Source organism: Bacillus sp. TH17, assembly GCF_016651125.1.
GTDB classification, from domain to species: Bacteria; Bacillota; Bacilli; order Bacillales; family Bacillaceae_G; genus Bacillus_A; species Bacillus_A mycoides.
In genome coordinates, this window is sequence record NZ_JAEKEN010000001.1 from 2,537,541 (window position 1) to 2,998,913 (window position 461,373).

The window sequence follows — 461,373 nt, forward strand, 5'->3', positions numbered from 1 at the left end:
TAGCTGAAGTCGTTACAACCGCCGCTTCTGGTGCATCTCATATCAAATTTGGAAACGTTGATAAATATACAGTTTCCAGACTTACATTACCAGGAGCAATTGGCGCATTTATTGGGGCATGTTTTTTAAGCAATTTACCTGGTGATGTAATTAAACCGTACATTTCCATATTTTTATTTACTTTAGGGGTTTATATTTTATTACGATTCATCATTCAAAAACAAATTGTTTCTTCAAATAAGCGTATGTCTGCTAAACAACTTGTACCACTTGGCTTATTCGCTGGATTCGTCGATTCAACTGGCGGCGGTGGTTGGGGGCCGATTACGACACCTGTTCTTCTTGCAAGAGGAAATGAAGCTAGAAAAGTTATTGGATCTGTAGATACGAGTGAATTTCCTGTTTCACTCGCTGCAACGATTGGCTTTTTCATTTCACTTGGCTGGGAACAAGTAAGCTGGGTTTGGGTATTTGCCCTCATGCTTGGTGGTATTGTTGCCGCACCAATCGCCGCATGGTTAGTACGCATCGTTCCTTCTCATTTACTTGGCGTACTCGTTGGCGGACTTATTATCTTTACGAATATACGTACACTGCTTACTACATTTAAAGTAGATCCAACTATTATTTCACTTTCTTACGTTGCAGTTGGTCTTGTCGTTATTATATCTATTTTTATTGCTGTTCGTAATCATTCCAATCGTTCTAACGTATCGACAGCCGGCTATCCGAAAGATCAAAAACAAATGCTACCATAATTAATAATAATACCGCCCGATTTACTTCGAGCGGTATTTTTTATTTTTCTATTTTCCAATTGACCATCGTTTCAGTACTATTTACTCTTTTCATATGTAATTTCTCTAATACACGAATGGAGCTATAGTTATCAAGGAGTGTCTCCGCTATAATCATTTCCACTTCCCCTGTTTGAAAAGCCCATTTCATTAATTCACTAACTGCTTCTGTTGCATACCCTTTATTCCAATATTTCTCAATAAATCCGTAACCAATTTCTACCGTATGTTGCTCATTCGGTTTCCCTTTAAATCCTATATCACCTAGAACAACATCATCCTCTTTCCGAATAACATACCACGGTCCCCACGGTAATGAAGCCACATCTCGTTTCACATTTTCTATATGCCCTACAATATGTGGGCCACTATTGTATCCTTGATTATTCGCAATTTGAATCCATTCTTCTGTACACGGTACTATATATAATCTTTCCGTTTCTAATTTCATAATGATATCCCCTTTTCAATTAAACAATACCTCAATTTTATCAGAAATAAAAAGAATATTCATTCTATTTATTAGATTTATACTTATTTCTTTGAAACGAATTTAAGGAATAATCCCCTTTTAATAGTTATGTCGAATTATATTTTCTGAATTTTCTTTTAATTTTAAAGGGTTTTTCAATATTTTTTGCGAAACATTTGTATAACAATTTTTTCTTTGCTTATTGTTACATAAAAGTAGGTTCGGGTGGAGTTTTGCAAGCGTTTCCTATTCAATAACCGATATTTTTTGACTTTTCCTAACAAAATCCCTTGCAATATATTCAGAAAATCATTACAATTGTCATATATTAAAAATCATAGCAATTTATAAATCCTCATCAATCCGATGAGGTAGAGGTTGCGACTTTTAAAAGTAAAATGGACGAGACACAGCGAATGTCACTGACTCCGTTTGAAAGGAAAAGTTGCCGAAGTTTATATTTCTTCTCTGGAAATATGAGCTGGGGCTGTCTCCGAAAGGAACAGAACTGTCACGTTTACAAAATTACCGTGTAAACGTGGTGTGCTATCTTAACGGAAGGGTATGATGGGGTGGTTATTTATGAAACGTTCCGCCTAATTCCTTTGGCGGTTTTTTGTATTTTTCTCCCCCGCTCCTTCCTAACCTACAAGAAAAGGAGTGTTGAACATGAATAGCGCAACAAATCAATCTACCTCTAAAACGCAAACTACACAAGGACAAGGTGAATTAAAACGCGGATTAAAATCTCGTCACCTTACGATGATTTCTCTCGGTGGTACAATCGGTACCGGATTATTTCTTGCCAGTGGTGGTGTTATCCATTCAGCTGGTCCTGGCGGTGCATTAGTCGCATATGCCGCAATTGGAATTATGGTTTATTTTTTAATGACAAGCTTAGCAGAACTCGCAGCTTACATGCCTGTTACTGGATCTTTTAGCACTTATGCAACAAAATTTGTTGATCCATCACTTGGTTTTGCACTTGGATGGAACTATTGGTATAACTGGGCGATTACGATTGCAGCTGAACTAGCAGCCGTAACATTAATTATGAAATTTTGGTTCCCAGATACCCCTGCTCTTATTTGGAGTGGACTTTGTTTAGCTATTATTTTTCTCTTAAACTATTTATCTGTTAAAGGTTTTGGTGAATCTGAATATTGGTTCGCACTTATTAAAGTAGTTACTATTATTATCTTTTTAATTGTCGGTTTTATGATGATTTTTGGAATTATGGGCGGCGAAGCTGTCGGTTTTAAAAACTTCACTGTTGCAGATGCACCATTTAATGGCGGCATCATGGCAATTATCGGTGTATTTATGGCAGCTGGTTTCTCATTCCAAGGAACTGAATTATTAGGAGTAGCTGCTGGTGAAACTGCTGATCCAGAACGCAATATTCCGAAAGCAATTCGTTCTATCTTTTGGCGCATTATATTATTCTATATTTTAGCAATTCTCGTTATCGGTTTATTAATTCCTTATACGACTGATAGCCTTGCAGCAAGTGATGTTACAGTAAGTCCATTTACACTAGTATTTGAAAAAGTGGGCGTTGCCTTCGCTGCTTCTGTTATGAACGCTGTTATTTTAACTGCAGTACTTTCTGCTGGTAACTCTGGAATGTATGCATCAACTCGTATGCTTTGGGATTTAGCTCGCCAAGGAAAAGCACCTAAGTTCTTAGGAAAATTAGATAGCCGTGGTGTACCTGTTAACGCATTAATCGCAACATCAGTAGTTGGTAGCGTCGCTTTCATCGCCTCTTTATTCGGTGACGGTGTTGTATACATTTGGTTATTAAATGCTTCTGGGATGTCAGGATTTATTGCTTGGGTCGGGATTGCTATTAGTCATTACCGTTTCCGTAAAGCTTATATTGCACAAGGGAAAGATTTAAAAGATTTACCATATCAAGCAAAATGGTTCCCGTTCGGTCCAATCTTTGCATTTACACTTTGTGTTATCGTTATTTTAGGTCAAAACTACGGAGCATTTACAGGAGCATCTATCGACTGGAACGGTGTACTCGTTTCTTACATCGGTTTACCACTCTTCTTAGTACTATGGTTAGGTTATAAATTTACTAAGAAAACGAAAGTCATTCCACTTGATAAATGTGAACTGAAATAGAGTATAGCAAAACGAGCAAACAAAATTGTTTGCTCGTTTTTTTAATGCAATGCTTCTCCCTTCCCTATTTCTCCTGTTTTTGCAATAATAGAGGAAATATAAATAAAGGTTGGGATTACATGAACATTCGTATTACTGATGAAGCAAAAGTTGCTATACATAGACTAGAACGTGAAGACAAAAAGATTATTCGCATTAGAGGGACAATGACAAACTCTTGCAGCATTTTTGTTGATGTTGATTTAATTTGGGATACATATAATGCGGATGATGTTGTATATGAAGATGAACAGCTTATTATACAAATGGACTCATTCACGAAAGACTACACTGGTGATACGTTAAAAGTTGATTATAAAACAACTGGTTTTAGTATTACGACTCCAAGTGAGACGTTGGTGTATGGGTTGTCGATTAAAAAATAACAATTGTTTTTAACTGACCACTGAGGTGAAAAAATGGGTAAATATGTTCCGTTAAAATTTTTATTTAACGAAGAATTAGCAGAAAAAATGGCTGATTCTATTTCTAAACACGTTCCTAATTTCTCTAAAAAAATTTTGTAGATTCCGTAACATATAAAGTTGAAAATTTAGAGTTAAAGCAACGTATAGAAGTAATAGCAGATGAATTACACAATGCATTACAAAAAGATTTTAATGAAGCAATACATATATTACTGAAAACATTGGGACCAGAAAATACAACAGAAGTCGGCACATTTACAAAGGGTTATATGTATATGCCTATCGCAAAATACGTTGAAAAATATGGGCTTAACGATTTTGACTCCTCATTCAACGCAATGTATGAAATAACAAAAAGAAATACTGCTGAATATGCCATTCGTCCTTATCTTGAAAAATACCATGAAGAAACCTTAGACATATTGCAGCAATGGTTACGTGATGAAAACAGCCACATCAGGAGATTAGTTTCAGAAGGTACTAGACCTAGACTTCCTTGGGCAAAAAAAATAGGAGCTTTGAAAGGTGACTTCAGAAATAATTTAAAGCTTCTTGAGCCATTAATGAATGACCCTTCTAAGTATGTTCAAAAATCTGTAGCCAATCACATTAATGATATTACGAAAGAAGATAACGAACTCGTTTTTCAATGGTTGCAACAATTACTCGATAAAAACCATCAAGTTAATCCTTGGATTATGAAACATGGATTAAGAACGGTGATAAAAAATGGCACTTTACCAAAAGATTTTTGTTTTTAAGTATTTGTAAAGAAAGCAACAATCTATATGAAAACAGCTAATAATAAAAACGTTTATACTTCATTTGGAAGTATAAACGTTTTTTCTTTTTTAAACATTAACCCTGCCTTAAAATCTTATGAAACATTTCCGGTTTATGTTGATCAAAAGCATCTATTAATTCTTTTCCAAATATCGTTATACTCTTCTCCCAAGGATGGCCTAAATACCCCCACTTAAAGTCCTTCTGAATAAAGAAATAATAATCTCCATTTGGAAAAATCGGGATTGTCCACTCATCAAATTCATTTCTATCAAACTTTAAATGTGGATTTACCCAGTAACATTCATGTTGCCAATCAAGTGCCATTATATATTCATCCGATACTGTATTCTCTTTAAAAACTAGTAATGCTTTTTCTTCCAGGTCGTCATATACATTTAAATCTACCGATTCTCCAAAGCAATGAGAAATATCATATGTCACAAAAGGACTTGGCACCTTAAATGATGGGAATATAGAAATACTTGGTGAAAACTCAAAATCACTATATACCCTATCCCATATTTGATCGCTCTCTTTGTCTGTAAACTTCATCCAATTTTTCATTAAACAACTGCCTTCCCTTATAATTCCAAAGGATTTTCACTCGATACTCCCGAATATATAAATAACCATTCTCGCAAGGAGCTAATTTATATGAATCTATTCGAACACGAAACATAAAACCGTTCCACTTTAATAAGAGGTCCTCCCTTTTTCTTTTCTTACTATATCATTTATTAACGAAATAGGAGGACAACAATATGAAACGTGATCCATTATTTTCAGCACTATTAGAAAGTGCAAAGACTAACTTTAGCGGCTGGGATTTCTCTTGCATTTCAGAAACTGGCCGTATGAATAGCGAGCCCCTATCATGGTCATACGGTAGCACTGCTTTCCAGCTTATGCAACGTGCAAAATCAATGCTAGATATGGGGACTGGTGGCGGAGAGTTTTTATCTATGTTACAACCGTTCCCGTCAACTATTTATGCGACTGAGGGCTATGCTCCGAATGTCCCGATTGCACGAAAGAAATTAGAACCTTTAGGAGTTATAGTCGTAGAAGTGACTGATGATACTGCTTTACCATTTCAAGATGGTCAGTTTGATTTAATTGTGAATCAACATGAATCCTATTCTGCTTCTGAAGTGAAAAGAAGTCTTTCCATCAATGGAACATTTCTTACACAACAAGTCGGTGGTCTTGATTGTGCGGAACTGAATGAGCAGTTTGGCACACCGCTGAATAGCGAATTTTCAAGTTGGTCACTCGAAACGGCATGTAGTGAATTAGAACAAAATGGATTTACTATTTTAGAAGCGAAAGAAGAATTCCCTCTTCAGCGTTTTTATGATGTCGGTGCTGTTGTCTATTACTTGCAAGCAATTCCGTGGCAAATTCCTGATTTTACAGTAGAAAGCTATAACGAGGAATTATATCGCATACATGAGATTATCTTGCAAAAAGGATATTTCGATGTGAAGCAACACCGCTTTATTATTAAAGCAAATTATAAAGAGTAAAATTTGAATTAGCATTCCTTGTAAAAAGCCAAATTCCCATAAAGAATTTGGCTTTCTCTTCGTATTTTAACGTTTCTTCTCTTATTGAGAAACGAGATATTTTTCATATCGTTTTTTCGTATTATCTTCTATCAAAAGTGTAGTTTTGTAATCAATAATATTCCGATTATCATATATGAATATATGCTCTAAATTGTTGTCCTCACTTAATAATGTCGGTAAATATCTTTGCAAATTGCTAACTACACCTCTATTATCACCATCTAATATCCAATCAATTGACTTCCATTCTAATATACCTTCATGAGTGCTTACTGGCTTATCAATATGTACTCCATCTGGTAAATCAGCTAGGAATACATACATTCCCTCACTACCCAAAGGTTCGTCTTTAACTTTAAAAATAACATTCCCTTTATACGTTACACTTGGAAGCTCTATTCCTGTTTCCTCAAAGGTTTCTCTAATGACTCCTTCATATGGCGTTTCATACTCTTCTATTTTCCCTCCGACACCATTCCACATTCCCATTGTCGGCTTCTTGTTTCTATTTAGTAAAAGTATTCTATCTCCTTTTCTAATGAAGCAAATTGTGTACTTATACATACGATCATTTCCTTTCATTTACATCTTCTTTTGCAAGCAATTCATTTTCCACATGTGTTATTTGGCTTATTTTCACGTGAAAACACTCGCCTTATAATCCCTTACCACATAATATATAGTACAACTTTCATACGTAAACTCTTTACGTATGAAAGAATCCTTTTTAGAAAGGAGAATTCAAAATCGATAACATTAGTAGCGAATTTCTAAAACAATATTACGACAGCAACGTTTGGTTACATGGTACACACTGGTTCGGGGTTCCAATCTGCAAACTTCCTTCTGATCTCTTTTTATATCAAGAAATATTATACGAATTAAAGCCTGATTTAATTATTGAATGCGGAACTTTTCACGGTGGTAGTGCACTGTTTTTAGCTTCTATGTTAGATTTAATTGGAAAAGGTCACGTACTTACTATCGATATAACTCCGCAACCAAATCGGCCATCCCATAATCGAATTACGTATTTAACAGCTTCATCTGTTTCTGTACAGGCCGTCCAATCAATATTAAGTATGCGCAAACCTGATGATGTGATTTTAGTTATTTTAGATTCTGATCATAGTAAAGAACATGTATCGAAAGAACTCTTACTTTATAAATCTATTGTAACCACTGGCAGTTACATTATTGTAGAAGATACAAGTATTAACGGAAATCCTCTCCTTCCTGATTGGGGACCTGGCCCAATGGAAGCTGTGGAAGAGTTTTTAACTAAAAATAGCAATTTCATAATCGATGAATCTAAACATAAGTTTTTCATATCATTTAATCCAAAAGGTTTTTTAAAGAAGATAAAGTGAAACTTTAATAAGTGGGGGTTTTGTCCATCCCCCACTTATTATTAGCCTTCACCAATCGGGCTTTTACGGGCAGTTGATCTCCCACCTAACTTCTTTGCCCCAGCTGAATTTTAAAGTGGGAGTCTTACTGCCCGCAAATAGCGGGCTAAAGTGAAACTTTAATAAGTGGGGTTTTGTGAATCCCCACTTATTTTATGATTTTCATTTTCGAAAAAGGATAGTACACAAATTCCACTTTTCCTATTATATTATCTTCTTCAATATATCCTAAACCATTTCGACTATCCTTACTTTGTTCACGATTGTCTCCCATTACAAATAACTTATTTGGTGGAATCTTTGTCTTTTGAAAATTATAAAACACTTGTGTATTGTTATATAAATCTTTTTTTATATAAGGTTCATCTTGCTTTTTGTCATTTACGTATACAGTTCCATTCGTTATGTTAATTATGTCACCAGGAAGCCCTATTACACGTTTCACATAATATTTCGACTCATCCTCTTCCTTAATAATGACGATTTCTCCATGCTGTAAGCTAGAAAAATGTACCGCAGCTTTATTTACAAATACGTAGTCTTCTTCATGTAAAGTTGGCTGCATTGATTTTCCTTCCACTTTACATAAAGTGAAAGACTGGTACGTTACTACTAGGACAAATATAAATAGTATGTACTTTCCCCAACCTCTCTTATTCTCCTCTTTCATATCCATTCCCACCTTATCAAAACACTTTTTAACTCAAAAATATATCACTGCACCTGTTCATTTGCGCAGTGATATACTACAATTTGAATTTTTTACTGTGCCTTACTCGGCTATTGTGTTACTGGGACTGGACTTACACCCGATCTCTGCGTTTTTAAATCAAAATATGCATCCAAAACCTCTTTACCAATTGCAGAATTAATACCTGATTTATCATTATTTACCCATGGCACAACAACAGAAAAAGCAACTTCCGGATCAGCATCATATGGCGCATACCCGGCGAGAGTTAAATTATAACATTTTTTTCGATAGTTGTTTTCATCTCTTCCAATATCACTTTCTCCACCGTACACTGTTTCTGCTGTCCCTGTTTTCCCAGCCGGTTTATACGGTAATCCTTTAAAAGTTCCAGCACCGGTCCCATCTACCTCTTGGAAAACTCTTCTAAACCCTTCTTTCACATGATTTATATATGAAAGATCCATATCCACTCGATTTAACACGACTGGTTCCATCGATTGCATAACTTTCCCGACTTCCTCTGGTCTATTCGGTTGCTCTCTAATTTCTTGTACAATTTGTGGTTTCATTCGGTAACCACCATTTGCAATCGTTGACATATATTGCGCAAGCTGAAGCGGCGTATATGTATCATATTGCCCAATCGCATAATCAAGTAAAAAACCAGGTATATTATCGGTTCTACCCATTTGACCAATCGATTCATTTGGAAGGTCAATACCAGTTGGTACACCTAAACCAAATTGTCTAAAGTAATAGCGCATTTTATTGAATGTTTCTTGCCTAATATCTAACGGATTGTTTGGTACATAATCAATCCCCGCAATCTTTAACGCCGTATTAAACATGTAGACATTGGATGAAACTTGCAATGCTCTTAAATCATCAATATCTCCAAAGTCTTTCCACGATTTCTTCGGCTTCGAACTTCCTTTAAAGTACATTGGTGCATCAAAGAAATGCGTATATGGCTTAATCGCTTCTGTTTGATATCCCGCTAATACCGTAGCTCCTTTCACCGTTGATCCTAACTCGTAAGAACTTATCATCGTTCCTAAAGCGTAGTCTTCTATTTGCATCCCGCCATCTTTATTTACAATTTTCTTTCCTGCTAATGATAGAATTTGACCATTTTTCGGATTCATCATAACGACGAATGCACGATCCATCATCGGTTCAGAAGAATGAAATGCCCTTAAATTCCTTTCAAGACTTTCCTCCACCTTTTTCTGTAAATCCATATCAACTGTTAACATTAAATTATTTCCACTTTTTCCTTTTGTCACTTTTTCAGTCCGAATAATATTTCCAGCTTTATCCGTAATATTTTTAGACTGTTCTTTCGTTCCATGTAACACATCTTCGTATTGTTTTTCGATGTAACTCTTACCAATACGATCATTTCGGTTATAATCTCGCACTAAATAATAGTCTAATTGCTCCCTTGGTAATCCCTCATTCTCAGTAGAAACACTACCAAGTACAGAACGTAGTATTTTGTCATTTGGATATTCGCGCTCCCAATCCACAGTCGTATCTACGCCTGGCAAGCTCGATAATCCTTCACTCACTACTGCATATTCATTTTGACTTACATCTTTTTTGACGATTTGTGGCGTCATTTTATATCCCGCATTCATTTTGCTTTTAATTGCTAGTACTTCTATATCCTCTTTCGAAAGCTCGTTTAATTCTTCTTGTGTAATTCTTTCTCGTCTCAACTCTTCTACTTTCTTATCTAAGTCTTTCCCTTCTATTTCCTGTTTCCTAAATTTACTCTCATCTTCTTTCGTTACTTTTGTTGCTGCACGTTTTTCATTTAACTGCATCCAAAAATCTTTTTTATCTGTCTCTGTTAACTTGTCCATATCTTCTTGCGGCATTTCAATTAGCTTTGCTAAATTTCTTGCCACTATTAAAACCTCTTTTGAGTCCACTCCTTTCATCTTCGTATATGTAACAGTTCGTAACGGTTTATTATTTACAATAACTTTCCCTTCCCGGTCAAACATCTTCCCTCTCGGAACTGGAGTACTCACCGTTATATCTTCCTTTTTATTCACTTCATTTCGATACGTTTCTCCGTCGATGATTTGTACTTTACCTAATTGAATAATAATAGCTGAAAATAAAAGAAAAACGATAAAAAATAGTACATTTAACCGAAATGGAATATGAGTCTTTTTCTTTTTCGATTGTTTCTGTTTCTCCTTTTTCTGTCTCATTTTGCTCCCTCGCTTCATTCTATTAACATTTCTACGCATGAACCATTATGTATTAAATTTATTTATATGCTATATATAGAATTTTATATTAATTACAAAAGAAATAAAAGATTTAATTTTCAGTTTTTGATTTTATCATCCTATTTATTACCATTCCCCTTATACGCAATAACATGAATATAATTCATACAAAAAAAACTGAGGTGGACATCATTCACCTCAGTTTCTTTACGAAAACAAAAACTTATTTAATCGAAGATAACCCTTTGGCAAATTCACCAATCTTATTTTGAAAAACAAAATCAAAATTGTATTCTTGCCCTGTTAACTCTTCATTTACTAAAATTGTTGTTGCGCCTATTTCTCTCTTTGCGATTTCTGGGAATGAAGCGACAGGTTGCACTTTTAATGACGTTCCCATTACGAGAAGTACATCTGTTTCATATAAACGTTTTATTGCATTTTGATATTGAGGCAGTGTATCTCCGTATAAAACAACATCTGGGTTTAGAATGAAATTACACTTCCCGCAACGCGGTACTTCATGATCAATCATATATTGTAAATCATATCCCGTTTTACACTTCGGACAATGTGCAGTTTGAAGTGTTCCATGTAAATCAATTACATGTTTACTACCACCTACTTGATGCAAACCATCAATATTTTGCGTTAAAATCGTTATGTCTTTCCCTTGTTCCTCTAGCTCCGCTAAAAAGCGATGCCCTTGATTTGGTTTATATTGATGAAACGTATTAATTTGAAAGATTTCTTTATAATGCTTCCAAAACTCTTTCGGATTTCTATTATAATAGCCTCTCGACAAATACATCTCTACATTCGCATCAGCATATAATCCATTTGCTGAACGAAAATCTGGGATACCACTTTCCGTACTTGCACCAGCACCTGTTAACACTGTAATTTTCTTCGCTTTTTCTAAAATTGAACGTACTTCTTCAAATTGCACAAAAATCACCTCTAAGTATATTCCTAAACTTATTATACCAGTTGTTTACAATAGGTGTTGTACAATTCATTTTACTTACTTCATTGCATGAATTAACCCCCAACTTTTTTGGGTGTAATTAAAGTTTCAAAGATAACTACTGTTCAATTAAAATAAAGTTATCATTTAGAAAGTAGCCAGAAGGCTGCTTTTCTTCATCGGTAGGCTTAGATAGTTATGGACTACTGGGAGACTCTTAAGTTATACTTGTATAATATAAAAATTAACAAGGGGTAATATTAACATTATGAAAGAAAAAAACGAACTTGTTCAAAGTATTCCTCAAACAGGATTTTTTGGGCATCCAAAAGGATTATTCTCTTTATTCTTCACTGAGTTTTGGGAAAGGTTTTCTCATTACGGAATGAGAGCTATTTTACTGTATTATATGTACTATTCAGTCGCAAAAGGTGGATTAGGAATTGAACAATCTACCGCAACCTCGATAATGGCAATTTACGGTTCCTTACTGTTCATGTCTAGTATTATCGGTGGATGGATATCGGATCGTTTATTTGGTCCAAGTAAAACCGTATTCTTTGGTGGCGTTTTAATTATGATTGGCCATCTTATTTTAGCTTTACCGGGTAGTAAAAGTGCGTTATTTATCTCTATGGTCTTCTTAGTTCTAGGAACAGGGTTGTTAAAGCCTAACATATCGAACATCGTAGGAAGTTTATACAGTGAAACAGATGCGCGTCGTGACTCAGGGTTCAGTATATTCTACATGGGTATTAACTTAGGTGCCTTACTTGCACCTTTAGTTGTCGGAACATTAGGTCAGCAATATAATTTCCACCTTGGTTTTGGAGTTGCGGCAATTGGTATGGCAATTGGGTTAGGGGTATTTGTTGGAACAAAACAGAAAAACCTTGGTCTAGTCGGTACGCAAGTACCTAATCCATTATCAGATTCGGAAAGAAAAAAGACTATTAAGTATTTCAGTGTTGGTCTAGTTGTATTAACATTGCTAGGTGTGGTTACAATTCCAACTGGGTTGTTAACTATAAATCGTTTTACATTCCTGATTAGTATCTTAGGGATTGTTATTCCAACCTATTATTTCATTTATATGTATCGTAGTCCTAAAACAACAAAAGTAGAGCAATCTCGTCTTCTTGCGTATATACCACTCTTTATTGCAGCTACAATATTTTGGTCTATACAAGAACAAGGTGCTATTATCTTAGCGACATACGCGGATCAACGAACTCAATTACAGTTCAATGGAATTACATTGCATTCCGCTTGGTTCCAATCATTAAGTCCAATCTTTATCGTAACGCTTGCCCCGATTTTTGCATGGGTTTGGATAAAGTTAGGCAAGAAGCAGCCTTCAACGGCAAAAAAATTCGCTATTGGATTGCTATTTGCAGGTTTATCATTCTTAGTTATGATTATTCCGGCTTTAATCAACGGTACTCACTCTTTAGTGAATCCTATGTGGTTAGTCCTTAGCTTCTTTTTAATTGTAATTGGAGAAGTTTGTTTATCTCCTTCAGGGTTATCAATAACGACGAAGCTGGCTCCAGCTGCTTTCTCTTCGCAAACCATGAGCTTATGGTTCTTATCAACTGCGTCTGCGCAAGCAATAAATGCCCAAGTTGTTAAACTGTATAATCCTGCAACAGAAGCAATTTACTTTGGTATTATTGGTGCTATCTCCATTTTAGTTAGCATCCTGCTGTTTACATTATCATCAAAAATCCAAAATTTCATGAAGGGACTTCAATAACGGTCTCTTATTGAAATGAACAAATACAAGTTTCTATGTGAAGAGTAGCCAAATGGGTTACTCTTTTTTGTAAAAGTTAGATAAATATCGCATTCTTACCGTACTTATATTTAAATTTATCAGTTTTGAAAAATCATAGTACAATTAACAATTCTGATGATTATCTCTTACCCAGTTATACTTTACTAATGGAAAAAAATTCACTCTGTTTGTTTTACATAAAAATGGTGTGATATTTTTATCACACCATTTTAAAATCATTACTTTGTATGTCTTTGAGTTTATCAGAACTTAACTTTTTATCCATTCATATAGACGAAAATTCTACATCATTAAGAAACTATTTAAAAAGTTCCCTTTTATTTGGAACAATTCCATATTTGTTAGAATACTCCCATTGCAACCTTTCCCTTTATATTCTATACTGCATCTTCAATTACAAAATACAAACACACAAAGAGGGCTGCATCAGCCCTCTTTAATCTACTATTATTTAATGCGTCGTACCCCCAATTTCCACAATATCCACCTCAACTTCCATCGCTACCTCAATTGCCAATTCTATACCTTTACTAATAGTAGAAAGTGACATACTCGGTTGACTTGGATAGTTGCTCGCTTGTTCTGGTAAGAACGGAATATGAACAAATCCGCCTTTTATTTTCTTATCATTCTTCTCTAGTTCGTGCATGAGTCCATAGAATAAATGATTACAAACGAATGTACCTGCAGTTTGTGAAACAGATGACGGTATACCTTCTTCGCGAAGTTTTTTCACGATTGCTTTCATCGGAAGTGTAGACCAATACGCAATAGGGCCTTCTTCTACAACCGGCATATCCACCGGCTGATTCCCTTCATTATCAGCAATTCTTGCATCATCAATATTAATTGCTACACGCTCTATCGTAATATCTGGCCTGCCCCCAGCTTGTCCAATACATATAATCATTTCAGGCGACAACTCTTCTATATACTCTTTTAATACTCTTATTGATTTATGAAATACGGTTGGAACTTGTTTACTAATAATCTTGTACTCTCCGATTGTTTTTTCATGCAAACTTTTTGCGACTTCCCAAGCTGGGTTGATACTTTCTCCCCGAACGGATCAAATCCTGTTACTAATACTGTTTTCATAGTTTCACTCTCCTAATTAGAAACGATATACAAGGCCGTACATAATAAACATATTTATAATAAAAATGGAAAGAGCAATTGGTACTTGTGCTTTAATGACTGCATTTTTATCTTTCAATTCTAAAAGCATCGCAGGTACGATATTAAAGTTTGCTGCCATTGGAGTAAGCAACGTTCCGCAATATCCAGCAAACATACCGAGTGCTGCCATAATTGCTGGGTTTCCTCCGTGCATTTGCACAATTAAAGGTAAGCCGATTCCACCAGTGATTACTGCAAACGCTGCGAATGCATTCCCCATTACGACTGTAAATAGCATCATTCCTAAACAATAGGCCATAACAGCAACGAATGGATACTCTGTCGGTAACACTTGTCCGACTAGATCCGAAACGACTTGTCCTACGCCAGACTTCGCAAAAATACCGCCAAGTGCTGCTAACATTTGTGGTAAAATAACTGCCCAACCGACAGCCTGTAGTAACCTACTTCCTTCTTGAACAGGCGTTGTTATTTTCGCTTTTGTAATACGCATCGCCGCAATGAATGCAAGTAATGCCCCTAACGCTAATGCAACTAATGTTACTTTATCAGGATCAACAAGTGCAACATTTCCCCATTTGATTTTTCCTAACGTTAACGTTCCGATAATTGTAAAAATAGGTATTAATATTGCAGGCATAAAAATTTTATTTTTTAATTTCTCAGCATGTTTCACACGTTCTTGTACTGGTACTTCTTTCTCCTCGGATTTTGTTACTTTATTTAATGAAGCCAAAACAACCATAACAAGCACAATACAGCCAACATAAAACGAAGGGATTACATTTCCGAATAAAAATGTAACTGCAAACAATGCCCAAAATAAACTAGAACCGAATCGGTTTGGATGCTCACGATCAAATGCAATACGAACAGCGATAAATGCAACGATTATACCTAATACATAATAAATTGTATCCATTGTTATGATGTTCATCTTATATAGCCTCCTTCTCTTGTTTTTCTTCTGCTTTCATTGTTTTCTCTATATACTTATCAAACCTTCTAAACCTGATCCAGCTCACAATAAGGGCAGATATCGCAGTTGGAATTCCCCAAAGCGCCATATCCCATACACCGACATGCATACCTACTGAATCGAAGAATCCTTTCATTAATAAAATGGCTCCAGTTGCGATGAAAATATCTTCTCCGAAAAACCAAGCTGTATTTTCCGCAGCTGCTGCATTTGCTTTAATCTTTTCTCTCAATTTTTCAGGGAGTTTACCGTATTTACCTTGCGCAGCCCCTTCTGCCATCGGCGCAACAAGCGGTCTTACCGTTTGCGCATGACCACCAATATTTAGTCCAAGTGCTGCTGATGATTCTCTTATCGTAAAATATGACATTAATACTCTTCCAGTTGTTGCTCCTTTTGATTTCGTTATAAGTGCTTCTGCTCTTTCTTTTAAACCATAACGCTCTAAAATTCCGATTACCGGTAAAGTTAATATGATTGGCATAGACATATATCTGTTTTCTATGAAAAATTTACCGAACATGCTAATTACATCATAAAAACTTAAGCCTGAAACCATACCAGTAACAATACCCGCAACCATAACTACTAACAGTGTATTTAGCCTAAATAAAAACCCAACCGCAACAAGTAAAATCCCAATTAATTTCACCAATTTTAACACTTCCTCTCATTTTTAATCCCGCTAATTAAAGTTTCACTTTATTTGGTGCGCATATAGAAATACCATTAAGTTCGAATGTTCTGTATATTTTTTCCGCAAATTGGACTGCTTTCTCTCCGTCCCCGTGTAAACATATCGTTTGCGCTTGAACTGCTACTTTCCCCCCATTAACCGATTCTACATACCCTTCTTTCACCATTTGAAGTACTTGTTTTATTGCTTCATCTTCATTTTTTATAAGAGCATTTTCTTCTGTACGGCTCGTTAAAGTTCCATCCTGCTTATACGTACGATCGGCAAAAGCTTCTTGTACGAGAGTTATATTATATTTTTCTGTTGCCCTTATAAATGCCTCACTATTTGCTAATCCGTAAAGTAATAATCCAGGGTTAATATGATAAATTGCCTTTGCAATTGCATCCGCAATTTCCGAATCAGTTGCCGCCATATTATATAAGGCACCGTGCGGTTTTACATGTTGCATTTTCCCTCCAGCAGCTTTAACAAATCCTTCTAATGCGCCAATTTGATATAAAACATAATCGTATACTTCACTTGCTGAAACATGCATGTTCCTTCTTCCAAATCCAATTAAATCAGGAAATCCAGGGTGTGCCCCTATTGCTACATTTTGCTGCAGGGCTTTTTCAACCGTTTGCCTCATAACGGACGGATCACCAGCATGAAAACCACAAGCAACGTTTATAGAGGAAACGAACGGAAGAATTTCATCATCATTCCCCATTTTATAAGCTCCAAAACTTTCTCCTAAATCACAGTTTAAATCGATCGTAGTCACGATGTTTTCCTCCTAATCTCAGCTTCGTAAAGCGATGAATTTCTTTAATAGACTCATACTTGTTTCCTGTTCTATATACAATTGTGCAGCTTCTTCCATAGTTATTTTTTCAAAAGTTACATAGTCTCCTGGTTTCAGCTGCGCTAGAAGAGGTAAATCTACTGAAATTACATTTCCAATTCTCGGATAACCACCTGTCGTTTGTCTATCCGCCATTAATATAATAGGCTGTCCACCATTTGGTACTTGAATTGTTCCGAATGTAACTGGGCTCGATAAAATTTCTATCTCTTCAACTCTATTTAAAACATCTCCGTCAAGCCTATATCCCATGCGATCAGCATAATTGGACACTTTATACTCTTTCGAAAAAAACGACTTTATACTTTCTTCTGTAAATTGATCATATTCAAAGTCTGTTATGACGCGAAGAATAGGATGCTTCTTATATTTTGGTAAAGCATTGTTACAAATTGCCCACTTCGTTTTTATACGCTTTTCTTCTTGTAAATTTTGAATGAAACGGCTTGCAACTTCTGCCCCTGTACCAATTTGAAAATAATCTCCTTTTTTCAGCATTCTCCCTTCAATACCGCCAAGAGCAGCACGTATGTAAGTACTTTTACTTCCCATCGTATGATCAATATTTATACCGCCCGCAAAAGTCACATATGCTCTGCAACCGCTTTTCGCTTTTCCGAGGCAAAGCATGCTTCCTTCTTCAGCTAATATAGGGCGCCATAATGGAATGCGTTCTCCATTTAATAACGGTTCCATATCCGCACCGCCAATCGCAAGCAAAGTCGTTTTCTTTATTAACAATTTAGGTCCCATTATTGTAATTTCGAGTCCAGCCTCATTCTCCTCATTACCTACTAACATATTAATCATCCTGAGCGCACTTTTATCCATAGCACCGCCAACAGGTACACCGTATTGTTGATAATGAAATCGCCCTAAATCTTGGACTGTTGTAAACATTCCTGCATGCAAAATCTCTACATCCATTCTTTAGCCCCCTCAAGCGATACGTACTCTTCCTTTGTTATTGGTATAAATCGTAAATACATACCACTTTGAATATATGTTGGTGTTTCTTCTTTTGGATTAAATAGAGAAATAGGTGTTCGGCCGATAATATTCCAGCCTCCTGGTGTTTCTAGCGGATAAATACCTGTTTGATTTCCGCCAATACCTACTGAACCAGGAGCGATTTGTAACCGTGGTGTTTCTTTTCTAGGTGTTTCTAGTTCTTTTGATAATCCCCCTAAATAAGGGAAGCCAGGCGTAAAGCCTAACATATACACGAAATATGTTGTTTCACTATGTATTCGAATAACATCCTCTACTTGTAATCTTTGATAATGTGCAACCTCTTCTAAATCAGGTCCATATTCTCCCCCGTAACACACTGGTATAGAAATATGTTTCACATCTCGGTTCACTTCTTCTTTATAAGAATCACACAGCTCCCGTATATACTGGCAAACGTAATCATATGGTCTTATATTTCTATCATTTTCCTTCCATACTTCGTACAAATTGTAATAAACCGCTAATGAAGTAAACGACGGAACGCATTCAACCATTCCTGCAAACGGATGTTGCTGCAGTGCTTGAAATAGTCGTTGTACTTTTTCGTATATATCCATTCCAATTTCTTCACCAAATGTAACAATAATTGCTTGATCCCCTAACGCAGAAAATTTCATCCCACTCCCTCTTTCTATGCCAAAAAGCCGAGTTCTTTCGAAATGCGGTATGCTGTTTCTTTCACTTTCGCAGTAAAATATGAAATGTTACTTTCGCTATACTCAATTGCTAATCCCGAAATACTAATGCCGGCTACAACCGTTCCATCACTTGCAAAAATTGGAGCTGCTATAGCCGCTGTATGATTTTCTAATTCAGAATAACTAATTGTATATCCAGCTTGTTTTGCCATATGTAACACTTCTAGTAAATGCTCCTTATTCACGATCGTTCCATCTGCAAACTGCTTTAAATCCGTTTCCTCTACGTACTTCCTTTTCTCTTCCTCAGAAAAATACGATAGTAAAATTCTCGGACATGCACCCGCATACAGTGGTGCCCTTCTTCCAACCGCCGTATAAACACGTACTGGCTGAACTCCTTCCATCTTCTCAACGTAAATTGCGTCATTACCATCTTGAATAATTAAATTTACTGCTTGCCCTAAACTATCCCTAAGCTCTTTCATATAAGGAATCGCAATATTTCTTACGGATAACCTTTGTGAAACAAGTTGACCAAATCGTAAAAAAACGACTCCGAGACGATACTTTCCCTTTTCTGTTTTTTGTAAAAAGTCCATTTCTTCTAACGAACCAATTAAACGATAAACAGATGTTTTCGGCATATTCGTAAGCTGAACCATCTCTGTTAAACTTAGCTCCTCATGCTCATAAAACAACTCTAAAATATCCATTGTCTTAACTGCCGTTTTATTTATACTCATCCTATCTCCTTTTCGTTCCGAATTTCGGAACTTCAATTCCGTTTTTCGAAACAAACATATAATTTAAAATTATAAAATATTCTTTCAATTCTATCAATATATTTTTCGCGTATATTATCCGATATATTTTGTCAGTCATTTAAAAAAACGTAAATAATTAAATATATTTGTAAATTTTTATATCTAATTATTATTTATTTAATCTATATCGTTTATTTAATTTAGTAATGTACAACAAAATGTGAGGAGTGTTTCTTTTGAAAAGACTGCTAGTGATTCCTGCAATTATGCTATCTTTTTGTATAGGGGATAATGTAACATTTGCGACAAATGAAGATACTAATTTAAGCTCTCAAATTGAACAACGTCTCATAACTAACAACAACGTTGCCTTTTTTGGATCAAGCACCTATAGTTTCAATTATTTTGGAGGAGATAACTTAAACGTTCTTGTGCAAAATATAGGTGATTCTCCTTTTCGTTACACTCTATATAACGCTAAAAATTCTTGGATGATTGACGGAACTTTAAAACCTGGGGAACAAGCGATAAGCGAATTCAATATTCACTGGACTGATTGGCTTCCTGACGGTGAATATGCAATTGTTTTTAGAAATAACGATGGTTCACTTTCCAAAGTTCACATTGCTACAAAACCGTTAGATTAAAAATTTCAATAATAAAGTATGTAAGTGTAGATTTGAAATAAAGTGTTATCAATTTACATTAATAACACTGATATAGAAAAAAATATAAAGAGCATGTTTTGAACAATCTTTGTTCAAAACATGCTCTTCTAATAGCTATTCAAATTATTCTTTTTTTAAAAATGATTGATTATTTGTTTCCCTCGTTCAACTAACAAGTCTATTAATTGAACGTTAATTGTTTTTCAAGATTGTTCTTTTAGCTTTTTTAATAATTCTACTAGTTGATTTTATGTCAGTATCCTTTGCCCATTCTTCACACAGGTTGATTACCCAATCCGGTTTGGTTTTACTTGCATCATTTAACCAGTTTCCAACTGAATCTTGGACATATTTTGAAGGATCTGATTTAAGTAAATTAAGAATAGGAAGTGCTTTATCAGGTTCTTGTTTTAATGTTTCAATATGTTTACTCCATACCCCCCGAGGACGAATAGATTCTACAGAGAACCTGCGAATATTCTCATCTTCACTTTTTGCCCATTCTACTAACAACTCCACACTTTTTTCTATATTTTGTGAAAGGTCTTCTCTAATAGACATCCAAGCAATTTCTCGAACACCAAAATGATGATCCGCTGCAAAAGGTCGAATGTACGTTAATTTATCTTTTAATGTGTTATTTGTTTTTTTATTCATAAACGCTGCCCAACATCGTACACTATCTGAAATATGATTAGATAATTTTAACAGTAAGTCTTCCTTTTTCCTTTCATTCCAGTTTCAACGTTCTGTTTTTCCAATTCAGCTACTATAAACTCCAAACTATCCTTGAGTCCTATTGAAGGTAAGACATTTTTAAGTAGTTCAATATGATTTATAGCTAGCCATTCTGTTAGATTAACACTTTCTAATTTCCCTTGCTGTAGTAATTGTAAGACCTCTTTAGGAATTTCGTTTACTTTCTTGGCACCTTTCCTGCTTAAGATAGCTTCTGCTTCTGCTTCTTTCACTATCATTTAATTCCCTCCTCACAATACTATTTTCAAATAAACAGAGGCCATTTTGAAAAATAATAATCAAAATGGCCTCTGTCCTTCTTAAATGAACATTCAGTTTCACAAAAAAATTTGATTCAAACGCACTTGGATTTCTTTAATCAAAAAGAATAAAACGGTGCAACTTTTTTATAAACAGTACGACTTTATTTCAAACCGACAGGAAGAATATTTCTCCCATACTTTCGCTTTACTTTATAATGCTCTCACTTGTTTCAACGGCCAGAAAACAGCTTGTCCTTTTCCGACAATTTCATCTTCTGAAATAAATCCAAACATACGACCGTCTTTAGAAACTTCACGATTATCTCCTAAAACAAACACTTGGCCTTCTGGCACTTTCGTTTTCCCTGTGATTTGTTCTAACGTAAAATCAGGAGTTAATACACGACCAGACGCCTTTTCTTTAAATTCTTTTAAATACGGTTCTTCCATCGCTTTTCCGTTTACATATAAAACATCATCTTTATACTCAACTGTATCACCCGGTAAACCAATTACTCGTTTTACTAAATCGTACCCTTCTTTTCCGTGGAAGACGATAACGTCAAAACGGTCTAATCCACTTATACTATAACCAATCTTATTCACGAGAACTCGTTCGTTATTTTCTAAAGTGGGCATCATCGATTCCCCTTGTACTAATGAAGGTGTAAATAAAACACCGCGAATAATAGCGATTAATACAAGGGTAAATCCTATCGTTTTAGCCCATGAGAATAATTCTTTCTTCGTATTTTCCTTCATCGTTTCTCCTCTTTCTTAAGTGTTTATTTTATTATTTGAACTAATTCTTGTACTAAATTAGGATCAATTTCAGAAAAACATGACTTACCTTCTCTAACCGCTGTACCTACATGCGCCTGCGTAATTCCAGTTTCATCTAGCAATTGTTTTACATTCTTTTTCTTTACTCCGCTTCCGACAACAAGCTGTATATTCCCTTCACTTTCCTTTTGCATTGCTGCAAGAACCGGAATATTATCTACTACATTTCCTTGTCCGCCTGAAGTTAAAACGTGAGTAACTTTATTGAATTTCTTCAAAACTTTCATCGCTTCTACTGGATTTTCTGTATCATCTATCGCACGGTGATACGTTACATTTATTCCATCTACAACAGATAATAAATCTACTAATTTCTCTTCATCAACTTCATTTTGTTCATTTAACACACCTAATACAACACCAGCAGCTCCAAGATTTTGAGCAACTACAATATCTTCTTTCATCATTTCAATTTCTTCTTCCGTATATGTAAAAGACTTCGCATGCGGACGAATCATAACATGAACTGGTATTTGCACTGCTTCTACTGCTTTTTTTATAAAAGCATAGCTCGGTGTTAAACCACCTTCTGTATATGATGAAATGAGTTCAATTCGATTTCCACCAGCCTTTTCAATTCGCTTCACATCTTCTAAACAAGTTGCAATAACCTCTAGCATGAGATAACCTCTTTTCGTACTTTTTTCTTATTATACAGTAGGTGAAATAAGAAACATAGCATTCCACTATAAAACTATAAAAAGAAGAATGAAAAGAAAGATTTATTGAATTGATAATAAATATCATATATGTTATGTTTCCCTTGAAATTATAAATTCTTATATCCTTATAAAAGGAAAGAAATATATGATTCTTACAAAAAAACGGTTCGTTATCTCTAGTTCATTTATTGTAATTGCATCACTTTGCGCGATTACTTTATTAACAAAACAAAATACAAAACTAGATTCCTCAACTTCAAGTATAGAAACAGAAACGATTACCCTTTCATCAAGCAATAAAGAAGAAACTCAAACCTTTCGTTCATCTTCATTTAATAACTCAACTGTATTCAGAGGCGATACTGGTACAGGCTTTGACTTTAGTGGCCAAGGTGACTTACATATTACAATTAAAAATACTAGTACAAACAGTTTTACCTATTCAATTAAATTCAAAGAAGATCGTTTAGTCAAACACACGTTACAGCCAAATGAAAGTGAATCCTTTCCTTTACGTTCACTCATCGCCAATCCTTTACCAGGTGAGTATTCATTATTTGCACATAATCAAGACGGTTCTGAAAGTAGTATGAATCTTGAAGTGCAGCCACAATAGAACAAAATAAAAAGGCTATCCTCTTATCAAAAGAATAGCCTTTTTATTTTGTAAAACGAGAATTCCCTCTTCTTTGAACAATGACATAATACATGGAATTATATCAACGATTCAACATAGAATACCGATTCACCGACAACGAAAAGCCTGTTCCTGAACGGAACAGACCTTATATTTCTTCATTACGACCGAAACGCCGCATCCGCCAGCATAGACAGTGTTGCATCATCCATCGGCGGATTGTGTAGTCCTGCTCTTACGTTTAAATAATAACGATGAAGCGGATTTTTTTCTGATAAACTTTTCGCCCCGACAATACGCATTGCTTTATCTACAATAGATATTGCCGCGTTCGTTACAACATATTTTGCAGCTGCTAGTTCGGCTTGCAATGATAATTTATCTTCTGCCTCATCGTATTTTTTCGCAATTTGATATAAAAAGACACGAGCTTGCATAAGCTCAAGTTCTAATTCTCCAACTAACCTTCTAACATTCGGTAATAAACTTATAGAATGATTTAAACTGTTTGGCTTGTATGATACCGCAAACTGAACTGCATAATTTCTTGCTGATTGTGCAATTCCTAAATAACATGCTGGTATATGTAGCAACCAGCCAATACCCTTAGCTTTAACTTTTGAACCCTTTATATCAGTGAAAAAGCGATCTGGTATCTCTACATTTTGTAAAACGAGATCATGGCTCGCAGTTCCTCGCATTGCGATGCTATCCCACGTTTCTTCAATTGTCACGCCTTGCGTATTCTTTGGAATGACAAACTCTCCGATATCTTCCTGGCCTTCAATACTTGCTGAAATGATAAAATAATCAAGTACTGGTGCCATTGTCGTAAACGTTTTTCTTCCATTTATAACCCACTTCTCACCTTTTTTGACAGCTAACGTCTCTGGTTTCCCGCCGCGAGTAGGACTACCTGTATTCGGCTCTGTCGCTGCTCGATTAAAAAGCGCACCATTACGTACTTCTTCACAAAACCAAGTGAACATTTCCTCATTCCAAGAACGATTTTCAGCTAATTCCTTTACAATGCCAAGGTGCCATCCAATCGATAATGCGGTAGCACCGCAGCCTTCTGCTATTTTCTCTTGAAATAAAACGAAGTCATATAAAGAAATCGCATTGCCTCCCCATTCTTTTGGCAACGTTAATTTCGTATATCCGATATCTTTCAAATTATTAATATTTTCATACGGAAATGATCCTAATTCACTTAGTTGATGCTCCCTTTCCATGAACTTCGGAATCAATTTATTTATTTGTTCAATAACTAAAGATTGTTCTTCTGTTTCAACAAATGAGAGTGCCATACATAATCTCCTTTATGTCCGATTCATAAACCGTTCATTTTGTCATTATGATTATATGAAGTTACTTCTCTATTGTTTCACTATTCCGATAAAAATACAATGCTTTTGAACAATAAGAAAAGTTCCTATAAAAAAGATAGGTTCTTTTCTTATATTAATCCCCTTTCAATGCCTTTAATGGCAAAGAGGTTACATATCCAATATACGAGCATAATTCTTTAAAAAAGAAAGGGATTTCTGTATCTAACGTTTTATACGCTGACGTTGGAGTTGGTGATGCATACGCTTCAATTTTAATATGTTTTGCAATTTTCATTGCACGTTTCATATGAAGTGGATCACTCACAATCGTATATGTGCGTATTCCGTTCTCTATTCCAACTTGCTTTGCATTCTTTAAATTGTCCTCTGTGAAAAGGGATTTTGTTTCAATTAGAATATCCTCTTCTTTCACACCATGTTTCAGTGCATACACTCTAGCAGTACGCGCTTCCTCAAGCTCTGCCTCAAACTTTGTACCACCTGTAAAAATAATCTTTTTAATATTACCGTTCTTATATAAGGAAATTGCATGATTAATTCTTTCTTTAAATACAGGAGATGGTTTTCCGTTCCATGAAGCTGCTCCCAGCACGATACCAGCATCTGTCTTCACACCATCATCTGTTTTAAAGCGATAACTCCAAATATCGTAAGCTGCATAACTTACATATAAAATAATAGAACAAATCATAAGCAAGAATACTTGCAAGATTCTTCTTTTCTTACTTTTCTTATTTTCTTTCATTTATAACTGCCTCCGTACATCATCCATACTTCTATATAAAAACGTATATATCAAATCATTTTGTTTGAATTTGTTTAAAAGAAGGAATTTTTCTTATCATATATATGCATTAAAGGGTTTTCATTTAAAATTGAGGATTATCAATTCATTTTTCGTTTGCGGTTTTCATTACATTTATGTAATTTATAAGTTTATTACCATACAACTACATTGTAACGAATTTTTTATCATAATGGAATGATGAAACAAAAGAAGTAACTATTTTGTAAGAAAAAAGGTATATTTTTCAACTAGACGATCAATACACCTTTCTTAATATGAATTATCGTTTTTCTTTATACGATTCTAATTTTTCTAATAACCGTTCCTTTACAGCTGGCCATTCACTTGCAATAACACTATATACAACTGCATCTCTAACATGCCCACTCGGTAATTTTCTTTCGTTTCTAAGTACACCCTCTTTTACTGCGCCGAGTCTTTCAATTGCTCTTTGTGCTTTTTCATTTCGTGCATCCGTCTTAATTTGTACCCTCCGCATATGCAACTTTTCAAAAGCATATTGTAATAACATGTACTTACATTCCGTATTCATACTCGTACGTTGCACACTTGGGTCATACCACGTTTTCCCTAATTCCACCGTCTTATCTTCAACTGAAATGTTATATAAGCGTGTACTCCCTACTATTTCATTTGTCTTTTGATCAACAACAACAAATGGCAAATCCTTCCCTGCCCCATAAGCTTTTATCGCCTTTTGAACATATTGCTGCATATCTTGAACAGTATCCATTTTAGAGATTAAATACGCCCAAATATCTCGATTTCCTTCCACGATTGAAAACATTTTTTCGACATCATTGCTATCCATTAACCGTAACTTTGCTCTTTCGTGAATAATTTCCATTTGTAAGCCCCCTTTGTTGTAACTATATCATACTCTTTTACCGTTATATCGTTATATAAGAACGTGAAATTATTTTTATATCAAGGAATAAAATATATCTTTAAAATAAAAAGTGCGATGCCTTTTATTCAAGCATCGCACTCATAAATTGAATTGAAATTTACTTCTTTTCCATTACTGCAAAATAATTATTTTCGCTATCTGCAAAATTAAATATTCTACCTGAAGGCATATTTACAATTTCTCCGACTGTAACGTTTTTGTTTACTAAATCACTATATAAACGATCGAATTCTTTTGAGAAGAACATTAAAGAAGGTGTGCCAAGATTTAACTCCGGCTGCATTTTAGCAATTAGCTCCTTATTATGGAGAATAATACTTGTTTCAGCTTCTTTAGTTGGAGCAATTTCAATCCATCGCATTCCTTGACCGTTATCTTCCTCTGAAATGACACTAAACCCTACTTTCTCTGTCCAAAACTCCTTCACTTCATCTTGGTTATTCACATACAACATGATTTGACCAACATTATTAATCATTTATTTTAACGCTCCTTTATAAACAATTTTTATTAAACTCCATACACTTATACCTAATTATCACCGAAAATAAAGTTGCGGTGCAAAAATCTATTTCAGCGACTCCAATCGCTCATTCAAACGATCCCAAGTTTCGGTGATACCTTGTAGCATGCCCATGTCCATAACGGTCTTAAGGGCTTCTTCGGAAACATATTCAGCACGGTTTATTAGCTTTGTCTTTCCACCTAAATCGATGAATTCCAATGTCATCTCGGTTGACGGCATAGAATCATTTACATTGCCTTCAGCATCTGAAAAGTAATCAGTGTAGACGATTTTCTCTGGCTCAATAATCTCTTTATAGACTGCTTTCCCCCATGATTCCATACCAAAAAATTGCTCCAAGTTCTGATTGACACACTTCATACAGTAGTGCCAAACGCCTCCTGGACGGAAGTCGACAGTGCATGCCGGAATTTCCCAACCTCTTGGCCCCCACCAATGTTTCAAATGCTCTGGTTCTTTAAACATACTGAATACTAAATCGCGCGGCGCATCAAAAACGCGCTCCAGTACTAATACCCGATCGTTCTCTACTCTTGATACCATTGTATTGTTTGACATGTTAATTCCTCCTTAAATATGAACTGATTTTATGACTTTTCCTTGTTTTGCAATTCCTTCAAATACTCATCTAAATTATCGAATCTCTCTTCCATCACACGCTTAAATGACTGCACCCAACAATCAAGTGCTTGGAAAGGCTCAGGTCGGAGCTTGTAAATCCGGCGATTAGCTTCAGCCTGCACTTCCACAATCCCTGTATCGCTTAACACTTTTAAATGTTTCGAAGTTTGTGGTTGCCTTAATCCCAAATGTTCGGCGATTTCCCCAACGGTTAAGGGACCGTCACGCAAGAGTTCAACGATATTCATACGATTCGGTTCAGATAAAGCGCTCAACGTCGTCATATTCACGCCCGGAATTTTCCCCGACATATCACTCACCTCGTTAAGTGATGGTCTCCGGTTATAACACATCAATATCATCACTAATATTATTTTCCTGTTGAATCGATTATAACCAAAGAGGAATATTCCCGTCAAGGAATATTCTAAAACTAAAGTCACACTAAATGTGACTTTCACTTTGAAATAAAGTGAAATTTTAATTCATGTTTTTTATTTCTCTCCACTGATTATTATTTCGCACTAACTACGATTTTACGATAAATAAAAAGAAGTCATTTGAATCAAAATGACTTCTTTTCTTTTTGAATAAATATTAACTTTTATTAAACAGATCATATTTTTCCATGCTCTATTACTTTATCCCTTTTAACCTCACTTAACCTAATTCAATTTCCCTCAACATCTCTTCCTTAGGACCAAACATACGAATTCCTTGTCGAATATACTCTTCCCATATAGGATGTGAAAGCTCATCAATAATAGTTAATATCGTACCGATTAAATAAGAGAAATAAGAAGAAAATACAACATTTGGTTCTAATAACATTAGTTCTCCTTTTTCTGACCATCGATTATTACTGAAGAAATACTCTCCTTTGATTCCTCCCAAAAAACGAGTATTTTACTCATTATTTGTGGAAATTGATCGTGATGAGCAATTACATATTGTACTAATCTTAAAGAACTACTTTATTGAATACAAAATTTCATTTGTTCATATACCATCCTTGAAATTCTCTCTAATGGTGAACCATCGAATTCATGAACTAATAAGAATAGTTTTCTAAAATCTTCAAAAGGTGCTAATACTGCTGCTTCAAACAATTTCTCTTTACTTTCATAGTAATATGCTACACTACCAAAGCTTACTTCTGCCGCCTCTGCTATTTTAGACATAGTAGTCGGAAAATAGGGCAATCTGCTCTGTTAGGTTGATAGGCATATGGAGGTGCCTATTCAAGGGAATATCTGGATAAATCCCAATAAATACTATATACTAATAAACGGGAGGGGATAAAAATGCTAGATCAAATCACTTGGGGAACGCCAGCCAGCTTATTATGCTTAGGATTCTTTTTTGCAGGGTTAGGAATCTTCTTAAGAAGTATTATGTCATATACGAAAAATAAATAAAAATTCAGAAAAATAAAAAATTTCGTTTAGAGGATACTTTAAAATCTTAGATTGATGGGCTTGCAGATTGCCCCCAAAACAAAAAATTGTACATTTTCACCTAGAGGTGTAAATTTTCTCGTTTTGGGGTATTTGCTTTTCTTAGCTTGATAGCGATGTGGGAACACCCTGCTTTTAATAAAAAATAACAAACAAAAGAACCCAACCTTTACGGAAGGGTTTTTTTTATAGCTTTATCTCTTTAAAACTCAGAAATAACTGTTCTCGCATTTATATACCACATGTATATTACTAATATTTTTATCATAAATATTAATTTTCAAATCTACTTTTTTATACTTTTCCAGCTTTCCCCTTTTGATAATACCTTTTCTTTTTAAAGCAACAAATAAGCAATCGGCGTAATAATAAGCAACGTTAAAATCGTTCTTTGCACATATAGAATAATAAGCTCAGATACTTTTAACGGAATATCTGTTGATAATATACAAGGAATTGAAGCGGAGAAAAACAAAATAGATGATACCGAAACAACCGCAATAACAAACTTTGTAACAAGCGGTGCACTTACAACTAAAAGAGAAGGTAAAAACATTTCTGCAATACCAACTGATGCTGCTTTTGCAGCTAGTTCTGCTTCTGGAAGCTGCAGTAACCATGTAAATGGATAGAAAATATAACTAATCCAATCAAATATTGGCGTAAACTTTGCTAAGACGATTCCAATTAGCCCTACTGACATAATTGATGGTAAAATTCCCATTGTCATTATAAATCCGTCTTTTAAATTCACTGCGATATTTTTCATAATACTTGGCGCAGATTTCGATACTTCTAATGCATCTTCCCAAGCTCGCTCTAACACTTTCTCTTTATAAACGGGCTCTGGGAACCCTTCTTTCGTAATATATGTATCTGGTTTTCTACTAAGAGGCGGGATTCTTACGGTGATAGCGGTCACGATGAATGTTACAACAAGAGTAGTCCAAAAATAAACATTCCATAAATGCATAATGTCTAATGTTTTTGCGATGATGATCATAAATGTTGCAGATACTGTAGAAAAACCTGTAGCGATAATTGCTGCTTCTTTCGTCGTATACTTTCCTTCTTTGTACACTCGATTCGTAATAAGAAGTGCAAGCGAATAACTCCCCACAAAGGAAGCGACCGCATCAATTGCTGACCGTCCTGGTGTTTTCCATAAAGGTCTCATAATTGGACGGCAAAACGTACCGATAAATTCAAGTAATCCGTACCCGACTAATAACGCTAAAAATGCCGAACCAATTGGTACGAGTAAACTTACTGATATAACTAACTTCTCATACAAAAACGGTCCAACATCTGGCGCAAAGAACCAATCTGGCCCTATTTTCAAACAATATAATACACCAAAAACGACGCCAACTACTTTTAATAAAGAAAAACAAATGTCTACGATAGATGCATTCCACTTCTTCGTATAAAATGGATAAATCGCACCAATTACCATAACAAGCAGTGCATAATAAGGTACTACCGAAGGAACCGTAGCTCTTATCCACGATACGATATGATCAATCATAATAGACGAAGCACCGTTTATCGTAACTGGTACGAAAAACATAAACACACCTACTAAACTTGCGAGTATAAACCGAAGTATAATCCCCCTCTCTCGCCCTGTCTTAATTACATTACTTTTTAATTCAATTTCATTCAAAATTCGACACCTCCAGTTATCTAAATATTCTGTATAATAACGCCAGATCCCTTCTTTTATTTCCGAATATTCAATCATGCAAAAAAGCCTATTTTGAAATATACAATCAAAATAAGCTTTTTCTATTACCTCTTATAATCATCCACAATTACTTGAATTACACGATAAGATTCTTCTGCTACTTTCTCATTACTATCCCTATTCGCATCATATGTAATTAACGCCTTCCAAAGCGCCCATCCTCTCGCTCTATTCCACGTTTCTTTATCCATGCGTAATACTTCTTTAAATACGTTTCTACTATTCTTATCAAAAAATGTCCAGGCCATAGCTGCATCACAAGCCGGATCCCCTACTCCTAAAATACCAAAATCAATTACGGCACAAAGTTTTCCATCCTTAACGAGTAAGTTTCCTGGTGCAACATCTCCATGAATCCAAACTGGTTTATGGTCCCATGTTGACCTAAGTGCTAAATTCCAAAGATGCTGTAATAATGTCTCATCAAAAACATCCTTATTATTTTCAATGGCCACTCTCGCTTCTTCATCGTATACAGATATAAGCCCGCCTCGGTAAAAATTATGTTCTCCAGCTATTGGCCCGTTACTCGCATCAATTAATTGTAACTCTATTAAAAACGAGCCTAAGTCTGCTGCGAATTCATCTAAGTCACGAACATTTTCTTTCGTGACTGTCTCTCCCTCGATCCACTTATTAATAGACCAAGGCCACGGATACTCTTCAGTCGGATTCCCTTTCCCAATTGGTGCAGAAATTTGTAAAGAAAGTCCCTTACTTAATATAGGTAGCCACTTATTTTCTTTCTCTACTTGCGGTACATATGCTGCATCACTTGGCAATCTTACACTCATCTCATCCCCTAGGTGAAACGTTCTATTATCATGACCGCTAAGCTTTACAGGTTTCACTTCTAAATGCGCCCATTCGGGAAACTGTTGTTGTATTAACTTTTCAACTAAACTTACGTTAATTTGATTCATTCACTCTCCTCTTTTCTTTTGAAACTTACTAAGTCCATCCGTACTGCCAACATAGTCAAAACCACTTCTCTTATAAAAATCATTCAATATACGATTATGCCGGACGCAATCTAACTTCAAATACTCTTTGTCATGTTGCACATTCTCTTCTACCCACCGTATAATCCATTCTCCTATTCCATCCCCCTTATACTTCCGTTTCACCGCAAATCTATGAATATATAATGAATTAGAAACTTCCTCTTTTCCAAAAATATGTTCATCCCATTCATTTTGTTTAGGAGAAGCTGTAACCGTACCAACTATTTCATCTTCTTTCATAACAACATATGTATATTTCTCTCTTATACATTCTAGTATTTCAGCCGTAGCTTCCTCTCCTAAAAGATACTGCCACTGATCCACTTCTTTATATTGTAGCCATTGTGCTACTTCTTTTAATAAAATGATAATACTATCACTTTGATCTTCAGTAGCAATTCGAATTGTATATTCTTTACTTATATTTCTCTCCATATTGCCGTTCCCCTTTCAAATTGCTACCATACTGACATACGAGTCCTTCCATCATTTTCATCTGTAATATATTCTACATAAAATCCTTGACTCAGTGCGTTTTCATATATCATTTCAATCTCTTCTTGGTTTTTTGCATAAATTTGTATGTAATCGCCATCCGCTACTAATACGACTACTTCACACTTACTCTTCTTAAATTCTTCATATGTTTCAATTTCTCCTAGTACTTTCCCTTTTGGATATGCTTTTAAGTCTACAAATAAAAGATAATATATGTTATCTTTTATTAGCTTTTTTAATTCTGATCCTTCCATGATCTCGTTATCTTCTGAAAATAATTCTGGACCTAATTCATTCCCTATTATTATATAAGCTTCCTCCCTTCCCATGACTTGCCAATCAAATGCAGTAATATCAATTGGCTTTAACACTTTCCAAAGTAAATTATCATATCCATCTAGAATATCTACTGTAATCCCTCTTTTCATATGTCTGCTCCTAGCTTATTTATTTTTGTTTCATACATTATATATCAAATTTAATTACTATATTTTGTCGATACCTATGCACATCATAAAAAACCGCTCCACTACTAGTGAAACGGTTTCCTTCTGCTTACATTTACATATCTTATTCAATTGTTGCACTGCGTTTTAAAATAATTTCTAATATGTTCAGCACATCAGCCATTCATTTTTAACACTCACTTCGACTTCACAAAATAATATAAAAACCACACCGCATGATTTTGTTCATCTGCAGCTATTCTGCGCAATAACTCTTTCATAGATGCATCTGCTGCTTCATCTGAAATTTCCAAGTAAAAATCTACGGTCTTTTGCTCATCTTGTATAGCGAACTCTAATCCCTGTAAGTACGTATTAGGGAAATTTTCCGTAATCTGTGGTTTCGGCTGTCTGCCAGTTAAATTCGTATAGATTTGTACAAAATGATGAAAATGTCTTATTTCATCATTACGGATTTCAAGAATTTGTTTTTGTTCTACTTGATTTGGAGCCATGTTAGCTAATTTTGCATAACAGCTTATAGCGCTATACTCTCCGTTTATAGCTTTTTCAATATCACTAATTAGCTTATCATTCTGTCTATACCAATCATCATAATTCGAATTATACATCGTATCCCCTCCGTTATTTCACATAACATTTTATGCATTTCGAAATAGTAGGAGCATGTATACATAAAAGAACAGCATGGACTCATTCTTATAGCCCTTTTACTCCAATCCTTTTAAAACATTGAAAAAGCCTAACCATCACTACTTTCATTTCCTGTCGATTAAATATTCTATAATGATTTCACCACAAAAAAAACGCTTCACTACTAGTGAAACGTTTTTATCTTTTAAATGTTTAATTCAGTTTTATTTCCTCTTCTTATTTTATTGACATCACATCAAAAAAATTATTGATTCTTATTTATACACAATTTTAAAATACGAATAAACAGTTAACACATAATACCCAAAGTAAATTATACAATATGCACCACTACTAATTAAAATAGGAATAATGATGTTATATATAGGCATGTTGTTTATTATTGGTATCGCAAATAAGCTATGAACAAGTCCGACTATTAGAGGTGAAATAAAACTAAAGCTAACTTGCTTCGAAATTGACTTTCTTACCTCTTTTTTCGTAACACCTATTTTACGAAGAGTTTCATAATATCTCTGATTAGCATACGCTTCAGATAATTGTTTATAATATATAATTGAACCTGTTGCCAATACAAATATAACCCCTAAAAAACTTCCAATAAATAACGCAACTCCATACAGTTGCATAAAATCTCCATTTGTTTCAGATTGCCCTACATAATACCCTGCTGCGACTGTACTAATTGCAGTTAAAGCTGTGGCGCTTAATATAGCAATTGTTGCAAGTAACTTAGCGTTTCCTTTTACTCGGTATAATAATTGCGAAATGTTTATTATATTTACACCGCTATAAAATATTTCTCTTTTACTTCTAATTTTCTTTAAAACAATAACTGTATAAGAAGTGAATAGAAAATATGTCCCAAAAACAACTACAAACAAAATAAAAACTGGAATCATTATAGGATTTATAATAGGGTTCATAGGATCAATGGGATTCCGCACAATATTTACTACTTCACGGAAGAAGCCTGCTAGTATATATCCTAATCCCATTAAAATAAGGCCTATATACGCCCTAAGTACAGAACCTTTTGGCATCCGTTCTCCTTGATGATTAGCTTGAAACATTTCAATCAATGGAAATTTATAAATAATGCGAGAGTTTTTCCATGCTGTATATAATAAAATAGATAAAAAGACGATGAACGTGTCTATTATTGCTTTTATAGATAACTCGAAATGAATAGGCACATTTAATTTCATTAAACTCATTAGCAGTTCTAAAAATAACTTAAAACTTATACTGCCAATCAGTATGCCAACTACTAAAGCAACGCCTCCCATTATCATAGTCTCACAAAATAACATCGTACCAATTTGTTTTTTAGTTATTCCTAGTAAAGAATATAATCCTACCTCTTTTTTACGTTTCCTTATAAAAAAGTTAGTAGAGTAAATAATAAATATGGCTATAAAAATAATGAGAATCACTTTTGAAGATTGAAGAACACTATTAATCATCACATTATTAACCATTTCTTTTTTATTTGAGTACTATATCGAAGTGATGCAAATATAAAATAGATAAGCATACTTGAAGCTAACGATACAAAATAGAGTATATACTCTTTAAAATTACGCCGTATATTACGTTGAACTATATCAAATAAATTCATTTATCTTAACCTCCAGGAAATGATTGATGCAAAATATTACAAAGAGTAATGCTAGATAAGGTCACCAGCCATCCCTCCAGAAATAGAAGATATTACATCAATGACTTGCTGAAAAAAAGAGTGAATACTCGCAGGAGTATTTACTCTTTTTTGAAAACACCTTAATAAAAAATTACCCTTTTCACTTATTCATACCGCAGACACTCGATTGGATCCAATTTAGCAGCTTTATTAGCTGGCAGTATACCAAAGACAATACCAATTGACATCGATATTCCAACTGAGAGTAATCCAAGACTTACAGAAATAACTAGTGGCCATTCACCTATTGATGAAGCGATCCAAGCAAAAAACATACCTAATCCAAAACCAACCGCCCCGCCTAATGACGTTAAAATACATGCTTCGATGAGAAATTGTGTTAATATTTTTCCTCTCGTTGCACCGAGCGCTTTTCGAATACCTATTTCACGTGTACGCTCTGTAACGGATACTAACATAATATTCATCACACCAATACCACCTACAATTAAGGAAATACCAGCAATACTAGCAAATACTATTTTCATCGTTCGTGTTGACTCTTCTATTTTTTGACCATATGCTTTCGTATCCTCCACTGTAAAAGAATGCTCAAATTCTGGGGATTTCAATTCATTCAATACAGATATAGCTTGTTTTTCTACAGCCTCTCGCTCACTTGGAGAAGATAACTTAATTTTCACTGTATCGTATTCCTCAATCCCTGCAATTAAAGGTGCATTGTCGATAGACGTATATCCTTCATACAATTTAAATTGACGTTGAAAACCGTCTTCATATTTGTACACCCCGACAACCTTATATGGTTTTCCTTTTATATCTATATACAAATCATCTTTCCAAGTATCAAATAGTGTTTTAAATAAATCTTCAGCTACAATTACAACAGGAATTGGCTTTTTCAGTTCATCCGGTGTTAACTCTCGCCCATGCACCATTTTCATTTTAGAATCCTGCATAAAATTTCCTGTTCCACCATTTAAACTAAAGGAAACATTTTTTGATCCTGTATATACTTTTACGTCCATATGCACATTGGGATACACATCTTTTACACCTCGTATCACTTGCAATTGCTTTACCATATGTGGTGTAATTTTTGCTTTTTCTGCCGGAGAATCGGGGTTGAAGTATTCTATTTTAAGTTCATCCATATGCTGATTCTCTGCAAGTTCCTTTTGCATCTTTGCAGTCTGTCCATCTCCCATTGAAATAATTGTAATAATTGCACTGATTCCAATAATAATGCCTAGCATTGTTAATATAGATCGCATTTTATGCGCAAAAATAGAAGATATGGCCATGCGTATATTTTCATTCGTATTCAAATTTATTCTCTCCAATCTTGTACGATATTGCCGTCACGAATTACAATTTGACGTACTGCTGCTTCTCCGATTTCACGATCGTGAGTAATCATAATAATCGTTGAACCTTGTTTATTTAATTCGTAAAAGAGCTCCATAATTTGTTCACTCGTTTTCGTATCAAGTGCACCAGTTGGTTCATCGGCTAAAATAAATTTCGGATTATTTACAATTGCACGCGCTACAGCAACACGCTGTTTTTGACCACCTGATAACTCACTTGGAAGATGAGTAGCACGTTCAGCTAACCCAACTTTCGTTAAAGCAGCTAACGAACGCTCACGTCTTTCTTTTTTATCAACTCCTGCATAAATAAGAGGTAATTCTACATTTTGAAGTGCTGTAAGCCTTGGTAGTAACATGAAATTTTGAAATACAAAGCCGATTTCTTTATTACGAACGTGTGCAAGTTCTGTTTCAGACATGGTTGAAATATTTTGACCAGCTAGCTCATACGTACCTGCCGTTGGTTTATCTAAACAACCGATAATGTTCATTAAGGTTGACTTACCAGAACCCGATGGTCCCATAATGGAAGTGAATTCCCCCTGATTCAGTATTATATCGATTCCATGTAATACTTGGACGGACTCTGTACCGTTTTGAAAAGATTTCGTGATGCCTTTTAAATGAATCATTTTGTGTTAACCTCCATACCATCTTTTACATTTTTCATAGGTTCAGAGATAATTTGTACACCTTTTTTCACTCCAGTAACTTTTGCTTCATGATCCGTTTCAAATTCAACCGTAACTACTTGTTCTTTCACTTTTCCATCTTTTACAACGAAGACAACATCTTTGTCACCTTTTTTCACCATACTGCTTTTCGGAACGATTGTACCTGTCGCTTCACCTGTTTTATTGGTCACGTTTACGTGGAAACCGTTTTGTAATCCTTCACTATCGTTCAATGTAACAGTGAATGGATAGCTGGAAACTGTTTTGTTTTCATCCATATTTTTTAATGGTGTGGATCCGATTTCTGTAACTTTTCCTGTCCACGTCTTACTAGATACAGTTTTTGATGAAACTATTACTTCTTGCCCAATCTTCACACTCGCAAGCTCATATTCAGAGATTTGACCTTTTACTTTAAATGGACCAGCGTGACGAAGTGTAATTCCGCTCATACCAGCATCATTATTTTTGACGATGTCATCAATTACACCATCAGCCGGGCTCGTTACAGAAAGTGTGTTCACTTTCTCTTTTGCTGATTTAATCATTTCATCAGCTTTTTCTACTTCAAACTTTTTCATTTCAAGTTGCGATTCTAATTGTTGCACTTCGATTTCTGATGCTTTTAACGCTTCCTCAGGAAGACCAGCGTTTTTATCTTTTTTTAGTTTCTGCTTCGCTGCATCCATTTGTTTCTGATGCAATGTTACTTCTTTTTGTGCGATTTTCTTTTGCATTTCCGCTTTTGTTACACCTTGTTTAGTAATAGAGTCATTATATTTAAAAAGAAGCTGTCCTTTTTTTACTTCATCACCTTTTTTAACAGCTAATTCATTCGTACCTTTTGTTGGATCGAATGAAATTGCTTCTATACCATTTGGGATAACTTCGCCACCTAATTTTTGCTCATTCTCTATTTGTTTTTCTGTCACTTCATATATTTTATAAGTTTTAACTGGTTCAGATTCTCCTGCAAATATCATATACGACCCGACTCCTAAACCAATTGTTATCACACCAACGATGACTAGTTTTTTTGCTTTCTTCATATCATAATATCCTCACTTTTTCACGTGTTTTACTTTTAGAAACTGTACGTCCTTTTCTTTAATAATTTTTGAACGTTTTTGAAAATGATATATAAAGCTCCCGTACATACTATGTACAATATAAAAAGCCCCACTTTTTCATTACCAGTTCCTCCTTGACCTAACATATGTATAGGATAGAAAAAACTAATTAAATAAAAAGTGGGGCAAACATTAAATTTTTATTAAATTCTTGAACTCTCTTCTTTTGGCAATCTTACTTCAAATATTGTTCTAATTACATTACTTTCTGCTGAAATCGTCCCATTATGCTGTTCAACTATATTTTTAGCAATAAATAACCCAAGGCCCGTACCACCCTGCTGCCCTGTTCTTGCTTTATCACCTGTATAAAGCATGTCAAAAAGATAGGGCAAATCTTCTTCTGGAATGCTATCTCCATAATTAATAATTTGTACGATAACCTCTCCATTATCAATATATCCATTCATATCAACAAATTGTCCATTATCTCCGTATCTAACTGCATTTGTTACAAGATTTTCAAATACTCGAGCTAACAAATTCCCGTCACCGTAAATATATAAATGAGGATTAACATTCAATCTAGCTTGTAAATGATGTTTCTCCAATAATGGATACAATTCCTCATCTAACTGTATAAGCAACTCACTTATATTAATTGTTTTTTTATCTAACTTTAGCACGCCATAATTCATTCGCGTAATTTCAAATAACTCATCAATTAAACTTTCAAGTCGCTGCGATTTCGCAAATGCAATCATAGAAAAATGTTTAATCTGCTCCTTCGACAAATTCTCATCTTTAAGAATTAAATCTAAATAACCTAAAACTGATGTTAATGGCGTTCTTAAGTCATGGGCTAAGTTAACAACGAGCTGATTTTTACTACTTTCTGCAAAGTCACCTCTCTCAACCGCCTCTTTTAATTTTTCACTCGCTATATTCATTTCACGCGCAATCTCGCCAAATTCATCATTTGAAGTAATATGAACTTTCTTTGTAAAATCACCGTTAGCAAGATGGTGAATACCGTTAGAAATTTCATTAAAATATTTTAAGTATGGTTTTGTTAAAAAGAAAAAGAATACAACAGATAATGGGATAAAACACATTAAAAAGAATTTAATATCTACGATTGGTCTAAATTGGGCTAAGTAATCTTCGTAACGTACCATCGTTCTATAATAAAGCTGTAATACTTTATAGATTATATATGTTCCGCCAGCTGCTAACACCATGCTTAGCGCAAACAAAGCAATCATTTTAAAACGAAAACTTCTCATCATGTTAGCCATTGAAAGTATAACCTACCCCCCATACCGTTTTTATTAACTTATTCTTTCTTGTATCCTCCCCAATTTTTTTCGTAAAGTACGAATATGTACCGCAACTGTACTTCCCCCATCATAATAATCATCCGCCCACACTTGCTGAAGGATATTTTCCACACTGTACACTTTTTTCGGATGGCTCACTAATAAATATAAAATATCAAACTCTTTTGGGGTTAATTCAATTTGTTCTCCGTATACATTTAGCTTTCGTTGCTCAAGATTAATAACCACTCCGCCTACTTCTAAAACGGATTTATTCTCCTCTACTTTCGGTTGATTTAACGTAAGAAATCGACGTAGTTGTGCATTTACACGTGCAACTAATTCAATTGGGGCAAAAGGCTTTGTCATATAATCATCCGCACCTAGTACAAGACCTGTCACCTTATCAAAATCAGATGTTTTCGCGCTTAGAAAAATGATTGGCATATTATACTTCACAAGAATTTGTCGCGTTACTTCATAACCATCCATTTTTGGCATCATAATATCTAAAATAACTAAATCAATTGGTTGCGATTGAATAATAAGAACAGCTTCTTCTCCATCAGTAGCTTTCACAACATGATAACCTTCTTTTTCTAAATGTATCCCAATTAATTCAGCAATTTCCACCTCATCATCCGCTATTAAAATTGAAATCTGCTTCATTTTTCTCTTCCCCTCATTCCTTTTTCATACGTCCAATTTTAAACTAGTCTATTTTGTTTATATCATCTTAAAAGAACATTATTATGAAATCCTTACTTTTTAGAGATAATTTCGAGTACTATATTTCTTCTGCATTTTTTTGCATGTTTATGTTTTGTTAACTTTGCAACACCCTCTACGATTTCACATTTTATAGTAGAAAATGTAGAAAAACTAACAAAAATAAAGTATATTAGGGACAATAATTCTATAATACAACAAAGTTTTCAGTAGGATTTCTTCATCCCAAGCCTAGCTAATGGACAGTTAGTTTAAAAAACAGCTAACTCCCTTTCATTATATCAATATATTTTGTACCCTTACTTGTATTTCAACATAAAAACCGTTCCACTACTAGTGAAACGGTTTTTCCTTTACTTATTTTTATGCATTCACTTCAGTTTTTTGTTCCTTTACTACACTACGTTTGAAAGCAGTCGCTAAAATAATAACCATACTTACTACGCCAATCCAAACGAGCACAGTAAGGGGTGTACTCCAGCTTAACCCTTTTCCAAAGAAGAATATTTCTCTAAGCCCTTCAATCATAAATCGCATTGGCAACCATGCGTACACCCAATCTTGATAAAATGGTGACATCATTTCAGGCGCTAATGCTAATAGCGGTGCCCCAAAGAAAAGTAATAGAGCGAATATACCTATACCCTTTAGTCCAACTAATGAAAGCACCGCAGAAATCATTAAGAAGAAACAAAAAGAAGTAATGGATAAGAACAAAGCCGTATCCGTGAAATTCGGGATATTTAATCCTACCATTCCATCCGCAATCCATGTAAGACCAAATCCAATTACAAGTGTAGCAATTGCTCCTGTTACTATTTGTTTTAGTTTCAATACGAAGTTCTCTTTTCTTGTACTCACTTGTGTTTTACTTATCGCAATAAAGATAATTGCTGCGCTCGCTAAACTTGCAATCCATAACGGCTGGAATAAAGACATTGGCGAGTTACCGTTCGCACTATTTTTGCCGATTTCATTCACATTTGTCACTTTCTTCGTAATAGGTGTTACTACATTTGAAACTTGGTCTGCTGTTAATGTAGCTCCTTTTGCTTTCAATCCTTCTAATAGTTGTGTACGAACAGTATTGTTCATATTATCAACTACCCCATTTAACATTTGTCCTGCCATAGTTGATGCTGCTGTATTCATTCCTTGATTGATGAATATTTCTACCTCTGGCGAAGATGGCCGTGGTGTTCGTAATGATGCTTGTTTTGTGCTAAAGTCTTTCGGAATAACTAATGCTGCATAATATTCTTGATTATTTAAGCCTTTTTGAACTGCTTCTTTATTCTGCACTTCTACCCACTTTACCGCAGGTTCTTCCTCTGATTTTGATGTCTTTTTCATATTATCAACAATCGTTTGCCCCATATTCATCTTCGGTTGATTCGGAATTTCTACTCCTTGATCCTCATTTACAATTGCGATTGGTAAGTTTTTCGGCTTAGGTTGAACGGTTGGAAATAATGTTAATGAAAAAATAAAAACAACAAGTAGTGCAATAACTGGAGATAACAATAAAAGTTTGTTTTTAAACATTTTCTTTTCTCCTCCTTTAATTTGATTTATAATAACCAACAACGTGTTGTTTATTTATATTTGAATTATATGTTCGAGTTGAACCTTATACAATAATCAAAAATCGTGAATGTGTCGGTTATAAGACACATCCTTGAAATGTGTTGGCTAAAATTAAGGAGGGACATACTTTGCGCGATAGTAATTTAGATTTACGTGTTATTCGTACGAAAACTGCCATACGAAATGCATTAGTGGAATTAATTGAGGAAAAAGGTTTTGACGCCATTACAGTGAAAGATATTACTACGAAAGCAAACATAAATCGTGGTACATTTTATACACATTACCAAGATAAATTTGATTTAATGACAAAATGCCAAGAAGAAATTATGTATGAATTTTCTAGCATTGCTAAACAGAGATTACCGGAAGTTATTGCTGATCTTGGATCAAGCCCTTCCCCAACAATGCCATTTATACTTATCGCTTCTATTCTTGAATTTCTAAATGAAAATAGTGATTTTATGAAAGCTGTACTAAGCCCAAAAGGAGATTTATCTTTCCAAACGAAACTGAAAGACTTTATGTGGAAAACACTATTTGAAGATACGAATGGTCCTCTCATTAATAAGGAGAATTTACTTGTCCCAAGCCAATACTTAGCTTCTTATATGGCATCTGCTCATATAGGTGTCATTCAACAATGGTTAAATAATGGACAAAAAGAAACACCTGAGGAGATTGCTCGTATTTTATCAACAATCGCAGTTCATGGACCTTTTTATGCGGCTGGTTTAAAGAAATAAGTCCGCTATATAATAAAAGATCATCCACTATAATAGCGGATGATCTTTTATTTCATTACAACACTTCAATATAGCCTTCTGTTCCATGTACCCGAATTCGTTGTCCGTCTTTTATTAATTTCGTAGCATTCTCTACCCCGACGACTGCTGGTAATCCATATTCACGTGCAATAACTGCTCCGTGCGTCATAAGTCCGCCAACTTCGGTAACTAACCCTTTTATAGACACAAATAACGGTGTCCAGCCCGGGTCAGTAAAAGCAGTAACTACTATATCTCCCTCTTCTAAATTCGCATCTTCCATATTTAAAATAACGCGTGCTCTCCCCTCAATCACTCCTGAAGAAACAGGCAAACCTACAATCGCGTCAGCCGGAAGATTTTCTCGTTTATATTTACCTGTAATGATTTCTCCATCAGACGTCATTACACGTGGAGGCGTTAGTTTTTCATATAATTTGTAATCATTTTTTTGTTTATGAATAAGCTCGTAATCTAGTTTATTCGTAAGGACAACTTCGTGAAGTTCTTCAAAAGTTAGATAGTATATATCATCGACTACATGAATGACACCGCTCTGCACAAGTTGTTCAGTTTCTTTCAATAATGCCTTCTTATATATGAAATAACGATTAATCATACCGTATTTTGGATATTCACGATAACCGATAAAATTCCGGATGTTACGAATCATTCGCTTCGTCTCTTCTACTTTTTGTTTACCATCCGGCAAATGCTGCAATCGATCTACTAACTCCTCTTCTTTTTTCAAAGCTTCTTGCAACCCTTCTTCAAACTTCCGTTTACTAGCGCCATCTTCAAAGTCTCTTATATTATTTAAAATCATTGGGATAATGGTTGTTGGCTTTTCACTCCAGCGCGTTTTCGTAATGTCGATTTCTCCGCTGCATCTCATTCCGTATTTATTTAGAAAAGTTTGAATGGCATCTCGAGCTTTTTCTCCGCCTTTAAATTGAACTAATTCATCTAAAAAGTTATCATTTTCTACATGCTGTAAATACGCAATAACTTCTGGATATGGCCGAATCACATCAGCAACATCGAGTAATGCTAGCCCCATTTCAGACGTAATATTGTTTTGTACTGATTGAGAAAGTGTGTCTGCTGCATTCTTTTCGCCTAACCATTGCTCCATCTTTTCATTGATCCATGTTGAAGCGTCCATACCTGCCATAATGACAGCCATACTTTGCGGATGAAATAATATTTTCTTTAATTGCTGCATATCTTCCAAAATAAAATCAAGTACATCCACCCCTGATTTCGTTTGCATGTTTCGTTTTAACTCTTCGATTGATGCTTGATTCATCTTTATTAAATCCGTAACGATCGCTGGATTATTTTCGATTTTTGGTTGTGAACTTGCAGGTGGTCCACTTTTACCAACACTCTTTTCTTTTTCATCATCTGGTAACAATATAATAAAATCATCTCGCTCGACTACAGTCGTTAATGCATCTTTAATAAGCGGTTCCGAATTCCCTATCATATTTAATAAAAGTTCTCTACTAGTAGGCGAAGCCAATCTTTGTGCAACATCAACAAACAACCTTCCTCCAGCTTGAAACCTCTGTCCAAAAGATGTTAACTGAAATAAAGACATTCCTAATGGCTTCAAGGGATCGGTCATCATTTGCTGGTGACCAACCGATACATACACATGATTTTCCCCATCATTTACTTCTGGTATTGGATATAAAGTCGTGATTGGGCGACTTTGGACAATATAAAATGTATCATCCACTAAACACCATTCAATATCTTGCGGACAACCAAAATAAGCTTCAATCTGTCTTCCGATCTGTGCTAGTTGTAAAATTTGTTGTTCAGACAATGTTTGAATTTTTTGCTGAGCCGGATCAATCTGCCCTGTCTCCGTTCCGCCCTCTTTTAAAGCATAAATAGCTAATTTTTTAGTTGCTATCATCTTTCCAGTAATTTCGCCTTCTTTTACTTTATAATTATCGGCAGAGACCAGTCCTGATACTAACGCCTCACCAAGTCCAAAACTGGCATCAATTGATACTACCTTTCGGTTAGAAGTAACCGGATCAGCAGTAAATAAAATTCCCGAAGCCTCAGGGAAAACCATTTTTTGAACGACAACACATATAGAAACTTGATTATGTTCAAAATCATTTTGCATGCGGTACATAACTGCTCGCTCTGTAAATAAAGAAGCCCAGCACTTTCTTACATGCTGCAAAATCGCTTCTTCTCCGATAATATTTAAATACGTATCTTGTTGACCAGCAAACGAGGCATATGGCAAATCTTCAGCCGTAGCACTAGAACGCACTGCATAAGCATGTTCATTTCCAAAACGTGAGAGATAATGAGCTACCGCTTCCACTACTTCAGAAGGAATTTCTACTGCCATAATGACTTCTCTAATCTTCTTACTAATTCCACCAATTTGGGCTCGCTCTTCCATTTTCAACTTTGTTAGCTGCTGCAACAAAGTTTGAAGCTCGTCATTTTGCTCGATGGCCTTTTCATACCCTACCGTTGTAACACAAAAACCTTCTGGCACTTGTATACCTTGAATGTTTGATAATGCCCCTAAATTCAATCCTTTTCCGCCAACGAGTGAAAGCTGCGTTTTTTCTATTTCCTGAAAATCGAGAACGAAAGAACTCATTTAACATCTCTCCTTACTGTGCATGTGTTCTTGATTGTAGCAGTAGTAAATAAGAATAAACAGTCTATTTCGAACGTGATTTACATGATATAATTAAGTTAGGAAGAGATGATTTTTTATTTCTCCCCCTCTAATTCACTTCAATTACATCAACAAACTTAAAAATTTGTTTATTATGAAATGCATCAGTACATATAATCGTCTCATTTATTGGATTAATATTAACTACTGTTATGTAATTTTTATATAGATAGCCATCTTTATAATATGTAAGTAAAACCTCTTCTTCACCTAAAAATGAACATAGCAGCTTATTTTCAATCATTTCCTTTGCATCTTGCGTTAAAATTGGACGCGGGACTTTTGTTTGCTCCTGTATCATTTCTTTAATACAGACGAACTGTTCTGGCATACTAGCAAACGGTTGCCATTTTACCATTCCTCTTCCTTTTGGCATATTAGCATTCTTCACGATTTGTGCCCTCCTAATAATGTGTTTCTATATCTTGCTGTTGCGACGCTTGTGTAAGAAATGCCACGTAAAATACTGTTCTTACCAAATCGTGTTCGAATTTCGTCCATAACCTTCGTTAATCTCATTTCTTTTCCTCTTTGTATAATGTTATCGAAAAACGAAATTTGCTCTTCTCCTTCATGTATTAAATTTGTTAAGGAAAGACTTATCGAGCGAATCGGCTCTCCTGTATGCCGTTCGTATAAAAAATATGTACAAACGTTGTAAATATCCATCGTTAAATTTGTTGCTCTGTTTAACGTATGTGCCTTTCTTATTCCCCCGCCATATTCCTTGCTATACCCGACTGAAAAATGTATCGTTTGCGCGTATTTCTTTTCCCTTCTCAACCTATAACAAACTTCTTCTACATGCTCTAATAAAATAACGACGAATTCTTCTATCGAATAATCACGATATAATATTTGGCTTTTCGCTAAAGATGTTGTCGCTGGAACATATTTCTCTGCTATTCTGCTAAAATCAATCCCCTTACTATGCAAGTGGTAGGATAAGCACCCAACGTCTTGACATATTGCTATGTTAGATTTTCGTGTGCTTTCCTCCAAACCGTACGTACATCTCTCGATGTATACGGCTTTCCACTTATCCATCCAGCTTTCCGCTGTGTAGGTCTTGGTGACACCTTGTACATAATGCTAAGGTTTTCCTTTTCCTTGCTATCATTTTCTTTTCCCACAGCTTTTTGCCTTCCAAGTCTTTCAATTTTTTAACATGATGCATTTCTAAAGGTGCATCACTTTTTCCACACCATTCACATTTGTTTGCGCACAATCTCTTGATTAAGCTATTACGCCACCATAGTTGTGAATTTGGTAGATTGTCTTGAACTATATTCATAATCTTGTCTTTTCTTCGAAATCCATCGTGGTAAAAGTAACTGATTCTTTTCTCGGATTTTGTTTGATATTGAATAGCTAAATCTCCCTTAACTTTATATTTTGTCATTACTTTAGCTACAGATGTTTTATGTTTTGCAGCTAGAGTTTTGACGAAACTATATTTCATAAAGTAGTGGAAGCTTTGGAGTGTACAAACGTTTTCTGCAAGACTGTAATAGTTATATAGTCCTCTTATCTCCGCATTGTACGTGTTTAATATTTCTAGTTCGTCATTATTTAGGAGATAAGTGCGATGCCATATTCTCCATTTCCCATCTGCCATGATGCGTAGAGCTCCATATTGTTTGAGCTTTTCAATCCATTTTTCCGAAGGAAGATACAGTTTACATCTCATAATTTGGTGTCTGGTTAGAAATCCATTTTTATCACGTTTAGTAACTGGCATTCTATTTACTGTGATGTTATATCCTAAGAATCTTGCTTTTTTTGAGCTATGTGTGATTAGTGTTTTTTCTTGTGACAATTCAAGTTTTAGCTTGTCTCTTAAGAAGTTTGTTAGATCTTCTTTAACTTTTACCGCATCCGCTTTGTTACCAATTATCCCCACAAGAAAGTCATCCGCGTATCTGACATATTGAATTCTTTTGTATGAGTCATCCATGGGGTCTCCAAAAGGAGTTTTAAGCAACTCTTCTTTCAAGGATTTATATTTTATAATTCCTTGCTTCTTTTCTTGTTCCGTGAGCTGTCCCCAGTTTTCCTTTAGTTGTTTTCTGTGTTTGTATGTTAGGTATTCCTGACGTTTGTAGGCTTTTGTAGTTTTCCTTTTTGTTCCTTTAGAAAACTCTTTTTGGTACTCTTCCATAAAAGTATCTAATTCTGTTAGATACACGTTAGATAAAAGTGGGCTGATGATTCCCCCTTGTGGGGTGCCACTATAGCTACCTCGATACTTCCATTCTTCTAGGTATCCTGCTCGTAGAAATTTCCATATTAGGCGAATAAATTTCTCATCAGTTATCCGCCTTCTTAGTAATGCTATAAGTGTGTGGTGGTCGATATTGTCGAAAAAACCACTAATATCCCCTTCAACGAACCATTTCATCCCAGTGAAAGTTTTACGTACTTTGTGTAAAGCCGTATGACAGCTCCGTTTGGGACGAAAACCATGAGAGCTTTCCTTGAAACTCATTTCATATATCGCTTCGAGTATCATTCGAATAACTTCTTGTAGAAGTTTATCCTTGAATGTTGGTATACCTAATGGACGCTTTGAGCCATTCTTTTTAGGTATGAAGACCCGCTTGGAGGGGTGTGGTTGATAACTCTCATCTTTTAGCGATTCTATTAGGATATTTATTTTCTCCAAACTGAAACCATCGATGTTTTTTCCATCAGTCCCTTTTGTCATATTTCCTTGATTAGAGCTGATATTTGTGTAGGCTTTTAGATAAAAGGCTGGATTGTATAGATTTCTGTAAAGACGATTATATTTATAGTTTTTATTGTTAGACTTTGTTACTAGACTGCCTAATACATCATCTGGATTTCTCATGAGCCTCACGCTCCTTCCATCGTGTATATAGCTGGATAAGCTGTTCCCCTTTGCCTTGTAATAGGCTTTCCCTATCTCTGACTACTACGAGAACTCCGTTACCATGTCAGGTATTCAAGTTCCAGAAAACCATAGCCCTATGGGCTTCCTGATTTAGGTAATCCCCGTTTAGATGTATGTTGACATAGCTATTTGTAATGTCGGATGCGACTTTCACCTTTTATCCTTTACTAGGATTGCCTAATCTATCGTATTGCTGGAATTAGCAGAACTGCAATACTAATTCCCTGAGATTATACAGCGTTTATAAGTACTTTCCGCTGTAGCCGGCGATGGGACTACTCAGGTTATCGTTCAAGTAATGCAACCTTCATCCTTGTTTACAATTCTCATCTCGCCATTCAGTCGTGACTTAGTACTTAGTCAACTTATGACTTTCCTAACATGCTACACTCCCCGTTTAGTTTCCTTCCCGGATAAGTTAGGTGATGACAGGCGTTGCAATATATCCTGCTGTCTTGCTATCGACAGATTCAAACATACCCCTTACGGGCGCACTAATTCTTCTCCTATTACACCAAAAGATTGCTTTAAATATTTCAATGGATACTCTGCTAGTTCTCCAATTGTATGTATACCTTTTCGATTCAGCTTCATTTCCGTTTTATACGATATACCCCAAAATTTACTGAGTGGTCTAATACTCCATAACTTCTCGGGTATATCGTCATATGTCCAATACGCTATTCCATCTTTATTCTTTTTCGCTTCCACATCCATCGCTACTTTACTCAATAATAAATTCGGTCCGATACCAATCGTACTTTCGATCCGTGTACGTTCATATATTTCTCGCTTGAACTTTAAAGCAAACTCGCACGGATTACTCGCAAACAAATGAATACTTGCAGTCATATCCATAAAAAACTCATCAATACTATATTGGTGAAAATCTTCCGGCGCAACATACTGTAAAGCTAAGCCCGTTATGTAAGTTGAACACTTCATATACGTATGCATAATGGGATTCACAATAATAACATCTGGCCGCTTCGGTATTTCATACAACCGTGCCATTTTCTTAATTCCTAACGCTTTTAATGGCAGTGTTGCCGCTAATACGATTGATCCACTACGGTTTACATCTCCTACGACAGCCAATTTTGTATATCGTGGATCAAGTCCTTTTTTAATACATGATACGCTTGCATAAAAGCTACGAAGATCTACACATAAAATAATACGATTCGGTAAAAGAGAATAATCATACAAGGTTGTCACTCCTAATAAAAAGAACGTTTGTTCTTATTATATACGAACTAACGTTCTTTTTAAAGGTATTTTCATGAAAATTTTGGTTAAAATAACCTTACTTTAAAAAATCTAAAAAACACTTAAGGAATTCCCCTCAATATTCAAATGCTAATATTTTTTCACCATTAGGCATTACACTGTATTAGCCATAAAAAATCTCACTAAATGTATCCTTGGTAACATGAGTATATAAAAAATAAACTTCTTATCTATGCACTATCAATCATGGAGAGAAGCTATGTCTACAGAATAGTTAGAAGTTCAAGTAACTCATGAGGATAAAAAACTACTACAAACAAAACCAATTAAATCTTTATTATCAAAACATAATTTATATAAGTTCCTTCGCTTCTTATATGTATGAAGATAATAAAATCGTTTCCTTTTGTATCCAAAAGTAAAACAACTGCCTATCAAATTTTTAGATAGGCAGTTGTTCAAGTTAGTAAAATAAAGTATCGTACTGTGTTATCAGCAAAATATGGTAATTCACTCCAGTTTTATTGTCTCTCATTCATATATTCTTCTAAAGTGAGGTTTTCCTTGTATATTTTTTCAGCGACACCCCCTACATAGCGAATGTGCCAAGGTTCATACGCATAACCTGTTACATTCGCCTTTTCCTTTGGATAACGAATAATAAATCCTGCACGATGCGCATTTTCTTTCAGCCATTTCCCTTCCTTAGTTTTAGCAAACGATAGCTCTAGTTCATTATTTGCACTTGTTGAAGAAACATCCATCGTTAAGCCTGTTTGATGTTCGCTATGTCCTGGTTTTGCTGAAAACCGATCTGTATGCTCTTGCCCCTTTCTTTTCGCATTATTTTCATACAGTCTTTTTTGATAGTTATATGAACGAAAGCCTGAAACAGCATTCAACTGGATACCTTCTTGATTTGCTAAACTAAATAACGTTTCTCACGCTTCAGCTGCTTCTTTACGTAGATGACTCTTTTCTAAAATTCCTTTAAATGCGAATGGTACATTTGGTACTACTAAATCTTCAGGTTTATAATTAGCGGGTAGGTCATATTCTTTATTTACTACTATATCTATATGATCAGAAGAACTTCCTTCATCTTTCAAATCCTCATTCTCCCTATTATCTTTCTTTACAGCGTGCTTATTAGATTCATAGCTTTTATTATCAGATGCTTTACCAATAGATTGATCGATATAAGTAATGGAAATACATATCATCACAATCATACAAACACTTATACCTATTAACTTATTTCTCACTATTCATTTCCTTCCTATCCATACTAAACTTTTATATTTATAGCCGACTATCATGCCAGAAATTTAACGAAAAATGTGATGACTCACTATACGTCTCAAATTCATAACCTTTTTCCTTTAACCCCTTAATAATAAACGGTACTGCTTTAACAGATTGCTGGTGAATATCATGTAATAGTATTACTTCTCTATTTTGAGTTGCCTTGGAAACGACATTATTGACTATTTGAGGCACAGATTGCCCTAGTGGTAACTTGGTGAGTTTCCAATCAAATGAATCAATCGTCCAGTCCCATACTTTTAACTGATTTTCAACAATTTGAGTCCTTATATTTTCTGTAAATCCTGTAGAACCATAAGGCGGTCTTGTCAATGTTGGTTTATGCTCAATAATATTTTCTATAACTTTTTGAGTCTCTTTCATTTCAATTACATATTTATTTTCTTTATATAACACCTTATAGTTGTGAGTCATACTGTGCATTCCTACATAATGACCTTCCATTGCCTCTCTTTTTACCTCTTTTACATATTGATTAATATTTGGACCGATTAAAAAGAAAGTAGCTTTCACGTCATTTTCTTTTAAAGTATTTAATAACTCAGAAGTATATTTACTAGGACCATCATCAAATGTTAAATATGCTACCTTTCTTACTTTACCGTTGTATATATCCGGTACGCTTTTTTCATTCTCTACCTTCATTTGATTACTTACTAGTTGAACAGAGTTCACCTGATCTCGTATAGCTTTAGCTGGAGAAGTAATACATTGAAATAGAAAAAAACCTCCAGTAACACAAATAAGTATAGTCATCATACTTACAATTTTTTTATACCTAATCATCTAAAAATCCCTTTCTGTACATCTTTATATTCCTTTTCAATCATACTTAAGGCATATCAAGTTCATATCAAGTTAAAATGAATTTTACTTTTTAAAAATAATGAATCTACAGTGCAATCTTTCTATTGTTAATAGATTCTTAATAAAAATCATTAAACAAAAAAGGTGCGAAGCCTTAAATTAGACTTTGCACCTTTGCTGTTTACTACAACTGTTTTATATTACTACTTTCCATCCCAATTTTCTAAACGGAAGTAGAACAATACACCATCCTCAGTATTGGTAACGCCGTACTTTGCATCATGTAAATCAAATATGTTTTTTACAATAGAAAGCCCCAGACCCGTTCCACCACATACTCGTTTTCTTGATTTATCCACCCTATAGAATTGATCCCATATTTTATCTATATTTTCTTCTGCTATATGTGAACCTTTATTTTCAAACCCTATATATACGCCATTTTGTTCCTCTTTTACATCTATCACAATGATTTGTTTCGCATCTGTATAATGGATCGCATTTGTAAACAAGTTTGTTATAACCTGTTCCAATAAATTCGTTTTCCCCTTCACACACACTCGATCTATATTTAATTTGATTTTTAGTGATTTTTCGTCAATTTGAACTTGTAAATCTTTTTCTATCTTTTGAATTAAATCACCTATGTTAACTTGCTCCATCTGTATTTGATACGTTCCTGATTCATATTTAGCTAAATTTAGCATTTCATCAATTAGTACATTCATTTTCTCTATTTCTTTTTCTAATGCTTCCCAATAATATTGATTCATTTCAGGTGCAATACCATCTTGCAGCATAGATGCAGATACTTGCATCACACTGAGTGGTGTTTTTAATTCATGTGAAACGCCTGCAATGAAATCTTTTCTTGTCTGTTCTAATTTCTTCTCTTTCTCTAAGTCCTTTTTTAATTGATTGATATACCCTTCCATTCTTTCTGAGAGCTGATTAATATTAGAGGAAAGCTCTCCAATTTCATTTTTCGATTTAATAGAAAGCTTGTCTTGAAACTGAAATTCCATGATTTTCTTTGTAGATTCATTTATCTTTAATAATGGTTTCGTAATAATTCTTGAGTAATACAAACTTACAATCAGTGATAGTACCAACACAAATGCAACAATATATACATAATAATCACTCATTACATCTGTTGCTTTTGTAATTGGTTGCAGCGAAGACAATGCATAAATAAATTCCTTTACTTGCCCATCTTCCATGATTGGTTTTATCGTTTCTAAATACTTGATTCCATTTATGCTAATTTCATTCTGAACCCATTCGTCTCCTTGTAATTTCACTTTATCCATAATCCATTCCGATTGAAATTGCAAAATACGATTTGCAAATACTTCGTTACTATACAACATATTGTTAATTTCTGGATTGGAGTAAACAGGGAAACTAATTTCCTTTACAATTCCTTCTAAAAAATAATACTTTTCGCTTTCCTCTCTTGAAAAAATCTTCAAAGCATTTTTAGCACCATGCATCATGTGTTTATTGATTTGATAATATGAAGGCGAAACAAATCCTCCATCATAGCCTTTTATTTTCAATGTTGTAGGAACGACGATATCCTTATTCGGCCCTTTACTTGCTGTATCCATAATAGCTATCTTATTTGTCTTGTTGATCAAACTTGTAATTAAAGTACTGAAATTAGAATCCATATCTCTCTTTGCATTCATTAAATTATTAAATACAACTTTAGTAGTTCGACTTGGATCATTTTTATCAACCACTTTTATATAGTAATCTCCTGATGGTAGTGTCTTAATATTTGCTTCTCCATCGAGCCGTGCAATCATAATACCTTGCTGATTCGCATAAGAAAGTTCTTTGCTCTGAAGTTTATTTTCATCCTGTTTATGATTTCCATAAAATGTATAATACTGTTGTAATTGCTTTTGAACATTTTCTTTTTCTTTATCTATATACAAATATTTCATCACATACATTTGTCCGAAAAAGATAGTTGCGATAATCATGCAACATAGTAAAAATGTAAGTGTAAATAACTGAAACACGATTTTCTTTCTCATCATTTCTCTACCTCGAACTTATATCCTGTACGAACAACAGTAGTGATGTGCTTTGCTTTCTCACCAAGTTTCAAACGTACATTACGCATGTGTGCAGTTAATGTTTTATCATCTCCATCATAATCATATCCCCAAATATTCGTAATTAATTGCTCTCTTGTTAGCACTTGTTCCTTATGCTGCATTAAAGATTGTAAAATTTCATACTCCGTATGTGTAAAATCTACCTTTTGGTCATCTATTGAAACAGAACGTGCCGATTTATCTAAGCGAATACCACATAAATCAATGCAGTCCTGAAATTGTACATTTTGATTTGTATCTTTGAACAAACGCTTTGCTCTCGCTAATAAAATTGTAGGTTTAAATGGTTTCGTTACATAATCATCTGCCCCTAGTTCAAATCCAAGCAATGTATCATCCTCATCACTTCGAGCCGTTAATAAAATAATAGGAACGTTAGAGTTCTTACGAATACGTCTACAAACTGACCATCCATCCATTACTGGGAGCATAATATCTAGTATGATTAAACTGATATCCTTATCATGCGCAGCAAACAATTCCAATCCAATTTGGCCATCTTCTGCTGTTACCACTTCATATCCATCATGCGAAAAATAATGTGCTACAGTCTCTCGTATAATTTTTTCATCTTCTATAATTAAAACTTTTTTCATTTCTATCCTCATCCAATCTACATTCGCTTTAAATCGAAATGGTCATCGCTTGTCTTCCCATCTGAATCCAAGATTGTTCAAAGTCATTCCGATTAATCGCTCTATGTTTGTCTTTCTTTAGTGGATCGTTAATATATACATATTGTTCATCATAATCTGTCACAACCACACTATGTTGTTGATATGTCACTTTCATTTCCCCTACATCCGTTTTCCAAGTATAAAATTGGTTATCTGGTAAGTGTTTAAACAGAGCATTTGTTATTACCCATACAGGTTGTCCCTGATCTATCATGTTATATATATTTTCAGGTTCTTTATGACTTAAATCCAATACTTTCTCATCTGAAACATACAACTTTGCCAATTCTAAAATCGGCTCTACATAAACACCTAATCCGGGTTTATCAAAAGTAGACATATCTCCAATAAACCCTTTATGCATATTTCCTTTTAAATCATTTGTTTGAAATGGTACATACTTTATTTTAGAAGCCAATTCCATTTTATCTACTTGCACTCCTGAAAATTGTAATACCATAGCGAGACTTGTTACCTCACAACCGCGCATCAATTCTGGTTTTTGCAAGATCAGCGGAACATCTAATGGCTTTATTATCTCTTTTTCTATTGATATATTTTCTTTTTCAATTACTTCTAGTTTTTGTTGGACTTCTTGCATAATGACAGGTTGTTTTCTTTCACTTATAGGACTTTCACTATTTGACATACCTATACATATACCTAGTCCTGCGATAGTTAATAAACAAAATGTTTCTTTCCTAATATATTTCATAAATACCTCTCCTTACTTCTTTCTAAGGAGAGTGTAGCTTGTTCATATTTAGATAATCTCATGTTCATAGAAAGATAAAGAGAAATCTATATCAAGATTATATAAAGATGCTTACGGTTCTGCTCATCATTCAAAGGTTTAGTACGTTTCATAAAAATACATACTACCCTAAACAATCGTATGGGTAATAAATTGTGCTTTCAAGAAGTAATATTTAACTATTTTAAATACATTGACCCGTAACATCCTAAATACTATATGGATGAAAGTCTTCTAGTGCCGTATATTGCAAAGCTAAACCCGTTCATTATGTAAAAGAGAATAATCATACAAGATGATCACGATAGCCATGTGAACATTCGTTCTTTTTACCGTACTTTAAAAATCTATTTAAGAAAAACTTAAGGAATTCCCTGCTATATTCATAAGAAGTTTTTTCTATACTGAAAAATGTAAATACATAAAAGGAGAAACGCTCATGAAGAAATTTGTAATTTGCATACTAGGAATAGGCCTCCCTATATACTTACTACCTTTCATATTACGCGGAGATTTAGACAGATTTAATCCAATTGCTGAAGAAAAAATGTATACGCTATTGCGGAGGAATATGGCGTTCCAGATTACCATCATAAAGGAAGAGCTATGTACTCGCTAAAAGGTGTTGATGAATTAAGGAATGAGAAGGAATATAAAGTAGGAACGAACACTCCTAATGATTTTATAAGAAAAACTTACTTAAAAATTCATGTGAAAGGTAAGTATGTCTATTCCTACGACATTATTTCTGAAAAGGACATTCCGGAGAAAATAAGGGGTCAATTGGAGATAGCAAATAAATAAAAGAGCCAATTCGTACGAGTTGGCTCTTTATTATCTCTCCCACCTACCGTTAGGCTATCTTCCTACACATGCTTGAGATGGGAGAATCCTTTCGGTAAATTTATTACATTCGCTATCAGTGTTTTAATAACCATTCTTCAATTACTTTCACTGTTTCATCTCGTTGTGCTTTTGACGTAATTAAGCTCGCATTATCACCTTTTTGCTCACCATACATGCCAAAATGAGCATGGTTTCCGCCTTTTATCATGTGCATAGTTGTATTCTTTGACATTAACTTTTTATTGTTCTCTATTTTTTCTACAGTTGCTAAAGCATCTACTTCCCCATAAATTGATAACATCGGAAGCGATTTAGTAGAGAAATCCTCTGCAGGATACGAACCTAAGAAAATGATCCCATCTACCTTGTCTTCATGTTGAAAAGCATACTTAGAAATCATAGCTCCCCCCATTGAATGCCCCGCAACATACCATTTTTGAACTTCAGGATACTTTTCAATTACACTGTCTACCACATTGATTCCAAGTATCGCTAAATTTAATGGTAACTTAGGCATCACTACAAAATGCCCATCTTTTGCAAGAGCTTCCCCTAAGTAACTATAAGCCTCAGCTTCTACTTTAGCTCCTTGATAAAAAATAATCCCTACTTTAGCATCTTTCTGTCCAAAAACTATATTATCTTCATCTTTTTTATCATCTACTAACGACAAAGCCTCTTTCGTTGGTTTATAAGTAAACTGAGACCAAACAAAAAAAGTAATACTTCCCATAAGTAAAATACCTAGTAAAGAGTACAGAACAATTTTCATCCACTTCTTCACATATATGCCCTCCCTAAGATGTGTATATTCTATACTTTAAATGAAAAAGGATTCCTCCACAAATGGGGAACCCTTTTTATTATATATATCTGGTCTCGAGGTAACTATTTCTTGATTATTTTTTAATTTTTTCTTTTGCTTTTTCTGGAATATCACTTTCTTTTACTTCCTCTAATGAAAAAACATGACTTCCTTTTACCCGAACTTTTATATAAGTGTCTTGATATTCAGTTTGGCCAGCAATCCCTACTTTAATTTCCGATTCATTTCCTGATTCATCCACTCCATTTAACATGTACATAAATCTCCTAGGGTAATCAGGGTCAGGTTCAGCTGGGCCCTTAGTAAGAGCATAGACATCTTTTTCTTTCACAAGTGGATTATATCTATCTATAATCTCGTTTTCTGTAAAAGTTAATCCCCAAAACGCTATGATTAGCACTACAATTACTCCAGCAATTTTAAATAATAATTCTTTCATGTGTAAATTTCACCTTTCGTTAATTAATATATTTATGACAACATTTATATCTTTGAATTTTGAAAGGATAAATATGTTGTATAAGACATTTCTAAATATAATGGGTATATCTTAATAAAAAGTGAATAAACAACTTAAGTTTTTCTTAATATCCCATTGTAAATTTTCAAATGAGTCATTATCATAACGGACATAGATACTGTAATGGTGAATGAAAGCTATCGAAAAAATAAGCGAGATTCTCAAAGTAGATATCAGTAGCGAAAGAAAAAGCCGATTTCCTTATCGTATAGGAAATCGGCTTTTGGCTTAGTTATTGATTTAGTAATAAAAATGTACGATATGAAAATATTTTTATTTAATCCCTTGTTTTTTCAAATCTATATTACTTAAACATTTCATCGAACGTTTTTTCAATTTTATCAGCATCCTTTGATATTGCTAAAAGGATATAATTATCTTTTGTTTTTAAGACACGTTTTTCTATTAAGAAATATTCTTCTGGAAGATAGTCTTTAAAACTTTTTGATTTTTTTTCAATCCTATTTGAAATTTTCTCTTTAATGCTTTCTACATTTTTCATACCTTTTACTTTCATTACAGCAATTTCATCAGCTTTAATATTTGTAGGAGCGGTATATAGCACAAAACTTTCGACTTCATCAGCATTTATATTATATAGCTTTTGAAGTTTTTTACTATCTCCTTCTTTCATTTCTTCTAAGTTAGTAACATGTTTAATTTTCTCCCCTATTTCTGTAGCTGAAAGGTTATGAACGTTTTCCTTTTTTCCAAAACAACCACTTAAAGCTCCTAAGGTAATCGTACAAACAATAATAGTAATAATGAATTTTATATTAAAAGGTTTCAACAAATTTATCTCCTTTTCATTTAGTTGCTTCAAATATTTAATTTGAGCCAGGATTGTAACGATTTATATTTAATGAATACGGCCATTGACATAAATAAATTAAAGACGAGGATACTGCTCGTTATAGATAGGATATACATTAAATATAATTAATTCATTTATTCAGATAAATCATTTATTGATGCATCTTCAAAGAAAGTATTTCCATTATAAAGCACTAACATATCATTGATTTTATTTTTCTGTACCAACATATTTAGACTATCTGTATAGTACCTAAGGTCGACTATATGGATTTCACTAAAATGCGGTAGTAAAAAAGGCAATAAAGAATTTGCATAAGAATCTTTGACAACTAATAATTTTTTCCCATTCGTATTATCAGTTTTTATTTTTATTAATGGATGATTCCCATTGAAAAATACAGTATATTTATCTTTTTTCTTAATGTTTTCCATTTCATAAAGAGAAGTTGACGTTTTACTTTCATCAATATACTCTACTTTATATTTGTTAGCTTGCTTTGGTTCATATAATTCAATACTATCAGGGTCTATATTTCTAAAGCCCGCTTTTGAATATAGGGATCCATAAAAGCTATTTGTAATCTCTTTAATGTTGAATGAATCACTTTTATTAGGAGTAAATTTCATGTTTTTACCTAGCTCTTGATAAGCATAATATGCGCCTTTAGTAGTCCAATGATGATCGGTTTTATAATATATATATTCATCCTTTTTAGAACTCAATACAGGATATACATCAATAAAGTTTATATCCTTATCTAAAGATTTTTTTACTTTATTAATATACGTAAGCTCATCACTATGAGAAACATAGTTTGGGAGTTTATTTTCTAAAATACTAGTTGCTGTAGGTACTAACATGACTTGCATTTTCACATTAGGATTTGCAAGATGAAAATCATTTATTGCTTCTATTTTGCTATTTACATCTTGTTCTTCAGGCTTACTAAACTTTTGAAATAAAAAGCCATCTTTACCGATATACACACCATTATTCTCTTTCTTTCCTAGTGTGTAGTCCATATCAGATTTCACGTTTATCCAAAAGTCCCTGAATGCAAACTGATCAGAAATATATTTTTCGTAGCTAGAAGTGAACTTTTTCTCTATAAGATTTTGGAAAGAGAACGCCGGAAACTGTTCTAGCTTTCTATTCTCTTCATCTGAAAATGTTTTATTGGGAGTTAGTAAATTTACACTGAACATTCCCCCTATAAAGAGTGTCAATAACCCTGCCATTGTGTGTTTGTATATTTTTTCATACTGATTCAAGTAACTCACCCCTTTCAAACAAATACGATATCATTAAAACCTAAAGTATAAGAATGGATTATATGTGTCATTCACTAAATACGCCGTTGAAAGAACTGCTAGTATGACATACAAAACTGGAATGCCAATAGCACCTAGTAACTTCAGCTTTTCTCTAACATATACAATTGCCCTTTTTGGGAATGGTGTTGAACAACATGCAAGGACAATAAATAGTATAAAATTAGTTGTTAAATAATATAGAGTTTTATTATCCAAGAAAACGGATTGATTAAAGCCAAACATTGTTCCTATGAAATTCATTGCTACTGATAAGTTTTCAAATTCAAAAAATACCCATCCTATTAAAACAATGATAAGTGTATACACATGTCCGATAAAGCTCATTCTATTTTTAAGCCATTTTAAAAGAAATAGCTTTTCTAGTGTTACAAATAATCCAAAATACAATCCCCAAACAATAAAATTCCAGTTCGCTCCATGCCATAATCCTGTTAAGAACCAAACTATAAGTAAATTTCTAAGTTGCTTGATTAATCCAGTCCGATTTCCGCCGAGAGGAATATATACATACTCTCTAAACCATGATCCTAACGATATGTGCCATCTACGCCAAAACTCAGTTACACTTTTTGATATATAGGGATAATTAAAGTTTTCTGGAAAATCAAACCCAAACATTTTACCTAACCCTTGAGCCATAGCTGAATATCCTCTAAAGTCAAAATAAATTTGGAAAGCAAAAGCAATAATCCCAATCCATGCTGTAAGGATCGTAAGTTCTGATATAGAAGTTGTTTTTACACTTGTCCAAAGAAGTCCTATATTATTAGCTAAAAGTACTTTTAATGCAAGGCCTCTAATAAACAATTCCATTCCTTCACCAAAACGATCAAATGTTACTTTTCTTTCTTGTAATTGTTTATCGATATCACTGTATTTCACAATAGGTCCTGCAACAAGTTGAGGGAACATCGTAACATAAGTACCAAAAGAAATAATATTTTTTTGCGCTTGTACTTTCCCTAAATAAACATCAATCACATAAGACATCGTTTGGAAAGTATAAAAAGAGATCCCTACTGGAAGAGGAAGGGTCTCAACCGTAATATTTAAGTTAAAAATCGTATTGATATTATCCACCACGAAACCATAATATTTGAAGAAACCAAGTATTCCTAAATTTATTATTATGGAATTAATAAATATCGCTTTTGTAATACCCTTTCTATCTCTATATTTATCTATAAGCACGCCATTAACATAGTCAAATATAGTAGAGAATATCATAATAACTATATAAACAGGCTCACCCCATGCATAAAAAATGAGACTGACGATAAATAATATACAATTTCGAAGAACTTTAGGTGATACGTAATAAATAATAAGAGCTAATGGTAAGAACATGAAAAGAAAAATCAAACTACTGAACACCATTGTTCTTTCACCTCCTACAATTGTTTTTTCTTAAAAATTTACAGTCCTTACATAAGAACTGTAAATTTCAAATATAGATACTACTTAACAGAACCTTTCAATTGTTCAAGTAGCATCTTGTAATAATCAGCTTTAAAATGCACACCATCTGAATCATGAACATCTTTGTTTTTTTCAAAGATCGGGGATAAATCAATGTACTCTACTTTCTCAGTTTTTGCTAATTCTTTAAGTTTCACGTTATATTCATCAATATGTTTATATTGCGGATATTCCTGTAATACGCTATCTGTAACTGGTGTAACAGATAAAAGGTGTATGCTTACATTTGGAAGTTTCTCTTTTATTTTTTGTATTAATTTGGAATAGTTATCTATTGAAAACTTAACTGGATTTTCGATAGGCTTTCCTTCGAGGTCCATAGGCATCAGTAAATCATTCGTTCCAAAGCTCATAAAAATATGTTCAGGTTTCTTTTCTACTACTTTGTTAACATCTTCCTCTATAGCCATTGCTGTAACTTTCCCCTTGTCAGCAATAATATTTTTATCTTCGATTAATTCTTGATCAATCATTCCTTCAGTAATGGAATCTCCAAAGAATAAACTATTTTTAAAAATAGGTTTATACGCACTATCTTTCGATGTTTTTTCATGCGTAGCATTTTGAGTAACCTTATTTGATGGTTTTTCAGTCTCGTTATTTACACAGGCTGCGGAGGTCAATGCAACGGCCCCCGTAAGTAGACAAACACATACTTTCTTTAACATTTCTATCTTCCTCTCAAGTCATTATTTCGTAAGCGATGGTGTATATAGCAATGTTATTTTTGTTTTCAATGCGAACCTTTCGTTTACAAAATATAGATTAAGCGTTATAGGTAAAGATGAGATGCAGATTATATAGATATAATTTAAAGAATCAACAGTTTGAAAATTAGTTATTAAATAACTTAACAGAAGAATAATTTGATGCTTATATTTCTGAGATTGAATATGAAATTTGATTGAAGAAAATGTGTTTAATAACCCCTGAAATGGTTTGTTAACGGTCGATTTCAAGATAGGGAATATGTGTTGGTTTAAACAAAAAAGGAAGCGAATTATTGTAGCTAGCAATAGTTCACTTCCTTTTTGTATTAGCTATAAACATTAAACACATTAACAGTAATAACTTAATAATAAAAACGTTTTTGTTTATTTTAATTGATTTTTTAAATATTCTAACCAAATCGGGTAAAATTCAGATTTAAAATGGATGCCATCCTTAACATAGAGATCTGGATTATCTTTAAATATCGGAGACAAGTCGATAAAATTCACTTGTTCTTTCTTTGCTAACACTTTAAATCCTTCGTTAAAATCATTAATGTTTTTATAACGCTCTTCTTTTTGTGTACGTTCTGGTGTAACTGGTGTAATTGATAGGATATTTATTTTGGTATCAGGTAATTTTTCTTTTATTTTTTGAATCAGTTGAGAATATTGGGTTATTGTAGATTCTTTTGTTTCACTAAGATTACATAACCCAAGTAAAATAAATATATTTTTCGGTTTTTGATTAACTACTTGCTCTATATTTTTTTGAGCATCTCCAATTGATTTCCCTATACCACTTACAATGTTTTCTTCGTCTAATATATCAATATCATGAAGTCCATCTGTAATGGAATCCCCTAAAAATACACTTGATTTAAAAATAGATTTAAATGTCGAAGTATCTATATTAGACGAAGAGATGTGTTCTTTTTCAAAAGTGGTAGAAGAAGAGTCTATTTTAGAGACTGGACTAGTAATATCTCTCTGACTATCTAGATTTCCGCAAGCTGATAAAGCGATGATACCTATCAATGGGATTGTAATTATTTTTTTAATCATATACAATTTCCTTCCTTACAGTGCTTTTATTAGTAAAATTAGATAACATTTTTACTGATAAAAACCAATTTTTAAAGACAACCATGTATATACTATAAACGTTGATCTTTCTGGAAATTTAGTCGAAAATGATCCGCATCATTGTAAACACCAAATTCATATCCATTTTCTTTATAAAATTTAATAATTTCAGGAAGAGCTTGTAATGTTTGCGCCTTTTCATGCATTAAAACAACTTCTACTTCTTCTGTTGTCTGTTTCTTTACATTTTCGATAATCTGAGTTGGATTATCTTTTAATTTCCAATCATTTGAGTCTACTGTCCAATCCCAAACTTTTATTGCTGCTTCTACAATTTGATTACGAATTTCCTCACCCTTTAATCCTGGTGCAGATCCATATGGCGGACGGACTAGTTTAGGAGTTGTGCCCGTAATATTATGGATAAGATCTAACGTTTCTTTCATCTCTGGTACAAATTGTCCCTTTTTGTATAGCTTATCACTATTATGTGTCATACTATGTGCACCAATATAATGTCCTTCTTTTACTGCTCGTTTTACATTTTCCTGAAAACCTGTATTTTGTAAATTACTACCTTGCATAAAAAATGTCGAAGCAACATTTTGCTCTTTTAGTACATCTAAAAATTTCCCAGTCAATTCACTAGGACCGTCATCAAATGTTAAATAGACAACTTTTCCTACCGGTTTTCCATCAGGTCTTTTTTGTTTTGCTGGTGATGTTTCCTTTTTCTTTTCTTGTTGTTGCGTATTAACTTGTTTACTACTTTCATTAGCTACTCCCTTCGCTGGGATAGAGTGCCATTTTCCAATTAAAAAGAAAGTGAAAAAGGTCGTTGCTAAAACAACTCCTAGAGATATTATTACCTTAGTTAATCGACTTGTTTTTTTCTTACTTTGTGATTCTTTCATTATTTTTCGATCCTTTCCCTATTAATTTTCATATTCATTATTTATAAGGCTGAATCATTAGTTTCAACCGGTGTTTACAATAAATAGATTAATAGAGATGGATAAAGATAAAATGCAGATAATGTCGAAATCAGTTAAAGAATAGCTTATTGCATCCACTCTTTAGAAAAATATTTGTTTTTAATTTAAAAACTGGATATACACCCAAAATAAAAAATACTACTCTTCCTAATTAAGATTTAGAAAGAATAGTATTTTTTTATTTGCCTATTTTATTACATCGTAAAATAATTAATAATGCCATCCACAATTCCTTTTTGCGATTTTGCTTGGAATTCTTCTGAATTCATTCTTTTTTCATCACTCGCATTAGATGTAAACCCTAATTCTATTAGGATAGCCGGAGAAGGATTTTCTCGTAAGACAAGAAAATCACTGCCATGAACGCCCCTATCTCGGCTGTCTATATTTTGATCAAAAATAGCTTCTTGTACGATCTTAGCTAATTTTTTATCTTTCCTTTTATTAGATCCATAATGAGTTGTTATTCCTTTTACATTTGTATCCTCAAAAGCATCATGATGAATGCTAATATAAAGATCCGCCGCATGTTCTTTCACTACTTTGACACGCGCTTGCAATTCTTCCTTTTGTTTTGTTTCTGAAAGTAAACTCGCATCTTTTTCACGCGTCAATATAACTTTTGCATCCGTTCTTTCTTCTAATTCTTTCTTTATATTTTGTGCTACTTTTAAATTAAGCTCTTTTTCAATCGTTCCAAATTTCTTTCCTTTCGTCCCTCTATCTCCTCCACCATGCCCTGGATCAATTACAATTGTTTTTCCTCTTAATCGTAAATCCTCTTGTGATATATTTTTATGACCCTTAGCATGTATGAAACTAACGCCAGTGCCCATTATTAATATAATAAACAAAAGCAATATCGCTCTTTTTTTCATTTTAACAATCTCCTTATCAACTTTTCATTCCGTTTCTAATGAAAATAGTAATGAATGTTGATAAAGATAAAATGCAGATAATGTCGATTTTGTTTAAAAATGATAAAAACGTGTAGAACGAAAATTCTACACGTTTTTATTTAAATAGAAGAAAAATAATACTCCATCTTCTGTATTCAAAACACCATATTCTGCGCCATGCAGTTCTAATATATTTTTTGAAATAGCAAGGCCCAATCCTGTTCCGCCTTTTGAGCGTTGACGAGACGTATCGCCTCGATAAAAACGATCCCATATTTTTTCTACATGTTCTGGCGCGATATGAGCCCCTTTATTTTCTACACATACTTTTACACGTTTATTTTCTTCTATTGTAGAAATAATAATATCCTCATGTTCTGGTGTGTAACGAATCGCATTCGTAATAAAGTTAGTAACCACCTGTTCTATTCGATGTGGATTTGCAACTACCTCAATTTTAGAAAGTTGTTTATGGACATGTAATTGCTTAGCTGTTATATCCGAGGTTAATTGCTCACATATATAATCAATCATCTCATCAATATGGAAAACATCCATTTCCATTTTATACGTACCAGACTCAAATTTTGCTAACTCCAGCATATCAATAATGAGCATATCCATTTTATCTACTTCTTTTGACATTGCTTTAAAGTAATAATCCTTTTTATTACTAGCAACACCATCCTCCAAAATTGAAATACAGCTCTTCATAATACTTAAAGGCGTTTTTAACTCATGTGAAACACCCGCAATAAATTCTTTACGTGTATTTTCTAATTGCTTTTCTTTCTCTATATCTTGCTGCAATTGATTAATATACGAATGCAAAGCTTTAGAAAGTGTATTAATATTTTGTGATAAAGCACCTATTTCATCCTTTGTAGTAATAGGTATTGTCTCTGAGAAATCTAAACCAGCGATTTTTTTGTAGTATCATTTATTTGTAATAGTGGTTTGGCAATTTTATTTGAATAATAGAACGATATCAAAACGATTAAAATCAAAACAAAGATAATTAAATATACATAATAATCCTTTATCATTTGCACAGCTTCATCAACTGGCTGTAATGATGTCATAGCAAATATATAATTCACCTTACCATCTGCATCTATTGTTGGTTTGATTAATATTTTATATTTAATATCATTTTCTTCATAGTCCACTATTTCTGTAGAAGTAATATTATTTGGTTTTTGATTTAATATTAAATCAACCTGAAATTGTTTTATTCTATCTATTAACACACGATTTCCATAAATAGAGTTAGTTCCTACAGTACCCTCCGGTAACTGCACGTTCTTAATACTTCCTGCTAAATATAACTGTGAATTTCCTTTTGAAGATGCGATTTTTGGGCCATATAGCTTCTCTGACAATTGCTTGTTCTCTAGCCCAACATTCTTCTCTTTTATTGTTAACATCGCAGGGACTACTGCATCACCTTCCTGCACTCCATCGATAATAATATGATTCCCCTGTTCTAAACTATCTTTTATCCTTTGTATATCTTCTAAATTAACAAAACTATACAACGGTATCTGAATTAAACGTTCAGAAAAGGTGTTATTTCCGTTAGGATCTAACTGAATTTCTAAAGAAAAATCACTTGCATATTTTATATTCCCTACACTATTTAACGTTGTAATCCATGTCGCATTATCTTGATAGAAATTTTGTTCCAACTCTTGAATCCTTTTCACGTCATCTCCAGCTTTTATATATGCCTTTTCAAAGGATTGAATATTCGTTTTAATATCATTAACTTTTCGATTCGAATAATATTGCTTAAAAAATATGGTTTGTCCAATAAAAATAGTCACTAAAATAAGTGTGCATAATGCCGTAGTTAATATAAATAACTTTAATACAATTCCTTTTTTCATACCTGTCCCTCAAATTTATAACCAGTTCTAACAACGGTTACAATACAAGTCGCTTTTCCCCCTAATTTATGACGCAAATTACGGATATGACTATTAACAGTACGATCATCCCCAGCGAATTCATAACCCCAAATTTTAGTGATTAGTTGTTCTCTCGAAATTACAATCCCTTGATTTTGCATGAAATACGTTAATATTTCAAATTCTGTATGTGTCATACTTATGTCTTCCCCATCTACAGTTACTGTACGAGAAGGGAAATGTACATGGATACCACTACTAGTTAATGTGTCTGCAGTAGATACATTAATAGTGGAAGAATATCGGCTTTCAATTAATCGTTTTGCCCTTGCCAATAAAATAGGAGGACTATATGGTTTTGTAACATAGTCATCCGCTCCCATTTCAAATCCCAGTAAAGTATCATCTTCATCCACCCGAGCCGTTAGCATAATAATAGGTACATTAGATTTCTTCCGAATTCGCCGGCAGACCGCCCAACCATCTAATTCCGGTAACATAATGTCTAAAATAATTAAATGTACCTCATGTTCTTCAAATATAGATAATGCTTCTTTCCCATCAATCGCCTCTAAGACGTTATATCCTTCGTTTAGTAGGTAATCCTTCATTATTTCACGTAAAATATCTTCATCTTCTACAATTAAAATTGTTCTTTGCATATTTCATCTTCCCCACGATTAATTTTATTTTTATGAAGAAATAGTTCATTATATATTTTAACCAATTAGTAATCTTTCACTATTTCTGTCACTACTAAATGCAACATAGTTATATCAAGATAATAGCATGCTGATATAAAGATAAAATGCAGAGATAACTGTAATTCTTCAGCAAATAATGAAACTCATCTTGAATCGAAAGATCCATACAAAAACGCCATCCTTTCTGTATATTTCTACAAACAGGATAGCGTTTTTTCATATTAAAGGTAGAATTATAAGGTAATATCAATTATACGTAATACTTGATATTTAATTGATATTAGAACTTATTACTTTATATTTATCTTCTTTTGCAACATCTATAATTGCATCAATTTTTTGTTGTTCATTATTCAGCTCATGCCCTTCGATCCAAACTTTATATCCTATTTCTCCCACTACTCCAACTTTAGTTATAACAACATCTAACTGTTTTTCTTTTTGAAAATATTCAATAGCAGTTGCCTTTGCTTTTTCTTGAGTTTTTGGAAATTCTTTGTCACTTAATGGATCTTTCGTTGTTAATGTAATGTAAGAGACAAAACCAATAATAATTAAAGTTATGGTAGAAAGTCCAACTAAAAATATTTTTTTCATTCTTCTTCATCCTTGTCTATCTTTTTTTAAAGATTAACATAATATTTATCGTTTTTCAATAAATAAATATCGCATTTTACTATTTTTTTATTGAATCACTCTACAACTTAGACAAACATTAAAATCATTCCTCTAATCATCCTGATCTTTATCTCAACTAATCTATTACATAATGTAGATTTATAAAAGGTTTTGATCATTATTAAAGAAATAAAAAAATAAAAACCCCAATCTCTCTATATTAAAATTGAGAAACTGGGGTTTTTATTTAAAACAGATAACTAATTAATAATCCTGCTGATAATAAGAAGCCAAAAATCGTATTTGTCATCGCTGTTGATTTCATTGCGATGCGCATATACCCGGGATCCTTTGCTCCTTTTTGGAAACTTTGAATAGCAGAAATTGGCTTTCTTAAACCTAGGAACATAACTAATGCCCAAGGGCTTATATAACCCATCAATACAATCACCGCGATCCATAAATAAGCAACGAAAAAGGCTACAGCTAGTGTTACTATTGCTTTTTCTCTCCCAAGGAGGATTACTAATGTCTTTCTTCCACCTTTAATATCTTCTTCGATATCTCGGATGTTATTCGACATGTTGATTGCACCGACTAAAATTCCAATTGGAATGGAAATCAATACACTTTCAGTCGTTATCGTATTCGTTTGAATAAAGAAAGCAATAAGTACAAAACATGTCCCCATTAACAATCCAGAAACTAATTCTCCAAACGGAGTGTACGCAATTGGTAATGGACCACCTGTATATAAATAGCCAACCGCCATCCCGATTAAACCGATAACGACTAACCACCAGCTGCTATTCATACAAATATAAACTCCAATAATTGCTGCTACTACATACAATAAAAGCGCAACTGTTAACACATTTTTCGGTTTCAATCCGTGACGGACAATTCCACCACCAATTCCAACAGAATCAGCGGTATCTAATCCACGTTTGAAATCATAATACTCATTAAATAAATTCGTTGCTATTTGCAACGCTAAACATGCACTCATCATCGCAATAAATAAAAGCCAATGAATGTCTGTAACATACAGTGATGCCACTGTCCCTAAAATTACAGGTGAAAATGTCGCCGTTAACGTATGCGGGCGCGTCATCTTCCATATTAATTTAGCGGAACTAATTTCTTTTTCTGTCCCCATAACTCTGTTCAATCTCCCTACATTTTAAGTATAAATGACTAGCAGTATCTTTCTATCTATTTCCTGCTTCACATCTATTATATCAAAAAAAGAATTAGCGATAGAACTTTAATGCTCTTGCTTGCACCATAACTTTGCATCAAAATATCGTTTTTTCTAATATGGGGTGGTACCCCATCGCTATCAAGCTAAGCTTATGCAAAGTCAATTTTAGGCGAGATTGTTTCTTTTTTCTAAAGAGCAAGTGTAAGTGTTTGAAAGATTTGCATACGAAATAAACCCTAACGGGTTTCACTTTTTTGAATTAAGCGGCTTGGTTATCAGACATGGTACAATTGTAAACGACACCTAATATATCAAAGATCGTTTTTTTATCATATCGATGAGATTTCCGCCCATTTTGCTGTAGGAGATTGAACAGGCGAAGTAACACCTTTGATAGCTCTTGGGTGTTTTTTTGTATAGTTTGGAATAGAAGAAGAAAATAGTCTTTAATCATATATATGGCTTTATACTCACTAAGCTCTTGTTTTTTCTTCATGAGGAGTAATTGGCGCATTTGAAACATGATAGAAGAACAGAGTAGAATGGCAATCAATTGACCATATAAATGGCACTCCAATCGTTCTGGTTTTATCTTTTTACAATGATGGATTTGAAAGAATGACTTCCACGTTTTAAATAAAATTTCGATTTGCCAACGCAAAGAATACCAGTCATGTACCTGTCCCATCGGGACAATATCTGTAGGGGTGTTTGTCATATATACATTGATACCACTGAGCCGTTTACTACGAGGAGAATACTTCATTCCTTTCTTTTTTTCTCTTACAGCTTGATCTTGTAATCGTTTTTGTTGCTGTTGTTTTGTTAATCGGTGAACAATTACACGAGCTGGCACTTTATCAATCATTCCTACATAAGCATCAGCTATTTCACATGTTTGTCCTGGTTGAAGGGAGCTCATTAACGTCTCCATATCTATCTGTATATACTCTGTACCTTTCTTAATTCTTCCGTCTTGAAAATAATCAGGGTTAGGATTTTTTTGATAAATACGTGTATTCGACTTGATACGAGAGATATAGTAGGCCTCTTTATCTTGTATATATTGAAGGTCTTTTAAATGAAAATAACCTAAATCTCGGATACATAAATCATTCGCTGTCACAGTTGGGGCACACAGAGAGCCGTAAGTGCGATCATGTTGTTTACCTGGACCTGTATGAATATGTAAGAACTGTCCACTTAACAAATCATACTCAAGTTGAATTTTTATCCCAGCCGTATGGCTGCATCCTCCTGCACCTGGATAAACCGATGAAAATACATCCGGGAGTTGAAATGCAGTTGAATCTAAAATACGAATACGCTTGAAAACAGAAGTGTATGGAGAAGAAATCGGCATAGATGCGGCCAATTTTTTGCTTAGTAGTTCGGCTAGTAGGTGTTGTAAAAGTTGGACGGCCGCCTTATTAAACCGTTGATTCAGTCCCTCAGGACTGATGAGTACTTCTGTTGATGCTTCTAAACAGCTAGATAACTGAGTTAAAGAAGTCATAGCTATATTTTGGCTCAACCATACACATAAAGCTACTAAATCTTTTGCTTGGTACTTACTGGTTCGTTGTACAAAGCCAACATCTCTAGCAAGATTCCGTAAGGTATTTGGAGATAAAAAACTTTGAATCTCTTGAGCAAATAGTTGTAATTCGTCATACACAGAAACAGACATAAAAAACGCCATCCTTTCCTATGATTCTACAGAAAGAATAGCGCATTTTTTCATTCTAGGGGGCATTTCTTTTTATTAGCTTGATAGCGATGTGGCGGTACCCCATACCCATCAACTTAAGAAAAAGAAATGCCCTCAAAACGAAAAAATGAGCGGCTTCTCAAAATAGCTATCTGTAGAGAAAGAAAATTTTAATTTAGGGGGATATGAAAATATTAGCTTGATGTGTATGAAGTAGTGCCCCTATAAACAAAATCCTCCAGAAACATCTAAAATTTGCCCTGTTACCCAGCGACTATCAGAAGAAGCAAGGAATGCGACTGCACCTGCGATATCTTCAACTTGCCCTATTCGTCCAAACACAGATGAATTCGTAGCAAAATTTCGTATTTCCGGATTATCTAGCAATTTCGCATTAATATCTGTCTTCGTATATCCAGGCATAATTGTATTCACTGTTATCCCTCTTTCTCCAAGATGTTTAGCTAGAGGAAGTGTCATCGTATTTAATGCCCCTTTACTTAAACCGTATGCAATTGATCCTGTAAAACCGATTCGTACTTCGGCCGATGAAATGTTAATAATGCGCCCTTCTGCTCGTAGTAATGGTAATGTTTGCTGAATTAAGAAGAACGGTGCTTTAATATTTACGGCCATAATTTCATCAAAAACTTCTTCTGTCGTATTTTCAATTGTTCCTTGTGTACCTATCCCTGCATTGTTTACTAAAATATCAATCTCTGATGTACCAACTCTTATTTGTAATTCATTCTTCAATTGTTCTACTATCTTTTTGACACCATCAATTGAATTGAAATCCGCTTCAATTAAGAATGCCTTTCCTCCATTAGATTCAATCTCACTAATTGTTTCATCTGCAGCTGCTTTATTTCGACCATAGTGAATTGCAACTAATGCACCGTCGTTTGCCAATCTCATCGCAATCGCACGACCAATACCGCGACTCGCCCCTGTTACTAACGCTACTTTCCCATCAAGATTCTTCATTTTTTCCACCCTTCCTAAATTTTCGTTTATTAAATCCTATACTTATATTTTTAAGCAAATACTAATAATTTTAAATATAGATTTATAGGTAATTTAGTTCCTTTACTTATGATATTATAGTTATAATTTACGATTTACTTTAGAAAATAAAAAAGGGGGCTATCCAATGCAAAACACAGTAAAACTAGATGAAATTGACCATAAAATTATGAACTTGTTGTATGAAAATGCGAGAATTTCCGTTTCAGAAATAGGACGAATTATATCCATGACGCAACCTGCTGTAAAAGAACGAATTAACAAGCTTGAAGATCAAGGGGTTATAGCTGCTTACCGAACGAAATTTGAGCCTTCCAAAATTAATAAAAACATCCAAGCATTCATTATGTTCAAAACGAGTCAATGCTCTGATTTTATCCAATATTGTAATGCCGCTCCTGAAGTAACAGATTTATATCGAATTAGCGGGGAGTTTAATTATATGATGAAGGTCATGAGCGATTCGATGGATTCTCTCGCTACATTTTTAGACTCCTTAATGCAATTTGGATTATCGTCTCCTTTAATTGTTTTAAAGAGTGAGTTTGAGGAGAAATTGTCGTTCTGATAAGAGGGTACTAAGATAAAGATACCGAGTGTATGTGGAAAAATTCTTATATAATGAAAAAAGAACCAGCCTATGGCTGGTTCTTTTTTCATTCAATTTCCTACTAGAAAATCCAGAGATACGTCTCCTTCTCACCTATCCCTGATTTCTCTGCGCCTCTCTAAACTCCTCCTTCACCTTCTCTAACAAACCTTCTTCTGTAATTAATCGATACGCCGTATTTGCTAGTGCTTTTGCGGATGTAATTAGCGCTTTATCTCCTAATTCTGAACGTGCCGCTTCTCTAAATTCATTCGTATGTGCAATTAAGTCATCTGGACCGATTTTAATGTACGGATGAATTGTCGGTACAACTTGGCTTACATTTCCTGCATCTGTTGAGCCAATTCCTACTCTTTCTTTACGGTTTACATCTTCACCTAGTAGTTCTAACTCTTCCGCTACGACGTCATTAAATGTTTTTGTCACGAGCAATTCATCAATTTCATTTTGGAATTGATGAATTTTTACTTTTGTTCCTGTTGCTAATGCTGCTCCTTGTGCAATATTTCTGACTTTCTCTGTTACTTCCGCACATCTTTTTCTCGTTGCTGCGCGGATGAAGAACCTTGCTGCGGCGTAGTCAGGAATAATATTAGGTGCTTTTCCGCCCTCAGTAATAACACCATGAATTCTCACATCTGACGGAAGTTGTTGGCGAAGTGCATTAATACCGTTATAAAGCTGGATAATCGCATCTAATGCGTTAATTCCTTCTTCTGGTGAGGCCGCTGCATGAGCTGTTTTTCCGTAAAAATGAAAATCAAGTGGATTGACCGCTAGTGATGGACTCGTTGGAGCTGTTTTTCCGCTCGGATGAATCATAAGCGCCGCATCAATGTTTTTAAATAAGCCAGCTTTCACATAACTCGATTTTGCGCTACCATTTGGCCCGCCCTCTTCTGCTGGTGTTCCGAACACGACAACTTCTCCGCCGATTTCCTCAAGCGTTTCTGATAACGCGATCGCTGCTGCAACGCTAATTGTGCCAATTAAATTGTGACCACATGCATGACCGAGTCCTGGTAAAGCGTCATACTCGGCTAAAAATGCGATAACTGGTCCTTGTTTCCCGGAACTTTTTCGTGCGATGAACCCTGTTTCATGACCAGCTATATTGTGCTGCAACTGAAATCCTGCGCTTCCTAACAACAAACTTAACGTTCTTGATGCGTAAAATTCTTGGTTACCAATCTCCGGATTCGCATGAATATTATGACTTGTTTCTATGTACTTTTCCTTATTTCTTTCTATACTCTCTTCAATTGTTTTTCTTTGTGACGTTACTCCTGTCGCTCCCATTTTTCTTCCTCCTTTTATTTTCACGTAAAAAAGCCTCTTTCTAAAAGATAGAAAGAGGCTTCTGTATATACAGTCAAAATGAGCTTCTTTCTTATCTTTCAAGTTACCTTGCTGGAATTGGCACAGTATTCATAAAGAATCCGCTGCCGAGGTGTCATAGGGCCAGTCCCTCAACCTCTCGTGATAAGAATTTTCATAAAATTATATTAAATTATTTTCATTCTAAGTTCATTCCAGGCAAAAGTCAAGGAATTCCTATCTGAATTTACCGAATATCTAAAAACCCTTTTAATACGCCAATTGTTTCAGGTGCTTGTAATCTTGCACATATGTACGGAAATTCCATACTACCTTCAAACATCATTTGAGATGTAAGAGGTGCTCCTGCCCAAAAGATTTCATCATCGATTACGATAAACGGGAATGCTTTATTTTGTCTTTGTAACTTTACATTTTTTAACGGAACTGGTCCATCACTATACACTGTTATTTGCGCATTTGTACGCATTAACGCTTGCCAGACTCGCTTATCCACTTGCTTTGTACTTGGAAGTGAAATGATAATTTTTCGTTTTGCGGCTAAAATATCTTTCAATAACCCTTTCGGCTCTTCAAGATTCATTTCCATAAACCAGCGTAAACGTTGCGAAATTTTTCGCTCCCACAATTGTCTTGATGTCGTGCGATCATATACATCTCCGTGACGTTCTATATGAGCTGTTAATTGTGATAACGCTTGTTTTCTCGAAAGGTTTTTACGCATATAATGGCAATCTGATAATTGAATGAACTTCCCTCTCGCCCTTGTCACTGCAACGTTGACGAGGCGATGATTTTTATGGTCAAAGAATAACACGCCAGGTCGTTCTTGCGGATAACTATCTACCGTATCAAAAATCATCATATCTCTTTCAGACCCTTGAAACTTATGAACTGTCGCCGCTAAAACTGGTATGTTTTGATATTTCGTTTTCTGCAACATTTCTCTAATGCACGTTGATAAAAAGCGGGACTGTGCCCTGTAAGGCGTAACTACACCGATAGATTGAACACCGTCTAACAATCCAATTAACATCATTTGCATCGCTACTAAACCAGACATAATATTAAAACGAGAACCGGAAGCAGCGTCTTTTAAAGAAAAGGCTCCCATTAAGCTCGTATCAAATAAAACACTCGCCTCATTTGCGAACGGTTGCAGTTTCGCTAGTTCTTTACGCTCTGAAACAGATGGATGATCGTATACTCTGTTTTTATAAATAAACGAATTCGTAAACTTCGATATATCCGTATGCATACGTCTTTGCTCCTGCAGCATAAAAAGGTTCGGATGTGCTTCTGATTTATTTACAGAATCAACAATCCCTGCATGATAAAACATATCTTCACCGAGCCATTTTCGAACGAATTCATGGTTCGCCATCGCAATCGGAGGTAACTGTAAAAAGTCACCACAAACGACAATACGTTTCCCAAGTGAAGCAGCTAATGCGATTTGCGGAACATAAGCCATACTTACTTCATCTACGACAACTAAATCAAATGTACGCTCATAAATAAGTGAATCAATTGCACATTTCGATAAAGTCGCACCGATTACTTTCGCATTTTCAATGTATTCTTTTTCTACTTCTTTAATTTTCGCTTTTTGCTTTCGAAGATCACTTTCAATCTCTTGTATACGCTTCTTATCAGCAGAAGTCGCTTTATATGATAAAATCTTTTCACGAAGATCTTGTCGTGTCTCTTCTAAATAGAGTCTTTCTTCTCCCCAAGATCCATTCGTCGTTTCAACTAACTTCGATGCAAGTAACGTTTCATGATTTCGTATATGTTCATGTTGACTATAACCGTAACGAACAATTTCTCCAGGCGTCCATTTCTTCTTCTTCTCAATTTGCTTCGTTACTTCACTCATTAATACGTCTACTGCCGCATTACTATGAGCTAACACAAGTACCGATTTTCCTTTTTGATAATGAGCAGAAATAATACGCGATAAATTGTAAGACTTCCCTGTTCCCGGTGGTCCCCACACGTACGTTGTTGGATTGTAAAAAGAACGATACGCCAATTCATTTTTCGTATTTTTCATCTTTTCAATATGTTTCGGACTGCTCGTCCCATCAACAAGACGCTTTATACGATTACGTTTCAGCTTATCTTTATGAGCTTCTTTCAATCTCTCTTGTAGTTGTTCTAACAATTGCCACGGTTCACTGTATAAAATGGCTTCTCGTATTTCGCCTTGTATATAATCATTTAACTTCAATTCGATTTCTAATCCATGTACAGATAATACTTCCCCTGTCGCTTCCTCACCATCGAACTCAATTCGAATTGGTGAACCTTCAGGTAAGCTTACTTCCGAAATAAGCTGAAATACGTATACTGTACTTTCATAATCTGTATATAAAAAACGACCGTTAATGATAGAGATTTTACTACCACCTATCGTTTTCCAATGTTTAATTTCATATGCTAATGCATAATGCCACTCTTTCATTGTTTCCGATAATGAAGGAGTTTGAGTAGTTGTATTCATCGTATAATCTCCTTCCTTCTCCCCAAACATACTTTCTCACTATACCATATAACACGCTAAAATTTGTAAGGTTTTTATCTTGCTTATTTTCTTAATTTTCAATAATATATTGTATATAATTTTCAGAAAGAAGGAATCCACATGCCAGTTAGACGAATCGAACACGTTGGACTTATGGTTACAAACATAGAAACATCTATTTCATTTTATGAAGAAGTAGTCGGCTTACAGCTCATTAAACGTATGGGGCACCCGAATCCAGACTTAAAACTCGCTTTTTTAGGTGTGGAAGAATCGAAGGAAACGATACTCGAACTCATTGAAGGTTATAACTCTTCTCTTCCGGCAGAAGGAAAAGTACATCACATTTGCTTTAAAGTGGATTCATTAGAGGATGAAATCGAAAGACTACAGAAACAAAAAGTAACCTTTTTACTAGGAGAAGAAATTGAAACATTACCAGATGGAACACGTTACATATTCTTCGCTGGTCCTGATGGAGAGTGGATTGAGTTTTTCGAGACGGAGAGATAAAGTGAAACTTTAATCAGTGGGGTTTTGTTCATCCCCCACTGATTATTAGTTGAACCAATCGGGCTTTTACGGGCAGTTGATCCCCACCTAACTTCTGTGCTTCCTCTGGATTTTGAGGTGGGGGTCTTACTGCCCGTTAATGCGGGATAAAGTAAGACTTTAAGATAGAAAAGGAGCTGGAATTCCGGCCCTTGTTTTTACAAGTGCATATCCAGTAACAATAAAACATACCTCCAACCTGAGAATTCACCAAGATTAAAAACACAATCCTTTTGTTAGGAGTAGAGAATGATTAATACAATCTATATTATTATTTTTTGGATACTTATACTATTTCCAATCCTGTATGTAATTAAGATACAGCGCTGGAATATAAAAGTGGCTGCCGTATTTGTTGGAAGAATCCTATTAAGTATGATCTTTTTCATAAATGGAATGGTGTTAGGACTGCAACGAAATTGGGCAGAGCCTCCCTATGAAACAGAATGGGATTTCTTTATAAAGTCTTTATTAAACGGGAAAACTGATGCACTTATACACTTGGTACTTCTAATTATTATCATTACTTTGGATCTAGTCATCACATTTTATTATATTAATAAAAATCTTTCAAATAGCTCTAACTTGCACAATGCTTCCCGTTAATATAATACGCTGATTCTGTGAAAACCGTAAATACAACCTCTACTTCTGGAAGTCCAAAATCCATTACATATGTAGTAATGGCCTTGGCAAATCGATCACGAATTTCCTGTCCACGCTCGAACCATTTCACTTCAATAAGAGGAAACGCTTCTATTTCTTCTCCATTGAATACAAACGTAGAACTTGGTAGTTCCAAGGTGAAATTATCCGTACCACACTCACAGATATCTGCGAGCTCTTCTACTAATGGCTTGCTTATGCTTTTTAATTGTTCAATAGTAATTCCACGAAACACAACATGCGGCATGTGAATCCCTCCGTTAGATAGCTTTATATTTGCTCACATCATAACACAATTTATTTTGCTGCACTAACATCTATTGGTACATTTCAATGACATTCTTAAGAATGATCATATGTTATTGAAGCAATACATGTATTGTAACCTGAAAAATAATAAAGGGGTATTGTCACATCGATATCAAACTATCAAAAAGAGATGACCCTAAATTAAAAAACACGCTATTCTTTCTGTAGCATCAATTCAAAAAAGAAGGGATTCCCCCCTTCTTTTTTAAATTCCGTGTCCCTCATTATTTACTATAACCACGATTCAGTTTAGTTAACTTTTCATTGATGTGAAAAATTCTTATTCTAATATCTTTAACACCAGATGCTTGCAGTCTGTTTTTGTGCATTTCGGCATATTTTTCAGCATCTTGTTTTTCTTCAAATACATAGATGCCTCCAGCTTCTTTCGTTTCTTGATTCTCCGTCCATATTTTCGAATGGAATCCTTCTTCTTCATTAATACTTTTTGCTAAATCCCAAAATGCTTTTTCCATTTCTTCACCAAAAGGACCTTCAAACGGAAAATCAACTTGTAATAAATATGCCATTTTCACTCACTCCTATGTTCAATATTTTCACAACCTCTTTTATAAAATAATTACAAAATGATAGCAACTTGAACGCATACAGTTTAACGGCTTTCGGTTATGTTCTTTAAAAAAACAGCCATTCCTTAGTGAAACGGCTGTTTTCGTAATTCAATAAAAGCTCCCAGATTGCGGTAAATATTTTTAAAGATTATTTTGTTTTTTTGACTTGATTATAATAAAAGATGGACTTCGCGATTCGTTTATTAAATCTGGCATTTTCTCTATCCCTGCCAAAGTTGATTGCGGTTCGATTATTTTATCCAGCGAAAGCCCGTGTTCAATTAAAGTATTTATTAATGTAGCAACAGTTCTATGATAAATAACCACACTATCGTCAACAAACCAGTTGTGTACTCTGATTCCTTCTTCTTGATAATTATCTAATGCCCAGTGTGATTTATTACCATCCTCAGTTTTTATCCAATGGTTGCTTCCTTTGCGAGCTGTTGCTATTGGGTGTTCGGTTGAAAAGATAAATTCACCACCGCTTTTTAATAATTCATTAATCTTTTGAATCATTGCCGAGTAATCTTCAATGTAATGTATAGAGAGGGAACTTATAATCAGGTCGAACTTTTGATTGGCTAGTCCCATATCCTCCATAGGAAGACACATAAATTCTATGTTATCATCCTGATTTAACTTTTTAGCACGTTCAATCATATTTTTGGATATGTCTACACCTATTACGTTTTTTGCACCATTTTCTATACAATACTTTGAAAAATGACCATCACCGCAACCCAAGTCTAGTACCGATTTTCCTTTCAAACACAGAATTAATGATTTGATTGCTGGCTGTTCTATGAAGTCATTAGCATTTATTCCACTTTCACGCAACGCTGTGTAGTTTTTGAAGAAATTCGGATTATCGTAAACATTTTGTCTCACTTACATCACTCCTCTGATAAGGTTTTCATAGATTAAGCTGACTTCTGTTTCCAAATTACCATACTAACCATAAAAATTTTGTCATCCTTTTATTCATGTTGTGTATATAAAGCATAAAGATTGTTGGATTTTGAATCAACATATACGTCCCTTTTATTTAAAAATAAAAAACCCCATATTCAATAAAAAATACAGGGTTTTTATAAATCAGTTTATTTTGTTTAAAGTTATACTTAGTCGAAAGAAGTTCGTGAATTAAATATTACTTATCTAACTAAGAAGAATTTAGATTCCAGCCCAAACATCTTTTCCATATCGCCCTTCGTCTTGCACACGTTCCAACCAATTCCTTGCTTCTTGTTCACTGACTTCATGAATTTCTTGATAGGCTTGACAAAGGGTGTCTTCTACGTCAGGAGCCATTTTACTTCCATCACCACATATATAAAGATGCGCCCCATTATCTAATAACGAAATTAAATTGATTCTATCTTGTTTTATTAAATGCTGTACATATGTTTTAGGATATCCTTCTAGGCGAGAAAAAGCTGTGTGTAAAGAGATTAATCCATCTCTTTCATCATTTTCTAGTTCTGTACGATAGAGATAATCCTTTTCAGGATGACGACAACCAAAATATAGATGTGCTTGTCCTAAGTTAATACCTTTTTGCTTTTGAACACGACGCGCTTGCAAGAATCCACGGAATGGTGCAACTCCAGTACCTGGTCCAACCATGATAATTGGTGTTTCTGGATTTTCAGGTAATTGAAAGTTTGATTGTGGCGTTCGAATGAAACATATAATCTCATCTTTATTATGACGCTGAGCTAAATAATTAGAAGCGACTCCTTCATATGTCCCTTCCCCACTCCATGCAGGTGCATTAACAACACCAACTGTAATGCTCAGACGATCCTGTGCAACGAGTGGAGAGCTTGAAATAGAATAGTAACGCGGTTTGAGCGCAGGAAGAAGTTCTAAAAAGCGTTCAAATCGGATTTCACAAGCCTCATACTTTTCAAGAAGATCCAACATTGACATACGTTTCTTTAATATTTGTTCATGATAAACTCCCTCTTCCAATAATGATTCCAATTCCTTTTTATGAGGAGGGCATGCTGTAAATGTCACCATTTCTCGTATTTGTGCTCGAGTGGCTGCTTCTTGAACTTCTACACTATAACTAAGAAGGTCAAATAAACTAACAGGACTGTCTAAAGGTATGTGATTTACACTTCGTCCACTTGCACTCAATATGACTTGATCCTTCCCATTTAATCCAAAGCGTTTTAAAATTCGGTTGACATTTTTCTCACTATTAATTGGCAGCACCCCAAGGTGGTCACCTTCTTGATACGTAGCGCCTTCTGGCAAGGATATCTCAATATGTCGCGTGCTTCTTTCACTGCTAGATGATTGAAGTTCACGATTTTCTAGTATAGATGCATAAACTGCTTCATATGTTCGCGCAAGAGGAGATCCTCCAAGACGACTAACAAATTGTAAACTTAATGTACTGCGTTCTTTCTCAATGTTTTTGTTAAGTTCCAATCCAAATGCCTTCATCGCATCAGACCACATACTTTGTTTCCATTGCTCGAGCTGTTCCTCGAAATCACCACTTGCATCCGCTTCTCCACGTGTAGAAAATCTTGTTGCTCCTTTTTGAGCCATTTGCTCATCAATGTATCTTGGAATTCGCTGATAAGTACTAGCCCAATTATGATCTCCACAACCAAAAACTGCGTATTGAACACCTTTTAGCTCATCCGATTTTAATTCCTCCAACCATTGCACAAACTGCCCTGCATTACTTGGTGGTTTTCCATTATAAGAAGAAGTTACAATAAGAACCGCCCCTTCTTTTGGCAGACTTCCAATTCGATCGTTAAGTGCTACCACTTCCGTTTGAACACCTTCTAAACTAGCTGTATCTGCTAGTTCTCTTGCAATACCTTCTGCTACCCCTGTATCCGATCCATACAGAACAAGAAGCGAAAGATTATCGGCTCCAATAATAGAAGGAGTCTTCTGAACTTGCTGTTCGATTTCATCGTTTTTCAGTTTCTCCTCTATAGGCGCAAGAACAGTAGTATGGCTAATAGTTTGATTTCGGGGTAGAATCCTAATTTTAAAATCACCAGGCTTTAGCGTTAATGTTTGTTTTACGTCCAGCTGATAGTCTTGATAATCGATGAATTCAAAATGTTGAAGAAGCATCCCCATTACGAGTGTGGCTTCATGAAGTGCAAACTGCATACCGATACATGCTCGTTGACCATTTCCAAATGGCTTATAAGCATGATGGGGAATCTTATCCAGCTCTTCAAATCGTTCAGGTTGGAATTCTTCCACATTGTCTCCCCACGCGTCTTTATCCCTATGTAGCTGTGGAATAAGAACAGAAATACGATTTTCTCCTTTCTTAATTGGATATTTCCCACCAATCACTGTATCTTCTTTTGCATAGAGACTGAATGCTGGAGCAGTAGGCCATAGACGTAGCGATTCATTTAAAATCATCCGGATATACTTTAATTTCATAACTTGTTGGTATGTTGGAGTGGGATCTGTTAAAACCCGATCTACTTCTTCATAGGCTTTTTTCAATTTATCTGGATTCTTTAATAAAAAATAGATTGCAAAAGATAATAATCCACTTGTTGTTTCATGCCCAGCTATTAAAAAAGTGATAATTTGGAAACGAATATTTTCATCATCTAATTTTTCACCAGTTTCCGGATCCTGCACATTTAACATACGGGAAAGTAAATCATTTTCTTCCTGATTTCCACTACTTTTACGTTCAGCAATAATATTATCTACTAAAGAAAACATAGATTGAATATCATGCTGAAATTGACGTTTCGTTCTCCACATGAGTTTGTCTTCTATATCCAGCCGCTGTAATTGGTGCATCGCCTCATCTAGAGCACGGCTCATGCTAGTAATAAAAGGATGAGGGGTCTCACGATAATAGCTATTAAATCGATAATTAAAACCACATAGACCAATTGTATCCAATGTAAGGCGAGTCATATCCTCTGGAACATCTACGTTTTCATTCGGATTAAGCCGTGCCCATTTTTGAACGAGTTGTACAGCAATATCAACCATCATAGCATGATAATCTTTCATTGCTCGTTGGCTGAATGTAGGCATCAAAATATTATGAGCTTTTTTCCAGTTAGGCTCGTGAGTCTCGCTTGTAAATAATCCGTCTCCAGCAAAGGCGCGAACTTTCGCTAAAGCACCCTCTATACTTTTATCAAATCTTGTTTCGTCACAGACTTCTGCTACCAGTTCATGTCCAGAAACGACAATAATGGTATCACTTAAAGTTTGAATTCGAAAAATGGGACCATACTCTTCCGCTATCTTGATAAAGGATAGGGTCGGTTTATCTTTATCGATTAATGGGAGATTCCCCAGCAATCCATATGTTTTCGGTTGAGGAATGGCAGATACTTTTTTATCCATTAAAAACACCCTTTCAAAAAAGCATGAAATAAAATATCCCATTCAATAAAAAGAAGATAGCAATGAATCGCCTGGGATAAAGATATGTAATTGATTACCTTATTTTATCTTTTCCCTAACTATTCACGATTATGATATTGCTTATAAGGTTGGTAATCTAAGTTGTTTGTTGATATTAGATTTATAACTTGCAGAGAAAATACTAAATTAAAATGAAGCGTATTATTATAATGTTTATCAGAAATTGAGAGCTAAAGATTGTAGTATTGGGAAAACCAGTAGTTCCTAATGTCAATTCAAACAAATACGATAAGCAAGTATACTGTGTTACTAATGAAAAAGGATCTGATATGAATATCAGATCCTTTTTACTATATATAATTATTTCACTGGTTCTTTTCCAAATTTAAATACCAGCGCCTTAGCAGCAGAAATTTGCATTTCTTCATAGTCTAACTAAACAGCAAAAACTTATAGGAATCATGATCTTAAGTTTTATTTTACTCTACCGATTTAACCTCTCGACAGCTTCCGCACTTGTATCTACACGTTTAACGAAAAAAACTAATAGTAGTGCAACAACATTCATGCCAAGCGCTACATAGAATGAATATTGAATTCCGGATAATAAAGCCTTCTGAGTTAACATTGCCTTCGTAGCCTCTGTGAAGGTTGTAGGATCTACATCAACCATTAGACTTTCAGCTTTTGTTTTTGTTACAGAATTCATAATCGTAACAAGAATAGCAGTACCAATCGAACCGGACACTTGTTGAGCTGTATTATTAACAGCTGTACCGTGCGGATTTAAGCGAGTTGGTAATTGATTAAGTCCGTTTGTCATAAGTGGCATCATCACCATCGCCATCCCAAACATCCGCAGTGTGTAAATAAGAATAATATGTGTGTGACTAGAGTTGAGTTGCAGGTTTGCTAGCATATAAGTTGAAACGGCTGTAATGGAAAGTCCTACTATACCAAGAATGCGAGGGCCATATTTATCAAATAGTTTACCTGTAATTGGTGACATAATCCCCATTATTACCGCACCTGGAAGCATCATCAGCCCAGAGCTCAGCGGTGAAATACCGCGGACATTTTGTACATAAGCTGGGGTTAAAATCATACCCGAAAACATGGCCACTGCGTTAACAATTGCAATTACAGACGCAAGTGCAAACATTGGGTACTTGTAAACACGTAAATCCAATAACGGTTCATTCATTTTTAATTGGCGGACAATGAAAGTAATTAGGGCAATAGTGCCTATGATTAAGGTTGTTAAAACAACTTTATTCGTCCAACCGTCGGAGCTTGCAGAACTGAATCCATATAACAAACCGCCAAAACCGACAGAAGATAATAGTAATGAGAGATAATCAAGTTTTGCATTTTTATTTTGTCTCATGACATTCTCAGATTTCCAAATCCCTAACAGTAAACTAATGATTGCTAACGGTAAAATCATTTCAAAAAGCAAACGCCAGTCATAATACTCTACAATATAACCCGATAGTGTCGGTCCAATTGCTGGAGCTGTAATCATAACTAATCCAAAAATCCCCATTGCTGTTCCCCTTTTTTCTCTTGGAAAGCTTACTAGCATAATATTCATTAACAAAGGCCCCATGACTGAAGAACCTGCTGCTTGAACCATCCGGCCAGTAAGTAATAAACTAAAGTTCGGTGCTAAAGCCGCTAAGGCCGTACCAAAAATAAAAATCACCATAGATGTAATAAATAAGCTCCTATTGGAGAAGCGGGTTATTAAAAATGCTGATGCCGGAATTAATATACCACTTACAAGCATATACCCTGTAGAAAGCCACTGGATCGTCGAATAATCTTTAATGTCTAAATCCTTCATTATTGATGGCAAAGCTACATTTAAAAGCGAGTTATTTAGAAATGAAACAAATGCCCCAATAAAAAGGATTACAAGCATTAAATATGGTGGTTTTCTTTTATGTAATGTTTCACTCATATATTCATTTGCCCCTTCATTATAAATTCCATTGATTCATTTAAATCTTTTGCATATCTGTACAAGAATACATTGTCCTTGCAGTATTTTGCCAAACTCTTCGAATGGATATTCTCTTTTTAGCAATTCTACTTGCTCAACATAACATTTTAAATTTTTTTTGTTGATTAAACCTTTATAAACACGTTTGTTAACCGAAATTAAATTAGGCTGAAATAAACAAAAGGAGCAACTGAAAATACCCTTCTAAAAGCCCCCCATCTAACTTTTTTGCTTTCGCTGAATTTTGAGGGGACGGTGTCTTACTGTCCACAAATAGCGGAATAAATCAACAAGACCACACACCCATTCCTTTAAATACGGGCTTGTAAATCTAGTTATGTAACCATCCATAAAAAGGAATATTACATAGGCTAAGTTTAACATTACATTTTTAAAGTGAGGGGAATAAGCTTATGCACCAATATTGGTATTTGAATTCAAATGGAAACGGGGAGCAATATAATAACCAAATTTCAATGTCATCATTACATTCACAACCTCAAATAACTAAAGCTCAGGTAATGGATGGTCTGAAGGTTCCTGAGAATTTGAGTTGTCGAGTCTATCCATTTGGTTGGGATTCACCAGCCAATTATACGGTTTTCACTCCCGAGCCCCCTCCCTTCCCTTTAGGTCAGCCAATCCATTATGCAGGGATGATGCCCCAAGGACATCCTGCTAATTGGGCTCCATTACCAGGCCATGCAGGTTTTAATTTTCAAAAACCTCCCATCCCCTGGCCCCAACCATTCAATCATACAGGGATGTTCGCACAAGGTCATATTGCCGCTTTACTATCACCGCCAGCCAAAGCTTTTCATTTTAATACCAATAATAACTGGGGTGTTTTTGGAAATTCTCCAGGATGGGGGAATAACGGGCAGCCAGGAATGCTTGGAAACTTACTGACAGCAGGAAAAGGAACCATGAATGGAATCGGAATGCTTAGTAGTCTAATCGGTATGGGAAAATTCTTCTTTTAGTTAATTAGAACGGGAGGATAGGTCCATAGCTCAAACATGCCCCCTCAATGTATTTATTGTATGGTTCCAGTACTCCCTCCAAGTTCGTTTGCTAGTCAAGCGAACTTAATTAATAAAATACAAGGGAAAACCTTCATCTTATGTATGAAAGGATCTTTCAATTAAAGATCCTTTTATATTGCTCATTTAACTAAATAAATTGGTTAATTGCATAACGCTCTTCTAACTTTCCTTGCGAAACTTAGCGGATCATCAACGTCTTCGATATTAACGTAAATTAAATTCGGCTCATCACATAACCACTCATTGTGTATAGACGAAACGATTATTCCTTGTTTAATAATTGTAGCAACAAATTCAGTAACTTCTTTTTGTAAGAGCGCTATCCGACCTAGACATAATGCCTGTCCAGTTTTATTATCTCTTGATTCGAACGAGAAGGAAGTTGTTACTCTAAAACGTTTTCCTAAGATAGTTGCTTGTATTTCATCCCGATTTATTGTTGCCACGCATTTTCCACCGGCGAATCCTTCTTGGCCACCGATAATTCTTGCAAACTGTTGACAAATTAATTTATCATTAATCGCCATGCCTTTAATCATCCCCCTTTTACTGTTAGGTTATGAATGAATACATCGGTCTGAAACGGTAATGAATCTATTCTATTACAAAAAAATGATAGCACTCTAACGAAATCTATTAGCTTGATTACTTGAATTAACTCGGCTATTATATGTTAAAACATTTTTAAAGAGCATAAAAAAGACACCCTAAGGTGCCAGCCTCCAACTTGAGAATCGTATCTATGTATGGAGAAATTTAGAAAAGACAAATACTAAAGATAAGGTTCTAACTATAATTTATAGAGCTCTTATGCCATTAATTAATTACATTGTTCATCATAAGAAGAATCCCGTTATATTACTTTCTGACCAGTCTCGTTAAAGCCATCCCAATAAATCCAGCGCCCATTCCTATTAGCCATCCAGCATGAGTATCGCCTAATATAGATCCCACTCCTCCGCCAAGAAACATGCAGCCAACAAATACTAATCCTCCAATTCCCCAATTCGTCCGTTCCATAATTCAATCACACCCTTTCAATAAAACATATGCTTTTAGCTATCTAAACTTTCTTGCATAGGATGGTTAATTTTTTTGCTTAGGTTTAGCACTTTCAGGGAATTCAAAAGATGCGGAGATTGGCCGATTTGAATGAATTGCAGAAGAAGAATTTAATTTTTATGTATTATAATAACTTACGGGCTGTGGAACAAATTTTTCTTCCACTAACCAACTAATAGAAGCCTGGAGATTTTCCACAATCGGAAGCTCATCCCATCACTATCAAGCTAAGAAAAGCAATTACCCCCACAACGAAAATTATATGCATCATTGACTACTGTTAACGAGAATTATGTAAATAAGCTGCCCATATGGGCAGCTTATTGTATTTTTTCAAATACGCGATATTTTTTTAATCTTCACTATTGATTTCTATTGTACCTGTTCTAGCACTAACCTTTAAAATATTTAACAGATTATCAGGTGTCTTGATTTCCACTTCATATTCAAATTTAGATTGTGCTAAGTTGTCATCTTCTAATTCGAATTCTTTTTTCACATTAATAATTTCTCCATTTGTATGAGCTAAAGAAATTTCACGAACTTGTTTCTCTGTATAGTTTTCATTCTTTTTCGCATAATTGTAACCCATACCATAATATCCACCAACAATAGCAATACCACTTACTAAAATAGCAATTACGCTTATAATTATTTTCTTTTTATGTTTTAACATTTTCATCCACTCCTTAATAATTAATCATCTATTCCAAATCTTGCTTCAAGTACATTTTCTGCTTGCTCTAATTGATCTTCCAGTATATCGTGTTCTCTTTCTTGCGCTTTATATTGTTCAATCGTTATCGTTCCGGCGTGATAATCTGCTTCTAGCTGATTATCAGATAGATCTATCTTGTCATCCAATTGATCAATTTCTTTTTTTGCTGCTAAGTACGTATTTAAGTTTTCTTCTTTAGCTCCAACTGGTTTCGTGTTATTTGCCTTTTCTACAATAGATGTGACTTCGTTTTTAAAATCTTGTATTTGCTTCGTATCATTCGTAGCAGGCCCTGTTTTGTGTGGTTCTTGTTGTAGTTGAGCACTTTCTTTTTGCAATGTATCATTTTCCACTTTCAGTTGTTGTACTTCTGTATTGTTATCAGCTTGAGTAGAACAAGCTGTTAATAATAAACAAGACATTGCTCCAATCATCATCCACTTTCCCATTATGTTCTCCTCCCTTTACATGTGCACCTTATCCATGTCCTTATATTACTGAACAAACATTAAAGGAAGATTAATGTGCAAAAAAATAAAATGATATAATTAAATAGTTTCTAATCTTTCTTTAATGTTTCGGAATTATAGTGATACATATAAATAAGAAGAAAAGGAGAATGTTAATGCGAGTTCTTATTGTCGAAGATGAAAAAGACTTACAAAATATATTGGTAAAACGATTAAATGCAGAATATTATAGTGTCGATGGATGTGGGAATGGAGAAGATGCTTTGGATTATATAAGCATGGCTACCTACGATTTGATTGTGCTTGACATTATGATTCCCGGAATAGATGGTTTACAAGTATTACAAAGATTACGTGCGGACAATAATACAACTCCTGTCTTGCTTCTTACAGCTAAAGATACAATTGATGATCGCGTAACAGGACTCGACTTAGGTGCGGACGATTATTTAGTAAAGCCCTTTGCTTTTGATGAGCTGTTAGCAAGAATTCGAGTGTTGATGCGAAGAAAAACAGGAAATACATCTAATGTGTTTGAAATCGCTGACCTAGTGGTGGATTGCAATATGCATAAAGTAACAAGAGGAGATCAAGTTATCAATCTTTCCAGTAAAGAATTTGCTATTTTAGAATATATGATTCGTAATAAAGAAGTTGTGTTGACACGAGATAAAATTGAGCAACATGTGTGGAATTACGACTATGAAGGTGGCTCGAATATTATTGATGTTTACGTCCGCTATCTTCGCAAAAAAATTGATAGCCAGTTTGAAACGAAGTTAATTCATACAGTACGAGGAACTGGTTACGTATTGCGAGTAGAATCATGAAAAGACTATCAATAAAAATGAGAGTGACCCTATGGTATACGGGGCTAGTTGTAATTATTATGGCACTCGTGTTAGCTTTTATTTTAACTTCTTCAGATAAAGTTTTGCTTTTTAATATGAAAAATCAATTGAAGAGCACAGTAAAAGAAAGTGTTGAAGATATCGAATATAAGCATGGGCAGTTAAAGATTGACGATGAATTTGAAGCCTTAGAAGATGGAGTAAATATCATCATTTATAGTAAACAAGGTGAGCTGCTGGCAGGACATAATCCAACAACCTTTAATAAAAAGGTATCGCTTAAATCCGATGAAATACAAACCATTAAAGACGGTAATAAGGAATGGATAGTATATGATTTTCTCCATAATGTAGGCGGCGATGAGCAAGTCTGGGTTCGTGGCATAATGACCATGAATCAATTATCATCGACCATGAATACGCTTATTGTGGTAACACTCATCTCATTTCCATTACTTATTCTCATTGCAGCAGCGGGAGGATATTTTATTACGCAAAGAGCGTTTCGACCTGTGCAACAAATGAGTGATTCAGCCAGTGAAATTGGTGATGGTAAAGACCTTTCGAAGAGAATTAATTTACAAGGTTCATCGAAAGACGAAATGTATCATTTAGCACAAACCTTTGACAAAATGTTTGAGCGATTGGAGACATCATTCGAAAGTGAAAAACAATTTACATCTGACGCATCTCATGAATTAAGAACACCAACATCTGTTATTATTTCGCAATGCGAATACGCTTTATCGCAGAGGAATAATCCGAAAGAAATGGAAGAATCGTTAGAAGTAATTTTAAGGCAATCGCGTAAAATGTCCGCGTTAATCTCGCAACTCTTATTATTAGCACGAGTTGACCAAGAAAAGCATAATACTTTTCAATTTGAATGTATCAATATGAGTGAATTAACGGAAATCGTTGTAGAAGAGCTTTCATTAATGGTTCAAGAAGCTTCGATTAATATAACAACAAATATAGAGGAAGACCTGTTTATTAAAGCAGATCAAACATTGATGATGCGTTTATTAATGAATTTACTAACGAATGCGATTGCTTATAGCAAAGCGAACGGCACTGTGAATATGCAACTGTTCCGGGATGAAACCAACATAATAGGTAAAGTCTCCGATAATGGCATAGGCATCAGCGAGCAACATATTGCGAAAATATGGGACCGCTTCTATCGAGTTGACGCAGCACGAACATCTTCAAACAATGGAAACACAGGTTTAGGATTGTCGATGGTAAAATGGATTATAGAACTACACGGAGGAGAAATTACCGTTGAAAGTGAATTAGGAGAAGGCAGTACTTTTACATTTAAACTACCTATTGAAAACCGAGCATAATGTATGCTCGGTTTTAGCTTTAGAATACAGATTGATTAAAAAGCTCTCTTCAGTCCTTGTTTAATAATTGTAGCAACAAATTCAGTGACTTCCTTTAATCAACATAGATCATGCACTATGGAATAAAGTGAAACTTTAATCAGCTCCCAACAAACTTCTGTACCCACCTAAATTTTGAGCTGGGAGTTTTACTTTCCACAAATAGTAAGAAGCTAAATATATAGTAAAACCCCAGAAATCCAAAGGTCTCTGGGGCTCCATTATATATTTAGCTCTTTTTGCTTTTTATTTTGTTTATGTCTATGCAGCAATTTTCGACTTATGAGAGAAATCAGTAATAAGATCAGTATTAGTACGAAAAGTTGCATAAATGATAAATCAAAATATTTAGCACCTGTAACTATTAAAAGTGTAGAAATCGTACCTTTTACAATGAAAAAAATAATAATCCATAATCCGCCTTTTTTCCAGTTCATTTTTATTTTACCCTTTCCTACGCTTAAATTCTTAAATGGGACACCTTAATAGAAATCTATTATATTAATAAAAAAGTAAACTTTTTCACAAAAATCATGTCCAATTACATGCGACGATTTCATAATAAATGAAAATGATATTCAGTGTCAATTTTATTGACTATTTGAATATCTATTTATCATCTCAATCTCTTTCTACTTCGTTTCTTATAGGCAATGAACTCTTGTTTTCAAACAAAAAACACCTCCATTGAATTTGCACACTAAATATGCGAATTCAAGAGGTGTTTTTTCATGTACCATCAGATAAGATTTCCTGCTTTATTTATTTCTTGATACGTAGCTATTTTCTAGTACACAATAACTGGATCATTAGTGTTCAAACTATCATATACAGTTTTTGCAACATTAGGAAGAAGGTTTACACACCCGCCTGATCCCCCTGTTAAATAAGCATTATTTGCCCAGTCTTTTCGCCAGCCTGCATCATGGAATCCTTGGCCGCTATTTGTGAATGGAACCCAGTAATCTACCTTAACTGCATAATCAGCTTTACCTACTGCGCTGCCTTTCAGCGTGTATGGTGTTCGTTTATATAGAACGTACCACACACCTGGTGATGTATCTTCACTCGTGCTATGTTTACCAGTTACTACATTTGTTGTGACGACTAATTTCCCATCTTTATAAATCCAAATTTGTTGATCTGCAATTGAAACTTCCGCATACGTGTCTCCGATGCCATTATTCGATGTTGTTTCATAACCGATACCTTCCTTCTCCCAACCATTTCCATGGATATTAGAAGCAGATAGCGATTTTTCACCCTTTTCAAAAGCTTGTTGAACTTGTTTTGTTTCTTTTTCAACATCTAGTGCCCAGCCGTAGCCTTGTCCTTTTACTGATATGACCGAACCGGAATGGGTTTTAAAGCTGAAATTTTTATTTAATGTTGATTTAGCATTATTAATTTCAGCAATCTTATTCTTAATGTCGCTCGCATCGATTGTAACTTTCATATCCTTTGACATAGAGGCATTCTGAATTAAATCTTTCGCTTTTAAAGGATACACTTCATTCTGCACTTTATACTCAACAGACTGCCCAAGAAGATTCTGTAGTGCTTTCTCCTCTTTTTTGACAATCGGGTCGTCTTCTTTAATAGGCTGTATGTATGTAGACTTCAGATGAATTTCGCTTTTATATTTCTGCTTGTCGTAATCTTTCAGTAGACTAGTAACGTCATACTGTTTTCCATCAACGCTCTTCGAAATAACAACTTTTCCTTGTTCAAGCTTCGCCATAGCATCTTGAGGCGCTTTTAATTTTTCATTCATAGAGATGAGCTTTTCTTCTACAAGTTTTTTCATCGTTTCACTACGATACTGATCCGCCTTTTCCGGTAGCACTGAATATTTTTTTTCCTTTGAGGAAGGGAAAAATGTCCACTGGCTTTTTAATAGTTTCTTAACTTGAGGCAAATCTTTTTCCGTAAGTTCCGTTTTTGTATCTTTTTCATCTAAAATTTGTTGTTGATCAACATAGACTTTGTTTTCTAGTCCAGATGTTTTTAATTTCTGTATTGCCTGATCAGCGTTCAGACCACCGACTTTTGTGTCATTAATCGTAACATTTGAATTGAAGTGAGTTGCCTGATAATAACTCATTCCTCCAATGAGAAGTACAATTACACCAACACCCGCTGCAATAAGCTTCCAATTTGTAAAACGTTTGCTTGATCTTACTCGTTTTCTCTCAACTTCTTCAACTGATTCATTTATTGGATTATTGTTCATCAATCTTTCCCCCGTATACATTAACGTCAATCGATTTTAAACTAAAACCATTGACTAGTGTACCTTATTTTTCCTAAAATTTCATTATTTTTAAAAAGATTTTATCGCATTTAATTGATTAAATTTAGACTTTTTAATAGAAAGACACACTGAATAATTCCTTACAAGTAGTGAATCATTACAATAAATCTGAAAAAGTTAAGTACCATATACTTTTATTCAACTAACTTTTCTCCCGTAACAATCTCAAACAAAGTGGCTGCATTTTTCCCTTCTAATTGAGCATAGCGATTATCCCCCGCCATAACTTCTACTTTATCTTTATTAGGACTTATCCAAATTTGATACAACACAGCTTTCGCCTCTATTTTCGGATTTTTAAATTGAAAAACAAAGTGATAATCAGCTGAACGAGACATTTCCACTTTTTTATTTTCAAAATGAATATCATTTAATATTTTCTTTACTTGCAACACTTGATTATTGTCTGTAACTACTTTCAAATCCTCATAATTATCATCACCAACACGTTTTTGCACTTCGATTCTTTGATCTTCATTTCCTAGTATATTTGAACAGCCGGTTACTATGAATATACACATAAAAACAATAACTAAAGTTAAATTTCTAATTCGCATATTAGTCCTCCTCTTTTTAATAAAAGGCATCCTAAATTGTAAAATAAAGGTAAACACCTTGCAATTAGACATATAAATACTAATAAGGAAGGAGTGCTATTCCATGCAACTGAAAACATACACTTGGAAAAGTTATACGTTTCTCATTGTAAGTATATTCGTTACTATTAATCTATTTCTCTTCTCACCTATTTTAGACAGAGTTGGAGTAGGATACGTAGTTGCTTTCGCGTACTTCATATTAACTTCCGCTGTTATAGCAATTATATTAGCAGTTATCTCATTTTGTAGTCGCAGCGAAAAGAAAATTTTATCTATTATCGGTTTAACCTTTACGTTATTTAACACAGCAATTATTTTATTTTTCCTTTGGTTCGGTTACCATTTCACTTAAAATACAAATATAATCCGTAACCTAAAAGAAGTATTAGTATTATAGAAATGCTGAGTATCGTGTATATGACCCATCTTAATGTTGTACTCATATAATCACCCCTCCCACGTTCCAATAATTCCATTATATAACAAATGATTCATTGAAAGTTTAAAACGTGCTTTAAAATAAATTAAGCGAAGTAAGGGACGCCATTTGACTCCCCTTACTTCGCCTTTAAAGAACAATGAGTGAATAGCTTACTCAACCAGCTTATTAAGTAACCTTTCACTATTTTTACACAATGGTAATTATAGTGTTTTTTGACATTTGATCATTATAAATTTAAATGGAGGTTTACTTGCCATATTTTTATGTGGCTCCACAATTTCCGTAGTTTCCATCAGTCCATATTTTCCAAAGTCTTGTTTTACCGAGTCAACATCATAAAAATACATTTTTACCCCTTCCATTATCTCGAAGTAGTCTTTACCAAGTTGTTTCCCCTTCCCAAACATTGGGGCATCTTTAGAAATAGTAGTAAAAATCATATATCCGTTTGGTTTTAACTGACTATAACAATCTTCAATAAACTTCTCTCTCTCATCCTTATTCAACAAATGAATAAGTGCATAAGAAAATATGCCATCATACAGTTTGTTATCAAAAGGCATATCCGTAACTGAACCATGGAATAAATTAGCATTAATTTCATTTTCCCTCGCCAATTCGATCGCTGTTTTTGAAATTTCAATACCTGTTACTTGTATTTCGTTATCAATAAAAACCTTTGCATTTCTTCCATATCCAATACCAGGAATCAATATATCCTTCACTTTCTTTTCAAGGAAAAAATCCTTCGTCAAAATTGCGGAATCTGCAGCTTCAAATCCCCACATCATTTGATTTTCTATAAAACTTGCTTCCCAAAATTCTGTCATACATCAATCTCCTTTATATATCGTTGTTTACCGTTGAATGTTGAAAAATCATCGCATATTCACGAAATTGTATCAAATTTCAACATTAATTCAAAACAAAAAGCATTGGATACCCAATGCTTTTTACACTTACGCAAATAGAGACGTATTCGCATATAAAGCTGGTGAACCACCTGAATGTACGAATAAAATGTTGTCTTCTTTATTAAATTTGCCTTTTCTAATTAAATCAATTAATCCTGCTACTGCTTTACCTGTATAAACTGGATCAAGTAAAATACCTTCTGTTTTCGCAAGTAATTGAACTGCTTCTACCATTTCTGGCGTCGGTAACGCGTAACCTGGTCCTACATATTCATCAAAGCATGTAACTGCTTCGCGTGAAATAGAGTTTGGAATACCTACGTGAGCTGAAGTTTCATCTACAAGTTTTGCTACTTTCTCTTCTTGCTCCGCTTTTCCTCTACTTACGTTAATTCCGATTACAGGAATTTTACTTTGTGTTCCGGAAAAACCAGTAATTAAACCAGCATGCATACCAGCGCTACCACTTACACAAACAACTGAACTGAAATCAATTCCTTGCTCAAATGACTGAGCCATAATTTCTTGCGCACAAGCAATATATCCCATTGCGCCAGTAGGGTTCGATCCACCAACTGGAATGACATATGGTGTATTTCCTTTTTCACTTACTTCTTTCGCTACTTTATGCATCTCTTCCATAAGATCTGTTCCGTTTGGCACAACAATTACGTTTTCAGCACCTAATAAATGATATAAGAAATAGTTTCCGTTAAAGTCTGGCTTTTCTTCTGGCTCAAGCCCTTCTTCTAGCACAAGAATACATTTCATTTTTTCTTTTACCGCAGCTGCAAGTGTTAGACGGCAATGGTTTGACTGAATACCACCAGCTGTAATTAACGTATCTGCACCCTTTTCCTGTGCATCCGCAACTAGAAACTCTAACTTTCTCGTCTTATTACCGCCAGCTGTTAAACCAAGTAAATCATCTCGTTTAAAATAAATAGTTGGCCCACCAAGTGCTTCAGAAAAATTGTTTAATTTTTCAATTGGTGTATATGATTCTGTATATTTTTTTCTCGGAAATTTAGCTAAATTCATCAATAACGCTCCTTTTATACTCTTTCACAGTAAATGTAACCATACTATTATTACATGGAAAAATGATGAAGTCACCTTTCTGGATTAAAAATGTATCGAAATTCAGTAAATGAAATTATATAGGCGATATTTTACTTTTACTGGCGATTCAACATAGAATATCGACTTACCGACAAAAAACGGCTTACAAAATCCATTTCTCATCACTCAAAAAAGAGCCCACACATTTAAATGCGGGCTCTCTCCAATCACTTATTTGCCGAAAAACGAAGAAGCTGTGTTAATCCTGGCTCTAAATTCATTTCTCCTTTGTGACGTACGTATACGATTTTGTCGCCATCAAATTTTGGCGGTTTTCCTGGATTATACGTATTCCACTCGTTCGTTCCTTCTACAGAGTACTCCATATATTCTGTTGCACCAACGATTACATTATTTCTATCATCAGCCGTCACATCTGGTGCCATTTGTTCGATTTTTGCATCACTAATTGATAATTTCTTTATATCCTTATCACGTTTATAATCGTAAGCCGTTACGACTACATCGTTACCATATGCTTTTATTTGTAATCCTTGTTTGAAAGAATATCCATCCGGCGCAGTCTTCTCGCCACCATTTGGTCCATCCGACATCCAACCAGTTTCAATTCCGCCCGTATTTACAACCGTAAATCCTTTTTCATCTCCGCCTGTAATTTTCTTTTTACCAGCCCAATCTGGTAAGTTTAAATCCCAATGTGTATGACTCGTAAAGAAAACTACTTGCGGATAGTCTTTTAATATATCGTACAATTTATCAACGTTTAAATAATCTTGTAAATATGGATTTTGTCTTGATCCAGATACTGTATCAGGTAAAACGTGATGAGAGAAAATGAAAATTGGCTTATTTTTATCTTTTTGACTATACTCTTCTAAATTTTGTTTTAACCATCCTAATTGCTCATCACTCATATATACTTCATCCCACATTTTTGAATCGTGGTATTTCATATATTTTTCAGTTCCTAAAAATAAAAGCGGATAACCATCTAATTCTTTTTTATGATATACCTTATCTTGTCCGCTAAATTTTAAATATCGATTAAACAATGTCTCTTCCGTTACACCATTTGGCCATGTATTTTGAGAGAGTTTCCCATCAGCTGTCCATTTACCAGCGTAAAATTCATGATTCCCAACAGTTGACCATACATTTTCCGGATGCTTATTCTTGTTTAACACACGCTTCACATCATCATATTGTGACTGCTGTCCAGTTGGCGTTATATCCCCATTCATAATAAGCGCTCTAGAAAGTGGTGTCACTTTGTTCATATCTTTTAATACGTGATCAAAATCCCCTAAATCCCCTTGAATATCACTAATAACATTAAACATCGTCGCTGTTTTTCGTGCTTGTGCTTGTTCTTTTCCCTCAGCATTCATCGAAAACGTTGGTAATAACACTGCCATAACGGCTAACGAAGCAACTGCCTTTTTCATACAATTTCTCCCCCTAATAATAGAATGTATAAACTGACATGTTTTGCGTTCTCTTAGTTGCTTGTCCAATTCATATTATAAAGAGGGATTGTAAAGATTAATGGAGTAAAAATTTAAGTATTTTTTAAGAGATTTTGTCTTTTTTTCGCATTCCACAATTACCGATTCGCGCCAATCTAACTTTCTAGCTTTTAACATTAAATAAATGTAAATTTATATAATACATCTTTTAGTTTAATACGTTGTCTTTTAATCTCAGTTACATTACTACAACAAAATACTCTACCTTTTTAAGTTCTCTTCATTTAATCCGAACAACTCTGGTAAAGTAAAACGTCCATCTTTTCTGTATATTTTTCACAAAAAAACAACGTTTTTCCCCTTTTATAGATACAATCTCATTTATTTTTCTTGGTGCTCCGCATCCCATTCACTTAAATAAGATGCGTATTCTAATTCATCTGGATTATCATGTAACATAGAAATAAACTCTAATTTATTCCCATCACAATCCAGAAAGTATACACTTGCAGCTGGCATCCACCTTTGGACAATTGGCTCTTGATTTCCTTTCCCTTGGCTTCCCACCACTTCTATTCCACGATTCTCTAACCACAATTTAGAAGACTTTAGAAATTCTAAATCTACACCAAAAGCAAAGTGTTTTATCTCAAAATCTTCAATATTATGTACTTCCCATACTCCAAGCATTTGCTTTTTACTTTCTCCTACCCAAAAGAAGGCCACCTTTCTTTTGGATAGTTTTCTTGCTAATGCTAACCCCAACTTATTTTGATAGAAATCTATCGCCTTTTCTAAATCTCTTACATGTAAATGTGTTTCATATATGCTCTGTATCATTCTGCTTATTCCTTTCTTTATTAGTTAAGTAGTTACTGTAATTCTAAATCTGAAGTATGTATAATCATTGTAATTTATCTCCATATCCAATATACCTATTTACTATTCTATCGAAATTGAAATATGATAAATCCAACTGAGGTAGTAAATTCAAATAAAAATTCTACTACTTTTGCAGGAGAAATCTCCAATACATTCAGATGAAATCATACTAAAATAATAAAAAAGCGCTATTCTTTTAGTAAGAATAGCGCTTTTGACTCTTGGAGTTAGTTAATATTTTTCAGTAAATAGGTATGTGCAATTACCCCATCACTATCAAGCTAAGTTCATACACCGTCAATTATAGTAAAGGTTGTTTCTTTTTTAAAGGCTATGTGTAAGGAATTTAACCCTCCCCCAGGAATCAAAAAATTTTTGAGGGGATGCCTGCGTAATATAACATATTTACAATTACGTTGCATTTAGGTTTAAAATGCGTATCTTTTTCATCTATATTTCAACTACCATATTTAAGTTTATAAGAGTTATGCTTTTTAAATAAAAGTAATTACTTGTTTTATAAACTCGTAACCAAAATAACCACTAAATCCGAATAGTACTATTGCGGTAAATATAGATACCCATTTAATAAAGGTTGGATTTAGAAACCGTCTAGTAAAATGAACAAAGCTTAATAAGACCATATCATGCATAAAGATACCTAATAAAATACCTACAGCTATTAATATAAATGTTGATGTACTTGCACTACCTAATGAAGAAACTAGAACCGGCCCAAAGACCCCTATCCAAAAGACAATATTAGCCGGTGATATAGCAATCATAAAACCAGATAAATAAGCTGTTAATAAAGATTTATTAGGATCTTCTCCCTCTATGTTAACTTCTGACTTTGCTTCTTTAATACTTTCTATTCCAATAAACATTAAAAACCCAAAACCTAGTAACCACATAACTGCTTCTACCCACGGATTGGTTAATACACTAGAGAACCCTAGATAAATCAGAACTATTAAAGATAAATCTACAGTCATTCCTCCTATACCTACAAACCAACCATGTACGAAACCATTTCTCATTCCTTGTTTAGTCATTTGGACAGTCATAGCACCTGCAGGTATTGATAAAGATAAACCTAACAATATATATGTAAAGAGTGTTACAATCATAAAAATTCTCCTATTTTAATCAATTATTATTCTTTTTATTAAATTATGCATGAAAAGGGCACTTACCTTTGATCGATTCATTACCATCTGTTATTACAGATTATTTCCATTCTCTTTTATCTGGAGCAGTCACCCAATTAGATGACCACTCTTTTGGACCATGTTCGTTAAGATATTTTAAAATACTCCAAGTACCCCTTTGTTGAAGAGCAATGCCTAAAACCCCATAAGATCCTTTACATGTTTAGCGTTCTTTTTAGATGTTAGTTTTTCAAGTAATAAAAATGCAACATCAAAAGCTGTACCTGGATTTGAAGATGTAATAATGTTTCCATCTTGAACGATTAAATCATTTTGTACTATTGCACCGAAATTCTTTAACTGCTCTTTTCGTTTACTCGTCGGATGACTGTATGTGGTGGCTTTTTTATCTGTAAGAATTCCGCTTTTTCCAAGCGCTAATGATGCGACACATATACTGGCAATAGGCTTCTGCTTGGCATAAAAATGTTGAATAACATGTAAGAATTCTCTACTATATGCATCCCGATAAAAACCAGCTTCTTCAAAACCTCCTGGAATAGCTAATGCCTCAAACTCATCTAATTGAATATCATCAACCGTTTTTTCGGGTATGACAGTAAAATTCCAAGTACAGGTTAATTTATTCCGAAGGCCAACTGTTACGACCTCAGTTGATCCATCTCCCTCCCATTTATTCCAACCTAGTACATCTGTAAATACACTAGCTTCTACTGCTTCAAATCCATCAGCTAATAATAATAAAACCTTTTTCATATTGTAAATCGCCTCCTGTTATCCTTATTTTATACAAATATATAAGGCTGATAAATAAGTTTGATAAGGATATTTGATTGTTTGGCTTTATTATATAAGGAATTTAGGTTATTCTATTTTATAAAAAAAGATTGGATAATTTATGGATCAAATTGATAAAAAAATCGTGGGATTATTACAGTCAAATGCAAAAATTTCAATGAAGGATCTAGCAGAAGCCGTTCACTTATCTGCTCCGTCAGTAACTGAGCGAGTACGGAAGTTAGAGGAGCAAAAAATTATTGAAGGTTACCATGCACATGTTTCTCTAAAAAAAATAAACCGTCCAATTTCTGCACTTATATTGTTTAAATCAAAGGATTGTAAATCATTAGCTAACTTTTGCTATAATCATCCAGATGTACTTGAGTGTTACAGAGTAGCAGGGGAAATTAGCTATATTGTCAAATTAGCAACGTATTCTGTAGAAAGTTTAGAACAATTTATTGATGATACAATGCAAAATGGTACACCATCAACGAATATCGTGTTATCTTCTTATGAAAAAAATAATTGCTCCTTTTATTAGTGAAGAATAAAAATACTGGCACAATCAATTAACTATTACTTACTCAATAATCCTTAATCCTTTAAAAATAGCCCTGATTTTTTTGACTGTATAAAAATCAGGGTCTCTAATCATTTTTATCGTTTTTGGGTAACCCATTTTTATTAGCTGGATAACGATGTGCAATTACCCCTATGTAAACATTTAAATTATTCTTCACAATCCCTCTACTTCCAATAGCAACATGCTTATTACTTCCCATCACTACACCTCATTTCCTTTTTTACAAAAAAAAGACACAGAGATCCCTCCCCATGCCTACTAATTCTCTACTTCTTCACCGCATGTACATAATGCACCGTCTCAAAAGCTTCTAAATAATCGTTTCGTCCTTCAAAATATAATGTATTAATATCCTCTGGTGATATGTGCTCATAAATGAGTAAGCCCGACTTCTCTAACAGTGCTTCCATTTCGGTATAAGAAAAGCATGATTTCATCGGTTCTCCGCCTATCTCAGCCATCTTTATCATATTTTCAACTCGATTGGATAATCCTTTTTCCGTAAATAAATTTTCATCAGGATAATCGAAAACGATAGAACTTCCTGCTGGAACTATCTCGAATAAATATTCTATTAAACTGGAAAGTTCCTCTTTCGTTAAATAATACGTAACACCTAAAAGGCTAAAGAAAGTCTTTTTATTTTCAAATCCTTCATTTACTAATGTTTGCTTCGAGAAACCTTTAGTAAAATCCATTGAAATAAAATGAAGATTGCTTGGGATTTCAAGCTCTGCTTCTTTCACTCTTTGTATTTTAAACTCTTGCGTAGAAGGATGATCCACTTCAAATATTTCTATTTTATTTTCTAATTCTCGGTGTCTAAAACTTAACGTGTCTAAGCCCGCACCGAGTATAACGTATTGTTTTGCTCCTAATGTAATCTCATGTAGTAATACTCTTTCACAATATGCCGCACGCGCTAAAGGTGTTGGTGATAATTGAACTTGCGTAATCCACTTTAATATTTCTTTCGGATTATCTTGAAACTGCTGTGCAATGTCTTTATTGAAAAAATGTATTCCTTGAACCATGTTCGTTTCAATATCATTACGTTCTTTTTGTGAAATGAAATCCTTAGCTATATAATCATCAAAGATTTTCGGACTATCAAATTCACTATGATATGCCCTTCCGAAAGCTGATACTAACGACGTTATACTTGCTTCACCTTTTTTCACGCACATACACTCCTTCATTTTCACAACAAAAATAGGGTCCCCCTGGCCAGGAGAACCCTATTATACACTTTATTTTTATAATGGTAAATTATAGCATAAATAAGTTTTTTCGTCAAGTTTTCAGCCTGCTAACACTCCGACACTTTGTATATTATCCGGCAGGAACATCGAAATTATATGCACAATTTTCCGAATTATTTATTCATTCTTTTTTGAGCAGTATTAGTATCTTGAGATACTGGTATATGTTCGGTAGCTCTAGATAAACCTGTTTTTGGCATATTAACATAGATTGCTTCAGAAGCACCTTTTTCTATTTGATAGGTTTCGTGAAAAACACCGACACTCCCATTATCTTTAATCTTATTATTGTAGGATTTCCAAGCATATGAATGATTTTTTCCGTGAGCATAGTTTACTAATTCGTCGAATCCCTTCCAGTATTGAATTAGGATTACTTTTCTCCAACTAAATAAGAATTCTGTATGTAAGAAACCCCATTGTGGATTTTGATACAATTCTTTAATCATAGGTCCCATAGCATTAAAAACTGGTATCCACTTCCAAAATTTTAATAGGTTATTAATACGCATACCAATAATAAAAACAACAAATTCTTGATCCTTGCTATTGGCTATATGCCTGCCGTTAAAAATTTTAGCCCCCACTTTAATCCCCCTTTTTTACTGAACATAAATAATGTGCAGCTCCCAAATAAACCATAACACTTTTCCATGAATTTTCCAATTGATTCAACATAGATTATGAAAGGCTGTACTTAACAATAAAGGATATATGTTTCCTACCTTTTTATTATTAACAGCTATTTTTAATATTTGTTCTAAACCTCCTTTTCACCAGGAACATTTTCATAATATATTTCAATAACGATAGCATTGCCGCTCCCTTTCTAAACAGAATATTTTTTAGTTCATTTGAGTTAGGACAACATCACACTTTTCACATTAGGGAATTATTGGATAAATAAGTTTTTTGGTGAAATTTTCAGCCCATTACTACTCAGCCACTTTGTATTTTCTTCGGCAGGAAAATTGTCGATTCACACCGAACATTCCAGATTATAACAATACATATGGAGGCCAATATGAAACGATTAGTCATTATTACAGTAGGAAAAACCCACAGTGGAAAAACAACATTTGCTAAAGAACTAGAAAAAAAGTTACCCCACTCTTTCGTTATGGATCAAGATAACCAAGCAGAATTTATTAACACGCATTATGAAAAATTACAGCCAACTGAAGGCCCTAATACATTTAAGCACGCTCTTTCGAAATTCATTGTTGATTATGCAAAAGAACATACAAATTTACACCTTATCATTTGCAACTCAAATAGAAGCCGAAACGGCCGAATCTATTTGCTGAATGAGCTGTTTAAGGAAGAGGAATATGTACGCATACTCGTTCGTTTTGACATTCCAGATGATATTCTTTATGAAAGAGTAGCTCGTAGTAAGCGAAGTATAAATATATTTAGAGGTAACTATTCCAGTTTCAAAGAAGTACTCGTTCGACAACAGGCTGAATCTCAACATGAAGATGTAGTAGATCCTGTAGAAAATGAGGCTGATTATTTGTTTGTTATTCGCGATAGTAAAGATGTAAAATCTGCTATAGAAGAAATTGTTCATCTTGCTGAAGATTTGTCCCCTATCCCAAAATAAGAGACTATAAGAATCACATAATCATAGATTATTATGCAAATACTTCCTCTAGGCGCCGAACATGGTATATAATAATAAAATAATCTACTTCTATATGCTCAATTTTACACAAAACAGCTCATGCATATGAAAGAAAAGAGGTACAAAAATATGAAAACAAAACAAACAATCGCTGCGTCTACACTAGCTTTAGCAATGATTGCTGGCGCAAACTCTACTCATGCGGAAGTAACTGATGCTACTCCCCAGCAAAGTACGGGAGATCGCTTAGCTGAAATTAAGCAACATAGACAAGAGTTAGATGCGAAATTACAGCAGCACAAAGAAAATGTGGATCAAACATTAAATGAACTTAACCAAGTTAAGGAAAATGTTGATACAAAGGTGAATGAACTACATGAACGTAAACAAGTTGCAGATGAAAAAATTGGCGAGATGAAACAACATAAACAAGAGTTAGATGCAAAACTTCAGCAAGACAAACAAATCGCCGAAGATAAAATCGCTGAAATTAAAGAGCATAAAAAGCAAGTAGATGAAAAAGTTGCTGAAATTAAAGAGCATAAGCAAACTGTTGATGAAAAGGTTAATGAGATTAAAGAACATAAACAAACTGTTGATGAAAAAGTGAATGAAATTAAGCAGCATAAAGAAAATATCGATGCAAAGGTTAATGAGATTAAAGAACATAAACAAACTGTTGATGAAAAAGTGAATGAAATTAAGCAGCATAAAGAAAATATCGATGCAAAGGTTAATGAGCTTAAGGAAGTAAAAAAACAGGTAGATGACAAATTAGCTGAGTTAAAGAAAGCGAAACAAACTGCTGAGGACAAACTTGCTGAAATTAAAGAAAATAAACCGAATACAGGTAACACATTAGAAGAACTTAAGAAAATTAAAGGCAATTTAGATAGTCTTTCATCTAACTTAGAACTAGCTAAACAAGATGTGAAAAACAAATTAGCTGAGTTACAAGAAGCTAGACAAGATTTACTAAATAAAATAAACGAAATGAAACAAGCGAAACAAACTGTTTCAGACGATTTAACAAAGAAAAAACAAGACTTAGATATTAAAATAAACGATTTTAAACATACTGAGAAAAAATTGATGACAAATTAGCTGAGTTACATACAACAAAGCAAAATGTAGATAACAAAATTAATGAAGTATCACAACCAAAACAAACGACAGTGAATAATAACACTACTACTACACCTTCTACTGTTCCAGCGAAAAACGATGCTAGAGAACTTCCTAACGCTGGTAGTGAGCAATCAAGTAACGTGCCTTTAGGAATGTTATCTGTCTTAGGTGGACTTTTATTAGTAACACGAAATAAAATTAAAACGTTCTTCTCAAAATAAAGCTATTATAACTATTTTAAAATAATCATACAAAGGCCAACTGCACATATATGTACGGTTGGCCTTTTTTCTTTATATTAACTGCCCATCTCTAAGCGTCAATATACGATCACATACATCAAGCATTCTTTCATCATGCGTAATCATAATTGCTGCTTTTTGACTTTCTTTCACTTCACGTTTCATCATTTCCACGACTTCACGTGCGCGTTTTGAGTCTAAGCTTGCCGTTGGTTCATCCGCTAATATTAAATCTGGGTTGTTCATGAAAGCACGAGTGATTGCTACCCTTTGTTTTTCCCCGCCCGATAGTTGATTTGGATAATGAGTTTTTCTTTCAGATAATCCAAATGCTGCTAGCAAGTGATCCGCACGCTTTTCCGATTCTTGTTTGTTTTCTTTTTTTAGCTTTGCAATGTAAAGCAATTGTTCTTTTACATTTAAATATGGAACAAGATTTGCGAACTGGAAAATGAAGCCGATTTTTTTCAAACGAATGTCTGTCATTTCCTTTTCTGATAACTTCGTAATATTTTGCTCACGAATGTAAATATCCCCTTTTGACGGTGATAGTAAAGCACCTGCGATTGATAATAACGTACTTTTCCCTGATCCAGAAGGACCGACGATTCCGATAAATTCTCCAGCTTTCACATCAAGCGACATCGGATGAAGGGCTGTTACTTCTGTATTCCCTTCTCCGTACACTTTACTTACTTTGTCTAATTTTAATAATGAAGTCATTACATCCCGCCTCCAATTGCTTCTAATGCATCAACTTTTAATACTTGATATAACGAAATAAGTGTTCCTAAAATACTAATGACGATAAAGATTGCTGCATATTGTGCAATCATCGGTGTTGTTAATAAGAACGGCATACCCGCTGGTAAAATTTGTTCTAATCCTTGTACAAGAACAATACTGATTACCATCGCAACGACTGATAAGAATAACGCCTGCACGACTAAGCTATTTGCTAAATAAGAATTTTTCGTACCGATTGCTTTTAATACACCTAATTGCTGTGTTTTTTGCAATGTAATGACGTAGAAGAATACACCGATTAGTAACGCAGCGATAACAAGTAAGAACGCAATGATCATCGTTAATGTTCCTTGCTCTTCTTTAAATCCTGGAATACTTTGCAGTACTTCTTTTTTGTCGATAACATGTGCATTTTTAATTTCTTTATCTGTATTCAGCGCAATTGCACTATAATCTTTTTGGTTTGGTTGTGAAATAGAGCCCCATACGTCTTCATTTACATACACGACTGGTGTATGGCTAAACATTTGGTCTTTCGTAAATCCAACGATTGTAAATTCTTTCTTTGAAACAGGGTCGATAATTGTATCTCCAATATCGATTCCTTTTTCTTTAATTGATTCATCAGCAACCATTTCGTTGTTTGCTGTACCTAATTTCTCACCTTTTACAATTTTCGGTTCTAAAAATGAATCACGTTCACTTGAGAAAATAGCGACATCAACTTTTTTCGAACTATCTTTCTTTTCATAAGTTGAAACTTTCACACGAAACGGAACTGCCTCTTTCTCGCCTGCTTGATTTACTACGTTATCTACATCTTCTTTCTTAATTTGTGAACGAAGTAATTTATTTTCCGCATCATCCGCTAGTACAAACTTATTTGCCTCCATATTTTGAATCGATGAAGCATTATCATAGGATAATCCATTTGCTAATCCTGAAATTACAAGGACTAAAAATGATAATAACACCATAATAAGTCCGATTAATCCATATCTTAATTTTGATTGTTTTAATTCACGCAGAGCTAAAAACATTTCGCTCGCTCCTTCCTCTTTCTTTCTATGCACTAATCATAAAAAAGAAATATGAACGGAATATGAACAGAAGATTACAGAGCAAAAAAATAAATTTTCTGAAAGTATTGAAAATAAATAGAATCCTTGATACAATTCAGTCAAATAATATTGACCGAGTAATTTAATTCAAGGAGTTGATCATGTTGAAGCCCGTATTAACACTAACTACTTATAGCCAACTAAAAGCATTAAGCGATCCACTACGTGCCGAAATGATGATACGTCTATGCGAACGTCCTTATACTGGACAATTACTATCTGAGAAATTCGGCATTTCAAGGGCGAAAATTCATTATCATTTAAAAGAATTAGAAAAGAATGGGCTTATAGAGATCGTTTATACAGAAGAAAAGAATGGGATTGTTCAAAAGTTTTATCAATCTGTCGCTAAAGGCTTCACCCCTGCCGCAGATCTATTACCTCATTTAGAAATATTAAGCGAATCCGGTCGCCAAATCTTTTTACAAATGATAGAAAGAACGAAAAGCCAAATTCTCTCTGCACCAGAAGAAGCTTTTACATTACAAAATGCAAGTGAAGATCCAGCTAAGTGGAATTACGTTTCATCCTGCTGGGAATTTGATGCAACGCCAGAACAATTTCAAGTGTGGGTAAAAAAGTTTTATGAATTAATGGCTGAATTAAACGAAATCACAAAAGGTGCAGATAAAGATCCGAATAGTAAACCTTATTATATTTCTACTACTGCACTTCAAATCGCTGAGAGAACAATGCAGCAGTTTGTAAAAAAGAAGAAAAATCGTAATGCGATTTTTTTTAAATAAACGGTCAAATTTATTTTACCGAATAATTTTTTTATAAAAGAGTAGATAAAGTGGACATATTAAAAAACCGGAATTTCCTCTTATTATTTTTAGGGAGAATTTTTACAAACATAGGAGATAGCTTGTATTATGTAGCAGCGATGTGGCTCGTATATGAGCTGAGTGGTAATCCTTTTTATTCTGGATTAGCTGGTTTCCTTACATTATTACCTTCTGCACTTCAATTTCTTACTGGGCCATTCGTTGATAGATGGTCAATCAAAAACACCCTCGTCATCACACAAGTTCTGCAATGCGTCCTAATATTAATTATTCCTATTACACACTACTTCGACCTATTGACTGTTCAACTACTACTCATCATTATGCCCATCGTAGCCTTTATCGAACACTTCGCCTATCCCGCACAATCAAAAGCTTTACCACTTCTACTGCATAAAACACAATTATTAAAAGGAAATTCACTCTTTTCATTTGCGTATCAAGGCATTGACTTAATTTGTACGACTCTTTCTGGAATATTAGTAGCACTACTTGGCGCAATCACTTTATATGTAATCGACTCTTTTACATTCGCGATTACTGCCCTTTTGTTCTTTTCACTAAAAATGCCAAAGCAAGCAGAAACCAATACATCGCTATCAACTAAACAATATTTCTCTGATTTAAAAGAAGGCTTTTCAATCGTCTTTCGTTCATTAATGGGCATCTTCTTAATCGGTTCAGTTGTCGCTAATTTTTCAATCGGTATGACGATGGCGATACTTCCTTCTTTCGCCGATTCTTTAGGAGGGGTTAAATTATACGGTTTCTTTTTAGCCGCTATATCCGCCGGTAGTTTAATTGGAGCACTATTCAGTTCATGGGTTGGTAAACATAATATTAGCCATGTCTCCATTATTAGCTTTGCGACTAGCGCTTTCTTTTGGTTTCTCTCTACGTTTGTACCGTTTCAATGGTTATCAATTTTTTTATTCGGCTTAGCTTGGATACCAATTGGTGCGACCAACATATTATTTGCGACAATTAGTCAAACTTTAATTCCAAATCAATATCTTGGACGCATCAATTCAGTCACACGAAGCATGGGTACAATCGCTATGCCGTTCGGCTCTTTAATTGGCGGATACACCGCAAATGTATTTAGTAGCCAACTCATTTTCGCGCTCGCTAGCATCGGAATTTTATTCATTTCTCTCGTATGGCTACTTCATCCGAAATTACGTTCATTGCCGAAAGCTGATGAAATTACAGCGGATACTTTTGAGCTTCGCTTTAAGGAAGAGCGCGGGAAAGGTGCGGCTTTATAGCAAATAGAAAATATCATGTAATCCGTAATTTGTAGAGATAATAAAGTTATTTAATTTTAGGCTGTTTTCGTAAAAATTGTTGCTATTGGTTAACTTTTAACGGTTAAATTGTCTGATATAATTAAGAGAGTATGAATTAACAGTATAGATAACCATCACAAAAAAGCTCAGATTTGAATCCTGAGCTTTCTAAATATTACATTCTGTTTCACAATTACTCTCGATTGTTGAGAACTTATTTTTTAAATTGAATTCTGTTAGCCTTAGCTCGCCCAGGATAGGATGCAAATACATCTCCATCAATCCATACTTTTACTTCATCACCTTTTGACCATTCCTCTGTATTGTCATATGCTAAATAAATTAAAGGAATACCCTTTTCCTCTCCCTGTATCTCTGAAATTGATTTATTTTTTATATCTTCATACTTGTCCAGAGAAAGATTCTCTGAAAGTAATATCTCATTTTCTGTTACTTCTAAAATAATTCCTTCCATATCAGCCTTGCCACACCCTGCGAGTGAAATACTTAACAATATAACTGTAAATGCCATGAAAAATTTTCTTTTCATTAGCTACACACCTTACCTTTATAAGATTAGACGAATTTAACATTATATAAGTTTCAAACTTGTTCAACAGTCCACCAAATCCATTGTATTTTTCACTACCGAAAAATGGTGTATTATTTAATGTTTTCTCCTCCATAACTAACCCCCGTTCTAAATTTAGGACGGGGTTATGCCTGTTTTTTTTGGATGCAAGATACTTCACAACACTAAAAATATAACAATAAAGTCGTTTGAAAACCTAAGTTTTATTCAAAAATAGCACCCTTTAATGGAAGAACTAAAACGTTCATTCAACGATTTGATGGCCATGATCCCTGCATTTTTCTTAATTGCATAATTTGGCCTGTATGATAAGCATCATGAAGCATGATGTCTAGTAATTTACCCTCAAGTGAACTTTGCTCAAGCTCTTTTTCGGAAATTGCACTCAATACCTGTCTTAAATTACGTTGGGCATTTTCACAACGTTCAACGACTTTCTTCCATTCCTTATCATCATTAGATTGATTGGTAAGATAAAAGGTTTCATCACCGTCGAGATTATGTATCCATTCACGGCCTTCCAAGTTTGCTGCAAGTCTCTCTTTGTAATAAATGAGATGATTAACGTTCTCCCAAATGGTTTTAGTTGCCTCTCCATATGGTTTCCAGATAGCCTGTTCGGCTGTAAGTCCTTCTATAGCATGTTTAAACGGTGCATACCAACTCTCTTTATCGAATGTGGAATCTAGTCCGTTTAAAAACAAGTCAATTCGTTTCAAAGTAATCGCCTCCCTAAATAGTTAAAGTTTCAATAAAATCCTTATAACTCTGTAGAGATTCTACATTTTTAAATAAACTTCCTGCTAATCTTATTCCACAAACTGACCCAATTGTGAAATAGAATGACTCGCATTTTTTCAAACAACTTTTTATCACTTTACACGTAAGTGATAATATATTGACCAATTGACAAAAATAAGAAGAGGCTGTTCCAAAAACAGCCTCTTCCTTTCCATCTATTTCGGAAGCTCAACCCGAACAGTCGTCCCTTCCCCTTTCGTGCTATATACCGAAACGTTTCCATTATGAAGTTCAACAATTTTCTGCACGATCGATAACCCTAAACCACTACCTTCTATGTTTCTTGCCCTTGCCGTATCTACTTTGTAAAAACGATCAAATATACGATCCATTTCTTCTTTTTCCATACCGATTCCGTTATCTGATATAGAAATGACAATACCGGATTCTAATTCTTCTACAACAAATTCAATCGTCCCGCCATCGTTTGAAAACTTAATGCTATTCGTAAAAATATTACTCCATACTTGATGTAGTAGGTTTTCATCACCTTCTATAAATATGTCCGGTACATCAAATTCAACAGCTATATCTTTTTCACGCCATTTCCATTCGAGCATAAAAATGACGTCTTTAATTTGCTTCTGCAGATTGAATTCTTTTATCTGTAAAACCTTCTCTTCTTTATCTAAAGAAGCAAGCGTAAGTAACTGTTTACATAAACTAGACATCCGCTTACTTTCACCCTCAATAATTTTCAAGTAACGTTTTCTTTCCTCTTCACTCATATTCTCCGATTGTAATGTTTTCGAAAAACCTTGTATCGAAGAAAGTGGAGATTGGAATTCATGAGAAACGTTAGAAACGAACTCTTGTCTCATTTGGTCTAATTCTTTAATGCTCTTTGTCATCTTTTGAAAATTAGTCGCTAGTGTACCAATTTCATCTTTTCGATTTTCATCTAATTCGATATCATATTCACCACTTGCAATCTTTTGAGTCGCTTTCGTAAATGTTCGAATAGGACGAACAATATACCCTGCTGCGATCGCTATAAAAATGATACTTAATACAACGATGAAACCAAGTAATACCGCTAGAAAAATTCTCATTTCACCAAATTGTTGCTGAATATCAGGGCGAATGAATAAAGCGTACTGTTTATCATCGTGTTTTAGCGGTACACCGACACTATTAATTAATTCATTATCAAAAAATCCTGTAATAAAGAGGCGCGTTGGATATGTGGAAACGCCATTAAACGTTTCACCTTGCAATACTTTATGAACGGTATCATCACTAATTGTTATCTTACGAAACGCATTCCCAATACGCTTTCCATGATTTTCGTCATCTACAATATAAATTTCATACCCTAACTTCGCAATAGACTGTAAGTATGCCTCTTTATTCTCTTCACTTTGCTTTTCATATAATGATTTTACTTCTTTAGCATACATTAAAATCTTTTCACTATTGTACGGTTTTAACTTCACTTGATAATATACGTTCGTTAATAAAAAACCGATAATACTACTAAGAAGCATAATACCGACTGTCATAAAAACAAATCTAGAATATAGTGATTTCATTTTATTTCAACCCCAACTTATAACCGAGTCCGCGTACTGTCGTAATTTGAAAATCATCTGTTCGTTTTGAAAAACGATCTCGTAGCCTCTTCACATGAACGTCAACTGTTCGTTCATCTCCTTCAAAATCCATTCCCCATACTAATTCAATTAATTCTTCTCTCGAGAATGTTCTTCCAGGATAACTAGCAAGTTGTGATAATAATTCAAATTCCTTTAATGGAAGCAAAATCGTCTGACCGTTACACTTCACTTCAAACCCTTTTCGGTCAATTGTTGTACCGTGCAGCGTAATAATATCAGCATTAAGCATTTGATAACGACGCAATAATGCTTTCATACGGAAAATGACTTCAGCTGGCTCAAACGGTTTTACAATATAATCGTCCGTACCAGAAATGAATCCTTTTTCTTTATCTACTAGCTGATCTTTTGCAGTTAATAAAATAACAGGTATATCATGATACTTCCGGATTTCTTCACATAACGTATAACCATCAACAAACGGCATCATAATGTCTACTATCGCAAGATGAATATTTTCTTTCTCTAATACGCCTTGCGCTACCTTTCCATCTTCCGCTTCAAAAACTTTAAACCCCTCTTTTTGTAAATGGTAATGTAACAACTCTCTAATATGTTTATCATCATCAGCTAATAAAATATGTATCATCTTCATTAAACCCTCTCTTGTTCATCCTTCTACATTCTTACATTAAGAAACAATTGTACTTTTTGCAAGAAAAAGAAAAACAATTACAGCATTAATTTTTTCATGGCAATGAGCTAAATTTTAAAATCCATTACGTGAAATTATTGAGGTTATCAAAGATACTACGCATTAGAACCGCAATACAGTACAACAGATCGTATGATAATGTAGCTTTGGAATAAAGGTTCATAAATAATACCTACAAGCCAATATTTTACGATAAATAAAAAGAATCCATTTTGAAATAGATTTTAAATAGACTAAACTAAGAAGAGGATATTACGTTCAATATATGAGTATATATCCTCTTTTCTTATAAACATTAGATTACTTATACAGATAATAAAAATAAAACTCTATATGTATACTGAATTCGGAAAAGTTTGTATAATTTAGGTAGCTAACGTATCTCATAACGGAAAGCGTTGTGAGGTCTTTAGACTGAGCGTTAATTTTTTTAGGGGTGAAGTGCTATGAGAGTACAAGAGGTTCTCATAGAGAATAAAAACAAAGGATACATATTACTGGATCAAAAAGGATTCCCTGTAATAAATCATTTAGGAGGTGACAATTATTAATGAAACAACAAGAACGTATTATCTTTCGTGAGGTTCAGCGACCACAACAAATTTGGGTATGGATACTCATATTTGGGATCGCAGCACTGATGTGGTATGGATTCATTCAACAAATTATCCTTGATACCCCGTTTGGAGATAAACCAGCTCCCAATGGTGTGTTAATTGCTTTGTGGTTGTTTTTTGGGATTGCCTTTCCTGTATTAATGCTTGGGGTATTGAAACTGATTATAGAAGTCCGTGAAAAAGGTCTTTATGTTCGTTTTGTTCCTTTTCATTTTCAATATAAACAGTACCTTTTCAAAAATATATGTCACTATGAAAGCATTACTTACAGTCCACTAAAAAGATTCGGAGGATGGGGAATTCGTTTTAACCTTAAGGGTGAAACGGCCTATAACATGAATGGAAAGAAAGGTATAGAGTTAAAGTTGAAATATAACACAGTGGTAATCGGCACTCAAAAACCGGACGAATTAAAAAAAGCATTGGACTCGGCACAAAAAGCATAATGAAAATTAATCGTCAACAAACGGGTATCATTGTGGAATAAGAAAGGACATTACATATTAGTCATATAAAATATATAATGTCCTTGAATTTATTTGTTTTTTTAAAATTTAGGTCTTGATAATTAAGTGATCAAAATAGATTCTCATATTTTCGCATTAAGATTATTTCAATAAAAAACATTGCTCATTTTCTGCCTTTTTAAAAACTAATTCTAACTCTTATTAAGCTTTAGAAATATCAACAAATCCTTCTCCGAACACATCACGAACATCGTGTATAGCGATGAACGCAGCCGGATCTGTAGTTTGAACAATCCGTTTTAGCTTCACTACTTCTTGCTTATTAATAACAATATAAAGAATTTCCTTCGGAGTTTTCGTGTAATAGCCATGACCTGAGTACACAGTAACCCCTCTGCCCATTAAGGTAGTTACCTTCCCGGCAATTTCATTCGGGTTATCAGAAATAATCGTAATGGCTTTCTTCGGATTTAAACCTTCAATTACAAACTCCATCACTTTCGTTGCTACATATAGCATAATAATTGTTATCATCAGTTTTTCTGCACCAATGATGAAATAAGATGAAAACGCAACAATTAAATCGAAGAACAGTAAACCATAGCTAATGCTCCATCCTAAATATTTATGCGTCATTCTTGCTAAGATGGTAGTACCTGCTGTTGTTCCGCCAACGCGAATAATAAGACCAATCCCGCACCCAATAAATATTCCTCCGAAAATGGCATTTACAAGCATTTCATCCGAAGCAATCGTCCAACCTTCTGTCAAATGAAGGAATAGCGAGTTCGTAACTACAGCGATAATCGTATAAATTGTTGTAATCTTATTCAAAAATTTATAACCAGCTATTAACAAAATCGCATTTAAAATTAAGTTAACTAAGCCTGGTGACCATTCAAATAAATAATACGTAATAATCGTGATACCAGTTACTCCACCCTCACCAAACTCGTTCGGGATAACAAACAAATTGACACCTAACGCAAAAAGAAATGCACCAATAATAATAAAAATAATGTCTGTCGTTCTTTTTTTCATACAGTACCTCACTTCTTATGTAAATATTTATTCTGTCATAAACTCTCACCATTATATCGTGGAATATTCAAATCGAACAGTGGTTTATTTTTATTTTAATATAGGATGATAAAACAACTTTATCCTATATCCACATGTCATAAAAAAGTACAACAACTGTATTTATTATGTGCTGCAAATAAAGTTTTGATTTCACATGCAATTGACGCTTAAAAATGAATATGATTACTCAATCGCACAAACTTCGAATACAAAGCAAATAGGCGAAGCTATAGAATAGGCTTCGCCTCAAGCGTGTGATCATAAAGATTTATATGAAATTTTATATTCATGCATGGAAATAAATTTACTTATCTTTCTCCATATATTCTTTAATCTTTCGTTCTTCCCACTCTTTTCCGAATATCCCAAATGGAAAAGTTGTCAATCCGTGTATAACGATACCAATCCCCCAACCTGCAAGTGGATATAAAAACCATAATTTACTTGAATCAGAGCTTATATTTATAATAAAAAGCATTAAGTTCACTAGTATATAGACCGTTAAATGAATATAAAACGCTTGTAAATTCTCTACCCTTTTTTTAGCTCGTAAATAAACCTCATCTCGCTCCACCCTTAAACACCTCTTTCCATATTGTTTTTTTCACCTTCGCTCCAGTATTAACATCATATTCTAATCGAAAATCCGTTATTCTCAAAAAAACATAAAACAAAAAAGTACCCATCGAATTATCATACATATGATGATTCGATGGGTACTGCATGATACATTTAGTTTTTACATTTATTGTTTGGAGTAAATTGCAAATAACGACTTATACTCGCCTTATTAAGACCAGATCCATACATCCTCATTATTTTCAACGTTGCTCTTTACTTCATGAACTTTTTCGATATGATCCGTTGTGTTGTAGTTAATAGAAATTCCGCCCCAGCCTACATACTTCATATCAATTTTTACTTTCTCACCCGTATTAAATACTTGTCCTTTAGTTAAGTACACTTCAATAATAGCTTTCTTCCCATTTACTGATGGATACTGCACTACAACATATTTAGTAGAACCGTTCCCCTCATCTTCCATCGTTCCTATTTTTGATACTTCCCCAATTACATAATCAGGAGAACCGTCTTCTTTCATGTGCATACCTAATTTATTTGACGTATTTTCAACTGTATTTGCAATCATATATTCCGTAAAATTACGCATCATAGATCCAGTAGCTTTTACTTCATCCCCTACTTTCACATTTGAAAATGAATCAATATACACACTAACAGGTTCCTCATATTGCTTAGATTTTACAACAATTACACCGTTATCCACTTCTACTACTCGCCCTTCTAACGTCGAGAAATTTGATTCAATAGAAGCGGCACTCGCTTTTGATAGTTCTAATCCTGGTAAATTCGTTCCTGATAATGCTGCGATCCCTAAAGCACCTGCTAAAATTAATTTTTTCATACCCATATGTAACCTCTCCATTCATGATGATTATATTTTTTGATTGGATACGACCAACCTGTAACTATTATAGTTACAGATTATAGAAAATAGCAACCACCTTTCGCATGCAATGTTGCATACTGTAATTTTTAAATATAAAGTTTGATAAAAAGATTTATTGTATCTTATTCATATATTCAACAATAGTGTTAGCTTCATAAATAACAGCAGGTGTATTTGTTAATGGTGGCGAAATTAAATGTCATGTACTATGTTCTTCAACTCTACGGTTTGTATAGTCGTAGTTAATTACATTATGTAGGAGCGGAATTAATATGTTAATGAAACCAAAAAGATTACAGCCAGGAGATATTGTGGCGACAGTAAGTTCTTCATGGGGAGGTGCTGGTGATTCTAAGCTAAGATGGCGATATGAGCAAGGAGTAAAAAGATTAGAAGACGTCTTCGGTCTTAAGGTTGTCCCAATGCCAAATAGTTTAAAAGGTAGCGAATACCTTTACAACAACCCTGAGGCTCGTGCGGAAGATTTAATGACAGCATTTAAAGATACTCGTATTAAAGGAATTATTACGAATATCGGTGGAGAAGATAGCATCCGTTTACTCCCTTATATAGATTTTAATGTTATACGCGAAAATCCGAAAATTTTTATGGGATACTCTGACGATACCGTTTCACATTTGTTTTGCCATAAAGCAGAAATTTCCTCTTTTTACGGTCCAGCCATTTTAACTGATTTTGCCGAAAATGTAGAGATGGATCCATATACAATTGAAATGGTAAATCGAACTCTCTTTTCAAATGAGAATATTGGCGAGATTCAACCAGCTCATGAATGGACGAGTGAGCGTTTAGAATGGATAGAGATAAATAAAGATAAAAGGCGTACGATGCAACAAAACAACGGATATGAGCTACTTCAAGGCTCTATCACTGTACAAGGGCGTTTAATTGGTGTTTGTATAGAAGTACTGGAATTTGCAAAAGGAACGGAACTTTGGCCTGAGAAAAAACATTGGGAGAATACCATCATTTTCTTTGAAACTTCTGAAGACCATCCAGAACCAAGCTATATAAAGTATTGGTTACGAAATTACGCAGCGCAAGGCATTCTGCAAAAAGCAAAAGGCATCATTTTTGGTAAACCAAAAGACGAAATGTATTATGAAGAATATAAACACGAAATACTGAAAGTTATGAAAGAACATAACTTAGAAGATTTGCCGATTCTTTATAATTTAAATTTTGGCCATACCGAGCCGAAGTTTATTTTACCTTACGGCGCGTTGGCAGAAATTGATTGTGAAAATGGGGCTTTCTCTATTTTAGAGAGTGGCGTGGAATAAAGGAAAACTTTAAATAAGTATAGTCATTTTCCTGATCCTACAGAAAAAATAGCGTGTTTTTTCATTTTAGAGAGTATTTTATTTTGGTTAGCTTGATAGCGACATGAAAGGACCCCAATAAATAAAATCACTCCTATGAGATATGACTGTGAATTGATACTTTTTAAAAGTATATAATTGGAGGGAGATTACGTTTATGGAAGTAACATTTACAGTAAGTAAATGGGATGAAAAACTAATCGATGATACTAGAAAAGATTTTCCTATTAATATTGCCCATGTTGAATATGATATTGATGGTGAATTAAAAGGAAAAGCTTTTGTTGAATACTTATTATATTATTTAGACTCAAATATAAATGATGGTCACTTGGCTACTGCTAAAATTTCTGGATTTTTACACTTTGAAGGAATTTATAAGGGGCAACAAGGGACATTTACAGCTCTAGAGCAAGGAATATTTGATAAAGGAAATCTAGATTCCCCAGGAACAATTATTAAAGCTACCGGTAACTTAGAAAATCTGAGAGGGTCCTATAATTATCAGTTTACAGGTCAAACTAGTAAACTGATGTTAGAGTTTGAATTTCAGCAAAATACCCTATAATATAGTGGAAAGGACATTTCTTGTAATACTAGGAATGTCCTTTTTGTTGACAAGCTTATTCAACTATTCTTCTATTAGTTAAGAAAAGAACAGAGTATATTACATAACGCCTTATTATCAGTATTCAGCAATGTGTAAAATTTTAATTATGGGGGGAATTAAAAATCTAAGCCCGAGAGACATGGCCCCCACCTATTCATTACTTTTCCTACTTACTAAAGAATAATCCCCGAAAAACTCCCCTTCATAACTTCTTTTTCAAGTTGATTTCCACATATAAACATCGCAATAATTTTTGTGCGATGTTTTTCATCGGGTTCAAATTGTTCAATAGTTACGTCACAACGAATTGTATCACCGCTAAAAACAGGACGTAAAAATTCAAAATCCATCTTGCGAGCTAGTACGTTATAGTCACCGCCAATTTTTGTAGGCAGCGTTGATGTTAACAGCCCTTGTACAACAAATCTCCCCTGCTCATCTGGTGTAACATGATGAACACCTTCATCTTTAGATACTTCTGTAAATAAAACAACATCTTCTTTTGTAAACGTTCGTTCAAAGGTGATTTTTTCGCCTACTTGCAATTTCATCGATACCCCTCCTCAAAAACACTTTTAACATAAGAAAAACCGAAACTATAATCATTTCGGTTTTTCAATCTAAAGAAGTCTATATTTATTTTAACGAATGAACAAACAACCCACTGCGCAGTTTCGGTTCAAACCACGTTGATTTTGGCGGCATAACTTCCCCTGCGTCTGCGATTGATAATAAAGCTTCCATTGATGTCGGATATAATGAAAACGCTGCTTTATATTCACCGCTATTTACAAGGCGTTCTAATTCTTCTAATCCGCGGATTCCTCCGACAAAATCAATGCGTGAATCAGATCGCGGATCATGTATTTCAAGTACTTGGCTTAATAAATGATCTTGCAGAATAGATACATCTAAACCTTTAACGAGATCATTCGCATCAAACGTTTCCTCTTTCACAGTGAGCTTATACCACTTCTCGTTTACATACATGCCAAATGATTTTGGTTCATTTGGTTTATACGGAGAACCATTTGCTTCTTCTACATAAAAGTACTGCGTAATTTGCTTTAAAAACTGCTCGACTGATAAACCATTTAAATCTTTCACAACCCGGTTATAGTCCCAAATTGATAATTCATCATGAGGGAATAAAACAGATAGGAAGAAATTGAATTCCTCTTCTCCTGTGTAATTCGGATATTGCTCTCTTCGCATTAGCCCTACTTTTGCAGCTGATGCTGAGCGATGATGTCCATCTGCAATATAAAGATTGGGAATGTCTTCAAATGCATTTACTAAAGTCGTAATTACTTCTTCATCTGCAATCTTCCACGCAACATGCCTAACGCCATCTTCTGCTGTAAATGTAAAGATTGGCGCATGTTCTTCTTTCCAGCTTGCAATGAAACGTTTCACTTCTTCTTTTGTACGATACGTTAAAAAGATTGGCCCTGTATTTGCGTCACACACATCTACGTGGCGAATACGATCAAGTTCTTTTTCATGACGCGTTCTTTCATGTTTTTTAATTGTATCATCTTCATACTCGTCAATCGATGTACAAACGACAAGGCCTGACTGCGTTCTTCCTTGCATCGTCAGTTCATAAATGTAAAGCGCTGGCTCCTCATCTTGAACGAACACTTCTTCTTGTATAAATTGCTTTAAATTTTCACCCGCTTTTTCATATACGCGATCATCGTACGGTGAAAGTACCGGGTCTAAATCAATTTCTGCTTTATCAACGTGTAAGAAAGAATATGGATTCCCTTTTACAACTTCTCTTGCCTCTTCACTATTTAATACGTCATACGGTAAAGCTGCTACTTGTGCCGCTTTACCTTCTACTGGACGAATAGCACGAAACGGTCGGATTTTTGCCAAGTTTCTCTCTCCTTTACACAATCATTCGAACAGCTACAACACCTGTGATTTTGCTTATATTTTCCACAATATTCTCTTTCATTATATCATCAATTCCGTTATCAATATCAATCATTGTGTACGCCCAAGAATGTTTACTACGATTAATCATATCCGCAATATTAATATGATGTTCTGCTAAGCATCCTGTAATTTGTCCTACCATGTTCGGAACGTTTTGATGCATAATTGTAATTCGTTTTTTTCCAATGTACGGAAGTTCTACGTTTGGATAGTTTACTGAATTACGAATATTACCTGTCTCTAAATATTCACGTAATTGACGTGCAGCCATTACTGCACAATTTTCTTCAGATTCAGACGTAGATGCACCGAGGTGAGGCGTTGCTGTTACATTTTTCATCTTTATCACATTTTCATTCGGGAAATCCGTTACGTAATGTGTAATAATATCTTCTTCTAACGCTTTTTGAAGAGCTATTTCATCTACAAGTTCTCCTCTAGAGAAATTGAATAGACGCATTCCTTTTTTCATCGTCTCTATAGCGTGTTCACCAATAATCCCCTTCGTTTGGTTCGTAAGAGGAATATGCAGTGTAATATAATCACACGTTGCAAAGATTTCATCTAGGCTAAACGCTCTTTGTACTTGCGTAGAAAGACGCCATGCTGTTTCAACTGATATATACGGGTCGTAGCCAACAACGTCCATCCCTAAAGATAACGCATCGTTCGCAACTAAAGCACCGATTGCGCCAAGACCGATAACACCTAAACGTTTCCCTGCAATTTCTGATCCAACGAATTGCTTTTTCCCTGCTTCAACAAGCTGTGGTACTTCTTCTCCATCCAACTCTTTCGTCCAGCTCACTCCATTTATAATATTACGGGAAGACATAATAAGGCTTGCGATAATAAGTTCCTTCACTGCATTCGCATTAGCCCCTGGCGTATTAAATACTACAATCCCTTTTTCCGTACAACGCTCAACAGGAATATTATTTACACCGGCACCAGCTCTTGCAATCGCCTTTAAATCTTCTGAAAACTCTTCTTGATGTAAAGAATAGCTGCGAAGTAAAATACCATCTGGATGACCTACTTTGTCTCCAATTTCATAGCGATTCCCATCAAAAATTTGCAAACCCTTTTCGGCAATTTGATTTAACGTCTGAACACGAAACATATCTCCATCTCCCTATCTATTTTCAAGCTCAAATTCCTTCATATAGTCTACTAATTCTTGTACACCTTGGATTGGCATCGCATTGTAAACACTAGCGCGCATACCGCCGACTGAACGATGTCCCTTTAGCGTAACGAAACCGCGCTCTTTCGATTTTTGTAAAAACTGATTGTTAAGCTCTTCTGACGGTGTTGTAAACGGAATATTCATAAGTGACCGATACGTGGGATCAACTGGTGAAGTAAACAATTTAGATTCATCTAAAAAATTGTAAAGAAGTGAAGATTTCATTCTATTTTGTTCTTCAATCGCAGATACCCCGCCTTGTTCTTTCAACCACTCTAGTACAAGTTTTGCTACATAAATACTAAAGGATGGCGGTGTATTATATAGGGAGTTATTTTTACTGTAAGTTTCATAGTTTAACATCGTAGGACAAGCACTATTTGCACTGCCAATTAAATCTCTTTTTATAATTACAATCGTTAAACCCGCTGGCCCTAAATTCTTTTGCGCACCCGCATATATGAGACCAAACTTCGTAACATCATATTGTTCTGATAAAATATTTGAGGACATATCCGCAACGAGCGGCACTCTTTCTAAATGTGGAATATCCACATATTTTGTCCCCTCAATTGTATTGTTCGTTGTAATATGTACATAATCTAGTTCTTCATCATTTGGTAAATCATCCATTTTAGGAATTGTAGTAAACTTCTCTTTTTCAGAAGAAGCAATCACTTTTACTTCTCCTACTTTTCCGGCTTCTTGCAGCGCCTTTTTAGACCATGAACCTGTCAGTACGTACCCAGCTTTTTTATACGTACTCATTAAATTTAACGGTATCATAGAAAATTGTAATGACGCACCGCCCTGTAAAAATAAAACTTCATACTCATCAGGAATGTTCATTAATTCACGAAGTAAGCTACTTGCTTCATCAATAATACTTTGGAAATAAGAAGATCTATGGCTCATTTCCATAACAGACATGCCTGTCCCGTTATAATTTACAAGCTCCTTTTGCACTTTCTCTAAAACTGGCAAAGGGAGTATAGATGGTCCTGCTGAAAAATTATACACTCTCTCCATCACCCAGATAACCTCCCTATTTCTCATTTTTATTATTTTTTAAACTTTCTGAATTATAACCTATATACAATACACGGTCAATTTGTTTTCCGTTATTACGGTGCAAGACGCAATGGAATCGCTTGCATGTGCACCCTGCTTTTTATAAACATACAAAAAAGTGTTAAGTACATAATCGTACTTAACACTCTAGTAATTAAGTATAATAGCTACTTACTCGTAAAGAACCGATCGAAAATTTGATAAATAGCTGAAAGACCAAAGAGCCAATAAATAGTATCCACAAGCGCCGGCATAGAACCAAACCATTTCTCAACTACATTATAATCTAACGCCACAAACAACCAATTCAAACCGCCAAGAATCACCAAAATTACTGTAAGGTATGACAAAAATTTCATTATGATTGCCCCCTAGGTGATAAGATGGTGAAAGGCCTTTCACTAAAATATATGTAATAGATTCTAAAACTTACCTATTTTATAAAATTTATTTTCGATACCAGCCATTAATAACTGTCTCTGCTTCTTTACTATGTATTTGATATGAATGATTACTATCATTAGATCCGATAAACCAAATTGAAAAACCTTTAAAATATGGCTTCGCTTCTAATACATCTCGGTAAGCACGCCACCCGTTAAGTTGTACATCTTTCGAAAACACATTCGTAACATCTGGGTTCCACGGGCTTTGTAGTCCAAGTTCACGTGCTGGCACATTAAATCCACCAAAATAAACTGGCTTTCCAGTTGTTTTATGTAATGTCTCAAGTTGCTGAACGACATTTTGGCCACGATTGTATACTGTCGTCGCAAATAAGCTTTGTTTTACTTCTTCGTATGATGGATTTCTTTTTCCTGAAACTTCAAACCAACTATCAATACTTACAATGTCCACCTTTTTTAAATACGGGCGATTTATTTTCTCTTTAAATTTCGCCTCAAAAGAAGGATCAAAGCTTGCAGTTAACCACCAGTTCATTTGATACAAAACATTTCCTTTATACTGCTGGCGAACAAAATTAATCGTATCATTCCAATATCCTTCTGCATATTCCATATTCACGAAATTAGAAGCGATTTTCAGCCCATAAATATTGTACTTACTTGTAATGGAATTAAAAATATCTTGTAAAACAACCGTTTTCCAATTCCAGAAGAAATCGTTAATATTACTAGGGTTCCACTCTGTTTCTCCAATATTTCCTTGCTGAATAAACGGAAACGGCTCCAATATAACTTGTATATTACGCCTTAATAATTCTTGAATTAAAATAATAGCTTGTTTCTTTTGCGCCTGATTAATTACCATATTAGCCGAATTCACATCTGAAATATCTACTTGAATAGGTACATTCACCGTATTTAAATTCAAGCGCTCTACATCTGCTAACACTTTCGCTACATTGCCTACTTCCCATACCGTTACGTTTCCTGATTTTATTTTTCCAGATTGAACAGTATTTACATCCGCCTGTATATTTCCCTGGAAACAAAAAGAAAACAACATGATACACACTCCTAAAAAACTTATTAAACTCTTATTTTTTTTCACAACTTCCCCCATAATTTTTGACTTTCTTGATTATTTTATACAACATTTCACATATATTCCAGAAAAAAAATAAATACATTTCCATTAATAAAAGTCTTATCCATATAATTCCCCTAAAAATAGTAAGGTAAATAAAAAAGGAGCGTATTTCCGCTCCTTTTTTATCTTTTCACAATTGAAGTTATTGAATTTTCTCTGATAATCTAATCACATCTATTTTTTTCGTATAAATAAATTTTTATCTATATTCGCTTTTGTTTGTATTACTTTTATATTTACTTCATTATTTACCTTTATAGTTAATAATTTCTTTGTTCTTTTTTCAAAAATCACACCATCATACAAATAAATTCATAACTGTGTACAAAGTAATAATTACTTCATGAATATTATACCTATAATTAATTCTTTTAGTTAAAAAATAAAGAAGGGAGAGATACGTATATTATCCAAGTGTTCATTAAATCGGAATTTAACGAAAACTTGAAAGAATGGACGTTAACCTCCCTTCTTATCACAGATATTGATTTTCTTGGATCCATGTTGTTTCCGTATCTCCAGTAATCTTGTTCAAAGCTCGTTCAGCTACAGTAACTGTTGATGCTGTAATATAAAGGTAATCCAAAAAAGTAATCGTAATTAAACTTGAGAAAGCGGATGATGGTTAGAAAATTAGTAAATCATAAAAAAACGTCCTAGAATTCTAGGACGTTTTTTTAGTTCCCTCAATCTTCTTCTTCGAAATCACGTAGACTAGCAAGCAATTCTGTAAATGTTGAGCAAACAGGATATATTGCTTCCTCTATGTTTTCTTCCTCATGCTCCCAAAATACTACTGTCGGTGATTCAGGATTGCTACGGTAGTCAAAACACAGATGATTTCCAAATGAATCCTTACCAAAGGGATATACTTTATTTGCTAATCTATCTTTTATATCATCATAAACTTGAATGATTGAATTTCTATTTTCTAAATCAAAAGTTAAAAGCTTACTAAATACATTCTCATCCTGTCCTGGTACATCAAATATTTTTGGTCTTGGATAACCACTATCATATTTTTTTACACATTCTACAAAATCCATAGGGAATTTAATATTGAAATATTGTTCTACTTTCTGAATGTTTTCATCTGTAATTTCTTTTTTATTTACTCCAATCCAAGTAACGTTGCTCATATATACTCCTCCTTACTTATCGCTGTCTTTTCCCCAAATTTTATATCCACCAGTGTGACCTGTTTTCCTATGTGTTTCATAATCAACAAGTTGCATTCGTCCTGCTTCTTGATGATGATGCCATGTATAATTTTCTGGTACCTCGCCTAGCTTAAATAACTCTATTTCTTCTTCAGTGAATTTTGCAGCTAACTTAGGATCTTTCCTTATTTGTTCATATAATGCTTTACTACATATTCTATCATGTGTTGGTCTAGATTTTTTAAACTCAGCTTCTTTTAATTTAATTTCAGAAACAGGTTTAAAAATAGGGAAACCATCTAAATCATACGGAATTCCTGTAACTGGATGTTTATTTCCCGCTAACTCACCCAATCTTACTCTTATTGTTTTCGGACCATTTGGACCCTCATAAGTATATGGAGCTGCTTTCTGCAAGTACTTTTGAATACTTCCGACTCCCGCATATGAAAGGTGATTACCAGCTTTAAATTCATAGTTATTTAATATGTGTAGTGCATTTCTGTATGCCGGAGAATTAGTCACAAGTGATTTCCCTTTAGTAAAACCTGTAATAGCAGCAACCTTACCTGCTTGCCCTACTTTATCTAGACCTTTGCTACCAACAAAGCCTGTGAGTAGCGTAGTGACTGCGTAAGCTGCATAATGTTCTCTGCTTTCCAGATCTCCATTCCAAAAATTATTCATAAATGTATCTGATACAGTGTTCCATGCAGCAGGAATAGTCTCTCTATAGTTTACAATCGCATCTCGCATATTTAACCAAGTTTCTTTATCTCCTAAAGCTACGAATCCTTTCCATGCATCTACAACACCATCTACAAAACCAGTAGAAATACCAGTCCACGCAGCATTTAAATCCTTTTTATTGAAAAATGACTCTTCTCATTTTGGAGGGAGTTTTCCACACATGGCTCCTTCTTGAATATCAGAGTCAACTAAATTTCCGTCATACGATTCATCCGCTTCTCGGAATTTAACAGCTGCACGTTCTAATTCTACTGCGATTTTATCTAATTCTTGCAAAATGTTAAACATCATTGGTTTTGCTTCATTAAACATCTGATAGAAACGATCACTGCTTGCTCCGCTCCACTGAGAAGCTATATATTCAATTTGAGAGTATAAATCTTTATGTATATATTCTAATGATGATCTCGTATTGCTTACGGTTTTAGCAGCTTGTTCTAATTGTTCCGGTGTTACCTTTATTTGTGTGCTCATTCCATCCCTTTTTTGCATATATATTATGAAAATTATAACATATCATTATTTCATTAAGGGTTAGCATTTGAAAATATCCGTTCCTAAAAGTGAAAGTATATTCCATCATAAAAACAGCTCCAATTCCTCATTAGAAAAATGAACTGCCCCCTTAAATAACCCTCGTTGTTATAAAAGACATCACGTTTTTATACTGATAGTATTATAAAATAAGCGGTTTATTAATTTTTCAATGAAATTCATTTTATAGACCCCTCTCTTTGTCAATAATTTATCTATTCAATGAAATTATATATTCAGATAGATAATTAATAATAAAAAAAATTCCGAAAAATATATTTCGGTCATTATATAATTTTTGATATTCGATTGATAGTCATAAGAAAAACATAATAGGGTAACGCCACATGCTCATCAAGCGAAGTTAAAATTATATCCTCAAAATAAAAAAACGCTATACTTATTGTAAAAACTTTCAACTGGAGTACTGATGAAATCAGAAGGATTGAATCCATGCTTTAATTCAGTATCCGTTGTATTTCTTCCAGAAGTCCTTACTCCTCTTTTTACACAAAAACAGACTGTGGAGAAGATTTTTTCCACAGTCTGAAAAGAATCCATATATGTTTTTTTATTTATCACCTTAACTTACTGTAACCTATATTGTCCTGTTAATTGTTCTTCTGTCATTCGAACTAAGCGTTTTGTAATTTCTCCACCGACAGAACCATTTGCACGTGCTGATGTATCCGGTCCTAATGTGACTCCTAATTCACGAGCAATCACGTACTTCATCTGCTCAATAGTTCTCAGCAGAAATAAGAATCTCATTTGTATTACTTTCATGTCTTTGAGCATCCATAATTGCGCCTCGTCATATTTCACTAATTGAATTTAAAACACATCCGTATGCTATTTAGTAAGATTTACTATTCGAGACGTAATTATTGCAGTAATTAAGATAATAATAGCAGTTATCAAGCCAGATTCTCCAATCCAAATCTCAGTTTGATATCCTGTACTTGCACGTGCGAAAGGTCCTTGAATAATGGCATTCCAAGTAGTATGGATGATAACCGAAGGCCAAACGCTACCTGTGATAAGTCGTAAATAAGCTGTAATATAACTGAATGGTACAATACAAAAATAGATGCCAAGTACTGAAAGAAGGACAGATGTTCCCTCTACATATAGACCAGCAATAACAATTGGAACATGCCACGTTGCCCAAATCAATCCACTAATAAGGATGGGCCGTGAAAACTCTGCATCGACTAGCCTTGTGAGCATATAACCTCGCCAACCCATTTCTTCTCCCAAAACTGGGATTAAGTTAAGCAAACTCCCTAAAATGCCGCTCAATACTACTAGATAAATGAAACTGAATGGTGCCGTTAGATACTGAAGCCCAAGTATATTGTAGATTGGTTCTAACATACCACCTTCGGGATGCTGAAACCCCGCAATCCCGCTCAACCAGGCGATAGAATAAGTAATTCCACAAATAATCATAGGTATTAGCAGAGCAAAACCAATCCCCTTCCATATCTTTAAGTTACCGAGACTAAAAGATACATCTTTAAACCCTTCTTTCAGTATTATGCGAGTCAAAATAGAAGAAAATGCTGGGATAAACATATATACCACAATAAGCGGCATACTTTTAGTAATTATTACTACTACATTTAGGATAATAGAAGTAATGATTAAGATACTCAGAAAGAGTTGCAGTCCTATTTTAGCACGTTGGATTTTATCTTTATTGTGGAACGATTTTGCGTGTAATATCATTGTAATCCGCCCTTCCCCTTTAATTCACTTGTTTATCGAATTTACTTCTTGTCATTTCCACAGACACAACTTAGAATAAAAAAATTTTGGCATACAGATTAATTCATCTTTAAAATCCCTCCCAAATTTATAATCTAGTCTTACTTGCGACTCATCAATGTAATTATTATTTATAAGTTGTCATAGCCGATAGTACAAAAGTGTAATGATTAGTCTATGACCTGTGTCAATTAACCTTATGACAATATGTAACTAGAAAATATGATATGGGATAGATAACAATTGAATTAAGGCAATTGTTTCGTGCAAGTACATGAATCAATCTCTCTTTTAAAACAATTCAATTGAGGTGGAAAAAAATGAATAAGAAAAGAATAATTGCAATGGTTAGTACAGCTTTATTAGTCACAGGATGTGGAGAAGTAGGAAACGCTCAAACAGTAGCAGTCGAAAATTCAGGTCAATCAATCCAAAAAAATATAGTTAAATCAATACAATCACAGGCTTACCCATTAAAAACGATAGAACCGTCAAAATCATTTGAGGATTTAAAACCACTTAAGAAAATGATTGGGAGTGCACAATATGTAGGATTAGGAGAGAATACTCATGGAAGCTCTGAAATTTTCACTATGAAGTTTCGACTTGTGAAATATTTGGTTACTGAGATGGGTTTTACGAATTTCGCAATGGAAGAAGATTGGGGAAACGGCTTAAAGCTAAATGAATATATCCAAACAGGAAAAGGAAACCCTAGGGAATTTTTAAAATTGTTATATCCTACTGATGAAATTATAGCCATGATTGAGTGGATGAAAGATTATAATGCTGATCCATCCAATAAAAAAAAGATCCAATTTATTGGGCTCGACTTAAAGGAGTTGGACCAAGGTAGCTTTAATAAAGTAATTGATTATGTAAGGCTGCATCGACCAGATTTGCTGGCAGAAGTAGAAGAAAATTATAAAGAATTGCCGTCTTTTACTGGAAGTATACAGGAATATATGAAACTTGCTCCTGAAATGAAAGAGAAGTTCAAAGCAAACGCTGAGAGAGTAGCCCGATTACTGAAAGATGAGAATGAGCAAGCCAACACAGAAATAGTTTCACCCGAGTACATCTGGACGAAAGCAACGGCAAGTGCAATAGAGAAATTTACCACAATGCTGCTTTCTAATGACTACCCAAATGTAATAAAGCTACACGAGCAATACATGGCCGATCATGCAATGTGGGCACAAGAGGCATTGGGTGGTAAAACTATGGTATGGGGACACAATATTCATATAGCTAAAGAAATTATCGATGAGGAATTATACCCTTATGCTGCGGGGCAGTTTTTGAAGGAACGTTTAGACAATAATTATGTCACAATTGGTAGTACAACTACGGAGGGGAATTTTACCTTATACAGCGAATATGATCCTTCCACCGGAGGTAAGATTACAACGGGTACGATTCCACAAGATGTAAATAGTTTCAATTATACCCTCGGAAAAGTACCATATAAAATGTTTTTATTGGATAACCGTCACCTTAAAGGACAAGCAGAGAAATGGGTTAAAGCAAAAAGGCCATTACTAAGTATAGGGGGACAACTCCTCCCGGGCAGTTCTTTATACTTTGATACTTCATTGCTTGAGCAATTTGATATTATTTTTCACATTCGAAAAACAAGTCCATCTCATATTAAATAAAAGTACAAAACAATCCCGTTCTTGCCTCTGCAAGAACGGGATTGTTTTATGGAGATTAATATAAGCATCTTTTTTAACCAGAAGTAGGTTACTCTCCCCTTTTTAGCATCATTTAGAGATGTCATATGACACTTTTACACTAGTGAGAATGACAAAAAAAGCAATATAATTCGTTTATTACATAGATAGGAGCGATGAGCTTTATGAAATCAAGATTCATCCAGAATGGTTATTTTTTATTACTAACTTTCATTACAGGTTTGTTTTATTTTTGTTTTTATCTAATAGCTCTGCTATTCAGTTTCACCCTTTCATTTACGGTAGTTGGGATTCCATTAGTTATACGCGTACTACAAACTACCACACCCTTTATCCAATTCGAGCGCATACAAACGAAAATTTATACTGATATTTCGACAGAATCTTACGATAGAAGTGTAACGACGGATACATCGGACTGGGCGCAAGTAAAATTAGGACTTACGGATCGCCACACCTGGTCTGCTGTCTTTTGGTTAATGCAGAAATTTGTGATTGGCATTTTCAGTCTCATTAGTGCAATCATTTTTTATGTAATGCCACTTATGTTCCTGTTAGCACCACTATTGTATCGATACATCGATATGAATATTATTTTCATACAGATAGATACTTTTCCCAAGTCACTCCTTGTAATGTCTATCGGTATAGTGTTTACCGCCATAAGTATTAAAATAGTAGATGGTTTAACGAAAAAATTTGGAGGTTATACACGCAGTATGATTCAGCAACTAAATCGATAGAAGTTTGTAGTCTACGAATAGTAGGCAGTTTAAACTTAAAAATATAACAATGTAAGAAGGATTATTCTATAATATAGGAAATGAGAAAGAAGGCTACTTAGGGGGTAAATAAATTGTTTGATATGGTTAAATATTGGTTTTGGTATGATTGGATTATGTTAGGAATCCGTCTACTTGTTAGTGTGTCTACCCTCCTAGCAACATTAAATTTCCAGGATGGTTTAACATTACCACTTTGGATTATTATTATTTGGGAAATTATTGCCTTCTCTATTCCATGGGTAGCCTTACTATTCAATTATAAATATTACTTATTCACAGAAATATTGCTATATGGTGGACTATGTATATTCTTAACCTCTTTATTTCCAGAAGCTTACAATATCTTTCTTATATCGGTATTTCTTATCGCAGCAAATAGTAAGCATTTGTCCTATTATTGGACAGCTCCAACAACAGTTTTTATAACAACTGGAATTTTCTATGCGGTTGCACCAAGTAATAGCTATTGGGTTATGGTCACCTATTATGGATTCGCTTATGTAATGGGATTCGCCTTTCATTTATTAATCGTCAATCATAAGCAAAATGAAGCAATTCGTAAACAAAACGCAGTACTTGAGCAATATATGTCTCAGATTGAACGCATAACACTGGCAGAGGAACGAAACAGACTATCGGGTGAGCTTCATGATACAGTTGGTCACGCTTATACTTCTATTATTATGGGGATGGAAACGTTGCGCACCGAACTTGCTACTGAAATGGGTATACAGAGGCTAGATTCTCTGCTTGAAATGGGACGTAAAAGCATCGAGGACGTGAGAGGTTACCTACATCAAATGGAGTCTCCGTGTCAATCGCCCTCCTTAATTCAATCTCTACAAAATCTTGGAGCCGAATTTCAGGAGCACGCTCAGGTTACTGTAAGTTTTCGGGCATACGGAGAGGAATATCAATTGTCCCGGCAAGCGAAGATAGCGTTCGTTCGTTGCTTACAAGAATCTCTTACAAATGCAGTACGTCATGGTCAGGGGACTGAAATTATAGTTTCATTGCAGTTTGAACAACAATATACGAGGTTAGAAGTTCAAGATAACGGAAAAGGAAATGTAGAATGGCAGGAAGGCTTCGGTATGAATGCGATGAAAGAACGGGCAATGAATTTGCAAGGTCAATTGTCTGTATATACAAAGCCAGAGGAAGGAATGCTTGTTACATGTACCATACCGCGACAAACTGAAATAAAAGATGGACTTATTCGTTTGTTAATTGTAGACGACCAGCCATTTGTTCGGGAAAGTTTGAGGACACTACTCGATAGATATGAAGATTTAAATGTAGTCGGTTTGGCTGAGGATGGCAATCAAGCCATCGATTTGTGTGGGCGCCTTCAACCCCACGTTATACTTATGGATTTAGATATGCAGCACATGGATGGAGTCGAAGCAACCAAAAAGATTAAGCAACAATGGCCACATATCCGCGTGTTGATTTTTACAACTTTTCAGGATACCGAACAGGCGTTGGAATCACTTCGCAACGGTGCGGATGGTTTTTTACTCAAATCTATTGAAACATTGGAGCTAGCTAATACGATCCGACTTATTCACAAAGGTGGGACACTGATTGATCAGGGAATGTCTCACAAAATATTTGAGAAGTTTGATGAGCAAATCGAGACACCACAATCAAAAGCAACTGCTTATGAGCTAACAGCTAGAGAGATAGAAATATTGCAGCTAGTAGCAAAAGGACTTCGATACACTACCATAGCATCAAGGTTATATTTATCGAATGGTACGGTCAGAAACTATGCTTCCACAGCTTATACAAAGTTAGGAGTCCGTAACAAAGAAGAAGCTGTTCAAAAGGCTCTAGAAATTGGAATTATTGAATAACAAAATGTTATGCGGTGTATAAAAATGAGCAACAAAGAAAAAGAACGCTTTGTGTGGTTTCTTTTGTAACAGAGTAAATAAGGCCCGTTATCGTATAAGTAAATGTTAAAACACTTACTGTTTTGTCATAATAAAATCATTGAATCTTATTCTCTAAAATACAAAAGCCTACTATCAATTTAACTGATAGTAGGCTTTTAAAATTATTTAAGAACTGGGTTATGTTCTAATTTAACAGTTTTCATCAGTGGAAATATTATCACTTCGGCTGTAAAGTTAACACTTTCCCTTCTATCCCATCTGTATTAAGTGTAGTCGTATGATACTCACCGTTCACCCAATCATCTATTTGATCATGATACCAATCGCTTCTAAAATGTCCTGATTGTCCCGGCCCCACTATATGATAACCGTTTGACATATCTTTCGTATCAATGACAAATCGCCAAGATGCCCCGTGATTGACAATACCGTTATCTCCGTAACTCGCTGCTTGAACGGTAACTTGACTTCCGCCTATTGGAACTGGTTTCTCACGATTAAATGCGAGTAATGCTAATATACTAGATGATCTCGAAATTGGATGTGTAAAAGCAAGTTGATGGTAATCGCCCCACTTCCACTCCGCAACATTCGGTCCATATTCCTTCTGTAATTTCTTCATTACATTTTCGTACGATGTATGCACAACTTTTGTGAAGCCTCCGTACTTCGTAAACCAAGCGCTATTTTCTCCTGCTACTTCTTTTCGAATCAATTCATCAACTACTTGTGACTTCCCTTCAAATAACTCCATCACATCTTTCGGTATTTCTTTTGAAAATAGCGTATTCGAAATCTCTTTCATTAACAAATGGAATATTAATGGTGCAGCTTCATCTTTACTATCGTAAAAATTCCACTTTGTTAATTGTTTTACGCCTTCTTTCTCTACTTCATTTAAAGATGCTTTATTTAACTCTTTTAACAATATAGGAGTAAACTCTTTCCCATATAAATTTTTTGATCCATCTGTAAATCTTCTAAATCTTTCACCGTATACTTTTCCTTCTCTTGTAAAAACTCTTGAATACGCATTTGCCTATATGGCTGCGCCCACGTATTACTAATATGGTACGGATAATTATCATCAACGATTTTATTATTTGCAGTTGAAATAAACCCTTGTTTTGGATTTATTACTTTTGGAAGTTGATCAAACGGAATATACCCTTCCCATTCATATTCATCTGTCCATCCTGGCACAGGCAAACTACCATCACCTTTTTTACGCACTGGTATATTTCCATTCGCTTTATAAGCAATTGTGCCATCGTTTGATGCAAACACAAAGTTTTGAGTCGGTGTATGAAAATCTTGAAGAGCCTTTTCAAACTCATTCCAATCTTTCGCCTTATTCATATTTAATACAGCCTTTAATTCAGCGGAAGGCTCCAAAGCAGTCCATTTCAAAGCGAATACTGTTTTTGTTTTCTCTTTTCCTTTATCCGCAAACTCTGAAATAACTGGACCATGCCTCGTAACCGTAACGTTATACGGAATTGTTTTCCAGCCTTTTACTTTAATAGATTCATCAACAACCGTAGCCTTTTCCCATTTATCGTTATACAAAAATTCATTTTCATTATTAGGATTTCGCTTCTCAATATATAAATCTTGCACATCAGGACCTGTATTCGTAACGCCCCATGCTATTTTGTCATTGTGTCCTAATATAACGCCTGGTACTCCTGCGAAAATAACGCCACTCACATGTAAATCTTTCATTTCAAGTTGCGATTGATACCAAATAGAAGGTGTCGCAAGAGATAAATGAGGATCATCCGCTAAAATCGGCTTACCAGATACACTCTTTTCACCACTCACAACCCAGTTATTACTACCGTTAAACTCTGGTGGAATAACTGTCTTTGAAAAACTTTGTGCTACATCCACATTTGTATTTTTCAATTCAGCTAGCAATCTAGGCGCATCTTTCGGATATGTAGGAAATAGCTCATTTGCTTGCTCTTTCGGTAAATTTTTCAGCGCCCAATATCGAAATGCCTGTCCGTGCCAATGTCCTCCTAAATCAAACGCCATATACTTTCCAATCGTTAAAGAATCCACGATTGACCATTCAGCAGGTTCATAGCCTAATAAAGTAAACTCAACCGGCAATTTCTTTTCCTCTTTTGCCTCACGTATAAAAGTATTCACCCCATCAGCAAATGACTGCAGGGCATATTTCGCTTCTCCATCATATTGACTAACAGACGCTTCGGCTGCTCGCCGTAAACCGAGCGTTCGAAACAATTTATCTCGATCAACAGCTGCTTCCCCTACAACTTCACTTAACATACCAGAAGCTTGTCTTCTACTTAAATCCATTTGAAACAAACGATCTTGCGCTTGTACATACCCTTGCGAGAAATATAAATCATGCGCATTTTCCGCTTTAATATGTGGTACACCTTTACTATCTCGTTTCACCGCAACAGCATGTTGTAAATCCTCAAGTTTTATCGTTCCATCTATCTTTGGCACAGAACTAAGCGTATATATGTTCAAAAAAATCATAGCGCAAATAAACAAAAAAAGAACGATACTACTAGACCAAATAAAAATTCTTTTTCCCCTATTTCGTTTCTTTTTTATGACGGCTTCCATACAATCCCTCCTCTCTCAATCTATTCGCTTCTATTGTGAAAGAACCTTTTAGAAAAGAAGAAATCATTACTTGCTCATGCTATGGATCATACAAACTGAATACTTCTCTCTTACGCACTATTTCCTTTCCTTTATTGAAGCTTACTCGTCCTTTCTTACACCAATTCCTCAAAATCCCCTTCACATAAGCGAGCGTTCGCTTATTATGTTCAAACGCAATTTTAAGTACCTCTAGTACTTTATCTCCTGAAACTCTTTGCATCCATTCCTTTAATTCCTTCGCGATATATGGAGATAGACTACTAATGTTTTGTTCGTAAAATTTATAAACTTCACTATGCGGAGTGGCATCCTCTACTCTTTCTACCTCTTCCTTCTCTTGAATAATTACTTGTTGTGAATTACTACTAACCTCTTCCTCTGGCATACCAAAATACTGAAGTAATAATGGAATCTTGCATTCTTCTTCAAGACATTTACGCAAAAACTTATGTAGGAACTCTTTACTTTTCACCATTTTCAGCTCACGTAATACACATTTCTCTATGTTCGTATTAAAAATAGGATTATAGTGTAACCAATTTATAATGAATAACTCTTTCGTTTCCGCATCATATAAAATCTTCCCGTATTCCACAAACCGGTTCAATAACTTCTCAACAGTTTCCATACTGTAGCCTGTTTCCAGTTCTGCCACACGCTTCGGTAATACGTAAATTCCACATTGCTTCGTTTTCGTACCAGTTAACAAATATATGTAAAAATAACGCTCCTCTGGCGTTAAATCTAATATGAATTCATCTTGCCAAAAGTTCACCTGCACATTACGGTACACCGCCATATATTTACCTCCTCCTTTTATTCATAAAAAGGCAGAATTCAATCCTTCAATATACATATAGGAATGAGGGCTTTGTTTTTTGCATTTGAATTCCAAATTTTTTTAACTACTACAACGCCGGTTTTATTTTTTCGCGCTTTTTTGTTCTTGTAGTTGTTTTTGTTTTGTTTTTTCTTTTCTTAGTGATTTATTACTTGGTAGGTGCTTATGAAGGGCTTGGAAGGGGCTTATATAGTGTTTTCATTCCTCTCTTATCCGATTCCTAATTACAAATGTCTCCAACAATCTTCATATATTGCAGACAACCATTATGATTCACCTGCTCATATTTACACGAAAATAAAAAGCACTTGTTGCCTTCGTAGACAATTCAGTGCTTAAAGTTAAAAGCTTATAAATAAAAGTGTCTATAATCGACATAGTTGATTGAAATACAATTCTGTTACATTTATTTTAGTAACGATAATATGATACATACCGAATTATCTACAACTGAACGTTCTGGGCGAGATTTCATTAACACCGTTAATCCAATTAATGAAGTAACTAGCGTTTGTGCCAATGCTTTAGCATTCACATCACTTTGCAGTTCTCCAGACTGAATTTCTTTAGTAATTAATTCTTGAAATATAACTGAAAGATACATTTGATGTTCTCTAGTCAGCACTTCAAATTTTTCATTATGAGGGGCAATCTCAACCATTGTGTTAATACAAAAACAGCCTTTATTTGATTCTTTTTTATATTCCTCTTCCACCATATTTTCAAAAAATATACGAATGGCCTCTTTTACAGATTGTTCTTTTTGAAGTTTTGTTCGAATGCTAGCTGCGTGTAAATTCGTGTATCTCCGTAATGCAGCTTCAAATAGCCCTTCTTTATCACCAAATGCTGCATATAAACTCGGTCTTTGTATTTCCATTTTAGCAGTTAGATCACTTAATGAAGTAGCAGCGTATCCTTTCTCCCAAAAAAGTTGCATAGCAGCATCCAAAGCTTTTTCTTTATCAAATTCACGTAGTCGAGCCATTTAACCCCTCCTCTTTTTTCACCTGTTTTCTAAATTATAAATCACGTTTTTATGTACTAATCAGTATATTATATATCGTATTAAATTATAAATGATATGTCAAAAGAAACTGAATTTATTTTACAATTCACTTGACATAGCAACTTATCCCTGATTATATTTGACTTACAAAATAACATACCCTTCGGTACATTATTTTAAAAACAAAAGGAGATGATATTATGGATGCTAAAGAAAAAATGACAACTGCTCTTACACAGAATAATGATCAGTTCCAATCACCTATCAATACAATCATGCCCCGCTATATAACTCTATTATTTTCAATAGCTTGCGGGATGGCTGTGGCGAATATATACTTCGCTCATCCTCTACTTGATTCTTTATCAAATGCGTTTAAGATCAACCATTCAACTATTGGTGTCGTTATTACGATTACTCAAGTTTGTTATGCACTCGGATTACTTTTATTAGTTCCACTTGGTGATTTGTTAAACCAAAAAAGACTTATCATTGTTCAAATGCTTTTATCCGTTTTCGCTTTAATTGTGGTCGGAGCCGCTCCTTCCAGTACCGTACTTTTTATAGGTATGGCCTTAGTCGGAATTCTTGCGACTGTTACGCAGACACTCGTCGCATACGCATCCATTTTAGCTAACCCAAAAGACCGTGGGCGAATAGTAGGTTTCGTCACGAGTGGTGTCGTAATAGGAATTCTACTTGCACGTACATTTGCCGGAACATTAACAGATCTAGCGGGATGGCGTTCCGTTTATCTCACCTCTGCTGTACTTATGCTCTTCGTAATTGGTTTGTTATATCGTAATTTACCTAGTCTTGAACATAAAAAAACAGCTATGACCTATCGTAAATTATTACGTTCTGTTCTCTTATTATTTGTAGAAGAAAGGATCTTACGTATTCGCGGAATATTAGCATTGCTTATTTTTACTTCATTCAGTATTTTATGGACTTCATTAGTTTTACCTCTAAGTGTTGCACCATATAATCTATCACATACAGCTATCGGAGCATTTGGTCTTGCTGGAGTTGCTGGTGCATTAGCTGCCACTAAAGCCGGACAACTTGCTGATCGCGGATTCGGAGAGAGAACTACTGGCATAGCCTTATCCTTATTATTACTTTCATGGCTCCTAATTAAATTAATGAACCATTCTCTATTCCTACTAGTTATCGGTGTTATCCTTTTAGATTTAGCTGTGCAAGCTGTACATGTCACCAATCAAAGTATGCTTTTCACAGTGCGTCCAGAAGCGAGAAGTCGCCTCACTGCCAGTTACATGATTTTTTATTCTATCGGCAGTGCAACAGGTGCAATTCTTTCCACAAACATTTATGCAAGCTACGGATGGAACGGAGTTTGTATATTAGGTGCATCCGTTAGTGCTTGTGCTCTTTTATTTTGGGCAATGACCTTACGGCGATCGTCATAAATAAAGGCTGTTTTCTCAAAGATTGTTACTGTTAAAACTAAAAGGCAGATTTAATCTACAAAACGTGTAGAATACTTTGCTATAATCAACCCAGGATATATAATTATGGTTAATCGAAAGGAGGGATAATAATGAAACAAGTAGCTCTCCATCAATTGCACAAAGAGCATAATAAACGAATAGCAGAATTTCATAAAAAACACGAAATTGAAATTCAACGTGGTGAAAATGGGAACGGTTTGTTAGCTAAATGGGAAAGATTTTTTTATAACAAGGTAATTTTCCCTCTAAAGAATGTGAAATAATACCTACCTATTAAATGAATTGTCATCCTTGTACAGTTCATTTTTGTATCGCATTTTAAGTCAAATACGCATTACTCTTTTTTCTTATTCAACTAAACTACTCCATTAGTTAAATAACAATAAACCATTGAATCTACCTAAAAAGCATCTGATTAATGATGCTTTTTATCTTTTCTTAATGCTTCAACTGTGAAACATTTAGATTTTTGGCAAGCTGAAATAAGTATTTGCTCTATCCAAATAATACGTACAAACGCCTTGAAATCGTTCCATCCATCTTTTCAAGCGGCGATGAAAGTTATTAACGTGTTGTATGTGGAATATCCCTTTTTTTACTCGTTGATAGAGAGCAACAATCTATACGAAAACAGCCTAAATAAAAGGAGAATAATTTATTAGTGCATTTTTTAATATACTTTTTTTACAAAACTATAAAATTGCGAAAAATACGATTCAGGATTCTCCAGAACGAACAAAATCCGCTATGAATAATCTTCTAAACACTGTGAGGATTTCATATGCGCCACTACATGAAAAGGCAGTCGAGACTGCAAAAGAAGTTGGTATAGTTGAAGTAAGACGTAACAAGAAAAAAGCAGTTTTCTAAATGCTTACGAAAATATGCATTTAGAACTTGATAGAGAAAGACTCGGTTTCAAACGTAAATATGTAAGATGTAAAAAACAAAAAGGGGTATCAATCTTTCTTGATTGATACCCCTTTTTACTTTGGTTACTGAACTAGCTCCGTAGAAAACATTCATTTAATTCTGGACAACTTATATGTTAAAAATTTCTTCATTCAATTTATAAACCCTATCTCTTTTCTCATCATTTTTGATAAAAGTAAGCTTTCCTTCTGTAACAAACCCTTCTAATATTAAGCATACTTGTCCAAAGGCTTTAGGCTTATTCGTTGTAAATCTCTCATCTGATATTTTACCAGATCGTATTAATTGTTCGCATAGCTCAAGTGCACTTATTTCTTCAGAATTAAATAATCCCAAAATATCTTTTTGCAAGGGCGATAAAGGTGCTGGGATCTCAGCTACCTCCACTTTTTCTTTTTCTTCTTCAAATAAATCTTCAAATGAAATTTGATTCATTACATCTTTTCCTTTCTAACAACTGATTTGTATAACATGAACTGAATCCTATAGGTACGAGAACTTTAAATATTAGTTATTGTTATGTAGTACTTACCTTATTACATGAATTTCAAACTCATGTCCGTAATTCCATATAGTATGTTTCGATTATACCAAATATACGTTCCGTCTTCTATTGTAGAATTTTTTATAACAGGTATGAAGGTAATAGTGAACATTTATCTCCCCGTTAGTTGTATACACTATGTAAAAAAACAGAAAAAGTTTACATAATAAAATTATAGTTCTCTGTTGAATTTCTACGCTAAAACGTAAAAAAGCACTTGTTGCTTTTAGTTGACAATCAAGTGGCTTTAAGTTCATCTGTTTTTAAGTAACATTAAATTTGTCAGTTTTATAATAACAGTAGGACACCTTTTGTATATCATGACAACTACTACGTTAAAACTTACGAGTTTGTACGTTTTCGTTAGTTTTATGTCCATTCCATGTGTTTTTATATTCATGCCCCAGTAAAATGTCATCTCGCCTAAGCTCGTACTTCGTTTTCTATTCTATCATTGCACGTAGTACTCTATGATGGTACAGCCATCATGGGTCTCTACTTTTAAACCACTTATTGTTTTTCTTTCCACCACAAATATACTTTATTTTTTATCTGGTGAATATACAATTATTCTCCCTTCTGGATATTCACCTTCCCATCCACAAGGCCATCCCCCAAGCTTATAAACCTCAAAGATTCTTTCATAAAAATTATCAACTTTTCCATTTACTAAACGATTTAGTGCACACATATGTAAATCTCCAATTATTTCTTCAAAAATATCAATATATTGTAATACAAAATCACCTGGATAGTTCTCGGATGATTGAATAATCTCCCTTATAGTACGCTCCATAGAGTTTAAATCATGCTCATATAATTGTCCTATTATTTCCCCACCTTCTGAGGATTTAATATCTTCCCAAACGTTTTCAACCTCATCCAAACCTTGAGACCATGCCAATTCTTGTGCTCTTTCATACTCATTAACCATAACAACATCACGATTTAGAAGGTTTTCATTATGAAAAAGTTGTAAATTTGTAATAAAATTAATAACCTCTTCGACTAATTGAGTGTTTTTTCCGTACTTCATTTATTTATCCACCTTTCCCAAAGTTCTTCAGTAGCACCGCCACCTCTTTTCCAAATCTTTATTTCTTCATTTAATTTTGTTTTGTAAAACTTCTCAATACCAATTTCTAATACCTTTGATTTGTATAATGGCAAGCCACTTTCTGTACCTTTTTTTAATTTTTGTTGCAATTCAAACACTTGTTGTTCCAACTCCTTAATACTTTGATTGATATTTAATTTATCTAACTGATCTTTAACCACATTATTATATACACTATGAAATCCTCTATGCCTAGACAAAGCACTTGGATCTTTTGCTGGTATCGGTAAAAATATCCCGTTATCAGCATGATCCATATCCATTCCAATTTTCTTTAATACCGGATGATTTCTTAAGTTTTTAGGTATTATATTTTGCGCCTGATATCCTTTCCGTGATGCAGAACGTGGAAGCCCCATGGATTCCAATATATTTTGCCCTAATTTTGTAGAACTACCTCCTGTAACCTTTCCAGGGGTACCTGGAATAAGTCTAGTAGCTTCTTCACCCGTACCCTTAACCCCACCACTCTCCAAATTCGAGATCCTACTCTGAATACTCGCCTTAGAGGCATCATAGGCTTCTTGGAATTTCCCGCTATAGTTCGTTCTAGTTCTAACGACACTTCCATCTGGCAGTATTTCTACACCTTTAACGAATGGGGATACGGAGTCCACACCTTTTGCTAATGTATTTTCAATTATATAATACTAGTAATTTCTGTTAGCCTTAATTTATAGCATGCCTATCTATTAAAAAAGCACTTGTTGCCTTTCGTAGACAATCAAGTGCTTTAAATTCATATGTTTTATATGTAACATTAATCCATCACTATTCTTTTTTCAATAGTCCAACCAAAGCTAGTTGATTTGGATATTTTACATATTTACTTGCTAATAATGCAATTCTATTTTTCAGAAAGTTCATTAACAAATTCTGTGAAACTAGAAGCTATTTTTCTAATAAATTTTGATTCTAATTCTCCTTCATCATCTATATGGTATGTATGGCAGTGGTAAACACTACCTATATCGCTACCATGGATTGATATGCATATAATGTTATCAGCCGGGTCTTTCCCTATCGGAATAAATTTAGAGGGTAATTTATTCCCCTTGATATAATAATTTAAAGAATTTTGCAGATTATTTTCTGTTTCCTCTGATAGTGGAAAGAACATCATAATTGATGACGTAACCACATCATCTTTCGTACTAAATCTCCTTCTATTAGATTTACCACCATTATCCTTTAATAAAAAACTCTTATAATCATCTGGTAATTTTAATCCATTATTTTTTTCAAAACTCTCTATATCTTCTATTTTAATTTGTTTAAAAGTATATTCAAAACTAAGATTCATAATTCATCAACCTCCAACTCATTCATTTTCATTAAAATACAACGAATTTATTTAATTTGTAAAAGTACTACAAATATATTCAATTTCAGTTCGCACATGTAACATATGCTTTTAAGTTTTTCGCTTCGTTTAAAGAATCCTTCATACCATTTTCAATATTTTGCGCGTAAGAAATGGCACTTGCAGTGTTACTTCCTATAATTTCAACCTCTTTACCACTCATGTTGATTCCCCCATTCTTTGTATGCTTAATGGATAAGATTTTCAATTTCCTTTTTCTTTTCTTCAAAAGCCTTGGTCGCTGCATTGTATGCGGACGCTTTCTCCGCTTCTGCTTTCGCTTTATATTCCAAATACTTTGCATAAGCTGTACCTATCGCAGATCCAACATCCCTTAATGCACTTTTAAAATAGGATAATACTGTATTTAAGTCTTCATCCTTTTCATGACGTTTTTGTTCAAATTCAACTGCCGGAATTTTATTAGCTTCTAAGCCATTACTTTTACTCTCATAATCTCTCTTCGCTGATTCAGCATCTTGAATGAATCGTTTTAACTCTCTTTCTTGATCTTTTAAATAATCATGTAATTTATCATACTGATCTCGTTTCCTCGCGCTTTCTGTAAAACCCGATGCATTTAAAAAAGCATTATATAATTCATCTAACATCTTTCTCCCCCTTTATTACAATAACCATGTAGTTAAATTCGTATATTTAAACATGAATATTCATTACATTAAGAATTAATAAATAATTATTTTTGCATATTGCTCTATCAAAGGGATTTTAACATTTCCATATTTTATAAAGTGAAACTTTAATCAGTAGGGGTTTTGTTCATCTCCTGCTGAATTTTGAGGTGGGAGTTTTACTGCCCTCAAATAGCGGGATAAAAAGCTGTCGCACTTTTCTTCAATAAAATGAAACTGGGATCAATATGACTATATATTTATGTGCAGAAATAATAAAAAAACACTGCCAAGCGCAGTGTTCCGGCTACCTCCACATATCTAGTAAGCTAAGAAAAGCGACCATCCAAAACAAAAAAGATGGCGAGGTTAATTTTGTAACATCTCGAAAGCAGGCAGTCTCTAAAGCTTAGTTAAGCAGATACAGTAATCAACTATTCTATGTTACGAATGAAAAAGGATCTGATATGAATATCAGATCCTTTTTCACTGCTTCTTTTATACATTTAAGTTCTTCATACATACATCGCTTCACACGAAGTTGCTATTTACTAGTACACGATAACCGGTTCATACGTGCTTAAATTATTATACACAGTATTCGCAATACTAGAAGGAAGGTTCACACATCCTCTAGATCCGCCTTTTCCCGTAGCAGTACATAATTTTTTCCTTTGAGGAAAGGAAATATGTCCACTGGCTTTTTAATAGAAGCAAATTGTATTTTTACTTGCTAGGATTAATTTTTTCGCAATACTCTTCTAAAGTTAATCCTTTTTCTTTTAGATAAACAGCAACTTCTTTTCCTACATAACGATAATGCCATGGCTCATACTTAATGCCAGTAATATTCTCTTTATCTTTTGGATAGCGGAGAATAAACCCATACTCTGCAGCATTCTTATCTAACCATTTGAATGCATCAGTCGTTTCAAATTTTGCATTTAAATCTTCTACAGTATTCTGCCATTCAACTGAAATAATGTCTAATGCTAATCCAGTGTGATGTTCACTTGCACCAGGATACTGAAGATATTCCAATGCCTTAGCACTAGCCTCTTTATCCGACAAACCTTGAGATTTATAGCTTTTAACTGAAGCATCATAATAAGTTTGTTGTAATTTTATAGCTCGATAACCTGATCTTAAATAAAGATTGATTCCCTCTTTTTTTGCAGCTGTTACCATATCCTGATAGGAAGTTGCAATTCTGCTATCGATTTTCATATTTGGCTTAGCATTTTGAGTGATACTTGTTAATTCAATCCCTAGTTCCTTTGATAACATATGTTCTCTATTTACAAGAATAATTCTCCAATCATTAAGATCAGAGATAGGTAAAACATCTTTTTTATTCGCATTTATCTCATTTTTATTTTTATCGTTATTATTAGTAGTTTCCTGAGATGTTTGTTTTCCACTACAAGCAGCAAGGCTCCATCCCAATGTCAATACCAATGCTAAAATTATAAATTTTTTAATTGTATCTCATTCCCTTTTTGTTTATTAGTCTTTATACCAATTTCCCAACACATCTCTAGGAATATCCTTGAAATCCTTCAAAGAAACGGGACCTACAAATTTTTTAATCCCATGATTTTTAGAATTTTCATCCGAATAATCTTTTAAAAATTGAATTTTAAATTGTTTCTTACCATCAGCATAGTCGGTTACTGTCGGTACGAGTGCCGCTTGTCGTATACCAAAAGTTTTATCTTCATACTTAACAAATTGTATATAAGATAATCCTCCAACCAATGTTTCTAATTTTTCTTGAGCAGAAATAAGATTTCCAAGAGAATAATAGATTAGCGTTTGATGTCCATCTTTATTTTGTTTCCATTCAATTGGTTGAATTACATGTGGATGATTTCCAATTACTACATCTACACCTAAATCTGTTAAATATTGAGCAACTTCTTTTTGTTGTTTTGAAGGTGTAGAGGTATATTCAACTCCCCAATGCACCATAACAATCACCATATCAGAACTACTCTTTGCCTTTTCCACATCATTTTGTATCGCTTTTTTATCAATTAAATTTAATGCCCAAGACTTATCAGCTGGAATTTTAATTCCATTCGTACCATATGTATAATTAAGTAATGCAAAATGAATCCCATTTTTTGTAATCGTTTTTATTTCATTGCGCTCGTTTTGACTCTCATTAATGCCTACCGGGATAACATCCGGATATTTCTTCCAGTATTCTCTTGTATTCGCAACACCTTTAATACCCATATCCATAGCGTGATTTGTCGCTTGAGTCACTATATTGAATCCAGTATCCACTAAAGATTGACCTACTTCTTCAGGTGTATTGAAAGTAGGATATCCCTGTACTTTTAAATTATTTCCTGCAATCGGGGTCTCCTGGTTCACTATAGCAAGATCACTTGATTTAACAGCTTTTTTGATATTTTCATAAATATAGTTATAATCATATGAACCGTCTTTTTGTTTGCCATCTTTAATTACTGCGTCATGGTATAAATTATCACCCGTTGCTATTAAATTCACAACCGATTTTACTTTTTTATCTTCCGTAAAATTAGGAGATTGTTGAATAGGACTTTTATCTACCCAATTTGGTGCTTTTAAGGATTTATCTATATTTGATTGAGACGGTGGTAATGAAGCTTTAGATGTCTTAACATCCGTATTACCACAAGCGGTTAAAAGCACTAAAAAAATAAGACATAATAAAAAAATTCTTTTACTTCTCTGTAAATTATGTAACATGTAATCCTCTTTTCTGTTTTATTACTTATAACCAGTTCTAACAAATAACTTTTTAAAACAACGTATTTTGGTTTTACACTTAATTATGGAAGGACACTCTGTTACATCTGCTTCAGAATATACGGATATTCCTTTCCACTTTCTAACAATCTATCGATTCCATCAGAATTGATAGATTGCTAGAAAAACATTATCCACCAGGATGTCGACTAGGTTCCAATCAACATCCTCCAGATATTGAACTTGATATACCTGTTCCAATTGTAGTAGCTGGTTAATCTAAACAAGAGAGGAGAATAGTTCATATAGCCTCCTCTCTTGCTTTACGTTTGTGAGTGGCTCCAAAAAGAGGGAATCGCTGCCGTCCCCTCTTTAGATAGTGCGAAGATAGATTGCTAGAAAAACATTATCCACCAGGATGTCGACTAGGTTCCAATCAACATCCTCCAGATATTGAACTTGATATACCTGTTCCAATTGTAGTAGCTGGTTAATCTAAACAAGAGAGGAGAATAGTTCATATAGCCTCCTCTCTTGCTTTACGTTTGTGAGTGGCTCCAAAAAGAGGGAATCGCTGCCGTCCCCTCTTTAGATAGTGCGAAATCTGTGTAACTAATTTCTTTAAGTTGAGCGACAATCATTATACTGATAACAACAAGTAAGACCCAAGAACTTATTTTATCAATATACGAAAAAAGTAGCAATATTTTCTGCGATCCATATAAAGAAGCCAATTAGGAGAAATGAAAAAGGAAGTGGCATTTTATATGTGTTGTTTCGCACTGTGAATTGTACATAAGTTTTAGCAAAAACAATAAATAAAGGCTCTGTTGCAAAGTTTTCTACATGAAGCTACAGTCTAGAAAACAGGATTTAGAAGAATTGGGCATGTCTTTTCGTTCTTCCCAGAAAATATATTTTCCTTCACTGATCAAGTGTAAAAAAACAAGCCATCCAATTCATAGAGGATGAATTGGATGGCTTGTTCTGTATCAAAAAGAAAATCTGTTATTTGATTACTTCAATTTCCCCTCAAAAACAATTTTTCTACCGCATGGTTCAACTTCTGTTTTGCCGTTTTTCTTCACTTCATGAAAGATTGGTTCTTCCATGCGACGAGACGGTGCATAGCCTTCTTGTTCCATACGTGCTAAGCAGTCTGTAATTGTTTCGTTTTCGAGTACTTCAAATTTCTTTTTATTAGGTTGTTTTGTCATGCCCTAACCTACTTTCTATTTTTCTTGATGCGAATTGATTCTTCATGTAGACCATATATACCATTGCGAGAATTCCCATTATAATCATAACCGCAATAAAAAAGCTTGTATACTGTATTTTTTCTATAAATACGCCTCCTAATACAGGTCCCATAATACTTCCTATACTAAAGGCGATTCCGGATAATATATTACCCCCTGGTAGTAAGTGTCTCGGTAATAAATCTGTCATAAATCCAAGCCCTAATGAGAAGCACGAGCCAATGACCATACCTGCTATAAGCATACATGCAAAGACGATCCAGTAATATTGATCAAATACTGCTGCAAGTAGGAAAATGCCCGTACTTACGCTGAACGTCCACGTTAAAATACGATCTCTTCCGTATTTATCACTTAATATACCGAGTGGAATTTGTGTAATAATGCCCCCAACTGCGAATGCTGGTAATAAGAAGGAAACTTCCGATACAGACCATCCTTTGCGAAGTGCGTATACTGGTAAGTTACTATTTAACATCGCTTCAAGTACGCCGTATGCGAGCGGACCAATTAGCGCAATCCAAGCTAATCCAACGACTTGTTTATAACGAGAAAAGGATGATTTACTTTCAGTTTTTGCCTCAGCTTGTGCTGGAAATGCATTTTTCGTTGGTAGTAGTAAAAGCCATCCTATTAAGCAAAGTATAGTAGATACGATAAATGGTGTTGCAAGACCGTACTGAACAGTGCTTGCTAAATACGGGCCAACTGCGAAACCAATTCCGAAGAATACACCGTATATCGATACTTGTCTACCTATTTTACTCGGGTCTGATGTTGTCGTAATCCATGTTTGTGTTCCGACATGAAGCATATGATCTCCGACTCCAACTAGAAATCTAAGAACGAACCATACCCAAAATGAAAAAGTTTGTGTAAAAAAGAATAATGAAATAATAACGAGAAACCCACCAATAACGATAATTGGCTTCATTCCAAACTTTTGCATCGGTTTTTCAAGAAACGGTGAAATAACTAATATCCCAATATATAATGCCGTCGCATGAATACCGTTAATACTTGAACTAACCCCTTCTTGTTCAAAAATCATTGCAATGGCAGGTAAAAGCATCCCTTGTGACAAACCTGAGATTGCTACAATTCCAACCATAATCCAAAAAGTAAAACGCATCGACATCCCTTTCCCTCTCCTTCTCACGCTTTCCACTTTTCATTATAAACTGTTTCTTCAAATGCGTGTACGAATATTCATAATAAAAAAGAAGCTAAAAGAATGAACCTTTTAGCTTCTTATCCTTCCCATACTTGCGCTTTCACATTGTAATGAAAATGCTTAAAATATGGATTTTCATAAAATGAAGGCCCAAATAAAATCGGATGTGTATGGACCATTGATTGCTGCACTTGCAAAGGAACTACAGCTGGTGAAACTTGCATATACATCGGATTTATAATCATTTTTATATATTGATGATCATTATATGGAGAATGATATATTAAAAATGGATTATGCATTGACTCTCTCCCCTTATACATACAAATGCTATAGTATATGCAAGTTTTATATTTCGGGAATTATTTATTGTCTAACCAATCCTCAACATGTTTTATAAATACATCTAAACAATCTATAAACGGTGAGTGTCCGCAATCTTCTAATATCTTCAACTCTGCATTTGGCAAATGTTTTGCTAATTCCTCACCGACTACTTGCGGTACGACGTAATCTCTGTCACCTTGTATGACGAGTGTTGGAGCTTTAATATGATGAATTTGCTTATTTCCCTCTACAACCCCGTTATGTTCATCCGAAATATTAAATGTAATGAGCGCATAATTCACATCTACGAAATTACGTTGCGTTAACATATCATCTAAATACTTTTCATAACGATCCGGTTCAGGTTGATTATGTGTATATATTAATAGATTCCATACTGTACGGTAATATAATTTATTCATATTTTTTATCGCATCTAGCACTGGAGCAATTTGTACTGGATCTTGCGCGATTTCTTCTTTCGTCTTTACTAAACTTGATACGATCGGTTGCCCGTTAATATCTTTTTTAAAAATTGGATATCCCTTCATTCCCACTGATTCTACTAAAATCAACTTTTCGACAAATGTTGGATGATTCGCTGTAAATTGCATCGCAACACCACCGCCCATTGACCAGCCCATTAATGAAAATTTTTCTAGTTTTAATTGATCGATAAATAGTTTTACATCTCTTGCAAAGTCTTGTAATGAATCTATCGATTGATTATATGTTGATTGGCCAAATCCTCTTAAATCAAGAGCGTAAATATGGTATTGATCTTGCAACTTTTCAATAACTAAATCCCAGTGTTGTGACGATGTCATGTTCCCGTGAATGAGTACAAGAATTTCTGTATTTTGCCTTCCAACTTCCTGATACGCAATCGTTTCTCCGTTCGATAGTGAAACAAACTCCATTGTTGCAGGCTTAATCATCACATGTTCCCCCATTCTATTTAATAGAAAAAAATTCTTTACTTAATTAAAGAATACCATTTAGAATGTACGTTCTCAATACAAAATCTATACGAAATTTCCACATAAAACAACATGTCTATTACTAGACAAGTAAAATAAAAAGGTATATAGTTAGCTAGGTAACTAATTTGAAAGGATCAAAATACATGGACGAAAAACAACATTTTTTCCACATTGTCAGTCAAACTTCTCGTAAGTTTACGAAGAAATTTAATGAACGTGTATCTCCAACAGGATTATTTAGTGCGCAATGGGCTGTTATTTTCCGCATTAATCAAACTGGATCTTGTACCCAAACAGAATTATGTCAATATTTAAATGTTGAATCACCAACGATGACTCGTACGTTAACACGTATGGAAACGATGGGCTGGATTATTCGTACTGAAGGAAAAGATCGCCGTGAAAAGTTGATTTCATTATCTGATACTGCACTAAAAATGATTCCAGTATGGCAAGAAGAAGTTGATTCCTTTGAAGAAAAGACGCTAGAAGGTATTAAAGAAGAAGACTTACATGAAGCTTTTCAATTGTTACAACAAATTATCAAAAATTTAGATCATTAATATGGAGGGATGACGATGCAAAGTGAAAAACTTTGGACGAAGGATTTCCTCGGAACTTGTTTTAGTAGTCTGTTTCTCTTTTTAACATTTTACATGCTTATGACTACTCTGCCTGTCTATGTTATAGACAGCCTAAAAGGAAAACCTGAGGAAATTGGTTTAGTTGCAACTGTTTTTCTTATTTCATCTGTTTTATGTAGACCATTCACAGGAAAATGGCTCGATGATTTAGGAAGAAAGAAAATATTATTTATTTCACTTTCACTATTTTTAGCCGCTACTGTTATGTATTTCGGTACGCAAAGTTTATTTTTATTACTTGCCCTTCGCTTCTTACATGGTATTGGATTCGGAATGGCAACAACAGCAACTGGAACAATTGTAACTGATGTAGCACCAGCTCATAGACGCGGCGAAGCACTTGCTTATTACGGCGTATTTATGAGTCTACCGATGGTAATTGGTCCTTTTTTAGGTTTAACAATTATTTCTCATTTTTCATTTACTGTACTATTTATCGTTTGTTCAGTATTTTCATTACTCGCATTTTTATTAGGATTACTAGTCAACATTCCGCATGAAGCACCAGTAAACAAACAAAAACGAGAAAAAATGAAATGGAAAGACTTAATTGAACCATCTTCTATTCCAATCGCTCTAACAGGATTTGTTTTAGCCTTTTCTTATAGTGGCATTTTATCCTTTATTCCTATTTATGCGAAAGAACTCGGTTTAAGCGAAATTGCAAGTTACTTCTTTATTTTATACGCACTTGTTGTGGTCATTTCTCGTCCATTTACAGGGAAAATATTTGATCGTTTCGGTGAAAATGTACTTATCTATCCCGCTATTATTATTTTCACAATTGGGATGTTCATTTTAAGCCAAGCGCAAACTTCATTTTGGTTCCTTGGCGCAGGTATGTTAATCGGTTTAGGATACGGAACATTAATTCCAAGTTTCCAAACGATTGCAATTTCTGCCGCTCCAAACCATCGACGTGGTTCTGCAACAGCTACTTACTACTCGTTCTTTGATAGTGGCATTGGCTTCGGTTCTTTCATTTTAGGTATAGTCGCTGCCAAATCAAGTTATCATAATATGTATTTTATCGCAGCTATTATCGTTGCGTTCACTTTACTTCTATATTATGGATTACACGGACGAAAACAAAAATTCAAGAAACAAAGTACAGACGGACAAATATCTGCTTAACGTTCATAAGGAAAGTAAACTTACCCGTTTACTTTCCTTATTTTGTATTTATTTTAAGACGAGCGTATACTTATAATAGAAACTAAAGGAGGTACCTATATGAATGTAAAGAAATCTCCCCTGCTATTACTGTTACTAGTATTACTATTCGTAGTTACAGGGCTTGGGTTTACTTTTTTTAAAAATAATAAAGCGACCCCCACTAAAGCAAATGTCACAAAAGAAAACTGGTTGGACGATCCTTACTTACGCTGGTCGTATACACATATGAAAGAATTCACTTTAATAAATGAAGTAAAAAACATCCCTGACCAAGTTGCTCCCTTCCCTACCGCGTTACAAAACTTAGACGATTTTGCTGTGGAGCGTAGATTTGGAAATACGACTCCTCTAAAAAAAATTTTAGACGAAAACAAAACAGATGCTTTTGTCGTTGTACATAATGGTCAACTTGTTTATGAACGATATTTCAATGGATATAACGAGAGTGAACCTCATGGAATGGCATCATTAGCAAAGGTGTTTACTGGTGCAATCATACAATCTCTCGCTGAAGAAAATCTTATTGATGTAGAGAAAACAGCTGACACTTACATAAAAGAATTAAAAAATACACCGTTTGGAAAAGCAACACTTCAGCAATTACTGGACATGCAAGTTTCCGCTGAATACCCTACTCACGGATATATGCAGCTAGGACTAGAAAATCAAGATGCACAACTATATTTAGCTAGTAATATTTTACCCCGAGGTAAAAATTACGAGGGGCCTATGAAAATTTATGATATGTTACTAGAAGCAGAAGAAACTGCACCACCTGTTTCAGCTTTTTCTTACAATAACGGATCAACTGAAACACTCGCTTGGATTATCCGAACGATTACAGGGAAATCGTTAGCTGAAAATGTAAGCGAACGAATTTGGTCTCACATTGGTATGGAAGAAGACGCTTATTACGTTACAGATGAAACAAAAGTAGAACAAGCAAGCGCTGGCTTAAATGCAACTGCTAGAGATATGGCGAGGTTCGGACAATTACTATTAAATAATGGTCAATATAGCGGAAAACAAATCGTCCCTTCTTCTATTACAGAAAGTGTGAAAAATGTACAAGAAGGTGAGCTCGCAATTGGTCATGGTGCTTCCATTTCTTATCATAATCAATGGTGGATTCCGCACAATGAACAAGGTGCTTTCGAAGTGTTAGGCAGTTACGGACAAACTCTTTACATTGATCCGAAAGCAAGTATGGTAATCGTCCACTTCTCTTCTAACGCTGCGCCTAGTAATGAAGTCCATTCGGTTTATTCCGATATGTATATTGATATTGCACATCATTTGGAGAAGCTTCCTCAGTAGTGGAGGCTTTTTTTATTTACCCAAATCCTATTCCAGTTAGTACTTGGTTAGTAGGAGTTGCCGAAAGAATTACTATTTAAGCCACGCCTAAACCCCATTTATATTGATAATATTTTAGTAATTTGAAAACACTAGTGCTTAGGAAAGGAGGGATTGTGAATGTCTGTGAAAAAGCTATTAACTGGATTAATCATTTCACTTGCGATGATTGTAGTTATGACTACTTTAGGTTCGCTCCATGTATTTGCCGAATCCGACGTTGTGAGACAGCCTATTGAGGTTGAATTGAATGATGATTACTTTAATCCGAGTATCATCACTGTTCCGGCTGAGAAAACGACGACGTTACTATTGAAAAACAAAGGAAATAGAGAACATACCTTCACGGTGAAAAAACTCGGAATTGACGCCGAAGTCCCGTCAGGAAAAGAAATAACAATTACCGTAAAACCTGAAACTCCCGGTACATATGAACTAATATGTCGGTTCCACTACTTGAAAGGAATGGATGGAAAAGTAATAGTCAAATAACAAGCGGTACCGGCCCTTACTTTTTTATAAAGTGAAACTTAAATTCGCGGGGGTGTCCCTCCCCCGCAGATTATGAGCTCTCAATAATCAGTTTTTTACTGGTAGCATAAAATCGTTACGCTGTCGTAGCGTACGAAATTTGTGTTTTGTTGGTGCTACCCCATCGCTATCAAGCTAATAAAAAGAAATGCCCCCTAGAATGAAAAAATGCGCTATTCTTTCTGTAGAATCATAGGAAAGGATGGCGTTTTTTATGTCTGTTTCTGTGTATGACGAATTACAACTATTTGCTCAAGAGATTCAAAGTTTTTTATCTCCAAATACCTTACGGAATCTTGCTAGAGATGTTGGCTTTGTACAACGAACCAGTAAGTACCAAGCAAAAGATTTAGTAGCTTTATGTGTATGGTTGAGCCAAAATATAGCTATGACTTCTTTAACTCAGTTATCTAGCTGTTTAGAAGCATCAACAGAAGTACTCATCAGTCCTGAGGGACTGAATCAACGGTTTAATAAGGCGGCCGTCCAACTTTTACAACACCTACTAGCCGAACTACTAAGCAAAAAATTGGCCGCATCTATGCCGATTTCTTCTCCATACACTTCTGTTTTCAAGCGTATTCGTATTTTAGATTCAACTGCATTTCAACTCCCGGATGTATTTTCATCGGTTTATCCAGGTGCAGGAGGATGCAGCCATACGGCTGGGATAAAAATTCAACTTGAGTATGATTTGTTAAGTGGACAGTTCTTACATATTCATACAGGTCCAGGTAAACAACATGATCGCACTTACGGCTCTCTGTGTGCCCCAACTGTGACAGCGAATGATTTATGTATCCGAGATTTAGGTTATTTTCATTTAAAAGACCTTCAATATATACAAGATAAAGAGGCCTACTATATCTCTCGTATCAAGTCGAATACACGTATTTATCAAAAAAATCCTAACCCTGATTATTTTCAAGACGGAAGAATTAAGAAAGGTACAGAGTATATACAGATAGATATGGAGACGTTAATGAGCTCCCTTCAACCAGGACAAACATGTGAAATAGCTGATGCTTATGTAGGAATGATTGATAAAGTGCCAGCTCGTGTAATTGTTCACCGATTAACAAAACAACAGCAACAAAAACGATTACAAGATCAAGCTGTAAGAGAAAAAAAGAAAGGAATGAAGTATTCTCCTCGTAGTAAACGGCTCAGTGGTATCAATGTATATATGACAAACACCCCTACAGATATTGTCCCGATGGGACAGGTACATGACTGGTATTCTTTGCGTTGGCAAATCGAAATTTTATTTAAAACGTGGAAGTCATTCTTTCAAATCCATCATTGTAAAAAGATAAAACCAGAACGATTGGAGTGCCATTTATATGGTCAATTGATTGCCATTCTACTCTGTTCTTCTATCATGTTTCAAATGCGCCAATTGCTCCTCATGAAGAAAAAACAAGAGCTTAGTGAGTATAAAGCCATATATATGATTAAAGACTATTTTCTTCTTCTATTCCAAACTATACAAAAAAACACCCAAGAGCTATCAAAGGTGTTACTTCGCCTGTTCAATCTCCTACAGCAAAATGGGCGGAAATCTCATCGATATGATAAAAAAACGATCTTTGATATATTAGGTGTCGTTTACAATTGTACCATGTCTGATAACCAAGCCGCTTAATTCAAAAAAGTGAAACCCGTTAGGGTTTATTTCGTATGCAAATCTTTCAAACACTTACACTTGCTCTTTAGAAAAAAGAAACAATCTCGCCTAAAATTGACTTTGCATAAGCTTAGCTTGATAGCGATGTGGTGCTACCCCATCGCTATCAAGTTAAGAAACACATTCTTCCCCAAAATGATAAAAATGAACTTCGGTGCTATAAAAAACACAAAATTTCCATTTAAAGAGTACTTTAAAGTCTTAGCTTGATGGCAATGGAGTATTAAAATAGATTAATTTGATGGGCATGTACACAGACCCCAATTATAGTAGGGGCCCCGCCAACCAATTGACATAAAACCCACGCTAAGCAAATTGGCTTTAGTTTGTATTAATTTAAAGAGATTCTATGATTTTATAGTAAGTGGACTACCAGCACTTTTAAAAAAATCATACTAAACACATTTTGATAAAAGAGCCGATTTTTCCAATTTTCTTGTAAATTGTGTTGCATAAATAAATGCTCATTTCTCTTGGTGTTTCGATTTTTCTTCAACAGGAATTTGCATATTCATAATTATCTGTCCTTCTGGGTAAAACAGATTCAATCCGTGTAAATCTGATTCAATTACATCACATGATCTAAACTGTAAACCATTTCTCTTTATATAGTCTTTAATGTTTGTATATATTTGACGTCGTGCTTCATCCATATGCCCTTCTGTACATACGTAATCAACACAAAGATAATTACCTGCAGGTATACTAAGAATATCAACATGCTCGATCTCTGTATCATTCAAAACAGGATAATAAACTGAAAGTCCCAAATCATCATTGAAGAAATTCTTAATTGGACACATTGTTATAAATTGTTCTTGAAAAAGTTCACCTTGCTTAAAAATAGAACGGAATTTATCAAAAAAGGATTTTACACTATTAAAATTTTCTCCTTTGATGTGATAATATTTTCTTTCTTCAAAATAGACACTCTGAATTTTATTGAAATTTCTGCTTCTATTTTGAAGGAGATCTAGGAGCCTAGTAATTTTCTTTTGCACTTCCATAAATCGATGAATTTCAGTTTCAATTTCATTTTTTTTGTTCTGTAAGATATTCATATTGTTTATTATATTTCTCTTATTTATTACTAAATCAATTTCTTCAATTGAAAAACCCATATCTTTACAAAAGAAGATTTGGCTAATTCTTTGTAGGTCTTCATTTCCATACAATCTATAGTTATTTTTACCTACCTTTGGCTGAACTAATCCTTTTTCTTCATAGAATCGAAGTGTTTCTTTCGTAGTATTAAAAATCTTAATTACATCACTTTTAGTTAACTTATAGCTATCCATCTAATTATATTGCCTCCTATAAGGAATAATATTCATACTATAAACTATGTGGTTACTTCATAGTCAATAAATAAAAAAATTTAAAATCAAAACTGGCTGTTTTTAGTGATGAAGGAGTACATGTCTGGTTCTGTTGCAAAGTTTCTTAACAGCTAAAAAGTTGGTATGATAGCTGTTCTTGCAGAGTTTGAGCGTGATATTATTCGTAGAAAGCCTCTTCGTAAAGATAATGCGTAAATACAAACAAAACCAGCAAAACACCTTTTCTGTGTCGTACTGGTTTTGTTGAAGTCCATCTTGAATTGTAGCTAGTTCAACGTGATTGCAAATTCCGAGTTCGGCGCGCCAGCAAATACAACCGATCCGTTTTTCGGCAATTTTACTTTGTTATTGCCGCTCACAACGGTAAAATTGACGCATACTCCCTTCTCATCATACACCGCGAATGAACTCTTCGATGACAACGTCACGCTCATCGTTTTCCCTGCTGTCGCTTGTGGGATCGTAAACCATTTCGCATGCCCATTTGCTTGTAGCGTAACTTTGGATGATTGGCCTGCATCAAGCGGTTTTACGTTGGATCCACTTACATATAACAATCCGGCCATCTCCATATATTCACTGCCGCCTTCTGTATAGAAATGAGTTTCCGTCGTATCACGGCCATTCATCACGGGGATCTGGAGCTGATGCGCCGCGGTGTTCGGACCTGTAATTTTTCTGCCGTCCCAATAGCCCTCCAGGTCTTCCTTGCGAGTAATTTGTGTGGTAATAAGTTTCGGTTGAACGAGATATTCAATAGAACTAAATTTCTCGTTCACGAGATAGAACTTGACGCCTTCCCGCTTCGCCCATGCGGCAGCGGTTTTCTTCGATAGCACGTTGTCTTCTAGTTTCTCGGCTAAATAGTGAGTCATCACATTTTGCCCTAAGCCTGGCGTCGATTTATATGTGCTCTCCTTCAAATAAGTGCTTCCATTCTTCTCAGTGACGAAGTTGAGCTTGGAAGTACCCTTCTCATTAATAAAGCTTCCATTCGCAGTATATACATATTTTTCTTCTCGATTAGATGGTAAGAACAGTTCTCCATTCTTCGTAATTTCTATTTTGAAATGACTTTCGCTATTGCCGTAAAAGCCCGCTTTCTTCGTCACGTCTTGAGGCATCTTGGCCTTGACCGGCTTGCCAAAGGATTTGTTTGGCTTGATGTCCTTAATTGTGCCCTTCTCTTTAAGCGCGGCGAGCAGTAATTCAGTTGCCAGTAGTTGATTTGTAGAGCTTTGGCCGCCGGATGACAACACAGCCACTGCCATCTTCTGTTCCGGAAGCACGACCAGTATAGCATGTTGCAGTGTTGTATCGCCGCCCTTAGCCATGCTTTTTATCCCATATTCACTGAATGGGTATAGTTTCACACTATCCCAGCCAAGACCATAGTTGAAAATATTACCTCCATCCCCCGGCCACATTCCTTTTTTATATTCCTCTTGCTCCATCGCCTTGACTGCCTTATCAGAGAGGATCCCTTTTCCCTGTCCCATAAATAATTGTGAGAATCGTACCATATCTTCTGCCGTGGAAGAGATCCCTCCCGAACCAATCACATTCACCGATTCAATGGGAAGCTTCCCTTGGTACGCCGGAAAATAGAGTCCAGCCCGCTTATCGTCTTCCCATTTATCCTGCGGCGTTTTCGTATGATTCAGCTGTAAGGGTTCTGTAAACCGTTGATGTATAAATTCGGTAAAGCTCATACCGCTGACTCTTTCCACCAAAATCTCGGCCAGCGTAAAGCCGTCGTTGCAGTATACCGAGAACGCGCCAGGATCCGCCTTCAAGCTTTGGTTGGACAATTGCCGCATCAAGACATCATGGGCATAGGTATCATTATCGTTAAATAAAAATGCATTACTTAACGTGGAACCTTGCAAGCCGGAGGAGTGGTTTAACAGCATACGTGGCGTAATGCGTTTGTACCGCTCGTCTTTCATCTTGAAATCAGGAACAAAGTGGACGACAGGAGCATCCAAATCGACTTTTCCTTCGTCGACCAATTTCATTACAGCCGCTGTTGCATACATTTTACTGACTGAACCAATCCCATATAGAGTATCTTTGTTCAGCCGCTGTTTTCCTTCCATATCGTTCTTGCCTGTCTGACCCGACAAAATAAGTTTACCATTATCAATTAGCGCATACTGCACGCTAGTCGTCCCATAGGACTTCGTGAGTAGCGCAGCCTTCTCTGCCGCAATCTTCTCCAGTTCTTGGTTAGCAACTTCTTGGTTAGCTACAACCGGAGTCTTACTGCTTGAAGATGCTATCGCCCCTGTTGGTAGGATCATCGTTAGCGCTAATGTAGCGGCTAACACCCCAGATAGTTTATTTTTCATGAGAGAATTGCCTCCTTAGATAAGTAATCGAATTCATCACTTATTTGTTTAACTATAAAAAATATGACAAAATTTATCCATTTTTCTTTTTTGCCTACTTGCTAAATTCAGCAAGTAAAATATTTTTAAAAGGATTAGGACTGTCAGCTCTACCCAAACTATTCCAATTGACGACCAACGTATGCTTGCCTCCAAGTTTACCTCCAACAAGAGTAGTAAACCCTAGAATGCCACCTGTGTGTCCCCATATCGAGACATCGCTTGGAAGCTTAGTTTCATAGATTCCAAGACCATATCCATCGATTCCTTCTTTTCCTGTAGGAACTGTAGTAAGCATTTGTTTTAGTTGCTGTTCTTTCAGTAATTTACCCCCGAGCAAGTAAGAGAAGAATTTATTTAAGTCGTCAGCAGTAGAAATCATATCTCCAGCTGAGCTACCTGCACTTGGGTTATAATAAGTAACGTCTTTTAGCTCACTTACTCCGTCTGGTTGGACATATCCACGGGCATGCTTGGTGCCTGGAATAACGCTTGAATTGCCAGGTAGGAATGTATTCGACAATTCAAGCGGTTCAATAATCCGACTTTCAATCTCTTCCGCATAGCTGTTTCCGGTTACTTTTTCAATAAGAATACCTAGTAATACATATCCTGTGTTTGAATAAGACCAGCCCTTTCCTGGGGCAAAGTCTGGGGGCAGAGAAATCCCCATCTTCACTAACTCTTCAGCCGTATACGATTTTTTTGTATCCGTAAAGTCAGCGTCTTTTGACCTTGAGTATTCAGCGATACCACTTGTATGGTTCAATATCTGCCGGATAGTAATCTGGTTACCATCATATCCGTTTCCTTGAATGACACCAGGCAACCATTTTTCGATGTAGTCATCTAGATTCAAGCGGTTCTCTCCGACTAATTGAAGTAAAACCGTTGCGATGAACGTCTTCGTCACACTGCCAATGCGAAAGCGAAAATCTGTTTTCATTGGTTGCTTGCTGCTCAGATCCGCTACCCCAGCGGCATAACCCCAAGTTTTTCCACCCTCAGAAGTTTTAGCAAGTATCCCCGGGTATCCAAGTTGCAATGCATCCCGCATTGCTTGCTTGACGGAAGTACGATCTCGTTGAGTATTTGTTTGTAACGAACTAGATACATTTTGAGTGGGCTCTGCTTTTACAATTGAGGTTGGCGTTGTGTATAACAGGGAACTTCCAGCTATTAAAAGGGCAAGACTTGCAAATGTAATTTGACTACGTGTTTTCATAAGGCATTCCTCTCCTCTATTCATATTGTATAGGTGGTTGCTTGATATTTCATACTCACCACACAGCTATCATCTCTACCGATGACAAAAAGTCAACATTGAATTCGTAATCATCTTCATAATGATTATTTTTACAAGCTCCATTCTGTCCTAATAAACGGTAAATCCCTCTTTTTGCATGTATGTTAACCTCAGAAATTATTTCTTTTCCATGAAACGCTCTTATTAACTGGTTTGTTTTTCATATATAAGTTATATCTGTTCCTCCTTTCATGCTTCTTTATATTTTCATCATACACAATGAAAATCTCTTTTTCCTTACCTATTCCTTACAAATCCCTTACGTTCAAAATAGCTTCTGTGTCTCAAATCTGCCAATTAATTCTCATCAAGAAGAAACGAGAATTAAGCGAATATAAAGCGATTTATATCATAAAAGATTATTTTCTACTTATTTATGAATCTCTACAAAAAGACACCAAAGAATTAACAAAGATATTGTTTCGTCTGTTTGATCTCTTACAGAAAAACAGACGAAAATCCCATAGGTATGAGAAGAAAACCGTCTTTGATATCTTAGGCGTCGTATATAACCTTTCTATGCCTCACAAGCATGTAGCGTAATCCAAAAAATTAAAACCCAATAGGGTTTATCTGGTATAAAAATATTTAAAGAACTTACACTGGATCTTTAGAAAAAAGAAAAAAGCCCATCAAGCTAAGGTTTTGAAGTACCCCCTAAATGAAAATTTTCTTTCTCTACAGTTAGTTTTTTTGAGAAGTCAGCTCATTTTTTTGTTTTTGGGGTGTTTACTTTTCTTAAGTTGATGGATGTGGTCTCACCATACCATTTCGGGAAAATTGTACGTTTAGACACAATCCGGACATATTTTAAGCGTTTTCTGTACGTTAAGAGACATCTGTCCAGAAAATCTTATGTTTATGAACAGAGGATAAAACTCAATAATAGAATATTAATATTCAATTTTTATATAAAAAAATAAGCTCCGAAGAGCTTATTTTAATAATAATAATAATATCAACGCAATTATCAATGATATTATTGAAAATACAATCATAAATAATGAAGCTCAGTCATGAGCTATCGCCCTGTTACCGTCATTGCTGCTGTGTAAATTGTATCTACAGAACCGTCAGCACTTACAATTTCAACTTTATAACGGTATGTTCCATTGTCGTAAATGTTTTCTCCATATCCTGTGAAAGTTGAAATTTCATCATTTGCTCCAGCTGGAACCCATTGATTTTGCCAATGGAAGAAAGTATCATATTCTCCCCAGTTGTCTCCATATTTCTTTTCGATGCTGACATTATAATGAATGTCCTCAGCTCGGTTATTTGTAATTCTTGCAATTACGTTTCCACCAAAAGTGTATTCCGTAGCGTGAACTTGAACTGTAACACCATTCACCGTTTCGCTAGGACCACAGATGTAATAACAATCTTCACTTGCTTGTGCTTCAGGTGTGTTAATGTTCATAACCGTCAAACCGCCTAAAGCTAAAGCTACTGTTAATGCAATTGTAGCTAATTTTTTCATGATAATTCCTCCTATTAACCGTTATAAGTGAATGTTTTTGTTTTTACGTATTCATTGCCAGCATAAAAAGATTTCTATGTCTCATTTTTATCACCCTTCAGCTTATATAATTCGACAAATGGTGATAATTTCCTGCAAATAAAATAAAAAAGCACTCCCGCAGGAATACTTATTCAAATTCAATTTCTGTTTTATTGTCTGATGTGAAGTATCTTATGGTTGTTTTGCCGTATTCTTGCAAGCCACTCTGCGCAACGGCGTCTTTTAACTTTGTTCTCGTTCTGTAGCCGAAATTTTCCCGTAGGCCTTCGTCTGCATTTGACAATGCTGTTTTGTCAACGAAAACATATAAGACATACAAGTTATTTTCTTTTTTTAATTCAACCGCTGTAACAGTACCGCCGAAATATTCTTTAATTTCTTTGGTTCTACGTTCAAAACTTTTCATCATTCGTGTTTGCTCATCTTTTGGTTGTTCTGTTTTCGCAGTTGTTTGTTGTGCTTTTGGCTTCTCTTTTTGAACCACTTCTTTTTCGCCGCAAGCCGCTAACATTGCAACCGATAAACCAACTGCTAATACTGATTTCTTCATCATTTTAATCCTCCCAATATAAACACCTAAATATTAGTATACTATGAAATTTATTGCTGAATATGAAAAAGATGCCCATTAAGGGGTACCGCCACATCGCTATCAAGCTAATATTTTTAACTACCCCCATAACGAAAATTTTATACATCGTTGACTATTGATAATGATACGTTATGTAGACCTCACAGATAGATATGGGCATACAGTTCTTCTTTTATGGTACACTTCAATAAAAGGGGGGTAAGAGGTTTGAAAAAGTGGATTAAAATCACATCAACCTTAGTTATTGCTATAGCAGTTGGTATTTTTACTGGCTACAAAGTCGGTACGTATGCAGGTTCAGACGTTAAGGAAAAGCAGACTGAGAGAATTAAAGGGGAAGAGGTAATACTTGACCTCAACTCTGATCGTCATATAATCAATGCAATGCACAAAATGACTCATCAAAAAGTATTATCCCACGAAAAGCAAGGATTTATCAAAATGACTCCAGAAAACATCGAAAAAGTACGTCAAGCGATTGATGAAAGTAATAGTGGAACCTTACAACATAAAGAACAGTACCTTAAGATTTTGGTTCGTTGGTATGAAGGCGATTTCTCTCAATCGGTTGAGAAGCATAATTTATTATGGGAATGGGACAATAGCAGCACTGGTAAAGCATACGAATTAGCGACACCGGAACAAGAAGAAGCATACATTTTAGAACAAGCGAAATCTGAAAAACAATAAAGGGGTATCGTCACCTCGCTATCAAACTAATCAAAAGAAATGCCCCCTAAAATGAAAAAATACGCTATTCTTTCTGTAGAATCATAGAAAAGGATGGCGTTTCTGTATATTGTTACAAAAAGAATAGCGTTTTTTCGCTTTATAAATACAATTTCTTTTTCAGTAAAAAATGTGGGTGGTACCCCTCTAATACCCCAGAAGGAAAAGAAGAGTTTGAATTCTTTAACGTACAGGGGGTTCCATATATCATTGTAAAAGATCATGAGAATAACACTCAAAAATCAATTCTTGGATTCAGCACTCAATCATTAGAAGAGGCTATTTTATAATAATCATCCCCCAAAAAAAGAAACGAACAAAAATGTTCGTTTCTTTTTTTTGTGTTTAATGCTCAAGAAAACTTATAACCGCATAAGTATATAGAACGACTAGAGCAAAGGCACATATTCCCATAATTATAATCGCTAGTGCGCTTTTCTCTTGTCTAAACCCTATAATTCCAAGAATAAATGCACTCCACATTGTTACCTTAAGCATTGTAGAAAGGTTGGAAATTGAATATCCACTCAACCAGGTAGAGAAACTTACAATTACGGAAAAAGAGAACAAAGTTAGAACAATAGATAATATATTAATGTGCTTCCCATACTTCAGTTGCATTTCGCTACCCCCTTTTCTTTTCATTAGTGAATAATAGGTAGATGACTATATTTTTATTTTATTCTAAATTTTCTTGAAAATCCACAACGAAAAGAAGAGGTTGTCCCAAAAGTCGCTGAATAGTTACTTTTGGGCAACCTCTTTTCTTTATTTTTTACTTTCCTCTAGTTTAGAGATACTTGCTTCTTTTTCAGGTAACGTATCAACAAAATCCTTTTGAGATTTTAATAGGTCAGATTATTGTATCCAAGCCTTAAGATCATCTAAAGATTTACGGGCTTCTTTTTCACTTCTTCTACAAATTCCCATGTCTCTCCGTTATCTTTTGATTGATAAAGTGCACTACTATCGCCATTGTAGTCTCCATCTGCCCCTTGTCCCACTAACATATTAAAAACCCCATCTTTCTCATATGGCATACTAGGAGAATCAAAAGGACTTATTGTGGACTGTGTATGATCTAATTTGACTTCATGCGGCGGATATTCTACCTTTTTGAAAGATACCCCCCCATCATCTGTGCGATATAACTCTCCCTCATTACCAGAAGGTCTAACTGCTCCTAAAAACCCAAGTTTATCATTTATAAAAGTGATTCCTGATACACTACCAATCCCCCTATTAAATGGGTCTGGATTGATAACCTCCCATGTTTCCCCTTCATCACTAGTCTTGCTTAATGAATAAAAGGCGCTCCCTAATGCTTTATCTGTCATATTTAGTTTATAACCAACTTCTTTTGATAGGAAAAACTGTTCTTTTTCATTCTTTAAATCTTGTTGTTTCTTCTCTTTAAGCCTATCTTCATTTGGAGGCGTCTTTGATTTACTCCAACTTGCGTCACATATTAAGTTATATCTAGCAGGTACTAGCTCTTTCTCTTTTCCAGGGACAAATATAGATACAGTATATCCAATGATTTCAGAAGCTGCTTCTTTAAGACTCTGCCCCTTACCATCCTCAGTAATATTAATAATCCCCTCTGTATTGGATCCCCAATTTCTTTTTCCATAATAAATCAACCCATACTTACTTTCATTCCACTTTCTAACCGTTTGCTTAACTGGAATCGCCTTAACCGTTTTAATTAAAGGTTCTACTAATTTATCATCATCATAATCAGGCTTTGCATACCCGTCTCGTATTATAGTAATATCTTCTGATTTCTTCTTATTATAAGAGATTAAATAAGTTTCTTCTTTCCCATCAACATTTTTCCCATAAACAAATGTATCAAACGCTGTGATTGTTCCATCTGAATGAAATGTAAGATCAAAATCAGTTGCCATATACAATTTCTTTGGCAAAGGATGTTTTTTATTTATATCTTCAAAAATACCTTCTACTCCAGATTCATATATATTATTATGTTTAAGTTTAACTGACCTTTCATGTTTTAACCTTTCTATAAACCATGCCAATTTGCCATTGTAATTTATTGCACTTTGATAAATCTGCATCCCATAAAATGATGTAATTGCAACAATAATGATAATAGAAATGGATCTCCATGCTATTGAATTAGTTAATTTTTTAGATTCATATTCTCTATTTTTTATCACCCGCATTGTAGTAAATGTAATCATGGATATAAAAAGTACTATACATAATAACAAAATATAAATATTATAATTCATCCTTCCGTACTTACAGTATAAGGCTAACTCATAACAAAAAATGCCGTATACAATTATTAGTATTGGATTTGTTACTAATGACAGAAGTAACTTTTTTGCATTTTCCCTAAATATAGAAATCACTCCTAATTACATGAATTACTGATATTAAGTATACTTTATTGTAAAGTAACAAAAAAGCTATTTAATCTTGCCGCCAAAAATACAATAGACATCTGTCTATGTAAATGGCAGTTGTCTATTAAAGCCGTTTAAAAATCTAGTTGTTTCATAGACAATGGATTTTTGAGTGAATACTAAAGTTGCTTCATTCGGGAGCCAAATAATGAAAATGAACCCTCATAATAAACATAACAAATAGAGTATTTGCATTTAAACTCTATAAAACTCAAATGTATTTTTTTCTAGACATATTGCTTCATCGGAATTTTTGATAATAATATCAAAACATTGACTGTATGGATGCATAAACACTTCGTACTGAATCCGACGTTCTGCATGAGACCGCCTTAAATAATTGATATCGGCTCTCCTTTCAGCAATATCGCGGCTAGACCTTCTCATTAATTCTGTTTCACCATCTGCATAGAAGTAAATTTTTAAATCAAATAAATTGGGATTAATAAATGCGACACTCATTCCTTCTACAATCATTAGTTGAATAACCTAAGGCTGCTTCGGTAGCCATTTTTTTGTACCAACTGGCAGTTTAGTTTTCAATATGTGAAAAGGGATTTCTAAGTGATTAATTGAATATATATTTATTGTTTACTAATTTTTGAGAGGCTCCATTATGGGAGATAAACTTTACTGTATTGCTATCAAGTTCTTAATGAAGAAAGACTAAGAGCTTCGCACGGTTCTGTAATAACTTATAGTAATGCTGTGACAGGATCTCCTATTAGTGAGATAGGGTATTTTTTAATTTATTTATCATAATAACGTACCACGAAATTGCAACTCTCGTCCTCAAGAATTATTTCTTTTGGGTGAAAGTTTTTTTATTATATAAGTTTCATTCTGTCATAATTTAAAGTTTTCGAGAGGAGAAATGATATGAATTCTATTTTATTAGATGTTCCGTTACAAATAGAAACAGACAGACTAATTCTTCGAGCACCACTTCAAGCTGGTGACGGGAATGTCGTACACCAAGCTATTAAGGAGTCAATTAATGAGTTAAAACAATGGTTGCTTTTATTCCAGTCAATTCCTACTGTTGAAGAAACTGAAATTATCCTGAGAAATGCCCATATAGATTTTTTAAAAAGAGAAAGCTTTCGCTATCTTATCTATCTTAAGGGTACTAATGATTTTATTGGAACTGCTAGCCTTCACGGAATTAATTGGAAAATTTCTAAATGTGAAATTGGATACTGGATTAATACGCAATTTAGTGGCAATGGATATATGACAGAGGTAGTAAGTGAATTAACAAACCTTGGATTTCAGTTACTCAAATTTAGAAGGATTGAAATACGCTGTGAATCTACTAACACTAAAAGTCGTACGATCCCTGAAAAACTAGGTTTTGAGCTTGAAGGGATATTACGTAATGAAGATCTTTCAGCTGACGGTAAAAAACTAACTGATACCTGCATCTATGCAAAGGTAAATTAGATTGAAATTTTAATACTCAATTGCGTCTGTGTACATAGTTTATTCCCCTTCTAATCCATTATTGTGATTTGTTTAGAACTATAGTACATCAATATGTTTAAAATGAAATGTACTGAAATGGGTATATTCTATTGTTACAATCATTTTATAAATAAATTACTTCATGAAGTTATAAAATTAGGACCGTACATATTAGACATATCTAAAATGTACGGTCCTTTTGTTTACTAGTGGTTCACTTATCTAACCTAAAGATAAGTATGTGATCCTTTTACAATTTGAATTTCTTTTTAAGCTTCTTATATTTTCTATATGAACGTCGAACAATGTTTAACATGAAATACGGTATTTTAACAGGGAAAGGCAATTTATAAATAAATGGCAAGTAAAATGTAAAATATGCCTTTTCTAAGTCTCTCCACTTACTATCTTCTTTTGTTTTTAAGAAATCAGATACATCGACTACATATCCCCTTCCATTTTCCATCATCACATTTTTTCCGTGAACATCACAAGGAGTTAATCCTTGCTCCCTTGCATACTCTATAGCTTCATTGATATCAAGGATTACCTGCTTAGGAATTTTAATCCCCTTATGGATAGCATCGTATAAGGTAATTTCTTTTAAACGTTTCAATACTATGAAATTTTCTCCTTTATATATAAGATTCGAATAAGAAGGATGATTTCCGATTCTTCGGTATACTTCTGACTCTTTTTCAATTCCTTCTCCTTCTCGCGCGTAAACTTTCACTACCCAATCTTTGTATTCTTTGTGCATAAATACTGCGGCATAATTACCTGTCCCTAAACACTTCCAAAGTCTAGGAATATCTTTAACTACTATAGGCTCGAATTCATCCTCACTTCTTATGCTTACCTCTTTTAATAATTCGTCCTTTATCAATCTCACAAAACTATTTATACTCATCATTCCCACTCCGGTTTTGCTACAAGGGGTACTACCCCATACCCATCAAGTTAAAAAGTACATTCTTCCCTAATACGAAAAAAATGAGCAGACTTCACTAAGTAACTAACTGTAGCGAAATAAATTTTTCATTTAAGGGGGTACTTCAAAATCTTAAAATGGATATTCTACGCAAATATATATTATTGATACAGTAAGTTATGTTAACTTCACATAATTATATTATACAAAAACTCAGCAAATACCGTTACAAAAAGTGTACAAGCCATATCTACTCTCTCTAAATAGTTTATTGCGAATCTATTTTAAGGAGAATTTTTACATCACAATTTCATAAATCTAAGGTTTCAAACTATTCATTACGAAAAAAAGGACCGTATCACTACGGTCCTTTTCTCGCTCTTATGCAAACACTATGACTGTGTAACTTTATTAGAAACAAGTAGTTTTTCAATACATATAGGTAACATATCTAATAACGTTTCAAATGCGTAATTTACGTCCAGACGCTCCGTCCATTGATGTGCATCTTTTCCTACTGGTCCCATATTTAATACTGGAACGTCAAACTCTTCTAATTCCTCTAGTGGAATCGAATAACCTTTATCCCATAATGGCATATTGTCTACAAGAGAACTCATTGAATCCAATGGGTTTTGTAAGCCCACATAGCTTAAATCTGAAATTCCTCCAAAATAATTTTGGTTTTCAAATGTAATGCTATGATTATAGTGGGCATACTTTTCCATTTCTACAACTACCTCTTTAATTAAAGGATTGTTGCGTGAACTCACAGCTGGATAGTATGGTGGCGCAAAGAAAAGTACAATCATTGGAGCCTTTTCTTTACATAAGATAGATAATTTGTCTACTAAATCAATAGTTACTGCACGATCATCTTTATCTTCTCTATTTTTTATAATATCGGATTGAATTTCATCTATTTTTTCTCTTCCATGTTGTTCAATTGCATAAGCGATAAGCTCTTCATACGTTAATACATTTACTTTAAGATTCGGCGGTATGAACGGATTATACTTAGAAAAATGATACGCTCGCTCCTCATACGATTCGTCGATTTTCTCTGCTACTTTCGTTACTTTTTGGCGTAACAATGAAACTACATCTGTCATCGTTTTTTCTAGTAAAAACAAATTAAATAATGTGACAGCACGATGAGGAATTTGTACAGAATAATCCTCCTTTAAATCTCTTTGAAGCAAGTTAGTTGGTGGTGGACTCGCTTCCCCTTCTACAATATCACAAAGGTCCGTATTCAACTCTAATTCCGCTGTTAATAATGCAGCCATATAGCTCCCATTTAATCCTGCAAAAGGTTCGCCTACATGTGTCTCTTTTCCATAGCAAAGGAAACCAGGTAACACCTTACCAATAGAACCAGTATAAATGTACTTATTTTGGTCACCAGGATGTCTTGAAAACATAGGCTCTGAATTTAGGACCGTTTTATACTCTAAGTCATGTTCTTTTGCTAAGTCTAATAATCTTGGAACAGCAGCTCTCATCCCTACAGAGTTCACTTCTTCATCTGGAACAGCCAATAAAAGAACATTCCCATCAAATCTTCCTTCACAAGCTTGCTCAACCATCGCCATTTGTAAAGTTAGACCACATTTCATATCCATTGTTCCTCTACCAAAGAGCCAATCTCCTTGTTCTATATCTTCACGTACATGATCTGGTAGCTCATCTTTATGAGAATAAAACATAGATGTTAATTTTTTAGGGTTAAATGCATCTTCTTTCCACACTCCATAATCCTGTACATCTACAACATCAAAGTGACTAACAAGAATTACAGTATTTTTCGTACTATCACTTTTCTTTACTAGGGCTGTAACAAAATATCGTCCATCCCCCGTCGGATTTTTTTGTAAATGATGCGGATTTTGTTTGAAATACTGTAAGTCAGATAATTGTTCTACAACAAAGTCTGGCAATATAACTTCAGCTTCTGAACCTGTAATACTAGGAATTTCAACAAGATTGCTTAATAATTGAACCAATTGTTCTTTAGATTGCCACTTTGACATATAAATCCCCCTATTTTTCCGCATTATGAAATTCATTTCCAATATATGAATAAAAAATGACGACAGCTATCAAAATTATAATTTTGCCGTTTGGCAAGCTTATGGTTCTTTTCATTTGCGGCAAACATATGCTTCCAAGATTTGAAGAATATGTTTAATATCGCTTTTAAATAAAGTCACGGTGTTTATTTAAAAGACGCAATGTTTTGTCCCTTTAGATCTGTTTATCTAAAGAGAGGTTTTTATAGTGAAAAGAAAATCTGAACTGAAAGACGGATTAAGAAACTGCTGAGTAGCAATAAAGTTACTCCACTAAAGGGACAGATTGTTGAGGAACGTTTCCAGGCAATTAGATTATTCAAGTTTGAATAGATCATTGAGATTGTGAAGGTTTTTTACTTAAACTAACGGGGCAGTAATACTCAATTAAAAATAATGGTAAAGTTAGTGAAAAGAAGAAGGATTAAAAATCGTATAGATTCATTGTAATACATTTTAAGTTTTTGTGTGGCGAGGTATTTGAGAAGTAAGAATGATTTCATCAAAAAAACATTGAAGCTCCAACGGGGTTTTATATGACTATTTTTCCAGACCCAATTTAACATCATAACAATTATAAAAAAACAATCTATACTTTTGGTTAGATTTTTTATATAGTTTGATTGACAGCATCAGGGCTAGTCATAGCAATCTACTCGATACATTGTACGAGCTTGAATCAAAAATTGAACCAAGAAGTCGTTATGGATTTATACATGGGGAACTCGGCCCTGATCATGTATTAATTAATGACAAACTAGAACCTTATTTGATTGATATCGAAGGAACCGAGTTCTTTGATATTGAGCATGAGCACAGTTTTTTGCAGTTTCGATTTGGGTTTATTATCGATATTTAAAGAATGATACTCCCGACCCCAACAGGATGTTATTCTATCGATTCCATCATCATATATCCTTAACTTCAGGCGGGTTGAGATTGCTTCACAGAGGATTTCCGGATCAACAATTTGCAAAAGATCTAACCAATCACCATTCCCGTTGTGCACTGCGTTTTATTGAAGGTTGAACTTATGTCATTAAAAATTTAAAGATAGATAGGAGTTAAATACAATGATAAAAGGTTTCAGAGGAATATTTTGGAGAACTAAAAATCTTGATGTTATAAAAAAATGGTACAGTGAAGTGTTGAAAATTGAAATAGAAAATTGGAACGGGACTGTGATTAAACCCGAATTAGGAACTGAGACTATCTTTTCTTTCTTCACTGAAAATGACAATTATTTTCCAACAGAACAACAAGTGATGTTGAATTTCCAAGTACATAATCTAAACGAGACTATTCAGCATCTTGAACATATTGGTGTACCTCTTGAAAAGAAAGAAGAGATTAGTGAATTTGGAAAGTTTATTTGGATTAAAGATCCTGAAGGTCGATTGATTGAGCTGTGGGAGAAATAGCAGGTTACAATCATTTACTATTAAGCTAACGAGTGCTTTAGTTCAATAAAAAAAGTTGATTCCTTTGAAGTGCACCTTCGTTTATTAGACACAGTCTAACAATCGGAGGTGCACTTTTTTATGGATTAAAACTTCTTAGTGTTGTAAATTCGCATTTTCCTGTGTGTTAGCTATTGATAACCCTCTTTCCTCCATCATTTGCACCAGGTTACAGAAGCTCAAATTGTACCGTAGATACCATCTTACTGTTAATAAGATTAGTTCAGGCTGATAATGCTTCCATTATATTCGCGCTTTCTCTGACTCAACTAAGAGTACTTCAGGTATTTTACTTCAGTTTCCGTTCTATGCTGGAATTATGGGGATGATGATTGGAGTAAATAGTGAAGGTCTTTCGCTTGGAGGAGCTATTTCTACTTTCTTTATTAGTATTTCAAATGAAACCACATTCCCGCTCTTTACATTTTTAAGTGCTGGCATTGTAAATATTTTCGTTCCATCTGGAGGCGGTCAATGGGCAGTGCAAGCACCAATTATGATTCCAGCTGGCGCTGAACTTGGTGTACCTGCCGCGAAAACAGCGATGGCAATTGCATGGGGCGATGCTTGGACAAATTTAATTCAACCTTTCTGGGCATTACCAGCATTAGCGATAGCTGGTTTAAGCGCGCGTGATATTATGGGATTTTGTGTTGTTAACTTACTATATGCAGGATTTATCATTAGTCTATGTTTCTTATTTATTTAAACGAAAAGCTAGTTTTATACTAGCTTTTTTATATAATAAATCATTCGTTATCTATACAGCTTATTACCTTTCTCCACTCTACCTCTGCATGATTTAATGCTTCATATGTAAACAAATCTTCACATACTTTTTCAATCATATGAGGATTGTTCTTAAGGAAATTCCACTGCAATACTTTAGGAAGAACATACGTTTCATATTCTTTACTTCCCTTTATTACCTCATCAACTTCTCTTTCACAAATCCCTCTTATTAAATAATCATTTCTTAATTGTATTTGAATTTGTTGAAACGTTTCGCTGTATTTCTTCAATTGGACTAAACAATTAATATACGTACGCAAAAGTTCGTCATCACAATTGCAACACTTTATAATACGATCGATTTCATTCATAATGTACGAGCCGCTTCTTCTATTTGTAACAGCCATTTTTCACGCTTCGTTACTTTACTCGTTTTCACAGATTGAAAAGCAGAACGTTTTATATCGCGAATACCACAAAAACGTAAAACCCCTCTTTTCATCATAATCCAATCCGCTGATCGATATAATAGGGCCACGTACCATAACGGTGAGTCTAACGTATTAATAACCCATGCTTTCTTTCCTTTAAATAAGCCTTTCGGTAATGACCCCTCATATTTATAAGCAAATCCAGCTACAAAAATACGATCGATAAATCCTTTTAAAATAGCAGGCATGCCCCACCACCATATCGGATATATGAAAAGAAGAATATCCGCTTTCTGCACTAATTCTCTATATCGCTTCGTCTCTTCTTCATTTAGTAAATCACGTCTTTTCTTCTCTTCATTAAATACAAGCACTGGATCAAATTGTTCTTTATATAAATCAAGTAGCGTAACAGAATGATTTGTTTCCTCAAGTCCTTTTTGCACATGCTCTAAAATTGCCCCATTAAAGCTTGAAGGATTAGGGTGAGCATATATAATTAGTACGTTCACTACAAAACAACTCCCTCTTTAGTTAAAGTTTCCCCTTCTTTAACATCGTCTCTACAATTTGCACATTTTTCGAACTTTGTAACAAACGATTTAATACTGTTAGTAACTCTTCTTTTTCTAAACCTTTCAATTGCTCTTTAACTGTACTCTCACCAGCACCTTGAATTTCATACACAACTGCCGCCATATGTTTACAATAATTTTCATAAGGACACTCGCAGCTACTTTCTGCAAAATCTTCAAGATCAATAATCACTTCATAATTCCCTGCATTTCCAGTAACGAAAGCAAATACTTTCTTGTCGTGTATTTCAACATCTTCTACATGTCCCTCTTCATAATATTCATATCCTCTATCTATAATGTACTTTGGAATCCATTTCATTATATCTTTTAATAAGTATGCATACATCACAACACCTCTTCCTCTAATTCCCTTTTGACTTCCAAAATCCTGCATGTTATTCTAATAACTGTCAAGTAGCGAGTCTACGTGACAAAACGACTGACACCTATTCGGCGGAGGTGTCTCTTTTCATTTGCAGCCGATATGAAGTGCCTCTTTCAGGCACATTCAATCTTTGACACTACACACTCAACACCATTCCCTTGTATCAGGCTGCTTTAGCAGTCTTTTACTCTACATACTTCAAAAAAAGAGAGCTCAGCTCCCTTTTCCCGCCTTATAAAATACCCCTTTTTCAGCATAGCGATATTCATCATCAGCTAAAGTAATTTTTCCATCCAGTTTGAGTTCATCTAATAGTCTTGATAAATAAAATTGATGTAACATTTTTTTAGTGAATTTTCCTTCATGATGCGAAACGATATGTTCTTGAATATCTAACAATGATATTGGCTTATCTTGCTCTATCATATATTCATAAACTGTACTACGCAGTTTTACGTATTTTTCGAGTGTCACAGTACTTCGCAACCCCTTTCTTCTTATTATATGTTTTCGTAATCGGTTTTTTTGCAACAAAAAAACCTCTCCGATAAGAAGAAGTTACGTATATCTTCGTCTTATCTCCCAGAACAAATATGTTCTGCTGGAATTAGCACCTGCATCGCGGTTGCTGGGTTTCATCGGGCCAGTCCCTCCACCTCTCTGGATAAGAAAATATTCACTTTAAATTTAACTATACGTAATTTTATTATAATTGTCAAATAAATATAAAAAATTATATTTTCTTCTTTATTGTTCATACTACAAAAAGATGTACAAAAGGAGGCTACTACTTTGAAAAAGAATGCTCGTGGATACGTACAAGATTCTTTTCATTCCTTACAAGAAGCGAAACATTGTTTAGAAGATGCATTACAGACTGTTGAAGAAGATTTTAATCGCGCACGTATTGAACAATCCCTTTACGCTGTAGAGCAAGCTCTTCAACGTTGCGATTACACCGTTCACATTTTAGAACAAGAATGAAAACTTCCCATCAAAAGATGGGAAGTTTGTTTCAAATGGCATACTTCATCATTATTACCGTTATTATTAAAAAATATACAGAATTAACAATTTCTAAAATCCCTACTTTTAATATAGAAATCTTTTTGCCATACAACATAATGGCCCGAATTACACTTGGTACAAATATGAGTGAACACCATGGATTTATAGCAAATACAATTACCGTTAATACAATATGGTATCCCCAAGATATAAAACGATACTTCGGATTATTTTTTTCACGAATCATCGTTTTCACATAAAACGTACTTCCTAAAAAATATAGAAATGAAATAAGCGCAATGAATAATGCTGTTCTATCAATAAATTTCATGGAGAAATAATAACTTATTAAGCCGCCTATACAAAACACTATAATCGCGCAAATGTCATTTAGTAATGCTCGTTCATTTTTTTGATGAGCGTAATACATATTTACAATAAACAATGGAATCATTAATACTGCGAATAAAAGAATTCGCCATTCATATAATAAAGAAATCATCCCAAATACAAATGCAATGATAAAATAAACAATTGTAGCGTGTAGAAATTCTTTTTTCGTCTTTGCCTTATGTACATGAGAAATGGATACGTGGCTAGATAGATAAAGAACCAGGCTAAAAACAATGGGATATGATAAAAAGTAGGTTTACCAAGTAATACACTTAATAGAAATGGTATGACAAGCATCGCCCATGCTCCATGTTGCTTCGGAATAACTAACTTCATTAACTATACACCTCCCTCTTGAAAATAGTTCTCACCTACTATTATACAAATAATTTCATATAATAACGGATATATATTAGATCTATTTTTTGACAATAAAAAATGCTCCTTACAATATGTAAGAAGCATGAAAGAGGCAAACGAATATGTAAGTCGCGACCCTACCTTATATGAGTATGCTTTTCTATGTCACGTTATGCTCATCTAATATACCGTATTTCTTTTTAAATCTTGTGAGGATCGTAATCCATGACGTACTAAATAGCAGAAGGAAAATAACATTCGATATCGCGTGACTCAGATCAAAGTAAAAACTTGCGACATAGTAAGCAATAACTGTTTCCCACGTTGCTTCCTGTATAAAACCAAGAAGACCCCAAAAATTCATAATCCAGCCAAATAGAAATCCAACGGCAAATCCGTACAACAGTCTTCCCCACAGTTTTTTCATTAAAAATGTATTACGTAATAGTCCAGCTATAAACCCGATCATGCCCCAAGAGAACATTTGCCACGGCGTCCACGGACCTTGTCCTAAAAAAATATTAGATACAATAGCCGCCGTTGCCCCAATCATAAAGCCAGTTTCACTCCCAAAAACAATTGCAGAAACGATAATGACAAAAGAAGTCGGTTGTACACTTGGTAAAATAGAAAATGGTACCCGGCTAACCGCCGCAATCGCCGCTAACACAGCAACGATAACAATTTCACGTGAAACAAACGCCTTCCTTTCAAAACGAACATAGAAAGGTAACATAATGACAGCTAATAAAAACAAACTACTTACCATGTAATACCCGTCCATAATAAAAGTCGTAAAGAGTAGTGTACATATTACAACAGCAATAATAAATATTATGAATGCAACATATCGTTTGGACACGCTTCGTACACATCCTCCCACGTTAATGCAAATGGCAACTCTCTACGGATGAATCGATTAATAGATGTTGTATAAAAGAAGTTACCACTAAAGAACTCTTTCGGTGCATCATTCATAATGACTTTCCCGTCAAATAACATCATGCACTGATCAACGTATTTCGCTGCAAACTCAATATCATGCGTTGCCATTACAATTGTTGTACCTTCTTTTTGCAACTGTTTAAATAGCTCTCCTACTCTTTCCTTTTTCCATGGATCTAGTCCCTTTGTCGGCTCATCAAGTAATAATAAAGTTGGCTTTGATAATAACGTTGTACATAATGCGAGTAATTGTTGCTCTCCGCCGCTACAATCATGTGGATGGCGCTCTTTAAGTGAATCTAACCAGAACTTTTTCAACATTTCTTCTGCTATTGTTTTTCCCTCTTCACCATATAATTCACGCGCACGCTCATAAACCTCTTCCCATACTGTATCAAAAGTAAAATGATAGTACGGATGTTGCGATACGTACCCTATACTTTTAAATCGTTCTTTCGAATCAATTTTATGTACCACTTTCCCATTCCACTTTACCTTACCTCTTCTAGCTTTTTGCAATCCTGCTAAAATCGTTAACAGTGTAGACTTCCCGGTTCCGTTTTTCCCAACTAGAGCTGTCCATTTTCCCTTTTCGATGTTCACTGTTAAATCTCGTAAAATAAGTGGACTACTTTTTTCATATTGAAAAGATATATGTTCTGCACTTAAAATTACTTCTTGCTTTTCACATTGTTCTACTTGCCCATTCCTATATGATATCGCTGAAAAATCATTCATTTTCATTTGTGCTTCTCGCACTGTAAATGGAATCTCTTTCACATTCCACTCTAAAAACAATCTTGGAATTTGCGGAATGAATGGACGAAACTTTTCTACTTCCCACATGTTCGCTATCACATTTTTAGAAGTACCATCATAAATGATTCTGCCATTATCCATACAAACAACGCGTGTTGCGAGCGGTATAACTTCATCTAAACGATGTTCACTTAAAACTATCGTAATTCCGAGTTCTTCATTAATACGTTTTAACAATCCTAAAAACTCTTTTGCAGCAATCGGATCTAGTTGTGCTGTCGGTTCATCCAGTAATAATAGTTTCGGCTGCATGACTAACACCGCAGCTAAATTTACAAGTTGTTTTTGACCACCAGATAAAGTATGGACAGATTGATGTAACAAATCTTGAAATCCTAAAAAGCTAATGAGCTCCGCTATTCTTTTTTGAATAATATGTGATGGTAATCCGATATTTTCTAAAGAGAATGCTAATTCTTGAATAACTGTATCCATTACGAGCTGATTTTCTGGATTTTGAAATACCATACCAATTTCTTGGGCAGATAATAACTCTGGTACTTCTTCTAATAAAGCACCATCATAATATGTATGTCCAGAACGCGTGCCAATTGGAAGTAACTCCTTTTTAAAATGCTTTAATAAAGTTGTCTTCCCAGAACCTGAACCGCCAGCAAGTACTATAAATTCTCCTTTTTGAACAGAAAGAGAAATATGCTGTAACGCTTCTTCATTTTCATCAGTATATATAAATGATAATTTTTTTATTTCTGCATGCGCCACCATATCCATTCCCTTCCTTCCATTACAATCGGTAAACTAATAAACATCATAAATAGGAAAAACATCATTCCATCATATTGCTGGAACAGTATTGATTCCACTTTCGGATAGATAATCAATTTCCCACCGCCATAATAACTAAATATAAATGAAGTTATTAATAGAAAAACTAAATAACTTAGCGTATACAAATCACGTCTTTCCATTCTATATCGAATATATGTCGTACGCTTCGTTACACCAAACCCACGAGCTTGCATAGAATCTGCCGTTTGAAGTGCATCTTCTAACGAACAAACTAATAACACTTGCAGTAATTTCATTCCATTTTTTATACGCTCAATGAGTGAACCTGAATCTAATTGCACACCTTTCGTTTTTTGGACGAGTGTAATTTTCTTTAACCGCCTAATAAACAAAGGAACAAACCTCACTGTAATCATCGTTAACAATGCTACTTTCGGTGAAATTCTCGAAAATAAATATAAAAATTTATGACTCGAAATAATATCGTTATAAGAAGCAAACGTAAACATAATCGCAACTAATAATAACCCCATAACAAGCCCAAACATAACTGCCTCAAGCTTAATCCGGCTATCTCCTAACCAAAATAACGTAGTCGCCCCTCTATGCGTTAATAAAGAATTAAATAAAATTACCATTAGAAAGAATACGATAGTACTTGGCAGCATGTTTCTTATTTTCTCGCCATTTCCTTGTACTATATTTAAGATTACTATTAGTATAATCGCTCCAATTAAAAAAAGAGGATGAAGACACATCATACATAGTATCATCACCCCAATATAATAGAAAAAATTAACAAAAGGATGTAAAGAAGAAAAGCTTATTTTCATAGTCCTTTACCGAAGATCCTTTCCTATTTTAATACAAACACCCACTCAATTGTATCGCCTGGTTTTACTTTAACTACACCAGCACTATAGTTTGGAAAAGCACCGTTCACACGATATTTCCAGCCACTAGTAGTAGTAATATCTTTCTCGTATAAATCATTAATACCTTTTACATAAATATCACCTTTAGAGCCCATTGCATCAACCTCTAGTCCTGTGCCCGTTAGCACACTGTAAACTGTGTCGCCTTCTTGTACATCAACCTTTTTCGCACCTAATAAGTATCCTTCATGACCTTTTACGGAGATAGTAACTTGTTTCGATTGCGGTTTCGGTACTAGTACTGGATCTGGTTTTGGTGGTTCAGGAGTTGGTACTACCGGAGTCGGTATCGTTTTCTCCTCTTTATTCGGATCTTCCTTTTGCTCCTGTTTCGGTGTTTCTTTCGGCTGATTAACAACCTTCGCCTCTTCTTTTACTTCTGGCGCTTTCGGCCGCTGGGGTTTCTCTTCTTGTACTTTTTGTTGCTCTGGTTGTTTATTTGCAGCAGGCTGTTCCTTTGGTTTCTCTTCTTTCTTTACTTCAGGTTGTTCCTGCGCTTTTTCTTCTTTCGGTTTCTCTTCTACTTTTTGTTCTTGTTTATCTTTCTGCTCTTCTTGTGGTTTTTGTTCCGGTTCAGCTTGCTTCTCTTCCGGTTTCGGTACATCTTTTTGTTCTTCCTGTTTCGCTACTTCTTTTTGCTCTTCTTGCTTCGGTTCTGCCTTCTTCTCAGGTTTTACAGCCGTTTCTTCACATCCGGCTAATAATCCCAATGAAAGAACTAAAGAAATGAACCATTTCATCTTACTCATGCTGTCCCTCACCTTTCATATTAAAGTGAAACTTTAATGAGTGGAGATTTTGTTCATCCCCACTCATTATTAGCCCTCACTTTTATAATAAAATTAGGAGCAAATGATTGCTCCTAATTTTTGTTAAGCTGCTTTACGTCTCCATAATACATATGCAGAAGCGATACATAATACACCCATACCTACTTGTGTAGCTGCACTATGAGAAGATGCTCCTGTTTGTGGTAATTGATTCTTATTCTTGTTTGTTTCTTTATTAACTCGTTCGTTATCTACAACAACTTTTAGATTTTCATCTTTTGGCTGTTCTTGTAACTCTTCTTGTTGTTTCGGCTGTTCTACAACTTCTTTTTCTTCTACAGTTGTCTCTGGCTCTACAATTGGTTTCGTATCAATTTCATTCTCTACTACATTTGACCAATCATAAATCGATTTTCCAAGATCTTTAAACTGAAGTAAAGCTAAAAATGCTTGCTCTGTAGCCATTCCGCTACCTTTTTGATCACTTGGTAACCATTTAAACTCACCATTTGGAAGCTGGTATGACATTAAATTTTGTACTGCTTTATTAAGACGATCGTGATCTACATCTTTAACTAGCGATAGTCCAATAATTGCTTGTGCAGTACTATTAGAATTCTCTTGTCCATCAGCGGTAAAACCACCATTACCTAGCTGCTGCTTGTATAAATAATCAACAGCTTTTTGAATAGCTGGCTTTACATCTGCTTGATCTTGATAAGGAGCTAATGCTGCTAATACCATACTTGTTACATCAACGTTACTAGCACTTTCTTTACTACTTGAACTATCATATGTCCAGCCACCGTCTGTATGCTGCGCTTGTAAAAGTGCTTGTACTAAAGCAGCTCGATTCCATTTTGCTTCGGCCGGAATCTCATATTTCTTTGTATCTAATGCAAGTAATGTAAATGCGTATCCTGTAACAGAATTCACTTTATCTGATTCAAATAAATTTTGTACTAAATTTTGTCCCTCTACCTTTGTAGGATCAACATTCATTGCATTCATCATAATAATCGTTCTAGCTAAATCTGTTGCTGAAAAACGATTTAAACGCTTCTTAACCTTTTCAGCTACTGGCTTAACATAGTTTATTTTCGTTTCAAGCGGAACATTTACACCTGAACGAGCAAGTCCAATCGCAACCCAATCACTACCAATTCCATCTTGTAACATCTTTTCTGATGTTTTAGAAATCGCTTCGTTTAATTGTGCTGCTGGAATTTCAACTTTCTCTTCCTTTGGTTGTTCTGTTACTTTATCTTCTGGTTTACCATCTGGTTTTTCTGTTTTCGGTTCTTCTGGCTTACCATCTGGTTTTTCTGTTTTCGGTTCTTCTGGCTTACCATCTGGCTTTTCTGTTTTCGGTTCTTCTAGCTTACCATCTGGCTTTTCTGTTTTCGGTTCTTCTAGCTTACCATCTGGCTTTTCTGTTTTCGGTTCTTCTAGCTTACCATCTGGCTTTTCTGTTTTCGGTTCCTCTGGTTTTGGCTCTTCTACAGTTTTACAAGTGCCAAATTTATCTAACGTTTGTTGCAACGTTTGTTGACTCATATTGCTCCAGTCTGCAACGTAACGAAATGCAACAACATCCCCAGACTCTAATTTATAACTATCCGCCCCAACTTCTGCAGATTTATCGTTTACATCATACAACCAACCGCTTGTTGCTCCGGCCATTAATCCATCGATACCCTTTATATACGTTCCAAATGACATACTTTCAGATGTTACTTTGTCACCCATAACTTTTTGTAGCAAACTAAAAGCTGTTTCTCCATCTTCAATGGAAACTTCTTTCGGACATAACATAATTCCTTTTTGTGATTCACCAATAATTGCAAGTTTCGCTGTCTTTCCTTCAGCAAACGTAATATGTACTGTATTCGCAAAAGAAACAAATACAAGTGCCACTGCCATTAATGATGTAAGCAGCCATTTCTTTAACATTGCCATCCCAAAATTCCCTCCCTTTACTAACATTCACACAAAAAAAGACCCTTTAAGGGTATGCGGTTGACACTCTCTTTTTGTAAGTGTCGAACAAAAATGTACAACACCTCCTACCCGCATTATTCGCGGCTATATTTGTATAGGAAAAATAATTTCGTTTATGAACGCACCATTGTGATAACATTCACTTTTCTAGGCAAAATTTAATCCCTTTTCAAGTTATCCCGCTATTCGCCGAGCAGTAAGACCCCCACCTCAAATTCAGCGAAAGCAAGGAAGTTAAGTGGGGATCAACTGCCCGTAAATGCCCGATTGGTGAAGGCTAATAATCAGTGTGGATGAACAAAATCCCCACTGATTAAAGTTTCACTTTATCGTAAATCGATAAACCTATACATTCTGTAATTTTTAAATTCTGTATTATTTTACTATTGACAAAGAATTTTGTCCATGCTTTATCGGATTTATTTTCTAAGAATAATAGCTTAATAGCCTTCCATTATTAGAAGTCATCCCTCACTATGTAAGCTTTTATCACTAACTATAATTCCATCTTCATCTACATAAACATATTCATTCGGTTTCCATTCGACTTCACCAAATTGCAATGAAATATTTCGCTCTCCTTTTCCTTCTTTTATACTTCTATTCGGCATCGTCCCTAACGCTAAAATACCAATATCTATATTCTTTAGTTCACTAGAATCACGAACATATCCATTCACAATAATCCCCGCTAGCTTTCTTTCCTCCGCAATAGCTGCCAAATTATCACCAAGTAACGCACAATTCGTAGACGCTCCGCCATCAACAACTAATACCGTTCCTTCTGGTAATGTTTGCAATCCTTCCTTCACTAGTACATTATCATCCTTCACTTTTACCGTTGCGATTTTCCCATAGAATTGTTTTTTCTTCCCGAAAGACCGAAAAGACTGGCGACATATTTGTAATTCCTTTTCAAATTCATCACATATATCCGTAGTTTTCCACATCTCTTTCCCTCTTTTCTTTTCCTTTTATATTACATATTCTTGGATTTTTTTCGTTTCCCTGTCTAATGTTGCAAGAATTTGTATGTGCAGAAAAAGGATAGAAAAACTATTGCCTTAAGAAGCCACCTTTATTATAATCTATTTCACAGATAAATTTCAGAATATTAAAAATTAACCAGGTGAAAAAGGAGGGGTTTTATGCAATTACAGACCGAGGTAAAAAAACAGCCGAGTAAACGAAAGTTTAAAATGCCTGACGCGTACGTACTACTATTTTTTATCGCCTTACTTTGTGCCATTGCTACATATTTCGTTCCTGCTGGAGAATTTAAAAGAGTTACAAACGGTACTGTTACAACGACAATACCAGGAAGTTATCATTCTGTTCCACAATCGCCGGTAGGGTTTGTTTCTTTTTTTACCGCTATTGAAAAAGGAATGACACTTGCTGCTCCGATCATCTTTTTAATTTTATTTACAGGTGGAGCCATTGCAATTCTTGAAAAAACAGGTGCTCTTGACGGTTTAATCTATCATGTAATTAACAAATTTCGGAATCAGCAATTACTTTTCATTTGCATTGTCGCCGCACTCTTTTCTATTCTCGGAACGACTGGTATTATCGTGAACTCAGTTATCGGCTTTATCCCCATTGGCATCATCGTTGCACGCACATTAAAATGGGACGCTATCGTCGGCGTAGCAATTATTTATTTAGGCACTTATGCTGGTTTTAATGCTACTATTTTATCTCCCTCACCTTTAGGCATTTCACAAAAAATCGCAGAACTCCCGATGTTTTCAGGAATTGGTTTACGTACGGCAATTTATATCTCTTTTTTAATTGCTACCGTTTTGTATATTAATTGGTATGTAAAACGCTTAAAAAAATCGAATAAAGGAAGCATACTCGGAGATAACTGGTTTCCAAGTAATGCTCTTTCAAGTGAGAAAGAAACAGAGAAAACAGAAGTTCCTTGGACAATACGTCATAAATTAATTTTACTCGTTTCAGCTTTATCATTAATTGCATTTTTAATAGGCGCTTTTCGTCTACATTGGACGGACGCAGAAATGACCGCTACTTTTATATTCATAGCAATTACAGCGGGAATAATAGGTGGTATGAAAGCAAACGATATCGCTTCTACTTTTCTAGCAGGCTGCCAAAATCTCATATACGGTGCTTTGATCGTCGGAATGGCTCGTTGCATTTCAGTCATTTTAGAACAAGGCAAATTACTTGATACAATCGTTAATCAACTCGCACAGTCTCTTGAAGGACATAGCCCTGTATTTGGCGTTCTCGGCATGTATGTAAGTAGTGCCGCATTACATTTCCTCATTTCATCCGGGACAGGAGAATCTGTTATTTTCATTCCGATATTAGCTCCATTAGCCGATTTCATGCATATTACACGCCAAGTTACAGTACAGGCTGTTATGCTTGGAGAAGGTGTAGTGAACTGCCTCAATCCAACTTCCGGTGTTTTAATGGGCGTTCTCGCAGCGAGCGGCATTTCTTATGGAAAATGGATTCGCTTCATGGCTCCACTTGCATTCATTTGGTTTATCATTGGACTTATTTTTCTTATTGTTGGCGTGAATATTGAGTGGGGACCGTATTAAAAGACTCATATTATACTTAACTTAATAAAATATCTATTCTATTCTCCAATCCTATAAAAATCACTTATTCTAGTATAGATATAAACAGGGATTGATCATAGTGATCAATCCCTTCTCTCAAAGCAAAATACCTTTAAATATTTTAATTCCAAATTTTATTTACCCATTCAGGATGATCAATAAAAGGATTGCGATTATGTTGATATTTCGTAAAAATCACTTCATTACGCTTTCGCTCTAAATCATCGACAGGGTCTTGTTCATTCCATTTTAGTAAAACGGATAGTTTACCCATGTATGGATCTTTATTGTTATTCACCTTTTCATTTAATTCTAAGTCTATTTCGCCGTTGTCTCCTTCATAACGAACAGCCATGTAAAATAGCATTCTAGCGATATCTCCTTTTACACTATCACGAGGTTCCCAAGAATCACTATCATACTTACATTCTGTCGCTTCTGAATGATTCACACCACCATTATCAAAATCCAGATTTCCACGTGAGCTATTTACAGATACATCCGTCGCTCTTAAATGATGCAAATCTGTTCCAGCTCCTGCAGTCGTTCCAAAATCACCGTGTGATTTTGCCCAAACATGCTCTCGGTTCCAATTATCAACTCCTGAACCATTCGTAAGTTTCCCTTGCGAACGCCCAGTATATAAGAGTAGCACATTGTTTTTATTATTTGGATCTTCATCAGTATCTCTTAGTGCTTCCCAAACCGCACTGTATGATAACTTTGTATGATCATCAATAATATTATGAAGTTCCTTCTTTAATTCTAAACCCATTTTTCCTATTGCATTATTATAATATGTATCGTCATAGCTTTTTACAATAATCTCTTGTGGTGATGCAGAAGCTACTTCACCGTGTATGATATCTGTGAATGATAGAGATGCAGTACCTAAAATAAAAAATGAAGATAGTGTAACCATAGCAAGCCTTGTATTTCTAAACTTCATATACCCATTTCCCCTTTAAAATATAATTTGAAGCTATTAACTAAAAAATGCTTTCTAGCCCCCAAAAACTTTTAGAAAGCCATACCCATCCTTTTCTTTTTATTTAATACAAAACTCTATTGAGTCTGTATTATTTCCACACTTTTTGTTTATCTACTTTTCACAAGAAATATCCTTCTCTAGTAAAGATTATTAAAATATTCTTTACAATTAAAAAGTAGTTTAATGTTAACTTATAAATTTCAATTTTTTTATGCAATTATGCATATTTGATAAATCGTTCGACTTTTCTTTTTTCTATAACTGTCTTTATTTTTTGTGTAAAACCCTTCTTCCTCTGTAGAATAAGTACAAAAATAGATTGGATACCATGTAAGGCACCAATCTATTTTAATTAAAGAAACTTTGGTAATTCTGAGTTCACAACACATTGTGCAGTAATGATAACATTTTTATATTGAGACAGAACTACTACTATTTATTTGGTATCGAATCTATATACTTTTTAACTACTTCATATACATATTCTTGATTTGCCGCTGCTGTGTTTGGGTTGTATTTTCCGCCGTTTGTTTTATTGTTAGATAATACGCGAATCCCTAAGAATGGTACGTCATAAGCTTTTGCGATTTGCGCTGCTGCTGCACCTTCCATTTCTTCTACAGATGTACCGTATTTTGTATGGAACCATTTAATTCTATCAACTTCATTATTCCAAACGTCTGCTGAACCTATAGTACCTTCGACCACTTTACCTTTTGTATATTTATCTTTCACTGCATTAGCTGCTGCAAGTAAATCCTTATCTCCCTCATAGTATCGGATTTTCTCAGCATTTGGATCTTCTCCTGCACTCCCTTCAGAAGCCATCAGGTCCATAGATATCCATTTTGCCGGCTCAATCCCTTGGTTCTCATCCATATTTGTTGTTTTTAATGACCCTATATTCGCCACTTGTTTTCCTAAAACAATATCAAATACGTTTAAATTAGGATCATGTCCACCTGATGTTCCTTGGTTAATAATCGCTATAGGCTTATATTTTTCAATAGCCACTGCTGTAGCGGCTGCTGTATTTTCCATTCCTTTACCTGTTTTCGCAACGATTACAGGATAATTGTCTACAGTTCCTTTATAAAATACGAAACTTCCAGATTTTTCTTCTTTCACATTTTTTAACCTTTTTGCAAATTTTTCAGCTTCTATTGGCATTGGGCCTTGAATTAAGATAGGGTTTTGAGTGCTTTTTGCCTCTGCTGCTTGTTTTGGACTAGCATTACATCCTGCAAGTATTGAGAATGATAATGCGATAGTAGTTGCTAGGGCACCATATTTTTTTAACAGATTTTTCTTCATAAATAATCTCTCCTCTTTCTCTTGTTGTTTTCTATACTCGATGTTTTGGTCCAAAGAAAAAAGCTCTAGAAATTGTAGAAAAATCTCTACTTTCTAGAACTACGGTAGTCAAAGTTAATTAAGCAAAAGATGAGGCCAATGCTAAATTATAGAACGGTAGCGGCTCAATACAGAAAGCGACCGAATACTTTAACCCGTAGTCCAGTTCTTTCATTGGGAACTAGGTAGAAACGCTCGGACCATATTACCGAGTATATACGAGTGATGTTATTTAAAATTATTATATTGGTAATATAACAAACTTTTAGTGTATACGCAATCTAAAAGTGAACATTTTTAATAAAAATAATAAAAATGTTCGTTTTTACAACTTAAATAGTTAGTATTTATCATTCCTAAATGGATAACGACGCTAAAAAACTCATAACCCATATACTAAACTAGATTAACCTACAACAACCGATCTTTTACAGACAATTACTCTACCTTTTCAGCGTTTGAGGCATTTACTACTACATAATTCGGTATTGTCGCAACGAGTTGTATTAAATGTTGATACATACTAATTTGCATCATTTCATTCGCCTTTTCAGCATTTCCAAGCATTTGATACGCCTGGGCAATTAGATCTTCCTCCGGAAAGTTAGGACGTATCGTTTCGCCAAGTAATTGAAGCACCTCATTTGGTCTATTGAGTATAAGATAGCAAGTTGCTTTAAACGATACCGCCTCTTTCACAAGAGAAACATCTTCACTTCCTCCCTGCACTCGGCTAAAGAGATACATTGCCTCTTCTAAAATTTCAATTCTTCTATCCATATCCTCTGTTAACATGTGGTGATTAATAAAAAGTAGCCCCATTTGAATTAATAATGGAAAACAAGAATAATATTTTTTTGTCACTTCCCTGCACTCCATCATTACTTCATCAAACGGTTCTTCACTAAAAGCTTCCGCTAGTCTATGATATAAATTTTTAATATCTTCCTGTTCCATTTGCAGTGTATAACAGATTAATTCATCTATACTTATGTTAAAGTACGATGCTAACAGTGGCAAAAATGTAATATCCGGATAACTCTGCCCAGTCTCCCATTTGGAAACAGATGCTTTCGTAATACCGATATACGCCGCTAACTCTTCCTATGTAATTCCTTTTTCTTTTCTCTTATCCGCAATGATTTTATGAATATGAATTTCTCTCACTGTATCACCTCATACTTTTATTATATGTACTTTATTTCACACAAAATATAGATTTAAAGTCGACTTTCGTTAATAAAATCAACTGTTAGGAAACATCTCTCTAAAATAAAAGGCAGGAACATATTTGATATGTTCCTGCCTTTTTATTGTGGGGTACCGATACATAGCCATCTAGCTAAGATTTTGAAGTGCTTCAAAATCAAAAATTTCATCTCACCACAGTTTTCTATGAGAATCCAGTGAACAGCTTATTTACATAATTTTCGAAAGCGGAAGTTAAAAATTCTTAGTTTCTTGCTCAATTAAAGCCACCCGTTAGTTAAACAACAGAAGGTTTCTTAGTCAAGAACCGCTCCAATCGCATTACGGTATTAAATTACATATCATAAGGTTCGAGCTTCAAAATAAATTCTTCAACATCCTTGCCTCTTGCGTTGGAAAAACCTTTATCTTCAGAGATGATTTTAAACCTGCATTTTTCCAATACCCTAATGGAGGCGAGGTTATCTTTAGCGGCACGAGCATAGAGCGGGCGTACCTTAATATACTCCAGAAACTCTGACAACGCTTTAGTTGCAATACCATGACCCCAATATTCCTTCCCAATCCAGTAGCTTACTTCGGGTTCGCCGAACTGTTCAAAGTTCGAGACGTGTCCAGTGACAATGCCATTGAATAATATAGTCTTAATTGTAATAGTCTCGTCAGCAATATTTTTTTTCCAATGGTCAAAAAATGCGTCCTTATCAGTGGGGTCTTTAGCTGTAAAAGCAGCCATATAGTTCGCCGTTGAATCTAGTTGTTGTTCGAAAAAGATAGGTAGATCTTTCTCTGTGATATCTCGTAGCTTCACTTCGCTTTTGCTAATGGATTCCATATAATTCACAAGCTCCTTAACATATTTTTTAATATTAATTCTTCCAAATTTAGAGAAATTCCTTCTTCAACTAATCTGCTCTTTAGTTGAAGAAGGAACAATGCATATTGTATACACGATCAGTTAACATAACGTCTCATTATCGGTAGCAAGGAAAAAGAAGAACCCTGCTCTCTGATATGATCCCCTTATAGTAGACAGGAAAAAGAAAGCACATTAACCTGTTTACTATGGAGGGGATTTTTTCATGGGAAAAATTAGAGTCACTTACGATGTAGAATTTAAGAAACAAGCTATAGATTTATACTTAAAAGAAGGCATGAGCTATAAAACCATTGCGAAAGAATTAGGTATTCATCACTCGGTTGTAAGTCGTTGGGTGAAACACTTTGAAGCTGAAGGAATCAAAGGACTAGAAGAAAAACGCGGTAAAGCGAAAGGACCAGGTTTAGGTAGACCAAGGGTTAGACCCGAAGATCCTGAAGCTAAGATCAGACGATTAGAAGCGGAAAATGAAATGTTAAAAAAGCTCTTAGGGATGTAAAAGGAGGAATGAAAGTCGTATCCAAAATAAAAAAATTCGAAGTCATCCATGAAATGACAAAAACAGGTTATACAGTGACCATTCTATGCGATATTGCTGGTGTAACCAGAAGTGGATACTACAAATGGCTAAAACGGCATACGACGCCTTCTAAAAAACAATCAGAGGATATCGAAATTAAGAAAAAGATATTGGAGTGTCATAAAAAATTAAGAGGAATTTATGGATATAGAAGAATACAAGTGTGGCTGAAAGCCACATATAACCTTCATTTGAACCATAAGCACATCCAAAGATTGATGAGTGAACTAGGTATCAAAGCCGTAATTAGGAAAAAACGACCTTATTACGGAAAAAAGAAGCTTATGTGATTTCAGAGAACCATCTAAATAGGGAGTTTCAGGCTTCAAAACCGAATGAGAAATGGGTAACCGATATTACCTATTTGATTTTCAATGGACAGCGCTTGTACTTATCCGCTATTAAGGATTTATACAATAATGAAATTGTTGCCTATGAAACCAGTCGTAGAAACGACTTAAAGCTTGTGTTAGATACGCTTAAAAAGGCAAAGAAAAAACGAAATGTGAAGGGAATCCTCTTACATAGTGATCAAGGATCCCAGTATACATCTCGTCAATATAATCAATTACTTAAAAAATATCAGATGAAGGCAAGTATGTCTCGAAGAGGCAACTGTTGGGATAATGCTTGTATGGAAAACTTCTTCAGTCACTTTAAGGCAGAGTGTTTTCATTTATACTCCTTCCGTAAAGCGAATGAGGTCAAACTTGCCGTGCGTAAATATATGCACTTTTATAATCATCAAAGATTTCAAAAGAAATTAAATAACCTGAGTCCATATAAATATAGAACTCAGGTTGCTTAGTTGCGCTTTTTAAATACTGTCTACTTGACAGGGGTCACTGCACTCACAAGGGAACCTTCTTTTTTAGTTCTATGAATCTATACATTTTTTTATACATTCCTATCCTGGCACGGTTTTAGGGTTCTTGTTTGTTACTGGATTAGCCAAAAAACTGTATAAAATCTTGCATACTCTTAGCGTGGGGGTTTTCCAAAATACTGGCATCCCCCAATATGTGCTTTCTTATGGGCATTTCTTGAACCCTCATTAAAACACTTTCCCGTCCTTTGTCTATCTTTAAAAGTAACTCTGCTTGTTTATTTAAAGTCCTTGCAACGAGGCATTGTACTCCTCCTAAAGCCAAACAAATGATTAAAATTACACATCCATATTATACTGATTAAACTAAAAATTCATTCTCTTTTCATTTCATTCATTATGTAAATAAAAAAGGATAATCCGCCCTCATAATGGACTAATTATCCTATAAATCTTTATCTAAATTTAATAAAATTAGAACTTCTTTTCCTATGTATACTTATTTCTTTATTTCACCAAACTGCGCTCTCGTCACTTTCGCCAAGTCATCAACTTTAAGCTCAATTTGTACTCCAATTTTCCCGCCACTTACAATGATCGTTTCAAGCGATTGAGCACTCGCATCAATACATGTAGAAAATAACTTCTTCATTCCTACTGGTGAACAACCACCGCGAATATACCCTGAAACTTTCGTAATATCTTTAACAGGAATCATTTCTATCTTCTTTTCACCGACCGCCTTTGCGGCTGCTTTTAAATTTAGTTCCTCATCTACTGGGATAATGAACACATGATAATCCTTACTATTCCCTTGAGCGACAAGCGTTTTATATACCTCTCTCACTTCTCTACCAATTTTCCCAGCAACTGATACGCCATCAATTTTCCCATCGTCCGGATCATATGACATCATCGAATATTCAATTTTTTCTTTATCTAATATTCGCATCGCATTTGTTTTATCTTTTTTCATAGTGTTCTCCTTAAAAAGTTATTTCATATTATTAAGTTTTCTTTTATTATACACTCTTTTCAATTTCTCCTACATAACTTCACGTATTCTTCAAAACTGAAAATATTGATATTTCCAAATTCATCTGATATAATTTGGAAAAACTTATGTTAAGGAGAGATTTTTAATGCGAACTTTTAATACTTCTTTCCAACTTCATCATCATACGTAACGCCGTGTATCCGAAGAAAAATTTTTCTTCGTGGGTACAGGGCTTTTCCTGTTGACCCACGAAGCGTTCATAAAGCTATGTGGGTATTTTTATACCTGCATAGCTTTTTTTAATTTAAAAGAGGAGTGATTATGGTGGAAATGAAAAATGTAAAAGGGACAAAAGACTATTTACCAGAGGAACAAGTACTACGAAATAAAATTAAAAGAGCTTGTGAAGATACGTTTGAACGTTATGGCTGTAAACCGTTAGAGACACCAACGTTAAATATGTATGAGCTTATGTCTTACAAGTACGGTGGTGGCGATGAAATTTTAAAAGAAATATATACACTTAAGGATCAAGGAAAACGCGATCTTGCCTTACGTTATGATTTAACAATTCCATTCGCAAAAGTCGTGGCGATGAATCCGAACATCCGCCTACCCTTTAAACGCTATGAAATTGGGAAAGTATTTCGAGATGGGCCAATTAAACAAGGAAGATTCCGTGAGTTCATTCAATGTGACGTTGATATAGTCGGTGTAGAATCAGTCATGGCGGAAGCTGAACTCATGAGCATGGCGTTTGAGCTGTTCCGAACGTTAAACTTAGTAGTAACGATCCAATATAATAACCGAAAATTGTTAAACGGTATTCTCCAGTCTATTAACATCCCTACTGAACTAACGAGTGACGTAATTTTATCATTGGATAAAATCGAAAAGATTGGGATTGATGGTGTACGAAAAGATGTATTGGAGCGCGGGATTACTGTAGAAATGGCCGATACAATATGTAATACTGTTTTATCTTGCCTAAAGCTCACTATTGCCGACTTTAAAGACACTTTCAATAATACACTTGTTGACGATGGAGTAGAGAAACTACAACAACTACAGCAATACTTACTCGCCCTCGGAATAAATGAAAATACGATATTCAATCCGTTTTTAGCAAGAGGACTCACAATGTATACAGGCACTGTGTATGAAATCTTTCTAAAAGATGGCACGATTACATCTAGCATCGGTAGCGGTGGTCGATACGATAATATTATCGGAGCATTCCGTGGTGATAATATGAACTATCCAACAGTCGGTATTTCATTCGGATTAGATGTCATTTATACAGCTCTATCACAGAAAGAAACCATATCATCTACAGCAGATCTTTTTATCATTACACTCGGGACAGAATTACAATGTTTACAAATCGCCCAGCAATTACGTTCTACTACTTCCTTAAAAGTCGAACTTGAACTAGCTGGACGTAAATTGAAACGTGCCCTTAATTATGCAAATAAAGAAAACATCCCGTATGTGCTAATAATTGGTGAAGAGGAACTATCTACAGAAACAGTTGTATTGCGTAATATGAAGGAAGGTACTGAAGTGAAGATTCCCCTCTCTTCCTTGGAAAATAACACATTTAATAACTATATATAATAAGCGCCACCCTCATTTGGGTGGTTTTTCTAGTGCATAAATAAAGAGTCATTCAGTTTACATAATATAATTATTGATTTCTATAAATGTAATTTTCAACCATATACAAAAAAAGAGGGCAGATATGCATCTCCCTCTTTTGTCTAACTCTTTTTATTATTATTCTTGTTCTTGCTCGTCCATAATCTTCTCGAACGCCGCAGATACTTTTTCAAATTCCTCGTCATTCTCTATGTATGAGAATTCATTATCTTCTTCTACTTTTAAAAAGAAGATATCAATGTCTTCCTCAGTTTCTGTTTGAATGTCTTCTACAAAGGCAACCGCAATGTATTCTGCACCTTCGACATCCATCGCTCCAAGCACTTCAACTTCCTGTTCTTCATTATTCTCATCGGTAAGACTAAAAATTTCGCCTACTTCAATTGCTTCCATATTCATTCTCCTCCTATCATACTCTAAAAAATAAAACGTTCAAATTGCACACTTACTAACATATCTTTCCATAAAAAAGTTGAATTCATACAGAAAGAACAACAAATTCTTGCTGATTCAGCAAAAGTATTCAACTATAAGGATATCATTTATGAATAGGAATGAACATATTTTAAATGAGATAACTGGATTAATTAATTTAAAATCCTTCTTTAGATTTCCGAAAGACCTCCATGTTCCATAATGGTTCTTTCATATAGGCAGCTGGAATGCCACCTTTCAATCTGTAAGTAAATACTAAAATAGCACCTCCTATCCTGATTCCTTTCCGTACGTTTTTAGGATGAGAGATAAATCCTTCTATATAAACTAAAGAGACTTATGCAGCAATTCCAATACATCTTTCATCGCAAAAGGACCGTCTTTTTTTACATGCTCAGCGAATTCCGAAACGAGACGTAACGTTTTCACACTTTCGATTGGATGCTCTCCTGACGCACTTTCAGCAGAAAGCATAACAGCATTCGTCCCGTCCAGTACAGCTTGAAATACATCTGTCACCTCAGCTCTTGTAGGAATAGAATGATCTACCATAGATTGAAGCATTTGTGTCGCTGTAATGACATATGTATTCGTTCGATTGCACTCACGAATCATCATTTTTTGCAAAAGCGGAATAAATTGATACGGCAATTCCACACCTAAATCTCCCCTTGCGATCATAATGCCATCCGCTTCTTTGCATATGTCTTGAAAATTCTCGATTGCTTCCATCGTTTCTATTTTTGCAATTAAATTAGGAGATGTTTCTTTATGTTCATGTATAAAACTTCGTATTTCCTTTATATGACTAGGTTTTCGAACGAAAGAACACGCAATAAAATCAACTTCCTCTTCTAGAAGAAATTGAATATCTTTTTTATCTTTCTCCGTAATAGCTGGCAAACTAACAATTGTACCTGGTAAGTTCACCCCTTTATGAGAGGAAATATTGCCACCTGTTTTTATTCTTGTTTCTATTTTTTCCGAACTTATCTTTTCAACGATTAACTCAACTTCTCCATCATTAATAAGAATTCTACTTCCAACTTTCACGTCATTGGCGATCCCTACATAATCAACACTTGCTTCTTCTTTATTCCCTTGAACTGGATTGGTATGTAAAGTAAATAACTCCCCTGCTTCAAGTGTAATTTGTTCCTCTTTCATTTCACCCAATCTTATTTTAGGACCTTGTACATCCCCTAGAATTTTAATAGAATCGTCTAACGATTTTACTAAACGAATGATGTCTTTATGACTTTCATGCGTACCATGTGATAAATTTAACCGAACAATTTTCATACCATTGTTTATTAACTGCGCTAACGTTTCTTCATTATTACTGGCTGGCCCAATTGTACAAACTCGATCAATTGTCATGTCCCCACCATCCTTTTTTAAATGTTTCCCATAAAATAAAGAGAAGATTCTTTTTATAGGAAAGCCCATGTAACTAAGGGTGCAAAGAAGTTTTATATGAAGAGAATATTTTGCTGAAGAAGTAGCTTAAATTTAACTTTTCGACTCCATAGTTATTGTTAGTTTCGTTGCAATGGGGTACTACTAATAATAAATCTTGTTTACATACGAACGTTAGATTGGGATATCGAAAACGACCTATGGAGGAACCACAATGACTACTCTTCGAAAAAAAATAATGGGACTAACATTAGCGGGAACGGTAGCACTATTTACATTAGCAACAGGAATCATAATGAACGATAACGAGGTAAAAGCTGAGGTAAAAAAAGCAGGAAAGCAACCTAAAAATGTGATTTTCATGGTTATAGATGGGACAAGTTCTTCTGCTACAACATTAGCCCGCTGGTATAAAGGTTCACCTCTTGCACTAGATCAAATTGTATCCGGAGGTGTTCGTACGTATTCCGCAGAATCAGCTATTACGGACTCTGCACCAGCAGCCACAGCTTTAGCGACAGGAAATAAATCAAATTCAGGCTACGTGGGCGTATTACCTTCTGTTGTGAATTCACCTGGCTTAGAACCAGTGAAAGAAGAATGCAAGTTTCGTCCAGTTGCCAACGTCTTAGAAGGCGCAAAACGTTCCGGCCGCGCGACAGGAATCATTGCTACATCAGAAATTCAACATGCTACTCCGGCTAGTTTCTCTGCCCACCACGTTAACCGTAAAGATTTCGAAGTACTTGGTGAACAGCAAGTGTATCAAAATATAGAAGTTGTATTAGGTGGTGGAAAAGCAGCACTTCAGCCTACGACAAGCAACGGAATTCGTAAAGACAACGAAGATTTAGTAAAAGTGATTCAAGACAAAGGGTATGACTTTGTCGAAACAAAAGATGCGTTATTAAACTCCAAATCAAATAAAATCTGGGGTTCTTTCTCTAATACTGCCCTTGCGTTCGATATGGATCGTAGAATAACCAATCCTAAGCAGCCAACTCTTTCCCAGATGACGAGAAAAGCAATTCAAACATTATCAAAAGATAAAGATGGTTTCTTCTTATTTGTAGAAGGTAGTAAGGCAGATTGGGCAGCACATGCAAATGACCCAATCGGGATGATTAGCGATGTATTGGCATTTGATGATGCAGTTACAGAAGCATTAGAATTTGCGAAGAAAGACGGTAACACTATGGTCATTGCATTAGCGGATCATGGTAATAGCGGTATTTCCATTGGCAACAGCAATACCACAAAAGGATATGATACTACACCAGTATCAGCTTACATTGCCTCACTGAAAAAGGCAAAAATGACACTTGAAGGTGCTACAAATAAACTAAAAAATGATTTATCTAATATAAAAGAGGTCGCTGCTCTTTACGGTTTAGACAACTTAACTGATGACGAAAGAGAAAAGTTAAACGCTGCACATAAGAAAGCTGATGTAGGTCCAATCCTTACTAAATTATTGGCCAACCGGGCGAACATCGGTTTTACAACTGGTGGTCATACGGGTGAAGATGTATTTTTATACTCTTACGGTCCTCAAAAGCCATACGGTTTAGTCCAAAATACAGACATTGCGAAAATAATGGCCAAAGCAATGGGCTTTCAATTAGGAGAATTATCTAAGAAATTATTCTTAGATGCTGAAACATCCTTTAAACAAATTGGTGCAACTGTAACGATTGACAAAAAAGATGTACGAAACCCGGTGCTTGTAGTAACACGCAATAATACGGAGGCCAAATTGTTTGTTAATAAAAACATTATCTATATCGGTGGAAAAGACCATGAATTAGGAAGTGTTGTTGTAGAAAGCAACGGGAAATTCTATGTACCTGAAAAAGCACTTCAACTATTCACAAAGCATTCTCGCTAAATTTAAAAACAGACATAAAAAAACGCTATCCTTTCCATAGAAAGGGTAGCGTTTTTTTCGTTATATGGATACAAATTTATCTTATTAAATCCATTCAGCAATAGTATCCATAGTTTGTCTTGTTTTATTAAATTGTGGTTCTCCTTTACGGTATCCGAATGCGACCATAACTGATACCTCAAGATTATCATCTTTTAAAATTCCTTCTTGACGAAGTAAAGAATCTACTTTTTCTTTATCGAATCCTTCCATTGGACAAGAATCAATACCGATTTGAGCTGCACTAGTCATCATATTAGCTAAAGCAATATAAGATTGCTTTGATGACCAATCAAATACAGCACGTTCGGAGTCTAACAATTTAAAATCCGATTCTTGGAATTTTTTGAAGAATTCATATCTCATCTGTTGAGCTTCTTCAGGCAATCCAATAATATCTTTCATCATGTGCTGAATATACTCTGCATCATAGTGCATATCTTTGATGGTTCTTGAAAGAACAATGACAAAATGACTTGCTGTTGAAAGCTGCCCACCTGCTCCCCATGAATATGGTAATAGTTTTTCTCTTAATTCTTTATTTTGTACCACAATAAATTTCCAAGGCTCATATCCAAAAGAAGAAGGAGATAATCTTCCTGTTTCTAAAATAAATTTAAAATCATCTTCTGAAATTTTCTTCATAGGATCAAATTCTTTACATGCATGTCTAAAGTTAAAAGCCTCAATAATTTTTTGTTTTGTATTTTGTTTTGTGTTAGTCATAAAAGATCCCCTTTTCATTAAATTATTATTTAACCAAATTATATTTTTAAAGTAACAATGATACAAGTACGCACATTTATGTGCTATAGTATCAAAAAAGATACTATTGTTAAGGGAGAGTCTTTTTATGATTAGTTCAAAAGAAGATGATGTAAATTATCCATTTTTAAATAAATATTCTTGTCCAGTAGAAGCTATGGTCGAGGTTATTGGCGGAAAATGGAAAGGTGTTATTCTTTATCATTTATTAGATGGTAAGAAACGATTTAATGAATTAAAAAGATTAAAACCTAATATCACCCAAAGAATGTTAACACTTCAACTTAGAGAACTTGAAGCAGATGGCATCGTACATCGGGAGGTATATCGTGAAGTGCCCCCTAAAGTAGAATATTCGTTAACTGAACTTGGCGAGTCATTACGTCCAATTATCCTTTTAATGATGGAATGGGCGACTAATAATATGGAGCAGGTTTTGGAAAGTAGAAATAACACTAAATAGTATTTAAAACCTGTAATTAGCCATTACAAACAACTCAAAAAAGATTGCCTCTTAGTATACAGGCGATTTTTTTTTGAGTAAAAGGATTATTTGGGTCAGATTCTGGAAAAGTGTTAATATTCTTCATAAAGGAGGTCTACTGATGAAAAATTTATGGAAGAAAGTTTCTTTAATTGCTTTCATAGTAATTGTCCTTTTAATAATTTTATATTTTTGTGGTATGTCACTTTTCTGGAACCAACCCTAAATTACATTTAAAAATAAGCCCTCCTTGAATAAAATTCAATATTCCGTCAATACTATACATGACATTAGATTTTCTCCTTGTTCCCCCTTGGAGAGTCAGGCAGCTAGCTTTTGTTAGCTGCTTTTTTATTTTCGAATCATTGCCGTCATTACTACTGGTAGTCCATTTGTTCCGTATTTCATAATTTGAGCAATTGATTGTAACTGCTGAATGCCTTCTTCTTCATTATGTTCTCCCTGAACAATTGCTGACGAACAATATAATGGTTGAACAGCCACTGTATGGAGACTCTTCCGCTAAATAAAATTGTGCGACCATTGGAAGTTATTCTCGTTTACATATTTCTAGGATTTTCTGCGATACTGGTGCAATTTCTTCATCATAAACTTCCTCTTTATCGTACATCTCAATTCATTCTCCTTTTCTACAAAATGAAATTTTTGTAGAAAATAATGAACTTTAAAAACTACTAAATTGCAAATATAAATACAAGGGAGCGTTTTATATGACTTCCTATCAAAAAATATCTTTAATAGTTATCACTCTTTTTTATCATTGTGATGTTCCTTTCAAATGAAGTCTTTATTTCTTAACACCCAACGAGAATGTACAACAAACTAAAAAGGCCTACTCACACGAGTAGGCTTTTGAAACTATGAAAGCTTCGTTAATAATTGATTTAAATCTTTTTTCATTTTTGTCGTTAATGACTTCATTTTATTAATATCAATCTTTTCTTTCTCCGCTCCTACAATTAACGGATACATACTTTGGCCAATTGTTTTATATTCAGTCGGATGCGATGCTTCTAACTCTTTTTCAATTACATCCCACTTCTCATTAATTTGTTTTCCAAGTTTATTAACTGTTTCTAATTTAGGATTTGCAGCTAATTGCTTGTCTAAGCTTTCAATTAATGTAACGACTTCTTTTACATTTGTTTTCACAGCTACGCTTTTCTTCGGATCTTTCGTTGTTTTTCCGTTGTTGTTTGTACTTGTACTTTGATCTGTTGTCTTTCCGTTATTGTTTGTACTTGTGCTTTGATCTGTTGTTTTCCCGCTAGTAGTTTGATCATTCGTTTTTCCTGTCGTTTCTTTTTCTTTTGTTGTTTTTCCGTTACTTTCTGTTCCTGATGATTCCTTTGTATTTTTTGCATCCTTATCTGTTTTTTCATTCGAAGAAGTATTTGTGTCTTTTTCAGTATCTTTCGTTGTTTTTGACGCTTCATCTGCACTTGTCGTTTTTGATTGCTCTTCATTTTGCGCTGTTGCTGGATCCTTCTTCGCTTCATCTTTATCTGTGAAGGTACTACAAGCTGCCATTGAAAGCATTGTACCAATTGCTACTGATGCGATAGCGACCTTTTTCATTTTCATATAAATCCCCCTATGTTTATATAATTTATCCTCCTCTTTACGATTCTATTTCCCCTTAAAAAATCCCTTTTCATACGAATCACCATCTTTCCGACAGTAATCTTCATAATAATACGTACAAAAAAAGATAAATTCATTTTAATATTCGAGTTTTTTCTACTACATTTTCCTCCTCTGTAGCAAAAGAAAAAGAGTATGTTGTCACATGAAGATTTACAATCTACAAATGACAACATACTCCCCTATCAATTTTTTATCTTTCTTGACATTTTATTTATACAAAAAACAAAATAATTACTAATTTTTTTATTTCTCAACAATTGTTAACATAATATTTTTATGAATAACCACCGTTCGAATGAATGACTTGCCCAGTAACCCACTTCGCTTCTTCACTTACTAAAAAAGCAATTAAGCGTGCCGCATCCACCGGTTCTCCGACTCTTCCTTGCGGGAATTTCCATACTAAATGATTCTGTAATTCCTCTGTAATCCATCCTGTATTCGTTGGTCCTGGATCAACAGCATTGACTGTAATCCCCTTCTCCATAGCAATTGGTGCAACTGACTTTGTAAATGCTTCTATTGCTCCTTTCGTTGCTACGTATGCTAGTTCATCTGGCATCGGGCCTAATGACTGCCCAGAAGTAAGATTTATAATACTTCCACTCGTTTTAAGTGAAAAATGTTTAATAAATAATGAACTTAATAGCATAGGAGCACGAACATTAACCGTATAATGTTTATCTAGCTGTTCTACATCTAACTCTTCAATTTTCGTAGGAGTAGAATACGCCGCATTATTAATAAGAATAGATGGATCCCCTAAACGTTCTGATACCATATACAATACACGATTAGGCGAATAAGACTGCGATAAGTTGATTTCTGCCATTTCACATCGAACGCCGTAACTTTCAATTTCCTTTTTCAACAAAAAGGGCTCTTGATCATTCATTCCCCATGGCATCGCTTTATCATACCGAGGCCAGTACGTGAAAAAAATGTCTATCCCATTTTGAGCAAGCACCTTGCATACAGCTGCACCAATTCCATTCAGACGAGTTGCCCCTGTTACAATTGCTATTTTCTTCACCTTTTCTCCTCCATCTATGGATAAATCCCCTGCACGAATACAGAGGATCTACCTTTTTAATTAATATTTGACAATATACGCTCAGCGCCTAATTTTAAAATTTTAATAAAGATATAATTTACAATCGTAAACATTACAAATAAAACGATAAACATAATCCAAAGTCCTACTTGAAGGAAGAAGTATAATACACTTACACCCGCTACAATAACTAAAGCTATTAAAATATTAGCTAAAAAATTCCACAAAGTTGTATATCGACTTTTAAATAATTTCTGTTCTGTATCCCAATGAATATCTGCAGTTTGTGCATCCCAGCGTGTACCGATTAAATTAATTAACAATAAACCGTTCGCACTTAGTAAGAACCAAAGTATCATGAAGACTGGCGAAATACCTGCTACAACTCCCATTGTAATACCGAATACTCCTAAAATGACTACATTAATTAACCAGGCCGTTATCGCTTTCGCAAAAAAGATATCCGAAGCCTTTACTGGTAAGTAGCGATTAACAAACCAAGAGCTTCCATCTCGTGAGAATGACGTTGTTGCAATAACATTACTCCCCATTAAAAATAAGGATGCACAAAGGCCAACACCAATTGCGAAACCTGCTGATTCTGGATTATCAATATATTCCGTAATCCATTTTAAATTTCCATCTTGGACAAACAAAACAAAGAACAGCATAATTGGCATAACGAAAGTTTGCACAATACAGTTTAAGAAAAATTGTGGTGTACGGAATAACGTTTTAAATTCTTTTTTCACATATGCTTTTAAATGAGAACTTTGTACTGTTGATTTCTGTAAACCTTCTGCTGAAATTACCTCTTTCTTTGCTGTACTCGTTGAAAGTCCAATAACCCCTTTTAAATATGTACGCTCTGCAATGTAATAAAACAAACCGAAAAATGCGATAGAAATAAGAATGTATATTAGTACGTATAATATTCCCTTCCACGATGCATTTTCTACTAATCCCATTGCACCAAAATATGTAGTTGGAAAATAATTTGTCATTTGTATGAAAAGAGAGGATTGATTATTTGTAAGATAATTCGCAACTGAATCTCCAGCTCCAGATACTGCACTTTTATTTCTCCATTGCATAAATACATTGATTCCGACGATAAATAGTATACTTACGATTCCAATAAATATACTTCCTCGATCTTTATTTTTCGCTATATTCGTATACCTCATAATAATTGTCATAATTAACGAAGCTAAAACTAGCGGAATGATCGGGAAGAATAAGTAAATGACAATCATATAAATGTAATATGTAATGAAAGCACCACTCTTTAAACCGTAAGTAATAAAGATAGGCAATAAAATAAACGAGCTCATTACGTATTGTGTAATTAACACTGTAAAGAACTTTGCCGAAATAATTTGCGCTGGTTTTAACGGTAACGGTAGCAACATTTCAACATCATTACTATAGTAAAACACTGTTAAAATGTTCATAATACTCATCAAAAATACCCATATACTAGCAACTGCTAATCCCATCGCAATAACAATCCCTGGATCCTGTCCGAGGTGTATCATTCCTTCATATATTCCATGGGTCATCGAACCGAATATTAAAAAACCTACAAATAAAATGGCTGCAAATGAAAATAAATACGCCCATCTTTTCTTTTTATCTGTTATGAAATCTGCATAATTTAATTTCAATAATACTTTCGTTAACGTCCAAATTTTACTCATTGCCCGTCATCTCCAAGAACATTTTTTCAAGTGATTCATTGGATTCAAAATGATCTCTCATTTCATTTAAATTCCCTTTAAACTGAAGATTTCCCTTATTAATAATCGCGACGCGGTCACATATTTTTTCAGCTACTTCTAATACGTGTGTCGAGAAAAATACAATCTTCCCTTTATCTGCATGTTCTCTCATCATTTCTTTTAAAATATAGGCAGATTTCGGATCAAGACCTGTTAACGGTTCATCTAAAATCCACACATCTGGTTCATGTACGAGCACACCGATAATAACAATCTTTTGTCTCATACCGTGTGAATAACTTTGAATTTGATCAGATAAAGCATTGTACAGATCAAACTTCTTCGCTAATGACTCTATTCGTTCTTGTCTTACTTCCTTCGGTACTTCATACATATCAGCCATAAAGTTTAAATATTCAATCCCTTTTAATCGTAAAAACATATCCGGGCTATCTGGAACATATCCAAATGTTTTCTTCGCTTCCATCGGATTTTTCATAATATCTTTACCGTTGATTGTAATGGTTCCTTTGTCCACCCCATGAATACCAGTAATCATCTTAATTGTCGTTGATTTACCCGCACCATTCGGTCCTAAAAACCCAAATATTTCTCCGCTCGGTACAGATAAACTTAAATCTTTTACTGCATAGGTAGATCCATTATAACTTTTTGACACATTCAAAATTTCGATCATTACATCCAATCCTTTCCTTAATTACCAATTAACTATATTAATATTATAGCATACTTATATTTATAGATTTTTACATTTTTCAGTTTTTTTAACCTTTAAAATAAATATAAACTCCTAATCCAACAATTAAAACAACAGCTAGTATTATATAAATCATCGTAAGTCGTTTAATATTTCCTTTTGTCGCTTTACTATAATTCGCATCACCATTTCGCCCAATTAACACCGTTCCAATTACAGTAATAACTACAAGTAATATAACGATCATTATCCCAGTTAACATTTCGTCCTCCCCCTCCTTACATCCATTTTACGATATTTCCCTTTTTATTTTACAGAATATTTAACCTTTTTTACTATTATTATGAAATAAATCGCAAAACTATTATTACTATGAATTTCCATATGTGATATATTTATAACATATAGTGATTTATCCCGCATTAACTGGCAGTAAGTCTCCCACCTCAAATTTCGGCTGGAGCAAAGAAGTTAGGTGGGAGCCCTGCTGCCCGTAAACGTCCGATTGGTGAAGGCTAATAATCAGTGGGGGATGAACACCCCCACTGATTATTAGCCTTCACTTTATTTCTAACATCGAAAGGAGAATCTATCATGAAAACGACTTGGATAAAATATTTAGGATTTCTCGGTTTCTTTGGGTTTCTCGGATTTTTTTATGAAAAAGGATTGTTTACTATGTTTTGTTTTTTCTCCTTTTTCACGACGTATAGAAAAGTTCATCACGATGAGCTTTTTGAACGAATCGTCAATAAATCTTGCCGCAACGCCTTTATCGTTACGTTATTAACTACCGCTATCATTATCTTTATTGAAATGTTATTTCCGAATCCTACACTACAAGAGATTGATATTGCTCTTATTTTCAGCACACTCATTCTTACATTCGGATTCTCTACCTTCTTTTACGATAAACCAGTTGATGAAATGGAAGATGCACCATGGCGTTCGTAACGAAGATAAAAGAATACCGTGCCAAAGTACATATGACGCAGGAAGATTTAGCGAAAAAGGTTGGTGTACGTCGTGAAACGATTAGCCATCTTGAAAAAGGAAAGTATAACCCTTCCTTACAGCTTGCTCACGATATAGCAAGGGCACTACATAGTACGATTGATGAGGTTTTTATTTTTGAGGATTAATAAAGAGCACCAAGTTTAATATATAATACTGAATCGTGAGCGGAAAACATATCAACAAAACCACAGCCTAGATGCATAGTGCTCTCCTTTCAAATTTGATAGGTTCTTCTCTTATCTAGTTTACTTTTTACACATTAAAAAAGAGCGAATCTTGAACTGCACCCCAATTGTTAGACACAGTCTAACAATTGGAGGTGCAGTTTTTCTATGGCTAAATTTACAGCTGATGAAAAAATACAAATCGTTCTACGTTATTTGAACGGAAATGAAAGTTATCGAGAAATGGGTAGAGCGATCGGTATAAGTGGCACAATCATTTTGAATTGGGTAAACCAATATAAGCAGAATGGTGTGGAAGCTTTTCTAAAACGATGTACAAATTACACACAACAATTTAAACTAGACGTACTAAACTTTATGATTGAAAACGGTATGTCCTTATTTGAGACGGCAGCTATCTTTAACATTCCTGCCCCTTCAACGATTTCTGTTTGGAAAAAACAACTCGAAACACAAGGAATTGATGCCCTTCAATCTAAAAAAAAGGGGCGTCCATCCATGAAAAAAGAGTCAAATAAACAAGTAAAACAAGCTTTAGCTGAAGGGTCAGTCGAAGCACTTGAAGCACGTATTAAACAGCTTGAAATGGAAAATGAGTACTTAAAAAAGTTGAATGCCTTAGTTCAAAACAAGGAAAAGTCACTAAACAAGACAAAGCGCAAGTAGTCTATGAATTAAGGCATAAATATTCGGTGAAGGCACTCGTCGAGTTAGCTACTATTCCACGAAGCACGTATTATGATTTAGTAAAGAAAATGAATCGCCCAGATGTAGATGCCGATTTGAAAGCTGAGATTAAAGTGATTTATGAGGAGAATGAAGGTCGTTATGGCTACCGTCGCATTCGTGATGAGTTAGCGAATCGTGGTCAGAAAGTGAATCATAAAAAGGTGCAACGTATTATGAAAGAGCTTGGATTAAAGTGTGTTGTGCGTATGAAGAAATATAAATCCTACAAAGGGAAAGTCGGTAAAATTGCACCCAATATTTTAGAGCGTAATTTTTATGCAGATGCACCGAATCAAAAATGGGTAACAGACATCACAGAGTTTAAATTATTTGGAGAAAAACTGTATGTATCACCTGTATTAGACTTGTATAATGGTGAGATTATTACCTATACAATTGGTTCTAGACCGGCGTATTCACTTGTTTCAGAGATGTTAGAGAAAGCATTAGAACGTTTACCTGAAAACCACCAGCTACTGATGCATTCGGATCAAGGATGGCATTATCAAATGAGACAGTACGTCCGTACACTTGAATCAAGAGCTATCGTACAGAGTATGTCTCGAAAAGGAAACTGTTACGACAACGCAGTAATAGAGAATTTCTTTGGGATTATGAAGTCGGAGTTCCTCTATATAAAAGAATTTGAATGCATAGAGCATTTTAAAATAGAATTAGAAAAATATATAGATTATTATAATAAGAAACGGATTAAGGCAAAATTAAAAATGAGCCCGGTACAATACCGGACTCATTTGGATCAAGTAGCCTAATGAAATAACCGTGTCTAACTTTTAGGGGTCACTTCAATCTACATTCGCTCTTTTCCACATATTTATGGCGTAAAGCTTATCATCCAACCTAGTATAAATCCAAATACAGCAAACAGTAACATAAAAACAAATAAACTACATGCCCACAATGCATATTTTCGACTTTTGCTTTTTGTGAGCATGCCTACGACTGAACACATCAATCCAGCTCCAACTATTTCTCGAAAACCTTCGCCTATAAATATTTCTTGAATAAGCAATGTAATGTTCAAATACAATAACGCTAGAAAGGCAATAATTAATGAAATAATACCCATCCACGTTTCCTGTTTATAAATATGACTCTTTCTTTTTTTAAGAATGCCAATTCCATAATCTCGCTTCACCTACTTTCAAGTTTCTAACTTTTTCATGGCTCATCAATTTTTCAACTTCTCCTTTAGGTCCAGTTACAACTGCCCCGTATGTTTTTATCCCATTTTTTTCAAGGAAAGAAATACGCTGTGACAACTCTAATACTTTCGCTCTAGATAGCTTCACTGCTAAATTTTCATGCTTCTGTAATGACTTTAAAACATCAATAAATTGTTCCTCATGAGGTGAGTCACTTAAAAAAGCACCACTTGGACTTGAAATCATATCTGCTGGAAAGCCAATCGGGGCAACATACATACCCTCATCATTCTTTTGCTTCTCCTCTAATCCTGTATTAACGGCATACCAAACGATATCAATAGTAGGAAACGTATCCGTTACCTCTTGTACACTTAATAATTCTCTAAAAGATACAAATGCTTCTACAACAGATTCTTGTGGAAGACCTTTTAATACCTGAGCTTCCTCGCTACTATTATAAGACACATTATAATTATTAGGATGAGATAATACCTCGTTATCTATATATGGGACTTCCGGAATTTTTTCATCTGTTGTATATTCACGGCTTACTTTCGTTGCTCTACTTAATAAATAATCTGTTTTCTCTTCTCCTATTCGAATATCTTTCTTTCCTACCCTTTTATACAAATCAAAATGCAATTGTAAACTAAGCGGTAACAATGTTTGCTCCATGTCCCTTTCTTTCATAAATACATTAGGTTCTGTTACACTTAATGTTTGATTTACTACATTCCGTATCTCCATCGCGTTTGTAGGTGCCAATGTATAATATAAAAGTGTAGATATATATAAAATAGGTTGAATAAGTAATAAAAAAGTAAATACAATCAACACATTCGTAATTCGAGCTCTTTTTTTACCTATTTTCAACACTTGCTGCTGTTTTCCATCAGGAAGTGAATCTGGTCTTTGATGAAGAGCTTCTTGTAACAATTCTTTATAATCATCTTGTTCAGAATGAGGTTTATCATTTGTCATTTTGACTCTTTTCCTCCTTTAACAATTCTTTTAATCTCTTTCTCCCACGAAATATGTGACTTTTATAAGTATTTACCTTTAAATCTAATACAGTAGCACCCTCTTCGTACGTTAATTGATGTACGTCACATAATAAAATAGCTTGTGCCTCTACCACTGGTAAAGTATGAATAATCTGAATTAATTTTTCATAACTATTTTTTGCGACTACATACTCTTCTGTAGATTCCCCTGCTTGTATTGTCTCTAATTCCTCCGTTCCTACAAAAGATACTTTTTTCTCTTTCCTTACAAAATCAATAAACGTATGATATGCCACTTTAAAAAGCCATGATTTTACCTTTTGGTTTTCATAGTCTTCTAGGTAAAGATACGCCCGATAAAAAGTCTCCTGCATCAAGTCCTCCGCTACGTGATGGCTACGAGAAAGGGAAAATAAATACCGGTACACATCGTTTATATAAACCTTATATATTTCTTCAATTTCCATCCCCCTCCTCCTTTCATATATAACACGAATAAGCGTGTTATAAAGTTGCATTATTTTTTCCTTTTTATATTTTTTATTTATTAAAAAAGAAATAACATTTATACATTTTAATAACTATTTACAATTATAAACAAAATATGAGATGTTATAACTGTAAATTCCTAAAAAAAGAAAAGCGACAAAATGCAATCTTCACACCAGAACCACATAAAAAATACCGGTATCCTTCCCATGAAGAATACCAGTACTTTTCATTTATCACCCATACAAAACCGCATGAAATACACCTAACAGTAAGTATTGATCCTCTATATAATCCTCATTATATACATCCATCTCGATATAATACATATCTTCCTCAAGACGAATATTCCAATCTGCGATTACATAGCCGTTTCGTAATAATTTTCCAAGCCCAATTGAAGTTTTGTGAACAACATATTCTTCTGTCTTATATGTAAAAGTAAATAAGAAATTTGCATCTAATAACTTTCCGTCACATACAAGTATTTCATGCTCTGCATCATTATTATCGATGTACGTTACTAAAATCCTTCTTTGACGCTGCCTACTTACATCCTTTGCAATGACGCGAATATTGTTCTTACTATCCTTTATTTCATAAATGATATTACTACCGACTTTCGGAATGAAGTCTAGCACTTTCATCAACGTATTTTTATAATAGCCCCGTACTGCGCCTACTCCTTCGCTTCCATTGTAAACCTCTATCGAAGTCGTATCCGCTGTACTATCACACAGTCGTTTATAAGAAAGCTGCATCATTCGCTCTCCTCTTAAGTACTGATCAAACGTCACAGGATATCCTATCGCGCGCAGTTCCTTATTTAGCTCATATAAATAGCGTTGAACGCTCTCTACTAATGTTGTAGTTGATATACGCTCTTGAAGTTCAAATTGCTGCCAACTGGAAAAAACTCTCCACTGATCTTCCTCTTCATATACGAATCCGAGAATTACTTCCTCACGGTCACTCGTTTCATAATTCAATTGTTCTTTCTGTCCATGTTGCACTTGTTCCATCCACTGTCCTAAATAAATGCCAAGCTCTGCAACCTTCATGCATGACTTCTGAAAAAATACGCTGTCACTCACGCGAATTGTTAAATCCCCTTCAATAAAGCCATTTGCATAAGCGGCATACCGTGGCTCATCCTTCTGCGGGATAGCCTTGTCTAACTCAAATAAAAACGTTAACATCCTTCACTCACCTCTAGTTGTTACACAGCTCATACATGACATCGCATCACTCTGAGAAACTATGTATATATGAATATTTAATTATCGCATTATAACACGTGAATGACCTTAGTATAGTAGTGCTATTTTTGCTTCGCGAACTCCCTCATAATAGAATAACTATCCTTTTATTATTTTTTTCTTGACTTAGAGTTCACTCTAATTATTATAATCAACTCATAGTTCATTCACAATAAAATCAATTGGATAAAATTCAGGAGGGATCGGAAAAGCTAAAATCAAAAGTGGCTGACATTAACGCAGACCTGAATGTTGTCATTCGAACCTTTGATTTATCTGTTAATACAATTGTACATTAAGGTACTAATTAAATAAAAACCTAAGATTTCCTGTACGTTAAGAAGTCAGTGATTCTTGCCTTATTTTACTTTCTCTTAATAGTCGTAAAGCTTCTATAATTTATTTAGTACATATAAAAAAGACGGAATCATAAAATCAGCAAATTAGAAAATAAAACAGGATGGGAGTCAGTTATTATGGAGCAATCAAATAAAGCGTTTAGCCAGGCATTAGTAAAATCGTTAAGAGGAGAACGAGGACATCTTCCCATCAAGAATGCTTTGTCGGATATAGACGTGGCGCTTGCGGGAAAACGCAGAGAGGAACTGCCTTATTCTATTTATCAATTAGTAAAACACATGACCTATTGGCAAGATTTTCTCTTATTATCCGCTCAGGGGAAGAAGCCTACATTGCCTGCCCATGTAAAAGAGAGCTGGCCTGAAGAAGAATGCCCTGGCAGTGAGGAAGAGTGGCAACAGATTATTCAGTATTTTCTTCAAGGGATTGAACAGGCATGCACGATCGCCCAAACTGTTCAATTGGACAAAACATTGGAGGAATGGCCTGGTGAAACCCCTGGCGGTGTTCTACGGAATATTGCATCTCATAACTCCTACCATTTAGGAGAAATTGTGCTGATTCGCAGATTATTTAGTGCTTGGCCACCGCCAACAGGCGGATATCCGGTCTAAACAAGGAAAGGGTTCCACTCCATGCCCATTAACTTAAGATTTTGAATTACACCCAAAACGAAATTTTTACCACTTTACAGTTATTTATGAGAATTAAATTCATTTTTTTCATTACTGGGGAACAAACATTTTTTAAACTTGATGGAGATAGGGTATAAAAATACAAATTTCATCTCCGAAAAAAATAAAAAAACGATTGCTTGGATCCTAAGAGGCAATCGTTTTTTTTAGCTGTTTGTAATGACCAATTACAAACAGCTAAATATATTATTTAGTGTTATTTCTGTTTTCTTTCAGTAAAATTTTTTTGACTTGGTACCATCTTTTTTTGTTCCATACCTTAGTATATGAAATTATATGAACGATTTTTCAAATATATCTACCGTAACTTAATATATATCAATTAATCGAAAAATCTTAACTCTATTAAAATGAAGCTACCTTTTCTTCCGCCACTTCCACAATTTCTAAAATTTGTAGCAGGCTCTCCACTTCATAGGTCGGCTTAACGCCTGCCGTATTTTCTTTCAGACTCGGATTATACCAACACGTATCAATACCGTAATCTTCTCCGCCTTTCATATCAGAAGTTAGCGAATCTCCAACCATTAGTACACTTGATTTATCCGTAATCCCAAACTTCTCAAAAGCATAATCAAAAATCTCACGCGCTGGTTTTTGATGGCCGACTTCTTCAGAAATAATAATATGATCAAAGAAGTTACATAAAGGGGAATTTCCAATTCTAGATTGTTGCACTTTTGTATATCCATTCGTAATGATACCCAACTTGCAATCTTGAAGGTTCTCACATAATTGCACTGCACCATCTATAATATGTACTTCTTTTCCTAAGTTTTCAAGGTATACGTCACTAAAATGCTGCGCGTCTACTTCTAGAGTATGAAGAGCAAATAATTGTTTAAATCGATTTACCGCTAATTCACTTAGCGTAATCATTTTATTCTCTAAATCTCTCCATAATCCATTACTAATCTCTTTATAACTTGCAAGATAATCATTATACCCTGTAGGCATGCCAAACTGTACAAACGCGTTATGTAATGCGTTTCTTTCTGTTTCAGGGAAATCTAATAATGTATCGTCTACGTCGAATAGTATTACTTTGTATTTCATGATGTTCGCCTCAATTCCTATATTCTCATAGATTAATTATAGCAACAATAATAAAAGGAGGCTAATCTAATCAGCCTCCCTCCTCATTATTTATCCCGCATTAACGGGCAGTCCGATTGGTGAAGGCTAATAATCAGTGGGGATGCCCCCCCCACTGATTAAAGTTTCACTTTATCTTCTAGCAATAACACTTTCATTTCCTCTAACGATTCTTTCGTAAAGCCAAGAGCTTTTTCAGCGTATACTTCAACTGATCCATATTGCTTTTTAACTTCATCAATCGCAGCTTGTAAATACTCAGCACGTGCTTCAAACATTGCACCTAATATTGCTCTACTTTCGTCGTTCTGTAATTTCGCACCTAAAAAGGCCATCATTTTTTCATTTAACTTTTCACGGAAACCGTTACTTAGTAAGTAGTCTTCCATTACTGTTTTTTCCGGTACACCTAGTAAAAGTAATAATAATGCAGAACCAAATCCTGTACGGTCTTTTCCAGCTGTACAGTGGTTTACTAACGGTAAGTTTTCCGGGTTTTGCGCCAGTTTTAAGAAGCTCACGAATGCTTCATTACCACTTACGAAATCTTGATTCATTTTCACAAGATACTCGCCTGGTTTCCCTAACATAGAAAGGTCACCAACTTGGAAAAATTCATTTATATTCAAGTCTTTCGCCAAGTCTTGCATAACTGGTAAGCACACTTGACGAGCACCTGTAACACTTGGGTTCGGCTTATGCTTCACTTCAAAATCTGTACGGTAATCACAAATCAACTTTAAACCTGACTTCTGTAAATACTCGATATCCCATTCTGTTAATCCTGCTAATTCTTCAGAACGATACAATTTACCCCATTTTACTTTACGGCCTTCAGTCGTTTCATATCCTCCCATATCACGGAAGTTAAACGCACCTTGTAATGGTAATCTACGCTCAGCTACTGTGACTGCTTGTCCATTACTTCCTACTAACCTAAAATATGGACGCTCATTTTCACTCGGGTTTTCAATTGTACATGCATCCCCACTTACTGTTACAAGTAATTCTCCATTTTCTTCAATATGCTCTGGTGAAGTACTCCAGTAAATGCGAACTTCTTCTATATTATTTTCCCACTTTATATATAACGTATTGTCTTCATTTCTTTCTACAGTTGCTTGTAACCAATTTCTTTGCTGCTCCATTCTTTCACCAACGCTTTCTTCGTATAGTCTAATCCTTCTCTATTGTATTATAGGAAAGCTTACTTTGTCGTTCGATTTTTCTTTTTATCTTACAAACATGCAAAAAGTTCTTTTACTTGTTCATAAGTTGTACATGGATTCCCCCTAAATGAGTTCGAGAGAGTAAACCATCCATCCTTCTAAAACCTTCTCACATATCGCTCAGTAGAGCTCAGCTGCTGACATCCGTTCTTTTCAAAGACATCCTTCATCCACTCGTTTTGTACATTTGTCTCGCCAATATAATAAGATGCGCCTATTTCTTTTAAGACAAACATTGCCCCTGTAAAGAATGCTGCTTCATACCCTTTATTTCGCATATTTGGAGCGACTGCGAAATACATAAGTTTTCCTTCTTCTAACGTACCTCTTTCAATATGCGGGATTACAATTCCTATTGGCTCTTCATCGATACTTGCTGTTAAACAATGTTCTTTCCATTGCCCACCTATTTCTTGTAGCATCGTATTTACAAATTGATCATAATCGATTTGTTCTCCCGTCACTTCATTCCACAGTGAATAAAAAGCGGCTTCGCCTATCTCTTCAATAAGCTTAAAATCAATTTCACTTTCTATATCTTCTACTTCATATATATCCTTAAATACAATCATGTTTTCAGTAATATATTCAAATGAATACGTTTCGAAACATTTCTTATACACATCATAATTTGGGCTTTTTGAAGAAATCTCAAATTGCAATTCTTCTATTCCATCTTTTTCAGCTTCAGCAACGCAATATTGCATTATCTCTTCTAATTGCTCTTCTGTAAAAACCTCTGCATCATTTTCTTTTATCATTATAGAAGAAGCATTTTTTCTTATTTTAAAATGTTTTTCTAACTGTTCTATAGTCATCATATACTTCCCTCATCTATGTCATACTCGAATTTCTACTTGTTCTCCTTGCATGAGCAGGATTGTCCTTGAATATATAGAATACTAGAAAACATTGCATCTTTAAAGTGCGGAGGAGGTTCTCCATTGGATATTACAGCATTGCAACAACAGTTAGAGCTTATACAACAAAATGACTATACGCAACTGCAACATATAGATATTAATGAGTTAACGCTCAATATGCTTCAGTATATCGGAACAACTGATAGTTACGTTCGTTACCAACTTATATATAAATGTTTTGCACATTTCATTCATCATGAATTCCTTATGGATGATCAGTTGAAATTACTTCTACAAACTTGTTTAAGTGATGAGTATTTATATTGTGACATTCACTCCCCACTTACAGATGGGGTTTTCACACGTTCTTATACTGTTTCATTACTTGCATTAATACTCCAATTTGCTAACTCGCACTACTTTTTTACAGAGGAGGATATCGAAGAAATAAAAAACAAACTCATTACATACACAAACTTAGAAATGGATTTTCGAGGCTATATTGAAAATAAAGGATGGGCTCATTGTCTTGCCCACGTATCTGATGCCTTTTCTGAAATTGTTCACAATTCCTATACGACCTTTGAATGGTACGAGGAATTAATTCATTGTTTATTAAATAAAATTTTCATCCCATCGGATCTTTTTCATAATAATGAAGATGAACGAATTGTTACACCGTTACTATCTATGCTATATCATGACTTTCCGCAAGATGAGTTAATTTCAATTATTTATAAAAAAATAAAAAGGCTTCCTCAAATTAGAAAACGCCTTTCCCTTAATGAGTATTGTATTTTATGCGCAAACATTAAAATCTTTTTACGCACATTATTTTTTAGAACAAAAGATGATCATAACTTAGCATTTACAGCACGTAAAACAGAAAAAATGTTAAAAGAACTGCCTAATTATTATTAAATATAAGGAGAAGACATGAGAAATCTAGTAGGAAATCATCCACTCATTTTAATCGGATCACACGCCATTATATTAAATGAGAAAAATGAAATATTACTGCAGCTCCGTACAGATTTTAATCGCTGGGGCATTATTGGTGGCGCCTTAGAATATAACGAAACGTTAGAAGACGCTTTACAACGAGAAGTATATGAAGAAACTGGACTTATCATTAAAAATCCAGAACTATTCCGTACATACTCAGGACCTGATTTCTTTCAAATCTATCCAAACGGTGATCAAGTACATGGTGTACTCGTTGTTTATATTTGCCGCGAATTCAATGGTGAACTTGTATGCGACCAAACGGAATCGAAAGAACTACGCTTCTTTCCGCTAGATGAGTTACCTAGTAATCTTCCTCCTGTTATTGAGAGAATTATTAAGGGGTTTCAGCACTCCAATTAAAAAACATTACATATTAAAACAACCTCATTTCCCGTTATTATAACGAGAAATGAGGTTGTTTTATTTCACTGTAAATCCTAATTATCCCCTTAATAGTTAGATTGTTATCTCAATCTGGTTTCCTTCAGGATCACTTACTACACTTTCATAGTAACCATCCCCTGTAGTACGTGGGCCGTTTAACACAGGGGATCCTGCTTCTCTTAATGTATTAGTTAATTCATTCACTTTTTCTTTACTACCTACAGAAAAAGCAATATGCGCATATCCTATTGTTTGTGTTTGTGTATTATCGTCTATCCCTACTTGCCTCATAAGTTCTAAACGTGCTCCACCTTCAAAAGTTATAAAATAAGATTCAAACTGCTTTTTCGGATTGTGATATAAGCTATTTTCTTCACCACCGAAGTACTGTTTATAGAAATCACGCATTCCTTCTAAATCATTCACCCAAATTGCTACATGTTCAATTTTCATAATCGACACCTTTTCTTTTATGTTATTCAACCGACAATTGGATGCTTCATTGCCAGCACATTTAATTTTCTTTATTTGTTCTAGTAATCATAAGATCAAGCCCAAGGCTTTTTAACCCAAATAAATAATCTTCTTTCCAATTACTCACTGTTATTTTCGGAATATGTTCTTCTGGAATGTACTGCGGACAACTTTTTACAATTTGCTCTATTACGAATTGATTCACTTCATCATCACAGAAGATAAACGCATGCGGGTTAATAATAGCTACACATGTAGCTATTAAACGAGTAATAGCATCTATATTATATTTTTCTGGATTATTTGCATCGTTAACTTCGTCTTCACTTCTTAAAGCTTGTAAGAAATTTTTATTATCGTACTGCGGAACGAAAGATATCTCTCCTGAGAAAAAGGTGCTTCCTCGCACTACATCTCCATTTATCATAATCCCTGCCCCTGGGCCATTTTGACCTGAATACAAATACACAAGAGATGAATTGTCGTTATTTCCAGTGCCTTTATAATAACCAAGCACTGCGGCATTCATATCATTTTCTATTACTACAGGTATTGAAAACAGATCCTCCAAGTGACTTTTTAAATTAAAGTTTTGGAACTTTTCATAACCAGGAATATAGAAAATACGACCATTATCAACCGAACCAGGCACACCAATTGATATAGAGCTGATTTTCGGAAATGTAGCTATAAGACTTTCTATATGTTCTGTTAATAAATGTACGCCCGTATCCATCAATACACTTGAAGTACTTCCTTGTTCTTTTACTTCCCCTAAACAGTTGAAAATTGTATAGTTTGTCTCATTTTTTTCTAAAAATATCGCTAAACCTAACATATATTCCGGATTATACGCATATCGTTTCGCTCTTCTTCCGCCACTTGAATCATCTAAACCGACTAAAGTGACTTCACCGTCTTGTTTCATATTTTCTATAAATTTACTTATCGTTGGAAAACTAATTTCTAATGTATTACTAAGTTCAACTTTCGTTGCACTTCCTTGCTCTAGAAGAGCTGTACGAATGCCGCGAAGGATCGTCTCTTTAATCGATTTTTGAGTAACAAATTGTTCACTCAAATCGCTCACCACCTTAATCAACATACTTATTAAAGCCTTTTAATAAGTTGCGTTGACAATATATCATACATCATTTTCTAAAGCAATAAAGATGATATATTTAGGATGCATGCAATTGTTATTTAGCTCGCTGTATTCTCTCTCGTAACAGATGATACAATTCCAGACAAAAGAACAAATAATAAAACAGCTAGCAAGGCATTACGTATTCCAAATGCTTCTCCAAGTATCCCTAAAAATGGTGGTCCGACTAAAAAGGCTGTATAACCAATGATAGAAACTGCAGCAACATTAGAAGTCGCATTTTCACGGTCATCCCCAGCAGCTGACAGACCAATTGGGAAACCTAGCGCTGCACCAATCCCCCACAGTACTACACCAAATGCTAGAAAATACGAATTACTCCCAAATATTACGATTGAAATTCCTAGAATCGCCATCATAATAGTGGCACGTACGACAGCGACACGACCGAATCGATCAAGGAAATAGCTGCTACACATACGAGTTAACGTCATTGCTAATACAAAAATTGTGTACATAATAGAACCTGCCACTATACTTTGCTCATGTCCATCTACCATCACGATAGGTAGCCAATCATTTGCACTACCTTCTGCAAATGCCATTCCAAGTACAAAAAGACCAATTAAAAACACCTTTTTTTCCATACGTAAGGTCGTATGCTTCTCTCTCCTTTTGTTCCGCGATTTCTCCTTCTTTCCTGTTCCATGCGGAAGAAAACGATACACCATACATACAAGTAATACAAACACGACCGAAATCGCAAGAAACTGATACTGAATCGGGATGTGAAGCGACGCTGCGACAGAACCACTGAGCGCGCCTACTAAAGTTCCTACACTAAAAAAGCCATGGAATTTCGGAAGAAGAGTTGTTCCTAATTTCTGCTCAATGGAAGAACCTTCTACATTTAATGCGACTTCCGCCAATCCGTATCCTACTCCAAATACTAGTAAGCTACTAAAAGCACCAATGCTAGAAACAAAATAAATATTTAAACCTAAACAAATCAATCCAACAATCATAAAAAACATACTGCCTATAATAACGTCTCTAGCTCCCTTACAGTCAATAAAGCGGCTTGCACTCAGTAAACCAATTATTGAACCGACAGATAGTCCGAACAAAATCCAGCCCATTTCTGCATTTGACACTGCTAAAATATCTCGAGTAGCTGCTGTTCTTGAAATCCATGTAGCAAACGCGACACCTGGCAAAGCAAATAAGAGAAAAAGAGCATTTCGAGAAGCAAGTAATGTCTTTGTATAATTGTCCGCACTATATTTCTCAATATGAAACACCTTTCACATTGTCTATACGATAATTTACGAACTGTTGAAAACGCCCTTTATTCTTCTATCGTTTTAATAACTTTAGCTGGATTACCACCAACTACTACATTATTAGGTACATCTTTTGTCACAACTGCCCCTGAAGCAATTACAGCGTTGTCTCCAATTGAAATACCAGGGTTAATAATAGCTCCCCCGCCAACCCAAACATTGTTACCTACCTTTACTGGCTTTCCATATTCTTTGCCAGAGTTCCGCTCTACCGGATGCAACGGATGCGTAGCAGTATAAATGTGAACACCTGGTGCAAACATACAATTATCACCGATTCGCACTTCACAAACGTCCAAAATCACACAATTAAAATTTGCGAAAAAGCTCTTTCCAACATGGATATTGTAGCCGTAATCACAACGAAAATCAGGATTAATTTGGGCTTTCCCATCAGCTGAAGAACCTAAAAGCTGATTTAATATCGTAAAACGTTGTTCATCTCCTGTCTCCATCGCCTCGTTATAAAGGCGTGTTAAACATTTTGCCTTCACCCTATCAGCCACTAATTCTTCGTCATCCGCAATATACATTTCTCCCGCTAACATCTTTTCTTTCTCTGTTCTCATACAATCATCTCCTTTGTTATAGAATGAATTACACTTATTAAACAACTTTAATAAGTGACTTTAATTATACTTATTAAACCAGTTTAATAAGTATCCCTATATTAGCATATTTTTTAATATGTGCAACTAATAAGTTTTGAAAGGAAATGTGAACTCCTTACTTCACCTAATGATATTACTTGGTGGCATTTAACTAATATAATGATTGATCCATTGTTTTTCATTAAAACCATTGAGACTCATCATCATATGAAACCCTCTCCTTTAGGGGCTATACTATACATTTATTAATGAGCACACCAATATTCAAATCAATTGTTAATAAAAAGAGATTGACCCAAAAGTAGCTGAATAGCAACTTGGGTTAACCTCTTTTATTTATTATCCTTATTTAACTCTTCTACAATGTCCCTTTTCCCTATTCTATTAGCAAAAGGTATAAAAATAATAAGGACTATTCCGAACATCCCCGCTATTACCGTTACGATAAGTTTGAAATCAAAAAATAAAGGTGTACGATCTATTATACTTACCATATAGGTTAATAATGCTCCTATAACAGCACCTAGTACGATTCCAATAAGTACATATAAATTAACTTGCGTCAAAATAATTTGTACAATCCCTTTTTTCTTAACTGTTATTGCTCGTAAAATAGCATACTCTTTTCTTTTAGATTGAATATTATTTATAAGTGTATTACATACCCCTAATGTTACACTAAACAAAATTACTACAATAACAACGATGAAAATGGACCACCTTTGCTGAAACATTAAATTAGATTGTTTTAACGATTGAGTATAACTACTTATTTTTAATTGTGGATATTGACCTTTCACTTTCTTTAATTGCTCCAACGTCTCTCTCTCGTTATTTGAACTAATAAATGCCCGCTCAAAAACTGTATAATCTTGTTTATATGTTACATTACTCCAATCCATAAGTACTGAAGGAGAATTCGGTAGCTCGTTAACAATTAATCCGATTTCTACCTTACTAGTCGGTCTAACTTTTTGTTCCTGTTCTGAAAATAGACCCAATTGAACGATATCACCTACATGAAGTTTATACCGCTCCGCTAACTCTTTTGTAACAATTATACTATTCTCCAAATTTGCAGGTACTTCTGACAGTAATCCTTGCTTTTCCATTTCCTTTAAATCACCTAAATTATAGTCAAAAGTAATATAATTTTCACCTTGTTTTAATTCTGCCAGTGAGTTCGTACTAATTGTACTAGCTCCTTTTACACTACTTATTTCTTTAAATATGTTTTGTATATGAGGTAAGGTAATGGTTGAATCATTAGTCAAACGATTTTCCACAACAATATGTGTTGGAAATTCTCGTTTTAAATATCTTTCATTATTTTTTTGCATCGTTTTAAATATAGTGGAGCCGAAGACAACTATCACCATCATTGTACTTATCATTAAGATAACAAATGTATTTTTTCTCACTTGTGGAATTACATTTTTAATAGCAACAAATGTATTCCTTCCAAATATTTTTTTCATCATAGTTAGACATAATTTTAATATCCAAGAAAGATAAATAGGAAATAAAACATACACTCCTAAAACAAGAAATATAGATCCTATTAATATCACTATCGCCTGCGTATCTCCAGTATTTGCTACAAATCCACCTAAAGCAGTTAAAACTATGCTACTAATTAAAAGGAATTTCCCCATAATACTGCGTGTTTTATTATTAGAAAAATCGGATTCTTCATTTTCGCGCATAAGCTTTACTGGCAATATTTTCGAACTTCTATATGACGGATATAACATAAACAGTTCAATAAAAAAGATACTACAAATCACAGTTACAATTGCTAGTTTATAGTCGAAACTCATCGAATTAATTTGAAAAGCAAATAAATGCTCTAGCCAACTTTGTAAAAAACGGTTACTTATTACAGCTAGTAACAAACCAAATATTCCACCAAAGAAATTAATTACACTACATTGAATGAATATAACTGTAAACATTTGTTTCGTTGTTGCTCCCATTGATCGCATAATCGCAAATTGACTTTTATATTTATATAAAAACACTTCAAAATTAGACATTAATAATAATGAAGTAATAATAAGTATTAATACAGATAAAATAACTATAAAAATATGTAATGACGCTAAGTTACTTTTTAAAAACTCGTCTTCCTCCGCAATATCGATTCTTAATTCTTTGTCTATTTTATGAATTTGATTAGACAAAGCTAGTACATCCGCATTCGCTTTTGCTTTTATCAACACATAAGTAGCTTCATTGTGTTTACCCGTTTTTTCATATACGTGCTGTTTCACCGTACCTTTCGATAAAACGAGTATATCTGGAGCTGAACCTCCAGCTTCTATATCAGATAACACTTCTTTTACTACATAGGATTTATTTTCTATTTCAATCTTTTCCCCAACGTTTACTTGTAGAGTTTCTGCTAATCCATGATTTAATGTTACTTCTTCATTTGATAGATTTTTAGAGAAGTGATATCGACTTTTCGATAACGAATCATTTTGAACACCTACTGTATAAATAGCGGTATTCAATTTATTCACTTGCAAATGATTTACTAATACTTTTGATATGTATTCAATATTTTTTTGTTCTTTAATATTTTGTAGTAAAGATTTATCCATCAACTTATTTTGATCAGGGTTATATCCAACTGATAAATCCATATCTCCATATACATTTTTCACTTCATTTATAACAGACTGTTTCGCATGACTCGAAAATACAACCATCGTAATAATTAGAGAAACAGCCAACATAACGCTAACTATAGAGGAAATAGCAGTGAATTTATTCGTCTTAAAAAAGCGTAAACTTAATCCTCGTACTGATTTTATCATTTTGATTTCTCCAGTAATTTTTTAAATTTATCTAAAATGATATTCATATCATTTACTCCATGAGTACACGTATAATCATCAACATTTTCTCCATCATGAAAGAAGAGAACCCGATCTGCATACGTAGCAATGTGAGGATCATGAGTAACAAGAATCATACTTTGATTGAATCTTTGTTTCATATCGACTAGTACTCGTAAAATATCATTAGACGTATTGAAATCTAAATTTCCAGTAGGTTCATCTGCAAGAACAATTGGAGGAGATGTTATTAACGCCCTACCAATTGCAACACGTTGTTGTTGTCCCCCAGAAAGCTGAACTGGTCGATGATTTCTCCAATTTACTAAACCAAGAACATCTAATATTTTATTTGCTTTTTCTCGTATCTCCTCTTCTGAATCAGCTGATAATATGAGGGGTAATGCAATATTTTCTTCTACAGATAAATCCTTTAATAAATGGAATGACTGAAAAATAAATCCTATGTTATCCCGCCTGTATTCCGTCGCATATGGTTCAACAAACATATTGTTAGGCACTTCACCATTTACATATACAACTCCCTCATCAGGCTTGTCTAAAGCACCAAGTATGTTAAGTAATGTACTCTTCCCAGATCCACTCGTCCCCATTATGGCAAGGAGTTCTCCTTTATTTAACTCCAAAGATACATTTTGTAACGCCCTAACATTTGTATCTACACTCTCATATGTTTTACTTAAATCTTGAACTGCTAACACAACTTCACTCATCATTATTCACCTCAACATTATTAAGTTTTATTCCCTCCACCAAATTAACCTGAATTAAAATTTTTTCTTTCAAATTACTAGGTGGTACAATTTCTGTTCCTATTTGAACTAGCAACATTTTTAATTCGAGAATTGTAACCATTTCTATCCCTCCCTCACTCTATATTGGTAACAAATTTAAATTTCGTTCGATTTTTTTATAAAAAAACAAGGGAACGCTCAGCGTTCCCTCTCAAATCCAATCCGTTTTTTAATTTCCGCTAAATTTACCTTCGCAATTCCTCTTGCCCGCTCGGCCCCTTTTTCTAACGCTTCGTATAATAAATTTGGCTCATTCATATACATACCGTATTTCTCACGAGGTCCGGTTAATTCGCGGTCTACAACGCGAAACAACTCTTTTTTCACATCGCCCCATCCAATGCCAGTTTCATACTTTTCACGCATTGAATGCATTTCATCTTCTGCCGCAAACTCTTTATAAATCATAAATAACGTTTCCAATTCTTTCGGTTCATTTGGAAGTGAAGAATCGGTTTTGATTTTAAATATTAACTTTCGTAGCTTTTCTTGCTCTGCAAATAACGGGATCACATTTCCGTAACTTTTACTCATTTTTCTTCCATCAAGACCAGGTAATATTGCACCTTCTTCTTGTATGACATACTCCGGAAGTGTAAATGTCGTGCCGAATGTATGATTAAAATACGTCGCAATATCACGCGCAATTTCAATATGCTGAATTTGGTCTTTTCCAACTGGTACATGAGTAGCTTGAAATAGTAATATGTCAGCTGCCATTAAAATCGGATACGTATATAATCCCATATTCACACCTGCATCAATTTCTAATCCCGCTTCTTTATTTTGCTCTACCTTCGCCTTATACGCATGGGCACGGTTCATAAGCCCTTTCGGAGTTAGACAAGCTAATATCCAAGCTAATTCTAGAATTTCCGGCACTTCCGTTTGTCGATAAAAAATAACATCTTCGCTAAGTCCAAGTGATAACCAAGTAGCAGCTACCTCTTTCGTATAACTACTGAACTTCTCTGGATCATGCACTGCATTTAACGCATGATAATCAGCTATAAAGTACAATGCTTTTCCTTCTTTGCTTTTTGACATTTGTAATGCAGGTTTAATCGCACCAATATAATTTCCTAAATGCGGATAACCTGTCGGCTTAATTCCTGTTAACATAATTTTCTCGCTCATCCTAACTCCTCCTTTCTCAAAATAAAAAGAGCCCCTCATCCTAAAAAAAGGACGAGAGACTCCCGCGGTACCACCTTAATTAGCTATATTATAGCTCACTTCAACTTCTTAACGTGAAGTAACCGTCTTCGCCTACTCATTTCAGCTAGAAGCTCCAGAGCCCATTCCATATTCATCACTTACTGATTCCCACCAAATATCAGCTCTCTGAAAAGTTTTGAATATGTACTCTTCTCTTTCATTGCTTTTAGGGTTTTTTTTACAGTTTATCACATTTAACTTTCAAATAAACCTAAATTTCCCGTTTTATATAGCAGGAATTTCCACCTTAATTGTCTAATAGTATATAGGTTTGCAGAAATACTCGAAACAACTTTGGAGGTTTTTTCATGGTAAAATATATATCCATTTTAGGTTCAACAGGATCCATTGGCACATCTGCATTAGATGTCGTTTCCGCTCATCCTGAACATTTTAAAATCGTCGGTTTAACCGCGAATTATAATATCGATCTTCTCGAAAAACAAATCGAATCGTTTCAGCCTCGTATTGTAAGCGTAGCGACAAAAGAATTAGCGGATACATTACGTTCTCGTATTTCAACAAATACAAAAATTACATATGGAACTGATGGTTTACTTGAAGTATCTACCCATCCTGATACAAATCTTGTATTAAGTTCAGTTGTCGGTGTTTCAGGTTTACTCCCAACAATTGAAGCATTAAAGGCGAAGAAAGATATCGCTATCGCTAACAAAGAAACTTTAGTTGCAGCTGGACATATCGTCACCGAACTAGCGAAACAAAACGGATGCCGCCTAATTCCAGTTGATAGTGAACATTCAGCCATTTTCCAATGTTTAAATGGGGAAAATAATAAGGAAATCGAAAAATTAATTGTTACAGCTTCTGGCGGCGCTTTTCGTGATAAAACACGTGAAGAAATGAAAATATTACAAGCGAAGGATGCTTTAAAACACCCAAACTGGTTAATGGGCGCAAAACTAACGATAGATTCTGCCACGTTAATGAATAAAGGGTTTGAAGTGATGGAAGCTAAGTGGCTATTCGATATTCCTTATGAAAAAATTGATGTTATGATTCATAAAGAAAGTATCATTCACTCTTTAGTGGAATTTATTGATGGATCAGTCATGGCACAGCTCGGTGCTCCTGATATGAGAATGCCGATTCAATATGCGTTTCACTACCCTACTCGACTACCTTCATCCTATGAAAAATTAAATTTATTAGAAATTGGTAGTTTGCATTTTGAAAAACCAAATTTAGAGAAGTTCCCCTGTCTACAATATGCATTTGAATGTGGAAAAATTGGCGGTACAACTCCGGCCGTATTAAATGCAGCGAACGAAATTGCAAATGCACTATTTCTTAAAAATGAAATTGCATTTTTCGATATCGAAAAAACAATTTACAATACAGTTGAAGCTCATCATAACGTAAAAGATCCTTCACTCGATGATATATTAGAAGCTGATCAATGGGCACGCCAATACGCAAATCAATTATTAATAAAAAAGAGCTAAAACAGATAAAACTGTTTTAGCTCTTTTTTCACGTATTCAACTTCACAAATCTATAACCGTGCGTAACTAAAACTTTTAATATCGCATACCCTGGAATTGCTAAAATAATCCCCATAATTCCAAATAAATTTCCCGCAGTTAAAATGATAAATATAATAGTAATAGGGTGAATATCTAACTTTTTCCCCATGACTTGCGGAGAAATAAATTTACCTTCTGCTAATTGTACAATCATCATAACGATAATTACTTTTAACACCATTGATGGCGAGTCAATAAATGCGATAATTAAAGCTGGTGTAATTGCAATGATTGGTCCTACGTACGGAACGATATTTACAATCATCGCTAAAATAGCAAGTAGTACCGCATATTTAATACCAATAATAAGATAACCGATTAATAGCATAATACCGATAAATAAACTAACAATAATTTGCCCTCTAATATACGAACTAATCGCATAATGCATATCATCTAGTATTCTCTTCGCAGCTGGTTGTCTTTGCTCAGATATAAACTTTAAAAAATGATTCGGTAATTGCTCACCATCTTTTAAAAGATAGAACAAAATAAATGGAACCATTACAAATGTTAAAACAACTTCAGTAATTGTACTTAAAAATCCAGTTACATTTCCTGTTACTGATGATAATGATTTTGTAAAGTTCATTGTAGAATCTTTTACGATATTAGCAAAATCAATATTTAAACTTTCCTGCATTCTACCAATTACATTACTTTCTCCAAATTTACGTGCTGCCCTTTCGATTTCATGCCCGAAATATGGCAAGTTATCTATTAAAGCATTTACTTGATCTTTAATAATTGGAATAACCGTGACCGCAAGAAAAACAAATAATCCAAGAACAATTATATATATCGAGGCAATTGACACAATTCTCGACACACCTTTTCTTTCTAAAAGAGAAACGAATGGATGCAATATATAAAATAGTACTCCCGCTAATAATACTGGGAAAAAGATTGTTTTTAAAAATACGACGAACGGTGTAAAGACGAATGATATTTTTGTAAGTAATAATATATTTACAAACAGCAACGCGAATCCAAGTAGTACAGCTAAATAATTTTGTTCTTTAAAAAACTTTTTCAACTTATCTCTTTTTCTTATATTTACTTTCTCCAAGTGTACCACCTCTCTAATTAGGAAAAGCCCTAAAAGGGCTTTATAAAACAATCAGTAATAGCCTTTATTTTCTTGCAGCTTTTACTACAAATGATACAATAAGAATTAACACAATTGCACCTAATAATGCTGGTACGACATGAATCCCACCAAACGATGGCCCAAAAGATCCAAATAATCTACTACCTAACCAAGCTCCTAGTAAACCAGCAATTATATTTCCAAACATACCAGCTGGAAAATTTTTACCCGTTATAGAACTAGCAATTATACCTATAATAGCACCAACTATTAATGTAATAATCCATCCCATTTTTAGTCCCTCATTTCTATTATAGTTTGTATTATCAAATACAAGAGTAGCTAAACTCTTATATAAGATTACGTATTTATCTACGCTAACCATATCCTACTATAGAAATATACCTACGAACATTTTATGTATGGAGATACATATATTATATGCAAAAAAGAAAAAATTGTCAAACTTACCCACAAATCAATTATATTAATATATCATATTTAAAGGAGGTGTTATTATCTATGATTCATAAATTACTTCCCACTTCTTATGAAGTAGCATCATCCATTTTAAATGTTCAAATTCCAGCTTATAAAATTGAAGCTGACTTTTTAAACAGTACTGCAATACCTCGTTTATATGATACTGTAAACGATATTCAAAATTGTGATGAAACATTCTATGGATATTTCTCTGAAAATAAACTCGTCGGCTTTATTTCTTTTATACAAGAAGAAGAACTAATCGATATCCACAGATTAGTTGTATCGCCCGATTTTTTTCAAAAAGGAATCGCAACGAAACTGCTACTTTATATATTTAACATGTTCTCGTCTTCAATGACATACATTGTACAAACAGGTAAAGCCAATACTCCAGCTCTCGCATTATATAAAAAACACAGCTTCATTGAAGTAACAGATACAACACTACCTGATGGCATGATTCTTACGCAACTTAAAAGACAGAAAACACAAAATAGTTTGACTTAATTATTTATTTATGTTATTTTTTACTTTATACAACCTTTTGCTGAGTCCAAATTTTGGAGCGGGGGAACCATTTTTGTAGCTATGCTACTTGGGGCGAATCTTTTTCAAGTAGGGAAACTCTCACTTCCCGAGTCCGACAGCTAACCTCGTAAGCGTAATGGGAGAGGAAGGTGCTTTTTGCCTATGTTACACACTTTGCCTCCTTAGTTATAAATATGGAATCGATATCAATCAGAAAACTATATTTATAGAAAAGGAGACTGGTACAATGTTACGTTTATCAGATCACGCAATAAAAATGATGGAGCAAAGACTTCGACTCGAACAACACCGCACATATCAAGCAAATAAAGTTGTAGATAACTTACATCACAAATACTTCTTTCAGCATATTTTTCAACCGAAAAGATAAAGAAAATGTTTATTTAATATTAAAAAACACAAGGTGTGTCTGTAAAGACATTCCTTGTGTTTTTTATATTCCTTATACTTTTTATAATATCCTCACCACATTTAAACTTGCCGTAATTGTTCCTGCAATAGTGGTCACATGCCCTACACCTAACGGGCCATTTTGTAATACTAATGTTGAATTTGCACTCGCTACATTCACAAGAAGTGTATTTGAAATAGCTGGTTCGATTACTACAGTTGATGTCGTTACATTTTGTATAAAACTCCCTGTTATTTGTGTTCCATTTAATAGTAACCTAACAGATACAGTCTCATTCCCACCATTCGCGTCCCCTTGGAAATAGTAGCTTACTAAATATATTCCTGGTGTGGATACCGTGACAGTTGTAGCACTAGTTAAAGATACACCAGTTCCATATACAGTGGATCCTGAATTAATTGGAATGTTGGCATTTGCTGCAATTGTACTTGTTGAGGTAGAAAAGAAATAACCGCCACCTGTTGATATTGCAGACGATCCAGTTGGACCGGTTGATCCAGTTGAACCTGTAGCACCAGTTGGACCCGTTACTCCGGTTGAACCGGTTGCACCGGTTACTCCTCTTATTCCTTGTATCCCTGTCGGTCCATTCGCACCTGTTGAGCCAGTCGATCCAGTTGCTCCAGTCGATCCGGTCACTCCTTGTGGACCTTGCACTCCTTGAATTCCTTGAGAACCTGTTACTCCAGTTGCCCCGGTTGCTCCGGTTGCTCCCGTCGCACCTTGTGGACCTTGAATTCCTTGTGGACCTTGTGGACCTTGTGGACCTGTTACTCCCGTCGATCCAGTTGCTCCCGCCTGCCCCGTTATCCCTTGTGGACCTTGGATTCCTTGTGGACCCGTTACTCCCGTCGGTCCAGTTGCTCCTGTTGGACCGGTTGAACCGGTTGATCCGGTTATTCCTTGTATACCTTGAGGTCCAGTTGGGCCTGTTGGACCAATCGGACCTTGAATTCCTTGTATACCTTGAATGCCCTGTGAACCTGTTGGACCTTGTATCCCTTGTATTCCCTGAATTCCTTGAGGACCGGTTGCACCGGTTGGACCCGTTGGACCCTCTAGACCTTGCACTCCTTGAATTCCAGTCGCACCTGTTGGACCTATGCTTCCTTGCGGTCCCTGAATTCCTTGAATTCCTTGAATTCCTTGTGGACCGGTTGGACCCGTTATACCACTTGGCCCTTGTATCCCTTGCACTCCTTGTGGACTGGTTGGACCAATCGGTCCTTGCATTCCTTGTAGACCCTGTAAACCTGTTGGGCCGGTTGCTCCCATTACTCCTTGCTCACCTTGTATTCCTTGTATTCCTTGAGGACCAGTTGGACCTATTTGCCCCTTGCACTCCTTGTGGACCTGCCTGGCCTGTTGCTCCTATCGGTCCTTGTACTCCTTGTAAACCCTGTAAACCCGTTGGACCAGTTACTCCCATTACTCCTTGTGGACCTTGAATCCCTTGGTCACCCGTTGGACCGGTTGCCCCCATTGGTCCCTGTACTCCTTGCAAACCTGTTAAACCTGTTACTCCGGTTGGGCCAATTACTCCTTGTACGCCTTGGATTCCAGTCGTCCCAGTTGCTCCTGTCACTCCGGTTGCCCCAGTTGCTCCCGTCGGACCAGTTGGACCTCCTGGAGATCCTGCTGGACCACTTGGGCCGGTTGGGCCTCCTGGCGGACCGGTTGGACCGGTTGCTCCTGTTGGACCAGTTGCAGATCCAGTTGGGCCGATTCCCCCAGTTGAGCCTGTTGAGCCTGTTGGACCTGGATCCCCTTGCAAGCCCGTTACTCCTGTTGGTCCTATTACACCTTGCACTCCTTGTATCCCCTGAGAACCTGTTGGACCAGTTAGACCCATCTCACCTTGTGGCCCTTGTAAACCTTGAACGCCAGTTGCTCCTGTTGGTCCCATTGGCCCTTGTAAACCTTGAATTCCTTGAGAGCCTGTTGGACCGGTTGGACCAATCGGACCCTGAATGCCTTGTATACCTGTTACACCTTGTAAACCACTACTCCCTAAATCCCCTTGCATACCTTGTATACCAGTATTTCCTGTTGGACCAGTTGGACCTAATTCGCCTTGCACTCCTTGTATACCTTGTACTCCAGCTGCTCCTGTTTCCCCTCGTATTCCTTGTATACCTTGTATACCTTGCGCTCCAGCTGTTCCTGTTTCTCCTCGTATTCCTTGTGGACCTTGTACTCCAGCTACTCCTGTTGTACCAGTGGAACCAGTTATGCCTTGTAATCCTTGCATACCTTGTGCTCCTGTTGGACCAGTTACTCCTTGTATACCTTGCATTCCTTTAGGACCTTCTGCACCAGTTGGACCGATTTCTCCCTGCGGACCTTGTATACCTATGGGACCTTCTACACCGGTTGCTCCTGTTATTCCTTGGTTACCTTGTGGACCTTGTGCACCTTGTACTCCAACTGCTCCAACTACACCTTGGGAACCTCGAGGACCTATTACACCTTGAGGACCACTCGGACCAGTTATCCCTTGTATTCCTTGTATACCTATTGCACCAGTCACACCTGTTACACCCCGTGCACCAGTTTCACCCGTTGGACCTGTTGGTCCCCCAGGTGGACCGGGTGGGCCAGATGGACCAGTCACTCCACTAGATGGACCAATTGGACCAGTAGTGCCCATCGGACCACCCGGTGGTCCGATGGGCCTTGTGGACCAATACTCCCTGTTGCTCCTGTTATCCCTCGTACTCCTTTTACCCCTTGAAAACCTATTGATCCGCTTATTCCTTGTATTCCTTGAGAACCTTGTGGACCTTGTGGGCCTATCACACCTGTTATCCCCTTTATTCCACTTATGCCTTGTGATCCTTGTATTCCAGTAGAACCAATTGGACCAATGACACCTTGTATCCCTTGATCACCTTGCGGTCCTTGCCCTCCAGTAATTCCTTGTATTCCTTGCGGGCCTTGTAAGCCTTGACTACCAATAGGGCCTTGCACTCCTTGTATCCCTTCTAGTCCTTGTACTCCAATATCACCAATTGGACCTTGGTTTCCAATTAATCCTTGAGAACCTTGTAAACCAATTGGACCAGTAACCCCTTGCGCTCCAGTATCACCAACGGCACCTTGTATTCCTTGTGCTCCTGTTGTCCCTCGCGGACCTTGTATTCCTTGTATCCCTTGAGGACCTTGTGGACCCGTTGCTCCTCTAGGTCCAGTGATTCCCGGAGGCCCGACCGGACCTTCATGCCCTCCAGTTGGGCCTGTTGGACCACCGTTACCAGTTGGGCCTGTTGCTCCTTCAAGCGGAAGAGGCAGTGCCACTCCAAATTTTTTGCACTTTCTATGATGACGCACAACAATCCCCCTTCCCCAAAATAATTACACTTTTTATATGAAATGCATTTTTATATTAAAAGTACATCTTTGACCTCATTTTTTTAAAAATAAAGAAGCCTATCATTTCATTTATTTGAAATGATAGGCTTCTTTTTATAAAGCATTTTACTTTCTCACCTTAATAATAAAAGTCGTTGGCACCATTCTAGCTTTATATAAAGAATAATATTTCGTAGACGGCTCAGCTAGTTCTTCATCAAATGAGCTAGATGGTTCAGGCTCTTCTATTCTCTCAATTGTAAATCCCACTCTATTTAACTCATTTATGTATGTACTTATTTTTTTCTTATATAATGTCGCTTGTACATTTTCTCCTTTAAATGTTTCAAACGTAATAGGAGTTTCCTCATGATAAGAAGACTTTAAAGCAATTTCTTCTGTACCATACTGTAAATTCGAATATACTGGGTGCTCCCAGCTAAAAATAAAACTTCCTCCTGACTTTACATATGAATAAATCAGTTCCAACGTTTTTCCTAAATCTGAAGTCCATCCTAATGCATAGATGGAATATACAATATCAAAATACCCTTTCGGAATATCCACTTCCTCTTCCATTGCTCCACATATTAACTTTGGATTGCAACACTTTAACGTTTCATTCGCTGTTTTAATTTGTTCACTTGAAAGATCAAGACCCCATACTTCCTCTGCCCCATGTTCTGCCATATATTGCAACGAATGCCCACTTCCACATCCAATATCAAGAACCTTTTTATTTCTGATTGAATCGAACAAGTGAATCTCATCTTCAGACGCTGTATATGGACCATATTTCGGTAAACAATCCACTTGAAAGAAATAAGGTGCAACTGTATCCCAACACTTTTTATTTAAAGCTAACATTTGTGTACCTTTCATATTCTACATTCCCCCATCCAATTTTCTTCCCCTAATATAAATTAAACATTATAACCCGATCTCCCTTTTCTCTTCGCCCGGTAATTTTTCACTTTCGCGATCGTTCCGCACGCTCTTCCTCCTTCTTCTCCAGCATACATACCGCACCATCTTTTACTTCCATTTCGCGAATGATCATAAAATACCCAGCGACAATCTGGGCATGCTTTTAACCTCCCCCACAAATTTTCTTGAATTGACATTAACACAACGCTTAATACTTTTGTATATACATTCTCTTCGTGCACAGGCTCATATGTAATACCTTTCATATCTTCCTTTACATGTACATGAAATGGGTATTTCTCTAACCACTTTTGCAATGATCCTTCGCCTTCAACCGTTAACCGAATATCTTCTCGAAAACTTTTTAATTCCTCTATCGTATGAAATGGAACCTCTTTATGAAAATATTTTTTCATAAAAAGCTTTATATCCTCTTCTGTTTGCAGCATATCAATTGGCTCTCTCGTATCGTTTGGTATTTTCCATGTATTTAAAAATTCCCGAATATATTCTAATTCATTTGGTGCATTTTGATTCAATTCCATCCACCTTCTTCTTAAAATTTACTTTTTTCTGACTTTATGTATAATTATAATATAAAATAGTTAACCATTAAATAATTTTACTGGTTACGATATTAGGAGGAGTTCTATGAAAAGTTTCTCAATACCGATACGTTTCATGCTTATTTCTTCATTCTTTATGTCTTTTGGGTATTTTGCAGTATACGCATTTTTAGCTATTTATCTATTAAGCTTTCTTCATTTTTCTGCTGTTCAAGTAGGAACAGTGTTGACGGTTATGACAATCACATCACGAGTTATCCCATTATTCTCAGGATTAATTGCTGACAAAATAGGCTATATCATTATGATGATAGCCGGATTATTTTTAAGAGGAATCGGATTTATCGCTTTAGGAATATGCTCTGATTTCTATACAATTTCTATTTCTTCTGCACTTATTGGCTTCGGAACTGCATTTTACGAACCTGCTGCGCGCGCCATATTCGGCTCACAACCAGCTCATATGAGAAAAAATTTATTTACATATTTAAACCTTAGTTTTAATTGCGGTGCAATAATCGGACCAATTGCAGGAGGGTTCTTACTCTTACTCGATCCAATCTATGCTTTTTCTCTAACAGGATCTCTTATGCTGTTATTCGCTTTTATCTTTTACTTACTTAAAAATCACTTCCAAGTCACTACTGAAAACACGTCTATTACATTAGGGCTACAGGCTATCTTACAAAACAAATCTTTCCTTTTGTTTTCATTTATTATGATTTTCTTCTATATTATGTTTACTCAGCTTACCGTCGCACTTCCACTTCATATGAAAAACATTAGTAATAGCAACCAGCTTGCTACACTAGTTATTACGATAAATGCAATAACAGGCGTCATATTTATGGTGTTATTCCGAAAACTATTTCATAAATACAACACACTTTCGATTATTAAATACGGTGTTTTATTAATGAGTATTTCCTTTTTACTCATTCCTTTATTTCAACACCCATATTGGCTATTTATTTGTGTAATTTTATTTACAATCGGTGAAACACTCGTATTACCTAACGCAGATATCGCTATTGCAAATTACAGTAACGAATCATATACAGCTACTTACTTCGGATTTTATCAACTATCACTCGCATTTGGTTTTATCATCGGTAATTATACCGGTACATCTTTTACATCCAACTTAAACGGAATGTATACACCATGGCTTATTTTCGGCGGAATAGGACTTATTGGTTTTATTTCACTCCATATTTTAAATATTAAAAAAGGGAGCTCTAAAGAGGATATATACCTATGTAATGAGACGAAACATCTTTAACACATTACAATTGAGATGGTACCTTTAGACAAGCAGCCTATAATAAAAAATTCGACCATCATATTTGACAGTCGAATCTTTTTATTTTTCATATTCAAGATGATTATGTCTTTTACAACCAAATAAATAGCAAGCCCCTATATAATCAGTTTCAAATTCTAATCCTGGAACATATCCAGATTTGATACGTTCTATCATTTTTTTATAACAATTATTCTCTTCTATATATTCCTCAATTAACTCTTTCTTATCGTTTTCTGTCCAATTTTCTTCTACTTCTTCATTCTGAACATCTTCTATTTCTGCTGCCTTCGCTTCGATAGATTCCCGTATAACTTCATTTATACGGGGGAAATTATTAGCTTTATATAGAGCATAAACAAATCTACCAATCCAATTGGGACTTTTCCAGTATTCTTTGTATCCCTTTTCGAACCATTCAATTGCTTCTTTATAGCAATTCAACTCAACATATAAATCTGCTACATTAATTTCTCCTACAAAATCATCAGATTTCCTGTTAAAAGCATCCAACTTCTCTTTCGCTTCTGTTTTTCGCCCTAAATCAATTAAACACTTTACATAGTTATACATTATAATGTCTGAATCCCCTGCAACTCGCAAGAAAAATTCCGAAGCTTTTTCCAACTCTCCAAGATTATAATGAGCTACAGCTACATTGTGATATGCTTCATCGGATGGTTGAATCGAAATAGATTTTTGTAATGCTTCTTTCGCTTCTGCCCACTTTTTTTGTTTCATGTAAATTTCCCCTAAGATGTTATAAGGAAAGTATGAGGAAGGATTCAAATTAACAGCTTCTTTTATTAATTCCAGAGCTTTATCATCATTCTCTTCCTCATAAAAGTACATCCAAGCAAGATTATTAAGAGATTGTACACCTCTAGATTCATGTACTGCTTGTTGAAACAGTTCCATTGCTTCCACATATTCATTTTGTTCAAACATTTCAATTGCCTTCTCGTTAATGTTCAAGTAACTACCTCCGAAGTGAATGAATTCATCTATTCCCTATCATTATTTTAATATACAAAAATTGTAATTTCCATAATAATAAGTTCGCTTCGTATTAAGTTCTTTCTCCTGTCTACATTTCATCATTACGAATTGGATATCCAATTCGTAATGATTTTATCAACACCGCTTTGTAAAGAAAATAAATACCTACTGTAAAATACTGATTCTCAACAATAAGTAAACTTTTCAACCTCCCTTAAATTGGATATATAACCTATTTTAATTTACATATTATGGTACAATAAAAAAGTGCTAGCTAAACATTTACGTTCCACACTAGCAGTCTAGCAATACCAAAATCAAAAATCACTTGAAATTGGGGGATGTTATGAAAAAGAAATTAATTGTTCTTCTATTCATCCTAATCATGTTATACGGATGTTCAACTATAATAGAACAGTCTTTAGAAACTGGAAACGGCAGTATTGAATTATTAACACCCACGATTACAACAAAAGATAATGAATTAGAAATTAAGACCGAGGGCATTGATGAAAATAAAGTGACTTTTATTTATGTAGCCAATAAAAAAGTATTGGAACAAAAAATAAATAATGGTGAATCCTACAAACTTAACATTAAAGATATCGAGCACGCTCATAGGACAGACTACAAGCCAAGAGTTCAACTTTTGCAAACGAAAGATGATAACGAAGATGGAGACATGGCAACCTTTAAACAAGTTAGATATACAGTTGAAAAAAGTAGTTTTATAGTTATTTCATTTAAATATAACAACCGAAAATATACTTTTAACAGAGGGTAAATATAAGAGGTGCTAATATGAAAAGACGATGGATTTTTTGGTGGATTGGTAACATATTTTGGATTACCATTTTTGGGATATTGGCAGCTATCATTTGGCTAAGAGAGGTTGATGGTGCTGGTGTTACTCAAACACCAGAGCTTAAATTAGTGGCATTTATCGTTTTATTAATTGCATTTATATTACCGATAATTATTCAATCTATATGGCTAATTGTTAATTTGAGAAAGAGCAATAAAAAATAATCATACATAATTTTTTTAGAATTATACGAGAAATCATAAAAAAGAGAGGAATTTTTCAAAAAATAGATTCCTCTCTTTTACATTTTCGTATTCATATAGGATTATGGTTATAAACTTATTTTTAAGCCATACTACTCCTTTTTTACGATGCATGTTCATCTTTCTTCTTCTTCAACAACGCTCTCTTCTTCATCGCCTTCGTTAAGTATCCACCTTTAAACGAACGGATTTCATAAGAAGACATAAATGCTTTTGGTGCAATTTCATTAATAATTTCTAACAGTTCTTTTTCTCTAGAACGCTTTGCAACGATATCTAAGCGATAACGTATAGAATTTATTCCTTCACCTTCAAATACTGTAACGCCAAATCCAAAATGGCGTAATTCATTTACTAATTCATTACAACGGTCTAGCAAACTAACTTGATACGTAATATATCCAATTGCTAATTTATTTTCTATATAACCGCCTAATAATAGTCCCGCACTAAAGCCGATGACATAGGCAACAATGTTCATCCAATTTGATAAATCTTGAAACACAATACCTAAACTGACAATGTAAATAGCCCCTTCTAACAATCCTACACCTGCAGCGGATCTTGTTTGATTCTTTACAAGCAAAATCGTACGGATTGTTAAAGTTGGAACGTAAATAATTTGAAGCACAAAAATAAGTAAAGCTTGTAACATTGGTATCCACCTCTTTCGCAAATTCTTTTGTCATGATAACATACATAAGCTTTAGAAATCGATGGGTTTTTTAATTTTTTTAATTTTTTTTCATACTATTGAAATGCCCCAAAAATAAGCGTATTATGTTTGGCATAAATTCGATAAGTACCAGTAAATCATTCGTATTATATCATTTATTTTTAAACGCAAAAAAGGAACCTGATTAGGTCCCTTTCATCAGAGTTCTATGTTTTTCGAAGCATTTTCCTTTTGCTTCTCTTCTTCTTTTACTAGCTGCATATTTGCATAGGCTAAATTCGCAATCATTAAAAAGTGTCCACCCAATATTCCAGTACCGAATGCCCACATTTCCATTTCATGCTCAATTTCAAACATAATGATAGCCCCTAATATTGCGGCTGCAAATCGGTTTAGAACTCCTAATCCAGGAGCCTTTTCTTTCATCACGATACTTCTTCCTAATTTCTCCACTCTGCGAGCTAATAGCCAAAGACAATATGCGCTAACTGCTAAACCGATACCGAACCCTGTCACTTGTTTCCCAAACGGAGTAACCGCCCACATTAGTAGTAAACCACTAAAGATCGTATACAATTGTAATCGATATACACGTAAGGCTACTTGAATCAAAATATCCGCTCCTAATTTCACATTTTATTATGTGTCAGAAGAAAAGCAGCAACTTACACAGTTGCTGCTTTCTCTTGTTCTTGTTCCATTTTTTGAATTTCAACACGTTTAATTTGATAAGCATCTTTTTCTAACACTTTAAATTCATAGCCTTCTGCTTCAACGTATTGTCCTTCTTCGATTTCATGATTTTGCATCATAATCCATCCACCGATTGTATCCACATCGTCTTCTTCAATGTGTAATCCAAACAAATCTTTTACTTCTGAGATAAGCACTTTTCCATCAACAATTTTATGATACTCGTTCACATGTTGAATTGGTGGTGCTTCATCTTCATCATATTCATCACGAATTTCGCCGACGATTTCCTCCAATATATCTTCAAGCGTTACAATTCCAGCTGTTCCTCCGTACTCATCATATAAAACAGCCATTGGAATTCGCTTCTTCTGCATTTGCAGTAATAAATCATGAATTGGAGTCGTTTCCATAACTTCAATAATCGGACGCATATACGTGCGAATCGATGATAAATCTTCTTGATCGTTGTTCATATATCGAATAAAGAAATCTTTTACGTTGACCATACCGATAATATCATCTTTATCTTCTCCAAAAATCGGATAACGTGTGTATCGTTCATTTTGGATTACTTTCATGTGTTCTTCTACTGAATCTTCAAGATAGAAACCAACGATTTCTGTACGCGGTACCATGATTTCTTTCGCAATGCGATTATCAAATTCAAAGATATTATTTACATACTTGTATTCAGCTTGATTAATTTCGCCACTTTCATAGCTATCCGAAAGAATAAGACGTAATTCTTCTTCTGTATGAGCTACTTCATGTTCAGAAGCTGGTTTCAAACCGAATAAACCAGTTATAACACGAGCTGAACCGTTCAATACCCAAATAAATGGATACATGATTTTATAGAACATCATTAACGGAGTTGCCAATAACAACGTTACTTTTTCAGCCTTTTGAATTGCCAGCGTTTTCGGAGCTAATTCCCCTACTACAACGTGTAAATATGTCATTAGCATAAAAGCAAGACCAAAAGTTAATACTGATGAAATAGAAGGATTTATGTTCCATTTCTCAAATAACGGGTGTAATAACTTTTCGATTGTCGGTTCACCTAACCAACCTAATCCCATAGCTGTAACTGTAATACCTAATTGACAAGCAGATAAATATTCATCTAAATTTGTTGTTACCTTTTTCGCTGCTAACGCACCGCGTTTCCCTTCCGCAACAAGCTGATCAATGCGACTTGAACGTATCTTAACAATCGCAAACTCTGCTGCTACGAAAAATCCAGTAAATGCGATTAAAATCGCAACCATGACTAAATTAAATATTTCCAATGAATCCCCTTAGTTAAAAAACTAAGGTGTCCACCTCCTGTATACTATAATGTTTTCTTATTTGTTCGTTAGAAAACATAGCCCGATACAAAAATTAAAGAGGTCGGATTTCACTTATTCTATAATAATAGAGCAAGTGTCTGTATTAAAGCTGTCGTTTGACCAGATAAAGATTTCGATATTTTTTCACGTTGTGAATCAGTCAATTCATCTAAAAGAGGCTTTAACTCTGTTAGTTCTGCTTCTAATCTATGAATATGGTCTGTCACTTCATTCACATGTTTCGAAACGTGTTCATTGATACCGAGCAGCTTCTTCTCCTCGATCTTCTCTTTAATCTCACAAAGCGGCATATGCATTTCTTTGCACTTCTCAATAAATTGTAATGTCTCAAATGCTGTTTCGTCGTAATAGCGATAATTAGATTGAGATCGCTCCGCTTTTAAGATACCTAGATTCGTATAATAATCAATCGTTCGTTTCGACACGTGAGCCATGAGAGCCAACTGTCCGATTCGATACACCTTCCCAACGATCTTCCCCCCTTGTTTATATTACTATTATCATACAATACATAAACTGTACAGTCAAACGTGATGGTTATCATTCACAAATTTCTAAATTTCATCCTTTATTAATAAAAACAATTAATCTATAACTATACAGCTTTTTCCTTTCAACCTTTCTTATTTAACAGCATACCTTACTAATAACGATTGCTTGTATAGGAGGAGATTAATATTAAAAAAACTATCATTTCTCATTTTTATAATGAAGAATACCTACTTCCATGGTGGCTTATGCATCATACAAAAATATTTGATCACGGCATATTAATTAATAGAGGTTCTACTGATCGTTCCGTAGAGATTTGTAAATTATTCGCACCCCACTGGGAAGTGCGAGATTCCAGATTTCTTGAGTTTGATCCAACAAATACTGATATTGAAGTGATGGGAATTGAAAGAGAAATTTCAGGTTGGAAAATCGTTTTAAATACTACTGAATTCTTTTGTTGTAATAATACAGAAGAGTTTTTCTCATCTCTTCATGCACTAGGACAAAATATGTATGCGATTAGAATGATTTTAATGATAGATAGCCATAAGTACAATTATTCAAAGCCAAGATACTCTATCCCATTAGTAGAACAACGATACCACGGCGTCTTCCCTTATAACCCAAAACTCGGATGTGCCTGGAGATTTATTCACAATCATCTAGATGGTGCATATTTACCTGGTAGACATTATTCGCGGCACGGGAATATAGTTTATGACTATCCTTCATTTATTTTAAAATTTTATTTTAGCCCTTGGAACGAACAGTCAAAGGCAAGAAAATTACAAATTACACCTACCCTTTCAAAAATAGGTGTTCAAATGGGACTCCAAACACATTACGGTCAATCTCCTGAAGAACTGGAAACACGTTTTTTAGAGCTTAGTAACGTAACTCAAGACCTCCGTAATAATCCTGAATATCAAGAATTATTTCCAAAGTTTAAACCATAATGTTTTTTGCATGGTCATCACCTCACACCATTTCATCCGCTTAATCAAAAACAATCTCATTTGCATAAAATATGAATACTGTATATATTATAAATTTTTATTTTAGGAGGAAAAAATGAAAGCTGTTATTCTTGCTGGTGGATACGGTACAAGAATTGGGGAAGAAACACATTTAAAACCAAAACCTATGATTGAGATTGGAACAAAACCTATTCTATGGCACATTATGAGTTTGTTTAGCCATTATGGGATCACTGAGTTTATTATTTGCTTAGGCTATAAAGGATATGCAATTAAAGAGTTTTTTCTAAATTACAACTTACACATGTCAGATTTCACAATACATTTAAGCGATAACACAATTACTAGCCATTCTCATCCTATAGAACCATGGAAAGTTACATTAATTGATACTGGTCTAAATACCGAAACAGGTGGACGAGTTAAAAAGATAAAAAATTATGTTGGAGACGAACCTTTCTGTCTCACTTATGGTGATGGATTAAGTAATGTAAATATAAAAGAACTTATTGCATTTCATAAAAAACACGGAAAAATGGCTACTGTTACAGCCGTACAACCTCCTGGTAGATTTGGTTCTCTCGTTTTAGATAAACAATCTGTCACATCCTTTCAAGAAAAACCACTAGGTGATGGTGGATGGGTTAACGGTGGATTTTTTGTTTTAAATCATGATATTTTCAATTACATTAGTGGAGATAAGTCTGTTTTGGAAACCGAAACTTTAGTTCAGTTAGTAAACAAAAATGAACTGGCAGCATTTCAGCATACTGGTTTTTGGCATCCCATGGATACATTGCGCGATAAAAATAAATTAGTCGAGCTATGGGAAAATAATGACGCTCCATGGAAGGTCTGGTAATATGACTTCATCATCTTTTTGGAATAAGAAAAAAGTATTTATTACAGGACATACTGGCTTTAAAGGCTCATGGCTCACCCTTTTTTTAACTTCTTTAGGTGTAGAAGTAATCGGCTACTCTTCTCACCCTCCCTCAACTCCTAACCTTTTTGAACAATGTAACGCAGCAAAAGAGTGCATTACAATTGAAGGAGACATTACAGATTACGATTCTTTATTCCATGCCATAAAACAGCACAAACCTGATATGATATTTCATTTAGCAGCTCAACCAATCGTCACCACTTCATACAAAGATCCTATTGATACATTTAAAACAAACGTCTTAGGCACTGTTCACGTATTAGAAGCAGCAAAGTACGTCGAAAGCGTACGTCTCATTATTAATGTTACGAGTGATAAATGTTATGCGAATGATGGGAGCGGTAATCGAGCATTTGTAGAATCCGACCGTTTAGGGGGCTATGATCCATACAGTGCTAGTAAGGCTTGCGCTGAATTAGTTGCAACATCATATCAAAAATCTTTTTTTCACACGAACACCCTTTCACTCGCCTCAGTAAGAGCAGGCAATGTCATCGGTGGTGGTGATTGGGCAGAAAATCGCTTATTCCCAGATATCATTCGTGCATATTTACAAGACCGTCCTTTAAGTATTCGAAACAAAAATGCTATCCGACCGTGGCAACATGTTTTGGATCCTTTACATGGATATATCCTTTTAGCTGAGAAACTTTGGAAGCATAAAGAGTATGCAGAAGCATGGAATTTCGGACCAATTAACGAGGCTAACAGAACCGTCCATGATGTCATTCAATCTGTAATAAAATTATGGAATAAACCATTAACAATACTTTCTCCCACTATAAATACTCCTTATGAATCACCTATTTTAACACTCGATAGTACAAAAGCAGTAAATAAACTGGACTGGACTCCTAAGCTATCCACAGAAAATGCTATCGCTTGGACCGTTGAATGGTACGAAAAATATGCATCCGGTGAAAATATAGAATCATTCACACGACAACAAATCGATGCATTCAAAAATTTATAAGGGGGCTATAAAATGGAACAGAAAAAATGCCGTTTTTGCCATTCATTACTCACAAATACTTTTTTAGATTTAGGCGTTTCTCCTCTCGCTAACTCATTTGTAGCTCCAGAACACTCATATAAAATGGAGCCATTTTATCCGCTGCACACGTTTGTTTGTAACTCTTGTTTACTTGTACAATTAGATGAATTTGAATCTCCGCACAATATTTTTCATGACTATTTATACTTTAGCTCTTATTCCTCCAGTTGGCTACTACACGCTAAGCAATATGTAGAAATGGCGATTAAGCGTTTCAACTTAACAAACCATTCGAAAGTGATTGAAATCGCAAGTAACGATGGATACTTATTACAATACTTCCAAAAAGAAAACATCAATACTACTGGAATTGAACCAGCGAAAAACGTAGCAGAAATCGCTATCCAAAAAGGAATTCCTACTGAAGTGAATTTTTTCAGCAATGACTTAGCAAAAAAGTTACCACAAGCTGATTTAATCGTCGCAAATAACGTATTAGCACATGTTCCAAACTTGCATGATTTTGTCGCCGGTTTAAAAACGTTATTAAAGCAAGATGGCACGATAACAATTGAATTCCCTCACTTATTAAACCTCATATCCTTTAAACAGTTTGACACAATCTATCATGAGCACTTCTCTTACTTCTCTCTTATAAGTCTTCAAAAAGTTTTAGCTTATCATCATTTGAAAATTGTTGATGTAGAAGAGCTTTCAACGCACGGTGGTTCCTTGCGTATTTTTATAAACCATCATAATGCCTCATCCACTATCCATTGCAATGTTACAAAATTAATCCAAAAAGAAGGAGATCACGGGCTAGATACATTAGATTGCTATTTCCTTTTTTCTGAACGCATAGAACAATTGAAAATAAGTATTTTAAAGTTTTTTATCGAAACAAAAGCTTTAAACAAACAAATTATCGGTTACGGCGCTCCCGCTAAAGGAAACACCCTTTTAAATTATTGTGGAATCGGAAAAGAATTTCTATCTTATACGGTAGACAAAAATCCTTATAAACAAAATCTCCTTTTGCCAGGAACTCGTATTCCTATAAAATCCCCAGAAGAAATTAAACGGACAAAACCTGATTATATTCTCATATTACCTTGGAATTTAAAGGAGGAAATTATGAAAGAATGCTCCTTCATCCGTGAATGGGGCGGCAAATTTTTAGTGATGATCCCAGAAGTAGACGTGATCGAACCATGAAAAAAATCCTTGTAACAGGCGGTAGTGGATGGATTGGTAAATATGTTGTACATTCACTTATACAAAAGGGTTATGAAGTTCACGCCACTTACAATAAAAATAAGCCTTCTCACCTTTCCTGCCATTGGCATAAAGTAAACTTACTTCGCGATGAAGAAGTAAAAAAACTCATTTACGAAATTAAACCTACTTACCTTTTTCATTTAGCTTGGGAAGCAGTGCCGCCCAAATGCTATGTATCCATCAATAATTATTATTGGCTCCAGTCCAGTATTTCTTTAATCCAACACTTCACAACATGTGGTGGAAAACGAGTAGTTGTAGCAGGTACCGGTGCTGAGTACGAGTGGTTTAACGGTGTATTATTTGAAGATTCACCGCTTCTTTCCTATAAAACACCTTATTCATTATGTAAAAATGCATTGCACTCCTGGTTACAATCGTACGCAAAACAAACCGGCCTCAGCATGTGTTGGGGCCGAATTTTTCATATGTATGGCCCTTACGAACATGGTAATCGACTTGTATCTAACATTATCACTTCATTATTAAAAAACGAGGAAGCACTATGTACACATGGAAATCAATCTCGAGATTTTCTCCATGTGAGTGATGTCGCTGACGCTCTTGTGACCTTATTACAGTGTAACGTTACAGGTACGATAAATATCGCTTCTGGTCACTCTGTACAAATTAAAGAATTAGCTTCTATCATTGCCAAAAAGATAGGAAAAGAAAATTTAATTAAACTAGGTGCTATCCCTTTTCCTAAAGATGAACCTTTATTTGTCGGCGTTAATGTGGAACGTTTAAAAACTGAAGTAAAGTGGCTACCAACTTACGATCTAAACACAGGAATTGAGGAAACTATTTTTTGGTGGGAATCATTTATAAAAAAGCATAACGATATGCATCACTGAAACGCAGATCCTTTGTTCCTCCCGCTAGTTCTCTATACCATGTTTCTAATCTTTCAGGTGTAATAATATGATGCGTCCCCATTCCCGCATGTATACTACCTTGAGAAAGAGTTGGCCCGATTTGTAATTTGCGCCTTTTGATCGCATCATTCCACGGACTAAATCCAAACCATACAATACATGCAAGAGGTGGGTAATTCATAGACTCATGCATAGTTAAATGTCTTCCAGCCGTATAACTTCCATATTCGTGATTGTGAATGAACCTCCCTCTTCTCCACAGCTCCCAATCTTCAGGCAAGTAACCGTGAAATCGCTGTTTCATTAGAGAAATACTATACCTAAGTTTTGGATAATTATAGTTTGGATTTTCTACCATTATAAGGCCTTCTAACCAGTACATCCTCCCTCCTAAGTCTTTTAGTGATTTCCAGAACTGCTCTTTATCTTGTACACAAAGAAACTCAGTCGTATTTAAAATTATTTTCCACCCTTCTACCTCTTGTTCAACCCCCATTACTTCACGATCTGTTGCTAGTGCATCAAATTCTGGATTTTCAGAATCTCGCACTTCCCAATGCGGTGCGAACTTTTTGCAAATTTCCACAGAGCGATCTGTAGAACCTTTATTAATTAAAATACCATGATCAAACAGTTTCGTATGATGCATAAGCCACCACGGTAATAAATACTCTTCATTGTAAAAATGAGAAATAACGGTTGTAGTTATAATAATCTCCTCCTCTTTCTCTATTAATCTACTTTTTCATCCTACTCTTAATATACTTATCAGTTATGTAATTGGTTTCTTTTATTTTTAAAATATGTTTTTCTACCATATACTATGCTTTCTTCGACAACCACCATTTTCTAAAGAATCAACTCCGTACAATTAACATCCCAATAAACTGAAAATTAAGTTATAATATCATTATAAAATTATGAAGGAGGAATGCGTTCATGTACTACAACACTTCATTCGAAAACGATCAACCTGTAGGCCGTCTATAATCTAAGACGGGCATCCATATAACAAGTGCACCATGCCTCGTCTTAGGGAATAAATCATAACCCTAAAAATAGACGGAGGTCATTCAAATGAAACAAACCATTTTAGGAGCTATATGTTTATCACTAGCAGCAAGTATTTGGGGCGGTATGTACGTCGTTAGTAAATACGTACTCGACTTTATCCCGCCGCTTACACTCGTTTGGCTACGCTTTATTATCGCTTTTGTTGTTTTATATGTGATTTTGAAAACAACTGAAAAAAAGCAAAAGAAAAACGTAACCATACACAAAAAAGATTGGCTATTATTCGCTTGGATCGGATTCGTAGGTTATTTCATTTCGATCACATGTCAATTTATCGGAACGAAATTATCCGATGCTCATACAGGCTCCTTAGTGACATCAGCTACACCTGCATTTATGGTTATATTTGCAGCGCTCATTTTAAAAGAGAAACTAACTGCTCGTAGACTTTTATCAACTATAATAGCGACAATCGGTGTCGTTATCGTTATCGGATGGGATTTTGAAATCGGCTCCTATTTTATCGGTACAATCATTTTAGTTGGGGCCGCTATTACGTGGGCTTTACTGTCCATTTATGTAAAAATCGCTTCTGCTCGATTTTCATCTTTAGTTATTACAACGTACGCAATATTTTTTTCACTCTTTTTCATTACACCTTTTATGGTATGGGAATTCCAAACAAATCCTATTGAACATATGAACATGTATGTAGTATTAGGCGTACTCTATTTAGGAATCATCTCAACCGCAGGTGCATTTTTTCTTTGGAATAAAGGATTAGAATTAATGGATGCTAGCATCGGCTCATTATTTTTCTTCTTTCAACCTATCGTTGGATCATTACTTGGTTGGTTCTTATTAAATGAGACGTTAAGCAGTAACTTTTTTATTGGTGGTATCCTTATTATATGTAGTGTTATAATTACTACTTTTGAAAAGCGAAAATAGTATAAAAAACAGGCAGAGACTTAGTCTCTGCCTGTTCGTATAATTGGGTCTTGATCATGGAACCCTATACAAATTGGTATATTACTTTGTACTCCACTACATGCACTTATAAAACTACACACTGTTTTTGCAATTAAATATAAAGTAATACCTACAGCCTTTTTATCTGAATCAAAGCCATTTTCAGCATACAAATCTGCTAATTCTACTGACCTCGGTCCCTCAATATCATACGTCCATTCACAAGCCCAATCATCATCCTCTTCCTCAAGTGGAATGTAATCGTCACAAACATAGAACTGACTATTCCATTCATTATCCAAATCATACTCAAAATAAATTGCTTTTACCTCTTCACTTGCAGTAATTTCTAAAGCTTCTTTCAAACCTATCCTCATACTTTCCCTGTATGAATCTAATGGAATCAATTTAATTCGCTCCGCATCCTCACTTGACGCTAGTGTGCGACAAATATCATAATACTTCGATTCTATTTGAGATACCGATAACGAAAATACGGCTTCCTGCATTTCCTCTAAATACTGAAAAATATCCAAACTATTTCACTCCATACTCTTTACGTAGTCCAATGAACTGGACGAGACAACACTTTCGGTAATTTCGTATATTTGTCCCCTTTCGCCGCATTAATTTGCACTTGCGTAAGAAAAATACTATTTGTAAAATCTGTCCCGCGAATATCTGCATCTCGCAAATCTGCTCCGATGAGATCCGCTCCCCTTAAATTTGCATCTCGTAAATTAGCCGCAATAAGATAAGCTCCTCTTAAATTTGCTCCTTGTAAATCCCTCTTTTTAAGGTTAGCTCCCATAAGATCTGCTCCGCGGTGACTGATTCGTTTTTTACGTGCAACATTCATTTCCTTCCATACTAATTCACTCGTCTCTAAAAGGAGAATGTTCACTTCTGCACGGTGTAATGGCACATTTACTTCCATTAACTCATCTGAACTTAAATTAGAAAGACGCTCTGTCTCTTCAATTGCTTCCTTCAGCTCTTTATGAATTGTCTGCGTCGCCTTTAATAGAATAGCTTCCTTCAAATACCAAAGCATTTCATGAAGCTGATGCATAACCGGAAAAGCATCATACATTTCTCTCGCATGCTCGGCATCTGTCCGCCAATCAATTCCTTTAAACGTAACTTGAGAAATCTTTTGTCCAGCACCGAAACATTCAAATACTGTACAACCTTTATAGCCTTTTCCTCTAAGATCTCTATGTATACTACATTTATAATCTGATTGTAGATTTGTACAAGGTTTACCACCATCTTTATTCACCGCAAAATCTATTGATGCTGCAAACGGTAATGCTACACAACATAATCCAAAACATTTTTCACAATCCGCTTTTAAACTATTGTAATTTACATCCTCTTCTACACGAAAATAGTCGTTATGATTAGTCAAAATATATACCCCCTGTTGTCTTTTGACTATTTCATAATATTCCAACTGCACTAAATAATCAATTTTAAAACAAATGGACCTATTTCATTTCAAACAACAACATAATCCGTCTATTTCTTTTCATTTAAAAAGGACACCCACTACAATATTAATTATAATTAAATTAAGAACTTTCAAATAACGAGGAGGATTACGATGGCATTAGAAATGAAAACAAACTGTCAAATTTGCGACCATTCCCTTCAGCCTAATTCTGAAGCATACATATGCGTGTATGAATGTACATTTTGTGCACCATGTACAGAGGAAAGACAAAATGTTTGCCCGAATTGTGGCGGTGAGTTAGTACGTAGACCGAAGAAGAAATAGAAATTCTACCAATCACAAATTAAACATTTAAAAACTTAACACAAACAGGCTCTGGTACAACAACATCAGATTGTAACAGTGTTAACTTCCCTGTCGTTTCATTTCTTGAAAATAGCACAAGATTATGTGACTTTTCATTTGTAGCAATAAGAAATTTTCCAGTAGGATCTAACACAAAGTCCCTCGGCCAATTTCCTTCTGTAGATGTATGTGCAACAAATGTAAGTTCACCTGAGTTTTGATTTACACTGAAAACAGCGATACTATTATACCCACGATTCGCCGCATATACAAAACGGCCATCAGAAGAAATATGAATAGCACTTCCTTGACTATTTCCATCAAATTCTTTTGGAACTGTAGAAATATACTGCAACTCTGTAAAGGATCCTTCTTCCGGATAATATGTTAACACAATGACTTCCGAACTAAGTTCAGTCATCACATAAGCGTACTTTCCATTTGGATGAAAAGCAATATGTCTCGGACCGCTTCCTGGGTTCACAGACAAGCTATTCACTTCTTTTAATGTACTATCTTTTATTCCATATGTAATTATTTTATCAATCCCTAAATCAACACCTACCACATATTTTTCATCAGGAGTATATCCCGCGTAATGTGCATGTGGTTTTTCTTGTCTTTCTTTATTTGGACCTGAACCTTCATGTGCCATAATAGATGAAGCAGGATTTACAGTTCCATTTTCTTCATCTACTTCAAAAGACTCAATCGTTCCTTTATGGTAATTCGCTGTAACTACCGTTTGATTTCCACTATCCACACTAATATGACAAGGAGAAGCCCCTTCTACTACTTGTCTATTTTGTTCCTCTAGCTCTCCAGTATGACTATTAATCAAATAAGCAGCTACACCACCAGCTTCTCCTTCTTTTACAACAGAATAGAGATATTGATTATTTTTGCTAATCGTTACATATGTAGGGTTATCCAGCTTAGCCGCAAGTGTTACATTACTAACTTTTTGCGCTTCCGTATGTAAAGTAAAAGTATATATTCCTTCACTATTTTCTTTCGTGTAAGTTCCAACATATCCAATAAACTCTTTGTTATCCGTCATTTTCATAACCCTCTCCCTATAGTTTTTGTTCATCACACTTCTTACTAAGCAACCTAAAACTATTATTCATTGAAAGAATATCCTAAAAAATCGGAGTACCTCTTTATACGCTACCATATTTTTCTGCCAAATAGCCTCTAAACCCACTTTTTCTGAAAAGCTGCTATACTTTCATATTCTTCTTCCAAGTGACGGGCCAAACGAATATAGATCGGTGTTAAATCTTTATATTTCTCCACACTTTCCATGTTTGGCTCATGATAAAAATTGGCACCTACCATATTAGAAACTACATGTAATGTATCTACTTCACCTAAGCTATATAAACCGAGGATTGCCGCTCCTAGGCAAGAGCTTTCGAAACTTTCAGGAACGTATACGTCTTGATGAAAAATATCTGCCATCATCTGTCTCCAAAGTTCTGACCTTGCAAAACCACCTGTCGCTTGAATTTTTTTCGGTTCGCCAATTAGTTCTTTTAACGCAAGAAGAACTGTATACAAGTTATAAATGATTCCCTCTAAAACAGCACGTATAAGATGCTCTTTCTTATGATGTAGTCCAAGCCCAAAGAAAGATCCCCGCGCATTTGCATTCCATAAAGGAGCTCTTTCGCCTGCTAAATACGGATGAAATAATAAACCATCAGATCCAGGATTCACTTTTGCCGCTATTTCCGTAAGCACTTCATATGGATCTTTTCCTAAACGCTTCCCATGCTCAACTTCTAACGTACATAATTGGTCGCGAACCCACCTAAAAATCATACCACCATTATTAACCGGTCCACCAATTACCCAAAGGTCCTCAGTTAACGCATAACAAAAAGTCCTACCTTTCGGATCCGTTACAGGATGATTTGTGACAACTCGCACTGCACCGCTCGTACCAATTGTAATAGCAACTACTCCAGGTTCTATTGCATTTACACCTAAATTCGATAGTACCCCATCACTCGCACCGATTATAAAAGGAGTAGTAACAAGTACATTCATCTCTCTTGCAAGTTCTTCATTTATCCCTATTAAACTGTGCGTCGTTGGAACAACTGTAGATAGCTTTTTATCGGTAATTCCTGCGACACGAAGAGCTGCCTCATCCCATTTTAAAAATTTCAAATTGAACATTCCTGTTGCTGATGCAATAGAATAATCAATTACATATTCCTTAAATAACTTATAGAAAACATACTCTTTAATAGAGATGAATTTATAGCTTTTTGCAAACAACTCATCATGTTCATTCTTAAGCCAAACTAATTTCGAAAGTGGTGACATAGGATGGATTGGTGTTCCAGTACGAAGGTAAATTTCATGACCATTCATATCATTCTTTATTTTTTCTGCCCAGCTTGCGCTTCTATTATCTGCCCAAGTGATACATCTCGTTAACGGCTTCCCTGCTTCGTCTACAGCAATGACACTATGCATTGCCGAACTAAAAGAAACACAAAGAATATCAACTGGCTGCACATTACTTGATTGTATAGTTTCTTTAATCGTATGTATGACCGCTTGAAAAATCTCTTCTGGATCTTGTTCTGCTGTTTCTGGTGCGGGAGAATATAAAGGATATTCAATCCCATGACTTGCAATAACTGATCCATCAATCGAAAACAAAACTGATTTTGTACTAGTTGTCCCAATATCTACACCAATCATATATTTCGAGCTCACTATGTAACCCCTTTCAAATTATTCCTATAACAAAAGAGCACCATGATGTATACAAAAAAGACGCTCCCTTATGAGAGCTACGTTTTAATAAACTTCTCTCTCATAAGGAGGTCCTTTTCATAACTATAGTGCTATTTTGAAAAGTGAAATCTTCATTTCATTATAACTTAGGCGCTTTCGCCCAATCCGCAGCAAACTTTTCAATACCTTGATCTGTTAATGGGTGCATAGCAAGTTGTTCAATGACTTTATAAGGAATTGTTGCAATGTGAGCACCTGCCATCGCTACACGAGTGACATGGTCTGGGTTTCTGACAGAAGCCGCAATAATTTGTGTATCTAATTGATGAACATCGAATAATTCAGCAATTTTAGCAACTAATAATACGCCATCTTCAGAAATATCATCTAAGCGTCCTAAAAATGGAGAGACGTACGTTGCACCTGCTCGAGCAGCTAAAAGAGCTTGGTTCACAGTGAAAATAAGTGTAACGTTCGTTTTCACACCTTTTTCAGTAAGGTAGCGGCAAGCTTCTAATCCTGCTAGTGTCATCGGAAGTTTTATCGTGATGTTTTTATCACCACCGTTAATTTTAATTAGTTCTTCTGCTTGAGAAATCATTTCTTCAGCTGCAACAACATCTGGAGTTACTTCTGCCGAAACAGATTCAACGTTAGGTACTGCCTGACAAATTTCTGCAATACGGTCTTCAAACTTAATGCCCTCTTTCGCTACTAAAGAAGGATTCGTTGTAACGCCAGCTAAAACCCCTAGTTTATATGCCTTTTTTATGTCCTCAAGATTTGCAGTATCAATAAAAAACTTCATGATTCATTCCCTCCATTTTTTAAACGCTAACGAGTTATAATTTTAAAATTTTTATTTCTTTTCTACTGCATGTCCGCCAAATTCATTGCGCAGTGCTGCTACAACTTTTCCTGTAAATGTATCATTGTCTAATGAGCGGTAGCGCATTAATAGAGACATTGCGATAACAGGAGTTGCTGTTTGAAGGTCTAATGCTGTTTCTACTGTCCATTTTCCTTCACCAGAAGAATGCATAACGCCCTTAATTTCATCCAGTTTTGCATCTTTAGAAAATGCATTTTCAGTTAATTCCATTAACCATGAACGAATGACTGAACCGTTGTTCCATACTCTTGATACTTTTTCATAATCGTAGTCAAATTCACTCTTCTCTAAAACCTCAAATCCTTCACCAATGGCAGCCATCATTCCGTATTCAATTCCGTTGTGAATCATTTTTAAAAAGTGACCACTACCAGCTTTTCCTGCATATAAGAATCCATTTTCTACAGCTGTATCTCGGAAAATAGGTTCAACGATGTCCCAAGCTTCTTGATCTCCTCCGATCATGTAACAAGCACCATTACGAGCACCTTCCATTCCGCCAGAAGTTCCTGCATCCATAAAGTGAATGCCATCTGTCTTTAGTTGCTCATATCGGCGAATAGACTCTTTATAATGTGAATTCCCAGCTTCAATTAAAATATCTCCTTTTGATAACAGCGGTGTAACCTCATTAATAACAGAATCAACAACAGCGTGCGGAACCATAACCCATAGAATTCTTGGTGATTCTAATGATTGAACAAGTTCGTTTAAACTAGACGTACCTGTAGCCCCATACGCTTTCATTTCTTCCACTGCACTCGTATTTAAATCGAATGCAGCTACTTCATGTTTATGATCAATTAAATTCTTCCCTAAATTTAATCCCATTTTACCTAAACCAATTAATCCTACTCTCATAATACAATTCCTCCTTGAATTACCTTTCATCATAAATACATGTTAATAAAATGATGAATATCTTTTGTCATATTGCTTTACTTATAAGAATGTACTTATTTTTTCAATCCCTCATCTAACCACCATTTAAATTCACTTTCTTGTAATAGAGCATGAGCAGCATCCGGACCATACGAGCCAGACTCATATTCATGAAAAGGTAACAAGTTTTCTTCGAACGCTTCAAGGATTGGCTGCACCCATTCCCATGACAATTCAACCTCTCTCCAGTGTGCAAAGAATGTAGAATCTCCACATACAGCATCATAGATAAGCCTTTCGTAGGCTTCAGGTATTCCCACTCCTGTTTGCTCACAAGTAAAATGAATACGGATCGGTTCTAGCTCTCCATTGTTCAATGGATTTTTACTATTTAATTGGAGTGAAACATTTTCATTTGGGCTAATTTCAATGATTAACAAATTAGGCTCTGCATTTGGATTACTATCTTGATATTGCTGTTTTAATGTATTTTTAAACTCAATTACAATACGAGTAGACTTTTCTTTCATTCTTTTTCCTGTTCGTATGTAAAAAGGAACATCAGTCCAAAATGGGTTATCAATCCATAAGCGAGCCGCAACATATGTATCTGTTTGAGAAGAAGGATTTACTCCTGGTTCCTCTCTATACGCTACAACTTGTTGCCCTTTTATCTCTCCTGAAGCATACTGTCCGCGAATGATATGGTTCTGAACGTCTTCTTTTTTCACTTTACGAAGAGTTTCCATTACCTTTCGTTTTTCCTCACGAATTTCACATGCATTTATCTTTTCTGGCAGATTCATAGCAGTCATCATTAATATTTGCAACATATGATTTTGAACCATATCGCGAATGGCTCCTGCATGATCATAATATGCTGCCCTTTCTTCTACCCCAACCGTTTCACTAGCTGTTATTTGTACATTCGCTATATGTTCTTTATTCCAAATCGATTGGAGAACAGGATTTGCAAATTCAAGTGCTTCAATGTTTTGAACCATCGGTTTACCTAAATAATGATCAATACGGTATATTTCGTCTTCTTCAAACGTTCGACTAAGCTTATCATTCAGCTCTCGGGCAGATGTAAGATCATGACCAAACGGTTTCTCAATCATCAGGCGCTTCCATCCATCCGTTCCATCGAGTCCACTTTCCTTAATATTTAAAGCAATGGTCTCAAAGAAGTCAGGAGTAACTGAAAGGTAGAACATTCTATTCCCTTGTATATTTTGTTCTTCTTCCCTTTCACGAACTACTTGTAATAACCTTTTATAATCTTCTGGCTTATTCACATCTAAGGGACAATAACGAAAATACTCTAAAAAATCTTCTATTTTCGGAGTACCTTCATCTTTGCGACGAGAAAAAGTGTCTATGGATTCTTTTACTCTTTTTTGAAAATCTAAATGAGATACTTCACGTCTTCCAAGCCCAATAACGGATATTGGCTTTGGAATCTTTTGATCTCTATATAAGTTATATAGCGCGGGGTAAATTTTTCTTTTAGCTAAATCTCCTGTTGCTCCAAATAAAACAAAGGTCATTGATTCCAATTTCAGTCCCCCTCGTGATGTATAGTCATTGTCACCTTAGTAAAAATGCATTGTACAGAAGCTACTATTATTTTTGATCCAACCTTACTTCTTAACTTCTAATTTTTTATATTTGTCGCTTTCTAATTGTCCCCAATATTAATAGTGGCAATTCAAAGCATTTTTACCACATGCTACTTACTTATTTTAACTTACATAAAATAACTTAATTACTTTTAGTAATTTAATTACGTTACGTCTATCATATTAACTACATAGATTATAATCGTCAAGAAAAGTGTCTCGAATTAAAAATTTTAATTCCGTAACATCTTATTAGAAATATGTTCATGAACTGAATAATAAAAAGGCAAGACCGAACATATTCTTGTTCGATTTTGCCTTTTTACTATTGTTTCAAATGATTTTTAACTGCCCTTATAACTAATTCATGATCCTCTTCTGGTGGTAATCCTGAAACTGTTATCATTCCAATAACTCCTACATCTTTTATTTGGACAGGAACACAGCCACCAAACGCAGCATAATCCGACCTATCTAAAAGATACTTTTCATTATATGGAACGCCCGTTATTTCACTTTGTATCTGCATATAATACGAGCTATGATTATGCAAAGAAACAACTCGCTTTTTACGCTCAATCCATTGCGTATTTTCCGCAGTTGTCCCTGTCATCTTGAAATGAAATAGTTGCACACCATTTTTCGCTATATCAACAGCAATCAATTTCCCTTCTTGCCTCGCCGTTTCAACGATAAATAAACCTATTTGCAGTGCATCTTCATTTGTAAAAGAGGAAAATTGAAGTGTTTCCTCCTCTATTAAAATTTGCTTACTTATTTCATTCAAATTTGAAGCGCTCATATGTTTATCCCCCTTACTCACTTTATGCCACATTGATATTTTTGAATTTCTGTGACTCTATCGTACGGCCTTTCCATATAACTAATACCGTAAAGCGTATTCTTTTCTTCTTGGTGCTATTATGAATTATATTTAACGCCTTAAAAAAGTATGTCCTTTCGTACTAAACATCTCGTATAGAAGTTTTCTTCCGGATATTTCTTACAAGCATAAAAAAACCAGTTACTTAGGCAACTGGTTCGCTAACAATTTCATATGGGATATCCATTCAACCAAACTAATGCTTGTTCATAATCATCAAAAAATTTCACAGATTCTTTTGTATTGGACTGTTGTAAATAATTCAGTATCTCCCCTTCTTCAAGGAGAAAAGCAATTGCCTTACTGTGATTCAAAATCGTTTCATTGAAAAACTTATCTTTCCATGCTTTTTGAACAGAAAAATGATCTGGCGTGTACCCTTTTCTATCTACCAGCAATTTGTATTTCCGACCCTCGGAAATGAATTGCTGACAAACCTGCTCGAAGCCATTAAACCATTCATAAACATCATCTGTTTTAATCTTGCCAATAAGATGGGTAACAATTATATCTCCTGAAACTGTTGTGCTTATATTCAGCTTACTCAACTTGGAATCATCTCCCTTAGTTACAATTATGCGGAAATATCTCATAAAATCAATAAGATAAAATTGTTACGCATTAAAAAAGGACAAACTCTCCAAACGGAGAAGTCTGTCCCAAAATCGTTCTATTTTATTTTGCATTAGAACTAACAATCGTGAATTAGAATAATGATTTAATACTTGCTAAAACAGTAAGTACACCTACAATAATAACAAATACGTTACTCATTTTCCCTTTGTATTTAGCTAGTACTGGTACTTTATTGATTGCATACATCGGTAATAGACATAAGATAGCAGCAACTAATGGACCGCTTAGAGAATCAATAAGTCCAAGAATACTTGGATTTGTATAAGCAACAAACCAGCATGACAATACAACAAAAGTAAGGACGATTGTCTTAATTGTTTTTTCTTCAATAACTTTCCCACGTGATTTACCGAACTTAATAATCATGTCACGCATTACTTCAAATGCTCCGATATAATGGCCAAGGAAAGATTTTGTAATAGCCACAAAAGCAATGATTGGAGCTGCAATCGTGATTACAGGTGAATTAAGCTCATTAGCAAGATATGAAAGGATTGATAAGTTTTGCTCTTTTGCCATTTTTAAATCCTCTGGAGTCAAGCTTAATGTACTACTCCAAACGAAGAACATAACTACAGCGAATGTCATGATATAACAAACTTTTTGTATTTGCGTACATTTAGCATCAGTAGCTTCTATTCCATACGTAGCTCTCTGTTTTACAACAAATGATGAAATCATAGGTGAATGATTAAATGAGAATACGATGATTGGTAGAATCAACAGTATCGTTCCAAAATATCCTGTTCCTGTTGAAGCAGTAGAAACAGTTGAAAAGCTAAGCATTGACGTATTCCACTGTGGAATTAAAGATATTGCGATAAAAAGTAGAGAAGCTATGAAAGGATACACTAGCATACTCATGATCTTTACAGTAATATCTTGACCAAAATTCAGTATAGCGATAAGACCAAGAACTAATACAAGTGATAAAATAGCCCTTAGAGGCTCTGGCATGTGCAATTGATGCACGATAAAACTACTTGCAGTATTTGTAAGCGCAACCGAATACATTAGCACGATTGTATAAATTGAACCGAAATATACGATGTTAAAAATGATACTTGCTTTATTTCCGAAATACTCTCTAATTGTACCTGTGATCCCCTCATCAGCAGAATTAGAAGCGTATATCATTTTAGCAAGTGCCCTATGTGAGTAATACATAACTGGATATGCAAGCAATGTAATTAGTAGTAATGATAATAAACCACCTGAACCTGCATTAATCGGTAAAAAGAGCACCCCTGCTCCAATTGCAGTTCCAAATAGGCTCAATGCCCATGTAGTATCCTGCTTATGCCACTTTTTCGGATCTGCATATTGCTCATTTTCTAGTGCGATATTTTCAGCTTGAACTTCTATTTTCTTTGCAGTATTCCCGTTCATATAATAACTCCCCCTTGTATCCTATTCTTGCGTATCTCTTTATAGCTAACGAACATTCCCTTTTTTCGGAAAATAAATTCCTTACAAGTTGCCACACATTGTATGTCCTTCATCATAATGAATCCAAATTGAAACATTCGCTAGTTAGCGTCCTAACATAAATGTTAGCGTTCACAAAAAAGTTTACTCGTACTATCCGCTCTTTATATAAAGACCGCTTAAGAGAACAATATTGAATAGACTTCATAAATACGTTGCAACATTTCTAATAACAGTGTGTTACTTTAATGGTTTCTCTTACTTACTTGTAACAGTAATTTTAGATAAACCGGCCTCTCTTCATTTATGAGGCATTTCTTTCTCAATTCTATACATCACTTTCATAACTTCGGCAGCATTTATGGTATTGATTACACAAGCCACTGAAGCACTTTACATACATTTCGCCTCTAATTACACGCCTTTCTTTCTATTAATCGCATTTTTTATATTTTCTCCAGAGATCATAAAATTTCTCTCGACGCCCTCATTATAACGTGTATATTTATAAAATTAATATTTTTATATTTCCAGAAATATCTAATGGATATAATTTTACATGGATAATAATTTACAGTTAGCATGCAACCCTTGTTCCTATCGCTTATAACGGAATTAATCAGCAAAAAACACAGTAAAATATTGTTTATTCAAGCTACTCATTTTAAAAATATTTATATTCTTCTTTATCTAAAAATTTTATTTTGACTTAAAAAAGATATTCTAATAAATAATTAACGTGGTTAAAAAGAAATTTCTTTTTAAATACATAAACCAATTTTTAGGTTATATATTATCAACATTGCATTCATATACATTTTTAGGAAAATACATATTTTAACTTGATGACAATAAGAGAACCGCTAACATTTTGCAAAAATCTTCGCTAAACGAAAAAATAAAATAAGCTGCCCATATGGACAGCTTATTTACATCATTATCATTGTTAGGAGTGGGCAAACGAATCACTTCAATGTCATCTTAATTTTAGTTTTTTCAACTCTTCTTCAGGGATATTTCTATGTTTGTATTGAATGGGTTTTATTTCATTTCCTTTTAGATGATATTATTGCTTATTGCACGATCCAACCTATTAAAAACGAATAATGTAATCTTTAAAACCCCTCATTAACTAGCTCTTTTATCAAGTTTAATTTTGCAGAGAGCTCAATAAACCATTCTTCATCCCCTGTTAATAATGCAAGGTCTATAAGATAAAGGATTTGCTCCTTATTTATTACCTTTGATTCAGGGAGTTTGTTAACATGTTTACTAAAGAGTAAAATCGCTTCGTTCATTGTGTACTTGTCGTCACGTTTCACAATGCTAACTGTAACTACACCTTCCACTTCATCAAGTGATACAATGTAACCCACTATGAATTCACCCTCATTTGATATTCCACGAACCCAATCTCCCACTTTTAAAACATGATTATTAGTTGACATCATACTTTTTCACCTGCTTATAAATATTTTTTGTAACGATAAAAAAGATATAAAAACCAATTTAAACTGTAATGTTTTTTATTACATTTATTTTTTAAGAACTCACGGCTACATAATAATTAAGCCGCTTAACGTTCTTGATTAATAAGATCAACAACTTCTTTCATTGTATAATTCTTTAAATATTCACCTAGATGTTCTTCCGCACCTAAGAAAATAGCAAAAAGAACTTTCCGCATGTTCGAACCTACAATACACTGATCATTTGATTCTGGACACTTCGGCTGCAATGCCCCTTCAGAGGTTATTTGATACATATTCCAAAGATTAATTTCACTTAAATCACGGGCAAAAATAAAACCTCCACCCGTTCCCTCTTTTGATTGTATAAACTTATGTTTTTTTAACAAACTTAGCACTTTGCGAATGCGTACTGGATGAACACCTGCACTTTCGGAAATAGCATTACTTGTTGACATCCGATCTGGCTGTAAAGCTAAATAAGTTAAACTGTGAATGGCCAAGGTAAAGTCGCTGTTCATTGTTGTCCTCCTACGATAAAAAATATGATTTCTCGTTTAGTAACATACTGTAGCCATAAATATTACAGATAGGTTAGTCAAACGTTAAAATATATAAGAAGCATGCTTAGCATGAAAAAATAAATTCCTTTATATTCTATCAGAACTCCCCTATATCTCCTAACTTCATTTAGCTTTTTAAGTTGCAAATAAATTTAAACAGTCCACTGTTTCTTAACTTGTTCTTCTGCCAATTGTATAATTTTTGTCCAAATCGTATCTTTACTCACAATAACATTTGTGTGATAGTTTCTATCTTTATAATTAACTGTAACACATACTTCAATCACTTCTGTTTCCTCCTTTCAAAATATTACTTATTAATTAGCCATTTTTTGCAATTCTATATTCAAAAATGTTCGAACGCTACGCGGTAAAAATTTGCGAATTTCTTCCTCATTAAAACCAACCTGTAATCTTTTTTCATCCAGCATAATTGGACGACGTAACATTTGAGGATACTCAATTATTAATTTATAAAACTCATTAAGCGAAAGCGCCTCAATATTTATATTTAATTCCTGAAAAGTTTTAGATCTAGTTGAAATAATTTCAGTAGCACCATCTTCAGTTAAACGAAGAATGGATTTAAGTTCATCGACTGTAAGAGAATTTGATACGATATTTTTTTCGGTATAATCAATTTGATGTTCTTCAAGCCATGCTTTTGCTTTTCGGCATGAACTACAGCTTGCTGTCGTATATAAAATCACCATATTTTACACACTCCTTTACTTTTTAAATTATTATATAGATTATTGAAATGTATTAAAAAAATTACAGTTCAGAATGAAATACACGTTATATTATTCATTCGAGAATATTTAATTTATCTGTTTTTCACAAAAAATAGCAACTCACTTCTAAAAACTATACTGTAATTTTAAACTTTACAGTTCAATTAATCAACTGTTAAGTCTTGGATACATTCCATTAGCGGAACAAATCATTTTCTTTTGTACGAATGTCTCATAGTGTTACGGCTAACCACCTCTTTAAAGTACATTTTATCCCGCTATTTGAGTGCACCGCCTCAAAATTTGGCAAGAGCAAAAAAGTTAGGTCGAAGTCGGGCTCCCCTTAATAACCCAATTGGTAAGGTCTAATTATATTTCACTTTATTCATTTCATTCTTACATGTGCTACTATGAAATATAATTAGCATAATAAAAGCTACTGCATTGTAGGAGGAAATACGCGAACAAAAAAGCAAAGCGCCCACGCTTTGCTTCCTACAAAATCCCTTTTAACTTTTCACAAATTAACTTCGCTAAATATTCATAACCTTGTGGTCCGAAGTGTAAACCGTCCTTTTCATCATCTTCTACAAATCTCTTATAATCCTTTTCTTGAATCATTTCAGCGTACAAATTTAGAAAATGACTTCCTGTTTCTTTCGCCACTTCCTCAACCACATTTGCATATTGACCGAGTACTTCATTCGTTCTATTATGTTGCCTTGCTTCATCAACTGGTGCAGGACTAATAAGTAATACTTTTTCTGATGAAATCGCACTTACAATTTTCTCTAAATTTTCTTTGTAAGATTGTAATGGCACTGGATCAAATAACACCGAATCATTCGTACCAAGAAAAACTGTTACAAAGTCTGGTTTATGTGATAGTACATCATCTTCAACCCTATGTAACGCATCGAACGTATTATCGCCCGGCCCCCCCGCGTTTACCACCTTCCAATTTGGAAACATCTCTTGCAGACGCGGTGTTAACCTTGGCGTTCCATCAAAAAACGTTTCATCAGCTGTAATACTATCACCGAAGCATACTAACGTTTTCATAGAGCTAATTCTCCTTTCACGTACGAAATAACTTTCCTTCTACCGCCTTAATATATCTTTCAGCAGAACGTTCCACTGCCTCATTTGCATTCTCTTTCACTACTCCGTGAAAAGCATTATATAAACGATTAAACTGTAATGGCTTCACTCGATTCGCCATTTCCTCCACTTTTCTCGCTGGCAATGGAATTAAGTTTGGATAGCTGTACATGAAACTCACCCACTGCTGATCCGCTACGACTTGAATAATATCACCTGTTAATAAAATACCTTTCCCATCATTTCCTTCTTCCCAATGTAATACAGAACCGCCGCTAAAATGTCCTCCGAGACGATGAATAGTAATTCCGTCCGCTAATTGTAAAGACTCACCAGACCAATAAATAATACGACTACTCGGGCGTACTACCCACTCTTTATCGTCTTCATGTATATAAATTGGTACATCAAACGTTTCTGCCCATTCTACTTGTATCGAATAATAATGAGGATGAGATAGTGCAATCGCATCTAACCCGCCCCACTCTTTTATCTTCCCAATTGTCGTTTCATCTAAATAAGTAATACAATCCCATAATAAACGATAGGAATCTGTTTTTATGACAAATGCTGTTTGACCGATCGCAAATTTAGGTTTTGTCGTAATGCTATAAAGTCTATGCTCTTCTTCTATTATTTCATTTTTATATGTATCACTCGTTCGCAAGTTTTCTAAAGTCGTCCAAGACTGCCCTTTCGGATTCACATATTGTCTCTCCTCATCACAAATAACACAACTTACCGGTTCTTCCACACTCGCTGCATACTGTACGCCGCACGTTGTACAAACGAAATTTTTCATAATAATTCCCCCTATCCATATATTTTTATTAAGCTGATTTTTGTTGATAATGATCTATTTTTTTATTTTCAATTAATAAACCTATTAGAGTTAGTAAGTAGACAGCTGTAACTGACAATGGAATTACAGTAAATCCATTGTCAGCAAAAAGAATCCCGCAAACTGACGTTACGAATACGGTCCCTACTGACAGTAAACCATAACTTTTACTTTCATAAATCCATACGTACGGTACAAAATGAACACCTATTAACATCGCTACTACAAAAGGTAACCACTCTGGAAATTGAAAATAGGCAAGTAACACAAACGGAATATTTAATACATTTATCCCGCCAATTACTCCTGCTAAAGTCCCGAGCGGATTTCCTTTCGCAAACATATCAATTTTTAATATGGCAGCTATCATTAGGCCGCAAGGAAACACACACCCCATACCAATTAAATACACCCACACAACTTGCTTTTCTGAAAGAAGAACACCCGTTATACTCGCTACAACCCAAAATAAAATACCAGCTATTATAACTGGAAATCCTTTTTTCGTTCTTTGTGCTAAATCTCGTTTTGCTTCTGCTATGTTCATTTCACTATCTCCCCCAAACTATTTGTACTATAAAGCCGGATCAATTTCGTTCATCCAATAACGCCAAGCTACTAAGTAATCTTCTAAATCTTTCGGGTGGTGTCTCAAACATGTATCTATACACAAATATAAACCTATGACTATTTCCTCATATAAATCTCGTTCTTTTTTATGAAATATACATGGTTTTATCACATAACCAATCACTTCTTTTGTTAAATCTTACGGAGTTGAACAGAACGCGTAAATTAAATCATATAAAGGATCTCCTAAAATAGGTAACGGATCAATTACCCCATGTAACCTACTCTCTCGAAATATAAAATTATGAAATCCGAAATCACCATGTAATAAAAATGGCTGATTTACTCCGGCGTCCCTATTTGCTAGTTTAAGAACAATTCTATAATCTTCCTCACTTATGTAACGTCTTACATTTTCATAAGCTTCCATACATTTGCCGTTAAAAATTCATTCCAAGATCGAACCGGACTTTCTTTCCATCCCCAGCCTTCTGCCCCTGAACCATTTTATACTTATTGATAACTTCTTTTACAAGTGTACGAAGCGTACTTCGTTTATATCCTTGTTTACACAAAGTATTACCTTCAAGGAAAGAATACACGAAATATGTATGTAAAGGTTCCTTATACAAAAGCTTTGAAAATAAACTATTCTCCTCATAAAATGAGAGAAAATTAGCTTCTTCACGTATTACTTCCGCTTCATTCAGCTTTACTACATATTTTTCGTCCAACAAATATACAGTACTTGTCGTTCCTCCGTTCAACGCTTTTACGCTATTTGGATCATGTGAAATAACTTTCTCCTTAACTAGTTGTGCAGCAATTATTGAAATGTCCATTCTCTCACCCTTTAATTCCGAAGATTCCCTCAATTAAAAAGACAACTTTACTATTATTTGACAAACGAATAGGAAACCCCTTCCAAAATCTTAATATAACAAAAAATCATTTACTTTTATATTTCAAAAATAAGGAAATACTAACAACAACGTTACATACATATTAGGAGGACAATATGAAACCTGAATTTTTAAAAGCAGTACATGAAGCGATTGGAAATGTTGAGCATATTCATATAGAAGAAAGTGGTGCAGATAGTTTACTCATTCATCACGATGATGCACAGCAATTAAAACAAGTTGCTGAAACGTTAGAAAACAATAATTTCCGCTCTACTATTAGAACAGCTGGGGATGCTTCGTATATTGAAGTGTTGAACAGGTAAGAAGAAGTCCCGGTTATATACTGGGCTTCATTCTTTTATATTGAAACTTCAAACTCTTTCACATACACCGCTGTTCCCGCAATATCTATTTGTAACTTTTCATTCTCTACATCTTTCGTTACATAAACCATTACACGACCATCTTTATTTATTTCCTGTCCTTGCTCAACGATTAACTCCAATTCATGGTCAAAATCTTTCTCCAAATACGTCGCATAATACGCTCCCATTACACCTGAAGCTGTTCCTGTCACTGGATCTTCAATCGTTCCAGAATAAGGTGATGAAAAATGACGACCGTGCATTTTTGCTTCTGCATCATATGTCTCTAAGCAAAGTGGATGAATCGCAACCTTTGGCATTTCTTTTAGCACCGATGGAAATTCATTATTATTAGGTTTCATTCTTTCACATGCATCAATTTTTTTGATAGGTACAATTAAAGTCCAAATACCAGTATTTCCATATACAATCGGTAAATTTTCATCTAAATCATTCACTTCAAGACCAATACTGTGAGCTAATGCCTCTTTGGAACCTGCAAAACTTTGAAACTTAGGTATTGCTTGTCTCATTTTAATAAAAGTTTCCCCATTTTCATTCGCACCTATATGTATTGGTAAAACCCCCGCCTTCGTTTCAATCGTTAAATTATGTTTCCCTCCCAATATTCCTCTTTTATGAAGTGCATATATTGTCCCTACTGTCGCATGACCACATAAATCATTTTCATGCCCAGGTGTAAAATAGCGAATTCTTATATCTGCTACTTCTGAAGAAAGAACGAAAGCTGTTTCGTTAAATCCAACTTTTTCAGCAATACGCTGCATGTCCTCTTCCTTTAATCCATCCGCCTCTAATACAATACCTGCTGGATTTCCCATATTTGGTTTATTCGTAAATGCGTCGTAATGAAATACGTTTATAGTCTTCATTTTTTATCCCCTTATTTGTTCGTTTCATTATTTTTATAATAAATAAGAAAATCTGCCCACTTACCATTCCCCATAGAAAATGCCTCTCTCGTACATTCAAATGAAAAACCAGCTCTTTCTGCAAGACGAATAGATGGCTCATTATCGATATGTATATGTAATTCGATTCTATGAAATTGCAGGCCATTAAAAAATAACGGCAGCGCAGCTATTACACTTTCTGCTCCGTATCCATTTTTCCAATGTTGATTATGAATAGAGTAACCCATCATCGCCCATTGATAGTCCATACGTAAAATTTTTATAAGTTCTAGCTTTCCAATATTGGCGCCATCTTCTTTCTGAAAAATACCTAGAACGTACATTTCATCCCGTCTTGCCGCCTCATCAAATCCTCTTATCCATTCCGTAAACCATTCTTTCGTTGAAGACGACATGTCATGATAGCCATCATCGTATTTATATTGAGATGGTAACCTCTTATTGAATCCATCTAACCAACTTTCATAATCCTCTTTTTGAAATGGACGAATAATCAGTCTCTCTGTCTCTACTTGTAATAGTGGCAGCTTCATTTATATCTCTTCCTTTAATTGTTAATTGAATATTCTTTATTATCTTACACAAAATACAAAATCTAGTAAATCATTATGTTTTTTATAAACAAAAATCCAGTTATGCTTTTTACATAACTGGATTCTTCATTATTTAATAACCTTTTATTTCACAAGAAAAACATCCCTTAATTCCCTCTTCAACACTTTCCCTAAAGCGTTTTTCGGTAATTCGTCCATAAATACAACTTCTGGTATTTTATAGCTTGCTAGTTTTTCTTTACAATGCTGAATAATCTCTTCTTCTGTTAAAGACGTTTGAATGTCCTTTACAATGTAAGCTGTTGGAACCTCCCCCCAAAAGTCATTTGGAATCCCAACTACTGCAACTTCTAAAACGCCATTTATTTCATGAATTACATCTTCTACTTGATCTGGATATACGTTGTCACCACCGCGTACGATAACGTCTTTATATCTTCCCATGATATGTAGAAATCCATCATCATCTATCATACCGGCATCACCCATGTTAAACCAATTATCTTTTACTACCTTCTTTGTTGCCTCTTCATTATTCCAATATCCTTTAAACATGTACGGGCTTTTCACGTGAATCTCTCCAACTTTATTTGTTGTTAGCTCATCACCTGTTTCTGGATGAACAATTTTCAGCTCTACATGTTTCAAAGTTTTCCCTACAGAAGACATTTTTTCTTTTCCCATATTTGGATGCCAAGAAGTTACTACCCAACCTTCTGTACTCCCATAACCTTGCACCATATAAATGCCTTTTTCCATATATTTTTGAATGAGTGTTTCTGGCACTTTTGTACCACCACTTTGCGCTACTTTAAAGGCCGAAATGTTGCGCTCTTTTTTATCTAATTCATCAAGCATGTAACTATAAACAGCTGGGAACGCAAGCATCGTAGTAATTTTCTCTTCTTCAATCTTATCCCAAATAAGAGTAGGATTCGAATCAGCTAAAAAGACCATCGTAACGCCATGATAAATACAATTTAAAATAGAAAGCACGCCACTCATATGAAACAATGGGTGCACTGATAAAAAGCGTTCACCTGCTGGAATTTCTCTTTGCCCCGCAATTTCAGTAAAATAATGGTGTAAGTTTTTATGACCAATTACACATGCTTTTGCCTTTCCAGTCGTTCCTGAAGTAAATAAGTAAATGGCATCATCATCTTCATGAACGTCCACATTCGGCTCTGTTATTGGCTGTTCCTTTAATTTTAATTCAAATGAGCCAAATCCTTCTTTTGTCGTCTCAATTACATAAGGAATTTCTTTAACTCCATTAATCTTTAATACAACTTCACTAAATTCATCATCAATAACTAATACTTTTAATCTCGCTTCTTTTACAATCGATTCTAATTCATAAGCAGTAAGCTGATGATTAAGCGGAATAAATACCGCTCCAATTTTTAAGCTTGCCATCATAACGCTTGGAAACGGATGATTATTTTTGCATAGAATTCCTATACGATCCCCTCTTTCCATACCGGTATGTAACAAATAATGTGCAAGCTGATTTACTCGTTCATTATACTGCTGAAACGAATACCTTTTCTCTCCACCGATAAGCGCTTCCAAATTTGGTGACTGCATTGCTCTTTTTTGTAATAATTGTCGCATCGTTCTCAAGTAAAACTCCCCCTTTATATGTGTTAGGGTTTTTATTTTACCAGATTAATTATTAATTTACTAAAGATTAAACTTAGTGAATTTAAATGAAGTGAATCTTTAGTCGATGTGAGGTGTTCATCCCCACTGATTATTAGTCCACACCTTACGGGCGGTTAATGCGGGATAAACAAAAATAGCCATCTACTTAACAAGTAAATGGCTATTTCTCCTTATATATTAGAAAACTCCTTATTCATCACATATTTCACATACTCAGGTGCACTTTTGTCAATCTCTTCATCACTGATTTCATATTCCGCACCATATAAATAAAATGATGGTATAAATTCCATTCCTGTATATAAGCTCGTAGCGTGGAATGGTTTCGTTAATTCATCCATTGTAATTCCGCTATTTTTATAGTCTTTTTCTAACCCACCTATAGAAATAGCTACACCAAATTCTTTCCCCTTCACTTTATCCCCTTTTGATCCATAGGCAAATCCATATGTTAATACATCATCGAACCATTTTTTTAATAATGGTGGTGAACTGTACCAATAAAGTGGAAATTGAAATATATATCTGTCATGTTCTACTAATAGCTTTTGCTCTTCTTCAATATTAAACTCCCAATTTGGTGCCGCTTTATATAATTCATGCACCTTTATTTCATCCGAATGTTTCTCAAGTTCTTCGATCCATCTTTTATTAATTTTTGATTTTTCAATATCAGGGTGTGCTACAATTACAAGTGTTCTCATCATCTTCCATCCCCTTTTTAAATTATTCAATCCTTTACGTATTAGTATGAGTGAGTCACATATAATTGAAAAGTACGTACTTTAAAGTGCTATAGGAACCTTAAAGTACCTTTGGAGGTGTTATATGAATCAAAATGATAATTGCCCAATCGCAACGACACTCGACGTGATCGGTGGAAAATGGAAAATTCATATTTTATGTGTTTTGGCGGATGGAAAAATGCGAACAAATGAAATAAAACGAGAAATTCCAAACATTACACAAAAAGTTCTCACACAGCAACTTCGGCAACTTGAGGCTGATGGGATTATCCATCGTACTGTATATCAAGAAGTACCACCAAAGGTTGAGTACACAATAAGCGAACATGGAAAATCTTTAATGCAAATTATGGATGAACTATTTGAATGGGGAAAAGACCATCAGATCAAAAGATTACATGACTAAAAAAACTACCAAATTCTTTACATACTAGTGGGAATGGCACATCACTATCAAGCTAACAAAAAGACCCTAATAAGAAAACTTTCATTTTTATAATCCATTTAAACTTTAGCTTGATAGTGATACGGCAAGACCCTAATAAAGAAATGTATTAAACAAATTAAAAACAACAACACATACGACTAATGTTAATAAGAAAATTATAGTCGCTGAATTGCTTACTTAATTTTGAAATCTAAACAGTTACCCTTTAAGCCAAGCTTAATAATATCGCTTTTGTACGATTATCTGTTACTTCATAATAAATTTCTAGTCCTTTCCGAGTACCTGTAACGACTTTAGTAGCTTTTAGTTTAGATAAATGTTGACTAATTGTACTTTGAGGCATTTGTAATGTTTCATACATTGTCGTTACGTTAATAGGACCTTTTGCAAGCATTATTTTTACTAATGATAAACGGACAGGATGCGCCAACACCTTTAATACTTCAGTGATTTCTTCATACATTTCTTTCATATTTTTTCTCCCCTTTTATATAAATATTAATGATATCCATATATATAATTCGAAAGGATATACGATTTTATGTCCGTCATTTTAAAAAATATTAAGAAATTCCTTCAGATGGAAGGAATCCCTCTGTTCAATATTCTATAGATTTTTCTTTCACTCGATATTATGTGGTAGGAGCTTTCCTTACTGAGACCCTCTACCATTGTTCCCTTGCTGATTCCCATTATTTCCTTGTGATCCTCTTCCGTTGTTCTCTTGCTGATTCCCACTATTTCCTTGTGATCCTCTTCCGTTGTTCTCTTGCCCATTCCCATTATTCCCTTGCGATTCTCTTCCGTTGTTCCCTTGCTGATTTCCATTATTCCCTTGCGATTCTCTTCCGTTGTTTCCTTGACCATTTCCATTATTCCCTTGCGATTCTCTTCCGTTATTCTCTTGCTGATGCCCATTATTCCCTTGGGATCCTCTACCGTTGTTTTCTTGCTGGTGTCCATTATTTTCTTTTTGTGGACCTCTACCGTTGTTTTCTTGCTGGTGTCCATTATTTTCTTTTTGTGGACCTCTACCGTTGTTTTCTTGCTGATGTCCATTATTCCCTTGCGATTCTCTTCCGTTGTTCCCTTGCTGGTTTCCATTATTCCCTTGGGACCCTCTGCCTTTGTTCCCTTGCCCATTTCCATTATTTCCTTGTGACTCTCTGCCGTTGTTTCCTTGCCCATTCCCATTATTTCCTTGTGATCCTCTTCCGTTGTTCTCTTGCTGATTCCCATTATTTTCTTTTATTTGCTTCGGTTGTTGTTCATTAGACTGCTTTTGTTCTATATGCTCTTTCTTCTCGTTACTTTCTTCTTTTACAGGAGATGCGTCCGATGATGCATCAGAAGATGACTTTTGTTGTTCTTGATTAGACGGCGATGCAGGTGGAGTAAGCGATTTCTGCTTCTCTTTCTCTTGCTTTATATAAACACCTGTGCCAACTCCTGCTTTATTGGCATCCTCCCGTATTTGCATCGTACTGCTTTGATATTCGACTGTAACATGTTTTATCTCATACTCTTTCTTTAATTCTTGCATAGCCTTTTCCAACTGTGGTTCTAGCGATTTGTCCTTTGTAACAGCTGTTAGCATAACTTGCTTATCATTCGTTAAGTACTTATCCCTTTGACTCTGCTTTATAATAGTGCGTATCACATCTTGCAGATGCTTATTTTCCCACCCTTTCATTTCTTTTAAAATACGCCTTCCGTCATCATTACAAGCCCGCAAATCTATAACACGAAGATCTTCCGTTACGCTCGCCTCTAAACTTGGATTTATATCAACTGAGACATAAGCAAACACTTTTTCTTCTGGTTGATTGTAGAAAAACAGCAATACGCATAGAAAACCAGCAACAATTACTGTTGTAGGCTTTAAGAAAGGTGGCATTGAAAAACGCGGTGCTCTTTGCTCTTGTTCGTTAAACGAGATTTCCTCTCCAATCATGTAAGAGTGTACTTTTCTTTTAAACGTAATAAACTCTCCATTTGGAGTTAAAACAACTACGTTATGTTTCTTTATATCCATCACAATTCCTTTATTCATCATGCTTCTCCCCTCTTATATAATCCAGAATATATGTATAGTTGTTTGCAAAGATAATACACATCGCAATAATGTATTTTCGATGTCGCTCCAACGTTTTACGACTTACCCTAACACGTGGTTCAATATGTTTAAGGGGTAACTTTTTCTTTCGGAACAGCTCTTCCATCATTTTCTCGTCTTTTATAATAATCTTTACAATTTCTATTAAGTGCTCACGCGTATCACGATGCTTAGGGGATTCCTTAGCAAGCTCTGAAAATGTGATTTTAAACTCAGCTAGCACACTTTGAAAATGAAGAATTTCCTCCTTACGGTTACTATTTTCCATCTCTTTCATATACTCCGTAAGCGATACTTGTATTTCTAATATTTCCTCTTGCTTATCTTCTTTTAAAAAGACAAGATTATGCTTAGACTCCTTGCGTATATAGTCAATTACATCTCTTTTTATAAGAAGATCAGCAAACGCCAGAAAAGATTTTCCTTTTTTATATGAATACTGTTCAATTGCTTCGTTAAACGCAAACAATCCAATACTATATTCATCATCCTGTTCTGTAATGTACCTGCGGCAGACAGACGAGATTGATTTTCTAATAAATGGCTGATACTGTACGATAAAAGCTTCCTTATCTCCTCCGTTGTTTTGTATGTTAAATACGATATCTTCTATTTTCGTTTTTTTTAAGATTTTCATTACTAAACTCAACACTAGTAATCTCCCTGCCTCCTTCTGCTTCAAATAGCAAAATGGCCACTAAACAAGTGACCATTTAACCACATTTTCTTAGTACTTTTCTTTGGGCTTGTCTTCTTGCTGGTGCTCATATTTTTCGAGGCCGACTTTTTATATGACTATTTTTTCCACTTGTACTAAAGTGAAGTCTGTATTTTGTATTACTTTCTTGTTTTCTTTTGCAATACCACTTGTTCTTCTTGCTCTTTTCTATTTTAGCTGCAATCTTTGAATAACTCTTCGCTATATTTTTGGTAATTTTAGCTTTTTCTTTCATTTGTTTTCTTCTACTTATATATATTCGAAGGAACAAATAATTTTATGGGGGTCAAAAAATATTTTTTATAAAATAGTTATTTTTTCAAAAATAAAAACCATCAATTGGAAGAAACTCGTTATAACTCCTCCTTATGGTAATTCCTTTGTAAACCTTTTTTATTTAAATGTATAATTGTATTAAAAGTCTAAAATTTCAGAATCGGAGGGCAGCGTCATGAAAAGTTTTGGTACGTTAGTAATCTCTACCGTCATTTCAGCAGGCTTAGTGTATTATAATATCGATTCCTTTTATAATAAATTTACATCCGGGAATACATATTACTGGGTAAACGGTATCCTAGCTGCTGGATTCCTTATATCCTTAATTATCAACATAAAAGATATCATCAAGAAAAACTACACAACTTCTGAATCAAATTAAGGAGCCTATTATGGTTCCTTTTTCTATGCAAAATAAAAAAGCAGCTGTTAAGCTACTTTGAATTCTTCTTATCCCCAAATGAAATGATATATATTCTCCCGTTACACGTTCATTAATTCCAGCGATCCTAGCGAATCTCATTAAGTCCGCCCCTTGAAGAAAATACACCGAGATCGTAACTGGTACTTGTGACCACATGAATTGATAAAACTCATTCACTCTCTGATTCGTCGAAACGATTAAATCATTTACAGGTCCATGATTCCATGCAGAGGTTTGAACTGAAGTGAACAGAAGGTCTTTCCCATTAACCACTATTCTTACCACACTTTGAGTTATGTCCACAACAATCCCCTCCACCATTACAAAATTTAAGCCTGTTTCTATACTCATATTCTTGATTAATAATAAATGTTTAAGGCAAACCCCTATTTTCATTTCTACTCAAAAACAATTTAAATGATTCTTCTTTATTTCTCAATATAAGGAGCCTTGGATTTTCATTAAAACTCCTGTAGTATATGAACAAAGAGTAAGGTAAGAGTTACTCTTTGCCATTTTAGGAAAGGTTCTGTTGGAAACAACAGGACCTTTTTTCGTAAAGAGATGGTTTTGTTTAATTTCTCACCACTAATCACAAAAAATATCTTATAATCGTTATATACTAAATTAAAATAATGGATTAGGAGTAGATCAAATGCCAGTTACACTAGAACTTATTCTTTTCATTCTTCTAGCAATTAGCGCTATTGGCTATTTAGCAAAAGAATTTCAAAAAACTAGGAAAAGAACACTTGGAATTTCACTAGAATTCTTGGTTCTTTTCTGGTCAATATGGAGAATATCGACTATCATAATCTGATTTGTAAAACATGAATTCCTTCGAATAAAAATCAATATTATGTCCATAATGTTGATAGGCTGTATGCCAAAATCCATTTAGTTTTCTCTGTATCTCCTTGTATTGAGCAGTTAGTTTTTGCTAGCTGCTCTTTTATTTATGAAAAAAGATAAAATTTTTTATAATGATTCTTCTTTATTTCTCAATATAAGGAGCCTTGGATTTTCATTAAAACTCCTGTAGTATATGAACAAAGAGTAAGGTAAGAGTTACTCTTTGCCATTTTAGGAAAGGTTCTGTTGGAAACAGCAGAACCTTTTTTCGTGATTTAAAGGTACTAAGACAAAATGAAATATTTACCATGAAGGTAATTGTTAAATATTTTACGCTTATACAGTATAATGGGATAGTTATTGTGTATTGGCATTAAGAGGAGCGTCCTGATTAAGCGCTTCTCTTTTTTTATAAAATAGCTCCAAATTACTTGGACACATTTACCAGTTTATTCAACACAAATATCATGTTAAAATCCCTTGTGAATACGACATAACTCAACTTGGTGAAGCCCTGTAATATTTCCTGTAGGGCTTCTTTTTTTACAAGCAGTTATTTCATTACGCTGACTACCTTGTTGTGCAAAATAACGATTTTGTTCACTTTTTTGATACATTTATAAAACATTCATATGTTATCTTCAGTAAGTTCTATTTCCTTTATAATATTGTGTGAAGTATACCAACGAACGAAGCCTAAAAAACTCTAATGAAGTGATGAAAAAAACCTAATTTCTCTACAAAACATTGAGAAATTAGGCTTTTTAATAGAAAAAGTAGCATTCATAAACAATGAATACAGTTTAACTCTTCAATTCTATTTTCACAGATTCATATATTCTTCTAAAGTCAGTTTTTCCTTATATATATTTTCAGCAATATCTCCTACATAGCGAATATGCCAAGGTTCATATGCATAACCCGTAATACTTTCCTTCCCCTTAGGATAACGAATGATAAACCCTGCACGATGCGCGTTTTCTTTCAGCCATTTTCCTTCCTTCGTATTCGCAAAGGATAGCTCTAGTTCATTGTTCGCACTTTTAGAAGAAACATCCATCGTTAACCCTGTTTGATGTTCGCTATGCCCTGGCTTTGCAGAGAAGCGATCCGTATGCTCTTGCCCTTTCTTTTTAACATTGTTGGCATACAGACCTTTTTGATACCCATAGGAACGAAATCCTGAAACAGCATTCAACTGGATCCCATCTTGCTTAGCTAAAAGGAATAGTTTTTCTAACGCTTCCGCTGCTCCTTTACGAAGATGACTCTTTTCTACCGTTCCACTAAATGAGAACGGTACATTTGGTACAACTAAATCCTCTGGCATATAGTCTTCGGGTAAACCATATTCCTTATTTACTACAGCCTGTATACTAGCAAAGGAACTTGCTATCTTATTTGAAGTCCCATTTTGCTTACTATTTTTTTCTTTATTTATGGAGTTTTCACTAGTTTCATGGTTTGTCTTATATGGTTCTTTACCAATAGATATATTGGTGTAAATGATAAAGATACCTAGCATTACTACTATACAAGTTAAGGTTCCTACTAATTTAAGTCTCATCATTCATTTCCTTCCTGCAACTCCTACTGTTACTCATTCATCATACTTCAACCATATCAAATCCATATTAATTCCCTGTGAACTTTTCTTCATAACGTATTCCTTAATAGATTGATAGTATATCTTCCCTTTCTTTTGGCACCCTTAAAATATCAGCTCTATTCATACATGTAGAAAAAAACTAAAAATTTGTATAATAAGATAAGAAGTGTAGCATTCTATTATAGAAAGGTCTTGGTATAATGCTAGGTATTGATGTCAAAAAAACAAAAGAAGAGTTAATTATTTCATGGCAATTTGCGGAGGTCACGATTCCATTACGTGATGTGATTGAGGTTACCGCAGATGCTACCTATGCGGGTGTTGAAGAACCAAGTGCAATCCGTATCGGAACAGCATATGGGACAACTGATCGTATATTAATTAAAACTGTAAAACAAAATTATGTATTATTTACTACGAATAAAGTGTCGATTTTAAACGCAATTCACGCGTAACAATGAGTAGATAAACGCCTTAAACAAAGTTCAAGTGAAATAAAAAGGTGCAAAGTCATAGAATTGACTTCGCACCTTTTTTAAAACAATCTATATGAATGAAAATTCCCTTTAACATTTCAGTAAGGCCAAAGCCACTTCTGTCACACCATACTACTTTGTGTCCCATTTATCTAAATTGAAGAGATAACGCTCTCTTTTTTTGATAAAATTATCTCTATAATGATAGCAGGAAAGGATTTGTTGCTTTATCACGGCAGAAAAAACACAGTTTGTAAAAAAAGAGCATTATATCCCCCAGTTCTCTATGAGACCTTTTGAAATAGCTAAGGGATTTTGTCTCACAGTGAATTTAGAAGCAGACACTTTGGAAGCTAAGGAAAAGAAAACAGGGAATTATTACAACAACTCAAAAATAATCAAATAGATTAAAATACTGTAAATAGGACTAAATTATTTTTTAATTTTTATGCATTTTTACGTTTTAGGAAAATCACTCCACCAACAATTAACAATAATGCACCTGCAGCCATAGAGATCCAACTTGTAAGGTCAGCACCTGTTTGGGGTAACCATCCAATTTTAGATTGAATTTCTTTCTTAGGTTGTGGTTGCTCTTTTACTTGCTCTTTAGGTTGCTCTGATGTTGGAGTATTTTTATCTTGATTCGGCTGTTCTGGTTTCGGTTGTTCCGGTTTTACTTCTTTAAATTTCACCGTTTGACCCTTATCTTCGATGTCAACGTGAATAGCAACCAAGACATTATCTTGATACAATTCTTCAAACACTACCACTTCTTTACCTTGTAATGCAGATGCATTAAATGTGAAATCGAGTGTGATAGAACCATTTTTTTCTTTTGCAGTAAACTTAGATTCTACTGTTACTTCTTTATCATCAACTAATAATGGTTTTTTTGTTGCTTTATCCATTAGTTTGCCTTTTACAACGTACTCTTTACCCACGATTAAGTCTTTGTATTCCACTTTATCTTGGATTGTTACAGATTTAGAAGCGTCTAACTCTTTAGAACCATCAGCTTTGTTTGTAGCTGTCGTTTTAATAGAAGGCTCTACAAATCGAACTGTTTGACCTACATCGTTAATGTCAGTGTGAGTTGCAATTACTTGACCTTCATGCAATAAGTCTTCAAACACAACTACTTCTCTTCCTTGCTGTTCAGCACCAACGAAAGTAAAGTCTAATGTTACAAAACCATTCTTTTCTTTTGCAATGAACTTAGTCTCTGCTGTTATTTCTTTACCATCAATTAATAATGGTTTGTTAATAGCTTTGTTCATTAATTTACCTTTTACAGTGTACTCTTTACCAACAACTAAGTTAGTATACTCTACTTTATCTTGAATAGTGATAGAATCCTTTGAATGAATCTCTTTTCCACCATCAGCTTTGTTTGTAGCAGTTGTTTTTACTGATGGCTTAACGAACTTAACTGTTTGACCTTTATCATTGATATCAGCATGTGTAGTAACAACTTTTCCGTCTTTCAGTAACTCTTCGAATACTACTACTTCTTTTTCTTCTAAACCAGTTGCATCAAAAGTGAAATCTAGTGTAATAGAACCATTTGCTTCTTTTGGTGTAAACTTAGTTTCAGCAGTTACTTCTTTACCATTTACAACTAATGGTTTATTAGTCTCTTTATCCATTAATTTACCTTTTAAAGTGTACTCTTTACCTACTTGTAGGTCTTTGTATTCCACTTTATCTTGGATTGTTACAGACTTAGAAGTGTGCATTTCTTTTGTACCATCGGTTTTATCAGTAGCTGTTGTTTTTACTGATGGAATCTTTTCATCTTTGACAATATGTTTAATGATTTGACCATTCTCTTTGATCTCAAAAGAGAATATTTCTTCATTCAATACATAACCTTTTGGTGCAACAGTTTCTTTATATGTGTATTTTCCAAATGGTAACTTTTCAAACTTCGCGATACCTTTATCGTCTGTTTTCCCTTTAACTACTTCTTTTCCTGCTTCATTATAAATAGTAAACTCTGCATTCGGAAGCTTATTGTTTCCATCAGCTACATCAACTTTTGTAATTTCTAGATCACCTTTGATAAGATGATTAACTGCTAATAGCTCAATAATTTTCCCGTGTTCCTTTATTTCGAACACAATTGGTTCTGTAATAAGAACGTAACCATTTGGAGAAGCCTTTTCTACAAATGAATATTTACCATACGCTAAATCTTTGACGTTAACTTCACCATTTTTATCTGTCTTATATTCCCCAATTACTTTCCCGCTTGCATCTTTTAGCTCGAATACTGCACCTTCTAATTTTTTACTGATATCTTCATTATCTACTTTTAGTAATTTCACACTACCTTTCACTTCTGTATTTTCCACTGTAAAAGTAAGTGTTTTATTGTGCTCTTTAATTTCAAAAGGATACTTTGTTTTATTTCCAATATATCCATTAGGTGTTTTTGTCTCTAAGAAATAATATTTACCATACGTAAGACCATCAACATTTGCAATTCCATTTTCTTTTGTTACTACTTTTTTCACTTCTTTTCCATCTTCAGTAAAGACCGTGAATTCAACATTAGGTAACATCTTACCTGAATCACTAAGTTTTTTTATTTCGATGTTACCTTTTACTTTGTTGTTTACTACTTGAACAGCTCCTATTTCCCCTGTCTTAACTTCAATAGTTTGTGGTTTATCACCTGAAACATAACCTGTTGGTGCTTTAATTTCTTTTACTGTGTAGGTACCAATTGGTAGGTTATTTAATTCTGCAGTACCATCAGCACCCGTCGTGATTTTTCCAACTGATTCATTATTTGCATTAAAGACTTCAAATACTGCACCAGCTAATATTTCTCCATTTTCCCCAACCTTTTTAATTTTTAAAGAACCAGCAGCTTCCCAATTTACTGCAAGGTCACTACTAAGCTTTTCCTCATTTCTTTCTAGTAGCACTGTAGCATTCTGAACAGTATCAGTACCGCGATAAGCAATTGCTTGAACTTTAGTTAAATTTGCAGCAACACTTAGATTAAATTCACCTGTTTTTGTATCTTTAGGAATTTGGATACGGAATTTTTCCCCAAGTGAAAGCTGATCTTTCACTTCTCCATTTTCACTAACAATTTTAACTCCATTAGGTGCATTTTTCGCTACTACTTTATAAGAACCACTCTTAGCATTTGTTTGTACTGTGTATAGGTTTGTTTCAAAAAACTCACCCTTTAATTCTGCCTTTTGCTTTTCAGCAGGAATCACATTCATAAAAATATCTTGAGTATCTTCACTTGTATTTGCAGCATTAATAATTGTCTTAGCCGCCTTTTCAACATTTTTATTTTCATGCTTTAATTCATTTACATCAAGTTGACCTAATGCATTCCAAACCGCAAGCTGAGTTGCGTAATGTGCTTCATTCTTATTAGCTACTCCCAGTTGTTCTATACTTTTTTGTGGGAAACCATTTAATAGAACCCTATATACTACATTATCTGTTTTCCCCATTTCAGGAAGATCTTCACCATTTGGTGATTTTAAGCCCAGAGTTAAACAATAAGCAATTTGACCGCTTGAATTTTTAATAATTTCAGTTCGAATGTACTTACCTAAACTGTTGCTATAACTCCAGTTCATTGAATACTTTTCATGCGTCATAACCTCCGCATTTGCCTTCGGTAGAAACACATTAAAGAATAATGCTAGTACTGATAATAATGCAAAAACTCTTTTAACAACTCTTCTCCCCAATTTTAAAACCTCCCTAGATAAAATGAACCCGATGTATTATTCAAATATTTAAAATAATCACAACGAAGATATTTCATATTATAAGACATAAAGTTACAAATATTATATTATTTTTACAAATTATTTATTTTCTCAACAACCAATATAAATTATAATATTAAAACATTACGTTTCACAAAAGTAACAATATTAGGATACCTTAACAAAATAAGAAACTTGGTAAAATACTAGAATAACGGTAGTTGGAGTACGGAAACGATTCTTGGCATGAAGGACCACTCCAAAGATATTTTAATATGTAAACAGATATTTTCAGATTGAATATATGTATTAATAATGAAATTTTATTGCATTTACACCTGCAATGTTTATATAAAAGATAGTAAATTATGTTTTTATAGGATTTTTTCTATTAGTTTACTGAAAATTTGCATTATTATGTGACAATAAATATCATTGTATTTAATATAAAATGATATAAAAAAAGGGGTACGTAAATAATCATTAGAACTTTCAATCAATTAATTATACTAAAATTAGTATTAAGAATATTAGTAAAAAAGTAACAACGTTATTACGAAGTTCGAATATTGGTCTAAGTACCCTAGCATCTCAATGGTAACCTCTTGAATACTTTTACGTTTTTAAATAAAATAAATTAAAATAACAAAAAAATAATAATTTTTAATTTTTTTCTTTGTAATTTAATAAGTTGCATGTTAATATGGCGAAGGTTATAAAATGGATTTCGCCATACACAATGTTTTTTCGGAATATTCACTCCAGAGAAACGTAACTATTTCAGTAATTTGCTTCATCTTTTACCTATACAAGGGCTACTTTCAATTTTTTTGTTCATAAGTAAAAGTAACTTTTTATTCTATCTTCCTCATCGATTTTAATATAAATGGTAAAAAAGCACTTTTTCAAGTGCCCTTCCTTTTCTTTTTTAAAGATAGAAAATCTAATAAAATCAAACACCTAGATTAAACACATACATAATCCTACTTACAAACTCTCAGAGAGGTATAAACTATGGGAATTCCTACACTATTATTAAATACATTTATTATTATTATTTGTATCCTTAGTTACCAAGTATTTTGGCTAGAACATAAAGAAAAAATGGCATGTAATAATATATTAATTTCTGTACTTTCCTCCATTGCAATTATTTTTTGTATGACTTTTCCTTTTCATTTACACGCTGGGTTCATTTATGATTTACGTTTTATTCCCATTATATTAGTTTTTCTATATGGAAATACAAAGAGCATTATTTGTATTGGAGTTTTATATCTTTCTTATAGATTTTACTTAGGTGGAAGCGGAGTCTTCCCATCATTTATTATCTTTACTGTTATTTCTGTTATTACAATCATGTTTCGTTACTTGTCACCTACTTATTTCAAAGAAAAGAAGATATTATTAAGTATTCTACTTATTTTGATATGTACAACTTCCCTTTCTATCTGCGGTATTGTAACGCAAATAAATACAGGTAGTAAAATTGACTCTACTCTCATTGAATTTTTATTCAATTATATAATCATAAATATTTTCACAGTATTATTATCAGTTTATTTAATAGAAGGAATGATCGAGAAATATAAAATAAAAGAAAGAATGCAAAGAGCAGAAAAATTTTATATAGCTAGCGAACTAGCTGCATCGATCGCGCATGAAATTCATAATCCACTGACCACGGTACGTGGATTCACTCAACTACTAAATGAAGATGAGAGTGCTAAGATGTCCCAAGATAAGTACTTAGAAATTATGTTACTTGAAATGCAGCAAATACAATCTACTATTAATAACTATTTATCTTTAACCAAACCACAAAACATTATAAAAGAGGAACTAGATATTAATTACATATTAAATCAAGTGAAAGATAATATTTCACCACTCGCTCTTTCATATAATGTTGAAATAAAACAGCATATTACAACAGATTCCCTTTACATAAATGCTAATACTGAAAAATTAAAAATATGTCTAACCAACATCATACAAAATGGAATTGAGGCTATGAAAAATGGTGGCGTATTACAAATAAATATACAAAAAATAAAAGGTAATATTGTAATTGATATTATTGATACAGGAATAGGAATGTCTTCCCAACAAATAAAACGTATTGCCTTGCCATTTTATTCAACAACAGAAAAAGGTACTGGGCTTGGTACTATGATTGCGTACAGTATTATTAAAGAATTAAACGGAGATATAGAGATAGAAAGTGAACTAGGAAAAGGAACACACTTTTCTATCACTATCCCCTGCTAATATAATAGAAGATTTATTTAAATGATATTATTTTGTAGCTAATATAACCATATAAAAAGAAGACGTAACTATTCGTCCTCTTTTTATATGGTTCTGGTGCAAAAATGTTAGTTAGAAACATAGAGTAGCAATTTCACAATTTATTCACAAGTACCGTTAAGCGCAAGTTTACGTTAAGTATGCTATTTGCATAATAATGTTTTCAAGAAAAAAGTAGCTGTACTTTTGTGCAGCTACCTTTTTATGCAATAAATCAGTAATAGATATTCGAGCTGCAATAAATGCCCCTTTTATACTTTGAAATGTAATTTGCAAACTACAATTTGACATAATTCTAATAGTATGGGATGTATATTTCTCCATAAAAGCAACTTATTTTTATCTCTTTTAAACAATTTATCATATTATTTTCGTCTAATTAAGCACAGAAACATTTTGCAAAATCTTACTACTTTTAGGAAAAATGTTTTTAGGGTACATTTTAAAATAGCTCTTTTTCTTTGAAATGTTTCTGTGCTTAATATTTAAAATATCTTATGTCAAAATTTTCCGCAACAAATATGTTAAATTATTCATAATTATATATAATACGGAATATTAAAGTTAAATATTCCGTATTATACTCTATTAAATATAGCGTATTTAATTTATTAGTAATTAATTTATTAGTCTAAGTATGAATTATAAAGTATATTCGTTTAAAATTGTCACAATATAATTTTATATTCGACGTTTTTAATTACTCGTGAAACATTTGCAAATGTTTTAACCGTTATGTATAAGGTAAATATCCCCTCTAAATATAAGATTTACTTAATTTAGATTCTTTCTCTCATAGTCGTAATGTCGAAAAAAGTCGAATTTTTATATTTTTTCTTTATTTTCTAGTTGTAAACGTTTTATTTTCATGTTACCATCTTAATCAAACATTAGATGGTAATAAAACTTAAAGTATTTCTTTCCCTTAGAGACATATAAACGTTCGGTAATACCATGAAAATGAGGCCAAAGAAATATGAGTTACCTGATAAAAGATTTAATAGGATTTTTACCACTTTAATTTTCTGTTAATTCAGAATGTAACACTTTAACATTTTGTCCCTAAACGAAATTTAAATTTTAGTGTGGTAAACTCAAAAAGCTAAATCACCCACCCAAATTAATAAATGATATATCCTGTTATATCTAGCGATCAGTCATGAGAAATAGATTTCTTCCTAAGAAAACTTAGCCCATTAATAAAAAGTGTCTAAATTTCTATCTTTATTACCATCTATTGTTGATAACATATTTACCAACTATAAAAAAGAGCCTATTGTGGTCTTATCCCTGTCAAGTAGACAATATTAAAAAGACTAAGCAGCCATCGAGATTCGATATTCTATCGGAGCTCGGTGGTTGAGTCGTTTTTGGAACCGTTTATAGTTATAAAAATAAATATACTCTTCAATTGCTTGTATTAAATCTGCTTCTGTTTTAAAATGATTCAAATACAACATTTCCGATTTAAAATGGGAGAAAAATGACTCAATACAGGCATTATCATGGCAGTTTCCTTTGCGAGAGTGGCTGCCAATGATACCTAAACCTAAAAGTCGTTTGTTGTAGGCGTGAGATGTGTACTGGAATCCCTGATCTGAATGGAGAATGGTTCCACGCACATCTCTTTTTTGTGCCAACATTTCAATTGTATCTAATACAAGTTCATTATCGTTGCGCTTGGATATTTTCCAAGAAACAACTTCGTTATTATAAATATCTTGTACAACAGAAAGATACCGAAATCCCTCTTGGAATCGTAGGTAAGTAATATCTGTAACAAGCGCTTCATTTTGTTGGCGATCTTTGAATACACGGTTTAAAACATTCGGAAAAACATTGGAATAGTTCCCTTTAAAGAAGCGACGCTTCTTTCGAATAATAGATTGAATGTTGAGCTCGCTCATTAAGCGATATACTTTTTTGTGATTTATAAAATATCCCTCTTCCTGTAAAGCGATTTTCATACGTGGATAACCATATTCCTTGTGCCTTACGTGAATAGATTGTATTACTTTTTTTAATCGTTTCTCGGATTCTAGTCACATGTTTTTCATACTTTTTGTATGAATCCACTTATAGTAACTTGAACGATGTACACCCGCAAATTTCGTAAGCCATATAACTGGATATTTCCCCTTTAATGATTCAATGATATGATATCTCACCGTATATTTTAGTGCACCTCCATTTACAGATTCGGATACTGCTTTTTTAAATATTCAACCTGTGCCTTATAGTAGTCACGTTCCTCTTCAATCGTCTTAAAATGAACGCGTTTGCCTTTTAGAGGATTTGATATACCTTTCATTCCACCATTTTTTCCACGAGTATCTGTAATTTCACCAAATTCTTTATATTTTTTCACCCAATTTTTTAGTTGTGTAGAGCTTCTAATCTGATATTTTTCCTTTATCATATTGTAACTTCCTTCTCCGTTTAAATAACTTTGAACAGCCGCTAACTTTAATTCTTCTGAATATGTAATAAATATTGAACCTTTTTTAGTCATGAAAAATCCCCTCCAAGTAATAGTGTAACATCCATGTATGTGCATGGTCTTTTTACACTGTCTACTTAAAGGGGATAATATCATTGAAGGTTCTTTTTATTATAATCATTAGCACTTCAATTATTGATAATCATTGGTGTTGAATCTTTATTCCCTCACCTTATATAGCTTTCTTTTATTAACACTTGAAGACTTATTGAGGTACGGTTCTGATTTTAATTTTTTTTATTTTTAAGCGACTAATTTCCGAATGATGGGCCATCCACAGTTTTATATCTAATAAAGAAAGAATTATATCTGTTTCAAGTGATATTTTGCTTACCTCCTTCTCTCTTATGGGTTATGTAGATAATATATCTCTTGAATCTGGAGCCTTTAGAACACATAATAGATACCCTAAAAAATGGACTTTATTTTATCTTTATCTTATCTTTACCTTATCTTTAAATTTTTCTATTAAACTTAGCATTTAGAAAAAAATTTTCGAGTCTAAAAAAGCTGGGAAATAGAGAATTATTGAATTTTTTAATAACCAGCCACCATTGAAAATAGGGTTTCTTGTAAAAGGAGGAGTAATATTTGAAGAATAAGAGAAAAGTACAAACTATTATATTATTCTTTATTAGTATTTTAGGGTTAGGAACAATAATCGGGATACTATATTTTAATGACAAAACCAATACTCAAAAAAATAAAGCGTTTGCTACCGAGGAACGTTTATTGCAATATGAGCCCATCATGAAAAAAGAATTAGAAAAATATAATTTGGGAGAAAAAACAGCAATTTTACTAGGAATTATGTACCACGAGAGTAGGGGTGAGGGCAACGACCCTATGCAATCTTCCGAATCACTTGGATTAAAGCCAAATGAAATCCAAGAGATAAACTTGAGCATTAAACAAGGGGTAAAGCACTTTGTTCAAATGTATAGATATGGAGAAGAAAAAGGTGTTAGCATGGATACAATTATTCAAAGCTATAATATGGGGCCAGGCTATATTGATTTTATTGCCAATCAAGAAGCTAAACAACACTCGGAAGATACAGCTAAACAGTTTTCTAAGTTGAAAGTTGATCAGAATCCAGCTACATACACTTGTGGTGGAAATAAACAAAATTTTAGATATCCATATTGTTACGGTGATTTCACATATACAACAAAAGTGAATGAAAAAGCAAAACTTATTGAAGAACGCCTCCAAAAAAATTAAAATTTTATATATTTGTTTGAAGGAGTTTTCCATTTACTTTTATATGGTTTTTCATCAACTTTTATCCCCTCTTACCATCTAAATGTATATATACAACTATCGTATCATATTTCAATTTAAATACGGCTCTAGTTACATATTTCGCAAGAAATCTATCCAGAATATAAATAAAATCACCATTTTACATGAAATAGTATCCACTTAGCGAATTCATTAGGCATAAAAATAAATGTAGATTCAATAAAAAGAGAGTACCCTCGCTATTGGTGCTCTCAATGTTAATTGGGGTTTATCCTGAGCATTGAATAGGACACGAAGAACTCGTCCTGTTACATAATATTATGCTTGTCCATATTATAATGTGCAATAAAAAAAGCACCCTCGCCCAGGCGCCAAGAGATACATATACGTTGAGGTAACTAACACGTTAGAAAAGGCCCTTCCATATCATTGTATGATTATCAATTATCTTTATACCTAGCAGACTCATTAAATACGTTTAATGTATCATTTCTATTAGTTTAACCATGCCTAATGTCATCCAATTCATGGTTAGTATTCTAAATAGACCAACGATGTATTATAATACTTTATATATCCAAGGAGGTTTACTATGCTTAATTTTCATAAAACATTCCCCATCTTAGGATTCTTTTGGTTTTTATATAGTTTTATCGGCATCATCTTTTTATTACTATTCCTTAGCGTGTAGTAACGACGCGTATAAATATATGTTTAATGTGTGATTTCTATTATCGGCTTTGTTAACTAACACTTAAATTATTTTAACAGCCTTTTGTTTAATTCCCACAAAGCTGTTTTGTTACTATCCCATTTTAAAAGCGTTACGGCTTCCTCAAAGCACAACCATTTATACTTGAAGTGTTCTTTAGATAATTTAATATTTTTTGTAGGAACTTTAACTCCAAAAGAAAATTCTTTTATTACATAAACATCTTCTCCCCAAAGAAATTCACCAACTACATCCTCTACTGGTAGTGAAGACACAGAATCTAGTTTTATATATGGACATTCTCTTATAATACCAGCCTCTTCAAACGCTTCCCGTTTTGCTGATTCAATAGGAGTCTCACCATCTTCTCCACCACCAGCTATTCCTTGCCAATAACCATAATCACTTCGATTAAAAATGCCATATTGAATGGAATCATCAGTTTTTATATAAGGAAATATCAATACTTGATACGGCGCTCTCATTGCTTAACCTCCTCTCGAAAAAATATGAACAATTTATTCACTAACTTGCTATTTTAGTAAATAAAGAGCCAACATCAAAATTCTTAAAAAATGCAGGTTTATGGTATCGGCTCTCCATTTTTTAAGAATTTTATTTTTCATAAATAGGTTTACTCTTAACGTGATAAAAACCTGCTTATTTCTTATTTAATTTGCTTAGCGTGTTTTTTTCGAAATGCTGGCGGTATCACATGTTGACTAACCAGTCCAAATAGTCCCTAAAACGGTCGTTTAAGGAACTTTATTTATATCTATCAAAACTGACTGAAATATGTTTAAAATTCAGTTCAAAAACTCATTACCAAAAACTAAGTTTTATATCAAACATCAAATACCGTTTATGTAACACTCTTAATGTACGGAAAACCAAGTTTTTTAAATAAAAAATTCCTTAGCGTACGAAATTCGCGTTATGTTGGCGGGACCCCATCGCCATCAAGTTAAGGTTTTGAAGTACCCCCTAAACGAAAAAATTCTTTCTCTATAGGGGCACCATATCAAAAAAGAAAATTGTAAGTTTAGACACATTTTAGATACAAAATAACCGATTCCTTATACGTTAAGGGACCGGTTATTTATTTTCCTACTTTTTTAGGGAGGTTTTTCTCGTAATGGTCTTAAATGATTGATTTAAGGTTATAAACTTAAATCATAAATAAAAGATAGAGTAAAAACTATATAAGAAATAAATGTAACGAAAACAAGAAAACATATAAACTGAGCATTAGATACATATTGTTCTATTCTTTTTTTCATTTTAATTAGTATTATTTTTCAGATGTGAAGTATCAATTTGAATTTCCCCTTTCCAAGATCCAATTACTTTTCCAATTCTATTTATATTTACATCTAAAGTAAGGGGCTGTTTAAAATCGTCTTTTCCCCCAGAAACTATAACAAATGTAGCAACACCTTCGGGTTTATCATTATCACGAATACCTACATCATTTAATTTTTTACCTGCTGCCATAAGTTCAAAAGGAAGACGGTCATCTGAATCATGGATAAATGATAGTCTCCCTTCATGTTTAATCTCAGGGTTTTCCTCTTGTTGCCCATTAATTTTACCATCACTTTCGAGCTCTAATCCTGATGTATCAAATTCAAATGGTACTAAACTTCCGTCAGCTTTTTCCATTCTATAATGAACTGATATACGTGAATCTGCGATATATAATTCTTTGAAATGTACAGTAATACCTTGATCTGTAATTTTTTCATCAATAGGAATATATTCACCATTCTTCATCATATCTTGTGTGACACCATTTTCATCTTGTATTCCTTCATTTACAACTTTATCATTTGTAATTGCATCAGAAATATATGAGGCAACATTTGTAGCCGCTACTTGTACTTGTGGAATCATTGCTGTTGTGAACAGTGCTGCTGCAGCTACTGCTGTATACATGAAACGTTTTGATTTTTTACTCATGTTTGTAAAGAGTCCCTTCTTCTGTTGTTTTTTGTGATTTATATTAGAAACATTGTCTAGCTTGGAACGACTTTCAAATGTTTTCCATGCTTGTTCTATATCAATTTTGATTTCTTGTGGTGAATTTGCAGATTCTTCATCTAGCATTACGTTTTCCCATTGATTTAATTTACTAATTTCTACTAATAAATCTTGGCATGCTTCACATGTATCTAGGTGCTTTGTGAATTCCTTTCTTATATCATGAGAAAGTTCTCCATCAATATATGTTTGAATAAATCCGATATCATAACATTTCATTTGTTATGCCTCCTCCATTTGTTTATAAATCTTGCGAAATTTCATTTTGGCTCGGACCAATAATGTTCCAATAGAAGATATTTCAATTTGAAGTATTTCTGCAATTTCTTTATATTGAAAACCAGAGAATTTCATTAGTAAAAGGGTTCGTTCTCGATCATTCATTTTATTTAGTATCGTTTGTACCTTTGTAATTTCTTCTTTTCTTATCCAATCATCGTCTAATGATGAAACATTTTGTACTTCATGGTATTGTATTTCTTTATCAATCTTCGCTTGTTGCCTTTTTTCAGATCGCAAATGGTTATAAGCTACATAAGTAGAAGATTTAATCAACCATCCAGGTATGTTTTCAATTACTTTCCAGTCGCTACGATATAATTGTAAAAACACTTCTTGTGCTAACTCTTCAGCGATAGATTGATCTTTAACAATCCATATAATCTGTTTCACAGCATACGCATAGTACTGCTTAAATAAATCTTCAAAAGGCATATCAGAAGCATGACTTTCTTCATTTTCTATGGTTAACATGTTAGTTTAAACCTCACTTTCAATTTGATGCCTGTATTATAGAGAAACCAGAAAAACGGATTTTGTGACAGTTTTTCTGGTTATTTTTTTATTATGTACTAAAAAAAGCATTCATCTGATTAAAAGATAAATGCCAAAAGGGAAATAAAAACATAAAACTATAACTCTTGCAGTCGTTTTCTATTAATGGGATACCGCCACATCGCTATCAAGCTAATAAAAAGAAATGCCCCCTAGAATGAAAAAAACGCCATCCTTTCCTATGATTCTACAGAAAGAATAACGTATTTTTTTAGGGGAACAATTAATCTCTTAAGTTGATGAGCATGCAGCAAGCCCCTTTAAAGGTAATATTGTGGTACCAGGCTGCCCTCTATACTGAAAAGGTAATATCACAACTCAAACTGCTATATTTATTTCCTGTCGAATACACTCTTTTTTATTAGCACGTTTCCATAAATATATGGTGTAGAAGAATAAAATTGCAATAATAATATATGTAAAAAGCGACGAGGCTTGAACATTCCCCATAAAATTAAAGAAATTATTAAAAGTGTGGAAAGTAATGGTGATAATAATTGATTGCTTATTTACGATAAGTAAGGACAGAACAAGTCCAACTAAAAATGCATATATGATTTGTAAAATGGTATCTTCAATAGACTGCCCACCAATTAGTTGTAATAAATGGGTGATACCAAACAAAAAACTTGAAATCAAAACTGATTTTTTTATCCCCTTTGAAAACAACATTTTGAGCATAAATCCCCGAAAAAAGATTTCCTCAATAAATGCAACAACAAAAAATTGCATGATAAACATAAAAAATAAGTCAGATACCGATGTTGTGTTTAATCCTTTATTACCAAGTAGTATTACTAATAGAACAAGCACTAATGGGGAATTTAATAAAATGGTATTCTTCATTGAATTATTTAACTTAATATCAAAGAAATAGAATTTCCACTTGTTCTTTATTGTTAAATATATTAAAATTCCCACTGCTAAAGGAACAAGTCCAATAAATTGTAATACTGGACTGGATGGCTTAGTAATAATTTGATAGGCCCCGTTAAGCGTGTAAAAAATCATTAATAAAAATTCTAACCCAATAATTTTTAAAACAATATTCTGATTTACCTTCATCTAGAATCCTCCCCTATTTATCGATTTGAGCATTTTTCTTTTGGATTACTGCACTGTTACTATTTATAGATTAATAGTAACTTATTAATTCATCAAATAATTTACTGACATTTCAAAAAAATAGCATAAAACACTTTATTGTCCTCATGATAAGGTAAACAAATACCTCAAACGAGAAAATTGATCTCTTCAAATTGAAAATATATAAAATTCCTTTTTGGGGGTTTTATATATTTTTTTAGTTGATGGCGATGTGGTGAGACCCCATAAAGAAAAGACACCCATATAAGAGTGTCTTTTCCAATAGTTTTTTAGCAGAAGCAACTGCATCCGATAATGATTAATAAAATAAATAATACAACAAGTAAAGCAAATCCTCCAGCAAAACCGCAGCCTTCGCCGCAACTACCACCATATCCCATAATAATATTTCCTCCTTTAGATAAGAAGGTGAAACTAGGGTTCATTCCATGTATTTTTACGGGTTCACTTTACCTTATGTTTTTACGCCTGAATTGAGCAGGTCCTAAAAAAAAGACGCCATAAGGCGCCCCCCATAATTGGGTAGATAAGGTTTAGTTTTCCAATTCAAAGAAATTATGTATCACACCTTGAGAGTATATCATAATATCTGTTAAATTTAATATTCTATGCATTATTACATAAAAAAAAGACACCCTAAGGTGCCGGTGCCTTCCTCCGACTTGAACCACTTTAATTTAATAATATGTATTGGACATTAAGTAAACACGTCCTATAAAACAGAATCATTTATTTTCAACAGATTGTTAGTGTACAAATACAAGAGAATCGAGATCGTTTGTTTGGCTAGATTAAAGCAACGCCACACCTATATGGTTGATATGTGTTACGCCTTCTAATCGGAGAATCAGCTTTATAGAACGTGTCCACAATTTATATTTTACTGCATGTAATATTTATTTTATGTAATTTTTACAAATATGTATAATTACATAAAATTCACGAGAAAAAGAGAGTATACTTTGATATTGTGTAATAAAGATAAGGCCCACCTACGGAAATAGGTGGGTTTTTTGTTGGGCATTACTATCTCATTGCACAAAAGGGAATTTGCATTAAAATAATATCATATTCTTAGAGTTCTTATATTTAGAAAAAAGACACTCTTATGAGTGCCCCTTTTTTTAGTAACCGAATCCGCCGCTACCGCCACCCCAACAACTACATCCTATAATGTTTAACAGGATGAATAGAACGATCAGTAAAGCAAATCCGCCACCTAACTGTCTACGCTTAAAGACTAAAGTTACCTTTAGCCCTCCAAGACTCGCTACGAGCGAATGGCTAGTTCTTAATCGACGGGAATCCCACCCGTTATATGATACGACCTAGGCTCGGCCGCACACCTGCCTCGTTAGTTAATATGAAAATGAAACCCAATGTCTTTCAGGCGAAAGTATAATCTTGGTTTGGAAATATACAACTGTTTGGACATAAAAAAGACTATCGAAATGATGGTCTTGCAGACTGTAGACAAATGCATAAAATAACGGATGAACCTTTCTCTGAACACTTACTTTACTTCTTTCATAAATAGTCTAACGTTTTCAGCGATTTCTTTGAATTTGGTATGGTGTAAATAATGTGATCCATCCATGGTTACTATTTTTCCATGTACCAAGTCTTTGATCTGCCCTTCATGCAGAGGTATCCATCCTGCTACATCTTCATTATTCGCTTGTACAAAGAGAAGAAGTGGAAGATATTTAGGGAAGATTAAACCTTGAGCCCCTTTAAAATTAGACGAAATATGGTCCATCTCATTCAAGGTTGTTTCATTATACATGTTTTTATTCGAAATCATTTTCATTTGCTCTACGGTTTTTTCATCAAATGCCAGTCCAGCATAGGGGTCAGCACTGATTTTCATAGCCAATCTTAAGAGACCTGATTTTTTGAGATATGCAAACGTTTTTAATGGGAAATTGATATCCATACCCGGTTGTGTTGCAACACTGCTATCGATTCCGACAAATGCAGTCACCTCGTTTGGATATTTGTTCACATAATCAATTCCATAAATGCCTGTAATGGAGTGGCCCATGAGCATGTATCTGTTAATATTAAGCTGCTGTAGAGCTTCATGAACTTCACTTACCATATTCTCCGTGGTTCGCTCTTTTACAGTTTCATCACTTAATCCATAACCGAAAGGCTCTACCGCAACAACTTTGTAAAATGGAGATAATTCATCGATAAGAAGCTTAAAATCAAGCCCTGGAGTAGCTGTTCCATAACCAGGCAGGAGCACGATCGTTTCCTCGCCCTCGCCTTGAATTAACACATTCATGTTTTTCCCGTCTACAGATACGTGCTGCCCGTAGGGCACTATTCGTTTTTGCTCCGAATGACTACTTATCACATTTACGATATAAACAATACCTAAAAAAAGTACAATGGCTAGAACGATTGCTCCTATGGTTTTAAGTAAGATGTTTCGCACTTTCTTTATTTTCATTCCACTCAGCGTTTTCTTTTCCTCTTGTTGTGTCACTGTCATCTTCTCCTGTCCTGATCTGTTTGCCTTCCTTCATGTGCCTGTAATGAAAACTTAACCAATGAAGATGTACTCACCATGACGACAATATGAACTGAATATGAACTGCCAAAAAAAATGCTACGGCTCTATATGCAAGTAAGCTTGCATATGAGTCGTAGCATAGAGAATGAATCTAACTAATCTGTTGGTGTAGTGATTGGCAAGGTGACAATGAAGGTCGTTCCTTGACCAAGTTCACTTTTCACTCGGATGTCACCTTGATGAAGCGACACGATCTGTTTAACGATAGCGAGTCCCATACCACTTCCGTCATACTTACGACTGTGGGAACGATCGGCCTTAAAAAAACGCTCGAATATACGCTTCTGGTCGTCAAGGTGAATACCAATACCAGTGTCGGATATTAGGATTGTCACGTTTTTGATATCTTGTTTGATGCTTACGTTAATCACGCCGGCATCCTCGGAAAATTTGATGCTATTTCTGAGGATATTCGTCCATACCTGATTTAACAGGTCATGATCAGCCGTTACTTTAACTGTCTGTAAATCAAGCTCGAAATGTATATCGCGAGCAGACCATTGTGGCTGGAGCGCCACGATTATCCGTCGGATTTGTTCATCGAGGCTGAGCGTGACGAGCCGCAGTTGCTTTGACTGCGATTCAAGAAAACTCAGCTTTAGCAGGCTATCGCTCATTTTGGACATCCTTTTCGCTTCAGCGATGATAATATCAAGATAACGGCTTCGTTCGTATTCTGAGAGGTCAACTTGCTTAAGCACTAGAGCATAACCGGATATCGAAGTGAGCGGAGACTGAACCTCGTGCGACACGTTCGTTACGAATTCCCTGCGCATCTGCTCAAGTTGCTGCAGATCGTGCATCATTTCTTCGAAACTGCGAGCCAAAGTACCCAGCTCACTCGTTTGCTTAATATTCAACTTGACGTTGAAATCTCCAGATGCTATCCGCCTGGTCGCTTTTGTCAGCTTTTTTATCGGTCTTACCAGGAATACAGAGGCAACTAGAATCAATAAGCTTCCTGCAATCAACGAACATGTTGCAAAGACCAATGCCCACTTTGTGACAAAAGAGGCTGAAGGAGGGGCGAGCGCTTCCAAAAATATCGCTTTCGTTCCCATTTCCGTTTTCAACGGCAACCCTAAGAGGACCGTGGCAATACCATTAGGAGTGTCCTGAACAACACCTCCATCTAATACTTTCTTTAGTTGCTCCATCGTCACAGGCGCAGGTTTGTGTCCGTGAAGTTTACCGTAAGACTTGAACTGACCCGTTGCTTCGTAAATTCGAATATAATAAGAATCTAGCTGCTTCATTTCACTTACGAACAAGTCCGCTTCACGTAACGGAAAGGTCTTGTAAATCCGGACGATGTCTTGGCCAAAGTTACGTGAGTTGATTTGAGCGTTTTCGTTCAATTTATCTTCGAATATCCAAGTTGACACAAAAAAAGAAATGATCGTGCCCCCGATGATGGAGACTAAAAATGTCAGGACAACACGTATATATAAGGATCTGATCATTCATAAACCTCAAGCCGATACCCAAGCCCGCGCACCGTTTCGATCCGAAAATCGGGTGTTGTCGCGAACCGTTCACGCAGCCGTTTAATATGTACGTCTACCGTTCGATCATCTCCGGCGTAATCGATACCCCAAATCTGATCGATCAACTGCACGCGCGTATAGACTTGTCCGGGTGTTCCAGCGAGCTTATACAGCAATTCGAACTCCTTTAGCGGCAACGTAAGCGACTCCGTCCCTTTCATCACCTTATAGGTCTGTCGATCAAGGATGACGTTCCCTAAATGGATCGTCTGCGTGGAGCCAATCTTGTATCGTTTGAGTAGTGCCCTAACACGAACCGTCAACTCTAACGGATCGAATGGTTTAGTTAAATAATCGTCCGTCCCAAGTTCGAAACCTTTCACTTTCTCCCATGTTTCTCCTCTCGCAGTCAGCATAAGTAAAGGTAGATCAGGATTGGCTCTTCGGAGCTCCTTGCTTAACGTCCAACCATCCATAATCGGCATCATAATGTCAAGTACGACAAGATCGACATTCGTTGAGATGTAGACGGCCAGTGCTTCCTTGCCGTCCGCTGCTTCAGCTGTTGCGAATCCGTCGTTGCGTAGAAATAAACAGACGAGTTCGCGAATGTTCGCATCGTCGTCAGCAACTAGTATAGTAGGCATCGGTTCCCTCTTTTCCCTGTTTTCCACTGCATTATTTCAAGCAATCATTATACTATAAATTAACACGTATGTTGATTAACCAAAGTAATACAGTTTCTTGATTTATCGACCTGTAGAATTCAAGTGTTTCTTTCAAACTAATTTGCCACTCAATTGACAAGGTTTCACAAAGAAACAGGCGTGTGAAACCTGCAAATGACAAGCGTTTATTTTGTCTTTTGGCCTTGTGCACGAAGAAATTTCAGCAAAGCATAGGCAATTATAGCTGTGAATAACTGATTGAACAACGCATTGGATGTTGTGCCAAACAATACGGGAACGTTCAAATTCAGCTAAATCCAGCGGAAAAATGATTCAATTACCCAGCGCGATTTGTACATGGCGGCGATTCCTTCGGACAGATAGATTGATAGAACGCATATTCCCCAAACTACTCCAGTAATTACACCATCTGAAATAACACGTCCCATACCCACTAATTATTTTTCATCAAATGCGTATGGCGTATCAACTTTGATTGCACATTCGTTCCAAATCATTACTTGTTAATTTAAGTGAATTCCATCATAAAGATTCATATAGGTTTAGTAATTAGTCAAAGTTATTAGGGTGTTCTGTCATATAATTTATATATTACTATATAATCACCTCCTGATTTTTGTATATTATAGTTCTACATCGACACATAATATATAACTTTTTCTCATTGCTTATTGAATTAATCTGCTCCGTTCAAGAAGAACCATATCAGTTTAAATAACTCAGATTTTGGCAAAATTAAATTGATTCAAATGATACCCACCTTTTAGTAATCTCAGAAAATTTCTTAGTCGCGAGTGAGGTTGGTTTTCTTATAGCTAATCCAATAGTTCGATAGCTATCACTTTCAAGTGGAATTGCTGCAAAAGAAATTTTTGATGTCGGTATAATCATTTCTGGCAATATACTAATTCCTAGATTATTCTCCACCATGGAGATCACTGAGTATTCATTCATATTTTCGAATCGAATATTGGGGCTAACTTTATTCTCCCTAAATATTTTTTGAATATCATCATAACACTGATATGTTGGCATAATAAAAGGTACATTTTCTATTTGTTGCATTGATACTTGGTTTTCCTTACATAATGGGGATTGGTTAGACACAACACATAAAAGTCGATCCCTCTTCAATTGTACGATTTCAAAGGATTTTTCAAATGATTCAAAGTAAGTATCATTATTAATAAATCCACAATCTAATCTCCCGTTTTGTAACCAATTCTCAACCTCAGCATAGTTTCCTTCCAGTAATTCGATTTCAATATTTGGAAACTTTTCCTCCATTTTTTTAAGAATACCAGGAATCCAGTTTTTAGAAATACTCGAAAAAACCCCCACTCTTACTGTTCCTTTTTGGAACCCATTGATAGCGGCTACTTCCTGCTTCAGCATGTTGTTATAGTATAAAATTTTCCGAACGGTAATTAAAAGCTCCTCTGCATTTTTGGTCAATGTTAAAGTAGAGTGATTACGAATAAATAAAGGACAGGAAAACTCTTTTTCCAAACTGCTAATTGCATGACTTACAGCAGATTGGGTGAAACCTAACACTTCTGCAGCTTTTGTAAAACTATTGAGTTCTGCCACTTTGTTAAATATTTCATATTTTGCTAAAGTCACTATGGTCCTCCTCATGAATTTTATTCATGTCTCCATTATATTTCTTCGTTTTATTTAATGCCATTACCAACATACAATAAGTGCATGCTCTATTATGTGACCCTTGACAAGGGATGTATTTTTTATGGAAGGATGAAGTGAAATGCAAAAAATTTTAGTTACAGGTGCTGCAGGTAAGATTGGCCAAGATGTTACAAGGTTCCTAGATAAGCAAGGGAATTACCAGTTACGGCTAGCAGATATTAACTTATCTGCTTTAGAAACTTTTAAAGATACAAATCACGAAATCATATATTTAGATGTTTCTGATTTAGCTGCTTGTCAAGAATTTACGAAAGGTATAGATATAGTTATACACTTGGCAGGTAATCCTTCGCCAAATGCTGATTTTTATGGCTCCTTATTAGAAAATCACATAAAGGGAACCTATAATATTTTTAGAGCTGCTAGTGATAATAATGTATCCAAAGTGATAGTTGCTTCCAGTGCTCAAACAATTGAAGGCTATCCTTTGGATTATCAACCACATGCTTATTCACCCACGAGACCCAAAAATATGTACGGGGTAAGTAAGTGTTTTGCAGAGGCTGTTGCTTCTTATTTTGCTTATGAAGAAGGGTTACAAAGTCTTGCTATTCGTATAGGTGCATATGATGATTATAATCCATATGGTAAACCACTAACAGCTAGAGATATGAGTGCATACTTAAGCCCAGAAGATTTTATGGACCTTCTCTTAAAGTCGATGACGGCAAAGAACTTACCTCCATTTTCAATTTTACATGGTGTATCTAACAACAGGTTTAAACGAATTGATATTGAAGGAACAAGAAAGTTAGTTGGTTATAGCCCAAGTTCTGATGCTTTTGTACTAAGTGGTATTAAGTTTTTTGATTCTTGATAAAGGCATATCTAGAAAAGAGATTATATTATTGTTATTTAGCTTTTATTTGTTCTATTTTCAATAGCTGTGGTTTCTATAATCATAATATTCCAATCTCCTCAGATAGGGCACACTATTCTTCTGTCTCATTTGTGGAACAACTCTATTGTCACCACTAGTTCCACAGATGTTCTTTTCCTTTTCAACATAATGGGGTAGCACCACATCGCTATCAAGCTAATAAAAAGAAATGCCCCCTAGAATGAAAAAATGCGCTATTCTTTCTGTAGAATCATAGGAAAGGATGGCGTTTTTTATGTCTGTTTCTGTGTATGACGAATTACAACTATTTGCTCAAGAGATTCAAAGTTTTTTATCTCCAAATACCTTACGGAATCTTGCTAGAGATGTTGGCTTTGTACAACGAACCAGTAAGTACCAAGCAAAAGATTTAGTAGCTTTATGTGTATGGTTGAGCCAAAATATAGCTATGACTTCTTTAACTCAGTTATCTAGCTGTTTAGAAGCATCAACAGAAGTACTCATCAGTCCTGAGGGACTGAATCAACGGTTTAATAAGGCGGCCGTCCAACTTTTACAACACCTACTAGCCGAACTACTAAGCAAAAAATTGGCCGCATCTATGCCGATTTCTTCTCCATACACTTCTGTTTTCAAGCGTATTCGTATTTTAGATTCAACTGCATTTCAACTCCCGGATGTATTTTCATCGGTTTATCCAGGTGCAGGAGGATGCAGCCATACGGCTGGGATAAAAATTCAACTTGAGTATGATTTGTTAAGTGGACAGTTCTTACATATTCATACAGGTCCAGGTAAACAACATGATCGCACTTACGGCTCTCTGTGTGCCCCAACTGTGACAGCGAATGATTTATGTATCCGAGATTTAGGTTATTTTCATTTAAAAGACCTTCAATATATACAAGATAAAGAGGCCTACTATATCTCTCGTATCAAGTCGAATACACGTATTTATCAAAAAAATCCTAACCCTGATTATTTTCAAGACGGAAGAATTAAGAAAGGTACAGAGTATATACAGATAGATATGGAGACGTTAATGAGCTCCCTTCAACCAGGACAAACATGTGAAATAGCTGATGCTTATGTAGGAATGATTGATAAAGTGCCAGCTCGTGTAATTGTTCACCGATTAACAAAACAACAGCAACAAAAACGATTACAAGATCAAGCTGTAAGAGAAAAAAAGAAAGGAATGAAGTATTCTCCTCGTAGTAAACGGCTCAGTGGTATCAATGTATATATGACAAACACCCCTACAGATATTGTCCCGATGGGACAGGTACATGACTGGTATTCTTTGCGTTGGCAAATCGAAATTTTATTTAAAACGTGGAAGTCATTCTTTCAAATCCATCATTGTAAAAAGATAAAACCAGAACGATTGGAGTGCCATTTATATGGTCAATTGATTGCCATTCTACTCTGTTCTTCTATCATGTTTCAAATGCGCCAATTGCTCCTCATGAAGAAAAAACAAGAGCTTAGTGAGTATAAAGCCATATATATGATTAAAGACTATTTTCTTCTTCTATTCCAAACTATACAAAAAAACACCCAAGAGCTATCAAAGGTGTTACTTCGCCTGTTCAATCTCCTACAGCAAAATGGGCGGAAATCTCATCGATATGATAAAAAAACGATCTTTGATATATTAGGTGTCGTTTACAATTGTACCATGTCTGATAACCAAGCCGCTTAATTCAAAAAAGTGAAACCCGTTAGGGTTTATTTCGTATGCAAATCTTTCAAACACTTACACTTGCTCTTTAGAAAAAAGAAACAATCTCGCCTAAAATTGACTTTGCATAAGCTTAGCTTGATAGCGATGGGGTAGCACCACATCGCCATCAAGCTAAGATTTTGAAGTACCCCTAAATGAAAATTTTCTTTCTCTACAGTTAGTTATTTTGAGAGGTCAGCTCATTTTTTTGTTTTGGGGGTGTTTACTTTTCTTATTTATTCTATTTAACAAAAGCACCTTTTTGTTTGAATGTATTATTTCACAAATTCCCCGTCATAGAAATAACTTTATTATGATTTACAGTTTACAATGACTGAAATTTATATTAATAAAGATCTCCATTTACGATTCGAACTTTGCATATGAATTGCTAATCAAGTAATAAATCGGACTTAAATACGATTACAGCATTTCCTGCAATTCTTACTTCCTCTGGCTCCTGATTACAAATTTTCACTTGAACATCAATGATACCCTCCCGTTTTATAGCTTCGCCCTGCACTGCTTTAAAACTAAATAAAGTATTATCATGTTTGACAAGTCTATGATGTATCAAGTATGCGCCTAAAGGACCGTTCGCATTACCTGTAACAGGGTCTTCGTTAATACCAATTGCAGGAGCAAACATTCTTCCATGAATTAAAATATCAGAGTCGGGAGCATTCATCGTAAACACATAGAAACCATTGCAATTAATTAATCCACTGACTTTTGTGAGTAAATCCATATTAGGGTTTAATTGGTTAAGAAGTTCCGAATTTTTAATTCCAATCATCACCTTAGAATGCCCGGTTGAAACGATTTGTACTGGACAATCTTCTAATAAATCATTTTCACTAATATTGAAAGCTGTAAATATATTCTCTAAAGCTACACCTTCAATCACAGTTTCAAAACTTATACTACCCTGCGTCATAATAATTTTGTAATCATTATCTTCATTAATCACATCGACTGGTAAAATGCCGGCACCAGTTTTATGATAAACTTTAACTGTATTTAAACTATTTTCAACTGCACGAGCATAGTGGGCAGCAATCGTCGCATGTCCACAGATAGGGACCTCATGAGTAGGCGTAAAAAAACGAATATGTACATCAGATTCGTTATTGTCTGATTTAAAGATAAATGCCGTTTCCGAATTGTTAAGCTCTCTAGCAATCCTCTGCATCTCACCCGAGGATAAACCATCTGCATTTGTTATTACACCAGCCGGATTACCTGATAATTTTTTCTTCGTAAATGAATCAATTTGATATAATCGGTACTTTCTTTCCATGTCATTTTCCACCTTTAATATATTTAATTTTTGGTCCTTTATACTATCTTTAATTCTTATTATATTAAAGTTCCCCCGTTGCTTCTATAAGGAGCTTGATAGAAATGTGGCGATACCCCATCGCTATCAAGCTAATAAAAAGAAATGCCCCTAAAATGAAAAAATGCGCTATTCTTTCTGTAGAATCATAGGAAAGGATGGCGTTTTTTATGTCTGTTTCTGTGTCTGACGAATTACAACTATTTGCTCAAGAGATTCAAAGTTTTTTATCTCCAAATACCTTACGGGATCTTGCTAGAGATGTTGGTTTTGTACAACGAACCAGTAAGTACCAAGCAAAAGATTTAGTCGCTTTATGTGTATGGGTGAACCAAAATGTAGCTATGACTTCTTTAACTCAGTTATCTAGCTGTTTAGAAGCATCAACAGCAGTGCTCATCAGTCCTGAGGGACTGAATCAACGATTTAATAAGGCGGCCGTCCAACTTTTACAACACCTACTAGCCGAACTACTAAGCAAAAAATTGACCGCATCTATGCCGATTTCTTCTCCATACACTTCTGTTTTCAAGCGTATTCGTATTTTAGATTCAACTGCATTTCAACTCCCGGATGTATTTTCATCGGTTTATCCAGGTGCAGGAGGCTGCAGCCATACAGCTGGGATGAAAATTCAACTTGAGTATGATTTGTTAAGTGGACAGTTCCTTCATATTCATACAGGTCCAGGTAAACAACATGATCGCACTTACGGCTCTCTGTGTGCCCCAACTGTGACAGCGAATGATTTATGTATCCGAGATTTAGGTTATTTTCATTTAAAAGACCTTCAATAAGATGGGAATCAAATAACTCAACTTTCGCACCTATAAAATAAGCGGGGAGATTTAGCTATATTGAATTTAGAGTCTATCAATTGTGTACTGTACAACTTGAGTAAAATGAAAAACACCTCGATCCTTGGTATAGTGAGATTACCTAGAAATCACTACCACAGAAGAGGTGCTTAACTACAATAGCTCAAAATAACCAATATCATCAACTACCAAAAGAACTTAATTCTATTTTTTCCGAGCTTGAAATGAAGATCCAGCTAAGGATGCAGTCTATCGCTTCTTATAAACGGTGCCAATGTTCAATTGGCGCCCTTTCCTGCTGCTGTTTAGTATGAATGCGATTAAAAAAGTAACTCGACTTACGAAAAAAACGCTCCAAAGTGTTGATTGCGCTTATCATCGTAACCGCAGTAAAAAAGTTGAATTGCTAGCACACTATTTTGAAAACTCGGTTAACTATTCCAACTTTGAAGTATTTCCTGTTTTTAATCAATGAGTAAGGGCCAAAATTTAAAGTATATGGTGACACTATTTGTACTTCTTTCTGTAATCTCTACTCATCGAATAAATTTAGAGCTATCACTCATGCCTTCAGTTGAACACCCCGATGACTGAACTAAGATAAGTTATGGATGAAGCGCCCGTGCCATCGCATCAAAATAATTCTGACTGGCACGCTGACTCACTTCGGCTTCAGGCACAAGCACTTCAAAGCAATGGAAGCAGCCGGGGTAGAGATGAAATTCAACATCTACTCCTGCTTGTGCAAGTCGTGTTACATATTCAATAATTTCATCTCGGAATAAATCGAGTTGACCTACACATGTATAAGTTGGCGGTAGTCCCGCTAAGTTGTCTGCTCTCGAAGGTACGGCATAGGGAGATGGTTCGTTAGTATCGTTCTTCTTTCCCAAGTACATATTCCAAGCCGTTAAATTGTTTGATCTATTCCATGTTGCATTGTCTTCTATAATCTCATAGCTTGATGGTGTTATGTTGTGGCTATCAAGCATCGGATACAGCGGCATCTGAAAAATAATAGATGGACCTCCTTTATCACGAGCCATTAACGCAAGCGCTGCTGTTAGTCCACCACCTCCACTTGCACCGGCGATCGCAACTCGATTCACATCAATTCCAAGCGAGTCTGCCTCATTTGTCATCCAAACCAAGCATGCATAACAATCTTCAATAGCCGCTGGATAAGGATGTTCGGGTGCAAGTCGATAATCGACAGACACAACAACGCATTCAGCAGTCTGAACAAATCGTTCACACAAAACATCGTCCATATCAGGGTGGCCCATTACGTATCCACCACCGTGAATCCACAGCATAGCTGGAAGTTTATCAAGATTTTTCTCAACGGGTTCGTAAATTTTAACTAACATATCGCCGGCTGCGCCAGGAATCATTCGCTTGGTCATGTTTACAAGCTCTGATTTTTCCAAATGTGGATTCGACAAGAGACTTCGACTCGCCTCTAAATCCTCCTCTAATTGAAAGCCTGGAAATTGTGAGAAAGCCTGTTTTAATTCTGGTAATACTCGACTGTCAATTTTCATATAAATTCCTCCAATTAAATAATGAAACTTGATGCAATCCTTATGGAATAATTAACGGAATAGATGTGTCTCCTGTTCTCCTTCAGCTTCCCATTTGGCAATTTCCTCTCTTACACGAGGGGCAACTTCTGTTCCAAGCAATTCTATGGCACGCATGACTTGATCATGTGGCATGGTACTTAATGGTACATACATCATAAAGCGTGTAATCCCTACATGCTTACGAAGATGAATGATTTTTTCGGCGACTGTATCTGGATCACCAACATACAACGCCCCTTCAAAACTTCGTGCAGCATCAAAGCTGGAACGATCATAATAAGGCCACCCTCGCTCTTTACCAAGTTTATTCATGCCTGCCTGAGTGGAAGGGAAAAATGTATCTGCTGCCGATTCCGTATTCTCTCCAACAAATCCAATTGAATGAGATCCCACCTGAAGCTTTGATACATCATGACCAGCGTGAGCCGCTGCTTTCTTATATAGCTGTACAATTCGTGCAAAGTGCATTGGGCTACCACCAATAATCGCCAGCATAAGTGGTAATCCCAGAAAACCAGCACGGATAGCAGATTCCTGATTCCCACCGCTACCAACCCATATCGGTAAAGGATCTTGAACAGGTCTTGGATATACACCTAAATTATTGATTGCTGGTCTATGTCCGCCTTCCCAAGTCACTTTTTCGGACTGACGTATTTTGAGCAGTAGGTCCAAATGTTCTTCAAACAGTTCTTCATAGTCTTTCAAGTTATAGCCAAACAATGGAAAAGATTCGATAAAGGAGCCACGACCCGCCATAATCTCTGCGCGTCCATTTGAAATGCCATCCAGTGTAGAAAAATCCTGAAAAACGCGCACAGGATCAGCTGAAGAAAGCACGGTTACTGCACTCGCGAGCCGTATCTTTTTCGTTTGTGGTGCCGCCGCTGATAGAACCATCGCTGGAGAGGATGCTGCATAATCCTTCCTATGATGCTCACCAACACCAAACACATCAAGTCCTACTTGATCAGCAAGAACGATTTCTTCAACAACTTCACGTAATCGCTGTGCGTGACTTATCACTTCACCACTATGAACATCTGGTTTCGTTTCTACAAAAGACGTAATACCTATTTCCATTTGTTATCTCTCCTAGTCCAATTAGATTTAAGTCAAAAAAATTAATCATTTCCTTTATGGTAGTAACGTGTTTCTCATATTGGCTAACACACGTTTATTTCATAAAATCTTAACTCGTCTGGTCATAGCCCAAAAAAGAAGAGCTAAAACACTGACAGAGGCTCCGAGTAAGGAAACCCCTCCCCAGCCAAAGTGTACGTATATTTGAGTCGACGCAATTGAACCACCAGCACTGCCGATAGAATAAAACACCATATATCCAGCAGTAAGTCGGCTCCGTGCTTCTGTATGCAATGGAAGGATCATGGTTTGATTCGTGACATGTATTGCTTGTACGGCCAAATCAAGTAAAACTATCCCTATCACTAATGCGATTAATGACTGCTCTATATAGCTGATGAACAACCATGAAATCAATAATAGAGCTAAAGCAATGCCTGTCGTTCGTTGTCCGTAACCTTGATCGGCCAATTTCCCTGCCCGTGCCGCAGCCAAGGCTCCAGCCACACCTACAAGACCGAATGCGCCAATTGCACTATGAGATAGAGCAATTGGCGGTGTACTAAGTGGCAGTACTAGTGAAGTCCACAAAATGCTGAAATCAGCAAAAATCAGCATGGCTAGAACGGAGCGAACGCGTAACGTTCGTTCTTGAATAAACAAAGCAAGCACCGATCTAATCAACTGAGGGTAGGATAGCGATTTTACCTCGCGTTCAACATTGGGCAACATCTTTATAAACATAAAAACCATCAAAAGCATGAGCGCTGCAGAAAATAGATATACAGAACGCCATCCCGCAACATCTGTTAATATACCAGCAAAAGTACGTGCGAGAAGTATGCCAATAACTATCCCACTTGTTACAATGCCAACGACACGTCCTCTTTCTGTAGGGGAAGCGATGGTCGCTGCAAACGCCACGAGAGTCTGTGTCACAACTGCAAGCAGACCCACCAAAGCCATACCTGCGAAAAGTACCATGCTGGAGGAAGCAGTACCAACTATAACCAGAGCTGTTGTAGATAATAGCATCTGACCGACAATTAGACGTCGCGGGTTTAGCAAATCTCCAAGTGGTACGAGTAGTAGTAAGCCCAATCCATAAAAAATTTGTGTAATGGTAATAACAACACCAATAATGGAATGGTTAATACCAAACTCATTAGATAGTTGATCAAGCAACGGCTGTGCAAAGTAAATATTGGCAACAGACATTCCACAGGCAGTCGCAAACAATAATACCAAAGCGTGAGACATTGATGGCTGTTGATTCAAATTAGGTTTTGTTATGGAAGATTTATGACTTATCTTAGTGTAGAGTGGATCATCTTCTATATTTGTCTCTGTTTTGCACATACCTTAACCTCCAATTACATTATATTTTTAATCATAACATACCGTTCAGTACGATATGATTACTGGTAAATATAACTTAGCCTTATTCATGATGTCAACGATTTTTTGCACTAAAGTTAATGTTTCATTAAATGAATGGATCTTGATTTGACATGAAGAATAGCTAATTATATAATAATTACATACTGTTTGGTAATAAAAAAAAAACAATTGTAATTACCTACACACCTATCCTAAAACAATTAATAAAATCAAAGTTTGAGGAGGAGAATTCTTAATGGCAAGAACCCGTGAATTTGATGAGGATCAAGTTTTAGATGCAGCAATGCAGTTATTTTGGGAGAAGGGATATGAGGCTACCTCATTAAGTGATCTTACTTCTAGAATGGGCATTCAACGCCCTAGTATTTATTCGACTTTTGGAGATAAGAAAGAATTGTTTGAAGCCGCACTTCGCAGGTATACAATGTCTCGGGCCTCTGATATACGAAATAGGCTTCAAAGTCACTCCTCTGTAAAAGAGGCATTTTCTATTTTCTTTGCCGATGTCGTCAATGAAGAATACGCAGGGGATCTTAGTAAAGGTTGTTTTTGTATCAATACAATGGTTGAACTAGCACCTCATGATGAGAGATTTGAAATTTTGACCAGAGAACATCAAATGTACCTCGCCGTCATTTTTCAGGAGACGATCGAACGAGGAATCCAATCAGGTGAGCTGGAATTCAACACAGATGCAAAGTCTTTGGCACAGGCACTGATTGTAGCGTTAATCGGTCTAACGGTTATGATGAAATCTCGCCCCCAACGTTCATTTGTGGACAATGTAATAGCAGCGACGCTCACATTACTTAAGTGACATGATTGTATTTAAAAGTACGAAAACCACACCTTTATAGGGGTAACGTCAAATCTCCATCAAGCTACAATTTTATAGTACCCCCAGAACGAAATTTTGTGCTAACTTGTAACAAAAATGCTCATTTTTTCATTTCGGGGTAATTCTGAATTCTTAAGTTGATGGGTATGGGGGAACACCACATGCCCATCAACTCAAAATCTCATACCACCTCCAGAACGAAAATTTTATGCATGTTGCTCGTATTTATTGTTGGGGGATAAATCGTTCTTTAAGCTTGATGGCGATTTGGTGCTATCCCTAAAACATCTGGACTGTAATAGCCAACTAAAAAATGCAAACAAAAAGACCTTTAATCAGTCGTTTTGTTTGCATTTCCTTTTTCTAAAACCACAGAAAAGATAAGTACTATAGTTAACACCATAATAAACCCTACTTCACTTCCATCACTTACAAAAAATGAATAAAAAGTATAAATTAAAATTAATATTCCATAAATAACTTTGTGCAATGAACTCCCCCTTTTTGCCGTATATATTTTAGTGTAAAAATTTAATGCAAGCCCTATATTAAAATGAAAATAAAAAGCACCTGTGATATGCAGTGACCCCTGTCAAGTAGACAGTATTTAAAAAGCGCAACTAAGCAACCTGAGTTCTATATTTATATGGACTCAGGTTATTTAATTTCTTTTGAAATCTTTGATGATTATAAAAGTGCATATATTTACGCACGGCAAGTTTGACCTCATTCGCTTTACGGAAGGAGTATAAATGAAAACACTCTGCCTTAAAGTGACTGAAGAAGTTTTCCATACAAGCATTATCCCAACAGTTGCCTCTTCGAGACATACTTGCCTTCATCTGATATTTTTTAAGTAATTGATTATATTGACGAGATGTATACTGGGATCCTTGATCACTATGTAAGAGGATTCCCTTCACATTTCGTTTTTTCTTTGCCTTTTTAAGCGTATCTAACACAAGCTTTAAGTCGTTTCTACGACTGGTTTCATAGGCAACAATTTCATTATTGTATAAATCCTTAATAGCGGATAAGTACAAGCGCTGTCCATTGAAAATCAAATAGGTAATATCGGTTACCCATTTCTCATTCGGTTTTGAAGCCTGAAACTCCCTATTTAGATGGTTCTCTGAAATCACATAAGCTTCTTTTTTTCCGTAATAAGGTCGTTTTTTCCTAATTACGGCTTTGATACCTAGTTCACTCATCAATCTTTGGATGTGCTTATGGTTCAAATGAAGGTTATATGTGGCTTTCAGCCACACTTGTATTCTTCTATATCCATAAATTCCTCTTAATTTTTTATGACACTCCAATATCTTTTTCTTAATTTCGATATCCTCTGATTGTTTTTTAGAAGGCGTCGTATGCCGTTTTAGCCATTTGTAGTATCCACTTCTGGTTACACCAGCAATATCGCATAGAATGGTCACTGTATAACCTGTTTTTGTCATTTCATGGATGACTTCGAATTTTTTTATTTTGGATACGACTTTCATTCCTCCTTTTACATCCCTAAGAGCTTTTTTAACATTTCATTTTCCGCTTCTAATCGTCTGATCTTAGCTTCAGGATCTTCGGGTCTAACCCTTGGTCTACCTAAACCTGGTCCTTTCGCTTTACCGCGTTTTTCTTCTAGTCCTTTGATTCCTTCAGCTTCAAAGTGTTTCACCCAACGACTTACAACCGAGTGATGAATACCTAATTCTTTCGCAATGGTTTTATAGCTCATGCCTTCTTTTAAGTATAAATCTATAGCTTGTTTCTTAAATTCTACATCGTAAGTGACTCTAATTTTTCCCATGAAAAAATCCCCTCCATAGTAAACAGGTTAATGTGCTTTCTTTTTCCTGTCTACTATAAGGGGATCATATCAATATACACAAAGTGCTTTTCTCTTGTCAATTTATCTATTTTCACTATATTTATCTATTTTCTTTTTATAACTCAAATTTCTTCGAATCGTACTTTTCTAGAGTTTGTTACAATTCATTTTGTTCATATGGAATATGTTTATCTGTCTGTACATCTTCAACATTTTCTCCACCTGTTAATAATCTCCTGTACTTAAAAGAGTGCCCTGTTAATACTGTTTAATCATTTTGTATTGCCCTCCTTTTGTTTGATTACTTGTATCATAAAACAAGTATCTGAAGTTGATATGTAGTTTATCTAGAGTGTATGTAAATTTAAAAAATCTCTAATAAAATGTTTATGTTGTAACGTTACCATCAAAACTAGTGCTTCAAACACCCTGATTTGAAGAGACAGTAACCCATATTCTAGCTTGAATTCCCACTACAGTTCTATATTGAATAAAACCAGTTGATCCCTATAATATAAAAAGAGCACCACTTTTTGGATGCTCTTCGTTATAACTATATAGTATTTAATTTCCTTCTTTTGTTGGTACCATTTTTCCTTCTTGAGAACCTGTACCTTCTGTTCTTTCAACAGTTTTTGCATCTCCTTTAGGAGTTGCTGGCACTGCATCTTTAGGTACATCAAAGTTTTGTGAGAAAGACGTTGTTCCATCTGCACTCCGTGTAATTACTTGATTTGAACTATCTTCATTTGATTTTAAATTGTCCATTTTCGCATCATCTGCACCTACTGCACCCCCCGCTACCAATCCTGTACTTAAAAGTGCTCCTGCTAATAATGTTTTAATCATTTTTCATTACCTCCTTTTTTTGTTTGGAACTACATCTAGCATAAGACAAGAATCTATAGTTGATATGGACTGTATCTGGAGATTATGTAAAGAAAAATAGATGATCAGTTGTATATCCTAATGGGTGCTTAGGCAAGATTGAAACTTAATATGAGTTTGATAATTGAGTTACCCTTCGTTTTTGGGTGTAAGGTTTTTGGCTGGGGTGAAGTGAGGAGCTAACCTTTTCTAATTTGAAACATTTACAACTAAATTTGCAATAAATTTCTCAATATAGATATACTTGTTATTTATAGTTTGAATATTCAAAATTCAAACTATAAAGCGTGATAAAAATATGATGATTATCCCTTATGTTTACTCCTTGTACTAAAGATAAGATTGAATTCTCCGACCTTATCTTTTTTGTTTGTAGAAATTTAATGCAAAAAAACAGAATCCTTGTAATAAGGATTCTGTAACAAGAAATGACAGATATATAGCAATAAAAAGAGTTACTTATATTATAATTTAAAAATGCAACAACCATATTGATAAAATTCGAAATAAATTGAATATTATATATATGTTTCTCATGCAATTTTTGTTCAAAATGCCAATGTTATTTAAGACTTTCTCCACAATAACTGAATTAATTATCTTTAAACTGCAATTCTTCCGTAGAACCTTTCAGCGCTGTCGTAGATGAAGTTCCACCCGTAATCACTTGTGCTACTTCGTCAAAGTAACCTGTTCCGACTTCTCGTTGATGACGCATAGCAGAATAACCATGCTCTTCTGCTGCAAATTCGGCCTGTTGTAATTCAGAATACGCTGCCATACCACGTTCTTTATAGCCGCGTGCTAATTCGAACATACTGTGGTTTAACGAATGGAATCCTGCAAGTGTTACAAATTGGAGTTTGTAACCATATGATGCCATTTCTTTTTGAAAGTTTTCAATTGTTTTTTGATCTAATTTTTGTTTCCAATTAAACGACGGTGAACAGTTATATGCGAGTAACTTTCCTGGGTATCTCTCATGAATTGCTTCTGCAAAAAGCTTCGCATCTTCTAAATTTGGTTCAGACGTTTCACACCAAATAAGATCTGCGTACGGTGCATATGCTAGGCCACGTGCAATTGCTTGATTGAGCCCCGCTTTTGTACGATAAAAACCTTCCGTTGTTCTTTCTCCTGTAATAAATTCTTGATCAATTGGATCAATGTCGCTCGTAATTAAATCTGCTGCATCTGCATCTGCTCTTGCCACGATTACTGTCGGCACGCCCATAACATCCGCAGCTAAACGAGCAGAAATTAAATTACGTACCGCCGTTTGTGTCGGTAATAATACTTTTCCACCTAAATGTCCGCATTTCTTTTCTGAAGACAACTGATCTTCAAAATGTACACCTGCTGCACCTGCTTCAATCATTCCTTTCATTAATTCAAATACATTTAATTGCCCACCAAAACCAGCTTCTGCATCTGCAACAATTGGTACGAAATAATCTATATCACTGCCACCTTCCATATGCTGAATTTGATCAGCACGTTGCAACGTTTGATTGATTCTTTTTACAACAGAGGGCACACTATTCACTGGATATAAACTTTGGTCTGGATACATATGTCCAGATAAATTGGCATCAGCAGCTACTTGCCAACCACTTACACAAATTGCTTTTAAGCCTGCTTTCACTTGCTGCATTGCTTGATTTCCTGTTAATGCACCAAGCGCATTGATGTAGTCTTCTATATGAAGCGATTGCCAAAGTTTCTCTGCACCGTGGCGTGCTAGTGTATGTTCAATATCGATAGATCCTCGAAGACGAATAACATCTTCGGCACAATACGGGCGTTTTACCCCTTTCCAACGTTTATCTAACTCCCAATTTTCTTGTAATTGTTGAATTCTTTCGTTTTTCATTTCTTCCATCTCCTCGTATGTTATTTTTCAGTTATTCTTTCGAGTAACTATTGCACTAAATATTTTCTTGGCCGCCTGAGTATATTCCTGGATAATGAAGATAAGAATCAACGCTTTCTTTTATTTGTTCTTGGAAGAAAGATGCTAATATTTATTTTCCTGTTGAACAAATCCTATTTCTCTAGCTAATTTATCCAAGATATGTGATGACATATGTCGGGGGAATTTCTCAGTAAACAATTGTAGTTCATTTTTTCATTTTGGGGGAACAATGAGTTTCTTAACTTGATGACAATGTGGCGGGACCACATGGCTATCAACCTAAAATTTTATAGTATCCCCAAAGCGAGAAAATTGGCATCTCCAGATAAAAATATACATTTTTTGTTTTTGGGATACTAGTTTCATTAGCTTGATGGGCATATTGGTGAAACCTCGAAATGGACATTTTGGTAGGCAATTCTTCTTCTCTTAAAATAACCTTAAATATATTATAGATTTAAGAATATTAGAAAAATAAATGGTATAATTTTCTAAAACATCCTGAATAAAGTTGATTTTAGAAAAGGAGTAGAGAGGAAATGTTTCAGAAGCTCAAATTTTATTTACTCAGTCTTGTAATTAGTTCAATGTTAGGTGGGATTATCATAGGTGCTAATTTCTTGGTCCATAACATCTACTATTTAGTTGTAGGTAAAGAATTTCATTTTAATATGTGGTCTTCCATTATTATATTTAGTATCGTATTTATTTCGGGTTTCTCGTATATGTTGAAAAAGGGTCCAGATATACTTGTTAATGATTAAACCAATAGTACTTATCTTAGGCGCTACCATGATCTGGTTGGCGTCTTTGTTGTTAAGGAAAGATAACAAAACAAAATTTTCTTAATCACAAGGCTTTAAAAGTAACCTATCCATAGTGATATTAAAGTTACTACTAACAGGGCAAGAAGAAATGTGATATTTCGAATCCACTTTTGTATATCATCAAAATACCGTTCTATAAATGCAACGTTGATATAAAACATGAGAAATACAACAAAGAAGGTAAAGTTACCAAATTTATCATTCAATTTTTCATTAGTGAATGCGCTTACATGAAGGAATAGTAAAGCAAAAGTTACTAAGAATAACTCAAATAGCCTTTTTTGCTCACCCCACCACCCCCTTACAGTAATTTCCCTTTGTTTCATTTTATAAGAACGTAGTGTGTAGCAGACTGTAAATATTATTTACTTATGTAAAAAAAGGCTAACAATTCAAGATTGTTAGCCTTAATCGCGCCTTTTAAAAGAATAACTCAATACAACAAATGACTGATTCTTCAACTTGCAATATATTCTCCTTTAATTACAAAAAACGAACCTCGAATTGTTCCAGCAAGTTTAGACTTCTGTCTAGCAAACTTAAACTTCTCTACTAACTCCGTTGGTATCTCCATTCCCTCAGAAAGCTTAAATCCAACAGCCCGCTTCTTTGGGTTATCCAACGTATACATGACGTTGACTGCAAGACCATCCTCATAGAAGACATAGGCAAATTTAATATTTTCCACTTGAAAACACGATGTTTCTAAAGGTTTTTCCGCAAACTCAATATCACGTTCTTCTTTCAAAATGCGGTTCACATAATCAAGAGTCTTCTCGCTTTCACTAGCTGGTACAACCGTAAATTCATGCTTGTATTTATTCATAAAGTAACGTGCTTCATGGGCACGTAAACCAGCAAGTGCTTCTGCTACAGGTGAAGACTCCATGCCAGCTGTAGTTACGTTTTTAAAACCAACGATATCGGACAATTCCATCTCTCCTTTTAATACTTTACTTCCTAACAACTGGAATCCATATTTCACCAAATACTAAGCCGTTTCGCTGCCCCATCTCAACTATTGTATTTGGCCCACCAACATAGGAAAAATCTTTTACTTCTGCTAATGCTTGACCAAATGCAATACCAGTAAGCTTATTACTTAGCTCCTCAGCTGTATCGCCTTCCCCTTTAACTACTAGGTATTCTCCCCTCGGAAACTGGATAACTCTAGACTCTTCTTGTATCGTTGCCTCTGTCATGACACCAGCGTAATACATCATCTTGTTATTCACCGCTTCACTCACAGAAAAAATGTAATCATTTGTAGCTAAAGCTTTTAAAGTGTCCAACCTTCCATCTTGTTCGACAGCCAGCCAAAAGTCTGCCTTTTCCTTGTTTATGCCCGCAAAGTCTGTATAGTGGCTCTTAAGTTCAGTTCCAATACCTAACACGATAAAGCTATCTTTTTCTTCTATTGTATAATTTTTCATATTTAAAACCTTCCTCACTTTTAAATTGATCAAACGATTTATCTTTTCACTTGATGAGTTTATAATATCTTTAAATCATGTCAAAAAATGATACTGTTTAGGAGACCAACATGAAAAAAGTTGAACGGATTAATACGATCATGCGCTATATTAACAACCGCTCCCACTTTACAATTTCTGAAATCATACGAGAATTTAACATCTCACGATCGACAGCTATTAGAGACATTAGAGAAATTGAAGCCATGGGGATGCCGCTCGTCGCTGAAGTTGGCAGGGATGGAGGATATTTTGTCATGCATAACTCTATCTTGCCCGTTGTTCGCTTTACTGATAATGAGGTCAAAGCTCTTTTTATTGCCTTTATGGCCACAAGAAATCAACAACTTCCCTATCTAAAGAGTCGTCAGTCTTTAGCCGAAAAACTACTAGGACTCATCTCAGAAATCCAGCAGGATGACCTTGTTCTTTTAAATCAAATCTTGCTTTTTGAAGGGACTAACCCTCATAATCCTGACCTACTTGAGCTTTCTGACCTCCCCCATCCTATGTTAGAAAAACTCATCCAAATCCTTCTTTTAGATAGCCATTTATTGATTACCGTAAAAGAAGAGGAGGAAACCAAGTTTTATCCAATTTATCTACTGCACCTTTATCAAGAAAAAAGCCATTGGATAATTGAAGGCTTTGACATAAAAGAAGAAAAAAGAAGATGTTTCTCGTTGATCATCTCATTAATGTCGAAACCTATACGCCGAAAAACAGATTAAGTAAGAAAAAAATTTCAGAAAAACTAAGTAAGAGGGACGAAGCAATCAACCTTGTACTTGAACTTGGTCCAAAAGCGATTACCCAGTTCAAAAAATATCATCCTATAAAAATTTCTATTTCCTATACAAATCCTTACCAATCCACAGCCATTCTAAAAACTTTTATCAATGTTAACAATCTCGATGAATTGATAGAAATAACAAATTGGCTACTTTTCCTAGGTAAAGATATCAAAATCAGGGAAGTTCCTGAAGAAGTGTTAGAAGGTTTAAAAGAGATTATGTTTATACTACCCATAAGCAGTGGCCAGTTAAACCCAAAATAATATTGAGTTTGACTAGATGCCAGTTACCTCTATTTAAATACCTAGTAAAAACATTTTATTCGCTACCGCTACTTGAAACGCTCTTCTAAGAATAACGCCAACACAAAAAAAAGACATGAACTAATCTTTGTTCATGTCTTTTTATATTAGAGTTTAACCCTCATAAAACAGCTTGTTTAAAATTCGAATATGGACGTATCTTATCCATAATCTCTTTCATTCTTTTTTCATATCCCACTATTTTAGCACTTGAACTAACAATAGCGAATTAGAATAATGACTTAATACTTGCTAGGACAGTAAGTATACCTACAACAATGACAAACACATTGCTCATTTTCCCTCTGTATTTAGCCAGTACTGGTACTTTACGAATCGCATACATTGGTAATAGACATAAGATCGCAGCAACTAATGGACCGCTAAGAGCATCAATGATTCCAAGAATACTTGGATTTGCATAAGCAACATACCAGCATGTTAATACGACAAAAGTAAGAATCATTGTCTGAACTGTTTTTTCTCCTATATCTTTCCCGCGTTTTTTACCGGACTTCATAATCATGTCACGCATTACCTCATACGCTCCTACATAATGGCCAAGGAAAGACTTTGTAATAGCCACAAAAGCAATGATAGGAGCTGCAATAGTGATTACAGGCGAATTAAGCTCATTAGCAAGATATGATAGGATTGACAAGTTCTGTTCTTTTGCCATCTTAAGATCATCTGGAGTCAAACTTAAAGTACTGCTCCAAACAAAGAACATAACAACAGCGAATGTCATGATATAGCAAACTTTTTGTATTTGAGCACACTTGGCATCAGTAGCTTCTATTCCATACGTAGCTCTCTGTTTCATAACGAATGACGAAATCATAGGAGAATGATTGAACGAGAATACGATGATTGGTAGTATCATCAATATCACTCCAAAATACCCTGTTCCTGTTGAAGCAGTAGACGCACTTGAGAAACTAAGCATTGACGTATTCCACTGTGGAATTAAAGATATTGAGATAAACAGTAAAGAAGCTATGAAAGGATATACTAGCATGCTCATTATCTTTACAGTGATATCTTGACCGAAATTTAGTATAGCGATAAGACCGAGTACTAATACAAGTGATAAAATGGCCCTTGGAGGCTCCGGCATGTGCAATTGATGCACGATAAAACTACTTGCAGTATTTGTAAGTGCAACCGAATACATCAGTACGATCGTATAAATTGAGACGAAATATACTATGTTAAAAATTATACTTGCCTTATTGCCAAAATACTCTCTTATTGTGCCTGTAATCCCCTCATCAGCAGAATTGGAAGCGTATATCATTTTAGCAAGTGCCCTATGTGAGTAATACATAACAGGAAATGCAAGTATCGTAATTAACAGTAATGATAATAAACCACCTGAACCGGCATTAATAGGTAAAAAGAGTACTCCTGCTCCAATTGCTGTTCCAAAAAGGCTCAATGCCCAGGTAGTATCTTGTTTATGCCACTTTTTAGGATCTAGATATTTCTCATTTTTCACTGTATTATTTTCAGCTTGAAATTCTATTTTTTTTGCAGTATTCCCATTCATATAATAAATCCCCCTTGTATCCTATTCTTACGTCTCTTTTTAGGCTTAAGAATATAGACCATTCTTAAAAAATGAACCGCTTACTAGATGCGCCATATTGTAAACGATTCCACCTAAAGCTGTCTCTCTTAATGTGCGAGGCATTTATCCTCCAACCCTATACTTACCATTGATGATATTGTTTACACCAGCTAATACGATGTCCGCTGCTGCTAAACTATTTTGAAGAAATTCCCCTTCTGGTCACACACCTTTCTGTAAGTAATCGTTTCAGTCTGTCCAATTTTAAAATGTTTGATATTTTCTTCGTAGGTAATCGGTTACCTCTCGACGCCCTCATTATAACGTTTATATTTGCGAGTCTAATATTTTTTTATTTTTAGAAAGACAGAATAAACAGAATTATGAATAGATAATAAATTACAATTGGTATGTAGCAATTGTGTCTATTTTTTGAAGCTGTATTAGTTAATAGAAAAGTAAACATAATACAGAGTTCCTTTCATTAACACATTGATTATATTAGGAACTCGTTATAAAGATACTTATATTTCCCTTTGCTTTCACATCTTATCTTTGACATGAAGCTGTTGTAATAAATAATACACATTGATGTAAAGGAATAAATTTAGAAAACATAAAATTATTCTCATGAATTTTTATTACATATAACGAATTAACATTCATTTTTCAGAAAAGAAGAACTTTTCCAAAGGAGCCTACGCACCTTATATAATGGTTATCATGTTAAGCCTGTTAAAAGAATTACACCATAAGTTTCCATTTACTATATGTAATATTTATTAAGTGTAGTTTTTTCTAAATATGCATAATTACATATTTAGAAAAAGAGAGTATACTTTCGAATTGTGTAATAAAGATATAGCCCACCTACGGAAACAGGTGGGCTTTTCATGTATAAAAATTGCATTTATTATATGGCAATTAGAATTGAGATCAAAATATTACCTCTTCCCTTTTAACTCTCTCAGTCTGCTTTTTCTCAACGTCTGAGCCTACTTACGTACCAACTACATAACCAGTAAGAATACTAACAATTATAGCAATAACTAAGATTAATGTGATTTAAATCCATTTTCCCATATATATATTATTCCAGAAGGTTTAGTTGCCATTGTGCACCGAACTGGTGGTGTTACCCTAACTGACGTTTAAATGCTTTGCCGGCGAAGAAGTAAGCGATAACCATAATGCCCACACACCAAGCAAGTGCAATCCAAATATCGTTGCCAACAGCCCCTTCATATAAGAGGGCACGAATCGCATTCACGATTGAAGTCACAGGCTGGTTTCCAGCGAACGCACGAACAATTTTTGGCATAGTTTCGGTAGGAACAAAGGCCGAACTAATAAAGGGCAGAAAAATTAGTGGGTACGAGTAGGCTGTCGCCCCTTCCATAGACTTCGCTGTCAACCCAGGAATGATAGCCAGCCATGTCAGCGCCAGCGTAAACATCCCGAGTATTCCAGCTACCGCGAGCCAATCCAGAATATTAGCACTGGAACGGAAGCCCATTAAGAGCGCAACAAGGATAACCACCACGATAGTAAGCACATTAGCAACAAGTGATGTTAATACGTGAGCCCATAATACCGACGAACGCTTGATAGGCATAGTAATGAAACGTGCCATCAGCCCGCTCTTTACATCCGTAAACAACCGTACGGAAGTGTAAGCGACACCGGATGCGATAGCCATCAGCAAGATTCCCGGCAATAAATAATTGACGTAGTTATCCGTTCCTGTCTTTATGGCGCCGCCAAATACGTAGACAAACAACAGCATCATCATAATCGGCGTAATCGCTACCGTAATAATTGTATCCGGACTGCGCATAATGTTGCGCATTAAACGCCCTAATAATACCCCTGTTTTGCTCTTCATTTACATCTCCTCCTTTTTGCCAATGATCGCAAGGAAAATTTCTTCCAATGTCGGCTGCTTCTCGATATACTCCACTTTTGTTGGCGGGAACATCTCTTTAAGTTCTGTAAGAGTACCAGTCTTAATAATTTTTCCGCCATGCAAGATAGCGATACGGTCCGCCAGTTGTTCGGCTTCCTCGAGGTACTGGGTCGTGAGCAAGATGGTTGTGCCGCCGCCGGCAAGTTCCTTGACGGTATCCCACACTTCAATCCGCGCTTCGGGGTCAAGCCCTGTCGTCGGTTCATCGAGAAAAATGACTGCTGGCGTCCCAATCAAGCTCATGGCGATATCAAGCCGGCGCTTCATCCCACCTGAGTACTGGTCTGCCCTCTGGTTGGCTGCATCAGTCAGGCTGAATCTTGCAAGCAAATTATCAGCGACTTGAGCAGGACTAGAAACTCCACGCAAATTGGCAATCATTATCAAGTTTTCTCTCCCCGTGAGCATACCGTCTAAAGCTGCAAACTGCCCTGTCAGACTGATACTTTGACGAACATGATCCGGTTGACGCTGAACGTCAAAACCACAAATACCTACTTCGCCGCCATCTTGCTTCATCAGCGTCGAGAGGATATTGACTATCGTCGTCTTGCCCGCTCCATTTGAGCCCAGCAGTGCGAAAATGGAGCCACGCTGCACTTCAAAATCTACCCCTTTTAACACTTCCTTATCTTTAAAGGATTTTTTTAATCCTTTTACAGAAATCGCTGTATTGGTCATGCTTTTTTCCTCCTTAAAAAATGTTTTGTAAAGATAGACTGCCTACACCCTCTATTTAGTATTACTGATAATCTGTATTACTTAGTACTGATTTAAAAATATAACTGAATAGCAATGGCGTCAATTCACATTTGTAACCAGCTAATCAGTCGGTATTACCTGTTGCATTTATTTTTTTCTCAATTGCTTCATGATACTTTCATTCAAATCTTCACGATACTTGGAAACATAAGTTTTAGCGTTTGCCACTAGTTCGTCAGCAAAGGATGCCACGTCCTCCCCAGTGATTTCTAGCACTTGTCTGCCTTCCGCCGCACCGGCTTCAAACAAATCGATTAGTTCATACTGTATGTGTAGCATATCCATCCCGTTACCAGCTGAGAAATTCCACATGTAGTTTTGAATTTTCTTAAACACAAACTGATAGTCCTCTGGCAGAGCTCCAACCCGTGCCATCATCATTTTGTACTCTTTTTTATCACCAATTAATTTTTTGAACATTTCCAACATATTATTTTTCCTCCTTTTTTATAAAGCAGAACAAGAAACTCCCAAAATATCGGCCGAATATTTAATCTTATGAGGCTAGTTTGATTTCAAGACGTTAATTTTTGATGATACAAAATCCCATTTTCTCCAAAACAATTCAAGCTCCTGACGGCCATCCTCATTTAGTGAATAAAACTTGCGAGGCGGCCCCATGTCTGACGGTTTCTTTTCAATATTCACAAGTTTTTTCTTCTCTAATCGCACAAGGATGGTATAGACCGTTCCTTCCACGACTTCAGTAAACCCAAGCTCATTCAGGTGGCGGGTAATCTCATAGCCATAAGTTTCACGGCGGCTAATGATTTCCAGAACACATCCTTCCAGCGAACCTTTCAGCATTTCAGTTAAATTTTCCATATTCTGATCCTCCTTTACCCCCTATTCTGTCTGACTTATATTCAGTATCACAGAGTACTAAGGCTGATTTTTACTGAATAGCTTTTGAGAAACCTCACTATTCAGTATTACTTATTACAACTACATTGTATGACTAAGTAGATGGAATGTCAACTCGATTTTTAAATTTTTTCTTAAATCCGCTTTTGCCTATTGGATACTGAATATATTTTTAAAACCTACGCTATTTAGTATTACTCATTACCACTACATTGTATGACTAAGTAGACGGAATGTCAACTCGATTTTTAAATTTTTTCTTAAATCCGCTATTATCTATTGGATACTGCCTATTTTCTTCTTAAGAAACCTCACCACATACCTATCCAGCTAAGAAAAGGAAATACCCAAAACAAAAATTCCGCATTTTTATTTTGGGCGTTATAATATTCCGAAGTTAATGAATGTAGATAGCTCTCCTTATTAAAAAGACGGATCATTTTTTTGTTCTTCTACTAATGCACCTGTGCATCTAATACATGAGCTTGTGAATACATACAAACTCTTTATAAAGTCAACTCTACATATAGGACATCCTTTTTGTTACGATAACATCATATTCATATCTTCTGCTGCGGTTGTAATTAGTTTTAAACCGAATGTCTCTTGTAATACATCAAGCACACCAGGTGAAATAAATTCAGGTGCCTTTGGACCAATGCGAATATCTTGAATACCAAGACTAAATAGCCCAAGTAAAATGGCAACCGCTTTTTGTTCAAACCATGATAGAACAATACTCACTGGCAATTCATTCACTTCACGTTGAAAAGCATCAGCTAAAGCGGCCGCTATTTTCACTGTAGAAATTGAATTATTACATTGTCCTAAGTCAATGTAACGCGGAATCTCCGTACCGGGCACAACACCATAACTCACATCATTAAAACGGAATTTCCCGCAAGAAGTTGTTAAAATAACCGTTTCTGGCGGAAGTGACGTTGCTAATTCACGATAATATTCTCCGCCTTTTCCCGGAGCATCACAACCTGCGATGACAAAGAAACGCTTAATCTTTCCTTCTTTTACTGCATTAATAATTTCCGGAGCTAATGATAATACTGTATTATGATGAAACCCTGTTACTAACTGCTCATCCGACTCCATATGTACTTCTGGAAGTTCAAGCGCTTTTTGAATCAATGGTGCAAAATCATCATTTTCAATTTTTTGTACACCCTCTAAACCTGCAATATCATATGAAAAGAATCGATCAGAGTATGATCCTTTAATTGGCATAACACAGTTCGTTGTAGCTAATATGGCACCTGTAAATTTTTCGAAAAGGCGTCGTTGATCATACCATGCCTTACCGATGTTTCCTTTTAAATGTTTATATTTTTTCAGTTGTGGATATCCGTGTGCTGGTAGCATTTCAGAATGCGTATAAATGTTAATTTCTTTTCCTTCTGTTTGCTTTAATAACTCTTCTAATGCAAATAAATTATGACCAGTAACTACAATTGCCTTACCTTCTACATGGTTCTGCGTAATTTGAACAGGCTCCGGAACACCAAAGTGATTCGTATGTGCCTCATCTAATAACTCCATTACTTGTAAAGCCGATTTCCCTACTTTCATAGCCATATCAATATGTTCTTGTTCATTAAAGTTAGAATTTGTTAATGTCATATATAGCGCTTCTTGAGTTGTAGCATCTACAAATGCATCTGTATACCCTAGCTGCGCAGCATGCGTACGATAAGCAGCTATTCCTTTTAATCCAAACACAATCGTATCTTGTAAACTTGCAATTGTTTCATTCTTACCACAAACACCCATCACTTTACATCCGCCTGTTGGCGTTTGTTCACATTGATAACAAAACATATCATCCCACCCTCTCCCAATCATTCGTTACAAATTAAGCATAATACCCATTGAGAAAAAGGGATGTGATATCAATCACAATAATATATATAAATTTGTGCCAGTTCATATTGTTGACATAATTTTTTTATTGACATCAAAAAAACATACAGAAAAATGGACAACTTTGTTGATGCTTTCAAATAGCTAGATAATTGATTTAGAGAACTATTAGCAACTAATAAGCATACAAAAACGCTATTCTATCATTCAACAGAAAGAATAGCGTTTTTTCATTTTGAAGAACTATCAATTTTTTGATTAAAGATTTTATAGGAAACCTCTTTATTTACAATACATTTACACCATCTTAACATTTTTTACATTATTTATATGATATATTTATATAGAAACTACTTAAGAAATTTCATGTACATTGTTATCTTTATAATCTCTTAACTGATTGATAAGAGATTATGTTATATTTTCATACCAGGGGTGAATTAGGATGACTGAAACTTTAAAGACCCTTATAATGCTTGATGTTACTTACGTTGTTATAGCAATTATGACGGTACTAGTATTTGTATATTTAGAATTAAAATCTCAGTAACATATTTAGGTGTAATCAATAGCTTCGGCATTTCAATATAGTTAAAAGAAAAAGAGGAGGAAATAATTTTCTCCTCTCTTTTGTATTCCAAAAATTTCTTAAATCTACAATTCGCTTCATTATTACTTTATTTCTTGTTTCTTATTTCAACAAATCCAATGTATGTAAAAGTAATCCGCTGTCCCCTACTTCTCCATGACCAGGCACTACTAAGTTCATATTTCCATATCGGTTCAACACATTCTCAATCGATATCGACCATTCATTTACATATGCATCAGCAACATTCCCTAAATCTTTAGCTTCCGCAGATTTCACTAAACAGCCTCCAGCTAAAATGTTGTATTGCGGTAACCATACGACAATATTATCTTCTGTATGCCCTTTCCCTGGATAGAACGTTTCTACTTTTATATTTCCAAACTTCATATTCGTAATTGTTTGTAAGTCTCCAAGTGGCTCTTCATATCCATTTTTCTTTGCTAGTTCCGCAGTTAGTACTGTACTATGCGCTTTAATGCCTCTTTCTTTCAACGTTTTAATTCCGCCAATTCGATCAGCGTGCGCATGTGTAATAATAACATCCGTTACGCGCTTCTTAAATTTCTTTTCTACCATCTCTATTAATTCCTTCGTTAACTTATCATCCCAAGAAGAATCGACAAGCACTAACCCTTTAGAAGTAGTAAGAACTAGACCGTTCGATGGAACTGCTACTCCATTAAAATAACCTAACTCAGTATGAACCCATACATTTTTGTTTAACTGAGAAATTGAAATAGTTCCTGTCTCATTCTTTATTACTTTTTTCTCTACCGTTCGTTCTGCTTGTACTGGAGATATTACACTAACAAATTGAATTGCTCCTAGTAAACTTACACATAACCCTACTTTTAATAATATATTCTTTTTCATTTTCTCCACCCTTTCTTTCAAACTAAATAGTTATTTCCTATATTAGACAATTCGTCTCAAATGTTTGTTCCATCTTTTTTTACATATTTTTCATACCATTAATAAAAAGCGCACAAAATTTTGTGCGCTTTTTAACCTTCCTTTTACCATTCACGTTTTTTATTAATCATCATTTTTTCTTCAAACGCCTTCTCTAAATCAATTTCTAACTTGTTTGCTAAATCACATACATTCCAAATTACATCAAACATTTCTAAACCAATCTCTCTTTTCGAATCTTGTATTTTATCACGCTTTAATATAACTTCCGCTAATTCACCTAATTCCGCCATCGCATACATCGTACGCTCTTCAATTGTTGTATCTTGAAAGCCTTTTTCTTTACTGAAACTCGATACATATTGCTGGAATTCCGAAATATTCATATGTAATCTCCCTTCATCGTAAATATCTCATTTTTTATAAACTTAAAATCAAAAATGTATTTTGTTAAATTATAACATTTATACTATAATTTATTTATAGCCCTTTAACGGAGGTGTTCTCAATGACTCTCTTCGCTTCGCCATCATTATTCATACTAGCCATCATTTCATTTGCACTAGCTTATTTCATCGGAGTAAAACAATACACTTGGCTCTTATCAGGATTCAATGAACGCCGTGTACCTGACAAAGTGAAGTTATCAAAAATAGTTGGTCTTTATAATTTAATTGCTGGTGTTCATCAAAAGGATGGGATTATTGGTGAGATTTTAAAAATGTTATCCTTATAATTAACGAAGTAAAACAAAGAAAGAAGCTGATTCTCCCAGCTTCTTTCTTTATATAACATTTTTCACCACAATTTTAATATGTTCTGGTGCGATAATTTCAGTTATACTTTCTTGGAAATCTTCATGCAGCAGTTCTTCAATATGCTCTAGCTGCACTTCGACATGTGTGCATTCTAAATTATGTATGTTTAATAGTGCATAATGATCTTTCTTCTTAATTACTAAATATTGATTTTCTTCTGTTATGAGTACAGAACCTAATCGTATTCCTAGTAGACGTTGATCATCAAACTTCACAATTTTTTCCCCTTTCCAACTGCGAATGTAATTACTATACAAAAAACCTAATTTAAGGAAAAGAATCTTATATAGACTATATCATAATTTACTAAAATATAAATATCATATTTTCTTTCAATAGAAATCCCCGTTTTTTTATATATTTCGATACAAAAAACTTTCTCAACAAAAAATTACAATTTTCAGTTTTTTATTTCATGAAAATCTATTATACTAAAGCTAATAAACGTTTGAAATGTTTGACCTCTCCTAATTCATGTACATATGGATGATCAGTAGCTATTGCTACTGATCTATTTTTTGATTTCAGAAAGCAAATACACCGCATCCTTTCCTACACCACAAATAAGCGCAGAACCCCTTTGAGATTGCCACGGCAGTCCAATATAATACAATCCTCTTACTGGACTCATTCCCTTTGTATGATTAGGAAATCCATTCATACTCACTGCCTTTTCTATTTCAATCCATTTATAATCTTGAACAAAACCAGTTGACCATATAATACTTTGTGCACTATACGTGCCACCATTCTGAAACATAATATTATTTCCTGATGCACTTACCACTTTTCCCTGTAGTTTTATTGCTCCACTACGAATAAGTTCCTTACCTTCAAAACCAAAAATGGGATCCTTTCGCTTCTGAAACCACCTTCCTCTCTTTGTATGTATTTCGGCATACAATAAACCCATTTTTTCTAACCAATTAAAAATGCTTTTTCTAAAAAGATATAACGGTAAAAAGGTTAACGGATGACTTATAGCCATTGTAACTTCATGAGTTTTTGCAAGTTCTACTGCTATTTGCATGCCTGAATTCCCACCACCTACTACAAGTACTTTTCCCTTTGGAATTTGTAATGGTGATTTATATTGTGATGAATGTATTTGAAAAATATGTGATGAAAGATGTTGTGAAAATGAGGGGATGAATGGTTGCTGAAAACCACCTGATGCGATAATAACTTTTTTCGATTGTAAAATTTCTGTAGGAGTGTGTAATTCAAATATTTCTTTCTCTTTTCTTATTTTTAAAACTTGAGTCTGTAATTGTACCGGCAATTGAAAATACCTTGCATATTCTTCTAAATAAATTGCAATTTCATCTTTACATGGAAATCCATTCCCTTCTCCTTTTAATATCATACCTGGTAAACTACTATATTCCCTTGGTGTGAAGAGCTGCAAAGAATCATAGCGGTCTCTCCAAGAATCACCAATTCGGTTTCCCGCCTCAAGTAATAAGAAACTATATCCTTCCTGCTTCAAGTAGTATCCCATTGTTAATCCAGCTTGACCAGATCCAACGATAATTATATCTTTCATTCCAATTCCTCCTTCTCACAAACACATGAATACATGTTCATATGTTCATGCGTTTCGATAATCATAACATTTTATTTTTTTATAATTCAATATCTATCCAAAATAAAAAAGAGCAGTTCACTATAAAGTAAACTCCCCTTAATATGTATCATCTCGTTACTCATTAATATTTCAATTGTCCCCAAAGGATTTAACGGCCCATACACACTATCACCTAAACTTATTATCATTTCGAATATCTTTTAATACCGCCTTTAAAGCGTGACTATTCCCATAAATATCTGAAATCATCGCTATTTTTCTCTTCATTGTAACCCCTACTTTGATAAATTATTTATAACACCTCAATTTCTAAACCATTTCCTCATAAAATGTAATTCTATTTGAGAACGGATCAATCACAGTTAATTCAATTGTATCCCAAGGTGTTCTCTCTATATCAGGTTTTGAATACGCATAATCTTTACTTGATAAAATAGCATAATAACTTTTTAAATCCTCTATTTTCACACGAATTGCACCGCCTGGTGAAGCATCCCCATGATGTTCAGATAGATGTATTGCAGTATCATTTAACGAAATTTGCATATATAATGGCATATTTTCCTCATACCGATGTTCCCAATCCAGTTTAAATCCTAAAAAATTAAAGTAAAATAACTGAGCCTTTACAATATCAAAAATTCTAAATATAGGTGTAATCATTTATAATCCCCTCCTATTTATAAACATCCGCCGCCAATTCCCGCAAAACATCTACATTCATCACTTCAAAACAACCACTGCTTTTCTTTATAATTTCTTTATCACAAAAAACATTTAATGTACGTAATAAATGCCGATAACTCGTCCCTAACAATTCAGCTATTTCCGTTAAATTCCCACTAAACACAATTCTATTTCCGTGCTGAACCGCCCGTTCCCCTGCTGCTAACATGTAACTCGCAAGTCGATTTTCAAGTGGATACAGTAAATTAATTGTACTATTTTTTGAAAGTCGATTTAATTTATGGGCTAAAGAACCGCAAATACATCTTAAAAATTTCGCATCATGAAATAATTGGTTTCTCACTTTCCCTAAAGGTAGCCCAACACAATATGAGTCTGCCATAACTTGTACGTTTGAATTGATTCTTTGAGAGTGAATTAACTCTACATCTCCTAGCAACTGCAAACTGTCATAAAAACATAATAATACAGATTTCCCGTTACTTAATGTGTTAAACGCTTTCGCTTTTCCTTCAACAAAGAAATATAAATAATCTATCTCTTCGTTTTCTCTGCAAATGAACTCATTCTTTTTAAAAATATAAGTTCCATATATGGTTTCATATCACTACTAAAAAATGAATCAATATTATTTTGTTTCATATACTCTGCTAATTTATTAGAATTACATACTTTCTTCATAGTCCCCCACCTTTACAACTCATCCCAATTGTAAACAAAATTTTCTTCTTTCACTATGACATATGTCATAGTAATACACAATTTCAGCATGATACAGTCATTACAAATATGAAATATAAAAAGGGGATATTACATTGTATAACTTTCTTTCTGTCTTTATTGGTGTCCTTATTGCCATTATGCTCCCATTGAATGGGATATTATCTGAGTTAATTGGCAAGTATACAGCAAGTGTTGTCATTCATCTTGTCGGTTTAATAGCAGTTATTTTCGTTTTAATCCTTAACAAAAATAAAATCCATTTTGATAAAGGTATTCCACTTTTTTTATATAGTGCTGGGGCAATTGGAGTATTCACTGTTCTTTTTAATAATATAAGTTTCTCTGCTCTTGGTGCCTCTATTACGATTGCATTAAGCTTACTTGGTCAATCCATCGCTTCCATAGTTATTGATCATTTCGGTTTATTAGGAATGAAAGTTTCGAAGTTTGATAAGAAAAAATTAATTGGATTATTATTCATCTCTTCTGGAATTATAGTCATGACAATTTATTAATGGAGGCAAGAAAATGTTATATATTTGTATCGCTATTTTAGCTGGTGTTTCTATCGTTGTTGCTAGAATTATTAACGCGAATTTAGCAAAGGAAATTGGAAATTGGGAAGGCACATTTTTCAATTATATTACTGGATTATTTTTCTCCATGTTATTTTTAATTTTCAGTTCAGATTCGTTGTATATTTCTAGTCATACGTTACAATCCATACCTATCGCTGTATACTTAGGCGGATTAGTAGGCGTTATCGTCATCTCATTATCAAACTATATTACTCCTAAAATATCAGCATTTTATTTAACATTACTCATCTTTATCGGACAATTGTTTACGGGGACTATCATCGATTTCTTCCTGTCACACGAACTATCAACCGGAAAAATTATCGGTGGAATTCTCGTATTAATAGGGCTCACTTACAATTTACTCGTTGATCGCCCTATAAAAACCGTGAAGCATAACCACGTTCAACTATAATACTTTACGCTTACCTATCATATATTAATAGAAAAGCTCTTCACATGAAGCCATAGAGAGGAGAATACCCTATTAAGAAAATCATTTTATTGATAGGTAGCGCATTGATTGTTTTTGGAACCGTATGGTTTTTAAACTCTGGAAAATCTATTCAAGATCTCTATACAGCAAGTAAACCAAAGAAGAAAGCTACTATTATTTCAACTCAAAGAGACCCAAATGCACCTCCTGTTTTTTTAGGAAAGCAGAAAATAAAAGATATACATGTAGAGTCGCTTAAGACAAAAAAATCTATCTTCCTTACAAAAACAGATGAATTAAAAACATTCATTAACAGTATGGATACAGCAAAAAAAGGCGATTTAACGCTAGATGAAGAAGGTTCTGATTTAGTAGATTGTAACATGTGGATTACTTTCCAAGATGGAACTTATAAACAATATTTAATTTGGATAGTAGATAACAACAGTAGTGAAGTTATGATTGCCCATCAAAACACTCCTGATGACGTAGACCTTACTTATTATCAATTAAATGAAGGTAATTCAAAAAAAGTATATAACTTATTTAAAAAGGTTATTTAATAGAAAAAGTCATGAGCTACTTGGCCCATGACTTTTCTATTTATATATATTCAGGGAACACTTTACAACTCTTTTCCTGCTCTATATCATGTCCAAAGAAAACAATTGGGTTCTCTTTCCTAAAAACTTCTTTTAAACGTTTAATTGAAGATAAAGCTAATTCCGAATCAAATCCAGCGAACGGCACTTCATCTTCAAAATTTTCTTTCGTATAAGATGCATCAATCGTTAATAATACAGGACCGGATTTTTCTGTCTCAATTAATAGCGACTGATGCCCCGGAGTATGTCCTGGTGTATACAATAATTGAACTCCTGGTACAACTTCATAATCCCCTTCAATGATCTTGTATTTCAAATTCGGCAATATACATTCTTTCATATATTCTTCACTATATTGTGCCGCCTCATATTCAGCACGCTGCACAATAATCGGTGTATTTATAAAAGCACCATTTCCTCCTGCATGATCAAAATGTAAGTGAGAACTAATAATATAAAGAAGGTCTTCCGGCTCATAACCAACGCGTTTTAAAATATTCACGATTCTATCTTCTTCAGTCATTTTTGGTAAAATCTGTCCTTCAACAAATGTACCGTTAAAAAGATCTTCGTTATTAACCGCACTTTCTGGCATACCTGTATCTACTAAAATAGGCCCCTCTTCTGTCTCCAATAAATAGCACCATACAGGTAAGTTCAATAAATCCCCCGGTGTGAGCGTACTATTAACAGACGAATGATCCAACATACAACGACCTGCTGGGACGAAATAAAGCTTCTTTACTGTCATTATGTATCCACCTTTACATTTAGTTTTGAATAAAACAATACAGTAAAGAATTCCTCTTGTTAGAAATAAACTCCTTCTCACTTTTCGTTGTTTCAGCTATTATTTTTGAGTCATTCACAAATTCTCCTTACATCGTTAATTACTATTCGTTACTCTCCTAAGAATCGAGAGTAATAAAACCACTGTTTGTATTTTGAAATATGAAAAGGATACAAACTTAAACAAATGTTAAATATAAAAGAACCGACTACCTAGATGTTGAGAAAAGGAGTCGGTTCTTTTTCTTATTTATTATTCCTCTATATGTGTGAAGAGCTGAGATTATAAAAGATAATATGCTATTGTTTTTTCACTGTAATATTTCCGTTATGTGTGTTTAATTTAATTATATTTTCTCCCTTTCCAATAACCGTATTCCCGTTATATTTATTCAGGATATTCGCGTTGCCATTGTCGACAGAAACATTAAATTGAACATTAGTTGGTTCTTTTTCGGTTTCAATATTAATTTTTCCATTGTGAGTCGTAAAATTGAGATTTCGATCCAGTTCATTCGTTTTCAGAGTAAGACTTCCATTTTTAGTTTGCCCCTCTATTTCACCTTCAACATGGTCTAGCATTATTCGTCCGTTGTTCGATTTCACATGAATATTTTGTGCCAATATATCTTTGAAATCCATAATTCCATTGTTTGTTTCCGCGATAATTTTTGGCGAATTGATTTCTCTTAATTCAACACGTCCATTGTTTGTATTGGCATTCAAATGCGTTGTGTTTAATTTTTTTATAGAAACGAAACCATTACTATTAGAAACTTTTAATGAATCATATTGTTTTTCGGGTAGATACACATTTAATGTTAATGGCGCCAATACTTCAGAAATATTAAAATTGAACCAGCTCTGTTGTTTTTCTTTGTAAGAAATAAGAAGCGTCGAATCTTTCTCATCCATAGCTAATGTTCTTTTTACGTTAGGATTAACTTCGCCATCTAATTTTACTTTCATGTTACTATCTGTTGTAGGATTGATGTTAACACGAACGTTATTCGTATCGATAATGACGCTTAACACATTATTATTGTTAATGACCTTTTCTTCTGAAATTGGTACTGCCGCAATTGAACGATAAGTGAATAAACTCCCGATAATACCAATAATGAAAATAATACCTGCAATGATTGAAAGACTCTTTTTATTTATCATGCTTCAAACCACCTTTTACTAGTGCTATATTGAACTTTAAATAACGAACAAATCCATTCTTTGCTAGCTTCGTTAAAAATAACATAGCAATTACAATGAAATATCCAAGTCCACAAAGTGCTAAAGAAACGAAAAGATTAAATAGCAAGAATGTATTTGGATGTATAATAGTATCAACTAGAACAAGTAATGGTGAACCTAAAAATGAGATTCCTAGAACCCATCCTGAAAAAATCAATGCCGCTAATGTAATTGCAGGTCCAAGCACGATTAACAAATTGAAAAAACCTAATCCAATTACTGCCCAAATTGCCCGAAAAACATTCCCTGTTGTTGCACTTGCTGTTACTTTCTCAATATGATAATCTGCTAATAACTCTTTGGCGATTTGAGCTGGAGAACCTAATGAAGCTACAATTTCTTCTTCACTTTTCCCTTCCTCTAATCCGAAAGTAAAATGTTCTTCATAATCTTTTAAAATATCTGTACGCTCTTTTTCAGATAATCTTTTTAGAGATGCATTTAATTGTTGTAAAAATTTATTTTTCGTCATTACGTACACCTTCTTTTATTAATTGATTGACACCTTGTGAAAACTCATTCCATTCCTCCAAAAGTTGATACAAATACGTTCTACCTTTATCCGTCAGTGTATAATACTTCCTTGAAGGGCCTTCTGAAGACTCCTGTAAATACGTTGTAAAATATTCTTCTTTAGTTAATCTACGAAGTAAAGGATAAACAGACCCTTCTGATATTTCAATTTGATTGGAAATACTTCGAACTAATTCATACCCATAACGGTCTTGCTTATCAAGTAAGACAAGAACACAAAGTTCTAAAACTCCTTTTTTAAATTGTACATTCAATATTCATTCACCCTATTCTAATTGGCATCTACTACTGTTTATTATTTAGTACTGTTTTATAACAAGTAACTACAAGTATAATATAACACTTGGTATTGTTCATTGCAAGGTACACTGGAAAAATAAGTATACCTTTCATTCGACGCTTATAAAATCAAAACGATGGCTCCTCTCCAGTTACAAAGTTCTAAATGAGGCTGAAACAAGCCTTTAACAAAATGGAAAGGACTCAACTTTTTTACATAATGACACTTTACCTACTATAATAAAAGAGAAAAACTCTTACTTTAATGGAGGGAATAAAAATGAAAGCAATTGGTTTACATGAATACTTACCTATTGAAGAAGAAAACAGTTTAATTGATATTGAAGTTGAAAGACCTGTTGCCACAGGAAGAGATATACTTGTAAAGATTAACGCTATTTCCGTTAATCCAGTTGATACAAAAGTTCGATCTCCGAAAGATAAAAAAGAAGATATAGCAAAAATACTTGGCTGGGATGCTAGTGGCGTTGTCGTACAAACTGGCGAAAGTTGTACGTTATTTAAAGAAGGCGATGAAGTGTTTTACGCTGGAAGCATTACAAGGCAAGGTACATACAGTGAATACCATCTAGTTGATGAAAGAATTGTTGGTAAAAAACCAAAAACTTTGAGTGATGCTGAATCTGCAGCACTTCCTTTAACAGCCATCACAGCATGGGAAGGTTTGTTTGAACGTTTAGGGATTGATTATAATAAAAAAGATGAAAATTCATTTAAAAACATTTTAATTATCGGCGGAGCTGGTGGTGTTGGCTCGATTGCTATTCAGTTAGCTAAATGGGCTGGACTAAACGTAATCGCAACCGCATCCCGCAACGAAACCATACACTGGGTTGAAAAATTCGGTGCCGATTATATAGTTAATCATCACCAACCTTTAAAAGATCAAATATTAGAATTTGGGCTAAAAGATGTAGATTATATCTTCTGCTTAAACAATACTGATCAACATTGGCACGCGATGGGTGACATCATTAAACCACAAGGGAAAATTTGCTCTATCGTAGAAAATGAACACCCTCTTGAGATGGGGATTTTAAAAAGTAAAAGTGCTACATTCGTTTGGGAGTTTATGTTTACAAAAGCGATGTATGAAACTGGTGATATGAGTACGCAGCACGAACTATTAAATAAAGTAAGCGAGCTATTAGATGAAGGTATTCTTCAAACTACTTTAAATGATACGTTAACACCAATTAATGCAGAAAATCTTAAAAAAGCACATGCATTACTTGAAAGTGGACGTACAATTGGGAAGATTGTATTAGAGAAATTTTAATAACAAAAGTCCGATTTCTAAATAAGAAATCGGACTTTTTTACTATCTTTATTTACTTGAAACCTCTTGATCATTTTGAACGTCTAACGGAGCTCGCTTCCCTATTCCGAAAGCATAGAAACTAATTGTAACGATAGCTAAGAAAACAATACCCACAATTAGTGAAATACGAGTATCATCGTTAAACCACATACCGATTAATACCATAATTAAAAAGGCAATCGTTAAATAGTTTGTTACAGGAGCAAATGGCATTTTGAATGGATGATCTTTCATCTCTGCTCCCTTTTCTTTTCTAAAACGAATTTGACTAATTAAAATAACAAACCATGGCACCATACCAGGAAGTACACTTGCACTATATACATATACGAATAAGTTTTTTGGTGCAATATAACTTAAAACAACACCAACCGCTAAACCGATAATTACACCAACTGTACCGAATAAAGGTACACCGTTATTAGAAATCTTCGTAAAGTATTTCGGTGCTTGTCCATTCACACCTAGTGTATAAAGCATACGTCCAGCACTATAAATACCACTGTTACAACCAGACATTGCCGCTGTAATAACAACGAAGTTAATAAGTCCCGCAGCTGCCGTAATACCAACTTTCGCAAAAGTTGCTACGAACGGACTACCAATTGAACTTAATTGATCCCAAGGATAAACAGTTACAATAACGAAAATAGCACCAATATAGAAAATTAGAATACGCCAAATTGTACTTTGAATTGCTCTAGTAAGTGTCTTCTTCGGATCTTTCGCTTCACCAGCAGTAATCCCGATTAATTCCACACCTTGATATGCCCCAACTACAAGTGATAGCGCAAAGAAAAATCCTGAAAAACCACCTGTGAAGAAACCGCCGTTTGCCCAAAGATTAGATATACCGATTGCTTCTCCTCCGTTCCCAATTCCGAAGAAAATGAGACCGAATCCGGCAATAATCATTAATAAAATCGTAACGATTTTAATCATTGCAAACCAAAATTCAAATTCACCAAATGACTTAACCGAAATTAAGTTAGCCGCACCAAGAATAACCATCGCGATAATACCTGGTATCCAAGCTGGTAAATCTGGGAACCAATATTTCATATACGCTCCAACTGCGATAATCTCTGACATCCCAACGATAACCCACTGGAACCAGTTACTCCACGCTGTCATATAACCAGCTAGCGGATGAATATACTTGTGACCAAATGTTGCAAATGAACCTGTGCTTGGCTCCATATACAACATTTCTCCCATGGCACGCATAATGAAGAAGATAAAAATACCTGCGATTGCATATGCAAGCATTACTGACGGACCTGTCCATTTAATCGTGCTGGCTGATCCCATAAACAAACCAACACCAATTGTTCCGCCTAAAGCAATCATTTGAATATGACGTGCTTCTAAACCTCGTTTCAATTCTTTGTTTGCCACTTCATTTCCCCCTCTTAGATGATTCATAGCCGCATTTAAAACAAGATGCTTTCCCCTAATTCCTGTTTGGTTTGAAAATGATGAAGCAAACGTCATTTTACACTAGCTTTAAAGCTATCCTAAAATCGTTTTTCGCTTCTTATAAAATTCTCAAAACCTCTCATCTTCCTATTTTCTATAAAACTTAAAATTGCTTCCTTCATATTAATTCATTTATCTGAAAAGTTCAATTATTTTTTCGATAAATCATTATACATAATCTGATTAAATTTTTACTGAATTAACAATAAAATACATCTATTCAATATGATTCTAGTATGAATATTATTACAATATAAATAACCGAGGAGAAAATATCCGCCTCGGTTTCATACCTCATGTACTTCAATCTTTATAGTTCATAATGTAATTCCCCGCATGTTCGATTAACACATCATGCAGGGAATTTAATATATCAGTAAAACTATAATATTACTAACTTCTCCCTCTCTTGTTTACCCAATGCTTACATATAAATTTTCTCTTTCCCATCTCCTATTTTAAGAAAAATATAACTATACTTAATACAATCAACACTACACCTGAAAGCGGAAAACTCTTTTCTTCAGCTTTTATCTTTTTCTCAATAATACCTTTAATTTCTGTCCTCATATTCTCTGGACATTTCCTAAATAAAATATTAGTTGTATGTAACGGCCTATGTAATATTCGGATTTTCACGGGAAATCCTGATAAATATATATTATTTTTATCCAAAGTAAATTCTATATTTGCTTCAGTAAGCCCTTCTTTCACTAATCTATTCACTCCGCTAGAAGGTAAATTAAACACTGTATAATCATTAAAAGCTAGCCCTCTAATATTGAAATGTGAGTATATAAGAATAAGAGTTATAAGCAACAAACATAGTATTAATATAGTTTTTGTTAATGAAATTTGCTCTAATACGTAGGAAGATGTTGTCATATAAGCACAAAAGAATGCCATTAAATTACAAAGATAGTGGTTTAAAATGAAAGTTTTTCGTATAACTACTGTAAGTCCGGAAATGATTAGTAGAGCGCATGCTAAATTCATTAACATATTTTTACCCTCCCTAAAAACTATAACTATACAATTTTGTTGTATTTTAACATTAATTACATATTCATACCTATAGTTATGTTCATAAAATATAAAAGAGTCTCATTAAAAAATGAGACTCTTTTACGATTTCATATTCAAATCGATTTTGAAGTTTGCTTACCAAAAATAAACACTCTAGTAAACACTGACATTATAACTACAATAGCAAGAAAATAAAGTGGCATCACCATTAAAGAGCCCGTATGAAGCTGGCTCATACCCCAAATTGTCACCGTCACTATTATATAGTACGCTAGGCTAAACAATGCGCCAGCTGTACCAATGACATCTTGAAAATCTACTAACGCTAAGCTAAGACAATTCGGTAACGCCATCCCAATTCCTAATAGCAATATAAACATCGCTACTAAAAATCCAATCATATATATTACGTTTGGATTTGATCCAACAAACGTAATAACAGATAAAATGACTGCTCCCACTGTCATTCCAATACAACCTATATATATAATTTTCTCCGGTTTATAAATAGGCAGTAACCGTTTTGAAACTTTCGCTCCAATAATAGAAGCAGACGCAACTACAATTCCTAGAAATCCGTACATACTAGGTGATAACTGAAAGTATTCAATAAAGATAAACGGCGCTTCTGCGTAGTAGCTAAATAAAACACCATTCGCTCCTCCAATTAATAGACTGTATGTTACTACTTTCGGATTTGTAATTAATCTTTTTAACACTGAAAAGACATTTATTTTATTCGTTACTGAGTCCGTTTTTGTTTCCGGAAGAGAAACAAAAGTATACAGAAAAATCCCGACACTCATAACTACTAAACTTAAAAATACCATTTTAAATCCAAACATTTGATCCAGAAAGCCCCCAATTAGCGGACCTATCGCTGGTGTAAAAGCAATGACTGCCGAAATTTGAGCGAACATAACATGACGTTTATGCCCTTCGACACTTTCACGAAGAATCGTTTGTGTCACAACTGAGCCAGCACTTGCTCCAAATGCTTGAATAAAACGACTAAACAATAAAAATTCAATAGAATTGGCAATATAGCATAAGAAACTTCCAGCGCCATATACTACAATTCCAAATAACATTGCTGGGCGACGACCAATTATATCTGATAACCATCCAATAAAAAATACACCTAAAGCAAATCCAGCAAAATAAACACTAAGTGTTAGCTGTACCTCATTATTACTTACGTGCAACGCCTTTGAAATGTCTGGTAAAGACGGTGTGTAAATCGTTTCACTAATTTGCGGAAATGCCACAAGAATGATCATTAACCAAAGTGATGGTACTGAGACTTTTTTCATTTTTAATACCCTCCTATAACTTTGAAAATCTCAGAAATGAATAGACTTTCCTTAGCTACGGAACAGGAGGGGCCATTATAGAAATTCGATCATAAAACAACAAAGAAAACACCTCAATTACGCATGTTAATACATATAGGAGGGTAATATTAACATTGATTTTAATATATGCTTTTTCAATTATATTACATATTACATTTCTTTTTCTAGTGTTGAGCCTTGGAGAATTTGTTAGAAGGATAACTTGATACCATCACCTTTTTATGGAATAATTAGGGATGGTTTGAATTAATGGATTTAATTATCAAACGATAGACTAGCATTTTTTAATGTCGCAAAGCTTACAAACAGGAGGACTTTTGTAATGATTGAAATTTTAAGGACCATAGTAAACTTCCTAATTTCTCTATTCTCAGGAGAATTAACAATTGTATATTATGTGTGGATTATTACCCTATTCCTAATTCAAATAATCCAATCTACTCTAAACTATAAACTATTTAACAAGAAAGATAATTTCAGCACTTATATATCAGAAGGATTACTTGCTTTTATTATTTTATTGTTTGGAGGTATGTTAGTATCTAAGTTACTTGCTTACATAATAGACGACTCTACTATTAGTATGACAAATTTAACACATTATTTTATTTCTCTTATTATATTAACTATATTTGTCGTCATAAGCTGTCTTAAAGATTTTATAGAAACATCTATCAAAAATAAAAATGTGTCTCTTTTTAGCTTTTTAGTAGTTTCCTTAATAACAAGTATACTTTCATTCAAGTTTTTATCACCTTTAATCGAAGGTTCTTTTTCTCTTTCTAAATCTTTTATAACCACTTTAATCATTCTTGTAACTATATCAATTCCTCTATTAATTTCCTTAGAGGAAAAATATGCAGATAAAAAAGAAACGGAAAATTTATAGCTTCTCATTTACATAAAAGAAAGGGGAAGCTCCCTCTTTCTTTTATATCGTCCTATTTCACAAGATTAAATCATCCCTTTTAATATCAACCCCAAAACTGACATTACTATTGCACTTATAATAATTCGCAAAATCCAAGTTATGTTTGTACTTATTTTTTCCAATTGCTTATTGATTGTTGCTATGTCTTTCTCATTAATAGTGGTACGCGTTTCTAAATTACGAATGTCTCTCATAATTTCTTTTTGCTCCGCCTTGAGACTGTCAATTTTAGCGTAAACATCTTCCATATATTCACACCATCTGTTCATCTCAATAGAAAAAACTATATATATATTATGAGACAACCCTCTTACCTGTGAATACATTCCGTATATCCGCACACCAAATTATTTGTACAATCTAATTGAATTACTTACACGTTTCCATTCTCCTATATATAAGTCTTCGTTTAGATAATATGTGCTATAAAAAGAAATCTCATTATTCCACTTTAATAATGTATTCTAAGTACTCTTTATATGCCGTTTCATAAAGACCTGTAGCATATTTAAAGCCTTTTTTATTTTTTTAACAACAAACAAGATGCAATCCAACATGCGGTAGCACCTACGATAATTACTATTATTTAAATCACCATTCTCACATTTAAAACTCAATATAGTCAGTATTCTCTTCTTAAAAATCAGCTTTTTTAGCTACTTAATGTATACTAATATTAATATGAACTAGCTGTATTGATAAACTCTCTAGTACAAGAAATATACTAGCTGAAGCAGATCTATATCCGATATTTTTCCCATGAACATTAATGCTGATTGCCACTAAATGTGTTTGAATAGCATTGTTTTCAAAAATTTCATCCTCAACTTTTACAATATCAGCTTTACTATCCACTTCTTTAAAGGTTTTCAATAATTTTGTTTCTAATAGACTAAAATCAAAATTTTCATCTTTTATTACAGCAAATTTAATCTTCATATCGATTTCCCCATTTTTAACAAACTAAAATCATTTAATCAATATAAATATATATAAATCTATTAAGTAATTCAAAATATACGCTTCTTATACACTATTACTAAATATCATTTCTAAAAGGATTAAATGCAAAAAAGAAAGAAAGAAAGAAAGTAAATAAAGAAAAAATTAGTACTCTCACAATTAAGTAAACTCTAATTTTTTCTTCTATCTACTTATTATTTAAGGTTAATAGTGATATAACCAGACTAAAAAATTCGACTTAAATTCATTGATGAATGGAGAGGTTTATATGAAATTAAAAGACAAAGTAGCAATCATAACTGGTGGTGCAAGTGGAATTGGTGAATCCACTGTTCGCCTTTTTATTGAAGAAGGTGCAAAAGTAGTTATTGCTGACTTTTCTGAACGTGGAAAAGGCCTATCAGATGAATTGAATGCACATGGATATAATACATTATTTATTAAAACTGATGTAACAAAAGAAGCAGATATTAAACAGCTAATCCATGAGACAGTAAGTAAATACGGTAAATTAGATATTATGTATGCCAATGCCGGCGTTGCTGATGATGCACCGGCAAACGAACTGTCCTATGAAAAATGGAAAAGAACCATTGATATTAACTTGTCTGGAGTATTCCTTTCTGATAAATATTCGATTGAACAATTTCTTAAACAAGGTACAGGCGGTGTCATCGTTAACGCTGGTTCGATTCATAGTTTTGTTTCATTACCTACCCCAACAGCATACTCCTCTGCAAAAGGTGGTGTGAAACTATTAACTCAAAATTTATGTACTGCCTACGCTAAATATGGAATACGTATTAATGCGGTGTGCCCTGGCTATATTGACACCCCTTTACTTGGTAGTGTTAATCCTCAACAGAAAGAATATTTAGCTTCACTTCATCCACAAGGCAGACTTGGAACACCAAAAGAGATAGCCAAAGCTGTCTTATTTTTAGCAAGTGATGATGCTAGCTTTGTTAATGGTACAACACTTCTTGTTGATGGAGGCTATACTGCACGCTAATTTTTAAATTTGAAGTACGGCTCTAAGAAATATATAGTCTTACATAGAAAAAGCGCCATCACAAGTGACGGCGCTTTTTCTATGTAAGAGCTACTAGAAGGTACCCTTCTAGCCTACTCCCATTTATAAGTCCAAAACTGTTCAAGTTGCAGCCATTTTAATGTTGCTGCGTCTTTGTTTTTTATTTTTGCATGCGTTTCTTCTAGCATCGCTTCCGTTTGTGAACGATGCGCGCCTAGTGCAGCTAATTTATGTTCAAATACTTCACTAATATTATTTACAACATCCGGTTCACCGAGTAATGCTTCGCGATTTCTCGTAATCGCAACCGCATGAATGGCTGGACGTTCTTCTTTTGGCATACGTGATACAGCGCGAACTACAGCGCGGCCAAATGCATCATGATCCGGATGTACGCCGTGTTCTGGATAAAATGTAATAATTCGAGATGGATTTACTTCTTGAATAATCGCTTCGATTTTATCGGCAACAAAATCAACATCTTCAAATTCTAACGTTTTATCATGGAAACCGAGCATTCTTAAATCTTGAATCCCCATCGCTTCACATGCATCTTTTAATTCTTTTTCACGTATATTTGGAATCGTTTCACGGTTAGCGAATACGTTTTTCCCCATGTTACGTCCCATTTGTCCAAGAGTACCACATGCGTATGTTACAGGTACTCCTTGATCTGTTAATAAGCGAATTGTTCCTCCCGCAGCAAATGCTTCATCATCTGGATGCGGAAATACAACAAGTACATGTCTCTCCATAAGTTTCCCTCCTTCTTACTTAAATGGCGTTAAGCTTAGCTCAAGCGCTACCGCTAAGCGGCCTTGGTTATCATGCCCTGCTAGTAATAAACGCTCTTTATCGTCTACTTCCCAGTGCGTAATGCCTTCTGCATATACCCAGCCATGATCCATTTTCAAACCAACTCGGTATGGGTTTGTTCCAGTTATTTTCCCACGCTCAAAGCGAATAATTGCATTTCGAATGAATGCTCCTACTGTCATCATCTTTTCATTAAAGTGTGACGCATACGCTCCATTCGTCGTTTCTAAATGAATATATACATCTTTATTTACAAAACGTTCAATTTCATTTTGAATAAGAGAACTATCTTTTACTATTTCCATCGGAATTCACCTCTTTAAACCATTTTACGCAAAAATAATGTAAATTGCTATCTCTATATTAGAGGACAACGCCCACTTTTCCTAATAATTTGCACTGTGTTTTTTATATTTTTTATCCCGCATTAACGGATAGTAAGATTCCCACCCCAAAATCCAGCGAACACACGTCAGCTAGGTGGGAAATCAACTATCCGTAAATGCCCGATTGGTGAGGGCTAATAATCAGTCGGGGATGAACAAAAACCCCCACTGATTAAAGTTTCACTTTATATGATATGTAAAAATCACATTTTTTCCTTCACATTGTTAAATAGTTTTCTTTCTTTTTTGAATTTGCTACAATATATTTTATCCCGTATTAATACAGCGAGATACATTTCGACAATTGAATACATACTTTAAAGAAGGTGACATGATTGGAACAATCAGCACATGAAGTAGCAAATTGGCAATATTATTTTACAATTGCCGTATTTTTAGTCACGTACGGTTTTATTATTTCTGAGAAATTGAATCGTGCTGTAATCGCACTATTCGGTGCTGCTATTATGATTATTTTTGGAATTGTAGATTTACATACTGCTTTCACATCGCATATTCAATGGGAAACGATTACCCTTTTAATTGGGATGATGATTCTCGTACATATTACGAGTCAATCAGGCGTATTTGAATTTGTAGCCATAAAAGCAGCAAAAGCAGCTGGCGGAAAACCAATCCGCATTTTATTATTACTATCCCTATTAACTGCTGTCGGTTCTGCATTTTTGGACAACGTAACAACCGTATTATTAATCGTACCTGTTACACTATCCATTACACGTATTTTAAAAGTAAATCCTGTTCCTTATTTAATTTCAGAAGTACTATTTTCAAATATAGGCGGAACAGCAACATTAATTGGTGACCCGCCGAACATTATGATTGGATCAGCTAATAAGCATTTAGACTTTAATGCCTTTTTACTAAACTTAGCTCCAATCGTAATCATTATTTCTATCGTTACACTTGGCATTATTTACTTCATGTATCGCAACAAACTAAAAACAACGCCTGAGCAAATCGAAAAGCTAATGGCATTAAATGAAAAAGATTATATTAAAGATCAGAGCCTCCTTTTAAAATCCATTACGATTTTAGGACTAACTATTTTAGGCTTTGTACTTCATTCTATTATTCATGTAGACGCTGCCGTTATTGCGATGACAGGTGCTACACTTCTTATGTTAATCGGTGTGAAAGAACATGATATTGAAGATGTATTTGCCCACGTTGAATGGGTAACAATTTTCTTCTTCGCCGGACTATTCGTTCTCGTTGGCGGATTAATTGATATCGGACTTATTTCTTCACTCGCAAAAGAAGTACTCGACGTAACAAATGGCGATATCGGTTTCGCTGCTATACTTATCTTATGGGTATCTGGCATCGCATCTGCGACAATTGATAACATCCCATTTGTCGCAACGATGATTCCACTTATTCAAGATTTAGCTACAGGACTCGGACTATCTGTCGATTCTCCGCAAATTGAAGTACTATGGTGGGCGTTATCACTTGGAGCTTGCCTAGGAGGCAACGGAACATTAATTGGAGCATCAGCAAACGTAGTCGTTGCTGGTATTGCAAAACGTGAAGGACATGGATTCTCTTATATGGACTTCTTAAAAATCGGTTTCCCCTTAACGATCATTGCGCTATTGTTATCACATGCTTACATTTATTTACGTTATTTAATGTAGAAGTTGTATTGCATGAAATTATATCGGCGATTCGACAACGAATATCGACTTGTCGACAAATAACGACAGTAAAACAGGTATGCAGCACTACGCCGCATACCTGTTTTCATCACCAAAATATACCTATAATTGCTAATCCACCTAAAATCATACCACCAATTTGTCCAATGATTGCCGGTGATAATTGAACACCTTTTCTCACTTCAACAACTGGTCTTTCGTGCCTTAGTTGCTGCACTTCACTTTGAAGTTGATGTACACTTCCGTGTAGTTCTTTAATTAGTTCTTTTAATTCAGCGACCTCTTCGTTTACTGGTTTTGTTTTTTCTAAATTCATTTTGCATAACTCCTTATAAAGTGAAACTTTAATCAGTGGGGATTTTGTTCATCCCCCACTGATTATTAGTTGAACCAATCGGGCGTTTACGGGCAGTTGGATCTCACACCTAACTTCTTTGCTCCACCTGAATTTTGAGGTGGGAATTTTACTGCCCGTTAATGCGGGATAAATTCAATCAGTTCACTGTAAAATTTCGCCAATTATCGTTATATCTCCTGCATACTACATATATAATATGGAATGTACCTTTATTAACAAGACCCTTTTAAGAATAAATTTAGATATTTTAGAAAGACAACTTTCATTAGTTCTTTATATATATAAAGGACTAATATATTCAACAATTCTATTCTTTATAGTTTCTTTTTCATACAAAAAGCTTCACTAAAATTTAGCAGGTGTGCCTTGATGAAAATACATTTGCCATCTTCCTTCTCTAAATTTCCATATCGAACTACGTAACGAGTGTTGATTATTCATTTCATTGAATATTTGATAAGTAGTTAATGCTACATCTTTGGATAATGGATGTACTTCAAAATCACTCAAAGTCATTTTTACCACACCAATTCCATTTTTATCGATATCCTCATTTTTATATAAAACTTTACCAGAACTCCCAAACTCAAAAAAATCAGCGGCAAGTATCTTTTTAAGCTCCTTTTGAGATGTGCGAACCCCTGGTTTAAGTAATCGTTCCTCTAGCTGATATAAACACTCTCTTAATGAAGATAAACCTTCCATTAGTACACTCCTCTGCTCATCATTACCCAAATATTACAACTTTTCACTCTACACTACACAATTATTCTGTATGTTTTTGCTAGTTCTGCAGCTCTATCCATTCATCTCGCAATATCCCCATAATCATACGATCAAAACACTTTCCATCTCTTTGAACTGCTTCCCTCATACATCCTTCCATCTGAAAACCCATCTTTTTATATAGTGCAATGGCAGATTTATTATACGAAATAACATCGAGACCGATGCGGTGTAAATTCAATTCATAGAAAGCATACTTTAGAATAAGGTGTATTGTTTCCCTTCCATATCCCTTCCCTCTATCATTCGCATCTCCTATACCAATTGCTAATAAACCTGTTCTGTTATTCCACTCTATGCCGTGAATTGCAACAAAACCAATTAAGCGATCATCTTGAACTGTTCTTAACATGAAAGAAACACTATTCGATCTCCGTCCCTTTAATAGCCCATCACTCGCTATTTCATGTAACGATTGCGGGAATGCCAAGTCTGTATCTACATTTCTTAAGTACTCACTATCCTCTTGCCACATAGCCATTACTTCAGCATCTGCTTCTCTAACAGCTGATAATTTAATAGTTTTATTTTGAAAAAGATTCATCGTCATCTAAAACTCCCCCTTTTTTAAATAGCGGGGACAATAATTCTAGCCTATTTATCCCGCATTAACGGGCAGTAAGACTCCCACCTCAAAATTCAGCTGGAGCGAAGAAGTTAGGTGGGAGTCGGGCTGCCCGTAAACGCCAGATTGGTGAAGGCTAATAATCACTGGTGGATGAACAAAACCCCCACTGATTAAAGTTTCACTTTATCCCCTTGTTCCATAAACTGTTTTTTTAACGGGATACTTACAATAAGCGCTGACATTGGCACATCTCCCTTGCATTGAATTAACTTCATTGTATAATTTTTCATTTATTCTAACAACAACAACGATAAAAAGACCCTCCAAATTTAGAGGGCCTTTCCTAATAGCAAAACTGTATTATTTCGTAAACATTTTCTCTGCTTCATCCATTGCCATTTTGTTACCTAAAGCAGAATAGTCAAGCCATGGTTGATCATTAATAATGTATACGTGCTTACCTTTAACAGCTTTTAAGTCTTTCCAAATTGGTGTTTCTTGCAGTTGTTTAAATGCTGCTTTTGCTTTATCATCTCTGTTTACGACAACGAAAATAGCATCCGCATCAAAGTCAGGTAATACTTCTTGTGAAATTACTTCGAAAGGACGGTTTCCATCAATTTTCTCTACACCATTTGCAGGTTGTAATCCTAAGTCTTGGAATAGAATTGGTCCCATCGGTCTTTTCGTACTAAATACACGTAATTCTTTTGCAGTAACGCGAATTGCCATTACTTTTTCGTTATTACCTAACTCTTTATCTATTAAACTTTTTACTCGTTTTGATTGTTCTTCATAGTCTTGAATATATTTATCTGCTTCTTTCTCACGGTTTACAAGTTTACCTACTTCTTTTAAATGATCTCTCCACGTACCTTCATCTAAATTAAAAGTATGTGTTTTTGCAATTTTTTCGTATTTCGCTAAATCTTTGCCAGCATATTTTTCATCCACATAAATTTCAGATGGCTTTAATTGTAGTAATGCTTCCATATTCGGATCTGTTACAACGCCCAGTTTCTTCGTATCTTTCAACTGTTCTTTCACGTGAGGTAAGAAATCTTTTAAATCTCCACCAATTACAGAACCTACCGGTGTAATTCCTAATGCAAGTAAGTTATTCGTTAAATGAATAGACATAGAAGCAATTTTTGGATCATTACTTTTTTCAGTTTTTTTAGTTGCCTCTTCACTAGATTTCGTTTGACCACATGCTGATAATACTAAAATAAACATAATGCTAAATAAAATAGTAAGTTTCTTTTTCATATGTTCTCCTCTTTGAAGTATTTATTTTGTTTTTGTAAGTAAATAAAGAAAATATGGCGCACCTAAAGCCGCTACTACTACGCCAGCTGGAATAGAGTTTGGCTCAAATAAAGATCGCCCTATCGTATCCGCGAGTACTAAAATAATCATTCCAATTATGCCAGCTAACGGAAGGAAATGTTGATATGTACTACCTACTAACTTTCTTGCGATATGCGGAGAAACTAAGCCGATAAAGCCAATTCCCCCTGCCATTGATACACTTGCACAAGACAATCCTACCGCTGTAGCTAAAAGCAGTAACCGTTCTTTTTGAACAGATACACCAAGTCCTGCTGCTACACTATCACCTAGTGACAGTGCATTTAACGTTTTGGATTTCAGCCATGCGTACGGAGTTAGTATCAAAATCCAAGGTAATAATGCTAGGACATGAATCCAATCTCTTCCCCACACGTTACCAACTAACCACCTAGAAGCGAATGTATACGTCTCATCATTTAACTTGAGCGAGAAAAATAACAAAAGTGCACTAAAACCAGCTGAAACTACAATACCAACAAGAATAAGTCTAATGGGAAGTAAACCTTTTGACCGATCACTCGCAAGCAAAACAATAAGAAATGCAGCTAACACTCCTCCGCCAAATGTAAATAACGGTATTAAAATCGATGCACTCTCGTTAATAGAATGAAAGAAAGTAACAAATACAATAAGCCCGAAAGATGCACCCGAGTGTAATCCGAGAATACCAGGATCTGCGAGAGCATTCCGAGATAATCCTTGCAAAATCGCACCGGAAACTCCAAGGCCAATACCAGCTAACATTGTGATTATAATTCTTGGCATACGATAATCGTATAGCACGGTTGCACTCTCAAAATCACCATAGCCAAAAAGCGTTTGAATTACTTTGAGCGGTGCGATGCTCAGCGTTCCCGTATTTAAGCTAATCAAAACTATAGCAATACTTATACATCCGAAAATTGTAGTTACAGTAATAGCTTTCTTTTTATCCGTGCTAAAAAGATTCTTCACTTATAGCTCACTCCCAACTTTACGTGCTATATAGAGGAAGAACGGAACTCCAACAAGAGCTACCATAATTCCTATCGCAAGTTCTTTAGGAGGATTTACTGTTCTTGCTCCTAAATCAGCTAAAACTAATAACATAGCTCCTAATAATGCTGACATAGGAATAATAAGTTGATAATTAACACCTACTAATTTTCTAGCAATGTGCGGAATGACCAATCCTACAAATCCAATGGAACCAACAGCTGAAACAGAAACACCTGCTAGAATCACTACCATAATCATCCCGAGTATTCTCGTTCGGTTCGTTTTTACACCTAAATTTGTAGCGACATCATCCCCCATGGATATGAGTGAAATAGATCGCCCTAGCGCTGTCGCAAAAACAATTGTTATGAGAATAATAGGCACTAAAAATTTCAAGTGTTCCCACTTAACCCCCGCAACACCACCAGCATACCAAAACGCTAAATCTTGGCTTAAGTCATAATAAATCGCGACACCTGAACTTAACGAATGTAAAAGCGCGGCCATAACTGCCCCTGCAATCGTTAACCTCATCGGCGTTAGCCCGCCTGATGTTGCTGATCCAATAATAAAAATGAGTACTGTACTTAAAACTGCTCCAATAAAGGAGACAATCATTAAATAGGAATACGGCATATGCGGGGAAAAAGCAAAGCTAAGTGCTACTACAAACATCGCACCTGCATTTATTCCAAGTACACCTGCATCAGCTAAAGGATTTCGTGTTACCCCTTGCATAACAGCTCCAGCGACTGCAAAAGCAGCTCCTACAACTGCTGCGCCAATTACCCTTGGGAGCCTTAATTCATAAATAATTTGATGCTGTGTTAATTTCGGATTATAATCAAAAACCGCTGCCCACACAGTTTGCAAATGGATATCCTTTGCACCAAATGCAACGGCTAAAAATATAGCTCCAATTAAACATATAATTGTTAAGCTCATGAAACATATGAACTTAATATGTATCCAGCGATTATTGCCAGCATGTACAGTAGACTTATGTAACATGTTTCATTTCATCCTTTATATTCAGTTCTTTTTTATAATTATTTTTTATTTATAATCATTATTGATAATAATTATCATTTTCATTTAGATATTATATCCCCACTTTTTTTAAATAGCAAACTATTTTTTTACTTTGTTAAACTATCAAAACACTTATTACAATTCCCTTCTAAAACTTCCAAATACATGCAAAATGACGTACTGTTTTATTTTCAAATTTGTAGTATACTAAGTTATTGTTTTGATTTTTCAAATAATAATCCTGAAGGTGAAAACATGTTTTATGTAAAACAACTACTCTATTTTACTTATGAACAAGCATTATCCTGTTTGTTCCCTGTCGTTATTTTTTTAACACTTGCTCTTTCAAAAATCATTTCGATTCCAGGGCTGTACCGATATGATTTCATACTCATCGTATGTCTTCTTATGCAGTGGATTATGTACAAAACAGGTCTTGAAACAAAAGATGAACTAAAAGTAATTACTGTCTTCCACCTCATCGGCCTTTTACTAGAAATATATAAAGTACATTTCGGTTCATGGAGTTATCCTGAAGAGGCGTATTCAAAAGTTTTCGGAGTTCCGCTTTACAGCGGTTTTATGTATGCGAGTGTCGCAAGTTACATATGCCAAGCGTGGAGAAGATTGCATTTACAAATGCATCATTGGCCGAAAGCTATTTTTGCAATACCTCTAGGAGCAATGATTTACTTTAATTTTTTTACACATCATTTTCTATATGACTTTAGATGGGTATTAACTTTAATTTTATTCATTGTTTTCTTTCGCACATTTGTGGAATTTTCATTACGAGGCGTTACATATAAAATGCCGCTCGTACTCTCATTTTTCCTTATCGGATTCTTTATTTGGATTGCAGAAAACATCGCTACCTTCTTCGGAGCATGGCAATATCCAAATCAACGGGAAACATGGAGCCTCGTTCACTTAAGCAAAATTAGCTCATGGTTTTTACTCGTTGTTATTAGCATTATGATTGTTACACAACTCAAACATTTGAAGCAGTCGAAAGGATAATAAAATGATACATCACATTATACTCAAATAAATATCATGCATCAAAAGATTTGAACACACTAGTTCTCTCAAACATTACAATAAGGAAAAAATCATATTGAATAAACAAAAAAACAAGTGCCTATAATTTAGGGAGTGAATCTATGATAAGCGTTCACGACAATACCATTATTTCATACCAAGTTAATCTTGAGAAAGAAGAAATTCATATACACACCCTTACTGAATCAGGAAGGAATGTAAATATAATTTTTTCTGGTGTCTTAGCACACTTTTTTGAAACTCATCTAAGTTCTAGCATTATTTCTAATATAGACGAATATCCCCTTCTAGATTTTTTTAAAGAGAATAAGAAATTATTAGAGGAACAAAAACCTTATGGTTGGCCAATATCTTATGATAATATTACAGAATTAGAGGAAACATTGGTAAAAGAGAATTATGTTTATTACAACATTTTTGCATCTTATGGTCTAAGTGGTTGGGTGTTAGCTAAGAAACTTGAGATATTAGATTCTAATTAAGTTGATATTAATCTTAAATACCCTTCCGATAACGATTTTCTAATTACAAAAAAACGAAATCCATCTGGGATTTCGTTTTTTCAAGCAATTAAATTCAAAACTACAGAGATTTCACAAGACGTTCCATCGCCTTCATTTGCCCAATATGGTCTGCTTCATGATAAAGCATCATACCGTAAAGCTCTCCAACTGTTTCCAACCCTAAAAATGGCTCTGGAAGTTTATTTTCAAATGCTTCTGCTGGAATTTCTTGAATGCGCTTCGCTTGTTCTTTTAATTGAACCGTTAACACTTCTAATGATGGCCCTTCTGTTTTCCATTTAGATGGTCTTGAACCATATCCAAACATACCTGGATATTCAGTTGGTAATTGTTTAAACTCTTTTCCAAACATGAAAACTTCTGCTGCCGTTAACACATGACCGATATGCCAGCGAATTGTATTGTTAAAGCCCTCCGGCTGCGTATCCGCAGTTTTGTCATCTAACGTTTCCATAAATTGAAGTAATGCCCCACGCGTTATTTCAAATTGTTTTAAACCAATTATTCTATTCATTTTATCGTCTCCTTTTTTATGTACAATTTATTATGAACTAAGGATGTTAAACTTATTAAAGTTTCACCTTGTTTAATCTATCAGAAACAATTAAAAAATACATCTAATATGCTTACTGAAAACAATAAAAAAGGACCACTCCTCATAAATATAGAAATACTTACTGCACAAATATTACAGTAAACAAAAGAGGAGTGTAATTACATGTTAGATGTTTTAAAACAACAATATAATCTTATTAGTTCTACAAGGGAAAATCTATTTACATTTTTGGAAGAAATTCCACAAGAAAAATTGCACAGTACGGTTCCTAATTTCGGAAGCGGTAGCATTATGAAGACGCATATTCATGTAGCCGATTGCTATCGATACTGGCTTGGAACATTCGCATTCAAGCAAAAACGGGCAGATTTTTCATTCGCTAGTGATGATGAAATTGAGCATGCAGATGTCGAGAAAATCCGTGCTAGGTTTAAGTTAGTAGATGAAGTTGTACAACGCTTTTTAGATGAATACAATGACCGTTGGCTCGAAAATATAGCAAATGAAGTGAAATGGCAAAAAGAACATTGGAGTACAACTCCACTATGGCTTTTAACTCATACAGAAACTCATGAGTTTCACCATAAAGGCCAAATTGTATCAATGGCTCGTCACCTTGGATACACGCCTCCTGATACAGATCTTAGTTAATTACTACAACTGAACTTAATGCACACAAAAATAAAGAGCACGTTTTGATTAATCTTTTTCAAAATATGCTCTTTCTCTATTTAAATAACTTAATCGTTTACTATATTACTGGTTCACCTATAACAACTGTTAATTAAATGACTCCCTCGTCACCTCAATAAATTGCTGCAGTGGCGCTGTCATCCATTTATCTTTATGCCAAGCAATTTGCGTATAGATCGGAGTAATTGTATTCTTTAAGACTAATTCCTTCATCGTTCCCTCTCGTATATCTTTTTCTACTACTATTGCTGGCAAAACTGCTATACCTAAATCTGCAATAACGCATTGTTTAATTGCCTCGACACTAACAAATTCAATCTTATTTGCTGGGTATACATCTTCCGCACGGAATAACTCTTCAAATAAAGTCCGATACGAGCAACCTAGTTCTGTTAGTAAAAGTGTTTCGCTTTCTAAATCTTTTGTAGAAACGGAAGGTTGTTCAAGTAAACGATGCGTAGGAGCAGCTACTACTTTTAATTCTTCTTTCATAAGTGGCTCCACATGTAAAACATCCTCTGTTTTACATTCGTCCAAAATAAATACAAGATCTACTTTCCCCTCCATCAATTGTTCCTTCGCATCTTTATTGGAATGTGCAGGTTTAAATATAAGCTTTATTTGGGGAAATTGTGCTTTAAATTTCTTTAATATAGATGGAAGCCTATATGTACATTGACTTTCTTGTGCACCGATTATTAACGTACCCGCTATTTCCTCATCATCTTTCACAGCCATTTTCGCTTCGTTACTGAGTGCAATCATCTTATCAGCATATAGTTGAAACTTCCTGCCTGCTTCAGTTAAGAAAAGACGTTTTCCTAATCTTTCAAATAATGGCGTACCGAGCTCAGCCTCTAACGTTTTAATTTGCGCCGTTACGCTCGATTGTGCAAAGTTTAATTTCTTCGCAGTTTGTGTAAAGTTCAAAGTCTCTGCAGCTACTTTAAATGTAATTAATTGTTTTATCTCCATTTATCATCCCTCTTTTCAATCAATATTTCCGATTGATTTTATCGAAATAATCCTCTTTGCCTATTGATATTTGTATTGTATGATAAAGAACATCGACAAACAATATAAATGGAGGTATTCCATATGAAAGCACTTTGTTTCGAAGCATTCGGAGACGCTGATGTACTACAATATAAAGAAATACCTGATCCAATCATACATCCAAATGAAATTCTTGTTCGCATGCAAGCAATCGGTTTAAATTTCGCTGATATTTATAGACGCCGCGGCGATTATCATCTCGCTGGTAACCCGCCTTATATATTAGGTTATGAAGGCGCTGGTATTGTTGAAAAAGTAGGAGCTAACGTTACTACTATCAATCCCGGAGACCACATTGCATTTGCTGACGTTCCATTCTCAAATGCAAAATTAGTTGCCGTTCCATCTGAAAAAGCAATTACACTTCCAGACTCTATTTCTTTTGAAACAGCCGCTTCTGTCTTATTGCAAGGTCTAACAGCACATTATTTAACGAAAGATAGCTATCAAATAAAACAAGGCGATATAGCTTTAGTACACGCTGCAGCTGGTGGCGTTGGTCAACTTCTCGTTCAAATGATTAAACTACTGGGCGGAACAGTAATCGGTCTTACATCATCAAAAGAAAAAGCACAAGTAGCTACGTTAGCTGGTGCTGATCACGTATTTTTATATACTGAAGCATGGCATACGAAAGTACTTGAGGTGACTAATGGTGCCGGAGTAAATGTTGTGTATGAATCAGTAGGTTCTACACTCGTGGAAAGTTTTAACGCTACTAAAATTGGCGGTACTGTCGTATTTTACGGAATGGCCGGCGGTAATCCTATACCTGTAGATCCACGTATGCTTATGGATACTTCAAAGACTTTAACAGGTGGAGACCTTTGGAACGTGCTTACATCTTATGAAGAGAGAAAAAAACGCTCCTCTCAATTATTCGAATGGATTACGGCCGAAAAATTAAAGATCGCAAGTCCTACTACATTCTCTTTACGAGACGGTGCCCGTGCTCATGAATTATTAGAGAGCAGAAAAAGTACAGGGAAGATTTTATTAATCCCTTAATCGTTCCCATTTAAAAAGGAAGCTAGAATATATTCCATTGCTTCCTTTTTAAATATTATTAATGTTCAATTTCGCTTCTTTTCAATTACCCTGTTATTTATATTTTTTCTGTCTATACTTCTCTTTCTAGGCCCCTCATTTTTAAGTTTATAAAATAAATGAATCTAAATATTAAAGGAAAAAACAAACCTCCCGATATCAACGATCCAATAAATACAGTATCAATAAAAGAAAAAATCCCAAATAATAGCATTCCAAAAAAATAAAATACAACTGCACTCCAATAAATAAACCGTGGAAACTTAGTTTGGAACGAATCACCTTTTTCACACGGTTTTCCAAATAACAAATGAACGAATTTAATCAACATAATCACTTCTCCATATAATTGTTAATATTCTTTTCTCCTTAGAACTGAACATAAATCACATACTATGTATCATTTTCTTTAAGTTTTCCGGCACCGAAGTTATTAGCTATGTCGAATACGGTAGCCTTTTACTCATATATTTCAAAAATGCAACAATATATTTTCATTTAATTACAAATCGTCTATCCCCATTATCATGTTGCAATTCAAACAATACTGGATTACTAACAAATCTTTTTAGCAAAACATACGCCTCATGATCATTTATGTCATTAGGAATATTAATTCCACTAAATGATGTTGAGGAAATTAGTGTATGAAAATCATATTTAAATTCATAATCACCAATATACGCTAGTGCCAATTTCCCTTTCCATTCAATTTGATATGTCTGCCCTTCTAATCTAGTAAACTTAATATTATGAAAGGCTGACGCATCATGTCCAAGTAAATAAACGTCAAATGCAGTTAACTCTAAATCTAAGTCCTTCTGCTCATCTTCCGATAAAAAATCAATTGCAAATCTCTTCCCGTTTAGCATATCCAAATTAAAAGGCGCCTCATCACTTCCTACACGAAACCCTTTAAAATCCCATTCTTCTGATGACAAAGTGCATCTATGGAAGTTGTTCCATACAATCTTAGCGTGCCAATCATCTTCTTCCTCATTCTCTTCATCTTCTTCATCCAAATCTTCCTCATCATAATCCGCGGTCTCTAAATGCAAATCAAAATACAAACCAGCCATACCATTTAACTCTTCTTCCTCTGCATATTTAAAATGTGCACTCCACTTAAAATTAACAATCCGATGACCATTAGGCCACGGGTTGTCCACAAAATATATTCGATCCATATTCACACATTCCTTACTTTGTTTTATTTCTCGTATACTTACTTTAGATTCCGAGATGAAATGTAAGGCTAGACTAATGTCCCTCCAATACACTGCAAACTAATTTGTTGTTCCTACTCTGTAATTATACCATTACAATAATTTTCATAGTTCGTTTTTAACAGAATATTCCGTTTAAAATTAATGAATGATATACTGAAAAATAAAAAGGAAGCTAGATTTCTCTATCTTCCTTTTCTTACCTTTATATTTCCACACTTTCTTTCCCTTTTGCAACATAACTCATATCCCCAACTGATTCGACTGTGTACTTCCCATCTTGATATGCAATTTTCGTCACACTAGCATTTTCCACTCCAAGTTTTGTTTTACTACTGTCTAACATTTCAATTAATGCAGTAATCAAAAGCCCATGAACGACAACTAGAACGTTGCCACCTCCATTTTTAGCAGCTTCTTCACTAATTTTATCAATCTCTGTTTTTATGCGAGTAGAAAATAATTCCCAATCTTCCGCCTGTTTCGTAGGATCTGCTGCTCTAATAAGATTAATCACTTCTTGAATAGAAAACTTCATGAGTTCTTCTGGTGATGCAACGCCCGCAGCTTTTCCAACCACATCCCACATATTTTCAAGTTTTTCACCTTCAAAAATACCAAAATTTAATTCTCGTAAATTTTTCCTTTGCTCAAGTTTTAAGGTGGATTGCTCACTATATTTTAATACTAAATTAGCAGTTTCAATCGCTCGGCCGCTATCACTACTGTACGCATTCGCAAAATGAACATCTTTTAATCCTGTTCCTAAATTAGAGGCAACTTCCACACCTTTTTCTACTAACGGAGAATCTGCCCAACCTTGCGCGCGCTGGTTCGTATTTAATATTGTTTTTCCATGTCTTGTAACATATAACGTAACTACATTCTCATTGCTATCTGTTTCTCGCTTCTTCATTCTATTCTCTCCCTTTACATTTCTATATCAATTTTACCATCTCAATTATTCATTGAGCAAAATATACGTAAGTAGATCTGCTTAATAAAAAAAGCTATCTTTCTGTATATCCCTACAAAAAGATAGCATCTTTTATGATTACATTTCTTAACCAATACTCCTACTCAGCAAAAGCACTCGAATATTGTACAATTCCTTCTACACCTTCAAGAGCACTCCCTCTTAATTCCATCACCATAAACACTTCATCTGGCACTTCAAATGGTGCTTTTATATTCCAATCACTTGCTTTCTTAAATCCGAATTTCGGATAGTACTCTGGATGCCCTAATACCACAACAGATTCATATCCAAGTTCTTCCGCCTTTTCTAAAGCAGAAGCGATTAGTTTTCCGCCGATTCCTTTTTTCTGATGGCCCCTAGCAACTGAAACTGGTGCGAGCGCTAATGATTCTACAGAAGTTCCATCCTGTTCTATCGTAATTTTTGATAACATAATATGCCCGACTATTTCCTCATCTACTGCAACGATTGATAATTCAGGAATAAACGCGTCACATTCTCTAATACGTTTTACAAGTTCATGTTCCTTTTTATCACTAAATTCTTCATTTAAAAATGCTTGTTTTACAACTTCTTCTGTCTTACTATAATCATTTTTTTGTTCTTGTCTAATCGTTACCATTCTATATTACCCTCTGTTCTTTCTTATTTCTTTTTCAATTTTACGAAGCGCTTTTTTCGATCCGCGCTCAATATCATGCTGCATTTTTCTTTCTTTATAATCGACAAATAGTGTATTTAAATCATATCCTTCTGGGTATAATTCTTTCGCCGCTACCTCTAAAGTAATACGTTTTACATTCACTTCAACGAATTCACCGTTATAATATACAACGACATTATAGAAATTATCTTTTTCCTTATAGATGATACCAAAATCATCATGATCCAATAAATTCACACGGTCACCGATTTTATATTCATAGTCATTTTCTCTTTTTTCTTGCACGAATTTCGGTTTTCTAATTTTGCTTTCATTCACTTTTTCTATAGCGTATTCTTTATTTCCCATATACTCTTTCGCTCTTTGCAGTACATGTTCTCTCACATTCATTTTATTCGCAATCCAAAGTGCATTACTTTCACCTGATTTACCGATCACTAATTTATAAAGTGGCTCTAGTGTCTCACTATTAAATTGCATCGCTGCATTCATAAAATCATCGTGCATTTCTGAAAAGCGTTTAATTTCACCGTAATGCGTACTCGCAATTGTAATACATCCTGCAAGATAAAACTCCTCTAAAATAGAGATTGCAAGTGCTGCCCCTTCATTCGGTTCAGTCCCGCTTCCTATTTCGTCAAATAACAGTAACGTATTATTATTTGACATCCTCATAATTTCAGAAAGATTTTTCATATGAGACGAAAATGTACTTAGTGCATTTTCGATACTTTGGTTATCACCAATGTCTACAAATATATTTTCGAAAATAGCAATTTCCGTTTCTTTATCTCCAGCGATGTGAAGGCCTGACATTGTCGCTAATGTTAACAATCCAATTGTTTTTAGCACAATTGTTTTCCCGCCTGCATTCGGCCCAGTAATAATTAAACTACGGTATTCTTGACCGATTTCAAAGTTTAATGGTACTACTTTTCCACTTAAAAGCGGATGCTTACAATTCATTAAATGAATGTAGCCATGATCGTTTAATTTCGGCTCTATTCCATCGATTGATTTACTAAACTTCGCTTTCGCAAATACCATATCATATTGGCTAATTAGTTCCATATTAATTTTTATATGATAAATATTTTCTAATACCATTCCTGATAAAGTCGCTAAAATTTGATACTCTTCCATCGCTTCTTCTGCTTTCCAACTTGCGAGTTCCGTATTTAACTTTGTAACCGTATGCGGTTCTATAAATACAGTTGAACCTTTAGCGGAAGCTTCAACTATACTTCCCGCAACTTGATTTTTATAAGAAGATTTAATTGGAATCGTATACCTATCGTCCTTCTTACTAATAAAGAATTCCTGAATATATTTCTTATTTGCACTACTATTTAAAAAATTCGTTAAACGTTCTTTTATTTTTCCGTCTACAGAATCAATGTTATTTCGAATTCGTTTTAACTCTTTACTAGCCGCTGCATCAATGCTATTTCCTTTAATTGAAAAGTTAATTTCCTCTTCAATACTTTTAAATTCAGTCATTGAATTTGCATAGGAAGCTAATACTGGCGCAAAAAATTCTTTATCTAGCATAAACTTTTTAATCTTTCGGCACCCACGTAAAAAGTCTGAAACGCTCACTAACTCTGCTGGATCTAAAATCATCCCTTTTTCTAATTTTTGAATTGTACTAGCGATATTAGAAATTCCGAAGAAAGGCACATGCCCTTCTGCATCTACTATAGCTCGTGCTTCTGTCGTTTCATTTAAGCGATTTCTCACTACTTTTATACTCGTACTCGGCTCTAATTTATTTAATAATTCCTTACCTAATCCACTTACACAATAAGATTTCACTATTTCCATTAATTCGTTATATTGTAACTTTTCAAAAGTCATCGTATTCATTTTGTTTCTCCTCACTATGATTGGTTTTTATCATCAATGAAGATACCTACTCATTAGATTCCAATGAGTTCTACATTATTCAATTACCATTTTTATACATTAAAAACATATACAAAAAAGCTGCGGGGATACCGCAGCTTTTACATTTACAAGGCAAGTGTAATAACATATGAGGAAATAAGCCATAAAAAAACAGATGGCAATCCCCTTATTACACGCTTTATAAAGTATTGTAGGTATCTTCATAGGTTTCGAAATAAATCCATGACAAAATTAGGGGTATGATGTACATAAAAATCCCCTGGTCTTATCCGATTTATTTCATTAAATTTTTCCTATTTAGTACCTACCGCACTCACAAAAAGCACCTCTCATTAATTTATATTTTATGTTCATTGAAATCTAATTTATTGAAATCATCATACTATATGTTTTATAAGAAGTAAAGGTGTCATACTTTAATAACTATGCAGAATGTAAAAAAGAAGAAGAAAACTTATATTTCAGTCTACCTCTTCTTTTTCATCACCAATTTACTGCTGAACATATATGGAAACTGAGCCTCCACTTACATAGAACTGCCCCCATCCGTCCTTATTAATTGTTACAGTATTTGTTTGATTACCCGTAATATCGTACCATACTTCCCCAGCGTTATTCTTTCCAACATCCATCCACTTTGATCCTCCTGGTCCATCCGAGAGTAATGTCGCTAAACCAGAATTAGCATGTACACCATCGCCTTCTCTTGTCCAGCCAATCACATCTGGATGGTCTAAATAATCACGCTGCGTACCATATGCAAAGTTTTTTCGTGCCGTCAAAATTGGATCAATTTTATCTTTTAACGCTGGAATTTCATAACTACTATTTCCGCTTGTCCCATAGTAATCACCATAGAAAACTGAAGGATAGCCCTCTGCACGAGTTAAAATAAATGCATATGCCAGCGGCTTAAACCACGGACTTACTACAGATTCCAATGACTGCCCAGGCTGAGAATCATGATTCTCAACGAGAGTAACTGCGAGTGCAGGGTGATTTTTCATTACTGTTCCATTTAAAATATTTCTCATATCATAATTCCCATTTCCTGTTGAAGCATAATGAAAATTGTAATGAAGCGGTGCATCAAACACAGATTGATTATAATTGACTTTCGCTAAATAATTGTTTAAAGCCTGAACATCATTTTGCCAATATTCAGCTACTGTAAACATTTCTTTCCCCGTTTGCTGTCTGGCATGATTTACCCAATCGCGTAAATATTCATGATCAATATGTTTAACAGCATCTAAACGAAAACCATCTAAATTTAATTCATTCGCATACCACGTCCCCCAATTTTTCATCTCATTCGCAACATCAGGATGATCAAAATCAAGATCTGCATACATCAAATAATCATAATTTCCATTTTCGCTAGACACTTCCCAATCCCACGCTTTATCTACACCCCTAAATTTATAAATTCGATTTAATTTCCTTCCTTCATCCCAATCCGTTCCGTCAAAATGATACCATTTCCATTTGAAATTAGAATAAGCATCTCCGCGCCCTGGAAAATTAAACCCCGTCCATGCACTAATTTGATAATCACCTGATACTTCAATATTTCGATTGTTACGGTCTACCTCAACAGCTGTTACGGTTTCAGTATAATCAGCCCCACCTTTATGATTCATAACTACATCACCGTATACGTCGATGTTTTGCTTATGTAAAGCGTCAATTGCAGATTTCAACTGTGCTTTTGTCCCATATTTCGTCCGCACCGTTCCTTTTTGATTGAATTCCCCCAAATCATATAAATCATACGCTCCATACCCTACATCATTTTGCGAAGTCCCTTTATATGCAGGTGGTATCCATACAGATGTAATTCCTTTATGAGCTAAATTTTCAGCATCAGAACGCAAACGATTCCAATGATTCCCATCATTTGGAGCGTACCACTCAAAATACTGCATTAATGTTCCATTGTTCACTGTTGCTGCTTCTGCCTTATTTCCCTCATATATATTAGGAAAAAGCAAAATAAACAATAAACAGACTACCGTAATCCTTTTCAACATATTTACACCATCCCCTTTAAGAAAGCGTTTGCATAATTCGTTAAAGTTATTATAATATTCGTTCTACAGTTAGTAAAGTAACAATCTTTTAATCTCTCACATTATTTTTCAAAATATGAATTCAACTATTCCACAAGTACCCCACATAGTTTAAAATTCACATCGGATTCAAAATTGTTTACAATTTATCTATAAAAGCATAACGGAGGGATTTCTATGACCGACTTTCAAAAACAATTTTTTGCAAGATTAAATATAGAAGAAAAACACAAAGTTTCATTTGAAGATTTACCTAACATTATGTACGCAATGGCACAAACTGTCCCTTTTGAAAACTTAAATATTCTCGAAAACAACTTTAAAGAAATATCAAAAGAAAATCTAAAAGAAAAAATTTTAATAAACAACCGTGGCGGCCTTTGTTATGAATTGAATCCGGCTATGTATTACTTCCTTAAAGACTCTAAATTCGATGTCCATCTCGTTTCAGGAACAGTTTATAACGCTGCAAATTCTATATGGGCTGTAGATTCAGGGCATATCGCAACTGTTTTACAACATCATAATGAACTTTACTTAATTGAAGTAGGTTTCGGATCATATTTACCCCTTTCCCCTGTTCCTTTCTCAGGTGAGATCGTTCATTCTGTAACAGGCGACTATCGTATTCGTAAAGAAACGACTGAAAAAGGTAATTATATTTTAGAAATGCGTAAAAGTAATGAGTTTCTAGATCAATCTTCTACTGATGATTGGACAGTAGGTTATGCATTTTACTTGGAAGAAGTGGATGAAACGAAAGCAAATGCAGCACAAAAAATTATTGTTGAACATGAAGGTTCACCATTTAACAAAGTACCTCTTGTTGTAAAACTTACTCATGACGGGCACGCATCATTAACAAAAGATAGCCTTACAGTAACGAAAAATAGAAATAAAACAAAAGAAACAATTACAAAAGAGCAATATACAAACCTCCTTCATTCAACGTTCGGCATTACATTATAACTTTTAAAGCCTCGCCATTCTCGGCAAGGCTTTTTATTTTTCAGCAGGGATTTTTTGCAATTTGTTGTATTTCATAGTTATATAGGAATATAACTACATATTTAGAAAGGAAATGATTATGACAGAACTTAACGATCGACTACAAGTAGCTGATAAAGAAAAATGGGATTTAACGGATATTTACCATAAAATTGAATATTGGGAAAACGATTTTCATAAAATTGAATTATTAACGAATGAATTACACAAGTTTAATGGAAATATTCACGATGGCAATAGTTTATTAGCTTATTTAACAAAGAGTGAAGAAATATCTAGCATAATATCTTTAATGTTTGCTTATGCACGATTACAATCCGATCTTGACACACGCGATACTGACGCTCAATCCCTTGTCGATAAAGTATCACAATTACACGTGAAAGTAAGTGCGGCTAAATCTTTCTTTTCCCCATTCTTACTTAGTGTAGATGAAAACACATTACATTCTTACATAGAAGAAACAGAAGGCTTACACTATTATAAAGAAGACTTATTTGAGCTATACCGTTATAAAAAACACGTTTTGAATAAAGACCAAGAAGAGATTTTATCACAAATGGGTGAAGCACTCTCCTCCCCGCAGCATACATTTGGCATGTTAAATAATGCAGATATAATTTTTGGTGAAGTGACTACTGATGATGGAGAAAAAGTAAACTTAACACGTGGAATGTATTCAAAGCTAATAGAAGATGAGAATCGTGAGAATCGTGAAGAAGCCTATAAAGCTTATTACAAACCATACGTTCAATTAAAGAATTCTATCGCTTCTACTTTGTCCGCAGCTATTAAAAACAATGTTACTGTCTCAAAGCTACGAAAATATCCATCAGCTTTAGAAAAATCATTATTTGGCGACATGGTTCCGAAAGAAGTATATGAAAATTTAATTGAGACAACGAAAAAAAACATTCAATCATTACATACGTATAATGAACTTAGAAAAGAAAAATTAAATGTAGATGAACTACGACAATACGACTTGAGTGTTGATTTAATAAAAGGTGTAAAACAAGACATTCCATACGACGAAGCGTTTGATATAATGATCGCGTCACTAGCTCCTTTAGGTAAAGAATATATCGAAACATTAAAAAACTTTAAAGATAAACGCTATATAGACGTGAGAGAAACACCAGGAAAACGTTCTGGCGCTTATAACTTTGGTGTATACGGTGTTCATCCTTTCATTCTTTTAAATCATCATGATGATTTAAATAGCCTTTTCACCCTTACTCATGAATGCGGGCACGGTATGCATACTCATTACTCACACGGATACCAACCAAGAATTTCTGCACACTATACTATCTTTGTTGCAGAAGTCGCTTCTACAGTAAATGAAGTGTTATTAATTCATTATTTATTAAAAGAAGCAAAAGAAACGAACGTACGTAATCATTTAATTAACTACTTTATCGATAGCTTTAAAGGTACTTTCTTTACACAAATCATGTTTGCAGAATTTGAAAAAATCACACATGAAATGGCCGAACAAGGTAAACCATTAAATGCCAAAGTCTTTAGTGAAATTTACGAAAACTTATTTAGAGAATATAATGGCGACTCCCTCGTATTTGACGAAGAAGTAAAATATGGCTGGTCTAGAATCCCTCATTTCTACCGTCCATTTTACGTATACAAATACGCAACTGGATTCGCTTCTGCCATTCAAATCGCCGATAAATTATTAAGCGGTGATCCAAATGCTCAGAAAAACTATATTGAATTCCTTAAAGGCGGAAGTTCTGACTATCCATTAAACCTACTGAAAAAAGCTGGCGTTGATTTAACTACACCAGAACCGATTGAAAGTGCATTAAATCGATTCACCCAACTTGTTGAAGAGTTTTCAGCATTATAGAAAAAAGCATGCAGATTATAGAATCTGCATGCTTTTTCATATAAAATATACATTTCATTTATTCACTTGTTGCTGTGTCACACAGTGAATCATACCACCATACGCAAACAGTTCATTTACATAAATACCAACAATTCTTCTTCCCGGAAACTGCCCTTCCATGATTTGAAGCGCTAACTTGTCATGCTCATCGCCATATATAGGAACCAATACAACTTCATTTCCAATATAAAAGTTCAAATATGAGCCCTTACAGTCTGCTTCTTTTACCACTTTTCTTGTCACCGGTACTGGGATGAGCTGAAATGGATTTCCATCTATATTTCTCGCTTGTCTCAATTCTTGATAATGCTTTTCGTACGCCTCCAAAAGGTAGGATTCACTCTCCCCAAAAGGATCATATTCATAAAGAATTGTATTTTCATTTACAAAACGCGCTGCCCCATCAATATGGTAATCTGTATCTTCATCATAATTATCCTCTCCGCGAATACCAGTTATCCATATAAAATTCGTTACTCCCAAATACTTCGTTAACTCTATTTCAATCTCTTCCTGATTTAGTGTAGGATTTCGATTTTCATTTATAATAGAAGTTTTTGCCGCCATTAAGGTGCCATTTCCATTTATCTCTATTCCTCCACCTTCTATACAGACACTAGATTTAACTTTTGGAATGCTATACATTCCACTTATTTTTTCCGGAATAACAGCATCATTTTCATACGGATATTTATCCCCCCAACCATTAAATACCCAGTGTGTTAAACAGAGATTGCCTTCCTTGTCTTTTACAAAGATCGGTCCATTATCTCTTATCCAAACATCATCCGTTTCTTCAATTAAAAAATCAATTTTATCCATATCTACATTCGCTTCAGTTAACTTCGATTGTACATGTACTTTTTCTTCCTCATCAAATACAACAATATGCACATTCTCTCCGTAATGAAGCTCCTTTGCCATCGTTACCCAAATATCATCTAGCTTAGATTTGTAACCTTCGCCTCTATGAGCCTTATCATGAGGCCATTGGAGCCATGTCCCCTCATGATTTTCCCACTCAGCAGGCATATAAAACAAACTATTTTCTATATTTCTCATACGTGTTCACCCCTTCTTCGAATGTAAGTTCAGTCTAAACTTTGACATCATGTTAAGGTCAACAGAAATATATTAACTACTTCATAAACCGATTCTTTATTTTCCCTTGTGATACACTACTTCTCCTTGTAAAACCGTCACTAAAACTTTCGCATTCGGAATCTTATCGGCACTCATTTTAGTAATATCTTCATTTAGTAATACCATATCGGCTGATTTACCTACTTCAATTGAACCAGTAATATTATCAAGACCTAATGCTTTGGCGGGCTTAATTGTATATGCATCAATAGCTGCGTATACATCAGACAAGCCCTTTTCATCAATACTTAGTGCATTCGAAATCGTCACAAGTGGATTTAGTTCATTTACATCCCAATCACTACTAAGTGATACGTTTGCTCCTGTTTTCCAAATGCGTCCTAACGGCATAATTCGTTTCATCTGTTGATTTGTAAAATACGCACTTGCCCAGCTTTGTTTAGGATCTTCTGCAAAATCATGACCTACTTGGAAATCAGCGCTAATACCTAACTTAGCAAAACGATTTATATCACTATCTTCTACCATTTCCACATGTGTAAGCGTATAAGGTTGATTCGCCCCTTCTTTTTTCGCTGCTTCAATTGCATTTAAACTTTCTCTTACTCCGCCATCTCCAATTGTGTGGATGAGTGCACCGTAACCAATTTTATTGAGTTCACTCAACCACCACTTCATTTTTTCTTCTGGAATATAGTTCAAACCGTACGGTGTTCCTTTAAACCACTCAAATTTATATTTTTCTAGTATTTTAGCTGTGCTGTTAATGCTAATTCCATCACTATACATCTTCACTTGATTAATAAGCATTCTAGATGATACATCATCACGCTTAATTTTTTTGAAATACTCCATTTGCTCTGCTTCATTTAAGTTCGGATATACCCACGGACGAAGTACTACTCGCGACGTTAACTTTTTCCCATCATTAACTTTATTCCAAACATCTAACCAGCCTCGTTTCCAATAAAGACGTCCATCGCCGACTGTAGTAATACCATTCTTCGCAACCTCATCTAAACCGTCTAACAAACCTTCATAATTTTTTTCAAAGAGATTGGGCTGGGAATTCCATGCTTTTTCCATCACGATATCCCCTGCTGTATCATACAGAAGCCCGAAAGGTTCTCCTGTTTCTGGATCCCGGATGATTCTTCCGCCTTGCGGATCTTTCGTCTCTTTATTTATTCCTGCTGATTCCAATGCCTTTGAGTTAACCCATACAGAATGAGAAGTTCTTTCCATAATTAATACAGGGTTATTAGGAAATAACTCATCAAGAACTTGTAATGGCGTTTGTTGTTCTGATTTTTCGTCCATATCTTTTAACAGCTCTTCCAAACTAAATCCTGTTCCGCTTATCCATTCGCCATCTTTCACATCTTTTTTACAAGCCTTTAAATACGAGCGTTGTTCTTGCAGCACAGCATCCGGTGAAACACTACAATTCCCTGCTGCTGGTGATTTCGCCTCAAATATATGATTGTGATTGTCCACAAAACCAGGAAGAATAAAACGCCCTTGTAAATCCACCACTTTCGTATCTTCATTTATAAATCCTTCTACATCTTTGTTTGAACCAACAAATGTAATTTTCCCTTCTTTAACGGCTACAGCCTCTACAATGTCTTGCTTGTCATTTGAAGTATAGATTGTACCATTTTTAAACACTACATTTTTTGGCAACTGATTTGGTAGAACGAAGCTACCATTCTCACCTTCTCCTACTCCAGGAGTACACGCTGAAACCCATGTCATACTTAGAATCAGACAAATAATCATGATTGTTCTTTTCATATTCTTTCTCCTTTTTATTATGATGAATTACTTACATAAATAGAATAAGGATTGACATAATGTTAATGTCAATCCTTATTCTCAGTCTATTTTCATAACTAAAAAACAAATTTGTGTCACATACTCCTCTACTAAACAATCACATTCAGGTCCCTTTATGTAGACCTCATATGGTGAACCATCTATTACATAACCATTTCTTTCAATCCATTTTTCTAACGCAATATAAGCGTAGCCTATATAGTCATAACTTCCATAATGCATAGTAGTAACGATTTGATGTGGATTTAATTTTTTCATTTCATATTCTTGTACTACATCTTTATTGTTCCCATGCATGACCGGAATCCTTAATTCAACATCACTTTCATTTGGAATATACTCTTCATCATAAAAGACCGTAGAGGGCGAACCAACCATTTGTAAGTTATGCTTTTGTACTTTTTCATATAAGTCATAAAAATAATCATCCATATCATCTATATTTATTTGCAGTCTTTGGGCAATTACTGTTATTTCATTTCTCATTCCAATAAATATATCGTAATTTCTATGACAAGCAGTATTTAAAGCATGATTCATATTTACCATTTCATTCATTTCTGAAATAACCTGTAAATTTTGTTTCACCTCATGAGACAACTCTATAATTTGTGATTGCATATGTTTAATAAATGAATCTTGATCTGATGATTGAAGAATTATTTTAATTTTCGGTAAAGGGAACTTGTACTCCCTTAGCTTTTTAATTTTCAACGCTATTTCAAGCTGTCCTTGCTCATAATATCTATATCCATTTACCGGATTCACATATGCTGGTTTCAATATTTCCTCTTTATCATAATGCCTTAACATTCGTGTACTCATTTTACAAATCCGTGAAAATTCAGTAATTGTATACATATAAATACCCCTTGAATACATTTTCTTATATATAAGCTTATTTATTAAAACCAATCAAATATTTTTCTGATTGAAGAACCTTCATTCTGATCGTTCAGCCTTTTCATTTTTGAAGGTAACAAATGACTAGGACAATACCACGTTAAACAATTCATGGCGCCTCCCATTGTCGATATTTCTCCTACATGACTTTGAATAACTTGTTTCTCAGTATGCTGTTGAATATATCGTAAAACTTCCTCATCTTTAGCTAATCCAAACTTAGGAACGTAAAGCGTATCACATGTTTCTAACATATTTATATATAAACCTTTTGCTGACGCTATCTCTTCATCGTATTGACCCTTCTCTGTATATGACGAAGGAACAACTATAAATTCAGCCTCTGGCATTTGCTCTTGAATAATCTCTTGAACCTTATATCTAAATTCATGATCCCCTAAAAAATCACTAATAAACATTGTATGTTCATCAATAAATTTAACCATCCCGTCTGCGTGTGCAAGTACATCTCCCTCTTCAGCAGGAATAATAATAACCCGACTCACATCTAAATCCCATTCCAGTTGCTCTATAATTTCTTCTTCCGTCCAATCATAATTATCATCAAATATGCGTTCCGTTAATATAACGGTATCTTTTTTATTCCAAATAAGATTTCCACCGTCTAATATCAATGGAGATGTCACATATTCAAAGTCGTTCTTTTTCAACCATTTATTAAATTGTTGATCTAAATATCGTCCTTGATCTTTCGGTAAGTAATTTGGTTGATATTTGAATTTAACTAGATGATTTGTTACAACTGGTGCAACATCTCTTAGCCAAATATCATCATACTCAAAAAAGTTTGTATGAAAGTTTTGCTCTTCAACAGATAAAGATATAAGTTGATCGGTAAATGCTTTATTTTCATTTAAGTATTCATTAAAATAAATAATGTCTTCATAAAATGGTCGATAATATTCATTCGATTCATCTGGTATTGCAGTAAAAATAATGCCACTATGTTTTTGTTCCATATTACTTACCTCGCTTTTTAATAATGATTGAATAACTGTTTTCAATAAGCCAACTATTCCCCAATTCATTTCTCTTTTCATTACAATTTTTGAAACGTGCACATTTCATGAATGGATTATAGCACGGAGAAATATTATATATTTATATAAAAAATATAAAGCCGTCGTTAAGCCATAAACTGACTCTTGACAAGATTTTAAAACTTTAATCGCCGTACACAATGACGGATTAGATGATTTTTTTATCAAGATTCAAATCCATTACTTCTAACAGGGCGTTTTGATTATATAAATTCACTAAATGTGTTTCTACCCCTATGCAAATCCCTTCTAGCGGAAGATCGTTTGGATCTTGACCAAATGGATCCTCAATTTCAACCCCTATTGCTTCAATCCCTATAAATGCAAAACTTATGAACGTAGTTGCAAGTACTGTAAACCATCCAAGACTATCAACAAGACCAATCGATAAAGTCCCGCAAAATATGAGCAGTAAAATTTTAATATGAGCAAAATATGCAAAAGGAATAGGCGTTGTTTTGATCCGATCACATCCACCCACAGCCGTAAGCAGAGTATTCAAATCAGCTTCCATATTAATTATTGCATTTGGGTGAATTTGACCCGTTTTCAAACCTTTTGATAGTATAGTTTTTAACATAAAAACTATACTAATCGGTAAATGAATAGACTCAGCCAACATTTCTTTTTCCTTCTCAGAACAAATATCAAACAATGCTTTTATTTCGGATAAATCTTTTTCGTCTCTCAAATGTCCTTTCGCTACCTTTGGAAAAGCAATTAACAAATGTAAAAATTTTAATTTTTCCTGATCCGTCTTTTTCCCTTCAGACTCCCAATAACACAAAAAACTAACTGCCAAATTTCTAGTACAAGCACCAACCGTGCCAAATAACTTTCTACCTTCCCAATACCTATCATAGGCAGTGTTAGTACGAAAAACTAACAGTAGCCCTAAAGCTCCTCCAACAATTACCCAAGGAGTTTGATTAATTTTTATTTCTACATAATAATAATTAATCACAGTTACTATCGTTGAAATACATATATATAATAAAATTTGCGGGAAAATATCTCTTATAACTGTTCCCTTTAATGTAAATATTTGATGTAAACTATTTTGATTATTGTAATGAACCATATTTACAAAAACCTCTTTCCTTATTAACCTTTTATTCTTTTAAATTATGAAAGTATACAATTAAATAGTAGAATCATAAACCCTATTATTATAAAACTGGTTAAGATTATTTCTTTCAATACTATTACTCCTTTTTATCAAAAGATAAAACATCTTTTTTGATTTAAACAACAAACGTTCACTCTTCTAAATCACGACGCATTATTTTAGAATTTGCAATGAATAAAGCACTAATTAATACAAGAATCGCGCAAGCATATATCAATGAATCCATTGGACTATCATGGTCTATAATAATTAGACGAACAATAGCCGTAATACCTATATATATAAAATAACGTAATGGAAAATGAAAGTTCCTTTGAAAATACTTTATAATCATTACGATGAATTCAAAATATAAAAAATACGACAATGCTATCAATTAAATGATAACTAGATTCCTCACTATTTAATTTAAGTTCTTGTATAAATTGAATGACTTCTTTCATAAGAAACACACTTAAAACAATTCCCAAACAGATCAAAGCTACATTTATAATGTACTGTAGAACGATAGGAAAAAACGAAAATACTCTTTTAAAATTCTTTAACACAAACATTTTTCTCCTTTTCCATATAAAACAATAATGACAATATAGTTTTATTTAATTATCGTTACATTAAAATTATGCATTACTATCTTGTTACAGATGTTAAAACAAGACAAAATAAGTAAAGATAGCATTTCACCTATTTTGTCTATAAAGCAACATAACGAAACTATAATCGATTACTTCAATTGAATCGGTTGTTGCTGTGTCACACAATGGATCATTCCGCCATTTTTATAAAGCTCTCTCACATCAATTCCCACTACTTTACGATCCGGGTATAATTTCTGAATCGTATCATTTGCGATTTTGTCATTTGGATCATTATAGTTAGGCACCAATATAACTGTATTCCCAACATAATAATTGATATATGACCCCTTATAATCTAAAGTTTTTCCACCTTCTAAAGTAACTTTATCTTTACTAAGCGGTAAGTATTCGTACTTATATTTCTGTCCTGAAGCATTTTTTGCATCTAACAATTTATCCATATCTTTGTTTGACAAGCCCCATTCAGCCAAGTCATCTTCTGCCATCGTTACGATTGTAGATTTATCATGGAATTTAGCAAATCCATCAATATGAAAATCAGTAATATCTAAATTAGGCACTCCATCTAACCAAATAAAGTTTGTCACCCCAAGGTCACTTATATATTTTTCAATTTCCGCTTCTGATAAATCAGGATTTCTATTTTTATTCGTTACTGCGCTTCGAGTTAATAAAGCAGTCCCATTGCTGTCTAATTCAATTGCGCCACCTTCAAGGACAAACTTCCCCCAATCAATTCTTTCAATCCCTAATTGTTTACTAACATTCTCACGTATACGGGCATCATTTTTATATGGAGTTTTCTTTCCCCAACCATTAAATGCTGGATCTAATATTTTCAGATTTTTATTATTGTCATAAACAAAAATCGGTCCACTATCTCTTGCCCACACATCATCAGTAGGAGCGATAAAGAAATCAACTTTATCCATATTCAGCCCTTTATCTATTAAAAGCTTATTGATTCGCTCTTTCTCTTCCTCATCATATGCAACAATGTGGACTTTTTCACCCTCAGTTAAAGCACTTGCCATCTTAATCCAAATAGGTTCAACTTCTTGTTTATACTCTTGACCATATGTGTATTCATGAGGCCATTGTAGCCAGGTACCTTCATGTTTATCTTTTTCATCCGGCATCGTATATTTTCCAGCGTTTTTCTGTACCTCTACTTTTTTATCCTCTTTCTCTTTCCCTTTGGCATTTTCATTATTCCCTTCAAAAGAACATCCACTAATAATCGTTGTAGATAATGTAGCTATTAAACAAAACTTTACTATTTTTTTCATTTTTCAACCTCCTGTTCATGTCTACAATACTGTAAGGCTTAACATAGTGTGAAGCTCAAGCTTTTTCATCAATGTAAAAATTACCAATTATTCTTCCGCATGATAATCACATAATTTCAATACAAATAGATGACATTCACAAAATACACTTCCTATATTTAACATCCATATCATTTAACTTCCTTCATAAATTTATTCTAATACTAATCCCCTCTCATACATGCTTGTTCACTAAATAAAAAAATCGGTATTGATAATTTTATATCAATACCGATTTTTAAATAATTATTTTCCTTCTATTAAATCATTCGCTAATTTCCTAAACTCTTGATTAAATGTATCATTCATACCATTTTGTACGTTAGAGAATAATATTACAAACGTTCTTTTATCCCAGTTAAAATTATTAAAAGTGTTCCAGCCAGCTAATACACCGTGGTTATGATAATAATCTGGGTAAATATAGAAGCTAAATCCATATTTTCTCGCAGGTGATACTGTAAACATATCTGATAAGCTTTGTTTAGAAATCAGCTTTCCATCCATAATAGCCTCATCTAATCTTTTCATATCTTCAACGGTCGTATACATTTCACCACAACCATACAGCCAGTTCATTTTTAAGCGGGGGGTAGCTATTAACTCATTATCTTTTTTCGTGTAACCTTCTGCTAAGAAAATATCTTCAGGGAGAGTTGCACCCATACCAGATTCATTCATTTCAACAGGAGTAAAAATGTTTTCTTTCACATATTCAGCAAGCGGTTTATTCGATATCTTTTCTACAATATACGCAAGCACCATATAATTATAATCTGTATATTTCCATCCTGTCCCTGCAGGAAATTGCAACTTTTGCGCTCCAATCCACGTTACTAACTTTAAACGTGATGCCGCATCAACACTACCTTGTCCCTGATCTGGTAACCCGGACGTATGTGTTAACAAATTTCGTAACGTAATGTTTTTATCTGCTGGAAACGATGGAATATACTTATTTACATTGTCTTCAATATTCAATTTCCCTTTTTCTCTTAGCTGTAATATAGATATTGCAACTACTGTTTTCGTTATGGAACCGATGCGATATTTTGTTCTTGGCGTTGTTAAAACTTTATCTTTTACATTCGCATACCCGTAGCCTTTTCGTAAAACCACATTATTTTTATCCGTTACGAGAACCGTCCCGTTAAATCCTTTATCTTTTAAATATTGATCGAGTTTCGTTGCTGCACTATCATAACGTTTTTGCTGATTCGCATCAACTTTCGATTGAACATTTCCAACTTTATCCTCAAAATTTGAAAATGCCTTCAAACTGTATTTCTTTTCTTTATTTGCATGTATAAGTGCAGCGACACTCCCACAAAAAATAGCAAAAACAAAGAAAGCGATTAACCATTTCTTAAACATATGGGAACCCTCTTTTATCTAGTTTCACTTTATACTTTTCCATTCTATTCTATATCTTTTAGTTTTTAAATATCTTATAATCTATCTACTCTATTATTCCTCATAGTAAACTAGATTCCTTTTTCTAACGTTCAAATTTTAACTACTCTCTATTGTAGTTCTTTTTTACAAAATTTCCACCTTACAATCGGATACATCCAACTTTAATTTTAATTTTTTATGTAACATTCGTTACACATTAACAAGAATGGAGCCGTTAATTTGAAAAAGACCGATAAGCGCAATCGTTTAGATGATATGATGTTTCATTATCGAGTAACAAAAAACAATATAGCTTCAATTGAATATTACAGAAAACAGATTATAATTTTAAAAGGAAATGATGCTGAAAAATTTTTAAACAAAATAAATCGGGCAAGTAACGAAAAAGAAAAACAGCTTATTATGGCTAAAATTACAGGTAATTTCAAAAGAGGAAATGAGCGTTAATGAAAACGAATCTCATTTATAACTTGATTATACAACATATTAAAAAAGAAATGTCACTCCCACGACATTTCTTTAGATTTTCTTCATAAAAGATTTACATTTTTAATATTCGTTTACTTTTACATAAACTCACTGCTGAAACGCTTAGTAATGCAGCTATCCCCATCCATGCATATGTGTAGCCTTTTCCATCTACTATATAACCAAACAAAGCAGGCGCAAAGATAATAGCAATTTGATTAAGCGTAAGCGCAAAGCTCACTGTTACACCTACCAATTCCTCACTTGCAGACTCAGCAACTTCAACCATAAAAAGACTAAACCAACCGATCGCAAAGAACCCTAGCAGTCCGCTCATCACAAACAATGCCTCAAGTGTCATTGTGTTTATACTCATTACAACAACTAAAATTAAGCAAAAAGAAATACATACAGTTATTAATAAAGGTGTACGACGATCACCTTTGTAATATGTATCACTTATTGTAGCTAATATAATTCGCCCAACCATTCCTGCAACTAGCATAACTGAAAATACTTTCCCTGCTACAATAGGTGTTATCGATTTTTCAATGACTAAAAATTTTATAAAATGTCCGACTAATATCATTTGTAAAGAACTCATGCAAATACCTGTAATAAAAATTGGATACAGCTCTTTTTTACATATCACCTTTTTTAATTGCATCCAAAAAGAAAGCCTTACATCTTCTCGGCTCGTGTGTTCTCGTACGTACGATTCCTTATAAAATATGAAAAACAATAACCCACCTATTATACATATAGTCGCAATAACATTTATCGTATAAGATAAACTAAATTTAAGTGTAAGCAAAGGGATCGTTACGCCTGCTAACGCCCCGCCAATAGGTATACCAGCTTGCCGTATTCCCATAGCTAATCCGCGCATTTCTTTCGGAAACCATTTCAAGATTACTTTACTTCCCCCTGGCTGGGATACGCTATAAAAAGTTCCTATTAAAAGAAGGACAAATAATAGCCCAATAAATCCCCTTGCCATATGAGCAAGTAAAAGCGCCCCGCCAAGTAATACAGCGCTCACTCCAATTAATATTCTTTCGTTATATCGATCAAGTAACCTTCCGGCAAAAAGCATACAAAACAGCGGACCAATATTTACAGCGCTTATTAACAACCCAACCTGCATATTCGAAAGTGCATATTTCTGTTTCCAAAATAACGCGAGTACCCCTACTCCATATGTTATAAGTGTTGCACTTGCCTGTACTACCGTTGCCAAAGTTAACATGATCCATTTATTAGAACTACTGCATTTTTCAATTTTTTCTTCACTTATCAACGTTATCTCCCCCATATCTCTTTCATTGTATGAAGGTTCTGATATCATGTAAAATAAGTGTTAATAATAGAATTCATCAAAAAAATTGATACCTTTTTCGGGGTGATAATAAATGGACATAAAAGATTTAACGGTTTTTTACGAAGTTGCGACAGTAGGAAATATATCTCATGCTGCTAAAAACTTAAACTATGTACAATCAGGTGTAACGATGCGTATAAAACAACTAGAAAATGAATTAGGCGCACTATTATTTTATCGAAACGGTAAAGGTGTTTCTTTAACTTCAAACGGGGAAATTTTATTAACATACGCAAAGAAAATCATCCACTTAATGGACCAATCTGTTAAAGCTGTTCAAAGTAACGAAACCCATCCGAAAGGCACGTTAAAAATCGGGTGCACAGAATCGACAACAGCCGTTCGTCTCCCGCCCATATTAACGACCTATTATGAAAAGTATCCAGAAGTTGAATTGATTCTAGAAACAAACACGACAGACCAATTAACTCAGCTCGTTTTAGAGCGAAAACTAGACGGGGCTCTTATCGCTGGAAATATTCAGCATACTGAACTTCATACACTTTCATTTCGAGAAGAAGAACTCGTTCTCATTAGCAAGACTCCTCTATCTTCCTTTAAAACAATAGAAGAACTGAATTTACTCGCTTTTAGTCAAGGTTGTTATTACAGAAGACTATTAGAAAACTGGCTTCAAGAAGAAGGGATTTCACCTAAAAGAATACTAGAGTTCGGAACAATTGAAGCAATACTTGCATGTGTAAAATCAGGTATGGGTACGGCTATTATGCTGAAATCTATTATTCCAGATTACGAACATGGTTTATCTTTAAATACATTACCAAATCACTTTAGAAAGGTTCCTACTACCTTTATTATTCGAAAAGATATTTTCCACTCAGCTGCCTTGCAAAAATTTATGGAGATGATCAACAATGCGTGAAAAGAAAATACGCGGAATGAAACGAAAAACAAAAACTCTTATAAAAAGAATTGAAGACGCCACTAAAGCATTTCCATCTACTTTCTATAACGATGAATACTGGCATATGCCTTTACCAGGCTCTCAAGCTTTTATCGATTCTAGTACAACACCTAGGAAAGTAAAGCGATTGTGCATTCAAACCCTGTTAAATCAAGCGAATCAATTAATGACAATGAAACCGAACGATACAAATACATATCGAGTCGTTGTTATGATCAAAATAGCAAGCTTATGGAACTCACAAATCATCATATTTAAAAACGATGACTACTTTCAAAATTTTTTCAATAGAGATAACGAATTTCAAAAATGGATTCCCCTCTCCAATGCTTCCGACTTCGGGCATGAATGGAAAATATCAATTTCTAACAGTGTCCAAACATTGCATTTCCAAGAGATAATCAAGGATGAAGATGGATTTTATGATGAAGGAGAACTTTTGTTTATAGGAGAGTTATCATAAAAGGGGAACTGTCAAATGAAAAACTTCCCTTTTTCCACTAAACAACATCGCTATATAATGAATTTAACATTTCACTATATAGGAGGTTTTCATATGGTAATCCCTAAATACCCTGAAGTCCCACATCTTACGAAAAAACAAATTGAAGAAATAACCGAAATCGCTTTCCTAAAAGAATCAACACCACAACAGTGTGATGCAATTTTCGTTTTCGGTGGTTCCCATCCTGGTAATTGGCAAGCTCCTTTACATGCTTATCAACAAGGTTTAGGTGCACAAATTATCGTCACAGGTGGTACTAGTTTACATGGAATGAAACATCCAAACTGGAATTAAGGAATAATGTAAAAAAAACTGCTTATTTAAACAGTTTTTTTACATTATTTCTTATTATATTTTAGACAATACATTTTCTTGAAAAGTACGTTCTTCTTGATCTTCATATCCGGTTGAAACAACTTCTTGAATATCATCATGGTTAAATAAATATGTGAAATCTGGATTCAGATAGCCTTCTGGATAAGGACACCCCATATAATCGAACTTCCTTACCTCATCCGTTTCTACTTGTTGTTTCCGCCCGAAAATCATGAGTTTCTTTGTACCTTCTTTTAAAATTACAATAGAGCCTATAGGAAAAAGTTGCGAATTCATTGTATGGCCCCTCCTTATTAATTGTTTTTCACTAAGAATTTAAGGAACCTAGCTTGGCTTTCCGCTTCTTTAAATCGATATATATACATATATACGCTCCGGATATACTAAACACAACAGCAAATAAAGAAAAGACTAAAATTAAGACCGTCGCTAAAGCATTTTGTGATAATGAACCTATACATATCTGTCCAATAATATATCCCAATCCTGAAAAATAAACAATTGGAGAAATTTTTATATTTCCATTTTCTTCATTGTTTAATCGCTTTAAAAAACTTTTCATTCCAATAGAAATCAATTTATAATTTGTAAAAATGTAAAGCAAAAAAGTAACAATAAAAAACAGAGGTGTTTCAATTTTAATAAAAGTATATGCAAGCTTTTGAATCACTATAAAGCTTCCAAAAGAAAAAGTTATTCCCATAAATCCATTATATAAAATGTGTACCAACCTTGGCTCATTTGGTTTACAAAAAAATACCCATACCCCCCATATATTAGCAGTCAAAAGAAAAGGTAAAATTATATATAAGTATATGGTAAAGGTTGGAGGAAATAAAAATGGGGTTAAAATCATAAAATTAATAACTACCCACACCATAACGACACTCGATCTTACACTGCCAGGCATCAATTTCCGAATAATTTGTTCTGTGCTTTTTCCGTGGTATTTTTCCATATTAATCTCCCAAAAACTAAAAAATTTTATCTAAAGCTGCTCCGATTCCAGATTTAACTCTATCTTTTATCGAATCCTGTTTACCATCATGATTCCAATCACCTTTGTTAAACTTAATTCCATCTGTTATTATACTAGCTCCTATAGAAACACCAAAGCCAATACAAGCTCCAGCAACAGTTCCGATTGGACCTCCCAAAAAAGTTCCAACCAATGCACCTGCTTTGGCTCCCGCAAAGGCACTTACAGCAGTTGTACCAACCCCGATTGCTGCATCACCAATAATATCACCAGCTATCTTAGTTTTTGACGCTTTATTTTCAATATTTTCCTTTGTATCATTAATTACATCCCATCCTACAGCTGCATAGCCTAAAACATTTGTTTTTAATTTCAATGAATCTTTAAGAATTTCTTTTGGTGATAAAACATGTCTTTTTACATCGTCTATTTGCTTTACTTCGGCTAAAGGTAATTTTGTACGCCTTATCACATTAAGTCCATTTTTATCCTTTAGTACGGTGCGATTTTGAAATCTTACCATTTCTTTTCCTTTTCTATCTGTGTAGGGTGTTACACGCAAGCCTTTATTATGTAAAGATGCCAATTTGTAGGCAGCTGCACCTTCCGTTACGGTACCCAGTAAAGTAAATGAAGACCCTGCAGGGTTATCTTTCCAATCACCAATATCGCCACCAAACGGTGCAAACCAATTTATCTCAATTGCTTCTTCTCCATATGAAACTTCTTGTTGATCAGCCTTCTCAAAACGATCAGCAGCTTTTCTTAATGAATCACTATGTTCTTTTAAAACGGTCGTTATAGTAGCTAACATGGATCCTGCGTATTGGGATTGATTTAACACAGCATCTCTTCCAGATATTTGGAAAGGTAGATCAAATAACTGCTGATTGATACGTTGATATGTTTCAGATAGCTCATGAGCTGTTTGTTCTATATTAGAAGCCAGTTTCCTTAAATGGTCAGGAGTAACCTTAATTTCACCGCTCACCTTGTTTTACCGCCTAATGATTTAAGATAAAGTACCATTTTCTTTATCTCTTCAGTAATTGTAAAGGTATCAAGGCAAATAAAATTCGTTTGTGTTTGCTCATTATCTAAAACTTTTTGGATTAGCCAATATTGGTTTTGACTATATAAAAACTGAATACAGTCTGTAGACCATGAGTCCTTTATATAATAATGAACTTGAACAGTATTTAACTCTTCACGATTATGTATAATGTTTGCTAACTCTAAGGAAGCTTCATCATCTAAGTAAAATTTCAAGTAATCTACTAATTGCTTGTTTGATTGATTTAAAATGTTTTCTTTATATGCAGAAGAAGGGATTTTAAATGTATAATTTGGACGAGAGAAAGTATTTTTAGGCTGTAATGCTTGATATATAAATTGCCAAGCTACATCTGGTGTCCCGCATTCTTTAAATGTACATTGTTTATCACCGTTATCATCTGTTATTACATTTTGTATAACTTTTTTTCACTAAAATAGAAAATGTTTTTTTCTAAAGCGTTGTTTTTACTTATCTGTACTTCAATAACAAATCCTGTAGTTAAACAAATGCGAAAATATTCTAAAAGTTGTTTGTTGCATAATGTTTCATCTTCTTTTATTATGAGCAGTTCTTCGTTTGTCCAATTCTCGTGCATTACATCTAATTCTTTGTCTATTTCCTCATCTGACCAATTTTCAAAGGGGTTCTCAATTCCAATCATAGTTTCACGGTCAAACATACCAGTTAATACATATACTTCTTTACTTGATAAAATAAGAGGTTCAATAGTCAAATAGTCCCACTCCCTAGCGTAATATGTAATCCCTAAGAAATATAATACAATAAAAAAATGGTCCAATCTAGTAATAGTCAACACTTAAAACTAAAAACTAAAAAAATTCTAATAAAAACAAAAAGAAAGGGGATTAATTCAAATATATTTTTATAATAATAATGTCTCTTCACTACATAATTTTTATTTTGTAAGCTAAAAAATAGAAGTATTGTCCCATATAGGACAATACTTCCGTAGTTACTTAAAAGTCACCTAATAAATTATCCATTACCTCTCCAAGCACTACATCTGGATTTACTACCTCTTTTTCCGAACGCCATCCTATAAAGCCATCTGGTCTAATTAATACAGCTCCTCCATTCTCCATCCCATATATTTCATTAAAAACATCTTCTTGAGTAATAAAGTCTCCACTTAAACCAACGCGATACACTTTTATATTTACTCTTAGCTTAGATGAAACATCATGTACACCTTTGGCCCAAGCACTATTTTCTACTCCAGTAAATAACACAAAATCGTTACCTAATAAATCAAGTATCGAAACTTCTTTTCCATCATACGTTCCCCAAAAGTGTGGTGCTCGCGTGCCAGGTCTTCCGTTAAACTCTACGATATCCATTCTATGTGGAATAGTGCATTTATCTATAATCGCTTGTGAACAATACTGATACCCAGCAGTTACAGCTAAACCGTCCATATTATTCAAACTGCCTACCTCTCTATTCGCAGCACGAAATAATAAACTACTCGCATAATCCGTGGTTAATTTTGCAACTGGATATCTCTCTTCATGATATGTTTCTAGCAATTTTGGCTTTGCTTTCCCTTTTATAACAGCAGCTAATTTCCAAGCTAAATTATGCGCATCTTGTATTCCTGTATTTGAACCAAATCCCCCTGTTGGCGGCATAATATGTGCAGAATCACCAACTAAAAAAGTGCGATTATCTTGAAATTTTACCGCTGTACTTTCACTCGCTTCCCACGGTAAAACACTTAATATTTCTGGTTCAACATTTGTACTTCCAATTGCTGTTTGAATAATTTGTTTACAGCGTTCTATAGAGAAATCCTCTAATCGTTCCCCTTTTATTGGATCATAAGCTACATGATAAATCCATTTTCTTACGTTATCGACTGGAATGAGCGCACCAAGAACCTCCGGATGAAGTACCATAGAAAAACCAAATGCATCTCCTTGTATAAACTCACTTAAATCAGCTTCAAAATAAATATTCATATAATAGCCACCGATTGTACCTCGCCCCTCGGTACTTATCCCTAGCTGCTCACGTATTTTACTTTTCGCTCCATCTGCTGCGATTACATAGTCACAATGAACAACGCTCTCTTTTTCCGTGTCACGATCTCGAATCGTTGCTATTACTCCGTTTTCCTTTTGTTCAAATGAAACTAATTCATGATAATAAGATAGTTGCCCACCTAATGTTTTCGCTTCTAGTAACATCATCTCTTCTAAAATAATTTGATAACAAGCCGTTTGTTTTGATGGACTAATCTCTTCTATTTTTTGAAGTAACTTTTCATCGTTTCCATACTGAGCGGTCCTCATTTTTGCCAATTCTTCCTTTTCCACCTCAGCTATTGTATGAACTGCTAGTCTTCCTCGGCAATTTTCTAATGCTTTACCCGCTGATTTAATTCTTTGTTCTAAACCTAATTCTCGAAATAACTCCATCGTACGAAAAGTGATTCCACCTGCTTTTGGATGAATTGCAGTAGTCGGGTGCCTTTCAATCAGTAAATAATCAATTTTATGTTTTGCAAGGAATAAAGCAGATGCTAATCCTGATAATCCTCCTCCAACAATTAAAACTGGTATATAATTCGATTTCATATATTTCCCCTCCACATCATTGTTCTGAGCTCAGTGACATAAATATAATCAAAAAAACAACAAAAATATAGACTTATATTTCATTTTGAATTATCATATAGATAGATTACGACCCAAATTTCTTTTTTCCTTTTATACATCTACAACTATAAGGACTGTGTATGAATAAAAGGAAAAAAACAAAAAGAGCCTTCGTTATATAACGAAGGCTCTTTTTGTTTTTTTGACAGTTAAATGGACACAATGTAATGAAGTCCTTACAATAGATTTCAAGGGGATCTTTCAAAATAAACGTATAATATTTTTAATTAACCTCACACAGAATACATATAAGTACAAGAGAATAATTAAAAACCAATTACAATTCAAATTTCTAAAATACACAAAAAGGAGGAGATACGATGACTAATAAAAACGAAACTGGTTGGAATTTAGAGAGTAGTTATACTGACCTGCCCAAATCATTTTTCACCGAAATCCCCCCAACTCCTGTACACTCACCGGAGTTAATTAAACTAAATAATTCTTTAGCAATATCTCTTGGCTTTAATCCTGAGGAACTAAAAAAGGACGCTGAAATCGCCATTTTAGCTGGTAATACTATTCCAGAAGGAGCTCATCCACTAGCTCAAGCGTATGCTGGGCACCAATTTGGTCATTTCAACGTGTTAGGAGATGGTCGTGCCCTTTTAATTGGAGAACAAATTACTCCTTCAGGCGAACGGTTTGATATTCAATTGAAAGGTTCCGGTCCAACTCCATATTCACGCCGCGGTGATGGTCGTGCTGCACTCGGTCCAATGCTACGTGAGTATATTATTAGTGAAGCGATGTACGCGCTTGATATTCCAACTACTCGCAGTTTAGCAGTAGTCTCAACTGGCGAACCAATCTATCGCGAAACGAAGTTACCTGGAGCTATTTTAACTAGAGTTGCAAGCAGTCATATACGCGTTGGAACATTCCAATACGCCGCAGCTCGAGGCTCAATCGAAGATCTCAAAGCTTTAGCTGATTATACGATAAAAAGACATTATCCAGAGGTTGAATCTACTGAAAATCCATATGTCGCACTACTACAAGAAGTCATTAAGAGACAAGCAAGCCTTATCGCAAAATGGCAACTCGTTGGCTTCATTCACGGCGTAATGAACACTGACAATATAACGATTAGCGGTGAAACGATTGATTACGGTCCATGTGCCTTTATGGATAGTTATAATCAAGGAACAGTATTTAGCTCTATTGACACACAAGGCCGTTATGCATACGGAAATCAACCATATATGGCTGCATGGGATCTCGCACGTTTAGCTGAATCTTTAATACCGATACTACATGAAGATGAAGAAGAAGCACTAAAAATTGCACAAGATGAAATTTCAAAGTTCAGTGTGCAGTACGAAAACAATTGGTTCCTCGGAATAAAGAAGAAATTAGGACTATTTAGCAATGAAGAGCATGATCAATCCCTTATTGAGAAACTTTTAAAAGCAATGGAAAAATATAAAGCAGATTATACAAATACATTCCGTGCATTAACTGACAATATATTAGAAAATGCACCTTTATTTAAAAGTCCTGAATTTAAAGAATGGTACGAGCTATGGCAATCTCGGTTAGAAAGACAAAAAGAATCGAAAGATGATGCATACAAATTAATGAAAAATAACAACCCAGTAATCATCCCTCGAAACCACCGAGTAGAAGAAGCACTAGAAGCAGCTGTTAAAGATGGAGACTATAGCGTAATGGAGAAACTTCTTCAAGCTTTAGCAAATCCTTATGAATATTCTCAAGAACAAGCGGATTACTGCACGCCTCCTGTGCCGTCGAATCGTCCTTATCGGACTTTTTGCGGGACGTGATTTAGAGCACTAAGACTGTTTTTCTGCTCCTAATTGTATTATTTATTAGTGTAATTCCCACTAAATTCAAGTACACGATTCGTTATTTTCCATAAAGGAACATTATAAGTAGAAAAGGTGTTTTCGTATAAAAACACCTTTTCTACTTTTTTCTCCATCTTGTGAAAAAAAAACGTAATTTAATACTCTAGTTTGCGTTTCTTTTATGTATTACATATCGTTAGCATATTCTATGTGATTACAGTTGTATATTATCACCTCTATCAATTTCCTCCCATGCGAAAAAGATACATACACCAAACAAGCTGTCACGAACAAAGGAGAGCTCCTTACTTCCTACCTATTTCTTTCCTAATGCGTTAACTTGGTAACTGTTCTATTAAAATTCTTCTATTCAATCTTCATTTTTTCTTATTATATTCAGGTACATCGATAAGGAACAACTATTCTCGAATATAAAAATCCAGCTATTGTACAAATGTTGATAAAAAATAAAGGAGAAGAGAATGAATCCATTTTAATATAACTAATGAGAATTTGTATGTTCCAATATCTTCACTATATTCCTCAACAATCTTTTATTAAAATTCATTACAATAGTTTAAAATTATGACGGATTACTTTCAACATAATGTGAAGGTAGCTCTAACAACAAAAAACTGGCTTGTAAACCTTTAATGTTTACAAGCCAGTAAATAATATCAACTAAAGCTAGCACTCTTAAAATAATACTTTAGAGTTGTCTTCCCTCTAAGTATACTAACTCAGGTCTCGTTGGAGACCACCCTTCTCCGTGAGTCGATTGTAACTTATTGACGACAGTATTTGCGGTTGCTGTTTGTTGAATCTTTGGAGTAGTATTTATCGTAAAAACTGTAATACCTGTAACAGCTAAACTCATTACCATTAAACTCAGTTTCTTCATTATTTTAACGCCCCTTTAGCTAAATTTATTTTTCTTGCTTCAAGACTTAAACAAAAATATTCACTAGACGTTTTATAATCACATACCTCATATAACCTAGCTGCCATCACCTCAGCATATTCTTCTACATAATAAGAAAGATTCTCTTCTTTGAAATAAGAAATCCCTGTAACAATTACCCTTTTTAATTCCTCGATAGTCACATTATTATTTAATGCTTTTAAAATATTGAAATGATGTGTATATTCTTCATTCTCTACTTCTAAACAAAGTTCCAATCCTTTTTCAATAAGAATAGAAGATACATTTGTTTCACCTAACTTAGAATATTCCCTAGCTTGTAAAAAAACAGCTTTGAAATGATTAGGTATTTTCTCTGTTACTTCTGATAAGTAACGGATAGCTAATTCAGAAAGGTTTTGATTTGCATATAGCCACCCTAAGTTGTGCCGCACGAATGAAATTAATCTTTCTTCATTATTTTTTTGTAATAAATTTAATGCAGAATTTAAATGTTCCTCGGCCTGTTCAAACTGTTTTAGAGATACACAACTCATTCCAATAGTATTTTCGCAAGAAGCAGTATTACTTTCATAACCTTGGTGTTTAGAGAAGATATCTTTTGAAATAGTTGCATAGTGAACAGCTAAAAGTGGTTCATTATTATTATGATAGAATAAGGCTAACTTAGATTGAAATTCAGCTTGTTCAATTTCTTCTGGAACGTCTTTCAAAAGAAACTCTGCTTTTTCATAATATTTTTTCGCTTCTTTATAATCTTTAATTATAGTAGCATATACCGCTTTACAAAAATGGTAATAATAAGATAAGAAACCATCCGTCGGAATTTTAAAAGAATCTATTTCGTCAAAGCTTCTCTTTGTGATACTAAATCTATCAACAAGCGTTTTATAACGAAAATCTAGTAAGAAATAATATAATAAATTTTGTTCTTGCAACATTTTATTTGATTCTTGTTTCAAAACATCAATATTTTTATCAATTTCTTGTTTTAAATTAGTTGCTTTTGACAATTGTTGTTGTAACATTGCTTGATACCATTCATTAAGTTGCTTTGTAACCTGTTCGCTTCCCTTCACTGGAATGTTCATAAGATCCCCCTTTTTTGAATATTCTCACATAAATAATAACAAATAGATATTAAGATATAAATATCTCATTAATATTTCTCAACATTTATTTAACATTAAATCCATTAAATTAATCACATGCTGTAAATTTTTTAAAACACTAAAGAAAATTGCCCCCATAAATACAGCGTCTAAATCACTATAAAAATCTATAAATACAATATATTAACACTTTATAAATGTGTATTCACACTCCACCATTATTTTAAACACCCTTCTTCATCAACCCTGCAATCCCCCTACTTCCTTCACTACCAACTTTCTCAAGTTCTTCTACAACTAATTTCCGTCTCTCCACAGAATGATTTTGACTTAACTTCGCTTTTCCTTCTATTTTATTTATCTTTATTCTAAACCCAACTATTCTCCTACTTAATCCTTCCATATAATTCGGATCTACATTATTCAGTGAGTAGGTGCTCTTTGGATTTTCATATTTATGTACTAAATCTTGAAGAGAATCTATTAATTCCTGTTCATCTTCAACAATTTCCAACTCTCCATATACATGCACCGCAACATAGTTCCATGTTGGTACTGCTTTATTTGTTTCATACCATGACGGAGAGATGTAACTATGTGGCCCTTGAAAAATAGCTAACACTTGTTGATTTCCACTATCTTTCCACTGCTCATTTTGACGTGCAAAATGCCCGGATAAAGTAAGTGTTTCCCTATTTAACAATAACGGTAAATGCGTTGCGTACGGTGCTCCGTTATGTTGAGAAAATAAAGTTGCAAAGCTATTTTGTTCAATCATTTCGTACTTCGTCTCTTCATCTTGTATAGTGAAATGTTTTGGTATGTACATAAGCTCCCTCTCTTCTTATCTTCTTATTTCCCATTATATTTACGAGATTTATTATTGGGCAGGGACAGATGATAATTGTTTTATAAGGTCAGTGCATATAGTAAAACCTTTGTTTCAAAAATAATAGGTGGCATTATATGATTTCTGCCACCTTAGTCAATTTTTTTATTTATACAAACTCCCTTATTCAACGATCCTTCATAGCTTTTTCTAATACATATTCAATAAATTCCGTTTTACCTAAGCTATAATTTAAGCGATTTTCCGCCGTTTCCGCTAATTCTTTCTTTAGCTTTCCATATTCAATAACAACGTTTGGATTTCCACGAAGATACTCACGAAACGCTACATGTCTTCTTAACTCTTCACTATTCTTATCGCATACATATAAATGATGTTCCATCCAAATTGTATTCTTCCCGTCCCTCGGAACATATTGACCCTTTCTCCCAAAAGCCTCTCTCCCCTTAAAACTCCACTCTTCTTGATGAAAATAACCTACCTGTTCAAGTCTATTTATTACTTTTGGAAAAACATCATAATCTTCTAATACAACATCGACATCTAATATCGGTTTAGAAGCAAGGCCTTTAACAGATGTACTCCCAACGTGCTCTATAGAAAAAATGAGTTCTCCCATTACGTTATTAATCAACGTCTGTAATTTACAAAATTCACTTTTCCATTGTGTATTATATTTCTCAACAGTAATAAATTGTTTCAATTGACCACCCTTCTCAAATCACTTTTATAACCTCTGAATATGCGTATCCTTAAAATCAGTTTCATACTTCAATCCATACCCAAGCATTCGATCCATTCCAATATGTGCTGTCCATATTAAACCAATCATTAAAATCGTATCCATCTTTAAATAGACCCCTATTAAAACAAGTAATATTGATATGATATATGTGTGAAATAGATTATATATTTGTGCACCGATACGTTTGTTAATAGCGTACGCCACCATTGCTAAATCAGGTGCAAAAAGTAATACAATAAATAATAACCAACTAAATCCACATAATCCATATATATAAATTGCAGCTAATAAGACCACCAATCCTTCAAAGTGTATAATTCGTTTCTCCAAACTTCATCATTCCTTATCTGTTAGCTTGAAAATTTTATTCGGATTTAAAATATTTTGCGGATCAAGAGCTTTCTTTATTTTCTCCATTACCAATAATGCCGCACCATGTTCTTCTTCTTGATACTTCTGCTTTCCTATTCCAACGCCATGCTCTCCTGTACAAGTTCCGCCACGCTTAAGAGCATACAGTACAATACTTTCATTTATTTCATCCGCTTTTTTCACTTCATCTTTATCATTTGGATCAATCATTAAGAGCACGTGAAAATTCCCGTCTCCTACATGGCCAAGAATACCACCAACAAGTCCCACTTTATCTAATGTCTCTTTCGCATGTTGTATTGCGCCAGCTAATTCCGAAATTGGTACACAAACATCTGTACTCATTAGCTTTTTACCAGGATAACTATGCACGTAAGAATAAGCTAAATTATGCCTTGCATCCCATAATTTATTTCTTGCGGCAGTTTCAGTTTCAAAAGCGACTTCTTTACATTTATGATCAAAAACAATTTCCTTCGTAAACTCGATATCTTGCGTTAGCCCTGCTTCATTTCCGTGAAACTCTAAAAACAGTGTTGGTTCTTCTCTGTAATTTGTCTCATTATAATGATTTACTTGTTTCATAGATAATTCATCAACAAGTTCTATTCTCGCAATTGGAATGCCAGCTTGCAGTATATTAATAACAGCTTCTACTGCATCATTTATAGTTGGAAACGATGCTCTCGCAGCCATAACATGTTCTGGTATGCCGTATACTTTTAATGTTAGCTCTGTAAAGCATCCAAGCGTACCCTCTGATCCTACGAAAATACCATTTAAATGATAACCTGATGATGACTTCGCCGCTAAATTGCCAGTATGTATCACTTGCCCATCAGCAAGTACCACCTCTAAATCACGAACTTGATCACGCATAACTCCATATCTCACCGCTGTCGTTCCGCTCGCATTCGTAGCAGCCATGCCTCCTAACGTTGCATCTGCACCTGGATCTACACTAAAAAACAAACCGTACTTTTTCAATTCTTTATTGAGCTGAGAACGAGTAACTCCTGGTTGTACTTTCACAAGAAAATCTTTCTCTCTTATTTCAAGTATTTTGTTCATTAATGAAAAATCAACTGTAATCCCCTTTTCATAAGGAATTATATGACCTTCTAAACTAGAACCTACTCCAAATGGAATGACAGGTTTTTTATGCTCACTCGCTACTTTCATTATTGCTCTAACCTCTTCCGTCGTTTTTGGAAAAACAACTACATCAGGTAAACTACTATTATGGTAAGATTCATCTTTACTATGTAACTCTCTTACTGTCTTATTAACCACTACTTGATCTTCAGGAAGTACATCCTTTAATTCATTTACTAAACGCTCAATTGTTATTTCCATTACATACTCTCCTTTTATATTATTTACTCTACATTAATTATACCATTTTTATACAAAATAATTAGAATAGTTAAATTTATGAAATTTTATATACAAAAAAGAACTTGCAGTATTCCCTACAAGTTCTTTTTTAAAACTATATTTTAGACGATTTTTTCAATAAAATCATAAACCAAACTAAAGTAAATGCCATCATAGAATGAGAGAACCCTACAATATAAGTTAACCCTTTAAAGTCCGCTCCATTTAGTTGAAGAAGTCCTCTCGCTGCCAGCGATCCTAACATTAAAGTTAATGCGATATTATGTAAAATAAACCAGTTATTAAATCCTTTCACTTCATGAAACGCGAATACTTTCGCTAATCCTAAAGCAATTAAAAAGAAGAAAAAGCCAAGTACTAACGTATGCGTATGCAAAAGATTTAATAAAGTAGAGCCTAAAATCCCTTTATATTTCCCATACTCCCTAGCAAATATTCCTGACAATAAACCGATAATCAAATAAGTAAACGATGCATTATATAATTTCTTCATTATGTACCTCCTTGAGTAGAATGTGTAGTGTGTCATATTTAGTAATAATGATAGTTATATAGTAAAAACTCCTAGTTTCCTAGGAGTCATTGTATAAGTATCTCACTCTTTACAATCAATCCTAATTATAAAATATCCTTTTATACAAAACAATCGAACTTTATGTGAACAGTAACTCTCAATTAAAATAACTTGCACTTTTATTTCGCACAATCCATACTAATTGTTATAACTTTTAAAGGTGGTGCAATAGATTGATAGTTCTTGAAACTGAAAGACTCACTCTTCGCTGGCTCGATGTAAAAGATGCTCCGTTTATTCTTGAATTAGTAAATGATCCTGCATGGATTCAATTTATTGGTGATAAAGGCATTAAAAACTTAGAAGATGCAAAAAAATACATCTTAAACGGACCCGTCGATATGTACAATAAAATGGGCTTTGGTCTTTACTTAGTTGAACGAAAAGAAGATTTCACTCCACTTGGTATGTGCGGCCTTATTAAAAGAGATTCATTAGAAGATGTTGATATCGGCTTTGCTTTTTTAGAAAAATTCCGTTCAAAAGGGTACGGCTATGAATCAGCTGCTGCAGTAATCGAATACGGTGTACAAAAGCTCGGACTGAAACGAATTGTAGCAATTACTTCTATAGATAATGTTGCTTCAGGCACGCTGTTAGAAAAAGTAGGATTGCGATTCGAAAAAATAATTTCAGACTCAGGAGAAAATCTAAAATTATTCGGGTATAACGCATAACAAAAAAGGGTCGCCATGAATGGCGACCCTTTCTTTCACTTCACTTCTACCGTATAATTCCCTGTTCCACCACCATACTGGTATACATGTAAATAGTACTTCCCTGGATACGTATAGTAACTACCTACTAATTTATTTCCTTGTTGCTGTGCATACGTAACATAATTATTTAAATCTGCTTCTGAATAAAGAACCCAGTTTACTCCGATATTATTTTCCTTCGTTACATTAATTTGAAGGTTTTTCGCAGTTTCTATATTTATTTCAAAGTAATCACTCGTATCACCGTTTCCTAAACTAGCACGTAAAACTTGATTTAACTGCAGTTTATTTGCCGTTTGGAATGAATTATTTGGCTCTTTTTCTACACTGTTATCTTCTTTCTTTTGAACCGTTACACTTGTTGTAGCAGTATTAGTTAACCCTTTATCGTCTGTTACTGTTAATTTCGCTGTATACGTCCCTTCTTTTGTATAAACGTGAGTTGGATTTTGTTCATTACTTACAGTACCATCACCAAGCTCCCATTTATAAGAAATAATTTTCCCATCTTCATCTTTTGATCCATCGCTTTTAAACGAGATCGCTTCATTCGTATGTCCGCTATACGGACCATTTATAACCGCGACCGGCGCTTTATTCACTGCACCTTCTTCTGTATTAATACCGTGGAACACAACATCATATTCAAATTGCCCTGATGCATTCACACGATAATTCACAAAGTATGCTGTTACAGTTTTATAGCCTGTCCATTCTTTTGCACTTAAACGTTTTAACGTATCATTAACGTTTTGCGTAATTGTTTTCCAGTCTTCATTTTCTCCTTTTGCAGCAGTACCTGTATACGTTCCTTGCAGTGTAAATGTATTAAAGAATTGTGATTTATTTTTCTTTACTGATACATTACTTAATTTTGCTTCCGCTGTAATTTCTGCGGCAATATCTGAAACTGGTTTCGGTGCATGAGTTGCTAAATAATCATCTGACACTAACGGAACATTATATTTCTCACGGTTGTCTACTAACATTTGCATATAGTCTTGATACTCTTTATTTAAATTCGCATCTTTACTTAAAGCAGAGCGATATGCATCATATGCTGTTACATCATTTTCCCTAATAAGATCATGAACTTTATCAAACATATCGTATCTCTTATTGTACATATACGATTGTAAAGCAAAGGAATAATTATAGAAATCCCACGTTCCATACTTTGCATTTAACGTTCGCTCTGCGGTATAACGTTCTGCTGGATTTGAAGATAGTCCTCCTATAATACTCTTTCTTGGAACGACGTTGTCCGTTCTCGTTGCACCTGCAAAAAACTCAGCATTCCCTTCTTCAAACCAAGATAATCTCTCATTCTCATACATCTTACCTTGTCCCCAAAGTCCTGGCACTTCATATCTACCTTGTAAATAATGCGTGAATTCATGTCGGAACAATTCTTCTAAACTATAAATACTTTCTTCTGGCGTACGTTCATAAGTAAAGAACGTACCTGTTCCTTCTATATAAAGACCGCCGTTATTCGTTTCATACCCGTACAATTGACGATTAAATTGATATTCAGCCGGGCTATTATAAATAACCATCGTTAATACATCATCTGGATTTCCTTTTTCTAACGGTTGGTCACTTTCAACCGTACGATGGAATTGTGCCTTCACTTCTTTTGCTGCCCAATATAAACGTTTAACTTTCTCCTCAGTCACTTTATCTCCCGCTTTTAAAACAATTGCACCATCATCAAACGTATACGTTTTCGGCAAATACTTTTTCTTCCCATCTTCTCGTATTTGATCTAAATTAACAACGTTACCGTTTGCATCTTTCCCGCCATAATTCGTCGTAATTTGCTCAGCTGCTACGAAATATTGCTCACCTAAATAAGGATAGATTTTCATCGCATCTGTTACAACTTGTAATCCTTTTGTCCCTGTACTATGGAATGTGCCGAGTCTACCTGTATAATAAATGCCATTATTAATAAGCCATCCGTTTTTCTCTGTAATCGTTCCCATTAACGCGAATCTACTTAATTCATTAATATAGCTATCTATTTTTTTGTACCATACTGTATCTTTCGGTGCTTTTCTCGTATCGTACAAATACGATTGAATATCGTAATCAACACCTTGCATAATATCGTAAATCGCATTTCCAGCTGAAAGATTATCTACCAATGTAGAAAAATTATCATTATATTGCTTAAAAATCTTTGCAGCCGATGTTATCGTTTCCACATCACTCGAAGCATTTCCTATTAATTTCCCATATGATGATACAACTTTATTTTGTTCTAACGTACCGAGTTTGAAATTTGGATTGTTCGCAATCGTTTTTAATGCAGGTAAGCACTTGTCATGATAGCTACCTTCATTTAGTTTACTTAATTCTGTATTATAAAACCCTAAATAAAACCCTGATCGCAAAACTTCCACTAATGTCTCAATCCCTTTTGAATCGTCTTGCGTATAAGCCTGTCCTTGCTGCTTCAATTTATCAATAATTGCCTGCATCCTACTATCATTTTGATAGAATGCAAGACTGTCCTTATTAAACTGAAATAGCCCCGTAATTTGCTCCCAATCGATTGTTACAAGTAAATCTACTAATTGTTGATTGCTTAATTGATTTAATTCAGCAATTGTATAAGTTTTTGCTACAGCTAATTGCTTACTTTCCTTTTTTACTTCAGGCGGTCTTTGCGATAAATCAGCAAATTGTAGCCTTTTCTCAAAAGACTTGCTTTCTAATACTTTCGATGAATGAGCTAATTCTTCCACGGGCAGTTGTACACCAACCGGCTCCATTTTTAGCACATTTCGATATGAAACTTGCTCTCCCTTAGTATCTTCCGCCAATATGCTTCCTTGAAAACTCCCTAACATTAAACTAGCAAAACTTACCCCTACTAAAACTTTTTTTGAATAGCCTTTCATGCTCTCCCCTACCTTACATTTTTTAGTGTCCCGCTCCATTATTTTACTATTCTGACTATTTATTCTGTATTGAGAAAAAAGAAGGGAACGTTCACACATGTATCCATTCAAAACGAAATTAACACTTGACTTCACATGTGATTTATATCAAAAAAGGATAGATAATAGCGAAATTCCTGCTACATCTATCCTCTATTTCAACACTATGATTTTAACTTTATAAACGTAATTTCCGGCAATGTTTGCATATGCTGAATAAATGCATTCTTTTCTTCTGACGATATATTTTTCAATTGCATTCCTACCTTATAAACTATTTCTGTATCTTGCTGTGAAGTTTCCACTTCATATGAAAGTATTGGAATGCCTTTCACTTGAAGCATTTCTAATATTTGCTGTACCGCTTCGTGTTTATTTATATACATTTGCACTGTTATATTTTGCGGAAATAAAAATTGCACCTTAAAAATACGACTTACAATCTCTAAACCAATCAAAACGAGAATCATCGCTCCAATCCCTACAACATACATACCTGCTCCAATTGCTAGCCCTATTCCTGCTGTAGCCCATAAACCAGCCGCTGTCGTTAATCCTTTCACTGCCTGCTTTTGAATAATGATTGTACCTGCACCTAAAAATCCAACTCCACTAACAACTTGCGCTGCAATCCGGCTCGGATCAAGAGCCATATGTTCTTCAAACACAATATCCGAAAAAGCATATTTCGAAACGACCATTATTAAAGCACTCCCTACGGCTACTAGGAAATGTGTTTTTAATCCAGCTTCTTTTGAGCGAATTTCCCTTTCAATACCGATTATCGCCCCTAACAAACCAGCAACACCGATTCTTATAATAAAATCAATATGTAAGCTCACGAGCACTTCCCCCTTTTATTCATTATAGAGAGATAAAACAAAAATTATCACATGCATCTACCCATCGATATAAAAGCATTTTATTAAAATACATTTAATATCCCAGTGATTTTATGTTAATATTTTAAATATTAACATAAATAAAACAACCTACTTCTCATACAAAAAAACTTTAAAGTTCAACGTCTAACTTATTTTCAGTTAAAAATGGCATATGAGTTGCATGAAATGAGGTTGAGAAAATAAGGAAACGCTTTCATTTTATATCATAATTTTTGTGAAATAAAACATAAATAAAAGGAGCTTACTAACAATGAACGTCTCTTTACTTACACCTACTACTGATTTACAAGAAGAATACTTAGATTTTTATAACGAATGGAAAGATAGCGGTGAAACGATGATTCCATGGGTTATTTCAAAAAATCCTTCTAATTTCACGGCAATGATTCAAGAATTACACGACGCACATAACGGAATAAATATTCCTGAAACTTGGGTACCAGATTCTACTTATTGGCTTGTTACAAATGAAAATAAAATTGTAGGAGCTGTTAATATTCGTCATAGTTTGACGGAGCATTTATTTAATGCTGGAGGCCATATCGGTTATGGTATTCGCCCTTCTGAAAGAAGAAAAGGTTATGCTACAAAGTTACTAGAGTTATCATTAGAAAAAACGAAAGAATTAAACATCACGAAAGCACTTGTCGTTTGCGACGAAGTGAATACTGCTTCAGAGAAAACGATTTTACATAACGGCGGTCTCCGTGATGATGATTTCACTGAAGAAGATGGAAATGTTGTGAGAAGGTATTGGATTGAGCTCTAAATAATCAAAAACAAGCCAGAAAGTGATTAAACACTTTCTGGCTCCTTTTTCCTTTTATACTGCTTCTATTTCAAACTGCACTGTAATACCACTTGGATCTACTACAGTAAATCCATTTGTAGTTTCATTTATTTCATGTTGTTTTTCTATTAATCTTTCTTTCACTTCATCTAACGCTTCTTTATGCGGTAGTACTATCGTATACACTTTTAGTCCAGTTGCATGTGCTGGTGGATGTGGATTATTTACCCCGTTCCACGTATTTGCACCAATATGGTGATGATACCCTCCTGCCGAAATAAATAAGCAATCATCTTCACGCTGTTGTACTTCAAAACCTACTGTATCTACATAAAACTCATGTGACTTTTCTACATCAGCTATTCGTAAATGGACGTGCCCTACGACAGTGCCAGCAGGTAATCCATCAAACTCATAATTAACGAGCGTTGCCAGTTCTTTTAAATCTAGTGGCGTACTTCCCCCTGGCCCTTCTCCCCATTGACCTCGAGGGCGATCTGCATAAATCTCGATACCATTCCCCTCTAAATCTTGTAAATAAAACGCCTCACTATACGTATGATCACTTGCACTATTAAATCTTGAAATTGGCAAAATTTCATTTGAATATGTATAACGCCCTTCTTGCTCAGCCGGACTATCAATTACCTTTTTATTGCGAATAACACCAAATAGTGCCGAAGCAAAAGCTTCACGAGTCGGAACTAAAAAGGCAACGTGATATATACCCGTCGTACGCGGTTCTTGTAGCGCTGCATCTTCCAACTGCTCAAGAACAAGTAACGTATTCTTACCACCCTTTCCAGCTAAGTGTGCTTTGTTCTCCTCTTGTTTAATTACTTCTAATCCTACTACATTTTCATAGAAGGCAATTTGACGCTCTAGATCTTTTACTTTAAATGCAACATGACCAATACGTGTTTTCGGATGAATTTGTACCATGAATAACTTCCTCTCCTAATCCTTTATTTCAAAACAAACTAACATCGCCGTTACTATGAAGGATACAACTAAAAACACACTATGTAAATAAGAAAAATCAGAATTCATAGTTTTTTAAGAAGGCCATTAATGACAAAAAGCCATCTCCTCTGAAATTCAGAAGAGATGGCTTCAATTATAGAAACTATAAATATTTTACTTTCTTATCCTTTAACTACATATTTATTTCATCTTATGTACTTCAGCAACTAACTTTCCGCCCTGAATGCCCATATAAAGCTTAACAGGAGCATCATTCGTGTTTTCAAATACTAAATCTAAATATGGATACGCAATTGTAGCATCTCTTCCCTGAGGGACATAACCTACTGTTTTAGAATGTGTAGTTCTCTCTACCATTTTCAAACCAGCTTGATCTGCTGCATTGTATAGCGTTGATGATGTTTGACAAACGCCACCACCATAACCATCTACTAATTTACCATCTACAATTTCTTTACCTAATTGATACCCTTTATCTGGCGTTGTATCACCGATTAATGCATTGAAAGAGAAACTGTCTCCTTTTGCTAATACAACTCCATTTATGCTCGCTGCCGACAAACGAATATTCTCAATACGGCCACCTGCTGATCCACCTAAATTCGTTTCATATCTACCAATTACCGTGCCACTTCCTTGCGCATCACTTAATGTTGCGGTAGGCTTTTTCTCAACGATAGGTAACTGATATGAAGAATCCCACATACCAACGTTTAATAATTTATCTACTAATTCTTTTTCCATTAATTCAAAAGAAGGCTTTCCTTCTTGCCATGATCCATCAGATGCTATACGTGAAGGGACCATCTTTTTGTCAACACTTTTCCCGACTTCACCTGCAACCTGCGTTACGGATTTTTTGAATTTCGCCTCATCTTCAAAATAACCTAAACTCGATAAGTCTATTTTTTTCACTTCAGTACCAGTACGCCCATCCACTAAGCTAATTGAATCCTGTACATCAGCCTTAGCCTCTACAACATTCCCACCAAAATCACTTACTAATGCCACATCACTTACTTTTGTACCACAACCACTTACTACAGCTACGCATAGCACCCCTACTAATATACCCTTTATTTTTCGGAACAATATACTCTCTCCTTTTCCCCAACATTATTTCTTATGTATTATTTCATTTTATGTATCTTTTGTTACAATCATTTTACAATATATTTAGAAAATGTTACAAGTTGTTTTTTACTCTATTAAAATTACTCTTTTCTTTTGTAAATGTCTATACATATTTATATAAATTTTCGAGTTTGATAAAATTGTAACTTTTATGCAACCTATCTCCATCCAGTATATACCATTCAACAGATGAAATACAAATGTAACACCCTTTCATTTCACCTCTCTATTCACCTGCATGCTTCAGAAACCGCAATACCGCTTTCTCATATGTGATCATTATTAACAACTTAAACCGAGCTTTTATCGGTAAAAACAATCATTCACTTCAGGTATATAGGTATTTGCCGTGCCACTACTCCGCTTTTGCACATACATTATGATGAATTTAACCTATTATAAAGAAATGGAGGATGTTTTTATGTATCCCTACAATCCTTATGATCCATATAACCAATATGGTTACCAACCTCAGTATGATTTACAGGCACAATACCAACAATATATAGATCAAACAGAACAAGTTAATCCATATGATCAAAATCGACAATTTCAACTTCCAATCTCTTTCCCTGGTACTGGAAACCGTCAATTAGAAAGACGAGTAAATGAGCTTGAGCAAAGAGTACGTCAACTAGAAAACACAGTTGAGCGTCATACGCGTAGATTAAACCGCTTAAATCAGCGTTTACGTACAGTAGAAAATAGGCTAAATATTCCATTTTCAGCATTAGAAGACGGATTTTAATTTCGAAAATAACAAATATATAAGGAAGGGGCTTCCCCTTCCTTATATAAATTGACGAAAGTTTTTTCCATCTCTATACTGATAAGAGTTAATGAAATGAAACAAGGTGATAAATATGGATTTTGAAATAAATTTTCTTTCCTTTTATGTAGTACAAGTAGAAGGAAAAGGTGAAGCAGTTGATAAGCGCTATAAACATTTTCAAACATTAGACGCTGAAGAGTATGAAGATAGCTCTTTAAAAGAATTTTTGAATGGTGAATTATTAAAAATTTCAAAGCGAAAAGTAGAACGTCACGCAAAAACAGAACAAGCCCCAACGAAGATCGGTCGCTTTATTGTAGAAGAAGGGCATGAACTCGATTCAAACCCTCATTACAACTTATTTAATCGTATTCGCTTTGCAGAAACAAAAGAAAACTTCAAAGATATGAGCGAACCTCTCGTTTATACATACCTTGACACAAGCGCTGTACGTGGTGGTGTGTTTTTAATCGCTCAAGCAAAACTACGCAAATACTTTGATGATCCATTCGTATTCGTAATGAAATGTGACTTCGAACCAAAGGTTGCTTCCATTTCTGATGAATCAACACTTATTCGTAACGTTGAAATGGCCATCACAACAAAGAATATGAAATCTATCCAGTACCCATACATGCCTGAAGAAGGTATGGTGGAGCCTGGCGAACTAAAAATACACCAAGCATCACACGCCCGCTACTTTGAAGACTTCTTAAAATTCGTCGAATACGAACGCTCTATGCCTGAAATTATGAAAACACAAGTAATGGACATGGTATACGACCAAATTGAAGATGTATTTGAAGAAGGTACTGAAGAACGTGAACAGTTCGACCAAGCGATGGAAGTATGGGCTGCCAGTCCGAAACGCGAAATTATGGAACAATTTTCAACAGAAGAAGTAATGGAAGCTACCGCTCAAATCGTCGAGCACGCCCCTGAAGTGGAATTAAAGCTAAAAGCAGATCATATCTCTGTGAAGGCTTTGCTTGCTGATTTCGGAGACCTAATACATATTGCAAAGGTAAACGACCGATATGTATTAATGATTGAGGCTGATACACTTACGTTTGAGAAAGGCTTCTCTCCCATTGAGTTTTTGAAGCCGGATGAATTACAGGACGTAATTGAGCGGATTGAGAATAAACAGCAGTATTCTTATGATCCGAATGGGATCGAATAAATGCTTCCATATACCTATTTTTACTGAGCTCTATTAACAAGCGCTCTTTTATTTGGGACATAGTTGACATTTATACTAAAAACCGATTCTACTAAGAATCGGTTTTTCTTCTTTATAACAAATATGCTTATTTTCAAAAAATATTTTTGCTCCAAGATGACATTTCTTGTAGAATCAAGCAGATTCCTTCCTTGTTGTACAAGCGTATTTCCATGAGAGACATCTACTTCAATATTTCTAGTTGACCAAGTCCTTCTATAAGTTTTTGGTGTTTTTCCTTTTAGTCATTATGTATGTTGTTAAAATGAAAATTTCACTTCACTACCTCAAATTTATTGTACTCGTAAAAAGATAATTGAAAACGATATTCTGGATGCTCTCTCACCCAATCGTAAGCTTCTTCTAAAATATCCATTTTGTTTTGTAAGTCATTAAGTTCACTACATTCGTCCCTTTTCTGTTTGCACAGAGGGCAGAATCCATTCACTATTTCGGCACTCGTCGCCCTAATAGTTTTACTTTCTAAGTCAACTACTAGACGAAGAAGAAGAGAATGCTCTTCTTTTGTAGTCACCGTCATTTCAGCGATCCCATCCTCATTCCAAAAGACCCCGTTTAATTCCATCTTTACGGTGACGTCTTTGATATCCAAGTCTATCACTATCACACCTCCCTTGTATAAGACTCTTACCTTACTCTTCGATTTTAATCTTTAATACACCACGAGTTAAAGATATATTAAGCTTTTTCCAATTCTTCTTCTTTGCTATGAAAGGAAGTGTAATTAGTGCAAATAGTGTGGTAAATATTATCAAAAAAACTAAAACGGTTACAATGTTAAAGATTGCTTCCATTAAACTACACTCTTTTCTATGTATATCCGTACTAAAAACAACAAAATATTCCATTAACAATACAGGACAAGCCGTGAATTTTCCAACTAAACTTCAGCAACTTAATCCTGAAGTCTAGTTGTACATATGAATAAAATAAATTTTATTACTAACTTTCTTCTACTACTTTCTCCATCTCAGCCAAATACCTAAGCTGCCGCTCCGCTTTTCTCACCGCAGTAGGAAAGTGTTTTTTCAGAAGTTCTACGGCTGATTCACTTATATAATATCTTTCCGTTATACTTTCCCACGTGTCACTACTTTCAAATGCACTCCATACAAAAGGACGCTCTGTATTTTTTCTCAGTTCTTTAAACACCCATTTCCGCATCCTTTTTTTCGCTTTTTCTGTTAGTTTTCCGTTCTTTACAAGTTCAAGCTCACCATGTCTCTTGTATCGCTTGTTAATATCTCTCTCGCCATATACTTTCAGAAAGATATTTGCTGTATTCTCAGCATCTGCTAAAGCCCGGTGCTGCGTCCCTTCCCACGTTAAGCGGAGCTGATCCACTGCAAATTGTAAACTTGGTGTATGCTCAAATAATTCTTCATACGCCTGAAAAACAAATTTTTGCACATCAAATCTACTCTCTTTTTCCATACATGGGCATTCTACACCGTATAATGTACAATCTTGAGATAGAAAACGGTAATCTTCTTTTCCCCATGAAACAAATATTGAATCTTCTCCGATGAACTGAATAAATTTCTCTATAATTTGAGGGAAATTCCCTACACCTATTAAATCTTTCTTTGTAATTCCAGTTAATTTTGTTGTATGACGAGTTAATGGGGCACTTGGTTTTACTAACTCTGAAAATTCTCCAATAACCTTCATTGTACTCACATCTATTTTTACAGCTCCAATATCAACTATTTCTGACGGATCTTCTGATTTATACGGCCTAAAATTCCTTTCAATATCAAACACAATGAAGTGTGTAGCGTTTTTCAATTTATTTACCTCTTTCTAAATTCCTTTTCACACACATACTTTATTTTCAGTATTTATTTATTAATGCACTTTATGCATGAAAAACTTCGCATAAAAATCAAAAATTCAGTCTTATTATTACATGTACATAGGAGGATATTCAATAAAAACGCAAAAAAAAGAAGGGCAAGCCCTTCTTTTTTTCATAATTACTTCTTGTTTACGTTTGTAGCTTGAGGTCCACGGTTACCTTGTTCTACTTCGAAAGTAACTTCTTGACCTTCTTCTAAAGATTTGAAGCCGTCGCCTTGGATAGCTGAGAAATGAACGAATACGTCTTCTCCGCCTTCAACCTCGATGAAACCGAAACCTTTTTCTGCGTTAAACCATTTTACTTTACCGTTTTGCATTTAAAAAATCCTCCTACAATGTACCTATATGTACATATTCATTTTCAACCACTTTACAATAATACATCATATATTAAAAAACTGCAACCCCAGAGGAGATTTAACATTGCTATCCTCCTCGGAAGTTACAGCTCATTTAAATCTCTATATTATTAAAAGTAAAATGGTTTAAAGTAACTATATCATACCAATATAATAAAAGTAAAGTTTTTTAAAGTTATACAGCTTTTTTCCACTGCATCGTTTTTAATTCACCTGATCCAGCTACAACATAGCCTTCTTTTTCATTAACAATGCGCCAACCATGCCCTTTAACCGAATCACATACTGTAACAATTCCTTCTTCAAGAAGCACACGGCAAACAGTGCTAATTCCCGCCTTATTTTGCGTTGACGTTGTATATAACACATGTTGATCCACACTTAAATCTAAATAACTACTCGCTTTTTGTTCACTTTGACATGTATGCCAACCTATTTTATCACTTTCGATACTCTCATTTATTCTGCAAAAAGAAATATTTCCGCTAATCCCCTTGCACAATCCACTTGCCGCTACTAAATAGGAATTATGTATAGTCAACGCAGAAATCATCTGATTCATCGCTATTTTAATCCTTTTTAATTTACGTGTCTCTAAATCAAAAAGCCAAACACCACCATATTTAGTATGTATTTTCGTACCGATAAATAAGTAATGTTTATATAAAAATAATGATCGAATAGATGGTGCCTCACTACCGTAATTAAGAAATGGCTGAATAGTCTCCCATGTGGAACCAAAATTATTAGAATGATACAGTGTTTTATCTCCATGAGCAATTACTGTTCCATTCTCATTACTACATACATTCCAGCTCGTTGCTTTCGTTGGAAAGCGCTGGATCGTCCACGTTTCTCCACCATTCATACTACGAATAAAAACTCCTTCGTCTCCTACTCCGTAAACTACGTTACCTTCACTATGTAAATCTCGAATTCGTTTTTGGAAACCAGTTAAAGCCTGTTTCCATTCTCCATCTTTTTCAATGAATAAACCATTATATGTAGTAGCTAACAAAAGCTTTCCATCTCTTAACTTTGTAATAGCAGTTGCACTTAACATTGTTTCCACGTTGACACTCCCGTTCCTAGAACTTCTCGGCAAAAGCAATTGCAAAATCACTGCATTTTTCAACGTCTTCTTTATCTTCTGGAGCTAATTCAATTTTCAATCCTTCTTGTACAAGTTCTGCCCCACATTTTACAAGACGTTCTTCAAATATCGTTACCGCTTCACAAAACAGTTCATACGCCGTATCACCTGATCCAAAAACAGCCACTTTTTTACCCGTCAAATCTATATTTTCTAACTCATCATGGAAATCTTCCGCTTCAAATGGTAATTCACCATCACCCCACGTATAAGATCCTAAAATGATTCCATCATAAGCTAATAATTCTTCAGCATCCATACCTTCCATCTCTTGTAATACTACTTCATGATCAAAGGCATCTAAACTTACTTTAATTAAATCAGCAATACTCTCTGTATTCCCTGACATACTTGCATACGCTATTAAAATTTTCGCCACTTTGGCATCCCCCTCTTACAATAAATGATTCTCATTCTCATTATATTAATAATGAGAATCAATTTCAATTATATTTTTTGCTATTTTATTTTATTCCATAAAAAAAGAACAGATGACTATACAATCATCTGTTCTTTTTATTACTTTTTAAAAATACCAAAGGGTTTTCCAACTGGTAATACAACTTTTCCGAAGTGTGTATTTAACACAGCTGCTGCTGAACCATAGAAAGATAATAATGAAATACATAGTTCAGAATACGCTGCTAAATTATGCATTGCGTGCGGCATAACACCTAAAGTACTTAATGAAAGACCGATAAATAAGAAATCAATAAGGACGAAAATCATAAATAATACTTTATGTGTTTCCATTGCACCAATTGTCATAAAGATCGTGAAAATCAAGTATCCGATAAAGGCTACACCGAGCTGTTTTGAATCTGCAGTTTGGGCTAATTTTTCACCAAATACTCCAAGTTGAATTAACCAAGTCATTCCAACACCTAACCAAAATAGGCCGTACGCACCAAATGCTGTTGTACCGAACGTATTGTTGTGCTTTGCATCGTGAATGCATGCAAAGATTTGTGCAAATCCTCCTAAAAAGATTGCCCATGGTAATACAAGTGAAACGCCATCTGTTAAGCCTAACTTTTGAGACGATGCTACAAGTGTTACCATCGCTAATCCAAATAGACCGATTCCAGATGGATCTGCTGTTGTCATTTTCACATGATGTGTAGTAGTTTGATTGCTCATATAAACCTCCTGATTATAAACATACTCGAATACAATACTTAAATCAGAAGGCTATGTCAATGGTTTTTTTTGTATGTTGTCAGACCTCATATTCCATAATAATCAAATACACATTTGGCCACATCATAAGGTTTTACATTTAAATTTGGCAACTCATTTACCGGCATCCATAAAGGAATATAACTCCCTCTATCTTTCAGCTCGAACTCCTCGCCTTTACCACTTCCGAAAACTCCACCTATAATATGGGCATTATAATAATACTCCGTACCTTTATACTCCACCTTTGCAATCAGATGCTCCACTTGTATATGTACCCCTAATTCTTCATAAACCTCTCGCTTCGTTGCTTCTTCAGGCGTTTCTCCTTCTTCAATTCCCCCGCCTGGAAAAACAAAATACATCTCACCTTCTCGAACACGTTTTATAAGAGCGATTTTACCTCCTTGTATAATTATAGCTGCACCGCGATTTCTTCTCACTTTATTACCTCAACACCAATCGCAACTGTTCCCCATTCTTTTTCTTGTTCTTTCGTATATATTCCGTATGTACTTTCTAACATTTCTTTTATACTAAGTTCTTCACAATCAAATAATTTTTTATCAATTTGTTCGTACATTGCTTTAAAGCTTTCGTATCGTTTTATCTCCGTTACTTTTACAGCCATCGTTTCTGCTGTCGTAAGGTTCGTAAATACAATTTCATCGTCTTGTTTTATAAGTTGACGTTTTTTATCGTATAAGCGTACTTCATATACTTTTTTTCCTAATTGAATCGACTGAAAAGGTTTATTATATAATCCCATTTCGTATCTCATACATTTCACTCCCTTTTATTCATCTTGCCTACTAACATTTTTGCACATTACCATTTCATACAACATAGTTCGCCTTACTTCACCTTGCATATAATGTTCCATATCCATTACTTTCTTTAGAGAGGATGCTAAAATTGGTATGTTATATTTAAATCAAAAACCTGAATATAATAAATATGATATCGGTGATTATACTTACAGTAAAGTAGGCCCTATTATTTTTTCTTGGAATGATGAAACAAAATTAAAAATAGGTAAGTTTTGTTCATTAGGAGAAGAAGTCGTTTTCGTACTTGGCGGTGAACATCGTGCTGATTGGATAACAACTTATCCATTTAATGTCCTCTTCGAAGAAGGAGCACACATTACTGGTCATCCTTCTTCAAAAGGTGATATCGTAGTCGGCAATGATGTATGGATTGGTTATCAATCCTGCATTTTATCTGGTGTTACAATTGGTAACGGGGCCATTATCGGGGCCAAGAGTGTTGTTACAAAAGACGTACCTCCATATGCAATCGTCGCTGGTAATCCTGCCAAACTAGTTCGATATCGTTTCCCGCAAGAAATCATTGAAAAACTAGAAAACCTTGCATGGTGGGACTGGGACATTTCCGTTATAAAAGGAGCTATTCCATTTCTACTCTCCAACAAAGTCAACGAATTTTTCACTTCTCCCGAAGAAGAAGCTACTTGATCTAAACAAAAAGAGCATCCTATTCTTTCAGGTGAACTGCACCCCAATTGTTAGACACAGTCTAACAATTGGAGGTGCAGTTTTTCTATGGCTAAATTTACAGCTGATGAAAAAATACAAATCGTTCTACGTTATTTGAACGGAAATGAAAGTTATCGAGAAATGGGTAGAGCGATCGGTATAAGTGGCACAATCATTTTGAATTGGGTAAACCAATATAAGCAGAATGGTGTGGAAGCTTTTCTAAAACGATGTACAAATTACACACAACAATTTAAACTAGACGTACTAAACTTTATGATTGAAAACGGTATGTCCTTATTTGAGACGGCAGCTATCTTTAACATTCCTGCCCCTTCAACGATTTCTGTTTGGAAAAAACAACTCGAAACACAAGGAATTGATGCCCTTCAATCTAAAAAAAAGGGGCGTCCATCCATGAAAAAAGAGTCAAATAAACAAGTAAAACAAGCTTTAGCTGAAGGGTCAGTCGAAGCACTTGAAGCACGTATTAAACAGCTTGAAATGGAAAATGAGTACTTAAAAAAGTTGAATGCCTTAGTTCAAAACAAGGAAAAGTCACTAAACAAGACAAAGCGCAAGTAGTCTATGAATTAAGGCATAAATATTCGGTGAAGGCACTCGTCGAGTTAGCTACTATTCCACGAAGCACGTATTATGATTTAGTAAAGAAAATGAATCGCCCAGATGTAGATGCCGATTTGAAAGCTGAGATTAAAGTGATTTATGAGGAGAATGAAGGTCGTTATGGCTACCGTCGCATTCGTGATGAGTTAGCGAATCGTGGTCAGAAAGTGAATCATAAAAAGGTGCAACGTATTATGAAAGAGCTTGGATTAAAGTGTGTTGTGCGTATGAAGAAATATAAATCCTACAAAGGGAAAGTCGGTAAAATTGCACCCAATATTTTAGAGCGTAATTTTTATGCAGATGCACCGAATCAAAAATGGGTAACAGACATCACAGAGTTTAAATTATTTGGAGAAAAACTGTATGTATCACCTGTATTAGACTTGTATAATGGTGAGATTATTACCTATACAATTGGTTCTAGACCGGCGTATTCACTTGTTTCAGAGATGTTAGAGAAAGCATTAGAACGTTTACCTGAAAACCACCAGCTACTGATGCATTCGGATCAAGGATGGCATTATCAAATGAGACAGTACTTCCGTACACTTGAATCAAGAGCTATCGTACAGAGTATGTCTCGAAAAGGAAACTGTTACGACAACGCAGTAATAGAGAATTTCTTTGGGATTATGAAGTCGGAGTTCCTCTATATAAAAGAATTTGAATGCATAGAGCATTTTAAAATAGAATTAGAAAAATATATAGATTATTATAATAAGAAACGGATTAAGGCAAAATTAAAAATGAGCCCGGTACAATACCGGACTCATTTGGATCAAGTAGCCTAATGAAATAACCGTGTCTAACTTTTAGGGGTCACTTCAAGGATGCTCTTTTTGTGTTTATTTTTTATTTATTCGCAACTGATTACACGGAGAACAGTGAAATGGAATTTTGTCTAAACAATTAAAGTTTGTTTCACAAATTTGTTCTATCGTTGGAACAAATGGAATGACAACTATGTTACTATCTATTATTTGTGTAACAGGTGGCAATACTGTGCCTACTTGATGTTCGAAGCGAATACTCGCTTGATTAATATAATTTCCTGAACCACTTGGTGCACTCTGAACTGTTACTTGGAACGAAACTGTCCGTGCTTCACCTGGATTTAAACTTCCTATAAGAAACCCTGATACTGGGCTTACATTTGGCACTGGCGTATTATCAACAGTTACACTTCCAGGAACAAATCGAAAACTACTATCTAACATATCTTGAAAACGAATATTTTGTATCGCTGTATCCCCCGTATTCGTAATAACTGTCGTAAACGTAATAACATCGCCTATCGTTGCTGATTGAAGATCTGCCGTTTTTACGACTGTTGTTGAAACATTTTGAGGAATAAACGGGATAACAACTGTATTACTATCGCCTTCAACTACTACTGGCGGCTCATTAGGATTTACAGTTGCAAGCCCATTCGCTGTAGCTGTATTTGTTACTAAGTTATTTATTTGCCCTCCTGTTATTACAACTTGGAAATTAATAATTGCTGCATCATTTGGCTGAAAATCACCTAAAAGGATACCGGTATTCGGATTGGCAAATGGAAAAGGTACATCATTTACCGTTACCGTGCCATTTATAAATAACGTATTTGGGTCAATGATGTCTGTTAAAATAATATTCGTCACAGGAACTGTACTATCATTTATAACAGCAATTCCGTAAGTGACAACATCTCCTACCATTGCTACTTCAAAGTTTGCTCCTTTTGCAACAAATAAGATTGCAGTATTTACCGTTACAATAACTGTATTACTCGTGTCCATCACTGTAACTGGCGGTTCCCCTGGTACTAAAATATATTCTGCCGATGCCCCAGCAACGTTCACCACTGTACCACCATCTGGAAAACTTGTAATTGTAGCTTCATATGTTACAATCGCCGTCTCACCGACTGGAATGTCTAAAATCGTAAATCCAACCTGCGGATTTACTCCTGGACGTGCTACTCCATTTACCGTTACACTATTTGGTACAAAAGCCGCTTCCGGAGATAACACATCAATAAATTGAACATTCATTGCATCAGCCGTACCAGTATTTAATATGCGAACACGGTACGTTACCGTTTCTCCTACTCCAACAATTGAATGATCTACTTCTTTCAGCATATCTAAACTGCCTCTATTTACTGGTGTGACTGTCGTATTACTTGAATTCGTAATTGTAAACGGTGGTTCTCCTGGAATCAATTCGAAATCACCAGTTACTCTCGCTGTATTCATAATGCTACTAGAAGGCGGAATTACGATTACATTTACTTCAAATGTGATTAGTATGCTATCTCCTACTGCAAGATCCGGTAATGAAAAGCCTACAAAAGGATCTAAACCTACTTGTGGAATCCCATTTATCTGTACACTCCCTGGAACGAATTCTAAACTAGGTGATGGAACGTCAATAAATTGCACATTTGTCGCTGTTACCGTTCCTGTATTTGTAACTTGCACACTATACGTTAACGTATCTCCTAATCGTGTCGCCTGTTTGTTGACAGTTTTTATAACATTGAATCGCCCTCTATTTACCCTTGTTATTGTCGTATTACTCGGCTCTGTTACTACAACTGGTGGTTCTCCTGGTACTAAAGTAAAACTTCCTGTTATATTTGCAACATTCGTTATCGTTCCTGAAGATGGAATATTTGTCACTGTCGCTTGGAACGTCACTATAGTCGTATTGCCAACAAGTATATCGCCAATTCCAAACCCTGTAATCGGATTCAAACCAGGTTGCGGAGTTCCATTTACCGTTACACTATTTGGTACAAATGACGCTCCTGCTGAAATCGTATCAATAAACTGAACATCGTTAGCTGTTACTGTTCCTGTATTCGTTATTTGCACTGTATACGTTAATACATCTCCAACTAAGGTAGCAGCTCTATTGACTTGTTTAATAACATTAAAGCGTCCTCTATTTACAGTTGTGAGCGTTGTGTTACTTGGCTGATTTACTATAACTGGTGGTTCTCCTGGTACTAATATAAAGCTTCCAGTAACATTTGCCGTATTGGCAATTGTTCCGTTTGCTGGAACACTAACAACGGTTACTTGGAACGTGACTTCTACACTTCCCCCTGAATTTATATCTGGAAGTGGGAATCCATTATTAGGATTGAACCCAGGTTGTATCACACCACCTATCGTTACACTATTCGGCACGAATGCTATAGAGGAAGGTAATACATCACTATATTGAATATTCGTCGCTGTCACTGTCCCTGTATTTTGAACTACTGTCGTATATGTGATTGTATCGCCTACTGCAACAATTGGCTCACTTACTGATTTTAAAACATTCAAACCAGGTTCATTTATTTCGGTTAATGTCGTGTTACTTGTCGTTGTTTCAGTAATAGGCGGCTCTGTTTCACTTACAGCAAATGTAGCCGTAACATCTACAAAGTTAACAACTGTTCCACCTTCTGGTATGCTCGTTACCATCTCTTGATATGTGACAAGTACAAAATCATCTACAGGTATATCTGGAACTGTAAAACCGATAAAAGGATCTAATCCTGGTGCTGGTACCCCGTTTATGCTCACACTTCCTGGTACAAATGCTACACCCGCGGAAGTAGTATCTATAAATTGAACATTCGTCGCTGCCACTGTTCCAAAATTAAAAATCAATACATCATACGTTAAAATTTCTCCTACAGTCGCTACTTCTTTATCTACTAGTTTTAACGGAAAAATAAACGCTATATTAATTATCGTAACGACTAAATTTGTTAATATCGTTTCCGTAATCGGTGGTTCCTGCGGATTTGGTTGTGAAGTAAATGTAACGTCTGCATCATTTAATATGACTTCATTATCTGGAATTTCTGTAATCGTCACTCGGAACGTTACCTCAATACTTCCACCATTAATTAATAATGGAGTAACTGTAAATCCTATTTCTGGATTTAAACCAAGTTGCTGCACCCCACCTATCGTTACACTATCTTCTACAAATGTCGTTCCTTCTGGTATGACATCTTGGAAGAACACATCTGTAACAGGTATAATTCCTACGTTTGAAATTAGCACGGTATACGTTAATACATCCCCAACCGCTCCAGTTGCAACGTCAACTGTTTTGGTTGCTGTTACTTCACCAGGAGGAGGTAACGGTATCGTAACTACTGTCGTATTACTTGAATTTGTCGTTGTTACAGGGGGCTTTAAAGGATTTAATAAAAAAGTGGCCGTAGCAGCTGCCGTGTTTAGTACGGCTCCACGCGTGGATGGCGCAACTACTGTTACTTGGAACGCTACAGTCAATGATGTGCCAGCAGCTATATTAGGAAGCGTAAAACCTATATTTGGATCAAATCCAGGTTGAGGAGTTCCATTTATCGTTACACTATTTGCTACAAATGTTGTTTCTAGAGCAATTGGATCAATGAAAGAGACATTCGTTGCTGTTACCGTTCCATTATTTCTAATGACAACAGAATACGTGTAAATTTCTCCAAGTGCCGCTTGTTGTACAGATGAAGATTTTTGTATATTTAACTGTGCTGTGTTTACTTGCGTCACGACGAAATTGCTATTCGTAACAGTCGTTATTGGAGGATTAGCTGGATTTATAAGAAAACTTGCAGTAACGTTTGATTGGTTTCTAATATTTCCACCACTCGGGACACTCGTCACTATAACTTGAAACGTAACTGTAACGGTTTGCCCAACTGGAATATTCGGAACTGGAAAACCTACCACAGGGTCTGCACCTTGCTGAACAACTCCATTTATCGTGACACTATTCGCTACAAACGCAGTTCCAACAGGAATCGGATCTTGAAAAATAATATTTGTTGCAGGAACAGTTCCTGTATTTTGAATAAGAATCGTATACGTTAACGTATCTCCTACACCTGCTTGCGGTGTGTTTACACTCTTTATTACATTAATTGATCCTACATTCAATCGCGTCACAACAATATTACTAATCGTTACAATTGTAATTGGTGGCTGGAGAGGACTTACTTGGAAATCCGCAGTTACATTCGCATTATTCGGAAGAACTCTATTTGGTGGTACACTCGTGATCGTCACTTGAAAAGTAACTGTTACCATCCCTCCTACTGGAATATTAGCAAGTGGAAATCCAGTTGTTGGGTTTAAACCGGGTTGAGATATCCCGTTTATTGTTACACTATTCGCAACAAACGTTGTTCCAGATGGAATTGGATCAAGGAATGACACATTTGTCGCTGCTACCGTTCCACTATTTTGTATACGAACTGTATACGTTAACGTATCTCCTACTCCTGCTTCAGTAGCGCTTACGCTCTTTATTACATTTAACCCTGAAGAATTCACCACTGTCATAACAGTATTACTTGGTACTGTTACAGTAATCGGTGGCTCTGTTGGATTTACAAGGAAATCTCCAGTTACATTCGCATTATTTACGACATTATTTCCTTGGGGAATTTCATCAATTAATACTTCAAACGTAACAATTACACTCGCGCCAGTAGGCAAATTATTTAATGGGAATCCAAGTTCTGGATCTGCCCCTTCTTGTAAAACACCATTAACAAATACACTGTTTTCAATAAATAATGTCCCTTGTGGAATTGAATCTTGGAAAAATACATTTGTAGCTGGTACACTACCCGCATTTATGACTTCGATTGTATATACTAAAACATCCCCTACCGTTGCAACATCCGTATTGACTGATTTCACAACTTCAAAATTCCCTGATTGTACAGTTGTATTCACAATGTTACTAGGAACATTGATTGTTACTGGCGGTTCGCTCGGATTCACTTGAAAACTTGCTGTTACATTTGCTTGATTTAAAATATCTTCATTTTCTGGATCCTGTACAATTAATACGTCAAATGTGACTACAACGGTTTGAGCCGCAGGAATATTTGGAAGAGAAAATCCTGTATTCGGATTCAATCCACTTTGCGGGACTCCATTAATCGTTACAGTATTTGCAACAAATGAAATAGCGGAAGAAATAGTGTCTTGGAAAAACACATTTGTTAACGGAACGTTTCCTGTATTTTGGACGGCAATCGTGTATGTTAAAGTGTCCCCTACTGCCGCTTGCGTTGTATTCACTTCCTTTATTACATTTAAACCACCTGTATTAACTTGTGTTACAACTGTATTCGTTTGTCTATTAATCGTTACTGGCGGCTGATTCGGAATAACGACGAAATTAGCCGATACATTTCCACGATTCGCAATCGTCCCTCCTGATGGCGTAGATGTGACTCGTACTTGAAAAGTCACTGTCCTACTTCCACCTGGAGATATATTCGCTACTGTAAACCCAGTCGCAGGATTTGCTCCAGGCTGTGAAACCCCATCTACAGTCACACTATTTGGAATAAAAGTCGTTCCAGTTGGGATCGGATCTTGAAAAATAACATTTGTCGCAAGTACATTTCCTGTATTTTCAATTGTAACGGTGTACGTAAGAACGTCATTAACTGTCGCAAAAGCTCTATCCACTGTTTTTCTCGTTCTTATATCAGCTATATTAATAGTAGTAAATACAGTATTACTTGTCGCTTGACCTGAAATTGGTTGTTGGCCAGGCACTGGAGTAAAGTTAAATGTTACACTTGCACGGTTCGGAATTGGATTTACAAGAGGATTAGATGTTACTCGAACTTGAAAGCGCACTACAGTCGTTTGTGAAGCATTAATACTTCCAAGATTAATACTACTTGATGGATTCGCTCCTGGACGTGCTACTCCATTTACCGTAACACTATTTGCGACAAATGTTGTTCCTGCAGGGATACTATCAACAAAAATAACATTGTTTGCAGCAACATTCCCATTATTCGTGACATTAACTGTGTACGTTAATACGTCATTAAGCGTTGCCGTCTGTAGGTCTACAGATTTTTGCATACTTATAGTTGCTTGATTCACTGTCGTTTGTACTGTATTTGAAGAAGACGTACTTGTAATAGGGGGACTACCGACAAAAGGACGGAATTGATATGACACCATTGCACGATTTGGAATAGGGTTTGGGTTCGGGAACGATGTTATTCGAACTTGAAATGTAACAATTCTTTGCGTGTTATTTGGGATTGTACCTAAATTAATTCCATTCGCTGGATTCGCACTCGGTTGTGTTACTCCACCTACCGTTACACTACCTGCTACAAATGTCGTTCCGTTCGGAATACTATCTTGTAATACAACGTTTTCTGCACTTCCTGTTCCTGTGTTCGGGACCGTAATCGTATAGGTGAGAGTATCCCCTACCCCTGCAACTGTTCTATTAACCGATTTAACAGGATTAATGATTGGACCTGTCGCATCAATTTGAACACCAAAACCAGCTGCAGCGTATCCATCTCCATTTGTGACAAAGCGAACAGTTGCTGACGTCTGATTGTTTACTAAAGAAGATGAGGCGTCTACATTCGTAATATCCCACCCTTGTCTTCGGACCGCTAAAGCGATTCCTAACGGCTGATTCAAATCTCCAAATGTGCCGCTCGTATCTAGATTGCCACTATCATTACAAATTTGTGATTGAAAGAAATTATTCGCGGGGTTTCTCGGTCCGAATAATGCGACTGTAGCATTTGCATTCGGTCCAAAGCGAAGCTGATCTCCAACAATGTTAGAATCACCTTCTTGAGCAGTTACGAGCACTCTTCCTGTAACAGCTCCTGTTGCTGGAGTAGCAAATCCTGAAATAGTAGCATCAACTGGCGGGGATGAAGCATCGATAATTTCTTGACCTGCATATACTGACAAATTCCGAAGCGGTAAACTTGCATTTTGATAAACTACCTCAAGCGTCCAGCCAGCTGAACGACTGATTGTTGGATCAGCTGAAGTTCTTGCAGCTGGCACGGCACCTGTTGTATATGTGCCTGCCCCACCTGCACTTACAAGATTCGTTACATTAGCAGAGCGAGCATAATAAAACTGGTTTCCTACCGAACCTTGCTGCGCAGTTGCAGGATCTGGTGCAACAGAAAATGTTCCTGCTGGTGTTGTAAATGAAATATTATCATTTAAAAATGCTGTAACATCCTCTGTATCGGTTCGGTATGTGCCGGCCCATACTAGTTCTGCGTATAAAACACTACTCCCTGCTGGAAGGTTCAAAATTGCACTTGAAGAATTTAATGGCCAGTCATTCGTTGTTCCTGCCGGGAATCCAGGCACTTGAAGCGATGTATTTATCGTTGTAAACACATCAATCGTGCCGAAGTTATTGTTTGGTGCAGGTGATGTAGGACTTAGTCCCAACGTGTTCCCAGTGAACGTGACAGCACCAGTTACTGTTGTTGTAAAACGATTCATAAAAGGCACACAATCATCTCATTTCATTTATAGTAAAAAGTGCTCTATACTATAAAATGTAGACAAACTATATAATGTACGTTGTCCAACAAAATTCCACATATATGGAGAGGAGTTTACTATACTATGCGCTACGTTATCGTAACAGGAACTTCACAAGGTTTAGGTGAGGCAATCGCCGTGCAATTGTTAGAAGAAAATACAACCGTTATCTCTATTTCTAGGAGAGAAAATAAACAGCTTGCAAAACTCGCAGAGCAAAACGACAGCAATTATATTTTCCATTCCATAGATCTTCAAGATGTACATAATTTAGAAACTCATTTTAACGAAGTCTTTTCATCTATTCAAAAAGACAATGTCTCATCGATTCATTTAATTAATAATGCAGGAACACTTGCACCAATGAAACCTATTGAAAAGTCAGAAAGTGAACAATTCATTACGAACGTTCATATTAATTTAATCGCACCAATGATTCTTACTTCCACTTTCATGAAACATACGAAAGACTGGAAAGTAGAAAAACGCATTATAAATATTTCATCTGGAGCAGGAAAAAATCCTTATTTCGGATGGGGAGCTTATTGTACAACGAAAGCCGGTGTAAATATGTTTACACAGTGCGTAGCTACTGAAGAAGTGGAGAAAGAATATCCTGTAAAAACTGTCGCTTTCGCACCCGGTGTTGTTGATACAAATATGCAAGCACAAATTCGTGAAACAAATAAGGAAGACTTTATTAACTTAGATCGATTCACCGCATTAAAAGAAGAAGGAAAGCTGCTGTCACCTGAATATGTTGCGAAAGCTATTCGTAACTTACTAGAAACTGAGAATTTCCCGCAGGGTGAAGTAATTCGAATTGATGAATAACAAAGAGGCACGCTATAATAGCGTGCCTTTTCATTCTATTTCTCTAAAAATATAAGTACAGACTCCATAATCTTCTCATAACCAATTTCTTGATAAATTTTATTTGATGTCGGATTTGCCAGGTCCGTATATAATGTCGTTGTTTTGTAGCCTTCATCTAACATACGTTGACTAAGTGCAGCGACACAACTAGATGCGTACCCTTTTTTCCGAGCTTCTTTCGGTGTATATACAAAATTAACTGTTATATTGTTTGTAGTCGGTCTCGTTTTTGCAGCTACAGAAACAATCTTCCCGTCTACTTCTAAACCAAATAGACAACGATTAGTAATTAATGTATGAGCAGTTTGTTTCGCTTCTTCTTTCGTAGTAGGAATCTTCACATCTTCGCAAAATTGATATATCCACTGCTCTATTAATGTTAGCTCATCACTACTTACTTCTCGAAAGATTCCATCTCCGTTCCACTTTTTCTTTACTTGTTTTAATTCATATATACCTTGCTCCATTGCAACATTAGTTTTCTTATTCTCTAACACTGCAATCTCTTCCGCTAATTTCTGTACGATTTTTTTATTACCAATCAATCCAGGAATATGTGGATATACTTTCGTTAACTCTTTTGCAAGTTCCTTAATAGCTACTGCCGAAATCTCAGACGTAGCAACAATTATTTGTTTCTTTTCTTCTGTTTGAAGAAATACAGCTGCAATTTCTTCCTCTTGTTTTGCTACTCCTATAAATATCGGTTCTTGGACCATTTGTAATACACCTAATATGAGATTATTTTCCTGCTCATTCTTCTCTAAAAATGGTGTAACCTCTTCTGTAAAATTAAGAATCTCTTCATATACATGTAATTGAATCATCGACAATCTCTTCCCTCGATTTATATTTAAATTAAGTATTGGCGATTAATTCATTAAATCCTTCTTTTACGATTCAATAATGTTCGAAGCTAACGTATTCAAATCATTTTCAGCTTGTAAAATTCTTTGTTTTTCCTTTTCAAATACCTCTTCTTCTTTTTGAAATGACTCTTTTCGATTTTTAATCATACGCTCCATCTCTTTTTTACTCGGTCCACCATATACATTTCTTTTTTGAATAAAAGCTTCTGGTGATATAATTTCTTTCCACTCTTCTTCTAATAAATTTACTTTCAAATTTTCTTGTAAGTATACATTTATGTCTTTGAAATTTAATTCATGTAACTCCTTTTTCTGCTCCAATGACATATTTGCAATCGCACTTGCTGCATGATGTGCATGCCGAAATGGTATTTCATAGTTTTTTGTTAAAACATCTGCGAAATCTGTAATCGTAATCGCGTGTTTATATGAACGACTTTTTAACGTTTCCTCTTCTACTTTCATCGTTCGAATAACTGCGTTCATCATACAAAAAACACGAATCGCCTTTTCGATTCCTTTATATAAATACGGCTGCAAGTCATCCTCCGTATCGACAATATCACCAAATGGTGTATTATGAATCATTTGAAATACAGTAAATGCTTCCCCTAAAGCACTACTCGTAATAGCACGGGCATGTTCTATTGAAACAGGATTTCGTTTTTGCGGCATAATACTACTTATTTGCACATATGGCTTCGCTACAGTAATCCCATCATATTCTTTCGTCGCTAATAGTAAAAAATCATGAATCCATCTACTCGTATTCGTCATAATAACCATTAGTAACGAGCTAACTTCTAATAAATAATCTGCTCCAGCAACAGCATCATATGAGTTCTCAATTACATTTGTAAATCCAAGTAACTGTGCCACTCGTTTTCTCTTAATTGGGAAGCTTGTTGTAGAAAGGGCAGCTGCCCCCATTGGAGAATGATTTAAAAGATGATACGCTTTTTTCATTCTTTCTAAATCTCGTTGCATCGTATCATAAATTGCCAAAATATAATGACCAAATGTTGTCGGCTGCGCCGGTTGTGTATGTGTATACGCGGGCATAATTGTTTCCATATGTTCACCGGCGAGCTCCAGCATACTTTCTTGCAGCAATAAATGATGTTCCATTAACCGCAATACAAATTGCCGTAAACTCATGCGATACATCGTTACACCCATATCATTTCTACTTCTACCGATATGCATATTACTTACAAATTCACACTTTGCTTTTTGAGAAAGCAAATGTTCAACTAAGAAAAAAAGATCTTCATGTTGCTCTGTATATAGCAACTTCTCCTTTGGAATCCCCTCTACTTTTTTAAGTGCGATTAATATAACTTTCGCTTCTTCTCTTTTCATTAACTTCTCTTCAGTTAACATAGTAATATGTGCCCTATGCACTTGAAACATATCTTTTAATAAATAATTACGCTGAAAATTAAATACGTGCTGTAATACACAATTTACATATGTTTTCCCAGGGAAATCAGCGCCTTCATTCTTAATAAACTCTTCTTTACTCTGTTTCATCACCTTTTCCCCTTTCGCCTAAGTGTTACTACCCATCATACCCAAGGATGGTGAAAAAGTGCTTGTACATAAAAATAAACTCGGCGCTCATAGCACCGAGTTTATTTAATAAAAGTCGCATCATACTTATCACTTTGCAACACTTGAAAGTGTAGATTTGCTAAATGTTTACGTATTTCAGCACTGTCATCTTCATTTAAATTATTTGCCAAGAAAACAATTTCTGTACAGTTTCCGCGTTTATCCATTGCATAAACTGCTTTTGTTACCGTCCATGGTGTATAACCATTCTTTTGTCCAGCATGTCTGAATGTTTTACGATATTTCTTTGCGCTCATATCTGTTTCAACGATATTCGCCCACACTTTTTCTTCCGCTTCTGTAAGACCACCTTGATGATTTGCCTTTTGAAGCAGTACCATATAATCGTTAGCGGAAGCAGCCGGCAATCTATCCGACCAAATTTTGTCATAACGTTCCTCTAAATACAGAGGAATTTCCTTCTGTAATAATGGCCCCTTCTTTTTTAAGCGTTCATGAATAATCATAGCATATTCACGATATTGCTCTTGAGACATTTCTTTTAACTTTTTCTCTATTTTATATTTTGGAACATGTAATTCTTTATGCAAATATCCCGGAATGTATAAAGATGAAACAATCGGAAATAGCGGTTGATGTGCAGGAAGTGCTAAACTTTGTAAATTCCGATTAATATTGTTTAATCCTAATACCTCCATTAAATATTCAGTATTTGCATTAGAACTAAACTTAACCATTCCTTTTGCAACTTCTTCTAAAGAAACCGCTCCTTCAGTTATCTTTTCTTTTTTTTGCAAATAATTTTGCCATCTATCTTGTGCACCACCATCTGTACCCGGCACATAATAACGATTCACATCATTAATTGAAACGAAACTAGACGGATCGATTTTCCCCTCTGTAACTTGTTTCGTATATTCAAGCGCCACAATTAACTTCATCGTACTAGCAACTGGCAATACAACATCCGGATTTACAGAATACACGACTTTATCATTTCTTTTTATTAAAAGTGCACTATTCTTTTCATCTTTATGTTCTTCAATAAAGGATGCTATGTACTGCGCATCATCATTATTTGAACTCCACACTTTTTTCACTAAAAAGTTACCTGATATCAGCAAAACAAAAATACCCACAATCACTGCGCATACTATAGTTTTTTTCAAGTAAAATTCCTCTCCTATTGTGTAACTCTTCTCTATTTATCTCTTAAAAACAAAATAATGGAGATGATTATTTAAACAATCATCTCCATTATTTTAACTTGTATGCTACTATTATGTCTACGTCATAATTTTCACAAAATCCTCTAGAAACTTTTTATAATGTAAAGACCAGCCAATTTTAACCCAATTTTTCAACGCTTTTGCTTCAGGTTGCGGGCGAAAATCAGCGATACTTTCCCCTTTCGCAACTCCAACCGTATCTACATCAACACGACGATACACGTAATCTAAAAGAGATGGATTTGCCGCTACCATCATCGTTACTACATCATGCACTGGGCTCCCTGTTATTTTAGGATTCAGATTTTTATAAGCTTTATAATAATAATCGAAAATCGGTTCTATTAATTTCTTGAAATTCGTTTTAGAATGTTTCGTAATGTATTTCACCATCTCCGGTGTAATAATCGCTTCTGATGTAACGTTAAGCGGTATTAATGTCACATTTTTCGCATTTTGCATAACTAATTGTGATGCAATTGGGTCACCATGAAAATTGGCTTCCGCGACCGGTGTAACATTTCCGGGCATTAAAAAAGCTCCGCCCATTATATAATATTCTTTCACATACTTCATCATTGGTTTTTCTAAAATAAATGCCGTCGCTAATGTTGTTGATCTGCCGGCATCAACAATTATTAGTTCTCCTTTATATTTTTCAATGATATCGAAAAATGCACAAAAAGGTTTAATATTGGGAGAAAAATTTTTAGGAGGCTTAATAGGTCCCAAACCGTCTACCCCATGAATTTCCGGATAATATGTTACAAAATCCCCAGATAAAGGAATTTTCGCTCCATTAATAACAGGTATATCTTCCCGGCCCGCCATTTGCAATAAATACGCCGCATTACTCGTCGCCTTTTCCTGCGTTACATTCCCATATCCTGTTACTACTCCAACAATATCAATATCAGGATGCAATAATCCATACATAATTGCTAAAGAGTCATCAATTCCTGGGTCTCCTAAAAATAATATTTTTTTCATAGACCTCAACTCCATCCCATCAATTGTTATTACTTTATGAATACATGACGGAATACAGAATGAAAAAGATAAATTTTGTATAAACAAAAAACGTAGGAACTTCATATTAGAAGTTCCTACGTTTTTCTATATTTTTATGCTACTTTTTTCATCGTAACCATACTACCAATTATATAAGAGATAAATGCAAAGCAAATCGGGAAAACAACTGTATGTATACCGAATGGATTAGGGTAGCAAAGGTGAATAAACATATAGGAACCTACTCCAACTAAAATAGATGCGAGAGCTCCAGTTGCATTTCCTTTTTTCCAATATAAACCTAACACAATCGGCCAAATGAACGCTGCTTCTAAACCACCGAAAGAAAATAAATTTAACCAAATTAAAAAGTCTGGTGGCTTAATAGCGGCAGCATATACGAGTAATCCTACGATACCAGTAATCAATAGGCTACCTTTCTTTATCGTACTATCCGCGGCATCTTTATTTATGTAGTTCACATATATATCTTTAATAATTGACGAACTTACAAGTAATAATAATGAGTTCACAGTAGACATTATCGCTGCCATTGGTGCAGCTAAGAAAACTCCAGCTAACCAAGGTGGCAACACTTCCATTGCGAGTAGCGGCATTACTTTATCTGGTACCGTTATGCCTGGAAGGACTACTCTTGCAAACACACCTGTTAAATGCATACCAATCATAATTGTACCGACGACAACCGTTCCAATGATTAATGCTTGGTGCATAGCTTTTGAATTTTTATAAGACATAGCACGCACACTAATTTGCGGTAATCCCACGACACCAATCCCAATTAAAATCCAAAATGATGTGACATATGATTTCGTTAAACTTCCATCCGCTCCGAACGGTGTTATTAGATTCGGATTAATTTGAATAAGTTCCTGCATAATCTTTTCAACTCCGCCACCAGCAATGACAGTAGCAATTAAAATGATTGTTGTTCCGACTAACATAATGATTCCTAATAACGTATCTGATAAAGCGACTGCACGAAATCCACCAATTAACACATACACAAGTACAGAAAATGTAAATAAAAATAGTGCCGTTGTGTAGGAAAGTCCTGTTAGCGACTCAATTAATCGTCCGCCGCCAACCCACTGGGCTACTGTTGCTGAGAACAAAAAGATTATAATACTTAACGCAGAAAGAACAACTACCGCTTTATTATTGTATCTGCCCTTTAAATAATCAATAAGCGTAATTGCTTCCATCTTTCTAGCGATAATAGCAAACTTTTTACCAATAACCGTTAAAACGATATATCCTGTTACAACTTGAATCGCTGATAACAGCACCCATCCAAGACCCATATTGTAAGCAATACCAGGCCCGCCGATAAAGCTACTTGCACTACCGTACGTAGCAATCATCGTCATAGCTAATAATAAGCCACCAAGTTCACGCCCACCAAGAAAATATTCTTGTAAAAATTTATTATTAGCGGTTGCTTGTACACGTCTTGATGCATATACACCAATTAAAAACACAACGATAAAAGAAATTATCATTGGGATTATTACATACCAATTCATCTATCATTCCTCACTTTTTTCTTCCTCATCGAGTGAAATATCTTGAAATAAAAAACGAACAACTAAAATAAGCAAAATAACCATTACGATAAATCCAACGATACAGCTATAAAAAAACCATGCTGGAAAACCTAATACATATGTATATTCACTCGGATCCTTACTTCCAAGCCCATAAGCAAATCCATACCATATTATAAAATTAATAATAGCTAATCCAAGACCAATTAACGCTTCTCTATGGGCAACTCGAAAGCGCGGATCATCATGATAATTCTTCATTTTCCCCCTCCTCTCACGATGTATAATTGTACCACTGTTTTTCTAGTTTTTCCTACTAGAAAACAAAAACGCGCAGGATTTTTTGTAATTATATAGAATACAATGTTTCATTACATATTTTTTACAATTGTAACGAAAATGAAATTTGAATTTTCAGCATTTTTTATTTATGATTTTAAGTAGAGGCTTTTCATCTAGTTCCCACATCCTTGATTTCGGAATAAACGCCGTCTCGTACTGCGTTTAAATTATATTTTCAAGGGGGTTATACAATGAGTCAACTAGCTGTAAATCTTCATGAAAAGGTAGAGAAATTTCTTCAGGGCACAAAGAAACTATATGTGAACGGAGCGTTCATTGAAAGCGCTTCCGGAAAAACATTTAAAACTCCTAACCCAGCAACTGGTGAAACACTCGCTATCGTTGCTGAAGCTGGTCGCGAAGACATTCATAAAGCTGTGGTAGCTGCTCGAATGGCTTTCGATGAAGGTCCTTGGTCACGCATGAGCACTGCTGAACGCAGCCGTCTTATGTACAAGCTCGCTGATTTAATGGAAGAGCATAAAGAAGAGCTCGCACAGCTCGAAACGTTAGATAACGGAAAGCCAATCCGTGAAACAATGGCGGCAGACATACCACTTGCAATTGAGCATATGCGCTATTATGCTGGCTGGGCGACGAAAATTGTTGGTCAAACAATTCCTGTTTCCGGTGATTACTTTAACTATACACGCCATGAGGCTGTTGGTGTCGTCGGTCAAATTATCCCTTGGAACTTCCCACTTCTTATGGCAATGTGGAAAATGGGAGCTGCGCTTGCTACAGGATGTACAATCGTTTTAAAACCTGCAGAACAAACTCCACTATCCGCTCTATACTTAGCTGAATTAATTGAAGAAGCTGGATTCCCGAAAGGTGTTATTAATATCGTTCCTGGATTCGGTGAATCAGCTGGACAAGCACTTGTTAATCATCCACTCGTTGATAAAATTGCATTTACTGGTTCTACTCCAGTCGGTAAACAAATTATGCGACAAGCATCTGAATCATTGAAACGTGTTACTTTAGAGCTTGGCGGTAAATCACCGAACATTATTTTACCAGACGCCGACTTATCTCGCGCGATTCCTGGTGCACTTTCTGGTGTTATGTTTAACCAAGGACAAGTATGCTCTGCTGGATCACGCTTATTTATCCCAAAGAAAATGTATGATAATGTCATGGCTGATCTCGTCCTCTATTCTAAAAAACTAAATCAAGGTGCCGGTCTTAACCCTGAAACAACAATCGGTCCTCTCGTTTCCGAAGAACAACAAAAACGTGTAATGAGCTACATTGAAAAAGGGATTGAAGAAGGCGCTGAAGTACTTTGCGGAGGAAGTAATCCATTCGATCAAGGCTACTTCGTTTCTCCTACAGTATTCGCTGACGTAAATGACGAAATGACGATCGCAAAAGAAGAAATTTTCGGTCCAGTTATTTCTGCAATACCTTTTAACGATATTGATGAAGTGATTGAACGTGCAAATAAATCACAATTCGGCTTAGCGGCTGGTGTGTGGACAGAAAATGTTAAAACAGCACACTATGTTGCAAGTAAAGTACGTGCTGGTACTGTATGGGTAAACTGTTATAACGTCTTTGATGCAGCATCTCCATTTGGAGGATTTAAACAATCCGGTCTTGGCCGCGAAATGGGATCTTACGCGCTGAACAACTATACAGAAGTGAAGAGCGTTTGGATTAACTTAAATTAACGAGAAAGAACCTGACCTACTCGGTCAGGTTCTTTTCATTATGTATTCATTTACACTTGCAACCCACCGCTCACATTTAATACCTCTCCTGTAATGTAAGACGCATACTCTGATGCTAAAAAGGCAGCTGCGTTTGCAATATCTTCCGGCGTTCCGATTCTTCCAACTGGAATCGCTCCAACCATTTTCTCTTTTACTTTATCCGGTATTGTTTTTGTCATATCAGTATCCATAAATCCTGGACAAATCGCATTACACGTAATACCAAAACTTCCAACCTCTTTCGCTGCTGTTTTTGTTAAGCCTACAACCCCTGCTTTTGTAGCCGCATAATTTGCTTGTCCAATGTTTCCTTCCCTACTAATAGAAGAAATATTAATAATCCGCCCATACCCTTGTTGCCTCATATAAAGAAGTGCTGGCTGCATACAGTAAAAAACGCCAGTTAAGTTCACTTGTAATACTTGTTCCCAAGCTGATTTCTCCATCTTATGTAACATTGCATCTTTTGTAATTCCAGCGTTATTCACTAAAATATGTAATGTACCAAATTTTTGCACCGCATATTCAATTAACGACTTCGCTTCATTTTGATTACTCACATCACATCGATATAAACTCACATCATACCCTTCATCTGATAATTCACGTGTCGTTTTTTGTAGCTTCTCTTCATTTACATCACTAATTAATACTTTGGCCCCTAGTTTTGCAAAAACTCGTGCGATTTCTTTTCCAATCCCCTGCGCAGCACCCGTTACAACAGCTGTTTTCCCATTCAACAAGTCCATCCCTATCCCCCATTTCTATTAGTTATATTGTATATTTCGGCTCTATGCTTTCCAAATCCTCTTTGTATAAAAAAGTCTATTTGTGTCAAACTAACTTTGCAACGCCGCATACAACACAAGGAGATTGTTTCGAATGAAAAAAAAGAATGTAGATCGAAACAAAGCTGCCGATGGCATTGATGTTGAGTTCGCTCGCGAACTCGCTGACCACAATGACTTAGAAGCAAACGCACGTGCAAATGCCGCTGATGCACGTCAAAAACGCCAATCAACAGAAAAATAAGGAACTACAACGTTCCTTATTCTTTTCAACAGGGACCTACTACCCATCAAAATAAACCGAGAGTATCTCTCGGTTTATTTTCTATATTTCTTTACGTAGTGCGCTAAAGCAAGTAACGGATATATATGTCCATAACTATGATAGCGAATATAAAAGCCCCCCGGTAACCCTGTACCAGTAGGATATTTTTCATTCATAGTAGACTGCGCGAGCAAATATGAAATTCCTTTTCGAATAATCGGTGTTTCTTGATCGTAGTAAGAAATGAGTGCATCAAGTGCCCACGCTGTTTGTGACGGCGTACTAAAAGGTAAAGAAATAAATTTTTTCTCTACACTACTTTGACAGGATTCTCCCCACCCTCCGTCTTCATGCTGCAAATGTTCGAGCCATGAAGCGGCTTTTTTCAACGCTGGATGAGTAGAAGGCACTCCTAATGCACGTAAGCCTGTCATCGTTGCCCATGTCCCATATATATAACATATCCCCCATTTTCCATACCATGATCCATTCTGTTCCTGTACATCCATTAACCATTTGATAGCTTTCTTTTTTTGCTCTTCAAGCAACTCATTCGGTGCATACGTTCCGAATAATTCTAACACCCTACCTGTAATATCTGGTGTGGACGGATCGGTTATCATATCACTCGCATTTTCAATCGGCAAATTCGATAGTAACTTGCTCGTTACCCCTCGTTCAAAAGCTCCCCAGCCGCCATCATTGTTTTGCAATCCTTTCACCCATTCCACGCCTCTTCCCCACGCATCATCTACTCTATCATTCCCTCTACTTCGCGCTAACGCTCTAAGGGCAGCTGTAGTATCGTCTATATCAGGGATCGTCGTATTAACATCTGAAAATCCCCAACCGCCAGCTACAAGTGATGATGCATGTACGCTCCAATCTACCTTTTTAGTTTGTTGTTTTTGCAATAAATACTCCGTCGCCTTTTGAATCATCTTATTTTCATTTGTAACTTTAGCTTCTTGCAATGAATAGCTAAGTAAAGCAGTATCCCATACGGTAGAAGGAGAATTTTGCAAATGACTTCCTCTGTCCATCTTCCATATATAAGATTTTAATCCTGTCACAGCTTTCTCAATAATTGGAGACTGAATAGAGTGCCCTAATGCAAGCAAAGCATAAATCATATAAAACGTAGCACTGGCGTAACTATATAATGTTCCATTTTCATCTATACGCTCCTTCATAAAGCGCTCTACTTCTTCGTATCCTTTATGATGTAACGATAATGGATAAGATATTACCTTTTTCACATCACCTAAAAACGATTGAAACAGCGGAGACCGCTCCTCTCGAAACCATTGTCCACCCCCGCCTGCAATATGATTTAAATTTGGCAATAACTTTTTCTCTACACGGAATCTCTTATTCATACAAATCATCATCGGAATTAAATGTATACGCGCTGAGCTGCTTAGCCCAAATATACTGAGGGGGGAGTCATCTTGTAAAAATAAGATTGGCGTTGGAAAGTGAAAAAGCGCAGGAAATTCATATTCTCCATGAATCGCTAATAAAAATTTCGTCATAAAATGAGCACGAGAAACTCCCCCGTGTTCCTTAATAAACATTTCAGCTCGCCTCATATTCATAGCTTCTTTCGAATATCTTTCCGAAGCAAGTAAAGCAGCATATGCTTGAATCGTCGCGGATAAATTCCCTCCCTTTTCATCTTCGTATAATTTCCAAGTCCCTTCATTTGTTTGAAGAGATACTAACCTTTTCACAAACGGTTCTATTTCGTCATTTCGCCCTAATAATTTGAGTAAAAAAATCATGTGACAATCCGTTAGCAAAGCTCCTTCAAAACAAAATTGCCACGTTCCGTCTTGCCTTTGCATCGTTTGAAGTGCAGTCGTTCTCCGCTCTATCTCCTCATGCACTTTGTCATATAGTAGCACACCGCTCACCCACCCTTTCTAAGTCCGTATACGATATTCGAAAACTCATCTAAATATGTATGAAAACAAAGAAAAGCAGAACGTGCATTACACACATTCTGCTTACAAACAATACCCAACCCCGACAACAATTCCTAATAGTGCACCAACAACAACTTGATACGGTGTATGTCCAACGAGCTCATTTAACTTTTTATATTCTGTTTGTCTACCATGAAAAAAATCATTCAATATTTTCGCTTGCTTACTTACCGCAAGCCTTACTCCTGAAGCATCGTACATAACAATAATGGCAAAAATAGCGGCAACCGCAAATATTGGACTCTCCACACCTTCCACCACTCCGACACCTGTAGCAAGTGCAGTAACAGTCGAAGCATGCGAACTTGGCATTCCACCTGAAGCAAAGAACTTAGCAAAATCAAACTCGCCTGTTTTTATTAATTTAAAAACGACTTTCGTTAACTGTGCTAAAAACCAAGAAATTATAGCTGCTATAAGTGGATCATTATGTAAAATTGTTTCCATGTTTTTCAGCTCCTCACTGACTATAATGGAATTTCTATATAATATAAGTATAAAGAAAAATGCGTAGAAAATACTACGCATTATGATACTTTTGCTGATTTATTTTTAATAAATTTTGGTTGCTTCTGTAGTAGAAACTTTGTTTTCGCCATTGAAAAGACAAATAAAGCAATCCATATACAGAAAAACGCAATCATATGAGTAGATGTGAAATGTTCACCAAAAACGAACACACCTAAAATTAAACTAATAGTCGGCGCGATGTATTGTAAAAATCCTATCATATAGAGCGGAATAAGTTGTGCTCCTTTAGCAAAATAAAAGAGTGGTAACGCTGTAACAATACCTGCCCCTATTAAAAGAAACGTTGATATTGCCGAAATAGAACCGAACGAACCAAAGCCATGAACTCCTGTCATAAACAAATATATAAGTGCAAATGGCGTCACTAACATCGTTTCCATCGTAAGCCCAATTGTTGCATCATAATTTAATAATTTTTTTGTTAATCCATATAATCCAAATGAAAAAGCAAGTGAAAGAGAAACCCATGGAATTGATCCGAAACGTATCGTTAAAATAACAACGCCCAATCCAGCTAAACCAACCGCAACATATTGCCAAAAATTAAGCTTCTCTTTTAAAACAACTGTACCAAGTAAAATACTTATAAGTGGATTAATATAATACCCAAGACTTGCTTCGATTACATGGTTATGATTTACGGCCCATATGTATACAAACCAGTTTCCACTAATAAGTACCGAAGCAATTGTTAATGACATTAATAATTTAGGTCGTTTAAAAAGGGCCACTAACTCCCCACCAAACTGACGAAACCTCTTCGTTACTCCTAAAACTAACAACATAAAAACAAATGCCCAAACGATGCGATGCGCTAATATTTCATCTGCCGGTACTTCCTCCACCCATTTCCAATAAATCGGAAGGACTCCCCACATCGTATACGCACCTGCTGCATATATAATCCCCTGCTTTTGCTCTGTTGTTTGACTCCCCATCTTCCTTTTTCTCCTCTTCTCTTTTTTTCTTCATTATAAAGTCTCACATACTTACTTTACCAATATTCAATCTGCATTTCTTTCGACATTCCTCTTGCAAATCCTTTATATGTATAAAAACACTCCTACTGTTATAATAACGAGCACTGGAATACCGAAGACAAATTTACTTTTATGTGTCTTATGATGAAACCTATACATACCAATCCAAGCTCCAACCGCTCCTCCAGCTGCAGCTGATAAAAACAACGTACTTTCTGGCGTTCTCCACTGCTTTTTCTTTGCTTTTCGCTTATCAAGCCCCATCATACTAAATGCTATAACGTTGATAATAATAAAATAAATCCATTTCATCTCTTTCTCTCCCTTAAAAAATCCGCTTTATGTTAACACGAAAATAAGGTGCGCACAAATAAAAATGGCTATAGGTAAAAAAACTTTAGCCTACAGCCATAATTGAAATACCTTATACTCTATTTCTAATCTTACTATGTTTTTTCGCGTATATAAAATAAATAAAAATACCTACAATAACCCAAATTGCAAAACTGATTAAAGTGGTTTTAGAAAGATTTAATGCTAAATATAAACAACTTACTATCGCAAGTATAGGTAAGAATGGAACTAACGGAGCACGGAACGGTCTTTTCAAATTAGGATGTGTCTTCCTTAATACAATTACAGCTATAGATACAAATATGAAAGCTGTTATCGTTCCCACATTCACTAAATTTGCCAACAAATTCAAGTCCAATAAACCTGCTAATACAGCCGCAAGAATACCCGTAATCCATGTATTAAAAAATGGTGTTTGATAACGTTTATGAACACTCGAAAATCTTTTTGGTAACAATCCATCTCGGCTCATCGAGTATGATACTCGAACAAATGCGAACATAGCAACTAACAGAACTGTTGTTAAACCAGCTATCGCTCCAACTGATAATAGACCAGCAATTCTATCCTCTCCTACAATACGCAGTGCATATGCAACTGGATCAGCTACATTCAGATCCGTAAATGGAACCATTCCAGTTAACACGAATGAAACACCAACATAAAGAATTGTACAAATGCATAAAGAGACAAGTAATCCAATTGGAACGTTACGTTGTGGGCGTTTCACTTCCTCTGCTGCTGTTGCAACTGCATCGAAACCTAAAAAGGCAAAAAATACAGTCGCAGCTCCTCCAATAACACCATGGTATCCAAAAGGAAGAAACGGCTGCCAATTCTCTGGCTTTACATAGTTTGCTCCTACAATAATAAATACTAAAATAACAGCCAGTTTAATAATAACCATTATATTATTTATACGTGCACTTTCTTTCACACCACGACTTAGTAAAAATGTAACAATTAAAATAATAATAACCGCTGGCAAGTCGATAATCCCGCCATTCCCCATCCCTGGTGCAGAAGCAATGATTGCCGGAATATGAATATTAAACCCTAGTAGCAATGACTGAAAATAGGCTGACCATCCCGCCGCCACCGCAGAAGTAGCTAATAAGTACTCTAACATGACACACCAGCCAACTATAAAAGCAAAAATCTCACCTAATGTCATATACGTATACGAATACACACTTCCTGAGACCGGGACTGTAGATGCAAATTCAGCATAACAAAAGGCTACACAAGCACATACAATTGCAGCTAACATAAAAGATAATACAATTGCTGGACCAGCATGTTTCGCAGCTACAATACCTGTTAATACGAAAATACCTGTACCAATAATTGCTCCAATTCCTAAAAGCGTTAAATCAATTGCTCCTAAAGTTTGCTTTAACACTTTTTTCTTTTCTTCATTCATTGCTTTCTTTATAAATAAACTCATTCGTAGAAACCTCTTTTTCAAAATTATCCCTTACTCATTACAATCTTTATTACTGTTGCTATTACACATTAATAATATTCATGCTTTACTTTCACTCCCTATATAGACTCCACAAATTACATAATTTAAAATCAGAAAAATCAATCTTCTAAAAACAAGCTTGTTAACAGGCTTGTTTTTAGAAGATTGATTGAATTTATCACAGGATTAATTATATTGTCAACAATATAATTAATTCACCCGAATTGAATAATTATAAATAAAATAGCATTCCAAAATATACGATACCACTCACGAACACTGCTGATTCCCATTTTAATACAATTTTCATTATTCCAAAATTCATTTTTATACATTTAACTCAATGTAATCCCCGTATGCAAACATGATAAAATCAGTCGATTTGTTATACAGAAATAACTATTCATCTTATTAGAGCAATTAACTTTCCTGCAAATTACAAACAGTATTTTCACTTAAGACAATAAAAAAAGCGCAGATGTTCATCTGCGCTTTATTCTTCCGCTTCAATTTCTGTACTATTATTATCGATATGTTCCTTTTGAGCTTCTTCTTGCAGCTCTGCTGAAATCATTCCATAATAAATTTCTGGATATAATCCAAATATTTGATATACACTTCCTAAAAATGGCATCGGAATCCCTCATTTCTTAAGTTGTATTGTCATTCTTAAGGATTCCCTTTTCACTCATTATACATTCGTTTTTGGCACTTCTTCTTCATCGGGAACATGTAATATATTTTGCCATTTTTTATAAGGCGCACTATTTGGATCCACATACCCTTTCGCATATGAACGATCCCACAATTGTTTCATAAACATCTCTTTCTCTTTCTTCGCAACCATATCTGCACCTGTTCCGTAATAGTTTTGGAAATACAGCTCAATTTCATCAAGGAATAGCCTTAACAAATCGTCAGATGTTTCTTCTAACGTCGGGTCATATTTTGCCTCACGGTCATACATTAAAATCATATCTAAAATATTATGAACATGCTCTTTACGGAGCCATCTTATATCTTGAGCGCCTAATACAAATGCATGTGTATATAAATGTCCACCTTGTATCATTGCCTTTTCTTGTTCTTCTTCAAATCGTGACAAGATGTTTTCATAAATAAACGGATTATGAAGCAATGCTCTGTGCAACTTATAACTTTCACTTGAAATATTTTTCCCCATCGACTGAATTAAAAAGCTACGGCCGACACCGTTATATTGATACACGAACTGTCCATCAACAGCAACTAAGCTAATCCAGCGATACATATACGCGTATAGAAGAGCACGATTACATTTATCGTAATCTAACTTCGTTTGCGTTGCATTCAAGTCTGGCATAAAGGCTGGTAAGTGCCAATATTTATCTAAATGCGGCGTCAAACTAGATTTTTTACTATTTAATTTGTTCACGCGGCGATAATACGATTGAAAATAATCACCTTTATCGTTCATAAAACCATTCGCAATATGTCCAGATGAAAGCTTAGGAAAATCTTGTAGCGATAATCCGTAATGAGCACGATAACAAATCACTTCAAATGGTGAAAACGCCTCGTTTACCGTATCTTTTTCTTTAAACATTTCTTGCAATAACTCTTCTTGCAATTCTTGTTTTAAAGATGGATGTACGCCCCAATATTGTAATTCTCTATGATGAGAAACTTTCGGAACGAACGGACTTGCTAAATGGAAAAGATCTTCAATTTTTTCACGAACGTATTCATCACGATCACGCTTCTTGAAATCTGCTTCTTTTCGCAATGCTTCAACGATATTAAGCTCTAATTTGTCACGATAGCGCACTTGAAGTTCGTCATAACAATAACTCAATATATGTTCACGATAGAAGTCTTCCACCTTTTTCGACTGAATTTCTTCGGCTTTCGCATCACGACAATATTCCCCGTACAAGCTCATATAAATTTCGGACGATATATCTTTCGGTAATACACCTAAATTTAAATGTTGCTGCATATCTTGCCAAATCTTTTCTTGCAATTTCTCTTCAGCTAATACGTATACATTCGTCGGGTTCGTTTTCCCCTCAAATTCCTTGCTTCGTTTTTGGATTTCAAACAATAAATTTTCACGTGTTTCGTATAAATTATCAAAGAATCTTTCCCAATATTGAATCATTTTATCAACTGCTTGGTATAGCGATTGATACACGAGTTCTAACAACATTTCTTTACGATACTCACTTAATTTGTGTACGTACTGCGTTACAATATCTTCAAATTCTTTTTTAAACAAACGCTGCTGATTATTAATCATTTTTCCAAACCAGCCTTGTTGCTGCGCAATTTCAACGCGGCGAACAGCCGTTACAGTTCCATCAATATTACTCACATTAAATTTCTTATCGTAGTTTTGAATTAAATTACGCTTTTGTTCATTATTTTCATGTAGTCGATTCATCTTCTCTACTAACTGCTTACGAATTTCATACAGCATAAAACGTGCTGCAACTGGATGAACTGGATCCGTTTTCTTTAAAAACCATGTATTTAATTGGTAAGACTGTCCTTCTGAGCCACTCGGTGTAAAGCGGTCTGATTCGATCATGTCATATAAAAGGGTAGTAACATGCTCATGTACACGGCTCGGAATGGCATAAGCATATAAACGAACCGCATGATCAACTCTCGCTACTTCCCCCTTCATTTGTTCCATCATTTTAAGCTTCGCGGCCGATATTTTGCACTCATGCTGCAGGCGGTTTAATTCCTCATCTTTTTGCACTGTACGGTGTACGTAACTCTCTACAGCATCTAAAAACAATTTTGATTTTGCAACACCGGGCTTACCACCCTCTGCCCCTTCACGTGTTTCATGGTACATTTGTCTATAAAAAATATGAGCTTGTTCTGGCCGAGTAGCAAGATGCTCTAAGTCTTCTAAATAACTTTTCCCGCGCTCTGGCTTTTCACGCTGCATACCGCGTTTTACATCTTGATCGTATCTTTGCCTCTTCTCTTGAAATAGTTGATCTAAATGAAGCCAAGATTCATCTAAGCCTTGAACCGCCCATTTTAAAGCACAGTATTTCAAAACGTGCTCATACGGATAAATAAGTTTTGCCGTTCCTGCTCCGCAATATCTCCCTTTCCCACTCGATTCTGCCAATTGCTGAATTTGATTATCTTCTTGTGCAAAATGATTTGCAGACATTGGACTAAATAACTGTAAATAAATCGTATTTGCCATTTGCTCCATATAATCCGATAAATTGTGCAAATGGTGCCCATGTAAATTTTCATAATCATATAAGAAACAATAATTGTACGGTAAATGATGCTGCTTTATCGTATGGTTTGTTCTTCCATCTTCATCCACTTGATCAGGACGATATTCTAATTCAATCGTTACGCCGCCTCGTTTTGATAATTCACCAGTCGACCCAAGCGTAATAGCGTGCAACTCTTTTAACGATGCATAACCATTCGCTTGCACAGTTTCAAACTCTTTCGCACTAACCGTTCTCGTCTTAACTAAAACATCTGGCATTAAAAACGCACCGCGAATTAAAATGTTATGATGCTGCAATTTCTTCCGGAGCATCTCACGCAAATATAATGCGATTTGTAAAAACATCCCTGAACCTGTTCCGCCGGCTAGTGACGTTACAATAATGACACGTACACCATATTCGGTCTGATCACTTGTAACTGGAAAAATCTTCTCGATTTCTTGCCAAAATGATGTGAGTTTATCTTCTTTCATCGCAGCACGTAACGCTAACCGTGAAATGACGCGTAACTGTCCAGCCCCTTCTGTTAACGGTTTATCGAGTATAGTCGGGTCCATCGGAAACCACTCTGGAATCGTTGGATCTCCCGCAATATACTCTCTCGGTGTTTTACTCGAGCTCGTTTGCGTCTTAAACTTCCGAATATGATCAAATTTACTCAATGTATTCACATCTGTATCAAATACATGCATCGCTACCTTTTTACGACGCTCCTCAGGTAATCTTTCATATATTTGATGTGTGACAGTACTACCGATTCCACCTAAACCAATTAAAATTGTTGGAACTTGTAATGTCATGTGAACCACCTTCCTATTCTTGCTTGTTTGAAAAGAAGAATAAAGAGAGCCGGGCCTCCTCCGCCCCTCTTACACCCTATCTACTATTCACATTCGTACCGGTAAATCTCCTTACCATATCCTCTATCAATTACTAAAAGTTCATTTGGATACAACGTCTTATGCTCCATTCCTACCTCTTCCTCTGTTATAAACATCCCATCAATAATCATCCCAACCACTTGCGATTCTTTTGCTACAAATATAGATTTCGATCCTTTTTTCGCTATTAATGTTACAGATTGCACCGTCTTTCTTTCTGCTCGGAATGGAATGCCAAAATAGTGCTTCCACCATTTATTTTTAAGTAACTCTGGTTCAGATTGATAAAGCCAATCTTTCGCTACTTCTTGATCCCATTCGTAATATAGTAATGCTTTCCGATGAAATCTCGGACGAACAATCCATCCTAAAATAATAATTCCTACTATTAAAAGTAATAAAGTAATAGGAATTACAAATTTAAAAACGAGCGCATACTTCTCAAAAAACGGCGCATTTTCAATGTGCAATACAATCTTTTCCTTTACTTCTTGTAATTTTGAATCATTGATCGTGATGGTAGCCTCTACGGTGCCGGTATCTGTAAAATTGAATGTGTCGGAGTAATAAGGTCGAGGATAAACATAAACTTGACTACCATGCTGTTTTAATTCATAGTTGATCGATTGATTCGATGTGACACCAGTAGATTTTAATAGTTTCTTTACAGCCTCTTCTGTCATCGGTTTACCATTTAACTGGGGCTGTAAAATAAATGGTTTACTATTTTCTAAATTTGTTACCTTTTCTTCATAATCTTTCGTAACAGCTTGAAGTGTTAATTTTGGTTTTTCAGCTGGTTCAATCTTGAATTCTTTCGTCTGTCTATAAAATCCCTTTATATTCATATGGACTTTCCCACGTACTAACTCTTTACCAATCTTTGTCTCGTAATAAAACACATGTCTTTTATCATCCCACTTCATCGGATACTGCTTTCCGTCTATTTCTACTTCTGCTTCGAAATAAGAAGTTTGAATTGGTAATTCAGTAGGTTTCGCTTCAATAACAGCTGTCACACCTTCATACATTTTCTCAACATTTTTTCTATCTTTATCATCTTTGTCGTACGTAGAAACAGTATAATTAAGCGCTGGTTCAACAAGTACTTGTAATCCCTCTTTCTCAATGTCCTGATCCACTTCTATCGTATATGTCCCTGGCTTAATCACTTCCTGATTCGCTGTACTTACATGCACTATATTTCCGAATAATTTAGCTTCTCCTGGTGCATGTATAGAAAAAGAAGACTGCAATTGTAACGGTTTGGAAAGTTGCATAACTTTATAATTAGACAAAGAAGGTGATTGTCGTACAAGCGTCATACGCTTTAATGGAAACGGTGTTGTAATCTCTACTTTTTTCCCTACTATTTTCGTTTTGACAATCGATTCAACAGAAGAAAATGGATCACGATTTGCAACTAATGCTGCCACTTGATTCACACTTTGTACAATACCATCCTCACCGCTAGACGGCATGACAACTCCATTCATTTCTTTTTTCCAAATCTCTTTAAACGTATTTAACTGCAGCTTCTCTTGCTGCCCTAAATCCTCTTCCATCGTGATTAAGACTGGGTGTAAAGAGATCTTTTTAGAATCCATCTCTTTCTTAAACTGTGCTAACTTCTGTGTAATTTGTTCTTTTCCGCCAATCTTATCTTTCTCCAAATCATTAAATGCCCCGTCAGTTAATACAATAAGCCAAAATTCACGTTTCCCATCTATATCTGCTTCCTTTTTTATAGATTGCATCGCCGTTTCTACTGCGCTAAATGGAGTATTTAAATATGTTTTCCACGCCCCAATCCCCTCAATTTCTGTTTGCCTTTGATCCTTTGTTAACGAAATGTTTAATGGATCATTTGGCTTACTCATTGGAACGTAAGAAAATTTATCTTTCTCATCTAATAGCGCAACTAAACTTTGCAAGGCGTAATTGGCATACTTCCAGCGATCGTTATTTCTCATGCTGCCCGAATCATCATATACAAGTGAAACGACCCTTTCCTTTGCCTCCTCTCCTTTTGCAAAAACTGAAAAAGGTAAACATATAAATAGAAACAACATGAACGTGGCACAAATTCGAATTTTCATGATGAGGCTTCGCCACCTTTGTAGACAAATTCCTATGTTTAAATTTATGAGGGGAAACAAGATATATGACTTGTATTTTAGGACAACGAACGCACCTTAACTTTATTATGTAAACATATATATAACTTGGTAATATTCCTTCTAGCATTTTCTATCCAATTATATAGGTAAAAAAGCCTGTTTAAGCTCCACCCTTAAAACAGACTTTTCCTACTTTTAAAATTGAAAACTCTTAACAAAAAGTTTGATTTTTAATCAGCACATCACTTCAATTGTATATCCTCCAGGTGCTTCGACATAAAACGTATACGCATGTGCATGTTTAGGCGGTTCGACTGAAAATCCGTCTTTCTTCAATCTTTGATTAATTTTATTAACTTGTTCTTCATTTTTTTGTGGAAATCCTACATGAAATGTTTTTGGATAATGAACTTCTTTTCCCTTCATTAAGGTTAATATAAACCCATCATTATCACGCATAACTGCGAAGCCATTTCCCGTTGTTCCACCACAAGTTAAACCAAAATACTTTTCTAAAAATTCTCTAGCAGCTGTTACATCTGTAACTGTTAAATTAAGATGATTAATTTTCAATTCACTCACCTTCTTTCTTAATTTTCTAACATTTTATCATATAAATAAAAAACACGCCTTTCACAGCGTGTTTCATTGCTTCACATATACCTCAACAATTGGATTATCTTTATTATCTGCATGTAAACGTATATTCTCTTCACCCGTATTATAAATGCTAGCTACCAGCATAACTGTTAACAAATTCGGTATTTTCGCATCACTCCCATATTTTCGTTCAAGAGCTTCTGTATACTCGAAATCCAAATCACCCTGCACATATGTATACACTTCAAAACCATCTTCCAAATTACAAACTACTGTATCTATAATATCCGCTCCTACTTGCTTCTTCATTTCACCTCGCAATGCTTCTATAAATTCTTCCCAAGGAACTTCGTACGTCTGAAATTGATCTGTAGATTTCATTTCATTTCCTCCTCACTATATATCCTGTTCGTATATTTCCCCTTTCCTATAACAATTATGATAGATAGGTCATTCGTACAAGCCGCACTTGTCCCCCTTACATATCGTATTACTGTAATGGGGGAAGGAGGAAAGAACATGCATAGACAAAAATGTTATAATACATGCCAACGTTATTTCGGAAAAGTTGTTCGAATTGAAGATCGTGATGGTCATATCCATTTAGGAAAAATAATAGACGTGACAAATGATTCTGTTTGGATTGAGCCAGTACAGCAGCGTTCATCTTTTGATACAGGATTTGGATACCATGGCGCATATTCAAACGGCGGATGTGATATTTGCGGCGGTCTTAGCAGATGTGATAACTGTGGATTTGGATGTGGTGGTGGATTCGATGGTGGATTCAGTGGTGGATTCGGTGGCTGCGGATGTGGCCGTCGTGGTTGCGGCGGTTGTGGCTTTGGTGGCGGCTGGGGATTTGAACTCGGATTTGGCTTTATTTTTGGAATTACTTTGGCTGCATTATTTTTCATCTAACATAGTAAAGAGTTGACTATCTTTAGCCAACTCTTTTTCTATTTTTCACATATAAAAATCCGATGCCCTAAAATATGTTGATACATAAGCAGTACTTGTTCGTGTTGCACCCACGCCTCATACAATTCTTCCGGAATAAACGGTGATACATTCCACTCTGGCTCTTCCATATGTCCTGCAACTGTTTCTGCAATAGTTCCGCCACCCGCAATTGTAATTCTTTTAAAATTTGCTGCTTGAAATAAATGAATCCACTCATTCTCAGTTAATAATTCTTTCATACCATATAACTGTCCAATCTTTTCTTCCTCTTTCTTCTCAATATGTTTTTCGGTAATCATTTCAATGACAACAAGCTTTCCATCCTTTTGTAATACACGATAACATTCCGAAATAACCTTTTCTTTATTTGTAAAAGCGAGGATAGATTCTCCAAGTACAAGCTCAAATGAATCATTTAAACACGGTAATCCTTCTACATCTCCTTGAATCAATTGTATATTTAAACCATCAAACAACCATCTATCTTTCGCTTTTTGAATCATAATTTCATTCTTTTCAACCGCTGTCACTTTATAACCCAATTCTTTTGTCATATACGCCGCTGTTTTCCCAGTGCCGCAACCTATCTCAAGAACATTTGCTCCGTGTCTAAGTGGCAATTGAGATAGCAATTGCTTCGTTAACGTAAAACCACCAGGATGAGCACTCCCTATTCCGTAATAAGCTAGAAAATCGATGTATGTGTTTCGTTTCATGAGATTCTCCTTTGAGTTTTCTATAATACATATATTCATCCATAAAAAAATAGTGCACAGAAAAATAAGCATTTTCAAGTGCTATAATACCGCAACTTGAAAATGCTTTTTTCTTTTATTATTTCTCTTCTACATACGCCCATTTGAAACTATATTCCGGACTAATATTATGTTTCACAATTCCCTTTACATTTGGTTGCATAACATATGCTTTAGCACTTTGATATAAAGGTACAAGCGCTACATCTTCTTCAAGTAACAATTTCTCTGCCTTCCCTAACTCTGCCCAACGTTTTTTTGCATCAGCCATCCATTCTGTCTTACTTTTATCAATAATGTCATCATATTTTGAATTTGAGTAGCTCATTTGGTTCTGAGAATTCTTTGTTTCAAACATATCAAGGTACGTCATCGGATCCGCATAATCTGGATTCCAGCCGCCATATGAGAAATCATAATCTTGATCTGATTCTAATTTTAGTTTTTGCTTAAATGGTTGAAGTTTAATATTTACTGTTACACCTTTTAGATTCTTTTCAATTTGATCTTTCACGTACTCCCCAACTTTTTTCGCATTACCAGTATCATAATTTAATAATTCAATTGTCACTTGATCTTTTCCAAGTTCTTTTTTCGCTTCTTCCCAAGCTGCTGCTGCCTTTTTGGAATCTTGTTTTAAACCATTCTTGAATGTTTCTGCGAAATCTTTACCGTCTGGTCCACTTGCTAAACCTTTTGCTACTAAGTAATCAACTGGTTTTGAACCATCATTTAAAATTACATTAGTTAAACCCTTCTTATCAACCGATAATGCAATTGCTTCACGTAATTTTTTGCTCTTTAACGGTGTATCTTGCCCACCACGTTTTTGATTTAGACGTAAGTAAAACGTACTTGTTTCCGAATATGCTCCAAACTCATCTTTTTTATTTCTATACTTATCAACGAATTCTCCAGATAAAAGTGCAAAATCAATTGCACCTGTATCATATAAATTCACCCTAGTAGCTGCTTCTTTTACTACACTATAATTAATTTCTTCTAATTTCACTGTCTTTTTATCCCAATACTGATCATTTTTCTTCAACTTCCAACCTTGCTCATGTTTCCAATCAGTAAGCACAAATGGACCGTTATAAACTGTTGTATCGGACTCTAAACCGTATTTCTTCCCTTTTTCTTTTACAAACTTTTCATTTAACGGATAGTATGATGCAAATGCCATTAAGTTCAAGAAATATGGTACCGGTCTGTCTAATTCAACTTCAAGCGTATAATCATCAACTGCTTTTACGCCTAACGTAGAAACTTCTGCTTTCCCTTGATTAATTGCTTCTGCATTTTTAAGATAGTAAGCAATAAATGCATACTCAGCAGCTGTTTGTGGATCTACTAGACGTTGCCATGCAAATACGAAATCTTTCGCAGTTACAGGATCACCGTTTGACCATTTTGCATCTTTACGTAATTTGAATGTATATTTTTTACCATCCTCGCTTTTTGTACTAGATTCTGCTACAGCTGGGATTGGCTTATTATCTTTATCAAGGCGATATAAACCTTCCATTGTATTCCCCAAAATTTGCGAGCCAAGTGTATCTGTATTTTTTGAAGTATCCATCGTCGGAATTTCATTCGTTTCTGTACGATTTAACACTTGCTTTGCCGCATATTTAATATCGGATTTCTTCTCTTCCCCACCATTATTAGACGTCGTAGTCGTTTTCTTTTCCCCACCGGAAGACCCAGAACATGCTGTTAACGCCATACTCATCGCTAATACTGGCGCTACAACCGCCGTGAACTTTTTCATCTTTTTCTTCATTCTTGTACCCTCCCCAATTATATGTACGATATTAACAGTTAGAGATTCTCTATTAACTTTCGTTATCAGAAAATTCTTATTAATTAATATTCTACTATTTTTTCCGGTTTTGTAAAGTATTTTTGTAAATTTTCTAAATATTTATTTTTTTATGATAATAACTTGCTATTTTACTATTACTACTATATGAATCATCCCCCGTCTACTATATGTAAACATATCCCCTCTTATTCTTCTCTATTGCTATGTTCTATATTTTTCTCATCAATATGAACTCTCTGCTATCATTTATCTATCCAATTGTTGAACTCCTTTCTAATTTCCATGTGCCTTATTCTCTTATTCATACAAAAAAGCATTTCAAAAGCAGCTTAGCCACTTTTAAAATGCCTCTATATTATTTTTTCCCGCCATCCTCAGTTACATACGCCCACTTAAAGCTATATTCTGGACTGATGTTATGTTTAACGACGCCTTTTACATTCGGTTTCATTACATATGATCTTCCTGTTTGATATAAAGGAACTAATCCTGCATCTTCTTCAAGGAATAATTTTTCTGCTTTTCCTAACGCTTCCCAACGCTTCTTCGGATCAGATAATAATTCATTACCTGCTTTTTGCACCATTTCATCGTATTTCGGATTCGAATAACTCATTTGGTTATATGGGCTCTTCGATTCAAACATATCAATAAATGTCATTGGATCCGCATAATCTGGGCTCCAGCCTGCATAAGAGATTTCATAATCTTGCGCTGACTCTAATTTTAATTTTTGTTTGAACGGCTGAATTTTCGTATTAATCGTTACACCTTTTAAATTTTTCTCAATTTGATCTTTAACATAATCAGCAATCTTTTTCGCAGTTCCATCATCATAGCTTAGTAATTCAATTGTAACTTGATCTTTTCCAAGTTCCTTTTTCGCTTCTTCCCATGCAGCTGCTGCTTTTTTCGTATCTTGTTTCAGACCATTTTTAAACGTATCTTGGTAATCTTTACCGTCAGGTCCTGTCGCAAGCCCTTTTGGAACCAATTGATCTGTTGCTTTTGATCCATTATTTAAAATAACGTTTGCTAAGCCCTTTTTATCAACTGATAACGCAATTGCTTCACGCAGTTTTTTGCTCTTTAACGGTGTATCCTGTCCGTTACGCTTTTGATTTAAACGTAAGAAGAATGTACTTGATTCTGCATACTCACCGTACTCATCTTTATTCGATTTATATTTATCTACAAACTCTCCTGATAGTAGTGTGAAATCAATTGACCCTGTATCATATAAATTTACTTTTGTAGCCAATTCTTTTACAACGCTGTAATTAATTTCTTCTAATTTCACAGTCTTATTATCCCAATATTTATCATTTTTCTTCAGCTGCCATCCTTGTTCATGTTTCCATGAAGACATAACGAATGGTCCGTTATACACCGTTGTATCTGCTTCTAAACCAAACTTATCTCCTTTTTCTTTTACAAACTTTTCATTTAATGGATAGTATGATGGGAATGCTAATAAGTTTAAGAAATATGGTACTGGTTTTTCTAATTCTACTTCAAGTGTATAATCATCTACCGCTTTTGCACCTAATTCCGTTGCAGGTTTTTCACCTTTATTAATTGCCTCTGCATTTTTAATATAGTAGGCAATAAACGCATATTCTGCAGCTGTATTTTTATCAAGTAAGCGCTGCCATCCATATACGAAATCTTTCGCTGTTACAGGGTCTCCATTGGACCATTTCGCATCTTTACGCAGTTTAAACGTATATTTTTTACCATCTTCGCTTTTCGTACTTGATTCTGCAGCAGCTGGAATAGGCTTATTATCTTTATCAAGACGATATAATCCTTCCATCGTGTTCCCTAAAATTTGTGCCCCTAACGTATCAGTAGATTTAGAAGTGTCCATCGTCGGAATTTCTTGATTTTCCGTACGATTCAATACTTGCTTCGCTGCATATTTAATATCAGATTTTTTTTCTTCCCCACTATTAGATGTAGTAGTCGTTTTCTTCTCTCCACCTGACCCAGAGCACGCTGTCAATGCAACGCTCATCGCTAAAACTGGTACTACAACTGCTGTTAACTTTTTCATCTTTTTTCTCTTCATTTTTTATCCTCCCCAATTATATGTACAATACCAACCCTTGAGAAACCCCTTGCTAAGGATTTGCTTTTCAGAAAATTATAACTAATGTTATTCTACTCTATTTTCCGTGTTTGTAAATAGTTTTATTTTAAATATTCAGATTTTTCCCTTCGTAATTTAGTATGATTTATCCCTCATCTACTGTATTTACATACTATACTCCTTATTCTTCTCTATTTAACTGAGCTAAAAAAAAGCATTCCAAAGTAGCTAAGCTACTTTGGAATGCCTTTTTAACTCTATTATTTTTCAGTCACGTATGCCCACTTAAAGCTAAATTCTGGACTGATATTATGTTTTACTACACCTTTTACATTTGGTTGTAAAACATAAGAATCTCCACGTTGATATAAAGGTACAATCGCTACATCTTCTTCAAGTAATGTTTTTTCAGCTTTTCCTAACTCTTCCCAACGTTTCTTCGCATCGCTCATTAATTCCGTTCCAGCTTTTTTCACCATGCCGTCATATTTAGGGTCAGAGAAGCTCATTTGGTTATGAGAATGTCCAGTCTCAAACATATCTAAGAACGTCATTGGATCTGCATAATCTGGATTCCAACCACCGTATGAAATATCATATTGTTGCTCAGATTCTAATTTTAGTTTTTGCTTAAATGGTTGAAGTTTAATGTTAACTGTTACACCTTTTAAGTTCTTCTCAATTTGGTCCTTAATATATTCTCCAACTTTTTTCGCATTACCAGTATCATAGTTTAAGAATTCAATTGTAACTTGGTCTTTACCTAGCTCTTTTTTCGCTTCTTCCCAAGCTGCAGCAGCTTTTTTAGCATTTGGTTTTAAACCATTTTTAAACGTTTCTTGGAAGTCCTTACCGTCTGGTCCAGTTGCTAAACCTTTTGGTACTAAGAAGTCAGCTTCTTTTGATCCATCATTTAAAATTACGTTTGCTAAATTCTTTTTATCAACTGATAGTGCAATTGCTTCACGTAACTTTTTACTCTTTAATGGTGTATCTTGTCCATCACGTTTTTGGTTCATACGAATGAAATACGTACTCACTTGTGAATATGTTCCGAATTCATCTTTCTTATTTCTGTATTTATCTACGAACTCTCCAGTTAATAAAGCAAAGTCAACTTGACCGCTATCATATAAATTGATAAGAGTTGCTGGTTCTTTAACAACACTGAAGTTAACTTCTTCAAGTTTTACAGTCTTTTTATCCCAATATTGATCATTTTTCTTTAATTGCCATCCTTGTTCATGCTTCCAATCTTTAAGAACGAACGGTCCATTATAAACTGTTGTATCAGACTCTATACCGAACTTCTCCCCTTTTTCTTTTACGAATTTTTCATTTAATGGGTAGTACGATGGGAATGCTACTAAATTTAAGAAGTACGGTACCGCTTGCTCTAATTCAACTTCAAGCGTAAGATCATCTACCGCTTTCACTCCTAATTCAGCTACAGGTTTTTCACCTTTATTAACCACTTCTGCATTTTTAATTGGGAATGCGATAAATGCATACTCAGCAGCTGTTTTTGGATCTAATAGACGTTGCCAAGCATATACGAAATCTTTCGCCGTTACTGGATCTCCATTTGACCATTTTGCATCTTTACGCAGTTTAAATGTATATTTTTTACCATCTTCACTTTTCGTGCTAGATTCTGCTGCAGCTGGAATAGGCTTATTATCTTTATCCAGACGATATAATCCTTCCATCGTATTCCCTAGCATTTGTGAAGATACTGTATCTGTTGATTTAGAAGAATCCATCGTTGGAATCTCTTGGTTTACTGTTCGATTCAACACTTGTTTTGCCGCTAATTTTCCCTCTGACTTGCTATCTCCACTTGAGTTTGTGCTTGTCTTTTTATCTCCGCCTGATGTAGAACATGCTGTTAATGCCATGCTCATTGCTAAAACCGGTACTACAACTGCTGTTAGTTTTTTCATTTTTTTCTTTTTCATTTTTGTACCCTCCCTAATTCTAAACGATAGCTATTTAAGAATTTTCTGATAATTCTGTTTTTCTTTATATATTTATCAGACGATTCTTACTACTTCTTATTCTACTAATTTTTTAAAATTTGTAAAGTGTTATTATTGAAAATTGTTAAAAAATTATTTTCTTACAGTAATATTCATAAAAATTCCATATAGTTTTTTAACATCATTTATTATCGTTACATATACACTAATTTAATAGTGTTAATGATACTTTCCAATAAATAGACTGTAGATTGTCGTTAATAAATAATGTATATTCTAGAGATCTCTTTCCTACAAAAACAAAAAAAGCAGATATAACATCCGCTTTAATTTCCCTCAATTTGCTTCTCACTTAATCCAAGATGTGTTCTGAGTGTATTACTCAAATTTTGCAAGTCTTTTTTATTAGGATTATAATAATATACACGCTTCCCATTTGGGCCATTTGGTAAATATAAATCATCACCGTTCAGTTGAATCTTCTCAACTGAACAATCTAAACCATATTTATAAAAAGATAAAATATCATCCAATGCTAAATTTGTTTTAAAATCGCCATCGACGGCCTCAACCATTTTCTCCAGTTTTGTAATAGACCCTACACTTTTTAATTTACTTAAAATCGCCTCAATAACAAGTTGTTGGCGCTGTCCCCTCATTGCATCACTATCAATATGACGAGTTCTCGCCAAAGCAAGTGCTTCTTCTCCCGTTAATTTTTGAACCCCTTTTTTCAAGTGAATCGTATCAGGTTCATCTTTACTATTTTGTTCAGTAAATTCAACCGGGACATCTACCTCAACACCATCGAGCCCATCGACAATTTTAATAAATGACCCAAAATTAAATTTCACAAAATAATCTACCGGTACTTGCAGCAACTTTTCTACTGCCTCAACAGAAGCTTGTGGCCCTCCATCCTTTCCGTTTTTAACGAAACCACTTCCATATGCGTGTGTTATTTTATCTTTTTTCTTTTCGATTGGAACATATGTATAAGTATCTCTTGGTATACTGGTTAATTTCACTGTCTTATCTTCTTTATTAAACGTAGCTAACAATAATGCATCCGTATGAAATGCACCATTATAGCCCTTTTGCCGTTCTTGATTTTCATCAATCCCCATAATTAACATTGAAACGTTGTGTGTAATTGGCTTTACAGCTTTCTCACGTAAATTTGATTTTTCACCACGCGATAAGTTCAAATTAGATTTTTGTACGAGATTAGAAGTTTTCATATATACATAAGCACCATACCCCACTCCGCCAAATAGTAATACTCCTAACAATACACTTATGATCGTTGTCTTTTTATATTTTCGTTTATTTTTCTTTTCTCTTGAAGGAGAGGTATTCTCCATATAGTTCCCTCCGTTTTCTATTCATCTAATATGTTTTTCAATTTTTCATAATTAGTGCTATCCTTTTGAAATACATTCTCTTTCAATCCTTTGTTTATTTGTATCCATTCAGTCGTAATCGAATATTGAATCATACCTTCATGGAAACTAAGGAACTTCAACATAATCCCCGTATTTTTCTCTACAACCATTTCAAATTTCCCACTCAAATCTTCAGATGTACTTACAGGCATTTCTATGTTTATTACCCCTTCTATTTTGTAGCAATCGAGTCCAAGATACTTCGTTTCTTTATAACTCCAATCTTTATATCGAATTAATAGATCAGCAAATTCTGATTGAATACTGTACTTAGCGAATCCCACATATTCGTCATCATACCGTTTCTTCTCACCTGATTTTCTCAACAACCTTTCCATAGGGCTTGATTTTAATAGTTCATTATTTCTTTTTTAGGGATCCATCTCGTCTCTTTATACGTATTATTCTTATCATTAAACTCTTTTTTCCGTCCTCGTTATAAATAATCGTGCTTTTTTTCGATAGTTTGTCTTCTTTAGATGAAATACCACTTTGTTTCTCCGTATCAATCACATATTTATATGTTGTAGCAATTCTTGTAGAGTTAGAATATTCTTCGAATTGCCCTGAAACATTTTGGAAATGATCAATTGAATCAAGCATCTTTTGATGAATCTTCTCCTTATCTGGATAATTGACGTTCGACTTTATTTCTTCTTCATTCTCATAATCAGAAAACGCATTCTTCTTTACGTAATTAAACATCCCTCCATTTTGTGCAAAGCTCTGTATAGAAAACTCAGACATAGATACAATTGATAGCGTTAGAACAGCGGCACTAATAAACATCATATGTACTCTATAACTCTTTCTTTTTACAGGAAGATTATGAAGTGTATCATTAATTTTTTCATTTAGTGCCTGTGGCAATACGGTATTATCCTTTTCTATTCTCTTTTTTAATTTTTCATCAAATGATTTTTCTTTATCCATTTTAACCACCTCCTACTCCATCTTTAATCGCTCTTCTAATTGTTCCCTTGCACGTGACAATCTTGATTTAACCGTGCCTTTTGGAATTTCTAAAAGCGTTGCAATACTTTCTTGATTCATATCTTCATAATAATAAAGTACAGTTACAGCTCTTAGTTCTTCCGTTAAAGACTGAATAGCATTACAAAGATCAATATCTTCATATCGATCGAACGCCACCATATTACTATCATGATCCTCAATTACAATTACTTTTTTATAAGAGCGAATTATATTGTTACACTCATTTATTAAAATTCTAATTAGCCACGTTTGAAAAAACTCTTCCTTTTTCAGTTTTTTTATATTTTCATAAGCTTTTAAAATTGTTGCCTGCATTGCATCCTCTATATTCGTCTCATCACGTAACATCGCCTTCGCAATGCGATACATCTTTACTTTTTCTGTATGTATAAGTGTCATAAAAGCCCCATGATTACCCTTTTTTGCTAAAGAAACATCCGTTTCTTCTTTTACAATCATCTTATATAAAGGAATTACTTTCACAATTGGTCCTCCTGTTTCAGCCTCTCTATTAATTAAACTTTACACATATTAGACGGAGTATCCTAGAAAAAGGTTCACTTCTTTTTGAATATTTCTACAAGAAAAAATGTAAACATTCCATTTTGACTATCTACTTAAATGTTTCTCTAAAAGATATCCCTTCGAATTTACAAACGAAAAAAGCCCACTAATTAAGTGGACTTTCTAATTTACAACGGTAAATCCCTCTTCCTAAACACTACAATTGCTACTATGAAGATACAAAGCGCTCCAGCAGTTAAGCCTATACTTACTGGCCATATATTATATGTTCCTTCAGCAATTTCTTTCGGACGAAACAATGTAAATAAAGATATATTTCTCATCCACTCTAACTTATCACTTAATTTCCCTACCATATCTAATACGAAAAATAAGATTGTTAAACTGGCTGAGTAGCTAAGTGCCTTTCTTTCATCATTACATATACAAGAAAAGAAAAATGAATAGGCACTAACTACTAAAAATATAAGCCCTCCGACTATGTTTATTTTCAAAAATAATTCTCGATTTAAGTTATTATCTTTTAAAAACCATTCTGCACCTAATATACCAGCTACATAAGTAACAATTACAATTATTAGTAGCCCCAATATGAGAACAGCAGCTTGTGTAATTGCAATTTGCATCCTTGATACAGGTGTTGCTAATAAATATGCCATCGCCCCTTTATCTACATGACGAGCAATTAAATGCGTTGCAACCGTGACACAAAAAATTGTTAAAATGATAATAAACAATAGACTATAATATTCACCAGCTAAAAAATCCATTACATTTTGAATCGGACTTTCCATTCCAACAATTTTTTTCACACTATCAGGCATGGCACTTATTAATTCATTTAAACCTTTGGCTGAAACCATCGATGGGAATATCCAAATTAATAACCATAAATAAAGAGCTGCACCAGTAGCATAGCTGAATATACTTTTTTTCGTTTCTTTCAAACTAGCTAAAAACAATTGCTTATTCATGCTTTACCCCTTCTTCCTTATCGTAATAATGCATAAATAAATGTTCTAAATCCATTGCTCTCGTTTGAAGCGCCGTTACATTATAGTTTGAAAGTGTTTGTAAAACAGTTTGATAGTTTCCTTGCACAATAATCGATGCTTCTCTACCTTTCACCGCTTCAAATTGCAAATTACATTGTGTAAGAGATTCAATCTCTTCTTGCGATGATACGGTTACATCTATTACCTGTCGTCTCAAGCTTTGTAAATCATGAATATTTTCAACCGTTACAAGGCGACCATCTTTAATTATAGCCACTCTGTCACAAGTTCTCTCAATCTCAGTAAAAATGTGCGATGACATAAGGATTGTTTTTCCTCTTTGCTTTTCTTCTAATATTAAATCTATAAATACTTGCTGCATAAGTGGATCGAGTCCTGATGTCGGTTCATCTAAAATTAACACTTCTGGATCATGCATAAATGCCGCAACTATACCTACTTTTTGTTTCATTCCTTTAGACATTTTTCGAATTGGTGTTTTCACATCGAACTGCAAACGTTCTATCAATTCATCTCGTCTTTTTATATTTTTTAACCCACGCATTCCTTGCATCAAATTTAAAAACTCTAATCCATTCATTCCTTCAATAAAAGAAATCTCTCCTGGTAAATAGCCAACTTCTCTTTGAATTTTCGCAGCATCTTCCCAACAATCTAATCCGAAAATTGTCGCTTTACCAGCCGTCGGTTTTATAAATCCCATTAAATTACGAATCGTTGTTGATTTCCCAGCACCATTTGGTCCTAAGTAGCCAAAAACTTCTCCTTCTTTCACTTCAAATGTAATATCAAACAAGCCTTTTCCATTTGAAAACTGTTTTGTAACATTTTGAACTGAAATCATAAACCCACCTCATTTTTTGAAATATTTAACATGTGATATTTCAAAATTATTGTACTCCTCATCTTTCATATTCGCAACAACTTTTTGAAATATTTATATGTCCATATTTCAAAAATATTGTTTTCAATTATTTTTTCTTGTATATTTTAAATGAGGTGATTGTATTGAACGGCTTTGAAAAAGTGAAAGAAAAGAAAAAACGTGCCATTAAGGATGCGGCCTTTACATTATTTTCAGAACGTGGATTTAATGAAGTGAAAATAGAACATATTGCAAAAAAAGCAAACGTTTCTCAAGTGACAATTTATAATCATTTCGGAAGTAAAGATGCGTTATTTAGGGAACTTATACAAGAATTTATAATATCTGAATTTCAATATTATAAAGAGCTTGCAGAAGAAAAATTACCTTTTCATGATATGATGCAAAAAATGATTGTAAGAAAAATGAATACTGGGGGGTTATTTCAGCCTGATATGTTACTACAAATGATGCAAAGAGACGAAGCGCTCCGAGAATTTATTTATAGTTATCAAAACGAAAAAATCTTGCCTTGGTATTTAGAAATATTAGAACAAGCACAGCGCAAAAATGTAATTAATCCACACCTTTCAAAAGAAATGATGTTACTTTACATTCAAATGTTCACTAAATTAGGTGATGATTTCGGGGCACAGCTTCTTGAGGGAGATCGAGAAAAACATATACAAGATGTAGTTACGATGTTTTTTTATGGACTTTCCGTCCCAGAAAAATAATTTTTTCTAAAGAACAAACAAAATCATAAAAAAGCCCTTTGGATATTTAAATCTCAAGGGCTTTTTCATGTCGAAAAGAATTATTAAAACTAACTTTATCTCAAAGAAGTTAAATGATGTTTTATAGATACTACCTTATTATAGATTAAATCTTTCAGCATGACAGGCTGAATTGAGATAATCGTTTTTCCGAAATTCAAAAAATAACTTGAAATAAAATCAATTTCTTTCTTGTTAAAATAGCCTGTTATAATGTAATTTTCTTTTTCTTTTTGTATCCTCATGGAAGGATAATTCTCTTTATCAAAAATGTCTTTTCCTTCTTGATTAACAATGACAATAAAATCAATTGCATCAGGCTTTCTGTGAAAAGTAGTAAGATAACTTAATAGTTCTTCGAGCTTTTTTGGATTAGTATTGCTTGTTTCCATAATAGAGAGAATTTTATCACATCTAATTATTTGAACATTACTTGTCTCAAAATTAAAAATTTTAGCATACCACTGTCCAAATTTAGATTCTATTCGAATAAATTGGGCGACCAATGCTTTCTCCTCATCTTTTTTCAAATATGTTAAACGATAAACCCGTTCAGCAAAAATCCCCTGTAAAAGTTCTTTTAAGAACGGACTAAAGTTACTATGATTTGTTACTTCAAAGGAAAGCGTTCGTTCCATGATTGAAATGTTTTTACTCACATTATCAGGTAATACATGTTTAAATTTATTTTCAAGCGCAATACTTTCTATATTAAATGGCTTTGTTTTGTATCCATTTAATGTAAGAATCGAAAAGTATAACGCATACATTTCATCCACACTAAAATATATTGGTGATAACACACTATTTTCTATAATTTTATAACTTCCATTTCTACCTAGTTCAGAATATATTGGTACACCTATTTCTTCTAATGATTGAATATCTCGTAGAGCGGTACTTTTAGAAATATCATATCTAACCATTAAATCTTTTAAATTAAAATATCTTTTATTATTTAAGAAAATAAGCATATCATTTATTCGTTCAGTTTTTTTCATATTTCCCTCCATAAAAGGTTTCATGTATTGAAACCTTTTTAGTCTATATTATAATTATTAACTAATAAAGGAGTTATATATTTATGACATTAGAAATAGCTATTTTTCTTTCAATGGATGGGCAAGCAAAGGAGGCAATTAATTTTTATACACGTAATTTAGAAGCCAAGAAGTTAATGATTGTTACGTATGAAGAACTGGCCAAAAGAGATAGTTCTTTTGAAATTACAAATGAAAATAAAGATCATATTGCCCACTCTGTTTTACAAATTGGGAATACAAAGCTAATGATAGCCGAAGATACAATGAACCCTACTGAACGTTATAGCGTTGGAAATAACATGTCACTTTGCATTCAAAGTGCTAATTTAGAAGAAATACAAAGATTTTATAATAATTTAATTTCCGATAAGCATGTGAAAATAATCTCTCCATTAGAAAAAAATATATTTAGTGAAGCATATGGTATTATTGAAGATCCTTTCGGCATACAAATCCAGTTAATGTATGATAAACGATTAAACTAAATAATGAGTCATATTCATATGTCCCTAATAAAAAAGACACGAAATTCGTGTCTTTTTTATTTTACCGCAATGACTCTACCCGTTTCACTACTCTCAGTCGCCAATTGAATCAATTTAATAACGTCTAAACCTTCTTGAGCAGTTACAGGTAGCTTTTCACCATTTAATATGCTATCTCGCACGCCTTTATAATACATGTCATAGCAGCCGACTTCTGTTGGAATACGCTCTAAGCTTTCTTCTGTTTCTAAAGTAGCAAAATTCTCTTCAGAGTCTGATCCATAACCATTATCCCCTGGCTTCATTCCAGTCTTTAATTGTTCTTCCTGTGAATCCATACCATACTTCACGATAGAACCTTTATCTCCATGCAGTGTAAAATGTGGTCCAGCTTGCTTTACGTAACTGCTACTATGTAAAATAACGCGCTTCACTCCATAGTGAAGTACAACATGGAAGTAATCATCCACTTCTGCACCTGGTCGTTGTTTTATTACATCTGCGCTTATCGCATCTGGTTTCCCAAATAATGATAATGCTTGGTCAATTAAATGCGATCCTAAATCATATAATATACCTGATCCTGGTAAGTTCTTTTCTCTCCAGCGATCGCGTACATGTGGGCGGAAACGATCGAAATGCGCTTCATATGCGTATACATTCCCTATTCTTTTTTCTTGTAATAATTTCTTTATCGTTAAGAAATCATTATCCAAACGGCGATTATGATACACACTTAAAACGACATTATGTCGGTTCGCTAATGAAATAAGTTCTTCTCCTTCTTCAATTGAAACAACGAATGGTTTTTCCACAACAACATGCTTACCGTGTACAATTGCTTCTTTTACATATGGAAAATGGGTTGTATTCGGCGAAGTAATGACCACTAAGTCAATATCAGCTCGATTTACTAATTCATCAATTGTACCAACAACTTCAGCATTTGGTAATGCTTGTTTCACTACTTCTTCTTTTGATGATAAAATAGCACGAATATCGTATTCTTCTATCGTTTGTAATAACGGGATGTGAAATGTTGTACTAGAAAATCCAAATCCTACAATCCCTACACCTATTTTTTTCATGTTGCCCCTCCATTTGTCCCGCTTTAACGGGCAGTAAGATTCCTAACTCAAAATTCAACGAAAGCAAAGAAATTAGGTGAGGAATCAACTGCTCGTAAAAGCCCGATTGGCTCAACTAATAATCAGTGGGGATAAAGAAAATCCCCACTGATTAAAGTTTCACTTTATGAGAACGATTTCATTTCATCATTATAACAAGATTATTTTTATATACATAATGATTTGCTTAGAAAAAAGCATCTTACTATCATTCATAGCAAGATGCTCCCTTTATCCCGCATTAACGCGCCGTAAGACTCCCACCTCAAAATAAGGCGAATGCGAGGGAAGTTAGGCGGGAGACCAACTGCCCGTAAAATCCCGATTGGTGAAGGCTAATAATCAGTGGGGGATGGAAAAAACCCCACTGATTAAAGTTTCACTTTATTCCGTTCTTTTCTTTGTCCACGTTTCAATTACTTCACCAGTATCATTAACATCTAGTACTAAACTACCATTACTATACCGGTCTTTATTTCGAAACGCTTTCGGATCAATTTCTTCTACAATGTGTTTCTCCGTCTTCATGTAAACTAATTCATCATCTCGAACAATTTCAATACCGACAATGCGGTACGGATTACGTTTTAACTCTTTAAAAATTACAAGGCCTCGCTTCGCCCTCGTTGATTTCTCAATTTCCGATGCCTTTATACGTTTCACAGCACCTCGCTGCGTAACGAGAATAAGTTGATCTTTTTCACCATTTAACGGTTTACCAGAAGCAACATAGTCATCTTCTTTTAAATTAATTGCTTTCACACCAGCTGCTCTGACACCAACTGGACTTACTTCTTCTTCATTGAATACAAGTGCATATGCACCATGTGTTGCAAGAACAATATCACTTGTCCCATCTGTCGCAAATATATCAACAACTTCATCATCTTTTTTCAAGTTTACAGCAACGAATGCCCGTGAATAACGCTGCACTTTATATTGGTTTAATTCTGTTTTCTTAATCATACCGTTTCGTGTAACAAATACGATAAATCGTTTTTCTTCTTCAAAATTCGGTACGACTGTTGCCCAAATTAACGATTCATCTCGCTCGAGTGAAACAAGATTCGCAACGTGTTGACCTAAATCTTTCCAACGAATTTCTGGCATTTCATACACAGGAAGATAAATATAATTTCCTTTGTTCGTAAATAAAAGAACGGTTTCTGTCGTGTTTGTATCGAAACGCTCAAGTAAGATGTCACCCTCTTTCATACCGAAGTATTTCCCGTTCGATGCATTATGCGAACGCCAACCTGTTCGTTTCACATAGCCTTCTTTCGTTACAGTAACGATGACATCTTCTTGCGGAATCATAACTTCCACATCGATTTTAATTTCTTCAATTTCCTCTTCAATTATCGCACGGCGATTATCACTATATGTTTTCTTTACTCTCTTCAAATCTGTTTTAATAACTTGAAAAAGTCTTTTTTCACTTTGTAAAATTGACTGTAACTCTATAATTTTCTTACTAAGTTCCGCTGCTTCTTGCTCTAGCGCTGTAATATCTGTATTTGTTAAACGATATAATTGCAGTGAAACAATTGCTTCTGACTGCGCCTCTGTAAATCCAAATTTCGCACTTAAATTATCTTTCGCATTACGCTTATCTTTAGACCCACGGATCGTTTCAATCACTTCATCTAAAATTGATAATGCTTTCTTTAAACCTTCTACAATATGCTGACGATTTTCTGCTTTTCTTAATTCATATTGTGAGCGTCTTGTAACAACTTCTTTCTGATGTCCAATATATGCATCCAAAATCTTAGGTAATGTCATAAGTGTCGGACGACGATTATTTATCGCTACCATATTAAAGTTGTATGGAATTTGTAAATCTGTATTTTTATATAAATAATTTAAAATACCTTCAGCATTCGCTTCTTTTTTTAATTCTACAACGATACGAAGACCTGTACGATCTGTCTCATCACGTACTTCAGCAATTCCATCTAGCTTTTTATCTATACGTAATTCATCCATTTTCTTAACAAGATTGGCTTTATTTACTTCGTACGGAATTTCTGTAATAACGATTTGTTGCTTCCCGCCACGAATCGTTTCAACCTCTGCTTTTCCGCGAATAATAATTTTACCTTTACCTGTTTCATACGCTTTTTTAATGCCATCTATCCCTTGTATAATACCACCTGTAGGGAAATCTGGTCCTTTAATAACTGTCAACAAGTCCTCCACAGAACTATTCGGTTGATCGATACGCATAATTGTAGCATCAATTACTTCTCCAAGATGATGCGGTGGAATTTCTGTTGCATAACCAGCGGAAATCCCTGTAGATCCGTTCACTAATAAGTTCGGGAACATTGCCGGTAATACAATAGGTTCTTCACTCGTATCATCAAAGTTTGACACGAATTCTACTGTTTCTTTATCAAGATCACGTAATAACTCAGATGCGATTGGTGATAAACGTGCTTCCGTATAACGCATTGCCGCTGCTGGATCCCCATCAACACTACCGTTATTTCCGTGCATTTCAACTAAAACATTACGTACTTTCCAAGTTTGACTTAAACGGACCATCGCCTCATATACAGAGGAATCACCATGTGGATGATAATTACCGATAACATTACCTACTGTTTTAGCTGATTTACGAAACGCTTTATCATGCACGTTTCCTTCTACATACATAGAATATAAAATACGTCTTTGTACCGGTTTTAAACCGTCACGCGCATCTGGAAGCGCGCGGTCTTGAATAATATATTTACTATAACGTGCAAAGCGGTCACCTAACACGTCTTCAAGCGGGAGGTCATGAAACTTCTCTGCCTGCATGTTATTCCACCTCCGTCTCCATAATCATTTCATTTTCTAAAATATTTCCTTCTTCTTGCATACCAAATTGTACATTACGCTCAATCCATTTACGGCGAGGTTCTACTTTATCCCCCATCAATGTCGTAACTCGGCGCTCAGCTCTTGATGCATCGTCAATTTTCACACGGATTAACGTACGTGTTTCAGGGTTCATCGTTGTTTCCCATAATTGATCGGCATTCATTTCGCCAAGTCCTTTATAGCGCTGCAGCATGTAGCCTTTACCGACCTTTTTCGTTACACCACCTAATTCTTCATCAGACCATGCATATTCAATTACTTCACTTTTCCCTTTTCCTTTACTTACTTTATATAAAGGTGGAAGTGCGATAAATACTTTACCAGCTTCAATAAGTGGTTTCATATAACGGTAGAAGAACGTCAGTAGTAACACTTGAATATGTGCTCCATCCGTATCTGCATCGGTCATAATAACAACTTTATCGTAGTTAATATCTTCAACAGCGAACTCATTCCCTACGCCGCCGCCAATTGCGTAAATAATCGTATTGATCTCTTCGTTCTTAAAAATATCAGCAAGCTTTGCTTTTTCTGTGTTAATTACTTTACCACGTAATGGTAGCACCGCTTGGAAACGACGATCTCGCCCTTGCTTTGCTGAACCACCAGCCGAGTCACCCTCTACTAAATACAATTCGTTTTTCTGAGGATTACGTGATTGTGCAGGTGTTAACTTCCCGCTTAAAGTACCTTCTGATTTTTTCTTCTTCTTACCAGTACGTGCTTCTTCTCTCGCTTTACGAGCAGCCTCACGTGCTTGTGCTGCTTTAATTGCCTTTCTCACAAGAAGTGTAGCTACATCCGGGTTTTCTTCTAAAAAGTAAGCTAAATGCTCAGATACAATTGCATCAATTGAAGAACGAGCTTCACTTGTACCTAGTTTCCCTTTCGTTTGCCCTTCAAACTGGAGTACATCTTCTGGTACACGTACAGAAACAATCGAAGCTAATCCTTCTCGAATATCTGTACCCTCTAAATTTTTGTCTTTTTCTTTTAATAAAGAAACTTTACGAGCATACTCATTGAACACACGTGTCATTGCTGTTTTAAATCCAGCTTCGTGTGTACCACCGTCTTTTGTACGTACATTATTTACAAACGAAAGAATGTTTTCTGAGTAACCATCATTAAACTGAAAGGCTAACTCTGCTTCAATTCCATTTTGCTCACCCGAGAAATATACAACTGGATGAATCGAATCTTTCTCTTCGTTTAAGTATGAAACGAAAGCCTCAATTCCTGTTTCATAATGAAACACATCTTCTAAATCATTACGTTCATCTTTTATCGAGATTTTCATTCCTTTTAATAAGAATGCAGATTCACGTAATCTCTCACATAATGTTTCATAATTATAATTTGTTGTGCTGAAAATAGTTGTATCTGGTTTGAAGTGCATCGTTGTACCAGACTCTTTCGTTTTCCCGATTTTCTCTAACGTCGTTGCAGGAGTACCACCATTTTCAAAGCGTTGTTCATAAATGCTACCATCTCGCTTAATCGTTACTACTAGCCATTCTGATAAGGCGTTTACAACTGATGCCCCAACACCGTGTAAACCACCACTCGTTTTATAGCCTCCTTGGCCAAACTTACCACCAGCATGAAGTACTGTTAAAATAACTTCAGGTGTCGGCTTTCCAAGCTTATGCATTCCCGTAGGCATTCCTCGCCCTTTATCAATTACGCTAATACTATTATCTTTATGTATTACGACAGAAATTTCGTCGCCAAATCCCGCTAATGCTTCATCAACGGAGTTATCTACTATTTCATATACTAAATGATGCAATCCACGGCTATCCGTACTCCCGATATACATACCCGGGCGTTTTCGAACGGCTTCAAGTCCTTCTAACACTTGAATTGCATCTTCATTATATTGGAACTGATGCTTCGCCAAACTCCTTGCCCCTTTCCTAATCAAATCAGAACATATGTTTCTATTATAGAATAACGCCTCGACTATAGTTTTGGCAAGTTATCTTATCTCTTTTATATACTATTTTCAATAGAAAAATCCTTGTTTTTTTCACAAGGATTCCTCTAGGCTACTATTTCAGAAAAATAATCGTTTGTCAACGAGAAATGGATATGTATTCCAACATTATACATTCCAAACCTTTATCATGATCCAAATGATCAATATCCAAAATGGGATAACAAGTAACAATCCCCAAAAACAGCCTTTAAAAAATCTCATGATGAACACCTCGTTCATCCGCCCTACTTATGTAAAAAGCGAGGGCTGAATCAATCTTTCTATCTTTAAAATCTATACTATTTTGTCATTACATGCTCTACTTTAATGCAACGATCCATTATTACTGTGTACCCTTTTTCTTGTAAAAGTTTATATGTATCTTCATCTTGTACTCCTAATTGTGCCCAGAAAACATCTGCATCAATCTCTACAAACTCTTTCGCAACATCCTTTAAAAATTCTGAGCGACGAAACACATTTACAATATCAACATGTTCTTTAATATCCGTCAGTGAAGAAACCGCCTTTTCTCCGAGTACTTCATCTACTGTTGGATTTACTGGAATAATGCGGTACCCAGCATCTTGCATTGCTTTTGAAACCATATACGATGTGCGTTCTGGCTTATCTGATAATCCAACAACTGCAATCGTTTTACTTTTCTTTAATACTTCACCAATTTCCGTACGAGTTGGGTTTTCAATTATCATAATTTATCCCTCCTATTCCTTTAGTATATCCGATAAAGAAAGTCTCTTTCAACATGAAAGAGACTTTCTTTTATTCCGATTATTGATTCTTTGTAGCTGAATTATCTGCTAATGTAGCTGTTTTCGTCATTTTTTGGCCATTGCGATAGAATGTAACTTCTACTTTCTCGCCTACTTTTTTCTTTTCATATAAATATTTACGGAATTGAAGTGAATTCTCTACTTTTTGATCATCTAACGCTACTACTATATCATATTGCTCTAAACCAGCTTTTTCTGCAGGTGATATTGGATAAATTTTACCTAATACAACGCCGTTTGTTACTTCTTTCGGTACTTTCAATTGATTTACTGCATAAGCTTGCACATCTTCTAATGAAACGACACCTACTCCTAGTGCTGGACGTTTCACCACTCCTTCTTTTTCAAGGGATTCAATAACTGGCTTTGCAATATTAATTGGAATAGCAAATCCAATTCCTTCAACTTCTTGTTGTGCAATTTTACTTGAATTAATCCCAATTATTTCACCGTTTTGATTAAATAACGCACCACCACTATTACCTGGGTTAATCGCTGCATCTGTTTGAATAACTTGAGCATTCCAATCTGCACGCTTATCGCCATCAATATCTACTGGAATTTCACGTTCTTTGCTACTAATAATACCTTCTGTTACACTTCCATCAAACCCTAGTGGGTTACCGATTGCAATCGCTTTTTCACCCGCACGAAGTTTACTTGAATCACCTAAAGTGGCAACTTTATTTACATTAGATCCATCAATTTCTACAACCGCTAAATCTAACCAAGGGTCTTTCCCTACAAGCTTTGCATCTACCTTTTTACCATCACTTAGTTTTACAGCAAGTTTATTTGCTCCATCTACTACATGGTTGTTCGTTACAATATACGCTTTATTTCCTGCTTTTTTATAAATAACACCTGATCCTGAGCCAGCTTGTTGCTCTTGGCCTGTCGGTTGCATTGCAAATGGATCAACACTTTGTTGCATATTAATAACACCTACAACAACATCCTTCGCGCCTTCGATCATTCCCGGTAAATCAGTTTCATTTTTCGCTTTATTTACAACTGGAACTACAGTTCCTTCTACTTGTTTATTAGAATTGAATGACGAAACAGCTGCATCATTATTTTGCACCCATGGCATGTACGGTGCTGCAAAACTAATCGAAACCGCCCCGACTACAGCTCCAACTAAACCTGTGAAAAAATATCCTTTTTTACTACCTGATTTTTTCACTTCTCTCGTTTCACTATGCTCTTCATTCAAATTCGGTCCGTCGTAATATCCCATGTTTTATTTCCCCTCCCTGGTGAATTCGTACTTTCAGTATAGTCACATTTTGTGTCCTTCTTGTGAACTCATCGTGAAATCCAATTAAAAAAATACTCCTATCTACCATTGTAGACAAGAAAAGTATTTTTTGTACATTCCACCTACAAAGGAGAGTGTAAATTTGCTATATCCCAAAGCCGAGATGCATAGTAACTTAAAGGTTATTCTTCGAATTTGTAACCTACTCGAATAACAGTGCCGATATGCTTCGCCTTATCTCCTAGCTTATTTCGCAGTTTTTTAATATGTGTATCAACCGTTCGGTCATCACCGTAGTAATCATATCCCCATAACTGATCTAATAAATGTTGACGTGACAACACAATTCCTTTGTTCTCCATTAAATAAACAAGAAGTTCAAACTCCTTATGTGTCAATATAATTTCTTCACCATCTACTAAAACTGTTCTAGATAGTCGATTCACTTCTATTCCAGCTAAAGACATAGTATTTTCTTCTGATACTCCTACCGCTCCATCCGCACGTTTCAATAACGTCTTCGCGCGAGCCACTAACACTTTCGGGCTAAATGGTTTCGTTACATACTCATCTGCACCTAATTCAAAACCTAGTAATGTATCATCCTCATCCGAACGTGCTGTCAGCATAATAATTGGTACTGCTGATTCTTTTCTAATTCGTCTACAAACAGACCATCCATCTATTTCTGGTAACATAATATCTAACATAATTAAATCAATTTCATGCTCTGCAAATAATTCTAACGCTTTTTTCCCGTCTTCTGCTTCGATTACTTCAAAGCCTTCATTACGAAAATAATCACTAACAATTTCACGTAATCTTCTTTCATCTTCAACAAGTAATACTGTTTTATTCATATAATCTATCCCGCCTTTTTACTCTTTCAATCGAATAATACGTTGATTGGAGCTTCCGCGAAATGGAAGTGTTAAATCTTTTTTCTCGATTTCAAATCTTCCATCGACTAAAACATCCCCATACTGTAACAACTCTATCATATCATTATTTCGAGAACTCTGTATCTCTTCTAACGTATAACCTGTATACATCCATAGATTTTTTTTCAAATCTTTCACAGCTTTTGCTACTTTTTTCACTTCAGCAGCTTGGAAGAATGGATCTCCACCTGAAAATGTTACATCTGTTAATGAATTACTTTCAATCTCTTTCACAATTTCTTCTACCGTCATTTCAGTTCCATTGCAAACATTCCAAGATTTCGGGTTATGGCACCCGAAACAACGATGCGGACAGCCCGCAAAAAACACGACTGTCCGCAACCCTTCTCCATCTACTACACTATCATGAATGATATTCATAACTTTCATTTATGCTTCACCCGATCCATCTCTTCACTACGTTTCGCACTATTCCACTTCGACATATCTCCTACAAGATAGCCCGTTATACGGCGAATTCTTTCTATATTAGCCTCATCTTCATTTCCACAGCTTGGACATTCATTCCCAATAACTCCGTGATAACTACAGCACTTACAACGATCAACAGGATGATTTATTGAACCGTACCCAACGCCATTCTCTGCCATCGCTTGCACAATTTGCTTTAATGCCTTTTTGTTATGCATAGCTGCTCCGTCTAGTTCAATATACGTAATATGTCCCCCGTTACATAGGGCATGGAAAGGTCCTTCTAAACGAATTTTATTTATCGCTTGAATGTTATAATAAACTGGAATATGGAATGAATTCGTATAGTAATTATGGTTCGTTATACCGCTAATCTCACCAAATTCTTCTCTATCTTTTTTCACAAACTTACCTGATAAACCTTCTGCAGGCGTTGCAATTACAGAGAAATTGAGTTGATGTTCTTCCATCGCCTTATCCATGCTCTCTCTCATAAAGGAAATAATTTCATATCCAAGCTTCCACGATTCTTCATTTTCTCCATGATGCTTTCCAGTTAACGCTACTAAACATTCTGCAAGACCGATAAAACCAAGACTTAACGTCCCTTGTTTTAAAATCGGTTCCACAGCATCTTCAGGTTGTAACGTCTCTCCACCACGCCATACACCTTGTGAATATAAGAACTGAAAATCTCTTGCTCTCTTTGTACATTGATAAGCAAATCTCTCTAATAATTGCTTAACGCCTAAATCTAAATAATAACTTAGCGCTTCAAAAAACGCTTCTTTTGAACCACTAATTAGCGCTAATTTCACTAAATTAATAGAAGTAAACGATAAATTCCCTCTTCCAATTGCTGTTTCTTCCCCATGTATATTAGACATAACACGAGTACGGCACCCCATATAACATACTTCACTTTCAGGTCGACCATCATAATGCACAGCATTAAACGGAGCATCTAAAAACGAAAAGTTAGGGAATAATCGCTCAGCGGTCGTTTCTAACGCTAATTCAAATAAATCATAGTTCGGATCACACTCTTCAAAGTTCACGCCTTTTTTCATTTTGAAAATTTGAATAGGAAAAATCGGTGTTTCCCCTTTACCAAGTCCAGCTTGCGTCGCTTTTAAAAGTTGCTTAATTAAAAGTCTTCCCTCTTTCGATGTGTCTGTTCCGTAGTTAATAGAAATAAATGGTACTTGTCCCCCGCCCCTACTATGCATACTATTTGAATTATGAACGAAAGCCTCACACGCCTGATACGTATCATTTTCTGTCTCTTTCCATGCAAATTCCTCTATTTGTTCTTTCGTAAGCGGATATGACTGTAGTCGTTTTTTATGTCTCTTTACTGTTTTTCTCACATATGGAGCTAAATCAATATCAAAGAGTGCAAACGATTGACCACCGTGCTGCATATTTTGATTCGCCTGAAAAATAATTGAAGAAAGCGCCAACGCACTTTTAATGTCTTGCGGTTGTCTCATATGTCCATGTCCAGTATGAAAACCGTTAGCTAGCATTTGCGCTAACGGAATTTGCGAACAAGTCGTCGTTCCTGTTGCATAAAAATCTAAATCATGTGGATATAATATATTTTGATCTATCGCTTTTTTCACTTGATCTGATAATAATTTTTCTACTGCATAATACTTTGCGCTCTCAGATGCGAACGTTCCCATTACTCCCATTGGAGATCGACCATCTACATTTGCATTTTCCTGCATTAAATCTTGTTCATTACCGTGGATAATTGTCTCAAATACTTTCATTAATTCTTCTCCACGTACATTTTGTTTCAACATTCATAACCCTCCACCAACATGTTGTTGTCTTTTGATTAAAATCATACAACATATAGTTCTTCTGTTCCTGTGAAAAATGTAACATTCCTGTGAAAGTTTTTTTAAAAATTAATGACTTTTTCATTTATAAAAAAGAAATGTGCTCTTTACAAATGTATGGTACAATAAATGGGAAAAACTCTTTTTACCCTTTATCAACACATTTGTATAAAGGAGACTGAACTCATGGTTATTACATATCTTTTATTTATCGTTGCCTATCTACTCGGTTCGATTCCATTTGCATTAGTCGTTGGAAAAATTGGTTATGGAATCGACATTCGTGAGCATGGAAGCGGTAATCTAGGCGGAACAAATACATTCCGTACATTAGGGAAAAAAGCAGGTTTTATCGTAACAATTGCTGACATTTTAAAAGGTACATTAGCAACAGGTCTACCGATTATTTTTGGGTCAGATATTCACCCACTATGGTTTGGATTAGCCGCTGTTCTTGGACATGTCTATCCGATCTTCGCAAAATTCCGCGGGGGGAAAGCAGTTGCAACTTCTGCTGGGGTGCTATTATGCTATTCACCAGTTGTTTTTGCAATATTAGCTGTTGTCTTTTTCAGCCTTTTATTTACAACAAGATACGTATCACTTTCTTCTATGATAACAGCTGTCGTTGCTGTTATTGCATCCATTGTTAGCGGGGATAAAATCTTCATTATTGCGATGTGTTTATTAGCAGGTATGGTTATTTATAAACACCGTGCAAATATCGGACGAATTATAAATAAAACTGAACCAAAAGCAAACTTTTCAAAAAAGCAAAAATAAGATCGTAACCCACATAACGCAAAAAGAAAACGTGAAGCATATTAATAGCGTCTTTTTGCGTTATTTTTTATACTAAAAGAAAAAGCAACATAATTTGGAGGAACTATACATGAATCTTTCCGTAACAAAAGAAGCAGCACAATGGTATAAAAACGAATTAAACTTACAATCGGGTGAAACAATACGTCTTTTCGTACAATACGGCGGTTGCAGTACTGTGCAAAAAGGACTTTCTTTGGGTATTCGTAAAGATGCCCCTGCGCACCCTGCTGTTCAAACTCAAGAAGAAGGTATTAACTTCTTTATTGAAGGCGATGATGAGTGGTTCTTCGATGGACATAATTTATTAGTTACACTTAACGACGGTGATGATTTCCCTCAATTTAATTATGAAAAATAAAAAAGCGTGGCTTCTGCCACGCTTTTTTATCCCGCTATTTGCGGGTAGTAAGACCCCCACTGATTAAAGTTTCACTTTATTTCTTTTTAATTTCCTCATATTTCGCATACCACTCAGGATATAATTTTTTAAATGATACAGGGCGGAACCCTTCTTTTTTCGCACAAATATTCGTCGTGCTTGCAGTAATACAAAGTTCGCCATCACCATTATAAATTTCATATCCATATACAACGCGGAGCGGGCTCACAGTATCAACCCACGTTTTCACAATAGCTTTTTCTCCGTAACGCATCGCTTTACGATATGAAATTTGCAAGTCTAATACAGGAGAAATAATTCCCTCTTTCTCCATTTCAACATATGAAAATCCTAATTCTTGTATAAGTTTAGTGCGCCCAAGTTCCAGCCACACTAAATAGTTTGAATGGTAAACAACACCCATCTGGTCTGTTTCCGCATAGCGGATTTCAACTTCATGTTCTGCTACAAACATTTCTATTCGCCTTCTTTCACTTCTGCTACCTTGCATACATTTAATCATAATACAGAGGAATCAAAAATAAAATAAAAACAGTGAATCTTTTACCGAAAGGGGCAAGCACATGATCCAAATTGTAACTGTTCGTAACGGTGATAGTGTTTATGGTTTAGCATCAAAGTACGGATCTACACCTGAAGAAATTGTAAAAGACAATGGACTAAATCCAGCTGAAACACTCGTTGTTGGTCAGGCACTTATCGTTAATACAAAAGGCAATAATTATTATGTACAGCCAGGTGACAGCCTTTATCGAATTTCTCAAACGTATAACGTCCCTCTCGCCAGTTTAGCTAAAGTTAATAACCTTTCATTAAAATCTATTCTCCATGTCGGACAGCAATTATATATACCGAAAGGAACAAAACGAGCAGTAGAATCCATTGCTTATTTACAGCCTTCAACAATACCGATAAAAGAAAGTTTAGTAAATGCTACACGTGCTATTAATCCATTTTTAACATATTTAGCCTACTTCAGCTTTGAAGCAAAAAGAGACGGCACTTTAAAAGAACCGACGGAAACAGCGAAAATCGCTAATATTGCAACGCAAGGTAACACCATCCCTATGCTCGTTATTACAAATATTGAAAATGGAAATTTCAGTGCCGATCTGACCTCGGTTATTTTACGCGATGCAACAATTCAAAACAAGTTTATTACTAACATTTTGCAAACAGCTGAAAAATATGGCATGCGAGACATTCATTTCGATTTCGAGAGTGTGGCACCTGAAGATCGCGAAGCGTATAATCGGTTTTTACGAAATGTGAAAACACGCTTACCTAGCGGGTACACATTAAGTACAACACTTGTACCGAAAACGAGCTCAAATCAAAAAGGGAAATTTTTTGAGGCTCACGATTATAAAGCACAAGGACAAATTGTTGATTTCGTCGTCATTATGACATACGACTGGGGTTGGCAAGGTGGACCACCGATGGCGATTTCCCCTATTGGTCCTGTAAAAGAAGTACTTCAATATGCAAAATCTCAAATGCCCCCACAAAAAATTATGATGGGGCAAAATTTATATGGATTTGATTGGAAACTTCCTTTCAAACAAGGGAATCCACCCGCAAAAGCAGTTAGCTCTGTCGCAGCTGTTGCACTTGCTCGTAAATACAATGTTCCTATCCGCTATGATTTCACAGCCCAAGCTCCACATTTTAATTACTTTGATGAAAACGGCGTACAACACGAGGTTTGGTTTGAAGATTCGAGGTCTATTCAAAGTAAATTCAATTTAATGAAAGAACAAGGCATTGGTGGTATTAGTTACTGGAAGATTGGTCTACCATTCCCACAAAATTGGCGTTTACTCGTTGAAAACTTTACAATTACGAAAAAAGGCTGACGAAAGTCAGCTTTTTAAATATTTTTATAATATTATCCAAACACACAAAAAGGAGAATGATGACATTCTCCTTTTTTTAACCGTTATCAACAATTGGTTGTTTGCCAGTTTGGTCTTGCATTTGCTTCCCTTTATTGCCACCAGCTTTTTTCGATTGTGTTCCAATTTGATTTGGTGCAAAGTCTTTTGAATTCTTTTTCGGATTACCCATTACTATCGCCTCCTTAACACTAGTATCGTACTAGTGTTAAGAATTATTCAGCCTGCTTAAAAAGTTTCATTTCATAACGTTTTTCAATTCGTTTTTCAATTCGATCCATTGCATCACGATCGCTTAATAATTGTTGTTTATTTTCATTTACAAGTTCTTCAAACGATCTACGGCGACTTCTTCTCATGTTGCTCACCCTTTCTTCTACGCTTTCTTATTACATAGTATGAGCAAATGAAAAACTCTTTAATCAGATTTGCAAGAAAATTTTATGTTTTGATAAAAAATCCCATGCG

General features: G+C 34.8%; 422 protein-coding genes, 40 pseudogenes, 5 riboswitches and 1 other annotated feature (1 of these 468 cut by a window edge). Of the genes and pseudogenes, 116 read left to right on the forward strand and 346 right to left on the reverse strand.

Annotated features, from left to right (window positions below; all coding sequences use genetic code 11):
* Window positions 1–758, forward strand: partial view of a sulfite exporter TauE/SafE family protein gene (locus JFT95_RS12925; RefSeq protein WP_002127976.1) — the 3' portion only. It extends 145 nt beyond the left edge of the window; only the last 758 of its 903 coding nucleotides appear in the window; its start codon lies beyond the left edge, outside the window; the stop codon is at window positions 756–758.
* 40 nt (window positions 759–798) lie between these two features.
* On the opposite strand, the gene JFT95_RS12930 is transcribed toward JFT95_RS12925, so the two are convergent.
* A complete protein-coding gene (locus JFT95_RS12930) occupies window positions 799–1,248 on the reverse strand; it encodes a GNAT family N-acetyltransferase (RefSeq protein WP_088039674.1) in 450 nt (149 codons plus the stop codon).
* Window positions 1,249–1,633: 385 nt separating this feature from the next.
* Window positions 1,634–1,826, forward strand: a riboswitch (Lysine riboswitch).
* Between the two features lie 112 nt (window positions 1,827–1,938).
* On the opposite strand from JFT95_RS12930, the gene JFT95_RS12935 reads away from it, so the two are divergent.
* From JFT95_RS12935 to JFT95_RS12945, 3 genes and pseudogenes are all read left to right on the forward strand, one after another.
* Window positions 1,939–3,405, forward strand: a complete 1,467-nt coding sequence (locus JFT95_RS12935; RefSeq protein WP_201052454.1) for an amino acid permease — start codon at window positions 1,939–1,941, stop codon at window positions 3,403–3,405.
* A 119-nt stretch (window positions 3,406–3,524) separates the two neighbouring features.
* Window positions 3,525–3,830 (forward strand): iron-sulfur cluster biosynthesis family protein, encoded by a 306-nt coding sequence (locus JFT95_RS12940; protein ID WP_063218291.1) that lies wholly within the window; start codon window positions 3,525–3,527, stop codon window positions 3,828–3,830.
* A gap of 33 nt (window positions 3,831–3,863) precedes the next feature.
* Window positions 3,864–4,633 (forward strand): annotated as a pseudogene (locus JFT95_RS12945) (DNA alkylation repair protein).
* A gap of 97 nt (window positions 4,634–4,730) precedes the next feature.
* Here the strand turns inward: JFT95_RS12945 and JFT95_RS12950 are convergent.
* Entirely contained in the window at window positions 4,731–5,222 is a 492-nt protein-coding gene (locus JFT95_RS12950) for a DUF2716 domain-containing protein (protein ID WP_193653747.1), read from the reverse strand.
* Between the two features lie 197 nt (window positions 5,223–5,419).
* Between JFT95_RS12950 and JFT95_RS12955 the strand changes: the two genes are divergently transcribed.
* Complete coding sequence (locus JFT95_RS12955; RefSeq protein ID WP_201052455.1) at window positions 5,420–6,184, forward strand: class I SAM-dependent methyltransferase; 765 nt, start codon at window positions 5,420–5,422, stop codon at window positions 6,182–6,184.
* 81 nt (window positions 6,185–6,265) lie between these two features.
* Here the strand turns inward: JFT95_RS12955 and JFT95_RS12960 are convergent, their stop codons facing one another.
* Window positions 6,266–6,790, reverse strand: coding sequence for an NUDIX hydrolase (locus tag JFT95_RS12960; RefSeq protein WP_201052456.1), 525 nt, complete (start codon window positions 6,788–6,790; stop codon window positions 6,266–6,268).
* A gap of 182 nt (window positions 6,791–6,972) precedes the next feature.
* On the opposite strand from JFT95_RS12960, the gene JFT95_RS12965 reads away from it, so the two are divergent.
* The gene (locus JFT95_RS12965) at window positions 6,973–7,596 is read left to right on the forward strand and encodes a cephalosporin hydroxylase family protein (protein WP_080118273.1); all 624 of its coding nucleotides are present in this window, start codon (window positions 6,973–6,975) and stop codon (window positions 7,594–7,596) included.
* Window positions 7,597–7,783: 187 nt separating this feature from the next.
* Here JFT95_RS12965 and lepB (JFT95_RS12970) read toward each other — a convergent pair whose 3' ends face one another.
* From lepB (JFT95_RS12970) to JFT95_RS12980, 3 genes are all read right to left on the reverse strand, one after another.
* Entirely contained in the window at window positions 7,784–8,305 is a 522-nt protein-coding gene (gene lepB, locus JFT95_RS12970; protein WP_201052458.1) for a signal peptidase I, read from the reverse strand.
* Between the two features lie 110 nt (window positions 8,306–8,415).
* Window positions 8,416–10,572 (reverse strand): peptidoglycan D,D-transpeptidase FtsI family protein, encoded by a 2,157-nt coding sequence (locus JFT95_RS12975; RefSeq protein WP_172796639.1) that lies wholly within the window; start codon window positions 10,570–10,572, stop codon window positions 8,416–8,418.
* Between the two features lie 226 nt (window positions 10,573–10,798).
* Window positions 10,799–11,524, reverse strand: a complete 726-nt coding sequence (locus JFT95_RS12980; RefSeq protein WP_201052459.1) for an NAD-dependent protein deacylase — start codon at window positions 11,522–11,524, stop codon at window positions 10,799–10,801.
* 286 nt (window positions 11,525–11,810) lie between these two features.
* Between JFT95_RS12980 and JFT95_RS12985 the strand changes: the two genes are divergently transcribed.
* On the forward strand, window positions 11,811–13,298 hold the full coding sequence (locus JFT95_RS12985) for a peptide MFS transporter (RefSeq protein WP_016101120.1): 1,488 nt from the start codon (window positions 11,811–11,813) through the stop codon (window positions 13,296–13,298).
* A 493-nt stretch (window positions 13,299–13,791) separates the two neighbouring features.
* Here JFT95_RS12985 and pcp read toward each other — a convergent pair.
* From pcp to JFT95_RS13020, 7 genes and pseudogenes are all read right to left on the reverse strand, one after another.
* Window positions 13,792–14,438 (reverse strand): annotated as a pseudogene (gene pcp, locus JFT95_RS12990) (pyroglutamyl-peptidase I).
* 16 nt (window positions 14,439–14,454) lie between these two features.
* Window positions 14,455–15,417, reverse strand: a complete 963-nt coding sequence (locus JFT95_RS12995; RefSeq protein ID WP_033709246.1) for a DUF979 domain-containing protein — start codon at window positions 15,415–15,417, stop codon at window positions 14,455–14,457.
* Between the two features lies 1 nt (window position 15,418).
* On the reverse strand, window positions 15,419–16,114 hold the full coding sequence (locus JFT95_RS13000; RefSeq protein WP_002142352.1) for a DUF969 domain-containing protein: 696 nt from the start codon (window positions 16,112–16,114) through the stop codon (window positions 15,419–15,421).
* A gap of 34 nt (window positions 16,115–16,148) precedes the next feature.
* The gene (gene pxpA, locus JFT95_RS13005) at window positions 16,149–16,922 is read right to left on the reverse strand and encodes a 5-oxoprolinase subunit PxpA (RefSeq protein ID WP_002033004.1); all 774 of its coding nucleotides are present in this window, start codon (window positions 16,920–16,922) and stop codon (window positions 16,149–16,151) included.
* A gap of 18 nt (window positions 16,923–16,940) precedes the next feature.
* A complete protein-coding gene (locus JFT95_RS13010; protein ID WP_201034010.1) occupies window positions 16,941–17,930 on the reverse strand; it encodes a 5-oxoprolinase subunit C family protein in 990 nt (329 codons plus the stop codon).
* Window positions 17,921–18,634: a 5-oxoprolinase subunit PxpB gene (gene pxpB, locus JFT95_RS13015; RefSeq protein WP_088039686.1), complete on the reverse strand. Its 714-nt coding sequence runs from the start codon at window positions 18,632–18,634 to the stop codon at window positions 17,921–17,923. The genes JFT95_RS13010 and pxpB overlap by 10 nt, the downstream gene beginning before the upstream one ends.
* A 14-nt stretch (window positions 18,635–18,648) precedes the next feature.
* Entirely contained in the window at window positions 18,649–19,401 is a 753-nt protein-coding gene (locus JFT95_RS13020; protein ID WP_061675364.1) for an IclR family transcriptional regulator, read from the reverse strand.
* Window positions 19,402–19,658: 257 nt separating this feature from the next.
* Between JFT95_RS13020 and JFT95_RS13025 the strand changes: the two genes are divergently transcribed.
* Complete coding sequence (locus JFT95_RS13025; RefSeq protein WP_061675625.1) at window positions 19,659–20,069, forward strand: hypothetical protein; 411 nt, start codon at window positions 19,659–19,661, stop codon at window positions 20,067–20,069.
* Between the two features lie 213 nt (window positions 20,070–20,282).
* Here the strand turns inward: JFT95_RS13025 and JFT95_RS13030 are convergent.
* The 3 genes and pseudogenes from JFT95_RS13030 to JFT95_RS13040 form a co-directional block, all read right to left on the reverse strand.
* A pseudogene (locus JFT95_RS13030) lies at window positions 20,283–21,067 on the reverse strand (DNA alkylation repair protein).
* Between the two features lie 234 nt (window positions 21,068–21,301).
* On the reverse strand, window positions 21,302–21,853 hold the full coding sequence (gene lepB / locus JFT95_RS13035) for a signal peptidase I (protein WP_002013664.1): 552 nt from the start codon (window positions 21,851–21,853) through the stop codon (window positions 21,302–21,304).
* 23 nt (window positions 21,854–21,876) lie between these two features.
* Window positions 21,877–22,554 (reverse strand): copper homeostasis protein CutC, encoded by a 678-nt coding sequence (locus tag JFT95_RS13040; RefSeq protein WP_088039688.1) that lies wholly within the window; start codon window positions 22,552–22,554, stop codon window positions 21,877–21,879.
* A 187-nt stretch (window positions 22,555–22,741) separates the two neighbouring features.
* Here JFT95_RS13040 and JFT95_RS13045 point away from each other — a divergent pair, with 187 nt between their 5' ends.
* Window positions 22,742–23,212, forward strand: coding sequence for a hypothetical protein (locus tag JFT95_RS13045; RefSeq protein WP_088039689.1), 471 nt, complete (start codon window positions 22,742–22,744; stop codon window positions 23,210–23,212).
* 182 nt (window positions 23,213–23,394) lie between these two features.
* Here JFT95_RS13045 and JFT95_RS13050 read toward each other — a convergent pair whose 3' ends face one another.
* The 20 genes and pseudogenes from JFT95_RS13050 to JFT95_RS13145 form a co-directional block, all read right to left on the reverse strand.
* Complete coding sequence (locus JFT95_RS13050; RefSeq protein WP_201052460.1) at window positions 23,395–24,543, reverse strand: acyl-CoA dehydrogenase family protein; 1,149 nt, start codon at window positions 24,541–24,543, stop codon at window positions 23,395–23,397.
* A 154-nt stretch (window positions 24,544–24,697) separates the two neighbouring features.
* Entirely contained in the window at window positions 24,698–25,330 is a 633-nt protein-coding gene (locus tag JFT95_RS13055; protein WP_002033016.1) for a YdcF family protein, read from the reverse strand.
* A 322-nt stretch (window positions 25,331–25,652) separates the two neighbouring features.
* Window positions 25,653–26,240: a GNAT family N-acetyltransferase gene (locus JFT95_RS13060; protein ID WP_061675630.1), complete on the reverse strand. Its 588-nt coding sequence runs from the start codon at window positions 26,238–26,240 to the stop codon at window positions 25,653–25,655.
* Between the two features lie 160 nt (window positions 26,241–26,400).
* Window positions 26,401–26,781 carry a VOC family protein gene (locus tag JFT95_RS13065; protein ID WP_002013657.1) on the reverse strand — a complete coding sequence of 127 codons (381 nt, stop codon included), beginning with the start codon at window positions 26,779–26,781 and terminating at the stop codon, window positions 26,401–26,403.
* 90 nt (window positions 26,782–26,871) lie between these two features.
* The gene (locus JFT95_RS13070) at window positions 26,872–27,387 is read right to left on the reverse strand and encodes an SRPBCC domain-containing protein (protein ID WP_002013656.1); all 516 of its coding nucleotides are present in this window, start codon (window positions 27,385–27,387) and stop codon (window positions 26,872–26,874) included.
* Window positions 27,388–27,416: 29 nt separating this feature from the next.
* Window positions 27,417–27,761 carry an ArsR/SmtB family transcription factor gene (locus JFT95_RS13075; RefSeq protein WP_000014568.1) on the reverse strand — a complete coding sequence of 115 codons (345 nt, stop codon included), beginning with the start codon at window positions 27,759–27,761 and terminating at the stop codon, window positions 27,417–27,419.
* Between the two features lie 349 nt (window positions 27,762–28,110).
* On the reverse strand, window positions 28,111–28,281 hold the full coding sequence (locus tag JFT95_RS13080) for a hypothetical protein (protein ID WP_002161252.1): 171 nt from the start codon (window positions 28,279–28,281) through the stop codon (window positions 28,111–28,113).
* A 143-nt stretch (window positions 28,282–28,424) separates the two neighbouring features.
* Window positions 28,425–28,652: a TetR/AcrR family transcriptional regulator gene (locus tag JFT95_RS13085; protein WP_242487611.1), complete on the reverse strand. Its 228-nt coding sequence runs from the start codon at window positions 28,650–28,652 to the stop codon at window positions 28,425–28,427.
* Between the two features lie 592 nt (window positions 28,653–29,244).
* Window positions 29,245–30,573 carry a YjiH family protein gene (locus JFT95_RS13090; RefSeq protein ID WP_201052461.1) on the reverse strand — a complete coding sequence of 443 codons (1,329 nt, stop codon included), beginning with the start codon at window positions 30,571–30,573 and terminating at the stop codon, window positions 29,245–29,247.
* Between the two features lie 125 nt (window positions 30,574–30,698).
* Window positions 30,699–31,577 carry an aminoglycoside phosphotransferase family protein gene (locus JFT95_RS13095; protein WP_201052462.1) on the reverse strand — a complete coding sequence of 293 codons (879 nt, stop codon included), beginning with the start codon at window positions 31,575–31,577 and terminating at the stop codon, window positions 30,699–30,701.
* Entirely contained in the window at window positions 31,578–32,093 is a 516-nt protein-coding gene (locus JFT95_RS13100) for a GNAT family N-acetyltransferase (RefSeq protein WP_002084694.1), read from the reverse strand.
* A gap of 23 nt (window positions 32,094–32,116) precedes the next feature.
* Window positions 32,117–32,584, reverse strand: a complete 468-nt coding sequence (locus JFT95_RS13105) for a DUF2691 family protein (protein ID WP_201052463.1) — start codon at window positions 32,582–32,584, stop codon at window positions 32,117–32,119.
* 215 nt (window positions 32,585–32,799) lie between these two features.
* Complete coding sequence (locus JFT95_RS13110; RefSeq protein WP_201052465.1) at window positions 32,800–33,234, reverse strand: ferritin-like domain-containing protein; 435 nt, start codon at window positions 33,232–33,234, stop codon at window positions 32,800–32,802.
* Between the two features lie 297 nt (window positions 33,235–33,531).
* A pseudogene (locus tag JFT95_RS13115) lies at window positions 33,532–34,898 on the reverse strand (FtsX-like permease family protein).
* A gap of 185 nt (window positions 34,899–35,083) precedes the next feature.
* Window positions 35,084–36,268 (reverse strand): ABC transporter permease, encoded by a 1,185-nt coding sequence (locus JFT95_RS13120; RefSeq protein ID WP_201052467.1) that lies wholly within the window; start codon window positions 36,266–36,268, stop codon window positions 35,084–35,086.
* 2 nt (window positions 36,269–36,270) lie between these two features.
* Window positions 36,271–36,945, reverse strand: a complete 675-nt coding sequence (locus tag JFT95_RS13125; RefSeq protein ID WP_088039702.1) for an ABC transporter ATP-binding protein — start codon at window positions 36,943–36,945, stop codon at window positions 36,271–36,273.
* Window positions 36,942–38,036: an efflux RND transporter periplasmic adaptor subunit gene (locus JFT95_RS13130; RefSeq protein WP_201052469.1), complete on the reverse strand. Its 1,095-nt coding sequence runs from the start codon at window positions 38,034–38,036 to the stop codon at window positions 36,942–36,944. The genes JFT95_RS13125 and JFT95_RS13130 overlap by 4 nt, the downstream gene beginning before the upstream one ends.
* A gap of 224 nt (window positions 38,037–38,260) precedes the next feature.
* Complete coding sequence (locus JFT95_RS13135) at window positions 38,261–39,355, reverse strand: HAMP domain-containing sensor histidine kinase (RefSeq protein ID WP_201052471.1); 1,095 nt, start codon at window positions 39,353–39,355, stop codon at window positions 38,261–38,263.
* Window positions 39,348–40,045, reverse strand: a pseudogene (locus JFT95_RS13140) (response regulator transcription factor). The gene JFT95_RS13135 and the pseudogene JFT95_RS13140 overlap by 8 nt, the downstream one beginning before the upstream one ends.
* Window positions 40,046–40,468: 423 nt before the next feature.
* Complete coding sequence (locus JFT95_RS13145; protein ID WP_201052473.1) at window positions 40,469–41,650, reverse strand: YhgE/Pip domain-containing protein; 1,182 nt, start codon at window positions 41,648–41,650, stop codon at window positions 40,469–40,471.
* A gap of 170 nt (window positions 41,651–41,820) precedes the next feature.
* Between JFT95_RS13145 and JFT95_RS13150 the strand changes: the two genes are divergently transcribed.
* A complete protein-coding gene (locus JFT95_RS13150) occupies window positions 41,821–42,438 on the forward strand; it encodes a TetR/AcrR family transcriptional regulator (RefSeq protein WP_002084688.1) in 618 nt (205 codons plus the stop codon).
* Window positions 42,439–42,493: 55 nt separating this feature from the next.
* Here the strand turns inward: JFT95_RS13150 and ppsA are convergent, their stop codons facing one another.
* From ppsA to JFT95_RS13200, 10 genes and pseudogenes are all read right to left on the reverse strand, one after another.
* On the reverse strand, window positions 42,494–45,100 hold the full coding sequence (ppsA, locus tag JFT95_RS13155; RefSeq protein ID WP_201052475.1) for a phosphoenolpyruvate synthase: 2,607 nt from the start codon (window positions 45,098–45,100) through the stop codon (window positions 42,494–42,496).
* Between the two features lie 130 nt (window positions 45,101–45,230).
* Window positions 45,231–45,572 carry a YolD-like family protein gene (locus JFT95_RS13160; RefSeq protein ID WP_088039707.1) on the reverse strand — a complete coding sequence of 114 codons (342 nt, stop codon included), beginning with the start codon at window positions 45,570–45,572 and terminating at the stop codon, window positions 45,231–45,233.
* Window positions 45,569–46,120: pseudogene (locus JFT95_RS13165) on the reverse strand (DinB/UmuC family translesion DNA polymerase); the annotation flags it as partial. The pseudogene JFT95_RS13165 and the gene JFT95_RS13160, both read right to left, overlap by 4 nt.
* 100 nt (window positions 46,121–46,220) lie before the next feature.
* Window positions 46,221–48,032: a reverse transcriptase/maturase family protein gene (locus tag JFT95_RS13170; RefSeq protein WP_201052478.1), complete on the reverse strand. Its 1,812-nt coding sequence runs from the start codon at window positions 48,030–48,032 to the stop codon at window positions 46,221–46,223.
* A 558-nt stretch (window positions 48,033–48,590) separates the two neighbouring features.
* Window positions 48,591–49,304, reverse strand: a pseudogene (locus tag JFT95_RS13175) (Y-family DNA polymerase); the annotation flags it as partial.
* A gap of 542 nt (window positions 49,305–49,846) precedes the next feature.
* A pseudogene (locus JFT95_RS13180) lies at window positions 49,847–50,590 on the reverse strand (M15 family metallopeptidase).
* Between the two features lie 37 nt (window positions 50,591–50,627).
* Window positions 50,628–51,437, reverse strand: coding sequence for a peptidoglycan-N-acetylglucosamine deacetylase (locus JFT95_RS13185; protein ID WP_201052480.1), 810 nt, complete (start codon window positions 51,435–51,437; stop codon window positions 50,628–50,630).
* Between the two features lie 224 nt (window positions 51,438–51,661).
* Window positions 51,662–53,506, reverse strand: a complete 1,845-nt coding sequence (locus JFT95_RS13190; RefSeq protein WP_201053651.1) for a HAMP domain-containing sensor histidine kinase — start codon at window positions 53,504–53,506, stop codon at window positions 51,662–51,664.
* Window positions 53,506–54,186 (reverse strand): response regulator transcription factor, encoded by a 681-nt coding sequence (locus tag JFT95_RS13195; protein ID WP_201052481.1) that lies wholly within the window; start codon window positions 54,184–54,186, stop codon window positions 53,506–53,508. Before JFT95_RS13195 ends, JFT95_RS13190 begins: the two co-directional genes overlap by 1 nt.
* Before the next feature lie 28 nt (window positions 54,187–54,214).
* A complete protein-coding gene (locus JFT95_RS13200; RefSeq protein ID WP_088039711.1) occupies window positions 54,215–54,982 on the reverse strand; it encodes a C39 family peptidase in 768 nt (255 codons plus the stop codon).
* 478 nt (window positions 54,983–55,460) lie between these two features.
* On the opposite strand from JFT95_RS13200, the pseudogene JFT95_RS13205 reads away from it, so the two are divergent.
* Window positions 55,461–55,825, forward strand: a pseudogene (locus JFT95_RS13205) (YxeA family protein).
* 115 nt (window positions 55,826–55,940) lie between these two features.
* Here the strand turns inward: JFT95_RS13205 and JFT95_RS13210 are convergent.
* From JFT95_RS13210 to JFT95_RS13280, 15 genes and pseudogenes are all read right to left on the reverse strand, one after another.
* Window positions 55,941–56,651 (reverse strand): alpha/beta hydrolase, encoded by a 711-nt coding sequence (locus JFT95_RS13210; RefSeq protein ID WP_201052482.1) that lies wholly within the window; start codon window positions 56,649–56,651, stop codon window positions 55,941–55,943.
* A gap of 115 nt (window positions 56,652–56,766) precedes the next feature.
* Window positions 56,767–57,132, reverse strand: a complete 366-nt coding sequence (locus JFT95_RS13215; protein WP_002137124.1) for a YxeA family protein — start codon at window positions 57,130–57,132, stop codon at window positions 56,767–56,769.
* 385 nt (window positions 57,133–57,517) lie between these two features.
* Entirely contained in the window at window positions 57,518–58,012 is a 495-nt protein-coding gene (locus tag JFT95_RS13220) for a DUF4358 domain-containing protein (RefSeq protein ID WP_201053653.1), read from the reverse strand.
* 149 nt (window positions 58,013–58,161) lie between these two features.
* Window positions 58,162–59,301, reverse strand: coding sequence for a DHHW family protein (locus tag JFT95_RS13225; protein ID WP_201052483.1), 1,140 nt, complete (start codon window positions 59,299–59,301; stop codon window positions 58,162–58,164).
* Window positions 59,302–59,334: 33 nt separating this feature from the next.
* Window positions 59,335–60,741, reverse strand: coding sequence for an MBOAT family O-acyltransferase (locus tag JFT95_RS13230; RefSeq protein ID WP_201052484.1), 1,407 nt, complete (start codon window positions 60,739–60,741; stop codon window positions 59,335–59,337).
* Between the two features lie 80 nt (window positions 60,742–60,821).
* Window positions 60,822–61,511, reverse strand: coding sequence for a GDSL-type esterase/lipase family protein (locus JFT95_RS13235; RefSeq protein WP_061675993.1), 690 nt, complete (start codon window positions 61,509–61,511; stop codon window positions 60,822–60,824).
* 426 nt (window positions 61,512–61,937) lie between these two features.
* On the reverse strand, window positions 61,938–62,618 hold the full coding sequence (locus JFT95_RS13240; RefSeq protein ID WP_201052486.1) for a GDSL-type esterase/lipase family protein: 681 nt from the start codon (window positions 62,616–62,618) through the stop codon (window positions 61,938–61,940).
* A 92-nt stretch (window positions 62,619–62,710) separates the two neighbouring features.
* Window positions 62,711–63,553 (reverse strand): polysaccharide deacetylase family protein, encoded by an 843-nt coding sequence (locus JFT95_RS13245; protein ID WP_201052487.1) that lies wholly within the window; start codon window positions 63,551–63,553, stop codon window positions 62,711–62,713.
* A gap of 275 nt (window positions 63,554–63,828) precedes the next feature.
* Window positions 63,829–64,512: an N-acetylmuramoyl-L-alanine amidase family protein gene (locus JFT95_RS13250; protein ID WP_201052488.1), complete on the reverse strand. Its 684-nt coding sequence runs from the start codon at window positions 64,510–64,512 to the stop codon at window positions 63,829–63,831.
* A 126-nt stretch (window positions 64,513–64,638) separates the two neighbouring features.
* Window positions 64,639–66,422: pseudogene (locus tag JFT95_RS13255) on the reverse strand (sensor histidine kinase).
* Complete coding sequence (locus JFT95_RS13260) at window positions 66,419–67,105, reverse strand: response regulator transcription factor (protein WP_012261222.1); 687 nt, start codon at window positions 67,103–67,105, stop codon at window positions 66,419–66,421. Before JFT95_RS13260 ends, JFT95_RS13255 begins: the two are co-directional and overlap by 4 nt.
* Before the next feature lie 312 nt (window positions 67,106–67,417).
* A complete protein-coding gene (locus tag JFT95_RS13265; protein WP_002013624.1) occupies window positions 67,418–67,744 on the reverse strand; it encodes a hypothetical protein in 327 nt (108 codons plus the stop codon).
* A gap of 268 nt (window positions 67,745–68,012) precedes the next feature.
* A complete protein-coding gene (gene menA, locus JFT95_RS13270) occupies window positions 68,013–68,924 on the reverse strand; it encodes a 1,4-dihydroxy-2-naphthoate polyprenyltransferase (protein WP_201052489.1) in 912 nt (303 codons plus the stop codon).
* Window positions 68,925–69,228: 304 nt separating this feature from the next.
* Window positions 69,229–70,659, reverse strand: coding sequence for an IS4 family transposase (locus JFT95_RS13275; protein WP_201051382.1), 1,431 nt, complete (start codon window positions 70,657–70,659; stop codon window positions 69,229–69,231).
* 243 nt (window positions 70,660–70,902) lie between these two features.
* Complete coding sequence (locus JFT95_RS13280; protein WP_002142399.1) at window positions 70,903–71,667, reverse strand: SDR family oxidoreductase; 765 nt, start codon at window positions 71,665–71,667, stop codon at window positions 70,903–70,905.
* 166 nt (window positions 71,668–71,833) lie between these two features.
* On the opposite strand from JFT95_RS13280, the gene JFT95_RS13285 reads away from it, so the two are divergent.
* Entirely contained in the window at window positions 71,834–72,274 is a 441-nt protein-coding gene (locus JFT95_RS13285; protein WP_071710651.1) for an Lrp/AsnC family transcriptional regulator, read from the forward strand.
* A gap of 135 nt (window positions 72,275–72,409) precedes the next feature.
* Here the strand turns inward: JFT95_RS13285 and JFT95_RS13290 are convergent, their stop codons facing one another.
* Together JFT95_RS13290 and JFT95_RS13295 are read right to left on the reverse strand one after the other, a co-directional pair.
* Complete coding sequence (locus JFT95_RS13290) at window positions 72,410–73,615, reverse strand: M20 family metallopeptidase (protein ID WP_201052490.1); 1,206 nt, start codon at window positions 73,613–73,615, stop codon at window positions 72,410–72,412.
* A gap of 88 nt (window positions 73,616–73,703) precedes the next feature.
* Window positions 73,704–73,805, reverse strand: a riboswitch (SAM riboswitch).
* Window positions 73,806–73,880: 75 nt separating this feature from the next.
* The gene (locus tag JFT95_RS13295; RefSeq protein ID WP_201052492.1) at window positions 73,881–76,190 is read right to left on the reverse strand and encodes an AAA domain-containing protein; all 2,310 of its coding nucleotides are present in this window, start codon (window positions 76,188–76,190) and stop codon (window positions 73,881–73,883) included.
* Window positions 76,191–76,301: 111 nt separating this feature from the next.
* On the opposite strand from JFT95_RS13295, the gene JFT95_RS13300 reads away from it, so the two are divergent.
* A complete protein-coding gene (locus tag JFT95_RS13300) occupies window positions 76,302–76,694 on the forward strand; it encodes a VOC family protein (RefSeq protein WP_201052493.1) in 393 nt (130 codons plus the stop codon).
* Window positions 76,695–76,982: 288 nt separating this feature from the next.
* On the forward strand, window positions 76,983–77,339 hold the full coding sequence (locus JFT95_RS13305) for a hypothetical protein (RefSeq protein WP_201052494.1): 357 nt from the start codon (window positions 76,983–76,985) through the stop codon (window positions 77,337–77,339).
* On the opposite strand, the gene JFT95_RS13310 is transcribed toward JFT95_RS13305, so the two are convergent.
* The 5 genes from JFT95_RS13310 to JFT95_RS13330 form a co-directional block, all read right to left on the reverse strand.
* The gene (locus tag JFT95_RS13310; protein ID WP_002142404.1) at window positions 77,314–77,646 is read right to left on the reverse strand and encodes a DUF1904 family protein; all 333 of its coding nucleotides are present in this window, start codon (window positions 77,644–77,646) and stop codon (window positions 77,314–77,316) included. The genes JFT95_RS13305 and JFT95_RS13310 overlap by 26 nt on opposite strands.
* Before the next feature lie 286 nt (window positions 77,647–77,932).
* Entirely contained in the window at window positions 77,933–78,238 is a 306-nt protein-coding gene (locus JFT95_RS13315; protein ID WP_097809976.1) for a monooxygenase, read from the reverse strand.
* Between the two features lie 183 nt (window positions 78,239–78,421).
* The gene (locus JFT95_RS13320) at window positions 78,422–79,171 is read right to left on the reverse strand and encodes a class I SAM-dependent methyltransferase (RefSeq protein ID WP_002142407.1); all 750 of its coding nucleotides are present in this window, start codon (window positions 79,169–79,171) and stop codon (window positions 78,422–78,424) included.
* A 285-nt stretch (window positions 79,172–79,456) separates the two neighbouring features.
* Complete coding sequence (gene cypD, locus JFT95_RS13325) at window positions 79,457–82,654, reverse strand: bifunctional P-450/NADPH--P450 reductase (protein WP_201052495.1); 3,198 nt, start codon at window positions 82,652–82,654, stop codon at window positions 79,457–79,459.
* Between the two features lie 505 nt (window positions 82,655–83,159).
* Window positions 83,160–84,638, reverse strand: a complete 1,479-nt coding sequence (locus JFT95_RS13330; RefSeq protein ID WP_201052496.1) for an MDR family MFS transporter — start codon at window positions 84,636–84,638, stop codon at window positions 83,160–83,162.
* Between the two features lie 455 nt (window positions 84,639–85,093).
* Between JFT95_RS13330 and JFT95_RS13335 the strand changes: the two genes are divergently transcribed.
* Window positions 85,094–85,663 (forward strand): hypothetical protein, encoded by a 570-nt coding sequence (locus JFT95_RS13335; RefSeq protein WP_201052497.1) that lies wholly within the window; start codon window positions 85,094–85,096, stop codon window positions 85,661–85,663.
* A 203-nt stretch (window positions 85,664–85,866) separates the two neighbouring features.
* On the opposite strand, the gene JFT95_RS13340 is transcribed toward JFT95_RS13335, so the two are convergent.
* From JFT95_RS13340 to JFT95_RS13355, 4 genes are all read right to left on the reverse strand, one after another.
* Entirely contained in the window at window positions 85,867–86,265 is a 399-nt protein-coding gene (locus tag JFT95_RS13340; RefSeq protein ID WP_201052498.1) for a DUF1259 domain-containing protein, read from the reverse strand.
* 319 nt (window positions 86,266–86,584) lie between these two features.
* On the reverse strand, window positions 86,585–86,746 hold the full coding sequence (locus JFT95_RS13345) for a hypothetical protein (RefSeq protein WP_002190108.1): 162 nt from the start codon (window positions 86,744–86,746) through the stop codon (window positions 86,585–86,587).
* A 394-nt stretch (window positions 86,747–87,140) separates the two neighbouring features.
* Window positions 87,141–87,464 carry a PepSY domain-containing protein gene (locus tag JFT95_RS13350; RefSeq protein ID WP_141507037.1) on the reverse strand — a complete coding sequence of 108 codons (324 nt, stop codon included), beginning with the start codon at window positions 87,462–87,464 and terminating at the stop codon, window positions 87,141–87,143.
* A gap of 20 nt (window positions 87,465–87,484) precedes the next feature.
* Window positions 87,485–87,955, reverse strand: coding sequence for a hypothetical protein (locus JFT95_RS13355; protein WP_061674498.1), 471 nt, complete (start codon window positions 87,953–87,955; stop codon window positions 87,485–87,487).
* Window positions 87,956–88,131: 176 nt separating this feature from the next.
* Here JFT95_RS13355 and JFT95_RS13360 point away from each other — a divergent pair, with 176 nt between their 5' ends.
* Together JFT95_RS13360 and JFT95_RS13365 are read left to right on the forward strand one after the other, a co-directional pair.
* Window positions 88,132–88,806, forward strand: coding sequence for a response regulator transcription factor (locus JFT95_RS13360; protein WP_002128055.1), 675 nt, complete (start codon window positions 88,132–88,134; stop codon window positions 88,804–88,806).
* The gene (locus JFT95_RS13365) at window positions 88,803–90,176 is read left to right on the forward strand and encodes a sensor histidine kinase (RefSeq protein ID WP_002084632.1); all 1,374 of its coding nucleotides are present in this window, start codon (window positions 88,803–88,805) and stop codon (window positions 90,174–90,176) included. The genes JFT95_RS13360 and JFT95_RS13365 overlap by 4 nt, the downstream gene beginning before the upstream one ends.
* Before the next feature lie 260 nt (window positions 90,177–90,436).
* Here JFT95_RS13365 and JFT95_RS13370 read toward each other — a convergent pair whose 3' ends face one another.
* The 3 genes from JFT95_RS13370 to JFT95_RS13380 form a co-directional block, all read right to left on the reverse strand.
* Window positions 90,437–90,652 (reverse strand): hypothetical protein, encoded by a 216-nt coding sequence (locus JFT95_RS13370; protein ID WP_002017170.1) that lies wholly within the window; start codon window positions 90,650–90,652, stop codon window positions 90,437–90,439.
* A 350-nt stretch (window positions 90,653–91,002) separates the two neighbouring features.
* Window positions 91,003–92,448, reverse strand: a complete 1,446-nt coding sequence (locus JFT95_RS13375) for a L,D-transpeptidase family protein (RefSeq protein ID WP_002142419.1) — start codon at window positions 92,446–92,448, stop codon at window positions 91,003–91,005.
* Window positions 92,449–92,663: 215 nt separating this feature from the next.
* Entirely contained in the window at window positions 92,664–93,086 is a 423-nt protein-coding gene (locus JFT95_RS13380; protein ID WP_063217997.1) for a YhfM domain-containing protein, read from the reverse strand.
* A gap of 103 nt (window positions 93,087–93,189) precedes the next feature.
* Between JFT95_RS13380 and JFT95_RS13385 the strand changes: the two genes are divergently transcribed.
* Window positions 93,190–93,480, forward strand: a complete 291-nt coding sequence (locus tag JFT95_RS13385; protein ID WP_012261233.1) for a hypothetical protein — start codon at window positions 93,190–93,192, stop codon at window positions 93,478–93,480.
* Between the two features lie 290 nt (window positions 93,481–93,770).
* Here the strand turns inward: JFT95_RS13385 and JFT95_RS13390 are convergent, their stop codons facing one another.
* From JFT95_RS13390 to JFT95_RS13415, 6 genes are all read right to left on the reverse strand, one after another.
* Window positions 93,771–94,400: a class I SAM-dependent methyltransferase gene (locus tag JFT95_RS13390; RefSeq protein WP_201052500.1), complete on the reverse strand. Its 630-nt coding sequence runs from the start codon at window positions 94,398–94,400 to the stop codon at window positions 93,771–93,773.
* A 129-nt stretch (window positions 94,401–94,529) separates the two neighbouring features.
* On the reverse strand, window positions 94,530–95,525 hold the full coding sequence (cuyA, locus tag JFT95_RS13395; protein WP_002066210.1) for a D-cysteate sulfo-lyase: 996 nt from the start codon (window positions 95,523–95,525) through the stop codon (window positions 94,530–94,532).
* Between the two features lie 248 nt (window positions 95,526–95,773).
* Entirely contained in the window at window positions 95,774–97,012 is a 1,239-nt protein-coding gene (locus JFT95_RS13400) for a DUF4073 domain-containing protein (RefSeq protein ID WP_201052502.1), read from the reverse strand.
* A gap of 402 nt (window positions 97,013–97,414) precedes the next feature.
* Window positions 97,415–97,873, reverse strand: coding sequence for a VOC family protein (locus tag JFT95_RS13405; RefSeq protein ID WP_098635566.1), 459 nt, complete (start codon window positions 97,871–97,873; stop codon window positions 97,415–97,417).
* Window positions 97,874–98,409: 536 nt separating this feature from the next.
* Entirely contained in the window at window positions 98,410–99,045 is a 636-nt protein-coding gene (locus tag JFT95_RS13410; protein ID WP_098635565.1) for a LysE family translocator, read from the reverse strand.
* 216 nt (window positions 99,046–99,261) lie between these two features.
* Window positions 99,262–99,843 carry a DJ-1/PfpI family protein gene (locus tag JFT95_RS13415; RefSeq protein ID WP_088039748.1) on the reverse strand — a complete coding sequence of 194 codons (582 nt, stop codon included), beginning with the start codon at window positions 99,841–99,843 and terminating at the stop codon, window positions 99,262–99,264.
* Between the two features lie 142 nt (window positions 99,844–99,985).
* Between JFT95_RS13415 and JFT95_RS13420 the strand changes: the two are divergent.
* Window positions 99,986–100,421, forward strand: a pseudogene (locus JFT95_RS13420) (Lrp/AsnC family transcriptional regulator).
* Window positions 100,422–100,517: 96 nt separating this feature from the next.
* On the opposite strand, the gene JFT95_RS29895 reads toward JFT95_RS13420, so the two are convergent.
* From JFT95_RS29895 to JFT95_RS13430, 3 genes are all read right to left on the reverse strand, one after another.
* Window positions 100,518–100,652 carry a hypothetical protein gene (locus JFT95_RS29895; RefSeq protein ID WP_255288373.1) on the reverse strand — a complete coding sequence of 45 codons (135 nt, stop codon included), beginning with the start codon at window positions 100,650–100,652 and terminating at the stop codon, window positions 100,518–100,520.
* A 67-nt stretch (window positions 100,653–100,719) separates the two neighbouring features.
* Window positions 100,720–101,640, reverse strand: coding sequence for a class I SAM-dependent methyltransferase (locus JFT95_RS13425; RefSeq protein WP_201053654.1), 921 nt, complete (start codon window positions 101,638–101,640; stop codon window positions 100,720–100,722).
* Between the two features lie 188 nt (window positions 101,641–101,828).
* On the reverse strand, window positions 101,829–102,302 hold the full coding sequence (locus JFT95_RS13430; protein WP_002128099.1) for a DUF4188 domain-containing protein: 474 nt from the start codon (window positions 102,300–102,302) through the stop codon (window positions 101,829–101,831).
* Between the two features lie 425 nt (window positions 102,303–102,727).
* Between JFT95_RS13430 and JFT95_RS13435 the strand changes: the two genes are divergently transcribed.
* Window positions 102,728–103,321 carry an AAA family ATPase gene (locus JFT95_RS13435; RefSeq protein ID WP_201052504.1) on the forward strand — a complete coding sequence of 198 codons (594 nt, stop codon included), beginning with the start codon at window positions 102,728–102,730 and terminating at the stop codon, window positions 103,319–103,321.
* 150 nt (window positions 103,322–103,471) lie between these two features.
* Window positions 103,472–104,691: pseudogene (locus JFT95_RS13440) on the forward strand (LPXTG cell wall anchor domain-containing protein).
* 72 nt (window positions 104,692–104,763) lie between these two features.
* On the opposite strand, the gene JFT95_RS13445 reads toward JFT95_RS13440, so the two are convergent.
* Both JFT95_RS13445 and JFT95_RS13450 read right to left on the reverse strand, forming a co-directional pair.
* Window positions 104,764–105,435: an ABC transporter ATP-binding protein gene (locus tag JFT95_RS13445; RefSeq protein ID WP_002084586.1), complete on the reverse strand. Its 672-nt coding sequence runs from the start codon at window positions 105,433–105,435 to the stop codon at window positions 104,764–104,766.
* On the reverse strand, window positions 105,435–106,499 hold the full coding sequence (locus JFT95_RS13450) for an ABC transporter permease (RefSeq protein ID WP_061688614.1): 1,065 nt from the start codon (window positions 106,497–106,499) through the stop codon (window positions 105,435–105,437). Before JFT95_RS13450 ends, JFT95_RS13445 begins: the two co-directional genes overlap by 1 nt.
* 185 nt (window positions 106,500–106,684) lie before the next feature.
* Here JFT95_RS13450 and JFT95_RS13455 point away from each other — a divergent pair, with 185 nt between their 5' ends.
* Both JFT95_RS13455 and JFT95_RS13460 read left to right on the forward strand, forming a co-directional pair.
* A complete protein-coding gene (locus JFT95_RS13455; protein ID WP_201052505.1) occupies window positions 106,685–107,326 on the forward strand; it encodes an ArsR/SmtB family transcription factor in 642 nt (213 codons plus the stop codon).
* A gap of 50 nt (window positions 107,327–107,376) precedes the next feature.
* Window positions 107,377–108,636, forward strand: a complete 1,260-nt coding sequence (locus JFT95_RS13460) for an MFS transporter (RefSeq protein WP_201052506.1) — start codon at window positions 107,377–107,379, stop codon at window positions 108,634–108,636.
* 235 nt (window positions 108,637–108,871) lie between these two features.
* Here the strand turns inward: JFT95_RS13460 and JFT95_RS13465 are convergent, their stop codons facing one another.
* The 4 genes from JFT95_RS13465 to JFT95_RS13480 form a co-directional block, all read right to left on the reverse strand.
* The gene (locus JFT95_RS13465) at window positions 108,872–109,207 is read right to left on the reverse strand and encodes a DUF3221 domain-containing protein (protein WP_016120496.1); all 336 of its coding nucleotides are present in this window, start codon (window positions 109,205–109,207) and stop codon (window positions 108,872–108,874) included.
* A 290-nt stretch (window positions 109,208–109,497) separates the two neighbouring features.
* Window positions 109,498–109,968 (reverse strand): DinB family protein, encoded by a 471-nt coding sequence (locus JFT95_RS13470; RefSeq protein WP_078175820.1) that lies wholly within the window; start codon window positions 109,966–109,968, stop codon window positions 109,498–109,500.
* 237 nt (window positions 109,969–110,205) lie between these two features.
* Window positions 110,206–111,582 (reverse strand): sensor histidine kinase, encoded by a 1,377-nt coding sequence (locus tag JFT95_RS13475; RefSeq protein ID WP_002168021.1) that lies wholly within the window; start codon window positions 111,580–111,582, stop codon window positions 110,206–110,208.
* Between the two features lies 1 nt (window position 111,583).
* Complete coding sequence (locus JFT95_RS13480) at window positions 111,584–112,261, reverse strand: response regulator transcription factor (protein WP_201052507.1); 678 nt, start codon at window positions 112,259–112,261, stop codon at window positions 111,584–111,586.
* A gap of 610 nt (window positions 112,262–112,871) precedes the next feature.
* Between JFT95_RS13480 and JFT95_RS13485 the strand changes: the two genes are divergently transcribed.
* Window positions 112,872–113,384 (forward strand): DUF6141 family protein, encoded by a 513-nt coding sequence (locus JFT95_RS13485; RefSeq protein WP_002033084.1) that lies wholly within the window; start codon window positions 112,872–112,874, stop codon window positions 113,382–113,384.
* Between the two features lie 222 nt (window positions 113,385–113,606).
* Here the strand turns inward: JFT95_RS13485 and JFT95_RS13490 are convergent, their stop codons facing one another.
* The 3 genes from JFT95_RS13490 to JFT95_RS13500 all read right to left on the reverse strand — a co-directional run bounded on the left by JFT95_RS13490 (window position 113,607) and on the right by JFT95_RS13500 (window position 115,920).
* Entirely contained in the window at window positions 113,607–114,446 is an 840-nt protein-coding gene (locus JFT95_RS13490) for a YitT family protein (protein WP_000747487.1), read from the reverse strand.
* Window positions 114,447–114,792: 346 nt separating this feature from the next.
* Window positions 114,793–115,062: a 2TM domain-containing protein gene (locus JFT95_RS13495; RefSeq protein WP_000438998.1), complete on the reverse strand. Its 270-nt coding sequence runs from the start codon at window positions 115,060–115,062 to the stop codon at window positions 114,793–114,795.
* 216 nt (window positions 115,063–115,278) lie between these two features.
* Window positions 115,279–115,920, reverse strand: a complete 642-nt coding sequence (locus JFT95_RS13500) for a hypothetical protein (RefSeq protein WP_201052510.1) — start codon at window positions 115,918–115,920, stop codon at window positions 115,279–115,281.
* A gap of 311 nt (window positions 115,921–116,231) precedes the next feature.
* On the opposite strand from JFT95_RS13500, the gene JFT95_RS13505 reads away from it, so the two are divergent.
* Window positions 116,232–117,263 carry a S66 family peptidase gene (locus JFT95_RS13505; RefSeq protein ID WP_201052511.1) on the forward strand — a complete coding sequence of 344 codons (1,032 nt, stop codon included), beginning with the start codon at window positions 116,232–116,234 and terminating at the stop codon, window positions 117,261–117,263.
* Between the two features lie 196 nt (window positions 117,264–117,459).
* Window positions 117,460–117,870 (forward strand): DUF3224 domain-containing protein, encoded by a 411-nt coding sequence (locus JFT95_RS13510; protein ID WP_201052512.1) that lies wholly within the window; start codon window positions 117,460–117,462, stop codon window positions 117,868–117,870.
* A 215-nt stretch (window positions 117,871–118,085) separates the two neighbouring features.
* Here the strand turns inward: JFT95_RS13510 and JFT95_RS13515 are convergent, their stop codons facing one another.
* From JFT95_RS13515 to JFT95_RS13560, 10 genes and pseudogenes are all read right to left on the reverse strand, one after another.
* Window positions 118,086–118,463, reverse strand: a complete 378-nt coding sequence (locus JFT95_RS13515; RefSeq protein WP_201052513.1) for a hotdog family protein — start codon at window positions 118,461–118,463, stop codon at window positions 118,086–118,088.
* Window positions 118,464–118,548: 85 nt separating this feature from the next.
* Complete coding sequence (locus JFT95_RS13520) at window positions 118,549–119,796, reverse strand: DUF1015 domain-containing protein (protein ID WP_201052514.1); 1,248 nt, start codon at window positions 119,794–119,796, stop codon at window positions 118,549–118,551.
* Window positions 119,797–119,809: 13 nt separating this feature from the next.
* Window positions 119,810–120,982: a 3-phosphoglycerate dehydrogenase family protein gene (locus JFT95_RS13525; protein WP_201052516.1), complete on the reverse strand. Its 1,173-nt coding sequence runs from the start codon at window positions 120,980–120,982 to the stop codon at window positions 119,810–119,812.
* Between the two features lie 12 nt (window positions 120,983–120,994).
* Window positions 120,995–122,077, reverse strand: coding sequence for a 3-phosphoserine/phosphohydroxythreonine transaminase (gene serC / locus JFT95_RS13530; RefSeq protein ID WP_002190143.1), 1,083 nt, complete (start codon window positions 122,075–122,077; stop codon window positions 120,995–120,997).
* 209 nt (window positions 122,078–122,286) lie between these two features.
* Window positions 122,287–122,478 carry a DUF378 domain-containing protein gene (locus JFT95_RS13535; RefSeq protein WP_002084566.1) on the reverse strand — a complete coding sequence of 64 codons (192 nt, stop codon included), beginning with the start codon at window positions 122,476–122,478 and terminating at the stop codon, window positions 122,287–122,289.
* 88 nt (window positions 122,479–122,566) lie between these two features.
* Window positions 122,567–123,634 (reverse strand): glycoside hydrolase family 113, encoded by a 1,068-nt coding sequence (locus JFT95_RS13540; protein ID WP_201052517.1) that lies wholly within the window; start codon window positions 123,632–123,634, stop codon window positions 122,567–122,569.
* 725 nt (window positions 123,635–124,359) lie between these two features.
* The gene (locus JFT95_RS13545) at window positions 124,360–124,812 is read right to left on the reverse strand and encodes an SMI1/KNR4 family protein (protein WP_012261254.1); all 453 of its coding nucleotides are present in this window, start codon (window positions 124,810–124,812) and stop codon (window positions 124,360–124,362) included.
* A gap of 12 nt (window positions 124,813–124,824) precedes the next feature.
* Window positions 124,825–126,057 (reverse strand): annotated as a pseudogene (locus JFT95_RS13550) (WXG100 family type VII secretion target).
* A gap of 648 nt (window positions 126,058–126,705) precedes the next feature.
* Window positions 126,706–126,919 (reverse strand): annotated as a pseudogene (locus tag JFT95_RS13555) (alpha/beta-type small acid-soluble spore protein).
* Window positions 126,920–126,969: 50 nt separating this feature from the next.
* Window positions 126,970–127,848 carry a CPBP family intramembrane glutamic endopeptidase gene (locus JFT95_RS13560; protein WP_061675249.1) on the reverse strand — a complete coding sequence of 293 codons (879 nt, stop codon included), beginning with the start codon at window positions 127,846–127,848 and terminating at the stop codon, window positions 126,970–126,972.
* Between the two features lie 359 nt (window positions 127,849–128,207).
* On the opposite strand from JFT95_RS13560, the gene JFT95_RS13565 reads away from it, so the two are divergent.
* From JFT95_RS13565 to JFT95_RS13575, 3 genes are all read left to right on the forward strand, one after another.
* Window positions 128,208–129,545, forward strand: a complete 1,338-nt coding sequence (locus tag JFT95_RS13565) for an erythromycin esterase family protein (RefSeq protein ID WP_201052519.1) — start codon at window positions 128,208–128,210, stop codon at window positions 129,543–129,545.
* 203 nt (window positions 129,546–129,748) lie between these two features.
* The gene (locus JFT95_RS13570) at window positions 129,749–130,327 is read left to right on the forward strand and encodes a sensor domain-containing protein (protein ID WP_002084562.1); all 579 of its coding nucleotides are present in this window, start codon (window positions 129,749–129,751) and stop codon (window positions 130,325–130,327) included.
* Between the two features lie 113 nt (window positions 130,328–130,440).
* On the forward strand, window positions 130,441–132,228 hold the full coding sequence (locus JFT95_RS13575; protein WP_002084561.1) for a helix-turn-helix transcriptional regulator: 1,788 nt from the start codon (window positions 130,441–130,443) through the stop codon (window positions 132,226–132,228).
* A 259-nt stretch (window positions 132,229–132,487) separates the two neighbouring features.
* Here JFT95_RS13575 and JFT95_RS13580 read toward each other — a convergent pair.
* The 3 genes and pseudogenes from JFT95_RS13580 to JFT95_RS13590 all read right to left on the reverse strand — a co-directional run bounded on the left by JFT95_RS13580 (window position 132,488) and on the right by JFT95_RS13590 (window position 136,748).
* Window positions 132,488–134,877: pseudogene (locus JFT95_RS13580) on the reverse strand (penicillin acylase family protein).
* A 79-nt stretch (window positions 134,878–134,956) separates the two neighbouring features.
* A complete protein-coding gene (locus JFT95_RS13585; RefSeq protein WP_201052521.1) occupies window positions 134,957–135,718 on the reverse strand; it encodes a DnaD domain-containing protein in 762 nt (253 codons plus the stop codon).
* Between the two features lie 448 nt (window positions 135,719–136,166).
* Window positions 136,167–136,748 carry a TetR/AcrR family transcriptional regulator gene (locus JFT95_RS13590; protein WP_201052523.1) on the reverse strand — a complete coding sequence of 194 codons (582 nt, stop codon included), beginning with the start codon at window positions 136,746–136,748 and terminating at the stop codon, window positions 136,167–136,169.
* A gap of 221 nt (window positions 136,749–136,969) precedes the next feature.
* Here JFT95_RS13590 and JFT95_RS13595 point away from each other — a divergent pair, with 221 nt between their 5' ends.
* Window positions 136,970–138,202, forward strand: a complete 1,233-nt coding sequence (locus tag JFT95_RS13595; protein WP_201052525.1) for an MFS transporter — start codon at window positions 136,970–136,972, stop codon at window positions 138,200–138,202.
* A 131-nt stretch (window positions 138,203–138,333) separates the two neighbouring features.
* The gene (locus tag JFT95_RS13600) at window positions 138,334–138,507 is read left to right on the forward strand and encodes a hypothetical protein (protein ID WP_002013769.1); all 174 of its coding nucleotides are present in this window, start codon (window positions 138,334–138,336) and stop codon (window positions 138,505–138,507) included.
* Window positions 138,508–138,720: 213 nt separating this feature from the next.
* Here the strand turns inward: JFT95_RS13600 and JFT95_RS13605 are convergent.
* Window positions 138,721–138,843 (reverse strand): annotated as a pseudogene (locus JFT95_RS13605) (IS1595 family transposase); the annotation flags it as partial.
* A 97-nt stretch (window positions 138,844–138,940) separates the two neighbouring features.
* Between JFT95_RS13605 and JFT95_RS13610 the strand changes: the two are divergent.
* Window positions 138,941–139,221, forward strand: a pseudogene (locus JFT95_RS13610) (hypothetical protein); the annotation flags it as partial.
* Window positions 139,222–139,285: 64 nt separating this feature from the next.
* Here JFT95_RS13610 and JFT95_RS13615 read toward each other — a convergent pair.
* From JFT95_RS13615 to phaZ, 13 genes and pseudogenes are all read right to left on the reverse strand, one after another.
* Window positions 139,286–139,612, reverse strand: a complete 327-nt coding sequence (locus JFT95_RS13615) for a DUF3895 domain-containing protein (RefSeq protein ID WP_002013774.1) — start codon at window positions 139,610–139,612, stop codon at window positions 139,286–139,288.
* Between the two features lie 650 nt (window positions 139,613–140,262).
* Window positions 140,263–140,757 (reverse strand): hypothetical protein, encoded by a 495-nt coding sequence (locus JFT95_RS13620; protein WP_016120503.1) that lies wholly within the window; start codon window positions 140,755–140,757, stop codon window positions 140,263–140,265.
* The gene (locus tag JFT95_RS13625; protein ID WP_201052527.1) at window positions 140,754–141,455 is read right to left on the reverse strand and encodes an AHH domain-containing protein; all 702 of its coding nucleotides are present in this window, start codon (window positions 141,453–141,455) and stop codon (window positions 140,754–140,756) included. The genes JFT95_RS13620 and JFT95_RS13625 overlap by 4 nt, the downstream gene beginning before the upstream one ends.
* Before the next feature lie 230 nt (window positions 141,456–141,685).
* A complete protein-coding gene (locus tag JFT95_RS13630; protein WP_002033063.1) occupies window positions 141,686–142,141 on the reverse strand; it encodes an SMI1/KNR4 family protein in 456 nt (151 codons plus the stop codon).
* Between the two features lie 85 nt (window positions 142,142–142,226).
* The gene (locus JFT95_RS13635) at window positions 142,227–142,364 is read right to left on the reverse strand and encodes a hypothetical protein (RefSeq protein ID WP_201052529.1); all 138 of its coding nucleotides are present in this window, start codon (window positions 142,362–142,364) and stop codon (window positions 142,227–142,229) included.
* A gap of 25 nt (window positions 142,365–142,389) precedes the next feature.
* Window positions 142,390–142,812 (reverse strand): hypothetical protein, encoded by a 423-nt coding sequence (locus tag JFT95_RS13640; RefSeq protein WP_201052531.1) that lies wholly within the window; start codon window positions 142,810–142,812, stop codon window positions 142,390–142,392.
* Window positions 142,813–143,559: 747 nt separating this feature from the next.
* Window positions 143,560–144,291 carry a M15 family metallopeptidase gene (locus tag JFT95_RS13645; protein ID WP_033709263.1) on the reverse strand — a complete coding sequence of 244 codons (732 nt, stop codon included), beginning with the start codon at window positions 144,289–144,291 and terminating at the stop codon, window positions 143,560–143,562.
* Window positions 144,292–144,339: 48 nt separating this feature from the next.
* Window positions 144,340–145,575 carry a CapA family protein gene (locus JFT95_RS13650; RefSeq protein ID WP_002190154.1) on the reverse strand — a complete coding sequence of 412 codons (1,236 nt, stop codon included), beginning with the start codon at window positions 145,573–145,575 and terminating at the stop codon, window positions 144,340–144,342.
* A gap of 539 nt (window positions 145,576–146,114) precedes the next feature.
* Window positions 146,115–146,397 (reverse strand): annotated as a pseudogene (locus tag JFT95_RS13655) (DUF817 family protein); the annotation flags it as partial.
* 194 nt (window positions 146,398–146,591) lie between these two features.
* Window positions 146,592–146,792 carry an NETI motif-containing protein gene (locus tag JFT95_RS13660; RefSeq protein WP_000166305.1) on the reverse strand — a complete coding sequence of 67 codons (201 nt, stop codon included), beginning with the start codon at window positions 146,790–146,792 and terminating at the stop codon, window positions 146,592–146,594.
* Window positions 146,776–147,972: an MFS transporter gene (locus JFT95_RS13665; protein WP_201052533.1), complete on the reverse strand. Its 1,197-nt coding sequence runs from the start codon at window positions 147,970–147,972 to the stop codon at window positions 146,776–146,778. Before JFT95_RS13665 ends, JFT95_RS13660 begins: the two co-directional genes overlap by 17 nt.
* Before the next feature lie 113 nt (window positions 147,973–148,085).
* Window positions 148,086–148,310, reverse strand: a complete 225-nt coding sequence (locus JFT95_RS13670) for a hypothetical protein (RefSeq protein ID WP_002013808.1) — start codon at window positions 148,308–148,310, stop codon at window positions 148,086–148,088.
* A gap of 60 nt (window positions 148,311–148,370) precedes the next feature.
* On the reverse strand, window positions 148,371–149,288 hold the full coding sequence (phaZ, locus tag JFT95_RS13675) for an intracellular short-chain-length polyhydroxyalkanoate depolymerase (RefSeq protein WP_201052535.1): 918 nt from the start codon (window positions 149,286–149,288) through the stop codon (window positions 148,371–148,373).
* 173 nt (window positions 149,289–149,461) lie between these two features.
* Between phaZ and JFT95_RS13680 the strand changes: the two genes are divergently transcribed.
* The 5 genes from JFT95_RS13680 (at window position 149,462) to JFT95_RS13700 (ending at window position 154,670) form a co-directional block, all read left to right on the forward strand.
* Entirely contained in the window at window positions 149,462–149,881 is a 420-nt protein-coding gene (locus JFT95_RS13680) for a MarR family winged helix-turn-helix transcriptional regulator (protein WP_002033056.1), read from the forward strand.
* 15 nt (window positions 149,882–149,896) lie between these two features.
* The gene (locus tag JFT95_RS13685) at window positions 149,897–151,096 is read left to right on the forward strand and encodes an MFS transporter (RefSeq protein ID WP_002128166.1); all 1,200 of its coding nucleotides are present in this window, start codon (window positions 149,897–149,899) and stop codon (window positions 151,094–151,096) included.
* 99 nt (window positions 151,097–151,195) lie between these two features.
* Window positions 151,196–152,455: a serine hydrolase domain-containing protein gene (locus JFT95_RS13690; RefSeq protein ID WP_201052537.1), complete on the forward strand. Its 1,260-nt coding sequence runs from the start codon at window positions 151,196–151,198 to the stop codon at window positions 152,453–152,455.
* Window positions 152,456–152,614: 159 nt separating this feature from the next.
* The gene (locus JFT95_RS13695; protein ID WP_201052538.1) at window positions 152,615–152,986 is read left to right on the forward strand and encodes a cupredoxin domain-containing protein; all 372 of its coding nucleotides are present in this window, start codon (window positions 152,615–152,617) and stop codon (window positions 152,984–152,986) included.
* A gap of 253 nt (window positions 152,987–153,239) precedes the next feature.
* The gene (locus tag JFT95_RS13700) at window positions 153,240–154,670 is read left to right on the forward strand and encodes an IS4 family transposase (RefSeq protein WP_201051382.1); all 1,431 of its coding nucleotides are present in this window, start codon (window positions 153,240–153,242) and stop codon (window positions 154,668–154,670) included.
* A 506-nt stretch (window positions 154,671–155,176) separates the two neighbouring features.
* Here the strand turns inward: JFT95_RS13700 and JFT95_RS13705 are convergent.
* The 3 genes from JFT95_RS13705 to JFT95_RS13715 form a co-directional block, all read right to left on the reverse strand.
* Complete coding sequence (locus JFT95_RS13705; protein ID WP_061675234.1) at window positions 155,177–156,010, reverse strand: MerR family transcriptional regulator; 834 nt, start codon at window positions 156,008–156,010, stop codon at window positions 155,177–155,179.
* Between the two features lie 308 nt (window positions 156,011–156,318).
* Complete coding sequence (locus tag JFT95_RS13710; protein ID WP_002035327.1) at window positions 156,319–158,403, reverse strand: serine hydrolase domain-containing protein; 2,085 nt, start codon at window positions 158,401–158,403, stop codon at window positions 156,319–156,321.
* A 94-nt stretch (window positions 158,404–158,497) separates the two neighbouring features.
* Window positions 158,498–159,667 carry a serine hydrolase domain-containing protein gene (locus JFT95_RS13715; RefSeq protein ID WP_201052539.1) on the reverse strand — a complete coding sequence of 390 codons (1,170 nt, stop codon included), beginning with the start codon at window positions 159,665–159,667 and terminating at the stop codon, window positions 158,498–158,500.
* 366 nt (window positions 159,668–160,033) lie between these two features.
* Here JFT95_RS13715 and JFT95_RS13720 point away from each other — a divergent pair.
* Window positions 160,034–160,291: pseudogene (locus JFT95_RS13720) on the forward strand (IS4 family transposase); the annotation flags it as partial.
* A 478-nt stretch (window positions 160,292–160,769) separates the two neighbouring features.
* On the opposite strand, the gene JFT95_RS13725 reads toward JFT95_RS13720, so the two are convergent.
* A complete protein-coding gene (locus JFT95_RS13725; protein WP_201052540.1) occupies window positions 160,770–161,228 on the reverse strand; it encodes a hypothetical protein in 459 nt (152 codons plus the stop codon).
* Window positions 161,229–161,397: 169 nt separating this feature from the next.
* Window positions 161,398–161,823 (reverse strand): hypothetical protein, encoded by a 426-nt coding sequence (locus tag JFT95_RS13730; RefSeq protein ID WP_088039811.1) that lies wholly within the window; start codon window positions 161,821–161,823, stop codon window positions 161,398–161,400.
* 246 nt (window positions 161,824–162,069) lie between these two features.
* Between JFT95_RS13730 and JFT95_RS13735 the strand changes: the two genes are divergently transcribed.
* Complete coding sequence (locus JFT95_RS13735; RefSeq protein ID WP_201052541.1) at window positions 162,070–162,552, forward strand: PRK06770 family protein; 483 nt, start codon at window positions 162,070–162,072, stop codon at window positions 162,550–162,552.
* A 384-nt stretch (window positions 162,553–162,936) separates the two neighbouring features.
* Here the strand turns inward: JFT95_RS13735 and JFT95_RS13740 are convergent, their stop codons facing one another.
* The 3 genes and pseudogenes from JFT95_RS13740 to JFT95_RS13750 all read right to left on the reverse strand — a co-directional run.
* A complete protein-coding gene (locus JFT95_RS13740) occupies window positions 162,937–163,212 on the reverse strand; it encodes a hypothetical protein (protein ID WP_201052543.1) in 276 nt (91 codons plus the stop codon).
* 263 nt (window positions 163,213–163,475) lie between these two features.
* Window positions 163,476–164,972 (reverse strand): WD40/YVTN/BNR-like repeat-containing protein, encoded by a 1,497-nt coding sequence (locus tag JFT95_RS13745; RefSeq protein WP_307838406.1) that lies wholly within the window; start codon window positions 164,970–164,972, stop codon window positions 163,476–163,478.
* Between the two features lie 249 nt (window positions 164,973–165,221).
* Window positions 165,222–165,509 (reverse strand): annotated as a pseudogene (locus JFT95_RS13750) (hypothetical protein); the annotation flags it as partial.
* Window positions 165,510–165,905: 396 nt separating this feature from the next.
* Here JFT95_RS13750 and JFT95_RS13755 point away from each other — a divergent pair.
* Window positions 165,906–166,469 carry a GNAT family N-acetyltransferase gene (locus JFT95_RS13755; protein ID WP_201052546.1) on the forward strand — a complete coding sequence of 188 codons (564 nt, stop codon included), beginning with the start codon at window positions 165,906–165,908 and terminating at the stop codon, window positions 166,467–166,469.
* A gap of 271 nt (window positions 166,470–166,740) precedes the next feature.
* On the opposite strand, the gene JFT95_RS13760 is transcribed toward JFT95_RS13755, so the two are convergent.
* Together JFT95_RS13760 and JFT95_RS13765 are read right to left on the reverse strand one after the other, a co-directional pair.
* On the reverse strand, window positions 166,741–167,400 hold the full coding sequence (locus JFT95_RS13760; protein WP_033708051.1) for a protein kinase family protein: 660 nt from the start codon (window positions 167,398–167,400) through the stop codon (window positions 166,741–166,743).
* A gap of 413 nt (window positions 167,401–167,813) precedes the next feature.
* Window positions 167,814–169,454 (reverse strand): M20/M25/M40 family metallo-hydrolase, encoded by a 1,641-nt coding sequence (locus JFT95_RS13765; RefSeq protein ID WP_201052548.1) that lies wholly within the window; start codon window positions 169,452–169,454, stop codon window positions 167,814–167,816.
* Between the two features lie 640 nt (window positions 169,455–170,094).
* On the opposite strand from JFT95_RS13765, the pseudogene JFT95_RS29595 reads away from it, so the two are divergent.
* Together JFT95_RS29595 and JFT95_RS13770 are read left to right on the forward strand one after the other, a co-directional pair.
* A pseudogene (locus tag JFT95_RS29595) lies at window positions 170,095–170,522 on the forward strand (aminoglycoside phosphotransferase family protein); the annotation flags it as partial.
* A gap of 44 nt (window positions 170,523–170,566) precedes the next feature.
* Window positions 170,567–170,914 (forward strand): VOC family protein, encoded by a 348-nt coding sequence (locus tag JFT95_RS13770; RefSeq protein WP_201052550.1) that lies wholly within the window; start codon window positions 170,567–170,569, stop codon window positions 170,912–170,914.
* Between the two features lie 162 nt (window positions 170,915–171,076).
* Here the strand turns inward: JFT95_RS13770 and JFT95_RS13775 are convergent.
* Window positions 171,077–171,172: pseudogene (locus JFT95_RS13775) on the reverse strand (IS6 family transposase); the annotation flags it as partial.
* Window positions 171,173–171,197: 25 nt separating this feature from the next.
* Here JFT95_RS13775 and JFT95_RS13780 point away from each other — a divergent pair.
* Window positions 171,198–171,662: pseudogene (locus JFT95_RS13780) on the forward strand (TIGR00366 family protein); the annotation flags it as partial.
* 40 nt (window positions 171,663–171,702) lie between these two features.
* Here JFT95_RS13780 and JFT95_RS13785 read toward each other — a convergent pair.
* The 4 genes from JFT95_RS13785 to JFT95_RS13800 all read right to left on the reverse strand — a co-directional run bounded on the left by JFT95_RS13785 (window position 171,703) and on the right by JFT95_RS13800 (window position 173,613).
* On the reverse strand, window positions 171,703–172,056 hold the full coding sequence (locus tag JFT95_RS13785) for a hypothetical protein (RefSeq protein WP_002165385.1): 354 nt from the start codon (window positions 172,054–172,056) through the stop codon (window positions 171,703–171,705).
* On the reverse strand, window positions 172,053–172,628 hold the full coding sequence (locus tag JFT95_RS13790; RefSeq protein WP_016127298.1) for an NAD(P)H-dependent oxidoreductase: 576 nt from the start codon (window positions 172,626–172,628) through the stop codon (window positions 172,053–172,055). Before JFT95_RS13790 ends, JFT95_RS13785 begins: the two co-directional genes overlap by 4 nt.
* A 22-nt stretch (window positions 172,629–172,650) precedes the next feature.
* Window positions 172,651–173,088: an SWIM zinc finger family protein gene (locus JFT95_RS13795; protein WP_002033243.1), complete on the reverse strand. Its 438-nt coding sequence runs from the start codon at window positions 173,086–173,088 to the stop codon at window positions 172,651–172,653.
* 204 nt (window positions 173,089–173,292) lie between these two features.
* On the reverse strand, window positions 173,293–173,613 hold the full coding sequence (locus JFT95_RS13800; protein WP_002110869.1) for a hypothetical protein: 321 nt from the start codon (window positions 173,611–173,613) through the stop codon (window positions 173,293–173,295).
* A 38-nt stretch (window positions 173,614–173,651) separates the two neighbouring features.
* A riboswitch (SAM riboswitch) is annotated at window positions 173,652–173,750 on the reverse strand.
* A 121-nt stretch (window positions 173,751–173,871) separates the two neighbouring features.
* Between JFT95_RS13800 and JFT95_RS13805 the strand changes: the two genes are divergently transcribed.
* Window positions 173,872–174,063, forward strand: a complete 192-nt coding sequence (locus JFT95_RS13805) for a hypothetical protein (protein WP_002084448.1) — start codon at window positions 173,872–173,874, stop codon at window positions 174,061–174,063.
* Between the two features lie 31 nt (window positions 174,064–174,094).
* Here the strand turns inward: JFT95_RS13805 and JFT95_RS13810 are convergent.
* From JFT95_RS13810 to rraA, 7 genes and pseudogenes are all read right to left on the reverse strand, one after another.
* Window positions 174,095–174,816 (reverse strand): annotated as a pseudogene (locus JFT95_RS13810) (YwiC-like family protein).
* 184 nt (window positions 174,817–175,000) lie between these two features.
* Window positions 175,001–175,702, reverse strand: coding sequence for an ECF transporter S component (locus JFT95_RS13815; protein ID WP_201052552.1), 702 nt, complete (start codon window positions 175,700–175,702; stop codon window positions 175,001–175,003).
* Window positions 175,675–177,336 carry an ABC transporter ATP-binding protein gene (locus tag JFT95_RS13820; protein ID WP_033716378.1) on the reverse strand — a complete coding sequence of 554 codons (1,662 nt, stop codon included), beginning with the start codon at window positions 177,334–177,336 and terminating at the stop codon, window positions 175,675–175,677. The genes JFT95_RS13815 and JFT95_RS13820 overlap by 28 nt, the downstream gene beginning before the upstream one ends.
* The gene (locus JFT95_RS13825; protein ID WP_201052555.1) at window positions 177,309–178,187 is read right to left on the reverse strand and encodes an energy-coupling factor transporter transmembrane component T; all 879 of its coding nucleotides are present in this window, start codon (window positions 178,185–178,187) and stop codon (window positions 177,309–177,311) included. The genes JFT95_RS13820 and JFT95_RS13825 overlap by 28 nt, the downstream gene beginning before the upstream one ends.
* A 23-nt stretch (window positions 178,188–178,210) precedes the next feature.
* Window positions 178,211–179,038 (reverse strand): DUF4430 domain-containing protein, encoded by an 828-nt coding sequence (locus tag JFT95_RS13830; protein ID WP_201052556.1) that lies wholly within the window; start codon window positions 179,036–179,038, stop codon window positions 178,211–178,213.
* Window positions 179,039–179,161: 123 nt separating this feature from the next.
* On the reverse strand, window positions 179,162–181,018 hold the full coding sequence (locus JFT95_RS13835) for a DUF4430 domain-containing protein (protein ID WP_201052558.1): 1,857 nt from the start codon (window positions 181,016–181,018) through the stop codon (window positions 179,162–179,164).
* 506 nt (window positions 181,019–181,524) lie between these two features.
* A complete protein-coding gene (rraA, locus tag JFT95_RS13840; RefSeq protein WP_201052559.1) occupies window positions 181,525–182,010 on the reverse strand; it encodes a ribonuclease E activity regulator RraA in 486 nt (161 codons plus the stop codon).
* A 198-nt stretch (window positions 182,011–182,208) separates the two neighbouring features.
* Here rraA and JFT95_RS13845 point away from each other — a divergent pair, with 198 nt between their 5' ends.
* A complete protein-coding gene (locus JFT95_RS13845; protein ID WP_002142506.1) occupies window positions 182,209–183,639 on the forward strand; it encodes a YfcC family protein in 1,431 nt (476 codons plus the stop codon).
* A gap of 142 nt (window positions 183,640–183,781) precedes the next feature.
* On the opposite strand, the gene JFT95_RS13850 is transcribed toward JFT95_RS13845, so the two are convergent.
* From JFT95_RS13850 to JFT95_RS13865, 4 genes and pseudogenes are all read right to left on the reverse strand, one after another.
* Window positions 183,782–184,609 carry an endonuclease I family protein gene (locus JFT95_RS13850; protein WP_002033283.1) on the reverse strand — a complete coding sequence of 276 codons (828 nt, stop codon included), beginning with the start codon at window positions 184,607–184,609 and terminating at the stop codon, window positions 183,782–183,784.
* Window positions 184,610–185,083: 474 nt separating this feature from the next.
* Window positions 185,084–185,965 (reverse strand): 5'-methylthioadenosine/S-adenosylhomocysteine nucleosidase, encoded by an 882-nt coding sequence (locus tag JFT95_RS13855; RefSeq protein WP_016127307.1) that lies wholly within the window; start codon window positions 185,963–185,965, stop codon window positions 185,084–185,086.
* Window positions 185,966–186,142: 177 nt separating this feature from the next.
* Window positions 186,143–186,246: riboswitch (purine riboswitch) on the reverse strand.
* A 199-nt stretch (window positions 186,247–186,445) separates the two neighbouring features.
* A pseudogene (locus tag JFT95_RS13860) lies at window positions 186,446–187,171 on the reverse strand (helix-turn-helix domain-containing protein); the annotation flags it as partial.
* A gap of 376 nt (window positions 187,172–187,547) precedes the next feature.
* Window positions 187,548–188,048 (reverse strand): GNAT family N-acetyltransferase, encoded by a 501-nt coding sequence (locus JFT95_RS13865; protein WP_002013963.1) that lies wholly within the window; start codon window positions 188,046–188,048, stop codon window positions 187,548–187,550.
* Between the two features lie 247 nt (window positions 188,049–188,295).
* On the opposite strand from JFT95_RS13865, the gene JFT95_RS13870 reads away from it, so the two are divergent.
* The 3 genes from JFT95_RS13870 to JFT95_RS13880 are packed head-to-tail and all read left to right on the forward strand — an operon-like array spanning window position 188,296 to window position 189,481.
* Window positions 188,296–188,592, forward strand: coding sequence for a transposase (locus tag JFT95_RS13870; protein WP_002135468.1), 297 nt, complete (start codon window positions 188,296–188,298; stop codon window positions 188,590–188,592).
* Between the two features lie 8 nt (window positions 188,593–188,600).
* Window positions 188,601–188,963: an IS3 family transposase gene (locus JFT95_RS13875; RefSeq protein ID WP_201052560.1), complete on the forward strand. Its 363-nt coding sequence runs from the start codon at window positions 188,601–188,603 to the stop codon at window positions 188,961–188,963.
* On the forward strand, window positions 188,960–189,481 hold the full coding sequence (locus tag JFT95_RS13880) for an IS3 family transposase (protein WP_201052561.1): 522 nt from the start codon (window positions 188,960–188,962) through the stop codon (window positions 189,479–189,481). Before JFT95_RS13875 ends, JFT95_RS13880 begins: the two co-directional genes overlap by 4 nt.
* Window positions 189,482–189,998: 517 nt before the next feature.
* Here JFT95_RS13880 and ybaK read toward each other — a convergent pair.
* A complete protein-coding gene (gene ybaK, locus JFT95_RS13885) occupies window positions 189,999–190,475 on the reverse strand; it encodes a Cys-tRNA(Pro) deacylase (protein WP_201052562.1) in 477 nt (158 codons plus the stop codon).
* Window positions 190,476–190,817: 342 nt separating this feature from the next.
* On the opposite strand from ybaK, the gene JFT95_RS13890 reads away from it, so the two are divergent.
* Entirely contained in the window at window positions 190,818–192,113 is a 1,296-nt protein-coding gene (locus JFT95_RS13890; protein WP_207192364.1) for a histidine--tRNA ligase, read from the forward strand.
* A gap of 159 nt (window positions 192,114–192,272) precedes the next feature.
* Here the strand turns inward: JFT95_RS13890 and JFT95_RS13895 are convergent, their stop codons facing one another.
* Window positions 192,273–192,554 carry a DUF1292 domain-containing protein gene (locus JFT95_RS13895; protein WP_002013967.1) on the reverse strand — a complete coding sequence of 94 codons (282 nt, stop codon included), beginning with the start codon at window positions 192,552–192,554 and terminating at the stop codon, window positions 192,273–192,275.
* 363 nt (window positions 192,555–192,917) lie between these two features.
* Window positions 192,918–193,970: a pyruvate kinase gene (locus tag JFT95_RS13900; protein WP_016096646.1), complete on the reverse strand. Its 1,053-nt coding sequence runs from the start codon at window positions 193,968–193,970 to the stop codon at window positions 192,918–192,920.
* A 253-nt stretch (window positions 193,971–194,223) separates the two neighbouring features.
* Between JFT95_RS13900 and JFT95_RS13905 the strand changes: the two genes are divergently transcribed.
* On the forward strand, window positions 194,224–195,897 hold the full coding sequence (locus JFT95_RS13905; RefSeq protein WP_201052563.1) for an alkaline phosphatase: 1,674 nt from the start codon (window positions 194,224–194,226) through the stop codon (window positions 195,895–195,897).
* Between the two features lie 84 nt (window positions 195,898–195,981).
* Here the strand turns inward: JFT95_RS13905 and JFT95_RS13910 are convergent, their stop codons facing one another.
* Window positions 195,982–196,662, reverse strand: coding sequence for an NAD(P)H-dependent oxidoreductase (locus JFT95_RS13910; RefSeq protein WP_201052565.1), 681 nt, complete (start codon window positions 196,660–196,662; stop codon window positions 195,982–195,984).
* Window positions 196,663–196,789: 127 nt separating this feature from the next.
* Here JFT95_RS13910 and JFT95_RS13915 point away from each other — a divergent pair, with 127 nt between their 5' ends.
* Window positions 196,790–197,164 (forward strand): winged helix-turn-helix transcriptional regulator, encoded by a 375-nt coding sequence (locus JFT95_RS13915; RefSeq protein ID WP_002013973.1) that lies wholly within the window; start codon window positions 196,790–196,792, stop codon window positions 197,162–197,164.
* A 372-nt stretch (window positions 197,165–197,536) separates the two neighbouring features.
* On the opposite strand, the gene JFT95_RS13920 is transcribed toward JFT95_RS13915, so the two are convergent.
* From JFT95_RS13920 to JFT95_RS13945, 6 genes are all read right to left on the reverse strand, one after another.
* On the reverse strand, window positions 197,537–197,689 hold the full coding sequence (locus tag JFT95_RS13920) for a hypothetical protein (RefSeq protein WP_002033270.1): 153 nt from the start codon (window positions 197,687–197,689) through the stop codon (window positions 197,537–197,539).
* 375 nt (window positions 197,690–198,064) lie between these two features.
* Window positions 198,065–198,790 (reverse strand): hypothetical protein, encoded by a 726-nt coding sequence (locus JFT95_RS13925; RefSeq protein ID WP_201052567.1) that lies wholly within the window; start codon window positions 198,788–198,790, stop codon window positions 198,065–198,067.
* A gap of 337 nt (window positions 198,791–199,127) precedes the next feature.
* Window positions 199,128–199,886: an SDR family oxidoreductase gene (locus JFT95_RS13930; RefSeq protein ID WP_201052569.1), complete on the reverse strand. Its 759-nt coding sequence runs from the start codon at window positions 199,884–199,886 to the stop codon at window positions 199,128–199,130.
* 56 nt (window positions 199,887–199,942) lie between these two features.
* The gene (locus JFT95_RS13935) at window positions 199,943–201,607 is read right to left on the reverse strand and encodes a putative ABC transporter permease subunit (RefSeq protein ID WP_061674351.1); all 1,665 of its coding nucleotides are present in this window, start codon (window positions 201,605–201,607) and stop codon (window positions 199,943–199,945) included.
* Window positions 201,600–202,325 (reverse strand): ABC transporter ATP-binding protein, encoded by a 726-nt coding sequence (locus tag JFT95_RS13940; RefSeq protein ID WP_002033261.1) that lies wholly within the window; start codon window positions 202,323–202,325, stop codon window positions 201,600–201,602. The genes JFT95_RS13935 and JFT95_RS13940 overlap by 8 nt, the downstream gene beginning before the upstream one ends.
* Window positions 202,326–202,413: 88 nt before the next feature.
* Entirely contained in the window at window positions 202,414–202,608 is a 195-nt protein-coding gene (locus JFT95_RS13945) for a hypothetical protein (RefSeq protein ID WP_002142517.1), read from the reverse strand.
* A gap of 332 nt (window positions 202,609–202,940) precedes the next feature.
* On the opposite strand from JFT95_RS13945, the gene JFT95_RS13950 reads away from it, so the two are divergent.
* From JFT95_RS13950 to JFT95_RS13960, 3 genes are all read left to right on the forward strand, one after another.
* The gene (locus JFT95_RS13950; protein WP_201052571.1) at window positions 202,941–203,300 is read left to right on the forward strand and encodes a DUF3796 domain-containing protein; all 360 of its coding nucleotides are present in this window, start codon (window positions 202,941–202,943) and stop codon (window positions 203,298–203,300) included.
* Complete coding sequence (locus JFT95_RS13955) at window positions 203,288–203,488, forward strand: helix-turn-helix transcriptional regulator (RefSeq protein WP_002084410.1); 201 nt, start codon at window positions 203,288–203,290, stop codon at window positions 203,486–203,488. The genes JFT95_RS13950 and JFT95_RS13955 overlap by 13 nt, the downstream gene beginning before the upstream one ends.
* Window positions 203,489–203,695: 207 nt before the next feature.
* Window positions 203,696–205,050, forward strand: a protein-coding gene (locus JFT95_RS13960; protein ID WP_157404958.1) for an IS3 family transposase whose coding sequence is annotated in 2 segments (ribosomal slippage) — window positions 203,696–204,149 and window positions 204,149–205,050 — 1,356 coding nt in all. Because the reading frame shifts where the segments join, the coding sequence is not laid out codon by codon here.
* Window positions 205,051–205,112: 62 nt separating this feature from the next.
* Here the strand turns inward: JFT95_RS13960 and JFT95_RS13965 are convergent.
* The 4 genes from JFT95_RS13965 to JFT95_RS13980 all read right to left on the reverse strand — a co-directional run bounded on the left by JFT95_RS13965 (window position 205,113) and on the right by JFT95_RS13980 (window position 208,138).
* On the reverse strand, window positions 205,113–205,367 hold the full coding sequence (locus JFT95_RS13965; RefSeq protein ID WP_201052573.1) for a hypothetical protein: 255 nt from the start codon (window positions 205,365–205,367) through the stop codon (window positions 205,113–205,115).
* Between the two features lie 37 nt (window positions 205,368–205,404).
* Window positions 205,405–206,427 carry an anti-sigma factor gene (locus tag JFT95_RS13970; protein WP_201052575.1) on the reverse strand — a complete coding sequence of 341 codons (1,023 nt, stop codon included), beginning with the start codon at window positions 206,425–206,427 and terminating at the stop codon, window positions 205,405–205,407.
* Window positions 206,417–206,917: a sigma-70 family RNA polymerase sigma factor gene (locus JFT95_RS13975; RefSeq protein ID WP_002013989.1), complete on the reverse strand. Its 501-nt coding sequence runs from the start codon at window positions 206,915–206,917 to the stop codon at window positions 206,417–206,419. The genes JFT95_RS13970 and JFT95_RS13975 overlap by 11 nt, the downstream gene beginning before the upstream one ends.
* A 258-nt stretch (window positions 206,918–207,175) precedes the next feature.
* Window positions 207,176–208,138: a tubby C-terminal domain-like protein gene (locus tag JFT95_RS13980; RefSeq protein WP_201052577.1), complete on the reverse strand. Its 963-nt coding sequence runs from the start codon at window positions 208,136–208,138 to the stop codon at window positions 207,176–207,178.
* 536 nt (window positions 208,139–208,674) lie between these two features.
* On the opposite strand from JFT95_RS13980, the gene JFT95_RS13985 reads away from it, so the two are divergent.
* Window positions 208,675–209,172: a DinB family protein gene (locus JFT95_RS13985; RefSeq protein ID WP_002128293.1), complete on the forward strand. Its 498-nt coding sequence runs from the start codon at window positions 208,675–208,677 to the stop codon at window positions 209,170–209,172.
* 426 nt (window positions 209,173–209,598) lie between these two features.
* Here JFT95_RS13985 and JFT95_RS13990 read toward each other — a convergent pair whose 3' ends face one another.
* The 3 genes from JFT95_RS13990 to JFT95_RS14000 form a co-directional block, all read right to left on the reverse strand.
* Window positions 209,599–210,309 carry a YjjG family noncanonical pyrimidine nucleotidase gene (locus JFT95_RS13990; protein WP_201052578.1) on the reverse strand — a complete coding sequence of 237 codons (711 nt, stop codon included), beginning with the start codon at window positions 210,307–210,309 and terminating at the stop codon, window positions 209,599–209,601.
* A gap of 158 nt (window positions 210,310–210,467) precedes the next feature.
* Window positions 210,468–211,496, reverse strand: coding sequence for a tyrosine-protein phosphatase (locus JFT95_RS13995; protein ID WP_201052579.1), 1,029 nt, complete (start codon window positions 211,494–211,496; stop codon window positions 210,468–210,470).
* Between the two features lie 179 nt (window positions 211,497–211,675).
* Window positions 211,676–212,398, reverse strand: coding sequence for a GNAT family N-acetyltransferase (locus tag JFT95_RS14000; protein WP_002033371.1), 723 nt, complete (start codon window positions 212,396–212,398; stop codon window positions 211,676–211,678).
* Between the two features lie 123 nt (window positions 212,399–212,521).
* Here JFT95_RS14000 and JFT95_RS14005 point away from each other — a divergent pair, with 123 nt between their 5' ends.
* Both JFT95_RS14005 and JFT95_RS14010 read left to right on the forward strand, forming a co-directional pair.
* The gene (locus JFT95_RS14005; protein WP_002013997.1) at window positions 212,522–213,361 is read left to right on the forward strand and encodes a DUF2785 domain-containing protein; all 840 of its coding nucleotides are present in this window, start codon (window positions 212,522–212,524) and stop codon (window positions 213,359–213,361) included.
* 15 nt (window positions 213,362–213,376) lie between these two features.
* A complete protein-coding gene (locus JFT95_RS14010) occupies window positions 213,377–213,808 on the forward strand; it encodes an NUDIX hydrolase (protein WP_201052580.1) in 432 nt (143 codons plus the stop codon).
* A 96-nt stretch (window positions 213,809–213,904) separates the two neighbouring features.
* Here the strand turns inward: JFT95_RS14010 and JFT95_RS14015 are convergent, their stop codons facing one another.
* The 8 genes from JFT95_RS14015 to JFT95_RS14050 form a co-directional block, all read right to left on the reverse strand.
* On the reverse strand, window positions 213,905–214,285 hold the full coding sequence (locus JFT95_RS14015) for a VOC family protein (protein ID WP_078185434.1): 381 nt from the start codon (window positions 214,283–214,285) through the stop codon (window positions 213,905–213,907).
* A 61-nt stretch (window positions 214,286–214,346) separates the two neighbouring features.
* Window positions 214,347–215,387 carry an ROK family transcriptional regulator gene (locus JFT95_RS14020; RefSeq protein WP_201052581.1) on the reverse strand — a complete coding sequence of 347 codons (1,041 nt, stop codon included), beginning with the start codon at window positions 215,385–215,387 and terminating at the stop codon, window positions 214,347–214,349.
* Window positions 215,388–215,509: 122 nt separating this feature from the next.
* A complete protein-coding gene (locus JFT95_RS14025; RefSeq protein WP_201053658.1) occupies window positions 215,510–216,703 on the reverse strand; it encodes an MFS transporter in 1,194 nt (397 codons plus the stop codon).
* 56 nt (window positions 216,704–216,759) lie between these two features.
* Window positions 216,760–217,323 (reverse strand): maltose acetyltransferase domain-containing protein, encoded by a 564-nt coding sequence (locus tag JFT95_RS14030; protein WP_201052582.1) that lies wholly within the window; start codon window positions 217,321–217,323, stop codon window positions 216,760–216,762.
* A gap of 374 nt (window positions 217,324–217,697) precedes the next feature.
* On the reverse strand, window positions 217,698–220,187 hold the full coding sequence (locus JFT95_RS14035; RefSeq protein WP_201052583.1) for an FtsX-like permease family protein: 2,490 nt from the start codon (window positions 220,185–220,187) through the stop codon (window positions 217,698–217,700).
* Complete coding sequence (locus JFT95_RS14040; RefSeq protein WP_201052584.1) at window positions 220,184–220,942, reverse strand: ABC transporter ATP-binding protein; 759 nt, start codon at window positions 220,940–220,942, stop codon at window positions 220,184–220,186. Before JFT95_RS14040 ends, JFT95_RS14035 begins: the two co-directional genes overlap by 4 nt.
* Window positions 220,935–221,084 carry a hypothetical protein gene (locus tag JFT95_RS14045; protein WP_000256359.1) on the reverse strand — a complete coding sequence of 50 codons (150 nt, stop codon included), beginning with the start codon at window positions 221,082–221,084 and terminating at the stop codon, window positions 220,935–220,937. The genes JFT95_RS14040 and JFT95_RS14045 overlap by 8 nt, the downstream gene beginning before the upstream one ends.
* A 77-nt stretch (window positions 221,085–221,161) precedes the next feature.
* Entirely contained in the window at window positions 221,162–222,199 is a 1,038-nt protein-coding gene (locus JFT95_RS14050) for a tryptophan--tRNA ligase (protein ID WP_201052586.1), read from the reverse strand.
* A gap of 5 nt (window positions 222,200–222,204) precedes the next feature.
* Window positions 222,205–222,411, reverse strand: a binding site (T-box leader).
* A 138-nt stretch (window positions 222,412–222,549) separates the two neighbouring features.
* On the opposite strand from JFT95_RS14050, the gene JFT95_RS14055 reads away from it, so the two are divergent.
* Window positions 222,550–223,707 (forward strand): 1-deoxy-D-xylulose-5-phosphate reductoisomerase, encoded by a 1,158-nt coding sequence (locus JFT95_RS14055; RefSeq protein ID WP_201052588.1) that lies wholly within the window; start codon window positions 222,550–222,552, stop codon window positions 223,705–223,707.
* A 28-nt stretch (window positions 223,708–223,735) separates the two neighbouring features.
* Here the strand turns inward: JFT95_RS14055 and JFT95_RS14060 are convergent, their stop codons facing one another.
* The gene (locus JFT95_RS14060) at window positions 223,736–224,857 is read right to left on the reverse strand and encodes an AI-2E family transporter (protein WP_002033358.1); all 1,122 of its coding nucleotides are present in this window, start codon (window positions 224,855–224,857) and stop codon (window positions 223,736–223,738) included.
* Between the two features lie 64 nt (window positions 224,858–224,921).
* Window positions 224,922–225,170: a GlsB/YeaQ/YmgE family stress response membrane protein gene (locus JFT95_RS14065; protein WP_002033357.1), complete on the reverse strand. Its 249-nt coding sequence runs from the start codon at window positions 225,168–225,170 to the stop codon at window positions 224,922–224,924.
* Between the two features lie 230 nt (window positions 225,171–225,400).
* Between JFT95_RS14065 and JFT95_RS14070 the strand changes: the two genes are divergently transcribed.
* Both JFT95_RS14070 and JFT95_RS14075 read left to right on the forward strand, forming a co-directional pair.
* Window positions 225,401–225,871, forward strand: a complete 471-nt coding sequence (locus JFT95_RS14070; RefSeq protein WP_016100973.1) for a GNAT family N-acetyltransferase — start codon at window positions 225,401–225,403, stop codon at window positions 225,869–225,871.
* 28 nt (window positions 225,872–225,899) lie between these two features.
* Window positions 225,900–226,042: riboswitch (cyclic di-AMP (ydaO/yuaA leader) on the forward strand.
* 97 nt (window positions 226,043–226,139) lie between these two features.
* A complete protein-coding gene (locus JFT95_RS14075; protein WP_000945246.1) occupies window positions 226,140–226,283 on the forward strand; it encodes a hypothetical protein in 144 nt (47 codons plus the stop codon).
* Between the two features lie 81 nt (window positions 226,284–226,364).
* Here the strand turns inward: JFT95_RS14075 and JFT95_RS29605 are convergent.
* The 3 genes and pseudogenes from JFT95_RS29605 to JFT95_RS14100 form a co-directional block, all read right to left on the reverse strand.
* Window positions 226,365–229,655: pseudogene (locus JFT95_RS29605) on the reverse strand (collagen-like protein).
* 147 nt (window positions 229,656–229,802) lie between these two features.
* Entirely contained in the window at window positions 229,803–230,558 is a 756-nt protein-coding gene (locus tag JFT95_RS14095) for a class I SAM-dependent methyltransferase (RefSeq protein WP_201052590.1), read from the reverse strand.
* 41 nt (window positions 230,559–230,599) lie between these two features.
* Complete coding sequence (locus JFT95_RS14100; protein ID WP_201052592.1) at window positions 230,600–231,142, reverse strand: CGNR zinc finger domain-containing protein; 543 nt, start codon at window positions 231,140–231,142, stop codon at window positions 230,600–230,602.
* A gap of 112 nt (window positions 231,143–231,254) precedes the next feature.
* Between JFT95_RS14100 and JFT95_RS14105 the strand changes: the two genes are divergently transcribed.
* Window positions 231,255–232,451 (forward strand): MDR family MFS transporter, encoded by a 1,197-nt coding sequence (locus JFT95_RS14105; protein WP_088293866.1) that lies wholly within the window; start codon window positions 231,255–231,257, stop codon window positions 232,449–232,451.
* A gap of 81 nt (window positions 232,452–232,532) precedes the next feature.
* Here the strand turns inward: JFT95_RS14105 and JFT95_RS14110 are convergent, their stop codons facing one another.
* The gene (locus tag JFT95_RS14110) at window positions 232,533–233,447 is read right to left on the reverse strand and encodes a tetratricopeptide repeat protein (RefSeq protein WP_088039843.1); all 915 of its coding nucleotides are present in this window, start codon (window positions 233,445–233,447) and stop codon (window positions 232,533–232,535) included.
* A gap of 370 nt (window positions 233,448–233,817) precedes the next feature.
* On the opposite strand from JFT95_RS14110, the gene JFT95_RS14115 reads away from it, so the two are divergent.
* A complete protein-coding gene (locus JFT95_RS14115) occupies window positions 233,818–234,255 on the forward strand; it encodes a hypothetical protein (RefSeq protein ID WP_201052594.1) in 438 nt (145 codons plus the stop codon).
* Between the two features lie 17 nt (window positions 234,256–234,272).
* Window positions 234,273–234,500, forward strand: a complete 228-nt coding sequence (locus JFT95_RS14120) for a DUF3923 family protein (protein ID WP_002167942.1) — start codon at window positions 234,273–234,275, stop codon at window positions 234,498–234,500.
* A 142-nt stretch (window positions 234,501–234,642) separates the two neighbouring features.
* On the opposite strand, the gene JFT95_RS14125 is transcribed toward JFT95_RS14120, so the two are convergent.
* The 4 genes from JFT95_RS14125 to JFT95_RS14140 form a co-directional block, all read right to left on the reverse strand.
* Window positions 234,643–235,194, reverse strand: coding sequence for a DUF2179 domain-containing protein (locus JFT95_RS14125; RefSeq protein WP_002014015.1), 552 nt, complete (start codon window positions 235,192–235,194; stop codon window positions 234,643–234,645).
* A gap of 219 nt (window positions 235,195–235,413) precedes the next feature.
* Window positions 235,414–235,827, reverse strand: coding sequence for an ATP synthase subunit I (locus JFT95_RS14130; RefSeq protein WP_002084378.1), 414 nt, complete (start codon window positions 235,825–235,827; stop codon window positions 235,414–235,416).
* Window positions 235,828–235,880: 53 nt separating this feature from the next.
* Window positions 235,881–237,203, reverse strand: a complete 1,323-nt coding sequence (locus JFT95_RS14135; RefSeq protein ID WP_002128314.1) for a hemolysin family protein — start codon at window positions 237,201–237,203, stop codon at window positions 235,881–235,883.
* Between the two features lie 119 nt (window positions 237,204–237,322).
* Window positions 237,323–237,727 carry a MerR family transcriptional regulator gene (locus JFT95_RS14140; RefSeq protein ID WP_078178706.1) on the reverse strand — a complete coding sequence of 135 codons (405 nt, stop codon included), beginning with the start codon at window positions 237,725–237,727 and terminating at the stop codon, window positions 237,323–237,325.
* Window positions 237,728–237,943: 216 nt separating this feature from the next.
* Between JFT95_RS14140 and JFT95_RS14145 the strand changes: the two genes are divergently transcribed.
* The 5 genes from JFT95_RS14145 (at window position 237,944) to JFT95_RS14165 (ending at window position 242,813) form a co-directional block, all read left to right on the forward strand.
* Window positions 237,944–238,717: a glycosyltransferase family 2 protein gene (locus JFT95_RS14145; protein WP_078176817.1), complete on the forward strand. Its 774-nt coding sequence runs from the start codon at window positions 237,944–237,946 to the stop codon at window positions 238,715–238,717.
* Window positions 238,718–238,832: 115 nt separating this feature from the next.
* On the forward strand, window positions 238,833–239,600 hold the full coding sequence (gene rfbF / locus JFT95_RS14150) for a glucose-1-phosphate cytidylyltransferase (protein WP_002014025.1): 768 nt from the start codon (window positions 238,833–238,835) through the stop codon (window positions 239,598–239,600).
* Between the two features lies 1 nt (window position 239,601).
* Entirely contained in the window at window positions 239,602–240,657 is a 1,056-nt protein-coding gene (gene rfbG, locus JFT95_RS14155; protein WP_033708046.1) for a CDP-glucose 4,6-dehydratase, read from the forward strand.
* Window positions 240,658–240,669: 12 nt separating this feature from the next.
* Window positions 240,670–241,893, forward strand: a complete 1,224-nt coding sequence (locus JFT95_RS14160) for a class I SAM-dependent methyltransferase (protein ID WP_201052596.1) — start codon at window positions 240,670–240,672, stop codon at window positions 241,891–241,893.
* Window positions 241,890–242,813, forward strand: a complete 924-nt coding sequence (locus JFT95_RS14165) for an NAD-dependent epimerase/dehydratase family protein (protein ID WP_002128317.1) — start codon at window positions 241,890–241,892, stop codon at window positions 242,811–242,813. Before JFT95_RS14160 ends, JFT95_RS14165 begins: the two co-directional genes overlap by 4 nt.
* On the opposite strand, the gene JFT95_RS14170 is transcribed toward JFT95_RS14165, so the two are convergent.
* Entirely contained in the window at window positions 242,782–243,543 is a 762-nt protein-coding gene (locus tag JFT95_RS14170; RefSeq protein ID WP_255288898.1) for a glycosyltransferase family 2 protein, read from the reverse strand. The two genes, JFT95_RS14165 and JFT95_RS14170, sit on opposite strands and share 32 nt — an antisense overlap.
* 368 nt (window positions 243,544–243,911) lie before the next feature.
* On the opposite strand from JFT95_RS14170, the gene JFT95_RS14175 reads away from it, so the two are divergent.
* Window positions 243,912–244,799, forward strand: a complete 888-nt coding sequence (locus JFT95_RS14175; protein WP_033729983.1) for a DMT family transporter — start codon at window positions 243,912–243,914, stop codon at window positions 244,797–244,799.
* A gap of 20 nt (window positions 244,800–244,819) precedes the next feature.
* Here the strand turns inward: JFT95_RS14175 and JFT95_RS14180 are convergent, their stop codons facing one another.
* Window positions 244,820–245,356: a hypothetical protein gene (locus JFT95_RS14180; protein ID WP_078206697.1), complete on the reverse strand. Its 537-nt coding sequence runs from the start codon at window positions 245,354–245,356 to the stop codon at window positions 244,820–244,822.
* A gap of 20 nt (window positions 245,357–245,376) precedes the next feature.
* Window positions 245,377–246,231, reverse strand: a complete 855-nt coding sequence (locus JFT95_RS14185; RefSeq protein WP_201052598.1) for a pentapeptide repeat-containing protein — start codon at window positions 246,229–246,231, stop codon at window positions 245,377–245,379.
* Window positions 246,232–246,426: 195 nt separating this feature from the next.
* Here JFT95_RS14185 and JFT95_RS14190 point away from each other — a divergent pair, with 195 nt between their 5' ends.
* Window positions 246,427–246,600 (forward strand): DUF1272 domain-containing protein, encoded by a 174-nt coding sequence (locus JFT95_RS14190; protein WP_002110926.1) that lies wholly within the window; start codon window positions 246,427–246,429, stop codon window positions 246,598–246,600.
* 19 nt (window positions 246,601–246,619) lie between these two features.
* On the opposite strand, the gene JFT95_RS14195 is transcribed toward JFT95_RS14190, so the two are convergent.
* From JFT95_RS14195 to JFT95_RS14270, 16 genes and pseudogenes are all read right to left on the reverse strand, one after another.
* Window positions 246,620–247,681: a lactonase family protein gene (locus tag JFT95_RS14195; RefSeq protein WP_002167935.1), complete on the reverse strand. Its 1,062-nt coding sequence runs from the start codon at window positions 247,679–247,681 to the stop codon at window positions 246,620–246,622.
* 137 nt (window positions 247,682–247,818) lie between these two features.
* Entirely contained in the window at window positions 247,819–249,360 is a 1,542-nt protein-coding gene (gene gntK, locus JFT95_RS14200) for a gluconokinase (protein WP_033708043.1), read from the reverse strand.
* 157 nt (window positions 249,361–249,517) lie between these two features.
* On the reverse strand, window positions 249,518–250,186 hold the full coding sequence (fsa, locus tag JFT95_RS14205) for a fructose-6-phosphate aldolase (protein ID WP_201052600.1): 669 nt from the start codon (window positions 250,184–250,186) through the stop codon (window positions 249,518–249,520).
* A gap of 51 nt (window positions 250,187–250,237) precedes the next feature.
* Complete coding sequence (gene gnd / locus JFT95_RS14210; RefSeq protein WP_002014034.1) at window positions 250,238–251,131, reverse strand: phosphogluconate dehydrogenase (NAD(+)-dependent, decarboxylating); 894 nt, start codon at window positions 251,129–251,131, stop codon at window positions 250,238–250,240.
* 95 nt (window positions 251,132–251,226) lie between these two features.
* On the reverse strand, window positions 251,227–252,711 hold the full coding sequence (zwf, locus tag JFT95_RS14215) for a glucose-6-phosphate dehydrogenase (protein WP_201052602.1): 1,485 nt from the start codon (window positions 252,709–252,711) through the stop codon (window positions 251,227–251,229).
* A gap of 388 nt (window positions 252,712–253,099) precedes the next feature.
* A complete protein-coding gene (locus JFT95_RS14220) occupies window positions 253,100–253,609 on the reverse strand; it encodes a heme-degrading domain-containing protein (protein ID WP_002014036.1) in 510 nt (169 codons plus the stop codon).
* Between the two features lie 218 nt (window positions 253,610–253,827).
* Complete coding sequence (locus tag JFT95_RS14225) at window positions 253,828–254,250, reverse strand: SpoIIAA family protein (protein ID WP_078178710.1); 423 nt, start codon at window positions 254,248–254,250, stop codon at window positions 253,828–253,830.
* A gap of 112 nt (window positions 254,251–254,362) precedes the next feature.
* Window positions 254,363–255,682: an aromatic amino acid transport family protein gene (locus JFT95_RS14230; RefSeq protein WP_201052604.1), complete on the reverse strand. Its 1,320-nt coding sequence runs from the start codon at window positions 255,680–255,682 to the stop codon at window positions 254,363–254,365.
* Window positions 255,683–256,836: 1,154 nt separating this feature from the next.
* Window positions 256,837–257,172, reverse strand: a complete 336-nt coding sequence (locus JFT95_RS14235) for an IDEAL domain-containing protein (RefSeq protein ID WP_201052606.1) — start codon at window positions 257,170–257,172, stop codon at window positions 256,837–256,839.
* A 125-nt stretch (window positions 257,173–257,297) separates the two neighbouring features.
* Window positions 257,298–257,711, reverse strand: a complete 414-nt coding sequence (gene saiR / locus JFT95_RS14240) for an Rrf2-family transcriptional regulator SaiR (protein ID WP_001083471.1) — start codon at window positions 257,709–257,711, stop codon at window positions 257,298–257,300.
* A 194-nt stretch (window positions 257,712–257,905) separates the two neighbouring features.
* Entirely contained in the window at window positions 257,906–258,040 is a 135-nt protein-coding gene (locus JFT95_RS14245; protein ID WP_201052607.1) for a BA3454 family stress response protein, read from the reverse strand.
* A gap of 30 nt (window positions 258,041–258,070) precedes the next feature.
* On the reverse strand, window positions 258,071–258,466 hold the full coding sequence (gene spxA, locus JFT95_RS14250; RefSeq protein WP_000236196.1) for a transcriptional regulator SpxA: 396 nt from the start codon (window positions 258,464–258,466) through the stop codon (window positions 258,071–258,073).
* Window positions 258,467–258,982: 516 nt separating this feature from the next.
* A complete protein-coding gene (locus JFT95_RS14255; RefSeq protein WP_002128326.1) occupies window positions 258,983–259,549 on the reverse strand; it encodes an SGNH/GDSL hydrolase family protein in 567 nt (188 codons plus the stop codon).
* A 16-nt stretch (window positions 259,550–259,565) separates the two neighbouring features.
* Window positions 259,566–260,390, reverse strand: a complete 825-nt coding sequence (locus JFT95_RS14260) for an MBL fold metallo-hydrolase (protein WP_002167930.1) — start codon at window positions 260,388–260,390, stop codon at window positions 259,566–259,568.
* Between the two features lie 28 nt (window positions 260,391–260,418).
* Window positions 260,419–260,976: a DUF7010 family protein gene (locus JFT95_RS14265; RefSeq protein ID WP_002014046.1), complete on the reverse strand. Its 558-nt coding sequence runs from the start codon at window positions 260,974–260,976 to the stop codon at window positions 260,419–260,421.
* A gap of 27 nt (window positions 260,977–261,003) precedes the next feature.
* A pseudogene (locus tag JFT95_RS14270) lies at window positions 261,004–261,841 on the reverse strand (phosphotransferase family protein).
* A gap of 176 nt (window positions 261,842–262,017) precedes the next feature.
* Between JFT95_RS14270 and JFT95_RS14275 the strand changes: the two are divergent.
* Complete coding sequence (locus JFT95_RS14275; protein ID WP_201052609.1) at window positions 262,018–262,227, forward strand: hypothetical protein; 210 nt, start codon at window positions 262,018–262,020, stop codon at window positions 262,225–262,227.
* A 35-nt stretch (window positions 262,228–262,262) separates the two neighbouring features.
* Here the strand turns inward: JFT95_RS14275 and JFT95_RS14280 are convergent, their stop codons facing one another.
* The 4 genes from JFT95_RS14280 to JFT95_RS14295 form a co-directional block, all read right to left on the reverse strand.
* Complete coding sequence (locus JFT95_RS14280) at window positions 262,263–263,162, reverse strand: PhzF family phenazine biosynthesis isomerase (protein WP_201052611.1); 900 nt, start codon at window positions 263,160–263,162, stop codon at window positions 262,263–262,265.
* Window positions 263,163–263,173: 11 nt separating this feature from the next.
* Entirely contained in the window at window positions 263,174–263,737 is a 564-nt protein-coding gene (locus JFT95_RS14285; RefSeq protein ID WP_002190220.1) for a GNAT family N-acetyltransferase, read from the reverse strand.
* Window positions 263,738–263,881: 144 nt separating this feature from the next.
* Complete coding sequence (locus JFT95_RS14290) at window positions 263,882–265,384, reverse strand: class I adenylate-forming enzyme family protein (protein WP_201052613.1); 1,503 nt, start codon at window positions 265,382–265,384, stop codon at window positions 263,882–263,884.
* A gap of 212 nt (window positions 265,385–265,596) precedes the next feature.
* Window positions 265,597–266,130, reverse strand: a complete 534-nt coding sequence (locus tag JFT95_RS14295) for an NAD(P)H-dependent oxidoreductase (protein WP_201053661.1) — start codon at window positions 266,128–266,130, stop codon at window positions 265,597–265,599.
* 124 nt (window positions 266,131–266,254) lie between these two features.
* Between JFT95_RS14295 and JFT95_RS14300 the strand changes: the two genes are divergently transcribed.
* Complete coding sequence (locus JFT95_RS14300; protein WP_002033301.1) at window positions 266,255–266,578, forward strand: winged helix-turn-helix transcriptional regulator; 324 nt, start codon at window positions 266,255–266,257, stop codon at window positions 266,576–266,578.
* 247 nt (window positions 266,579–266,825) lie between these two features.
* Here JFT95_RS14300 and JFT95_RS14305 read toward each other — a convergent pair whose 3' ends face one another.
* The 3 genes from JFT95_RS14305 to sigI form a co-directional block, all read right to left on the reverse strand.
* On the reverse strand, window positions 266,826–267,092 hold the full coding sequence (locus JFT95_RS14305; RefSeq protein ID WP_000661861.1) for an ArsR/SmtB family transcription factor: 267 nt from the start codon (window positions 267,090–267,092) through the stop codon (window positions 266,826–266,828).
* 180 nt (window positions 267,093–267,272) lie between these two features.
* The gene (locus JFT95_RS14310) at window positions 267,273–268,673 is read right to left on the reverse strand and encodes an anti-sigma factor domain-containing protein (protein WP_274606779.1); all 1,401 of its coding nucleotides are present in this window, start codon (window positions 268,671–268,673) and stop codon (window positions 267,273–267,275) included.
* Window positions 268,666–269,388, reverse strand: coding sequence for an RNA polymerase sigma factor SigI (gene sigI, locus JFT95_RS14315; protein ID WP_002128341.1), 723 nt, complete (start codon window positions 269,386–269,388; stop codon window positions 268,666–268,668). Before sigI ends, JFT95_RS14310 begins: the two co-directional genes overlap by 8 nt.
* Before the next feature lie 517 nt (window positions 269,389–269,905).
* On the opposite strand from sigI, the gene JFT95_RS14320 reads away from it, so the two are divergent.
* The gene (locus JFT95_RS14320; RefSeq protein WP_000834521.1) at window positions 269,906–270,112 is read left to right on the forward strand and encodes a hypothetical protein; all 207 of its coding nucleotides are present in this window, start codon (window positions 269,906–269,908) and stop codon (window positions 270,110–270,112) included.
* 68 nt (window positions 270,113–270,180) lie between these two features.
* Here the strand turns inward: JFT95_RS14320 and JFT95_RS14325 are convergent.
* Window positions 270,181–270,457, reverse strand: a pseudogene (locus JFT95_RS14325) (hypothetical protein).
* Between the two features lie 1,372 nt (window positions 270,458–271,829).
* On the reverse strand, window positions 271,830–272,573 hold the full coding sequence (locus JFT95_RS14330) for a M15 family metallopeptidase (RefSeq protein WP_201053662.1): 744 nt from the start codon (window positions 272,571–272,573) through the stop codon (window positions 271,830–271,832).
* 242 nt (window positions 272,574–272,815) lie between these two features.
* On the opposite strand from JFT95_RS14330, the gene JFT95_RS14335 reads away from it, so the two are divergent.
* A complete protein-coding gene (locus JFT95_RS14335; protein WP_201052617.1) occupies window positions 272,816–273,070 on the forward strand; it encodes a SunI/YnzG family protein in 255 nt (84 codons plus the stop codon).
* 467 nt (window positions 273,071–273,537) lie between these two features.
* Here the strand turns inward: JFT95_RS14335 and JFT95_RS14340 are convergent, their stop codons facing one another.
* Window positions 273,538–276,819 (reverse strand): VaFE repeat-containing surface-anchored protein, encoded by a 3,282-nt coding sequence (locus JFT95_RS14340; protein WP_201052618.1) that lies wholly within the window; start codon window positions 276,817–276,819, stop codon window positions 273,538–273,540.
* A gap of 1,035 nt (window positions 276,820–277,854) precedes the next feature.
* Between JFT95_RS14340 and JFT95_RS14345 the strand changes: the two genes are divergently transcribed.
* Window positions 277,855–279,111 (forward strand): ATP-binding protein, encoded by a 1,257-nt coding sequence (locus JFT95_RS14345; RefSeq protein WP_201052619.1) that lies wholly within the window; start codon window positions 277,855–277,857, stop codon window positions 279,109–279,111.
* A gap of 168 nt (window positions 279,112–279,279) precedes the next feature.
* On the opposite strand, the gene JFT95_RS14350 is transcribed toward JFT95_RS14345, so the two are convergent.
* The 3 genes from JFT95_RS14350 to JFT95_RS14360 all read right to left on the reverse strand — a co-directional run bounded on the left by JFT95_RS14350 (window position 279,280) and on the right by JFT95_RS14360 (window position 281,662).
* Window positions 279,280–279,474, reverse strand: coding sequence for a hypothetical protein (locus tag JFT95_RS14350; RefSeq protein ID WP_033732005.1), 195 nt, complete (start codon window positions 279,472–279,474; stop codon window positions 279,280–279,282).
* Between the two features lie 992 nt (window positions 279,475–280,466).
* Window positions 280,467–281,162, reverse strand: a complete 696-nt coding sequence (locus tag JFT95_RS14355; protein ID WP_201053663.1) for an IS3 family transposase — start codon at window positions 281,160–281,162, stop codon at window positions 280,467–280,469.
* Window positions 281,163–281,341: 179 nt separating this feature from the next.
* Window positions 281,342–281,662, reverse strand: a complete 321-nt coding sequence (locus JFT95_RS14360) for a helix-turn-helix domain-containing protein (protein WP_016103355.1) — start codon at window positions 281,660–281,662, stop codon at window positions 281,342–281,344.
* 579 nt (window positions 281,663–282,241) lie between these two features.
* Between JFT95_RS14360 and JFT95_RS14365 the strand changes: the two genes are divergently transcribed.
* Window positions 282,242–282,874 carry a lysozyme family protein gene (locus tag JFT95_RS14365; RefSeq protein WP_002035240.1) on the forward strand — a complete coding sequence of 211 codons (633 nt, stop codon included), beginning with the start codon at window positions 282,242–282,244 and terminating at the stop codon, window positions 282,872–282,874.
* Window positions 282,875–283,654: 780 nt separating this feature from the next.
* Here JFT95_RS14365 and JFT95_RS14370 read toward each other — a convergent pair.
* From JFT95_RS14370 to JFT95_RS14415, 11 genes and pseudogenes are all read right to left on the reverse strand, one after another.
* Complete coding sequence (locus JFT95_RS14370) at window positions 283,655–284,092, reverse strand: NUDIX hydrolase (RefSeq protein ID WP_002066317.1); 438 nt, start codon at window positions 284,090–284,092, stop codon at window positions 283,655–283,657.
* Between the two features lie 796 nt (window positions 284,093–284,888).
* Entirely contained in the window at window positions 284,889–285,866 is a 978-nt protein-coding gene (locus tag JFT95_RS14375; protein ID WP_201052620.1) for a DUF4179 domain-containing protein, read from the reverse strand.
* 3 nt (window positions 285,867–285,869) lie between these two features.
* Complete coding sequence (locus tag JFT95_RS14380) at window positions 285,870–286,400, reverse strand: RNA polymerase sigma factor SigX (RefSeq protein WP_002016748.1); 531 nt, start codon at window positions 286,398–286,400, stop codon at window positions 285,870–285,872.
* Window positions 286,401–286,799: 399 nt separating this feature from the next.
* On the reverse strand, window positions 286,800–287,546 hold the full coding sequence (locus tag JFT95_RS14385; RefSeq protein ID WP_201052621.1) for a CPBP family intramembrane glutamic endopeptidase: 747 nt from the start codon (window positions 287,544–287,546) through the stop codon (window positions 286,800–286,802).
* Between the two features lie 311 nt (window positions 287,547–287,857).
* On the reverse strand, window positions 287,858–287,968 hold the full coding sequence (locus JFT95_RS14390; RefSeq protein ID WP_000540371.1) for a YjcZ family sporulation protein: 111 nt from the start codon (window positions 287,966–287,968) through the stop codon (window positions 287,858–287,860).
* A 744-nt stretch (window positions 287,969–288,712) separates the two neighbouring features.
* Window positions 288,713–288,808, reverse strand: a pseudogene (locus tag JFT95_RS14395) (YjcZ family sporulation protein); the annotation flags it as partial.
* A 293-nt stretch (window positions 288,809–289,101) separates the two neighbouring features.
* Window positions 289,102–290,082, reverse strand: coding sequence for an alpha/beta hydrolase (locus JFT95_RS14400; RefSeq protein WP_201052622.1), 981 nt, complete (start codon window positions 290,080–290,082; stop codon window positions 289,102–289,104).
* A gap of 182 nt (window positions 290,083–290,264) precedes the next feature.
* Complete coding sequence (locus JFT95_RS14405; protein ID WP_201052624.1) at window positions 290,265–291,632, reverse strand: sensor histidine kinase; 1,368 nt, start codon at window positions 291,630–291,632, stop codon at window positions 290,265–290,267.
* Window positions 291,629–292,303, reverse strand: coding sequence for a response regulator transcription factor (locus JFT95_RS14410; RefSeq protein ID WP_001142154.1), 675 nt, complete (start codon window positions 292,301–292,303; stop codon window positions 291,629–291,631). The genes JFT95_RS14405 and JFT95_RS14410 overlap by 4 nt, the downstream gene beginning before the upstream one ends.
* 386 nt (window positions 292,304–292,689) lie before the next feature.
* Window positions 292,690–292,924, reverse strand: a pseudogene (locus JFT95_RS29610) (GNAT family N-acetyltransferase); the annotation flags it as partial.
* Window positions 292,925–293,080: 156 nt separating this feature from the next.
* A complete protein-coding gene (locus JFT95_RS14415; protein WP_201052626.1) occupies window positions 293,081–293,968 on the reverse strand; it encodes a LysR substrate-binding domain-containing protein in 888 nt (295 codons plus the stop codon).
* 142 nt (window positions 293,969–294,110) lie between these two features.
* On the opposite strand from JFT95_RS14415, the gene JFT95_RS14420 reads away from it, so the two are divergent.
* Together JFT95_RS14420 and JFT95_RS14425 are read left to right on the forward strand one after the other, a co-directional pair.
* The gene (locus JFT95_RS14420) at window positions 294,111–294,869 is read left to right on the forward strand and encodes an NAD-dependent epimerase/dehydratase family protein (protein ID WP_002014092.1); all 759 of its coding nucleotides are present in this window, start codon (window positions 294,111–294,113) and stop codon (window positions 294,867–294,869) included.
* Window positions 294,870–295,167: 298 nt separating this feature from the next.
* Window positions 295,168–296,598, forward strand: coding sequence for an IS4 family transposase (locus JFT95_RS14425; RefSeq protein WP_201051382.1), 1,431 nt, complete (start codon window positions 295,168–295,170; stop codon window positions 296,596–296,598).
* Window positions 296,599–297,010: 412 nt separating this feature from the next.
* On the opposite strand, the gene JFT95_RS14430 is transcribed toward JFT95_RS14425, so the two are convergent.
* Complete coding sequence (locus JFT95_RS14430) at window positions 297,011–297,919, reverse strand: PhzF family isomerase (protein WP_201052628.1); 909 nt, start codon at window positions 297,917–297,919, stop codon at window positions 297,011–297,013.
* A gap of 209 nt (window positions 297,920–298,128) precedes the next feature.
* Between JFT95_RS14430 and JFT95_RS14435 the strand changes: the two are divergent.
* A pseudogene (locus tag JFT95_RS14435) lies at window positions 298,129–298,752 on the forward strand (IS4 family transposase); the annotation flags it as partial.
* A gap of 629 nt (window positions 298,753–299,381) precedes the next feature.
* Here the strand turns inward: JFT95_RS14435 and JFT95_RS14440 are convergent.
* The 3 genes from JFT95_RS14440 to JFT95_RS14450 form a co-directional block, all read right to left on the reverse strand.
* Complete coding sequence (locus tag JFT95_RS14440) at window positions 299,382–300,320, reverse strand: alpha/beta hydrolase (RefSeq protein ID WP_098636365.1); 939 nt, start codon at window positions 300,318–300,320, stop codon at window positions 299,382–299,384.
* A 51-nt stretch (window positions 300,321–300,371) separates the two neighbouring features.
* Window positions 300,372–301,445, reverse strand: a complete 1,074-nt coding sequence (locus tag JFT95_RS14445; protein WP_061689660.1) for an LLM class flavin-dependent oxidoreductase — start codon at window positions 301,443–301,445, stop codon at window positions 300,372–300,374.
* A gap of 99 nt (window positions 301,446–301,544) precedes the next feature.
* On the reverse strand, window positions 301,545–302,804 hold the full coding sequence (locus JFT95_RS14450) for an MFS transporter (RefSeq protein ID WP_201052629.1): 1,260 nt from the start codon (window positions 302,802–302,804) through the stop codon (window positions 301,545–301,547).
* 277 nt (window positions 302,805–303,081) lie between these two features.
* Between JFT95_RS14450 and JFT95_RS14455 the strand changes: the two genes are divergently transcribed.
* A complete protein-coding gene (locus JFT95_RS14455; protein ID WP_002066413.1) occupies window positions 303,082–303,663 on the forward strand; it encodes a TetR/AcrR family transcriptional regulator in 582 nt (193 codons plus the stop codon).
* A gap of 352 nt (window positions 303,664–304,015) precedes the next feature.
* Here JFT95_RS14455 and JFT95_RS14460 read toward each other — a convergent pair whose 3' ends face one another.
* The 6 genes and pseudogenes from JFT95_RS14460 to aceA all read right to left on the reverse strand — a co-directional run bounded on the left by JFT95_RS14460 (window position 304,016) and on the right by aceA (window position 308,273).
* A complete protein-coding gene (locus JFT95_RS14460; RefSeq protein WP_201052630.1) occupies window positions 304,016–304,174 on the reverse strand; it encodes a hypothetical protein in 159 nt (52 codons plus the stop codon).
* A 130-nt stretch (window positions 304,175–304,304) separates the two neighbouring features.
* A complete protein-coding gene (locus JFT95_RS14465; RefSeq protein WP_002140633.1) occupies window positions 304,305–305,186 on the reverse strand; it encodes an IS3 family transposase in 882 nt (293 codons plus the stop codon).
* An 8-nt stretch (window positions 305,187–305,194) separates the two neighbouring features.
* Window positions 305,195–305,491, reverse strand: coding sequence for a transposase (locus JFT95_RS14470; RefSeq protein WP_002135468.1), 297 nt, complete (start codon window positions 305,489–305,491; stop codon window positions 305,195–305,197).
* Between the two features lie 102 nt (window positions 305,492–305,593).
* A pseudogene (locus JFT95_RS30015) lies at window positions 305,594–305,788 on the reverse strand (hypothetical protein).
* A gap of 294 nt (window positions 305,789–306,082) precedes the next feature.
* Window positions 306,083–306,361: pseudogene (locus tag JFT95_RS14480) on the reverse strand (hypothetical protein); the annotation flags it as partial.
* Window positions 306,362–306,992: 631 nt separating this feature from the next.
* The gene (aceA, locus tag JFT95_RS14485; protein WP_201052631.1) at window positions 306,993–308,273 is read right to left on the reverse strand and encodes an isocitrate lyase; all 1,281 of its coding nucleotides are present in this window, start codon (window positions 308,271–308,273) and stop codon (window positions 306,993–306,995) included.
* 581 nt (window positions 308,274–308,854) lie between these two features.
* On the opposite strand from aceA, the gene JFT95_RS14490 reads away from it, so the two are divergent.
* Window positions 308,855–309,079 carry a hypothetical protein gene (locus JFT95_RS14490; protein WP_002190252.1) on the forward strand — a complete coding sequence of 75 codons (225 nt, stop codon included), beginning with the start codon at window positions 308,855–308,857 and terminating at the stop codon, window positions 309,077–309,079.
* A gap of 95 nt (window positions 309,080–309,174) precedes the next feature.
* Here the strand turns inward: JFT95_RS14490 and JFT95_RS14495 are convergent, their stop codons facing one another.
* The 3 genes from JFT95_RS14495 to JFT95_RS14505 all read right to left on the reverse strand — a co-directional run bounded on the left by JFT95_RS14495 (window position 309,175) and on the right by JFT95_RS14505 (window position 310,575).
* A complete protein-coding gene (locus JFT95_RS14495) occupies window positions 309,175–309,468 on the reverse strand; it encodes a DUF3963 domain-containing protein (protein WP_201052632.1) in 294 nt (97 codons plus the stop codon).
* Window positions 309,469–309,599: 131 nt separating this feature from the next.
* On the reverse strand, window positions 309,600–310,109 hold the full coding sequence (locus JFT95_RS14500; RefSeq protein ID WP_098168555.1) for a phage tail protein: 510 nt from the start codon (window positions 310,107–310,109) through the stop codon (window positions 309,600–309,602).
* The gene (locus JFT95_RS14505; RefSeq protein WP_201052633.1) at window positions 310,096–310,575 is read right to left on the reverse strand and encodes a GyrI-like domain-containing protein; all 480 of its coding nucleotides are present in this window, start codon (window positions 310,573–310,575) and stop codon (window positions 310,096–310,098) included. Before JFT95_RS14505 ends, JFT95_RS14500 begins: the two co-directional genes overlap by 14 nt.
* Window positions 310,576–310,685: 110 nt before the next feature.
* Here JFT95_RS14505 and JFT95_RS14510 point away from each other — a divergent pair.
* Window positions 310,686–311,645 (forward strand): annotated as a pseudogene (locus JFT95_RS14510) (helix-turn-helix transcriptional regulator).
* 294 nt (window positions 311,646–311,939) lie between these two features.
* Here JFT95_RS14510 and JFT95_RS14515 read toward each other — a convergent pair.
* From JFT95_RS14515 to JFT95_RS14550, 8 genes are all read right to left on the reverse strand, one after another.
* Complete coding sequence (locus JFT95_RS14515) at window positions 311,940–313,259, reverse strand: aromatic amino acid transport family protein (protein ID WP_201052634.1); 1,320 nt, start codon at window positions 313,257–313,259, stop codon at window positions 311,940–311,942.
* A gap of 1,156 nt (window positions 313,260–314,415) precedes the next feature.
* Window positions 314,416–315,165, reverse strand: a complete 750-nt coding sequence (locus JFT95_RS14520) for an ABC transporter permease (protein ID WP_201052636.1) — start codon at window positions 315,163–315,165, stop codon at window positions 314,416–314,418.
* Window positions 315,166–315,927, reverse strand: a complete 762-nt coding sequence (locus tag JFT95_RS14525) for an ABC transporter ATP-binding protein (RefSeq protein WP_002033389.1) — start codon at window positions 315,925–315,927, stop codon at window positions 315,166–315,168. It lies immediately after the preceding gene.
* Window positions 315,928–316,095: 168 nt separating this feature from the next.
* On the reverse strand, window positions 316,096–316,437 hold the full coding sequence (locus JFT95_RS14530; RefSeq protein ID WP_002014108.1) for a DUF1048 domain-containing protein: 342 nt from the start codon (window positions 316,435–316,437) through the stop codon (window positions 316,096–316,098).
* A gap of 75 nt (window positions 316,438–316,512) precedes the next feature.
* Window positions 316,513–316,833, reverse strand: coding sequence for a PadR family transcriptional regulator (locus tag JFT95_RS14535; RefSeq protein WP_002128372.1), 321 nt, complete (start codon window positions 316,831–316,833; stop codon window positions 316,513–316,515).
* Window positions 316,834–317,415: 582 nt separating this feature from the next.
* Window positions 317,416–318,702 carry a hydroxylamine reductase gene (hcp, locus tag JFT95_RS14540; RefSeq protein WP_201052638.1) on the reverse strand — a complete coding sequence of 429 codons (1,287 nt, stop codon included), beginning with the start codon at window positions 318,700–318,702 and terminating at the stop codon, window positions 317,416–317,418.
* Window positions 318,703–319,435: 733 nt separating this feature from the next.
* Window positions 319,436–320,209 carry a BcII family subclass B1 metallo-beta-lactamase gene (gene bla2, locus JFT95_RS14545; protein WP_201052640.1) on the reverse strand — a complete coding sequence of 258 codons (774 nt, stop codon included), beginning with the start codon at window positions 320,207–320,209 and terminating at the stop codon, window positions 319,436–319,438.
* Between the two features lie 143 nt (window positions 320,210–320,352).
* Complete coding sequence (locus JFT95_RS14550) at window positions 320,353–320,634, reverse strand: MazG nucleotide pyrophosphohydrolase domain-containing protein (RefSeq protein ID WP_012261329.1); 282 nt, start codon at window positions 320,632–320,634, stop codon at window positions 320,353–320,355.
* A gap of 122 nt (window positions 320,635–320,756) precedes the next feature.
* Between JFT95_RS14550 and JFT95_RS14555 the strand changes: the two are divergent.
* Window positions 320,757–320,933, forward strand: a pseudogene (locus JFT95_RS14555) (DUF3784 domain-containing protein); the annotation flags it as partial.
* A gap of 99 nt (window positions 320,934–321,032) precedes the next feature.
* Here JFT95_RS14555 and JFT95_RS14560 read toward each other — a convergent pair.
* The 4 genes and pseudogenes from JFT95_RS14560 to yeiL form a co-directional block, all read right to left on the reverse strand.
* Entirely contained in the window at window positions 321,033–321,281 is a 249-nt protein-coding gene (locus tag JFT95_RS14560; protein ID WP_002087603.1) for a hypothetical protein, read from the reverse strand.
* Between the two features lie 296 nt (window positions 321,282–321,577).
* On the reverse strand, window positions 321,578–322,612 hold the full coding sequence (locus tag JFT95_RS14565; RefSeq protein ID WP_201052642.1) for a flavin-containing monooxygenase: 1,035 nt from the start codon (window positions 322,610–322,612) through the stop codon (window positions 321,578–321,580).
* 351 nt (window positions 322,613–322,963) lie between these two features.
* Entirely contained in the window at window positions 322,964–323,317 is a 354-nt protein-coding gene (locus JFT95_RS14570) for a glyoxalase superfamily protein (protein WP_201052644.1), read from the reverse strand.
* 13 nt (window positions 323,318–323,330) lie between these two features.
* A pseudogene (gene yeiL, locus JFT95_RS14575) lies at window positions 323,331–324,022 on the reverse strand (transcriptional regulator YeiL).
* A 134-nt stretch (window positions 324,023–324,156) separates the two neighbouring features.
* Between yeiL and JFT95_RS14580 the strand changes: the two are divergent.
* The 3 genes from JFT95_RS14580 to JFT95_RS14590 all read left to right on the forward strand — a co-directional run bounded on the left by JFT95_RS14580 (window position 324,157) and on the right by JFT95_RS14590 (window position 325,641).
* The gene (locus JFT95_RS14580) at window positions 324,157–324,579 is read left to right on the forward strand and encodes a DMT family transporter (protein WP_098168560.1); all 423 of its coding nucleotides are present in this window, start codon (window positions 324,157–324,159) and stop codon (window positions 324,577–324,579) included.
* Window positions 324,580–324,592: 13 nt separating this feature from the next.
* Window positions 324,593–325,057: a DMT family transporter gene (locus JFT95_RS14585; RefSeq protein ID WP_002014128.1), complete on the forward strand. Its 465-nt coding sequence runs from the start codon at window positions 324,593–324,595 to the stop codon at window positions 325,055–325,057.
* 104 nt (window positions 325,058–325,161) lie between these two features.
* Complete coding sequence (locus JFT95_RS14590) at window positions 325,162–325,641, forward strand: hypothetical protein (RefSeq protein WP_201052645.1); 480 nt, start codon at window positions 325,162–325,164, stop codon at window positions 325,639–325,641.
* A 40-nt stretch (window positions 325,642–325,681) separates the two neighbouring features.
* Here the strand turns inward: JFT95_RS14590 and aiiA are convergent, their stop codons facing one another.
* The 4 genes from aiiA to JFT95_RS14610 form a co-directional block, all read right to left on the reverse strand.
* Window positions 325,682–326,434, reverse strand: a complete 753-nt coding sequence (gene aiiA / locus JFT95_RS14595; protein WP_201052646.1) for a quorum-quenching N-acyl homoserine lactonase AiiA — start codon at window positions 326,432–326,434, stop codon at window positions 325,682–325,684.
* 338 nt (window positions 326,435–326,772) lie between these two features.
* Window positions 326,773–327,639: a DUF4097 family beta strand repeat-containing protein gene (locus JFT95_RS14600; protein ID WP_002190271.1), complete on the reverse strand. Its 867-nt coding sequence runs from the start codon at window positions 327,637–327,639 to the stop codon at window positions 326,773–326,775.
* Window positions 327,629–328,192 (reverse strand): HAAS signaling domain-containing protein, encoded by a 564-nt coding sequence (locus JFT95_RS14605; RefSeq protein ID WP_002190272.1) that lies wholly within the window; start codon window positions 328,190–328,192, stop codon window positions 327,629–327,631. Before JFT95_RS14605 ends, JFT95_RS14600 begins: the two co-directional genes overlap by 11 nt.
* Window positions 328,179–328,508: a PadR family transcriptional regulator gene (locus tag JFT95_RS14610; protein ID WP_002199791.1), complete on the reverse strand. Its 330-nt coding sequence runs from the start codon at window positions 328,506–328,508 to the stop codon at window positions 328,179–328,181. Before JFT95_RS14610 ends, JFT95_RS14605 begins: the two co-directional genes overlap by 14 nt.
* Window positions 328,509–328,813: 305 nt before the next feature.
* On the opposite strand from JFT95_RS14610, the gene JFT95_RS14615 reads away from it, so the two are divergent.
* Window positions 328,814–329,833: a zinc-binding alcohol dehydrogenase family protein gene (locus JFT95_RS14615; RefSeq protein ID WP_201052647.1), complete on the forward strand. Its 1,020-nt coding sequence runs from the start codon at window positions 328,814–328,816 to the stop codon at window positions 329,831–329,833.
* A gap of 48 nt (window positions 329,834–329,881) precedes the next feature.
* Here the strand turns inward: JFT95_RS14615 and JFT95_RS14620 are convergent, their stop codons facing one another.
* The 3 genes from JFT95_RS14620 to JFT95_RS14630 form a co-directional block, all read right to left on the reverse strand.
* Entirely contained in the window at window positions 329,882–331,273 is a 1,392-nt protein-coding gene (locus JFT95_RS14620) for an amino acid permease (RefSeq protein ID WP_113709585.1), read from the reverse strand.
* A gap of 534 nt (window positions 331,274–331,807) precedes the next feature.
* Window positions 331,808–332,356, reverse strand: coding sequence for a hypothetical protein (locus tag JFT95_RS14625; protein ID WP_201052648.1), 549 nt, complete (start codon window positions 332,354–332,356; stop codon window positions 331,808–331,810).
* Between the two features lie 137 nt (window positions 332,357–332,493).
* On the reverse strand, window positions 332,494–333,693 hold the full coding sequence (locus JFT95_RS14630) for a multidrug effflux MFS transporter (protein WP_201052649.1): 1,200 nt from the start codon (window positions 333,691–333,693) through the stop codon (window positions 332,494–332,496).
* 364 nt (window positions 333,694–334,057) lie between these two features.
* Between JFT95_RS14630 and JFT95_RS14635 the strand changes: the two genes are divergently transcribed.
* On the forward strand, window positions 334,058–334,624 hold the full coding sequence (locus tag JFT95_RS14635) for a DUF5823 family protein (RefSeq protein ID WP_063218585.1): 567 nt from the start codon (window positions 334,058–334,060) through the stop codon (window positions 334,622–334,624).
* A gap of 65 nt (window positions 334,625–334,689) precedes the next feature.
* Here the strand turns inward: JFT95_RS14635 and JFT95_RS14640 are convergent, their stop codons facing one another.
* Both JFT95_RS14640 and JFT95_RS14645 read right to left on the reverse strand, forming a co-directional pair.
* Window positions 334,690–334,914 (reverse strand): hemolysin XhlA family protein, encoded by a 225-nt coding sequence (locus JFT95_RS14640; RefSeq protein ID WP_002066432.1) that lies wholly within the window; start codon window positions 334,912–334,914, stop codon window positions 334,690–334,692.
* A gap of 412 nt (window positions 334,915–335,326) precedes the next feature.
* Window positions 335,327–335,605, reverse strand: coding sequence for a hypothetical protein (locus JFT95_RS14645; RefSeq protein ID WP_063218586.1), 279 nt, complete (start codon window positions 335,603–335,605; stop codon window positions 335,327–335,329).
* Between the two features lie 292 nt (window positions 335,606–335,897).
* Between JFT95_RS14645 and JFT95_RS14650 the strand changes: the two genes are divergently transcribed.
* The gene (locus JFT95_RS14650) at window positions 335,898–336,641 is read left to right on the forward strand and encodes an SDR family NAD(P)-dependent oxidoreductase (RefSeq protein ID WP_002087632.1); all 744 of its coding nucleotides are present in this window, start codon (window positions 335,898–335,900) and stop codon (window positions 336,639–336,641) included.
* Window positions 336,642–336,754: 113 nt separating this feature from the next.
* Here JFT95_RS14650 and bshB2 read toward each other — a convergent pair whose 3' ends face one another.
* Together bshB2 and JFT95_RS14660 are read right to left on the reverse strand one after the other, a co-directional pair.
* Window positions 336,755–337,417 carry a bacillithiol biosynthesis deacetylase BshB2 gene (gene bshB2, locus JFT95_RS14655; protein WP_201052650.1) on the reverse strand — a complete coding sequence of 221 codons (663 nt, stop codon included), beginning with the start codon at window positions 337,415–337,417 and terminating at the stop codon, window positions 336,755–336,757.
* Window positions 337,418–337,432: 15 nt separating this feature from the next.
* Window positions 337,433–337,783, reverse strand: a complete 351-nt coding sequence (locus JFT95_RS14660; RefSeq protein WP_000407039.1) for a YojF family protein — start codon at window positions 337,781–337,783, stop codon at window positions 337,433–337,435.
* A gap of 416 nt (window positions 337,784–338,199) precedes the next feature.
* Here JFT95_RS14660 and JFT95_RS14665 point away from each other — a divergent pair, with 416 nt between their 5' ends.
* Entirely contained in the window at window positions 338,200–339,525 is a 1,326-nt protein-coding gene (locus JFT95_RS14665; protein ID WP_002014220.1) for an ArsB/NhaD family transporter, read from the forward strand.
* A 109-nt stretch (window positions 339,526–339,634) separates the two neighbouring features.
* On the opposite strand, the gene JFT95_RS14670 is transcribed toward JFT95_RS14665, so the two are convergent.
* The 6 genes from JFT95_RS14670 to JFT95_RS14695 form a co-directional block, all read right to left on the reverse strand.
* Window positions 339,635–339,862, reverse strand: coding sequence for a coiled-coil domain-containing protein (locus JFT95_RS14670; protein WP_131245365.1), 228 nt, complete (start codon window positions 339,860–339,862; stop codon window positions 339,635–339,637).
* Window positions 339,863–340,249: 387 nt separating this feature from the next.
* Window positions 340,250–340,609 carry a nuclear transport factor 2 family protein gene (locus JFT95_RS14675; protein ID WP_002128400.1) on the reverse strand — a complete coding sequence of 120 codons (360 nt, stop codon included), beginning with the start codon at window positions 340,607–340,609 and terminating at the stop codon, window positions 340,250–340,252.
* A 79-nt stretch (window positions 340,610–340,688) separates the two neighbouring features.
* Window positions 340,689–341,240, reverse strand: a complete 552-nt coding sequence (locus JFT95_RS14680; protein ID WP_201052653.1) for a GNAT family N-acetyltransferase — start codon at window positions 341,238–341,240, stop codon at window positions 340,689–340,691.
* Window positions 341,241–341,618: 378 nt separating this feature from the next.
* Window positions 341,619–342,527 (reverse strand): iron-hydroxamate ABC transporter substrate-binding protein, encoded by a 909-nt coding sequence (locus JFT95_RS14685; protein ID WP_002014213.1) that lies wholly within the window; start codon window positions 342,525–342,527, stop codon window positions 341,619–341,621.
* Window positions 342,528–342,548: 21 nt separating this feature from the next.
* Window positions 342,549–343,565 (reverse strand): FecCD family ABC transporter permease, encoded by a 1,017-nt coding sequence (locus tag JFT95_RS14690; protein WP_201052655.1) that lies wholly within the window; start codon window positions 343,563–343,565, stop codon window positions 342,549–342,551.
* Complete coding sequence (locus tag JFT95_RS14695; RefSeq protein ID WP_201052657.1) at window positions 343,566–344,600, reverse strand: FecCD family ABC transporter permease; 1,035 nt, start codon at window positions 344,598–344,600, stop codon at window positions 343,566–343,568.
* A 276-nt stretch (window positions 344,601–344,876) separates the two neighbouring features.
* Here JFT95_RS14695 and JFT95_RS14700 point away from each other — a divergent pair, with 276 nt between their 5' ends.
* Together JFT95_RS14700 and JFT95_RS14705 are read left to right on the forward strand one after the other, a co-directional pair.
* The gene (locus JFT95_RS14700) at window positions 344,877–345,641 is read left to right on the forward strand and encodes a DUF817 domain-containing protein (protein ID WP_201052659.1); all 765 of its coding nucleotides are present in this window, start codon (window positions 344,877–344,879) and stop codon (window positions 345,639–345,641) included.
* A gap of 143 nt (window positions 345,642–345,784) precedes the next feature.
* Window positions 345,785–346,165 carry a hypothetical protein gene (locus JFT95_RS14705; RefSeq protein ID WP_063218591.1) on the forward strand — a complete coding sequence of 127 codons (381 nt, stop codon included), beginning with the start codon at window positions 345,785–345,787 and terminating at the stop codon, window positions 346,163–346,165.
* A gap of 100 nt (window positions 346,166–346,265) precedes the next feature.
* Here the strand turns inward: JFT95_RS14705 and JFT95_RS14710 are convergent, their stop codons facing one another.
* Window positions 346,266–346,721 carry a DinB family protein gene (locus tag JFT95_RS14710; protein ID WP_063218592.1) on the reverse strand — a complete coding sequence of 152 codons (456 nt, stop codon included), beginning with the start codon at window positions 346,719–346,721 and terminating at the stop codon, window positions 346,266–346,268.
* A gap of 204 nt (window positions 346,722–346,925) precedes the next feature.
* On the opposite strand from JFT95_RS14710, the gene JFT95_RS14715 reads away from it, so the two are divergent.
* Window positions 346,926–347,414, forward strand: a complete 489-nt coding sequence (locus JFT95_RS14715) for a DinB family protein (protein WP_063218593.1) — start codon at window positions 346,926–346,928, stop codon at window positions 347,412–347,414.
* Between the two features lie 129 nt (window positions 347,415–347,543).
* On the opposite strand, the gene JFT95_RS14720 is transcribed toward JFT95_RS14715, so the two are convergent.
* The gene (locus tag JFT95_RS14720) at window positions 347,544–348,431 is read right to left on the reverse strand and encodes a LysR family transcriptional regulator (protein WP_201052661.1); all 888 of its coding nucleotides are present in this window, start codon (window positions 348,429–348,431) and stop codon (window positions 347,544–347,546) included.
* Between the two features lie 123 nt (window positions 348,432–348,554).
* On the opposite strand from JFT95_RS14720, the gene JFT95_RS14725 reads away from it, so the two are divergent.
* Window positions 348,555–349,520, forward strand: a complete 966-nt coding sequence (locus JFT95_RS14725; protein WP_201052664.1) for a quinone oxidoreductase family protein — start codon at window positions 348,555–348,557, stop codon at window positions 349,518–349,520.
* Window positions 349,521–349,632: 112 nt separating this feature from the next.
* Here the strand turns inward: JFT95_RS14725 and JFT95_RS29620 are convergent, their stop codons facing one another.
* From JFT95_RS29620 to amyS, 6 genes are all read right to left on the reverse strand, one after another.
* Window positions 349,633–349,890 carry a hypothetical protein gene (locus JFT95_RS29620; protein ID WP_002192752.1) on the reverse strand — a complete coding sequence of 86 codons (258 nt, stop codon included), beginning with the start codon at window positions 349,888–349,890 and terminating at the stop codon, window positions 349,633–349,635.
* Between the two features lie 163 nt (window positions 349,891–350,053).
* Window positions 350,054–350,746 (reverse strand): hypothetical protein, encoded by a 693-nt coding sequence (locus JFT95_RS14730; RefSeq protein ID WP_113709599.1) that lies wholly within the window; start codon window positions 350,744–350,746, stop codon window positions 350,054–350,056.
* Window positions 350,747–350,990: 244 nt separating this feature from the next.
* Window positions 350,991–351,701 carry a histidine phosphatase family protein gene (locus JFT95_RS14735; RefSeq protein ID WP_201052665.1) on the reverse strand — a complete coding sequence of 237 codons (711 nt, stop codon included), beginning with the start codon at window positions 351,699–351,701 and terminating at the stop codon, window positions 350,991–350,993.
* Between the two features lie 160 nt (window positions 351,702–351,861).
* Entirely contained in the window at window positions 351,862–352,386 is a 525-nt protein-coding gene (locus tag JFT95_RS14740; protein ID WP_002190298.1) for a GNAT family N-acetyltransferase, read from the reverse strand.
* A gap of 6 nt (window positions 352,387–352,392) precedes the next feature.
* The gene (locus JFT95_RS14745) at window positions 352,393–354,294 is read right to left on the reverse strand and encodes an endonuclease MutS2 (RefSeq protein ID WP_201052667.1); all 1,902 of its coding nucleotides are present in this window, start codon (window positions 354,292–354,294) and stop codon (window positions 352,393–352,395) included.
* 533 nt (window positions 354,295–354,827) lie between these two features.
* A complete protein-coding gene (gene amyS / locus JFT95_RS14750; protein WP_063218599.1) occupies window positions 354,828–356,369 on the reverse strand; it encodes an alpha-amylase in 1,542 nt (513 codons plus the stop codon).
* A 216-nt stretch (window positions 356,370–356,585) separates the two neighbouring features.
* Here amyS and JFT95_RS14755 point away from each other — a divergent pair, with 216 nt between their 5' ends.
* Entirely contained in the window at window positions 356,586–357,377 is a 792-nt protein-coding gene (locus JFT95_RS14755) for an arylamine N-acetyltransferase family protein (protein WP_002033438.1), read from the forward strand.
* Window positions 357,378–357,495: 118 nt separating this feature from the next.
* A complete protein-coding gene (gene pepF / locus JFT95_RS14760) occupies window positions 357,496–359,283 on the forward strand; it encodes an oligoendopeptidase F (protein ID WP_201052669.1) in 1,788 nt (595 codons plus the stop codon).
* A gap of 54 nt (window positions 359,284–359,337) precedes the next feature.
* Here the strand turns inward: pepF and JFT95_RS14765 are convergent, their stop codons facing one another.
* The 8 genes and pseudogenes from JFT95_RS14765 to JFT95_RS14800 form a co-directional block, all read right to left on the reverse strand.
* The gene (locus JFT95_RS14765) at window positions 359,338–360,387 is read right to left on the reverse strand and encodes an agmatine deiminase family protein (protein WP_201052670.1); all 1,050 of its coding nucleotides are present in this window, start codon (window positions 360,385–360,387) and stop codon (window positions 359,338–359,340) included.
* A gap of 96 nt (window positions 360,388–360,483) precedes the next feature.
* Window positions 360,484–362,226: an amidohydrolase gene (locus JFT95_RS14770; RefSeq protein ID WP_201052671.1), complete on the reverse strand. Its 1,743-nt coding sequence runs from the start codon at window positions 362,224–362,226 to the stop codon at window positions 360,484–360,486.
* Between the two features lie 81 nt (window positions 362,227–362,307).
* Window positions 362,308–363,129: a MerR family transcriptional regulator gene (locus JFT95_RS14775; protein ID WP_078205245.1), complete on the reverse strand. Its 822-nt coding sequence runs from the start codon at window positions 363,127–363,129 to the stop codon at window positions 362,308–362,310.
* A 44-nt stretch (window positions 363,130–363,173) separates the two neighbouring features.
* Entirely contained in the window at window positions 363,174–364,151 is a 978-nt protein-coding gene (locus JFT95_RS14780) for an agmatine deiminase family protein (RefSeq protein WP_063218608.1), read from the reverse strand.
* Window positions 364,152–364,380: 229 nt separating this feature from the next.
* Window positions 364,381–365,313 carry a bestrophin family protein gene (locus tag JFT95_RS14785; protein WP_201052672.1) on the reverse strand — a complete coding sequence of 311 codons (933 nt, stop codon included), beginning with the start codon at window positions 365,311–365,313 and terminating at the stop codon, window positions 364,381–364,383.
* A gap of 178 nt (window positions 365,314–365,491) precedes the next feature.
* Window positions 365,492–365,909, reverse strand: a pseudogene (psiE, locus tag JFT95_RS14790) (phosphate-starvation-inducible protein PsiE).
* A 176-nt stretch (window positions 365,910–366,085) separates the two neighbouring features.
* On the reverse strand, window positions 366,086–367,249 hold the full coding sequence (locus JFT95_RS14795; protein WP_002142629.1) for an agmatine deiminase family protein: 1,164 nt from the start codon (window positions 367,247–367,249) through the stop codon (window positions 366,086–366,088).
* Between the two features lie 285 nt (window positions 367,250–367,534).
* The gene (locus JFT95_RS14800; protein WP_012261352.1) at window positions 367,535–368,662 is read right to left on the reverse strand and encodes a serine hydrolase domain-containing protein; all 1,128 of its coding nucleotides are present in this window, start codon (window positions 368,660–368,662) and stop codon (window positions 367,535–367,537) included.
* Between the two features lie 261 nt (window positions 368,663–368,923).
* Between JFT95_RS14800 and JFT95_RS14805 the strand changes: the two genes are divergently transcribed.
* Entirely contained in the window at window positions 368,924–369,151 is a 228-nt protein-coding gene (locus tag JFT95_RS14805; RefSeq protein ID WP_201052673.1) for a hypothetical protein, read from the forward strand.
* Between the two features lie 94 nt (window positions 369,152–369,245).
* Here JFT95_RS14805 and JFT95_RS14810 read toward each other — a convergent pair whose 3' ends face one another.
* The gene (locus JFT95_RS14810) at window positions 369,246–370,472 is read right to left on the reverse strand and encodes an MFS transporter (RefSeq protein WP_012261354.1); all 1,227 of its coding nucleotides are present in this window, start codon (window positions 370,470–370,472) and stop codon (window positions 369,246–369,248) included.
* A 112-nt stretch (window positions 370,473–370,584) separates the two neighbouring features.
* Between JFT95_RS14810 and JFT95_RS14815 the strand changes: the two genes are divergently transcribed.
* From JFT95_RS14815 to JFT95_RS14825, 3 genes and pseudogenes are all read left to right on the forward strand, one after another.
* On the forward strand, window positions 370,585–371,436 hold the full coding sequence (locus tag JFT95_RS14815) for a LysR family transcriptional regulator (protein WP_012261355.1): 852 nt from the start codon (window positions 370,585–370,587) through the stop codon (window positions 371,434–371,436).
* Window positions 371,429–371,941: a DUF3916 domain-containing protein gene (locus JFT95_RS14820; RefSeq protein WP_012261356.1), complete on the forward strand. Its 513-nt coding sequence runs from the start codon at window positions 371,429–371,431 to the stop codon at window positions 371,939–371,941. Before JFT95_RS14815 ends, JFT95_RS14820 begins: the two co-directional genes overlap by 8 nt.
* A 93-nt stretch (window positions 371,942–372,034) precedes the next feature.
* Window positions 372,035–372,274, forward strand: a pseudogene (locus tag JFT95_RS14825) (hypothetical protein); the annotation flags it as partial.
* Window positions 372,275–372,331: 57 nt separating this feature from the next.
* On the opposite strand, the gene JFT95_RS14830 reads toward JFT95_RS14825, so the two are convergent.
* The 5 genes and pseudogenes from JFT95_RS14830 to JFT95_RS14850 form a co-directional block, all read right to left on the reverse strand.
* Window positions 372,332–372,595: a DUF4176 domain-containing protein gene (locus JFT95_RS14830; RefSeq protein ID WP_012261358.1), complete on the reverse strand. Its 264-nt coding sequence runs from the start codon at window positions 372,593–372,595 to the stop codon at window positions 372,332–372,334.
* 31 nt (window positions 372,596–372,626) lie between these two features.
* The gene (locus JFT95_RS14835; protein WP_098168579.1) at window positions 372,627–373,277 is read right to left on the reverse strand and encodes a hypothetical protein; all 651 of its coding nucleotides are present in this window, start codon (window positions 373,275–373,277) and stop codon (window positions 372,627–372,629) included.
* A 16-nt stretch (window positions 373,278–373,293) separates the two neighbouring features.
* Window positions 373,294–374,289, reverse strand: coding sequence for a WXG100 family type VII secretion target (locus tag JFT95_RS14840; protein WP_012261360.1), 996 nt, complete (start codon window positions 374,287–374,289; stop codon window positions 373,294–373,296).
* Window positions 374,286–375,088 (reverse strand): annotated as a pseudogene (locus JFT95_RS29625) (hypothetical protein). Before JFT95_RS29625 ends, JFT95_RS14840 begins: the two are co-directional and overlap by 4 nt.
* 244 nt (window positions 375,089–375,332) lie before the next feature.
* Window positions 375,333–376,952: an FAD-dependent oxidoreductase gene (locus JFT95_RS14850; protein ID WP_201052677.1), complete on the reverse strand. Its 1,620-nt coding sequence runs from the start codon at window positions 376,950–376,952 to the stop codon at window positions 375,333–375,335.
* A 401-nt stretch (window positions 376,953–377,353) separates the two neighbouring features.
* Between JFT95_RS14850 and JFT95_RS14855 the strand changes: the two genes are divergently transcribed.
* Window positions 377,354–378,820: a protein adenylyltransferase SelO gene (locus JFT95_RS14855; protein WP_201052678.1), complete on the forward strand. Its 1,467-nt coding sequence runs from the start codon at window positions 377,354–377,356 to the stop codon at window positions 378,818–378,820.
* 733 nt (window positions 378,821–379,553) lie between these two features.
* Here the strand turns inward: JFT95_RS14855 and JFT95_RS14860 are convergent.
* The 7 genes from JFT95_RS14860 to JFT95_RS14890 all read right to left on the reverse strand — a co-directional run bounded on the left by JFT95_RS14860 (window position 379,554) and on the right by JFT95_RS14890 (window position 384,736).
* A complete protein-coding gene (locus JFT95_RS14860; RefSeq protein WP_002165311.1) occupies window positions 379,554–379,745 on the reverse strand; it encodes a Phr family secreted Rap phosphatase inhibitor in 192 nt (63 codons plus the stop codon).
* Entirely contained in the window at window positions 379,745–380,857 is a 1,113-nt protein-coding gene (locus JFT95_RS14865) for a response regulator aspartate phosphatase (protein ID WP_201052680.1), read from the reverse strand. Before JFT95_RS14865 ends, JFT95_RS14860 begins: the two co-directional genes overlap by 1 nt.
* Before the next feature lie 244 nt (window positions 380,858–381,101).
* Window positions 381,102–381,707, reverse strand: coding sequence for an FMN-binding negative transcriptional regulator (locus JFT95_RS14870; RefSeq protein WP_201052681.1), 606 nt, complete (start codon window positions 381,705–381,707; stop codon window positions 381,102–381,104).
* Window positions 381,708–381,894: 187 nt separating this feature from the next.
* Complete coding sequence (locus JFT95_RS14875) at window positions 381,895–382,431, reverse strand: GrpB family protein (RefSeq protein ID WP_201052682.1); 537 nt, start codon at window positions 382,429–382,431, stop codon at window positions 381,895–381,897.
* A 24-nt stretch (window positions 382,432–382,455) separates the two neighbouring features.
* On the reverse strand, window positions 382,456–382,803 hold the full coding sequence (locus JFT95_RS14880) for a DUF4260 domain-containing protein (protein ID WP_012261366.1): 348 nt from the start codon (window positions 382,801–382,803) through the stop codon (window positions 382,456–382,458).
* A 6-nt stretch (window positions 382,804–382,809) separates the two neighbouring features.
* Complete coding sequence (locus JFT95_RS14885) at window positions 382,810–384,201, reverse strand: FAD-binding oxidoreductase (RefSeq protein ID WP_063219689.1); 1,392 nt, start codon at window positions 384,199–384,201, stop codon at window positions 382,810–382,812.
* A 136-nt stretch (window positions 384,202–384,337) separates the two neighbouring features.
* Entirely contained in the window at window positions 384,338–384,736 is a 399-nt protein-coding gene (locus tag JFT95_RS14890) for a DUF2871 family protein (RefSeq protein ID WP_002033617.1), read from the reverse strand.
* Window positions 384,737–384,990: 254 nt separating this feature from the next.
* Between JFT95_RS14890 and JFT95_RS14895 the strand changes: the two genes are divergently transcribed.
* Window positions 384,991–385,494 carry a GNAT family N-acetyltransferase gene (locus tag JFT95_RS14895; protein WP_201052683.1) on the forward strand — a complete coding sequence of 168 codons (504 nt, stop codon included), beginning with the start codon at window positions 384,991–384,993 and terminating at the stop codon, window positions 385,492–385,494.
* A 35-nt stretch (window positions 385,495–385,529) separates the two neighbouring features.
* Here the strand turns inward: JFT95_RS14895 and colA are convergent, their stop codons facing one another.
* On the reverse strand, window positions 385,530–388,445 hold the full coding sequence (colA, locus tag JFT95_RS14900; protein WP_201052684.1) for a collagenase ColA: 2,916 nt from the start codon (window positions 388,443–388,445) through the stop codon (window positions 385,530–385,532).
* A 203-nt stretch (window positions 388,446–388,648) separates the two neighbouring features.
* Window positions 388,649–389,326 (reverse strand): MgtC/SapB family protein, encoded by a 678-nt coding sequence (locus tag JFT95_RS14905; RefSeq protein ID WP_201052686.1) that lies wholly within the window; start codon window positions 389,324–389,326, stop codon window positions 388,649–388,651.
* Between the two features lie 313 nt (window positions 389,327–389,639).
* Between JFT95_RS14905 and JFT95_RS14910 the strand changes: the two genes are divergently transcribed.
* Window positions 389,640–390,158 carry a GNAT family N-acetyltransferase gene (locus JFT95_RS14910; protein ID WP_002033611.1) on the forward strand — a complete coding sequence of 173 codons (519 nt, stop codon included), beginning with the start codon at window positions 389,640–389,642 and terminating at the stop codon, window positions 390,156–390,158.
* A gap of 54 nt (window positions 390,159–390,212) precedes the next feature.
* Here JFT95_RS14910 and JFT95_RS14915 read toward each other — a convergent pair whose 3' ends face one another.
* A complete protein-coding gene (locus JFT95_RS14915) occupies window positions 390,213–391,121 on the reverse strand; it encodes a VOC family protein (RefSeq protein ID WP_201052688.1) in 909 nt (302 codons plus the stop codon).
* Window positions 391,122–391,343: 222 nt separating this feature from the next.
* The gene (locus JFT95_RS14920) at window positions 391,344–392,255 is read right to left on the reverse strand and encodes a VanW family protein (RefSeq protein ID WP_012261373.1); all 912 of its coding nucleotides are present in this window, start codon (window positions 392,253–392,255) and stop codon (window positions 391,344–391,346) included.
* A gap of 463 nt (window positions 392,256–392,718) precedes the next feature.
* Between JFT95_RS14920 and JFT95_RS14925 the strand changes: the two genes are divergently transcribed.
* Both JFT95_RS14925 and JFT95_RS14930 read left to right on the forward strand, forming a co-directional pair.
* Entirely contained in the window at window positions 392,719–393,045 is a 327-nt protein-coding gene (locus JFT95_RS14925; protein WP_002087720.1) for a hypothetical protein, read from the forward strand.
* A 115-nt stretch (window positions 393,046–393,160) separates the two neighbouring features.
* Window positions 393,161–394,252 (forward strand): DUF3900 domain-containing protein, encoded by a 1,092-nt coding sequence (locus tag JFT95_RS14930; RefSeq protein WP_002014380.1) that lies wholly within the window; start codon window positions 393,161–393,163, stop codon window positions 394,250–394,252.
* 313 nt (window positions 394,253–394,565) lie between these two features.
* Here JFT95_RS14930 and JFT95_RS14935 read toward each other — a convergent pair whose 3' ends face one another.
* The 8 genes from JFT95_RS14935 to JFT95_RS14970 form a co-directional block, all read right to left on the reverse strand.
* Window positions 394,566–394,913: a hypothetical protein gene (locus JFT95_RS14935; protein ID WP_033709368.1), complete on the reverse strand. Its 348-nt coding sequence runs from the start codon at window positions 394,911–394,913 to the stop codon at window positions 394,566–394,568.
* 341 nt (window positions 394,914–395,254) lie between these two features.
* The gene (locus tag JFT95_RS14940; protein WP_201052689.1) at window positions 395,255–396,100 is read right to left on the reverse strand and encodes an exonuclease; all 846 of its coding nucleotides are present in this window, start codon (window positions 396,098–396,100) and stop codon (window positions 395,255–395,257) included.
* Window positions 396,101–396,288: 188 nt separating this feature from the next.
* Window positions 396,289–396,489 carry a cold shock-like protein CspB gene (cspB, locus tag JFT95_RS14945; RefSeq protein ID WP_001179147.1) on the reverse strand — a complete coding sequence of 67 codons (201 nt, stop codon included), beginning with the start codon at window positions 396,487–396,489 and terminating at the stop codon, window positions 396,289–396,291.
* 217 nt (window positions 396,490–396,706) lie between these two features.
* Window positions 396,707–397,603, reverse strand: a complete 897-nt coding sequence (locus tag JFT95_RS14950; protein ID WP_201052691.1) for a WD40/YVTN/BNR-like repeat-containing protein — start codon at window positions 397,601–397,603, stop codon at window positions 396,707–396,709.
* A gap of 16 nt (window positions 397,604–397,619) precedes the next feature.
* Window positions 397,620–398,063 carry a flavodoxin gene (locus JFT95_RS14955; protein WP_001062757.1) on the reverse strand — a complete coding sequence of 148 codons (444 nt, stop codon included), beginning with the start codon at window positions 398,061–398,063 and terminating at the stop codon, window positions 397,620–397,622.
* Between the two features lie 140 nt (window positions 398,064–398,203).
* Window positions 398,204–398,824 (reverse strand): acetate uptake transporter, encoded by a 621-nt coding sequence (locus JFT95_RS14960; RefSeq protein ID WP_000070943.1) that lies wholly within the window; start codon window positions 398,822–398,824, stop codon window positions 398,204–398,206.
* Between the two features lie 86 nt (window positions 398,825–398,910).
* Window positions 398,911–399,306 carry an NUDIX hydrolase gene (locus JFT95_RS14965; RefSeq protein WP_002128457.1) on the reverse strand — a complete coding sequence of 132 codons (396 nt, stop codon included), beginning with the start codon at window positions 399,304–399,306 and terminating at the stop codon, window positions 398,911–398,913.
* Window positions 399,303–399,644, reverse strand: a complete 342-nt coding sequence (locus JFT95_RS14970) for an ASCH domain-containing protein (protein ID WP_002128458.1) — start codon at window positions 399,642–399,644, stop codon at window positions 399,303–399,305. Before JFT95_RS14970 ends, JFT95_RS14965 begins: the two co-directional genes overlap by 4 nt.
* A 139-nt stretch (window positions 399,645–399,783) precedes the next feature.
* Between JFT95_RS14970 and JFT95_RS14975 the strand changes: the two genes are divergently transcribed.
* Entirely contained in the window at window positions 399,784–400,341 is a 558-nt protein-coding gene (locus JFT95_RS14975) for a CatB-related O-acetyltransferase (RefSeq protein ID WP_002128459.1), read from the forward strand.
* A gap of 87 nt (window positions 400,342–400,428) precedes the next feature.
* Window positions 400,429–401,783, forward strand: a protein-coding gene (locus JFT95_RS14980) for an IS3 family transposase (protein WP_201052693.1) whose coding sequence is annotated in 2 segments (ribosomal slippage) — window positions 400,429–400,882 and window positions 400,882–401,783 — 1,356 coding nt in all. Because the reading frame shifts where the segments join, the coding sequence is not laid out codon by codon here.
* Window positions 401,784–401,837: 54 nt separating this feature from the next.
* Here the strand turns inward: JFT95_RS14980 and JFT95_RS14985 are convergent.
* Entirely contained in the window at window positions 401,838–409,310 is a 7,473-nt protein-coding gene (locus JFT95_RS14985) for a DUF7507 domain-containing protein (RefSeq protein WP_201052695.1), read from the reverse strand.
* A gap of 117 nt (window positions 409,311–409,427) precedes the next feature.
* Here JFT95_RS14985 and JFT95_RS14990 point away from each other — a divergent pair, with 117 nt between their 5' ends.
* Window positions 409,428–410,177 (forward strand): (S)-benzoin forming benzil reductase, encoded by a 750-nt coding sequence (locus JFT95_RS14990; RefSeq protein ID WP_002128461.1) that lies wholly within the window; start codon window positions 409,428–409,430, stop codon window positions 410,175–410,177.
* Between the two features lie 35 nt (window positions 410,178–410,212).
* Here the strand turns inward: JFT95_RS14990 and JFT95_RS14995 are convergent, their stop codons facing one another.
* The 6 genes from JFT95_RS14995 to JFT95_RS15020 form a co-directional block, all read right to left on the reverse strand.
* Window positions 410,213–411,046: a GNAT family N-acetyltransferase gene (locus JFT95_RS14995; protein WP_201052697.1), complete on the reverse strand. Its 834-nt coding sequence runs from the start codon at window positions 411,044–411,046 to the stop codon at window positions 410,213–410,215.
* Window positions 411,047–411,112: 66 nt separating this feature from the next.
* Complete coding sequence (gene argH, locus JFT95_RS15000) at window positions 411,113–412,621, reverse strand: argininosuccinate lyase (RefSeq protein ID WP_201052700.1); 1,509 nt, start codon at window positions 412,619–412,621, stop codon at window positions 411,113–411,115.
* A 101-nt stretch (window positions 412,622–412,722) separates the two neighbouring features.
* Window positions 412,723–413,832 (reverse strand): serine hydrolase, encoded by a 1,110-nt coding sequence (locus tag JFT95_RS15005; RefSeq protein WP_201052702.1) that lies wholly within the window; start codon window positions 413,830–413,832, stop codon window positions 412,723–412,725.
* A gap of 117 nt (window positions 413,833–413,949) precedes the next feature.
* The gene (locus tag JFT95_RS15010; protein WP_012261383.1) at window positions 413,950–414,882 is read right to left on the reverse strand and encodes a nucleoside hydrolase; all 933 of its coding nucleotides are present in this window, start codon (window positions 414,880–414,882) and stop codon (window positions 413,950–413,952) included.
* A 134-nt stretch (window positions 414,883–415,016) separates the two neighbouring features.
* Entirely contained in the window at window positions 415,017–416,450 is a 1,434-nt protein-coding gene (panF, locus tag JFT95_RS15015; protein WP_201052703.1) for a sodium/pantothenate symporter, read from the reverse strand.
* 3 nt (window positions 416,451–416,453) lie between these two features.
* Complete coding sequence (locus JFT95_RS15020) at window positions 416,454–416,732, reverse strand: YhdT family protein (RefSeq protein ID WP_002014357.1); 279 nt, start codon at window positions 416,730–416,732, stop codon at window positions 416,454–416,456.
* Window positions 416,733–417,004: 272 nt separating this feature from the next.
* On the opposite strand from JFT95_RS15020, the gene dhaS reads away from it, so the two are divergent.
* Window positions 417,005–418,489, forward strand: coding sequence for an aldehyde dehydrogenase DhaS (dhaS, locus tag JFT95_RS15025; protein ID WP_002014355.1), 1,485 nt, complete (start codon window positions 417,005–417,007; stop codon window positions 418,487–418,489).
* A 50-nt stretch (window positions 418,490–418,539) separates the two neighbouring features.
* On the opposite strand, the gene fabG is transcribed toward dhaS, so the two are convergent.
* Window positions 418,540–419,280 carry a 3-oxoacyl-ACP reductase FabG gene (gene fabG / locus JFT95_RS15030; RefSeq protein ID WP_002128467.1) on the reverse strand — a complete coding sequence of 247 codons (741 nt, stop codon included), beginning with the start codon at window positions 419,278–419,280 and terminating at the stop codon, window positions 418,540–418,542.
* A gap of 133 nt (window positions 419,281–419,413) precedes the next feature.
* Between fabG and JFT95_RS15035 the strand changes: the two genes are divergently transcribed.
* On the forward strand, window positions 419,414–419,563 hold the full coding sequence (locus JFT95_RS15035; protein WP_002128468.1) for a YfhD family protein: 150 nt from the start codon (window positions 419,414–419,416) through the stop codon (window positions 419,561–419,563).
* 74 nt (window positions 419,564–419,637) lie between these two features.
* On the opposite strand, the gene JFT95_RS15040 is transcribed toward JFT95_RS15035, so the two are convergent.
* The 10 genes from JFT95_RS15040 to JFT95_RS15085 form a co-directional block, all read right to left on the reverse strand.
* A complete protein-coding gene (locus JFT95_RS15040; RefSeq protein ID WP_016127401.1) occupies window positions 419,638–421,491 on the reverse strand; it encodes a terpene cyclase/mutase family protein in 1,854 nt (617 codons plus the stop codon).
* 102 nt (window positions 421,492–421,593) lie between these two features.
* Window positions 421,594–422,019 carry a divergent PAP2 family protein gene (locus tag JFT95_RS15045; RefSeq protein WP_000447809.1) on the reverse strand — a complete coding sequence of 142 codons (426 nt, stop codon included), beginning with the start codon at window positions 422,017–422,019 and terminating at the stop codon, window positions 421,594–421,596.
* Between the two features lie 80 nt (window positions 422,020–422,099).
* Window positions 422,100–423,041 (reverse strand): EamA family transporter RarD, encoded by a 942-nt coding sequence (rarD, locus tag JFT95_RS15050; protein WP_016127402.1) that lies wholly within the window; start codon window positions 423,039–423,041, stop codon window positions 422,100–422,102.
* Between the two features lie 105 nt (window positions 423,042–423,146).
* Entirely contained in the window at window positions 423,147–423,395 is a 249-nt protein-coding gene (locus tag JFT95_RS15055; RefSeq protein WP_016127403.1) for a DUF1294 domain-containing protein, read from the reverse strand.
* A gap of 112 nt (window positions 423,396–423,507) precedes the next feature.
* Window positions 423,508–424,884: a branched-chain amino acid transporter BcaP gene (gene bcaP, locus JFT95_RS15060; protein WP_002128470.1), complete on the reverse strand. Its 1,377-nt coding sequence runs from the start codon at window positions 424,882–424,884 to the stop codon at window positions 423,508–423,510.
* 514 nt (window positions 424,885–425,398) lie between these two features.
* Complete coding sequence (locus JFT95_RS15065; RefSeq protein WP_002128471.1) at window positions 425,399–425,539, reverse strand: hypothetical protein; 141 nt, start codon at window positions 425,537–425,539, stop codon at window positions 425,399–425,401.
* 57 nt (window positions 425,540–425,596) lie between these two features.
* Window positions 425,597–428,959, reverse strand: coding sequence for a tubulin-like doman-containing protein (locus tag JFT95_RS15070; protein ID WP_016127404.1), 3,363 nt, complete (start codon window positions 428,957–428,959; stop codon window positions 425,597–425,599).
* Window positions 428,960–429,042: 83 nt separating this feature from the next.
* Window positions 429,043–431,139 (reverse strand): vWA domain-containing protein, encoded by a 2,097-nt coding sequence (locus tag JFT95_RS15075; RefSeq protein WP_016127405.1) that lies wholly within the window; start codon window positions 431,137–431,139, stop codon window positions 429,043–429,045.
* 255 nt (window positions 431,140–431,394) lie between these two features.
* Complete coding sequence (locus tag JFT95_RS15080; protein ID WP_002185202.1) at window positions 431,395–431,733, reverse strand: VOC family protein; 339 nt, start codon at window positions 431,731–431,733, stop codon at window positions 431,395–431,397.
* 72 nt (window positions 431,734–431,805) lie between these two features.
* Entirely contained in the window at window positions 431,806–432,141 is a 336-nt protein-coding gene (locus tag JFT95_RS15085) for a hypothetical protein (protein WP_002185200.1), read from the reverse strand.
* 138 nt (window positions 432,142–432,279) lie between these two features.
* Between JFT95_RS15085 and JFT95_RS15090 the strand changes: the two genes are divergently transcribed.
* On the forward strand, window positions 432,280–432,681 hold the full coding sequence (locus JFT95_RS15090) for a hypothetical protein (protein ID WP_016096373.1): 402 nt from the start codon (window positions 432,280–432,282) through the stop codon (window positions 432,679–432,681).
* 38 nt (window positions 432,682–432,719) lie between these two features.
* Here JFT95_RS15090 and JFT95_RS15095 read toward each other — a convergent pair whose 3' ends face one another.
* From JFT95_RS15095 to JFT95_RS15135, 9 genes and pseudogenes are all read right to left on the reverse strand, one after another.
* A complete protein-coding gene (locus JFT95_RS15095) occupies window positions 432,720–433,439 on the reverse strand; it encodes a class I SAM-dependent methyltransferase (protein ID WP_098632818.1) in 720 nt (239 codons plus the stop codon).
* Window positions 433,440–433,557: 118 nt separating this feature from the next.
* Window positions 433,558–435,264, reverse strand: a complete 1,707-nt coding sequence (locus JFT95_RS15100; RefSeq protein ID WP_016092063.1) for a peptide ABC transporter substrate-binding protein — start codon at window positions 435,262–435,264, stop codon at window positions 433,558–433,560.
* A gap of 397 nt (window positions 435,265–435,661) precedes the next feature.
* Entirely contained in the window at window positions 435,662–437,377 is a 1,716-nt protein-coding gene (locus tag JFT95_RS15105) for a peptide ABC transporter substrate-binding protein (protein WP_201052704.1), read from the reverse strand.
* Between the two features lie 281 nt (window positions 437,378–437,658).
* Entirely contained in the window at window positions 437,659–439,356 is a 1,698-nt protein-coding gene (locus JFT95_RS15110) for a peptide ABC transporter substrate-binding protein (RefSeq protein ID WP_002066447.1), read from the reverse strand.
* A gap of 347 nt (window positions 439,357–439,703) precedes the next feature.
* Window positions 439,704–440,741 carry an LCP family protein gene (locus tag JFT95_RS15115; RefSeq protein ID WP_002142691.1) on the reverse strand — a complete coding sequence of 346 codons (1,038 nt, stop codon included), beginning with the start codon at window positions 440,739–440,741 and terminating at the stop codon, window positions 439,704–439,706.
* 17 nt (window positions 440,742–440,758) lie between these two features.
* A pseudogene (locus JFT95_RS15120) lies at window positions 440,759–441,755 on the reverse strand (anti-sigma factor).
* A gap of 12 nt (window positions 441,756–441,767) precedes the next feature.
* Window positions 441,768–442,301 carry an RNA polymerase sigma factor gene (locus tag JFT95_RS15125; protein ID WP_201052705.1) on the reverse strand — a complete coding sequence of 178 codons (534 nt, stop codon included), beginning with the start codon at window positions 442,299–442,301 and terminating at the stop codon, window positions 441,768–441,770.
* A gap of 209 nt (window positions 442,302–442,510) precedes the next feature.
* Complete coding sequence (locus JFT95_RS15130) at window positions 442,511–443,317, reverse strand: ABC transporter permease subunit (protein WP_016127411.1); 807 nt, start codon at window positions 443,315–443,317, stop codon at window positions 442,511–442,513.
* On the reverse strand, window positions 443,310–444,203 hold the full coding sequence (locus JFT95_RS15135) for an ABC transporter ATP-binding protein (protein WP_002128485.1): 894 nt from the start codon (window positions 444,201–444,203) through the stop codon (window positions 443,310–443,312). The genes JFT95_RS15130 and JFT95_RS15135 overlap by 8 nt, the downstream gene beginning before the upstream one ends.
* A gap of 164 nt (window positions 444,204–444,367) precedes the next feature.
* Between JFT95_RS15135 and JFT95_RS15140 the strand changes: the two genes are divergently transcribed.
* Window positions 444,368–444,961, forward strand: coding sequence for a TetR/AcrR family transcriptional regulator (locus JFT95_RS15140; protein ID WP_201052706.1), 594 nt, complete (start codon window positions 444,368–444,370; stop codon window positions 444,959–444,961).
* A gap of 95 nt (window positions 444,962–445,056) precedes the next feature.
* On the opposite strand, the gene JFT95_RS15145 is transcribed toward JFT95_RS15140, so the two are convergent.
* Window positions 445,057–446,025, reverse strand: coding sequence for a helix-turn-helix transcriptional regulator (locus JFT95_RS15145; RefSeq protein WP_201052709.1), 969 nt, complete (start codon window positions 446,023–446,025; stop codon window positions 445,057–445,059).
* Between the two features lie 59 nt (window positions 446,026–446,084).
* Between JFT95_RS15145 and JFT95_RS15150 the strand changes: the two genes are divergently transcribed.
* Window positions 446,085–446,528 carry a VOC family protein gene (locus JFT95_RS15150; RefSeq protein WP_002128490.1) on the forward strand — a complete coding sequence of 148 codons (444 nt, stop codon included), beginning with the start codon at window positions 446,085–446,087 and terminating at the stop codon, window positions 446,526–446,528.
* Window positions 446,529–446,584: 56 nt separating this feature from the next.
* Here the strand turns inward: JFT95_RS15150 and JFT95_RS15155 are convergent, their stop codons facing one another.
* The 8 genes from JFT95_RS15155 to JFT95_RS15190 all read right to left on the reverse strand — a co-directional run bounded on the left by JFT95_RS15155 (window position 446,585) and on the right by JFT95_RS15190 (window position 457,746).
* Window positions 446,585–447,616, reverse strand: a complete 1,032-nt coding sequence (locus JFT95_RS15155) for an oxidoreductase (RefSeq protein WP_002014316.1) — start codon at window positions 447,614–447,616, stop codon at window positions 446,585–446,587.
* A 423-nt stretch (window positions 447,617–448,039) separates the two neighbouring features.
* The gene (parC, locus tag JFT95_RS15160; protein WP_002014315.1) at window positions 448,040–450,463 is read right to left on the reverse strand and encodes a DNA topoisomerase IV subunit A; all 2,424 of its coding nucleotides are present in this window, start codon (window positions 450,461–450,463) and stop codon (window positions 448,040–448,042) included.
* A 1-nt stretch (window position 450,464) separates the two neighbouring features.
* Window positions 450,465–452,429, reverse strand: coding sequence for a DNA topoisomerase IV subunit B (parE, locus tag JFT95_RS15165; RefSeq protein WP_002087772.1), 1,965 nt, complete (start codon window positions 452,427–452,429; stop codon window positions 450,465–450,467).
* Window positions 452,430–452,806: 377 nt separating this feature from the next.
* On the reverse strand, window positions 452,807–453,220 hold the full coding sequence (locus JFT95_RS15170; RefSeq protein WP_002014313.1) for a CoA-binding protein: 414 nt from the start codon (window positions 453,218–453,220) through the stop codon (window positions 452,807–452,809).
* A 79-nt stretch (window positions 453,221–453,299) separates the two neighbouring features.
* Window positions 453,300–454,541 (reverse strand): S1C family serine protease, encoded by a 1,242-nt coding sequence (locus tag JFT95_RS15175; protein WP_012261395.1) that lies wholly within the window; start codon window positions 454,539–454,541, stop codon window positions 453,300–453,302.
* A gap of 203 nt (window positions 454,542–454,744) precedes the next feature.
* Window positions 454,745–455,422: a response regulator transcription factor gene (locus JFT95_RS15180; protein ID WP_002014310.1), complete on the reverse strand. Its 678-nt coding sequence runs from the start codon at window positions 455,420–455,422 to the stop codon at window positions 454,745–454,747.
* 18 nt (window positions 455,423–455,440) lie between these two features.
* Window positions 455,441–455,893 carry an anaerobic ribonucleoside-triphosphate reductase activating protein gene (nrdG, locus tag JFT95_RS15185; RefSeq protein WP_002137702.1) on the reverse strand — a complete coding sequence of 151 codons (453 nt, stop codon included), beginning with the start codon at window positions 455,891–455,893 and terminating at the stop codon, window positions 455,441–455,443.
* The gene (locus JFT95_RS15190) at window positions 455,890–457,746 is read right to left on the reverse strand and encodes an anaerobic ribonucleoside triphosphate reductase (protein ID WP_063217628.1); all 1,857 of its coding nucleotides are present in this window, start codon (window positions 457,744–457,746) and stop codon (window positions 455,890–455,892) included. Before JFT95_RS15190 ends, nrdG begins: the two co-directional genes overlap by 4 nt.
* Before the next feature lie 225 nt (window positions 457,747–457,971).
* On the opposite strand from JFT95_RS15190, the gene plsY reads away from it, so the two are divergent.
* Window positions 457,972–458,568, forward strand: coding sequence for a glycerol-3-phosphate 1-O-acyltransferase PlsY (plsY, locus tag JFT95_RS15195; protein ID WP_002014306.1), 597 nt, complete (start codon window positions 457,972–457,974; stop codon window positions 458,566–458,568).
* Between the two features lie 109 nt (window positions 458,569–458,677).
* A complete protein-coding gene (locus JFT95_RS15200; protein ID WP_201052711.1) occupies window positions 458,678–458,968 on the forward strand; it encodes a HesB/YadR/YfhF family protein in 291 nt (96 codons plus the stop codon).
* A 76-nt stretch (window positions 458,969–459,044) separates the two neighbouring features.
* Here the strand turns inward: JFT95_RS15200 and JFT95_RS15205 are convergent, their stop codons facing one another.
* Window positions 459,045–459,464 carry an acyl-CoA thioesterase gene (locus JFT95_RS15205; RefSeq protein ID WP_002128497.1) on the reverse strand — a complete coding sequence of 140 codons (420 nt, stop codon included), beginning with the start codon at window positions 459,462–459,464 and terminating at the stop codon, window positions 459,045–459,047.
* 109 nt (window positions 459,465–459,573) lie between these two features.
* On the opposite strand from JFT95_RS15205, the gene JFT95_RS15210 reads away from it, so the two are divergent.
* On the forward strand, window positions 459,574–460,866 hold the full coding sequence (locus JFT95_RS15210) for a glycoside hydrolase family 18 protein (protein WP_201052713.1): 1,293 nt from the start codon (window positions 459,574–459,576) through the stop codon (window positions 460,864–460,866).
* Window positions 460,867–460,942: 76 nt separating this feature from the next.
* On the opposite strand, the gene sspN is transcribed toward JFT95_RS15210, so the two are convergent.
* Both sspN and JFT95_RS15220 read right to left on the reverse strand, forming a co-directional pair.
* A complete protein-coding gene (gene sspN / locus JFT95_RS15215) occupies window positions 460,943–461,077 on the reverse strand; it encodes an acid-soluble spore protein SspN (protein WP_000527988.1) in 135 nt (44 codons plus the stop codon).
* A 43-nt stretch (window positions 461,078–461,120) separates the two neighbouring features.
* Window positions 461,121–461,264, reverse strand: coding sequence for an FbpB family small basic protein (locus JFT95_RS15220; protein WP_002014298.1), 144 nt, complete (start codon window positions 461,262–461,264; stop codon window positions 461,121–461,123).
* Between the last annotated feature and the right edge of the window lie 109 nt (window positions 461,265–461,373).

Bases quoted from the DNA above. Each gene is read 5' to 3' on its own strand.
- JFT95_RS13010 (WP_201034010.1), bottom strand. From the start codon at position 17,930: ATGGATGTAGAGATTTTGCATGCAGGAATGTTTACAACAGTCCAAGAT.
- JFT95_RS15085 (WP_002185200.1), bottom strand. From the start codon at position 432,141: ATGAAATCTACAGATCAATTTCAGACGTACGAAGTTCCTTGGGAAGAA.
- JFT95_RS13620 (WP_016120503.1), bottom strand. From the start codon at position 140,757: ATGAAGTACGGAAAAAACACTCAATTAGTCGAAGAGGTTATTAATTTT.
- JFT95_RS15100 (WP_016092063.1), bottom strand. From the start codon at position 435,264: ATGAAGAAAAAGATGAAAAAGTTCACGGCGGTTGTAGCGCCAGTATTA.
- JFT95_RS15155 (WP_002014316.1), bottom strand. From the start codon at position 447,616: ATGAAAAAAATAGGTGTAGGGATTGTAGGATTTGGATTTTCTAGTACA.
- pxpB (WP_088039686.1), bottom strand. From the start codon at position 18,634: ATGAAATTTTCTGCGTTAGGGGATCAAGCAATTATTGTTACATTTGGT.
- JFT95_RS14815 (WP_012261355.1), top strand. From the start codon at position 370,585: ATGGACATAAAAGATTTAACGGTTTTTTACGAAGTTGCGACAGTAGGA.
- JFT95_RS14295 (WP_201053661.1), bottom strand. From the start codon at position 266,130: ATGAGAACACTTGTAATTGTAGCACACCCTGATATTGAAAAATCAAAA.
- JFT95_RS15205 (WP_002128497.1), bottom strand. From the start codon at position 459,464: ATGTTTGTAGCAGAACATGAAGTTGAAATCCGCTATGCGGAAACAGAC.
- JFT95_RS14995 (WP_201052697.1), bottom strand. From the start codon at position 411,046: ATGATTCAATTACATGTATATGAAGAGATTCTTAATTTTACAGAAGAG.
- JFT95_RS14715 (WP_063218593.1), top strand. From the start codon at position 346,926: ATGTTAGATGTTTTAAAACAACAATATAATCTTATTAGTTCTACAAGG.
- JFT95_RS14335 (WP_201052617.1), top strand. From the start codon at position 272,816: ATGCTAGGTATTGATGTCAAAAAAACAAAAGAAGAGTTAATTATTTCA.
- JFT95_RS14190 (WP_002110926.1), top strand. From the start codon at position 246,427: ATGGCATTAGAAATGAAAACAAACTGTCAAATTTGCGACCATTCCCTT.
- JFT95_RS15105 (WP_201052704.1), bottom strand. From the start codon at position 437,377: ATGAAGAGAAAAAAGATGAAAAAGTTAACAGCAGTTGTAGTACCAGTT.
- JFT95_RS13295 (WP_201052492.1), bottom strand. From the start codon at position 76,190: ATGTTTGGGGAGAAGGAAGGAGATTATACGATGAATACAACTACTCAA.
- JFT95_RS14925 (WP_002087720.1), top strand. From the start codon at position 392,719: ATGTATCCCTACAATCCTTATGATCCATATAACCAATATGGTTACCAA.
- JFT95_RS29620 (WP_002192752.1), bottom strand. From the start codon at position 349,890: ATGTTGATTAAATTCGTTCATTTGTTATTTGGAAAACCGTGTGAAAAA.
- JFT95_RS14115 (WP_201052594.1), top strand. From the start codon at position 233,818: ATGAAAAAGAAATTAATTGTTCTTCTATTCATCCTAATCATGTTATAC.
- JFT95_RS13250 (WP_201052488.1), bottom strand. From the start codon at position 64,512: ATGAAAAAAAGAGCGATATTGCTTTTGTTTATTATATTAATAATGGGC.
- JFT95_RS13570 (WP_002084562.1), top strand. From the start codon at position 129,749: ATGAAATCAAGATTCATCCAGAATGGTTATTTTTTATTACTAACTTTC.
- JFT95_RS12995 (WP_033709246.1), bottom strand. From the start codon at position 15,417: ATGAACATCATAACAATGGATACAATTTATTATGTATTAGGTATAATC.
- JFT95_RS13890 (WP_207192364.1), top strand. From the start codon at position 190,818: ATGGTGGAAATGAAAAATGTAAAAGGGACAAAAGACTATTTACCAGAG.
- JFT95_RS14710 (WP_063218592.1), bottom strand. From the start codon at position 346,721: ATGAATAGAATAATTGGTTTAAAACAATTTGAAATAACGCGTGGGGCA.
- JFT95_RS15220 (WP_002014298.1), bottom strand. From the start codon at position 461,264: ATGAGAAGAAGTCGCCGTAGATCGTTTGAAGAACTTGTAAATGAAAAT.
- JFT95_RS14165 (WP_002128317.1), top strand. From the start codon at position 241,890: ATGAAAAAAATCCTTGTAACAGGCGGTAGTGGATGGATTGGTAAATAT.
- JFT95_RS14285 (WP_002190220.1), bottom strand. From the start codon at position 263,737: ATGAAGCTGCCACTATTACAAGTAGAGACAGAGAGACTGATTATTCGT.
- JFT95_RS13355 (WP_061674498.1), bottom strand. From the start codon at position 87,955: ATGGGAAAGTGGATGATGATTGGAGCAATGTCTTGTTTATTATTAACA.
- JFT95_RS14160 (WP_201052596.1), top strand. From the start codon at position 240,670: ATGGAACAGAAAAAATGCCGTTTTTGCCATTCATTACTCACAAATACT.
- sspN (WP_000527988.1), bottom strand. From the start codon at position 461,077: ATGGGTAATCCGAAAAAGAATTCAAAAGACTTTGCACCAAATCAAATT.
- JFT95_RS15075 (WP_016127405.1), bottom strand. From the start codon at position 431,139: ATGAAAATTCGAATTTGTGCCACGTTCATGTTGTTTCTATTTATATGT.
- JFT95_RS13315 (WP_097809976.1), bottom strand. From the start codon at position 78,238: ATGGCATATTTATTACAAGTTGATTTTCCGTTTGAAGGTCCTTTTGGT.
- JFT95_RS13360 (WP_002128055.1), top strand. From the start codon at position 88,132: ATGCGAGTTCTTATTGTCGAAGATGAAAAAGACTTACAAAATATATTG.
- JFT95_RS13330 (WP_201052496.1), bottom strand. From the start codon at position 84,638: ATGAGTGAAACATTACATAAAAGAAAACCACCATATTTAATGCTTGTA.
- JFT95_RS13740 (WP_201052543.1), bottom strand. From the start codon at position 163,212: ATGCAACTGAAGTATGGGAAGCACATTAATATATTATCTATTGTTCTA.
- JFT95_RS13200 (WP_088039711.1), bottom strand. From the start codon at position 54,982: ATGAAATATATTAGGAAAGAAACATTTTGTTTATTAACTATCGCAGGA.
- JFT95_RS14260 (WP_002167930.1), bottom strand. From the start codon at position 260,390: ATGAAAAATTTCGTTTGTACAACGTGCGGCGTACAGTATGCAGCGAGT.
- JFT95_RS14425 (WP_201051382.1), top strand. From the start codon at position 295,168: ATGTCTGTTTCTGTGTATGACGAATTACAACTATTTGCTCAAGAGATT.
- JFT95_RS14015 (WP_078185434.1), bottom strand. From the start codon at position 214,285: ATGAAAATTGAACATGTAGCAATTTGGGTGAATGATTTAGAAGGAATG.
- JFT95_RS14370 (WP_002066317.1), bottom strand. From the start codon at position 284,092: ATGAGAGCGCCGTATCAAGTATTGATATTTCCTTATATAAAAACTGAT.
- JFT95_RS14625 (WP_201052648.1), bottom strand. From the start codon at position 332,356: ATGTTAATGAATTTAGCATGCGCTCTACTAATCATTTCCGGACTTACA.
- JFT95_RS29895 (WP_255288373.1), bottom strand. From the start codon at position 100,652: ATGGGAAGTAATAAGCATGTTGCTATTGGAAGTAGAGGGATTGTGAAG.
- JFT95_RS14440 (WP_098636365.1), bottom strand. From the start codon at position 300,320: ATGAAAATTGACAGTCGAGTATTACCAGAATTAAAACAGGCTTTCTCA.
- JFT95_RS13985 (WP_002128293.1), top strand. From the start codon at position 208,675: ATGGAGCAATCAAATAAAGCGTTTAGCCAGGCATTAGTAAAATCGTTA.
- ppsA (WP_201052475.1), bottom strand. From the start codon at position 45,100: ATGAGTTCTTTCGTTCTCGATTTTCAGGAAATAGAAAAAACGCAGCTT.
- JFT95_RS13400 (WP_201052502.1), bottom strand. From the start codon at position 97,012: ATGAAAAAGGCAGTTGCTTCGTTAGCCGTTATGGCAGTGTTATTACCA.
- JFT95_RS13310 (WP_002142404.1), bottom strand. From the start codon at position 77,646: ATGCCGCATGTTGTGTTTCGTGGAATTACTATTGAACAATTAAAAAGC.
- JFT95_RS15170 (WP_002014313.1), bottom strand. From the start codon at position 453,220: ATGATAATTGAAAACCCAACTCGTACGGAAATTGGTGAAGTATTAAAG.
- JFT95_RS14310 (WP_274606779.1), bottom strand. From the start codon at position 268,673: ATGAATAAAGGAATTGTGATGGATATAAAGAAACATAACGTAGTTGTT.
- JFT95_RS13535 (WP_002084566.1), bottom strand. From the start codon at position 122,478: ATGAAATTTTTGTCATACCTTACAGTAATTTTGGTGATTCTTGGCGGT.
- JFT95_RS13630 (WP_002033063.1), bottom strand. From the start codon at position 142,141: ATGAATCTTAGTTTTGAATATACTTTTAAACAAATTAAAATAGAAGAT.
- JFT95_RS14050 (WP_201052586.1), bottom strand. From the start codon at position 222,199: ATGAGGGGCTCTTTTTATTTTGAGAAAGGAGGAGTTAGGATGAGCGAG.
- JFT95_RS14105 (WP_088293866.1), top strand. From the start codon at position 231,255: ATGAAAAGTTTCTCAATACCGATACGTTTCATGCTTATTTCTTCATTC.
- JFT95_RS14445 (WP_061689660.1), bottom strand. From the start codon at position 301,445: ATGGAAATAGGTATTACGTCTTTTGTAGAAACGAAACCAGATGTTCAT.
- JFT95_RS14530 (WP_002014108.1), bottom strand. From the start codon at position 316,437: ATGTTGGAAATGTTCAAAAAATTAATTGGTGATAAAAAAGAGTACAAA.
- JFT95_RS13195 (WP_201052481.1), bottom strand. From the start codon at position 54,186: ATGAAAAAAGTTTTAATTATAGAAGATGAAAAAATTATACGAGAGACT.
- JFT95_RS13565 (WP_201052519.1), top strand. From the start codon at position 128,208: ATGAATAAGAAAAGAATAATTGCAATGGTTAGTACAGCTTTATTAGTC.
- JFT95_RS13940 (WP_002033261.1), bottom strand. From the start codon at position 202,325: ATGATCGAAATTTTGAATGTGTCAAAAAGTTATAATGGATCTACCTAT.
- JFT95_RS14795 (WP_002142629.1), bottom strand. From the start codon at position 367,249: ATGAAAAAAATAGTAAAGTTTTGTTTAATAGCTACATTATCTACAACG.
- JFT95_RS13245 (WP_201052487.1), bottom strand. From the start codon at position 63,553: ATGAAAGAATCACAAAGTAAGAAAAAAACAAGTCGATTAACTAAGGTA.
- JFT95_RS14320 (WP_000834521.1), top strand. From the start codon at position 269,906: ATGAAAAGTTTTGGTACGTTAGTAATCTCTACCGTCATTTCAGCAGGC.
- JFT95_RS13190 (WP_201053651.1), bottom strand. From the start codon at position 53,506: ATGAGAAAGAAAATCGTGTTTCAGTTATTTACACTTACATTTTTACTA.
- JFT95_RS14770 (WP_201052671.1), bottom strand. From the start codon at position 362,226: ATGAAAAGAACAATCATGATTATTTGTCTGATTCTAAGTATGACATGG.
- JFT95_RS14175 (WP_033729983.1), top strand. From the start codon at position 243,912: ATGAAACAAACCATTTTAGGAGCTATATGTTTATCACTAGCAGCAAGT.
- JFT95_RS14000 (WP_002033371.1), bottom strand. From the start codon at position 212,398: ATGATGACTATAGAACAGTTAGAAAAACATTTTAAAATAAGAAAAAAT.
- JFT95_RS14680 (WP_201052653.1), bottom strand. From the start codon at position 341,240: ATGACGATGAATCTTTTTCAAAATAAAACTATTAAATTATCAGCTGTT.
- JFT95_RS13975 (WP_002013989.1), bottom strand. From the start codon at position 206,917: ATGGAAATTGAAGAAATATATAAGGTTTATATAAACGATGTGTACCGG.
- plsY (WP_002014306.1), top strand. From the start codon at position 457,972: ATGGTTATTACATATCTTTTATTTATCGTTGCCTATCTACTCGGTTCG.
- JFT95_RS13500 (WP_201052510.1), bottom strand. From the start codon at position 115,920: ATGGGTATGAAAAAATTAATTTTAGCAGGTGCTTTAGGGATCGCAGCA.
- JFT95_RS14010 (WP_201052580.1), top strand. From the start codon at position 213,377: ATGAGAAATCTAGTAGGAAATCATCCACTCATTTTAATCGGATCACAC.
- JFT95_RS14915 (WP_201052688.1), bottom strand. From the start codon at position 391,121: ATGGTACAAATTCATCCGAAAACACGTATTGGTCATGTTGCATTTAAA.
- JFT95_RS14565 (WP_201052642.1), bottom strand. From the start codon at position 322,612: ATGAAAGATATAATTATCGTTGGATCTGGTCAAGCTGGATTAACAATG.
- JFT95_RS15045 (WP_000447809.1), bottom strand. From the start codon at position 422,019: ATGGAAACAATTTTACATAATGATCCACTTATAGCAGCTATAATTTCT.
- JFT95_RS13450 (WP_061688614.1), bottom strand. From the start codon at position 106,499: ATGTTTTTAGCTCTGCGTGAATTAAAACAATCAAAATTAAGATATGGA.
- JFT95_RS14765 (WP_201052670.1), bottom strand. From the start codon at position 360,387: ATGAGAAATATAGAAAATAGTTTGTTTTATATGCCTGCTGAGTGGGAA.
- JFT95_RS13670 (WP_002013808.1), bottom strand. From the start codon at position 148,310: ATGCATAATCCATTTTTAATATATCATTCTCCATATAATGATCATCAA.
- JFT95_RS13095 (WP_201052462.1), bottom strand. From the start codon at position 31,577: ATGAATCAAATTAACGTAAGTTTAGTTGAAAAGTTAATACAACAACAG.
- rfbF (WP_002014025.1), top strand. From the start codon at position 238,833: ATGAAAGCTGTTATTCTTGCTGGTGGATACGGTACAAGAATTGGGGAA.
- JFT95_RS13635 (WP_201052529.1), bottom strand. From the start codon at position 142,364: ATGAGTGGTAAAGAGGTTGAAATTATAGGAAGTAACACTGCAAGTGCC.
- JFT95_RS14550 (WP_012261329.1), bottom strand. From the start codon at position 320,634: ATGAATATTTCGGAATTCCAGCAATATGTATCGAGTTTCAGTAAAGAA.
- JFT95_RS13950 (WP_201052571.1), top strand. From the start codon at position 202,941: ATGAAAACGACTTGGATAAAATATTTAGGATTTCTCGGTTTCTTTGGG.
- JFT95_RS14380 (WP_002016748.1), bottom strand. From the start codon at position 286,400: ATGTTAACCATAGAAAATGAAGAAAGTCATGCTTCTGATATGCCTTTT.
- JFT95_RS15095 (WP_098632818.1), bottom strand. From the start codon at position 433,439: ATGAAACGAAACACATACATCGATTTTCTAGCTTATTACGGAATAGGG.
- JFT95_RS13765 (WP_201052548.1), bottom strand. From the start codon at position 169,454: ATGTCAAAGTGGCAATCTAAAGAACAATTGGTTCAATTATTAAGCAAT.
- JFT95_RS12950 (WP_193653747.1), bottom strand. From the start codon at position 5,222: ATGAAAAATTGGATGAAGTTTACAGACAAAGAGAGCGATCAAATATGG.
- JFT95_RS14640 (WP_002066432.1), bottom strand. From the start codon at position 334,914: ATGGAAGATGTTTACGCTAAAATTGACAGTCTCAAGGCGGAGCAAAAA.
- JFT95_RS13415 (WP_088039748.1), bottom strand. From the start codon at position 99,843: ATGAAAAAGGTTTTATTATTATTAGCTGATGGATTTGAAGCAGTAGAA.
- JFT95_RS15200 (WP_201052711.1), top strand. From the start codon at position 458,678: ATGAATCTTTCCGTAACAAAAGAAGCAGCACAATGGTATAAAAACGAA.
- JFT95_RS13045 (WP_088039689.1), top strand. From the start codon at position 22,742: ATGATTCTTACAAAAAAACGGTTCGTTATCTCTAGTTCATTTATTGTA.
- JFT95_RS13490 (WP_000747487.1), bottom strand. From the start codon at position 114,446: ATGAAAAAAAGAACGACAGACATTATTTTTATTATTATTGGTGCATTT.
- JFT95_RS14035 (WP_201052583.1), bottom strand. From the start codon at position 220,187: ATGATAAAATCAGTACGAGGATTAAGTTTACGCTTTTTTAAGACGAAT.
- JFT95_RS15130 (WP_016127411.1), bottom strand. From the start codon at position 443,317: ATGAATAAGCAATTGTTTTTAGCTAGTTTGAAAGAAACGAAAAAAAGT.
- JFT95_RS13825 (WP_201052555.1), bottom strand. From the start codon at position 178,187: ATGAAAATAAGCTTTTCTTCTTTACATCCTTTTGTTAATTTTTTCTAT.
- JFT95_RS15210 (WP_201052713.1), top strand. From the start codon at position 459,574: ATGATCCAAATTGTAACTGTTCGTAACGGTGATAGTGTTTATGGTTTA.
- fabG (WP_002128467.1), bottom strand. From the start codon at position 419,280: ATGGACTTGTTGAATGGGAAAACAGCTGTTGTAACGGGTGCTGCGCAG.
- JFT95_RS14685 (WP_002014213.1), bottom strand. From the start codon at position 342,527: ATGAAAAAGAAACTTACTATTTTATTTAGCATTATGTTTATTTTAGTA.
- JFT95_RS14345 (WP_201052619.1), top strand. From the start codon at position 277,855: ATGGGAATTCCTACACTATTATTAAATACATTTATTATTATTATTTGT.
- JFT95_RS13465 (WP_016120496.1), bottom strand. From the start codon at position 109,207: ATGAAAAGAAAATTTTTCATGGCATTTACAGTTATATTGTTAAGTATT.
- JFT95_RS13065 (WP_002013657.1), bottom strand. From the start codon at position 26,781: ATGATTAATAATGTTGGTCAAATCATGTTGTATGTGAATAACCAAGAT.
- JFT95_RS13615 (WP_002013774.1), bottom strand. From the start codon at position 139,612: ATGAATCAAATTTCATTTGAAGATTTATTTGAAGAAGAAAAAGAAAAA.
- JFT95_RS14830 (WP_012261358.1), bottom strand. From the start codon at position 372,595: ATGAATTCGCAACTTTTTCCTATAGGCTCTATTGTAATTTTAAAAGAA.
- JFT95_RS15190 (WP_063217628.1), bottom strand. From the start codon at position 457,746: ATGTTGAAACAAAATGTACGTGGAGAAGAATTAATGAAAGTATTTGAG.
- JFT95_RS13405 (WP_098635566.1), bottom strand. From the start codon at position 97,873: ATGATACAGAGCATATATGAAACACATTTACATGTAAGAGATTTAGAA.
- JFT95_RS14055 (WP_201052588.1), top strand. From the start codon at position 222,550: ATGGTAAAATATATATCCATTTTAGGTTCAACAGGATCCATTGGCACA.
- cspB (WP_001179147.1), bottom strand. From the start codon at position 396,489: ATGCAAAACGGTAAAGTAAAATGGTTTAACGCAGAAAAAGGTTTCGGT.
- phaZ (WP_201052535.1), bottom strand. From the start codon at position 149,288: ATGGGGGAACATGTGATGATTAAGCCTGCAACAATGGAGTTTGTTTCA.
- JFT95_RS13105 (WP_201052463.1), bottom strand. From the start codon at position 32,584: ATGAAAAGAGGGATTACAGTAGATATTCTAGATGGATATGATAATTTA.
- JFT95_RS13230 (WP_201052484.1), bottom strand. From the start codon at position 60,741: ATGGTGTTCAGTAGTTTGATTTTTCTTTTCATGTTCTTACCATTAGCT.
- JFT95_RS13475 (WP_002168021.1), bottom strand. From the start codon at position 111,582: ATGAAATCACTATATTCTAGATTTGTTTTTATGACAGTCGGTATTATG.
- JFT95_RS14120 (WP_002167942.1), top strand. From the start codon at position 234,273: ATGAAAAGACGATGGATTTTTTGGTGGATTGGTAACATATTTTGGATT.
- JFT95_RS13715 (WP_201052539.1), bottom strand. From the start codon at position 159,667: ATGAAAACACGTAGTCAAATTACATTTGCAAGTCTTGCCCTTTTAATA.
- JFT95_RS13215 (WP_002137124.1), bottom strand. From the start codon at position 57,132: ATGAAAGAATTATTATTTAAAATTGCTGGAGTAATTGTAGTGCTAATC.
- JFT95_RS12930 (WP_088039674.1), bottom strand. From the start codon at position 1,248: ATGAAATTAGAAACGGAAAGATTATATATAGTACCGTGTACAGAAGAA.
- JFT95_RS13110 (WP_201052465.1), bottom strand. From the start codon at position 33,234: ATGTATAATTCGAATTATGATGATTGGTATAGACAGAATGATAAGCTA.
- JFT95_RS14855 (WP_201052678.1), top strand. From the start codon at position 377,354: ATGACTAATAAAAACGAAACTGGTTGGAATTTAGAGAGTAGTTATACT.
- JFT95_RS13850 (WP_002033283.1), bottom strand. From the start codon at position 184,609: ATGAAGTTTAGAAATACAAGGCTTGCTATGGTTACACTATCTTCATTT.
- aiiA (WP_201052646.1), bottom strand. From the start codon at position 326,434: ATGACAGTAAAGAAGCTTTATTTCGTCCCAGCAGGTCGTTGTATGTTG.
- JFT95_RS13075 (WP_000014568.1), bottom strand. From the start codon at position 27,761: ATGTCGGGGAAAATTCCGGGCGTGAATATGACGACGTTGAGCGCTTTA.
- JFT95_RS14515 (WP_201052634.1), bottom strand. From the start codon at position 313,259: ATGAATGGGAATACTGCAAAAAAAATAGAATTTCAAGCTGAAAATAAT.
- JFT95_RS14465 (WP_002140633.1), bottom strand. From the start codon at position 305,186: ATGAAAGTCGTATCCAAAATAAAAAAATTCGAAGTCATCCATGAAATG.
- JFT95_RS14630 (WP_201052649.1), bottom strand. From the start codon at position 333,693: ATGAAAAAAGTCTCAGTACCATCACTTTGGTTAATGATCATTCTTGTG.
- JFT95_RS13935 (WP_061674351.1), bottom strand. From the start codon at position 201,607: ATGAGTAAAATTTGGACGTTAACGAAAGTATTATTGAAATTAAATTAT.
- JFT95_RS14235 (WP_201052606.1), bottom strand. From the start codon at position 257,172: ATGATGTCAACTAATAATCATGTTTTAAAAGTGGGAGATTGGGTTCGT.
- JFT95_RS14885 (WP_063219689.1), bottom strand. From the start codon at position 384,201: ATGGAAATAACAATTGAGCGTTTAGTAAATGAATTAAAGGATGTACTT.
- JFT95_RS14740 (WP_002190298.1), bottom strand. From the start codon at position 352,386: ATGGTAACGATTAGACAAGAACAAAAAAATGATTATAGTAAGACAGAA.
- JFT95_RS15020 (WP_002014357.1), bottom strand. From the start codon at position 416,732: ATGAAGAATTATCATGATGATCCGCGCTTTCGAGTTGCCCATAGAGAA.
- JFT95_RS14470 (WP_002135468.1), bottom strand. From the start codon at position 305,491: ATGGGAAAAATTAGAGTCACTTACGATGTAGAATTTAAGAAACAAGCT.
- JFT95_RS14390 (WP_000540371.1), bottom strand. From the start codon at position 287,968: ATGGGATATGGTGGTAGTTGCGGCGAAGGCTGCGGTTTTGCTGGAGGA.
- JFT95_RS13795 (WP_002033243.1), bottom strand. From the start codon at position 173,088: ATGCAGGATTTTGGAAGTCAAAAGGGAATTAGAGGAAGAGGTGTTGTG.
- JFT95_RS14195 (WP_002167935.1), bottom strand. From the start codon at position 247,681: ATGACGGATAACAAAGAGTTTATTGGATATGTTGGAACTTACACGAAA.
- JFT95_RS13070 (WP_002013656.1), bottom strand. From the start codon at position 27,387: ATGTCAAACAATACAATGGTATCAAGAGTAGAGAACGATCGGGTATTA.
- JFT95_RS13055 (WP_002033016.1), bottom strand. From the start codon at position 25,330: ATGAAAGAAAATAAGAAAAGTAAGAAAAGAAGAATCTTGCAAGTATTC.
- JFT95_RS14975 (WP_002128459.1), top strand. From the start codon at position 399,784: ATGTTATATTTAAATCAAAAACCTGAATATAATAAATATGATATCGGT.
- JFT95_RS12935 (WP_201052454.1), top strand. From the start codon at position 1,939: ATGAATAGCGCAACAAATCAATCTACCTCTAAAACGCAAACTACACAA.
- JFT95_RS14585 (WP_002014128.1), top strand. From the start codon at position 324,593: ATGTTATATATTTGTATCGCTATTTTAGCTGGTGTTTCTATCGTTGTT.
- bla2 (WP_201052640.1), bottom strand. From the start codon at position 320,209: ATGAAAAAGAATATATTATTAAAAGTAGGGTTATGTGTAAGTTTACTA.
- JFT95_RS13515 (WP_201052513.1), bottom strand. From the start codon at position 118,463: ATGAAATTGCAAGTAGGCGAAAAAATCACCTTTGAACGAACGTTTACA.
- menA (WP_201052489.1), bottom strand. From the start codon at position 68,924: ATGGGGACAGAAAAAGAAATTAGTTCCGCTAAATTAATATGGAAGATG.
- JFT95_RS13650 (WP_002190154.1), bottom strand. From the start codon at position 145,575: ATGTTACATAATTTACAGAGAAGTAAAAGAATTTTTTTATTATGTCTT.
- cuyA (WP_002066210.1), bottom strand. From the start codon at position 95,525: ATGAATTTAGCTAAATTTCCGAGAAAAAAATATACAGAATCATATACA.
- JFT95_RS14870 (WP_201052681.1), bottom strand. From the start codon at position 381,707: ATGTACATACCAAAACATTTCACTATACAAGATGAAGAGACGAAGTAC.
- JFT95_RS15090 (WP_016096373.1), top strand. From the start codon at position 432,280: ATGCATAGACAAAAATGTTATAATACATGCCAACGTTATTTCGGAAAA.
- JFT95_RS12975 (WP_172796639.1), bottom strand. From the start codon at position 10,572: ATGAAGCGAGGGAGCAAAATGAGACAGAAAAAGGAGAAACAGAAACAA.
- lepB (WP_201052458.1), bottom strand. From the start codon at position 8,305: ATGAAAGAGGAGAATAAGAGAGGTTGGGGAAAGTACATACTATTTATA.
- JFT95_RS13130 (WP_201052469.1), bottom strand. From the start codon at position 38,036: ATGAAGAAAGCAAAAAAACTAGTCATCGTTGGTGTGATAACAATTGGT.
- amyS (WP_063218599.1), bottom strand. From the start codon at position 356,369: ATGTTGAAAAGGATTACGGTAGTCTGTTTATTGTTTATTTTGCTTTTT.
- JFT95_RS14660 (WP_000407039.1), bottom strand. From the start codon at position 337,783: ATGGAAATAGTAAAAGATAGTTCTCTTATTCAAAATGAAATTGAACGT.
- JFT95_RS14535 (WP_002128372.1), bottom strand. From the start codon at position 316,833: ATGGAAAATTTAACTGAAATGCTGAAAGGTTCGCTGGAAGGATGTGTT.
- rfbG (WP_033708046.1), top strand. From the start codon at position 239,602: ATGACTTCATCATCTTTTTGGAATAAGAAAAAAGTATTTATTACAGGA.
- JFT95_RS14525 (WP_002033389.1), bottom strand. From the start codon at position 315,927: ATGACCAATACAGCGATTTCTGTAAAAGGATTAAAAAAATCCTTTAAA.
- JFT95_RS13365 (WP_002084632.1), top strand. From the start codon at position 88,803: ATGAAAAGACTATCAATAAAAATGAGAGTGACCCTATGGTATACGGGG.
- JFT95_RS14455 (WP_002066413.1), top strand. From the start codon at position 303,082: ATGGCAAGAACCCGTGAATTTGATGAGGATCAAGTTTTAGATGCAGCA.
- JFT95_RS14520 (WP_201052636.1), bottom strand. From the start codon at position 315,165: ATGAAGAGCAAAACAGGGGTATTATTAGGGCGTTTAATGCGCAACATT.
- lepB (WP_002013664.1), bottom strand. From the start codon at position 21,853: ATGAAGGAAAATACGAAGAAAGAATTATTCTCATGGGCTAAAACGATA.
- JFT95_RS13525 (WP_201052516.1), bottom strand. From the start codon at position 120,982: ATGTTTCGTGTTCAGACGTTAAATCAAATTGCCGAAAAGGGTTTGCAA.
- rarD (WP_016127402.1), bottom strand. From the start codon at position 423,041: ATGGGGAGTCAAACAACAGAGCAAAAGCAGGGGATTATATATGCAGCA.
- JFT95_RS13785 (WP_002165385.1), bottom strand. From the start codon at position 172,056: ATGAATGAAATCGATCGTATTATAAAGTGTTGCAATTGTGATGACGAA.
- JFT95_RS13480 (WP_201052507.1), bottom strand. From the start codon at position 112,261: ATGAAGATGATACATATTTTATTAGCTGATGATGATAAACATATTAGA.
- JFT95_RS13485 (WP_002033084.1), top strand. From the start codon at position 112,872: ATGAAACAACAAGAACGTATTATCTTTCGTGAGGTTCAGCGACCACAA.
- JFT95_RS13855 (WP_016127307.1), bottom strand. From the start codon at position 185,965: ATGAAGAAAAATCTGTTAAAAAAATATGGTGCCCTAGCAACTACTATC.
- JFT95_RS13040 (WP_088039688.1), bottom strand. From the start codon at position 22,554: ATGCTAGAGGTTATTGCAACTTGTTTAGAAGATGTGAAGCGAATTGAA.
- JFT95_RS13340 (WP_201052498.1), bottom strand. From the start codon at position 86,265: ATGATTAAAGGCATGGCGATTAATGATAAATTAATTTGTCAACAGTTT.
- JFT95_RS13280 (WP_002142399.1), bottom strand. From the start codon at position 71,667: ATGAAGAATCTTGATGGGAAAGTAGCGTTAGTAACAGGGGCGAGTCGC.
- JFT95_RS14300 (WP_002033301.1), top strand. From the start codon at position 266,255: ATGAATCAAAATGATAATTGCCCAATCGCAACGACACTCGACGTGATC.
- JFT95_RS13870 (WP_002135468.1), top strand. From the start codon at position 188,296: ATGGGAAAAATTAGAGTCACTTACGATGTAGAATTTAAGAAACAAGCT.
- saiR (WP_001083471.1), bottom strand. From the start codon at position 257,711: ATGAACAGCGACTTTACCTTGGCCATTCACAGTTTAACTTATTTAGCT.
- JFT95_RS13260 (WP_012261222.1), bottom strand. From the start codon at position 67,105: ATGCAAAGAACAATTTTAATTGTAGAAGATGAAGATATTTTACGTGAA.
- hcp (WP_201052638.1), bottom strand. From the start codon at position 318,702: ATGTTTTGTTATCAATGTGAACAAACGCCAACAGGCGGATGTAAAGTG.
- JFT95_RS13375 (WP_002142419.1), bottom strand. From the start codon at position 92,448: ATGAACAATAATCCAATAAATGAATCAGTTGAAGAAGTTGAGAGAAAA.
- JFT95_RS13080 (WP_002161252.1), bottom strand. From the start codon at position 28,281: ATGTTATTAGAACCAAATGTTGTATTTTCTTCTTATTTCTCTTATTTA.
- JFT95_RS13350 (WP_141507037.1), bottom strand. From the start codon at position 87,464: ATGTTAAAACATAAAAAGAAAATAATTATAAGCGTAATTGCTATTTTA.
- JFT95_RS13640 (WP_201052531.1), bottom strand. From the start codon at position 142,812: ATGTTAGATGAATTATATAATGCTTTTTTAAATGCATCGGGTTTTACA.
- JFT95_RS13820 (WP_033716378.1), bottom strand. From the start codon at position 177,336: ATGGATATGGTGGCGCATGCAGAAATAAAAAAATTATCATTTATATAT.
- JFT95_RS14960 (WP_000070943.1), bottom strand. From the start codon at position 398,824: ATGAGCAATCAAACTACTACACATCATGTGAAAATGACAACAGCAGAT.
- JFT95_RS15110 (WP_002066447.1), bottom strand. From the start codon at position 439,356: ATGAAAAAGAAAAAAATGAAAAAACTAACAGCAGTTGTAGTACCGGTT.
- JFT95_RS13510 (WP_201052512.1), top strand. From the start codon at position 117,460: ATGGAAGTAACATTTACAGTAAGTAAATGGGATGAAAAACTAATCGAT.
- JFT95_RS14040 (WP_201052584.1), bottom strand. From the start codon at position 220,942: ATGAGTGAAGTTGTGTTAGCAGTTCAAGATTTAAGTAAAACATATGAG.
- JFT95_RS14265 (WP_002014046.1), bottom strand. From the start codon at position 260,976: ATGAACATAGCAGAAGCAAAACGAGATTTAGCACAAAGAACGAAAAAA.
- JFT95_RS14405 (WP_201052624.1), bottom strand. From the start codon at position 291,632: ATGATCAGATCCTTATATATACGTGTTGTCCTGACATTTTTAGTCTCC.
- JFT95_RS14705 (WP_063218591.1), top strand. From the start codon at position 345,785: ATGATAAGCGTTCACGACAATACCATTATTTCATACCAAGTTAATCTT.
- JFT95_RS13145 (WP_201052473.1), bottom strand. From the start codon at position 41,650: ATGTTTAAAAACAAACTTTTATTGTTATCTCCAGTTATTGCACTACTT.
- JFT95_RS13345 (WP_002190108.1), bottom strand. From the start codon at position 86,746: ATGGAACGGACGAATTGGGGAATTGGAGGATTAGTATTTGTTGGCTGC.
- JFT95_RS13435 (WP_201052504.1), top strand. From the start codon at position 102,728: ATGGAGGCCAATATGAAACGATTAGTCATTATTACAGTAGGAAAAACC.
- JFT95_RS13505 (WP_201052511.1), top strand. From the start codon at position 116,232: ATGTTAATGAAACCAAAAAGATTACAGCCAGGAGATATTGTGGCGACA.
- JFT95_RS13170 (WP_201052478.1), bottom strand. From the start codon at position 48,032: ATGAGAAATCCAGATGATGTATTAGGCAGTCTAGTAACAAAGTCTAAC.
- JFT95_RS14385 (WP_201052621.1), bottom strand. From the start codon at position 287,546: ATGAAGGTAAATCAGAATATTGTTTTAAAAATTATTGGGTTAGAATTT.
- JFT95_RS13755 (WP_201052546.1), top strand. From the start codon at position 165,906: ATGAATTCTATTTTATTAGATGTTCCGTTACAAATAGAAACAGACAGA.
- JFT95_RS14615 (WP_201052647.1), top strand. From the start codon at position 328,814: ATGAAAGCAATTGGTTTACATGAATACTTACCTATTGAAGAAGAAAAC.
- JFT95_RS15115 (WP_002142691.1), bottom strand. From the start codon at position 440,741: ATGGAGAATACCTCTCCTTCAAGAGAAAAGAAAAATAAACGAAAATAT.
- JFT95_RS14275 (WP_201052609.1), top strand. From the start codon at position 262,018: ATGAAACCTGAATTTTTAAAAGCAGTACATGAAGCGATTGGAAATGTT.
- JFT95_RS14255 (WP_002128326.1), bottom strand. From the start codon at position 259,549: ATGAAAACGTTAGTATGCTTCGGTGATAGTATTACAGCTGATGAAACG.
- JFT95_RS13900 (WP_016096646.1), bottom strand. From the start codon at position 193,970: ATGACAATTGATCGAGTTTGTACAATTGGGCCAGCCAGTAATAATGAA.
- JFT95_RS14350 (WP_033732005.1), bottom strand. From the start codon at position 279,474: ATGGAGAAATATACATCCCATACTATTAGAATTATGTCAAATTGTAGT.
- cypD (WP_201052495.1), bottom strand. From the start codon at position 82,654: ATGGATAAAAAAGTATCTGCCATTCCTCAACCGAAAACATATGGATTG.
- JFT95_RS15180 (WP_002014310.1), bottom strand. From the start codon at position 455,422: ATGAATAAAACAGTATTACTTGTTGAAGATGAAAGAAGATTACGTGAA.
- JFT95_RS14605 (WP_002190272.1), bottom strand. From the start codon at position 328,192: ATGACGAAAAATAAATTTTTACAACAATTAAATGCATCTCTAAAAAGA.
- JFT95_RS14230 (WP_201052604.1), bottom strand. From the start codon at position 255,682: ATGAACGGGAATACTGCAAAGAAAATAGAAGTTCAAGCTGAAAATATC.
- JFT95_RS13660 (WP_000166305.1), bottom strand. From the start codon at position 146,792: ATGACAAAACAACCTAATAAAAAGAAATTTGAAGTACTCGAAAACGAA.
- JFT95_RS14800 (WP_012261352.1), bottom strand. From the start codon at position 368,662: ATGTTTAAGAAATGGTTAATCGCTTTCTTTGTTTTTGCTATTTTTTGT.
- JFT95_RS13050 (WP_201052460.1), bottom strand. From the start codon at position 24,543: ATGGCACTCTCATTTGTTGAAACAGAAGAACAATCTTTAGTTATTGAA.
- JFT95_RS13020 (WP_061675364.1), bottom strand. From the start codon at position 19,401: ATGAGTATAAATAAAACGGCAGTTAAGACAATGGATATTTTAGAGTTG.
- colA (WP_201052684.1), bottom strand. From the start codon at position 388,445: ATGAAAGGCTATTCAAAAAAAGTTTTAGTAGGGGTAAGTTTTGCTAGT.
- JFT95_RS14730 (WP_113709599.1), bottom strand. From the start codon at position 350,746: ATGGATCGAATATATTTTGTGGACAACCCGTGGCCTAATGGTCATCGG.
- JFT95_RS14495 (WP_201052632.1), bottom strand. From the start codon at position 309,468: ATGAAACAAAGGGAAATTACTGTAAGGGGGTGGTGGGGTGAGCAAAAA.
- JFT95_RS13945 (WP_002142517.1), bottom strand. From the start codon at position 202,608: ATGTTAACTGGGATAATGATCGTTATATTACTTGTAGTTATTACTGTA.
- JFT95_RS14030 (WP_201052582.1), bottom strand. From the start codon at position 217,323: ATGAGAACAGAGAAAGAAAAGATGTTAGCGGGAGAAATGTATATTGCG.
- JFT95_RS12960 (WP_201052456.1), bottom strand. From the start codon at position 6,790: ATGTATAAGTACACAATTTGCTTCATTAGAAAAGGAGATAGAATACTT.
- JFT95_RS13845 (WP_002142506.1), top strand. From the start codon at position 182,209: ATGCAATTACAGACCGAGGTAAAAAAACAGCCGAGTAAACGAAAGTTT.
- JFT95_RS13665 (WP_201052533.1), bottom strand. From the start codon at position 147,972: ATGTCGATGCGTTTTACTTTTTGGATTATGGTTGGAATTGTAGCAATC.
- ybaK (WP_201052562.1), bottom strand. From the start codon at position 190,475: ATGAAAAAAGATAAAACAAATGCGATGCGAATATTAGATAAAGAAAAA.
- JFT95_RS13060 (WP_061675630.1), bottom strand. From the start codon at position 26,240: ATGGAAATTATTCACGAAAGAGCAAAGTTACGGTTAATGGATAGCAAT.
- JFT95_RS13980 (WP_201052577.1), bottom strand. From the start codon at position 208,138: ATGTTAACGTTTTTATTTGAGTTAGACAAGGCTATCCCGCAGAAGGAT.
- JFT95_RS14725 (WP_201052664.1), top strand. From the start codon at position 348,555: ATGAAAGCACTTTGTTTCGAAGCATTCGGAGACGCTGATGTACTACAA.
- JFT95_RS14220 (WP_002014036.1), bottom strand. From the start codon at position 253,609: ATGTGGCATAAAGTGAGTAAGGGGGATAAACATATGAGCGCTTCAAAT.
- JFT95_RS15065 (WP_002128471.1), bottom strand. From the start codon at position 425,539: ATGCCATTTTTAGGAAGTGTATATCAAATATTTGGATTATATCCAGAA.
- panF (WP_201052703.1), bottom strand. From the start codon at position 416,450: ATGAATTGGTATGTAATAATCCCAATGATAATTTCTTTTATCGTTGTG.
- JFT95_RS13830 (WP_201052556.1), bottom strand. From the start codon at position 179,038: ATGAGTAAGATGAAATGGTTCATTTCTTTAGTTCTTTCATTGGGATTA.
- JFT95_RS13970 (WP_201052575.1), bottom strand. From the start codon at position 206,427: ATGACAAATGATAAACCTCATTCTGAACAAGATGATTATAAAGAATTG.
- JFT95_RS13390 (WP_201052500.1), bottom strand. From the start codon at position 94,400: ATGACAGAATTTTGGGAAGCAAGTTTTATAGAAAATCAAATGATGTGG.
- JFT95_RS14735 (WP_201052665.1), bottom strand. From the start codon at position 351,701: ATGAAGAAGCGAGAAACAGATAGCAATGAGAATGTAGTTACGTTATAT.
- JFT95_RS14990 (WP_002128461.1), top strand. From the start codon at position 409,428: ATGCGCTACGTTATCGTAACAGGAACTTCACAAGGTTTAGGTGAGGCA.
- JFT95_RS14645 (WP_063218586.1), bottom strand. From the start codon at position 335,605: ATGAAGATTAAATTTGCTGTAATAAAAGATGAAAATTTTGATTTTAGT.
- JFT95_RS13760 (WP_033708051.1), bottom strand. From the start codon at position 167,400: ATGAGTATAAATAGTTTTGTGAGATTGATAAAGGACGAATTATTAAAA.
- JFT95_RS13835 (WP_201052558.1), bottom strand. From the start codon at position 181,018: ATGGCAATGTTAAAGAAATGGCTGCTTACATCATTAATGGCAGTGGCA.
- JFT95_RS13585 (WP_201052521.1), bottom strand. From the start codon at position 135,718: ATGGCGGTGTACCGTAATGTGCAGGTGAACTTTTGGCAAGATGAATTC.
- JFT95_RS13290 (WP_201052490.1), bottom strand. From the start codon at position 73,615: ATGGGAGCGACAGGAGTAACGTCACAAAGAAAAACAATTGAAGAGAGT.
- JFT95_RS15150 (WP_002128490.1), top strand. From the start codon at position 446,085: ATGACATTAGAAATAGCTATTTTTCTTTCAATGGATGGGCAAGCAAAG.
- JFT95_RS14850 (WP_201052677.1), bottom strand. From the start codon at position 376,952: ATGAAATCGAATTATATACCAGTTTTAATTGTTGGAGGAGGATTATCA.
- JFT95_RS14330 (WP_201053662.1), bottom strand. From the start codon at position 272,573: ATGAGACTTAAATTAGTAGGAACCTTAACTTGTATAGTAGTAATGCTA.
- JFT95_RS14375 (WP_201052620.1), bottom strand. From the start codon at position 285,866: ATGAAATGTTATGATATCGGATTTATTCAAACATATATTGATGGAGAA.
- JFT95_RS14700 (WP_201052659.1), top strand. From the start codon at position 344,877: ATGTTTTATGTAAAACAACTACTCTATTTTACTTATGAACAAGCATTA.
- JFT95_RS14675 (WP_002128400.1), bottom strand. From the start codon at position 340,609: ATGGAAGGTTTATCTTCATTAAGAGAGTGTTTATATCAGCTAGAGGAA.
- JFT95_RS13445 (WP_002084586.1), bottom strand. From the start codon at position 105,435: ATGACTTCATTATTAAAATTAGACAAAGTAAGTAAAGTGTACGGAGAA.
- JFT95_RS13725 (WP_201052540.1), bottom strand. From the start codon at position 161,228: ATGAAAAAATTAGCTACAATTGCATTAACAGTAGCTTTAGCTTTAGGC.
- JFT95_RS13590 (WP_201052523.1), bottom strand. From the start codon at position 136,748: ATGGCTCGACTACGTGAATTTGATAAAGAAAAAGCTTTGGATGCTGCT.
- JFT95_RS13425 (WP_201053654.1), bottom strand. From the start codon at position 101,640: ATGTGCGTGAAAAAAGGTGAAGCAAGTATAACGTCGTTAGTATCAGCT.
- JFT95_RS12985 (WP_016101120.1), top strand. From the start codon at position 11,811: ATGAAAGAAAAAAACGAACTTGTTCAAAGTATTCCTCAAACAGGATTT.
- JFT95_RS13910 (WP_201052565.1), bottom strand. From the start codon at position 196,662: ATGACTAACACAAAACAAAATACAAAACAAAAAATTATTGAGGCTTTT.
- JFT95_RS14745 (WP_201052667.1), bottom strand. From the start codon at position 354,294: ATGAATACGATGACTTTTGAAAAGTTACAATATAACGAATTAATGGAA.
- JFT95_RS13690 (WP_201052537.1), top strand. From the start codon at position 151,196: ATGAATGTAAAGAAATCTCCCCTGCTATTACTGTTACTAGTATTACTA.
- JFT95_RS13125 (WP_088039702.1), bottom strand. From the start codon at position 36,945: ATGATTCATTTAAAAGGCATCACGAAATCTTTTCAAAACGGTACAGAG.
- JFT95_RS13185 (WP_201052480.1), bottom strand. From the start codon at position 51,437: ATGATTAGGTATAAAAAAATTGTAAGTATGATGACTATACTTATTTGT.
- JFT95_RS13905 (WP_201052563.1), top strand. From the start codon at position 194,224: ATGACTACTCTTCGAAAAAAAATAATGGGACTAACATTAGCGGGAACG.
- JFT95_RS14835 (WP_098168579.1), bottom strand. From the start codon at position 373,277: ATGGAAAAATACCACGGAAAAAGCACAGAACAAATTATTCGGAAATTG.
- gnd (WP_002014034.1), bottom strand. From the start codon at position 251,131: ATGAGAGTAGGATTAATTGGTTTAGGTAAAATGGGATTAAATTTAGGG.
- nrdG (WP_002137702.1), bottom strand. From the start codon at position 455,893: ATGAAAGTTATGAATATCATTCATGATAGTGTAGTAGATGGAGAAGGG.
- JFT95_RS13730 (WP_088039811.1), bottom strand. From the start codon at position 161,823: ATGATGAAGAAATCAGTATTAGCAGTTGGTTTATCGGTTGCAATGTTA.
- parC (WP_002014315.1), bottom strand. From the start codon at position 450,463: ATGCAGGCAGAGAAGTTTCATGACCTCCCGCTTGAAGACGTGTTAGGT.
- JFT95_RS13700 (WP_201051382.1), top strand. From the start codon at position 153,240: ATGTCTGTTTCTGTGTATGACGAATTACAACTATTTGCTCAAGAGATT.
- JFT95_RS13705 (WP_061675234.1), bottom strand. From the start codon at position 156,010: ATGGATAGCTATAAGTTAACTAAAAGTGATGTAATTAAGATTTTTAAT.
- JFT95_RS13370 (WP_002017170.1), bottom strand. From the start codon at position 90,652: ATGAACTGGAAAAAAGGCGGATTATGGATTATTATTTTTTTCATTGTA.
- JFT95_RS14650 (WP_002087632.1), top strand. From the start codon at position 335,898: ATGAAATTAAAAGACAAAGTAGCAATCATAACTGGTGGTGCAAGTGGA.
- JFT95_RS13385 (WP_012261233.1), top strand. From the start codon at position 93,190: ATGCAACTGAAAACATACACTTGGAAAAGTTATACGTTTCTCATTGTA.
- JFT95_RS13335 (WP_201052497.1), top strand. From the start codon at position 85,094: ATGCACCAATATTGGTATTTGAATTCAAATGGAAACGGGGAGCAATAT.
- JFT95_RS13680 (WP_002033056.1), top strand. From the start codon at position 149,462: ATGGACGAAAAACAACATTTTTTCCACATTGTCAGTCAAACTTCTCGT.
- JFT95_RS13410 (WP_098635565.1), bottom strand. From the start codon at position 99,045: ATGATTGTAACACTCTTTACATATATATTGTTAGGTTTATCTTTATCA.
- JFT95_RS14720 (WP_201052661.1), bottom strand. From the start codon at position 348,431: ATGGAGATAAAACAATTAATTACATTTAAAGTAGCTGCAGAGACTTTG.
- JFT95_RS14970 (WP_002128458.1), bottom strand. From the start codon at position 399,644: ATGAGATACGAAATGGGATTATATAATAAACCTTTTCAGTCGATTCAA.
- JFT95_RS13235 (WP_061675993.1), bottom strand. From the start codon at position 61,511: ATGTTAAAGAAAGTATGTGTTTGTCTACTTACGGGGGCCGTTGCATTG.
- JFT95_RS13595 (WP_201052525.1), top strand. From the start codon at position 136,970: ATGGATGCTAAAGAAAAAATGACAACTGCTCTTACACAGAATAATGAT.
- JFT95_RS15135 (WP_002128485.1), bottom strand. From the start codon at position 444,203: ATGATTTCAGTTCAAAATGTTACAAAACAGTTTTCAAATGGAAAAGGC.
- JFT95_RS13100 (WP_002084694.1), bottom strand. From the start codon at position 32,093: ATGGAGAGAAATATAAGTAAAGAATATACAATTCGAATTGCTACTGAA.
- JFT95_RS13265 (WP_002013624.1), bottom strand. From the start codon at position 67,744: ATGAAAAAAATATTTTTAGTTGGACTTTCTACCATAACTTTAATTATT.
- JFT95_RS12955 (WP_201052455.1), top strand. From the start codon at position 5,420: ATGAAACGTGATCCATTATTTTCAGCACTATTAGAAAGTGCAAAGACT.
- JFT95_RS14865 (WP_201052680.1), bottom strand. From the start codon at position 380,857: ATGAACATTCCAGTGAAGGGAAGCGAACAGGTTACAAAGCAACTTAAT.
- JFT95_RS13695 (WP_201052538.1), top strand. From the start codon at position 152,615: ATGTCTGTGAAAAAGCTATTAACTGGATTAATCATTTCACTTGCGATG.
- JFT95_RS15145 (WP_201052709.1), bottom strand. From the start codon at position 446,025: ATGAAACCTTTTATGGAGGGAAATATGAAAAAAACTGAACGAATAAAT.
- JFT95_RS14930 (WP_002014380.1), top strand. From the start codon at position 393,161: ATGGATTTTGAAATAAATTTTCTTTCCTTTTATGTAGTACAAGTAGAA.
- JFT95_RS14570 (WP_201052644.1), bottom strand. From the start codon at position 323,317: ATGATTACACCTATATTTAGAATTTTTGATATTGTAAAGGCTCAGTTA.
- argH (WP_201052700.1), bottom strand. From the start codon at position 412,621: ATGAAACAGAGTAAAGAAGAGTTTATTAAGAATGAAGGCGCTGATTTC.
- JFT95_RS14910 (WP_002033611.1), top strand. From the start codon at position 389,640: ATGAACGTCTCTTTACTTACACCTACTACTGATTTACAAGAAGAATAC.
- JFT95_RS14305 (WP_000661861.1), bottom strand. From the start codon at position 267,092: ATGAAAGAAATGTATGAAGAAATCACTGAAGTATTAAAGGTGTTGGCG.
- rraA (WP_201052559.1), bottom strand. From the start codon at position 182,010: ATGTGGAAAACTACGGATATATGTGATGAATTTGAAAAGGAATTACAA.
- JFT95_RS13770 (WP_201052550.1), top strand. From the start codon at position 170,567: ATGATAAAAGGTTTCAGAGGAATATTTTGGAGAACTAAAAATCTTGAT.
- JFT95_RS14755 (WP_002033438.1), top strand. From the start codon at position 356,586: ATGACCGACTTTCAAAAACAATTTTTTGCAAGATTAAATATAGAAGAA.
- JFT95_RS14505 (WP_201052633.1), bottom strand. From the start codon at position 310,575: ATGAAAAATTATACAATAGAAGAAAAAGATAGCTTTATCGTGTTAGGT.
- JFT95_RS13895 (WP_002013967.1), bottom strand. From the start codon at position 192,554: ATGAATATGGAAGCAATTGAAGTAGGCGAAATTTTTAGTCTTACCGAT.
- JFT95_RS13995 (WP_201052579.1), bottom strand. From the start codon at position 211,496: ATGGAGCAGCAAAGAAATTGGTTACAAGCAACTGTAGAAAGAAATGAA.
- JFT95_RS14420 (WP_002014092.1), top strand. From the start codon at position 294,111: ATGCAAAAAATTTTAGTTACAGGTGCTGCAGGTAAGATTGGCCAAGAT.
- JFT95_RS14410 (WP_001142154.1), bottom strand. From the start codon at position 292,303: ATGCCTACTATACTAGTTGCTGACGACGATGCGAACATTCGCGAACTC.
- JFT95_RS14695 (WP_201052657.1), bottom strand. From the start codon at position 344,600: ATGTTACATAAGTCTACTGTACATGCTGGCAATAATCGCTGGATACAT.
- JFT95_RS15055 (WP_016127403.1), bottom strand. From the start codon at position 423,395: ATGAAATGGATTTATTTTATTATTATCAACGTTATAGCATTTAGTATG.
- JFT95_RS14125 (WP_002014015.1), bottom strand. From the start codon at position 235,194: ATGTTACAAGCTTTACTTATTTTTGTGCTTCAAATTATTTACGTTCCA.
- JFT95_RS14070 (WP_016100973.1), top strand. From the start codon at position 225,401: ATGATTCATAAATTACTTCCCACTTCTTATGAAGTAGCATCATCCATT.
- JFT95_RS15070 (WP_016127404.1), bottom strand. From the start codon at position 428,959: ATGACATTACAAGTTCCAACAATTTTAATTGGTTTAGGTGGAATCGGT.
- JFT95_RS13865 (WP_002013963.1), bottom strand. From the start codon at position 188,048: ATGGAATCCATTAGCAAAAGCGAAGTGAAGCTACGAGATATCACAGAG.
- spxA (WP_000236196.1), bottom strand. From the start codon at position 258,466: ATGGTGATTTTATATACGACAGCAAGCTGTAGTTCATGCCGAAAAGCA.
- aceA (WP_201052631.1), bottom strand. From the start codon at position 308,273: ATGAAAAACGAAAGAATTCAACAATTACAAGAAAATTGGGAGTTAGAT.
- JFT95_RS14225 (WP_078178710.1), bottom strand. From the start codon at position 254,250: ATGAGATATTTCCGCATAATTGTAACTAAGGGAGATGATTCCAAGTTG.
- JFT95_RS14890 (WP_002033617.1), bottom strand. From the start codon at position 384,736: ATGAAGAAATTATATAATGCATCGTTTACTTATTTGATTATCGGTTTA.
- JFT95_RS13240 (WP_201052486.1), bottom strand. From the start codon at position 62,618: ATGATTAAAAAAATAATTACAATCCCATTGATAGGTATCATCGCTTTA.
- JFT95_RS15010 (WP_012261383.1), bottom strand. From the start codon at position 414,882: ATGAAAAAAATATTATTTTTAGGAGACCCAGGAATTGATGACTCTTTA.
- bshB2 (WP_201052650.1), bottom strand. From the start codon at position 337,417: ATGGAGAGACATGTACTTGTTGTATTTCCGCATCCAGATGATGAAGCA.
- JFT95_RS14780 (WP_063218608.1), bottom strand. From the start codon at position 364,151: ATGGAACAAAAACATAGTGGCATTATTTTTACTGCAATACCAGATGAA.
- JFT95_RS13685 (WP_002128166.1), top strand. From the start codon at position 149,897: ATGCAAAGTGAAAAACTTTGGACGAAGGATTTCCTCGGAACTTGTTTT.
- JFT95_RS13990 (WP_201052578.1), bottom strand. From the start codon at position 210,309: ATGAAATACAAAGTAATACTATTCGACGTAGACGATACATTATTAGAT.
- JFT95_RS14860 (WP_002165311.1), bottom strand. From the start codon at position 379,745: ATGAAGAAACTGAGTTTAATGGTAATGAGTTTAGCTGTTACAGGTATT.
- dhaS (WP_002014355.1), top strand. From the start codon at position 417,005: ATGAGTCAACTAGCTGTAAATCTTCATGAAAAGGTAGAGAAATTTCTT.
- JFT95_RS15175 (WP_012261395.1), bottom strand. From the start codon at position 454,541: ATGGGATATTACGACGGACCGAATTTGAATGAAGAGCATAGTGAAACG.
- JFT95_RS13560 (WP_061675249.1), bottom strand. From the start codon at position 127,848: ATGATATTACACGCAAAATCGTTCCACAATAAAGATAAAATCCAACGT.
- JFT95_RS13955 (WP_002084410.1), top strand. From the start codon at position 203,288: ATGGCGTTCGTAACGAAGATAAAAGAATACCGTGCCAAAGTACATATG.
- JFT95_RS14280 (WP_201052611.1), bottom strand. From the start codon at position 263,162: ATGAAGACTATAAACGTATTTCATTACGACGCATTTACGAATAAACCA.
- JFT95_RS14075 (WP_000945246.1), top strand. From the start codon at position 226,140: ATGTTACGTTTATCAGATCACGCAATAAAAATGATGGAGCAAAGACTT.
- JFT95_RS13925 (WP_201052567.1), bottom strand. From the start codon at position 198,790: ATGAAAATGAAAAAGGTCGCTATCGCATCAGTAGCAATTGGTACAATG.
- JFT95_RS13135 (WP_201052471.1), bottom strand. From the start codon at position 39,355: ATGGCTAACATGATGAGAAGTTTTCGTTTTAAAATGATTGCTTTGTTT.
- JFT95_RS14785 (WP_201052672.1), bottom strand. From the start codon at position 365,313: ATGGTTCATTACAATAATCAAAATAGTTTACATCAAATATTTACATTA.
- JFT95_RS13545 (WP_012261254.1), bottom strand. From the start codon at position 124,812: ATGAGCAACGTTACTTGGATTGGAGTAAATAAAAAAGAAATTACAGAT.
- JFT95_RS14490 (WP_002190252.1), top strand. From the start codon at position 308,855: ATGTTTCAGAAGCTCAAATTTTATTTACTCAGTCTTGTAATTAGTTCA.
- JFT95_RS13875 (WP_201052560.1), top strand. From the start codon at position 188,601: ATGAAAGTCGTATCCAAAATAAAAAAATTCGAAGTCATCCATGAAATG.
- pepF (WP_201052669.1), top strand. From the start codon at position 357,496: ATGACAGAACTTAACGATCGACTACAAGTAGCTGATAAAGAAAAATGG.
- JFT95_RS13275 (WP_201051382.1), bottom strand. From the start codon at position 70,659: ATGTCTGTTTCTGTGTATGACGAATTACAACTATTTGCTCAAGAGATT.
- JFT95_RS13710 (WP_002035327.1), bottom strand. From the start codon at position 158,403: ATGAAAAATAAACTATCTGGGGTGTTAGCCGCTACATTAGCGCTAACG.
- JFT95_RS13915 (WP_002013973.1), top strand. From the start codon at position 196,790: ATGATTAGTTCAAAAGAAGATGATGTAAATTATCCATTTTTAAATAAA.
- bcaP (WP_002128470.1), bottom strand. From the start codon at position 424,884: ATGAGTTTATTTATAAAGAAAGCAATGAATGAAGAAAAGAAAAAAGTG.
- fsa (WP_201052600.1), bottom strand. From the start codon at position 250,186: ATGAAGTTTTTTATTGATACTGCAAATCTTGAGGACATAAAAAAGGCA.
- JFT95_RS14775 (WP_078205245.1), bottom strand. From the start codon at position 363,129: ATGTATACAATTACTGAATTTTCACGGATTTGTAAAATGAGTACACGA.
- JFT95_RS13305 (WP_201052494.1), top strand. From the start codon at position 76,983: ATGATTAATACAATCTATATTATTATTTTTTGGATACTTATACTATTT.
- JFT95_RS14065 (WP_002033357.1), bottom strand. From the start codon at position 225,170: ATGGGATGGATTATTACATTAATAGTTGGTGCTATTATAGGTATAATT.
- JFT95_RS13285 (WP_071710651.1), top strand. From the start codon at position 71,834: ATGCAAAACACAGTAAAACTAGATGAAATTGACCATAAAATTATGAAC.
- JFT95_RS13300 (WP_201052493.1), top strand. From the start codon at position 76,302: ATGCCAGTTAGACGAATCGAACACGTTGGACTTATGGTTACAAACATA.
- serC (WP_002190143.1), bottom strand. From the start codon at position 122,077: ATGGAGAGAGTGTATAATTTTTCAGCAGGACCATCTATACTCCCTTTG.
- JFT95_RS14360 (WP_016103355.1), bottom strand. From the start codon at position 281,662: ATGACTAAAAAAGGTTCAATATTTATTACATATTCAGAAGAATTAAAG.
- JFT95_RS14430 (WP_201052628.1), bottom strand. From the start codon at position 297,919: ATGGAAAGAAAGTACCGATTATATCAAATTGATTCATTTACGAAGAAA.
- JFT95_RS14095 (WP_201052590.1), bottom strand. From the start codon at position 230,558: ATGAAAGGTACACAAATGTTAGCTTTAAATAAAAAGTGTTGGGATACA.
- JFT95_RS13380 (WP_063217997.1), bottom strand. From the start codon at position 93,086: ATGCGAATTAGAAATTTAACTTTAGTTATTGTTTTTATGTGTATATTC.
- JFT95_RS14045 (WP_000256359.1), bottom strand. From the start codon at position 221,084: ATGGTTACAATTCTCGAATTAAAAATGTTGCTAGTTCAAATAGGAACA.
- JFT95_RS14600 (WP_002190271.1), bottom strand. From the start codon at position 327,639: ATGATAAATAAAAAGAGTCTTTCAATCATTGCAGGTATTATTTTCATT.
- JFT95_RS14450 (WP_201052629.1), bottom strand. From the start codon at position 302,804: ATGTGCAAAACAGAGACAAATATAGAAGATGATCCACTCTACACTAAG.
- JFT95_RS13965 (WP_201052573.1), bottom strand. From the start codon at position 205,367: ATGGGTATTATTTCATTAATTATTGCCTTTCTAGCGTTATTGTATTTG.
- JFT95_RS14635 (WP_063218585.1), top strand. From the start codon at position 334,058: ATGATTGAAATTTTAAGGACCATAGTAAACTTCCTAATTTCTCTATTC.
- JFT95_RS14820 (WP_012261356.1), top strand. From the start codon at position 371,429: ATGCGTGAAAAGAAAATACGCGGAATGAAACGAAAAACAAAAACTCTT.
- JFT95_RS12940 (WP_063218291.1), top strand. From the start codon at position 3,525: ATGAACATTCGTATTACTGATGAAGCAAAAGTTGCTATACATAGACTA.
- JFT95_RS15035 (WP_002128468.1), top strand. From the start codon at position 419,414: ATGAAAAAAAAGAATGTAGATCGAAACAAAGCTGCCGATGGCATTGAT.
- JFT95_RS13600 (WP_002013769.1), top strand. From the start codon at position 138,334: ATGAAACAAGTAGCTCTCCATCAATTGCACAAAGAGCATAATAAACGA.
- JFT95_RS14670 (WP_131245365.1), bottom strand. From the start codon at position 339,862: ATGAATTTAGAAAAAACAAAACCAGTAAACGAAGAGGTCGCTGAATTA.